This window comes from Pandoraea pneumonica, from assembly GCF_902459645.1.
Taxonomy (GTDB): Bacteria; Pseudomonadota; Gammaproteobacteria; order Burkholderiales; family Burkholderiaceae; genus Pandoraea; species Pandoraea pneumonica.
In genome coordinates this window covers 400,887-862,259 of record NZ_CABPSK010000001.1, presented here as the reverse complement: position 1 = coordinate 862,259, position 461,373 = coordinate 400,887, and the positions used below count along the sequence as shown (strand labels likewise).

Sequence of the window (461,373 nt, the reverse complement as noted above, 5' to 3'; positions counted from 1 at the left end):
GTAAATCGACGATGACGCGCTCCGGCATTTTCTTCTTCGTGGTCGGCCCCAGCGGGGCCGGCAAAGACACGCTGATCGACGGGGCGCGTGCGCACCTGGCCGAGAGCGATCGTCGCGATCATTACGTTTTTGCAACACGCACGATCACGCGCCCGAATGGTGCGCCGGGCGAAGCGCACATCGGCGTGACCGAAGCCGAATTCGCCGAGCGCGACGCGGCAGGTGCGTTTCTGGTGACGTGGCAGGCGCACGGGCTGCATTACGGGCTCGACGCCAGCCTGCGCGATGTGCTCGCGCAAGGGCGCCACGTCATCGCCAACGGATCCCGCGCGATCCTGCCCAAACTCATCGGGCGGGTGCCGCGGTTGGTGATCGTAGAAGTCACTGCGCCGGTGGAAGTGCTCGCGGCACGCATCGCCGGACGCGGGCGCGAAACGCCCGAACAGATCGCCGCACGCCTCGCACGCACGGTCACGGCGTATCCCCCAGGGATACCGTTGCTGCGGGTGTCGAACGACAGCACTAGCGAGGTTGGCATTGCACGCTTCATCGCGACCCTGCAAGCGTGTGTTGCGCCCCCCAAGAGTGGCGAGTTGATCGAGGCCAAGCGTTCAGGTGTCTCGCTCGACGAAGCCTCGTGGGCACAACTGCTCGACGACCTGATGCACGATCGCTTCGCACCGGACGAGGGCGAAGCGCTGCTCAAATCGCTGATCGAACACATCGACGACGATGAGATCGTCGCCCTCACGCGGGCCCGCAGCCGCTTGATGCCGCGCATCGATTGGGGACGGCCGATGGTCGTCGACAAGCATTCGATGGGGGGCGTGCCCGGCAGCCGTATTACGTTGATCGTCGTGCCGCTCGTGGTCGCTTACGGGTTGTGCATGCCGAAGACCTCGTCGCGCGCCATCACGTCGGCCGCAGGCACTGCCGATGCGATGGAAGCCGCTGCCCGCGTCGACCTCGATGCGACGGAAGTGCGGGCCGCTGTCGAGCAAGCCGGTGGCTGCATCGTCTGGAACGGGCGGCTCAATCACTCGCGCGTCGACGACGTCACCAACGCAATGGTGCGGCCGTTACGGCTCGACACGCGCCGCTGGTCGGTCGCCTCCATTCTCTCGAAGAAATTCTGTGCAGGTGCCACGCACGTCGTGGTGGATCTGCCTTGGGGACCGCAGGCCAAAATGGCCAATGAGCCTGAGGCACGCAAACTCGGCGCATTGTTCGAGCGCGTTGGTGCTGCGTTGGGTATGACGGTGCAAGCTTTTGCCACCGACGGCCGGGCACCGATTGGACGCGGCATTGGCCCAGCACTGGAATTGCGCGATGTGCTCCAGGTACTCGATAACGACGCGGCTGCCCCTGCCGATCTGCGGAATAAAGCGCTGACGTTTGCCGCACGCATCCTGTCGTGGGACCCGGCGCTGGGCGGCGATCTCGTCAAGGCGCGCGCGGTCGCTGAACAGACACTCGCTAGCGGCGAGGCGCGACGTGCATTCGAGCGGATTGTGGACGCACAGGGACGGAAACGTTTTGCGGCGCCCTCCTCCGCCTTTATCGACATCGTTGCGAAAGCGGACGGCCTGGTGACGGCGATCGACGGCTGGGAAATCTCGGGCATCGCGCGGGATGCCGGTGCGCCGCTCGACATGACCGCAGGCGTCGATCTTCGTTGTGCCATCGGCCAATCGGTTCGCTCGGGCGATGTACTGCTGCGCATTCATGGCGAAGACACCCAGCGGCTCGCCGCCGCTGCCGCCCGCGCAGAAGCCGTTAGCGGCATCGAACTTCAGTAAGCGTTTCCGGCTTCGTGCAACACGAAGCCTAGTCTGAATGCAGGATGCGTTCGCGCCTGCGCTCCCTAAAAATCTCCCCATTGTCGTGATGTCCGTGGCCGCCAAACACTCTCGGCCACGGTGAGCCCGATCACTCGAGGAACCGGAGATGAGCGCAATTCTTGTGGCAGTCAAACGCGTCGTGGACGCGAATATCAAAGTCGGCGTGAAGAGCGACGGCAGTGGCGTCGATATCGCGAACGTGAAGATGTCGATGAATCCGTTCGACGAAATCGCGGTGGAAGAGGCGGTGCGTCTGAAGGAAGCGGGCGTGGCGACGGAAGTGATTGCGGTCTCGGCAGGTGTGGCGCAATCGCAAGAAACGCTGCGCACGGCGCTGGCGATCGGTGCGGATCGCGCGATCCTGATCGAATCGGACGAAGACCTGCAACCGCTGGCCGTGGCCAAGTTGCTCAAGGCCATCGTCGACAAGGAACAACCGCAACTGGTGATCCTGGGCAAGCAGGCCATCGACGACGACTCGAATCAAACCGGTCAGATGCTCGCCGCGCTCGCCAAGCTGCCGCAAGCGACGTTCGCCTCGAAGGTGACTGTCGCGGATAACCGCGCTCAAGTCACGCGTGAAGTCGACGGCGGTCTGGAAACGATCTCGCTGTCGCTGCCTGCCGTCATCACGACGGACTTGCGCCTGAATGAGCCGCGTTACGTGACGCTGCCCAACATCATGAAGGCGAAGAAGAAGCCTCTGGAGACGGTGAAGCCTGCCGATCTGGGTGTGGATGTGACGCCGCGTCTGAAGACGCTGAAGGTGGCCGAGCCGCCCAAGCGCAGCGCAGGGGTGAAGGTGGCGGACGTGGCAACGCTCGTCGACAAACTGAAGCTTGAGGCCAAGGTCCTGTAAGGAGACGACGAGATGAGCATTCTGGCAAAGATTTTGGTCGTGGCCGAACACGACAATCAATCGATCAAAGCGGCAACGCTGAACACGGTCACGGCAGCACTGCAATGTGGTGACGACGTGCACGTGCTGGTGGCTGGCAGCAATGCCAAGGCCGCCGCTGACGCCGCTGCACAAATCGCTGGCGTGAAGAAGGTGCTGCTTGCTGACGCGCCGTACTTCGCCGATGGTCTGGCGGAAAACATCGCTGACGAAGTGGTGTCGATCGCTGGCAACTATTCGCACATCCTGGCGCCAGCCACCGCATACGGCAAAAACATCGCCCCGCGCGTGGCCGCACTGCTCGACGTCGCGCAAATCTCGGAAATCACGAAGGTCGACACGACCGCTACAGACCGTGACGTGTTCGAGCGGCCGATCTACGCGGGCAATGTCATTGCCACAGTGCGCAGCGCCGACCCTATCAAGGTCCTCACGACACGGGCCACCGCATTCGACGCCGCCTCACCAACGGGAGGCAGTGCGTCTATCGAATCAATTCCGGCGGTTCCGGATTCCTCGCTCGCGTGTTTCGTGGGTCGCGAAGTGACGAAGCTGGACCGCCCGGAGTTGACCTCCGCCAAGATCATCGTGTCCGGCGGCCGGGGCTTGGGTTCGGGAGAGAACTACAAGCGTGTGCTGGAGCCGCTGGCCGACCAACTCGGCGCGGCACTCGGCGCCTCGCGTGCAGCGGTCGACGCCGGTTATGTGCCCAACGACTATCAGGTCGGCCAGACAGGCAAGATCGTGGCGCCGGAGGTGTACGTCGCGGTGGGGATCTCCGGGGCAATTCAGCACTTGGCCGGGATGAAAGACGCCAAGGTCATTGTCGCGATCAACAAAGACCCCGATGCCCCCATCTTCTCTGTTGCCGACTACGGCCTGGTTGGTGACTTGTTCACGGAAGTCCCCGAACTGACGCGCCAGTTGTAACGGGGCTACGCGAGGCGGGCTTTCGCCCGCCTCCGCTCAAGCGCCCAGGCAATCAAGCCACGACAACACCCAACGGGGCCTGTTGCTTTGCAAGGCTGGTATCGAACGCCGCCCTCACCCCTTCGACGGACCACGCTTCGCACTCGTGCACCGGTGCCATAACGGCCGGATGCGACATCAGCGAGAGCTGCGCGCCATCGATACGCACGACTTGCCCGTTGACCTGCGCGGCGGCATCAGAAAGCAGGTACACGACGACGGGGGCATTGTTCTCGGCGGGAATCGCCAATTCAGGCCAAGCCGGTTCATCTCGCGTCGCGAAGTAGGCTTGCACGCGCGCCGACATTCCAGATTTCCCCATCGGTGAAATGGCGTTGACGCGGATACCCTTGTCGGCAAGATCGACAGCCCAGCCGTACGTCAACGAAGCCACAGCGCCCTTGCTTGCGCCGTAAGCCGACAGCCGCGTAATTCCCGTCTGCGCCCCCGACGTCACATTGACGATCGCGCCACTGCCGTGTGCCAACATCCGCCGGATCGCATGCGTTCCGCAGAAGGCCGTGCCCAATACGTTGACTTCCACCAAGCGCCGCAGCGCCGCTTCCTCTTGCTCTTCGGGCAACGCCATATGGAAGACGCCCGCATTGTTCACGAGACCGTCGATGCGGCCGAAGGTCTGCTCGCAAGCGTCGATGAGACGTCCTGCCTCGTGCCAATCGGAGATGTCGGCAGCCACCGCTTCCGCCTGAGCCCCCGTCGATCGAATGGCCGACGCCACTCGGTCGGCCATCGCCACGTCGATGTCATTGACGATGACGCGCCCGCCTGCCGCCGCGATGTGTTTCGCATAAGCCTCGCCAATGCCACCGCCCGCGCCGGTCACGACAATGGCTTTCCCCTGCAAGTCCTGGGTTCCCTGCATGTCACGCGCCTCCTCGATGAATGTTTGTCGAGAATGCGAGGCACCGCGATGCAAAGCATCGTCCAAGCGGACGATGCCCCGGCAGGCCCGGCACGGTACGTTGGCACCTGACTATTCCCGTTCCGTCGCCAAAGGCCGCCAAGCTCAATGCCGTTACCCGATCCCCGACTGCGCTGCCTGCCCGCGCCACCCGTCTCGCAGCCCGTCACCGTCGTGCCCGGCATTTGCTGGCTGCGCCTGCCGCTGCCGTTCGCACTCGATCATGTCAACGTGTGGCTCATCGAGGACGGTGCAGGTTGGGCGCTGGTCGATACGGGCATGGGCACGCCGGAGACGCGTGAGGTTTGGCAGCGCTTGCTTGCGGATGGATCTTTGGGACGCCCGATCACACGCATCGTCGTGACCCATTGCCATCCCGATCATTTGGGACAAGCGGCGTGGCTTGCCCAGCGCTTCGACATCCCGGTCGACATCACACCGGGCGAGCTTGAAGACGCTCAACGCCCCCACGTGATGCACGAGGCCGATGCGGATCGTCTTGCGCAGACGTTCTACCGCGCCAATGGCGCCACCGGCCAGTTGCTTGCCCACTTAGTCGAGCGGTGCGCGTCGTTTCGTGCGCATCGCTGCGCGCTGCCCGAACGCACGCGGGCGCTGCATCACGGGCAAACGCTTCAGATCGGTGCGCACCAGTGGAACGTGCTGGTCGGACGCGGCCACTCGCCTGACCACGCGCTGCTGTATTGCGCTGCGTTAGACGTGCTGATCTCGGGCGACATGGTGCTGCCCGCCATCTCGCCGAATCTCAGCGTCACGATGCACGCACCCGACGCCAATCCGATTCAGGACTACCTCGACGCGCTCGACATGCTCGCCGATCTGCCCGCAGACACACTTGTGCTGCCCGCGCACGGCGAAGCGTTCCGTGGGCTGCCGGAGCGGCGTCAGGTGCTGCGCGAAAAGCTGGACGAACGGAATTTGCGGCTGCTCAGCGCCTGCGACACGCCACTGACCGCCGTCGACGCCATGCCAATCCTCTTCGCGCGCAAGCTCGAAGGAGACGATTTGGTGCTGGCACTGGGCGAAGCGGCGTCACATCTCCAATATCTGTTCTACCGGGGATGGGTCGAACGCCAGTGCAGCGCTCAAGGTGTCGTGCAGTACGTTCGGAAGGCGGATGGCGCATCGGCAGCCGTCGCACAGACGTGCTCGGCCGCGATATAGCGCTATCCACGCCCCGCTAACTAGCCCTGCTCAGGGCGATAGTCGTTTGAGTTCCAGATCGCGTTGCTGCCCGAGAATGGCAGCCACCTGAAGCGTACGCGCCGAGGGGGCTTGCGCGACGGCGGTAACGCTCGCATTGGCAGACGATGCGGTATCGCTAGTCTGAAGACCGGCACAACCGGTCAGCGATACGACGAGAAACGCCGCGCACAAAGGCAAGCGGCGTACTTGGGGAAGTGATTTTCCAAACATTTTTTGACCTCCTGCGAGGTCGGGACGGCTGGGCCGGATGGCACCGGCCGCGCACCCTCGCGAAGGCCATTATAGGACGTTCACTCCACGCTCACAGGCTGCCGGGCCTGTAGCCGCGCCCTGAGTTCGTTGGCCGGACAAGTGAGCTTGACCTGCCCCCGCTCCAACACCAGCGCCCGATCCGCCACCGGCAGTGCGATGTCGATGTGCTGTTCCACGATGACGATCGCCGTGCCGCGCGCCGCCCAGCGTTTCAGAAAATCGAGAATCGGCGGCAATAGCGCTTGCGCAAGCCCCAGCGAGGGTTCGTCGCTGAGCAGCACCTTGGGCTGTGCGACGAACGCCTGCCCTAACGCCAGCATCTGCTGCTGCCCGCCACTCAAATTACGGGCAGGCTGATCCAGCCGTTGGTGCAGCGCGGGAAACACCGAGAAGACTTCCTCCACGGCTTGCGAGAAGGCCCGCTTGTCGCGCTGGATCACGCCGCCGAGCCGCAGGTTGTCCCAAACTGAAATCTCCGGAAACACGCGATGCCCGTCGAGCACGAGGCGTAACCCAGCCCGGGCGTTGTCCTCCGGGCTGCATCCCCCAATCTCCCGCCCGTTCAGGCGAATTTGCCCGCGCTCCGGCTTGATGAAGCCGCCAATGGTGCGCAGCAACGTCGATTTCCCGGCACCGTTCTCGCCCGCCACGAGAAGAATCTCGCCCGGCGCCACCGACAACTGAATGTCACGCAATACCGGCACGTTGCCGTAACCGGCGTGCAAGCCCTGAATCTCAAGCATGGGTCGATCCGATAAAGAGTTTCTGCACGATGGCGTTGCCCGCCAATTCCGAAGGACTGCCGCTGGCAATCACCTTGCCCGCTTCGAGCATCGAAATACGATCGGCCACACTCCAGACCAGATCGAGGTCGTGCTCGACAATGACAACGGTCTTGCCGAGGTCGTCGCGCAAGCGTTGCAGCAGCAACTTCAGATCCTCGCGCTCGGCTGGCGATAAGCCTGCTGCCGGTTCGTCGAGCAGCAACACATCCGCGCCCTTGAGCACAACGCGCATCACCTCGACGAGACGCCGCTGCCCGTGCGGCACCAGCGAAACGCCGTGCCCTTCCAACGTATCGCGTAACGCCGTCATCGTTCGCGCCTGACCGGGGTCAAGGTCACGGTTGGCATCGAGTCCGATGCAGACGTTCTCCCAAAGGCTCAGCGTCTCGAACATGCGCGGCTTCTGGAAGGTCCGCCCCAGCCCCAGCCGGGCCACACGCGTGGCCGGCAGGCGGGAGACTTCCACGCCATTGAGTCGAACGCTACCCTCATCGAGTCGGCTGAAACCCGACAGCACATTGAGCAGCGAGGTTTTCCCCGAACCGTTTGCGCCGACAAGGCCATGAATCTCACCGCGCTTCACAACGAGATCGGCCCCATCGACCGCCACCACCGAGCCGAAGCATTTGCGGGCGCCCTCGACACTGATGGCTACGGGCGAAACCTCGCCGGTACGGCTTGCTACTCGCGCACACGGCTCGATGGCGCTGAGCAACGATCGGAAGTGCAGCACCAACCGGTCGCCGTTTTCCATACGTGCACGGCGCCACTTCAACAACGTGCCGACCACGCCATCCGGAAACGCCAGCATCACCAGCAACGCGACCAGACCGTAGGCCAGCAGCCGGTACTGCACGAGATCGGCGAGCAAAATGTTCGGCAGCAGATATAACAGCCATACCCCGACGACCGGGCCGAGAATCTGCCCGCGCCCGCCGACCACGACAGCGAAGAAGAACAGAATCGACAAGTCGAGACTGAAGGCCGCCGGGCTCACGAAGCCGACCACGGGCGGATACAGCACACCCGCCACGCCGGTGATAAGCGAGACGATCAGGAACACGACGCAGCGAATCCAGCCCGGCGATGTGCCGAGCGACTGTGCGGCTTCGGGGCTGGCGGCGGCCACACGCAAGCGGCGGCCGAACGCCGTACGGCGAATGAGCACATGCGCCGCCAGCGCAAAACAGGCCAGCAACGCCAGCGCGATCGACAGCGGCGAGACGCCGAACGACGTGCGCGTCTGCCACGACGAGAAGTCCATCGTGATGCCGTTGACCCCGTTCGTATAGCTGTCGAACGCCACCAGCATCTCGGGCAATACCGTGGCCGCGCTCATCGTGACGAAGCCAAGGTAGTAGCCCTGCACGCGCAACGCAGGGAGCGCATAGAGCAACCCGGCGACCAACGCCCCGGCGACACCGAGCACGGCGGCGAGCGCGTAAGGCTGCCCGTGCACTCCCGTGGCAATCGCGGCCGTGTAAGCCGCTACCGCGAAGATGGCGCCTTGACCGAACGACGTCTGCCCGGCGTCGTGCAGCAATAGGTTTTGCGATACCGCCACGGCAATCAGCAGATTGACCATGCGGAAACTATGGGTCCAGTACGCATTGCCGAGCCAGTCGGGTACGAGCACCGTCACGCTCACCAGCACGCAGCCGAGCAATAGCTGCACGTTGTCGGGAGCCCAGCGCGTACGGCGCACCCGGAGGCGGGCATCGGAAGAAAGAGTTTGCATCGTCATGACAGAGTTAGCGATCCTGTGTCGTGTATGTGCCCAGCGTGTTGCAGGGAAGCGGCCGCCTCAAACGCGGCGCCCGGCCGCGCGTCCGAAGATGCCTTCGGGGCGAATCAGCAGCACGCCAACGAGCAACGCCAGCGAGACCAGCGATTGGAATTCGCCGCCGACCTGATACGTGGCGACCATCGCGACAATGCCGACGAGCGGCCCGCCGATGAGCGCACCAAGGTTGCTGCCCATCCCGCCGAGAATGGCGGCGATAAAGCCATTGAGCACGTAACGCACGCCTGTGTCGGCCGCGATGGAGACAATCGGCGCAGCGACAAAACCAGCGGAGCCAACCATCAGACCGCTGATACCGAAGGCGATGAGTTGCAGGCGGCGAACTCGCAAACCGGCGGCGCGAGCGGCGTCGATATCCTGAGACAGCGCGTTAATGGCCAGCCCAGTGAGCGTGCGCGTGAGAAACCAGCGCAACGCGAAATACCAGAACACGGCCAGTGCAATGGCCCCGAGATAAGGGGCAGGCGTGCGTGCGCCGAATAGCGCTACGGGCGGAATCGGGCTGCGCGCCGACGACGCCCACGGGCCTTGCGAGAGCAGCATCACCGAGCTGATGATGATCGACGCCGCCATGGTCGTGATGAGCCACGAGTTCTGTTCGACGGAGTGACGCAGCGGCAAGAGCGTGATCCACCCTTGTGCCGCGAGCATGAACGCGATGATGATCGCCGCGACCACGATCAGTACGAGCCAAACCGGCACGCCGGTGACCCAGTTCGCGAGCAGCACGGCCAGAAAGCCGCCCAGTACGAACATATTCCCCTGCGCGAAGTTGAGGATATGGGTCGCGCCGTACACGATGTTCATGCTCATCGCGATCAGCGAAAAAATCGCTCCTAGACCTACACCGCGCACGATGATGATCGCCAGCTCGTTGAGCATTTGTCGTCTCCTTCAGTCATCCAGTCGTTCAACTAATCCACTGCGGTACAAAGACAGGTCCGGCGTTTGGCAGCGTATCGTCACGCGCCGGACCTGCCGGTCTCGCTTAGAAACCCATCTGCGAGACGAACATGATGCGGCTGCCGCTGCCCTTGATGCCCGATTCACTCTTGATTCGGGCGTAGATAAATTCCAGACCGAACAACGTGCTCTTGATCGGCGACCAGATCAGGTTGGCGTGCATCGATTGCGTCTCTGCGAGCGACGTGGCGGGCACACCGGCAGGGTTATAAATCTTGTCGCGGCCAATGCTGATGTTGGAGCGCCAGTTCTGTGCCCACCAGTGCTGATAGGTCAGGTTCAGGCCCAGTCCCGAGACTTTGTACAGGTTGTTGTTGATGAGGAATGCCGACGTCGGCGTTTGCGTCAGATAGCGTCCGCCGCCGTTCTCCCACACCACGTCGTAGTAAATCTTGTCGCGGCCCGGAAGGTTGAACGTGCCTTGATAGTTCACCGCGTAGCCGTACGCCGCTGAACTCAGCGCCACGCCGTCGTTCGCCATCAGCTTGCGCCCGACCACCCCGACTGATTGGCGTCCCCACGTATCGAAGTACGTGACGCGTGCAGTGAGTTCAGGCGTTTGGTCGATGGAGTTGGTGCTGATGTTGTTGCCGCCAGCAATGAACGCAACGGAATCGGCACCCGTGAAGTCCTGTACCGGCTCTTCGATCGAGACGGAGGCTTGCAGATTGTCCGTGATCAACTTCGTATAGCGAATCTGCGGCTGACGATTGACGGCAGGCAGACCCACCGGGCCTCCGAAGTCGAATACTTCAGGTCCTTGGCCGAGGTCGCCGAAGTTCGACCAGTACTGCCCGAACATCCACGGGCCGATCGTTCCCATCGCATGACGCAGGCGCAGCGACACCGAGTTGGTGGTGAATTTCGAACCGCCCGCGCCGTAGAAGTCACCTTCGATCAACGTCGTGAGCGGGCCGTACATCGTCGGTGTGCTCGTCTGAATATTGAGGCGCGACTCACGCGCTTCGAACTGCACCTGTCCACCGCGTTTGGCTTGCGGCGTATTGTCGTACGGCACACCACCAAACCCTGCGGTGTACGGCAGAATCACCGTCTGGCTGTTGCCGAGATTGCCCTTGAGGTCGTCCATGATCTGCAACTGCGCGTAGCCGCCGAACTTGATCGCGGTATCGGTGTTGGGAATCATGAACCAGCCCGGCTGCGAGGCCATCGGGTTGGTGCTCGCCACCACCGTGGGTGCGGCACCGCCCTGCCCGGCGGCGCCCGCCGGTGCCGCTTTAGGAGCGGCTTGTGCCGCAGCGTCCACGGCGGCTTGTTTGGCTTCGATTTGCTTTTGATTGTTCTGGAGCGTGTCGATCTTTCGCATCAGTTCCTGCACTTGCGCTTGCAAGTCGGACAACTGATCTGCGTGCGCGACCGGCGAAGCCACTGCCGCCATTCCGAGCACCACGCCCAACACTTTTGCCTGAGCCTTCATACCTTTCGTCTCCTGACTCGTCTCGTCTTTTTTGTCAAAACGTCACGACTACACGGATCGAGTCTTTCGCCCGATCTCTCGGACGACTTGCGCACACGACACAATCTCGTCCATTGCGACGCAGTCTATGGAGCCGGTATTCGAGCCACATCGTCCAATGAGACTAAGCAACAACACGGGCAGTGAAATCGACGGGAAATCAGGGCGCTACAAACGAAGAACGGGTGACGTCAAACTGACCGTCACCCGTGGGGAAGTCACCGCGCTTTGGCTGGCGCGGTGAGGTACAACGCGACTGCTCAGAACGCCGGTTAGGCCAGTTCGAAGAGCGCCGCAGCGCCCATGCCGCCCGCGATACACATCGAGACGACTGCGTATTTCACGCCACGCGCCCGCCCTTCGAGCAGCACATGGCCCGCCATGCGCGCGCCGGACATACCGAACGGATGTCCGATCGCAATGGCGCCCCCATCGACGTTGAGCAGGTTGTCGGGAATGCCCAGCTTGTCGCGGCAGTAAATCACCTGACAGGCGAACGCCTCGTTGATCTCCCACAGACCGATGTCCGACACCGAGAGACCGTGGCGGGCGAGCAGCTTGGGAATCGCGTAGACGGGGGCGATACCCATCTCGTCAGGCTGGCAGCCCGCGACGGCCATGCCTCGATAAGTGCCCAACGGCTTGAGACCTCGGCGCTGCGCTTCGCGGCGGCTCATCATCACCGTGGCACTCGCGCCGTCGGAGAGCTGCGAGGCGTTGCCCGCCGTGATGAAGCGCCCTTCTTTGACCCATTCCCCGCTGCGCCAGACGGGTTCCAACGCTTGCAGTCCTTCGAGCTTGGTGTCCGGGCGATTCCCTTCGTCGCGCGTGAGTGTCACGGTCTCGTGCCCGGTGATGCGTCCGGTCTTGTCGAGCAATGCCTTCTGCACGGTGATCGGGACGATCTCGGCATCGAACCGGCCGTCGCGCTGCGCATCGGCCGTGCGCATCTGACTGCGTAGCGAATACTCGTCTTGGGCCCGGCGCGAGATGCCGTAGCGCTCGGAGACGATTTCCGCCGTTTCGATCATCGGGATATACGCCGTGGGCATGGCGGCGATCACCGCTTGCGACTGCGCACGGTAAGTATTCTTGTGCGAGTTCTGCGTGAGCGAGATGGATTCGAGTCCGCCGGCGACGGCAATGTCGTACTCACCGCACGAAATGCTTTTGGCAGCGGAGGCGATGGCCATCAGCCCCGAGCCGCACATGCGATCGATGACCATGCCGGGGACGCTGATCGGCAGACCCGCCGTGTACCCGCAAAGTCGGCCGAGGTTGTACCCCTGCGTGCCCTGTTGCGCGGCGATACCAAGAACGACGTCGTCGACATCGCCCGGTGCGACGTCGGCGCGCTCAAGAGCGGCGCGAATCACGTGTCCGCCGAGCACCGGCGCTTCGGTGTCGTTGAATGCGCCCCGATACGCGCGGCCAATCGCCGTGCGCGCCGTAGAAACAATGACGGCTTCTTCCATGTTGTGGTGTCTCCTGTTCTATGTTCAGACCGGCGCAGCAGCACCGGCAAAGGTTTCGCCGGGGCCAAGCCGAGCGTCGTCCGCGAGAATGGCTTGCGCCACACATTGCTTGTGGTGAGCGCGATCGCCCCATGCCGCATCGAGCACCCACGCGCGTTTCATGAAGATTTGCAGGTCCATCTCCCACGTGTAGCCCATCGCGCCGTGCACTTGAATACCCCGCTTCGCCGCCAGCCATGCCGCCTCGCCTGCCGCTAATCGGGCGTGGGAAACGTGCAGGGACGCCAACGGATCGTCGTTCGCCACGGCGTACGCCGCGCGCGATATCACTGGGCGGGCGAATTCCTGCTTGACGGCCACGTCTGCCAGATGATGTTTGACGGCCTGAAAGCTGCCGATCGCCTTGCCAAACTGCTTGCGCTGCGCGGTGTAGTCGATCGACAAATCGAGCATGCGTTGCGTGAGCCCGAGTAACTGGGCGGCACTGGCCAGCGCGCCCCGCAGCGCGACTTTGCGCCAGACAGCCGCAGCGGCCTTGGCGTCGAGGACGAGGGTCGACGCGCCGGGCATCCAGTCGACGCGAAACAACCGGCGCGACGGATCGACGCTGGCATTGAAACTCAACGCCACCCGCTCGCTGGGCACGGCGTGCAACTGGCCCTCGTGGTGGAGCAACAGCAACTGGGCAATATGGGCATCGGGCACCAGCGTCTGCTCAGGCGCCCCGATGGCAACGCGGGCCTCGCCCTGCGCGATGCGGGGCAGCCATTCCAACGCCAGCGGATGCTCCGCTGGCAGCTCACGCAGCACGCTCACGGCGAGATAAGCGGTATCGAGCAATGAGTCTTGCAACGCGTAGTAGCCCGCCTCATGGGCCATCAATACCCACTCGAGGTCGCCGCAGCCCATGCCGCCATGCGCCTCTGGCACCGAGAGTCCCGTCAGCCCCTGTTGCGCGAATTTCTGCCAGAGGGCTTCGCTTCTGCCGGTTTCGGTCTCCCACAACTCACGCGTGAGTTCCGGCGTGGCTTCGATCATGAAGAAGCTGCGCATCGTGTCGCGCAGCAGGCTTTGGTCTTCCGTGAAATTGAAATCCATCGTGCTTAACCCCGCGGCATGCCGAGCATGCGTTCGGCGATGATGTTGCGTTGAATCTCGTTGGTGCCCGCGTAAATCGGTCCGGCCTGCGCGAACAGAAAGCCGTCGAGCCAGTGCCCGACGTCTCCCGCGTCGGGCGCTTCGGGCAGCAATTCCGCAGCAGCGCCCAGAATGTGCATTGCCGTTTCGTGCATTTGCTGATCGAGTTCGGACCAGAATATCTTGTTCGTGCTGGCCTCCGCGCCGATCGACCCGCCGCGTTGAATCCGGCTCGCGGTGGCGTAAGTGGCAAGCGCGTACGCTTCGGCATCCATCCATGCCCGCACGACCGCGTCGCGCACAGCCGGGTCGCGATCGGCTTTCACACGGTTTTTGCGATAGAGGTTCACCAGTGCGTGTGCGGTGGCTTGGAAGCGGCCGGGGGAGCGCAGCATCAGACCGCGTTCGAAGCCCGCGGTCGCCATCGCCACATGCCAACCGGCACCCTCCTCGCTGATACGGTTCGCCACGGGCACCCGAACGTCGTCGAAGAACACTTCTGCGAAGCCCGCTTGTCCGTTCAACTGGCGGATCGGCCGAATCGTGACGCCGGGTGTCTGCAACGGCACCAGCAGGAACGTGAGACCGTGGTGACGCTGCGAGTCGGGGTCGCTGCGAAACAGGCCGAACAAACCATCAGCCCACACCGCGCGCGTCGACCAGATCTTCTGGCCATTGATGACGTACTCGTCGCCCACACGCGTCGCCTTGCAGCGAATAGCCGCCATATCGGACCCTGCATTCGGCTCCGACCAGCCTTGCGCCCAAACCGCTTCGCCGGAGGCAATACGCGGCAGAAAGCGCTGCTTTTGCTCCTCTGTGCCGAAGTCCATGAGCGTCGGGCCCAGCAGGAAAACGCCGTTCTGATTCACGCGCAGCGGCGCACCGGCGCGCCAGTACTCTTCCTCGAAGATCAGCCATTCGATCAGGTCGCAGCCGCGCCCGCCCAGTGCGACAGGCCACGTGACCATGCTCCAGCGCCCCGAGAATAGGGTGTGCTCCCACGCACGATGCTGGGCAAAGCCCTCGGGGGTGTCGTAGCTGGCCAGCGGCGTTTTCGGTACGTGCGTGGCGAGCCACTCGCGAATTTCGGCCCGGAAGGCCCGTTGTTTATCCGTATATCCAAGCTTCATGGTGATGTCGTATGAGTCGTGTCGTGTGTGGCGGGCAAGCTCAAAACGCCGCGCTTCGCTTCTCGACGAACGCCTGACGCGTTTCCGACGAGTCGGGGCTCATGTAGGCCTCCAGCGTGAAGCCCTGCTCCCAGCGGTACTTGTCCTCAAGGTTGCCGTCTTCGATGCCGTTGAGCGACTCCTTGGCCAGACGAATCATCGCGGGGCTCTTCTCTGCAATGACGCGCGCCATCTCCATGGCTGTCTCGCGCAATGCCTCACGCGGCACAACACGCTCGACCGCACCGAGCCGCCAAGCTTCTTGCGCGTCGATCGGCAGCCCGGTGAAGTACATATGACGCACCTTCTGCACCGGGAACAGTCGCTGCAAATGAGCACCACCGCCCATCGCGCCGCGGTCGACTTCCGGCACGCCGAACGTCGCACAGGTCGACGCGACCACGATGTCGGCCGCCCCCGCCATGCCGATTCCGCCGCCCAGTACGAAGCCATGAACGGCGGCGATTACCGGCACCGGATTGCGATGGATCGCGCGGAACGTCGCATAGTTGCCTGCGTTGACTTTGACGATGCGCTCGGGGTGTGCCGCCAGTTCCTTGATGTCCACGCCTGCGCAGAACCCACGGCCTTCCGAGCGAATCACGATCACGCGAACGTCGTCGCGAGTGCCGAGCGAGTCAATGGCGCTGGCGAGCGCCAGCCACGCGTCGCTGTCGAGCGCGTTGACCGGCGGCTGCTGGATCACGACTTCGGCAATGCCTTGTTCAATCGCCACGTTGAAAGCCGGAGAGTGTCCGGCGTTGCTTGCCTGATTCATGCGGGGACTCCCGTTTCGGTAAATTGACGCACCCCGTTCAGACGCTCGACGGCTGCGGTGACGATGTGCTGGATGATGGTTTCGCAGCTATCGAGCTGCGCGATGGCGGCAGCCGCCTGACCACTCGGTAAAACACCCTCGTCGGGGTGGCCCTCGACCATGGAGCGTTGAATCAGCATGGGCGCGTTCGCCGCCATGAGGGTCTGCGCCACGGCGGCGCCGTCTTCGCGCAGTGCACGCGACGCGACGCTCAACATCTGGCCGGTGCTCATGCCTGTGTGCTGTTGCCAACGGCGCGCACTCTGCAATGAGAGCCACACACGGCGCAGCGGGCTGGCTTGCTCCAGCCGCGAGAGAAAGTCGTTGTCGATCATGCGTTGCGGCAGTCCGTCCATCACGCTGGAGACGCGGATATGTGCCGGATCGCGCACAGCGACGTAACGGTCCAATGTCTGCGGCGGCACGGGCGATTCCTTCGACATGAGAAACCGCGTGCCCATCGCGATGCCGACGGCCCCAGCCGCGAGCGCCATTGCCAACCCCCGGCCATCGAAGAAGCCACCGGCCGCAACGACAGGCACCTTCACCGCGTCGAGCACCTGCGGCAACAGAATGCTGGTCGGCACGCTGCCCGTATGTCCGCCGCCTTCACTGCCCTGAATCGTGACGATGTCTGCGCCAAGTTCCACGGCCTTTACCGCGTGCTTGACGGCACCGACCGTCGGCATGCAGAGCACGCCTGCGTCCTTGAAGCGGCGAATGACGGCTTTGTCCGGCCCTCGGCCATAGCTCACGGCGCGCAAGCCATGTGCAATCGCCAAATCGATGACCTGTGCCGCGTTGGGCTGAAACATGTGAAAGTTGATGCCGAACGGACGCGTGGTCATCGACTTCACCTTAAGAATCTCGTCCTCCAACTGCGACGGCTCGATGGTCGCGCCCGCGAGGAAGGCAAAGCCCCCGGCGTTGCACGTGGCGGCAACCAGCCTCGCGTCGGCCACCCAGCCCATCGCGGTTTGCACGATCGGATAGCGGCAGCCCAGCAGATCGCAAAGCGGCGTATGAAGTGCGCTGGGCTGGCTCATGCGCGCCCCTCGGCTTCAGCGGCCTTTGCCTGCGAGACGTCGGCAACCCGGTCGACAGCCCCGTCGGCAACCCGGTCGCCAACCCCGTCGGCAGCGCCCTCGCCCGCACGTTGCGACGCCGCCATCGAACGGGCATCAAAGCCGCCAAGCCGGTTGCCCGTGATGAGTTCGTTGTGGGCGTGAGCAAAGTGATGCCATGCGAAGGCGGCGTCCATTGCGCTGCGTTTGCCTTGCAGATCTTCCACATGATTGATGGCCTGCTTCGTGAGCACGAGGCCCATGCGCGGCATCTTGGCGATGCGCTTGGCCATCTCATAGGTCGCGTCTTCGAGATCGGCGCGCGGCACCACGCGGTTGAGCATGCCCATCTCGTAGGCCCGTTGCGCATTCATCCGCTCGCCAAGGAACAAAAACTCCTTCGCGATGCGCGGGTTCAATTCGTAGGCGTGCGCGAAGTATTCGACGCCGGGGATGCCCATGCGCACGACCGGGTCGGCGAAGAAGGCATCGTCAGAGGCGACAATCAGATCGCACACCCAAGCGAGCATCAGGCCGCCCGCGATGCATGCCCCGTGCACCATCGCGATGGTCGGCTTGGGAATTTCGCGCCAGCGGCGGCACATGCCCAGGTAGACCTCTTGCTCGCGGGCATACAAGAATTCACCACCCGGCTTGTTGACGTGGTCGTACCACAGCGACGCGCGGGCGAAACTTTTGTCGACATCGCGCCCCGGCGTGCCGATATCGTGCCCAGCCGAGAAATGCTTGCCCGCCCCGCGCAGGACGATGACTTGCACCGAATCGTCATCGGCCGCACGACGAAACGCGGCGTCCAGCGCATACGTCATCTGCGAGTTCTGCGCGTTGTGATACTCGGGCCGGTTCATCGTCACGGTGGCCACCCCATGCGCGGCCTCGTACAACACCACCTCCTGGTCTTGCGTTTCCATGTCGTTTCTTGTGTCCGGTTGCGTAGAAGATCGGCTGGACGTGTCCAACCCGTGATGCCATTTTCATGACCGGCACAAGCCCGCACATCGTCCAATGGGACTAAACGAACACAGCGTTTTGCGATTTTTCGAGGGGATGGTGTTGCGCGCGACGGGAGGATTGCGAGGGGTGCCGGGACAGCTGCGCAGACCGCAGCCGCCCCGGGAGGGTGTTACGCGCTTAGGAAGCGACGCGCCGTGACTCCACGGGCCGCGTCGTTGCGTTATCCGGCAAAGCGACGCAGGCCGGGTCCACCGCTGCCAGTGCCAGTTTTCGCAGATCGCGCTTGAGCACTTTGCCCGACGCGTTGGTCGGATAGCTCGTCACGAAGTCGATATAACGCGGCACTTTGTAGTTCGCCATATTGGCTCGGCACCAGGCCTGCAATGTCTCGCCGTCCAGCGTCACACCGTGGCGCAGGATGATGTACGCCCGCCCCACTTCGCCCATGCGCTCGTCGGGCACGCCGACGACCGCCGCCTGCGCGACCGCCGGGTGCTCACAGATGTACTTCTCGATTTCGGCCGGGTAGCAGTTGAAACCCCCGACGATGAAGAGATCCTTGAGCCGGTCGGTCAGCTTCAGATACCCGCGTTCATCCAGATAACCGACGTCGCCCGTATGCAGCCAACCATCGCCGTCGATCGCCTCGCGCGTCGCAGCGTCATCGTCGTAATAACCCTGCATCACGTTGTAACCCCGGATCAGCACTTCACCCGGTTCGCCCGCCGGCAGGGCTTGACCCGCCGCATCGACGACACGGATTTCCACATCTTTGACGGCCCGCCCGGACGTGGTCGCCACCGTCTGCGCATCGTCGCCCGGCGAACTGAGCGTTGCCGTGCCGCAGCACTCGGTCAGCCCGTAGCCGGTCAACACGATGTCGAAGCCTAGCGCCTCGCGCATGCGGGCGATTAGCGAGGGGGCGATGGTCGACGCGCCGGTGATCGTGGCCCGCAGGCTGGACAGATCCGTTTTCGCCAGTTGCGGCGATGCCAACAAGCTGTAGAACACCGTCGGCGGCCCCGGAAGCACGCTGATGCGCTCGCGCTCGATACGCTCCAGGACACAATCGGCCTCGAAGATCTGCTGCGGAAACATCGTCAGGCCGATATAGACCGACACCAGCCAGCCGACCTTGTAGCCGAACGCATGGAAGAACGGGTTGACCATCAGATAGCGGTCGCCCTCGTGCAGCCCCATCTCGACGGCCCAGTCGTGAATCGAGCGCAGGTTCTGACCATGCGTGGTCATCACGCCCTTCGGGTTGCCGGTCGTGCCCGACGTGAACATGATGTCCGAGAGCATCGTGGGCGTGACGGCTTCGCTGCGTTGGCGGGCCGCGGCTTCGGAGACCGTGTCGCCGCTGGCCAGAAACGCCTCCCACGCCGATGCGGCGTCCCGCGCGGCAAAGCCGTCGAGTACCACGATCTTGCGCAGCGTTGCCGGGGTATGGCCGTCGAGCAGATCGGGATAGTACGTACCGAGAAAATCGCCCGCGACGAAGATCAGCGACGCGCGGCTCTTGCCGAGCATATAGCCGATCTCGGCGCCTTTCATGCGGGTGTTGGCGGGTACGAGTGCGGCCCCGGCCAAATGAATGCCGAGTGCGGCGATGATCCACGCAGCGCTGTTGGGCGCCCAGAGCGCCACGCGATCGCCGGCCTCGATGCCCTGTGCCATGAGAGCACGTGTGACGCGCAACGCCCGGCGTTCGAGTTCGGCATAATTGAGCGACATCCCGTCTTCGACGATGGCGATGTTCTCGGGACAACGTGCGACTGTCTGGGCCAGAACGCTCGGAATGGTGGGATTAACAGGCAGCATGGTCGTTATCGGGTGATAGGTATTAACGTTTGTCTTAACGTTTGCGGTCGTCAGGCGAGCGGTCTTCGACTTGTAGCCTGCCCGTCTGAGCGGACGGGTCGGTCAATGCCTCGACTTCGCGCATGGTTTGCAGGCTGCGCACGGAGAGTTGCTGGTAGACGCGTGTGCCATCGGATTTCCACGCCACCTCGTCGTCGGAGAGCCGACGCACGAATCGCGCGGGCGAACCGATGACGAGCGTGCGCGGTGCGACCACCATGCCGGTCTTCACGAAAGACCCCGCGCCGACCACGGCCGATTCGCCGACCTCAGCGTTGTCCATGATGATGGCGCCCATCCCGATCATCGCGTTTCGGCCGATGTGGCAGCCGTGCAGGATCGCACCGTGGCCCACATGGCCGTCCTCCTCGACGACGGTTTCCTTACCCGGGTAACCGTGCAGGATGCAACCGTCTTGAATGTTGGCCCCCGCGCAGATCCGGATTCGGCCGAAGTCGCCTCGCAAGCTCGCACCTGGGCCAACGTAGCAACGGGGGCCGACGACCACGCCGCCGATCAGCGTCGCGTGCGGGTGCACAAAAGCGGCAGGATCCACCACGGGGACTACGCCATCGATCTCAAAGACTCTCACCATGGTCCGGGTGTCTCCTGTTCTTTTGATAATGTCGGATCAGCTTACCCGAACGCCCGGCGGGTTGTCCTTGAGGACCTTGGCGCGCATGTTGTGCGGATCGAGGCGGCGAATGATCTCGAGCTGGACAGCCGTCGGCGCAGCCGTCACGCCCAGATGATCGGCGCGTACCAGCGGGAATCCGGTCGCCTCCTGCACCATGTCGAACGACACCCCCGGATGCAACGACACCACCCGGATAGCGTGATCGGGACCGTTGAAATCCATCACGCACAAATCCGTCACGATCAAGCGCAGCGACATCAGGTCACGACGCACGCCATCGGGCCAACGCGCCGGATTGAAGCCCACGCTCGCCACCATGTCCACTTCGCCCGCCACGAATACGCGCTTGCTGTGCGCGGGCACGAACATCGAGTTGGCATGATTCAGGCTGTTGCCGGGGAAACCGCGTGCCCCGAGCATCTGCACTTTGGGGCGCGCGAAGTCACCGAGGCAGGAGATATTGCCCTGCCCCCAACGGTCGATTTGCGTCGGGCCGACCATCGCATGACGCTTACCGCTCCATACGCAATCGAACACGCGCGAGTAAGGCATCCAACCCGAGGGGCGCGGCGTGTTTTCGCCACGCGGGCCAAGCGGCACCGGCGTTTCCACCAGACACGCCTCACCGTCGGTGAGCAGCACATCCGGGGCGTGAGTCAGTTTCGCGAGTCCCGCCGCCAGTCGCGGAATCGTGCCAATGCCGGAGGCGAGAATCTCGCCATCGCCCCGCCAAGCTTCGGCGGCGGCCACGATCAGCAATTCGGCCAGCGTAAATTCCGGGGTCGTCGTTTGGTTGTCGTTGGTCATCTTCGATGCGCTCCTGCCGTCAAATCGCTGCCTGCGGCAAGGCTTGGATAGCTTCCAGCCCGCCGACGCGTTGTTGGTAATCCGCTTCGCTGCCTTGCAGGAAGTTCGCGGTGTAGGCGTCCCAACCACCGGTCTCGGTCGCGCTGGCACAGTAGGCCTTCAAATGCCCCATGTCCCAACCGTATTGGGGGGCGCACGACGTCGGATGCGCGCCGCCCGGGGCATGCACGACACCCGTCACCCAGAATCGCTCGAAGCCATTGGCGCGCGGATCGCCCGTACGTGCCGGGTCGGCCAGATCGATGCGCGCCTCGAGTTCCTCGCAACTCACGAAGCAACGTTCGGCCGCGCGGGCAAAGCAGTCGTCGAAGAACGGATCGGGAGAATGGATTTGCGTGTTGCCGAGCCTGTCGGCCACATTCACGTGGAGCATGGCGACGTCGAGCGCAATGGCCGGCATGGCGAGCAACAGTTCGTTGTCGGGGTACGGCGAGCGAATCGTCTTGATGTGCGGGTTATGGGTGACGATGTCGGTCCCCAGGCCGACGCGCGTCGGCAGAAACGGCAGACGCATCCCGGCTGCCCGCAGCCCCCACTGCAACATGCCTTCGTCAAGCTCGGAGACTTCCACGGCACCCGCTTCGCGCGCCTTGCGGAAGTACGGCTCCAGCGGAATCGCGTCGAGCGACACGAAGCCGTACACCAGCCGCTTGACCTTGCCCGCCGCGCACAGCATGCCGACTTCCGGGCCGCCATACGTCACGACGGTCAGGTCGCGCACGTCCGAGCGCAGCAGCTCGCGCACCAGCGCCATCGGCTTGCGACGCGGCCCCCAGCCGCCCACGCCCACCGTCATGCCGCTTTGAATATGCGCTACCGCTTGCGCCGCCGTCATCAATTTGTCCATGTCCTCACTCCACAGAATGTCGCGATACCCGGGGCCAATGCTGTGCAACCGGGCTCGTCGATCGGTCGGGTCATTCTGGTGGCGACGAATTGCCGAAGCATCGTCCATTGGGACTAGTGAAGCGATACCCCGCAGCGGCCGGTTCGTTCGACGGATAGTCCAAACGTAGGATGCCCGGCCCGCAGGTACGCGCTACCTTGGCTGCGGCATCGACCCGCACGACAACGCCTCGCCCTTCCCGGCAGGCATCCACCGAATCGAAGGGCTAGGAAGGGCTATGAGCGACGGCAATCAGAGACAAGGACGCACGCTTGCCCCGGCAACGGCACTGGCACCAGTCACTACGGAGAAGCGAGGACGTGTTGCCGTTTTTCACGTGGCGCATCCCCCCGTGAACGCGTTCTCGCACGGTGTGCGCGCGGGATTGATGGCGGCGTTACAAGCGGCGCTTGCCGACAGCCACGTCGATGTGATGGTGATTGCCTGCGGTGGCCGCACGTTCATCGCCGGTGCCGATATCCGCGAGTTCGGTCGGCCGATGCTTCCGCCACTGGCGGGCGATGTGATCGAGTCCATCGCCGCCAGCCCCAAGCCCGTGGTCGCGGCGCTTCACGGCACGGCGCTCGGGGGCGGCTTCGAATTAGCGATGGCCTGCCAGTTTCGTGTGGCTGCCGTGACAACGCGCATCGGCCTTCCCGAAGTCAAGCTCGGCATCCTCCCCGGCTCGGGGGGCACGCAACGCTTGCCTCGCCTGATTGGCGTGCCTGCTGCGCTTCGCATGATCGTCACCGGGGAACCCATCGACGCGAATCGCGCGTTCGAACTTGGCGCGGTGGACGCCGTCGTGGAGGGGCATTTAATCGACGACGCGGTGCGATTTGCCGAGCAAGTGGTCGCGCGGGGTACGCCACCGAAGTTGCAAAACGACGCGCCTGTGGCATGCACCGACCCCGAGGTCTTTGAAAAGGCTGAGGCCGATGTTCGACGTGAACGGCCCGGCGTCGAAGCCCCGCTCGCTTGCATCCGCGCGGTGCGCTTTGCCTGCGAGATGCCGCTCGCCGACGGGCTGCGCGCGGAGTACGCGCTGTGCATGACGCTGATGAACTCGGCGCAGTCGCGCGCCTTGCGACATATCTTTGCTGCCGAGCGGCAGGCGATGAAAATCGACGGTCTGCCCAGCGACCCCGCCAGTTGGCCAGTCCGTCAGATCGCTAGCGTGGGCATTGTCGGCGAGGGAACGACTGCCAACGCCACTGCCGCCGCCATCATCAAGGCCGGTGTGCCGGTCATCCTGCTGGGACGGAACGACGCCATCACGGCCTTGCACGATTGCGACCTGGTGATCGAATCGATCGAGGACGAGCTTGAGCAGACTCAGGCGCTGTTCCGACGCTTTGACGCGATATGCAAACCCGGTGCCATGCTGGTGAGCGGCACGTCATCGTTGAATATTGAACGACTGGCGGACGCCACGGCGCGCCCGGCCAACGTTGCGGGCCTGCACGTCGTCACTCCCGCAAAGGGGAGACGACTCGTTGAAGTGATTCGCACTTCGGCGACTGACAAGGCCGTCGTCGCCACTCTCATGCAGTTTGCTAAACGACTAGGCAAAGCGCCCATCGTCAGTCGCGCGGGCGATGGCTCCATCGCGACTCGAATGCTGGCGGCAGCCACGAACGCGGAAATTTCAGCGCGAGCAAGTAGCCCCTATCGCGAGGTGAGCGACGAAGACATCCAGTCGCGTTGCCTGCTGGCCATCGTCAACGAGGGGAAACGCTTGCTCGACGAAGGTACTGCCGTGCGCGCCTCCGACATCGATGTCGCTGCGGTCTACGGCCTCGGGTTTCCGGCGCACCTCGGTGGCCCCATGTATCACGCCGATACCCTTAAACAAGGATGAGATGCTATGAACGAATCGCACGAACCGCTTTTCCCGTCGGGCACCGCCCTTGTCATCGGCGGTAGCGGCGGCATCGGGAGTACGATTTGCCGCGAACTCGCGCGCGCAGGCAGCGACGTGGCATTGACCTATCATCGAAACGAATCGCGCGCCGCCGTTGTGGCGCAAGACATTCGCGACATGGGACGCACGGCGAGCATCCACGCGATGTCGACACACGACGACGCGCAGGTGCGCTCGGTGATCGACGCCGTCGCCTCACAGGCTGGCCGCATTCACACGATTGTTTTTGCTGCCGCCGCCGTGACCGAGCAGGTTTACCTGTCGCAGATCGATCGTGCGCAATGGCAGCGTGCGCTGGACGAAGAAGTCACGGGCTTCTATAACGTGCTACAGGCCTCGCTGCCGCTGATGAAAGCGGCAGGCGGCGGCAGCTACGTGCATCTCGGGTCGGCGGGCGACGTGCGATGGGCGAATCGCGACGCGCTGTCGATCGTGCCCAAAGCGGCCATCGAAGCGATGGTGCGCGGCGTAGCTCGAGAAGAAGGTCGCTACGGTATCCGGGCCAACAGCGTGCTGGTCGGGGTCATCGAGGCTGGCATGTTTTTGGAATTGCGCCGTCAGGGGGTGTTCGACGACGCATGGATCGAGGCAACTTACCGGAATCAGGCGCTCAAGCGACTGGGCCGTCCGGAAGAAATTGCCCACTCGGTCGTGTTTCTCGCCTCGTCGAAGGCGGCGTTCGTGACGGGGCAACAGATCGCAGTCGCTGGCGGGTATGGGCTGTAGGCGGGAATTATCGGGACGATAGGCAGCACATACCGCGACAACAATCTTCAACATTCACTTTTGTTTGGAGCTTCACAGAATGAGTTCGAATCAGTCGTTTGCCGGTAAGGTCGTGCTTGTGACCGGCGGCGCCAAGGGCGTCGGGCGCGGCATTGCCGAGTGCTACCTCGCTGCGGGTGCCACCGTGCTGGTTTGCGGCCGCAATCTCCCCGAGACGCCGCTGCCGGAAGCTGAGGGCCGTAGTGCGGTCTTTCATGCGTGCGATGTCCGCGACCCGGAGGCCGTGATCGCCCTCTTCGCGCAAATCATGCAAGCCCACGGGCGGCTCGACGTGCTCGTCAACAATGCCGGTGGCACGCCGTTCGTCAAAGCCGCGCAAGCGTCGCCGAAGTTCCACGAATCGATTATTCGTCTGAACTTGCTGGCCCCCTTGCAGATGGCGCAGCAGGCCAACGACATCATGCAAAAGCAGGCCGAAGGGGGCGTTATCGTCTTTATCGGCAGCATTGGCGCAAGCCGTCCGCAGCCGGGCACGGCCGCCTATGGGGCCGCCAAGGCTGGCATTCTCAGTCTTACGCAGTCGCTGGCGGTCGAATGGGCGCCGCACGTGCGCGTGGTGTCGGTCAGCCCCGGTTACGTGAACACGGAGCAGTCGATCCAGCATTACGGCGACGAAGCGGGCATTGCCGCCGTCGCCAAGACCATCGCCTTGCAACGAATGGCGACACCGGCCGATATCGGCAATGCGTGCGTCTTCGTGAGCTCGCCGCAAGCGGCCTACGTCAGCGGGACCGATCTGCTGGTGCATGGTGGCGGCGAGCGGCCCGCGTTTCTCGATGCGGCCAACGTCAATAAGGATTGACCGGCTGGGCGAGCGCACCCGCCAATGCAAAAAGCCCATCGAAATTCGATGGGCTTTTTTGCTTTCGCAATGCGGTTACCCCAATTGAGCGACGCTGCTCAGCACCAGCCGGATCAACGTGGTCTGCCGGGTCACCCCGGTTTTGGAGAAGATGGAGCGCAGATGCGCACGCGCGGTGTTCTTGCGCACGTCGAGCTCGTCGGCGGCCTCTTCGAGATTCAGGCCATTGGCCAGCAGAATCGACAGTGCGGCTTCCGCAGGCGTGAGATCGAAGAGTTGTTGCAGGATATCTTGCGATGCCTGCGTCTTGCGCTCAGGGTCGCGAAGGAAGATCACCACCGCGGGCCGGCGCTTGCCTTCCGACCACTCGCTCAGCGCAACCGTGCGCAGCACCATGCCCAGCTTCGCTTTGCCCGACGGACGTGTGATCGAAATCGCCTCCGCCATGACCGGTCCGGCTTCCGACGGTACGGCGAGCGTCTTGCGCAGTAGCTTCTGGAACTCGCGCTCTTCGTGCGCGTACTCGATCTTGATAGTGCCTTGCGTCAGGCGAATGCCGTCGCGTTCCGCAAAAATCTCGTCGGCCACCGTGTTCGTGCTGACGATCGCGCCGGTTTCATCGAGAATCACCGTGCCCACCGCCATACGGTCGACCGCGCCCGCATAGAGCTTGCGCTCCGACTCCTTGACGTCGAGCAGCGAATGCATGTGCACCGCGAGCTTCAAGTGCGGCAGCAGCATTTCGCAAAACGCGCGATCGGTCTTCGTGAACGGTCCCGCCTCACGAGAACGGCACAGGCGGAAATGGCAATCCACGCCATCTAACGTGCGAAAGTCCGTTCCCAGCATATATTCCACGTCGGCCGGGGCGAGAAACTGCTTGTAGAATTCGCCGCGCTTGTACTCCGCCTCTTCCATCAACTCATCGAGCGACATGACCTGATCGAGCGGAAGTTTGACGAACGGGTCGAGCGCGTAGCCGTACTGGCTATACGCCACTGCCGCGCGGACCGGGCGGCCGGTTTTCGCCACTAAGATCAGTCCAGCCCGGTCGACCACTGGCGGGCGGACCATCAAGGTGACCCAATTCGCCGTGAGCAATTGGCCCACACGTTGAAGGGCGTCGTGCCACGGCACTTCGTCGAGCGCGCCCCGGTACACCAAATGGAGCAATTCGCTCATATCGTTCGGCGATAGTCCCGGCACCTGCCCGGGTATCGTTTCCTGCACTGCTGCCAGCATCAATTTGTCTCCTACCGCACCTTCGTCAAAAACATCGTCGTTCTTGTTTTTTCTGTTGTCGGAACGAGACCAGATCATACCTTGCAGCCCGCTAACCCGCGCCTGCATTGGCGCTCAGGGTTTTCACCAGCCAGCGCCGCAGCCTGCTATTGCGCCGCTGGCGCCGCGTCGAAGTAATACACGTTGACGTTGTCGACGACGCACGCCGGACGCGCTTCCCCTTCGATCTCGACGGTCATGCGCAGCGTAGCGCGAACGCCCTCGCCTAATGCCTCGGCCTTGACCAGTTCGCATTGCGCCCGCAACCGGCTGCCCACGCGCACCGGCGCGGGAAAGCGCAGACGGTCGGCACCGTAATTCACGCCCATGCGCAGGTTTTCGGTGAGGAGAATCTGCGGCAGAAAGTAGTTCGTGAGCGAAAGGGTCAAGTAGCCGTGTGCGACCGTCGTGCCAAATGGCCCCTGCGCAGCGCGCACCGGATCGACGTGAATCCATTGGTGATCGCCCGTTGCCTCGGCAAACAGGTCGATCCGGTGCTGATCGATCGTCACCCACTCGCTCACGCCAAGCATCATGCCAACGGACGCCAGCATCTGCGCCGCACTGCCGATAACGGTTGCCATACCCGCGAAATCTCCTGATATCTTGCTATTCACTTGTTTGCCTTAGCGCCCCTTTGACGCATCAGGCGCGTTGGCTGCTCGCCGAAATGACTTCGCCCACCAGATAGGACGCATAGTCGCTTGCGAGAAACACGACGATGTTGGCCATCTCCCACACCTCTGCCGGACGGCCGAAGGCCTCTTGCGACGAGAGCTTATCGAGCAGCGCTTCGTCCGCACTTTTCTTGAGGAAGTCGTGCATCGCGATGCTTGGCGCAATGGCGTTGATGCGAATGCCGTACGCGGCGGCCTCAAGGGCGCTGCAACGCGTAAGTGCCATCACGCCAGCCTTCGCCGCGGCGTAGTGCGCCTGTTCCTTTTGGGCACGCCAGCCGAGTACCGACGCATTATTCACGATGGCACCGCGCCCGCGCGGCTGCATCACGCGCAACATGGCGCGCGTCATCCGGAACGTGCCCGTGAGCGATACATCGATGACCTTCAGCCATTCGGCGTCGCTCATGTCCGTAATGGCGCGCTGACCACCGAGTCCGGCATTGTTGAACAGCACGTCAGTCCCGCCCAGCGCCGTCTCAGCCTGTGCCACCAGCGCGGTGACTTGATCCTCTTGCGTCACATCGCATACGACGCCATAGATGGCGCCAAGCCCCGTCTCTTCGCGCAGGCGTGCAACGGCTTCCTCCAGTCGACGCGGGTGAATATCGGAAATCATGAGCGCGCGACAACCTTCTTCGGCACAACGGCGCGCGGTGGCATAGCCGATACCGCCGCCCGCCGCAGCGGTGACAAGAACCGATTTGTCTTTGAGCAGGCCGTGACCGGCCGGGTATTGTGGAACTTGCGGAACAGTGTTGATCATGGCGGACATCGCAGGCGATTCCCCGGTTAAGCGCGCGCACGCGGTTCGCGGGGCATACCCAGCGCGCGTTCGGCGATGATGTTGAGTTGAATTTCGTTCGTCCCGGCGAAGATCGTGTCCGACGGGCTGAACAGGAAAATTTGTTGCAGGCGCGTGCGCGAAAAATCGTCGCTGACGATATCGCCATCGAGTCCGAGCACATCCATGGCGAGCTTGCCAAGATCGCGGTGCCAGTTCGACCAGTAGTACTTGGCGATGTAGCCCTCTCGCGCCAGACTGCCGTCGCCGCCGGCCGAGAGCGTGCGCAGCGTGTTGTAGTGCATGACCTTCAAGCCCATCCAGGCCTGCGCAATACGCTCGCGCAATGCCGGGCGGCGGTCTGCGCCGTTCGCGCGTGCGGCGTCGCAGATCAGTTGCAACTGATGCTCGAAGTGCATCTGTTGGCCAATCCACGACAACCCGCGCTCGAAGCCGAGCAGCCCCATGGCGACTTGCCAGCCCTCGCCCGGCACGCCGACCACGCAATCGGCTGCCGCAATGGCGCCGTCGAAAAACACTTCATTGAATTCGCTAGTGCCCGTCATCTGGCGAATCGGGCGAACCTCGATCCCCGGCTGGTCAAGCGGCATCAACAGGAAAATGAGTCCCTTGTGCCCCACAGAACCCGGCTCGCAACGCGCAAGCGCAAACACCCATTGCGATTCGTGGGCGAGCGATGTCCAGACTTTCTGGCCGTCGACAATCCAGTTGCCTGTGGCCTCATCGAGCCGGGCGCGCGTCTGCACATTCGCCAGATCGGAACCCGCGCCCGGTTCGGAATACCCCTGACACCAGTAGTCGGTGCCCGCGACGATGCCGGGCAGGAAGCGTTCGCGCTGCGCAGGCGTGCCGAACGCGATCAACGTCGGGCCGAGCAGCGTCTCGCCCAGATGCCCCATGCGCCCCGGGCCACCGGCGCGCGCGTATTCCTCGTGGAAGATGATTTGCTGCGCGACCGACAAGTCGCGACCGCCGTAGCTCGTGGGCCAGCCAACACATGTCCAGCCGCCTTCGGCCATGCGCTGCTCCCACGCTTTGCGCAACGCCGGAAACGCATCTTCATCGCCGGGACCGCCGCGATGACGCAGCACCTCGAACTCGCCCTGCAAGTTGGCCTGCATCCACTGCGCCACCTCGGCGCGAAACGCGTCGTCCTGCAAATTGCTCTCTCGCTTCATGTCGCTCTCCTGCTAACCCAGTAGCGCGCGCGCGACATGCTCGCGCTGCAACGACGCGTCGCCGAACCATTGACTGCCCGCCTGCGCACGCTTGAAGTACAGGTGCGGGTCGTATTCCCACGTAAAGCCCACGCCGCCGTGCAACTGGATCGCCTCGCGGGCACAGAAAACGAACGCGTCCGAGGCGAACGTTCTTGCGCAGGCGCTATCGAGCGTGAGCGCCTCGTCGTCGAGGCCACCCGCCGTGGCGTGGAACGCGCCGAATACGGCTGAGCGCGCGGCTTCGATGCGCACCATCATTTCCGCGCAACGATGCTTGACGGCTTGAAAGCTGGCGATGGTCCGACCGAATTGCTTGCGCTCGGCCACGTAGGCGAGCGTGAGGTCGAGACACTGCTGCGCACCGCCGACCTGCTCTGCGGCCAGCGCAAGACCCGCGAGGGCACGGGTGCGCAATAGCGCGCGAACGGCGGCGTCGCCTTGCGACAGACAGGCGCTCGCGTCGATCCGCAAGCCGCTCGCCCGCACCGCGGCGACACGGCGGGTGAGATCGAGATTGCGCAGTGGCGTACGGGTGAGGCCAGTCGGGTCGCCTTCAATGGCGAACAAACCAAGCGAGCCGTCCGGTAGGCGTGCGGGCAACAGCAGCAGTTCAGCGTGCGCGCCATCCGGCACGTGACGCCATTCACCCGATAGCCGGAATCCGCCCTCCACAGGCTCGGCCAAAACGCCGTGCGTCGCATCGGTGCCGTCGTCCAGCGCGAGCGTGGCAGAAAGCTCGCCGCTCGCAATGCGCGGCAGGAACCGTGTTGCCGCAGACTTTGCCGCACTGCCCGAGTCGACGGCTGCGGCTTCCTGTAGCAAGGTCGCGCCGAGGCACACGGTCGCAAAGAATGGCGAGCACAGCAGACGGCGACCCATTTGTTCGAGCAGCAACGCCAGTGCGACGCGCGACAAGCCTAGCCCGCCGTCGGACTCGGCAATCGCAATGCCGCACCAGCCGAGTTCCTGTGCGATACGCGCCCAGAGCGCCGGATCGAAACCGGTGTCGCTCTCCATGGCGGCGCGCACCGCCGCCGAGTCGCTGTGTTCGGCGAGGAAGTCCTGCGCCACGTCGCGAATCATGGCCTGCTCCTCGCTTAGCGAGAAGTCGATGAGTTCGGGCGAGGCGTTCATGCGCCGTACACCGGTTGCGCAGGCACGCCGCGCTCGATCAATGCGCGCACGACGTTACCCACTTCGCTGGGCTCCCAACGACTGCCCTTGTCTTGCATCGGGCCGGTACGCCAGCCATCGGCAATCGAAATCTGCCCGCCTGCGGCTTCAAAGATGCGGCCAGTGACATCGCGCGATTCAGCACTGCCCAGCCACACCACCAGCGATGCCACGTTGGCGGGATCCCAGTAATCGAAGCTGCCGTCTTCCGGCTTGCGAACACGTTCCGCCATGGCCGACTCGGTCATATGGGTGCGCGCAGCCGGGGCCAGCGCGTTGACGGTGATGCCATAGCGCTGCAACTCAGCGGCCTGCACCAACGTGAGCGCGGCGATACCGGCCTTGGCCGTTGCATAGTTGGACTGCCCGATCGAGCCTTGCAGTCCAGCGCCCGACGTCGTGTTGATAATGCGGGCGTCGATGGCCTGACCCGCCTTGGCCCGATCTCGCCAGTGGCGCGCGAGAAGGTTCGACAGACAAAAATGGCCGCGAAGGTGCACGCGCATCACTTCGTCCCAATCGTCTTCGGAAAGACTCACGAACATGCGGTCACGCAGATTGCCCGCATTGTTGACGAGGGCATGCACCTCCCCGAACGCGCTCACAGCGTCGTCGACGATGCGTTGCGCCGTTTCGAGTCGGGAAATGTCATGCGCGCTGGCAATGGCTCGACTGCCCTGCTCGACAATCGCGCTCACGACGTCCGCCGCTGCTTCGGCACGCACGTCGTTCACGACGACGTTCGCCCCCGCTTGCGCGAACGCCATCGCATACGCGCGGCCCAGTCCGCCCCCCGCCCCGGTGATGATGACGGTGCGTTGATCACAAATTCCCATAGTTCTCCTGCTCCTGCACGTTATCGGTAGGTTCTTGTTCGCCGCGATCAATTCAGGCGTTCGATGATCGTGACGTTGGCTTGTCCGCCACCCTCGCACATCGTCTGAAGCCCGTAACGGCCACCGGTGCGCTCCAGTTCATGCAGCAACGTGGTCATGAGCTTTGCGCCCGAGGCGCCCAGCGGATGCCCCAACGCGATGGCGCCGCCATTCACGTTGGTCTGCGCGTGCGGATAGCCCGTCTCTTTCAGCCACGCCATCACGACCGACGCGAAGGCTTCGTTGATTTCGACGAGATCGATGTCTGCGAGCGTCATGCCCGCTTTCTTCAACGCCGCCTCGGTCGCCGGGATCGGTGCGCGCAAGTGCCAGATCGGGTCGTCCGCGAGCACGCTCATGTGGTGAATGCGGGCGCGCGGCTTGAGGCCGTAGCGTTTTACCGCCGCCTCGGACGCGATCAGCAGCGCGGCGGCGGCATCGCACGTCTGGCTCGACACAGCCGCCGTAATGGACGGGTATTCCGGCATCACGGGTTCCAGCCCGGCCATCTTCGCCAGCGTGGTCTCGCGGGTGGTTTCATCCATTTCGAGGCCCGCCAGCGGGACCACCTCGCGGTTGAAATGCCCTTGCGCAATCGCATGGCGCGCCCGGCGATGGCTTTCCAGAGCGAACGCTTCCATGTCGGCGCGCGACAACTGCCAGTGGTCGGCGATGCGTTGCGCCGCGTAGAACTGATTCACCGGCTGATCGCCAAAGCGCTCACGCCAGCCGTGGCTCCCCGAGAAGGGATCGGAAAAGCCCAGCGGCTGCCCGGCCGTCATCGCGTAGGCAATGGGCACCATGCTCATGTTCTGCACGCCACCGGCGATCACGACGTCCTGTGTGCCGCTCATCACGGCTTGCGCCGCGAAGTGAAGTGCCTGCTGAGACGACCCGCAAGCGCGGTCGATGACCGTGCCCGGCACATGCATCGGCAGTCCAGCCGCGAGCCACGCCGTGCGACCGATGACACCAGCGTTGGGCCCGACCGCATCGACGCCGCCGAAAATCACGTCGTCGTAGTCGTCTGCGGGGATGGCGTTGCGTTCGACCAGCGAGCGCAGGACGTGTGCGCCGAGATCGGCCGGGTGTACGGCTGCCAGCCGGCCTGCGCGCTTGCCCGTGGGCGTGCGAAGCGCGTCGATGAGGTATGCGTCTGCCATGGTGTCCTTGTCTCCTCGATTGAGGTGCTGCGCGATTTACAGCGCTTGTTCGTGAATTCAGAATCGATTCTCGATTTCACGCCCGCACGCCGCATCGTCCATCAGGACTATGGAAGCGCCTCGATCAACTGGCTCAGTTGGCACTCGGGTAATCGGAGTAGCCTTGCGGCCCGGCCGTGTAGAGGGTGTGGCGATCAAAGCGAGCGAGTGCGGTGCCGCGCTGCAAACGTGCCACCAGATCCGGGTTCGCAATGAAATGGCGACCAAACGACACGGCTTGTCCAATGCCGTCGGCGATGGCCGTGCGGGCCGAATTGCCGTCGAAGCCATCGTTCACGATCACCGGGCCGTCAAAATGACGGCGCACCAGCGCGAAGGCGTCGAGCGCCGGTTGCGGCGAACGGCTCACGTGGACATACGCCAGTCCCAGCCCCCGGATCGCCGAGAGCAGCGCGCTGTAGGTCGCCTCGGGCGCCGGGTCATGCATGTCGTTGTACGGATTGCCGGGGCACAGACGCAGCCCCACGCGTGCGGCGCCAATGGCTTGACTCATGTGTTCAAGCACCTCCACCGTGAAGCGCACGCGGGCGTGCAGCCCACCCCCGTAGCCGTCATCGCGGCGATTGCTGCATTCCAGCAAGAACTGCATAGGCAGGTAGCCGCTGCTGGCATGAAGCTCAACGCCGTCGAAGCCCGCTGCGCGCGCGTTGAGGGCCGCCTGACGATACGCGTCAATGGTCGAGACGATCTCGGCTGCCGTCATGGCTTCCGGCGTATCCGTGTCGACCAATCCGGCCGCGTCCGTATAGATTTGCGCTTGGGCACGGATTGCCGATGGCGCGAGGGTGCGCGCACCCGACTTGTTGTGATGCGACGCGGCGCGCCCCACATGCATCAGCTGCATCACGATGCGTCCGTCTTGCGCGTGCACGGCGTCGGTCACGCGCCGCCATCCCGCCAGTTGTTGCGGCGTCACGATGCCCGGCGTGCGGCAATATCCTTTGCCGTTGAGACACGGATACGTGCCCTCCGTGACGATCAATCCTGCCGTGGCGCGCTGGCGATAGTAGTCGACATGCAAGTCGGTCGGCGCGTCATTCTCGTCGGCCCGGCTGCGCGTCATGGGGGCCATGACGATGCGGTTGGAAAGGGAAATCTCGCCCAGACTTACTGGCGAGAACAAATCGCTGCGCTCGGGCGACATGGCCAAGTTATTCACGGCTCGCCCCCTCGACAAAACTCACGCGAAGCTTAGGCGGCGCGCTGCCACGTCGCATCGTGGCGAGAAACTGGTTCAAAGGCGCGGGGGCGGCAACCGAAGGCAGCCCCTCGGGTTTCTCGGCCCAGAAGCTTTGCCACGACGGCCAAAGGTCGTGCCAGTGCCCGTCTTCGCGCGGGCGGTCCGGCCAACGTATCTTCTGATCGCCGATCGGTGGCTTGTTCAGATCGGTCGCGTACAGGTAGCACGGCAAGCGGCGTCGAAAGACCCACCGCCCGTCGATGCGCTCGTAGTCGTCCCAATAGAGCATTTGCATGATGACCCACTCGGGCCCGGTCTCGTGTTCGTTCTTCGAGTACACGACGCCACACGCGTGATCGGCGTCCTGAAACTCGATGATGTGACCGCCGATGTGATGCGATGTGACCGTGAATTGCTCGCGCAGCGTGCGATCGATCCAGCGTTTGAGCGCGGCACGCCCGGTCTTGCCTTCGCCGACTGCGACGTCGTGTGCAAACAGATTCACCCATGCGTCGAGGTCACGCATGTCGAGCGCCAGCGAGTACTTGGCGGCGAGCATGCGAATTTCCTCAATCGATTCGAGCCGGTCGATACGCCGGGCCAGTTGATCCATCTCCATCGGAGGGCTCCTGAGCAGAAGAGATTGATGCAGATGCGCCATGGCCCGCTCGCGCGGGCCACGGGGCTGACTGATTAGGACAATCTAGCGGGGCGTCGAATCAATGGCAGTCGAGCCGTTCGACCAAACCGTCTTCGCGCTTGATGTCCGGGCGCTTGACCATCGTGATGGCATCGGCTCCGACGAGGAAGTGGCTAAGCTGGGTCGCCGAGAGCGAACCGTTCACGCGGCCACGAATCGACGACGCATTCTTCTCGATCCACGACGTCAACGTCGCACCATCGAACGACTTGGTCGCTTCAACCGCAGCCTTGAGCACATAGACACCGTCGTAGGTCATGCTCACGACCTGCGCATTGAGCTTGTCGACATTCTTCGGATCAAACGCTTTGAGACGCGTCACGAACTTGCCGAACTCCGTCTGACCGACCGGATCTTTCGGGCAATACGTGTACGCCTTGAGCATCGTCGCGTAGATATCGCCTTGCTTGAACACGTCGGGGGTACTCGCACGAATGACCAGCGGCGCGCTGACACCGGCAACCATGCTCATCACTTTGGTGTTCCAGCCCAGATCCTGCATGGTGCGGAACACCACGCCCGAATCTTCGCCAGTGGTGCTGATTTGGAAAACGATATCCGGATTGCCTCGCTTGAGCGCGAGCACTTGTGCGGTCACGTCGGACGTGCGCGATTCGTGCTCTTGAACACCGGTGACTTTGACGCCGCGTGCGGCAAGCATGCGCTGGAAGATGGCCGTGCCTGCTTTGCCCTGTGCGCCGTTATCGGCAATGATCGCGGCGGTCTTCACCTTGAGTTGCTTCACTGCGAAGTCGATCATCGCTTCGCCCTGCGCTTCGATCGACGTCCACATGCTGAAGGTGTACGGCGCGACCTGCGGCGTGAGCGACGTGGACCCGGAGAGCGCCACGCTGGCCACGCGAGCCTGCGTCAGCACCGGAGCGATTGCCAGCGTGACCTGACTGATCGTCGGGCCCATCAACAATTGGACTTTCTCTTTGGAGACGAGCCGCTTCACTTCAGCGACGGCTTGCGTCGGATCGAACGCGTCGTCGCCGACGAACAGTTCGATCTGCCGCCCCAAGATGCCACCCGCCGCGTTGATCTCCTTGACGGCCATCTTGGTGCCGGTAAGGCTCGCGTAGCCCGTCGCCGCACCGGCCCCGGTAATCGAATAGATCGCCCCTAGCCGGACCGGCTCGGTGCCTTGCGCCCAGACGCCGCCCGCTGCAATGGCGGCGGCAAGCGCCAGCATGCCTGTGGCGGCATGACGGATCGCGCTCCTCGTGATTCTGCTCATGGTGTCTCCGTTTATCGTTTGTTTTGGGTTGCTGCGCGCCATCACGCGCCCGCAGTTGATACTGGCAGCGCGCTGACGCCGGGACATCGTTCAATCGGACTAGCGCAATGCGCTGGCGAGCCGATTGATCACACCATCCAATTTCCGCCATTGACGAGCAACGTTTGGCCCGTCACGTAGCTGCTTTGCGCGCTGGAGAAAAAGGCAACGGCGTTGGCGATGTCGTCCGGTTCGCCGATGCGGGCCATCGGGATGCCTGCGATGACCTTGTCGAGTTGGTCTTTCGGCGTTTGCTCCAGCGCTCGCGTGCGGGTCGCGCCGGGGCCGATCGCGTTGACGTTCACCCCATAAGGGGCAACCTCCCGGGCCAACGCGCGCGTAAAACCGATCACCCCGGCCTTTGCGGCGGCGTAGTCCCAGCACCGCAGTGCACCATTGAGCGCCGCCTCGGTCGTGATGTTCACGATCTTGCCGCGACGCCGCTCGCACATGCCCGCCACCACCTGATGCGAACACACGATGACCGTTTTCAGATTGATGTCGAGCAGGAAGTCGAGCGTCTCGATATTGGCGTCGACGAAGCTCGACATCCGCTCGCGCGGCCCTTGACCGACGTTGTTGAGCAGCACGTCCACTGGGCCGAGCGTCGCCGCAATATCAGCGAAAGCGTCGCGAACGTCGCCTTGGTGCGTGCAGTCGAGCGCGAGCGCATAGGCGCGGCGGTCAAGCGCTTCGATCTCATCGCGCAGCGAGGCCAGCCCCGCGACATCGCGGTCGAGCAGCGCGACATGGGCGCCATCGCGGGCAAAGCGTAGCGCCGTGGCACGGCCGATGCCGTTGGCCGCGCCGGTTACGACGGCAATTTGGTCCGCCAGCGGCGGGCGGTAGTTCGGGGGCGTCTCCATCAACTTGCTCCTGTCGTCGGTCAAGGTAGATTCGGTAAGTCACCGGCGACCATAGCGGGAAGAAAATCGGGCGTAATCGTCCAACTGGACGATTACCCCACATTCGCCCGCCCGTAGACTGGCGCAACGCCCATCGGGGGCTCATTGGCAGGGAGACACAAGATGGCGTCCACAACCCGCAGCATGCTGTACACCGCCGCAATGGCAACGGCGCTGTGCTTGGCCGCTTGCAGCAGCCCACTGGCCTCGCCGGACCGCCCGCCCGCTGGATCGTCGGCGGCATTCCGCGCGGGTTACACGCTCGGCTGCACTGCCGGACGCGGCGCAGTGGAACCGACGATGGTCGAGAGCCGTCTGCCGAAGGACGCGAGTGCCGAAACTCAGGACGGCTGGAAACTCGGCTACCAAACTTGCTTCGATGACGCGGTGCGGCATGGCAGTCCGCTGAGCAATCGAGGCAGCGGAGCCTGACAGGACAACCAGCCCCGCCACCTTTGCTCCCTGCCCCTCCGCGTTATAGCCGCATCAACTCACGCGCCTCGGCGCTGTTGTGCAATAGCCGATTGATCCGGCGGGCAATACGCCATTGCGGCGTCGCGGCACCCGTTGCCGTTGCGCGCACAAGCTCCCAGCGATTGGCGGCTACTCGCCAGACGTGAAAGCCAGTCTCGTCCGCCCGATAGACGCGCGAGCACGAGACTGCGGTGGCGCAATCGCCATCGAGCCGGATCTGGGGCAGCCCCATCACGTGCGCACCGCCTTCGCGAATCAACGTCTGATGAATCGGATGTTCGAAGAGCGCCGCGATCTCCGCATGGCCCTTCGCCACGGCCCCCGGCCCGAGATCGTATATGCCGTCCTGCATCCACAATTCGGCGGCCTCCCGGCAACGGGCCGAATCTGTCGCACTGTCCACCAGCGGGCCGTACGAGGCGATTAGCCGGTAGATCGCCAGTTCGTCTGCGAGCGTTGCGACCGTTTGCTCAAGCCCTGCCCAACGGCGCTGCGATTCCATGTCATCCATTTTTCTTTGTGTCTGTGGCCTACGGCTTACTGAACGAACAACTGGCCGTTGTCGATGCGCACTTCCGAGCCGGTGATGAATCGCGCATCGTCCGAGGCGAGAAACGCCACTAACGAGGCAATGTCCTCGGGCATCGCATAACGGGTGCGGGGGTCGTGCCAGTAGTCGGCCATGTCGGCAGAAATGCCGCCGGTGGTGGCGGCAATCGCTTGAGTGAGTACCGCGCCGGGAACGATGGCGTTGCAGCGTATGGGGTATCCGGCGTCGCGGCAGTGCGCGGCGACGGAGCGGGTCAATGCCGCCACCGCCCCTTTGGAAGCGCTGTAGGCGCAGTAGCGGCCCAATCCGGTGACGGCCGCCAGCGACGCGAGATTGACGATAGCGCCGCCACGTAGATTCCTCTTCATTGCCCGCACGGCATGGTGGCAGCCAAGGAAAACCCCGTCGGCGTTCACGCGCTGCACGGCCTGCCATTGGGAAAGCGAGGTGTCTTCGATGTTGCCCGCGGCGATGACGGCGGCATTGTTCACCAGAATGTCGATGTGGCCGAAGTGCTTCAGCGAGGCGTCGACGACATCGCTCCAACTGGCCTCGCTGGACACGTCAAGGTGAAGACACAGCGCCGATTCGGTGGCCCTTCCGCACCTTTCGTCTTGCGGATGCGGGGCAATATCGGTGAGTACGAGTTGGGCGCCTTCGTTGGCGAGCCGATGCGATATCGCCCGTCCAATGCCGCCACTCGCGCCGGTCACCAGCGCCACCTTGCCTGCCAGTCGCCCCATCGTATGCTCCGCAAACGCCCTTGAATCGAAGTCGCTAAGGTGCTTGCCGGAAACGCGGATGTCATCGTCCGAGTGGACTACGGTGCGACTCCGCGCTACTGCCCATCGACAAACCACGTCAATATCGGCGCTTGGTAGAACGTTCGGTCGATGAGTGTTTTGGCGTCGACCCAGCCGTCGCTATTGGCTTTTTGCCAGCCCATCCCCCAGCTATTCACGACCTTGATCGCCTCCGCACACCGTCCCTTCGCGTCGCACGTGGTTTTCAAACCTGCGATAACGACTTCGTGCGAGTTTTTGCACTTGTTGGCCGAGGGAATTTTGTCCAGACATATCTGGCCTAGGGCCAACGGGCGTTGATCGGCGAGCGAAGTCCGGATGAACTCGATCGCCTGCCGATAATTTCCCGTCGCTGGTGCGGCTTTGCCCTTGTTCGCTGCGGTGTCGGTGGACGCCGGTGGTTGCGGGTAAAACTTGACGCGGACCTTGTGCATGCTTTCGAACTGCACCTGTCGGCTTAGCCTGGCGCACTGCGCCGGGACCGCCAGTCGATACAGAAATTGTCCGTAATCGGGCTGGGCCAACGCGCTCACCGACCTGCCCTTTTTGGGGCCGATTGCCGGAAACGTCTCCGTCAGAAATGCCACGTCGGCCGCATGTGAGGATTCGAATGAGGCAACGCAAGCCGTGCAATCCACGTCAAGCGCCTTGGCTTCGTCGTGCAATTGCTTGAATATCGCCTTGGTCCGGTTCCACATCGCCAACTCTCGGTCGGTCGCAGTCTCGTCTGTGTAGTCCGGCGTCATGATGCGTCGGGAGGCACACTCGATCGAAGGCGATGAACCGGTGTCGTAGGCGACAACTTGCAGCACCATGGCCGCGTTGCCGCCTTCGTCGACCAAAAGTCCTTCAGTGGGTGCCGGGCTGGCGGACGCGTCAGGCGTCTCGGGCTTGCGCTCCGAGCGCCGCCAGGCGCTTGCCAATGCCAATGGCGAAAAAACTTCGGCGTCGGCGATCGTCGTGCAGTCGGTCTTCAGCTTTCGGCAATTCTCAGCGGTCAGCATCGTAGAGGCGACGTGCGCGAAGCAAATGCCAAGGGCACCCTGACCGGTCACCGGCGGCAAATTAGTCACCTCCTGCACTGGCCCACGCGTGGATCGGTCACTTGGGACGGGTGAGAAACCCCAGACGCCGCCAAGTCCATCGGCGGCAGGTTGCGCAGCAGCTGGCGTCGCGAGTGCGGCCAGCAGGAGAAGGAATGCGAGGCGCGTGCGCTTCATTTGGGCCACCGGAAGGCGTATTTTTCCGCGCATTCTAGGCGAGGCAGGCAGCCCGGGACATCCTTCATTCGATGGAAGCCATCGAGCCGGATGACCCAGCTGCGGGCCGAAGCGATGCCGTGCCCTGCGTCAAAATGCCGCAACGAAGGCAGTGTCAAACACGGGCCGCCGCCGTTAGATTTACGGTCTGTGCGCCGTCACGCGAGCTTTCGCCCTGAATGGCTCACTGTGACCCGCTCAATCAAATCAATTCAACCCGCCTTCACGATGTTGATTCGCTCGCGCAAACGCTTTGGTGCATGGCTTGGCCTTCTGGCCATGTGCCTTGCCTTAGGCGTGCCCGTCGTGAGCCAATGGCTTGCTGCACAGCGCAGCGCCGACGCGCAGATCGATGCCGCGTTTTGCACCGTCGCCGGTTTGGCGCAGGCCGTAGCTAGCGACACCGGGTTGGGTGATTTACACGGCGGCATGCACCACGCGCAGGCGTCCGAGCATGGCGCACATGGCGACGCTTGCGATTACTGCTCGTTGCTAGCGAACCATCCGCCATTGGTCATGCCGCACGGCACCGGCGCGGTGTCGTTCGTCTGGATCGCTCGCGCCGGGCCCACGGCATTTGCCGTTCCCCAGTTCGTCCAACTCGCCTATCTCCCGCCCGCCCGGGCACCGCCCCGCTTTTCCTGATGCTCTCTCGTGTCAGGCGCGCCATCGCCACGCGATAGGCGTGCCGGCTGTCACTCGCTCATCGCATTCAGGAAAATCATGTCTTACCTCTTCATGCGCAAGACGCCGCTGGCGCTCGCGCTGGCTGCGGCGTTGCCCGCAGTTATGCCCATGTTCGCGCACGCTGCGGACGACACCCCGCAACCCGCCGCCGCAGCGCTCGCAACGACTTCGGTTACCGCCTCCGCCATTCAGGTGCCCAAACGAGTACTGGACCCCAACTTGCCATCGTCCAGTGCCACCGTCACAGCGGACCAGTTGCAATACCAGAACGTCGAGACGACCGAAGACGCGCTGCGCTACATGCCCGGTATGGCGGTACGCCGGCGCTTCATCGGCGATTTGAATTCCACCATCGCCGTGCGCGGCACCAGCAATTCCCAAACGGCGCGCGGCCTCGTCTATGCCGACGGGCTGTTGCTGAGCAACTTCCTGGGCAACACGTTTAACTTCGCACCGCGTTGGTCGATGGTGTTTCCCGAGGAGATCGACCAGGTCGATGTGATCTACGGCCCCTTCTCCGCCTTGTATCCCGGCAACTCGATCGGAGCGACGGTCCTCATGACGACGCGCATGCCCGACAAATTCGTGACCGACGCCAAGGTGCAGGGGTTTACGCAGCACTTCGACCTCTTCGGAGTGAATCGCAGCTTCACCGGCAGCAACGTGAGCGCGAGCGTGGGCGATAAGTCCGGCGGGCTGTCTTTGCTGATCGGTGTCGATCACATGGAAAACACCGGGCAACCGCTTCAGTTCTACACGGCGTCGCAATCGACGACACCCGCCAAGGCAACCGATACCGTGGTGAGCGGTGCCTACCAGTATCGGGACCAGAATGGCGCGCCAGGTGTAGTCATGGGCGTGAATGGCGAAGGGATCGAGCGCGTCACGCAAGACCAGCTCAAGCTCAAGGCCACGTACGATTTCACGCCAACGCTGCAAGGCGGCTTCACTTTTGGCTACTGGCATCAGAACTACAACAGCCAGACCAGCACGTTCTTGCGCGATGCGAATGGAAATCCCGTGTACTCGGGGCCGGTCAATATCAACGGCTATACGTACAACATCCCCGCTGCGGCGTTCGCCCCCAGTCAGGGCGTGAGCGAAAACCTGCTCTACGGTCTCTCGCTCAAAACACGCAACAAGACGGGATGGAACTGGGAAGCCATTGCGTCGTACTTCGACATCTCGCAAAGCGAAGCGCGAACGGCAAGCTCAGGGGCGCCGGGCAACGGCCCGGGCACGTTGACCTACGGGGATGGCACGGGGTGGAAGTCGCTCGACCTTCGAAGCACCTACACCCCGGCGCAAGTGGGCGCAGGCGCGCACTGGTTGGCCTTCGGTTACCACTTCGACACCTACTTTCTGGATAACCGGACATTCAATACGTCGGCGTGGATCGACGGGAACGGAACATCGCTCGCGAATGCCTTTGGCGGCAACACGCTGACCCAGGCCCTCTACGCGCAAGATACGTGGCAGTTCTTGCCACGCTGGAAGCTCACGACGGGCTTGCGTTACGAGGACTGGCGCGCGTACTCGGGCGCCCGCACGCTCGGGGGGATCACGGTGCCGTATGCGGGAGCGTCGGCCAGTCACTTCTCACCGAAGGTCTCGCTCGCCTTCGCGGCCACGCAGGATCTGACGCTACGTGCGTCGATCGGGCGTGCCTACCGCTTCCCGACGGTCTCTGAACTGTTTCAGGGGTCGATCACCGGCACCAATATCGTCAATAACAACCCAGGACTGCACCCGGAGGACGATCTTGCCAAGGAACTTAGCGCCGAGTGGATGCTGGACGTCGGCAAGCTGCGCGTGTCGCTGTTTCAGGACGACGTGAAGAACACCATCTTCAGCCAGACCAACACCACGGTGTTCCCCAACGTCACGAACTTCCAGAACATCGACAAGGTTCGGTCGCGCGGTTTCGATACAAGCTTCGACGGTCAGGACGTGTTCATCCAAGGGCTCGATATCGCGGCTGGCGTGACCTACACCCAGTCGAAGATTCTTGCGAATACCAACAACCCCGCGTCGGTCGGCAAGTATTTCTATCGCATTCCGTTGTGGCGAGCCAATCTGGTCGCCACGTACCGCTTCGACGCCAAGACGGCGATCACGGGTGCGATTCGGTACTCGGGGCGCCAATACAACACGCTCACGAACACCGATAACAATCCGAATACGTTTGGCGGAACTAGCACTTATACCGTCGTGGACGCCAAATTCACGTTCAAACCGACGGCACGCACGCAGATCGGTATCGGCGTCGATAACTTGTTCGATACCCGTTACTTCGTGTATCACCCGTATGCGGGGCGAACCTTCTTTATCGAAGGGAAGTTTGCCATCTGATTCGCTGCCGGTGCGTCGTGATCGAGGGGCCACGACGCACCGAGGGTCAAGACTTAAAACGCTTCGTTGATCTGGAAATAGGCCCCGCGTGTGCCCTTGCCGAAGCCGACATCGAGGCGCACATTCACGCGCGGTTTGAATTCGAATCGATAACCCACGCCTGCGTTAGGCAGCCAGTGCGCCGAGGTCAGGTCGCCGGGCTGGCTGGCAATCGCGCCCGTGCCCGCCCACACCACCATGCCGTGACGGCCGACCAGATGGGCGCGGTACTCCAACTGCACGGTCAGCATGTTGCGATCGCGGTACTGCCCCAGAAAGTAGCCCCGCATGCGCTTGCCATCGCCGAAGGTCGGCATCATGCTCCACGGCACGTCGCCCCAACTGAACTTGCCGTAGACGTCGAGTGCCAGCACGTCGCGCTCACGAAAGCGTGTGTAGTGGTCGTAAGTCCATTCCAGCGACTCGAACGCCGTACTGCTGCCGAACGCCTGCCGATAGACAGTCCCGGTCATGATGAACGCCTGGCCCCGGTACGGATTGGGCAGGAAGTCGCGCGTGTCGTACGAGAGATTGGCGCTGATACCGACGCTGCGAACATACGGACCGCCAGGGTCGGTGAGAAACGCACTGGCGTCGCCTTTGTCCCGATTGACCGCCGAGTCGTAGTGCGCGTCGAGCCCGATGCCGACATACGTTTGCGGCACCACCCGCCACAGAAATTTCGGCTGAATGAAAATGCTGCGCTTGGTGTACTTTTCCCGATTCGCGTCGTCGCTCGCCCGGTCATAGCCCACGCCCCAGTACTGCGTTGGCATATTCACGAGTGCTCCGGCGAAGACAAACCGATGGCCGTCGTCGCCAAAGAATGTGGTGTTCTCCACACCGATGCCGGTCGCGCCGGTGACCGTGAAAAAGCCGTGCAGCGTCAGTGTGGAGAGTTGTGTGGTCTCTAGGGCATCCTTGGTCCGGTACAACCCGACGGCGGCAGCACCGATCCCGAAACCCATCTCAGGGTTGTAGAACGGACCGGGCATCACACCCCAATCCATGCCGTGACTCACGTCCACCTTATCGGCGGCGCCCAGCTTGGCCAGCAGGCGGTCGAGCCATCCAGCAGGCGCGGCGGCCGTGGGTGTCGATGGTTCCGATGACGACGGCGGGTCGGCTGCTGGCGCGCCGTACGCCGCCCCGGCAACGCTGGCCAACGCCAGCACGCCCGCCTTGAGCCACAGGCCTACCGTGGCGCGCGTCGTGCGCGTGCGTTCGTCCCGAAAGGTTCGCGTCGAATTTGCCATCGGCGCCTCAGAACCTCAGAAAAGCCGTGAGAATGACGTCGCTGCGGTTGTAGCCGAAGCCGACTTCCGCCAACAATCCGAAACGCTTACTTGCCGCCCAACTCACGCCTACCATGCCGCTCCATGCGCCGACCACCGACTCGTCGATCCGGTAATCGAGACGCTGCGTTTGCCCGCCCGCCGCGTCGATCGGAATGTCGAAGTGCCCGGTAATGGTGGCGTGCGTGCGAAACCAAGTGGCACCGATATACGGCGTGAGGATGCCAAACCCGCTCAGGTGAAAATTCCACCCGATGCGCGGCGCAATATTCCACGACTGGATACTGCTGTCGGACATTGAGATATTCGACACGGTGTAGGTCACCGGCAGCGAAAAGAACACGTTGCCGTAGGTTCCGACGAGCGTAAAACCCGCGCCATACGTGGTGCCGCTGTAGCTCGCCTGCTGCGTCGGCAACCGGATCGGCTTCGCGCAGTCCGGCCCGGGCCGTCTGCCCCCGCATCCGATATTGATGCCGAAGAACTGCTCGAGCGCCGTGAGCGACGAGAAGCTGATACCGATATCGCCGCCCCCGCGTACGTTACCCACGATGCCGTAGACATTCATGAACGGAAACAGCCACGCGCCCAACTGAAACTGATTCGACTGGCTGCGAATGCGCGACTGATCGAATTGGACGAAGTCCGCGGAGCGAAGGCCGTTGCCGTTGGCACCGACCATCAGGTTCGACATTTGGTAGCGTTGCGTGCCGTTGAAGTACGAGTACCCGACGTCATACGGATTGGGTAGGTCGTACCCCCGGTCAATCACTCGCTGGGCAAAAAACGGCAAAGCGCGGTCCCAGTGTTTGGCCGGTTTGGCATCGGCCTGATCGTCGGGAACCTTTAGATCGACCGACTTGGCGTCCGTGGGTGTCGCCGTCGGCCCGACAATGCCGCGATACCACCCCTGCCGCTCTGTCAAAGGCGTTTCGGTGCCGTCGGGTGCCGTGGCGGGCGTGGGGGCGACTACCGTCGCGCCGGTACCGCCCGCCGTCCATGCCAAAGCACAGGAACATACCGACGAGAGCGCCATTGCGGCAAGCAGTCGCGTCAATTCCATGCGCTGCCCACCTGAATGTAGAACGCGTTCTCCCCCTTGCTGTGGGCCACGTCGATACCGACAGCCAAGCCCAATTTGCGCGCAATCAGGTAACGCACACCGGCGCCCACACTAACGACGGCATCCGCCTCGGAGAACGACTTCCAACGCCCCCATGCCCGCCCGGCCCCGGTAAAGCCAAGAATCGACCATCGTGGCGTGGCATTCCAGCGCAGCTCGGCTTCGACCATCGCTGCATTGCGATCCTGATACCGCCCCTGCTGCACGCCACGCAGCTTGACGTAGGGCTGCTCATAGAAAGGCACGTCGCCGCTGGAGAACCGGCCATCGAGCCGCAAGCCGAGCACCCATTGGTGCGAAATCGGCAGCCACGTATAGCCCCGGCCGTTGTACGTCTCAAACGACTGCGAACTCCCCGCCCAAGGCCTGGCCGCCTGCAACTCCAGCTCCGCATAACTGCCCCGGTTCGGGAAGAACATGTTGTCGCGCGTGTCGTAGTCGATGACCAGCCCTACTTTGCCGACGCGCCGTCCTACGTCCGGAACGCCCAGTTCCTGTGCCGCCTGTCCGGTGAAGTGCGTATTCGAGTCGAAATAGGTGTAGCGCGGCCCGATATACCAATGAGAATGGCCGATACGGAACAGCAACTGCTGAATCGTCAGCCATCCGTTTAGCTGGTAAGAGCGCGGATAGTTGCTCAGACCGTAGTAGTCGGTCTTCATATTGATCTTGGCGAGACCGCCGAGATACCGGATGGCGTCGCCGCCCCAAGTGTGGAAATGGACGAGGCCAGCGCCCCACGTTCCGTTTTCGGTCATGGCGCCACCGACGCCTGTGATGTTCGGGGGTGCCATCTCGCCCGATGTCTTCGCAGATTCGGCAGCTTCCGCCATCGACTCCGAGAAAAACATCAACATCACCCCGCCGCCGTATCCGATCGCGGGCTCCGTGATAACGACCGGCACGGGTAGCGCGCCTTTGTGATTGAGAAGAAAGTCGCTCGCATCGAATTTTCCGTCTTCAGGGTCGCGCCAGACCACGCTGCGCTTGCTCGGCTTAGCTTCCTGCGTACTCGACGACTCGGTGGCTTGTGCATCGGCATCCGACTGCGCAGCGGATGCCGCTGGCCACGCCATGAGAGCTAATACGAACACCGCAGCCCCGTTCCAAACAACCTTCAATCCACTGCATATTGGTACTTGATGTGCTTGAGGTGCTTGAGGTGCTTGAGAATCGACCACACGTTCTCTCCGCTAGCCAGCGACGTATTCGGGGATAAACAATGAATCGGTTTGAAAGTTAGGAATATTTATATTTCCAACGATAATTTAAATTATCAAATCAACAATTAATGAAATGTGTTTCGACGTCTTTTTGCGACAATAAGTTAGTTTTTGCCAATTGGTCAAACAATAACGTGAACATATATTCAGGATGTCTATTGAGTTGCCAAAGGGTTCCCTATAGACTTTTCGACAGCAGTGGAGGGCTCGGCATAAATTCAGCGTTGGCCTACTGAATTTCGAATAAATCAATAAATCTGTCGATGCATTGGAAAACAATCGCCATGGCAAAACGTCGCTTCAAGACTCTTCTGTTGTGCGTTGCGATGCAGGGTTTAAGTTGTGCTCCGGCGCTCGCCGTCGAGGGTGGGCTGGGACGTCCGATCAGCGGGACAGGCGTGCAACCCGATGCGGGCGTCGTGTCTCCTTCGCCCATGGTGGCGGTCAATTTCGCTGAGATTTATTTCGACGGCAGCATCGGAGGCAGCAAGTCTGTGCCTATCGCGGGCAAGACTTCACTGGGGCTAGATGGCGAAATTGCCTTCACCCTGGCGACCATTCTGAAGACGTGGGATACGGGCACGGGAAATTGGAATTTCGCTTCCAGCTTCACGCTGCCGTACATCTGGACAAAGGTGTCTGCAACGCTGGGCACTGATCGACGAAGTGCGACGACCTCGCAAAACGCGTCCAACCTTTTCGATATCAGCTTTACCCCGCTGATTGCCGGATATCACTTCTCGAAGACCGAGCATATTGCGTTCTCGGTCAATGTTTGGGCGCCTACCGGGCGTTACGATCCGAATGCGCTCGCCAACCCCAGCCTGAACAACTGGACGTTTATTCCGCAAGTCGCTTATACGAAGATTCTGCCCGCCTACGATCTCGAATTCGATGTGGTGGCAGGCGTTCAGTTTTATACGCGTAATACCGCCACGAATTATCAAAATGCGCCGCTCTTCACCTTGGACGTCATGGGGCTCAAGCGCTTTTCTAATGGACTGGGCGTGGGCCTGATCGTCGGGACGGTACAGCAGCTTGGGAACGATAGTGGTCCCACCGCCGATCAACTCAATGGTTTTCGCGGACACGACATCGCCCTTGGCCCTATCGTCACCTACGACACCAAGCTCGACGGCAAACATCCACTGTCCTTTTCCGCCCGATGGGTGCCGACGGTGACGAGTACGAACCGCCTCAACAGCACGGCGACGTTTATGGCGACGGCGACGCTCATCTTCTGAATCTAAAGCAATCCCTTTGCCCGCAATGGGAGGTCGCATGAAAACCATCGTCCTAGTTGCCGGTCTGGCCTTTGCCGGACTGGTATTCGCGCAAAAACCAGCGGTCTACCCGGCGCACGGTCAGAGCGCCGATAAGCAGAGCAGCGATGACGGTGCTTGCTACGCGTGGGCCAAGCAAAATACCGGCGTCGACCCGGCGGTTGTTGCGCAACAAGCCCCGCCCCCGCAAGGCCCGACGGGTGCGCGCGTTGGCGGTGCAGCACGTGGCGCAGCCGCAGGTGCCGTCATCGGTGATGTAGCGCACGACGATCCCGGTCATGGTGCCGCCGTCGGTGCCGCAGCCGGTGCCGTCGCGGGCGGCGCGCGATCGCGGCGCCAACACGCGGCACAAGCGCAGGCCGCCCAGAACGCACAAAGCTCGGAGATGACGACTTACTGGCACGCGTACGGCGCGTGTATGGAAGGCCGTGGATACACGGTCAAGTGAGCAAGCCCTGGTCGGTTTCGCTCGTCTGGTTAGTGCCGCTCATCGCGGCGCTAATCGGGCTAACGCTTGTCGGAAGAACAATGCTGGAGCGCGGACCGACCGTCACCATCGAGTTCAAGAGTGCTGACGGCCTCGAAGCCGGTAAGACGAAGGTCAAGTTCAAAGAAGTCGATATCGGGGTGGTCAAAGATATCGAGCTATCGGCCGATCTCACCTCGGTTCACGTCACGGTCGATCTGACCAAGAACGCCAAGCGATTCGCGACCAAGGGCACCACTTGGTGGGTAGTCCGTCCGCGCATCGCTGGCGGCAACGTCTCCGGTTTATCTACCCTGCTCTCCGGTGCCTATATCGGCGCGGACGCCGGAAAATCGCGCGACGCGGCGACACACTTTGTCGGGCTGGAAGTCCCGCCGGTCATCTCCAGCGGGCAAGCCGGGAAGACATTCGTCCTGCATAGCGCAGAAATCGGCTCGTTGGACAGTGGCTCTCCCATCTACTACCGCCGGATTCAGGTAGGCCAGGTGGAGACGTACGCGCTCGACCCCAACGGCAACGGCGTGACTCTGCGCGTTTTCGTACGCGCCCCGTTCGATCAATATGTCGGCAGCAATACGCGGTTCTGGCACGCCAGCGGTATCAACCTGCGTCTGGATTCGAACGGCTTTCAGGTCAACACGCAGTCGCTTGCCTCCGTCGTTATCGGCGGCATTGCCTTTCAAGCGCCGCCTGATAGTGGCGCGGGCGTGATGGCGAAACCGGGGCAAGCGTTCTTCCTCGCCGAAGACGAGGCGAGCGCGATGAAAGTCCCCGACGCCGAACCGGCGCGCGCAGTGTTCACGTTCCAACAGTCGTTACGGGGGCTATCGGTCGGCTCGCCGATCGATTTCCGGGGGATCACGCTGGGCGAGGTCACGTCGATCGGTGTCCAGTTCGACGCGAAGGAAAAGCGGCTGGTCATGCCGGTGACGGCGGTCATTTATCCGGATCGCCTGCGCAAGCGCGACTCGACGGGGAAATTGCCGCTGGAACAGCACGAGCGGCAAGAGGTATTTGACGCGCTCATCGCTCACGGTCTGCGCGCGCAACTCAGAACGGGCAATCTGCTGACCGGGCAACTCTATATCGCGTTGGATTTCTTCCCGAATGCCGCGCCGGCTCAAGCATCGCGCATCGACGGTGTAACCACGATTCCGACCGTGCCGAATACGCTTGATCAGTTGCAGCTTCAGGTGGCCGACATCGCGGCGAAACTCAATAAGATTCCGCTCGACAAGATTGGACAGAATCTCGACAGTTCCTTGCGCAAGCTCGATAAGACCATGGATAGCGCGCAAGGACTGTTCAAACAACTCGACGCTGAGCTCGCGCCCGAAGCGAAGTCTGCGTTGAGCGAGGCGAAGAAGACATTCGGCAGTGCGGAAAAGACGCTCTCCGAGGACGCCCCCATGCAGCAGGACGTCCGCGGGGCCGTGCGGGAACTCAACACCACTTTGAATTCCCTCAAGGCGCTTGCCGAATACCTCCAGCTTCATCCCGAAGCGCTCATACGCGGGAAGCCGACGGACCCGTCGCCATGATCGCCCGCCCCGGCCGCACGCCCACGAGCAAGATGCTCATGGCGGCAAGCATCGCCGGAATGGCGAGAATGGCGAACAACCCCGCGTTGCTCCACCCGGCACTCAACAGGAACGCACCGCCGAACGAGCCGACGACAGCCCCCACCCGGCCGATGCCCAGCGCCCACGCCACCCCCGTCGCACGATTGGACGTCGGGTAATACGCCGAGGCGAGCACATTCGCGCAAACCTGCGAACCGCTCACGCAAAAGCCCGTCACAAAGATGCCAAGCGCCAGCCACGCCGCGCCATCGGCCACCGCCAACGATGCGACGGCGACCGCACCCAACAAGTACGCTGCCGCCACGACCTTGTACGGATGAAACCGGTCGATGAGCATGCCCAGCACAATCGCGCCAAGCACCCCGCCGCCCTGCAACAAGCCCGCAAACATCGACGCCTGCTTGAGCGTGAGCCCGCTACGCTCCGCCAGAATCGGCAACCAGTTGATGAGCAGATAGAGCAACAGCAGACTCATGAAGAACGCCAGCCACAGCAGCACCGTGCCACGTCGGTAGTCGCGATGAAACAACTGCACGACGGGCGACGCAGGCGAGCGCTCATCTGCCACTGAATACGTCTGCCCTGCCGCAATACGGCCCGGTGCGACGCGTCGCAAAATGGCGGCGATCTGCGCCTGCGTCCCGTTTCGAATCGCCAGAAAACGCACCGACTCCGGCAGCGCGAGCCACAGCACAGGCACCAGCGCCAGCGGCAACAGTCCGCCAATGGCCAACACGCCGCGCCAGCCAAACCCTGCCACGAGATACGCGGTCACCACGCCGCCAAGCGCCGAGCCCAGCGAAAAGCCGCAGAACATCAGCGTGAGCAATGTGCCTCGACGGCGCTCAGGACTGAATTCAGACGTTAGCGTGATGGCGTTAGGCATGGCACCGCCCAACCCCAACCCCGTCAGAAACCGCAACGCAATCAACCATTCGACATTCGGTACAAACGCGGCCCCCACGCTCGCGGCACCGAACCATGCCACCGACAGAATCAACACGTGACGCCGCCCAATACGGTCGGCCATCGGCCCGCTGCAAAATGCACCGACCATCAGCCCCAGCAGCCCGGCACTGAACAACGGCCCGAGCGACACCATCGACAATTGCCACTCGCTGCGAATATGCGGGGCGATAAACCCGATGATGGCAATGTCGAACCCGTCCAATGCCACGATCAGAAAGCACAGCACACTGATCATGATCTGAAAGCGCGACACGGGGGCCGCATTGATGAAGTCCCGTACGTCTACTGACGTCTCCCGGGTGCCTTGCTGGTCCATGGCTGTCTCCTGATAGGGCATGTTTGTTTTTATTGAGGTGTCGATGGCAACGCGAATTACGCCGCGTGGCCCCGCAGCGAAGGTGCTGCGGCTTGCTCCACTTGCGCGATGAACGCGGGGTCGCGCTGGCGAAGATCTTCGTGACTGACGCGCCCTGTGCGGCGCATGTAGTCGTAAGCGAAACTCACGGGGTCGAGGTGCATGCGGGTGTCGACAGACTCGTACCAGTCGAGGCTCTTTCTGGCCGCGTCCTGAAACCGGTCGGATGCCGTGCGACGGCTTTGCTCGAACGCTGCGAAGGCCGCCGGAACGTCATTGCGATTCGCGCACAAGGCTTCGAAGAGCGCGATGGCGTCTTGCATCGCCATACGCGTGCCCGAACCCAGCGAGAAATGCACGCTGCGCAGCGCATCGCCAAGCAACACCACGTTGCCGTGCGACCAGCGGGCGTTGCTCACTACGCGCGCTTGAAACCAGTTCGAACGGTTGGTCAACAGCGCGTGTCCTGCCAGATCGTCGGCAAACACCTGCTCGCACCAGCGGCGGCTCTCGTCTTCCGTGGCCGTATCCAGCCCACAGCGCTGCCACGTCTCGGGGTCGACTTCGACGAGAAACGTCGAGCGATCGGGGCTGTATTGGTAAGCATGCGCAATGAATACGCCATGCGGTGTTTCGCGGAAGATCAGCGACACCGGGTGAAATACCTGCGATGTCCCGTACCACGCGAACTTGTTGCGGCGTTCGTCAAACGTCGGCTGGAAATGCTCGGCCATACGCGTGCGCACTTCACTGTTCACACCGTCGGCGGCGATCACCACATCGGCATCGGGCAACTGCGCCGGGTCGACGATGTGGCTGTTGTAGCGCACATCGACACCCGCGTCAGCGCAGGCCTGCTGCAACACGCGCAGCATGTCGATGCGCGACGTACGAGAGAAATGGTTATTGCTCAGGCGCACCGGCACGCCCTGATGCACGACTTCCATATAGTCGCAGCGCGTGTGATGCGCCGTGAATTTTCGGAAGAAGGCTTCATCTGCGTCCTTGAGGAACGCGAGCGCAATGTCGGAAAACACGACACCCCAGCCATACGTGGCATCGAAAGCGTTGCGCTCATGGACAACGATGTCGTCCTCCGGATGCCGCTGTTTCATCAACAGCGAAAAGTACAGGCCAGCGGGCCCGCCACCGATGACGGCAATTTTCATGAGAGTCTCCTGTGTCGGGAATTTCAGGCGATGCGGGCCTGCGGTTGGGCGGCGTCGAGCGCCAGCAGTGCCCCTGCATCGGGCACGACGGGAGCAAGGCCGAGGTGATCGAGCATCTGACGCACAGTGCTCACCGCCGTCGACGTGACGGGCAGCCCCAGCCGGTCTTGCGCAAGCTGAATCGCCGGTAACGACGGCATTTGGACGCACGCCGACAGCACGACGGCATCGGCATTGGCGGTGTTCAGCCGCTTCACGTCATCAAGCAGTTGCATCGGGTTGCGGCGGCCGACTTCGAGGTTGTCCGGGATCTCGAACGACAGTGCGTCAAGCACTTCGATGCCTTCATGTTCGATGTACTCAACCACCGCCTGCGTGAGCGGCTTCATATACGGGGCCATCAGGGCGACCTTGCGGGCACCGAGTGTTTTCAGTCCGGCAACCAAAGCACCGGCAGACGTCATGACCGCCGCCTCGCAATGGTTCTCTCGCGCCACGCGCCGCAAGTCCGCTTCGACCTGACGGTGATAGCCCGGCCCCATCGCCATGATCGCAACGAGGCAGGCCGTGCTCATCACGTCCACGCGCGCGTCGGCCAGTTCAGCCGCGCAGCGCAGGCCTTCCCGGTTCATGGCTTCAAGCTCTTCCTTCACGACACGATGCATGCGCATGCGGCTCGAATGGAACGTGAACCGCTCCGGCAACATCTGCTCGCGTGCACGGAACATGGCGGGAATTTCCGTCTCCATCGTCGTGTTCGAGCTAGGGACGATCTGGCCGATGCGAAAGAGTTGCGCGGGGGTTGTGGGCGTTGTTTTCATGAATGCATGTCTCCTGCCGGTGTGCGCGTTGCGACGCTTTCGTGGGGTTCGCAACGGGTTCGGTATTGTTCAAGGGCGGACCGCAAGACCGCTGGCATCTCGACCGAGGCACGCTCGCCCCGGCGGATGCAGATCGGCGTGAGTCGTGCGATGAAGGCGATCTCGCCGTCGGCACAGCGCGCCGTCATCAGCAACGTAAAGGTCCGCGTGCGGATCTCGGCCACGTCGACGCGCACGTCGAAGATGTCGTCAGGCCAGAGCGAGCGACGAAAATCGAAATCGAGCGCTCGCGTCGGTGTGCCGAAGCCATGATGGTTCTTGACCGCCTGCGGCGTCCCGCCGAACAGCGATCCGTAGAACAACTCCGCGACCGAGATGACGTAGTCGGAAAAGGCCGCCGTGTAGACGACACCCGCCGGATCGCATTCGCCCCAGCGCACCATGCGGCGCACGGTAAAGGGCGACTCGCTCACCACGTATTCCGTGCTGGTCATACGCCCTCCTTGGCCCGCACTTCAGGGACATCGGGGGCATCAGGGGCGACGCTGACCGTTTCGGCGGCGAGGCGGCTCGCAATGGCCGCGCGCAGTGACGCTTTATCGACTTTGCCTACGCGCGTGACCGGGAACTCGTCGACGACTTCGATGCGTTCCGGACATTTGAATTTGGCCAACCCGTGACCGACGAGGAACCCACCCAGTTCAGCGACGGACGGCGCCGAATGACCGGGCCGCAAGATGAGATAGACGCAACCCTTCTCGCCATAAAGCGGATCGGGCATGGCGACGAGTTTGGCGTCGGCCACGGCCGGGTGATGACTGACGAACGCCTCGACTTCCTCGCAACCAATCTTCTCGCCGCCACGGTTGATGTTGTCGCGCAGCCGTCCTTCGAACGCGAAGCAGTCCACGCCGTCGATACGTTTGCGCGTCACCATGTCGCCGGTGCGAACAAAGCCATCGGCGGTGAGCGTCTGGGCCGTCGCCTCGGGTGCCTTGTAGTATCCGCGCAGACTCGACGGTCCCCGGAAACACAACTCGCCGGGCGTTCCCTCGTCGACCGGCATGTCGGTGCCGGGAAACAGCACGACGATCTCGTCGTCCGCACAGCCAGACAGACCCTGCGTGTGATGCCGCACCGTCGGCGGCAAATGCGCCCCGGCGCCCATCAGCAGTCCTTCCGTCGTGCCGTAAAGGTTGAAGCACGGCACGCCGAGGTGGTCTTCCAACGAGTCGGCACGGCTCATGGTGCCGAACAGTTGCAGCGACGACAGGTCGTGACGCGCCACGTCCTTGTACGCGATCATCTGCGGCGCCACGGGGCCGATCGACAAGCCGTGCGTCACGCCGTGCATCTCGATGAGCGTGAGCATCCGGGCAATGTCGACGCGCGGCATCAGGACGGTCGTCATGCCAGTCGCAACGGTCGAGGCCAGCACATAAAGCTGCCCGGCGTTATGCAGCAACGGCAGCGACCAGATCATGCGGCTGTGCTCCGTCATGCCGATATGTCGCATCCAAGCCAGCGAGTGACCGACGTATTCGGCATGAAAGCGCGGAATGATCTTCGGCACCCCCGTCGTGCCGCCCGAGAGTTGGAAGCTCAACACGTCTTCGCTGCCGATGCGGATGCTTGCCAACAACTCGCGGGCACGCTCCAGCGACATGGCGTCGATGAGTGCGTCGATGTCATGGCCGCCCTGCGCGTTACCGGCCTCGCCAGTTCGTGCCACGAGCAGATGCTCGATCGAGGGATAGCGCGCCATCATCTGCCGCGCGAAGGCGACCAGATCGAACGACGAGAAATCGGCTTGCACAAAGTAGCCGCGCGCCTCCGATTGCGCCGCGAGCTGGCCAATCTCGACTTCCCGGTATTGGGGCACGGCACACACCGGCACGACACCAGCCTTGTACGCCCCCATCAGCGCGACAACGGTGTCGACCGTCGTCCCCATCTGGAAGATTGCCCTGTCGCCGGGCCGAAGGCCCAGTGTCAGCAACGCTGCGCCCAACCGTTCGCTGCGCTCGTCGAGCTGGGCGAAGGTCAACGACGCCTCGTCGCTCAGATACGCCGGACGATCGGGCACCCGGCGAGCCGTCGCGCGCAAGGCATCGCCCAAGGTCGTGTCGACCCAAGCGTTCGAAGCAAAGTAGCGCTGCGCCAGATCGGGCGGACAGTACGTCACCCCGTCGATTCGATGAAAAATACCGCTCATGGTGTCTCCTGCTTTTTGTCGGCGCGACTTAGGCGTGCGGGGCAATTCGCACGACATCGCGCTCGAAGCTTTCGATCCGGCCATCGAGTCCGCCGGTGAACAAGCCATACCAAACCGCCGGTTTGAGTCCCAGCGCCCGGCGCTCGAAAGCCACCGGTGTTTCGCTGGAAATGACCGTGTAGTCGCCGGTGACGGCCAATTGGCACGCGGGCATCGCTCGCGCGGCATCGATCAACGACGAGAACTCAGGCACATTCAGCACATAGATGTGTAGCGCCTTCGTCGGCTCGGCTGCTGCGTTTGCCGTCAGTGTCGCCGCAGCCTTATTGGCTTGGGCGGCTTTGCGTTGCCACACGCGGTCGATGCACTTGAAAGGCTCACCGCCAGCGCGCGCCGCATCCTCGATGGCCATGGCCGCCTCCAGCGTCGCTGCCGCGTCGCGGGCATCGGTCGAATCCAGCGCTCGCAACTTCCGCGTAATCTCGATGAAGTAGCCATTCGGGTCGCGGAAATAGATCGACTCGATCACTTCATGCGCTGTTTCGGCCGATACCTCCACGCCGCGCGCTTGCAACCGGGTTTTCCAGCGCAGCAGGTCCTCCTGCGTGTCGACGAGCCACGCCGTGTGGGTGGCGTCGAACACATGATCGTCAGGCAGCGGCGCGCGGCCCGGGCGGGTCGATAGGGCTTCAGGCTCCTCGCTACCAAGGTAGTAGAAGAACGCGATCGTGCTGCCGTTGCCGCTGTCGAAGAAGAAATGCAGGAAGTCGGGGTGCGTTGCCGGGCCCCAGCCACGGGCTGAGATCGTGTGGATGAGCGGCAAGCCCAGAATGTCGCGATAAAACTCGACCGTCTCGCGCAGGCGCCACGTGGGCCGTGCCGTGTGATCGACGCCATGCAAACGCAGGGCTAGATCCGGGGCGGGAATGTCGTTCAACTTCATGTCGGGTCTCCCGAGACTTTAGGGTTCGGAGAAAAGAGAATCGTCATTGGGCGAAGTGTTCGCGCAGCCAGTCTTGAAGCAGGCGGCCAGCGATATAGCGCCCGGCCTCCTCGCCTTCGGCCAGCGCGCGCCCGTGGTGGTCGCCGCGCACGCGCCGATGGGTCTTGTGCGTGGCACCGACGCGCTGATAGATGTCTGCGATCACGCTGGGGAAACACGCCTGATCGCCGGTGTATTCGATGAGCAAGGTGGGCTGTTCGATCGCGGCGGCGGTCTTCGAGAGCAACGCGTTCGACGACAACCCCGACCATGTCGAGAGCCAAGCCTCAGGCGAGCACACGCGCGCAAACCCCACTGCCCCATAGTTCGACGCAAAAGGGTCGCTGCCCCACAACGAGCCGAATTTGCGATCCGACGGGTCGAGTGTCAGATCAAAGCACCGCAGATCGGCGTCAGTGCGCCAAATCGTCATCAACGGTGTGTGCGCTGCCATGCGACGCAGACGCGCGTCATGTGCTGCGCCCTCGTGTTTCATTCGCTCGCGAGCCCCTTGGCGCGCCGCAATCAGATCGCGCGCCATGGCATCGATACGGGCAACGCGTGCCGTTTGAGCGGCGCGATAGCGGGCGACGAAATCGGCGTGATAGGCGGTGGATGCAGCGGGCGACGTGTCTGCCGTGCGGCGCTGTGGCAGCGCGAAGCCGTTGGCAGGATCGAACGGGTCCAAGGCCGGGTCGACCGACAGGGCGTCGTGTTCGTTCGTCACCGACGGGTCGATACAGGTTTGCAGCAACGCGCCTTGCCCCGGGTGAGGCGCCACGAAAACCATGCCGTCGATGGGCGGCATGTCGAGCGAGGCCAGCTTCGTCGGCCGTCCGCCGGGCGTGCGGGCGATACGCGATTCAGGCGCGAGATTCGATTGCTGCACGTAGAGCGCATACAACCCGCTGCCGCCCGAATTCCCAACGAGCACCACGCGTTTGAATCCGATGTCGCGCAGATGCTTGATCGCAGCCGCCACGTCGTAGAGCGCGAATTCGTGCTCCAGACGCATGTCGTTGCCGACGGAGCGCGGTGCCTGCGTCCACGCGGCATACCCCGCGCCGGCGATGTCCGGAATCAGGTAGTGGCACGCCATGAATTCGCGCGGATGCATGATGCACACCACCGTATCGGGCGAGCCGTCGGGCACGTAAAGCGAGCCGCTCGTCGCCGCACCATCGGCCGTGCGCAACACGACGTTGCGTGTTGTCGTGTTCGGCGGCAGGTCGCGCGGATTCCAGTCGGTATTCAGGAACCCCGCCGTCGGGCTCTCGCGCCCGGTATGACCCGGCGCTGGCTGATGCTGTTGATGCATGTCGTCACCTCCTTTTTCAACATCCTAGTTCATTTTTTTACGAATTAGTAAACATTTCGATGAAAATTTGACGAATGTGTAAAATCGCGTCGGTGAGCGTCACTATTGCCTTTGCGTGCCGGTGAATTTTCGTTATCGTTGGGGCTTTCTGACGCTTGCGTCAAAAGACGACCGGAGGAACGGCCATGACGAAGGCACAAACGAAAAGCGACACGTTGCGCGAGAACATTCTGGAAGTGGCCACCCGGCTGTTCATCGAGCGCGGGTTCGACGGCACCAGCTTCAATGACATTGCCGACGTGGTGGGCGTGAGCCGCCCGGCGCTCTATTACTACTTCAAGAGCAAGGAAGCGATTCTCGAAGTGCTGACCACGGTGGTCACGCGCGCAGCCGGACAACTGGCCTCGGAGGCTTTGCCGAGCGACACACGGGAACCTGCGGCCATGCTGCGGCATCTGGTGCTGCGGCATGCGCACCTGATCCTGACGCACCCGCTGGCGTTTCGCGTGGTCGAGCGCAATGAGGACAATTTGCCGCCCGAGCAGCGCGCGCTGGCCGAGCAATCGCGTCGCGCCGTGCTGGAACAGTTTCGGCACGCCATCGAGCTAGGGATCGAGCGCGGCGACTTTCGAGTAATGGACGCCAAGATCGCCGCGTTTTCGATCATCGGCATGTGTAACTGGACGGCGTGGTGGTTCACGCCGACCGGGACGCGCAAGGTGGATGAAATTGCCGAGCAGATAGCCGACATGGCGCTTCGCGCCGTCGGTCAGGATGCCGGACGGGAATTGCACTCGCCGAATGCTGCGGGCATTCTCAAACGGCTTCGCGACGATATCGACTTGCTCGAACGGCATGTCGGAAAGGAATAACGCGCACGGCTAGTGCCTCGTTGCGCTACTTGGGCATCTCGATGCGAAGATGCCGATAATCCAGTTGCCGCAAGTCGGCAACGTTGACGCCGGGTGCCGCGACCATCAGGATCTGATCCGCCAGTTCGGTGAAGTCGGCACGAAAATGGACCGAACTCTTGAGCGCCAGTATCCGGTAGTCCGACGGGTTCGCCCCAACATGCCGGAACATCGCCTGATCGGCCGCCTGCTGCTTGCGGCTCGACACGACAATTTCAACACCGTGCACGCGCACACGCGCCATCGGCCCCAAATCCATTCGACAGCCCAGATAGAACGGGCCGGTACCGGTGAATTGACCGTCGCCCAATGCGATCACGTCGAACTCGCTGACCAACGGCCCGGCACCGATGCCACTGGCGCCGCCTAATCCGGCACGCAACGTCGCGCCAACGCCCGCCGCGTGCGCAGCGGCGGCAAAGACGGGGTCGCAAACAACGCCGGCCAATACCGCCTGTGCATTCGCCGCCACCAACGTATGAAGCAAATCCGTGGTGTCGCCATTGGCTCCGCCACCGGGGTTATCTTGCGTGTCCGCCAGAATCACGACGCCAGCCCCCGCATGACGGCAGGCCGTTGCAACGGCGTCCACGGGTGAGTAGAGCGTGCCGTTGAACGCGTCGGCGGACTGTGCGACGGCGCTGGCGAGATCATCCGCTAATTGCTCTGCCGCCTCGGGTGCCTGCGCATAAACCAACACACTTGGCGCTGAATCGGGCACGTCGGCAAGCGGAAATCCCGGCGCGAAGGCGGCCAACGTTATCCCCGGCGCATCGCTCGCGTCGATCGTGCGCGCCATCAATGACGCCGCAGGCGCCATCAGCGTGCTTTGCCATTGCATCGGAATAAGGAATGGCAGGCGCCGCCACGCCTTCGAGGGCTTTTCCCCAGCGAGCAGACGCTCCATAATTTGTGCGGCACGCCGCCCGGTATCCGCCATATCCACATGCGGATAGGTGCGGTACGGCACCAACACATCGGCGTGACACACCATCGCGTCGCTGATGTTCGCGTGAAAATCGAGCGCAGCCACAATGGGCACGCCGGGCCCGACTTGTGCGCGCAGCCGCTTGAGTAACTCCCCTTCGCCATCGTCGAGATGCTCGCAGACCATCGCACCGTGCAAGTCGAGAAATAGCGCGTCGAGCGGTCCGGCATCCCGAATCGCGAGCGCCAGCATGAGCGCCACCGCTTCGAACGCATCTTCCGTGACTGGGCCACTCGGGTTTGCCGAGCACCAAACGAGTGGTACCCGCGTATGTGCGGCGCTGGCGTCGACAAAGCCTGACAACGCCAAATTCACCCCCGCACAGGCATCGAACATCTCATCGCCCGACAACAACCCCGGCCACGCGTCGGCAGCGATAAAGTCTGCCAAGCGCGTGCGTTGCGTTGAAAACGTGTTGGTCTCGTGCAGAAAACCACCAATGCCGATACGCGCCATTGCTCGCCCTTACAAGCCGCCGCGTACAGCCGACGTGAACAAGCGTGCGTAGGCCGGTGCGTCGAACGCGATGGGGTTCGTGCCAGCGGACCCATCGGCCACCGCCATCTCGCCAATGCGCTGTGCCTCGTGCGCATTGATGCCGATCTCAGCGAGCGTATGCGGTATGCCAATCGAATCTCGCAGGGCGAGCACCCAGTCAAGAAAACCCTCAAAGCTCGCAGACGGAAGATCGAGATAGCGGGCCAATGCGGCAATTCGCTCGCTGATCGCCGTCTCGTTGGCGCGCAGCACGTAGGGCATCAAAATCGCATTCAGCATGCCGTGGTGGGCATCGTACAAAGCGCCCAACGGATGCGCCAACGCGTGCATGGCACCCAGCCCGCGCTGAAACGCTGTGGCCCCCATGCTCGATGCGACGAGCATCTGCTGTCGCGCCTCGAGGTCCGTCCCGTCTTTCACTGCGCGCGGCAAATAGTCCTTGATCAGCCGCATCCCCTCCAATGCGATGCCCGATGCCATCGGGTGATAGAACGGTGAGCTATAGGCTTCCAGATTGTGGGAGAGCGCGTCCATGCCCGTCGCTGCGGTGAGCTTGGCGGGAAGTCCGGTGGTCAGTTCGGCATCGAGAATCACCACGCTCGGCAACATGCGGGCGTGAAAGATGATGCGCTTCACGTGTGCTGCCTCGTCAGTGATGACCGACGCTCGTCCCACTTCCGAACCGGTGCCAGCGGTCGTCGGCACTGCAACCACCGGTGCCATGCCAGCCACATCGACTCGCAGATAGTTGTCGCCAACGTCTTCGAAGTCCCATAGCGGCCGCGTCTGGCCGGCCATCAGCGCAATCGCCTTGGCAGCGTCGAGCGCCGATCCGCCGCCGAACGCAATCACGCCATCGTGTTGCCCGTCGCGGAATGCGCGCACGCCGGTGTCGACATTGGTGCCGGTCGGGTTGCCTTTTATGTCGTGAAACAGACCACACGCCAGACCGGCAGACTCACACGCTGCGCGGGCCTGCGTGAGCATCGGCATCGCGGCCAACCCCGGGTCGGTGACGAGCAACGGCCGCTTCATGCCCAAGCTCTTGCACCAATCGGGCAACTCTCGCACGCGTCCAACGCCGACCTTCACGGCAGTCGGGTAGTTCCAATTCACGGCAGCAGGCTTCATCGTGTCTTCCTTGGCAATCGTTCAGAGGTGAATGCAGAGGCAGCATTAAAGCGGCATTAGAGGGAGCGCAGGTGGAACGACTTGGGCTGTGTCAGATGCTCGTAGCCGATCACGGACAACGACGCGCCACGCCCGGTGTTCTTCACGCCAGTCCATGCCAGCGCAGGATCGAGGTAATCGCATCGGTTCATGAAGAACGTGCCGGTGGATACGCGCTCGCCAATGCGCACCGCAGCGTCTTCGTCGCGCGTAAATACGGCGGCCGTCAGTCCGTACGGACTGTCGTTCATCCATTGGATCGCGTCGTCGTCGTCCTTCACCCGCATGATGCCGACGGCCGGACCGAAGCATTCGTCGTTCATCAGCGTCATGCTGTGATCGACGTCGACCAGTAGCGCCGGTGCCAAATAAGCGGTGCCATCGCGATCGGCGGCGAAGCGTTTCGCGTCGATCAAATTCCGCGCCCCTCGCTCAGCGGCATCGGCCAAAATCGCGCGCACGCCGTCCGCAGCCGATACACGCACCAGTGGGCCGAGGGTCGTCTCCGGCAGCATCGGGTCGCCGAGCACATATTGCTGCGTCAATGCGACGGCGTGCTCGACAAACGTGTCGTAGATCGAGTCGGCCACGTAAATGCGTTGAATGCCGCAACACGACTGCCCCGAGTTGAAGAACGCGCCGTCCACGAGCGTCTCGACGGCGTGATCGAGCTTCGCGTCGGCGCGCACGTACGCCGGGTCGTTCCCACCCAACTCCAACCCCACGCCAATGAAACGCCCGGCTGCCGTGCGCTCCACCATGCGGCCCCCATTGACTGAGCCCGTGAACGAGACGTAACCAATTTCTGGCGCCGCGATGAGCCGCTGCGTCATCTCGTGATTGGCGTGAACGAACTGGAATACATCGGCGGGAAGCCCTGCCTCGACGAATGCGCGGTGCATCCTTTCGGCGCACAACGGCGTTTGTTCCGAGTGCTTGAGTATCACCACGTTGCCCGCCACCAGCGCTGGCACGATGCTGTTCACGGCGGTTAGCAACGGGTAATTCCACGGCGCAATGGTGAGCACGACGCCAATCGGTTCGCGTTTGATGTAGCGCGTGAATCCGGCTTGGGGCGCGACGGCCACGGGCGCGAGGGCCGTGTCCGCGATGTCGATCATGTGCCGCGCCCGCGCGGCGAAGCCGTCCACCTCGCCCGGTGTGTATCGCAGCGGCCGCCCCATTTGAAGGGTGATGGCGTGAGCCACTTCGTCGCGCATGGCGACAAATCGCTCAACCGCTGCGCTGACGAGTGCCTTGCGCTCGTTCAATGGGCGGGCGCGCCACGCGGGCTGCGCCGCTTGCGCTCGCTCGAGCATGGCGGCGAGCGTGGTTTCGTCGACGTAGGGACGGCGCACGACCTCGCGGCCGTCGATGGGGCTGATGGTGATGAGTTCCTGTTTCATGAGCGCCTGATGGATGGTTCAGTGAGTTCGATGCGTTCGGACGGTCGGGAAGGGTTGCCCCGTCGCGGATCAGATGATTTCGAAGTATCGTGACAATTCCCAGTCGGTGACGTGGCGGCGGAATTCGCGCTCTTCCCACTCTCGCGTGGCGGCAAAGTGTTCGACGAACGGGGCACCGAAAAGCGTGGTGGCAGCCGTCGAGCTGCGCAGGCGTTGCGCGGCGTCCCAGAGCGTGTTCGGCAACTTCAGGTGCGGCGAGAACTGCTGCGCATAGGCGTTGCCCTGCACCATCGGCTCGGGTTCCAGCCCGGTTTCGATGCCATATAGCCCCGACCCAAGTGCAGCGGCCAGTGCGATGTATGGGTTGGCATCGGCCGAGCCGATGCGCACTTCGACGCGCTGCGATTTTTCGCTGCCAGGAATGAGCCGCAGCGCCGTCGTGCGATTCTCCATGCCCCACGTCGCGTCGAGCGGTGCCCAGTACCCCGGCACCAGCCGCGAGTAGCTATTGACCGTCTGTGCATACATCGCCATGAACTCGGGTAAGTAGCGTTGTACACCTGCCATGAAACTCGCTTGCGTCTTGCTCATGCCGAACGGCTGGCTCTCGTCGTAGAACGCCGAGCGTTGGGTGGCCTTATTACGCAGCGACAAATGAATGTGCCCGCTTTGCCCCGGGTGATCGTGCGACCACTTCGCCATGAACGTCGCCATCAGGCCATTGCGCTGGGCGAGCGCCTTCGTGAAGGTCTTGAAGAGGAAGCCTTTGTCCGCCGCGTTGGCGGCGACATCTACGGCCAGTGCGGCCTCCAGCACCCCCGGTCCGGTTTCCGTGTGCAGTCCTTCGATAGGCATGTCCATCGCTTCGCACATCTCGTTCAACTGCCGATAGAACTCCGATGCCACGGTGCTGCGCAGCACCGAGTAACCAAAGTTGCCGGGTGTCCAGTTCTGGAGATTGCGGTAGCCCTTCTCGCGCACCGATTGCGGGGTCTCGGTGAACATGAAGAACTCATATTCGAGCGCGGCATAGGCGTCAAAACCGAGTTTATCGGCCCGTGCGAGCACCCGATGAAACAGCCGGCGCGGACAGACCTCGGCGGCAGGGCCATCGAATTCCGCAAGGAAGAAAAGCATCGGCTCGCCCTCCGGGCCCAACTCCAGCGGCAATCGGCGGCAGCTTTCAGGAATGATGCGCACTTGGGCATCCGGATAGGCCGTATGCCAGCCGGTGTATTGCACGTTGTCGTACAGGTGATCGTCGAGATCCCATCCCAGCACGACGTTACAAAAGGCAAAGCCCGATTTAAGCGCCGACAGAAATTTGTCGCGGCGCAGATACTTCCCGCGCATGACACCATCGATATCGGACAGCCCCACTTTGATATGCGTGAGCGCACTTGCCTCGACCAGCGCTACCGCATCTGCCACCGTTTTCACCGCGCGTTCTTGCATCGTTCTACTCACTAGACGTTGTTGTGAACCCGTGCGCTGCCGCAGCGCACCCGCTTGCAAAAACTGTTGCGCCGCTGGCGCGAAGCGCTATGGCGCCACGTGTCCGATCACCGCCAGCGCTGCGCGATGCAATTCGGCGTTGGCAGCGGCCAGCACTCGACCACGCGAGTTAAGCGTGAGCGCACGGCCGTCCCAGTCGGTAATCACGCCGCCTGCCGCTTCAATCACCGGTGCCAGCGCAAGGTAGTCGTACGGTTGCAGACTGGCTTCCATGACCAGATCGATATGCCCGCTCGCGAGCAACGCATAGCAGTAGCAATCGCCGCCGAAGCGCCGCGTCTTCACGGCATGCGAAAGCCGGGCGAAGGCATCGGCTTCTGCACCCTGAAAAATATCGGGAGACGTGGCGTAGACGGTGGCATCGGAGAGCCGCGTGACGTCGCTGGTTCGACAGGCGCTGCCATTGAGCCAAGCGCCCTGACGGAGCCGCCCGACCCAGCGTTCTGCCTGCACAGGCATGTCGATCACGCCAACCACAGGGGTGCCGCGGTGAGTGACGGCCAGCAGCGTCCCCCACAGCGGGAAACCGGAGATAAAGCTGCGTGTTCCATCGATCGGATCGATCGACCACACGAATTCCGCATCCGCGTGTGCCGCACCGAATTCCTCGCCCAGAATGCCGTGCTCGGGAAACTGCTCGGCGATGCGCCGGCGCAACGCCTGCTCCACATTCCGGTCGGCAATCGTGACCGGGCTTTCATCGGCCTTCACGTCGATGTCGAGACGGCGTCGAAACCACCCCAGCGACAGCGGCCGAACTTCGTCGGCCAACAACTCAGCAAAGTCTGACAGGGCTTGCAAAGAGGGTTCGAAGACGACGCCCGGGGTATTCGGCATTCGCAAACTCCCATGTGATTCGACGCGTGCAAAGACGCGTCGACAGTGTGGCAGAACCGGCTGATGCGCGTGTCGTTAGCGTCGTTTCGAGTCGCTTTGATGACACGCGAAAAATGTTTTTTTTAGTCTAGACACAGATACACAAATTTGCAAATATGCACAAAATAACAAAAATAAGTTGTCGACTAATGGGACACGGGCCCCCGGCGAACACGGCAATCTTGCACCCTGCGCCGCCCCGTCGATTGCGAAAACATCAACCGGAGTTCGCCATGCGACGTTTCAAGCAACTTGCCGTTTCTGCTTCTTTTGCCCTCACCCTCGGTGTACTGGCCAGTGCCCAAGTGCATGCAGGGGAAATCACCGTCTATACGGCGCTCGAGGACGACGAGATCGCGACGTATCTGGCCGCGGCCAAGCAGGCCATGCCCGATGTCACGGTGCACGTTCTGCGTTTGTCGACGGGTGATCTCGGTGCCCGCCTGCTCGCCGAGTCCAGCAATCCGCGTAACGACGTGATCTGGGGATTTGCGGTGAGCAACATGCTCGACAAGCGCATTGAAGGGCTGCTCGAACCCTACTCGCCCAAAGGCGTCGACACGCTGCCGGCGCAGTATCGAGATGCCAACGGCAAGTGGTTTGCCGCGACTGGCTACATGGCTGCGTTCTGCGTGAACACCGAGCGGCTCAAAGCCAAGAACCTGCCGATGCCAACGTCGTGGACCGATCTCACCAAGCCCATCTACAAGGGTGAAATCGTGATGCCGAACCCTGCGGCCTCGGGCACTGGCTACCTTCAGATTGCAGCCATCCTGCAAGGGCAAGGCAAAGACAAGGGCTGGGCATTCCTCAAGCAACTGAACACGAACATCGCCCAATACACCGACTCGGGTTCGAAACCTTGCAAGATGGCGCGCACCGGTGAGTACGCCATTGGGGCGTCGTTCGCGTTCCCGGCAATGCAGTCGATCGAGGCTGGGTATCCGGTCAAGATGGTGATCCCGACTGACTGGGACGGATACGAACTCGAAGCCTCGGGGCTCATGAAAACCTCGAAGAACAAGGCCGATGCCAAGCGGTTTCTCGACTGGACGATCTCGAGCGGGGTCACGTCGCTATACAAGAAATATAAGGAGATTGTGACGGTGCCGGGCGTGACGCCGTCCGAGGCATCGGTCGCCGCCGGGTTGCCAAAGGATGTGACCAAGGTGTTGTATCCGGTCAACTTCCCGCAAGCGGCGGAGGATCGTGACAGCACGATCAAAGCATGGCAGGCGTCGATGAAGCGCTAAACGCTGCTTCGTCGCCTACCGGGCGGCTTCCGGCGAACACGTCAACGATGCGCCGGAAGCCGCCAAGCCCAATTGCTGTGGTATTGCCGTGGACCAGGAGACGCCGACATGTCGCTTGAAATCACTGACATCTGCAAACGTTTTGACGACTTTGTCGCGCTCGAGCGCATCAATCTCTCGGTCGACGAGCATGAGTTTGTCTGTCTGCTGGGCCCGAGCGGCTGCGGCAAGACCACGCTGCTTCGCATCATTGCCGGGCTGCTCCCCTTCGACAGTGGCCGTCTCACGCTAGGCGGGCGCGACTTGGGCGCGGTGCCTGCGAAGAAACGCGGCTTTGGCATCGTCTTCCAGTCGTACTCGTTGTTTCCCAATATGACGGTGGCCGAGAACATCGGCTATGGCTTGCGCATTCGTGGAGAAAAGCGCGAGGGCATCGACAAGCGCGTCGAACAACTGCTCACGCTCATCAAGCTGCCGCAACTGGCGAGCCGCTACCCGTGGCAACTCTCCGGCGGTCAGCAGCAGCGCGTGGCATTGGCTCGCGCACTGGCCGTCGATCCCGCACTGATCTTGCTCGATGAACCGCTCTCGGCGCTCGATGCCCGCGTGCGCACAGAAATGCGTACCGAGATTCACGAGGTGCAGCGCCGTCTGGGCATTCCCACCATCATGGTCACGCACGATCAGGAAGAGGCACTCACGCTGGCCGACAAGATCGTCTGTATGAACAACGGACGTATCGAGCAGATCGGCACGCCACAAGAACTCTATTCCCGGCCCGCGACACGTTTTGTGGCGGATTTCGTCGGCATCAGCAATCTGTTACCCACCGATTGGGTGCGTGAGGCCTTACCGCATTTGATGCAGCACCGGCCCAATGGTGACGACGCCCGGTTCGAAGCGTGCATTCGGCCCGAACATCTGATCGTCCGCCCCGACACGGGTGCCGACGCACGAGTGCGCGACATCACCTATCTTGGCAATTTGAGCCGGTTGCGCATCGATTGGCGTGGCCGCCATCTGATCGCGGAATGCCATCGATACGTGGGCGCTCGCCCGGGAGACGCGGTGCGCATCGAAGCCGATCACGACGCCTGTGCATGGGTGAGCGTATGAGTGCCACGCCCGCCAGTCTGCCCCGCCCCACGCCCGAGTTAATGCGCTCCAGCCGCCGAAGCGCCGAGCAATGGCTCGTCACCGTGTCGGTGCTGGTGCCGCTCCTCGGCCTGATGCTGTTCTTCGTTTATCCGCTGCTGACAATTGCATGGCACAGCCTGATTCTCAAAGACGGCTCGTTTGGGCTAGGTAATTACGCCGCTCTGTCCAGTACGCCCGGCATCGTCACGGCGACGCTCAACAGTCTTGCCGTCAGTGTTGCGACCACAGCCGTCTGCGTGGTCGGTGGCTTTCTCGTCGCGTTTGCTTTGGAGCGCACAAGCATGCGTGGTACCCGCGCGATTCGCGGTGCGCTCACGTTGCCGCTGCTCGCGCCATCGCTCGTACAGGGCCTTGGCCTGCTGTTTGTGCTCGGGCGCAACGGACTCGTGCACAAATGGACCGGCTGGGACATCAATATCTACGGGTTCTGGGGGCTGCTGATTTCGGACGTCTTCTATGCGCTGCCGCAAGCCGTGATGATCTTGCAGGCGTCGCTCAGAAATGCCGACGCCCGCTACTACGATGCCGCTGAAGTCATGGGGGCTTCGGGGTGGCGTCAATTCTTCGACATCACCTTGCCTAACTGCAAATTCGGCGTACTCAGCGCGGCATTCGTCGTGTTCATCGTGACGCTGACCGACTTCGGTAATGCCGCGGTCATCGGTGGCGATTACCGGGTGCTTGCCACCGAGATTTACAGTCAGGTATCGGGACAGATGGACTTTGGCATGGGCTCGGTCGTCGGCATCCTGTTGCTGCTGCCTTCGCTCGTTTCAATCTATATCGAACGCGTGGCGGCGCAGCGTCAGTTCGGCAGCGTCTCGGAGGGTTTGATCCCCGTTAAGCCCATGCCGTCAAAGTTGCGTGACGGCGCTTTCGGCGCCTTCGCATGGCTGGTGGCATTGCTGATCGTCGGGCTGGTCGGCACCGTCATCTTTGCCAGCTTCGTCAAACTCTGGCCATATCGGATGACGCTCACGCTGGCGAACTACAACATCACGCTCGCCGATGGCTACACGCCGCTGTGGACGTCGTTGCAACTGTCGGTGGTGTCCGCCGTGATTGGCGTGGTCTTGTTGTTCTCGCTCGCGTTCGGCACCAAGCGGCTGCCGGGCGGGTTGTCAAAGGCCGTTTATCTGCTCGCCGTGTTGCCCGTCGGGGTGCCGGGGCTTGTCATTGGTCTGTCGTATATTTTTGCGTTCAACGTCCCGGGCACGCCGCTTTATTGGTTCTATGGCAGCGCCGTGCTCATCGCGTTGTGCAACTTTTATCACTATCACACGCAGGGTTTTCTCACGATGGTGACCGGCATGCGCGCGGTGCCGCCAGCGCTTGAAGAAGTGACCAGTTGCCTTGGCGGCCATATCGGTCAGGTGTTGCGCGACGCCGTTCTGCCGTTCATGGTGCCCACGGTGCTATCGGTCTTTTTCTTTCTGTTCATGCGCTCGATGGTCACGCTCTCGGCGGTGATCTTCCTCGTCACGCCGACATTGAATGTGGCATCGGTGTCGGTCATGAGACTTGACGAATCGGGCTTCGTGTCGCAGGCTGCCGCCTTCTCGACGATTATCATCGCTGTGGTGGCCGGCGCATTGCTGATCATGCGCATCGCGCTCGGAAAACTGAGCCCGAGGCTTGGTGTGAAGGGATAGACATCATGTGGCAGGAAGAACGATTTTCGCGCATCCGGGCGCTCCTCTCGGCCTATACGCGCGTCTCGACAGACCGCATCGTCGCGGATCTCGACGTGTCTCGCGAGACCGTGCGACGCGACTTGCTCGAACTTGAAGCGCTGGGCGAACTCAAGCGCGTGCACGGCGGCGCAGTCCTCATTCAGGACGAGCCGCCGATTGCCGAGCGAGCCAACACCCGTATCAAATACAAGCGGGCCATCGCAAAAAGTGCCGTCTCGCTGGTCACTAGCGGACAAACGCTGTTTCTCGATGCAGGCAGCACCACCGCCATCCTCGCGGAGGAACTCGCCGCACTCTCAGGACTGACCATCATCACCAACTCGTTCGATGTCGCCCTGAATATGCAGCGCGCGAGCGACGAGGGGCGCGGCAATCAGGTGTATCTGCTTGGCGGTGCGCTGGGCGCGAGTTTGCCCGCTACGTTCGGTGACACGACCATCGCAGAACTGCATCGCTACCGGGCCGACATCGCGCTGCTCTCGCCCGTGGGCGTGGATGCCAACTACGGCGCGTCGAGCTTTGACCGTCAGGAGGCCGAGGTCGCACGTGCGATGGTCAACAACGCAGCGCAAACGTTTATCCTCGCAGACTACAGCAAGGTCGGGCTTTGCAGCCGAGTCAGCTATTGCCCGAGCGCGAAAATCGACCAGCTCATCACGAATCGCCAAGCGGCGGATGAGCCAGCGTTACAGGCCCTTCAGGCGCGCGTTGCGAACGTGACATTGGCTTAAGTTCCGGGTTTCGCGGGGAAGTGCAAACGAAACTCGGTGCCGTTGACGGCATCGCTACTGGCCGTGACCGAGCCGCCATGCAGATCCATGATCGATTTGACGATGGCCAGCCCAAGCCCGGTACCCGTCGTGCGGGCAGTCCCGGCGTTGTGACGCGACGGATCCACGCGATATAGCCGGTCGAAGATTCTCGGCAGATGCACTTCAGGAATCACGTCGCCGACGTTGTGCACGGCAATTTCCGCACCGTCTAGGGTCGGTGAGCATCGTATCGACAAGATTGTCCCCGGCCGGGAATGCCGAATCGCGTTGGTCAGCAGATTGGCGAGCGCCCGGCGTGCCAAGCCCCGGTCGACGGGGCAGACGACATTGCCGCTCACCGTCATCGTCAAACCTCCCTCCTCTGCCATGGGCGCGAAGTCGTCAGCAATCGACGCCGCCAGTTCGTGCAACGCCGTCGGCTCACGTTGCAGCTTCGTATGCGCGGCGTCGGCGCGTGCGAGAAACAGCATCGACGTGATCATGTGCGACAGACGCTCGCACTCTTCGATATTCGACGCGAGAATCGCTTTGTACTCCGCCGGGGTGCGTTCGCGCGAGAGCGCCACCTGCGATTCGCCCATCAGATTCGATAGCGGCGTGCGCAGGTCATGCGCCAGATCGGACGAAAACTGCGATAGCCGTGTGAACGACTCGTTGAGCCGCCCAAGCATGCGATTGAACGCGTGCGACAAGTCTCGCAATTCCGCCGGGGTGTCGTCATCGGTCAGCGGCTGCCCCAAACGCTCGCTCGACACCTGCTCAGCGGCCTGCGTGAGCGTGCGCAACGGTTTCAACCCTAGCGTGACCAGCCAGTAAGCCATCGCCGCCACCAACACCGTGCCCACGATCAACGCCAGCAAGGCCGTGAGGGCGAAGCTCGCCAGCACGTTGACCTGATCTCTCGGGTCGAGCTGCACCACGATCATGACGTGCTCCCCGCCCTGACCGATCACATCGTCTGCCGCGACATAGCGCAGCCGCACGCCAAGTTCCGGGTTGGCGATCTTCTGCACATGACGCTCGTGCGGAATGTTTTTGCTGTCGACGTAAGTCAGCGCCGTCGCCGGGGCACGATAGCCACGGCTCGCAATCAATGTCTTCCCGTTGGCGTCGAGTACGGCGAAGTCCAGATTTTGATGGCCGTGCGTCGCGTCGTACCACCGGCGTGGGTTTGCGCCTATCTCCGACTTGTCCGTAATGCCGCGTAACTCCGAGCGCAACGAGCTGACCGTGCCCAGCAAGTCTTGATAGGCGCGCGCCCGCAATTGCTCGGCGAGCGCGAAATACAGATACAAGCCCATGAGCGCCAGCACCGAGAACATGCAACCGGCGATGAACAACGTCAGTCTCGCGCGCATGGACCGCGCGCGCTGCGCGGACTCTACGGTCTTCGTCATGACTCGCGCGGCTCACGAAGTTCCAGCACGTAGCCCATGCCGCGCACGGTGTGGATCATTTTCGTCGCGAAGGGATCGTCGATCTTTGCGCGCAGCCGACGCATCGTCACATCGACAATATTGGTGTCGCTATCGAAGTTGACGTCCCACACCTGCGAGGCGATCAGGCTTCTGGGCAAAATTTCGCCATGGCGTCGCATCAGCAGCGCCAAGAGCAGAAACTCCTTGGCGGTCAGCGCGATGCTCGTGCCTTGGCGAATGGCTTTGTGACCGAGCAAATTCAGTTCGAGATCGCCAATTTGCAGAACATCCGGCTCTCGGGTGCGGCCCCGCCGCAAGATGGTCCGCACACGCGCCAGCAACTCGGCGAACGCGAACGGTTTGGTCATGTAGTCGTCCGCGCCGAGATCTAGGCCCTTGATACGATCGTCGAGATCGTCCCGGGCGGTCAGGAACAGGACCGGCGTATGGCGCTGCGCGCGCAGTTCGGAAAGCACTTGCCAGCCGTCCTTGCCCGGCAGCATGACGTCGAGCACGACGAGGTCATAGGTGAGCGTCGTCGCCATATGAAGGCCGTCCACGCCGTCGGCCGCGAGGTCGACGACATAGCCCGCTTCCGTCAGCCCCTTCTTCAAGTACTGCCCTGTCTTGTGCTCGTCCTCGACGACAAGAATGCGCATGCCGATCCTTTCCCGATGCCTAATTGGAACCTAAGTGGCGCCTAAGTGGCGTTGCGTGACGATGCCTTGCGGCGCAATTTCCGTCCGATCCGGGCAGCCCATCCACCGGGAACGCCGCCCTGCGACTCGCGCCGGCACACCGCACGGTAGAGCACCGGCAATACCAGCAACGTCAGCATTGTAGAAGACAGAATGCCGCCGATGACGACCGTGGCCAAAGGCCGTTGCACTTCTGCGCCCGTGCCGGTGGCAATGGCCATCGGCACAAAGCCGAGCGATGCGACCAACGCTGTCATCAGCACCGGCCGCAAACGGGTCAACGCGCCTTCGCGCACGGCCACATCCAGCGGGCTGCCGCCGTATCGCAGATTGCGAATGAAGGATATCAGCACCAATCCGTTGAGCACTGCCACGCCCGAGAGTGCAATAAAGCCCACCGCCGCAGTGATCGAGAGCGGAATGCCTCGCAGCCACAAGGCGACCAGCCCGCCGCTCAGCGCAAAAGGAATGCCGGTGAACACAATGAGGCCATCGCGCACGTTATTGAACATCGCGAACAACAACGCGAACACCAGTAACAGCGCCACGGGCACGACGATCTTCAGGCGGTCGGACGCCGATTGCAGTTGCTCGAACTGGCCGCCCCACGCCGTCCAGTAGCCCGCGGGCAACGCCACCTGTTCGATCTCGGCGCGTGCCGCTTCGACAAACGATCCGAGATCGCGGCCCCGCACATTGGCACTCACCACAATGCGGCGTTTGCCATTCTCCCGGCTGATCTGGTTCGGGCCCGGGCTCAGATCCAACGTCGCCACTTCAGACAGCGGAATAAACGCCGCCCGCAGCATCGACGCCTCTCCCGTGCTGCCCGTGGCTCCCGTGGCCGAAGTTGCCGCTGGCAACGCAATCGGCAGCCGACGGATCGCGTCGATGTTTTCGCGCACCGAATCCGACAGGCGCACCACGATGCTGAAACGGCGATCGCCTTGGAACAGCGTGCCTGCCGTTTGCCCGCCGAGCGCTGCGGCGACGGTATCTTGCACGTCCGCGACGTTGATGCCGTAACGGGCGATCTTCGCGCGGTCGATGTTGATCGTGAGCATTGGCAAGCCGGACGTTTGCTCGACCTTCACCTCCGTCGCCCCCGGGATCGCCTGCAATCGCGTGCTCATGCGGCCCGCGACTTCGTTGAGCACGTTCATGTCGTCGCCAAAAATCTTCACCGCGACGTCGCTGCGCACCCCGGAGATCAACTCGTTGAAACGAAGCTGAATCGGCTGCGAGAATTCATAGCTGCTGCCAGGAATCGATTGGGCAATACGTGTGACTTCCTCGATCAACTGTTCGCGCGACTTGTTGGGATCCGGCCAAGCTCTTTTCGGCTTGAGCATGATGTAGCCGTCAGAGATGTTCGGCGGCATTGGGTCGGAGGCCACCTCGGCAGTCCCCGTACGCGCAAAAACGCGCTCCACTTCCGGCAGTTGCGCGACCAGGGCCTTCTCCAGTTGCTGCTGCATCTGCACCGACTGCGTGAGACTGGTGCCCGGAATGCGCAGTGCCTGAATCGACAAATCGCCTTCATTGAGATTGGGCATGAATTCGCTGCCCAATCGCGACGCCAGCGCGAACGTCGCGAGTACCGCGATCACCGCACCGGCCAACACGATGCGGGCATTGCCGAAAGCCCAGTCGAGCGCAGGCTCGTACAGGCGGCGTGCGGCCCCCATGATCCGGTTTTCTTTCTCGTCGACACGGTTGCCGATGAACGCTGCCACCGCGGCAGGAATGAACGTGACGGACAACACCATTGCTGCACCGAGCGCCATCACCACGGTCATCGCCATCGGATGAAACATCTTTCCTTCCACGCCGGTCAGCGCAAAGATCGGCAAATAGACCACCATGATGATCGCCTGCCCGAACAACAGCGGGCGTCTAGCCTCGCGGGCAGCGGCAAACACCTCGTGCAACCGCTCCTGCAACGTGAGTGCACGGCCATGGGCACGCTGTGCATGCGCCAACCGCAACACGCAGTTCTCCACGATGACGACCGCACCGTCGACGATGATGCCGAAGTCGAGCGCGCCTAAGCTCATCAGGTTCGCACTGACCCGGCTGGCCGCCATGCCCGAGAAGGTCATGAGCATCGAGAGCGGAATGACCAGCGCGGTGATCAACGCCGCACGCAGGTTGCCGAGGAATAAGAAGAGAATGGCGATCACCAGCGCCGCGCCTTCGAGCAAGTTCTTCTTGACCGTCGCAATGGCCTTTTCCACCAGCACGGTGCGGTCGTACACCGGAATGGCCGAAACACCGGGCGGCAGGCTCTTGTTGATGGCGATCATCTTCTCCGACACCGCTCGCGACACTGTCCGGCTGTTTTCTCCGATCAGCATGAAGACAGTGCCAAGGACGACCTCGCGGCCGTTTTCGGTGGCGGCACCGGTGCGTAGTTCCCGGCCGATGGAAACCTCCGCGACGTCCTTCACCCGTACCGGAACACCGGTGACATTGTTGAGCACGACATTGCCGATATCTTCGGCGTTCTCCACTTGCGCGGGCACGCGAACCAGATATTGCTCACCGCGCCGCTCGATGTACCCGGCACCCACGTTGGCATTGTTTCGATCCAGTGCGCGCACTACATCGGCAAACGTCAGACCGTACGCCATCAGACGCGCAGGGTCGGGGGCAATTTGATATTCCTTGGCGAAGCCTCCGATGGTGTTGATCTCGGTCACACCCGGCACACTGCGCAGTTGCGGCTTGATGATCCAGTCCTGCACTTCACGCAGATCCGTGGTCGTGTAAGGCGTGTTGTCCGGCTTGCGCGCGTCGGGGGTCGCTTCGACCGTCCAGAGATAGATTTCCCCTAGCCCGGTGGAAATGGGCCCCATCTCCGGATTGATGCCGCTGGGCAGCTTCTCGCGCGCCTGCGCGATGCGCTCTCCGACGAGTTGGCGGGCGAAGTAAATGTCCGTACCGTCTTTAAAGATGACCGTGACTTGCGACAACCCATAGCGCGACATCGAGCGCGTTTGCTCCAACCCCGGCAAGCCGGACATAGCCGTCTCGATCGGATAGGTGACGCGCTGCTCGGCCTCCAGCGGCGAGTATCCCGGTACGTTGGTGTTGATCTGCACCTGCACATTGGTAATGTCAGGCACCGCGTCGATGGGCAGCCGTTGATAGGCAAAGACACCGGCAATCGCGACGGCGAGGGTCACGATCAGCACCAGCCAGCGGTGCGCGATCGAGAACTGAATAATGCGTTCGAACATGCGTGAGGCTCCCGCGGTCAGTGGCTATGCTCGGCCGTGCTCTTGCCGAGTTCGGCCTTGAGCACGAAGCTGTTGGCGGCCACATAGGGGGTATCGGGTGCCAGTCCGCTGACGATTTCGACGTACGCGCCGTCCTTGCGGCCGGTCTGCACCGGCGTCGCGACAAACCCTTGCTCGCGTTTCACAAACACGACCGTGCGCCCTTCTACAGTCTGGATGGCGGCGTCCGTGACGGCCACGGGGACGTTGACCTGACTCGTGCCGATGAAGACGTTCACGAACACACCGGGACGCCACATGCGCTCCGGATTCTCGAGCGACACGCGTGCTTTAGCGGTACGCGTTTGTTCGCCCAGCAACGAGCCGACGTAGGCGACCGTGCCCTTTGCTTGCGAATCGAACGCTGTCGAGCGCACCGTCACGGGCGTGCCGACGCGTACCGCACCCAGCGACTGCGCCGGGACGGCAATTTCCGCCCACACCGTGTCCATGTCCGAGAGCGTGAACAAGTTGGCCGTCTCGGTGACCGCTTCGCCCAGCGCCGCATGCTTCTCGACGACCGTCCCGTCGAACGGCGCGCGCAATTCGATGCGGTTCAAGCCATCGCTGTTACCGGCGCCCGCGCCCACGGCGCTGAGCTTCTGTCGTGCGTTGCGAAGCGCGATGTCGGCCTCTCGCAGCGCCTGTTGGGCGGCGATGAAGTCTTGCTCCGCCGAAATTTTTTCTTCCCACAGCATCTTCTCGCGCTCGTACGTCTTAAGCGCGCCGCTGCGGCGTTCCTGCGCGGTGAGCAATTCCGCCCGCTGCTCGGACACCTGCGTGCTAGACAACACAGCCAGCACGTCGCCCCGTTTGACCTGCTGCCCGAGGCTCACGTTGACACGCTCGACCACGCCGGGCACGCGCGGCACAACGTGTGCCGTCCGGTCCTCGTTGAAGCGAACCTCGCCGGGCAATTCCATTTGCTCGGAGATTTGTGCCGGTCCCGCCACTTTGATTTCGATTCCCGCGGCCGTTTGCTGGGCCTCGGTGAGGCTTACACGTTCTTCGCCCGTAGCTTTCTCTTCGTGTGCGTCATGATCCGCTTCGCCCGGTGCGTGCTTATCGTCAGCTTTCCCGGCCTCGCCAGCGTCGTCATGATCGGCGTGTCCGTCGGCGGTCTCCGCCTTCGCAACCTTCTTCTCCGGCGCAGCATTGGCGCGCCGCCCTTCCGACAACATGACGCTCGCGCCCGCACCAAGGCAAAGCACGGCGACGCCGCCCAGAACGATCCACTTTTTTGCTCGTTGCACGACCATTCCTCACTGAATTTTCGATTGGGTCAGAAGCTCGGGGGATAGCAGCGATACGCCGTCGACACTGCCGCCGACGGCGAGGCCGACCGTGGCGTAGGCGCTGTAGGCGCTGGCGACGGACGTGATGTATTGGGAGCGCGCCTGGGCGAGCGTGCGTTGGGCATCGAGCACATCGAGGAAGCCGAACTTGCCTAGCAAAAAGCCGCGGCGCGTCGCGTCGTAGGCGCTCTGCGCCTGCGGCAAGATGTCGTCCCTGAGGCGACGCGTTGCCTCGCGTGCTGCGGTGAATTCGGCGTACGCGCTCGTAAGCGTTGCCTGTTGTTGCTGGCGAACGCCAAGATAGGCATCGCGCGCGATATCGGCACGCTGCACGGCCTCCAGCGTGGCACCGCGACGCGTGTCGAAAATCGGCAATGGGATCGACAACCCAACCACCGCTTGGTTATCCGTGCGCCCGCCATCGGTCACGCGCTTCAAACCCAACGTGACACTCAGGTCGGGGATCCGCTGCGCGCTTTCCAGTTTTGCGAGGGCGTCGCGGCGTTGAATCTCCTCGCTCGCCGAGCGCACCGCAGGCGTGATGTCGAGCGCCGCCGCGAGACGCGACCATTCCGGCAGTGACGGCAACGCGTCGAGGCTGCCCGAGAGCGTGCCGGGCAACTGCGCTTCGCCGACACTGAGCACCTGCGCGAGCCGCGCCCGTGCGCGGTCCCGCGCGGCATTGGCGCTCGCGAGTTCGATCTGGGCGTTATTCGCGGCAATCTGGGCGCGGCCTTCGTCCACGGGCGAGACCTTGCCAGCCTTCACCCGGCGCTGCACGGCGGCGTGGGTTTCCTGCGCAATGCTGGCCGTCTGCGTCGCAAGGTCGACGAGCTCGGCGCTCGCCAGCGTCTCGTAGTAGCGGGCGACGACCTCGCTGCGCACAGCGGCTTCGCTGGCTTGGGCATCCAATTCGGCGGCACGCTGCGCAGCGGAACCGGCTTCGACCCGCCATTTACGCTGGCCGCCCAGCTCGATAGGCTGCGTCAGTTGTGCCGTGGTCGTGCGCGTGGTACTGCGGAAATCTTCCTGTAGGACCGAGAGCTCGGGGTTCGGACGTGCGCTCGCCTGAAGCAGCGCCCCCGACTGCGCGTCGATTTCTCGTCGCGCCACCTTCAGCCCGATGTTGTTCTCGAGTGCGCTGCGCATGGCTTGCGCCAGCGTGAGCGCCGCCAAGGGGCCGGATGAACTATCCGCCGGACTCACGGCAGGCTGTGCACTTGCCGTGGCGGTGCCGAGCAGCAGCATGGCAACGCCTGTTGCATAGAGGGTGATCTTCATGGGCGCAAAGAGGACCGGCACGCTGGCTGGGGGGAGATCGTGGCCGATCTGCCAGCGCGGCCGGACAAGGAAAGGGGAAACCGTTCGTGAAGCACCGGTCAGCGGGCATCCTAAGGACCGGCCGCGATCAGCAACATGAAACGGGGATTACATTTTTGTCATCTTCCGATGAGGTGCGCTGTCACGGATGCGTGCTCCCGTGCCCCGCTCGGGCGAGTCGAGACGCGGCGACAGCGCGCCGTCCATCGGCTTCCGGCATCGGTTCGATGGCGCCATACATGGTGTTTAGCCATTGCGTGAGGCGCAACTCAGCGAAGTAAGTCTGCCCCCCGTCGAGGCGCAGACGCCGCCCGAAGGGTCCATCGGCTTGACCGGTGAACGGGTGTTCCCCCGGCGGCAGATCGAGCACCAGATACGTCATCGGCGCGAGATCGCCTGCGTGTGCCGCGCCCACGTCGACCGGCGTCACGCGGCGAGGGTCGGTCGTTCGCTGGCGAACGAGATACACCCGGGCGACATCGGACGGCGGCGGTGAGAACGCTTTCGCTTGCGCATCGGCGTCGACACTTTCGAGTGGCACCGAGACGCATTGCGATGGCTTACCCAACCAGCGACACGGCACTAAGTCGTTGGCCTGCGCCGTGCCAGCGGTGACCAGCACGACTGCGAATGCAGCCCCAACGGCGGGCGCGAGAGACAGGAGACGCCGACGCATGTCGTCAGTCCACCTGCGGCAACTTCGGATACACCGAATCGGGCTGGTTAAGCAGGCCCTGCGAGGCAGCCGCTTCCAACTCCTTTTGCACTTGCTCGCGCGTCATCTTCGACGGCGATTGGGTCGCCTGAAGCGCCTTGAGCGTGGTCGGCACCGGCACGCCGTTGGCATGTGCCTCGTTCAATTGCTTGGCGACGTCGTCACGGGCAACCGTCGACCCGGTAGCGGACTCGAACGGCGGCATGTTGTTGTCGTAGCGTGCCGTGGCCTGTGCAGACATCGACATCAAGGCGCTGGCGCTGAGGGTGGCAAAAGTGGAGATAAGCAATGCGCGTTTCATCATGGTGATACCCCTTTAAGTTGAGATGACTCGGGAAGACGTCAGTCCCTGTGGAACTGTTGGGTACCATCGTAAGAAGCTGCGGCAAACAACAACATGAAGCGCGGATTACTTATTTGTCATGCGTGCTTAACATTCATCGAACGAGTCATCGAAACACGTCATCGAAGCGGCATAACTTGTCTCACGCCCGACGAATTCGTCACCTATAGTCGTTACTCCGGGACGCCGGATAGCCTCGTCTCGTCGGCAGGCTATGCATCGCAAATGCGCCGACGAAGGGTATCGACTAGGAGCAGAGCATGAGCGATAAACCGACAGTCATTCTGGTTCATGGTTTCTGGGGAGGCGCGGCGCACTGGGCGAAGGTCATCGTCGAACTGACGCGCAAAGGATATAGGTCGATTCACGCCGTCGAGTTGCCGTTGACATCGCTTGCCGACGACGCAGAGCGTACGCGCAAGATGATCGCGCAGCAGCGCGGCCCCGTTCTGCTGGTGGGACATTCCTACGGCGGTGCGGTCATCACCGAAGCGGGCAATCAGCCAAACGTCGTAGGACTCGTCTACATCGCCGCGTTTGCGCCCGACGCAGGAGAGAGCCCCGGCGGCATTACCGAACAACACCCTCCCGTCGCCGTTCCCAATCTGGCACCGGACAGCGACGGTTATCTGTGGATCAAGCCAGACAAATTCCACGAGAGCTTCTGTCAGGACCTGACGCCAGAGGAAGGTCTCGTGATGGCCGTCACGCAAAAAGCCCCCCTCGCCTCGACCTTTGGCGACACCATCTCTGCCCCCGCATGGAAAGTGAAACCATCGTGGTATCAAATTTCCAGCGACGATCGGATGATTGCCCCGGAAAACGAGGCGATGATGGCGGCGCGGCTGAACGCGAAGAAAGTCATCACGCTCCCGGCCAGCCATGCGTCGCTGGCATCGAAGCCCGTGGAGGTTGCCGCGCTCGTCGATGAGGCCGCCGCGACGCTCGCCAGCCGCTGAGCACTTCCCACCATGTCATGCCCGGCGCGCCGTCAACGGCACCGGGCATTCCCCATAGACCGGGGTTAACGTTAGTTCCTTCCAGCAACAGAGAACGTGTCAAACGCTCCTAATCGTCGGGTTTTGTCGGGCACTACCATGACTTCACCCTAAAACGAAATATCAGGAGACATGGCATGCTTCACGACCTTCCCGCACGGCCGGAAACCGTGCACTGGGGCTACTTCGACGCCACCCAGCGTCCCGCGCTGACCGTGAAAAGCGGCGATCTGATTCGCGCCGAAGCTGTCACGCACCACGCGGGCGACGCCCCCGATCTGATGATGGACGCCGCCGTGCGCGCCATCTACGACACGATTCCCCATGAGGACCGCAACCCCGGCGTGCACATCATGACCGGCCCGATCTTTGTGGAAGACGCGAAGCCGGGCGACATGCTAGAAGTGCGCTACCTCCAGATGATTCCGCGCTTTCGCTACGGCGCGAACGTGGCCGCGCATTGGGGGCAACTCTACGAGGACTTCAAGAAGGAACGCGTGACCATTTACGAGCTCGATAACCGCTCGAACACGGCACACGCTCTCTTTGCCTTCGACTATCCCGGCAAGCTCACCACGCCCGGCAAGGTGGTCGATCATCGCGAATGCTGCAAACAACCGGCGCTGGCTGGCGTACGCGTGCCCGTGCGCCCGCATCTGGGCACCGCTGGGGTCGCCCCCGACGCCAAGGGGCGTGTGACCACGGTCGAGCCGGGGCTGCACGGCGGCAATATCGACAACTGGCGTATCGGCGCGGGCGCCACCATGTACTACCCGGTGCAAGTGGACGGTGCGCTGTTCTCGATTGGCGACCCGCATATTTCGCAAGGCGATGGCGAGATCAGCGGCACCGCCATCGAAGCATCGCTCAACGTGCTGTTTCAGATCGTGCTGCGTAAGGACTTCCAGTTCCCGTCGCCGCTGCTGGAAACGCCTGACTGCTGGATCGTCCACGGTTTCCACCCCGATCTCGACGAAGCGGGCAAGAACGCCGCACGCGACATGGTGCAACTGCTCACCGAGCAGCAAGGACTGTCGCGCGACGACGCCTACTCGCTGATGAGCGTCGCAGCAGACTTTGGCGTCACCCAAGTGGTCGACGGCACGCAAGGGATTCACTGCACCATGCCGCGCAGCCTCTTCCCGCCGGAGCCGACCGACGCGATGGAAGCCGCTTCGAAATTAACGAAGCCGTAAGGAGCCCACGCCATGCAATACGTCTATGTCGGGCGCAACGAAATCGTCGCCCTGGTTGTCGGGCTGGTCACAGGCACGCTGTACTCGTGGCTCAACCTGCCGATTCCCGCGCCGAATGTCGCCGGTGGCATTTTTGCCATCGTGTTCACGTACCTCGGCTATCTGATCGTGCAGGCGTGGCGGCGTTCGGTCACGTTCGGCCGTCCGCCCGCCGAGGCACTGCCGCCTGCGCGGCCAGCCCGGTCATCCTGAGGAGTGCGTCATGGTAGAACTCACGCTAGGCGCCACTGAACTTCAGGCGGCCGCTGTCGGGCTGGTCACCGGCATCGTCTACACGAGCGTACGGGCACCGATTCCCGCGCCCAATGTGCTCGGTGGTATTTTTGCTATCTTTGGCACTTTCGTCGGTTTCGTGCTCGTTGCCGCCATGCGGGGCCAGTTGCACATCGGCTAGACACACGCGAACGTCGACAACCCGTTAGCGGCACGTCCCGGGCCAGTGTTCGTACTGAGCACGCTGGCCCGGGCTTTCGTTACTTATGCAGGAGGCAGGCCTTGGATCGCGCGCATTTTTCTACCGAGTCGTACGCGCATGACCAGCGAGGCCCTGCGTGGCAAGCCAAGCTGCTCGACGCCCGCTTGCACTTCCGCTCGCCTGCGCTAGCGCAACCGCTGCACGGCACGTTGCTCTCGCATCGCACGCCGGCCGGTATCGAAATTTCCGTCATTGCTGCAACGCCGCAGATTGTGTCCGCACGTGCTGGCGGTGAGCGTGGCTATCTGCTGATCATGTTGCTCGACGGGCAAGCCGAACTCACTGGCAGCGTGATCGACGAACCGCTCTCGACCGGTGAGATCGTCTGCATTCCGGGCATGGAGAACGTCGATTTCGTTGCCCGCACTCCGTTTCGCATCGTCACCCTGCACGTTCGGCACGCGCTGATCGCGCCCCGATTGGCCAGTGCGCCGCTCGTCGGTACTTGCAAGCTGCACCCTTCAGTCGGCGGATTGTTCGGCGGTCTGCTGCGCACGCTTGCCGATCAGCTCGATGCGATGCCGGAGCCCGATGGGCAGGCGCTTGAACCGGTCGAAGGGGTGCTCCTGGAATTGCTGGCTTCGGCCCTCGCGAGCGCCAAACCGCATACCGCGTCGGGGCTATCATCATCGCGCTCGACCGCGTTCGCACGGATCTGCCATCGCATACAGGCGCGTCTTGCCGAGCCCGATTTGTCGCTCTCAGCCATTGCCAGCGACGAACATGTCTCGGATCGCTATTTGCGAAAACTGTTCGAAGACTCCGGTCATAGCTTTTCGACCTATCTGCGAAATAGCCGCTTGGAGCGTTGCCACGCCGATCTCGCGAACCCCGCTTACGACCAGCTAGCGGTGTCGGACATCTGCTATCGCTGGGGTTTCAACGATCCGTCGTATTTCAGTCAGGCCTTTCGCGAGCGGTTCGGGGTGTCGCCAAAGGCCTATCGCGAACTCAGCGTGCAAGCGCGCAGCCTGCCCGCCCGAGCGCGGATATCGCGCGGCCATCCCGACTTTCCGCCGACCGGGTCGCAACGCAGCGCAGGTTCAGTGGCAGACCCGGCGCGCACCGGCGCCCGGCGTGCGGCACTCCAGTTGCACGCCGAAGCCCACGATTCGAGCGATGTTCACAACGACGGTTCGGATCACACGGGACAGCACCACTATCTGCGCGCGACCCGCGAGTCGGTGCACTGGGGGTATCTGAGTCATGATTTGACGCCCGTGTTGACGGTGGAATCGGGCGACACCGTGACGATCGAAACCCTGACCCAGCACGCTACCGACGACTGGGAGCGCATGGTGCAAGGCGACCCCGGGGCCGAGAGCGTATTTCACTGGACCGCCACGCAGAAGAACGTCGACCGGCGCGGTGCTGGCCCAATGGACGCATCGGTCTACGGGCGCGGCGCCGGAGAAGGCTTCGGTGTCCACATCTGCACCGGCCCCATTGCCGTGAAAGACGCCATGCCTGGCGACGTCCTCGAAGTCCGAATTCTCGACTTGCAGCCGCGCCCCAGTGCCAACCCGGCGTATGCGGGTAAGGCGTTCGGCGCACACGCGTCGGCATGGTGGGGCTTTCACTATCAAGACATGCTCACGGCACCGCGCGAGCGTGAAGTCGTCACCGTTTTCGAGATCGACTGCGAACGCAACGACGGCGTGGCACGCGCGATCTACAGCTTTCGCTGGACGCCGCAGCGCGACCCGTTCGGCGTCGTGCACGCGACGATCGACTACCCCGGCGTGCCCGTCGACCACACGAAGATCACCAAGAATCATCGTGCGCTGAAGGACATTGAGATTCCGCTGCGACCGCACTTCGGCGTACTCGCGGTGGCCCCTGCGCAAGACGGGCTGATCGACTCCATTCCGCCGTCAAGTTACGCGGGCAATCTGGACAACTGGCGGGTCACGCGCGGATCCAGCGTGTTTCTGAAGGTGGCGGTGCCCAACGCGTTGCTGTCGATCGGCGACCCGCATGCGTCGCAAGGCGATGCCGAACTGGGCGGTACGGCCATCGAATGTTCGCTCACAGGCAACATTCAACTGATCTTGCACAAGAAGGCCGCCATTGCGGCCAACGCGCCATTCGCCGATCTGACCTATCCGTTGGTGGAAACCGCGAACGAGTGGATCGTGCACGGCTTCAGTTCCCCCAACCATCTCGCCGAGTTGGGCCAGAAGGCGCAGAGCCAGATCTACATGAAATCGACGCTGGATAGCGCCTTACGCGACGCCTTCTACAAGGCGCGCCGGTTCCTGATGCAAGTTCACGGCCTGACCGAGGACGAGGCCAACGCCATCCTTTCGGTCGGCGTCGATTTCGGTGTGACGCAGGTCGTGAACGGCAACTGGGGCGTACACGCCATCATTCGCAAGCGGTTGTTTTTATCCTGACCCCTACCGCAACACCGCCACCAACAGGGTGGTCAGCGCCGCAACGGCGAACGCGACGCCCGCGAGACTGACGATATGGGCCGTCACAAACTCCCTTCCCGATTGCTTGGATTCCACGCGCTTCAGACATTGCGACATCGCTTAGCTCCTTGAATGGAGCCATCGTAATTAGCGCTCGACCATTCGAACAGCACATGGCAGCATATTTCAATGATGACAAAATCGAATGATCGATCATGAATACGCTCGATATCGACGCGGTTCGCGCGTTTGTGCTGACCGTTGAACTCAAGAGTTTTACGCGCGCCGCTGAAGTGCTGAACTCCACGCAATCGGCCGTGAGCGTGAAGATCAAGCGGCTCGAAGCCATGTTGGGCCATCGGCTGCTCGATCGCACACCGCGTCAGGTGCGGTTATCGGCGAGCGGGCTTGCGTTCCTGCCCCCGGCGCGGGCGCTCGTGGCGGCACACGAAAACGCACTGCAAGCGTTCAGCACTCAAACCCGGCGACTGGTGATCGGCATCAGCCATCATCTTGTCGGTACGAACCTGCCCATGTTGCTGCGCCGGATGCACGACGCCGACCCCGGCGTGATTGTCGAGCTACGCGTCGCCCCTTCCCGAGAACTGCTTGAAAGTTACGATGCGACGGACATCGATGCGTGCATCGTCCTGCGCCACGACACGCGGCGTCTCGATGGAGAGCATGTGATGGCGCAATCGTTCGGCTGGATGGCGGCGTCCGACTTCGCACCACGCGCCGCAGGTGGTCTGCCACTCGCTACACAAGCGCAGCCGTGCGCCGTGCGCGCGATGGCCGTCAGCACGCTGGACGCAGCCGGTATCGCGTGGCATGAAGTGTTCGTCGGTGGTGGGGTCGGCACGATTGGCGCGGCCGTATCTGCCGGGCTAGCCGTCGCCGCCCTCGCGCACCGCGTGGCGCCGCCCGGAACGGTCGACGTCGGCCAGCGGCTCGGCCTGCCCGCGCTGCCGATACGGGACGTTGTGATGCACACCGGGCTCAGCGATGGACAAGCCCGGCGGACGCTTCAAACGCTTTGCGCGGCCTTGCGATCCGCGTGATCCGCGCGATCTGTGTGATCTAGCGGCTGGCGCGCACGTCAAAGGCCCCACCGGTCAACGTGCGATCGCGCAACGTCACCGGCTGTTTGCCCGGTATCAGCGGGAAGACCAGTTCCGCAAATCGAATGGCTTCCTCCAGATGCGGATAGCCGGAAAGGACGAACGTGTCGACGCCGATATCGGTGTACTCCTTGAGCCGCGCGGCCACTTCCTCGGCATTGCCCACTAGCGCCGTGCCCGCCCCGCCGCGCACTAGCCCCACGCCCGCCCATAGGTTGGGCCCCACCACGAGTTGGTCGCGCCGCCCGCCATGCAAAGCGGCCATGCGCGCCTGCCCCACCGAATCCATCCCGGCGTAATTGCGTTGTGCCGCCGCAATGTCATCGTCGCTCAGGTGGCTGATGAGGCGGTCGGCGTCGGCCCACGCCTCGTCGCTTGTCTCGCGCACGATCACGTGCAGCCGAACGCCGAAGCGCAATGTACGTCCGTGCTTTTCGGCGCGCTTGCGCACGTCGGCGATCTTCGCCGCAACCGCTTCCGGCGGCTCGCCCCAGCTGAGATAAGCGTCGACGTGCTTCGCAGCCAGCGCGTGCGCAGCCGCCGACGATCCACCAAAATAAAGCGGCGGATGCGGAAGCGTCGCAGGTTCAAAAAAGTTTTGCGCACCGGCCACCTTCAGGTGCTGCCCTTCGAAATCGACTGTCTCGCCTTGCAGCAAGCGCCGCCAGATCGTCAAAAATTCGTCGCCTGCCGCGTAGCGTTCGTCGTGGGCGTAGAACACGCCGTCAGCGGCCAACTCGGTGGCATCGCCCCCGGGCACGACATTGAGCAACAAACGCCCTGCGCCTAGCGCCTGATCCAACGTTGCCGCTTGCCGAGCCGATGCGGTGGGGTTGCCGAGCGAGGTGCGCAACGCGACCAGCAACTTGATGCGTTGTGTGACCGGCACCAGACTCGCCGCCGTGACCCACGGGTCAAGACACGAGCTGCCCGTAGGAATGAGCAGACCGTCGAAGCCTAGCCGCTCCGACGTTTCCGCAATTTGACGCATATAGGCATTCGTCGCTGGCCGGCCGAAATCCGACTTACCCAGATAGCGCGTGTCGCCCGACGTGGGCAGAAACCAAAAGATTTCAGGATTCATGATGAAGTGCGGCGTTGCTTGTCGTAGGTCTCGGCCATGTCACGCTGTCGTTGTGTCACGGCGGAATCTCGCGCCTGCGTGCTGCGCAGGCAGGCGATCGCCACGCCCGAACAATTGCTGGCGGAAAGTGCCGCTCGCGTATTCGGTGCGATAGCGGCCGCGGTTTTGCAGTTCAGGGACCACAAGGGTTGCGAAGTCTTCCCAAGTTTCGGGCACCACGATGCGGGTCAGGTTGAAGCCGTCGATTTCGCCGACGTCCACCCAGCGTTCAAGCTCGTCGGCCACTTGCGCCGCATCGCCCACAATCGTGTGATAGCGGCTGCCCAGGGCAAACTGCTCCAGCAACTTGCGCCGCGTGGTCCAGCCCTGCTGTTGGGCCGTTTTGGTCGCGGATTGGATGGCGTTGCCCGCACCAAAGTCAATCGGGTCGTCCAGTCCATACCGGGCGAAGTCCACGCCGGTACTCGCCGCAAAGTGGGCCAGCCCGCTTTCCGCGCTGGCGTGAACGAGATACTCCGCATATTTTTCGCGCGCTTCGGCCTGCGTTCGACCCGGCACGACGGCAATGCCCGCGTAGATCTTGATGTCGTCCGGCCGACGTCCGGCATCCACCGCCGCTTGGCGCAGCTTGCGCGACGCGGCCCGCGCCGCCTCCGGCGTATTCGCGCCGATGAAGATGCCCTCGGCGTGCTGGCCCGCGAAGCGCAGCCCGCGAGACGACGTTCCCGCCTGAAACAACACCGGTGTGCGCTGCGGCGACGGTGCGCTCATGTGGATGGCGTTCGCCCGGTAGAACGGCCCTTCGTGCACGACGGGCCTGACCTTCTCCGGCAGCGTATGAATGCGCCGCGCTTTGTCGGCCACCACCGCGCCGTCATCCCAACTGCCCTCCCAAAGCTTGTATGACAGGTCGAGAAAGTCTTCGGCGCGGTCGTATCGACTGTCGTGTTCCGCGAGCCCGCCCTGTCCGAGCCCCCGTGCGCCACTGTCGACATAGCCCGTCACGATGTTCCAGCCAAGGCGGCCGTTGGTGAGCTGATCGAGCGTGGAGACGTCGCGAGCGAAGGTATAAGGGTGATGCGCGCTGACCGACGCGGTCAGACCGAAACCGAGGTGTTTCGTCACGGCCGCCATGGCGGAGACGATCAGCCACGGATTGTTCACAGGCAGTTGAATGCCTTCACGAAGCGTCAGGTCGGTGCTGCCTTGGTAGACGTCGTAATAGCCGATCACATCGGCGATGAAGATACCGTCGAACAGGCCGCGCTCCAGCACTTGCGCGATATGCGTCCAGTATTCCAGCGTGTTGTATTGCGTCGAGCGATCGCGCAGGTGCGTCCATAACCCGTGATGAATGTGCCCCACGCAGTTCATGTTGAATGCGTTGACGTGAATGTGCCGCTTGGCTTGCGTCATGATGTCGTCCTCTTGCGCTCAGAGCGCGCCGTGACGCGGCGGACGCACGCCATTGAGCACGTAGTTGCCGACGGCGTGGTACTTCCAGCGCACCGGATCGTGCAACGTATGGGTACGCGCGTTGCGCCAGAACCGGTCGAGCCCGAGGCCCGCCAATGTCGCCCCTGTCCCTGCCAGTTCGAACAACTTGTTGCTCGCGAGCAGGCTCGCGCTGGTGCTAAGCGCTTTGGCCTGTGCAACGGCAATCGAGGCGGCGGCCACGCTGTCCTCGTCGGGCTGGCGCTGTGCGGCATCCACCGCGAGCGCGGCGCGTGCGATCAGCGCATCGGCCGCGCGCAGACGGACGTGCACGTTGCCGATCTGCGAGAGCAGCAACGGATCTTGCGAGGCGCTCGAGACACCCGCGTCGATCCACGGCCGCGAGTGCTCACGGATAAACGGCAATGTCGCCTGCAACGCGCCGTGTCCGATACCGGCATCGAGTGCCGCGTGAATGATCTGTGCAAACGGGCCAATGGTCGTTGGCCGCTCGAACGAGGCGGTGAACGGCACCACCCATTCGGGCTCGACCCGCACACGCTCGAATTGCACTGAGCCGCTGCCGGTTACGCGCTGGCCGAAGCCGTCCCAATCGTCGGTAATCGTCAGCCCCGGCGCCGTGCGCGGCACGAATACGAGGTACGCGCGCTCTCCCGAGGCTTCTTGCGCAACGGCGAGGGTGGGAATCCAGTGCGCGTAAATCGCACCGGTGCAATAGAACTTAGCGCCCTGAATGAACCAGCCATCGGGTTCACGCAATAGCTGCGTGCGGCGCTTGAAATCGCGCTGCCCGACTTCGGCCAGCGCATTGCCCAGACGTTCACCACGCAGCACCCGGTCGTAGAAGAACGCCTTCTGCTCTGAGGTGCCGCCCACGCGCAAGACTTCCAGCGAGTAATAGTGATTTTGCGGGATGTGGCCGAAATTGCCGTCCGATGCCGCGATCAGGCTAACGGCTTGCGTCAGCACTCCGGTGGAGACTCCCGCGCCGCCGTATTCCTTCGGCACCGTAATGCCCCAAAGGCCGCTCTGGCTGAATTGCTCGACCTCGCGCCATGGCAGGCGGCGGTCGTGGTCGCGCTGGCGGGCACCTTGCGCAATGTCGCGAGAGAACTCGCCCGCCACATCCAAAGCCTGAGTTTCATCGCGAATGATCTGTGCGGGTTCGCGTGGCAAGGCGGCAGGTGTCGGTTGAGTGCCGAATCCGCCACCGCTGGCGGCATCGTGTTGCGTCGAGGCGTTCGTGAAGGCTTGTATCAAAGCTTGCGTCATGCCAGTTCCTGAAAATCGGCCGCTCAGTTCCACTGATGGCGCGTTGGCAACGCACCGTTGAGCACGTAGTTGCCGAGCAAGTGATATTTCCAGCGCACTGGATCGTGCAGCGTGTGCACGCGGGCATTGCGCCAATGGCGGTCGAGGTTGTGCGTTGCGCGGCTCGCGGCGGACCCGGCTAGCGCAAATAGATGCTCGCTGGCGAGAAGCGCGGCTTCCGTGGTCAGAATCTTGGCTTCGGCCACGGCGACCGAGGCGCGAGCGCTGAGGTGTTCGTCGAGCGGATGTTGCGCCAAGGCATCCAGATAGCGTGCCGCTTCGAGCAGCACGGCATGCGCGGCATCCACCTCGATCTGCAACTGGCCGATTTCGTGAATGATGTAAGGGTCGGCGCTGGCGCTAGGTACCCCAGAGTCGATCCACGGACGGCTCTTCTCGCGCACAAATGCCACCGCATCGCGTAGCGCCCCTTGGGCGATACCCGCGTCGATCGACGCCTGAATCAGTTGCGATACCGGGCCGGATAACGTCGCCACTTTCTCGAACTGCCATACCGGCACCACATCGGCTTGGGTCACAACGACACGATCGAAAACGACACCGCCGCTCGCCGTGGTGCGCTGGCCGAAGGCGTCCCAATCATCGAAGATCGTCACGCCCGGTGCATCGCGGCGCGCCCAGACCTGCACGGCACGACCTTCCTCATCCAGCGCCCGGAAAGGCACCCAGTGGGCAAACGCGGAACCGGTCGAATAAAACCGCGTGCCGCTCACGCGCAACACGCCATCGGTGTCGCGATGCAGGCGCGCCGTGGCTGCATACAGATGCGCTGCCTTCGCTTTTCGCTCGGGTCCAGCGTTGCCAAGGCGATGCCCGGCCAGCACGTCGGCAAACCAGCGCTGCCGTTGGGCTTCACTGCCCATGTCCCGAAGGTTTTGCAGCACCGCGAAGTGGTTCTGCGGTATCTGGCCCAACGACGGATCGGCAGCGCATACCGTCACGAACAGTTGCGCCAGCGTTTCATACGAGGCGCCCAAGCCGCCATAGGCCTTAGGCACGGTGATCGCCCATAGCCCGCTCGCGGTGTAGCGCTCGATTTCGTCCCACGGCAGAAGACGGTTACGGTCGCGCTCGGCCGCACTTATGCGGAAATCCTCGGCCAGTGTCGCCGCGATCTGTAGCGCCTCGGCTTCGCTGGAAATACGGTATGGCGCGCTTGGCGGCAACGGTAGCCGGTCGATCACACGAGGCCGTGGGGGCTCGTGAACATCCAGTGTCTTTGTGGCTTGGGTCATAGCGGAATCAAATGTCGGGAAATTCGGTGCGCCTGCCTCAGCGGGTGCGCAACCAATGGGCGTATCTGTCGCCGATGACCTGCACCACGCTCACGAGCACGATCAACGCGGCAATGACGATCAACATCACCTGCGTGTCGAAGCGCTGGTAGCCATAGCGAATCGCCAAATCGCCCAATCCACCCGCGCCCACGGCGCCCGCCATGGCGGATGCACTAATCAATGCCACCAGCGTGATGGTGAAGCCGCCGATCACGCCGGGCAGTGCCTCGGGGAGATAGACGTGGCGAACGATGTCCCACTTCTTGCAGCCCATTGCCTGTGCGGCTTCGATCAACCCCGGGTCGACTTCGCGCAGCGACACCTCGACGATGCGGGCGAAGAATGGCGTGGCGCTCACCGCCAACGGCACGATGGCAGCCCACACGCCGATAGTGGTGCCCGTCACGAGTCGCGTGAAAGGAATCAGCGCCACCAGCAAGACGATGAACGGCGTGGCGCGAAACCCGTTGATGACGCTGCCGACCACCCGGTTGACCCGGGGCCAAGCGAGGAAGCCGCCCGGTGCGGTAACGATGAGCAGCACGGCCAGCGGGACGCCCGCGACGAACGCGATGCCACCCGACACGCCAACCATCATCAGCGTATCGATCAGCGCGTTGCCGTAGCGTTCAATGGGGATGGACAGCGTCAGCGACATATCCCAATACCTTGATGTCATGCGCAATGGCTTCGGGCCCTTGCGTCAGTGTTTTCCATTCGGCAGTGTTGCGCCGGGCAACGGCACCGCGCAATGCGATGACCAATTGGCCCTGCGCGTGCCCTTGAATACGGTCCACGCCGCCGTGCAAGAGCCGTACGTCGCCTTGCAACGCGCGGGAGATGCGGGGTAAGTCCGGCTCCAGCCCGTCCGCGCCGCGATAAGTAAATTGCAAAATCTGCGCGTGATCGCCCACCGGCGCCTCGGTCTGCAACGACTGCTGGAGATCGTCCGGTAGCCCGTGTTGCAACGGCGCAAGGAGTGCCTTCGTGGCCGGGTGCACCGGCATGCCGAACACTTGCCACACGTCGCCCAATTCGGCGATACGCCCTTTTTCCAGCACCAGCACCTTGTCGGCAATCTCGCGAATCACACTCATCTCGTGGGTGATGAGAATGACCGTGATGCCGAGCTTTCGATTGATGTCGCGGAGCAATTGCAGAATGGACTGCGTGGTTTCCGGGTCCAGCGCCGATGTCGCTTCATCGCACAACAGAATCTCCGGCCCAGTCGCTAGCGCCCGCGCAATGCCGACACGCTGTTTCTGCCCGCCCGATAGGCGCCCCGGATAGGTCCCCGCTTTCTCTTGCAGCCCAACAAGCGTCAGCAGTTCGCGCACGCGCGCTTCGATTTGCGCCTTCGGCACGCCTGCCACTTGCAAAGGCAGCGCCACGTTGTCGAAGACGGTTTTCGCCGAGAGCAAGTTGAAGTGCTGGAAGATCATGCCGATGCGGCGGCGAAGCTGCACCAGTTGCGCGTCGTCGAGCGTGGCGATGTCGATACCGTCGACCAGCACCTGACCGCTCGTGGGCCGCTCCAGCCGGTTGACCGTGCGCAGCAGGCTGGATTTGCCTGCCCCGCTTCGACCGATGATGCCGAAGATGCTCCCCGGCGCGACGTCGAGCGTGATGCCGTCGAGCGCTGCGACTGGACCGGCGGCCGACGCATAGGTCTTTGCCACGTTTCGGAACGCCACTGCGCCTTTCTCGTTGAATGGCACAGGCGCATGCGACGCAACGGTTTGTGGCCCTCGGTCATCGGTTTCCCGAACGGCAGCACTCGCCAGCGGCTGCCTTGCTGAAACGGTGACTCCCATCGGGAAGCTCCTTGATCCGGCGATAAATTACGGCTTGACCCAAGCCAGCGTGTACAAACGCTTGTCGTCGTTGAACGAATGGAGAATCGTCGTCTTTACCGCGTCGGAGTTCTGATAGATGCGAATGAACTTCTGCACGACCGGGTCTTGCGTGCGGTTTGCTTTGACGACGAATTGAATGGCGAAACGCGAGTCTTCAATGCCCGAATAAGCCAAGCCGCTCGACGGATCGAACGCCTTCGACGACACGATGAAGTGCGGATACCCCTGTGCGATATCGACGTCGCCCGTAATGCGAACCAGTTGCGGCCCTTCCACCTCGACGAATCGCAGCTTCTTTGGGTTCTCGGTAATGTCGTTCAAGGTGCCCAGAAAGCCGACGCCGCTCTTGAGCTTGATGAGACCGACCTTTTGCAACAGCAGCAAACCTCGGCCTTGATTCACCGGATCGTTGGCAATGCCGACCTTGCCGCCTTGCGGCACTTCAGCGACCGTTTTGTGTTTGAGCGAATACAGGCCCACGTTGGCCAGAATGCCGGTGCCTGCGCTGGCGAGCTTGAAGCCATTCTTCTGGATCGCGTTGTCGAGGAACGGCTGGTGCTGGAAGTAGTTGATGTCCAGATCGCCTGCGTCTACCGCGATGTTCGGCGTCGTCCAGTCGGTGAACTCGACCACATCGACGTCGATGCCCTGACGCTTGGCCTCTTTGGCCGCGACGGCAATCGAGTCGCCATAGGCCCCTGCCATGACACCGATGCGCAGCTTGTCGGCTGCATTTGCGTTGAACATGACGAGTGCCGCCAGCGGGGCGAGAAACAGGCTGGAAAACTTCATGGATAACTCCGGGAACAGATGACGTGTGGAAGAGAGCGTTTGTTGTCTGGCGTTGCGTGCGCCGAAACGCTATTTAAACCTCACGGACACGCCGTTACTACGAAGCAAAACGGGTATGCATATGCCTGTTTGCGGTCTAGCTTTAGCACTCGATTTTCTAAAGCCAGAATCACGCGCAAGTGGGAGTGCGGGCAAATGCAGTCAAGAGACCAAGACCGCTTCGGGCATCGTGCTGCCCGAGAGCGCCGCAGAAAAACCGGATCAGGGCGAAGTGCTTGCCGTCGGCCCGGGCCGACGTGACACGGAGCGGCGGTAGGTGCGGGTGGTGCGGGAGGTGCGGGAGGCCCCGGTTTCGATTGCTAAGCGGGTCCGTCGCGTACGTTCGGCCCTTGGGGCGAGTGCCACCCTACTGCACTCGCTCCAACAACCTTGGCAAAGCAGACACCAGCAGCGTCACGCCTGATGCGGTCAGCAGCCCGAGCACCACTTGTCGAAACCGCGCTTCGCTAATACCGATGTAGAGCTTCGCCCCGAGCAACGTGGGGATGGGCATGGCGATCGCGACGATACCGAAGAACGGCAGCATCTCGCGGGTGACGATGCCGGTGGCCAGATAGGTGCCCATCGTGACGAGCAGCATCGACAAATTGAAGTTCTGAATGACGGCGCGCTGCACGTCTTTGTCGACGCCACGCAGCGTGCACCAAAGCGTCGGGAGCGTCCCGGCAAAGCCGCCGACACCACCGAGTACACCGCCAGCCATGCCCACCAGCGCATCGGCTGCGCGGCCACCGGACGAGATTTTCGGCAAGTTCCGGGCCAACAACATCGTGGGACACCACACCACCAGCAGCGTCCCGAGGATGGCCTTGAACCAATCCATATCCAGTCGCGGCAGCAGTGCGACGCCGAGTGGAATGCCGAGCAAGCCGCCTAATACGAACGGCAGCAAGCGCTTGAGGTCGACGCCACGCCGCACTGTAACGGCCGCGAGTATTTGCCCCGACAGCGCGCCGAACACAGCCAGTGTGGCGGCGAGCCGCGGGTCGAGCACCCACGCCCAGAACGACATCGCGGCGAGCCCGAATGCAAAACCCGACAGCCCTTGAATGAAGCCCGCCACGACAGTGCCGAGCACCACCACCAGATACACCGAATCCATCGTCGCCCCCATCTGCATTGTTCTGCTTGCATTGTGAGCGTGATGGCGCGCGGTGCTAATCGCACTTAGCTATGCAGCGATATGGATTTGGTTATGCGTTCTGGCATTTCGCTGCTCGGGCGGCGAACCGGCAATATCGGCGTCATGCAACGCCTTTAATTCTGAAGATAAAGTCCACTTCGACGACTGCTCCCTTGGGTAGTTGAAGCACGCCGACCGACGTGCGCGTGTGGACGCCAGCATCGCCAAGCACTTCGAAGAGGACATCGGAGGCGCCGTCGGCCACTTCGCTTTGCATCGTGAACCCTGGCGCGCTTCGCACGAAGACGCTAATGCGCGGGACGGCGACGATCGCATCGAGACTGCCGCAGGCGCGGTGAATCAATGTCAGCGCCCGTAAGGCCGATACCCCGGCCGCCTGACGCGCGTCTTCCAGTGGAATCATGTCGCCGGCGCTGCCGATGAAGTGCACGGTTTCGCCAATTCTCGGGATCTGCCCGGCAACGTAGGCCGTGTCGCCGTCGATCAGCACCGGTGTGTATTTCCCGCCGATCTTGATATCGTCGTCCACCGGAAAGCCGAATCGATCGGCAACCAGCCGCCACTGCTTGTCTCTGCTCATTCCTTCCCCGCGTCATAAGTTGATTGACGCGCTTATCTTAATGGATCAGCCTACTTCGCCGCTTGCGAGCGTTGGTAGGCCACCAGCGCGTTCGCATGCCCATGACCAAGACCATGCTCAGCCTTCAGGCGCGCGACCTGCTCCATGTGCTTCACGTCCTTCATTCCGTCCAGCACTGCCAACCAATGGCTGATCGGCTTGCCATACGTCTTTTCAATCGACGGGAAGTAAGAAGCGGGGCCTTTAACTTTTTCGGTTGTCATCTTTCTTGTCTCCTGATGTTGTTCTGGCGTGCAAGCTTACCGAGGATTCCGTGCTTTTGCCGGTGACAAAAAAATGGCGCTCAGAACAGGAACCGCGCGCCCACATTCAGCAGCCAGCCGCGGATGCCCGCGTTGCCAATATCCTTCGACCAAGAGGCTCGCCCATAGAGCGACATGCGCTCGCTCATGGTCGCGTTGGCACCGATGGATAAGCGCACGGCATCGCCAAGCTTGCCGCTGATGAAGTCAACGCCGCCCACATTGACGTGCGTGCCATCGGTGAACGCGTGCAAGTAATCCACGGCTACGTACGGCGTCACCCGCCCTTTGCCGACTTCGAAGGCGCGGGTCAAGCGCATGCCGACTCGCCCGAGCAACTGATTCTGGCTGCCGATGTTGACCGCCAAATCGTCTGCATCCACCTGATTGTTGAAGCCGACATGCTGGCCCACGAGTTGCACCTGCGGCTCAAGCTGCAACCCTGCCCCAATGCCGAACGGGTACCCCGCTTCCACCGACAACGCGACGTCGCGGCCTTTCAAGTCGGAGGCCGTGGCATGCGCATTCGTACTCACCCGGCCGTCGAACCAGCCAAACGACAGCACATTGTCGACGTACCAGCCTTGTGTGCTTTGATACGTCGCATAGCCCGATATCCGATAGGTATTGCCTGCGCCACTGCTATACCCGTCGACGGCATCGGGCTCGAAGTGCAACCACCCGATAGCGCCCGCCACGCCGAAGCGCCACAGACCGTCTTCGTTGCGTCGTTTAAACAGGTTGCCGCCGAACTGCACGGCGCTGTAGTCGCCATCGGCGTTGTAACCGTATTGCTGGAACGTTCGGTTGCTGCGGTAATTGAAATGGCCGCCATAGACGCGCACGAACGCTTCGCTATCCCCGCTGTCGCGGCCAAGGTCGCGGTCGTCCCGAATCTCGCCCAACCGGCGGTGCAGCGTGTCGATGTCGACTAATCCGGCATACAGCAGTGCCATCGGCGCGCTCAAGTACGCGGCGACCTGCGGCACGACTTCCGGCCGGGCATTCGGCGGAATGGGTTCCGGAACACTGGGATCGACGGGGTCCGGGTCCGGCTCGACTTCGCCGCCCGGGTCAACGAACGCGGTCTGTAATCGGTAATCCCAGAACGTGCCCGTCGCGCCTACCAACGATTGCCCCGGGCTCGCCGCGCCATACTCCGACCCCGGGCCGTAAGCGTACAAGTGGTACTGGAACGGCAAGTTCTCCGCCGTGACGTAGCCGTTCTTCAACACGAAGGCGTTCTGACTGGACGTGCCCGCCACTTGAATGATCGAAATGCCGTCGGTCGCCGAGAACAAATGCGCGGGCGGTGCGCCGAGCAAGCCCCGGTTCAGATGGGCCTGATAGGTCGCTACCGGCCCCGGACTCGCATCGACCGCGCGCACGTCGACTAGCGTCGTGCCGGTAGCGTTACCCCCGATCAACAGGCGATCGGTGAATTGATTCGACAACGCGCCGCCTGCATTTAAGTACGTGTTAAGCGCCAGCGTGCCGTTGTTGCCGGTGTAATTGCCTGTCGTCGTGATACTCGAGTATGACGACGCCAAAGTGGGCTGGCTCGTCTGTCCCGCCGTCGACAGCACTTTGATCATGCTGGCCGTGTTCTCCAGCGTGGTCATATTGGAGTTGCCGGTAACGTTCCACACCGAGCCGTTGCGCAATGCCACCTGCGCGGTACTTACGGCGTCGGTGAGAATCGTCCCCGTCAACGTCGATGCGTCCGATGACAACGCCACGTTGCCCGCTGACGTGCCACCTGCATTGACATTGAGGGCCGACGCGCCCGGCCCGGCAATTAGCGATGCACCCGATGTGAGGGTAATCGTGCCGTTCGGGCCTGTGACGTGGATGGCATCCGACTGGTCGCTGCGCACTGTCGAACCGTTGAGCGTCACGATTTCGTTGGAGCCCGTCACGCCGGTGAGGTACATGCCATAGGCACCGCTGCCTTGTGCGTGAAACGTAGTGCCCGAGGCCGTTAGCGTGGCGGTATCGCCCGTAAAGAGATTGACCAGCATGACAGCATGCGCGTTGGCACCCGAGGTCGTGACCGTCGACGGTGTGCCGCCCGCGTCGGACGAAATGGTCACCTCGGGACTGCCCGTCGACACGCTGCCGAAGTCGGAATCCACGAGCCGAATCCCGTAGGCACCGTTGCCACTCGTCGAGATCGTTGTGTTATGCAATACCGTGCCGCCGTTGCCTTCCGCATCCACGCCATGCGCCGACGCGCCGCTGGTGGTAATGGTGCCGTTTCGATACGACAGCGCGGCCGTGCCCTCGTAGGCGCCGTGGCTGGCACGGTTCAAAAGCCCATACGAGCTTGCCCCCGTGGTCGTGATCGACGCGTTGGTGAGCGAAATGGCGCCGCCGCCAACCGCCCCTGCCCCCTGTGCCGATGGTCCCATGGTGTTGATCGTGACGGCGTTGCCCGTGATCGTGCCGCCAGTGGTGGCCCAAAGCCCCGCACCGCCCGACCCGCCGCTGGTGGTGATCGTGGTACCGGTGCCAAGATCGGCCGTCGATTGCCCCCCGTTCGTGCCGCTCACTACGACGCCAAACGAGAAATTGCCGATACCGGCAATGGCAACGCCATATCCGCTAGAGGAATTGATGGTGAAACTCGAGAACGATCCAGCGCCGGACGCCCCCACCTGAATCGCCGTATTCGTGGGACTGGTAACCGACATCGCGCTCGCGGGAGCGAAGGTAAGCGATGCCGAGTTGCCGCCGGTGGACGACACACGCACTGCCGTCGAGACATTCATCGAGCCGTCGGTGTAAGTCAGTGACCTACCATTGCCCACGCTCAATGCCGTCGCAGGCAACGTTTGCGCTTCGAGTTGGCCTGAAGCCAGCCCTACGCACAACAGACATGCCAGCGCGATAGCGGACGGCTTGAGCGGCCGGACGGTTGACATACCTCGTGTACGAACGAGCATGACGCAGCCCCCTTGACGCCTTGCCAAAAGATGCGATTAACAGAGACGATTAATTAAGACTTCTAATTAACAAATCTCCGCCAATGCCTTGAAATCAAGGTCGATTCTAGGGTGCTGTAGTTTTAGATAGCAAGGAATTCCACCGCCAAACGCCAATGAGATTATTTTAATTATCGGAAATACCTTTTCATTCTCATTGACGTTGCCCGGCCCCTCAACGCGCCATGTGATCGAGGTAGTACTGGGCTGCCCGGGTCACGTGGCGCTCTGCCAGCAACGCGGCGAACGCGGCATCGCCCGATTGAACTGCCCGCAAAATGGCTGCGTGCTCTTCCCACGTGATGCGCACTTCTTCGTCGTTGGCGTTGACGAAAAGCATGCGCGAGCGATCGCGCATTGATCGCATCAGGTCAGCGAGCATGGAATTCGCGCCTGCGGTGTAGAGCAAATCGTGAAAACGTGCGTTGAGTTCGAGCAAACCGGCGGTCTCGCCTGCGGCAACTTTCGCGTTGCCCTCCTGCAAGACTTTCTCGATACGTTGCACCAGCTCGGGGGTGCAACGCTCCGCAGCCAGACGTGCGTTCAGTCCTTCGAGCGTGGCACGAATCTGCACCAACTCGCGCGCAGACGCGGGGTCGAACGACGCAACGACCGCGCCGTGACGCGGCCGCACTTCAACCAAGCCTTCGACGGCGAGCGCGCGAAGCGCTTCTCGAACGGGCACCCGCGAGACATCGAGCTCCTCGGCAATGCGGCCTTCGACAAGCCGGTCGCCCGGTTTGTATTCGCCCGATGTAATGGACGCGCGCAAACGGCTGATCACCAGATCCGAAAGCTGCTGATGCATGATCGGCTCGCGTCCGTTCGCCCCTGTGGCTCCCCGCACCATATTCCAATCTCCACAAACCTGTCGTTACGACGTTGTACCGCCGCATTCTAGCAGCGCACGGCATTTTGTAGACTGTACACGATGCAGGGTATGCCCGTGGTTTCAGGCGCGGCGCGGCACCGAGGCCATAAACGCCAGAATTTCCCGTCCCAGCCAATCCTCTCCCGAATTGAAGTGGGCCACGATCGACGTGTGGTTGTGACCGCGAAGTTGGACGAACCGTGGCGCGACGCCCCGATGACGCAGTAACCGTTGAAAGAACGCTGCGCCGTAGTCGTCGAGAAACCGGTTCTCGTACTCGGCAATCGCGATCATCGTCGGCACCGCGCTGCGCGCAGCGTGCGTGAGCGGCGATCGTTCGGCATAGCGGGATTCGTCGGTGCCGAAATAGGCCTGCACCGGCTTCGCGTTGGGGTTGCGCGGATCGACATCGGCGAATAGCCGCGCGCTGATCAGCACCAGCCCGGCCACGTCCTCCTGCGCGGGTGTTGAATACGGTGTCAACGCAGGGTCGAACAAGCACCCTGCCGCGTGCGTGCCGCCCGCCGAATGCCCGATCACGAAAATGCGCGACGGGTCGATTCGCCAATCGGCGGCGTGTTCCCGCACCCATTCGAGGGCCATCGCCACATCCTGCGCGCCCCCCGGCCACTGCGCGTCGGCAGCCAGGCGGTACTCCACGTTCAGGGCGACAACGCCTTGCCGCGCAAACCAGTGGCAGACATTGTCGTAGACCTCACCGTTGACGCTCTTGCTGCCCCGCACGAATGCGCCGCCATGGATAAACAGCACCGCGTCGCGTAAGCCGTCGGGTTGCACACGCGCTGTCTCGCTCACGGGTTCGAAGACATCGAGCACCTGCCTCGCATGGCTGCCGTACGCCAGATTCCGCTCGACATGCGGACTCTTAGGGGCCGCAGCGAGCAGTGGCGAATAGCAGTCGATGACCGCCTTGCGATTCGCAATGATGTCGTCGTTCCAGCGGGGACCGAGATCGAGCATCTGACGTCGTTGCTCGGGCGGCAATGCACCAAACGGGGCTGAATAGTTGCGAACGTCGTTCACCATGACACGCTCACATCGCCGTTAATAAACGTCTGGCAGGCCATTCGGTAGCCGTTTTCCAGATCTTCCGCGCTCAGGTGGCGCCGCTCCTTCGGCTTGACCGCATCGGTATGTTCGCGACCCGTCTCGACCCGGCAGCGGCAGGTGCCGCACAGCCCGCCGCCGCACTTGAACGGAATACCGCCCTTTTCGCGCAACGACACACGCAGCAAATTACTGTTCGGCGGTGCCTCGACGCATTTGCCGCCATTGCTAAGAAATGTGATCTGCACCGTGGTTGCGGCTGGCGGCGACGGCTCGCGACGGCTAAGCCGGGCCTGCGCGTGGTCGCGTCCGACCAGCGCTTCGAGCGATGCCAGTGCTTCGGCAGCCGTCGAAAACTTCTCGAAGAACTTGGTCGGCACCAGATTCTCGCCGTGCGGCGGGGTGTCCTCAATGATCTTCACCCGTGCCGCACCATCGAGCTTCGCCACGACGAATGCCGCGACATGGCGTGCGCCGTAGTAATAGTCATGCGTTTCCACCGGCGTAATCCCCGGGGTCGGTTCGCTGCGATACTCGCCCGGCCGGCTTGTCAGTACGATGTACATTCGATTTCCTCGTTACAGATGCGCGCTTGCCCGCAACCGTCAAAGCGCTGCCGGCGGGTCGTCGGCCTGTTCCAGTTCGATGTCGTGCTCAATCCACAGTTGGCAGACCAGCCGGTACCCCGCATCGAGCCGCTCGCCCAATTGCTTCTTCTCTTTCCAGTTGGGCGCTGGCAAATGCGCCTCCCCGGCCAGTACCCGGCAAGCACAGCGCGCGCATTTGCCCATGCCGCACTCGTAACGCAGATGCGGAAACGGGAACTGCTTGATGCCCGCACGCACGACGAGATTGGTATTGGCTTTCACTTCTTCCCGGTACGTTTGCCCGTTGCGATGGAACACGACGACTGGCATGCATCCTCCTGAGACTGAATCACTATTACGTATACTGTATACCGTTAATTTACCAACCCAGCAACGAGTCGTTTCCCTACGAGGGCTTATGCTGCGACTTCGACCGGCAAATGTTGAAACGTGAAGCTGTCGACATACAGGTAACGCACGCTGGCACCGTTTGCCATGAAAGCCCGGCGCGCATCGCCAATCATGACCGGCGAACCGCAAAGGTACAGCGCGTGTTCCGACAGGTCGGGATGATCTGCCAGCACGGCGTCCTGCACATAGCCGCGCGCGCCCTGCCACGCCGCGTCGGGGCGCGACAACACAGGCACATAGCGGAAATCTTCGTGCTGTTGCGCGAGTTGGGTCAGTTCTTCGTGCAGATACAGCGCCTCTTGCGTACGGCCGCCCCAGTACAAATCCACCGGCGGCGTATCGCCACTGCCGAGCATTTCGGCCAACATGCTGCGCAATGGTGCGATGCCCGTGCCAGTGGCGACCATCACGATCGGCCGGTAGTCGTCCTCGTGATATCCGAAACCGCCCAAGGGGGCTTCGACGTCGAGCGCATCGCCGGGGCGCAGCGCACTAAGGCGCGTCTGCGTGAAGTAGCCCCCTTCGATACGCCGGATGTGCAGTTCGAGCGAGACTGGCCCGCTCGTCGTCTGCTCTGTGCCTACGGCATCAACGCGAGAGGCAATCGAGAAACTCCGCGGCCCCGTGTCGCCCGGCAGCACGTTGACGTACTGCCCCGGACGATAGACCCATGGCTCGCCGTCGGGGAACGTCAGCACGAGCCGTGTCACGTCCCGGCTTAGTGCCTCCGTGTGCAGCACGTGCGCCTTGCGCCGACGTGACGGCGCAGGGGCAGCCAGCATGCGCTCGGTACTGATGACCAAGTCCGTGCACGCCCGGGCCTGACACATCAGCGCCTCCCCGGCGTCCGCTTCTTCTTGCGAAAGCGCGATCGGACGCTCGTCGTACTGTACATGCCCTTGCTGCACCTTGACGCGGCACGTGCCGCAACCGCCAAACTCACACTCTGACGGCAGCGCCACGCCCGCACGCCGCGCCGCTTCAAGCACCGTTTCGTCGGGCGCGGCGTCGAAGCTTCGCTGGGCTTCGAGCCATGTGATTCGATAGCTCACGTGCAACCTCCGGTCAAAGCTTGATGTCGGCCTGAACGAGCACTTCGCGCCCGCTCTCGCGCAGCAACTCCTGCAACGCGGCCAAACCTGCGAGCCCAGCCTGTGTGTCTTGTTCGCCGTTGCCGCCAGACAGGCCAATCCCCCCAACCACTTGCTTGTCGACCACGATCGGGAAGCCGCCGACGAACGCCGCAAACTTCCCTTCGAAACTCCACTGGATACCGAACGCCTCGTTGCCGGGCAGCGCCGGACCGTTGGGCGGCGTGGTGAACAAGTGCGTCGAACGCTTGTGCCCGGCCGCGGTAAATGCCTTATTCCATGCGATTTGCGGCCCGGTGATACGGCCGCCGTCCATGCGTTCCAGCGCCAGCGGAAATCCGCCTTCGTCGACCACGCAGATCGATTCAAGGACGCCGATTGCCTGCGAGCGCGCCACGGCGGCGGCGATCATGTGGCGGGCTTCGGCGAGTTCAAGTTTGAAAAATGGCTTCATGGCTGATGAGAGATGTCGTGAGTTGGCGGGCGTCAGACGCCCCGGTAAACCGTCTTGATCTGTTGATAGAACTCGAGCCCGTCGCGGCCCGACTCGCGAAATGTCGCCGTGCTCGACTGCTTGAGCCCACCGAACGGGGCATTGATGAGATTGCCGGTGGTGGTGCGGTTGATCTTGACGGTGCCCGCTTCGATGTCGTTGGCGAACCGGTGCATCAGCCGCACGTCCTGAGTGACCAGCGAGGCGGCAAGACCATAGTCGCTGTCGTTCGCGACCGCGATGGCGTCGTCGTAGCCGTCCACATCGATCACCGCGATGACCGGGCCGAAGATCTCTTCGCGTGCGATTCGGGCATTCCGTGGCACGTCGGCAAAGATGGCCGGCGTGACGAAATAGCCGTGGGCATAAGCGTCTTGCGTGAGTTGCTGACCGCCGCAAACGAGCGTGGCTTCGCTTTTGCCGATCTCGATGTAGTCGAGTACCGTGCGCAACTGCCCTGCCGTTGCCAGCGGGCCGATATCGATACCCGGTTGCAGACCGTTGCCAATCTTCAGCGCTGTCGTGCGGGCAGCAAGACGCTCGACGAACGCCGCGCGAATCCCGCGCGCGACCAGCACACGGCTTGTGCCCGTGCATGCCTGGCCGGTCAGCGAAAAGCCGCCCTTGATCGTGAGATCGACGGCGCGATCGATGTCTTTTTCGTCGAGCACAATCAACGGGTTCTTGCCACCGAGCTCCATTTGCGTGCGCGTCGACATCGACGCCGCGCGGTGGATTTGCTCTCCCGCCGAGGTCGATCCGGTGAATGAAATCGCTTTCACTTCACGCGCGCCCACGAGTACCGGCCCGACGGCAGAAGCGCTCCCTGTGACGAAATTCAGCACCCCCTTGGGGATACCCGCCTGCACGAATGCTTCCGTCAGGCGCAATCCGCTCAGCGGGGCATCCGTCGCGGGTTTGAACACCACCGTGTTGCCGCAGATCAGCGCCGGAGCGATCTTCCGCGCGGGAATCGAGACGGGGAAATTCCAAGGCGAAATCACCGTCACGACGCCCAACGGCTCGCGCACCGTGTACACCGCCATGTCGGCATCGTCGTTGGGGAAAGTCTCGCCGCCGTACGACTGCGCTTCGACGGCGTAGTAACGCAACGTCTGCGCCGCGCGCATGAATTCGTCGACCGCGAGGTTTTTCTGCTTCCCTTCCTCGCGCGTGAGTTCTTCGCCGAAACGCTCGGCGTGCTGTTCCAGATAGGCGCTCGCGGCCAACAGTATCTTGGCGCGTGCGCCCGGCGAGAGGCGTTTCCAGTTGGCAAATGCCGAGGCAGCGGCGCGAACGGCAGCCTGCGCATCGGCCTCACCCGAGGCCTGAAACTGGCCGACGACGTCGCGCGTATCGGCCGGATTGACGTTCTCGAAGGTGGCGCCCGAGCGGCTCGCGCACCATTCGCCGTCGATGTAATTCAGAAACGTGGGCACGGTTGTCATGAATGCAACAGTCCTACAAATTGGCGGGAAGACCCGCGCCGTATCGGCGCGGGGTTGCCGCTGGGTTGCCGATATCGCTTAGGCCGCAAGCCCCAATTCGGGCAGCGGAATCTCTTGCTCGACGTAGTCGTAGTACAGCGCCGTCGTATAAAGCAAACGCATTTGCGCACCGATCTCGCAAATCTTCAGGCAGCGTTGTTGCAGCTCCGGCGTGTTGGCGTTCTCAAGCACGATTTGGTAGCCGCGTTCGCCGTGAATTTCATCCGAGACGATGTGCAAGTCGAAGAACTCGACTTCCTCGTCGGTGAACTTGTAGGTGTCGCGCAGCGTCGGCGTTTGTTTGCGATAGATCGACGGCACCTGCGATTCCAGCCCGACGACCAGCCCCGCGACTGCGACCACCGGGTCTTCGCGCATGGCGACGGCGTAGCACCAGCTTTGCAGGCCTCGCGTGGTCGGCGACATGTTGTCCGGGTCGACTACGCGCTCACGCGTCGTGCCACACGCTTCGGCAAAGCGGATCAGCAGGTCGGTGTGGCGATCGCCCCCGATTTCCTCCTCGTACATGTTGGCGAGCAAAAAGTCCTTCGCCTCCGTCATGTGGTCCGGCGTGCGGGCGTACAGATAGCCGAGGTAATCGGCAAACGGCCCGACGTAGTGGTAGTGGTTCTCCGCCCAGCGGGCAAGGTGCTCGCGCGTCAGCTTGCCGCTGGCCCACGCCACGCTGAACGGTGCCTTGTTCGCGCTCTTGCCCTTGATTGCTTCTTCGAGTGCCGCACGGAAAGTCTCGCGGTCCATCAGCTCTGCCATTTCAGACTCCTTGGTTTCAAGTGGATAAGCCTGCGCATCGAAAGATGCCGGGCTTCGTTTTGTCATTTTTGTACACTGTATACAGGTTTTACGAAAATGCCAATGCAGTGAATTACGGTGTGCGGGGCGATCCCGCGAAAACGGTTAGCTTATTCGGCCGCCTTTCGGACGGAGACAGGCACGGCGTGAGCCATGGCAGACGACGATGCAACGCTTGCCGTACCGGCATGAGCGGGTTCAATGGCGTCGAGCGCGATGCCGTTCGTTTCGGGCAGCAGCCATGCAGCAACGATGACCATGCCGTAGCCCACTGCGGCAACGATGGGAATGGCGAGCGTGAGGGTCATGTGCCCTGTGGCAAGCCAGCCGGCCATGAACGGGAAGAACGAGCCGATGACACGCCCGGCGTTATATGCCACGCCGTAGCCGGTGGCGCGAATTTCATGCGGATAGGTTTCTGAGATCGTGGCGGCGACGCCCGCGAAAGTGCCCTGCATCAACACGCCCATGAGGAAGCCGAGCACCATCATGACGGGCATGGGGGCCGGAATCAGCATATAGGCGATGCTCATGACGAACGCGCCGAGCGCAAACAGGATGTACGTCGGGCGGCGACCCAGTTTGTCCGTACACCATGCGCCGACGGCGTAGCCGACGATCGAGCCGACGATGGTGATCGCGAGCCACATGCCGGTGCCGGTCACCGAGAGGCCGCGTTCCGTCTTGAGCCACGTCGGCATCCACGTTGCAATGGCGTAATAAGCGCCGAGCATGCCGCCCGAGAGCAAGCTGCACAAGAACGTGCGCGCCAGTAGCTTCCCGCTGAATACCCCTTGCAGCGTCTTGAGCGGGCTCGTCGCGCCGCGCTCGGCGAGCGTCCGCGTGAAGGCTTCCGGTTCTTCAAGATTGCGACGCAGCCAGAACACGAGCAGCGCAGGCGCCACGCCGATAAACAAGCAGACTCGCCATGCCCACTCAGGCGGCAACCAATTGAAGATCACACTGTATGCAATCGCTGCCAGCGCCCAGCCGAACGAATAGCTGCTTGCGGTGAAGCCCGAGAACTTGCCGCGATGCGCCGGATTACGGATGGTTTCCATCACGAGCACCATGCACAACGACGATTCGCCCCCGAAACCCAGCCCCTGAATGATGCGGAATACGGCGAGTTGCGTCGGCGAATTTGTCAGGCCGCAGGCAAAGCACGCGAGGGCGAACAACGCGATGGTCCAGCGCAAAATCCGCACGCGGCCATAACGGTCGGCGAGCAGCCCCGCGCCGATAGCGCCCACGAGCGAAGCAATCAACGTGTACGTCACGATGCTGCCTGCCGTTGCCTTGCTCATGCTCCAGGTCGTGAGCAGCACGGGGATGAGAAACGAATAGATCATGAAGTCGTAGACGTCGACCGTGTGGCCGATGAACGTGCCGGCAAAGGCACGCTTCTCGTTCTTCGACAGTGAGTTCAGCCAGGACATAGCGGTGTCCTCCTTAGGTGTCGTGGGTTTTGTGAGTGAGTAAAGTTGTTGGCGTTGATGTCGGCGTTTCAGCGGGGTGGTACGTAGGTGTAGCCGGCGGCTTCAAGCAATCTGGCTACGTGAATGGCGCGCAAATCGTGATACAGCGGAGCCACGATCTGCACGCCCACGGGTAGCCCGCTAGCCGTGCGCCCGGCGGGGGCCACGGTCGAGGGCAAACCGCACAAGCCGGAGTGTCCGGCCCAGAAAAGTTGTGTGGTGAGCGGCTGCGCCCGCCCATTCACATCGAGCGTGCGCTGCCACGGCGCACCCTGCTCGTTCAACGGGAAAGCGGCGGTCGCGGCGACCGGGCACAGCAGCACGTCGACTTGTTCGAACAGCGCCCGCCAGGCGGCGGCGAAGCGCTCTCGCAAGGGTTGGAGCTTCAGCCAGTCGCGATGGCGCATGACCGCCCCGACGTGCTGAAGCGAGGCGTATTGCAGGTCGTCTTCGGCGACCTCCGCAGCGCTCGAAACCGACGCAGCGAAAGCCTCGTCACCGAGATACCCGCTCGTGGCAGCCCGCAACAACAGCATGTAGACGCGTAGCAATTCGGCCGCATCGAGCGCCGGGCGGGCGTCCCACTGCACACGGGCACCGCGCCGTTCGAGATCTTTGCCGAGCGCTACGATGCACTGCTCCACCTCGGCATCGACCTCTGCGACCGGATGGTTGGACAAAACGCCGAAACGAATCTCGCGCAGATCGCCCGCCTGACATCTCGGCAGATCGAAACGCACGGCACACGCGGCATCAGCGCTCGGCCCGGCGATGGCCGTGAGGACCGATTCCAAGTCACCCGCACTGCGCGCGAGCGGGCCAGCCACATTGATATCGGGAAACGTAGCGCCGCCCGGCAGGCCATGCCCGTCGAGGGGAACCAGCCCGTGCGTGCTTTTGTGGGAGAAGATGCCGCAGTAGTGCGCCGGATTGCGGATCGAGGAGCCGATGTCCGAGCCGACGTCGAAGAACGCCATGCCGGAACTCACGGCTGCGGCGCTGCCTCCAGACGACCCGCCGGGTGTACGTGTGATGTCGTGCGGGTTACGCGTGGTGCCATACACCTCGTTGTAGCTCTGCCAATCGCGCAGCCAAATCGGCACGTTCGTTTTGCCAAGCAAGATGGCACCGGCGTCTTCGAGGCGCTGTACAACGCTCGCGTGACGCGCCGCCACATTGCCTTTGAACGCCGGATCGCCAACGGTCGTCGGCCACCCCTCGACGTCGAACGATTCCTTGATCGTGAAAGGCACGCCGTGCAGCGGCCCTCGCACTTGCCCGGCGCGGCGCTCCGCGTCACGGGCGCGCGCAACGGTATACGCCCGGTCGAAATCGCTGAGCACCACGGCGTTCAGGCGCGGATTCTCCCGGTGCCACGCGGTTTCGCAGGCCGCGACGAGCACAGCCGAGGTCGTCTCATTGCCCGCTAGGGCTGCCTGAGCCGCCGTGATCGAGGCGTAGTGCCACGGCGTTTGTGCCGCCGCCGATGCCGAGAGCGTATCTGCGTTGCGAGTGTCGACCGAGGAATCTGTCATGGTGGGGAACCCGTTTCAGTATTCTGTATACCATCGGTCGACAAATTAGCGCTGTCAATGCTCCTGCGGGTTAGGGTTTGTGCTTAATGCCTGCGGATGCAAGACCGGTGCGGATCACCCGCTGGCGTGAGTGCCATTTCATCCCGTAAAATCGACACGCTCGAAACGCGTTACCTAATTCATAAGTAAAACGAAGCGTCGACAGCCGGTCATAACGGTTGCGATCACAACATCATTGGCGGGCGCGATAGACGCCACCAAAATGAGGCACACATGGCACTTTCGGGGTGGTGGAAAAGTCTTGTCGGCGTCCGTTACGTGGCGCCAGGCGACGGGGCGGGCGATGGCCGCGTAGAACCGGTTTTTGGCAGCGGCCCTCCGCCGTTGCCCGACTCGGTCGCGACACCGGCTTTTGCCGAACCTCGTTTGGCGGGTGGGCCGCCGCCCTTACCGCCCCGCCCTGCGGCCCCCGAAGCTACCGACCAAACCGACGACGCGGGCGCCATGCGCCGTTTCGGTGCCCGGTTCATCGATCAAAGCCTAGCGGCATGGACTGTCATTGCGGTGTCCACGTTCGTCGCATCTTCCCTGCCGGGCATATCCCCCGCCTCCTGGACGGTCGCCCCGCCATTCTTCATCACCCTCTTGCTGTCTTGCGCACTCGTGCTCAGCGCGTTGCTCGTCGACGGCACCATCCGAGCAGTGTTCGGCAACACGCTAGGTAAGAAGGTGTTGAAACTAGAAGTTGTCGACCGAGACGGCGTGCGGTTGTCCACACGAGATTACTTCAATCGAAATGTGTACTTGTGGTGTACGGGCTTTGGCTGCGGTGCCTGGATGTTCAACATGATCATGCCGCTCATCCAGTTGTGGCGTATTAGTCACGGCAAACCTGCGACGTACGACGTCAAGCGGGGTACGCGTGTGCGCATCTATGCGCGGCTGACGACCGTCGGCAAGATCCTTGCCGCCATTCCGTTCATTCTCGCTGGCGTAGGCCTGTTGCTCAATATCGGGAAAAGCATGCGGCAGTACAGTTCCGACGACATCGGGCCAATTACGCACTCATGGGTCAATCCCGTCACAAAACACTCTGTCGAGATGCCGGACCGCTGGCTCGACCACACGACGAAGGTGGCGCCAACGACCGACGGCCTGCCCCCCGTTGCCGCCCTCGAAGATGGCAACGGCTCCATGGGCGTGCTGCTCTATCGCTTCACCATGCCCCACTCGACCACACAGGACAGAGCTCGCGCATATCGGGACGCCAATGCATCGCACGTCGAGTTCGAAGACGGCGGCACATTCGACACGATTGGACCGGCCTGGGAGCGGTGGACGGCGCACGCCGTCAGCCGCCCCGACAAAGTGCCTCGCATTGTGAACATCTACCATCACGACAATGACTACTGGCTCCTGATTGCTATCGACCGCGTAGGAGCCTCGAAGGAATCGCCAGTATTGAAGGATCTGCGCGATCGCGTCGCGCAGACGATTCTTGGGCGCCCGCAGCCATGACGATGGACACCACTGTCACTGCGACAAATCTGAGCGGCACCACCGGGCCTGCTGCCGTATGGTGGTTCGAGCGCGATGGTCGCCGTGTTGGCCCCGTGACGGCCGATGAACTTGGCGCACATGTGCTGGCGCTCGACGTGACCCCGGACACGTTGGTGTGGCGCAGCGGCATGTCGGACTGGATTCGAATGGATGCGGTGCCGGAGTTGGCCGCACTAAGGCAAGCGGTGCGTCTGGCAACCGGCGGCCCCCGGTACTTGGCACGTCTCGTCGATATCGTATTCGTGTTCACGTTGTCGGGCGCCGTGTACAGCCTAATATTCGCCTTGTATATGGGCACGTCGCCGATGTCGGCGTTTCCCGACAACCCTTGGCTCATGCCCATCGTCATCACGGGCAGCCAACCACTGCTCGACGCACTCATTGCAGCCGTTTTCGGCAATACGCCCGGCAAGGCCCTGCTCGGCATTCGCGTCATCGATGGTCGTGGGAAACCGCTGTCCTTCGTGCGTTATTTTTTGCGCAACTTGCTCGTTGGCTCATTCGCCACCGGCTTTGGAATTGGCATATTCGGGATCGCCGCGCAAGCTTGGCAGTTCGTCCGCGTCAAACGTGGTGAACCTACCGTATATGACGTTTGGATCAATGGCCGTGTTCTAGGGCGCCCCGTCTCAGCCGGGAAAATCGCGCGGTGTGTGCTCGCCGCCGTCGCATCCATCGGGCTCTGGTTCTTCGCAACCCAAGTCGCCCACCGCGTTTCTGCCGACGAGCGAGCCAAGGCCGTTGTATCGCGCCCCGTGAGCCGTGATGCACAAGCCCCAGCGTCAGCCGCCACATCACCCTCGCCCCCCGTCGACGCCTCGTTCATCTGGCGCAACCCGGTCACGCAGACTGCCGTGCGCATCGACGGTGCGTGGATCTATACCGAAGCGAACAATCGCACCGGCGACCGGGTATCCCTGTTCTCAACCGAAGACGGCGGTGCACAGATCATTCTTGGCACCGACACAGTCAGCAAGGCCAGTCTGGCGCAATACGCGCAGAACTTCGTGAAGCAGAACAGCGACCGATATGTCTTTGAGGACGCGGGCCGGATTGTGCGGGCAGGTATGGGATCGAAATGGGTCGGCGTCGCAAGGTCGCGACGATATGCCGATTTGCGCATGCAATTCGAAATCGTGCAGCGCGGTCCGCGTTTCTGGTATCTGATGGTCGCGCTCGACAAACCGTACGACAAGCACGCCCGCCTGACTGACACCTTGCGCGAGACGTTGCTCAAGTCCATCGGCGAAGGGAACGACGGCGCGCTGTGAGCGAGCGCATTGCCGTCACCTCCCCGTGGCGTGCTCGCCTCTCAACGTCATCACGGCGCTATCGATACGGGCGACCACCTTGCCGTCGTCACGTTTGATTTCGCATAGATAGTGCGAAACCGTGCGCCCGCGATGCGTCGCCCACGCATGCGCTTCAAGCCGAGACACCCAAACCGGGCGCAGAAATGTCGCCTTGAGATCGATGCTCGTGAAGGTTTCCCCTTCGCGCATCAGCGTCGAGTGTGCGGTGCCAATGGCCGCGTCGGCTAACTCGCACAGCAAGCCGCCGTGCACGGTCCCTTGCTGATTGCCGTGAATTTCCGCGTTCGCATCCAGCTCGATGACCGCCGTGGCTTCGTCGATCGAGACGATGCGAAAGCCAAACAGGTTGGAGATCGCCGTCGGATAACGCATATGCGTTTTGTCTTCCGCGCGCAGCGTTCCAGCCAACTGGCGGCGCAGGAAATTCAACACAGGCAATTCGGTCGATTCGTTCGCGGTATCGGACATGGCAGAGAGGGGGACCTCGTTCAGAGATTGCTCTGCGCAGTCTGTCTGCCTAGAATCGGACAATCAAGAAATTGTCCTACGTACAATCATGGCCGAATCCCCCGTCACCGCAGTGGTCGAGCATCTCTCCAGCGAAATCCGCCGTGGCGTACTGCCACCCGGCACCGCTTTACCGACGCATCGCAAGTTGGCCGCCCAGCACGGCATTGCGATTGCTTCGGCGAGCAAGGTCTACGCGCGATTGCAGGCCATGGGGCTAGTCGTTGGAGAAGTCGGGCGCGGCACCTTCGTGCGCGATCGCCCATTGCAACGCGAATGGGACGCCGACGACGAGGCCCGGCTGAGTTCGCAATCCGTCGATCTCTCATTCAATCATCCGACGTGGGCGGGTCAGAGCGACCTGTTACGCGCAACGCTCAGAGAACTCGCATCGTCCGGCGACGTTAGCGCGCTGATGCATCAGCAACCACCGGGCGGGCGTCTGCATGAGCGGCAAATCGTTGCAGACCATCTGCGGCAAGCACGCGGCATGCGAACAACGGCCGACCAAGTCTTCCTCGTCGGTGGCGCGCAACAAGGGTTGGATGTCACGATTCGCTCCTGCCTTCAGCCCAATGACGCCGTTGCGGTCGATGCCCTCACCTACCCCGGCTTCAAGATGGCGGCCGCATTGTCGTCCCTTGCCCTCAAGCCCGTTACCGCCCTCAACGACGGCCCCGACCTGAACGCGCTAGACGCGCTTTGCCGCCGTAACGTCATCCGCGCCATCTATGTGATGCCCACACTGCATAACCCGCTTGGCTGGGTGCTAAGCGCAACGCAGCGCAGACAACTGGCCGAGCTGGCGCGCCGTTACGATTGCCTCATCATCGAAGACGCCACCTACGCCTATCTCGTCGACGACGCAGCACCGCCCATCGTCACGCTCGCCCCCGAGCGCACGATCTACGTGTCGAGCCTGTCGAAGAGCGTGGCCACGGGCCTGCGTTTCGGCTACGTCGTGGTGCCGCAGGACTATGCCGCCCGTGTCAAAAGCGTGGTTCGTGGTAGTTACTGGAGCCTGCCGAGTCTGGTGACGGCGATTGCGACCCGATGGATCGCTAACGGTACGGTCGCGCAACAGGAACAATTTCAGCGCGACGACGCACGCCAGCGCCAATCCGTCGCGCGCGAGGTCTTAGATGGCATGGGAATGGTGGCCCATCCGTCGTCGCAATTCCTCTGGCTGCCGTTGCCCGAGGGCTTGCGCATGGATCAGGTCGTCGCGGCGTTGGCCGCGCGAGGTATTGCGGCGTCGAAGGCCGAAGCCTATGCCACGACACCGCACGCGCCACACGCCTTGCGGCTGGGCTTGAGTTCGATGCCCTTGGCGCGTGTCGGTCCGGTGCTGGCCGAGGTGCGCCATATCATCGAACATCTGCCGATCTGAGCGCGGAGCGCACAGCGATGCGCTCCGCTACCGGCGCTTCCATCGCTTTCAATCGTACGCGCGTGCGTCTTCGACCAGCTTGCCGTCATCGGGCAGCGTGCCAGTCGTCACGAAGTCGATCTCGGCGCGCAAGCGCGTCACGTCGCGCAGCGTTTCCTGCAAGCGCGCAGCAAGCCCCTCGGGGGGCGTTGCGGCCGTCTCGCACAACAGCGTCATACGGTCGTCGCCCACCCGGCCCTCGACGCGTAGACGCATGCGCCCCAGCTCCGGATACCGTTTGCCGATCTCGCCAATCTGCCCGGGGTGCACGAACATGCCGCGCACCTTTACCGTCTGGTCGGCGCGTCCCAGCCAGCCCTTCAGGCGCATATTAGTGCGCCCGCACGGACTGATCCCTTCGGCGACCGCAGACAAATCCCCCGTGGCGAAACGAATCAACGGATAGTCGGGATTGAAGTTCGTGACGACCACTTCGCCCGTCTCGCCTTCAGCCACCGGCTTCGTGCCGCCCGGCTCCACGATTTCCACCAATACGTTTTCGTCGACGATCAGGCCCGCTTGCGCATCGCTCTCAAACGCAATCAGGCCAAGATCCGCCGTGCCATACAACTGGCGCGCGCTGATCCCACGCGTGTTGAACCACTGCCTTAGCGACGGCGGCAACGCCTCACCCGAGAGCGACGCACGCCGGATGCTGCTGATGTCGGCCCCTATCGATTCGGCTTTCTCGATCAGAATCTTCAGGAACGACGGCGTCCCGGTGTACGCACCCGGTTGAAGGTGAGAAATCGCTTCGATCTGCTGCGTCGTTTGTCCCACCCCCGCGGGGAATACACAGCACCCCAAGCGCGCGGCCCCCGTCTCAATCATCATGCCCGCAGGTGTGAAGTGATACGAATACGTGTTGTAGACGAGATCGCCGGAACGTAATCCCGCCGCGTGCAAAGCCCGTGCAAAGCGCCACCAGTCGCTACCGCGCCCATCCGGCTCGTAGATCGGCCCCGGGGATTGATAAACGTGCGCCAGCCCGCCAACGGGCGTCGCGTTCAATCCGCCCAGCGGTGGCACACGGAGTTGATAGGCCGACAGATCGGATTTACGCGTCACTGGCAAATCCGCCAGCGCAGCACGAGAGTCGATGCTGCGCGCGTCGAACCCACCGAGCACTTCGGTGAAGTACGAGGCGTTCGCGCGGGCGTGCGATACGTGTGCCGGCAACGCGGCCAGCAGTGCCTTCTCGCGAGCTTCCGGGGCACGGGTTTCAAGCGCGTCGAAGTAATCGTTCATAGAGACGGAGGGACTGAATAGGTTGACAGCCGGGTGAGCGCTCTGCGACAGGCTTACGCAATCCAGCGCTTGCGCCGCCGATAGCTCTTCACGTTGCGAAAGCTTCCCTCGCTACTCGCACCGTCTTTGGCGATACCCAGATAAAACTCCTTGACGTCCTCGTTATCGCGCAGCGACGCCGCGTCGCCATCCATCACCACACGCCCGTTCTCGAGAATGTAGCCATAGTCCGCGTAGCGAAGGGCCGCCATGGTGTTCTGTTCAGCGAGCAAGAAGCTAACGTTCTCCCGTTCGTTCAGATCGCGCACGATCGCAAAGATCTCTTCCACGATTTGCGGCGCGAGCCCCATCGATGGCTCGTCGAGCAACACCATCGACGGCTGCGCCATCATGGCCCGCCCGATAGCGCACATCTGTTGCTCGCCGCCCGACGTGTAACCGGCCTGCGACTTGCGGCGCGTTTTCAAGCGTGGGAAGTACGCGTAAATGCGCTCCAGCGCATGTTGCTGCGCACTGCGCGATGCATGACGCACATACGCGCCGGTGAGCAAATTCTCTTCAATGGTCAAATGCCCGAAGCAGTGTCGGCCTTCCATCACCTGAATGACGCCGCGCTTGACCAGCCCGTTAGGCGTGAGCTTCTCCACGCGTTCGCCGCGATAGTCGATGGTGCCTTTGGTCACCTCGCCGCGCTCTGCCTGAAGCAGGTTGGAGATGGCTTTGAGCGTCGTACTTTTGCCCGCGCCGTTCGCGCCGAGCAGTGCCACGATCTTGCCGTCAGGCACGACCAGCGACACACCCTTGAGCACCAGGATGACGTGGTCGTAAATGACTTCGATATTGTTGACGCGCAAACTCGCTTCCATGCCGCGTGACTCCGGAATCGTTGTTTTCGGCTCGCTTATTGGCTCGCTTATCGGCTGACTTACAGGCTCACTTGCGCGCCGCACATCGCGACGCGCAAGCGAGACCCGATTACATCTGCTGATAACAGGCTGGCGTCATGCCCTTTTCCTTGGCGTACTGCTTGGCCGAGGCTTCGAACAGCGGGTGAATCAGGCGGCGGTTGCCTTCGATCCAATCCGACACCATGACCCACTTGGCACCGTCCCACTGCTGGATACGCACCTTGCCCGAACCCTCGTGGTCCTGGCAGCTCGTCTTGATATCCGGCAGCAGGCCGGTCGCGCCAAGCGTCTTGAGGCGCGCCCCGTCGATATTCAGGTTCTCGAACGCCCAGCGCACTTGCACCGGGGTCATGACCTTGCCTTTGCCGAACTTGTTCTGCGCGGTGTTGAGCGCTTCGACGGTCGCCACGGCGGCGGATACGCCACGGTTATAGAGCACGGAGCCGACCTTCGACGGGTCTTGCATATTGCCCTTGCCCGCGCCGTACACCACCTTGTCGATATCGGCGATCAGCGGCACGCCCTTGCCCGCCACGTTCCACGTCGCGCTCATATAGCCCTTGGCCGCCGGGCCCGCCGGGATCGTGTCTTCCTCGGAACCGGCCCACCAACTGCCGATGATCTTCTCGCGCGGATACCCGACTTTCTGCGCCGCCTTGAGCGCCGTCTGGTTCATCACGCCCCAGCCCCAGAACACGACATAGTCGGGGTTTTCCTGGCGAATGCGCAGCCATTGCGCACCCTGTTCGTTGCCCGGGTGGGCCACCGGAATTTCGATCAGGTTGAATTTGTTGATCTTCGACTCTGCCTGCATGGCGACGATCGGCTCTTTGCCATAGGCCGAGTCGTGATACAGGAACACGATTTTCTTGCCGTTGAGCGAGCCGCCATTCTTGTCGGCGAGGAACTTGATAATCGCCGAGGCCTGCATCTGATAGGTGGTCACCAGCGGGAAGGCCCACGGGAAGACGGTGCCATCGACCGCGTCGGTGCGCCCGTAACCCATCATCACGAGCGGGACCTGATCGGTCGCCGTCTTGTCGATCAGCGCGTACGAAATGCCGGTGGCCATGGTGTGATACGCCGTGCCTTTGGTGACCGGGTTGCGGCCCTTAAGCCGCTCGTAGCACTCCACGCCCTTGGCGTTGTTGTATTCGGTCTCGCACTCTTCCCACGACAGCTTCACACCGTTCACGCCGCCGTATTTCATGTTCACGTATTGCAAATAATCGATGAAGCCACCGTAGAACGACTGCCCGTTGGCCCCGTACGGGCCCACCCGATAGTCGGCCAGCGCGATGAACTGATCGTTGGTCTGGGCGAGCGCGGTGCCCGCCGAGCCCATGCCGAGCACCAGACTCATGCCTAGCGATACCGCCAGTTGTTTCGTGTTCATGCTGTGTCTCCTTGTGGTCTTCTCGATAGCGATACGTGGTCAGCCAACGCCCGTTTGCCGGTGCGTCAATACATCGAAATCAGTGCGGGAACGGCCAGATGCGCAGCTTCTCCTTAGTGATTTGCCAGAGTCGCGCCAGACCGTGCGGCTCGACAATCAGGAAAAAGATGATGAGGCCACCGAACAGCATCAACTGGATGTGCGAGACCGTCGCGTTGGTGAACGGCAGGTGGAGGAACGTGGCAATCGGCGGGAGCGTGAAGTCGAGCAAGATCGGCAGCAGCAAGATGAACGCCGCACCGAGAAAGCTGCCCAAAATGCTGCCCACGCCGCCGATGATGATCATGAACAAGATGCGAAACGACAGGTCGAGCGAGAAGCCGTCCGGCTCCACCGAGCCGAGGTAGCAATAGGCGTACAGCGCACCAGCAACGCCGCAGTAAAACGAACTCACCGCGAACGCCAGCAGCTTCACGCGCATGAGCGGAATGCCGATGACTTCGGCCGCTACGTCCATGTCCCGAACGGCCATCCATGCACGGCCGATGTGCGAGCGCACGAGGTTCTTCGCGATCAACGCCATAACGCATACGATGCCGAGCACGAACAGGTACTTGCGCACCGGTGTGTTGACGTCGACGCCGAGAATCGAAATCTTCTGCGCCGTAATCACGCCCGACGAGCTGTTGTTCGAGAGCCATGGAAACTTCGTCAGCACCCACAGCACGAAAAATTGCGCGGCGAGCGTCGCCACCGCGAGGTAGAAGCCCTTGATGCGCAGCGACGGCAGGCCGAACGCGATGCCCACGAGCGCCGCGCATACGCCGCCCATTGCGAACGACGCAAGAATCGGCATGCCTTCGATGCGCAGCTGGAAGTTATATGACGCGTAGGCCCCCACCGCCATAAACGCCGCCGTACCCAGCGACAACTGCCCCGCGTAGCCCGTGAGAATGTTAAGGCCGAGCGCGGCAAGCGAGAACACGAGGAACGGCACGAGAATGGCCGTGAGCCAATATTCCGAGGCAATCCACGGCAGCACGCCAAAGGCGATCACCAGCACTGCACTAACCGTCAGGCGGTCCTGACGGATCGGGAAAATCTGACTGTCGGCGACGTACGATGTCTTGAACTGACCCGCTTCGCGATAGAACATAGTTGGCCTCTGGGTGAGTTGTCAGACACGGTCGATATGGCGCTCGCCGAACAACCCCTCAGGGCGAACGAGCAGGAACAGCAACGCAAAGACATACGGGAACCAGCCCTCGATACCGCCGAAGTTGCCTCCGAACTGGCTTTGCAGCAACTGCGGCAGATAGATTTCGGCAAGCTTCTCCGCCGCACCGATGATGAGTCCGCCGACAATCGCGCCCGGAATCGACGTGAAGCCGCCAAGGATCAACACCGGCAGTGCCTTGAGCGCCGTCATCGTCAAGGCGAACTGCACGCCGTTGCGCGAACCCCAGAGCATGCCCGCGACGAGCGCGACAAAACCCGACACGCTCCAAACCACCACCCAGATGCGCTGCAAGGGAATGCCCAGCGACAGCGCCGCCTGATGGTCGTCGGCCACGGCACGCAATGCCCGGCCGATGCTCGTGGCCTTGAAGAACAACGCCAGCAGTGCAACGAGTACCGCCGCGATACCGGCCGCGGCAAGATCGAAGCTGCTGACCAGCAGCCCGGTCGAATCCATGATCGACGCGATCGGTTCGTCGACAATGCCCAACGACAACGGGCGCACTTCGTTGCCCCAGAGCAGCGGCGCCAAGCCCTCGAGGAAGAACGACAGCCCGATGGTCGCCATGAAGAGCGTGATCGGCGACTGGTTCACCAGCTTGCGCAAGACGAACCGTTCGGTCGCAGCTCCCACGAGCACCATGACGCCGAATGCGCCGATCGCCGCCGCCCACAGCGGCAATCCTCGCTCCATCAATCCGACGACCGAGAGCGCCGCGAAATACACCATCGCGCCCTGTGCAAAGTTGAATACCCCGGACGCTTTGAAGATCAGCACAAAGCCCAGCGCCACGAGCGAATACATCACGCCCGAGAGCAGCCCGCCGATCAGAATTTCTAGAAAGAACTGCATCGATGTCTCCAAGTCGCAAATGCGTGGCCGTGCGCGGCAAGGCTCACGCCGCAGCGGGTACGCCGTGCGCCGATCCGAGATAGGCGCGGATGACTTCGGGGTCTTGTTTGACTTGCGCGGGCGAACCATCTCCGATCTTCTTGCCGTAATCGAGTACGACAACGCGATCCGAGATATCCATCACCACGCCCATGTCGTGTTCGATGAGCACGATCGTCGTGCCGAACTCTTCGTTGACTTCGAGAATGAAGCGGCACATGTCGCGCTTCTCTTCGAGATTCATCCCCGCCATGGGCTCGTCGAGCAACAGCAGTTCCGGCTCGGCCGCCAATGCGCGCGCCAGCTCGACGCGCTTTTGCAAGCCATACGGCAAGCGGCCGACCGGCGTCTTACGGATATGCTGAATTTCGAGAAAGTCGATGATCTCCTCGACCTTTTCGCGGTGTTCGGTCTCTTCGCGGCGCGCCGGGCCCCACCACAGGGCGCTGGCAAGCAGCCCCGAGCGCATGCGCGTGTTGCGGCCCGTCATGATGTTGTCGAGGACGGTCATGCCTTTGAACAGCGCGATGTTCTGGAACGTGCGCGCCACCCCTTGCCGCGCGGCAGACGTTGGGTGCATGCGTTGGCGCACCTGCCCCCGAAAGACGATCGTGCCTTGCTGCGGGTGATAGACGCCGTTAATCACATTGAGCATCGAGCTCTTGCCCGCGCCGTTCGGGCCGATGATGGCCCGGATTTCATGCTCGCGCACATCGAACGAAATATCGGTCAGCGCCTTGACGCCGCCGAACGACAAGCTGATGTGCTGCAAGTCGATCAACACGTCGCCGGCCTTGCGTTTGTCGTTCATGCCTGCTCCTGCGGAATTCGGATGACGTTGTGAATGACGTGTTTGCCCGGTGCGCCCGCCGTACGCGCAACTATGCGGCGCAGCGCAAGCCCACAGGCGCAGGGTCGTCGACAGGGGCGCGAGTGCCGAGCACCCGTGCGGGGTGAATGGTCAGCGTGGCGCTCACGCTGCCTTCCCGCCCGTCTTCGAACTTCACACGCGTTTCAATGAACTGCGCCGTCTTGCCCGTGTAGAACGCGTCGATCAGTACGTCGTACTTCTGGGCGATAAAGGCGCGACGCACTTTGCGCGTGCGCGTCAATTCGTCGTCATCGGGGTCGAGCTCTTTATGCAGAATCATGAAGCGATGGATCTGCGCGGCGGCGAACGCCGATTCTTTCGCCAGATCGGCATTCACCTGCTCGATGCAGCCCAAAATCAGCTCGGCCACTTGCTCGTTGCCCGCCAGATCGAGATAGCCCGCATACGGCAGGTTGTGGCGCTCCGCCCAGTTGCCGACCGCATCCATGTCGATGTTGATGAACGCGCACACCTTGTCGCGGCCATCGCCGAACGCCACGGCTTCCTTGATGTACGAGAAGAACTTGAGCTTGTTCTCGATGAACTTGGGTGCGAACAGCGATCCGCACGCGAGCTTGCCCACGTCCTTGGCGCGATCGACGATGCGCAGATGCCCGTCGGCATCGATGATGCCGGCGTCACCCGTGCGGAAATAGCCGTTCTCGTCGAAGGCTTCGCGCGTGGCATCGGGGCGCTTGTAATACTCCTTGAGCAACCCGACGCCGCGCACCAACACTTCACCGCTCTCGCCAATCTTGATTTCCATGCCCGGGGCGACGGGACCCACGCTGTCGAAGCGCACCTGACGATCAGGTTGCAGGCAGACGTAAGCGCACGTCTCCGTTTGTCCGTAGAACTGCTTCAGATTGATGCCAATGGCGCGGTAGAACTTGAACAGATCGGGGCCGATCGCTTCACCGGCGGTATACGCCGTGCGGATGCGGCTCATGCCGAGCGTGTTGCGCAGCGGCCCGTAGATGCAGAGGTTGCCGAGCGCATATTGCAGACGGTCCACCAGCGAGACGGGCTGACCATCGAGCACGGCGGCACCGCAGCGCTGCGCAACGTTCATGAAATGTGAGAAGAGTTTGCGCTTGATCGCGCTCGCGTCTTCCATGCGAATCATCACCTGCGTGAGCACGTTCTCGTACACGCGCGGCGGGGCGAAGTAATAGGTCGGGCCGATCTCGCGCATATCGGTCGCGACGGTCTCGGGCGACTCCGGGCAGTTGACGGTGAATCCTGCCACCAGCGCCTGCGCGTAAGAGAAGAGATGGTCGCCCACCCATGCCATCGGCAGATACGACAGCACTTCGTCACCCGGGCCGAGCTTGTCGAATTGACTGCCGTGATGCGCCGCGCCGATCAAGCCCGCGTGCGAATGACAGACGCCTTTCGGCTTTCCGGTCGTGCCCGAAGTGTAAAGAATCGTGGCGGTATCTTCGGGGTCGCCCGCTGCCACGGCGTCGTCGTAATAACGCGGATGTTGTGCGTCGAACGCACGCCCCTGTTCTACCATCGACGCGTACGATTGCAGACCCGGTGCATCGTAGTTGCGCAGACCGCGCGGGTCTTCGTAAATGATGTGCGCCAGATGCGGCACGCTCTCGCGCAACTCGAGCAGCTTGTCGACTTGTTCCTGATCTTCGACGATGGCGAAATTGATCTCGGCGTCTTCGAGCACGTGAATCATTTCTGCCGCGACAGCATCTTGATACAACGGCACGGCGACACCGCCGAGCGCTTGCGCTGCCGTCATGGCCCAGTACAGACGTACGCGGTTATTGCCGATGATGGCGAGATTATCGCCACGCGAGAATCCGGCAGCGGCGAGTGCACAGGCAAGCATGCGCACTTCAACCGCCGCTTCCTGCCAGCTCCAGCTTTGCCAGATCCCGAGATCTTTTTCCCGGTACGCCGTGCTGGCACCACGTGTGGCGGCGTGTGCCAACAACAATCGCGGGAAGGTGGTCCGCTCCTGCATGCCTGTCTCCTGTGTCTCGCCACGTTTCGACAATTGTCGAGGGGGACGTGGCGTGGCTCGGTCGGCGGGCGCGCAATAATTCGCAATCACGCTTATTAACGCGCCCTATCCTGCTGGCGCCACTTTTCGTGGCGCTTCTTGGTTGGCTTGTAGTGCAGTGACGATCGCTTTGCCGCGCGGCAGGCAGCTTCTATACTTGTGCTTCGGCGTCGTGTAGCAACACCGTGGATGCTTGTCTCACCCTGCGCATGGCAAGGCGAAGATACCCCATGACCCACGACGGATTTGTCACCCGGATGACAATCAAGGGAAAGTCCCTATATGTCGTTAGAGACCCTGTTGCAGCGCAGCGTATGGGCACAAGGACTCACGCCAGCGCAGCGCGAACGCGTGACGGCGGAGATTCAAGTGCGGCCGGTCGAGAACGGTGGTTATGTGTGCCGCAAAGGCGACCCGTCACACGCATGGTTTGGGGTCATCGAAGGGCTGGTAAAAATCGCGACCGCGTCCGCGAGCGGCAAGTCGGTGACATTCACCGGCGTCCCCGCGGGGGCCTGGTTCGGCGAAGGCTCACTGCTCAAGCGCGAGATTCGTAAGTACGACGTACTGGCGTTGCGCGACTCGGTCGTCGCGCATATGCCAATCGCCACTTTCGATTGGCTGCTCGACACAAGCATTCCGTTCAACCGCTTTTTGACCCTGCAACTCAACGAGCGGCTGGGCCAGTTCATCGCGGCAGTCGAACACGAACGTCTGCTCGACACGGACGCACGTGTGGCCCGCTCGCTGTCGTCGATGTTCAATCCGGATCTCTACCCGAGCGACGACACGACGATCCAGATTTCACAGGAAGAATTGAGCTATCTCGCCGGGGTATCGCGCCAACGCGTGAATCTGGCGCTCAAGGTACTGGAGCAGGCCGGACTGGTGAAGGTCGATTACGGTGTCCTCACGATTCTCGACCTTGAGGGGTTGCGCGAATTCGGGATGTGACGGCTTATCCGGCTGCCGATGCCGTCCTCGGCAGATGTGCATGCACGAACCGCGCCACTTCCGCGCGAAGCTCCTGATCCTCCGGCGCCCCCATAAACCCGCCGTGCGGCATCCCTTCAAAAATATGCAGTTCGCAGGGGACGGCGGCTCGCCGCAATGCCCGGTGCATTCGCACGGCGTTCGAGAGAAACAAGTCGCGCGTACCGCTCTGGATGAACGTCGGCACGAAACCCTGTGAGAAATCGCCGAATAACGGTGAAAGATAGGGATGCGCAAGATCGGCATCCCCCGCATACAACGCGTTGTTGGGCATCAGCGACTTCGGGAGCAAAACATCCACACGCTGATTGATTTCGAAGCTATCGCCCGATTCGGTCAGGTCGACTTCCGGCGACAGCAACACTAGCGCGGCGGGCATCGGCAGCCCTTCGTCCCGTGCGCGAAGTACCATCGCAGCCGCGAGATTGGCCCCAGCCGAGCGGCCGCCGATCACGATGTGAGTTGCCGGATACGTCTCCAGCAATCGACGGTACGTCACCAGACAGTCGTCCAGCCCTGCGGGATACGGATGTACTGGGGGCATGCGGTAGTCGATACCCCAGCACGTCATACCTAACTGCGCGGCCTGCATCTGCGCGCCGATACGGCAAACCTCTCCGCCGCCAAAAACCAACCCGCCGCCGTGTAGGTCGACATAGACGACGTCGTCGTCGTCGACGCCATCGGCCGGTGTGCCAACGTGTACCGTCGTGCCGCCGATCACGCGGGTTTCCACTTTCGCGTTCAACTCACCCGCTACCTGCGCCATGGCTGCGCCGTATTGCGCATCGGCGTCCGTCTTGAGTCGCATCCAACCGTCGAAGTCGTTCGGCGCCGGTGCTGTGTACATCGCGTTGAACGGCTCGCCGTCAGCGCTGACCCAGCGGCGCAACGCGGCTAGCGCCTGCGGGCTAATACTGCGAGGAAAAGGAATGACGCGCGCGGGTACGCGCACGCCGTCAATGGCATCGGTCATGACAGGATTCAATGATTCCCGGTGGGAAGCGGCGGAGTGGCAGGCCATTGCCGAAGTGAGGTATCGAGCGCGTCTAAACAACGCTGCCACGAGACGTCGGCATCCGGTGCGCTATGGGCGAACGCACTCGATGATGTGAGCGTGATGTAACCCATGAAAAAGCCACCGAGAAAACGAATCGCATGGACTTGCTCAGACTCGGGGACAGCGTAACCGTGCAACACCGCTCGCATTAGCTGAGCGAGTTGCGGCCCCGCACTGGCGGCAGCCATCTCGGGGGACAACGGGTGGCGCGCGGCGGTAAAACGGCCCGGGCAGCGAAGCGCGTAGTCTCGATGTGCATTCGCCAGTGCAATCAAGGCGTCCTTACCGGCGCGCCCCGCCATTGCCTGCGCCGTGGCATCCGCCAATTGGCGCAGGGCCAGCAGCGCTATCTGCGATTTGAGATCGTCGAGATTCTTAAGGTGGGAATAGAGACTGGCGAGCTTCACGCCGAACTTGCGCGCCAATGCGGCCCCGGTCAAATGCTCGAAGCCAATCTCGTCAGCCAACTCGGCACCGCCCTCGACCAGCCGTTCAACTGTCAGCCCAACTCGGACCATCCGCGACCTCGCACGAAAACTAATTGATTAAGTTAATTTCCTAATCATATTAGTTTTCGTGCGCAGGATCAAGGCACTTACTGGGAGACCGCCTCACGCTCAATTTTCAAGCGCTCGACCGACTTTGCCGCGCGATTGACGTCCGCGTTGTCGTGCCACAGAGGCTTGCGGCCAAAGGTGGTGTACATCTCCACCTGATCGGCGTAATGCGGCGACGGCGTGCCGTCCGGTGCAACGAAACCGCTCTGCCCCGGCGCAACCACGTCGTAGGCCGTCACCTTGCCGCGCGTACCAGGCGCGCCGAAGACGATCAGATCGTTCTCTGTCCCTCGGTTCATGTACACCGGCGTGCGCACCGCTTCACCGGCATTGGCCTGCGGCACACCGAAGAAGTTGTTGGCGCGGAACGTCAGCGGCACCGTCGGTGCACGCCATGCCGCCATGTCCGGGCCGAGTTTAGACTTCAATGCGCTCGCCGTATCGTCCAGCGCAGCAAGAATCACGTCGTCCGGGCGCTTGCCATTGAAGATGTCGAACGTCTGCGGCACGCCAGCTTTGTCGCCGCGCAGGCCTTCGTAAAGCACCTTGCTGCCGTTACCGATGTTGGCCGACCCCGTCGGCCCGTCCTGCGGTGTGGCGTAGCCGCTGGCCAAGAACCACTTGTCGTACGGCGCAGGCACCACTTCGCCAAGCGTGCGCTTGAGCATCGCGCTAAGCCATGCGTCCATGATGGCCGGACCTGCCGTGTCGTAATGACCGGTGTGTTGCGGATCGCGGTTCAAACCGTCCCACTTCGCCAATTGCAGCGCGAGCTGGCGACGCGCATCGGTCGCGGGCAGGTTGGCCGTTGCGCGCTCGATGAATGGCAGGAAGTGACGGCGATTCACATCGACCGCACTCGTCTGCTTCAGGATCTGCCACATGTCGTCGACGCCCAATTTGTCTTGCGCCTTGATGCGCTCGTCGATTTCCACGACGCGATCGGCACCGCCCCACACAAACGCAAACAAGTCGCTTGCCGGATAGCCCTTTTGCGGCGAGTTATTCCAGTTGGCAATCCAGCCTTGCTTCGGGTTGTAGACCTTCGGGTTGGTGGAGAACGGCAGCAGCCCCTTCCAATCCCACTCGCCCGTGCCGGGCACCGGCAAACGCGGATCGTGGCCGGGGCGGCGATCCGGATACGCGCCCGTGTGCACGTAGCCGATGTTGCCCGCCGTATCGGCGTAGTACCAGTTGATCGTCAGCGCATGGCGCGCCGCCTGCGCCGTCCACGATTTCCAGTCTTGCGCCTGCGCTTGATGCGTCCACGCGAGCAACGACTGCACTTCGAGGCCATCCCATGCGCGCGCCTTGGCGTAAGCAATGTTTTGCTTGTTGTCGCGCTGCATGACGATGCCGTGTACCGTGCGATACACCTCTTGCACGACAGGCTCGCCTCCCTTCACGCGAATGATCTCGACGCGCTTTTCCATGTCGTGCCATTGGCCGTTGTGGAAGTAGCGATTCGGGTTCGCCGGATCGAGTTTTTCGGCATACATGTCGATGTCGTCACCGAAACCCGCCGTCGATCCCCAAGAAATCTTGCCGTTGTGGCCGAACAGAATGCAGGGGTAGCCGAACGGCGTATTCCCGACGAGATCGAAGCCCGCGCCGTGCAAGCCGATACCGTACGTGTACGCCGGGGCGAACCAGCCGAACTGCGGACCGTTGAGCATGATGGCGCTAGCGTCACGAGCCTTGTTTTTCCCGACGATCCACATGTTGCTTGTGGTGGGGAAACCGGCAGGACCGGGCTGACCATATTGCGCAAACTGGGCGAGCATCGTGGCGGCGTTATCGTCCGTGGACTGATGCAGCAACGCGCCGTCGACCCCGCGTGCGAGTCGCGCCAGCATCGGGGCCGGGCCGTCATAGCGAGCCAGCGGTTGCATCGTCGAGGCCAGGTCTGCCGGTTGTCCTGACGCGGCCGTCTTGCTGCTGGACAACGGCCCCACTTTGACCGGATAGACGCCTTCCGATGCCGGAATGGTCGTAGGCGCATCGGGGTTCACGAGCCACTTCAGTTCGTTAAACAAGGCCATGCCCTTGTCGGCGCCGTACTTGTCTTTGAGTGCCGTCACCAACGCGAGATTGTCGATTTCGCTGGTCGCATCGGAGAACCGGTTGGCCATCGTGCCCACGAAAACCATGGCGACATCGAAGGCATCCCAGTTCGCGGGTTGAAAACCGAAGTCGTTGAATTGCTTCGGCATGCGTGTGTTCGGTTGCGCGCGCACTTGGGCAATCCAGGCGTTCATGCCGGCGGCATAGCCTTCGAGGATATCGCGCTCACGCTGTGGCAAATCGGCCAACTGGCGGCGGATAGATGCGGGCCAGTAGTTGCCTCGGATCGATTTGTCGAAGTCGACGAACTTCTCACCCAGCACTTCCGCCACGGTGCCTTGCGTGCTGCGCCGCGCCATCTCCATCTGGAACAAGCGGTCTTGTGCCACGGCGTAACCGTAGCCATAGAACAGCGCGTAGGTCGTCGCGGCATAGATGTGCGGCACGCCGAATTCATCGCGCTTGATGGTGACGTCGGTACGCCCAGGGATCGCCTGACTCGCCTGGTTCGCCGTGCCTTGTGCAGCCACGGTCGACTGACCACCTTCGACAGTTTTTGCCGCCACAGGCCCCGCCAGCGAGAGACTCAGGAGCGACACCGCCAGTGCGGCCGACAAACGGCGCGGATCACGGTGTGTTGCGTTGGCGAAGGAATGCGCGGACGCAGCCGCCAGCACGCGCGGCGAGCGAGTGAGCAAAGTCATCAATGTCTCCGGAGTTCTTATGGATAGAGACCATTGACGTTATCACAACAAAAACCGACCGGTCGGTTAATTAATTCACCGACCGTTGATATGTTAAGTATCGGTTTAACTGGCGTGAGAGGCGGCCAGCTTCTGTAAGAGCATGGCCTTCACGTCCGGCCACTCGTTATCGATGATGCTAAAACGCACCGAATTGCGCTTTCGGCCGTCGGGCATGATGCGCTCGTGTCGAACGATGCCTTCTTGCGTGGCCCCGATGCGCAAAATCGCTGCGCGCGACTTTGCGTTCGTTTCATCGGTCGTGAACTGCACGCGCACGCATTGCATGACATCGAACGCATGCGTCAGCAGCAAATACTTGGCTTCGGTATTGATGCTCGAACGCTGCGCTGACGCGCTCAGCCATGTGTGGCCGATCTCCAGTTTCCGATTCGCCCGATCGATTTTCCAGAAACGCGTGCTGCCCACCACCCGTCCGGTATCGCGCCGCACAATGACAAACGGCATCACGGTGCCGTCTTGCCGTCCCTTCAACGCTTTGTCGATATAGCCGTCGATGGTGGCTTCCCCCGGCACGACGGTGAATTTCAGATTCCACAACTCGCCGTCGGCAGCCGCGTCGACAAGTGCCGAGCGATGGTGGACCTCAAGGGGATGCAGTTCAACGCCATTGCCAATCAGCGTGGTGCGCAGTTCATCGACTTCCGTGCTGCTCGTTGCCATCAGAATTTCCAATCTATGGATGGGTTGGTCAATCTGACGTCAATGATCATCGAAACGGTTCTGGGAGCGCAAGACTTCCTCGATATGGTTTTCCGCCCAGGCCACCAGCGGGTCGACGAGTTCCGATAGCGTGCGGCCTAGCTCGGTGAGCGAGTATTCGACCGTCACCGGCACCGTGGCGAACGCCTCGCGATGCACCAGCCCGTCACGCTCGAGTTTTTGCAGCGTCTGGCTCAACGCTTTGGGCGAGATGCCACCGATTTCACGGCGCAATTGATTGAATCGCTGCGCATCGTCGCGAAGAATCTTCACGATCAGCAGCGACCACTTGTCCGCCAATCGGCTAAATACAAGCCGGGCCGGACAGCCCTCCATATAGACGTTGTAACGACTCGCGACGTCGTCAGTCCTCGCCAATGCGGCATTGCGCGGCATGATATCCCTCCGGTAACCAGTTACCACCAGGTAACTTCTTGTTAGGCTGCTATACAAAATATACTATCGACGCTCCAGTGCCAATCCGGCATTTCTCGGTGTGTAAGGAGTTGTCATGGCAAAAACGGCCATCGTTTATTTTTCGGGTTACGGACATACGAAGCGGGCCGCCGAAGCGGCCGCGCAAGGCAGCGGTGCCGAGCTGATCGAAATCAGTGAAGACGGCAACGTGAGCGATGCCGGTTGGGAGGCCTTGGCGCAAGCGCAGGCGATCATCTTCGGCACGCCCACGTACATGGGCTCGGTGCCGTGGCAGTTCAAGAAATTTGCCGATGCGTCGTCCAAGCAGTGGTTCGGACGCGGTTGGCAAGACAAGGTGTTCGGTGGCTTCACGAACAGCGCGAGCCTGAACGGCGACAAGCAAGTCACGTTGATCTATTTGCAGACGCTCGCCTCGCAACACGGCGGCATCTGGGTCAGCCTCGGCTTGCTGCCCGCGAACACCAAAGCCGCGACGCGCGAAGACGTGAACAATCTGGGCGGCTCGGTCGGCGCACTGGTGCAGTCGCCCGCCGATGCCACGACGGAGGAAATCTCCAGCGGCGACCTCGAAACGGTCAAGCGCTATGCGGCGCGCGTGGCGCAGGTCGCCGCCCGTCTGCACGCTGCGACGCACTAAGGCGTCGCAGGGCGGCTAACGATGGTCTAGGGCTGTTCATCTCGCGCCTTCAACTGGTACTGATACCAAGCGATCAGCGCGATGATGAACAGCACGAGGAAGATCGGAATCATGTAGCCGCGCGCAAGCCATCGCAGGAACGGGTCGCAGAAGAGCAAAGCCAGCGAGAGCAAGAGCCAGACGGCCGCCACCACGAGCGCGGGCGCATGGTAGTAACGCGCCATCAGTTCGCGCCAGCGGCACGACACGTAGTACGCCACACCGCACCCGACCAGCAGCAGCAACATGATCTTCGTCGCGAGCCGGAACGCGTATAGGTTTTCGCACACGGTCTTGCATACGGCAGACGACTGCGCACCGGCGGGCTTTTGGTAATAGTCCGCCAGACATTCGCTCACACTTCGCGTGACCGTGCATTCCTGCACGCCCGGCGTCGGGTCGACCGCTGCAATAACAGCATCTGCCCCACTCGCGCCCCCCGCCTTGTTCCCGCCCTCTGCCGCTTTCCCATCGCTGCGCAACTGTATCGGCCAGAAACCGATGCCGCCGAAGTTGTCCTGCGCGTAAACGATGTCGTCCTGTAGCTGCTGCCAGTTGTCGTGATCGAACGTGATAACCGGCACGATCTGACGCAGCACGATCTGACGCTCCTCGCCGTGCAACCCCTCCTCCACCGAGAGGCGAAGCGCTTTCTTCGAGTCGGTGGTCGGCTCGTCGAGCAGCACCAAAAAGTGAGGACGCCGATTCCGCTCGCGCGTCACCTTCGCGAGCAAATCGGTCGATGGATTCCGGTCGTTCTCCATGATCAGCCGGAAAAGATTGCCGTAGTCATACACGCCGTGCCCCACCCGGTCGTGCCGCATCATGATGTCGATTCGGTCGCCCGCCCCGGCCTTTCTCAAATCGGTGCGCAGTTTGTCGATGAACTGATTGAAGATCTGCACTGACACCGGGTCGTCCGGATAGCCGTCGAAGAAGATCACGACACCGCCACCATTGGTCGGTGCAAAGCGCGCACCGAACGGCAGGTGGTTCGATACCTCGGCCGTCCAGTTCTTCAGCCGCGTGGATAGCAGGCGAACGATGTCGTCGCTCACGCGCTCCAGCACTTGCGCCTTGCGATTCTTCTCCAGCCGCGCCCATGTCCGCCAATCGTTGCGCTGAATCACCCACAGCACGTTGCTCTGGTGCCTTTGCGCGACGCTGACGAAATCGTCGGGCAGACCGACGCTCGCTTGGGCAAGGTCGACAAAACTGCGCCCGTCGTTCGCCTGTTGTAGCTTGCCGCTGTCGTCGAACGTTGCGCCGTAATAGCCAACGCGGGAAATCGTGCTGAAGTCGACGATTTGTTTCGGGCCCGCCATCCAGAACGGGAAGAAACCGTAGACCTCCCCTTGCAAGGCGTCGAGCACACAGCCGCAGCCCGCACCGCTCCATTGCACGCGTTGCGTCGGATCGAACGCCGGGCGCTTGCGTGCCGTGGCCACGAGCGACGGCCGGAACCGGTCGTACAGCGTTTGCATCAGTTGCGGCAACGTCAGCACGTCCACGTTGCTGCAATCGCCCTTCTTCCACAGCGCATCGAGCTGGGCGAATAGCGCGGGATCTTTCAACACCGCCGAGAGCTGCTGCATTTGCTCGGCGGAAATCTTGCGGGCATCGGCCACACTGCCCGGAATGCCTGTCGGACACGCCCCCACGCCCTGACGCAAGCGCGCCATGACGGCGTGATCGAACAGCCACAACTGCGGATATTGCAGGCCCTGCAAGCCCTTGAGCATGTCGAGAATCACCGGTGGCACGGCTTCGTTGCGGCGGCTCGCGGCCAGTTCGGCCAGTGCCTGCGCCGTCAGCACATAAGTGGTCTGCGTTTGCGCCGCGCGCATGATGTCGGGCACGTACGCGTCGACGGCGATCTTCACGTCAGACGTGGCATCGAGAATCGCCTCGTTGAAGTCGGCCTGACTGGCGTATTCCTCTGTCAGACCCGACACGGCATCGATGATCGGCGCGGGCACGCGACCAGCTTGCCGTAGTTGCTGCACCGAGATATCGGTCAGCTGGTAGGTGGTGGTGACAGCGGCAGCACGCGCTTCGGGCAAATACGCGTCGGCCTGCGTGCCCAGATCCTTCAGCGCGTCGAGCACCGCCGCGTCGAACAACGGCTGGTTCAGATAAACCTTGTCCTGAAGCGCCGAGAGCTTGTCGATCACTTTCGACTTCGACGCCAGCAGGCGGAAGTCATTCGCCTCCAGCGTGTAGTTATAGATCGTCAGCAGCGCACGATCCGGGTCGGGGCCTGCGTTGCGGCGCCCATCGGTATCGAGGTGATAAAGCCAAAGCATCGCTGCAATTTCATCGTCGGTGCCCGCGAGCCGAATCTGGTAATAGCGCGCCTGTTCTCGCGGCTCGAAGCTGTCGATCCAACGGCCCAGATCGGCGCTGACGAGATCGGTCTTCCACTGCGGATGGGCCCGCACAATGCTCGCAAACTTCAGCAGCGCCTGTACCGATGCGTTGGTCAGGTTGCCGACGGGTTGCATCTTGAAATCGAGCCAGAATCGGTTGAGCCACGAGAGCGTAATCGGGCCGACCAAATTGTCCGACAACGGCCGTGTGCTTTCGCGATACGCCTGCAAATACGCCGGATCATCCGAGTAGATCGTCAGCAACGCCTGCTGAATCGCGCGGCGCGTAGCTGGTGGCAGGTGACGCACCACATCGGCGGAAATCAGCACCGCCCCCACGCCGCTCGTCGGTTCCGGCGCCACCTGTACCGTGTTCACGATACGAAGCGCGTCTTGCGGCGTCATCGGCTTGCCATCGCTGCCCATCGGCGGCGCCATGTTCGTCGTGCGAATGACGGGCGCCGGTGCAGCAGGCGCGGCAACCGGTTCCGTCGGCACGGATGTGGGCGTTGGTGGCGGCGACTGCGTCGGTGCAGCCTGTCGCGGCGCGACCGGCGTGGATGCCATCGCCGGGGCTGCCGAAGAAGCGACAGGGGCTACAGGGGCGATAGCAGCGACTGGGACGCTAGCGGGCGCTGTCGATGCGGGCGCTGAGTCCGGCGCGCCCGCACTTGCCTTGGGAGCGGACGCGGCACTTGGCGCACTTGGGGCACTCACCGCCGAGGCCGTCGCATGGCTCGGTATGGGCAGCATCAGGCCAGCGAGCGCCGCACACATCGTGACGATCCGTGTACACGTGCGCTTAGAGTTGGAGAACAGGATGGTCATATCAGATCGTCCGCCCTTCCTTGATGAGTTCACGCCGCACTCCGCGCAGTAGATCGGCATGGCTGACGGTATCGCGCCCCTCACGCTCGGCGCGCATGGCCGCATGCTGGGCAACGTTGAGCAGTGCGCCACCGGAGAGCACATGGTTTTCGGCCAGCGTCACGAGATCGACGTCGGGCCCCAAGCCCTTCCCTTTCGGGAACAGGCTCTTCCATAAGCGCAAGCGTTGTTCGCTATCGGGCAACGGAAAGTGAATGGCACTTTGGAAGCGCCGTGCGAAGGCCTCGTCGATATTGCCCTTCAGATTGGTCGCGAGCAGCACGACGCCGGGGTAGTCTTCAATCCGCTGGAGGAGATAGGCGACCTCCTGATTCGCGTGACGATCGTTGGCGCTGCTGCCTTCCGTGCGTTTGCCGAAGAGTGCGTCGGCTTCGTCGAAGAACAGAATCCAGCGCTTGTTCTGCGCCTGATCGAATACATTCGCCATGTTTTTCTCGGTCTCGCCGATGTACTTCGAGACGATCTTGGACAGGTCGATCCGGTAGACATCGACGCCCGCCGCCTTGCCTAGCAACGACGCCGTGAGCGTCTTGCCGGTGCCCGGCGGCCCGTAGAACAACGCCCGGAAGCCCGGTTTGACCATTCGATCGAGTTGCCAGCGTTGCATGACGGCTTCGCCGCCATCGAGCCATTGCCGAATCTGGTCGATCTCGTCGATCACGTCCGGCGCTAGCACCAAGTCGTGCCAGTCGCGCAGCGTAGTGATGCGTTTGGCCGGAAACCCCGCGCTGTAATCGGGCTTGTGTTCACTGCCGGACGTGCAGCGTTCGAGAAAGTCGCGCTCGACGTGCAGCGCAGCGGCGAGCGCAGGCTCGCCTTCGGCGCGGCGCTCTAGCCGCAAGATCGATTCCCGCGCAAACGTATGCTCCGCGTCGAACAGTTGCAGAATCTCGAACCGTCGCGCGAGGTCGTCACCGGCGAGTATGAAGGCCGCCGTTTCGCAGGTCGGCAGCAAGCCGCTGTGATGCTGGCCGCGCCAGCCGCCGAATTCGGTGAACTGTCGCTCGGTGTTCTTGTTCTGCGTGAAGAGCAAATCGAGCGCCTGCGGCCTGATGTGCGGCAGCATGGCAAGCATGAGCACCACACGGGCGTCGAAATGCTTGGCCAGCCCCAGCGCCTGTAGCGTCTTGGCAAATGGCGACGGGTCGCCGGTCAAGTCCGGCGGCGTGTGCGCGTGAATGTCGTGCGGGCCGCCTTCGTGCATGAAGTAGGCATGCATGCGCGTCTCGAGTACCGCGTTGAACCACGCGATTTCGCGCGACAAGCTCTCGGCGTTCGCCGTGAGTGGGGTGATGGTGTCGGTCATACCCATTGCACCCATAACGGTTGTGGCATCCACGAAAGGTGCACAGTCGAAATTCCCCAAGGCAGACGCTCGAGCAGCACGTCGAAGGCAGTCCGTTCCACCTTGAGATGCCAGCCGTTTTCGCCCAGTGACAACACGCCTGCCCGCTGCAAGAAGGCCTCTCGCAGCCCTTCTGGCGATGTGCTGCCTATCGCTGACCAGTGCTGAATCATGGAGCGAAGCAGGTCATTGATGATGGTGTCTTCTTGCGCAGTGACCTCGATGTGCCGCGCGACTGGCACGCTCGATGGCAGGCCGCATAGCAGCTTGTGCATCACCAAGTCATACTCCGGCGCTTCCGTGCGTCCGCTCACGACATAGTGAAGCATCAAGACCGCCCGCTCGACAGCAGCATCGCTGACAAAACGGCTGCGCCGGTGCCCATCTTCCCAATACGCTTCCATGAGATCGAACACCTCCCATAGACGCGAAAGAAACGGCCACAGCAGCACGGCACCGGCATGTATCACCCGAGTTGGCGTTTGCGATAGGTCGCTCGAGTTGGCGCTCGGCACCGCAATGTCGATGCCGGTCTGCTCCCGTATCCGGCTTGCCAGCACGGGCGACATCTCACGGGACGTCGCTTTGGACAACCGGGTGGCGAGCGCAGAGGCAAACGTTGCGCCTGCGTAAGCGCGCTGTGGCGCAAAGAGCCATCCGAAGAGCGTTAGCCATCGGGCGCGCGCCAACTTTGCAGGCGTGTTCGCGGCCGGATGTGCTCCCGGGTGTGTATCTAGACTCAGCACGAAGAGATCGGTGATATCCGCCGACAGACGTAGCATTCGGTCAATCTCGGCGGTGTCGCGCGACGACAGGCGGGCAAAGCCGGGCCACAGGTCAACCGGCACGAGATCGAGCCAACGTCCGGCCAAATCGTCGTCGATAGCGGCAGGCGTGAGGACCTGACGCAGCGCTGCCGCGCCCGTCTGCATCGCCTGATGCAACCAGACGGACAACCCTGGTGGATGCGTCCCGCGCCCATTGCGGAAGTCCGATGAAGCGACGTAGTCGAGAAAATCGGTAGGCTGCGTGGATGCCATATCGGGGCCACTTTCTTGAGAGCGATGTTGGGCCGGTCGCTGGCGCGCAGTCGACTCGGGAAACGAAGTCCGGCGCGACGTCTGATCGGGTGTGGGACGCGAGGCTGTGTCCGCAGAGTGATGGGGTGCGTCAGGCTGTGCGTCAGTTTTTGTTGAGAGCGTCGATGCGGAACTGGCAGGTGATGCCGCGTTATCCCGATGCTCCGTGGCGTGCACACTGTCTTCATCGAGCGCCCTATTCATCGATGCCGTTTCGCTCAACGCTTCGAGGTCCAGCGTCGAGCCTTCCAGCAATGCGGCGACAACACTGGCGTAATAGCGCGCAACGGCGAGGGATGCCTCCGGTGACGCGACAGGTGTGTGCTTGACGATGGCGTCGTAAAACGATTCGCGATGAGCGGCGGGAATCGCTTCGCTCACGGAGACAACAATATCCGCCACGGCAGCCCAAGCCTGCGGTGCGAGCGTGCCGACACCGGAAATCAGCATTGCGCGGCTCAGGCCAAGGTCGCGCTGTAACGTAGCGCGCGCTTCTTGCGACAGCCCCCCGGTGCGACTGACCAACGACGCGCCGAGGGAGGTCATCTCTCGGTGAACCTGCAATAGCCGCTGCAATGCATCCGATGCGCTGGCGTTACCGACGTCGTTCGCATGAGCAGCGGTAACGGCATCAGTGGTTTCAGTCGCATCAGCAACGTCAACTGCTTCAACCGTATCAACGGCAGCAACGGCATCACTGGCGCCAACGGCAACACCGGTTTGTTCCGGAGCGATATCGCTATCTGGCCCACGTTGCTCCACTGAACCAGCGAACTTGCTAGAAACGGCTGGGCTACTGGATGCGCTTGTTGTGCGGGGTACTAAGACGGCCTGAGAGCCCCCTGAGACTTCGGATTTGGCCACTGCCGTGCCGGACTCGTTCGAAGCGCCACGTTCGCCAAGCGACTCGCCCCCCTCCAACGCTGACGAGGATTCGGCATCTGGAACGGCATCGCGGGCGCTAATCCCGTGTTGCGTCGGGTCGTCGAAGGCATCACGCGTGACCGCCGAATTCGGTGAGTCGCTGCGCCCAGTCGGGGCGATCAACGGCTTTCTGACGTCGCCCTGCTCGGTCGCAAGCCCAAGCGCGTTGGATTCCCAGACTTGCATCAACCGAAGCTGCCAACCAGCGAGGCGCTCGGCACTCGCCAGACCCCGCATTCCGTCGAGCGTCAAAGGCTGGACAGGCGACGTCTGAAGCAACCATTCGAACACTCGCTTCCAGATCGCCCGCCTCCACACATCGACTGACGCGTGTGACGGTAAATCCGTGCCGTTCGTCGGCAGCGCGGAAGGCAACGCGCTCGCCGCTATCGAGTCATGCGACGGCACATTGGCCGCTATATCGTCGGCCTTCGGCTCGCCACGGACGGAAACCGGGCGCTCCGGCAGCGCATCCTCTCGGGCAAGTGCCCGGAGCGATCGCCAATACACTGCGCTCGCTGGGTGCAACAGCGTCGCCAAATCCAGCAGCATGTTCTCCGGAAAACCCGCGACGATTCGCGTCAATACCTCGTCCCGCCGTCCGTAATGCCGAAACGCGCTGGTCAACATTTCACCGCGCGTCGACAGCCAGTCCGCCCAATCGTCGTACAGCGGCGCCGACTCGCCACTGAGTAACGCCTCAATCAACCGGCCACGCTCACCGACGTGCCCGCCAGTAGCCCCGGCTTCCACTTTGGCAACTGCCGATTCGTTGTCGGGGTCAGGGGCTACGGATATCTCAATAGCCGATTGCTCGTCGCTCGGCTTGCCCGCAATCGGTTGCGCAGGGCGTGCGGCAGCCGGGTTCCTCCCTGCGGCAGCCGACATCATTGCTTCGTCTGCGATGTCGGGTGACGGGGGCATCGCCTCCGCAGGCGATTCCGATTTTTGTTGTTCGCGTTCACCGGCCGCGCCGGTATGGCTGACGCGCGGGGTCGATTCCCCATCGTTTGGTGAGGCAGACTCGTCTGGGACACTCGCCGCCACTGTTCCCGAATGCGCAACGAGCGCCGGATTCGTCTCCAACGTGGAGCCCGGGCGCACCACCTCATCGTGCAACTGCGCCTCGGCGGTTGAGACGTGTGGCGTCGCCAAGTTCGTCGGTTCAGGTGTGCCGTCTGCTGCAACGACTGCGGCATCCGCGCTCATGTGACGCCACGCTTCATCTACCAACATCGATGGCGAGGCACCGTCGCTGCCCTCTTCCCCCTCGATCTCTGCGGATGTTCCTGAAAACGCAGCCGCGACGGCTTCAGACCATGCGCGACGACGCGCCCATCCGGTGAGCGCCGCTTGCTCGCTTTGGCTCTCCGGCATTTGCGCCGCAAGCAGTGCCAGCATGTCCTCCAACAACGACACTGGAAGCGACATTGCCATCCTGTCGCGTAAATCGGGATAGGCCGCATAGTGACGCAGCGCATCCCTCACCAGCGTCGGTGCTTCGCGCATCAACTGCGGCCAAACATCGTAGAGCGCCTGCGATTGCCCTCGCGCAAACGCGTTTGCCAACAGCACTCGCGTCCGCGCAAGTAAGTGGGCTGAATACGGCGTTTCGGTCAGCGTTTCGTTAGCACCACGCCAATCGCCTTGTGCCACGCTGTTGCCACCCATCGTCGCCAACTCGGCGGTTGCACGATCTTCTTCTTTTGCGTCAGCGGCTCTCGTCCATGCTTCCGTCCCCGCTTCTCCCTCGGCTTCCTTCGTCAATTTGTGGGGAACACTATCGTCACGCGACGCGGCTTTCGCCACTAGACGTTCGCTGGCGATTTCCACCTCTCGACCCTCGCCATCGGCTATATCTATTTCGGCGAAAGGCAGCCCATTGGGGACATTGGGGACATTAGCCAAATCAACCACATCGGCCGCGTTGGTAACGTCGGCCATATCGTCGACGTTGACCACTTTGTTCACGTCGCCCACGTTAGCCGCCGTACCGGGTGATATCGGTCGATCCATAACGGCCGCTCGCCCATGCGCACTCGTTCCGGCCAATCGGCGCAACACCGCCAACATGAGGGGCGCGGGAGCGAGTTGGGCAAGTTCCACCTGCCTAAGGACTTGTGCTGCTCGCGTTGCGATGTCCTGACCTGCTTTCGCCGTGTTTTGCGTGCCAAGACCTGCCCGCTCGCCGATCAAGACCGCTTGCCAGATCTCGTGCCACGGCGTTTGCAGTCCTCCGGCACTCAGCGGGGTCAGGCCGATCGCCAACAGTTTTTCTCGCGCGACGAGTTGTGCCGCCTCGCGCGCGTTCGCCGTCCACCCTGCGACGGCAAGCGTCTCGTCGATCGCATCTAAGTCTGCCAACCAGCGCTGCGCTTCCGCAGGTCGGAGCGCGTAAAGCATTGCCTCGATCTGAGCCTCTGGAAACTGCCGCACCAATCGCGCGATCTGTACGTCGCGTGAAGCACTGCTCAACAGCAGTCGTCTTATCGGCTCGACATCTCCCGCCAGCACCCTGGCGAGCAACGCCTCCAGAGGTGCGTTAGATACATGGGTTTGCGCGGCAGATTGCACGTCATGTTGCGTTTCACTCGGCTCGTCGAATTGCGCGTCGTCCGGCGTTTGGCGCTGCGCGTTGGAATGCCTGTCGGGCGGCGTTCGGCCCTGCGCATCGGATTGCCTATCGGGCGACGTTTGGCCTTGCGCATCGGATTGCCTGTCGGACCGCGATAGGGCTTCCGCGTCGGAATACGCGGCACGCTGCGTTTCGTCTTGTGCGTCGGAACGTGTGTCGCGCTGCGTTTCGCCTTGCGCGTCGGAACGCGTGTCGCGCTCCGTGTCGCCTTGTGTGTCGGCTTCCACATCAGCCTGAGCGTCCTGCCGCACCTCCTGCCCCACCTCCTGCCCCACTTCCTGCCGCGATTCCTCCCATGGCCTCTTGCGTGCGGCTTGCCGCCGCCCCTGCCCCTCATCGGCACGAACGTCACCACGCACAGCTCGCCCGGCATCGGTTACCGCTGCCAGCCGATCCGGCAACCGCCCGGACGTAAGAAATCCCATGAGCGAAGCCGTGTCGGCATCGACTGCCGATTCGAAGCGTGTCACCACCGGTGCGCCATGTCCGGGCACGTCGCCACCCCGCTCCGCCAACGCCTGCTCCAGCGCGTCGGACAAGCTTTCCGCAAGCGCTTCCGGCAAATCGGCCACCGGGACGCTGCCCAGATCGATGTCGAGCCGATCAATACGAATCACGCCTTCGCCAGGCGCACGGTTATCGAAAACCGTGGACACCACCGGCAACAGCCTGTCGACGACCAGTGAGCGCAGCGCATCGCTTTGCGACATGTCCAGCCCGCCTGCCGTGAACGTCAGGTCGAATGCCAGATGGTCGATGCGATGGCGCGTATTCATCGCTATACCCACAAGGTCAGGTTGCGCTCGCGCCGCTGGCGCATGAGCAACGACACCAGGCTCGCGCTGCTGGCATCCAGCCGACGGGAGTCCGCACGCGTCACGTCTTCGCGCAACCGCGAACGCCACAAGTCGTAGCGATGCTCGAAGTCGCGCATCGTCACAAAATCCAGCCAATGAAATTCCGGCAACAGATGCGCCGGCAGATTGCGACAGACCGTCTCTTGCGCCAGATTGCGGAAGTCCGGATCACTGAATCGTGCCGACCACGCCGGGAATACGATGCTCACGCGCGCGTCGAAAAACGCATCATCCACAGCGTCGGCGTCTTGCTTCCGAGGGCGCAGCAACACGTGCTCGACCAGATAAAACCCCTCCGATTGCACATTCAACTGACAGAGGAATTCGCGCAGCGTCTGTACATACCGGTCGGCGTGTGTCACCGCACCTGCCCGTCTGAACTTCGCGAGACGCACGTTGCCCAGCCGATCGTCGTGGGTCTGGAAATGCACGTGCACTTCCTCGCCATGCTGCTCCAACACGTAGTTTTCCAACCGCACGCCATGCACGAGCAGCCCAACGGGAAGCATGTCTTCGTGAGCGTCTTTGCGCGCGGCATCGTCCCGCCCGCCATCGGCCCCCGACGCACTGCGCCCCGCCAGCACCACTAAGCGGGCCGCCGCGCGTTCATAGTCGTCCGCCGTGGCGACGTTGTCCGCTCGCAAGCGAAGTCGCCGACGCAACAGCGCCTCGCTCAACGGCTTGGTGTCCGGCTGCGCGGGCAACCCCAGCAAGATCGCAATCTTGGCATGCACGCCAGAGACATTGGCTCGCTTGTCGGCCCGAACGTCAGGCATGCCCACATCGAACGCCGTCGCCCGGTCGCGCGACAGTGTCGCGATATGACGCAAGAACTCAAGCTTGTTATTCACCAGCCAATGCGTGGCGTGCTTGTCCTGGTAATCGTCGAAACGCCGCAACGACTTCTGCGAAAACGTCTCGCCATACATCGCGAGCAGCACGTCGAGCAATCGGCTGCGCCGGTCTTCGGCCCGATCTTTGCGCGAGACGATGCGAGTGAGCGCACTGCGCACATCGTCCGGCGCGTTGACGTATAGCGATTCGATATCGGGCAACGCCTCGTCCCCGATCCATTGAGAGAAATACGTCTGGTGCAAATCGTCGACGGAGAACATGCGGCCGACCGATTGCAGGTTCTCGAGATAGTTCGCCATCAGTTGCTCGGCCAGATACAGATAAGCCTTCAACTGCTTCGCACTCACATGATGCTCAAGCGGTGCCGACGGCGGCACACCGAAGTGATTGATGCCGTAAATCGCCGGAAACTGATGCTGAATCGAAAAGTAGTCGCGCAATTCGCGCGTCTCGCCCTGTGGGGCGGGCACGATGCCCGCAACCGATTGCGGCGTGTTGCGCAGGGTATCGAATTCAAACCGCGCCTTGGCCAGCGCCACACGCGCGTCGTCGAGCACCACCCGTGCCTTGTCTTCACGCCGCTGTTCGACAGCGTGCGCAACCGGCGCCACGTCCCCGCCGACCGCGCTGCTGGCAAAGTGCAGCCGCAAAAAGCCGCTCTGCGCATCGCCCGGGAACCGTAATCGCAGGACAGCGCGCTTGGCCATGTCCGCGCCCACCGGGTTGCCGTCGGCGTCGCACAACGACAGCCGGTGCACATGGGCTACACCGTCCACTTCCTGCACCAGTCCGACCAGCTTCGCGATCGCAATCGGTGAGCCGGGCGCCTGCGCGCCAGTGCTAGCGATAAATCCGTGCACCGTGCGAGGCCCGGAAAACAAAATATCGAGCGGCACCCCGGCGGCAAATGCCTTGACGTACCGCTCGACCTGAAACCCCGAGAGCACCGCCTGTGCGCAACGGAAATAGATGTCGGCGAAGATCGACGCAGGATCGCGCTCGCTGTGAATCTGTACGTCGCCGCTGAGATAGACCGCCTGCGCGGGCACGACCTGCACGTCGGCCAAATCCTCACCCAGGTTGCGATGCGCATTGAAGACTTCGAAGATGCGCTTGCGCACGTCGGCCTCCATCGCGGCCTGCGCCTCTCCCGACAACTCCCCCGACAATGTCTCGCTAAGCTTGACCAGCACGCGATACAGCCCCCGCACCCCACTTGCCGACTCCCCCGCTTGCGGCTCGCAACTCAACCAGACATCTTCGAGTTCGGGAATCGAGTCGTAGAACAGCTTCCGATAGTCATCGACCGTCAGCACCTGACTCGGCAGAATCTCGTCCGCCGGATGTAGCGCATGGCGACGGTAATCGATGATGCCCGTTGGGCCGACCAAATAGTCTTCGGGCGCGAAATCCGAACGGTAGGCCAGTTCGGTGATCGCATAGCAAAGCTGCTCAAGAATCGTGACGCCCGGGTCGTGCAGGTTGTAGTCGGTCCAACGCTCTCCGCACAGGGCTTGTAGCGTGGCAATGCCTGCGCGGCGCAGCGCATCGAAATCCAGCCCATTCGGATCGGGGGCCAGCCGGGCGATCGACTCGGGGGCGCTCATCGGCTGACCACACCTCGAATACCGCTCGCGCGCGGCACGTCGTCACCCGTCTCGGCCAACGCCATGCGGGCGCTGTGCAATTGCCCTTTCATCGCGTCGATCAGCCCATGCACTTGGTGATACGGCAAATAACCAAGCGCTTCCACGATCAACGCGAAAGCTTGCGCGTCGAGCGCACAGGTAATGGGTTCGCCAGCGTTTGCATCGACGGCTTGCCGGTTGAGCGTGCCGATCAGCTCGTACACGCGCTTGAACGGCAACTCCGCGAGCGCAGCCATCACCTGTTGGGCGTCCTGCGCCTCGAACACGATGTCGAACGTCGTTGGCGTGCTCATGCCTGCACCTTCGGCTCAGGATCGATCGCGCTTGTCTGCATATCCGGATCGAACCAGAGGTTAGTCAGGTAGTAGGTCACCCACGTCCGGTCCGCACCGGCCGCGTCACGCGTGGTGTCGTAGGGGCAGCCGACGCGCATTTGCAGAATGTAGTTATGCTTCGCGCCGTCTGGCGCGTCCACCCATTGCAGTTGCAGCCGGTTGCACTTGCTGCCGAAGTGAGACTGTCGATAGTCGATGTCGCCTTTGCCGTTGAACGCCATGACGGCGTATGCGTGCATCAGCGCGTACTTGCCACTACCTCGCTTGCCGACCCCGGCCATGATCTCGAACGCATTGCAGCCGGTGAGCGTGTCGGTAATGTCGTGCCATTTCCCATCGGCCGGTACGCTGCGGCTGCCGGGCCGCCCACGTCGGCCATCGGCCACGATGCGCCCGGCCAAGTCGAGTTCGAAGTCGGCAGCGGCGTCTGACTTCCCTGACGTTTGGGTAACCGGCCGCCCCGGCAACTGACGCAATGTCAGTACCGTGGGGTTGTTCTCGTTGCCAAACGCCAATCCGCCCCCGGGACCGTCGAGCTGTACCGACCAGATGGGGCTCTTCACATCGATGTTCTGATAGAAGCTGAGCAGCTTGCCTTGATTGAGTTGCGAGACCTTCAGCCCGTCCACCGGTGTCTTGTCGAATCCCTCGTCGACGATATTGAGCATCGAGTCGATGAGTTCGGAGAAAGCCGTCGCCGACGGCATCTCGCCATTGCCGAACTTGCGCCGGAGCGTGTCGCGATTGCGGCGAGCCATGGGCTTATTGGTCATTGGAGTCGTCCGAGATGATGAAAGTGGCGCCGATTTCAAGGCGACTGAGCGTGGTGCGCACGCCCGGATAGTCGATGCCGTCGTCGACGGCTTCGATGGCGTGACGCGCGACGGGAATGGCAATGCTCCACGGGTAGAGCGGCGTGATGTCGGCTTGCCCTTTCGCAAGCACGGAACTGCCCAAGTCAGCCGGGTTAGCCGTGTCGAACAGGGAATACGTTTGCACATCCGCCGACGCCCACACCACCGGGCTGGGCGCAGCCGTCGTTTCTGACGACGCCGCCGACATCGCAGGCGGCTTCGCAGCAATGCGCAGCATCGAGAATCCCGAGACGTTTTGCACGTAAGGCAGCGCGCCGATGAACGCTTCCAGATCGTGCTGCCGGATCCGCCACCCGAAGTGCGTGCGGTAGCCCACATCGTCTTGCCACGGCGTGAGGTAGCGCGAAATGGCAGCGTTGAGCATGGCGATATAGCGGCCATTGCCCGACACGTCGGAAAAGCGCACTTTGCAACGCACCTGAATGCGCTCGTACACGGGGTTCTCGACGGACACATGCGCCCAAGGCGACGACAGCGTGTTCACGAACGCCGCAATTTCCTGCATCAGATTGCCGTCGAGCATCGGCATCTGCTCATCGGCCTGCACTGCGGGCCAGTAAGGCAGCGGGACGATCAACGCATGGCCCGGGCGCACACAATCGAAGGGGCCGTTCGACGAGGTCAGATTCGCGAAGCACTTGACCTTATAGACCTCGGCGAACGCTTCCAGAATCAGCGATTCGTAGTCGGCCGGAGAGATGGCGCGTTGCTTGTGCCGCAGCCGCTCGCTAACGCGGGTGCGCATTTGATCGCGCGTTTCCGCCGCACGCCCGCCACACGACGGCAGCGGCTGCACAATGCCGGTAATGCCCGGCAATGGGCGGCGGCTGCGCGTGATCGATGCGGCAGGTAGCACGGTCGGCACTTCGGGCGGTACGTCCGGCCCTCGGGTCACCTGCACGGCCTGCGCATGCACCGCATAGAGGCTGCAATACTTCTCCATGTCGCGATCGGCGCTCACGCGGAACCAGTACAGTCCGTCGGGCATCACCGTATTGCTGCACCCGATGTCCGCCGGTACGCGCAACGTCACAATGCCGGAGGTCATGAAGTGATGGGTACCATCCGCCACGATGGCGCGCCGCGACAACGGCTTCCACACGTTGTTCGTCAGATAACTCCAATGCAGCCCGGCACTATTGGCGGGGCCTTCGTCGGTATCTTCGTCCGTCGGCGGCACTGGTTGGGAGTCTTCGCGCAATTCGAAGAGCAACGTCAGCGTCTTGCCCAGGTCGCCCGCCGCAATGCCGACGTACAGATTGCCAGCGGCGTTGATGCGCGGCAGCAAGGCGGGCGCCGGGTAGCTGGTGAGGCCTAGCGTTTCCCACCCCGACGGGAACAGGTGCAGAAAGCGGCCGTCGTCGTCGCCGTTCGGCAGCCGGTCGACGCTGATCGCCCCGGTCGCGCAATAGTCGATGGAAATGGCATTGATGAGTGGCGTGTACGGAGCACGCGGTACCGCATTCGGCCGACGCCAGCGACGGCGCCGTGCGTTGGTCATCATCGTCGTCGAGAGCGCCTGCGCATAGGTCTCGTGCCCGAACGCAAACGCCGGGGCCGCAAACGTGAACTTGAAGAAGCCGTTCTTCGCGCCCGGCCCCCACGTGAGCGGCTGCGCTGCGCTCACGCCCGCATCGGGTTCGAACAAATGCGCCAACTGACCTGCGCGCCAAACGATCCGGTTGTCGATGCGCTCGCCCTGCCCCGGTTGCACGCGCGTCTGGAACAACGGCACGCTGGGGCGCGACAACTCGCTGGCAGGCGACCACACCCCTTTGGCTAATACCGCGACGGTGGCCAGATAGTCTTCATTGGCCACGCGTACGTCGTAGCCGTCGTACCACGTGCTGAATCCCCCCGTGGTGCGCGGCAAATCCGCCCACTCGATCTCCACCCGAAAATCGGTGATGCGCTTTGACGCCATCTCGGTGCTGCCGACAACGAGATAGCTGCCCAATCGGGCGAGCGGGCCGAACGGTGCGAAGGGCGTCGAGGCACTCAGTTGCCCGATGTTGTTGTGCAATACCAGGTCGCGGCAGCCTCGCGCCTCGACGTCGATGCGGGCTCCCGTGACCGCGAGATCGCGTAGCATGCCGTACGGAAACAAGTACGCACCCGGATTGATCACACAACGCAGCATCGGCGTCTCGATGTCGAACTGCTCACCGTGCAACGCTGGCGAGTACGCCACCACGCTCGGCGACTGGGGAGGCAGCTCGAAGCTCAACCGCAGCACGTTGTCTTTGAAGAACGGCACGTAGCCCGGAATATCGATCCAGCCGAACTCCCCCGTCAGACCCACGACGAAGATGCTGCGAAAGATCTTCAGAAAGATGTCGTTGCGACGCAGCTCCAGCGCGCGGGCGTCGCGCTTGGCGATCGCTTCGGCGCTTCCGTTATCGATGTCCGATGCGTCAGCCACCTCTGTCGGCGCGGCCGGCGTGCCGAGCATCGCGTCGGCCACCTTGTCGAGCCGTTGCATGAGCGTGTCGTCGGCGAACGTGATCGTCACACTGATGCGGCGCTCGCCCTCTTTGAGCAGAAGCACCTTGCTCGCCAGCGCAAAGCCAATACGGGCATCCCGATGCGGCCCGCTGCCCATGCCCGCCTTCGGCGCGCCCAGCATCGGCCAAGCCTGTGTGTGCACCGCCCCCGGCGGCGCAACCGACACCGCCTGGAACCATGCTGCCGTGGCCCATGTCCGCCCGGTGACCGGTGTGCCGGGTGCCGCGTTGTCGTCTTCGGCCAGCAAGTTCTCGGGCGCGCTGTAGCCGTTGTGATCGAGGTAGAGCGTCTGCACCTGACTCACCACGGCATCCGACACGCGCAGTTCGTTGTCGGCCAGATAAAGAATGTCGCGGCTCTGCGCATCGACACCGGCAGGAAACTCGGTGCCCGCCGGCACCACGACGTCGCGTGCGTCCGGCGTGCGCTTGACCACCAGCCACGTGCGATCCGGCACCGTCGAGCGCGGCGTGCTGCCCAGCATGCGGTCGTAATAGAAATCGATAAAGCGACGGGTGTAACCATTCAGCTTGCCTTGCAGCTTCTGGAACTGCTGCACGAAGGCAATCAACAAGCCGATGGCGGGATCGTGGATGCCGTTGTGCAGCGACGCAGGCAAGCGCGCCAGCGCCTCTTTACGCACCATTTCGATAGCCTTCATGTACGCGTGGAAGTCCGTGCGCACGTCGGCTTTGGTCAGATGGGCGCCTGCGCGGGCAATGCCGTCGGCATTCGGCACCGTCACGTCGACTGACCAAATGGGGTCGAGTGCAAGCGAAGCACCTGCTGTGCGTAACGCCCCGAGAATGCCCGACCGGTCGACGCTCAATTGCACGATCACCGCGCGCAGTACGGTCCGCAGGCCTAGCCCGTTATCGCTCTGCGCTTGCGCCAGCGCGACATACCAATCGTTCAGTGTCGCGACGAGCTCCGCGACGGGCGAAGCTTCCAGCGTCCACCCAGAGCTCTCGCCGTCCGCGCTCACCCCGATGTGTTCCGGCGTGTTGCGCCACCACTGCGCGAAATGCGCGGTCTCGCGCGTGAGATCGAACGCCAGAATGCGGCTCATCACCACCGTTTCGTCTGCGCGAAAGAACGGCGTCCAGTCGCCTTCCGGCACGTTCTCGGCGTTATGAAACCGCACCAGCGCGGCGAACTCCGTCACGATTGCCAGCAACTCGTGAAACGACAACTCATCGAGATGGAAATAGCCGTCCTGCAACGCGGGCAGTGCCCGCATCGCCTGACTGGTGCCATCGCGAATGATGAGGTTGTACATCGGGTCGTCGTCTCGTCGTCGGGTCGTTTGCCGTATCAGCGCGGCATCTGCTTATCGGGCAAGTTCGTGCCTTCGAGGAAATAAAACGGATAGACCATGTTGCTGCGCGTATTCGCCCCCCGCACCGTGTAATCGATGAGCACGTCGATGCGTCCTTCCATAGCCGCCGACGAATCGATCACGATCTGCTCGACCGTGATGCGCGGCTCGAAAAACAGAATGGCGCGCTCGATGGCATCGCGTATTTCGGTGAGCACGCTTTCACTGATCTCGTCGAACACGTAGGTCTTGATGCCGCAGCCGAACGTGGGCTGCATGATCCGCTCGCCGGGCACGGTCGCGAGAATGATGCGCAAGCTCTCGTGAATGTCGGCCTCGGCCTCTACCATTTGCGTGCGCCCCTGCGCCGCGTGATCGCCAAAGCGCGGCGGAAAGGCCCAGCCAGTGCCGAGAAACGATTTGTCGGTGCTCACGCGTGCTTTCCCCTTGTTTCGCTCGTTGTCGCTCGTCTTGTCGCTTGTTTTGTCGATCGTCTTGCCGCTTGTCCTGCGGCGTTCGCGCTCAACCGCCGATCAGCACCGTCGGACACCCCATCGAAATCGAACCGCCGTGCGCGCACGTGTCACCCACTCGGGCGGCGGGCTTGCCGCCGATGAGCACGCTCGTCGACCCCATCACGATCGAGTCGGGCGGCCCCACGCATAAGCAGTTGTCGGTCACCACGGCGGCAGGCAGCTTGCCGATCAGCACCGTCGGCACACAAGGGCCGAGGATGGGGCCGCCCACGTGCGGAATCGGCGCCGGGAACGCCGGCGTCTGCATCGGGCACAGGTGCATGTCGGTGAGTCGTGCGGCCAACGGCATGGTCAGGTCTCCTTGTTGCTTGTTGCGTGTCTCGTATCGCGATGGGCGTCGTACAACGGTGCGTCAGTTGATCATCACCAGTGCACCCTTGACCGTCGTCTGGCCGCTGGCAGACAGTTCAGCCGTCGCTGAGCCCTTCGCGACGATGCCGACTTTGGCCGTACTGTTGATGTTGAGCGCTTCGCTCTTGATATCGGCCTGCGCCGTTTGTTCGATGTTCGACACCGCGGTAATGCTGACTTTGCCCTTGGCGTTGATCACGATGTCTTTCGGGCTGTCCAGCGTGATGCCATCCGGCGTCATCTGAATCTTGTTGTTGTTCTGGTCGGTCAGACAGATCGACTTGGCGTCGTCGCTCATCTCAATGGTGTTCTTCTGCGGTGTGATGACGGTAATCACCTTCTTGTCATCGTCGAAGATGATCTTGAGCAGCCCTTTCGTCCACAACGCTTTGGTGTAGTTGTCGGCCGTTAGCTCGTACGGCATCTTGTGCTGGCTGCTGTAGACACTGCCCAGCACGATCGGATGCGAGGGGTCGCCGTTGAGATAGCCCAGAATCACTTCGTCGCCGATCTCGGGAATGAAGAACGCCCCGACGCCCGCCGAACCGTAGAAGCTGGCAAGCCGCGCCCAGACGCCTGCCGCCTCCGCTTCCAAGACCTGCACGGCCACCTGAATGCGGTACTGGCCCTCGGGGTCGGCATCGAGTTTGGTGACCACGCCAATTTGCAGACCGCCCACGCCCGGCACAAGCCCCGATGCCATTACGTCTCCCGCGCCGTGGCGCTCGCTGTGGCTCTCGGGCGACAGTCCGAACTCGACTTCGGAGATCCAGTTGCCGTCGGCAATGCGGTGCTGCACCGCGCTCACGTACACGCTGCCGCTAAAGCGTTTGCCAACACCGGCGAGCTCGATCATCACGCCCGGCTTCGCCGACGCGTTGCCTTGAAACGAAAGACGGCCGCGAATGCACGCCAGCGCCGCGCGCATCTGCCGCGCCTCGCTCCACGATTTCAGCTCGTCGCTGATGAGCGGCACCGTCGATTGCAGCCGGAACGTGGACGGGCTGGCCACTTGCGCAAGCTTTCCCGGAGTGAGGTTGCCCTGCTCGTAAAGCGCTTTGGCGGGTGCCGCTTGCTGCACCATCGCCTGTGTGCCCGGGTCCCACGCAGCCGCCACCACGCTCTGCAACTGCGTGCGCGCGTCGATATCGGCCGAAAACGACATCATGTCCATGCCATAGGTCACCTTCAGCACGGCGTCTGCGCTGGTCTGCGGCGGCTTAACGCTCACCGTGCCGTTGTCGTCAGCGATGACGAGTGCGCCATTGGCCTCAGCGCGCAGCGCCATGAAATCCCAGTCGGTGCTGTAGAACTGGACGATCTCTTGATGCTGCGTCTGCGTCGTGGTCACATCGGCCGTGAGTCCGGCATTGGAAATCAGTTGGCTGATGATCCCACTGTCCTGCTGCTGGACATAGTTCGCGTTCTTGCAACCGATGGTCATGGCGACGGCTTTGTGTTTGCACTCCACAATCAGTCGAGCGTCGTTGTTGCCGTGAATCTTGATGCCGTGCCGCACGACAATGCCGTCGAAAATCGGTTTCGTAGTGCCGCCGTAACCGGCACTGATGACAATGGCCGTGCCCGGCACAAAGACTTCCAGGTCGCTCAGCGGGAAATCGTCGTCGGGCATGTCGCCGTCGCGCAGCACAATGCGTGCGCTGCATACGCGTCCCACCGCACGGTCGATCTCGACGGAGATCACGCCTGCGGTGTCGGGAATGGGGTTGCCTGCGCTCGTGATCGAGAGCGTCAGCACACCATTGGCGTTGAGGGCGGGAGAATCGGCCATGGCGTCAGACGAGCGGCGGAAAGCGCAGCACCATGCCCGGCTCCAGCTTGCGAAAACCGGTCAAGTTATTGATACGCGCGACCTCGCGGTAATACGACGGGTCGTTATAGATGCGATTGCACAACAGCGGCAGCGTGTCGCCCGCCGTCACCTCGACGAGATGGCTCAAATCGGGTGAGCTGAGATTCGCACGCAACGCGCTCTCGGTCGCGCTCATCCAGCCGACGATGCCAAGCGTCACGCGCGCGCGCAGCGGCTCACCGGTCGGTTTGAACATGGTGTAGTCGAGCGCGATCGACTCTACCCGACCAAAGAAGATGAACGTGCCCCACAACAGTCGGATGTAGTTCGGTTCGTGCTTCTTGCCGTCGTATTGGTAAATCACGGCGAGCAGCGCATCGATCATGTCTTTGACGCTACGCGACCCCGTGCCGTCGACCACCCCCGTGCCGTCTAGCACGAGGTTCTCGATGGTGATGGTTTCCGGCCGGATTGCGCTAAAACGTGGCGTCGCACTCGGCTGTCCGAGCGTCTGCTTCTTGTTGTATTCGATGCTCAGCTTGCGCTTGTAACCCACCGGGTTGATCAGCGCCTCGAATGCGCTGCGGCTCGTGTCGACCGAAATCTGACCGCCCGAGACTTTGCACGGGGCGATGTTGAATTTTCTGCGATTCAGACTGGCCGCCACGGATCAGCGCTCCTTCGCACGTTCAAGCAAATCGAGCACGAGTGCACGGCATTCGGCGAGCAAGTCGGCGCGCGCCTGCGCATCGAACACGGCTTCGCCTTCCGGCGCATCGGCGGGTACCGGCAATGGGCCGCCTTCGCCTGGCGCTTGCTGTATCACATTCGACTTGATACTCAATTGACCGATTTCAATCGACATCGGGTCACTCCATACGATTGGCGTAGGTGTAGCTCAGCACGATCTTTTCGATCGCCACCTCATTCTTCGTCGAACCGAAGCTTTCGATTTCCCACTTCACCGGATACGCATTGGCGAACGTCCAGATGCGAATCGGGATATGCATTTCATCGAGCAACTGCACCATCAACGACTGCGGCCGTATCGGCACGATGAATTCGCCTTCGAACACCGAGCGGCACCACATGACCAGCGGCGACGAGAACGACGCAACGCCCCGCTTGAGCTCGAGGTTCGGATGCTTCACCCCCTTTGGCAACGTGTGCACGAAGCGGTTTTCCCCACCCTCGGGGACCGATTCGGTGTCGAGTTCAGTGCTGATGCCGGAGACTTCCTGAAACGACGCATCGACGGCACCGCCCGTCGTAGCGAACATCACGCGAAAGTGGAAGGCAGCAGGCGGGTACGGATCGAAAGGCGATGACGGCATGTCGGGCACGTGCGCGGGCCGGCATCGGCACGCGCTTTTGCCAGCGCGCCGATGCCGGTGACCGGTGGTTAGCTATTGGCGATGGTCAACCCTTCGTGCACGATCTCGATCGTCTCGATGGCGACTTCGTTGCCTTCGGACTTCAAGTCGGTGCCCGTGATCTTGGTCGGCCACGCGTTGGCAAGCGTCCAGACCATCGTCGGCTTGCCGGCTTCGTCGAGCAGGCTGATCGTCACCGGCACGCGTTTGATGGTGTTCATCTTGATCTGGTTGAACCAGTCCCAGAACTTGTTATCGGACTTGAACACGCCCTTCTTCATCGTCACGTTGCCGTACTTCTTCATACCCGGCATCTTGATGACCGAGAATTCGGGGCTGTCGCCGTGGCGATACTTGATTTCTTCGGACTGCACGTCCAGACCGCTGACTTCCTGAAACGACATGACCTGCGAGTCCCACTTCACCTGAAAGTAGAACTTGGGAAGCGGCCACACTGTGGTGGATTGTTTCGAGCCGTCGTCTGCCATCACACACCTCGTTTAAAGATTGGATGCGAAAAATGCTGTGCCAGGCCAACGGCCTCAGGACTTCTGCATTTGTTGTTCGAACGTGAGTTCAATGAATTCGGCCGGACGGCTCACCGCCACCAGCACCGACACCTTGAGCAACCCTTCGAGAATGTCGTCGCCCGTCATCGTCTCGCCCAGCCCGACAAACACCTGGAACGCGTCGTCGGGGCTTGCGCCCGCCAGACCGCCGCGCTTCCACACGCTAGTGAGGAAGTTGCGCACCATGCTCTTGATCGTGACCCACGTGTTGGCAGTGTTCGGCTCGAACACATAGGCCTTACACGCAAGGCGCAACGACTCTTCGATCATGATCATCGTGCGGCGCACGCTGAGGTAACGCCAGTCGAGGCTGTTGCCGTCGAGCGTACGGGCGCCCCACACCATCACGCCTTCGCCGATGAAGCTGCGAATCGCGTTGACCGACTTACCGTTGGTCGGCGCGTTCAGGTCTTCCTGGTCGGCGTTCGAAATGCTCACGCTCGGCGACACCACACCATTCAGGCTCACGTTTGCCGGGGCCTTCCACACGCCGCGCGTGTTGTCGACGAGCGTGTACAGGCCAGCCATACCGGCAGACGGCGGCAGCAAGTTGAGCTTCTTCTGCAACGATTGCAGCACCTGCACGTAGACATTGCTCAGGGCGGCGAGCGTCTTGTGCAGCGTCTCGATGTCGTTGGCGGACATCGCTGCGGGTTTCGCGGCAGCGGCAGGCGCGGCAGCAGGTGCATCGCCACCGGCAGGTGCATCCGCCGCCGGCGTATCTCCGCCCGCGGGCGCGGCAGCGGCGGGCGCAGCAGGTGCGGCGCCACCGGCCAACTTCGCCAGCACTTCCTTAACCTGCGCGGCCTTCGCCTGTGCCGCTGGCGACGACGGCACCGGGTTGAGCACCGGGTCGAGTTCCGCCGTGATCAGCGTTTGCAGTTGTGCGGGGTTCGAAATCTTCGTGAAGTCGAGATCCTTCTCGGTCACGATCGACGTATTCACCCACGGGTAATACCCGGCACCGAAGTCGAGGAATTCGGAGCCGACGGCATCGCGGAATGCCGTGATGGCATCGCCGCCCGGTGCTTGCCGATCCCAGTAACCGTCGAACACGTCGAGAATCGCAAAGCGATTCCGCATCGTGTAGCCGCAGTGCATGAGCATGGCGCGCTGCACGGTCGTGCAGTCTTGCGCCGACAGACGCACCGCTTCGGGCACCACGACCATCGTGGGCTCCTGCTCCTTGATGAGCGTGTCGATGCCCTTGGTCAGCTTGCCCGGATCGATTTCATTGTCGGCATACGTGCCCACCGACACCACGTAGCAAGGCCCGCCGCCGTTCTGGAAGAACAGCAGCATGCTGTAGTACAGCAAGTACTCGGTGCCTTGCGCGGTCAGTTTGAACGGCTTGCGCGCGCCGGTCGGGCCGACAAAGAGGTCGGTCACGGCGGGACGTTGCGGGGCCGCGGCACCGCCTGCATCGGCGGCCGGTGCGGCACCACCCGCGTCCTTTGCCGGTGCCGTCGCTGCCGGCACTGCGTCGAGCGAGTAGCTCGTCGTCGGTGCCCCGCCGAAGTACGTCAGGAACTCCGCCATCGAGCTAATACGCCAGGGCGTATTGGCAAGCGGGGTGCCTTTGTTATCGGCGAACTGGGTGTAGCCGATAAATGCCGGCACGGCCGTGGCGACTTCCACCACGGAATTGGGGAATGCATTTTGTTCGACTACGTATACGCCTGGTGTTTTGTATTGCGCCATGGTTCACCTCGGTCAACGATCAATTGATGTAGATCTCGGACACCCAAACTGCCCGGCTCTGCGCCGCTTCCTGCCATTCCTGCCGTTGCTTTGTCTCCATCCCCTGCTGAATCACGCTGCCAACTTCGGCATTGGGCAGTCTTCGGATCAACACGCGTTCACCCGACCGGCCCCGTTCCCGCAGCTGAAATCGCTGCGGATATTGCTGCTGCATTGCAATTTCCTGCTCGCTCTCGAACACCATTGCACAGCGACCGCCGCTGCGCGGCTCACTGCCGGACGCCACGAAACTGACCTTCTCGTCGAGATCGACGATGGCTAAAGCATCGTTGCTGGCTTCGCAAACGTAGTAGTAGCGCCAGCGCGTCGCGCGCACGTCGAAATGCACCGTGTAGTCCACGCAGATCTGGTTCGCTGAAGCACTGGCAACGTGGTCGGCGAGATCGATCTGCACGACCAACACCGGCGGAGAAAGCCGGTCGGCGCGCTCGAGATGGGTGGTCAATGGCGGTGCGGTGATCGGCACCGCATTCGACGCATCGATAGCATTGCCTGCGTGCAGACGTTGCGTCAGCACAGCGGCATTCGGGTTCTCGCCGGTCTGCGGCACACTCGTCGCGCTTTGCAGAAAGTAGACGGCAGCACTGTTCTGAACTGGCGCGGTATAGCGAGAGAAATGTTCGTCGTTGGCGTACCACTTGATCGTGGCCACGGCCTCGCCCGGTTTGAGATCGCCCAGCAGCGCGTCACGGCGCGCCGCATCGCAAAATACGGCAACACCCTGCCGATGCGCTCGCACGAGCAAGTCGCGGCGCCGCGCCCAATCGAGGGTCGCAGGCGTGAGCGCGTGGCGCACCCATGCGTGCGGTTGCGACCAGTACGCATGAGTGAGATCGACGGTGAATAGCCGCGTGTAACCAGACACAGCGGCCCCGTTGGACGTGGCGGACATCGGGCGCGCTCCGGGCCGGGTCAGTGATTGAGCGCCGGTACAGGCGTGCGCACCGTCGGCACGGTACCGACGATATCGCCGGTATCGGGGGCCATTAGGCGCACCTTGTACAGCACCGACGGCAAATACTTGCCGCCAAGCATCGTCCAGAGATTGCTAAGTTCGCGGATGTTGAGATTTTCGATCTCGAGCACCAGTCGGTCGATGCGCGCGTCGAGCGACGGCGAAGACTGATGGTCGAAGACCGGATAACGCTGAAAGAAAGTGATCGCGCCAGAGATGAGCTTGAGCGAATCTTCGTAGTTACCGCCGGTGTAATTGGCGGCCACCATGACGTAGAGATTCAGATAAAGCGGTGCGACGGTGGTCGTCGCGCGCGATGCGCCTGCCTCACCGGGCAGCGATTGACGATACGGCCCCGTGTCTCGTTCGATATGCGTGAGGAACACCACCAAACGGTTGTTCGTGTCCGCAACGGCATGGCCGTGCATATCCACCAGACCGGACATCGTCACGATGTCTTCGGTGAGTGTGTAGGCTTGTTTTAAATACTCATTGAGCCGCCCCGCTAGGTGGCCCACAGCAGCGTTAATCATGGTTCCCCGATACCGTTCGCAATCCAATTGCTTATCTGATTCGGTACAACACTAGCGACTACCGGTACTGCTTTGTCGTAATTATTCCTACACCGTCTCGATTGCCGAAACGCAACGCTCGGCATTCCTGAGCGTTTTCGGCATCTGGCTTTCATTTTTGGCAGCGGAACTGTAGCACATGCGCACAGTGATTGGCGCGGCGATAGAAAAACGAAGGCCGGCAACGTTTCCGCGCCGGCCTTACCGAATCTTTCTGCGACTCGAGTAGCAGCTAAGCGTGCTGAATCGCGTCCTCAGTCGAGCAGCGCCTGCAATGCCGGTGGCAACCCGGCGTTGTCTTTCCTCGGTGGACGCTGAAAACTGCCGCCCGTCGCCGCCCCCGGCTGCAACGCCATTAACGATTCGCAGTGCTTGACGGCGCTGGAGACGCCATCGACAACCGGCACCGGAATCTGCCCCCGCAACTGGCGCGCCAATCCGGCCAGCGGCGCGCCAGCCACGATGATGACGTCGGCACCATCATGCTCCACCGCCATCTGACTGAGTTCCACGAGCCGCGCCGCGTGGTCTTCCTGCACCGTCGCAATGTCTCGCAGCGGTGAGGTGAGGCTGCGAATGCTGGCAAGCCGCGACGACAAGCCGTTCGCCGCCACGCATTCCCGATACCACGCCTGAATGCGGTGCGAAATGGCAATGATCGAGAACCGGTTGCCGAGCAGGCAGGCGCTGGCCAGTGCCGCTTCGGTCATGCCGACCACGGGCACGTCGAACAACTCTTTGATGCCACCCAAGCCGGGGTCGCCGAAGGCCGCCACGACCAGACCATCGAACGTGCCCGCCCGCTCTGCCGCCGCACAAGCGGTCGCATAGCCGCCGGTCAGCGCCTCGAAGCGAGTTTCGATATACGCCACGCCGAATTGCGCGGTGGCGAACGACAGCGACGTTTGCGGCGACGCCGCCCGGCGCGCCTCCGCCTCGATCAGTGCCGTCACACTGGTGGAAATATTGGGGTTGATCACGAGCAAGCGCATCGCAACGTCTCCTTGTCAGTGCGTTACACGAGCGACGGCGCATCGGCGGGCAGAAACTGCCCGCGCCCCGGCGCCGGTTCCAGATACTTGCGATTGGCCACGAGTTGCTCGCCGCGCGAGAAGCAATGCACTGGCCACCCCGTCACTTCCCTGCCCTCGTACGGCGTGTAGTCGACCGCGTGATGCAAGGCATCGTTCGTGATCTGCACCTGCGCGTCGGGGTCCCACAGCACGATGTCGGCATCGGCACCGATGGCGATCGTGCCTTTGCGCGGGTACAGACCGTACAGCCGTGCCGGGCGATACGACGTCAGTTCGACGAACTTATGCAACGACAGCCGTCCCTGACGCACACCGTCGAACAACAACGGAAGCCGCGTTTCAATCCCGGGAATGCCGTTGGGAATGTGTTCGAACGATGGCGTTTCACCACCGGGCTTCTTGCCTTGCGGATCGTCGTAGTTAAACGGCGCGTGATCCGATGAAAACACCGAGAACACGCCCTGCTTGAGCGCTTTCCAGACGGCTTCCTGATTATCGGTATCGCGCGGCGGCGGACTGCACACGCATTTGGCACCGGCATAACCGTCGTCGCCGGGGTGCCCCATGTCGTCAGCCGTCAGATAGAGATACTGCGGACACGTCTCGGCAAGAATGGGCATGCCGCGGCCCTGCGCCCAGCGAATTTGCCCGATGGCGTCTTTGCCGGATACGTGCACGATCAGAATCGGTACGTCGACCAATTCGGCAAACGTAATGGCCCGATGCGTGGCCTCACGCTCCACAGCAGCCGGGCGCGCCAACCCGTGAAACTTCGGCGCAATGCGCCCTTGACCGACCAGTTTGTCGGTCAGCCACGCGATGCAATCCGAGTTCTCCGCATGCACCATCACCAGTGCACGATGCTCGCGCGCCACCGAGAGCACTTCGAGAATTTCTCTGTCCGAGAGCTTCAGATCGTCGTAAGTCATGTAGATCTTGAACGACGTGTAGCCCTCCTGAATCAGTTGCGGCAACTCTTCTTTCAGCACCTTTTCCGTCGGATCGGCCACGATCAGGTGAAAGCCGTAATCGACCACGGCGCGCCCGTTCGCTCGGCGGTGGTAATCCTCGACCGCCGCGCGCAAGGAGCCGCCTTTCTCCTGCGCGGCGAATGGGATCACGGTCGTGGTACCGCCACACACGGCAGCGCGTGTGCCGGTGAAGAAGTCGTCGGCCATGCGCAGTCCGTCCGGCATTGGCTGATCGAGATGGCAATGACCGTCAACGCCGCCCGGCATGGCAAGCAGGCCCGTGGCATCGACTTCGCGCCGCCCCGGACCGAGGCGGCGGCCCAGCGCCACAATGACGCCATCGCTTACGCCGATATCGGTCTGAAAGCGATCGGAGGCCGTCACGACATCCGCGTTGCGAATCACAAGATCGAAGGGCTGCGCGCCTGCAAATGCATTCGTCATGGCATCACTCCCCTCGCGCAAACAGTTGTCCCCACTCGGACAACGCGCGCGTATCGAGACCGGCAAGCTTCATCGATTTCCAGATCACCGTGGAAATCGTGTCGTACACAGGGATGCCGGTTTGGGCTTCGAGCGCGCGCGCCAGCGGTGCGGCGTGCAAGTTGGTGCAGAACGTGGTGATGGCTTGCGGGCGCTGCACGGCCACTTCGTTCACGAGACGGGTGAGCGTATCGCTGTCGACTTCGGAGAACTCGAAGTTCTTGCGCAAGTCCAGATGGCGCTCGGCCGTGCATTGAATACCGCGCCGGGCGTAATTCGCGATGATTCGCTGCTGAACGTCGTCGAGATACGGTGTGACCAGCCCCAACTCCTTGACGCCGGTCTGCTCGAGAATTTCATTGAGCGCCAGCACAGAGGTGGTCGCCGGGATGCCCGTCGCCTCGGTAATTTGGCGGCACAGCGCTTCGTCGGTTTCGAAACCGAGCCAACCTGCCGACGTGCCGTTCCAAGCGATGACGTCGACTTCGGCATCGGCGAGCAGCTTGGCCGCGTCGAGAATCTTGTCGAGATCGAATTGGCCGAGCGCCGTCGACCCCAGCGAAATTTCGGTCACGCGAAAACGCGAAAAATGGACACTGACATTCGGCAGTCCCGCCACCATCGCGCTGGTAATCGGTTCGAGCGCGGTGTTGGAGGACGGCGTGAGCATGCCAAGCAAAGTGCGGGAGTTTTTTGTCATTGTCGTTCCAATACCAAAAGCAAAGGACAGCGACCGGCCGCTGCGAGCGCGTGCCGGTCAGGTAAATCGATAAATCAGACAGGGAGTTTTCGTTCGTAATCGATCAACGTGGAGCACACGAACAACCCAACGCCAGCGGCAGCAAAGAACATCAGCGCAAGGAAGTACGAGCCGGTGGTTTGCACGATTAGGCCGACGATCAACGGCACGCTGATGCCGCCGATGTTGCCGCCCAGATTCATCACGCCGCCGAGGAAACCGATCTTGTTACGCGTGCCGAGGATCGACGGAATGCACCAGTACAGGCCGCACCAGCGCAGGAAGAAGAGCGTCGACGACAGCAGCACGACCGTGACCACATCGCTGGTGACGTATGCCACCGAGAAAATCGAGGCCGTTGCGATGACCGCAGCAATGCCGAAGAGCGTGCGCATCACTTTGTTCGGTGCGCCGCCAGCCGCTTTCCATTTGTCGCCGATCCAGCCACCGATCAGCTCACCGATGAAGCCGCAGAAAAAGATGATGAAACTCGCACCACCCATTTGCTTGATATCGAAGCCGTGCACTTTGTGCAGGTAGTTCGGCATCCACGTCAGCAGCCCGTAGAACACGGTGTTGAAGCACATCCAGCCGAGCGCCATGCACCAAACCGAGCGGTATTTGAAGAAATCCAGCGAACGGCCCGACAAGTTTTCCGGTTCGGCGCGATGCTCCGACGCCTGCGCCATTTCGATGTAATTGGCTTCGTCTTCGTTGACGTCCGGATGTTCGCGCGGTGCATTGCGGATATAACGCCATGCGACGTAACCCGCGAGCATCGTGCCCACACCCGCCACCACGAAGGCCAGCCGCCACGAACCCAGCACGGTAATCAGCCACGTGATGATGATGGCGCCCAACGCGGCCCCGAGCGGCGCACCGCCGTCGAGCAGCGTGGCACCGCGTCCGCGTTCGTTCTGCGTCATCCAGATGGCGTTGAGTTTGCCGCCCGCCGGATAAATCGGCGCTTCCGCAGCGCCCAGCCCGAAGCGGGTCAGGAGCAGCGTCGTGGCGCTCGTACAAAACGCGGCGGCCGCCTGAAAGAGGCCCCAGAAGACCGTGGCCAGTGCGATGACGATGCGTGGCTTGTACTTGTCGGCCAGCATGCCGCCCGGAATCTGCATGACGGCATAAGTCCAGAAGAAGCCGCTCAGAATCAGCCCCTCCATCGCTGGCGTGAGATCGAACTCTTTCGAGATCAACGGCATCGCCACCGACAGCGACGCACGGTCGATGTAGTTCACGGCGATGAGAAACAGCATCAGAAAAAAGATCTTCCAGCGAACCGTGCTCTTCGCACCGGTTAGCGTTGCGGCCCTGCTTGTCGACTGCATGGTGAATCTCCCGATTAGATGACTTGAGTACCGTCGTCGCGCAACTTGGGAGTGAGTATAGAATCTGTAATCTGTAATTACAACGCTGGTAAATAATTGATTTTATTAGGATGATACGTAGGGATTTCCCTATATGGTAGGATCTTTTCGACACTGATAATCGATAACGAGACAACGTGGCCCTTCCCCTCCAGCAGTCCCCCAGACTCCGCACACTCGGTATGTCCGCCGAGATTGCAGCCCGCCTTCGCGTCATGATCGAAGAAGGCGAATTGCCCCCGGGCGAGCGCATCGACGAGAAAGCGCTCTGCGAACTTTTCGATGTCTCGAAGACGCCGTTGCGTGAGGCGCTAAAAACGCTGGTTTCCGAAGGGCTGGTATTGCACCGGCAGTACATCGGTTATCGCGTTGCCCCGCTGGATTTAGCGGAGTTGCGCGCGACGTTCGAAACGCTGCATGGGCTGGAGCGTTTGGCAGGCGAGTTGGCCGCGTCGCGGCTGACGGATGTCGCGCTGCGCACCCTTGAAAAGAAGCATTTGCAGATGCTCGATGCGCATAGCAAAGGCCATCGCACAGACTACTTCCGCATCAATCAGGAGATTCATCAACTGATCGTCGATGGCGCCGCTAACCCGGTGTTGTCGTCGATTTACGCGGCGCTGATGAGTAAGGTGCACCGCGCGCGTGGCGCGGCAAATGCCGATCATTTACGTTGGCAGGAATCGCACGAAGAGCATGAGCAGATCATGCGTGCGCTACGCGAGGACGGGCGCCCTCGCTTGGGCGATGTGCTCAAGGCACACTCGGAAAATACGGCCACTGAGGTGTTGACCGTCGTGGCGGAAGCCATTCGCAAGGGCGAGTGATACTGACGCGGCGTGCATCACTCACTTGAAATGACTCGCCCGGCATGGCTTACGTGCCCGCGTCGTGCCCCGGCACTGTGAACCCTGCTTGGCGTGTCGCGGCAAGGCTCGCGTCGTAACGCTCCCCCATGCCACCGAGTGCAACGGTCGCGCGACGTGCACCGTCGAGTAGCGCGGCCAATGCCTGCTTCACTGCCGATGCCATGTCGAAACGCGCCTTCGGCCCGGACAGGGTGAGCGCACCGACGAACTCCCCACTCGCACCGAACACCGGCACCGAAACCGACGCGGTTTCGGGGTCTCGTTCACCGAACGAGACAGCCCAGAGACGCTCTCGCACATCGGCCCAACGCGGGTCGTCGGTTTCAGTAAAGGCGAGTAAAACCTTGCCCGACGCGCCCTTCGCGATCGGGAATTCTTCACCGATACGAATCGACACCCGCACCGCGCGCGTAGGCTCCACCCGGTAGAGCACCAACCGCTGATCGCCCTGACGGACATACAGCGATGCGGTTTCGCCCAGTTCGCGGCTCAACTGCTGCAACACCGGCTCAATCACGGGCCCCACCTGAAACGACCGCTGATAACGTGCCGCCAAGCGCAACGGTTGCGGGCCGATGGCATATCGCCCGTCGCCCAGTTTGCGAATGAATCCCCCGTGTTCGAGCGCACCGAGCAAGCGCAGCACCGTGCTCTTGTACAGATCGGTGCGCAGCGAAATTTCGGTCAGTGTCAGCCCATCTTCGGCAGGGCCGAACGCGTTGAGGATCGCAAACGCACGATCGAGCACTGCGACGCCGCTGCCGCTGCCGCTATCGGCGTTACCGGCGCTTTCGGCGGCTTGTCCCTCAGCACTGAATTCTTCTTGGCCCACTCGGCTCTCCTGTCGTGCGTTTCATTGTGTCCGGCAACTCTACAGTTCTACGGGACAGAACACAAGTTCCACAAAATGAGTGAATTACGGGTTTACCCAACTTAAATGCGCGTGAAGTTGCTCGTATAGTTCTATCAAACAGAACATAGTTCTTTCTGATAGAACTTCAGGAGCTTTCGAATGACCCAATCCTCCGCCCCGCAAGTACTGGTGAGCGAAGTCGGTCCGCGCGACGGACTGCAAAGTCTGAAGCGCGTGATGCCGACCGCCGCCAAGCTGCGCTGGATCTCCGCACTCGCTGCCGCCGGTCTCAAAGAAATTGAAGTCGGCTCGTTCGTACCGGCCAAGTTGCTGCCGCAGATGGCAGACATTCACGACGTCGTCGCCCACGCGCTGTCGATTCCCGGACTGCGCGTCGCGGTGCTCGCGCCCAATTTGCGCGGATCGCAGGCGGCCTTCGAAGCCGGTGTGCACAAGCTGACGCTGCCCGTCTCGGTGACCGACGAGCACTCGATGGCCAACATCCGCAAAACCACGGCGCAAATGATCGAAGAAGTGCGCGCCATCGTGGCGCTGCGCGACGCCCAATTCCCTGGCATCGAGATCGAAGCCGGGGTATCGGTCGCCTTCGGCTGCACGATTGCGGGCACCGTGACCGACGACCAGACGATGCGCATGTGCCTCGCCATGGCGGAGTGCGGCGTCGATGAAATCGGTTTGTCCGATACCAGCGGCTACGCCAACCCGGTGCAGGTGCGCCGCCTGTTCCGTCGCTTGCAGGCCGAATTCGGCAGCAAAGCGGGCGGCGCGCATTTCCATAACACCCGCGGTCAGGGGCTAGCCAACGTAGTCGCGGCGCTGGACGCTGGCGTGACGACCATCGATGCGAGCCAGGCCGGACTCGGCGGATGCCCATATGCGCCCGGCGCAACCGGCAACATCGTCACGGAAGACTTGGTGTTCCTGCTCGAAGCCATGGGTCACGACACCGGCATTGATGTCGATGCGCTCGCCGCTGCGCGCGCCGTGCTTGCCGATGCCCTGCCTGGCGAAGCGCTTTACGGCCACGTGCAAGACGCCGGTCTGCCGAAAGGCTTTCGCTACGCCGATGGACGCGCCCCTAGCGCCCCGCAACCGGAAGGTTGCCTGCTGGGAGACGCGCAATGAGCGAGGCGACAAACAAAGTGCACGGCAACCGTGACTTGCCCTACAGCGGCGTGCGCGTCATCGAAATGACGCACATGGTGATGGGCCCGACGTGCGGGATGGTGCTGGCCGACCTGGGCGCAGAAGTCATCAAAGTCGAGCCGATGACTGGCGACAGCACACGGCAACTGCGCGGTTCCGGCGCGGGCTTTTTCAGTACGTTCAATCGCAACAAGAAGAGTCTGGCCGTCGACCTGAAAGACCCGCGCGGCGTGGAGATCGTGCACCGCTTGCTCGCGAATGCCGACGTCTTCAGCGAGAACTTCAAGAGCGGCACGATGGACAAGCTCTGGCTCGGCTACGAAACGTTGTCGCGCCTCAATCCGCGCCTCATCTACGTGTCGCACAAGGGCTTCTTGCCCGGCCCGTACGACCATCGCACTGCGCTCGACGAAGTCGTGCAGATGATGGGCGGTCTGGCCTACATGACCGGACCGGAAGGCAAGCCGCTGCGCGCAGGCGCGAGCGTCAACGATGTGATGGGTGGCATGTTCGGCGCAATAGGTGCAATGGCCGCGTTGGCCCAGCGCGAGCGCACCGGGCAAGGGCAAGAAGTGCAAAGCGCACTCTTCGAGAACAACGTGTTCTTGATGGCGCAGCACATGATGCAGTTCGCCGTCACCGGTCGCCCCGCCGCGCCGATGCCGAGCCGCATTTCCGCATGGGCGGTGTACGACGTTTTTACCGTCAAAGACGGCGAGCAAATTTTCCTCGCGGTGGTATCCGATACCCAGTGGGCACTCTTTTGCGATGCGTTCGGTTTGCAAGCATTCAAGGCAGACGAACGGCTCGCCACCAACAACCTGCGCGTGCAAGCGCGTGAATGGCTGATGCCGAAGCTTCGGCATCACATGGAGGCATTCACCGCCGCCCATATCGGAGAAATTTTCGAGCGCGCCGGCCTGCCTTACGCGCCGATCACGAAGCCGCAAGCGTTGTTCGACGATCCCCATCTGCTGGCCACGGGCGGTCTGGCGGAAGTCACGTTGCCCGCCGACGCGAGTGCGGCAGGACAAGCCGTCAGCACCCGCACCGCACTGCTGCCGATCACGCTGGCAGGCGAGCGTTTGCCGCTGCGCGCAGCGCCGCCGTCGCTGGGTCAGGACACGCAGGCCTTGCTCGCTGAACTCGGCTATACGCCCGACGAGATTGCGGGCCTAGCCGATGCCGGTGTCGTGCGTTGCGCGGCAGCGCAGGCAGTCGATGGCGCGGCGCAGCCGTCCCCCGTGGAGCTAGCGAGCGCCTGAATTTCGCAAGTCCACTGAATCCATCGAATCCGTAAGTCACACACAAGAACGCCGAGGCGTGCCACCCGTTGAACGGCAAGCGCGCCCGGCAATATGCAGGAGACAACCATGACCTCGTTATCCCGGACCACGCCAGCGGAACTGCCCGCGAGCGGCACGCTGGAGCAACGCGCGGTGCAAAAAGCCGCCTGGCGCTTCATCCCCCTGCTTGCCCTCGCCTATTTCTTTAACTATCTCGACCGTACCAGCGTGGGGTTTGCAGCGCTCACGATGAACCGCGACCTCGGCCTGACGGCCACGCAGTTCGGCTGGGGCGCGGGCATTATGTTTGCCGGGTATTGCCTTTGCGAAGTGCCGAGCAATCTCGCGCTCTATCGCTTCGGCGCACGGCGCTGGCTGGCCCGCATCATGATCACGTGGGGCATCTTTGCGGCAGCGACGGCGCTGGCCGTGGGGCCGATGAGCTTCTACGCGATTCGCCTGCTGCTCGGTATCGGTGAAGCAGGTTTCTTCCCCGGCGTGATCTTCTTCCTTGCCGTGTGGTTCCCTGCGAACTACCGCACGCGGGTGCTCGCGTGGTTCACTGTGTCGACGCCGTTGTCGTCCTTTATCGGCGGCCCGCTGTCGACGTGGCTGCTGCAAATGGACGGCGTGTTCGGCCTTGCCGGTTGGAAGTGGATGTTCATCATCGAAGGGTTGCCCGCATGTTTGCTGGGTTATCTCGTGCTGAAGCTGCTTGCCGATAAGCCCGCCGATGCCAAGTGGCTCACCCCCGACGAGCGTCAGGCGCTGCAACAGGCCTTCGAGCGTGAAGGCAGTTCGGCCAAGAAAAAGAAGGACTTCCGCGCGGCCCTCAAAGACGTGCGCGTCTATCTGCTTGCCTCGATTTCGTTCGGCTTCACGATGGGTTCGTACGGCATTGGCATCTGGTTGCCGCAAATGCTCAAAGCGCACGGCATGAGCGTGACGCAGACGGGCTGGCTCTCCGCGGTGCCGTACTTCTTCGCCACGATCGCGCTGCTCTGGTGGGCTAAGCGTGTGGACCGTCGCGGCGGGCACATTGCGAATTTGGCGGCGGGGCTGTTGATCGGTGCCGTAGCGTTAGGCGTGTCGACCTATTTCGACCAGTTGGTGCCTGCGATGACCGGCATCACGCTTGCCCTGATCGGCACCATCGCGGGCCGCACGATCTTCTTCACGCTGCCTGCACGGTTCCTCTCCGGACAGGCGGCGGCAGGCGGTCTCGCCCTGATCAATTCGATTGGCGCATTGGGTGGCTTTGCAGGCCCTTATCTCGTGGGCTATCTGAAAGACAGTTTCGGTACGTTCACGGCAGGCATGTTGGGTCTGGCCGTCGTACTCGGTGTGACCACGCTGCTCACGCTCGCTCTGTTCGCCTTCCCGCAGGAGGAGAAATAATGCGCCGTATTCAATCACCGTCGCGCCGCAAGCTCTTGCAGGCGGCTGCGGCATCGGCAGCGCTGTCGGCCACGCGCGTTTTTGCCAAGGAGGAATCCCGTCCCATGACGGCGACTAGCAACTATCTGCCCGTGCGCGCCGAATGGCTGGCATCGGGTAATGAATCCGCGCTTGAACCGGCGATGCCGATCATCGATGCGCATCATCACTTCTACGAGCGCCCGGGCTGGATTTATCTGCTCGACGAGTATCTGGAAGATGCCCGCGGCGGGCACAACATCACGGCGTCGGTGTTCATGCAGGCGCTTACTCGCTACCGGCAGTCGGGTCCCGAAGCACTGCGGCCGGTCGGTGAGACGCAGTTCGTGGCGGATATCACGGCACCGTTGCAGCAATCGTCGCCGCGCGTCGCGCAGGGCATGGTCGGGTATGCCGACTTGCGGCGGGGGGCAGCGGTGCGCGACGTCCTGGAGGCACACCTCGCAGCGGGACAAGGCCGGTTCAAAGGCGTGCGTCATTTGGTGACCTGGGATGCCGATCAGACGCTCGTCAATCCGCTGTCGGCCGCACCACGTGGGCTGTTGCTCGACAAGGATTACCGCGCAGGCGTGGCGCAGTTGGGGTCGCTCGGTTTGTCGTACGACGCGTGGCTGTTTTTCCCGCAACTGCCGGAGTTGTTCGATCTGGCCAAGGCATATCCGCAGACGCCCTTTATCGTGAATCACTGCGGCGGCGTGGTGCGCATTGCCAGCTACGAGAATGCGCGCGACGAGGTGTTCACCCGGTGGTCCCGCTCAATGCGCGAGCTGGCGCAGTTGCCGAACGTCTATGTGAAAGTGGGCGGATTGGGGATGCGGATCAACGGCTTCGACTTCGAAAAGGGAGAACGGCCGCCCACGTCACAGGCGCTCGCCGACGCATGGAAGCCGTGGATGCACACCTGTATCGAGGCGTTCGGGGCAGACCGCTGCATGTTCGAGAGCAACTTCCCGGTCGACAAAGGCTCGTATTCGTTCAATAACGGCTGGAACGCCTTCAAGCGCCTCACGGCACAGGCCAGCCCGACCGAGCGGGCCGCACTGTTCAGAGAGACAGTGTCGAAGGTTTATCGATTGGGATAACGAAAAGGCTCGCCTATCAAGCGAGCCTTTTCAGTTCGATCAAGCCGCGGTCTTCAATGTCGACATCGCATTGCTTGGATCTGCGCCGCCCACGGCAAACGCCAGCATCGCCGGGTTCATGCTGTCGACCATCGACGACGGCATGAGGATGGTGGCGCCTCGCTCTTTGGTCGTCTCGTAGATGATGTTCATCGCGCGCAGCTGCAACGCCTGCGGATGGCCTTCGTAGATCGTGGCCGCCTCGACGAAGCGCGCCGCGATCACCGCTTCCGCAGAGCCGAGAATCATACGGGCCTGCTTTTCCCGCTCGGCCTGTGCCTGCCGCGACATCGCATCTTGCAGCGCCACGGGAATCGCCACGTCCCGCACTTCGACCGAAATCACGGCAATCCCCCACGCGGCAGTCTTGGCGCTGATATCCGCACGCAATTGCTCGTCGGACGCCTTCCGGTCAGACAGCAACGTCGAGAGCATCGATGCGCCGATCATCTCGCGCAACGATGTCTGCGCTACGCGGTCGATCGCCTGCCGGTAATCCGTAATCGCAAGCGCCGCCCGCTCCGCGTCGTTCACATGCCAAAAGATGATGGCGTCGACATTCACCGGCACCGTGTCCTTCGTAAGCGCCTGTTCTGCATTGAATGCCGTGGTTTGAATGCGGGTATCGATGATGGCTGTCACGTTGTCGACGACCGGCAAGATCATGAACAGCCCCGGCCCCTTGACGCTCTGGAGCTTACCGGCCCGCAAAATGACGAACTTCTGCCAAGCGTTGGCCATCTTCAACATCGACGCCAGCAACATCGCAGCGACGAGAAAACAAGGCGCCAGATAAGGGTTGACATACACGCCTGCTGCCGCGCCCAGCAACAACAGGACCAAGACGAGAAACGATGTGATCGGGTTCATGAAAAAACGCCTCCTGCGGGCGTCTCGTCATCACTTTTGGTATCGGTCCACCCGCGAAACGGATGCCCGCCCGGTTTAGGCAGGCCATCCTTACGCCTGACTTCTGCGGCTATGTGTCAGCACCCTGATTGTGCTGAATGATTGGGTTCTTATTCATCATAGGTTGTGTGCGCAATAGCGTTCGATCTCAGATAGCACTGACGGCGCGACCTCGATCACGTCGGGGCGATCGCCACGCCCCGCCACGTAAATACCCTTGGCAGACAAGCGCTCTACGTGAAGCGCCAATCGGGTGGCGAAATCCGGAGCGAGCGCCGCCGGGGCGATGGCGACGATGCATAGCCCGGCACCCGGTGAGGCGTTGCCATGTTCAAAAGACGGGCAATCTAACGACCAGTTCGCGCCGGTTAGCCCTGCCGACAGGACTTCGACCATCAACGCAATATTGGCGCCTCGTGCGCCGCCAAAAGCGAGCAGCATGCCCGTCAAGGCATCGTTCGCGTCGGTTGTGGGCATACCTGCGGCGTCTAGCGCCCAGCCTTCCGGAATGGCATGCCCCTTCGCGGCGGCTTCGCGAATGTTGACGAATGCCGTAGCGCTCGACGCCTGATCGATCACCAGCGGCGCGCCCCCGGCAATTGGCGCGCCGAACGACAACGGATTGGTGCCGAATACCCGCTGGCGGCTCTGTGGCGTGGTCACGAGCGCCGGGCCGTTCGATGTCGCCAGACTGATCAAACCGGCGTCGGCCAACCGCCGCGTGTAATAGCCCAACTCCCCAGCGGTGTAGCTGTTGGCCTGCGCAAACAACGCAACGCCATACTGCTTCGCGCGTTCGACAAGCTCGTTGAATGCCAGATCGAAACCCAATTGCGCAATGCCGTGTTTTGCATCGACCTTGATCGTCGTCAGCGTGGGAAACGCGATGTCGGGCTGCGCCGACCGCGCAATTTGGCCCTTCGAGAAACCTCTCAGGTAATCCAGCAGATGTGCAAAACCTACCGAACCGTGGCCCGACAGTTCTGCGGCGACCGTGGCATTGGCGAGTGACGCAGCCGTCGGTGCGTCGGCGCCCACCGCCATGATTGCCGTGCGCGCCAATGCCTTAGCCTGCTCGATGTCGAGTTGCATGGATTCCCCGTGATAGTCGATGTTCGGAACACCCATTTCCGGTGCAGATATTGCAATGCTTGTTGAGAATACGGCAACGCAGCGTCTTCGACCACCCGCGCCGGATATCCATCAAATGAAGGATGGAGAGCTCACCCCCTTGTGCTGTAATTCCAACCGATTCTCGCGATACAGCGTTGAACACCGTTTTAGTGGGGAAGGAAAAATGCACACAACAATGACGAAGGTGGTCACCGCTGCGGCGCTGGCCACGGTTTTCACTTGCGCGCCCGTCAGCGTCACATTCGCTGCCGGGTTGGCCACCACCGCTGCCACGCAGGCACCGCCGACCTCCGCACCGTCGAATTCAAACAAGCCGAGCGGGAACAGCAACACCAACGTCAACACGCAGATTCTGATCAACACGCTCAACGCGCTGTCAAAACCGCAGAACGCACCGGCGCAGCAGAATGACGATCCGACGCCCTCATATCAAGCCCCTACCCCACGTCCGGCTGCCCAGACGTACCAGCCCGCCGCTCAACAAAAGCCAGCACTGGTGACCAACGCCGGTTACAACTGCGAAGACTCCCTGCGCGCGTCGTTAGTCGCCTCGCGCCCGGACATGACGAGTGCGCGGCTGGCCGATCTGGCACGTAGCTTCTGGGAAACCGACTATCGGGATATCAACATCGCCAACGTGCCGCGGTTGCGCGAGCGTCTCCATAAGCTGAACAGCGACATGGCCGATCCCTCGATGATCGACAGCAAGCAGGGCAACCAATGCGTCGCCGGTGCCATCGCGGCGCGTCTGGACGAGTTGGGCTGGAGCGCCGATGCGATCGACCGCACCCATCAAACCAAATTCGACGACATCACTGCAAAATCGACCGCGGCGCTCGACAGCAACGTCGGCGCCGGTAAGAAGCGCTTGGTCCTCAAGCAGTACCCAAGCTGCCTGAAGATCGTCGACGTCAAACTCGACGACACGGTCAAGAACATGTACTGGTACGGCATCGCCAATACCTGCGGCGAAGCGGTGCAGGCGCACTGGTGCGAGGGCAAAGGCTGCAAGCCGACGGATCGCGCCGCCGATATCGCCGCAGGCAGTAAGGAAGAAAGCTGGATGCGCGCCCAGTCGCCCAGCGATGTGCGCTTCCGTGGCACCGCCTGCGCGACCGAGTACAAAGGGCATGGCGTGCTCTATGACAAAGCGCGCAACGAGTGCTGGGTTTCGATGGAATAAAGGCGAGCCGTCGAGGCGGGCATCAACCCCGTTTGCGCGCCCGCCCGTTGGTGAGCGGCGGGTCCACCGGGGTGTTGCGCAGCGATGTCAGCACGCGCTGGGCCGCCTCGCCGCACCCTTCCCCCTCGCCGCGCTGCTCAATCGCATCGATCAGCGCCGAAATATTGTGTTTGCTTTGCGCCAGACTTTGCTCGAGACGCTCGATCTCCGTGACCTTACGGCGCAACACTTCAAGCAACGTGTCGTGGGGCCACGCACTGAGATCGGGCGGCAGGATCGACCGGATTTCATCGAGCGAGAACCCGGCGTTCTGCGCGCGGCGGATGATATCCAGCCGCGTGAGCGCATCGTCGCCGTACTCCCGATAGCCGTTGGACTGTCGCTGCGCATCGGGCAACAGCCCCTGTGCCTCGTAGAAGCGGATTTTCGACGCCGCCAGGCCGCTGACTTTCGCCAGGTCACCAATTTTCATCGTCCGCCTCCACAGCGCTTGACATTAAAGTGAACTTTAAGGTTATCGTCCCCTCATCGTCAACTGAGGAGGCGACACAATGACGCTCTTCACCCCCCTTACCCTGCCGAACGGCACCCAAATCCCGAACCGCCTGGCCAAGGCCGCCATGGAAGAAAACATGGCCGACGCCAACCACGCACCGTCCGATGCATTGCTCCGTCTCTACGACGCTTGGGCGCGCGGCGGCGTGGGCCTGATTCTGACGGGTAACGTCATGATCGACGCGCAAGCCATGACCGGCCCCAACGGGGTCGTGTTGCAGGACGACGCGCAGTTGGATCGCTTTCGGCGCTGGGCGGACACCGCACGCTCGCAGGGTGCGCAGATCTGGATGCAGCTCAACCACCCCGGGCGTCAGATGCAGTCCGCCCTCGGACAACCCACCGTCGCCCCGTCGGCCGTCGCGCTCGACCTTGGCGCCTTGTCCAAACGCTTTGCCGTGCCCAGAGAAATGACGCCCGACGACATCGCTGACGTACAGTCACGCTTCGTACGCAGCGCCGAACTCGCCGAGCGCAGCGGCTTTACGGGCGTGCAGATTCATGCGGCGCACGGCTACCTGCTGAGTCAGTTCCTTTCCCCGCTGACGAACAAGCGTCAGGACGCATGGGGCGGAAGTTTGGAAAACCGTGCCCGCTTGCTGCTCGACATCGTCCGAGCGGTGCGAAAAGCGGTCTCGCCGGGATTTGCCGTGGCCGTGAAGCTCAACTCCGCCGATTTCCAGCGTGGCGGTTTCAGCGCTGAAGATGCCAAACGCGTGGTCGAATTGCTCAACCCGTTGGGCGTCGATTTGGTCGAACTGTCAGGCGGGAGCTATGAGGCACCCGCGATGCAAGGGCAAGCGCGCGATGGCCGTACGCTGGCGCGGGAAGCCTACTTTCTGGAATTTGCCCGCGAGATCACAACGGCAGCGCGCATGCCCTTGATGGTTACCGGCGGTATCCGCCGCCAAGCCGTCGCCGAACAGGTCGTCAATGATGGCGTGGCCATGGTTGGCATTGCCACCGCCCTGTCCATTGATCCGACGCTGCCCGCACGTTGGCGCGACGGCAAACACAGCGAGCCGAACCTGCGTCCCATCACGTGGAAGAACAAGGCACTCGGCTCGCTGGCGAACATGGCTGTCGTCAAGTTCCAACTCAATCGCTTGAGCGCCGGACGCGCGACAAAACCTGACGTGTCGCCGCTCAAGGCGTTGATCCTGCAACAACTCGCGACGGCCTGCCAAACGCGGCGCTATCGGCGGTGGATGTCGCGTAGCGCCGCGCAATAACGCCGTCGCCGTTTTATTTGGCTGGCAGTTCGAACGCCGGGTCGATCGGCACCCGGTAGCCGACTGCCAGCCGATTGGTTTCATTCGCCATACCGACCACGGCGAGCAACTCGCCAAACATCTCATCGGTCATGCCCGCGCGCCGGGCGGCGGCCGTGTGGCTTGCCACGCAGTAGCCGCAATTGTTGGTCACACTCACCGCGACATAAATCAATTCCTTAATCAGCGGATCGAGCGCCCCGGGTGCCATCACATCTTTCACGCTGTCCCACGTGCGCGCGAGCGTCGGCGGGTGTTGCGCGATGAATTTCCAGAAATTATTGACGTCTGGCACGCCGCGTGTCGTCTTGATGTCATCGAAGACGGCCTTCACTTCCGGCGTGGCGTTTGCGTATTCAACAGGGGCTTGCTGACTCATGAGATAGGCCTTTGCGTTGGCAGTTGGGCGAAGCGCTAGATTACAAGCTTTCTCAAATGACTTGCGCGACACGTCATCTTGCAAAAAACGCAAGACATTATCGCAAATGAGAATCATTTTGATTTTTCCAGAAGAATCGCGGATGATGGCTCATCTGTTTCTGGAGACATGTTGATGGGTACGACCACTGATTTTGCTAGCCCGGTGAATGCATCGCGTCAGTTGGCGCTCGACGCCCTGCTCTCGCGTCAGTCGCACTGGCCGCTGTCTGAACCAGCACCGAACGATGTTGAGCTCAATCTGGTATTCGATGCTGCGCTGCGTGCACCGGACCACGGCCGGTTGCGTCCGTGGCGCTTTGTCGTCGTGCGCGACGAAGCGCGCGAAGATCTGGGCCAAGCGCTGGTTGAGATTGCCGCCAAACGAAATCCCGACGCAGGGCCCGAGGCCCACGAGCAACGCCGTCGCAAAGCCTTTGCGGCACCGCTCATCATCGTGATTGCCGCGTCGGTATCGACGCAAACGAATGTACCGGCGGGCGAGCAACTACTGTCGGTTGGCGCGGCCACAATGAATATGCTCAACGCGTTGCACATTCTTGGCTATGGCGGGTTCTGGGCCACCGGCCCCGACGCTTACGACAAAGATCTGCATCAGGTGCTCGACTTCGAGCCGAATGAACAAATTCTGGGCTTCCTGTTCGTCGGCACCCCGCCTGCCGATGCCGAAGTGAAGCCTCGTGCCGAACGCGGCGATCACGTTCGCGAATGGCTGGGGCGGCTGTCCATTTAATTGGATCGCAGAGCTAAGAGAACTCGCGCGGGCGCTTCGGCGCCCGTTTTGCTTTTTTGCTTCGCATAGCGCGTGATAGAGTCGCTGATCGTTCTTATGAACGCCCCCTGCGCGCAACGACTATGCCGATTTCGGACATCCATTCCGAGAAAACAGCACTGTTGGTCATGCACTATCAGACCGATATCCTCGCGCTGTTTCCTTCAGTTGCCCCCGAGCTGCTTTCGAACACACGTCAATTGTGTGACGCCGCCCGCGTTAAAGGCATTGATATCTATTTCGCCAAGTTTCACTTTAGCCCTGGTTATCCGGAAGTCAGCCCGCTCAATAAGAATGGGCAAGGCGTCAAGCAATTGGGGCTATTCGTTGAAGACGCTGTCTCGCCTGAATTGGGGCGGCGAGAGAACGAAACGGTTGTCGTCGCGCATCGTGCCAGCGTTTTCTATGGCACCGATTTGCAGGTGCGGCTTTCCGCCCGTGGCATCGACACGTTGATCATGGTGGGCATCGCATCGACGGGCGTGATGTTGTCGTCAATCGCTTATGCGAGCGATGCCGATTTTCGGTTATTCACCGTGAAAGATTGCTGCTACGATCCGGATCAGCTCGTGCACGATCATCTTTTCGCGACGGCGTTCGAATCGAGAACTACCGTGCTGACACTCGCGGATGCGCTGGCTTTACTGGCCTAACCACTACGCTTCAAACGCAAGTATGAAAACGCGTTTCCCAATACGCCATTGCAATACAATTGGCATCCCGAATTAGCCTGAATACATAAGTGCTTAACTTCGCACTATAATCCGCTCAATCGGACGAATTATCCGAATTCAGCCGGACGCATATCCGGCGGATAGAACGCAAAGCGTCACTCACGGGGCTTCCCTTGCTCGAACGTACTTCCGGTCTTATTTGACCGCGATACGCTTCGTGTCTGCACGCATGCAAACGCTTCCCGAAGTTTGTCGATAGCGCCGCTTTCAGGCGAGGAGACCACTGATGAAGTGTCCCCCTGTATTGCCGATGGATACCGAGAGGCTTGCCGCGTTGGCGGAATACGGGCTGGGCAGCGATCGTCCGCTGCCGAGTCTGGATGTCGTAGTTCGCATCGCGGCGCACATGTTCGATGTCCCTGTGGCAGCGGTCAATATGGTCGGCAGCGATCACGTGTTTTTTGCCGCCGCGACGGGATTCTCGGGCTGCGACGTCGACATGAGCCGCGACGCATCGTTCTGCGCGCATGCGATCCTTCAGGACGCCGTGCTGGTCGTGCCCGACGCGACACGCGACGAGCGCTTCCACGACAACCCCCTTGTCACTGGCGAGTCACAGGTGCGCTTTTATGCGGGCGTGCCTCTCATGTCGGTCGGTGGGCATGCGCTTGGCGCGCTGTGCGTTATCGACAACAAACCCAAGCACGATTTTTCAGCGGTCGATTGCGAGCGTTTGCGCGAGCTAGCGAGAATGGCATCCGACCGGCTCGAATTACGTCGCGTCGAGCTCTTTGTCGAACGCGACCGGCGCACTTTTGCTGAGCCTGAGCGGCGTTCGCCCACGGCGATGATCCGCTTCGACGAGAGCGGCAAGATCCTCGACTGGAATCTCGCTGCGGCCACGCTCTACGGATATGACATCCAAGACGCCTTAGGCCTGACTATCGAAGCGCTGGTGCCCGAGCACGGCCGCCCCGCACTGCGTGACCGAATCGCACAAGTGGTCACCATGGGCTCGGTCGATGGGCTGACCATGCCGTCAGTCGTTTATGGGCTGCGAAAAGATGGGGCCGAGTTTATGTTGAGCGCGTCGCTGTTCTGCTGGCGCGAGAATGGCGTGCTGACGTTCAACGCCCATGTCCATGACTTGAGTACGTTGCGCGACGAGAAAGATGCGCTCAAACGGCTTGCCAGCACCGACGTGCTGACCGGCGTGGCCAATCGCGCAAGCTTTTATCGCAACACCGAAGTCACGTCGGCGTGCCTCAGTGGTGCGGCAGTCGTGATCATCGATCTCGATGGCTTCAAGGATGTGAACGACACGCTCGGGCACGCGGTGGGCGACGGCATTCTTTGCGAAGTCTCGCGGCGGTTGAGCGGGATGGTGCGAGCGGACGACACCGTCGCACGGATTGGCGCCGACGAGTTCGCGCTGCTGCTGCCCGGGGTGACGAACACGGCAGATGCGCGACTGATTGCCGATGCCGCTGCGGCGGCCATTGCCGAGCCGATGGTGATCGGCGGGTTCGATGTACGCGTGACGGCGTGTTGCGGCATCGCCGTCGCGCCGCAGCACGCGCACGAGGCGCTTAGCCTGATCAGCAATGCCGACCTCGCGTTGTCGCGCGCGAAGCACCACGGGCCGGGTCAGGTGTTCGTGTTTGTGGAAACGTTGCGCATGGAGGCCGTCGAGCGTCGTGTGTACAACATCGAGCTGCACCGGGCGGTCAACGACGGCGAGTTCGTGCTGTTCTATCAACCGCAGGTCGATTTCGCGGATGGATCGCTGACCGGCGCTGAGGCGTTGATCCGGTGGCGGCATCCGCAGCGCGGGTTGTTGTCCCCGGCGGCATTCTTGCCTGCGCTTGAGCGCGGGCCGTTAGCGGCGGCCGTAGGCGCATGGGTGCTGGATGAAGCGTGTGCGCAAGCGGCGTTCTGGCGGCGCAATGGGGCACCGGCGTTTCGCATTGGCGTCAATTTGTTCGGTTTGCAGTTCCGCATTGGGAGCATCGTCGACGAAGTCATTGCCGTATTGAACCGGCACGGTTTGCCACCGCAGGCGCTCGAACTGGAGGTAACCGAGAGCATCGTGCTTGACGACGACGTAGTGCTCGATGCATTGCGGCGCCTGCGCGATTACGGCGTCGGCATAGCGTTTGACGATTTCGGCACGGGCTACGCGTCGATCAGCTTGCTCAGGCGTTATCCGCTGAGCCGCATCAAAATCGACCGGTCGTTTGTGCAGGCGATGGTGGAATCGGAGCGAGACGCCTCAGTCGTGCGGGCGCTCGTCGATATGACGAGGAGCTTCGATTTGCGCACGACGGCAGAAGGCGTCGAGACCGCAGAACAGCGGGACAACTTGCGCCGGCTGGGTTGCGACGAAGGACAGGGGTATCTCTTCGGGAAACCGATGCCGGCGCTGGAGTTTGCTGCGACGTTCGATGTCGGGCGGCGTGGCGACTGGGGTGGGCGGCAACTGAATCGTGCCTAACCTTGCGGCTTGCCTCACCCCGCGACATTACCCACTCAAGACACCACCGAATGCAACCGCCCCCGTGCCGTGGCTGCGGTTGCCGCAGGGGCTTGACCAAGCGCGTTAAAACCCAGCATGCCTGGCTCATCTGACTGTGCCAACTGGAACACCGCCACGGCTTGTTTCAGCGACTCGGCCTGTTCCGCGAGCGACTGGGCGGCTGCCGAGGCTTGCTCGACCAGCGCGGCGTTCTGCTGCGTCACCTCGTCCATCTGCGTGACCGCGCGCGCCACCTGATCGATCCCCGCCGTTTGCTCTTCCGATGCCGCCGAAATCTCGGCCATGATGTCGGTCACCCGACGCACGCTGCCCGCAATTTCCTGCATCGCGGCCCCGGCTTCACCGACGATGCGGCTGCCCGCTGCCGAGCGCTCGGCCGACGTTTCGATCAACGTCTTGATGTCACGTGCCGCACTCGCCGAGCGCTGCGCCAAGGTGCGCACCTCGTTAGCCACCACGGCAAACCCACGGCCCTGCTCGCCCGCGCGAGCCGCTTCCACAGCCGCGTTCAACGCGAGAATGTTCGTCTGGAACGCGATGCCGTCGATCAGCGAAATAATCTCGCGAATCTTCGCCGATCCCGCATCGATCTGACGCATCGTGTCGGTCACCTGCGCCATCGCGCTATCGCCGGCGCCGGTCTGCTCGCTCGCCTGACGCGCCAACTGATTCGCTTGATGCGCATGCTCCATGTTCTGCCGCACGGTGCCCGTCAACTGCTCCATGCTCGCCGCCGTCTCTTCAAGCGACGCCGCTTGTTGCTCCGTACGCGACGACAGATCCAAATTACCGGCGGCAATCTCGCGCGCACTCGCTGCAATGGCCTCACCGCTCTTGCGCACCTTAGCCACCGTGTCGCCAAGCTGCGCCTTCATCGCGGCAAGCGCCTCCAGCAACCGCCCCATCTCGTCCGTCGACGTAATGTGAACGGGGCGGCGCAAGTTGCCGTCGGCAATTTCTTGGAAGTGTTCGAGCACGTCGTCCAACGGCCGCGTAATGGCGCGATTCAATGCCCGCGCCGTCAGGAACGCGGCAATGACGGCAAACCCAATCGCACAAAGCGTCAAGATCAGTTGCCGATCGTAAGCCGACTCGGCCGACTCAAAGCTCGTCTTGGCCCGCCCGTCGTAAAGCTGCTTGAGCGCGTCGTTCGCATTCACATAGGACGTATAGCGCTTGCCCAGTGCCGCCGCCTGCTCGTAATAGGCGTCGGTCTGGCCGGAGGAAATACCGTTCTGCACCAGCGTGAAGGCATCTTTCAACGCCTGCCGCGCACTGGTCACCTGCGCCGCCAGACGTTGCTCGTCAGCGTCGGCGGGCAACGCCAGATAGGCTTGCCATGCCTTCTCCGACTCACCCCAGTAGACCGTGCCCTTCTTGATGTCGTCGGCCTTGAGTTCCGCCGTGGGCGCCTGCGGCGCTCTGAGGACCACCGCGCGGGCGCGGCCGATCTGAATTTCGGACTCCCCGAGCAGCCGTGTGCTGGCCAGTTCTTTGTTGTAAACCTCGCGCAGACTGCCCACCGTCTCACGCAACCCTGCGAGGGTCAGGCCGCCCACCACCACGACCAGCGTGGCAAGCCCCGCCACCGCAAACCGTAACCGCCAACGAATCGTCCAATTCTTCAACATTTGCGCTTTCGCCTTTCTTTCGGGAGAGCGGCCTCCGGCCCCGGAGGTCGCCGCCCGCCATGCTGCCCGAAATGCATGACAAACGCACGCGTGTCACGGTTGTCTGGGCTTGCCGCGCAACAGTCTCGTTGCCCCCGGCTGACATGACAGGTTCAAGGGCCGCAATGGCCCCTAAGGGCTCCAACGGCGCAAACGTGAAAAACTTGAGAAAACAGCCGGTTACGCGAAGTGATCGCGAAATTACCGGCCTTCGACCTGCATCGGCAGTTCCGGCGCACTCCCCCATTCGCCCAGCGAGGCGTCGTAGAGCCGCACATCCGGATGACCGAGTTTCATGAGCGCAAAGACCACCAGACTCGCCGAAACGCCGCCGCCACAATAGGCAATGACAGCGCGCTCCGGCCCAACGCCCGCCGCAGCGAAGCGGTCTCGCAATGCGGCATCGTCGAGCAACTCGCCGGACGCGCCGTCGAGAAGACTGGCCGCCGGGACGTTGACGCTGCTGGGAATATGGCCCGGACGCCCCTTGCGCGGCATTTCCTCGCCGCTGTACTGTGCCGGGCGCAGCGCATTGATCAGCCGAACCTTCGGCGCATGCAGTGCCCGTTCGACATCTTCGCGTGCCGCCACATAAGGCAACGGCTGCGCAATGCTGAACTCGCCCGGTGCGGGCGCTTCCACGGGTCCTTGTTCGACGCCCCGCCCTTCCACCTGCCACTTTGCCAAGCCGCCATCGAGCAGGTGCGCATTCGTAAAACCATAAACGCGCAACATCCACCACACGCGGGTGGCCCACCACGGCGTGCCGGTACTGTAGATAACGACGATGCTGTCGCGACGAATGCCCAGCGCCTCCACCGCCGCCTTGAACGCATCGGGGGGCGGCAACATCAGATGAATCGGGTGATGCCGGTCGGACAGTTGCGCATCGATGTCGATGAACTGCGCGCCCGGGATGTGCGCAGCCTCGAAGGCGGCTCGCTCCGGCTGCACACGCTGCTTGATAACGGGATCCACCACCATCGTGGCGCTGCAATCGAACAGCCGCAGATCCGGGCGGTGCAGGTTTTGCGCCAGCCATTCGGTATTGACGAGAAAACCGGGCTCGATCACCGGCGTAGAGGCAGAGGCGTTGGCTGTCATTTTGAATTTGAGAATCTGAACACGGCCCCAGTGGGCCATTCGTTCATTCGGTGGCCCATGCGGCAAAGCGCCGTTGCAACGCCGCAATGCCCGCATCGGCGAGATACCCCACGATCATGGTGACGATCACATAGGCATATACCTGTGGCGATTGAAAGTATCGCTGCGCTTGCACGATGGCTTCGCCGAGGCCCCCGCCCGTCACCATCTCGGCGGTGAATACGGTAATGAGTCCGATCGGCAGCGCGATACGCAGCCCTGAGAGCATCGACGGCACTGTCGCGGGAAGCAAGATCAAGCGGAACAACTCGCCACGCGTCGTGCCAAGCGAGAGCGCTGCCCAGCGCAGTTTCTGCGAGATCAGTGCGGCCCCCGCGTGCGCAGCGACGATAAACGGAAATACGCAGGTGGCGAACACGAGTACGACTTTCGACAGGCTATCCATCCCGAACCACGCAGTGAACACGGGAATCAACGCGATTTTGGGCAATGGAAAACCAAACGCGATGTACGGCGACAACCACCAGCGCGCAAACCGGGACTCGGCCATCAGCAGCCCAGCGGGAATCCCTACCAACGCCGCCAATGCAACACCGGCGCACGCACGCCAGAGACTCGTGCCCAGCGTGACAAACAACTCCCCCGTCCCGACGAGCTGCCACAACGTGTGAACCACAACCGCTGGCGACGGCAGGAAGACCGCCCTCACCCATCCGTAATACGTGGCCGCTTGCCAGACTGTCAGCAAGACAGCGAGCGCCACCCATCGCTCGACCCAGCGAAGCCCATCTGATGTCCGCTTTGCGACTGCGGAATCGGTGGCCCGCGGCGCCTGCGCGCCGTTCAATACATTGGCCTTAGTCATGATGTTGTGTCGTTTCGTGCCACCGCAGCCAGAACTGACTGACCTTGCGCAGCGTAAGGTCGGCCAGATACGCGATGACCGTCGTCGCCAGCAGTGCGGCGAACAGATAGTCGTAGCTGCCCTGATCGCCATATTGCGAGATCAATTTGCCGATGCCCTGATTCGCCACGATCATTTCGCACGAAATCGCCACGAGCAGCGTGAAACCGAACGCCACGCGCACGCCCGTGAGAATCTGCGGCATTGCGCCGGGGAGTACCACGCGCCAGAGCAGCCCCGTGCGGGAAGTCCCAAGCGAGCGTGCGCTCCACAGCAGCACGTGGGGAACCTCATGCGCGCCGCGCAGGGTATAGACAATGAGCGGCAGCGTGGTCGTCACGGCGATGACCACGATGTTGGTCATGCCGCCCACGCCGAACCACAGCACGAGCAGCGGGATCAGCGTCGTCTTCGGCAACGCGTACGTGGAGCGCACCACCGGCGCCACGATGCGCTCGAACCTGCCCGACGTTGCCATCAGCAAGCCCGTCGGCACGCCGATCAACAGCCCGGCAGCCAACCCCCAAAAGCTCGCACGAAGTGTGGCGACGAGGTTGCTCCACAGTTCGCCGGTGCGCGCCAAATGCGTCGTTGCACGCCATACGTCGGTCATTGGCGGCACGAAGCCTTCCGGCAACCATTGCCATCGCGTCGCGGCATACCAGAGCACGAACAACAGTCCCACCGACACGGCCCCGGTCGCGGCCTTCGCGCCGGGCCATTGCCGCACGGCGAGCGCTGGCAACGCACGGCTGCTCATATCGTCGCCTCGTACTCAGCCCCGCGCACCTGTTCTCGCACGGTCAGCCAGACGTCGTTGCGTAACTGCGCGAAGCGCGGCGATAGCATCGTCACTTCGCGACCGAGCGCGCGGTCCAGATCGACATCGATGCGTTTCACGATCCGGCCCGGGCGGCGCGACATCACGTAAATCGTGTCCGATAGATAGACGGCTTCGTCGATATCGTGAGTCACGAGAACAGCCGTCTTGCCTGAGTCGGACCAGAGTCGCAGCAACTCGTCTTGCATGAACTCGCGCGTCTGCGCGTCGAGCGCACCGAACGGCTCATCGAGCAGCAGGATTTTCGGATCGCTCGCAAACGTGCGGGCTAATGCCACACGCTGACGCATCCCGCCCGATAACTCGCGCGGAAAGCGGTGTTCGAAGCCCTTGAGATGAATCAACGCGATGTAGCGCTCGACCGTCCGGGTCACCGTGTCGGCATCGGCCCCTTTGCGACGCAAGCCGTAGGCGATGTTCTCGAACACCGTAAGCCACGGAAACAAGGCGTATTCCTGAAACACGATGCCTCGGTCGACACCCGGACCGGTGATGGGTGTGCCGAACGTCGAGCATGCCCCCTGCGACGCTTGCACGAACCCGCCGAGGATATAGAGCAGCGTGCTCTTGCCGCAGCCCGACGGCCCGACGAGCGACACCAGCTTGCCCTCGGGCACATCGAGATCGATGCGGTCGAGCGCGAGGACCGATTCTCTGGATGCTCCGCGCTTGTCGAACGATTTCGACAAGCCCGCGACGCGAATGGCCGGGGCGATGTCGTGAGAGGCGGTGTGGCTCATGCGCGATGCGGAAGATAAGACGCGTCGACGTACGGCGCGATCGCCACCGGCTTAGGCAACAGTCCCAGCTTTGCCATAGCGTCGATGGGCGGCTGCAAGCTCGCGGCAGAGATCGTCGCGTTCGGATCGCGATAGAAGTCCTTCGGCGTCAGGAAATACTCGTCGAGCGACGCCGCGGGTGTCTTCGCCAAATCGGCGGTGAGCGCCACGACCTGCTTACGGTTTGCCGGATCGTAGATCCAGCGTTGCGCGTCCACGTAATCGGCCAGCCACGCGCGCACGGCGGCGGGCTGCGACTTCAGAAACCGCGTGCGGGCGCTCTGGAACAACACGGGGTACGGCGGCACGACACCCACGGCATCGAACACCGTGCGAATGCCGCCCTTCTTCGCTTCGTCCACCTGAAAGGGCATTGCCAAGACGCCAACGTCGATGCGCTTCTGACGCAACGCCGGACCGATGTTGCCGAATGGCATTTCCACTACACGCACGTCCTTGCGCGGGTCGAGTCCGTGCGCTTGCAGCGCAATGCGCAGAATGATGTCGACGCTGCCGTTGAACGCGTTGACCGCCACCGACTTGCCCTTGAGATCGGCAATCGTGCGAATCGGGCTGTCCGAGAGCACCACGAACGGATTCGATGCATACCCTTGCACGGCATCGCGATGAATCTCGGCAATCGCCGTCACGCCGCCGGGTACGGCTTCTTGTGCAATCGTCGTCGCGAGGCTCGTGAACGCGAGCGTGCCCAGATCCGCCTGCTCCGCAGCGAGCAGCGTGGCCACGCCGGGCGTGCCGCGTGCGGTCGTCGTTTCGATCACGTAGTCCTTGCCGTGGCGCTTGAGTACATTGGCTTTGAACCAATCGCTGAAGATCACGGTTTCCAACTCGCCCGGCCCGACCACGCCTGCACTGGCATAGCGAATGACGGGGGGTGCCGCCCGCGCAATCATCGGGAAGGACAAGGCAGCGGCCACGGCCGCCCCCTGCTTGATAAAGCTGCGGCGGCTGTGGGTCGACACTTGGCTCGACGAATTGGGCGATGAAGAATGGGTAGGCATGGCAGTGTGCGAGAAGTCGTTGTTATGTGTGTGTTGGGAGCGCGCTCAGTGCGCCGGGCGCGCGAGACCGAGGTGGTCGCGCAATGTCTCGCCGTCGTACTCGGCGCGGAAGCTGCCGCGCGCTTGCAGTTCGGGGACGACGAGCCGGACGAAATCTTCGACACCGCCTGGCAAATACGGCATCTGCACCATGAAGCCGTCACAGGCGCGGGCATCGAACCATTGCTGCATCGTGTCGGCCACGGCGGCCCCCGACCCATTGAAGTCGCGCAACGGCCCGATGCCGTAGCGTTTGCCGATCTCGCGCAGCGACAAGCCCTGCTTGCGTGTGAGTTCGGCCACCTCTTTGTAGTGGCCCTGCACGCCGCCGACTTCTAAATCCGGCAGCACGCCGTCTTGCGGGAACGGCGAGAGGTCGATGTCCAGTTGATACGACAGCGTCGAGAGCCCCGCTTCCGGATCGCACAAGTCGTCGAGCAGCGCCTGCTTGTCGCGTGCAATCGCGTCGGTTTCGCCAACGACGGGCACCATGCCCAACAAGATCTTCACGTCGCCGGGGTTGCGCCCGTGCTGCACGGCGCGCGCTTTGATGTCTTGATAGAAGCCCTGCGCCGATTCTTGCGACGAGTGCGTGACGAAGATCACATCGGCCCACTTCGCGGCAAAGTCCTTGCCGCGGCTCGATGCGCCAGCCTGAATGAACACCGGGCGGCCCTGCGGCGGGCGGCTCACGTTGAGCGGCCCTTCTACGTCGAACCACTTACCGTGGTGAGCAATCGGTGCCACGCGCGACGGATCGGCGAATTGCGGTGCGGCCCGGTCGAGCGTCAAGGCATCGTCGTGCCAGCTATTCCAGAGCTTGCACGCCACTTCGACGAACTCGTCGGCGCGATCGTAACGGTCCTCGCGCGAGAGTTGTTCGGCCAGACCGAAATTGCGCGCTTCGGCATCCTGAAACGAGGTCACGATATTCCACGCGACACGCCCGGCACTCAGGTGATCGAGCGACGCCAGCGCACGGGCGACGTGAAACGGCGTGAAGTAGGACGTTGAGATGGTGGCCGCCAAGCCGAGCTTATCGGTGCTGGCCGCGAGCGCAGAGAGCACGACCAGCGGGTCGAGGCGCAATGCACCCAGCGCGCCGTGGCGCAGTTGCGAATCGAGACTGTCGCCCAGACGGCGCGGCAGTGCCTGAATGTCCGGCAAGAAGATCATGTCGAACTTACCGGCTTCGAGCAGACGCCCGATGTCGCGATAGAACTTGACGTTGAGAATGTCGTGCTGGGCTGACGGATAACGCCAGCCGCCGTGATGGCCGGAAACCGGACCCGCCATGACATAGGCGGCCAGATTCATTTGACGCGGGGCATTCGTAGGCATGCGAGGTATTCGGGAAAACGAAGTCAAAGACCGGCGCGGGTAACTTCGTTGGCAGCGCCTGCTCAGTCGTCTTCCCGGACCACATTGACTGCGGCGCAGGCGGCAAACACCGCCTCGCACACAATCGCAACCCAGTATAGAGTTCGGCTGCCTGATGACAAATTCGAATATCTGCTAAGCAAATTCACACAGGCAGCACCACGTCGGCACCGCTATACCGTGGCCACCGGCAAGCACCGTTCAGCCCCTACGGATATCGACGACCGCCTGTCGCACGTCGACCGCGCGGGGAATCAGACGGGTCTGGAACGCCAGATCGGCGTTCGCTTGTTGTGCCTTGATCACGTCGGCAGTGATCGGGTATTGCACGCCCCATTCCAGACGCGGGATGGCGCGTTTCCATACGTCCAACGGCACGCCGGTGTTCTGCGCGAGCAACTCGGCCGTCTCGTCCGGCTTGGCCAAGCGCGCGGCGATGTCTGCGCTCAACGTATCGAACAATGTGCGCAGCGCCGCCGGGTATTTCTCGGCGTAGGCACGCGGTCCGATGTAGAACGCGTATTGCGGCACCGAGAGGTCGCCGATCTTCACAAGCGTGCGCACGTGGCTGGCGATTTCAGCATCGGCGTAGCGCGGGTCGGGCACCGACCACGCGTCGACAAAACCGCGCTCGATGGCCGCACGCGCATCGCTATACGAGAGGTAGGCGAATTGCACATCGGAGGGAGCAATGCCCGCATCGGCCAGCGCCCGCAGCACGAACAAATGTCCTTGCGAGCCCTTCGCGAACGCAATCTTCTTTCCGCGTAGATCCGCGAGCGTGCGCACGGTGGAATTGGAAGGCACGACGATGGCGTAGCCGTTCTGATAACGGCTACCCGCCGCCAAATAAGCGACGGACGGCGCCGCCCCCGCTTGCGCGAGAATCGGCGGTGGTGAACCGACCACCCCCACGTCGACGTCGCCCGCGTTGATTGCCTCGACCATCGGTGCGCCATAAACGAACTCGATCCACTTCACCGCCACGCCATGCGGGCGCAGTGCCGCTTCGAGCTTGCCGGACGCGCGCAGCGCCACCAGCGGGTCGCCTTTCTGAATGCCGATACGGATGGCGGCAGGCCATGCGGCATCGGCCAGCACACGCGGTGCGTGAGATACCGCAAGCGTTGCAGCGGCAAGTGCGCCCAGCCGGGAGAGCGCGGTACGTCGGGAAATAGCCATGTCAAACCTAGGAGTGCGTGTCGAGCGCGTTGGGGGATGCGGTGCCGAATCGTCAATTCAGCGCGTGAAGTGCCGGTTCTCCGGACGATCGAGTCCATAGTGGCCGCGTAACGTGTCGGTGTCGTACGCCGTGCGCAGTCGGCCTCTGCGTTGCAGAATCGGCACCACGTGCTCGACGAAAAGGTCGAGTTGGGCTGGCAATACGGGGGGCATGAGATTGAAGCCGTCCGCTGCGCCGTCGTCGACCCAGTCTTCGATCACATCGGCGATACGCTCGGGCGAGCCGGCCAGCGTGAAGTGTCCGCGCGCACCGGCGAGTTGATGCAGCAAACGGCGTAATGTCGGGCGCTCACGTGCCACGAGCCCGACGATGACTTCGGCCCGGCTTTTCGCGGCTTGCACGGTGGCAGGGTTCGGGAAGTCGTCGACCGAGAGCGGTTGATCCAGTGGCAAACGCGAAAAATCGTAGCCGCCGAAACGGTCGGACAGTCGCGTCAGTCCGACGCTAATGTCGGTCAACCCATTTAGTTCTTCGAGCAAAGCTGCCGCTTCGGCATCGGTCGCCCCGATCGCCGCGCTCAAGCCCGGCAGGATAACCACTTGATCGGCGCGCCGTCCGCGCGCCTGTGCCGCCGACTTCAGATCGGCGTAGAACTCGCGCGCGGACGCTTTCGTCAGGTGAGCGGTAAAGATCGCTTCGCCGAAACGCGCCGCGAACGCTCGGCCGTCGGGCGAAGAACCGGCCTGTACCAACACGGGCCAGCCTTGCGGCGGACGCGGGAGATTCAAAGGCCCGGCTACGCGGTAGTAGTCACCACGATGATCGACGCTGCGCACCTTGCTCGGATCGACAAAACGCCCTGCGGCGGCATCGTCGACGATGGCGTCGTCGGCCCAACTGTCCCAAAGGCCGGTCACGACTTCGAGATATTCATTCGCGCGGGCATAACGTTCGGCGTGACTGATCGGTTGATCGAGGCCGAAGTTCTTTGCCGCCGCACCGACCCACGACGTGACGATATTCCAGCCGATACGGCCTTTGGTGATGTGGTCGAGCGAAGCGAACTGGCGCGCGAGATTGAACGGCTCGGTATAGGTCGTCGACGCCGTGGCAATCAATCCGATATGCCGCGTGGCGAAGGCCAGTGCGGCGAGCGTGGTGATGGGTTCGAGTTGCGCGGTCGCGACGTGCTCGGCGGCTTCGGCCAGCGCCAGCGCATCGGCGAGAAACACCGAGTCGAAGCGCCCCGCTTCTGCGGTGCGTGCCAGACCGGCGAAGTAGTCGATATCAGTGAGCGGAAGGCGCGTTGCGCCAGCATGCCGCCAACCGGCCTCGTGGTGGCCACGACCGTGAATGAACAGATTGAGACGAACGCGTTTTGCCATCTTGTCTGCCGTCGGTGAGCTCACCGGGCCGGGCGGCCCGATGCCGGCAGCAAGACGCTCGCTACCCGCACCCGGCGGGCCTGCGCATTCGTCTACACAACCGTGGCAGCGACTATAGGCATGCGTTCAGCGAAACGGAACCAACGGCTTTTCATTAACATATTCACGTTGGCCGAATCCGTTTCGCCAGATACAACTAGCGACGTAAAGCGTGAACGAAGGTGGCTCAGAGCGCCTTCTTCACCGTGCGCGCAGCGCCCGAAATGTCTTGGCCGACGCCATCCACCGTATTGCAGCCCGCGAGCGCGAGCAACGAACCGACCAACAAGAAAAACGCCAGGCAACGCGACAGCATATCGACCTCTTCGATACAAGAAACGGATGGGGAACGAGTGTCCGGAAAACGAACGCCCGCACTTCTCAACATCGGCCAGACGCACCAGCGCACGCCGAAGCAACCCGCAATTGTCTATCAAATGCCAGTCGCCGGGCGATGAATTTGCCCCATGCAAGGGCGTGAACCGGCTTTTTTTACCTTCGGTTACAACATCGGCAGCGTGTGCCGGATGTGCTCGGCAAACGCCAGCGACAGGTGATTCGGGCGGGCGCGATCGAACTTTACCGTAATCCCGACCGACGGCAGCGGTGGCAACCCGAGCGCCCCGGTCAGCACGTGCAGGTCTGGCGGCACCGCCGTCTGTGTCATGACCGCCAGCGCCTGACCGGAACGTGCCAGCGCCGTCAGCCCCGCCAGATTGCTGCTCGCATAAGCGATGCGGTAGGGCCGCCCCGCCGCTTGCAATGCCTCGCACGCGGCCATGTGGTCGAGGGTGTCGGGGTCGGACAGCGCCAGTGGAATGGGCTCGCGCGATGTCGCTGCTTCCAGAGCCTCCACGGGATCGAATAGCGCGGCGGCAAGCCCCGGCGTGCCAATCCAGACCAACGGCTCACGGCGAATGATTCCATCGCCAGACGCGTCCGCCAGCGAAATCAACGCCAAATCGAGTGCGTGACGTGCCAATTGCTCCAGCAATCGGGGCGTAGGCTCGCAAATCACTTCGACAAGCGCCTGCGGGTGCTGGCTGGCGAATTGGCGCAACAAGTCGGGTAAGAACGCCGCGGCATAGTCATCGGGACAGCCGAAGCGGATCGTCCCGCTCAGGCCCTTGCCCGTCATGTCCGCCATGGCCTCGTCGTGCAGCCGCAATAAGCGCTGTGCGTGGCCGAGCAGACGTTCTCCGCCGCTCGTGAGCACCACACCCCGTCCGGTGCGCTGCAACAGCGGCTGGTCGACGATCTCTTCAAGGCGCTTCATCTGCTGGCTCAGCGCCGATTGGGTGCGGGCGATGCGCTGGGCGGCCCGGCTTAGCGAGCCCGCCTGGGCAATCGCCACAAACGAGCGCAGGAGATCGATATCGAGTGAGAGATTCAAGGTATTAGCTCGGCTTCTATCTTTCATTAGCATTATTCGCTTCTATGAAAACAGAGCGCTGCTTAGACTGCAAGCGATTGATCTGTCATTCCCTCAACTTCGCCTTTCACATTTCGCCGCTCGTTTCGGAGACGCCTCGTGTCCAAGAACCAAGACCCCACCTTTTGGCGCAACGCCCAACAGCACTTGATCCGCTACGGCGGGACGTTTGAGCCGGCGATCATCGAGCGGGCGCAAGGCAGTTTCGTCTACGACGCGGACGGCCGCGCGATTCTCGACTTCACCTCGGGGCAGATGAGTGCGGTGCTCGGACACAGCCATCCCGACATCGTGTCGGTCGTGACCGAATATGCCGGGAAGCTGGATCACCTGTTCAGCGGCATGCTCTCGCGCCCGGTGGTCGATCTGGCGACGCGGCTGGCTGACATCACGCCGCCCGGTCTGGACCGAGCGCTCTTGCTCAGTACCGGCGCCGAATCGAACGAAGCCGCCATTCGCATGGCGAAGCTCGTCACCGGCAAGTATGAAATCGTGGGCTTTGCGCAGTCTTGGCATGGCATGACCGGCGCGGCGGCTTCGGCAACCTACAGTGCGGGCCGCAAAGGCGTCGGGCCTGCGGCAGTGGGATCGTTCGCGATTCCGGCGCCGTTCACCTATCGCCCGCGTTTCTTGCGCGACGGGCAATACGACTATCTGGCGGAACTCGACTACGCCTTCGATCTGATCGATCGGCAATCGAGTGGCAACCTCGCCGCCTTCATCGCGGAGCCGATTCTCAGCTCGGGCGGCATCATCGACCTGCCGCCGGGGTATCTCGCTGCGCTTAAACGCAAGTGCGAGGAGCGCGGCATGCTGCTGATTCTCGACGAAGCGCAGACCGGCGTGGGCCGCACGGGCACCATGTTCGCGTTCGAGCGCGACGGCGTCACGCCGGACATCCTGACGCTATCGAAAACGCTCGGCGCCGGTTTGCCGCTCGCAGCGGTCGTCACATCGGCGGAAATTGAGGAGCGCGCGCACGAGCGCGGCTATCTGTTCTACACGACGCACGTCTCCGACCCGTTGCCCGCAGCGGTCGGCCTGCGTGTGCTCGACGTGGTCGCGCGCGATGGCCTCGTCGCCCGAGCCAATGTCATTGGCGAGCGTCTGAGAAACGGTTTGTTGAACTTGATGGAGCGCTTCGAGTGCATCGGCGACGTACGCGGACGCGGCCTGCTGCTCGGGATGGAGATCGTCAAAGACCGCCGCACGAAAGAACCTGCGGACGGTCTCGGCACGCGTATCACGCGCGAATGCATGAACCTCGGCCTAAGCATGAACATCGTGCAACTGCCGGGCATGGGCGGCGTGTTCCGCATCGCACCGCCGCTCACGGTGAGCGAGGCAGAAATCGATCTTGGCCTGTCCCTGTTGGAACAGGCCATCGAACGATCCCTGCGCGCCTAACCTACCAGCCGCTTAGTCTTGGCGCTGCGGGCGTTGCACGTCGCGGAAGATGTACTTCAGCGCGTCGGGGAGCGTGCTCGACCAGACCGGCCACTCGTGCTTGCCATCCACGATGCGAAGCTCGGCCGGCTGCTTGTTCGCCCGCAGCAACTCGTAAAAACGCGTGGCTTCCGACTCGATATTGAAGTCGTCGTCATCGCCCGAGTTGATGTACATCGGCACCTTGATGCCCTTCTTCAGGAACGCATCGAAGAACACCGGATAGTTGTTCGCCTGCCAAACGCGCGCGCTGTACTCGCCGCCGGTATTGGGCTCGGCAAACACCTTCACAAAACGGGCCGACGAATCCTTAGGCGGCTCCGGGTTGTAAATGGCCGGGCTGAGCAGCGCCGCGGCCTTGAATTTCTCCGGATACTTGAGCACATACCGCAGCGCCCCGTAGCCGCCCATCGACAGGCCACCGATCAAACGGCCATCGCGGGTCGTGATCGTGCGATAGGTTTTCTCGACGTGCGGAATCAGGTCGCTGAAGAACGCCGTTTCCATGCGCTCTTTCAGATCGACATACCAGTTGGTGTTGGCGTCCGGCATGATGACGATGGCCGGGGGGATGTCGCCATGGCTGATCAACTTATCCATCGTCGACTGCATGTGTCCCTTGACCACCCAGTCGTTGCGCACGCCGTCGTTGCCATGCAGCAGGTAGAGCACCGGATAGGTGGTCTTGCCCGATGACTCGTAGCCGGTCGGCAGATAGACGTTGTACGTGAGCGGGCGTGCCAGATTCTTGCTGTACACCTCGCTGGACAGCACTTCGCTTGCGTTGGCGAACGAACTGCTGAGTGCAGCAGCCGCGATCACACCCGTTGCAACTTGCCGCGCGAATGCCGCGCCGCTTTGACCAAACATCTTGAACACATACCCTCCTGGGGGAAAATCATTGTCTCGTTATTCACAACGCCCGGCAGCGAATGCCGGGCGCCCGAAAGATTAACATTTGAAATGATTTTCAGGGTATCGATTCGATGTTCAGTACACCGTGTCATCGTCGCCGACGGTTCGCCGGTCACCGCGCCGTGCTCGCATCAGCACGACAATCGGCAGCGGCAACGCCACCACGAGCAATAACCAAAGGAGCGCGTAGACAGCCCCCAACCCATCGTTCTGCAAATTGACGTACAGCTTGACCGGAATGCCCTGCGGAAAGTACGCGAAGATCATCACGATGCCGAACTCGCCGATCACACGCACCCACGCGATGACAAGACCCGCCGTGAGGCCGCCGCGCGCGAGCGGCAACGTCACATGTCGGAAGACGCGCCACGGCGTCGCGCCTAACGTACTGGCGGCCATCGGCAGTACCGGGGGTACGGCCTCGAAGGCGGCACGCGCGGCGAGGATGAAATACGGCAACCCGCCGTAGACCTGAGAGAGAACGAAGGCAGGCGCGTTGTTACCCAGCAGGATGCCCGCGCGCGAGAGCAACGTGCCGAAGGGGCCGACCGGCCCATAGGCGGTGGCGAGCAGGATGCCCATGGCGAGCGGCGGGGTCATCAGCGCCACGAGCACCAGCACCTCTGCGACGCGCGCCGCGCGAGACCGTGTCGACGCCAGCCAAAAGGCCACGCGCGTGCCCAACGCGACGATGATCGCCATCGACAGACACGACAGCCCGAGCGACACAGCAATGGCGTCCCAATCGCCGTATGCGAGCCGGAAATGACGCCATGGGGTTTCCGCCACCAGCGCGGCAAACGGAATCGCGAGCAGCGCCCAAGTCACGACCTCGCCTAAGCGCGCCACCACTCCTGCCACGGCGCGCGGTGCCTTACGCGAGTTAAGCGCCTTGTGCGCGCTACGCATCACGCATCCCTTTCAACACGCCTCAACCGCCCTCAGTGATACAGCGGCTCGCCCTTTGGCTGGCCGTAGCCGTTCGCATCGAACAACTGCTGGCCTTGGGCCGACGTCATGAACGCGATGAATCGATCGGCGGCTTCGGGATGGGCGGCGTTTTTAAGCTTGGCCGCATAGAACACCAGCGGCTGCGGTCGCACGGTTTTCGTTTTGCCGTCCGCGCCGGGCAGCGAGAAGTCAACGGTGTCGTACCAAGCCTTGGCGAAGGCAGGGTTGCTCAGATTGAGCTCGTCAGGCAAGGCGATATACGGCAGCTTCGCCGAGCGAGTGGCGCTCTCATACCCCGACGCCGCATCGACCTGCCCCGCTTCCAGCCGCGTGAGCAGCCCGCCTTCGCCGAACACCTGCTGCGGATTCCGAATATCGCCAAGCACCGACTGCGCGAGCCCCGGCTGGTGGTAATACTTCTGCGCGAGCAACATCGTGAACACGATGTTCTGGCCCTGCGGATCGGTCGCAGGGTCGGTCCGCCCGAAACGCAAACCCGGTGTTTGCAACACTTGCCACCACGCCGGATGCGATGCGTCGCTACCGGCCAGTCGCAGCGCGTCGCCGAAGCGCCCCTTCGGGTTGTACGCGATGACCATACGTGTGCTGGCGACCGGCACGGCGTCGTCGATCAGACCGGCATCTTTGAGAATGGCCATCGGCCCGGGGGTGATCGATACGAAGACGTCGGCACTGGAACGCCCCGAGGCGAGCAGGCGGGCCAACCCATAGGCACCCTCGCCTTGCCCCTGATACGTGACATGCTCGCGCTGGGCAAAAGCCGGCCCCAAGGCTTTATCCATCACCACGCCCATCGACCCCGCGTAGGCCACGCGAAACGTGTCGTCCGCCTTGGCGTGTGCGACAACCAGCGCCGCCGCCGCGAGACACAGGGTATGCTTCACCGTCGCGACGACGCGCGCAGAAATCCACTTCTTCACAGCCGGAACTCCGTTATATAGATGGTTATATAACGAATATCATATATCAGACTGTCATGAGCGATCTACCGTATCTCGATCACACGGCATTACTAGCACTCGCCCAATCCAACGCTCCCCTTACTGCTGACGCCACATCGTGCACGTGCACACGTACGCCGCTGGATGGCTGGGCGACCTTGCCCAACTCGCTGCCGGATGCGCAGTTGGAACCCGTGGCAACGCTCCTGGCACCGGACGACACGCACGAACCGACTTTCGCCGAATACCATCCGGACGGCACCTCTTACTGGGCGGCCGAAGCGCCCATCGCGCCGCGCTACTTCCCGTACAACCGCTGCAATGTGTGCCGATGCCGCGACTGCGGGCGCCTTTACCTGCGATATCAGGAAGGTGGCGGATACTTCGTCGATCAGCGTGTTCGCAAGCTCGATCCCGCACTGATTGTCGACGCCGCCGCAGACGCGAGCTGAATTTCTGCGTGACGATTGGCGCCGCCCGGCGCAGAATTGTGTCTATCGGTTTTCATTCGTTTTGATGTGTTTTCGTTTGTGAACGGGCATGAGCGAAAACCGCAAGTTTCTGCCGAATTAAAGCGCTAAAAATCCAATTAGAACAACGCGCTCCCCCCGTTTTTTAAGCCAACTTATCTGGTTCGGACTGCAACATAACTGCACGAACACCTTCGCGCGCGTTGAATCCAAGCGCCCATGCGAAAAACTGATACTTCCGCCCCGAACGCCGTCTTCCCCCCTGCGTCGCTGGCCACCGGACTCGTTGCCAACGGCGCAGGCGATCTTTTGTCTCATGCGCCGCCAACGACGCGCCTCACGCAGCACGTCAGGCGATTTGTCGCCGCCGCCCGGCGCTCGCCTGCCGCCTACGTCACGCTATACGCGCTGATCTGGTCGTTGGTGAGCGCCATGCTCGACCCAACCGTGCCGTTCGATGCTGTCGAGGCGTACAACTGGGCGCGCAACGTCGAATGGGGCACGCCCAAGAACCCGTGGCTCGTCGGTTTCTCCCTGTGGCCTGCCCTCGGGCTGCATGGCAATGCGCTGGCGGCCTACTGGTACCTCTCGCATTTCGCGGGCGTGGCCGGCGGCCTGCTCGGTGTCTGGCATCTCGCACACCGCTTGTCGGGCGACCGCTGTCTCGCATGGGTCGCCATGTTGAGCCTGCATCTGTCGGGCGCGATCAACATCGATATCCTCCCGTACAACGATAACTTCCTGCTGGTCATGCTCTGGCCATGGATGCTGTGGCTCTTCATCCGTGCGATGTTCGACACGCCACGGTTGTGGCCGGTGTTCGCCGTCGTCGCAGGTCTCGCGGCAATGACGAAGTATTCGACGTTCGCCCTGCTCGGCATGATGTTTATCGTGACGCTTTGGACGCCGCAGGCACGTCGCCACTACCGGCATCCAGCGTTTCTGCTGGGTCTGGTCATTTTCGTGGCGATGCTCGTGCCGAATATCGTCTGGCTCGCGCACCACGACTTCGCCGCGTTTCGATGGGTCGACGATCAGATCAAACCGCATCTGAATTCGCGCGCGCTTCGCGGGGCGCTTAGCGCGTTTTATCCGCTGATCGTGCTCGCGTTGATCGTGCGCGTGACCGGCGGCCGCCTGACGTGGCCGTGGCAAGTTCCGACAGCCTCGCAGCAGGGGATGGCCCCGCCGTGCGCCCCCGTCGTCATCGTTACCTGTGTATTGCTGCCGCCGTTGCTGCCGATCTTGGTCTATTTCACCTGGCACGAAGGCGGACGCATCTCCGAATGGCTGCAACCGTTCGCCATCCCCGCCCCTGCACTCCTCGTCGCCTGCGTGCGTCCCGGCGGTCATGCGCGGCTATGGCGCGCCGCGCGATGGCTGCCTGCCGCCGGGGCGCTGGTGTTGCTCGGTTACGCCGGTTTTCTAAGCGCGAACGTGCGTAACGCGGGGCAGAAATTCGTCGGCCTCAAAGAGGCAAGCGTTTCGCTCGAACAGCGCTGGCAAGCGCGGTATCACACGCCGCTGCGCTATGTCGGGCACGACAATGTCGCTACATGGATGACGTTTTATGCGCCGGGTAATCCGCATCTGCTCAGTCGCTGGTCAACGGAACACCGGCCCAATATCTATACGAAGGACATCGACGCCGCCGACGTGCGCCAACAAGGCGTCATGCTGCTCGGGCACCCGGGCAAACCGTGCCGCCGCGCGGGCTTCGGCAAAACGCTGGTGCAATGGCCCGACCTGCAAATCGACGCCTACGAGACGGTGCCGTTCACGTATCACGGCAACGGCGATCCGGTACCGATGTGCGTCGCCTACGTTGCCCCGCAGCCGTGAATATCTAAAGCACAATCGCTTCGTTGCCCGGGCAAGACCGGTATGGATAATCGGACGTCCACAGTCTCTTCCGATACGGGCAACGCATATGGCGCACTCCGGCAATCCGACTCGTCGACAATTTCTCACGCTACTCGGCGCATGCGCGGCAGCCGGCACGGCGTCATTCGCGCTACCGGCGCGCGCCGCCTTTGAAGCAGGCAAGTTCCGCATCGGGTATCAGAAAGCCGCGAGCACGCTCGTGCTCGCCAAGGCGAACGGTTCTCTCGAAGCCAAACTGCGCCCGCTGGGCGTGCAAGTCACTTGGGCCGAGTTTGCCGCCGGGCCGCAGTTGCTCGAAGGGCTCAACGTCGGTGCCATCGACTTCGGCTACGTAGGCGAAGCGCCGCCGGTGTTCGCGCAGGCGGCCGGTGCCGATTTCGTCTACAGCGCTTACGAAATTCCCACGCCGTTGGCCGAGGGCGTCGTCGTCGGCAACACGTCACCGATCAGGACGGTCGCCGACCTCAAGGGCCGCAAGGTGGCGTTCAACAAGGGCTCGGACGTGCATTGGTTCCTCATCGCCCTGCTTCGCAAACACGGGCTGGACTTCGGCGATATCTCGCCGGTGTACCTCGCCCCGGCCGACGCCCGCGCCGCACTTGAACGCGGTTCGGTCGACGCCTGGGCCATCTGGGATCCCTTCTTCTCTGCCGTGCTCGAGCAAAGCCCGGTGCGCCTACTTGCCAACGCTGAAGGGGCGGCCGATCACCACCAGTTCTTCCTGAGCCAGCGTACGTTCGCGGAAAAGCGTGCCGATGTCATCAAAGCCACGCTCGACTCGCTTAGCGAGACCGGACAGCAGATTCGTGCCGACTACGCGGGGGCTGCCGCCAAACTCGCACCGATTCAAGGGCTCGATGCCAAGATCATCGAGAAGGGACTGCGGCACTACGCCCATATCTACAAACCCGTGTCGGAACCGGTACTGCAAGCGCAACAGCGCATTGCCGATACCTTCCTGCAACTCAAACTGATCCCCCGCCCGATCCGTGTCGCCGATGCGACACTTCCTGCCGCGCTCGGGTAAGGCCATACGTTAAGCGGCTTTCCACTTGGCAAAGCCAGCGCGAGTGTGACAGAATTCGCAACTCAGTTGCATTGCAATTGAGTTGCATTTTCTCGTGCTGCCCTATCGGGTAGCGCCGTCCTGTCACCGACTTCGTTCGCGATTGCGCGCCCCGGATCATGCTCCGCCGCTGGCTTCCTTTATGGCTCGTCGTTTGCCTGCTCGTTTCGCAGGCGGCACTCGCACGCCATGTGGTAGCGCATACCGCCGCCGCATTGGGTGTCAGTGCTGCGGGCAGTCAAGATGACGGTGCCCATGACAAGGCGCACGACGACGGCGTCTGTGAAGAATGTCTGGCGTTCGTCGCCGTCGACGTCGCACTCACGACCCTGCCCGTCGTACCGCGAATTGCAGCGGTACGCGGCTGGCATTACCCGCCAGCGCCGCCGGTGTATGCGCGCTCGGTATCTCCTGGGCCCACGCGTAATCGCGATCCGCCCGCCCTCTCTGTGTTGCTTGCCTGAATCAGAACATTCGCCGTCGTCGATCGCGTGAGGCATGCCGCTCTGGCATCTGCCCGTGCCCGCGCTCGACCGTATGGCGTCCACACGTCAAGCCCATTGAGGACCGGCATGATTGCCATCGCCAGAAATACGCGGGTCGCCGCGCTCACCCGCCACGCCTTTGCTGCCGCCGCAGCATCGGCATTCGCCATCAACGTTCACGCACAAAGCACCCCGGCACCGGCCAGCAATGCAGTGGCGGCAACCGACGCCAGCACATCGCTTTCGAGCACCACTGTCTCGGCCAAGCGCCTGGACGCTGCGCGCAATGCCCTGTCGCCCGACACCGGCAGCTCGGTCTATAACTTCGATCGCACCGATATCGAAACGCTGCCGCTTGGCGCGAACACGCCGCTCAATCAAGTGTTGTTGCAAGCCCCCGGCGTGGTGCAAGACTCCTACGGGCAGTTGCACGTGCGCGGCGATCACGCCAATCTGCAATACCGCATCGACGGCGTGATCATTCCCGAGGCAATCAGCGGTTTCGGTCAGGCGATCGACGCGCGCATCGCCGCCCAAATCAACCTGATTACCGGCGCGTTGCCCGCCCAGTTCGGTTATCGCACCGCCGGTATTGTCGACATCCACACGAAAGGCTCACCGGGCGAAGCCGACGACAGTGCCGAGCCGCCTAAAGCGTTCGGCGGCGAAGTTGGTGTTGTGTTCGGCAGCCACGCCGACCGCGAAGTCAACACGCAGTTGTATGGCACCAAAGGCGCGCTGTCGTATTACTTCAGCGCACGCGTGTCGGCCAACGACCTAGGCATTGAAAACCCGACCGGCGATCGCAACGCCATTCACGATCACACGAACCAGACCAACGCGTTCGGCATGATGTCGTATCTGCTCAATGCCGATAACCGCGTGTCGTTCATGTTCGGTACGTCCAACAACCGGTTCCAGATCCCGAATCTCCCCGGGGTCACCCCGGCATTCACGCTCGATAGCGGCGCGATTCCCGACTCGGCAAGCCTGAACGCCAATCAGCAAGAGCGTAATGACTTTCAGGTGCTGTCTTGGCAAAGTCATCTGTCGCCACAGCTCGATACGCAAATTTCGCTATTCCATCGCACGAGCCGTGTCGACTACACGCCCGACCCGATTGGCGATCTCGCCTACAACGGCGTTGCCGCCGACATTACGCGCCGCAACGAGGCATACGGCGTGCAAGCCGACAGCAGCTATAAGCTCAACGACCGGCACACGCTGCGCTTCGGCTTGTTCGTCCAGCAGGAACAGTTCAGCGTGAACAACACGTCGAGCGTGTTTCCGGCGCTCGACGGCCAGCAGACGAGCGGTACGCCTTTCACCATCGTGGACAATTCGAGCGACCGGGGCACGACCTACGGGCTGTATCTGCAAGACGAATGGAAGGCCACCGAGCGGCTCACGATCAACTACGGCGCGCGTTACGACCACGTGAACACGGTGACTGACGAGGGGCAGCTATCGCCCCGTCTGGGACTGACGTACGACCTGTCGAGCCGCACGCGGGTGCACGCCGGCTATGCGCGCTACTTCACGCCGCCGGCCACCGAGAAGATCGATACGACTTCGGTCGCGAAATTCCTGAACACCACGAACGCGCTCCCGTCGGACGCGAATACCGCCGTGAAGTCGGAGCGCTCGGATTATTTCGACGTCGGTATTTCGCATCAGTTGACCTCGTCAATCACGGTGGGTCTCGACGCCTACTACCGGCATGTCCGCCACCTTCAGGACGAAGGTCAGTTCGGCAATGCGCTGATCTATTCCACGTTTAACTACGACAAGGGCCGCATCTATGGCGTGGAAGGCACGGTGAACTACCATCAGGGCAATCTTGGCGCGTACCTGAACGTGTCGGTGTCGCGCGCCATGGGCGAAGGCATCGAAACCGGGCAGTTCAACTTCGACGCTGACGAGTTGGCGTACATCAACAGCCACTGGGTGCATCTGGATCACGACCAGCAACTGACCGCGTCGGCTGGCGTGTCGTATCAATGGGGCGCCACCCTGCTCTCGTCGGATGTGCTGTTCGGCTCGGGGCTGCGCAGCGGCTTTGCCAACAGCGAGCATCTGCCCGCGTACTTTCAGGTCAACCTCGGTGTCGGACAGAAGATCAATCTGCCGGGTCTGGGCCGGTTCGATGCGAAGTTCTCCGTCATCAACCTGTTCGACCGCGTGTATGAACTGCGCGACGGCACCGGCATTGGCGTAGGCGCGCCGCAGTTCGGGCCGCGGCGCACCTTCTACGTCGCCCTGTCGAAGCCGTTCTGACGCACGCCGCTTACTGCGCTGGTGGCAACAAGCCCTTCAGGTCATCGATCGACACGGCGCGCTTGGGCAGGTATCGGGTGTCGTCAGCGAGCGGCGGGGGCGGCGGTTCCGCCGTTTTCGCCGTTGCCGGAGGGGCTGCCGGAGTGGCTGCATTAGCAGGCTTCACCGGTACCGCAGGCAACGCCGATGGCGTCGGCGGTGTCGTTGGTGCCGCCGGTCCAGCCACCTTTGGCGCTTGCGCCTTCGGTGGCGTGGGGGCGCCAGCGGCGCTGTTAGCCGCGTTCGGCGCGCTAGGCACGGTAGGCGCTTTGGCCGTGGCGGGCGTGGTAGGCGAGGTAGGCGCCCCGGTCACAGTGCCCCGCTTCGGCAGGCGGTTGCCCGGATCCAGCGGCAGAATCGGGCAGGCGTCGATGATGTTGTCGGTAATCAGACGGTTGACCAATTCGGTGGCAAACACCCCGCCCCGTTCGAAGTACGACACGTACAGCGTACCGACGTGATGCACCTGGAACACGCCGCGCCAAACCGTCGCATCGCGGGCGTTATCGATGGCATCGGTCACGAAGTCCACGCGCAAGGGCAAACTGCCCTGCACGACGCCGCCATTGGGCTGCACGCGCAAGGAAATCTGAGGCTGAAAAAGCTCCATCTCGCGCCGCACGTCGCGGGTGTCGAGCGTCAAAGTCTTGATCACGCCGAACTTCGACTCGATACCGCAAGACGCCAGCCGCCCTGTCATTTCCTTGCGGAAACCGTCGCCAAACTCCTTCCCGAAGCGCATATCTTCGTCATAAACGACGAAAACCCGCAGCACGTGCGGAGCCTTGTAATCCGGCGAGCGCACCGACGAAATCTGAGTATTGGGCGAAATGGCACAGCCCCCCAGCGCGAGCGCAGCGACCGACATAAGCGCAACGCGCCCCCATCCCCCGTGTTGTGGTTTTTTCATCGCAGTTCTATGAGTATTTTTTGTGCCGCATAGCATACCTTAGTGACGCATTTTGCCGCCACGGTCGCGTTTCGGTACACTTCGCTAGCTGGCACGCGACTCACGTATGGAATTGCTGCCGCGCCAGCGTGGCAACACAACGACAGAGGCCACAGGGGGACGCTCCAAGCCGAGCGCCGCGATTCCACCGGGTGTTTGCGCAACCGTGCGCAACGCCATGATTATTTGACAGCCGACACAGAACGGCGCTTCTCGCTCATGCTCAACCGTCTCTTCGCTGCAACACTCGCGGCCACGATCAGCGTTCCGGCGCTGGCACTCGATGCCGAAAAGCTCTACGAAAAAGTCTCGCCCAGCATCTGGGTGGTCAACACATTCACCAAAGACGGTAAGCGCGTCGGGCAAGGCAGTGCCGTCGTCGTGGCGCCCCAGCGTCTCGCGACCAATTGCCATGTGCTTCGTAGTGCCGTGAAGGTGGTTGTGCAACGGCGCAACACCACGCACCTGGCCGAACTGGAGCTGGTCGACCCGGAGCGTGACATTTGTCAGTTGAAGGTCGAAGACATGTCGGCGCCGCCCGTGACGCGCGCCCCCATGAACTCGCTGCGGGTGGGCCAGAAGGTCTATGCGCTGGGCAGCCCGAGCGGGCAAGAACTCACGCTCTCCGATGGCATCATCTCGTCCCTGCGCCACGACAGTGCCGATCGCATCGAGTTGATTCAGACGTCAGCGCCCATCTCACCGGGTTCGAGCGGCGGCGGGTTGTTCGACGTCGATGGCCGACTGCTGGGCCTGACCACGCTGATGCTCGCCGATTCGCGCCACCTGAATCAGAACCTCAATTACGCCCTGCCCGCGAGCTATCTGGACGAGCTCCCCGCCCGCAGCAAGGCGGCATTGGCGGCGCGTGAGACGTCGGCGTCCCGTGCAGCGGCCGAAAAGCGGGCGACTGAAACCCGGGAAGCCGCCGCAGGCACGGTGGGCGCACGCTGGGAATACACCATTACGGACCTGTTCACCGGTGTAAAGAGCCGCGTGGCGCTCGTTGTCGAGCGCATCGACGGCGACAAGCTTTATATGAACAACGGCGGGCGTGTCGAGATGGCGGACGGCAAGTTGCTCGAGATGTCGCAGCCGATTCTCGGTGAAATGGATGCCTCCATGCCGGCTGGCGGCTGGATCAAACCCAATATGAAGCCGGGTCAGACGTGGGACATGCGATACTCGCCGCCCGGCACGCCGGGCCGCACGCTCAACCTGAGCGCACGCGTCGTGCAGGAAGAATCCATCAACACCGCCGCAGGCAAGTTCGATGTCCAACGCATCGAATACGAAGGCAACCTGATCGAGACGCCGACGCGCCATCAGGGCCGTTCGCAGCAGAGCGCCGCTTACAAAGCGACGCTCTGGTATTCGCCGCAGATCAACCGCGTGGTGAGAATGAAGGCGCAAAGCATCAGTCCCTTCGTGCAGATCAACGAAATGGTCGAACTCTCCGCGCTTCCCGGTGGCCAGCGCGCGGTTGCCCCGCGTACCGCCGCCGCCGGAAACGGTGCCGACACCAAGGCCACCGGCCCGGCTTCGCTCCTTCAGTAAGAATCGACGACAGGCAATCAGCGCCGCAACGGCCCGCCTAACGTCTCACCTAGAAAAGCCATCAGCGCTTGCAAACGCGCGGTTCGGCCACGGCGCGTCGGAACCAGTAAGGTCACCGGCGCGCTGTCGAACGTCCAATTCGCCAGCACGCGCACCAACCTGCCCGCAGCGACGGCATCACGTGTGTCCCACTCCGAGCGCAGTACCAGCCCGAGGCCTTGCTCCGCCCATTCGCGAGCCACGCTGCCGTCGTTGCTCGTGTAGGCGGGCACGACACGCACGCTGTCGCGGGCGTTCGTGCGTTGAGCGGGTGCCTTCTTCGCGGCATCTGGACGACGAAAGCGCCATAGCGTCACGTCCTCGTCGTTCTCCCGAATACAGATACAACGATGACGCAGCAGATCGTGCGGTTCGGCGGGCGTGCCGAAGCGGCGCAGGTACGCGGGACTCGCGCACAACCAGCGTTCATTCGGCACCAACGGCCGGGCGATCCAAGAGGAATCGCGCACCGCGCCCACATGGATGACGGCATCGGAATCGTGTTTGTCCGGCCACGGCGTTTCGCGCAAGTCGAGTTGCAGATGCAGATCGGGATGCAACTGCGCGAAGCGCGCCAGCGCCGGGGCGACGTGATGGCGGCCATAGCCGAACGGCGCCGCCACGCGCAGCGTGCCGGTCAATCGGTGGTCGTCGCGGCGAAACGATTCGGGCAGCGCATCGAGCTGCGCGAGCAACGCCGCTCCCTCCCGCGCAAGGCGCTCGCCTTCCGCCGTCAAACTCAACTGCCGCGACGTGCGCGTCGCCAGCGCCACCCCCAGCGTCGCTTCGAGCTTGCGCAGCCGTGCCGACAAGGCGGGCGGCGTCACGTTGAGCAAGCGCGCAGCCGCACTGAGCGATGGGGCCTGCGCCAGCGCTTCGACGAGCCGTAGGTCTTCGATCTGGATCATTAATCTGAGCTTAAGCATTGATGTTCCAAGATTTAACCACGGCTAACGATATCGTTTCTACACTGAAGGCCTGTGAGGATGCGGCGACGCCTGCTTTCCTCGACGATTCACCCCAGACACCGCACCGACAAAAGGCCCCAAGATGCCCACGCATGACGTTTCCGCACCTACCGCTATCGCCACGCCCGACGCGTGGCCTCGCGCCGTTCTGTTCGATCTGCTCACCGCGTTACTCAATTCGTGGACCGTATGGAACACCGCCGCCGGGAGCGAAACGGCGGGACGCACTTGGCGCGCCGAGTACCTGCGCCGCACCTACGGTTGCGGTGCGTACGTGAGCTACGAACAACTGGTGCGCGAGGCCGCAGCACATGTCGGTCTGCCCGCATCGGCCCCCGAAGCGCTGGAAGCGCAATGGGCGACGTTGCCCGCCTGGGATGGGGCTCGTGAACTGCTTCAGGCGCTTCGCCCGCACTGCAAGCTGGCTGTCGTCACCAACTGTTCGGAAAAACTCGGGCAGCAGGCCGCCGCATCGCTCGGTATCGACTGGGATGTCGTCGTGACCTCTGAGCAAGCGGGTTTCTACAAACCTGACCCGCGCCCCTACCAACTGGCCCTCACGCAGTTGGGCGTCTCGGCAAACGAGGCCGCCTTCATCGCAGGCTCCGGTTACGACCTGTTCGGCACGTCGAAAGTCGGTATGCGCACGTTCTGGCATAACCGTATCGGACTGTCGTTGCCCGAAGGCGCCCCGGCGCCAGAGCGCGAAGCCCCCACACTGGACACCGCGTTGCCGTGGCTGCGCACGTTCGGCAATCACGCTTGAGGAGACCTGCCATGACCGCCATGCAAGACCTGCCGACCCAAACGATGCTCACATTGCAAACGCTGGAAACCCCCGCTGCCGTGATCGATGTCCCGCGCATGCAGCACAACATTCGCCGCATGCAAGATCGGATGAATGCGCTCGGCGTACGCTTTCGCCCCCATGTAAAAACCAGCAAATGTACGGAAGTCGCACGCGCGCAGATTGAAGCGGGCGCGGCGGGCATCACCGTCTCGACGCTCAAAGAGGCGGCGCACTTCTTCGACGCTGGGGTCACCGACATCCTCTACGCAGTCGGCATGGTGGCGAGCAAGTTGCCCGCTGCGCTGGCGTTGCGCCGTCGCGGCTGCGATCTGAAAATCATCACCGATAGCGTGGCCTCGGCGCAGGCCATCGTGGCGTTCGGTGCGGAGTATGGCGAAACCTTTGAAGTGTGGATCGAGATCGACACTGACGGTCATCGCTCCGGCATTCGCCCGGACGAAGCCGCCCTGCTCGACGTTGCGCGCGTGCTTCACGACGGGGGCGCGACGCTGGGCGGCGTGATGACGCATGCCGGCTCCAGTTACGAGCTCGATACCCCCGAAGCGCTCGCGGCGATGGCCGAGCAGGAGCGCGCCGGGTGCGTGCTCGCCGCCACCCGGCTGCGTGAGGCGGGCTTGCCCTGCCCCGTCGTGAGCGTCGGCTCGACACCGACCGCGCTGGCCGCCACGCACCTCGAAGGGGTGACCGAAGTGCGGGCGGGCGTGTACGTCTTCTTCGATCTCGTCATGCACAACATCGGCGTGTGCACGACCGACGAAGTGGCGCTCAGCGTGCTCACGACCGTCATCGGCCATCAGGCAGACAAGGGCTGGGCGATCGTCGACGCGGGCTGGATGGCGATGAGCCGCGATCGGGGCACGCAAAAGCAGAAGCACGACTTCGGCTACGGGCAAGTGTGCCGCGTCGACGGCACCGTCGTCCCCGGTTATGTCCTGAGCGGCGCCAATCAAGAACACGGCGTGCTCTCGCGCGAAGGCGAGGCCGATCCCGACATCGTGTCGCGCTTTCCGATCGGCACGCTCCTGCGCATTCTGCCGAACCACGCGTGCGCCACCGGCGCCCAGTTCCCCGACTATCACGCCATCGACCCCGACGCCGATACCGGCACGTGGTCTCGTCTGCACGGGTGGTGATACCAAGCGCATCGGGATGCTTATGCCTTGATGCGGCATAACGTATCCCGATTTGCTTCGTTCACGGCGCGGTACTACGCCCGCTACGCTAGGCGCTTGCATTGGAGCGCACCTATGAGCGTAGAAATTATCGGCATGATCACGGCAGCCCCGGGCTCCGAAGTCGACCAACCCACCGGGGCGGCCGTCGACCCGGCTTTCGTCACCCGCATGGCGCAAGCGCACGAGACCGCCGGTTTTGACCGCGCCCTCATCGGTTATTTTTCCAACGGCCCGGAAGGGGCGATTGTGAGCAGCTATGTCGCCGCAGCCACACAACGCCTCGGCATTCTGCTGGCTTATCGGCCAGGCGTGATCGCTGCCCCGCTTGCTGCCCGCCAACTCGCCACGCTCGATCAGTTCTCGCGCGGACGCGTCGCGCTCAACGTGGTATCCGGCGGCAACGACGCCGACCTTCGCCGCGATGGCGACTTCCTCGAACACGACGCACGCTACGCGCGCACCGACGAGTATCTCGATGCGTTGAAGCGCATCTGGACCGCCGATGCGCCCGTCGATTTCGAAGGCAAGCACTACCGCTTCGAACAAGCGTCGCCTGCCGTGAAAACTTGGCGCCAACCGCATATTCCGATTTACTTCAGCGGCGCGTCGGACGCCGCCATCGACGTGGCCGCACGCCATGCCGACACCTATATGTTGTGGGGTGAACCGCTCGATGCCGTTGAGCAATTGATTGGCCGCGTACGGGGCGCTGCGCGCCGATATGGCCGCACGCCGCGCTTCTCGATCTCGTTCCGTCCGATCGTCGCCGACACCGAAGCGCAAGCGTGGGCACGCGCCGACGACGTGTTGCGACAAGTGAAAGCCACGCGGGCCAGCCTCGGCCTGCAAGTCGAAGCCCCCGAGAACGTCGGATCACAACGGCTACTGGCAGCGGCGCAACAAGGCAACGTACTCGACGAACGTCTCTGGATGGGCGTCGCCAAAGCCACGGGCGCGCGCTGGAATTCCACGGCGCTCGTGGGTACGCCCGAACAGGTGGCGCACGCCCTTGGGCGCTATTACGCGCTGGGCGTCGACACCTTCCTCATTCGTGGTTTCGACCCGCTGGGCGACACGATTCGTTACGGCGAATCGCTGATTCCCGCCATTCGCCGTCACATTGCGGGTCTTGGCGGCGTACGCCGCGCGGCCTGATTGTCTCTTTCGTTCACGTTTTACACAGGTGTCATGATGCTGTTGCGTTGGATTCGCCGCGCCCGCTTTACCTTGCCCGCCCTCTCTCTCACCCTGCTCGCCACAGTGCACACGTCTGCCGCCACGGCGCAGACGGCCGCACCGGTCACCCTGCGCATCGGCGACCAGAACTACTACAACGTGCGCGCCTCCATCGAGGCCTCAGGCGCACTCGAAGGCGCGAACTACCAAGTGGAGTGGAAGCACTTCCAGTCGGCAGCCCCGGTTGCCGAAGGGCTCAACGCCGGGGCACTGGATTTGGGGTTTCTCGGTGATTCCGGTTTTCTCTTTCTCGCCGCCAAGGGCGCACCGGTCAAGCTGATTGCCGTGTCGCGACAGAACCCCGACACCATCGCGCTACTCGTGCCGAAAGATTCCCCGGTCAAAACGATTCAGGATCTCAAAGGCAAGAAGGTGGCCTATTGGCCCGGCGCGTGGAGCCAACAGTTGACCCTGCGCGCGCTGGAAAAGGCCGGTTTGCCGACGGACTACGTGCAATTCGTGAAGCTGATGCCGGTAGATGCGGCGGTCGCGTTGCCCAACGGCGCGATCGACGCGTTTCCCGTGTGGGAGCCGTACATCTCGCAGCAAGTGGTGCATAACGGCGCGCGGCCCGTGCTGACGGCGCGCAACCTGATGCCTGGCTTGAGCAGCGTGGCCGCCTATGCGCCGTCGGTCACAGAAAAGCGTGCGGCGATTGCCGACTTTCTCGTGCGTTTGCAGAAAGCGCGTGCGTGGGTCGAGACGCACAAAGAGGCGTATGCCGATCAATGGGCGAAGAAGGCCGGACTCGATCGCGATGTCGCGCGCCACTGGATCGGACAAGCCGGTATGACCGTGGAGGCCATCGACAAGCAAGCCGTCGCGGACTATCAAGGCACCAGCGACTTTCTGACGCAGACGGGCGCGTTGCCGACCCGATTCGACGTCAGCAAGGTCATCGACACGTCATTTGGGCAAGTGCTGCAAGCGCAGGGCCAGCCTTCCCGTCAGACGGCTGCGCGTTGAGACATTAGCCGTCTACAACTGCCGAGCGCATCGAATCGACTCGGGGCATGCACCACCGCCGTGGTAGCTGCATGCCCCGCATCGCTGTCGACAGCGTTGCCGTATTACTTGCTCGACTTCGGCACGACGTTCAATGCCGACCCCGCCTTAAACCACTGAAGCTGCACATCGCTGTAGCTATGCTTCAACCACACCGTTTCACGACTACCGTCCGCATGGTGCAGCACGCATTCGACATCGCGCTTCGGGGCCAAATTGGCTAACCCCAGCAGGTCGATACGATCGTCGGCCCGCACGTGTTCGTAGTCGTCCGGGTTGGCAAACGTCAACGCCAACAGCCCCTGCTTCTTCAGATTCGTCTCGTGAATGCGGGCGAAGCTGCGTGCGATGACCGCCATGCCGCCGAGCAAACGCGGCGACAGTGCGGCGTGTTCGCGGCTGCTGCCTTCACCGTAGTTGAAGTCGCCCACGATGACCCACGGCACCCCAGCGGCCCGATAGGCGCGTGCGGCCTGCGCGGGCGTCACGTCTTGCGCCCCGCTCAACAGGTCGATCGTGCGCCCGGTTGCGCCGGTGTATGCATTGGTGCCGCCCGACAGCAGGTTGTCGCTGAAGCGCTCCAGATGACCGCGCAGCTTCAGCCACGGCCCGGCCGGTGAGATGTGGTCCGTCGTGGTCTTGCCCCGCGTCTTGATCAACACCGGCATGCCCGTCGGATCGCTGCCGTTCCACGCTGGCCACGGCTTGAGCACCTGAATGCGTTCGCTCTTCGGATCGACACTCACTTCGACTCGCGTCCCGTCGTCGGGCGGCGCGATGTAATGCGTCGCCCCTCGGGTGAAACCGTCGGGTGGCACTTCGGGCGCCACGGCGGGCGGCGTCAGCCGGAACGGCTTGCCATCGGCCCCCGTGAGCGTGTCGTGCTGCGGATCGAACGAAAGGCGACCTGCCAACGCCCAAGCGGTCACGATTTCCGGGCTGGCAATCAGATTGACCGTGTTGGGCGAACCGTCGTTACGACGCGGGAAATTGCGGTTGTACGAAGTCACGATGGTATTCGGCGTCGCGACAGCGGCCGACTCGCGCCGCCACTGTCCGATGCAAGGCCCGCAAGCATTGGCCAGCACGGTGCCGCCCATCGCAGACAGTGCATCGAGTTGCCCATCGCGAGCGATCGTCGCTCTCACCTGCTCCGACCCCGGCGTCACCATGAACGCTACCGCCGCCTTAACGCCATGCGCATGGGCCTGCTTCGCCACGTCGGCAGCGCGGCTCATGTCTTCATACGACGAGTTCGTGCAACTGCCGATCAGCGCCGCCGATAACGTGTCGGCCTCCACGTCGTGCGCGGCCAGCCCGTCGCCAGGCTTCGCCTGCTTCATCTGCGCCGCCAACTGCGAGACGGTGCGGGCCCGGTCCGGCGAGTGCGGGCCGACGACATGCGGCTCCAGCGTCGAGAGATCGATACGGACCACGCGGTCGTAGAAGTGCTCCGGATTCGCCTCGACTTGCGGGTCGGGTGCGAGCAACGAGAGATTGGCCTCGATCACCGGCACGAGATCGGCTCGACCGCTGGCGCGCAGATACGTGAGCATGCGTTCGTCCGCCGGAAACATCGACGTGGTCGCGCCGAGCTCTGCGCCCATATTGGTGATGGTGGCCTTGCCCGTCGCGCTGATCGTGCGCGCACCGGGGCCGATGTATTCCACGATGGCGTTCGTACCGCCCGAGACCGTGAGCTCACCGGCCACGCGCAGAATCACGTCCTTCGGCGCCGTCCAGCCGCTCAACTCACCGGTGAGATACACCGCGATGCGCTTGGGATACAGCACTTCCCACGGCAACCCGGCAAGCGCCTCCACGGCATCGGCACCGCCCACACCGACGGCGCAGGCACCCAGCCCGCCGCCATTGGGCGTATGCGAATCAGTGCCGATGATGAGGGCGCCCGGGAACGCGTAGTTTTCCAACACCACCTGATGAATGATGCCCGCGCCCGGCTCCCAGAAGCCCAGCCCGTAACGGGCGGCCGCGCTGCGCAAAAAGGCATAGACCTCGCGATTCTCGTCGATGGAAGCGCGCAAGTCGGCGCGTCCCTCGACACGCGCTTGAATCAGGTGGTCGCAGTGAATGCTCGCCGGAACGGCAACACGGTCACGGCCCGTTTGCATGAACTGAAGCATGCCGGTCTGGCCGAGCACATCTTGAAACACGACACGGTCGACCATGAGCGCGAGATAGCTCTGCCCCGGAACCAGCGCCTGATTCTCAGGGTCGGCAAGATGGCCGAACAGCACTTTCTCGGCCAGCGTGAGCGGATGGCCAAGCCGCTGGCGGACGACGGCAAGCTTGTCGTCCATGGCCGCATACAGACGCGTAAGCGCCTGCGCCGAAATGAATTGGGACATCGATCACTCCTTTTCTAAACTCTTCTGAAAGCATTTGTGGGGTGGATGGGTGCGATCGCAGGACGGATTCTGGAACCGTCTTTGTCTCCGGTAAAATGAATTTATCTGTCCGATTACTCAATTTTTCTTATGAAAATCGACATCCTCGGCGTGCAGGCGTTTGTCGCGATTGCCGATCGTGGCGGCTTCCAGAGTGCTGCCGATGCGCTCTCGGTCACGCAAACCGCGATCACACAGCGGTTGCGTAAACTGGAGGACTATTTGGGCGTCATGCTCTTCGAGCGCACCACGCGCTCCGTGTCGCTCACCCAAATCGGGCGGGACTTTCTGCCACAGGCACGCCGTCTGCTCGATGAGCTCTCCGACGCACTCACCGAAATCAAAGAGAGCGGACAAGCTGCGCGCGGCGACGTGTCGATTGCGTGTGTGCCGACGGCCGGGGTGCAGTTTTTGCCGAGCATTTTGCAAACCTATGCGCAGCGCTTTCCGCACAACCGTGTGCGCGTACTCGATCACTCGTCGGTGGCCGTCACCGATGCGGTGCTGCGGCGTGAAGCCGAGTTCGGCATTCACATCGCGGGGCCGGGCCACGGCGATCTGGTGGGGCTACCCGTCGCGCAAGATCAATTCGTGCTGATCTGTCACGAGACGCATCCGCTGGCACGCCGCCGGCGCGTGCCGTGGCGCAATCTCGCGCCCTATCCTTTGATTTTTGCCGGGCAAGTCAGCGCCAACCGGTCGTTGCTCGACGGCGCGTTAGCGGACGTGAATCTGCAACCGCACTTCGAAGTGCAGCGCAGTTCCACTGCTGTGGGGATGGTGGCAGAGGGTGTGGCGGCAGCCGTGGTGCCACGTTTGGCGATTCAGAAAGGCGCGTATCCGCACATTCGCGTCGTCGATCTGGTCGAACCGGTGATCGCCCGCACGCTGGTGCTGGTGACGCGGCGCGGTGCGCAGCTATCGCCCGCGGCTCAGGCGCTCTACGATTTGATCGTCGCGAGCACGACGCGTGGTTGATGTTGTGCGATGGATGCTAGGCGATGGAAGCTCAGCGCGTCGGCACGATGCCGTGTTCCGCCATCCATGTCAGGTTGCCGCCCATGCGCGGGTCTTTAAACGGCGCGAAGGCGTGCATGGCGTCATACCGCTCGGGGTGTGGCGAACGCAGCCGGTAGAACTCCACCCAGCCGCTCGATCCGTGCGGCTGTGCAGTCTCCTGCGCCACGCCCGACTGCGCGTTGAACCACGCAGGATCGCGGTAGCCATCGGCCACCCGTGCGGCGAGTCGTTCGATGGCACCTTGCCGATAGGCATACCAGTCGTCGCCATTCAATCGCGCGAGTTCTGCCATGAACACCAACGGGGCCGTAGCGTAGTCGTGATAATGCAGCGCGCGGCGTTTGCGGGCCATCTCCATCGGCAAGCTGCCATCGGGTTCAATGGCGTCGATACCCGTGCGGTAGATGCCTTGTGCCGTCGATAGCAATGCGCTGTCGTGCGTGGCCACGGCCGTCGCCATGATGCCCACGCCGGTCCAGTAGTAGTGGTTGTTGCGCTTGTGCTTGGGGTTGCCCCAGTAAGCGAGATTTGCGCTCGACAGTTGACGCAACCACGCCTCGATGACTTGCCGCTGCTGCGCCGTGGCCAACGCCTGCGTTCGCAGATAGGCGATGGCGGCGGCCCCATGCGTCCATTGACGCATGTAGTCGGACTGATCGTTGTTCACGTGAATCATCTGTCCAAGCATCGCCCCGCTGCTGGCCCACGCTTCAAGCCACGCGAGCGTGCAACGCCCGTCAGCCTCGCCGCCTTTGCCTGCCGCGTGGGCATAGGCGTCGGTCATCTTGGCGATTTGCGCGGTGAAATCGTTTAGCGGCTTTACGGCTGCGGCGTTCTGCGCCTGCAATTGCGGATCGATCTTCGACTTTGCCGCGTCCGTGTAGTAGCCCAGCGCCCGAATGTCGGGGTTTCCCGGAGGCGGTGCGGGACATTCGTGCGGCGCCGCGGCCGCAGCAAGTTGCAGTGTCATGGTGAATACGCCTGCGATCGCCGTCATGAACAGGCGTCGTTGACTGATACGTTGGTGTGTCATGCGTCGCTTAACCTTTCACGTCTTGCCCTGCCTGCGCCAACATCCACATGCGGAACTGGCGCAAGGCTGCACGCTGCTGCAACCGCTCGCGCGGGTAACAAAGATAGTGACCGTGGTGCGGCACATCGACCCCGGCGTCCACCGGCTCGACCAGCCGCCCCGCCGTTATCGCCTCTCGGGCGAGAAACGCAGGCACTAGACCAATGCCCATGCCCGCTTCGGCCGCCTGTAGCAGCACCGAATACTGCTCGAAGCGGGGCCCCGTGCGCTGCGCTTGTTCTGCCACGTCGTAGCGCCGAGCCCATGTGCCCCAGACATCTTCCGCCTGACTGTGCACCAAACGCGGCGCACGTGCGATGTCGCTCACGCCCGCGAGCGGATAACGCTCGACGAAAGACGGCGAGCAAACAGGAACGAAGCTGCGCCCATCGAGATAGTCGCTCACCACCCCTTCCCATTCCCCGTCGCCATAACGGATGGCGGCATCCAGCGAGAACGGAAAGGCATCACCGTGCGACAAGTGGCGGCTAAAGCTGAGCGTGACGCCCGGCGTTTGCGCGAGAAAATCCGGCAAACGAGGGATGAGCCATTTCGTCGTAAATGTCGGCACGCTCGCAATCGTCAGCAAGTCGCTCTCCCCCCGCGAAGTCATCAATTCCAACGATGCGTTGCCGATCTCGCGCAGCGGCTCGGCCACGCGCTCATGATAGCGGCGCCCGGCATCGGTCAGCGTCAAATTTCGCCCCTCGCGCACGAAGAGCGGCGTTGCGACCAACGCTTCGAGCGCCGCAATCTGGCGACTCACCGCGCTCGGCGTGAGACCCAGTTCACGGGCAGCACGAGAAAAATTCAAGTGCCTTGCGGCGCTGACGAAGGCAAGCAATTCAGCGGTATTGGGATAACAGTGGCGTAGCGCAGGCATAGGAACGACGGGGGTTTTCGGGCAACGACGGGCACGGGTGTGCGGCCATCGACTGTTCCGTTTTCGCACAGCACGATGCCCGATTTGTGTGTTTTCTTCATGACGATGACACGCCGCACCACGACACTGGCGCCCAATGCAAAACCTGCGGCCAGCCTTTTCCTGCCAGGAAAATCAAGGCCCCGGCGGCGCAGATCCTCCTTTGTCATTGATTGCCGATCAGGTTCTCCCGATGTCCGACGTCCCTACCGAGCGCCTCGCCTTAGCTGTGCCATCCCGGCACAGCCCCGCGCCTGCCGATGCAGATCAGGCGGGGCAGACGCCGCAACGTGCGCGCACCGGCGTATTGCTCTGGATCGTGCGCGCGGTCGCCGCCCTCTTCCTCATCTATCTGTGTCTGCCGGTGCTGCTGTTGCTCGTGGGCGCCTTTGGGCAGGCATGGACGAACACCGTCTTGCCGACCGGCTTCACCGTGCAGTGGTTTGCGGAACTGGCAGGCGATCCGTCGTTCCGGCGCGCGTTCTCCACGAGCCTCATCGTCGCACTGAGCTGCTGCGTGATGACGGCCATCGTGGGACTGCCGCTCGCCTATGCCCTGCATCACGGCGCGCGCACCGCGCGGGGTGCCGTCGCCCGGCTCGTCACGCTTCTGCCGGTGGCCGTACCGGCGCTCACGCTCGGCTTCGGCTACATCGCTGTCTTCAGCGGCGACACGCTGCCGTGGCTCGGTTCGCTTTGGCTGCTGGTGCTCGCCCATACCGTACTCACGCTGCCCTATCTCACGCAAACGTTGCTCGCCGATCTGCGTCATCTGGACATCGCGCGGCTCGAAGACTGCGCGGCAACGCTCGGTGCCTCGCCGCTCAAACAGTTTCTGACCGTCGCCGTGCCCAACCTCACACATAGCCTCGTCGCGGGGCTGGTGATGGTCGCCGCGCTATCGATCGGCGAATTTCAAATTTCCAATCTCATCGCGGGTTTCCGCTATCGCAACTATCCGGTCGTGCTGCTTCAGGCGTTCTACGGCGCCACCGGTTTTGCGTGCGCTGCCACGGTCGTGCTGCTTGTGCTCGCGCTGGTCGCGACCGGCGTATCGATCTTTGCGGCGTCTCGTCAGAAGGTCAGTTCATGAGTCTTACGCTCGAAAACGTCAGCTTCCGTTACCAAGGCGCACCGCAGGGTCTCGACGACGTCAGTCTGCAAGTGCGTCAGGGCGAGCTGCTTGCCGTGATGGGCCGCAGCGGCTCCGGCAAGTCGACCGTGTTGCGGCTGGTCGCGGGCTTGCTCGACGGCTATCGCGGACGCATCGCCATCGGCGGTGAAGACGTTGCCGGTGTGCCCGTCTGGCGGCGTCAAGTCGGCATGGTGTTTCAGCAATACGCGTTGTTCCCGCACCTCAGCGTGCTCGATAACGTGGCCTACGGGCTGCGCATGCGTCGCGTGAGCGCCGCCGAGCGTCAGCGCACGGCGCTCGACATGCTCGCCCGAGTGGGGCTGGCCGATTGCGCCGGGCGGCGTCCCGCATCGCTCTCGGGCGGCCAGCAGCAGCGCGTCGCATTGGCGCGGGCGCTGGCCGTATCGCCCCGCGTGTTGCTGCTCGACGAGCCGCTCGCTGCCCTCGATGCCGGTATTCGCCAGCAATTGCGCGACGAAATTCGCGCGTTGCAGCAAGCGAGCGGTGCCACCACGCTGATCGTCACGCACGATCGCGACGAAGCGCTGAGTCTGGCCGACCGTGTGGCGGTTATCGATAGCGGACGCCTCTTGCAAATCGACACGCCGCAGCGCCTTTACGATGCCCCCGCCTGTGCGACGGTCGCCAGCTTCACGGGCCTGTCGACGGTGCTGCCCGCACGCGTAGTACGCCCCGGCGCGGTCGACGTCGGGTTCGCGGAACTGCTCGCCGACACCGGCGCATGGCGCATTGGCGACGCCGTGAACGTGCTGGTGCGGCCCGAGCACGTCGATACCGATCCGCCGATGCATGCGATCAATCGCCTGCCCGGACGCGCCGGGGCCGTGCGCTTCTTCGGTGCGACCTGCCGCTACGACTTCTTTCCGGACGGTGCCGCTACCCCGCTGTTGGGCGAACACCGGCGTGCCGCGACGCATGCCGTGGCGCTCGACCCGGCGCATCTGCGCGTGCTGCCGCCGTCAACGAAATAAGTGAACCGATTTCCAAAATGCCCTTACCCCATGCCCCCGATGGAGCCCTGTCGATGACTCGCTTTACCCCTTCGCTGCTGTCTCGTGCCGTCTTGCCCGCGCTTTCCACGCTGGCCGTCTCGTTCGCGCTGCTCGCGGGCACCACCGTTGCGGCACACGCGCAAACCCAAGCGGGTGCCCCGCTCTACCCCGGTGAAGCGGAGCTTTACGCCAAAGCGGCAGAAGAAGGTCTCGTGGTGTCGTTCGACACCGGGCCGGAGTGGGCCAACTGGAAGGCGCTGTTTGCCGAATTCCGAAAGCGCTATCCGAAGGTCGAGATCACGTACAACGACATCGGCTCGGCGGCCACGGTGGTCGCGCTCGACAAGTCGCGCCGCCGCCCGCAAGCCGATACCGCTTACTACTTCGCTGGCTCGGCACTCGACGCGGTGCAGAAAGACGTGGTGGCCCCGTTCAAGCCCATCAATTTCGACACGTTGCCGAAGGTGTTTCGCGATAACGATGGCCGCTGGTTCACCATCCATTCGCTCAACATCGCGTTTCTCGTGAACACGAAGCTGGTGAAAAACGTGCCGCAGTCATGGGCCGACCTGCTCAAGCCGGAGTACAAGAACGCCGTGGTGTACCTCGACCCGCGTTCGACGGGGCAGGGTCAAGTCGCCGTGTTTGCCGCCGCGTATGCCTTTGGCGGCAACGTCGACAACCCGAAGCCCGGTGCCGAGTTCTTCGGCAAGTTGCGCGATGCTGGCAACGTCATGCGAGTGGAAGGCACGACCCCCTATGCGAAGTTCGTGAAGGGCGAGATTCCGATTTTGATCGGCTATGAAAACGACGGTCTGAAGGCGAAGTACACCGACGGCATGGGCGACGCGGCGCAGGTGGTCATTCCGAAGGAAGCCACTGTCTCTGCGCCCTATGCCATCAGTCTCGTGAAGAACGGCCCGAACCCGGACGCCGCCAAGCTGTGGCTCAACCTCATCATGAGCCCGGTCGGTCAGGCGCTTTTTGCGCAAGGCTACGTGCGCCCCGCCGTGCCCGGCGTGCCGCTCTCGCCGGAGATGCGCGCACGCATGCCGGATGCGCCGCAAGTGCATCCGCTCGATGTAGCGCGTGCCGCCGCGCAGAAGGCCGAAGTCGACCGCCTGTGGGCCGCCGCCGCACTCGCCAAGTGAGATCGCACGACATGACGCCCCATCGCGCCAACCCGGTCCCCGCCATCGAGGCAATCGAGCGCAGCCCGCGCCGCCCGCGCGGGACGCTCGCCCCGCGCGGTTGGGTTCGCCGCTTCGGCGGCTTGCCCGCCGCCGCGTTGCTCGCGCTGGGCTTCGGGCTACCGCTCGGTGCGCTGGTAATCGCCGCATTCGAGGGCCGTGGCGAGGCGTTCCTCGCTATCGCCATCGATCCGCTGGTGCGCAACGCCTTGGTGAACTCGCTGGCACTCGCCGTCGGCGCAGGTACGGTGTCGCTGCTCGTCGGCGCGCTGCTGGCCGTCACCCTCGCACGGCAAACCCCTCGGCGGCGCCGCTTCTGGCTCGCCGCCATGGGCGTGCCGCTAGCGTTCTCGGGACTCGTGATCGCTTACGGATTCATTCTGGCGTTCGGCCGGGCGGGGTTCGTCACGCTCGGGCTGGCGTCGCTCGGGGCCGACCCGGCACGCGTTGGTGCGCTCATCTACACGGCACCGGGTCTTATCGCGGCGTACGCGTACTACTTGATTCCGCGCGTGGCGCTGATGGTCTACCCGTCGATCGCCAACCTCGACCGCCGTCCGCTCGAAGCTGCGCTCACGCTCGGGGCGCATCCGCTGCGCGCGCTCGTCGACGTGGCGCTGCGCGAACTCTGGCCGACGCTGGCCGCGGCGTGGTGCCTCGTCACCGCGATTGCCATGGGCACGTACGGCACCGCGCTCGCGCTGGCCGGTACCCAAATCAACATCCTGCCGTTGCTCATGTTCCTCAAGATGTCGGACGGGCAAACGGATTTCCCACAAGCCGCCGCGCTGTCGCTCGTTTTAATGGCGGTATGCAGCGGTGTGCTCGCTCTCGGAGAGTGTCTTGTACGGCGTCATCCTCAATGAGTGGTCGGCTGCGGCCCGCCACGCCCTCGATCAACTGGCTGCGCGTCAGGAAAGCACGCATCGGCACGTGACTCCGGTCGGCTTGATCGGCCCGCGTGAGGCGTCGCCCGCGCAGCTCGAAGCGGCGCATTGCGTAGGCGAAGCGCTCGCTGCCGCCGGTGTCGCGCTCGTATGCGGCGGCAAAGGCGGCGTGATGGAAGCGGCGTCCGCCGGTGCCGCTGCCGCAGGCGGCATCGTGATCGGCCTGCTGCCAGAGGACCACGCCGACGAGGCGAACCCACACCTGAGCGTGGCCCTGCCCACGGGTCTCGGCATCACGCGCAATGCACTGATCGCACGCGCGTCGGTGTGTCTGGTCGCCATCGGCGGCGGACTGGGCACGCTCTCGGAAATCGCGCTTGGCCTGCAATGGCGCAAGCCCGTGTTCACGGTACTCGATGCACCGGCCGTGCCGGGCGCCGAGAACTTCGACGATATCGACGCGCTGGTCGTGGCGGTTGCGACCTGGCTGAGCGTCACCGGACTTCCCGGAGGTGACGCCCCCCGGTAAGCCACGCCAGCGGCACCCCGCTTCTCCACCCGTTCCCGCCCCACACAGGGAACGGCGGGGATCGCAGGCGAGTTCTCGTGACGTTGATGTCACATATATTTAGGATTACTAATATTATGAAGCGTATTTTTCTCGCGGCACTCGGGCTCGGCGGCTTCGCCATCGCGGCACACGCACAAAGCAACGTGACGCTATACGGCATCGTCGACGCCGGCGTGGGTTACACCAGCGGTCAACGCACCGCCACGACCAAAGGCAGCGTAGGCAACCCGATTGTCTACAGCAACGCCTCGAACTGGGGCTTTGCCAGCGGCACGTGGTCGGGCGACCGTTGGGGTCTGAAAGGCGTGGAAGATCTGGGGGGCGGCAACTCGGCCATTTTCCAGCTCGAGAACGGGTTCAACATCGGCAATGGCCAATCGGGCCAAGGCAACCGCCAGTTCGGCCGTCAGTCGTGGCTGGGGCTGCAAAGCGCCACGCTCGGCAAGATCACCTTTGGCCGCCAATACGATCCGATCGTCGATTACGTCGGGGCGATCAGTGCAGGCACGTTCGTCACGGGCATGGGCGCGCACCCGGGCGATATCGACAACATCGATAACCAAGCCCGCGTGAACAACTCGGTGAAGTGGGCGAGCCCGGTGTACGGCGGCTTCCAGTTCGGCGCGATCTATGGCTTTGGCGGCCAGCCGGGCAGCGTGAAGAACCAAAACGCGTGGGGTCTCGGCGGTCAGTACGCCAGCGGCCCGCTCGCGCTCGGCGTGGCTTACCTGCAAGCAACCAATGCTTACGGCAATACGGGCGGTGCGTGGAACGGCGCGTACGACGGCACGTTCGCGTCGTCGATCAACGAGGGCTTCGCCTCGGCCGCCAGCCAACGCATTCTTGCTGCCGCCGGTACGTACACGTTCGGCAACACGCAGGTCGGCCTATCGTACGGCAACGTGCACTACACGCCGGGCTCGTTCTCGACGTTCGCAAGCGCCATGACGTTCAACTCGATCGGTGCCACGGTGGCCTATCAGTGGACACCGGCGCTGCGTCTGGCGGCGGCTTACAACTTCACGCAAGGCAGCGACGTGAAGGGCGCCAGCGGTCCGAAGTACCACCAGATCAACCTGGCCACGTACTACGCGCTGTCGAAGCGCACGTCGCTGTACGCGCTCGTGGGCTATCAAAAGGCATCGGGCAACACGCTCGACACGTTTGGCAATGTGGTGTCCGCGACGGCCTCGGTCGGCGACGTAGGTAACGGTATCTCGTCGGCCACCTCGACGCAGACGCTGGTACGCATGGGTATCCGCCAGACGTTCTAACGGTTGGGTAGCCCCCCCTCGCCCGCCGAGGGGATGTCTTACGTTTCATCGGTCTCATCTCGGAGACTTCGCGAGAACCGGGACTTTGCGCACTGCCTCGACATGGCGGGGCACTGCGTAATTCGCGCAACGGACCGGCTCACCCTTGGCACGCCCCGCACAACGCTGTTTCGTGCGATGGCGTGCCTTTTTTCGTTTGACCTTCCCGCCGTCCCGCTCACGCCGCAGAAGCGCTCAGATTCGTACAAACCCTAATACAGCTTTACCTGTCTATACAATACTGTACAGGCCATTACTTGGTCTGAAAGAAAGGAATGCTGTGAGCCACCCCACCCGATACCGCGATGTGACGATCCGCGCACCGCGCGGCACCCAACTCAATGCCCGCAGCTGGCTGACCGAAGCGCCGCTGCGCATGCTCATGAACAACCTCGACCCGGACGTGGCCGAGAACCCCAATGCGCTCGTGGTCTACGGTGGCATTGGCCGCGCTGCACGCAACTGGGAATGCTTCGACAAGATCGTCGAAACGCTCAAGACCCTCGCCGACGACGAAACGCTGCTGGTGCAATCCGGCAAGCCCGTTGGTGTGTTCAAGACTCACGCCGACGCGCCGCGCGTGCTGATCGCCAACTCCAACCTCGTGCCGCACTGGGCCACGTGGGAACACTTCAACGAACTCGACGCCAAGGGTCTCGCCATGTACGGCCAGATGACCGCTGGCTCGTGGATCTACATTGGCAGCCAAGGCATCGTGCAAGGCACCTACGAGACGTTCGTGGAAGCCGGTCGCCAGCACTACGGCGGCAAGCTCGCGGGCCGTTGGGTGCTGACCGCCGGGCTCGGCGGCATGGGCGGCGCACAGCCGCTGGCCGCCACGCTCGCCGGTGCCTGCTCGCTGAACATCGAGTGCCAGCAAGCCAGCATCGATTTCCGTCTGCGCACGCGCTATGTCGACGAGCAAGCGACAGATCTCGACGATGCGCTGGCCCGCATCGCCAAGTACACGGCGGCGGGTCAGGCCGTGTCCATCGCGCTGTGCGGCAACGCGGCCGAGATTCTGCCGGAACTGGTACGGCGCGGCGTGCGCCCGGACATGGTCACCGACCAGACGAGCGCGCACGATCCGCTCAACGGCTATCTGCCTATCGGCTGGACGTGGGACGAGTACCGCGAGCGCGCCCGCAGCAAACCCGCCGAAGTCGTGAAGGCCGCCAAGCAATCGATGGCCGTTCACGTCAAAGCCATGCTGGATTTCAAGGCGATGGGCGTGCCGACGTTCGACTACGGCAACAACATCCGCCAAATGGCGATGGAAGAAGGTGTCGAGAACGCGTTCGACTTCCCCGGCTTCGTGCCCGCTTACATCCGCCCGCTCTTCTGCCGTGGCGTTGGCCCGTTCCGCTGGGCAGCGCTCTCCGGCGACCCGGAAGATATCTACAAGACCGACGCGAAGGTCAAGGAACTGATCCCCGACGACGCGCATCTGCATCGCTGGCTCGACATGGCCCGCGAGCGCATCAGCTTCCAAGGGCTGCCCGCCCGTATCTGCTGGGTCGGCCTCGGCCTTCGCGCCAAGCTCGGCCTCGCGTTCAACGAAATGGTGCGCTCGGGCGAGCTCTCGGCACCGGTCGTGATCGGCCGCGATCACCTCGATTCCGGTTCGGTCGCCAGCCCCAACCGCGAGACGGAAGCCATGCGCGACGGCTCGGACGCTGTGTCCGACTGGCCGCTGCTCAACGCCCTGCTCAATACCGCCAGCGGCGCGACATGGGTGTCGCTGCACCACGGCGGCGGTGTCGGCATGGGCTTCTCGCAACACTCGGGCGTCGTGATCGTCTGCGACGGCACCGATGCCGCCGCTGCCCGTATCGCCCGCGTACTGAACAACGATCCGGCGACCGGCGTGATGCGCCACGCCGACGCCGGCTACGACATCGCCATCGACTGCGCCCGTGAACACGGCCTGAACCTGCCGATGCTGAACACCTCGAAGTGAATCTCACCATGACGAATCAACACAACGCCCCCATGAATTCCCTGTTCGTCACGCCCGGCACGCTCACGCTGGCCCAGTTGCGCGCGGTTTATGAACAACCGACGAAGGTCAAACTCGACGAAGCGGCCTATGCCGACATCGATCAAAGCGTCGCTTGCGTCGAAGCCATCGTTGCCGAAGGCCGCACGGCTTACGGCATCAACACGGGCTTCGGGCTGCTCGCTTCAACGCGTATCGCTCACGACGATCTGGAAAACCTGCAACGCTCGCTGGTGCTCTCGCACGCCGCCGGTGTGGGCCAACCGATCGACGACGCGCTGGTGCGCCTGATCATGGTGCTCAAGATCAACAGCCTGGCGCGCGGCCTGTCGGGCATTCGCCGCAAGGTGATCGACGCGCTGGTCACGCTGGTCAACGCTGAGGTTTATCCGCGCATCCCGCTCAAGGGCTCGGTCGGCGCATCGGGCGATCTGGCGCCGCTCGCGCATATGTCGCTGTTGCTGCTGGGTGAAGGTCACGCCCGTTATCGCGGTCAGTGGCTCGACGCTCGCGAAGCGCTTGCCGTCGCCGGGCTCGAACCGCTCACGCTCGCCGCCAAGGAAGGGCTGGCACTGCTTAACGGCACGCAAGTCTCGACGGCCTACGCACTTCGCGGTCTGTTCGAAGCCGAAGACCTGTACGCCGCCGCCAGCGTTTGCGGCGCGCTGACCGTCGAAGCCATGCTCGGCTCGCGTGCGCCGTTCGATCCGCGCATTCACGCCGCGCGCGGCCAGCGCGGCCAGATCGACGCCGCCGCGACGTATCGCCATCTGCTTGGTGAGACCAGCGAAGTCGGCCAGTCGCACGCCAACTGCGAGAAGGTGCAAGATCCGTATTCGCTGCGCTGCCAGCCGCAGGTCATGGGCGCTTGCCTGACGCAGATTCGTCAAGCCGCCGAGGTGCTGGGTGTCGAAGCCAACGCGGTGTCGGACAACCCGCTGGTGTTCTGGGAACAGGGCGACGTCATCTCCGGCGGCAATTTCCACGCCGAACCGGTGGCGATGGCCGCCGACAATCTGGCGTTGGCATTGGCGGAAATCGGCGCGTTGAGCGAACGCCGCATTTCGCTGATGATGGACAAACATATGTCACAATTGCCGGCATTTCTCGTCGCCAACGGCGGCGTCAACTCCGGTTTCATGATCGCGCAGGTCACGGCCGCCGCCCTCGCCTCCGACAACAAGGCCTTGGCACATCCGGCCAGCGTTGATAGTCTCCCGACCTCGGCAAATCAGGAAGATCACGTCTCGATGGCCCCCAACGCCGGGAAGCGGCTCTGGGAGATGGCCGATAACGTCAAGGGTATCGTCGCGATCGAATGGCTCAGCGCCTGTCAGGGCCTGGACTTCCGCGAAGGCGTGAAGAGCACCCCGGTGCTGGAGCGCGCCCGTGCCCTGTTGCGCAGCGCCGTCCCGTTCTACGATAAGGACCGCTATTTCGCACCGGACATCGAAGGCGCCAGCGCATTGATCGCGCAGCGCCAACTGAGCGCCCTCGTGCCGTCCGGCACCCTGCCGAGCGTTTGATTCGCGTTTGATTCGTGCCCTGCCGGTGCGAAGCGAACGCCGATTCGCGCACCGGCAACCCGGCTGATCGTGAGACCGCCTGTCCGCTTGGGCAGGCCATTTCATTACGCAATTTGCGCGGTAGTTCGCGCATCGAGTTACGCATATTCCGCATTCAGGAGACAGCTTGAAAAACCTGCAACGCAATCTGAGCGCGCGGCACATCCGCTTTCTGGCGCTCGGCTCGGCCATTGGCACCGGTCTCTTCTATGGTTCGGCGTCGGCCATTCAACTGGCCGGTCCGGCCGTCATCCTCGCTTACATCATCGGTGGCGCCGCTGTTTACATGGTCATGCGCGCGCTCGGTGAAATGGTGGTGCGCCAACCCGTGTCGGGCTCGTTCGGCCGCTACGCCCGCGACAACCTCGGCCCGCTCGCCGGCTTTCTCACCGGCTGGACGTACATCCTCGAGATGGTCATCGTCTGTCTGGCCGACGTGACCGCCTTCGGCATCTATATGGGTTTCTGGTTTCCCGATGTTCCGCAGTGGATCTGGGTGCTCGGCATCGTCATGCTGATCGCCGGCCTGAATCTGTGCAACGTGAAGGTCTACGGCGAGATGGAGTTCTGGCTGGCACTCGTGAAGATCGTTGCCATCGTGGCCATGATCGTCGGCGGCGGCGTGATCCTCTTCACGGGCATGCAGTTACATAGCGAGCATGCACCGGCTGTGAGCAACCTCTGGTCGCATGGCGGTTTCCTGCCGAATGGCTGGGGCGGTTTGATGGCGTCGCTGGCGGTGGTGATGTTCGCTTATGGCGGCATTGAAATCATCGGCATTACCGGTGGCGAAGCGAAGAACCCGGAGAAGGTGATTCCGCGTGCGATCAACGCCGTGCCGCTGCGAATCTTGCTGTTCTACGTGCTGACGATGTGTGTGCTGATGGCCATCTTCCCGTGGACCGGCATCGGCAGCCAAGGCAGTCCGTTCGTGCAGATTTTCTCGGGCCTCGGCATCAAGTCGGCGGCAGCCATCCTCAACGTCATCGTGATTTCGGCAGCCATCTCGGCGATCAACAGCAACATCTTCGGCGCTGGCCGGATGATGTTCGGTATGGCGGAACACGGTCAGGCACCCGCCGCCTTTTCCGCAACGTCGCGTCACGGCGTGCCTTGGGTGACGGTGCTGGTGATGACGGCCGCCCTGCTCGGCGGCGTGGTGCTCAACTACCTGATTCCCGAAGGCGTGTTCCTGATCATTGCGTCGATCGCCACGTTCGCCACGGTTTGGGTCTGGCTGATGATTCTGCTCTCGCAGGTCGCCATGCGCCGTCGCTTGTCGGCTGACGAAGTCGCAGCGCTCAAGTTCAAAGTGCCGTTGTGGCCGGTGGGTCCGGCACTCGCCATCGCGTTCATGTTGTTCGTGATCGGCGTACTCGGCTATATGGAAGACACGCGTGTCGCCCTGTATGTCGGCGCGGGCTGGATCGCGCTGATGTCGGCGGCGTATTGCTTCGGCGTCAAACCCAAGGCGTTGCGCGAAATGCGCGACGACGCAAGCCAAACGAGCCTCTCATGAAACGTATCCACTGGAAGCACTGCCATGTCGCCACCATGCGCGACGGCCGCTACCACGCGATCGAAGACGCCGAGATCGTCACGCTCGGCAAGCACATCGAATGGGTCGGGCCGCGCAGCGAGCGGCCGGTCACAGCGGCAGACGAGTGCGTCGATTTGCAAGGCGCGTGGGTCACGCCCGGGCTGATCGACTGCCACACGCATCTGGTCTTCGGCGGCAATCGCAGTCTTGAATTCGAACAACGTCTGCAAGGCGTGAGCTACGCCGAAATCTCGGCGGCAGGCGGCGGCATCAAATACACCGTGCGGCACACGCGCGACGCCACCGAAGACGCCCTCTTCGAGTCGGCCCGCAAGCGGCTTCTCACGCTCATGCGCGATGGCGTGACGACCGTCGAAATCAAATCCGGCTACGGGCTCGATCTGAACAGCGAGCGCAAGATGCTGCGCGTGGCGCGGCGTCTTGGCGAAGCGCTGCCGGTGACGGTCAAGACGACGTGTCTAGCCGCGCATGCCGTGCCTTCCGAGTTCGCGGGCAAAGCCGACGAGTATGTGAACTACGTCTGCTCGGAGATTTTGCCCACGCTCGCCGAAGAGCGTCTGGTCGATGCGGTCGATGCGTTCTGCGAGACGATTGCGTTCTCGCCCGCCCAGGTCATGCGCGTGCTGCTGCGGGCGCAGAAGCTCAAGCTGCCGGTGAAGTTGCACGCCGAACAACTGTCGCCACTGGGCGGTGCCAGCCTCGCCGCAGAACTGGGCGCGTTGTCGGCGGACCATCTGGAATACATGACGGCAGAAGACGCCGCAGCCATGGGCCGCGCAGGCACGGTGGCGGTGCTGTTGCCGGGGGCATTCCACATGCTTCAAGAGTCGCGCCGCCCGCCGGTGGATCTGCTGCGCCGCTACGGTGTGGATATTGCCGTGGCGTCCGACTTGAACCCGGGTACTTCTCCTGCCCTGTCGCTGCGGTTGATGATGAACATGGCTTGCACCTTGTTCGGTCTGACGCCGGAAGAAGCGCTGGCAGGGGTGACACGCAATGCCGCCAAAGCACTCGGCATGCTCGACACCCACGGCACGATCGAAGCGGGCAAGACCGCCGATTTCGTCGCGTGGGAGATTGAACGGCCTGCCGAACTGGCTTACTGGCTCGGCGGCGAGTTGCCTTGCCGCACCATTCGCCACGGGCAATGGCGCGACGCGCCCGTCGTCGCATAACGCCGCATAACTCCTTCACTGCACCCGCTCCCCATGTCCACTTCAGCGACAGCCCTAAAAGCGCCAACGGCCCTGCCGACCGTCTGGCAAGGCCGCACCGACGCGAACGAGCGCGGCGACACGCGACGGCTTTTCAACGTCGTGCAAGTGCTCGACGGCCCGACACACGCGGCGGCTTCCGGTGCGCCGGTTCTGCTGGGCTTCGCCTGCGATGCCGGTGTGAAACGTAATCAGGGGCGTGTGGGCGCTGCCGAAGGGCCGCAGGCCATTCGTCGCGCGCTTGCGAACCTGCCCGCTCACGACATCGCCCCGCTCTACGATGCCGGTGACGTAACCTGCGAAGACGACGCGCTCGAAGCCGCGCAAGCGGCGCTCGCCGCCGCAGTCCAGCGTCAATTGGATGCGGGCGCACACCCGGTCGTGCTCGGCGGCGGTCATGAAATTGCGTGGGGAACGTGGCAAGGCCTGCGCGCGCACCTCGACGCCCAAAACGACCGCGAGCGTGTGTTGATTCTCAACCTCGACGCCCACTTCGATTTGCGAACTGCTCGGCCCGGCACGTCGGGCACGCCGTTCGATCAGATTGCGCAAGCCAGCGAGCAAGCGGGGTTGCGCTTCGATTACGCGTGTCTCGGCGTCAGCCGGTTGAGCAACACCGCATCGCTTTTCGAGCGCGCCCGCGAGTTGGGCGTGACGTACATCGAAGACACCGACATGCAGGACAGGCATCTCGATGCCCGCCTCGCCCAAATCGATGCGTTGATGGCCGACGTCGCGCACGTCTACCTCACCATCGATCTGGACGTGCTGCCCGCACCGGTCATGCCGGGCGTGTCGGCACCGGCGGCTTATGGGGTGCCCATCACGGTGATCGAGGCCATTGCCACGCACGTGCGCCGCTCCGGCAAACTGCGCGTGGCCGACCTTGCGGAATACAACCCGCACTTTGATGTACAAGGTTTGGGCGCGCGAGTGGCTGCGCGGCTCGCCTACCGTCTGCTGTAAAGCAAAACGCCGGGGTGGCCATGCGTTGTGCAACCCCGGCGCTCCCTACCGAATCTCGGCGCAAGCCGTGTCATCGCAGAACGTCTCAGGCGCTTATCAGGCGCTTATCAAGCGTTAATCGTCTCCGACGGCGATTCGTCGAAGGCTTTGCGATAGCTTTTCACCAATGCCGAGCGGCTGGTCACCCCCCAGCGGTTCGCCGTGCCGAGCACCGACCCGGTCACCCGGCCGTCGTCCATCAACTCGCTTCGAATGCCTTCCAAACGGAGCTTGCGAATTAGCGCACCCGGCGACATCCCCAGCGAGCGCTTGAACACCATTTGCAACGCGCGCTCCGTCACATTGACTTGGGCCGCGACCTCACGGGTGGTCAGTTCGCTGCGCCCAAGGTGCTCGATGATGTAGCGATACGCTTTGCGATACTTGGCAGGCAGGCGTGTGGCGATATCGTCGCTGCGTGCCATGTGCGCCGCATCCGCCTGCGGATCGACGCTGCGCGTGGGGACGATTTGCGAGCGAAGGCAGAACAATGCCTGCAATGAATAGCGTGTGTAGAGAGACAGGCCTTGTTGAACCTGTCCCCGTTGAAAGGCCAGCTTCGCGCTTACATAGAGCCACTCGAGATCGGAATGCCGCGCGGCATGATGCACGTCGCGTGCCGCGATGTCGTCGAACAGCCGGGCCGCGAGGTCGCCTTGTCCGCCAGCAAACGCAGCGAGGACGGCATTGAGCCGTAGGTGCATCAATACCTGCGGGCTAGCGCACGAACGCAGTGCGTCGAACAAATCGGTCAAGGCGCCCGCGTTAGCCCGCGCGCCCTTCGACAATTCCACCAGATGCCGCATGTAAGCCCGATAACGGCGAACCAACAACCCGTCGGCCGCCGGAGCCTCGTCCGCAGACGAGAGTCGATTGCCGAAGACATCGAGACCGTCGGTCGCCTCCAACTGACTCGGCACACCGGGCGCGGATTCTGCACTTAGCCAAGCGGACTGCCAGAACACGTGATCGGCCAACGCCGACGAGCGGCGAATTTGCGTATGCAGCGCGATATCCGAGAGCAGTAGCGTGACGATGCTAGGCCAGATCGGCGGCACGTCCGCTGCCGAGCGGTCAATCTGCAACAACACTTGCATCGCCGCGTGGGGACGCCCCAGCCGATGATCAACGATCGCCAACCCGATGCGCGCCTCGATCGCTTGGGCAGCGTCGGCGGCGCGGTCGCGAATGATGTCGATAAAGCAGTTTCGTGCGACGGCCATCCGCTCACGCACTAATGCCTGCCAACCCGCATTGCGCGCGGACATCAGCCGAAGCGCATCGCCACCTGCTCGGCAACTGCGTTGCGCGCGTGCATAACTCTGCTCGGCTTCCTCTTCGAGTTCACGCAGTAGCTGAACATCGGCCAAAGCGCAGAGATGCGCCCCTTGGGTGTCTTGCCAGTGCTTTTCGTTTTGATCGGCAGGGCCACAAGCCGCCGTATAGGCACGCGGCCAGTCGCCCGCGAGTAGCGCTTCGGCACAGCGTGGCAGGGTGTGATGGGTGCGTGCACTGACGATCAATGCGAAGTAGATCCGTGCGTTCATGAAGTTCGCGGGGCGAAAAGAAGTCGGTGAGAGTGAGTCCGGTCGAATTATTCCTACGGGCGTGAATCGGAAAAAAATAGATTGATTCAACCCCCGCCCTCACGAGATTCATCTGCACCGCGGAGCCAGCACCCGCCTGGCGCTCCCATTGCACGGGACCGTCGCGCTGTCGGCGTTTCGCCACACATCTCTCGACAATCGAGAGAAATTTGCCCGAACGCCTGTCGCAACCGACTTTCGGCATCGTCCCCCGCTCGATCCGCAGTTTCCCCTACGCCGTTTCTCACGCCCTAATACAAAGTATTAGTTTTACTTAATTTGTTTTCGTTTTAGCCGCCCCAATCCCTACAATCCACACAAATTCTTATATCGATGCATCGCTGCGCACCGGAAAGCGCCCACTCGCGCTTCCGGCACGCACCACCCGACCGGAGACAGGCCGATGAAAAAGCGAGCAGACCTCGACGTCAGATCGTTGCGCATTTTTGAGGCCGTCGCGTCGGCGGGCAGCCTCTCGGGCGCCGCCAGCACACTGGGCGTCACGCAATCGGCCATCTCACAAGCGATCGCCCAGATCGAACAAACCGTCGGCACGCGAGTGCTCGACCGCTCGCGCCGCCCGCTCAAGCTCACGCCCGCCGGGTTAGCACTCTCCCGTCACGCGCGACAGATCGTCGACGACATGGACCGGCTGATCGCACAAGTGCAAGACGCCGATGTCGCGAGCCGTGCCGCGGTGCGCGTGGGGATGATCGATTCGTTTGCCGCCACGGTCGGCCCGTCGATCGTGCGGCAGATGTCGGGCAGCACGAGCGAACTGCTGCTTTGGTCGGGGCTCGCCAATGGCCACGCGCAAGCGCTGCTCGCCCGCCAACTCGATCTCATCGTCACCAGCGACCCCATGCACGACATGGAACGGCTGGTGCGCCGCCCGATTTTCACGGAGCCGTTCATCGTCGTGGTGCCCAAGGCGCGCGAGGCTGAACTCGCGCAAGCCGATCTGACCGACCTGATTCGCACCTTGCCGCTCATCCGATTCTCGGGACGCTCGCACTTCGGCGCGGTCATCGAGCGCCATCTGCGCCGCACGGGCCATTCACCGCGCATGCATCTGGAAATCGACACCTCAGACGTGGTGATGTCGATGGTCGCGGCCGATCTGGGCTTCACCATCGCCACGCCGCTCTGTCTGTTGCAGGGGCGTGCTTCGTTGTCGCAAGTGGCTGCCCTGCCGCTCCCCGGCCCTGCGCTCTCACGCACGATTTATCAGGTCTCGCGCGAAGGCGAAGTCTCGGAGATGGCCTCGCAGTGCTTTCTCGCCGGGCGGCTTGCGCTGGCGCAAGAGGCATTTCCCGAGTTGCACCGCCTCATGCCTTGGCTGGGCGAGCGACTCGCTTTGTGCTGAAGCGCGCTTCTCGATGCCTGACATCCGCCGCAAAAAACATATATCCAACAGGAGACACGCATGAACCCGTCACGACGCAAATTCCTTCACACCAGCGCCGCCATGTCGGCCGTTGCCGCGACCGCTGGCCTGAGCGTGCCCGGTATCGGCCGCGCTGCCGATGCGGCCACCGTGCAGTACGGCGGTTCGGCATGGCTGGGGCACTACCCCGCCTATCTCGCGATGAAGTCGGGCGCGCTCGCCGCGGCTGGCATCGACCAGCAATGGCAATCGTTCGGCACGTCGTCGGCGCGCATGAGCGCAGTGCTCTCCGGCGGCATCGACATCGCTTGCACGGGCATCGTCTCGGCACTGGCGTTGATGGCGCGCGGCTCGAAGCACTTTTCGATCGTGGCGGTGCCGGAGAGCTTCGGCCGGGTCGAAGGGCTGTTCGTGCGTGAGGGCGTGAATTCGCTGCAAGACCTCAAGGGCAAGAAGTTGGGGGTGACGTTCGCATCGAGCGCGCACTTGCTCGTGCTCGACCTGCTGGGCAATGCCGGTTTGTCGAACGACGTGACGGTGCTCAACGTGCCCGCGCCGGAAATTCCTGGCGCCATCCAGTCGGGCCAAATCGACGCGGCTGCCGCCTGGACGCCGCAGTTCAACCGCGTTCGCGCGATGTCGGGCATGAAGCTGCTCGCCGACGACACGCAGTTCTCGCTCTACAAGCGCTACAACGTCACGCCGGGTCCGGACGTGCTGATCGTGCGCAATGCCTGGGCCGAGAAGAACGGCGACGTGGTGCGCAAGTACCTCAAGGTCTACTTCGACGCGTGCCAGACGTTGCACGATAAACCCGATGAAGCCGCCCGCTCGCTCATCGGCTTGACCGGCATGTCGGCCCTCGACCAGATCGAGACGATCAAGGGCGCGGAGTGGTACAGCCTCGCGCAGCAAACGCAGTTGCTCAAATCGCCGGGCAACTATGTCGATGGCCTTCAGCGGCTGGCCGAAATGCTCGTGACGTACAAGCAGATCGACAAGGCCCCGGCTGTTCGCCAGTGGATCAACACGTCGTATCTGTAAGCCCTGCGGCATTGCCGTCGCGCCGGTGTCCATAGCCGCACAAAGTTCTGCATGGGACCGGCGCAAGATCGAGGAGTCTGATTGTGAATCATCGTCAACCGTCTCGCGCCAAGTTGCTTGGCGTGGGGTTCGCGTCCATCGTCGTCTTCCTGCTCGCATGGGAAGCCGCCTGTCGTACCGGGGCCATCGACCCCCTGTTCCTGCCGCCCCCGTCGGCCGTGGGCGAGCGCATTCTGGCCATGCTCAGCGACGGCACGCTTGTCGCCAACGTACTGGCTTCCACGCGCCGTGTGATGACCGGCTTCATCGCGGCCACCATTGTTGCCATTCCGCTTGGCATCATCTTGGGCACGTCGACTTATGCCCGTGCGGCGTTCGACCCCATCTTGTCGTTTCTGCGCCCCTTGCCGTCGATGAGCTGGATTCCGCTCTCGTTGCTGTGGTTCGGTATTTCGGAGACGCAGAAGTACAGCATCGTGTTCATGGGCACCTTCGCCCCGGCGCTCGTTTATGTGATCGAGGCCACACGCAACGTCGATCCGCTGCTCATTCGCGCCGCCAAGAATCTGGGGGCGAGCAACTGGCAAGTCATGCGCGAAGTGATTCTGCCCGCCAGCCTGCCGCAGATTCTCTCGGGGATGAAGATCATTCTCGGCCTGTCGTGGACGTGTGTGATCTCCGCCGAACTGGTGGCAGCGCGCGAAGGTCTGGGCTTTCTCATCATGAACGGCAAGGAGTTCTTCCAGACGGAAGTTGTCGTGCTGGGCATGGTGATGATCAGCGTCACCGTGTTGGTGACGGACGTGGTGTTTCGCGCCATCGAGCGCAAAGTGTTGAGGTGGCAGGCATGAACGATCGCATCGATTCGCAAGTTTCCGCGACCCACGCGTCGCCCGCCAACGGCAAAGGGGAAACGATGATTGCCATCGAAGGCATCTCGAAGCGCTATGGCGACTTTCAGGCGCTGGAGCGTGTCGACATGAACATCGCACGCGGCGAGTTCGTGGTGTTGCTCGGGGCCTCGGGCTGCGGCAAATCGACCCTGCTCAACCTGATTACCGGCTTCGACGAACCGACCACCGGGCGCATCGTGGTCGCGGGCCGCGAGGTCAAGGGGATCGATCCGCACTGCGGCATGGTCTTCCAGCAATACGCCTTGTTCCCATGGCTCAGCGTGCTCGATAACGTGGCGTTCGGTCTGAAGATGAAGGGCCTCGACAAGGCCACGCGCTACGCGACGGCGCGCCGCTATATCGAGATGGTCGGCCTGACGGGTTTCGAAGATCGCTACCCCAAGGCGCTCTCGGGCGGTATGCGTCAACGGGTATCGATTGCGCGCGTGCTGGCCAACGACCCCGACGTCATTCTGCTCGACGAGCCGTTTGCCGCCCTCGACGCGATGACACGACAGGTGTTGCAGGAAGAGCTCTTGCAGATTTATCAGAAGAGCGGCAAGACCATCGTGTTCATCACGCACTCTATCGACGAGGCGCTGATGCTCTCGACGCGCATGGTCATCATGAGCGCGCGCCCCGGGCGCGTGGCGTGCGATCTGCCGAACGATCTGCCGATGCCGCGCAACGCCCAAGTGCAGCTATCGCCCCGTTACAACGAACTCAAATCGCAAATCTGGAACACCGTGCAAACGGAGGTCATGCGCAGTCTGGAGAGTCGCGCCGCGTAAGTCGCGCACGCTCCTTACCGGCTAACCCGGTCTGCCGCGAGAATTCCTATGCACGTCAGCACACGTATCGTTATGTCTAATCAAGTCAACGCCTCTCGCGCGGCTCGCAGCCGTTATCCCGCCTATCAGGCCGGGGCAGGATGGAACGCCCTGCTTCCTGCCCGAGTGCCGCGCACCCAGCCGCCCATTGCGCGCAGTTTCGACGTCATCGTGATCGGTGCCGGTTTCACCGGATTGGCGGCGGCGCGGCGCGTGGCCGAATTGCGCCCCGAAGCCAGCGTGCTGGTGATCGATGCCACTACGGCGGGCAATGGCTCCTCGGGGCGCAACTCAGGCTTTCTCATCAACCTGCCGCATAACACGGGCATGGGCGGTCACGGCAGCCCAGTGGAGGTGGCGCGCAAGCAGATCCGGCTCTATGACATCGGGTTGAAGTGGCTGCACGAGCTCGTCACCACGCACGGTATCGATTGCGGCTGGAACCCCGTGGGTAAGTACCACGCGGCCGCTACCCCCGACGGCGAACAGCGTCTGCGCGACACGCTCGCGCAGTATCGCGAGTGGGGCGTGTCGTTTCGCGAACTGTCGCGCGATGCGCTGCAAAGTGAGATCGGCACTGACTACTACGGCTACGGATATCACTCGGATAACAACGTTTTCGTGCAACCGGCGGCGTTGGTGCGAGGTCTGGCGGACAGTCTGCCGACGAACGTGCGCCTCTGGGAAAACGAGCCCGTCGTATCGTTGGAAGGCAATGGGCCGTTCAAGGTGACGACGGCCACGGCGGAGTTGAGTGCCGGGCAGGTGATCGTGGCCAACAACGGTTTCGCTCGCAAACTGGGGCTCGCGCGCGACCGCGTCTTCACCATCTATACCTATGCGGCGATGACGCCCGCCCTCGCCTCCGACGAACTGGCCAAACTCGGCCCGGCGCAAGAATGGGGCGTGATTCCGGCGAACCGTCTGGGCACGACGCTGCGCAAGACCCTCGGCGGCCGCTTCGTCGTGCGCAGCGCCTATTCGTATGAGAAAGAGCGCCCGATGGCCGACATCACCGCGATGCTCACCGATGCCTATCGCCGACGTTATCCGCAGATGGCATCGCACAAGTTCGAGCATGTGTGGGGGGGCGTCACGGCCCTTACCCGCAACGGCGCGCTGTACTTCGGCGAGGTGCGCAAAGGGCTGTACACGTCGCTCGGTTGCAATGGCGCGGGCGTGCTCAAGGGCAGCATGTTCGGCAAGCTGCTCGGTGAAATGGCTTGCGGACATCAATCGCCGGAGCTTGCCGACGCGCTTGGCTTCGAGCGCCCCTCCTGGCTGCCGCCTGAACCGATCCGGCGTGTGGCGATCGTTTCAGCGATTCAGTATCAGAAGCACCGGGCGGGGTTGGAGCGCTAAGCGAGCATAGGCGAAAGGCGGTTGTCAGACAGGGACGACAGCCTTTCGCCCCTGTCATGACTTACCCAACGCCTTCACCAACGTGTTACCAAAGAGCGTGAGCGACACGCCGCACAGCATCACCGCCGCCCCGGCGAGTTTGATCGCCGACACCTGACGCGTGACGACACCCACCAGCCCGAAGTGATCGATAGCAAGCGACGACAGCAGTTGCCCGGCAATCACGAGCGCCAGCATGTTCGCCAGCCCGATACGCGGCGCGAGCAATACCGTGCAGAAGATCGCACCCGCGCCCAACAGCCCACCGGCGAAACGCCACACCGGCTGCGCCGGCACACTCGCGATGGCCGCCGCCAAGCCGCCCTTCCCGATAGCGATTGCGGCCAGTGCAACGGTGCCGATGGCAAACGAGACAAGTCCCGCCGCCACCACGTTGCCACCCAGTCCGCCCGCCAACTGACTGTTGACGGCAGCCTGCACCGAAATCGCAGAACCGGCGGCAAACGCCAGCGCAAACAGAATGAAGTTCATGGTCATGGCCTCGTTCGGCGGACGCTCACGCTTGCGCCAGTTGGGGCGGCGCATCGGCGAAGAGGTCCGGCGCGTAGCCCACGCGCGCGAACAAGTGTGTGCGCGAGGCTTCCGTTGCCTGCTTAAGTGCGCCCATGTCTAGGCCGAGCAACTTGCCACCAGACTTCCGAATCCGCCCGCCGACGATGACCGTGTCGACATTGCTACGCTCCGCCGCGTGGACGATGGTGCCGATGGCGTTGTTCGACGGATAGAGATTGATGTCGTCGGCGCGAATCAGCACGATATCGGCTTGTTTGCCGGGGCTGAGCGAACCGGTCACGTTAGACAGTCCGGCGACGCGGGCACCATCGATGGTGGCCGACGCGAGAATGCTGCGCACCGACACGGGGGCCGGTGCCGCCACATCGCCGTGGTACCGGCGATGCTGCGCGAAGCCGCGTTGCATGACGTACGCCGCGCGCATTTCAGCGAACATATCGCCGCCGTAAGACGCTTCGACATCGATGCTAATGGCAGGCGCGATGCCGTGATCGACGGCGCGCTGGAAGACCGTCAACCCTTCCTCCAGGCCGTACTGCGCATCGGAGCGCGGGCAAACGTTTACGCTCACGCCGGTGTCTCTCAGAATCTCCCACTGCGCGTCGGTCAGGCCCGTGCAGTGATTGAAGATGTTGTCCGGCCCGAGCAGGCCGTCGGCTTTCAGTTCAGGCAACAACTTACCCATGTCCGCACCGAGAAACTCCGTGACGATGCGCAAGCCCAGGCGGCGCGCCTCCGCCCACGTCTCGCGATCCCATTGCGACATCATCGCCATCGTCACCAGCGCGTCGTCGTTCTCCTCGAACCGCTCTTGCTTGAGCCGCGCCAGATCCTGCGGCCAGTGCTGCGCCCATTCACCCGCCAGCGGTTTGCCGGGCGCATAGACCGCGCGAAGTCCTGCGTCTTGCAGCGCGTCGATGGACGCATCCGAGTGCGCCGGACTGCGCGCGTTATGCGAGTTGTCGACCAGCGTCGTGACGCCCGCGTCGAGCGCACCGAGCGCTGTCAGCAAGTTGCCGACGTACATGTCTTCCGGGCGGTAGTGCGTCGCCACGGAAAAATGGGTCGAGCGTAGATAGTCGAGCAGCGTCGGGGAGTTCGGATCGAGGCGGCGCAGTTGGCCTTCCCAAGCGTGGCGATGGGAATCGACGAAGCCCGGCATCGCGATCATGTTCGACGCGTCGATGACTTCGGCACCGTCCACCAAGTCAGCACTCAAATCGGGCCCGATGGCGGCAATACGGCTGCCTTCGATCAACAGATCGCCGCGCGCCAGATCGCCCACCGTGGGGTCCATGCTGACGACGGCGGCGCCCTTGATAAGCAAGCGTTGATGGCTAGGCACCGGCGCAAGCGGTGCCACGATTTGACGCAGGCTGTCCCACGACGTCGAAGGGTACAAATTGGCTGACATTATGCTTCCTGATCGAATAATCGGCGGGACAGCGATGTCATCGTCAGGCTGCTGCGCCATCGGTGCGGTATGGCGTGCTGCCGGTCGTGAAACGCCTTTCTGCCTTTAACGGCGGGCATTACCGACTGTCATTCGGTGCCCGCATTGGCGACAGGGTTCACTGTAAAGACCGGCGTGTTCGCCAACAATCTCCTATACTCCTCATACTTTGTGAAGCTGGGGATACATAATGCGAGGCAGCGAATTTGCAGATATCCGGGCGTTCGTGACGGTCGCCGAGCAAGGCGCGTTCGCGCGCGCGGCGAATGCACTGGCCGTCTCGCCCTCAGCACTGAGTCAGACGATTCGATCGTTGGAAGAACGTCTGGGGGTGCGGTTGTTCAACCGGACCACCCGCAGCATCAGCCTGACTGACGCCGGTAACGCGCTTTTCGCACGCATGCAGCCGTTGCTTGTGGAATTCAGTGCGGCGCTCGATGAGGTGAATCACTATCGCGACCGGCCAGCGGGCACGCTGAAGGTGTGCGCGCCGCAAATGGCGATCATCCATTTGCTCCAGCCGATGCTCGGTGTGTTTCAGGAGCAATACCCCGACGTGGTGCTCGATCTCACGAGCGACGAAAGCCTTGGGGATATCGTCGCGCGCGGATTCGACGCCGGAATTCGGCTGGGCCGACACGTCGATCAGGATATGGTCGCCGTGCGCGTCGGCCCCGACCTGCGGCAGATTGCCGTCGCCTCGCCCGAGTACCTGAGCAAATACGGCCGTCCGGAAACGCCACACGACCTGCATCGCCACAAGTGCATCAACTGGCGTCGCGCCGGGCAGACCGGCGTATATAGCTGGGAATTTGCCAAGGATGGGCAGTGGTTCGACATCAACGTCACCGGCACGCTGATCGTCAACGACTGTGCCGTCGCGTTGCAAGCCGCGCTTGATGGACTGGGCGTGACCGTCTGGACGGAAGACTGGATGAAGCCCCACTTGCAGTCAGGGCGTCTGGTGCCGCTGCTCGAAGCCTGGTCGCCGCTCACGCCCGGCTTTTATCTCTACCACCCGAGCCGCGTGCGCATGCCCGCCGCACTGCGCGCATTCATCGACGTCGCGAAAAGCGTGTCGATGGAAATGGCACAGGCGAACCGGGCGCCCGCTGCTGGCGCATAACGCCCACAACGTGCACCCAGCGTATTTGACGCATTGGCTACTTCAGTCGCCCAGCTGTCAAAGCGACATTAAGAATCGCAGCAGGTCTGCGCGGGCCTGCGGCGACATTGCGCGATAACGCTCGCGTGCGACGTGTCCTTCGCCGCCGTGCCAAAGAATCGCTTCCTGCACCGTGCGTGCGCGGCCGTCGTGAAGATACGTCGCGTCGGGATTCACCAGCGCCGCCAACCCCAGCCCCCACAACGGCGGCGTTCGCCAGTCGCGTGGCCCCGCGAGAAAGTCGGGGCGACCATCCGCGAGCCCTTGCCCCATGTCATGCAGCAATAGGTCCGTGTATGGCGCGATATCGCGATTGGCCATCGCTGCCAGCGGCGGGAACGCCCCAGTGCGCAGGCTTGGCGTGTGACAGGCCGCGCAGCCGGTTTGCGCGAACAGCCGCTCGCCACGTTTAACTTGCACGTCCTCGACGTCGCGGCGTGGTGGCACCTCCAGCGTGCGCTGGAAATACTCGATGGCGTCGAGTTGGGGGCTTGTCAGATCGGGTTGCCCATCGGTGGGCGCAGCGCGGCAGGCGGTCTGCGCTGCCGGGCAAGTCTTGTGTGGAAACAGCGGCGACGTGATGCCGAGATCGCCCACGAAGGCACTCGCAATCTGCTGCCGTATCGACGGCTGATTCGCTTTCCAGCCGAAGCGCCCGACAACTTGGCGTTTCGTCGCCACATCCCAAACGCGATTGACGCGCCCACGCACGCCGTCCGGCAAACGACGCGCAGCCAATGCGTGCAGCGTGGCATCGTCAATGGCCTCAAGCCAGCCAAGACCATAGACCGGCGAGCCGACGCGGGCCGACGTCATCGTGCCGTGCCCTAGCGGACCAAATGCCAGATCGCTGAACACCAATTGCGGTGCGCGCAAGTGAACCGTCTCGCCGCCCGCCATCCGCTCGACACGCTCGGTGTAATGCACGCGCACCTGCCCTTCCGCGGGCACCCCGGGAATGGCCTTGTCGCCGAGTTGGTCGCCGTAGTTCGGATGCTCGCGCGGCGCCCCCGTTGGCGTGCTGCCCGGCACGCTTAGCCGTACGAGCAGACCGCGTGGTGCTTCGTCGGGTCCGAGCGGTGCGTTGCCACGTCCGAACTTCACGTGACAGGCGATACACGAAATCTGGTTGTAGACCGGACCGAGGCCAGCGATACGCCGGTCCGCAGACGGATAGACCACCCAACTCTGCCGAAACAGCGATCGACCCTCTGCGAACTGCGCAAGCGCCGCGTCATCGTCTGCCACGAACGCCATCGGCATGCCAAAGGCGTCACGCGTGACGAGCGGTTTGATAGGCGGTGTGACAGGCGGAGTGACGGGCGCTGTCATCGACTGCGACATTGCGACAGGCGAAAGCAAGCTGGCAGCCACGCTCATCGTGAATGCGGCCAGCCGTACCGTCCGCTTCGGTGCGCTCTCCCGCTTTATTTGCCCGAACATACCACCCCATCGGCCAGCCATTCACGCACTTGTGCCGTGCGGCCGTTCAATGTCTGCGACCACGTGGCCTCGAGCGCCGTGGCTTGCGTCTGCGCTTTCGGGTCTTGGCGCCGACGGTCGAACGTGGCGCGTAATGCCGGGTCGGCTGCGGTGTTGGCGTCGATCGGGGCTTGTGTCAGCAGGGCGCGGGCTTTCTCAAGACACGCGGTGTCAACATTCACGGCCGGGCGTGGGGTGCCGTTGCCTTCCGTTCCGGCCAGTTGATGCCAGCGCGTCCATACCTCCGTGAGCTCTGCTTTGCGACGCGTGATGAATACGTCGAACAACGCGTTATCGAGCGAGTAGCGTGCGAGCCCCAGCGTCTCTTCATACGTCACGCCAGCCGTTGCAGCATTCGCCGCGAACGGGTCGTAGGTGCCCTTCGGCGCATCGCGATACACACTCGGGCGCACCGGCAGCTTGCGCACGTCCGGCGCAAACAACAGCTTCTGCCCGGCATCGGACAGCACGAACGTGACGAACGTGCGGGCGGCGGCGAGATGCTGCGTATCGCGCAAGATGCCGATATGCGCGGGGGAATATCCGGTGTTGGGCGGATACACGAACGTCAGCGGCGCACCGTTGGCAATCGCTGAACTCGCAAAGAAATCGATGGTGACGGCAATCGAGATCGGTGAGCGCATGCCATGCGACAAGCTAGCGAACGCACCGCCCGTCTCGGCAAACACAAAGTTCGCGCCGGCCTCGGAGAGTAGCGCCCAGCCTTTGTCCCAGCCGTCGGCTTGCAGCACCACGTCGAGCAGCGTGGGCGAGAACCCCACGCGGCTCGGCACCGGGAACATGATGTGTCCCCGATACCTGGGCTGCGTGAGGTCCTGCCACGTCTTAGGCGCAGGCAGCCCCTGACGAGCGAGCGCCGCCGGATCGAGCATGAAGCCGAAGCCCGCGATTTCCGAGGCGACAAAACGTCCGTCCGGATCGGAAATGCGGAACTTGCCGACATGAGACGGCAGGCCGGTAAGGTCGACGTCGAGCTTGCGTAAGGAGCCTTCTTGCCCGAGATCGGCGAAGTTGCGCACAGCCGGAGACCAATAAACATCGACCCCGCCCTGCTTCGGGCCTTGCAGGTAGTCGTAGGCATCGCGATGTTGACGCCACAGAATTTGCAGCGCGATCTCCGGATGCTGTTTCTCGAACGCACGCTCGAAGGTGGCGACCACTTCTTCCGGATAGCTCGTGAGCACCGTGAGCGTCTCGCGTTGCGTTGCACTCGCCGGTTTCGCCGCGGCGGCCGTGGTTGGCGCGTCTGCCGCGATAGCGGGCGCTACCCCGCCCGATAGCGCTACCTGTGCCGCCAGTGCCACCCATACCGCCGACGTGAGCGCCCGAATCGTCTTGCCTGCTACTGCCTGCATGCCCTGCTCCTTCTCGTTACCTGATTCAGAATGCGTAATTCAGATTCACGTAGTAGTTACGGCCCGGTTCCGGGTACCCCTCGGTATAGGCGTAGTTGCGATCGAAGATATTGCGCACGCCAAATTCGGCCGTCACGTTGTGCACCACCTTCCACGCGAGCTTCGCGTTGGCGATACCGAATCCGGCTGCCACGCGTCGCCCGTCGCTGGAGCTAAAGCGCGACGAGGTGAATTCCGTGTCGCCGCTCACGGCGACCTTCGACGTGATGTTCCACTTCCCGTACAGGAACAGCTTGTGGCGCGGCACGTCCGTGAGCACGATCGACGGATCGCTGCGGTTCTGACGATTGATGTACGTGTAGTTGCCGCCGATTTCGATGTCGTCGCCGATCTGGGTATTGACCGATGCCTCGATGCCCTGCGCCACCACGTGCCCAACGTTTTGCATCTGCGTGCAAGGCGGGCTGCTGCAAGCGCTGGCCGGGATCGATGCGGCCTGAATCAAGTCGCGGATGTCGCTGTAAAACAGGTTCAACGTGCCCATGGTGCCCGGGGCAATACGCTCGCTGTAGCCGATTTCCACGTTGGTGGCGTGTTCCGGGCGCAGACCCGCATTCGGAATCGCCGTGCCCATGCGGTACGAGTAGCGATCTTTGATCGTGGGGAAGCGGCTCTTCTCAGCCACACCCAGATGCAACTTGCCGCTCGGCGAGGTTTTATAGACCATGCCGAGTTGCGGATTCCATGCGTCGACGTTGTCCTTCGGGAAGCCGACAATCTGGTTTGCGGCGTTCACGTCTTCAGCACGGCGCGTGATGCGCTTGTCGTAGCTCACGCCACCTTGCACCGAGAATTTGTCGGTGAACTCGTGCGTGTCTTCCAGACCGAACGACAGCGTGGCGTCTTCGAAATGCTGATCCGGTTTGCCCGGATTGATTTCGTGGTGATAGTCGTTCTTGATGTGCGCCGCAAACTTCAGCGTGTTGGCCGTGAAGAGCTTCGTGCCCACTTCGGCGCTTGCACCCCACGTGTGATCGTCGTAAGACGAGTTGGACGAGGACTTCTTGAGTTGCGTCGAGTAAGTGGCGTCGTCGTACATGCTCAGACCGTTTTTGTAACGGTCGTAATAGGCACGCACTTTCAAATAGCTGTCGCTGCCCAGTTGCGTGCGCGAGATGTAGTACAGGCTTTCCTTGTCCCAGTACGGCCAGCGCCAGTAGCGGATGTTTTGCGTCGGGTCGGTGCCGGCGTACGGCGGGTTGCCCTTATCGCCGACCTGATTGATGTAGTTCAGCGAGTATTCGTCGGTCGCGTTCGGCGTGAAACCGATCTTGACGTTGATCTTCTTGTCACGATTGTCCGAGTTGTTGCGCCGCCCCGGGGCTTGAGCGGAGGTGCCCTTGAAGGCGTCGGACAACGTGTAGAAATCGCGTTCCAGATACGAGCCGCTGATCTGGAAGTACCACAGGCCTTGATTGCTGCCGATGTTGAAGTTGCCCTGATAGCCGTTGTTGGCGAACTGGCGGTCGAACACGAGGCCACCGCCGATGTTGCCTTCGAACTTGCTCTGCGGGCGGCGGCTCACCAGATTGATCACACCGCCCAGTGTGTTCGGGCCTGCCAGCACGGAGCTGTAGCCCTTCTGGACTTCGATGGTGCCGATGTCGAACGTGGTGAATCGCGCGAGGTCGACGTAGCCGTCGTACGACACGTAGACAGGGATGCCGTCGATGAGCAGCGGCACTTGTCGCATGTCGAAGCCGCGCACGTAGACCATTTCTTCGTTACGCGGGCCGACTTTGGAGATGTTCACGCCCGGGAGCATGTCCAGGGCGGCGCCGACCGTCACGCGGTTGGCCTGCTCGATCTGCTCGGCATCGAGCGTTTGGGTGCCGACCGGGATGCGGTCGGCCTTGGCGGTCACATCCACGCGGCCTAGCTCGAAGACCGGCTCTTCTGCGGCATAGCCGACGGTGGACGACATCGCTGCCGCGACTACCAGCGGGAGCTTACGCTTGGACAACTTCTTCATCGTAAAACGCACTGCTATGTCCCCTTCTTCGTCTTGTTGTTCGTCGCTATATAGCGACTTATATAACGATGGTCGCGCGAAATGCCGGACGCGAAGCGACGCAACGGAGCCTTTAAGGGGGTCCGGTATGGGCAAATCGGGAGCGGGTCGCGCGAACGCGGTTGCGCCGTATGAAACCAATGACGGCGGAGGGAGCGTAGGGGAAAGTAAAAATCTTGGCAAGCAAATGACGGTCTATGATGATCATTCGTTCGCCGTGATACTGGTTTTCGGGACACTCGTCAGGCGTACGAATCAATCCCCCTCGTCGTGTCCCCCAATCTTTGACAGGATTTAAAGGATGTACATCGTCGAACTGACTTATCTGCAACCCATGAGCGCGATCGACGCCCAACTTGAGGCACATCGCGCTTTTCTTGCGACGCAATATGAGCGCGGTCTGTTTATTGCATCGGGCCCCAAAAACCCACGGGATGGGGGTGTGATTGTTGTGTCCGGGAAAGTCTCTCGTGCGGAATTGGACGCGCGCATTGCGCTTGATCCGTTCCATATTCATGGATTGGCCGATTACCGGGTGATCGAGTTTTCGCCGGTGAAATCGCATCCGCAGGTGACTAATTTGTTGTGAGTGCGATTGGGTTCAGGGTTGGGTTTGTATCGCTATGTATCTAACGCTGGCGCGGACACAAAGCGTTGCCTGCGAGCGCTAAGCCGACACATCTGCGATACAGCCGCTTAGTTCAATGCGGGAAGTCGATGTTGCACACGCCGGACGCTCCGGCATCGACATCGTTTCCCGCGTCGGCACACGGCGCATTACCCAGCAGAGGCAACGCATGACCCAACTCGATAAAGTTCTTTATACCGGCCGGACTCACACGACTTCCGGTGGCCGCGACGGCTCGGCACGCAGCGACGATGGTCGACTCGACATTGCGCTTTCCTCCCCCGGCACTAAGGGCGCGGGTACCAATCCGGAGCAGTTGTTCGCAGCGGGTTGGTCGGCGTGCTTCATTGGTGCGATTGGGCTGGCTGCGCAGGCCGCGAAGGTGACGTTGCCGGAGGATCTGTCGGTCGACGCTGAGGTTGATCTCGGGCGCATCGGTGACGGGTATGCATTGCAAGCTCGCTTGTTGGTGAATCTGCCGGGCGTGCCGCGTGATACGGCGCAGGCGTTGATCGACGCCGCACATAACACCTGCCCGTACTCGAAGGCCACCCGCGGCAATATTGACGTGACGATTACGCTGGCCTGATGTAGGGGCGATGTAGGGTTGTCTGGTGTGCGCAAAGGGATTGGCGGCACCGGACAATTTCTTTACGGCGCGATTGCGAAAAAAGGGCGGGACGACATTGTTTTCATGTCGCCCCGCCCTTTCGCGTTCTTGGTGGTTGCGGGTGATTGCCGCGTTTGCCGCAACCACCTGCCTTCCTTGCGACCGCTCACGCGCCTTTGTACAACGTCATGTTCAGATGGTCGATCTGCCCCGACGTTTCGGCCGTCACGAGTTGGTTATGTACCTGCGAGGCGCTAAGCGCCGGGCCACTTTCCGGCGTCCAGTGCGAAGCGTGAACGGCATTGCCCGCGCTCGTCAAAACTGCGTCAGTGCCAGCGGCATAAGCTGCACCAGCGGTGCCAAGCGCGGCGAGCGAAACTGCAATCATCAATGCTTTCATGGTGATTCTCCAAAAGGTTTCAGGATTCACAACGCGCGGATATTGGGTTGATTTCCGATGCGTCTGCATCGATCCGCCGTTGAAGCCATTACACCGTCCGGAGGTATCTGGGGTTTGTCTGAGGTGGGGGCGGGTGTATGCGTGCGTAGCAGATGAGGTTGGAGATACGTGGCGATACAAATTCATTGCCAGTAAAGAGTATTGCGCAACGGGGCCTGCTAGAATTTGGCGCAATCAGTCGCGGTTTAGGTCGAATCAGAAGTATTCACATAGCAAAAATCACTATTTCAACGCTATTCCAACGCCAATGAACTCACTGACTTGGGCTGATATTTTTATCGATGCCGCACTCTTGGATTTCGCCACCTTGTTGGAACAGTGGCCCGGACTTGTCACCGGTCAGGTTCGGCCGATAGGCGCATCTGTATTTGGCAACCTATTCCTGGAGAGACGATCTGGGGAAGTCGAGAAGATCGATGTCCTCGAAGGCGGCCTCCATCGCGTAGCGAATAGCTTTAGCGAATTTGCGGGTCTGATGAATTCCCAACAATGGCAAGAGCAAAATCTGCTCACTGTGGGAATCGCCCTGCTGAAGGAAAAAGGGGTCACCCGGGGTGTCGGGCAATTCTATGGATTTGCCCCACATCCTGCCTTGGTGGGAAGCATCGAGTGGTCGACCGTCATGCCGCTCGACGCAGTCGTTTGGAACTCGATTTGCGCTCAAGTGCTGTCGGCACCCAATGCGATAAAGGATTGATTCTTCCTGCCGTGACAGGCGCATTCTCGTTACATCACGGGAATGCTCGGTAGTCGCTTAGGCAGTTCTATTGCGTGCACGAAACCTGGGGGGTGTCGATGCGAGCAACATTCGTGTGTTTGGTGCTGCTGCTTGCCGGTCCGGCAATGGCACAAAGCAGCAATTGCGACTGCCAGCAAATTGTCGGCGCATGTGCCGCGTCCGTCCGGGTCGTACCGACTGACGCGAAAAAGGGAAGTTATGGCGCGGACCTCTTGATTACATCGACTGCGCCAACTTGTTCCAAGGTCGATTATTTTGTCGATGGAACGCCCTACTTCACCATCCTGAATCAAGGAAACACAGGTGAAGACCGCGTCTTTGGACAAAAGCCGATTTCACGGGAAAACGTCTCGTCGATCAGTTGCCACGTTTGCGCCTCGACGACTCCCCGTAGCGCCCCCGCAGCCCAGCCGGTACCCGCGCGAACCAATGGCTTGGACGGGCAATGGCACGCTGCCGCTTGTCCGGGTGCGCCGGGGTGGTGGGGCAGCGGCGGCCCGGCTCGAGATGTGACGATATCGCTTTCGCTCCGGGCCGGACAGGTGGTGGGAACGCTCGACGAACACAGTGCTGCCTACAGCTACACAGCCCAACTTTCCGGTGCCTCGGTAGCCGAAGGAGCAAAGCTGCAAAGCAGTGTGGGTAGTTCGCATCAGATGACGCTATCGGCCGATGGCAAAACGCTCACCGATCACTGGTGCAACAAGGACGGCGGCTGCGCCGTCTGCCTCATGGAGCGTCAATAAGCTGCCGCTCCTGCACGCCATAGCCCGCGCCGCTTATTTCGGGAAAAGGAACGTCACAATCACCCGCGCACCCCAGCCGTGCGGCCCGGAATCCGGGCTGGCGGCGTAGTAGCGCACCCCACCGCCTACGCTGATCGGTTGTCCACCGACCTTGATTAATTTGGTCACGGTGAAGTTGAGTGGCGTCGTCCACTGCCTGCGCGGCCAGTCATAAGTCGATTCGGTGTCGAGGCCAAACGTCCATGCGTCCTTCGTCGTGTAATTGAGGAACGGCTGCAAGAACGTGGAGCTGACCGATGCGCGATCGCCTTCGCCTGCGAAGGACCAGATGTGATTGGCGAGCAACCCGTATGTCCAGCCATGCGACTGCATGAGCAACACGCCGGTGGGCCCCGCGCCCCATTTCCGGCTCGACAAGAGCGCAGACGTGCCAGTGGGCACCAAAAACGCCGGGCCGACACCCCAGATCAGGCCGCTCGCCGTCGGCTTTTGCGGCGAAAAGAACAGGCTCTGGACCACATCGCCCAGCCCCGTTTGCGTTCCCGAACCGGGAGAGATGTTGGTTTGCGATGTGATCGGAACGATGGTCCGTGAAATGACGTTCCAATCCTCGTTCAGATGGAACGGAATGACCGGCTGGAAATTGAGCAGAAACTTGTGACCGTCTCGCCCCGGGCCGATGTTGTCGTCGTAATTGAATTGGAATGGGACGCTAATCAACGCCGCGACAGGATTGCTCAACTGCTTTGCAAGATCCTGGTCGCTTTGCGCATGCCCAATCGAGGGCGTGAGCGACAAGGCCAGCGCCGCAATGCCAGCCAGTCCCGTTAGGCGACGATGCTGGCGCTTCATCATTGGCATGGTGCGCTCCGGTATGACGATCTGGCGGACTGCTCGGCCGCCACTGCCTTAAATGGATTGAAAACCGGCAGTCAGTCTCTCGGAAAAACAGGGCCGTGACGATTGGTAGTTTGGGCAACCCGATTGCCCTTCCGGGCATACCAAACCAAGTTCCCGCTGAGAACTCGCGAGTCGCCGTTAAAATGACGGTTTTTCGCCGGAACACGCCCCATGTCTTTTGCCTCGCTTGGCCTGATCGAGCCGTTACTGCGCAACTTGCAGGACCTCAAGTACCAGACACCTACGCCGGTGCAGGCCAAGGCGATTCCTGTTGTGCTGAGTGGCAAAGACGTGATGGCCGCAGCGCAGACGGGCACCGGCAAGACGGCTGGTTTCGCACTGCCGCTATTGCAGCGCCTCGTGCAGCAAGGCCCGGCAGTCTCGAGCAACCGCGCCCGAGTGCTCGTGCTAGTGCCCACGCGTGAGCTTGCCGAGCAAGTGCTGCAAAGCTTTGTTGAATACGGCAAAGGTCTCAACTTGCGATTTCTCGCAGCCTACGGTGGCGTGAGTCTCAATCCGCAAATGATGAAGCTGCGCAAAGGCGTCGATGTCCTCGTTGCCACGCCGGGCCGCTTGCTAGACCTCAATCGCCAGAACGCCGTCCAATTCGATCAAGTCGAAACGCTGGTGCTCGATGAAGCCGACCGCATGCTCGATCTCGGTTTCGCCCGCGAACTCAACGCCGTGTTTGCCGCCCTGCCCGCCAAGCGCCAGACGCTGCTCTTCTCCGCCACGTTCACCGACGATATCCGCGCGATGGCGGAAGGGATTCTGCGCGACCCGGTCAATATCAGCGTCAGCCCGCCCAACGTCACCGCCAGCAAGATCAAGCAGTGGGTCGTGACCGTCGACAAGAAGAACAAGCCCGACCTCTTCATGCACCTCGTGGCCGAGAACAAATGGACGCACGCGCTGGTGTTCGTCAAAACGCGCAATGGCGTGGATTATTTGGCGGGCGTTCTGGATGAAGCCGGGTATTCAGTCGACACCATTCACGGCGACAAACCGCAGCCCGCGCGCCTGCGCGCACTGGAGCGTTTCAAAGCCGGAGAAGTCGGGATGCTGGTCGCCACCGATGTGGCCGCGCGCGGGCTCGATATCGATGATCTGCCGCTGGTGATTAATGTCGATCTGCCGATCGTGGCGCAAGACTATGTGCACCGAATTGGCCGTACCGGCCGTGCAGGCGCGAGTGGCGTTGCGGTGTCGCTCGTGTGCGCCGACGAAGCGCCGCAGCTGGCCGCGATTGAAGCATTGATCGGGCAGACGCTGACCCGCGAGGAAGAACCGGGTTTTGAAGCCGAACACCGTGTGCCGCAAACCAGCGCGACGGGGCAGATCATCAAGAAACCCAAGAAGCCTAAGAAACCGAAGGTGTTCCAGGGCGCGCCAAGTGCCCCGCATGCGCCCAGCAAAAAACCGAACACGCTGAATGCTGGCAACAAACGCAAACCTGCGACGCAGCGGGCTGGGGCCACAGGCAATAACACAACCGTCGTAGCCAACAACGCAAGCGCCCCCGGCAATCCCTTCGGCTACGCGGCGCAAAAGCAGCGCAACAAGCCCGCCAGCAAGACAGCGGGTTCAGGCAAGCCCGCGACCAAACCCGCAGGTGGCCGCGGCAAGCGCTAATCTTCGTGTGCTTTAGTGCAACGAAAGCCGCGCCTCCAGCCCTCCCCCTTCACGATTGCGCAACGTAAGCGTTGCATCCATCGCCTGTGCTAACTGCCGGGCGATGGCCAACCCCAATCCGGTGCCGCCAGTATTGCGATTGCGCGAAGTCTCCACGCGGACAAACGGCGCAAACACCGCTTCGAGCATATCGTCAGGAATCCCTGGGCCCTTGTCGCGGATCACGATGTCGACACCGCGCGCGTGCGTCGAGACTTCCATCGCTGCCTCGCCGCCGTACTTGATCGCGTTATCCACCAGATTTCCAACGATACGGCGCAACGCCTGTGGACGCGTCACCATCGGCTTGCCCAGTTGCCCAGTGAGCGTTACCGGTTCCCCCGCATCCACATAGTCGTACACGAGACTTTCCAGCAACGCATCGAGATCGACCTTACAAGGCGCTTCCGACGCGCCATGCAACGTGCGCGCATACGTCACGCCTTCCTTGACCAGCGTTTCCATCTCGCGCAAATCCTGTTGCAAGCGCACGGCGGACGATTGGTCATCCATCGTGTCGACGCGCAAGCGCATGCGAGTAATCGGCGTCTGCAAATCGTGTGAGATCGACGCCAGAATCTGCATCCGCTCGGTCATGTAACTGCCAATACGATCCTGCATCGCATTGAACGCGCGCGCGGCTCTCGCCACTTCGGACGGCCCCGTCTCCTTCAACCGCTCGGCGCGCAGATCCGGCCCCAGCGTATCCGCCGCTTTCGCCAGCGCATTCAACGGTCGCGTCGCCACACGTACGGCCAGCCAGCAGCAACCTGCAATCATCAACAGTTGCAACACCAGCACAGCCGGAAGCCAACCCGACAACGGCAGCGTCGGCATCGGCAACACGTCGATGGTGAGCGGCGACCCATCCGTCAGCCGCAAATGCACTTGCAGCCGGTCAGGGTCGCCGGGCACGCTGTTGACCGTCAACGGATACGACACGCCGATCGCATCCTTGATCACCGTCGCGACCTGCATCGCCAGCGCCGAATCGGGATGACCACCCGGCACGCCCTGCCCGAGTTCGAACCGATAGCTGCGGCGCGCCAAACGCGGCAGCCACTGCGCTCGCTCGGCCGCAGGCAAATGATCGAGCAACGCCACGGAGCTTGCCACTTCGCTCTCGATGTAGATGCTCATCATGCTGGACGTGACGCGATTGCGCTCGGTCATGGTGAGCCAGAACGAGAGCGCCTGCGACAACGCCAATCCGATAAACAGGATGATCGCCAGACGCGCGAACAGCGACCTCGGCCAATGCCAGAACGTCTGGCGAATCGTCGTCGACTCGCTCATTCCGGTGCCGCCACTACCGTCACGTTCGCGCAAAACACATAGCCTTCGTTGCGTAGTGTTTTGATATAGCGAGGCTCACGCGCACCATCGCGCAACCGTTGCCGCAAACGGCTAATCAGCAAATCGATCGATCGGTCGAACGCATCCGCCTGCCGCCCCTGCGTGAGATTCAACAACTGATCGCGCGTGAGCACCCGTTGCGGATGATCGAGCAATACACGCAACAGGCGATACTCGGCACCGCTCAGGGCCACCTGCGTGCCGTCGGTATCGAGCAAATGGCGCGCCGTGGTGTCGAGTTGCCATTCGCCAAAGCCCAGCACTTCTGCCGTCTCCGTTACCTGCATCCCCGGCGGCAACATCCGCGTGCGGCGCAGCACCGACTTGATACGCGCCAACAGCTCACGCACGGCAAACGGCTTGGCGAGGTAATCGTCGGCGCCCATTTCCAAGCCCACGATGCGATCGGTCTCCTCACTGCGCGCTGTGAGCATCAGCACCGGCACCGCGCGAAACTTGCCCGCGCGCAGCTCACGGCATAGCACCAAACCGTCGTCGCCGGGCAGCATCAAATCCAGCACGATCAGATCGGGCGCGCCGTCCGCCAGTACCGCGCGCATCTCGCGCCCATTGGCGGCGACGCTCACGCGCATGCCGTTCTTCTCGAGATAATCGGCGAGCAGCTCTCGAATACCGCGATCGTCGTCGACGATCAACACATGATCGATTTTGTCCATGCGGGCGATTATAGCGACGAGTCTTTAACAGGTTTACCGTTCGGATCTTGCGGCGTACGACGACGTCCACGCTCCGGCACCGGCTGCATCCCCCGGCTTGCGGAAGCAAGGTTGCATTGCAACGGATGCGTGATTTCCGCGCACAAACCACCCGCCAGAAAGGCAATCAGGCTCAGCAGGCGTCTCATGCGTCCTCCACTACGGACAACGATTGCCCATCGGCCACCGATGCGTCGATGGCATACGGATCGATCCCCTCGAGACAGCCGATATTCACCCGCCACATGCCGGGCGACGTGCGCGACGCGTGGAACGTGTAGATACCGCAATGCTTACAGAAGTAGTGGCGGGCGACGCGGGTGTTGAACTGGTAGCAGGTCAGTTCGTCTTCGCCGCTGAGAATGCGCAGGTTTTCCGCCGGAAAGGCTGGGGACATCAATGCCCCTTTGCGGCGGCAGAGGCTGCAATTACAGCGCGCGGCAGGCTCCACCGGCGTCTGCACTTCAAAACGGACAGCCCCGCAGTGGCAGGACCCTTGTAACGGTTGGGACGACATCGTTTGCCTCCTTATTTGATTGGGGAAGATGCGCCGCTGGCGCTCTCGATGTCTGCTTTATAGCCCAAACAGAAAACCCGTTTGTATCACTGTGTATCTGGCCTGTACGCCGATACATGACATTGCAGGAATGGGGGGTGGCGCACACATGCCGGATACGCCCGAGGGGTGAAATGGCGTCACTGATTCAACCGAATCGATTCACTGCCCGCCATCGCGGCAGCGACCCCATCACCCACGGAGACTCACGCCATGCTTACGCTGATCAGAAGTGCCTTTGTCGCCCTCGCTCTCACCGGCCTTGCCGCCAGCGCCCCTTCGCAAGCCGCCCCCGCGCGCACCACCGTCGCCCCGGAATTCACCGGCATCGAGACGTGGCTCAACAGCCCGCCGCTCACGCTGTCGCAACTGCGCGGCAAAGTGGTGCTCGTCGATTTTTGGACGTACTCGTGCATTAACTGCATTCACACGTTGCCGTACGTGCAGCAGTGGTATCAGAAGTACAAAGATCAGGGGCTGGTCGTCGTGGGCGTGCACACGCCGGAGTTTGCCTTCGAGCGCGACACCGGCAATGTGCGCGATGCCATTCGCCGTTTCGGCCTGACCTACCCGGTCGCACAAGACAATCGTTACGCCACGTGGAAGGCCTACGACAACATGTATTGGCCGGGCTTCTATCTCGTCGACAAGAACGGCAAGATCGTCTACACGCACTTCGGCGAAGGCGATTACGACAAGACCGAGGCGGCCATCAAGGCGCAACTGAGCGCGGCGCAGTAGTCGTGCGCCACGCCAGCGCTCAGGCGTGAGGCAAGCCCGCGTCTCGGCAGATCGCGTCGAAGTTCTGCGCCAGATCGGCCAGCGTAATCGCACCGAGACGCTTAATCAGAATGGCCTCCGCTTCTCGCAACGCCCCGTCGAGCGCCGCGTTCACCGTGCGCTCGACGGCACATTCAGGGTTGTCGCTCTCCACGCCGATGGCGAAAAGATGTGGACCGCCCACGGCACGGTGAATGTCCAGCAATGTGATGTCTTGCAGATCGCAAGCAATCGACCAACCGCCGCCATGGCCTTTGCCCGAGCGCACGTATCCAGCGTCGCGCAGTCCCGCCATGGTGCGCCTGACCACGACGGGGTTGGTGCGCAGCATCTGCGCAAATTGCTCGGACGTGAACGGCGCATCGTGTCGCGCCATATGCAGCAGCACGTGCAGCATGCGCGAGAGTCGGCTATCGCTTCTCATCGTGCCCTCACGCCGCTTGCGCCACCAATGCCTGACGCGCGTACCAACCGTGGATCAGCCCGCTTTGAAAGCAGCGCACCGGCGCGTCGAAACCGCCCGCGGCGATGATCTCGCTCACCGACTCCGGCGGCACCACGGCCACCTGACGGCCATACATCTCCCGCGAACGATCGCGAATTTCAGGCGCGACCGACATCATGTTGAACCACACGTCGAGCAAGCTTTTCCCCGTCTCCGACGCCATATCGCATGCCAGATCGGCGCTCGCCAAATAAGCCCCCGGGCGCAACCGTTCGGCAATACCTCGGAAGAAGCCGCGACGGCTAGCGGGGTCGGTAATGAACTGCGACACGAGCAATGACGTCGCGCCATCGAACGGCCCGCTCGGCGGCAAGGTGTCCAGATAGCCCGAGTGAAACACGCACCGATCGGCAATCCCCGCCGCCTCGGCTTTGCGCCGAAACACGTCGAGCATCGGTGCCGACGGCTCGACGGCTGTAAAACGCCAGCCCGGATTGCGCTGCGCAAAGTACAAAATCTCGGCCCCCGTTCCCGTGCCAACGCTCAACACATGCGCTTGCGCCGGCAACCCGGCGAACACATTGCCGATCACCAGTTGCAGCGCATCGCGCAGCGGCGACATTGCGCGCCACGTGTCGTCGTAGTTCGCGGCGTGTTGGTCGAACATCGCAATCGTCGCTTCCTGATTGGCTTTGTGATCCATTTTTGCCCTCGGCATCGGGTTTACGTAACTTTCGATGTTGCATAATGCCACGCATGGCCGCCCTATGACAAGCACGCCATCCGCCCCGAACGCATCCGATTCACGCGCAAGTGAGTCGATTTCATCGACCGCGCCCTAAATAACGACTGGTAGATGTCGTTAAGCCTTTCAGGCGCCCCATTTCCTTACCGGGGCTTACACGAACTGCACCATTCCTGCGACGCGCGTGAATACGCGCCTGCCGCCATCCCCCCGATGACGTCGCTGACCAATCTCACGAGTCTGAATACCCTGAATGTCCTGAGTAGCGGGATCACCAGCGCGAACAACAGTGCGGTAACGTCGCGCGCTGCCGCTGCGAGCGCCGTGCCGACGGCCACTCAGAATGACAACGCATCCGTTCCGGAGTCGACACGCGTCACGCTCTCGCCCGCCCCTGTCGTCGCCAACTGGCCCACTTACAGCCAACCGACGCTCAACGGTGGGACGCTCACGTGGCAGCACGCCCTGTCCGATCCGCTGTCGTTGTTGATGTCGGGCAACGTCTCAACCTCCGCGTTGGGTAATCGTCTCGAACACTTGGGCTCCGGTCTGTTGACGGCCATTGCGAACGGCAGCGCCTCGTACAACCAGACAGTGCTCCGTTCAGGCTTGACTGGCCCAGCGACCGGCACCGAACTCGCCGTGCAGCAAGCGCAATTGCAAACTCACGCTGACAATCAGTTCGCACTGACGATCACCACGGCAAGTGGCGCGAAGGTCAACATCAGTCTGGGGAGTAGCGACGACGGCCTGGCAGCGTCGTTCTCCGTCGCCAAAGGCACGCTGACGGACGCGGAACGCAACGCCATCGGCCAACTCGCCGATGCGTTCCAGAACGCCATCACTGGGCTGGCGAAACAACCGCCCACGGTGGATTTCAGCGAATTGACGGGTTTCGATACGTCTGTCCTGACGTCGGTCGATCTCAACGCCACGCTGGGTGCCAACAAGAGCACCGCACCGCAAACGTTCGCGTTTCATGCCGACGCCACGGTGCGCTCGCTGAGCGCAAGCGGCCCGACCGGCACGTTCGACGTCAGCGTCGATCTGTCGGATCTTCAAGTCATCGGCAGCAAGCAGGCACAGGCCGATGCGCTCGACGCATGGCTAACCCGCTTCGATAGCGCGCAAACACGCGGCAATGGCGACGCGTCGTTGATGACGATGTTCAAGTCGGCGTTTACAGCGCTGAACAGTCATTACCCGCCAGCACCTTCCATGCCGCGCATTGCGCTTTCCGGTGCCGACCGCACGGCGCTCAGCGGTCTGGCCGACTTCTCGGCATCGATCTCGCAAGCCAACAGCACACCGAATCCGATGCGCCCTAGCGAGGTCGATGGGTTCAATTATCGAATTTCACAGCAGACGGCCATCGGCGGCAAAGACTGGCTCAACCGCACCATTTCGCAGCAGACGCGGGCGGATTTGAGCGCGAGTTATCACCGCTCGCTCTGGCCCGGCGTGCCGCTCAATCTCACGACCGATCCGAAGTCGCAGAATTACGAATACGTGACAGTGCAGGATTCGGCGCAAAGCACCACGAACATCGGCTATCGCGACGGCTTGCTTGCGAACGCCCAAGTGAGCCGCTCGGCCAGCCAGTCGATGAACGTCAAGCGCTACGAGTTGGCCAAGCTTGTGAGCGACGTCACCACGCCCGCCTCGGCCTCGCACGTCAGCAATCTCATGACGCTCTTGCAGTCGGCCATGCAGCAGGAAATCGGCAAGTCGGCGAGCGACAACGCCAAGGCAACCACCGATAATGCGGCGCGTCAGGCCGTTCAATCCCGCACGGCACTGGAAATCGACCCGGCCAACATCTCGTAAGACTGGCCGGGTCTTCAAACAGCGGGGGAAAGCGACGCCGCGCGTCAGTTCCCCTGCCCTTGCATTTCACCCGCCGTGGCGGCCACGGCGCGCTTGCGGTACCACACGAAATACACCACCGACAGCGCCACGATGAACGGCACGCCGTAGACCAGCGTCATGCGGAACTCGTCAGTGAAGTACGTCGTGACGAGCGTCGCGAGCATCAGCAATGCGCCCGTCAGGCTCGCATACGGATACCCCCACATACGGAACGACAGCGATTTCGCCTCGTGGCGACGGCGGAAGTACAGGTGCGTCACGAAGATCATCAACCACGTGAACATCGCGCCGAACATCGAAACCGACATCATCAGCGTGAACGACGCTTGCGGTGCCATGACGTTGAGCGCCACGGCAAGGGCAATGCCGATGGTCGACAGCAACAGCGCCGCGACCGGCACGCCATTGCGGCTCACTTCACCGAAGCGGCGCGGCGCGTAGCCCGCACGCGACAGGCTGAACATCATGCGCGTGGTGATGTAGAGCTGGCTGTTCATGGCGGAAAGCGCCGCAACCAGAATCACCAGATTGATCACGCCCGCTGCGCCCGGGATGTGCGTCGCCGCCATCACCTTCACGAATGGGCTGCCGTCTTCGCCCGCCGCGCTCCACGGCACGATGGCCAGCGTGAGCGCCAGCGTCAGCAGATAGAAGAACACCAGACGGAACATGGTCGCGCGAAACGCCTGCGTGATCGCGCGCTGCGGGTCTTGTGCCTCACCTGCGGCCACAGCAATCATCTCGATGCTCAGATAACTGAAGATCGACACGATCACGGCCACCCACATGCCCCACGCGCCCTTCGGGAAGAAACCGCCGTGCGACGTGTAGTTGGCAATACCGATGCCGCTCTCAGCCGGCGCACGGAACACCACGTACGCGCCGAGCATCAGGAACGCCACGATGGCCACGATCTTGAGCATCGAGAACGCATACTCGACCGCGCCAAACACCTTCACGCTCGCCGCGTTGATGCCGATCAGCCCCGCCGAGAAACCGACGATCCAATACCAGCCTGGCACCGCCGGGAACCAATACTTCATGTACACGGCGATGGCCGTGACTTCCGTGCCCACCGCGAACACGATCGACGACCAGTACGCGTAGCGCACCAGAAAGCCCGCCAGCGGCCCGATGTAGTGTTCTGCGTAAGCGCCGAACGAACCCGACGTCGGGTGCTTTACCGTCATCTCCGCCAAGCAGCCCATCAGCAACAAGGCAATGGCGCCACCGATGGCGTAACTCAGCAGCACGCTCGGGCCAGCAAAGCCAATGGCAAAGGCGCTGCCCAGAAACAGCCCCGTGCCGATCGCGCCGCCAATGGCGATCATCGACAACTGGCCGCTCGTCAGGCCGCGATGCAGGCCCTTCTCGCGCTCGACAATGCTGTCGAAGCCCGGTTTGGTTGTACTCAATTTCGTCTCCTGTTCTTCTGTCTTTCGGTACTCACGCCTGTGCGGCGTCAGGTTGCTGCGTGGCGGGCCATCGCATCATCGATAAGGAATGCGAATGAAATTCGTCCACTACCGTGATGGCAAGTCTAGTCAGCCGTTTTCGCTCTGTACAATCAACAAATCGTCGGTGGGTATGGGGTTTGGGAATAGCTGACGTCAGCCGTTTTTGCGCATAAAACCCGCACTCAAAAACTGTGTTCCATGCCGACGCCCACGCCTCGGTAATGCACGCCCGGCGGCGCGTTTCCGCCGTTGCCGGAAATCGGGCGCGGCGAGAACCCGTAGCTGCCCCATGCACGGTTGATCACTTGGTAATAAGCGACGTACACGTCGGTGCGCTTCGAGAAGTCATAGCGATAGCCAAGGTTCATCTGCGTCGCGCCCAGCGCGTCGGTACTGCACGCTGCCCCACCCGTGCGCGAACACGCCCCATTCATCGCGTAGCCCCCGCCAATCCACACCGAATGCCGCCCGCCGCCGAACCAGTGCTGCACCATCGCGTAGACGGCGTCGCGCCGATAGCGATTCAAGTTGCCGACGGTGCCGTCGTCGGTGCGGTACGTCAGACGGTCCCAGCCCGCGACCCATTTCGTTCCCGCATAGGTGAACGTAATGAGCACCTTGTGTGCGTCATCGCTCGACCCGGTGGCCTTTGAACCGGCGTTGGACGGGTTGCCCGATGCGGGGGCGCCCAGCCAAGCCAACCCGAAGTAATCCTTGTGCAACTCGTAGGCGTAGCGCACACGCAGCGGCCCGTTCAGGTATTCGAGGCCTGCACCGAATACCTGCGGCGAGATGTCTCCGGCGGGTGTTGCCACCTTGCCGTTCGATGGCGAGTAAGAGAACCGCAGATGCAGCCCATTCCAGTCTGGCGTCCAGTACTGAATGCTGTTGCCTTGGCGGCGGTTGAACGTCGCGTCGGCCGACGTGTTGGTGCGGCCTGAGAGCGTCGTCGTGTTCGGCACATTGAACCCGGGGTTGCTCAAGATCGTGCTCAGATCGCCCGTATACGGATTGCGCACGGGCGAGCCGACCGACAGCGTCGACCATTGGTACGGGGTATCCCAGTTGCCCAGAAACACCGTGCCGAATGGCCCCGCCAACCCCACGTTCGTGTTGCGGCCCGCGATGGCGACACCCGACTGCTTGCCGTCGATGGACACCGGCGTCTCGATCTGCCAGATGGCGGAGTACCCGTCGCCGAGATCCTCTTTGCCCCGCATGCCGAAGTACGAAATGCTCGACAGCATGCGGGTGCTGCTCGCCTCCCCGACGTTGATCGCACCCGCCGGGGCCTGCGTCGGACGCGGCGTCCCCGCCGGGACATGGCGTCCGCTCACGCTGACCCAATCGGTCATGGGCGTGAGCAAGCCGTAAATCTGCACTTGCGCGTGCGACATCTCGTACGCGCTCATGCCAAGCACGACACCCAGCACACGTGCCCCGGCGCGCCGAGCCACCGCGCGCCGACGCCCATGTCCACTTTGATACCGCAACGCGCCGCGCATGGCCGGTCAGCCCGGCAACGCGAAACCGCACGCCGCCAACTGCGCGTGCAATGCCGTGTGTTGTGCGTCGCTCAGCTTTGATAACGGCGGGCGCAGTTGTGCCCACGCTGCGTCGTCGCGCTGCGAGGCAAGCACCGCCTTGAGCGCCGGAATCATCGGGAACGACTGCACGACGCTACGCACCGCGTCGGCCTGTGCTTGCAGCGCCGGGCCGTTCTCAGCCGACCAATCACGACACAGTTGACCGATTACGGCCGGGTTGATGTTCACGGTGGCGGAAATGCAGCCCTTCGCCCCCTTCGCGGAAGCACGCGACACGAGCGACTCCGATGCGGGGAAAATGCCAAAGCCCGGGAACGCATCGAGCATTGCGCTCAGGTTCTGCCAATCGCCGGAGCTGTCTTTAATACCGACGACAATGCCCGGGAAGTCGCGAATCAATCGTTCGATCACTGGCAGCGTGATAGGCACGCCCGAGAGTGCCGGGATGTGGTACAGGTACAGCCGCAGACGGGCATCGGCCACCGCGTCGATCACCCGCGCGTAGTAGCTGTAGAGCCCGTCGTCGGTAATGCCTTTGTAGAAGAACGGCGGCAGCATCAGCACGCCTGCGCAGCCGCGTTCGACGGCGTGACGCGTGAGCGTTACGGTTTCCGGCAGCGAACAACAGCCGGTGCCCGGCAACATGCGGCGCGTGTCCAGCCCGGCGTCGATCAGATGATCGAGCAAGCCGATACGCTCTTGCGTGCCCAATGAGTTCGCTTCGCTGTTCGTGCCGAACGGTGCGAGACCGACGCCGTGAGACAGCAACCATTCGCAATGCGCGAGAAAACGGGGGGCATCCGGCGTCAAATCCGCGTGAAACGGCGTGACGACGGGCGCAAACGCCCCGGTCAATGCTTGATCGACCATGACAGTTCCTTGGAGGTAGGGAAAGAGGTGTTGCGCTGCCTGATGTCCGAAATGGGTTCAGATCAGGCAGGCGCGGACCGCATCAAGGCGATGGGTTGAGTTCGTGCAGGAATTGCAGAATTTCGCGACCGAGGGCGTCGTCCCCCGTATCGATATGGGCAACCACCGACGTATGGTTGTGATCGCGCACCTGCACCAGACGCGGGGCGCATTTGTCGCGCTGCGACACGCGATGGCAAAACTCGAGCGCGTACGTATCGAGATGGGGATTCTCGAACTCGGCGATGACGACCATCGCCGGCACGGGCAGCGCGTCGGCATGGGCCATGGGCGCGTCCGCCTCATAACGCGATGCGTCCGCACCGTAATAAGCCACCACGCCGGGCGCGTTCGGATTGTCGGGCAGCACATCCGCACGCAAACGCGCGCTGATTAGTACCGTGCCCGCTACTTCCGGCGTTGCAGGACGCAAACGCGGGTCGCACAAGTAGCTGGCCACGTGCGAGCCGCCCGCGGAATGGCCGATGAGCAGAATGCGCGACAGGTCAGCACCGCCCTGCCCCGCATATTCGCCAATGTGCTGACGCACCCAGCGCATCGCGTCGGCCACGTCCTGCGCACCGCCGGGGAAAGCTGCTTCCGGCGCAAGACGATATTCCACGTTCACCGCGATGCAACCGTGACGCGCGAAGTAGCGCGGCACGTTGCCGTAGATCTGCGTGTTGGCGTTCATGTCTCCGCGCACGAACCCGCCGCCGTGCACGAAGACCACGACAGGCATCGGAGCATCGGGTAACGGATTGGGCCGGTACACGTCGAGCCGGTGCCGTGGGTGCGCACCGTAAGCGAGATCGCGCACCACGTCATAGCCGTCGGTACTCGACTTCGCGAGCAGCGGCGTGTACGCGTCGAGTACGGCGCGACGCCCGGCGCCAATGTCGTTCGCCCACACCGGCCCGAGGGCGCGCATCAACTCGCGCACCACTTGCCATTCCGTCGCAGCAGACGTTACCGGCGACATCAATACACTCCCATCAGCTGCGAAAGCTGGGCGATATACCCGGCGTAGCGCGGGTGCTGCTTGATCGTCTGCGGTGCGCGCGGGCGCGGCAGGTCGATCGTCACTTCTTCGACGATCTTGCCCGGGCGTGCCGACATCACGATCACGCGATCCGACAGGAACACGGCTTCTTCGATGCTGTGCGTGACCAGCAACACCGTCTGCCGATGCTCTTGCCAGATACGCAGCAACTCGACGTTCAGGTTGTCGCGCGTGAGCGCATCGAGGGCACCGAACGGCTCGTCCATCAGCAAGACTTTCGGCTCGAGCGCGAGGATCTGGCCGATCGACGCGCGCTGGCGCATGCCGCCCGACAACTCATGCGGATGATGGTCGGCGAACTGCGACAGCCCCAGCATGTCGAGCAGCGCCGCCACGCGCGGTTCGCTCTTTTCCTTCGGAATTTTGCGCAGGCTGGTGCCGAGCAGCAGGTTCTGCCGCACAGTCAGCCACGGCAGCATGTTGCTCGTCTGGAAGACCACGCCGATCTCCGGCACCGGACGCGACACGCGCTGCCCGGCCACGCGAATCTCGCCGCCGTCGTGCGGCACCAGCCCCGCCACGATGCGCAACAGCGTGCTCTTGCCGCAGCCGCTCGCGCCAAGAATCGACACGAACTCCTGATCGGCAATCGACAGCGACACGTCGTCGAGAATCTTCACCGGGGCCGACTTGCGCGCCTTGCCTGCGAACGTCTTATCAATGTGGCGAATCTCGATCATCGCGTCGCCGGTCTGCGCCGACGGCGCGCGCTCGGTGCTTGCCGAATGGGCGGCCTGCGCCGCCGTGTGCAATTTCGTCACGGTATTCATACGTTGATCCCTCGCCACCAAACCATGCGCGCGAGGCGCTCGATTCCCCAATACAGCACCACGGCCAGCAACGTCACCATCAAAATCGCGGCGAACATCACGTCGGTGCGTGCCGCCGCCGACGCGAACACGATCAGGTGTCCGAGCCCTTCTTCCGAGCCGATGAACTCACCGACGATGGCACCGATCACCGCCAGCGGCATGGCGATCTTGAGCCCGTCGGCAAACGCGGGCAGCGCGGCGGGCAGATAAAGCCGCCAGAACGTGTCCCACGGGCTAGCCCCCAACGCGCGGAAGTGCTCGTCGAGGTTGCGTGCCACCGACGCCAGACCACCCATCGTGGCCACGACCACCGGGAAGAAGGCGAACAGGAACGTGGACGCAAGCTTGGACGCGAAGCCATAGCCGAACCACACGATCATGAGCGGCGCGAGCGCGATCTTCGGCATGCTTTGCAGCGCCGTGACCAGTGGGTACAGCGTGCGGCGCGCAAAAGCGCTGTAGCTGATGACCACGCCGATCAGCAAGCCACCGGCGACCGCGGCCACGAAGCCCGTGAGCACTTCAACGGTCGTGACCCACGTGTCGGACAGCATCTGCGGATGCACTTCCCAAGCGGCGCGAAAGATCGCTGACGGCGGCGGCATCAGGTACGACTGCACCTTGAAGTACGACACGGCCAGTTCCCACAGGGCGAGCAGCACGCCCCAAAATACGATCGTCTGTGCGATGCGTTTCATGTGATGTCTCCTCCAGATCGCCGGCGCGTTATGCTTTGCCGCCCGACTTATCCTTGACCATCCCCGGCGGGGGCGGCACCACGAAACGCTCGAAACGGAACCGGTCGAAGCTCTCGATGTTGCGCTCCCACACCTTGGCTTCGTACGGATGCTCGGCGTCGATCTGCGTCATCTCGCAATACAGTTCGACGTTGTTGCCATCCGGATCTTTGAACACGAGGAAGTAATTCGCCCCCGGGCCATGGCGGCCAATGCCGCGCACGATCTCGACGTTGTGCGCACGCAGCACGTCGACCGCTTTCTCCATTTCTTCCACACTCTCGACGAGGTACGAGAAGTGCTCCATGCCCGGACGGCTGTATCGCGGCAGATCGTCGATGTCGGGCGAGTTCTTCGGAATTTGCGAGAGCGCCAGATCGTGGTGATCGGTGCCGGCACGCAGGAACACCATTTGATCGTCGATCCAGTCGGATACGGTCAGGCCCAGCACTTCGGTGTAGAACTTCACCGACTTCTGGATATCGCGCACGACCAGCACCAGATGGCCGAGACGCTTGGGTTTGAGGCTTGTCATCTCCACTCCTTGCTTTGCTTCTATTCGGGGGCTTGCGAGGGGTATTACGTGATTACGCGAGGATTACCGGGGTGCCTCACTCGACGAACTGGTTGGTGTAGATATCCGTCGCCTTGAGCGTTGCGGGCAAGTTGAAGGCTTCGCGCACGAACTTCGCGGTTGCCTCCATACGCGGCACGGGCAGCCAGCCGGGTTTGTGACCCTTGGTTTCCGCGTCGCCCTCAAGACCGTTGATCTGCTTGACCTGTTCGAGCATCACCTGCTTATCGAGCATCGGGTACTGCGATGCGATGACGGCAGCCGACTCTTCCGGATGCTCACGCAACCAGGCGTAGCCGCGATACGTCGCCTGCACGAAGCGGCGCACGACGTCGGGCTTCTGCTTGATCATCGTCTCGGTGGTCACGAGACCGTTGCCAACCATATCCAGCCCGAAATCACGGTAGCGCAGCATGCCGATCTCGCGGCCCTGCTTCGCCGCGAGCGAGCGCAGCACCGGCAGGTTCGCGCCTTCCCAGCATTCGGTCAGATCGACGCGGCCTTGCAGGAACGACGGGTTGATGGTCGACGGATCGAGTCGCAGCAACTTCACCGACGTCGGCGGCAGGCCATTGGCCTTGAGCCACGCCGGGACGATGTTCTGCAACGGCGATGCCCCGCCGCCGCCCATCGTCAAGCCCTTGAGGTCGGCCGGTTTGGCAATGGTGCGCCCCGGTTTGACGAGGTAACAGATGGCGCCGGGCCACGCCACGTTGACCGAGCCGACCATCACCGTCTTGCCGCCCTGCGCGCGATTGAGCATCACGCTGATCGGGTCGCCATAGCCGAAATCGAACAAGCCCTGATCGACTTCGTTGACGGTGCGTTGCCCGCCATGACCGACCACGGCCGAGACGTCGAGCCCGGCTTCTCGGTAAAAGCCCTTGTTGATGGCGACCAGCACGCCGCCGGTACTGCCCTGCGGCAGCCACGAGAGGTTGAACTTCACTTTCTCCTGCGCGGCGACGGGGGTCGCCCACAGGGCGCTCACGCCCACAGCTCCGATGCTTCCGACACATGCGAGCGCCGTCCACCAGCGCTTAGCCCACTGCCACTGCTGCATTGCTGCCTCCTCCTGGCCGCCGCTCGAGCGGCCTTTTTTATTGACGCTGTGCCACGACGCGGTTCTCGATGGCGCCAATGCCCTCGATACCCGCCACCATCACGTCACCCGCCTTGAGATACACGCCACGTCCCATGCCCACGCCGGTCGGCGTGCCCGTGGCGATCAGGTCGCCGGGCTTGAGCGTAAGGATGCCTGACAGGTAAGCGATCTGCTCCGCAATGTTGAAGATCATCCCTGCCGTCGTGTCGTCCTGCATCGACTCGCCGTTGACCGACAGCGTCATGCGCAGGTTCTGGGGATCGCGAATGACGTCGCGCGGCACAAACCACGGCCCCAGAGGAGCGAAGGTATCGAAACTCTTGCCGCGAAACCAGTCGTGCGTAAACGGATAGTCGGTGCGGCGGTTGAGATCTCGGGCGCTCACGTCGTTAATCACGGTGTAACCGGCGATCCACTCGTGGGCTTGCTCCACCGAGATGTGGCGGCCCGGACGGCCAATCACCACGGCCAGTTCGACCTCCCAGTCGACGCGCTCGGCATGCGGCGGCAGCACCACGTCGGTGTTGGTGGCGGTCACGCTCGTCTCGGCTTTCATGAACATGTACGGCGAGCTTTCGCTGCGTGGCGCGAGCTTCGTGCCCATTTCTGCCGCGTGTTCGTAATAGTTCGACGCCGTGGCAAAGATGCGACCCGGCTGATACGGCACGCACAGGCGGTACTGATTCGTTTCCAGCGCGCCGACTTTGCTCACCACCCCGGCGTCGAGCGCCTGACGCACGGCCGTCATCACGGTCTCGCCATGGACATACCAGTCGGAGAGCAACGCCGTCAGATCCTGCGCAGCCAGCAGGCCATCGTCGTTGCCCGCGCCCGTGTGGCGCAGCACCGCTTCCAGGTCATAAAGACGGCCATGTTGCACCAGCGCCGTACGGCGATCAGCACCGGCGCCCGGGGCCAGCGATTCATAAGTTGCAATACCAAACCAAGTCACGCCTATCTCCTTGTCTTCTTACTCAGATTCGATGTCGATAACACACATCGGTTGTCTTTCTTATTGCTCTATGAACATACAATACATAGCATATGTATACATGGCAAATGATTTGTATTTTATTTTTCAATCCTTCACTACGTAGCGATTAAGGCACCCATGACCGATGCTCCCCTGATGCTCAACCTCATCTCGCTGGCCCCACAGGCACGTGCGCAACTGCTTGCCGCCGGGGTGCGTTTGCACGACCTCGACCTGCGCCGGCCATCGATCGAACCTGTCGATCTGGCAGCCCTCGCATCAGCCCGTCTGGTGCTCACCAACGGCACGACCGGACTGACGGCGGCGCAGATGCAAGCCATGCCGCAGCTCGAACTCGTTTGCGCTTTCGGCGCCGGGTTCGAGAACATCGACGTCGCCGCGGCAACGGCGCGCGGTATTTCTGTCGGGCACGCCCCCAACACGAACGGCGAGACGGTGGCCGATCACGCGCTGGCGCTGATGCTTGCCGTGGCACGCGGATTGGTCACGCTCGACCGCGCCGTCAAAGCCGGGGGCTGGGAATCGCACCGTTCGCCGCGCCCGACGCTCAACGGCGCACGGCTCGGCATCGTGGGCCTTGGCAACATCGGTCAGGCCATTGCGCTGCGCGCAGCGGGCTTCGGCATGTCGATCGGGTATCACACGCGCTCGGCACGCACGGACTGTGCATGGCAGCACTACGGCAACGTCGCCGAGTTGGCGCGCGATAGCGACTTTCTCGTACTGGCCTGCCCCGGCGGACCGGCCACGCACCATCTGGTCAATCGCGACGTGCTGGTCCAGCTCGGCCCCAAGGGGTTTCTCGTGAACGTGGCGCGCGGCAGCGTAGTCGATACCGTGGCGCTGATCGAAGCGCTGTGCGACGGCGTGATTGCCGGTGCCGCGCTCGACGTGTACGAGACCGAACCCGAAGTGCCGTCGGCGCTGCGCATGCTCGAAAACGTGGTGCTCACACCGCACGTGTCCGGCCGCTCGCCTGCGGCGTTGCAAGCCCAGATCGATGTCCTGCTCGGCAACGTGCGCGCCCATCTCGCCGGCGAGCCGTTACCCGCTGCCGTGAACGCCATCGTTCCCGTTCACAGCAACAAAACGTTCGGATAAAAAAAGAAGCGGGCAACCGGGAGACCATCGGAGGTTGCCCGCCTTAACACTTCACTTTGGAGGCCCTGTGAAGTCGTCAGCGGTGGAGGCACGCATTGCCGGTCTTCGCCGGTGCGTGCCCCACGTCACGCTAAATCGCACGTAAGAGTTACCGTGCAGGCCAAGGCTTTGCGGGGGCCCCCATCACCGGCTCGCCCAGCAGCGGGCTCGACAGCGCGTAGGCACCGTTCTCGGTGAAGGCCCACATGATGTTGCGGTCGTACTCGGTGTACATCGCGAACACACCCTTACCCAGCGTGTAGACCGGCAATTCGGTCTCGTCGGCCAGGCCCGGCACGAAGTAACCGGCAATGGTCGGCTTGGCCGGATCCTTCACGTCGAAGATCTGCACGCCTGCGCTGTAGAACGAGTACGGCACGATGCCCTGACGCCACGTACCCGGCTGCCCGATCGAGTTCGAGCGCTTCGGACCGTAGTTGCCGCCACGCTGGCAGAAGCTGGTGAACGGCGCGCCTTCAGGAATCGCCGGCTCCGGCAGTTTGGCTGCGACCTTCATCTTGGCCGGGTTACGCGCGTCGACCACGAAGATGTCCTTGTACGGCTCGTAGCAGTCGCGGTTCATCGGGTAGCCGCTCGTGAGCACGTAACCGGTGCGCTCGTATTGGCTCACGTCCGCGTTGTCGTACTCGGTACCGGCAAAGCTCGGGGGCGTGTTCACATTGCCCATCACCTTCGGATGTGCCGGGTCGGAGAGGTCGAACGACCACAGGCCCAAACCACCCATCGCGCCGAAGCCCACCTTGCCGCCCTGCTCCAGCGGCTTGGGCAGGAAGATCGGCATACGCGAGCCCATCCACGACGTGCGGTTGCCTGCGCGGGCGTTCTGGAGGTACGCCTGTTCATGCTCGGTGTTGCCGAGAATCTGGCCGGGGACCGAAATTTGCGAGACGAACTTCGGGTTGGCCGGGTCCGACATATCCCACACCTGATAACCCGGCGAGTACAGATAGTTCGGGTATTCGGTGAGCGCGTAGCTATCGTCCGGTGCAGCCGACAAGATCATGTACTTGCCGCCGTAGAACTCCGGCGAGTCGAGCGAACCAGAGCCGCGCTGTTCGCCCACAGGGGCGTTCGGGCGCGTGTAATCGGTGGTGCGCGTAGCGATCAGCTTCCAGTCGGACGGCAGCGGGCCATCCATCTCGAACACCTTGAAGCCCTTCAGATCGTTGTAGTTACGCTGTGCGGCAACCTTATCCGGCTGCTTCGACTTGTCCGTCATCAGGCCGTAGCGGCCGATTTCGAACGACGCCACGAGAATCGGCTTGCCGAGCTTCTTGCTCCAGACGATGGTCGCGCCGCCCAGATAGTCGTGCACGTTGTTCGGGTCGAACTTCTCGCTCGATCCCTTCGGGCCCCACACGCCGCCCTTCGAAAACACAACCTTGCCGTTGGCCGGATCGGTCACATCCATGATGCGCAGGTAATCGCGGTCATGGATGTACAGATAGCGCTTACCGTTGAAGTCGGCGATGTTGTTCCACGCGTGGAACGGCGAATCGACGCCCGGATAGAAGGCGAGCACCTTCACGTTCTTGGTGTAGCTCTTCTTATCCCAGTACGGCAGTTCGCCCGGGAATTTCTGACCGGTGTGCACTTCCGGCGTGGCCTTCGGCCAGATGAACTTGCCAGTCGCCGGGTCCATGCCGTAGTCGACGCCCGGCTTGAGCGGCTTCGGTGAACGATCGGGCGTGAGGCTCAACCATCCCGCCAGATACGGATCTTTGACGTTCGGCGTACCGGGGGTGCCGGTCGGTTGTGCCTCGGGCTGTGCTGCCGGTGCGGCAGCAGGCGTGGCTTCCGGTGCCGATGCGTGAGCGGCCAGCGTCATCGTCAGCGCAGCGAGTACCGCCGTGGCGGTGAGCGATACGCTGAGTGTGGGCTTGCGAAACATGTCTTCCTCCTTCGTTTCAAAGTCTTCTCGCCGGCACTACGCGTGCCGGCGGCGTGGATTCAGGTAGTGCGATCAGAAGGCGTGCCGGATACCCAGTTGCAGACCGGACGGGTTCTGGTTGCCCAGCGGCGTGACCTGGAACGTGACCGGGTAATGCACCGTAGTGTCGTTGCTGTGCTGAATGTGAGCGAACGTCGCGTAGAGCGTGGTGCGCTTCGACATGCCGTACATGTAGCCGATCACGAAGCCGTTGGCGTTCGAGAGCGCCTTGTTGTCGTCGTCTTGACGATGGACAAAGCTCGCGTAGAAGCGATGGCGATCGGTCAGTGCGTAACGCACACCGGCTTGCACGTCCCAGCCGCGCACATTGAATGCGACGTACGGCGGGTAGGCGTAGTAGCCGTTGTAGGTGTGATAAATCAAGGTCGGCTCGACGCTGCCCCACTTATACGTTGCAGCGAAGTAGTTATCGCGCGACGAATGGATCTGGCTCGCCGAGTAGATGTCGCGGGTGTATTGCAACTCGCTCACGGCGCCGAGGAAAACACCGCCGTTGCGGTATTCGAGCGCGGCTGACAGGAAGCGCCCGGCGCGCGTGGTATCGCCCACGCCCGTGGTCGCCATGAAGCGTGCCGTCAGGCCGTAAAAGGTCGGCGATTTGTACTGAATGGAGTTGTCGACGCGGTACGACGCGTAGAAGAACTCCATGTTGTTGACCATACTGAAGTCGGCCGCCCAGCTCGGGTCGGCGTAGCCAGCAATCCAGTACGACGGCGTGAATTGACGGCCCAGCGAAATTTCACCCCACGGGCCCTTAAGGCCGACAAACGACTGACGCGCCTGTGCCGACTGCGTGCCGTTGTTCGCCGAGAACATCGGCTCGTAGGTGAAGAAGGCGCGATTACCGCCGCCCAGTTCTTCGAAGCCGCTCAAGTTGAAGCGAGAGTTGTTCAAGCCACCGCTCGACATGCGCGTGACCTTGCCGCCATTCGCGCCCGACTGCCACAACTGCTCGATGTTCAAGTCCACAAAACCCGAGAGCGTGACGCCTCCGGATGCTTGCGCGTAGGCGCCCCCCTGCATTGCGCCCAGTAGCAATGCACATAACACTCGCTTCTTCATGCCGTCTCCTGAGAATTCTCGTTTTATTTGCGGCGCCCCTTGCTGGGTGTCTGCCGCTCGCCCGTTGTATGTATACAATCTTTCGAATGATTATACATAGCAAAGAAATTGAATTTCTACCGCTATTTGCTTATACAAACGGGCTATTTTTTTATAGCGGGTTACCCCTGATATACGGTGGCCGCCGCCGGCACGTGCTGGCCGGCGGGGAGTTTGCGCCCCGGCGATGGCGGCGCGTCGTACGGATCAAAGCCCCTTGCGGTCGGCTTGCAGACCTTCGTGGCGAAGCTTGGGCGCGTCGTCCTTGCCCGTGCCGTCCTTAGAAGCGCCGCCCCAGCCGTGTGCGGTGACGTCGAAGATCACGCCATTCGGATCGAAGAACTTCACTTCGTAGAAGATGTTGCTCTTCACCGGCACTTCGCCCATGTAGTAGCGCCCGCCTGCGGCTTCGATCTTCGCGCGCGCGGCTTCGACGTCTTCCACCCAAATGCCCATGTGGTGCAGGCCCACGAACTCGCGGCCACGGTCGCCCGCGGCTTCGTCGTTCTTGTAGTTGAGCAGCGCGAGGTTGATGACGCCGTCCGATAGGTACACGCCGCGGGCAAGCGACGAATCGGTTTCACCGACTTTCTTGAAGTCGAACGCCTGCATATAGAACTCGGCCGCCTTCCACGGATCGGGTACGGAAAGCGCGATATGACGCAGTTTGGCCATGATGGAATGTCTCCTTCTGATGGATAGGTCACAGCTGTGACGAAATGGGGTTTGCCGAACGTCGGCAAACTCACATGTATACTATCTCAGCAAATTGCATCCCAAAATGCATTTTTGAATACAACAACATCACAACCCCCAACAAATCTCCGGTCCATTCCCTTGGAATGCGGCGTCAGGCCACAAATCCGGGAAAAAATACCCTTATAATCCGCATGTATACAATCCGAGCCAACTCAAGAAAAAAAATGCACGTCCACGGAGCGAGATAACTAACCATGGCCGAAACCATTGCCGCACGAATCTGCCGGGAGCTGACCGATGAGATCATCGACGGTCGTCTGCCGCCAGGACGCAAGCTGGAAGAAGTTGTGCTGGCCGAGCGCTTCAAAGCCTCGCGCACGCCCATTCGCGAAGCGCTGCGCGAGCTCAACGCCCGCGGCCTGATCGAACTCACCCCGCACAAGGGCGGGGTTGTCGCCAGCATCAGCGTCGACGATCTGTCCGACATGCTCGAAGCGATGTGCGAACTCGACGCGCTGTGCTGCCGCCTGAGCGCGCAGCGTATGAGCGCCATGCAGAAGAAGCAGTTGGAAATGCTGCACGTCCAAAGCAAGCAATGCATGGACGCCGGTGACGAAGCCGGTTATCTCGCGCTCAACCGCGAGTTTCACCAGTTGCTGAGCGCGGGCACGCAGAACAAGACGCTGATGGCCCTGATCGACAATCATCGCGAACGGCTGGCCCCGTTCCGGGCCGCGCAGTCCGACGTCGAAGAGCGCTTCACCGTTTCGTTCGACGAACACGAAAAAGTGGTCGAAGCCGTACTCGCGTCAGATGCCGAAGGCGCCTATAACGCCATGCGCAGCCACACGGCGCGGTTGAGCATTCACGTACTCGACCGCCTGCAACACAGCCGCAAGCCATAAGCCGTAAGGCGCAACGTAAGCCTCCCCAAATACCCGCCCGGACCGCTCAAGTCCGGGCGGCGTCGTTTCAATCCGCCGTTTTGTAGTGTTCGACAGACGTCCCGCCACGACTTGCGAAGCCAACGTTCACCACGTATTGCCCGCAAACGTCGCCTATGAGTCTCAGTGCAGTGCAACGCCGATAGGTTGTTGCACGCTCTCCAGCCTTCTAGCTTCCACAAATGAAACGCGAGGCATCGCTTTTTGCCCCGCGCCGCGCCCGTCGTCTCTCAGATTGACGGCATCTCGCTCTACCCTTTTGTGGAGACTCATATGTCTGAAGTTACTGATGTCCTCGTCGCGATCGACACGAAAGCCGTTCTCGATCGGTATGGCAGGAACAGCAGCATGTCGAACCCGCCGCTCATCGACGCCAAGCACGTGTTCATGATCGTCACGCAGAAGAACGTCGTCAGCGGCCAAGCCGGGGGCGAACTCGATGTTGCCGCCCGCATCGGCGACGTGATTCGTTGGCGCGAGAACTCCCTCTCGCTGGGTTTTGAAGAGTCGTGCATCTTCTATAAGTTCGTGAGCAGTCAGGTCAAGTTGATCTCCGATCCGTCGCCGCGCGAAGCCGAAGTCAAGATTCCCGTGCCGAATCCGGACGACCCGTCCCATCCGAAGAAGCAACAGGTATCGAACTACTTCTGGTCTTGCGAAACGCTCAAGACCGGCCGCGTGACGTACCACTTCCAGTTCCAGATTCTGGATCGCAGCGGCAATCTCTGCGGCTGCTATCAATGGGATCCGTTCATCAGCATTCGTAACGACTAAGTCCCATCAGTTCGCGATCCGCCGCTTGGTGGATCGCGAAACCCCACGCCCCATGGCAAGGAATGCACCATGTCCAAAGACCAGCCGCCTCACACCTGTGAATCGAACGCCGCCGGTGCCTCGGTATTGCTCGTCATCGATACTGCGGCGCTGCTCGCCGGTGAGTCCGAGCCCACCTGTTGCTACGCGCTGTGTACGGGCATGGATTCGCTGCTGATCCGCAACGATGGACAACTCCACCTGAATGCCTTGCCCGGTGAACAAGTGCGCGTGCGTTGGTCCCCGACCTCAGTGCGCGGCGAGCAGACGGTACTGCTTAACGTGCAGTTGGCTGGTGACGATGTGCTCGCGAACCTAACGATGCAAACGAATCCGGCGGCCATCGTCCGCGTGCCGCAGATGGGAGAGCCCGCCGAACTCGAAGCGCAACCGGCACACGACGCGTTCTGGCAACTCGACGTTGCCGCCGAAGGCAGCGTGGAATTGACGCTTCAGGCCATCGTGACGGATCGCGACGCGGCAATCGCCGGTACGTTCGAATGGCCACTAAGCATTGTTGTCAGCTGAACTCATCTACCGCGACATCTGAGTGCTGCTCATGTATTTAGAAATCCAATGCCGCCCATTCTGATATTTAATTTGTCGATGTGCGGTCCGTTCGCTATCTTGTAAGTCTTTCCCCGCAGTTCATTACCCCACGAGACCCCGCGGCGCCATTGCGCCAACCCTAGCCAACGCTATCCAACGGGAAGGCAGGCAGCGCCAGCGAGGCCCCGGGCAGCACAGAGGCCGCTCCATGACTCACCGTGTTTTCGTTGGCGCCGTTGGTGCCGACGGCCAACCCCTCCACCTCGCCACGCGCGACGGACGCTTCACCTACGTCGGCCCTCAGGCACCGGAAACCCACGGCGCACAAGTCATCGATCTGCAAGGCAAGCTGGTCCTGCCCGGTTTTGTCGATGGTCATATTCACCTCGACAAGAGCTTTCTCGGCGACCGCTGGCGCCCGCATCGCCCGGCAGCCACCTTGCGTGATCGGCTGGCCGCAGAAAAGGAAGAGATCGCTGCTGCCGCACCGATGACACAGCGCGCCGACGCCCTCATGCGTCAATGCGTCGCCTTCGGCACGGTTGCCATGCGCTGCCATGTCGACGTCGACGCAAGCACGAACCTGACGCACCTGCATGCCGTGATGGCCATGCGCGACCAGTGGCGCGACCTGCTCGACATCGAGCTCGTGGCCTTCCCGCAGGCAGGCGTGATGACTTGCCCGGGAACTGCCGAAGTCCTCGAAGCCGCCGTTCGCGAAGGCGTGCAGGTCGTGGGTGGCATCGATCCGACGACGCTCGACGGCGACGCACAAGGACAACTCAGTGTGGTGTTCGGCATTGCCGAGAAGCACGGCACGAAGATCGATATTCATCTGCACGAACCCGGCGAGACGGGTCTCGCGCAATTGCACCGCATCGCGGCGCGCACGCAGGCCGCTGGTTTGCAGGGCCGCGTGTCGGTAAGCCATGCGTATGGACTGGGCGATATCGGCCTCGCGGAACTTGACGTGATCGCGCGTGCGCTGGCCGATGCCGGTGTGTCGATCATGACCAACGCCCCTGGTGACCGCGCGTTCCCACCGATTCTGCGTCTGCGCGAAGCGGGCGTGCGCGTGTTCACCGGCAACGACAATATTCAAGACAGTTGGTGGCCGTACGGCAACGGCGACATGCTGCAACGCGCGATGCTCATCGGCTATCGCTCAGGCTTCTATACCGACGAACATCTGCAAGTCGCGCTCGACATGGCGACGCATGCGGCCGCTGCTGTCATCGGCAAAGCCGATTACGGTCTGCGCGAAGGCAACGAAGCGAGTTTCGTCGTGTTCGATGCACCGAATGCCGCCGCTGCCGTAGCTGCCGCGCCGGCGGCCCGCGCGGTGATTCGTCACGGACGTTATTGGGGCGGCCCGGCGCAGCTTGCGCTCGACCCCGCCCTATTGAAGGACACAGCAGGGTCCACCCCGACCTGACTGTCATGCGCGATGCCGGGCCTGCGCGAGGTCACGGCGTCGCTAGCGTTCGTCGCGCCGAGGTGAAGCCCGCTGTGCGCGCCCCCAAGCGCAGCGTGTAACCACGGCAATCAAAGACGAACGATGGGGAGAAAAACTAGCGTCATCAGGAGTCAATGGAATGTCGAAGACAACGTATTACGCACCGCACGGCGGGCATCCGGCGCAAACGGAACTGCTCACCGACCGCGCGATGTTCACCGAAGCGTACGCCGTCATCCCGAAGGGTGTGATGCGCGACATCGTGACGAGCCACCTGCCGTTCTGGGACAACACGCGTCTGTGGGTGCTGGCCCGTCCGCTCTCGGGTTTTGCCGAGACGTTCGCGCAATACATCATGGAAGTCGGTGCCGGTGGTGGTAGCGACAAGCCCGAGCAAGACGACAAGGCCGAAGGCGTGCTGTTCGTCGTCGAAGGCGAAATCACCGTCACGATTCAAGGCAAGGCCAACAAGCTGACGCCGGGCGGCTACGCGTTCATCCCGCCCGCTACCGACTGGCAAGTGCGCAACCAGAGCCAGAGCACGGCGCGCTTCCACTGGGTTCGCAAGCACTACCAAGCCGTGGAAGGTCTGCCGTATCCGGAGCCGTTCGTGAAGAACGAGCAGGACGTGGAACCGATTCCGATGCCGGGCACCGATGGCCGTTGGGTCACGACGCGCTTCGTCGACATTCAGGACATGCGCCACGACATGCACGTGAACATCGTGACGTTCCAGCCGGGCGGCGTGATTCCGTTCGCCGAAACGCACGTCATGGAGCACGGCCTGTATGTGCTCGAAGGCAAGGCCGTCTACCGTCTGAATCAAGACTGGGTGGAAGTCGAAGCCGGTGACTTCATGTGGCTGCGCGCGTTCTGCCCGCAAGCTTGCTACGCCGGCGGCCCCGGCCCCTTCCGTTACCTGCTGTACAAGGACGTCAATCGTCACATGAACCTGACGCTGGGCGCACAACCGCGCTAAGCCAGGCGAAGTCTCACGCGTCTGTGCGTGAGCTTCGATACAAAAAGCCGGTCGGCAATACGCCGCACCGGCTTTTTTGCGCCTTGGAAAACCGAGGCGTCACTTCGCTGAACGCGTCTTCGACTCCAACATACCGACCAGCACCTTCGCTAAGGCTTTGACCATTGGGTCGGCCGTGGGCCGGTGAAAGATCGCCAACTCGAACGTGTCGACCACGGGCAACCCCTGGGCACGCCCCAGCACGACATGGCCAGGCAGCACCGCACGCGGCGGCACCAGACTGATGCCCATGCCGTCGGCCACCGCCCCCTGAATGCCGCTCAGGCTCGAACTGGTGAAGCTGATGCGCCAGTTGCGCCCCATCGCTTCGAGCGCATTGATCATGTCGTCGCGGTAAAGGCCGCGCGTCGGAAACGTGACGAGCGGCACGGGGTCGAGGGCGAACGACGGGTGCGTCGCGCTATCGATCCATGCGAGCTTCTCCGGTCGGCACGCCACCGATTCCCGGCTGTTGCGCCGCTGTTTGACCAGCACGAGGTCCAGTTCGCCGTGATCGTAGCTGCCGAGCAAGTCGCGGCTCAGCCCGCTCGTGACTTCGAGTTTGACTTGCGGATACTGCCGATTGAAGCCCGCAAGCACTTGCGTCGTCGCGCCCGTGGCGAAATCTTCCGGCACGCCCAGACGCACCGTCACCGCCACCACCGCGCCGGAAAGCGCCTCGAACATCTGATCGTTGAGCGCCAGGATCTGACGGGCATAGCCGAGCAGCATTTCACCGGCGTCGGTGGCGTGCACTTCGCGATTGCCCCGGTCGAGCAGCTTGTGGCCGACCATGTCTTCAAGACGGCGCACCTTCTGGCTCACGGTGGATTGCGTCGAGTGAAGGCGCGCGGCCGCCGTGGTGAAACTGCCGCAGTCGGCCACCATGATGATCGAGCGCAACAGATCCAGATCGAAAAGCGGTCGATTCGATTTCGCACTGCCAGCCATAGTCACTATTTGATTTATCGATAGGCAGTGGATCTTGTATCACGCACGACGAGTGCCCGACAACTGGGGTTTCCGGCGTTGTCGGGCACATCGTCATACGTTTGCGGATGTCACACGCTCACACACCCAATGCCCGCCCGTCGCTGCGTGGGTCGTGCGCGCCGCTCATCTGCCCTTGCGCGCTGATGCGAATTGCCCCGGGGTGCCCGGCAAGCTGGCTTTGTGCAGGCAATGCGCTCATCTCGTGCCCGCGAACGGCCAATTCCGTGAACACAGCGGCCCCAGCGTCCTGTTCGAGCTTGAGGCTATCGCGGCTATCCGAGAACGTCTTGCCGAGCAGAAAGCGCGGACGGCCGAGTGCCGTCAGCGGGTCCATGCCGTAGTCGATCAACCGGGTTAGCACTGCGGCGAGCGTCTGCGGCTGGCCATCGGCACCTTGCGTGCCGTACAGCAGGCTCGGGCGCCCTTGCTTGAGATAGATGCCCGGATTGAGCGTATGGAACGGTCGCTTGCCGGGCTGCAACACGTTCGGGCTGCGCGCATCGAGACTGAACGACGCGCCACGGTTGTGCCACAACACACCGGTGTCGCCCAGCACCACACCGCTGCCCCAGTCGAAATAGACCGTTTGCAGCATGCTCACGCAATTGCCTGCGGCGTCCGTCGCGCCGATATAGACGGTATCGCCCGTTTTGTAGACATGCGGCCACGGCATCGCACGATCCATGCGGATGCTGCGCGCGTGCGCATCGAGCGACGCACTCGAGAGCATGCGATCGAGCGGCACGTCGACAAAGTCCGGGTCGGCCACGTAGCGGTTGCGATCGATGAAGGCGAGCTTCACCGCTTCGACCAGCACGTGATAGTAATCCGCGCTCCCCTCCGGCATCGACGCCAGATCGAAGCGATTGAGAATTCCCATGATCTCCAGCGTCGTCACGCCCTGTGTGGGCGGACGCAGGCCAAGCAACTCGCCATCGCGATACGCCACGCGCAGCGGCACTTCCTCCCGGGCTTGCGTGCGAGCGATATCGTCTAGCGTCAGCGGCGAGCCGACTCGCTTCAACCCCGCCGCGACACGCGCCGCCAAATCGCCTTCGTAGAACTCGCGCCCGCCATGCGTGGCGATGCTATCGAGGCTTCGTGCCAATGCGGGCTGCACGAACGTTTCGTCTGCTTGCGGAATGCGGCCGTTGGGCATGTACACCGAGGCGAACCCTTCCCAACTCGCCAATTCCTTTGCGCGAAGCGTTTGCCAGAAATGCTGCGACGGCGTGACGGGAAAGCCATTGGCGGCGTATTCCGTGGCGCGAGAGAACAACGACGACCACGCCTGCTTGCCGCCCCATTGCGTGCGGCCGAACTCGTACGCTTTCTCCCAGATAGCGACGGTGGCCGCGGTCGTCAACGCAGCGCCCGGGCCGCGCACCGGAATCTCTCCTTGATACGCCGGCAACTTGGCCGCCGACTGCCCGATACCGGAGAGCGTGCGCACGTTGCCGTCACGGTCGCTGATGACCATGAAGGCATCGCCGCCCAGCCCGGTGAAATGCGGATACGTCACGGCAAGCACGGCGCCGATAGCGATAGCGGCTTCGATAGCGTTGCCACCGGCGCGCAACACTTCCAGCCCGGCCTCGCTGGCCAACTCGTGCGGACTGGTCACCATGCCGCGTGTCGACTGCGCCAAGCGAGGGTCGCCACGGGAGGCAGGCACGGCCACGACCGCGTCGGCGACGCCCGCAGCTTCTGCCGTTGCCACAGGCAGCACCGCACTGCTCGCGAGCGCCGCCGTACTCATCAGAAAATCGCGGCGCGTGGTACCGCCGTCTCTTGTCGTGCCAAGTTGTGTCGTCGACGGCCCTGTGGCCGTTTTTCCTGCGAACGTCATACCGCCTCCCTGCGTGGTGTTTTCTCGCGGCGGGGCGCGCCCGACACTGGCAAGCGCCCCGCTGCTCTATGCGATGTCATGCCCTGCAAAATCGGCTTAGACTTCGGCCTTCCAGCCCTTCCAGTTGCGGTGATGCGTGACTTCCGGGGCCGAATAGCGCTCCTTCACCCATGCGTAGACCGGGCCAAGAGCGTTCATCGCCACAGCCGCTCCCAGCGCCGCCATCGGGTCTTGCGGCACGGGGCCGAAGCCGCCAAAGAGCGTGGCGAAATACGTGGCAAAGCCGAAGAACATGCCCGGAATAAAGTTCAGGCCGGGGAACACGCGAGCGAGCGCCATCATCGTGCCGTTGCCGGTAAAGAGAATGACCATCTCGGCGAGCACGAGCGTGTTACCGGTGAATTGCGTCGAGGCTTGTTTGAACCCCAGCACGATCAGGAACGCGAAGAACGAGCCGACGGGCAGCGTCGCCCAGATGCGTTTGAGGTTGACGAAGGTCGGCCCGCCCATGGCAAACGTGGCGGCCCAACTGATGAAGATCGCCCACGGCGGCAAGTGCAGCGGCAGCATGGCAATCGGGATGGTCGTGACAGCAAGTAACGAGGCAACAACTTCCGCAGGCAGCTTCTTCATGATTGTCTCCTTGAGTTTTATTGGAACTTCATTGCGCACAACAACATGAATGCCGATGGATTTCGCAGTGATGCTGCGTCACCACCGTAATGCGCCCGCGCTTGATCACCCACGCACGGGGCGGGATGTCGAGTAGCGCATCGGCAACTTTGAAGGTGTCGAGAATGACGAGGTCGGCCTGCTTACCCACGGCAATGCCGTAGTCGTGCGAGAGCCCGATGGCACGCGCGGCGTTATGCGTGCCCATGTCGAGAATGGCCTGCTGATGCTCCGGCACCCCGAACTGTGCAACGTGCGCGAGCAGGTTGCCGATGAGCAGCATGTCGGCCTTGCCGAACGGCGTGAATGCGTTGCGCACGTTGTTCGACGAATAGGCCACGTTCACGCCCGCGCTGTGCAGCGCTTTGACCGGCGTGAGGCCCCGGCGCTGGTTCTGCTGATCCTTGCGCCCGCCGAGATAGAGATCGGTCGCGGGCAGCGTCACGATGCTGATACCGGCCAGCCGGATCTGTTCGATGACGGGGGCGAGTGTGTCGGCATCGAGCGCGCCGAGGCTCGTCACGTGCCCCAGCGAAACGCGGCCTTGGTAGCCGGTTTCAATCGTCTTCTGCGCGATGTATGAGATCGCGGCAAAACGCTGGTCGGCCGTGTCGTCCGCAAAGTCGGCATGCATGTCGACCGGCGCGTCGAAACGCTGCGCCAGCTCGAACACGATGTCGATATGGCGCTTGGTGTCGTCCCAGTTCAACTCGTTGTACGGGCACCCGCCGACCACGTCCGCGCCCATGCGCAGCGCGTCGATCATCAACTCGTACGTGCCCTTGGACTTGAGAATGCCTTCTTGCGGAAACGCGACGATCTGCAAGTCGAGCAGGCTGTTGTATTCGTCTTTGAGCGCGAGCAGCGTCTCCACGCCGATCAGGCCCTGAATCAGATCGACGTCCGGGTGCGCACGCACGGCCACTGTGCCGTGCTTCACCGCCATGTCGAGCACCTGACGCGAGCGGTCGAGCACGTCTTCGCGCTCCTGCTTGCTCTTGAGAATGCCGGTGACGCGAATGGCCTCGTCTAAGGTGCCGAAGCGCGCAGGCAACCGGCGATGCAGCAGCGCTTTGTCCAGATGCAAGTGCGCTTCGATGAGACCGGGAATCGCGGCGCGCCCTTGCGCGTCGATGATCTCGTCGGCCGAAGCGTCGATGCCCGGCTCCAGCGCCACGATGCGCCCGCCTTTGATGGCGATATCCACGAGCGGCGCTTCATCGCGCACGCACACGTTGTTAATCAGCAAGTCCACATGCATGGTGCCGTCTCCTAGGGTCTCGAATGATGTCGATGTTGTTGTGTTGAAGTGCGTTGTATTGCGTTTGGCTACGATGGCGGCCGGGGTGGCATTCGGCATTGCCCCGTAAGTCGGACTGAGTGGGGCTGAAATTCAGGTTATGGGAGTGCCTGCGACCGGGGCATCGGGATTTGCTGGTTTTCGTCTAAGAATTTCCCTAGACGCGGTGCAGCAATCGCCAACACAAGGGAATGCGTGCGGGAAAACACGGACGTGCAGACGTGAAGCCGCCCCCGAGGGCGCTCGGCGTGCGGCTTCAGCGTTTGGAGAATCGGTGACAAGCGCGCTAGCGCGGCGCGCTTAAGCGTCGGTACCGGCGACGATCAGCCCGTGCTCGATGGCGTAGTGCACGAGACCGGCGGTGGATGCGATGTCCATCTTGGTCAGGATATTGGCCTTGTGAGTGCTGACCGTCTTGCTCGAGAGCGACAGGCAACGCGCGATGTCGTTGATGCCGCTGCCCTCGACGAGCATCTGGAAGATCTGGAACTCTCGCGCCGTGAGCCGCGTGTGCGGCAGCACTTCGGCGGGCTGCTGCAACTGACGCACGAGTTTGTCGGCGACCAATGGCGACACCACCGTGCCGCCGCGCGCCACTCGCCGGATCGCCCCGACCAACTGCTCCGACTCGGCGTTCTTCGTCAGATACCCCGCCGCGCCTGCGCGAATGGCCTGCACAGCGTATTGCGATTCGCGGTACATGCTGAGCACGAGAATCGGCAATGCCGGGTAAGTGGCCTTGATTTGCTGGATTAGCGCAATGCCGCTCTTGCCGGGCATAGACATATCGAGCAGCAGCACGTCGACCGTAGTCAGCCGCAAACGATTGAGCACGTCGGTACCATCGACGGCCTCGGAAACCACGCACATGTCGGGCGAGGTCGAGATGATCTTCTTCAGGCCGTCGCGAATGATCGCGTGATCGTCGGCAATCATGATGCGCATTATTGCGGCGCTCCGTCTGCGCCCGCCGGATGCTGCGGGATGCGCGCCATCACGCGCGTGCCCTGCCCCGGCTGACTCTCGATTTCGAACGCGCCGCCGAGCATCAACGCGCGCTCGCGCATGCCCATCAGGCCCAAGCGCTGGCCGTGCCCTGCGCGCGACGTGTCCATGCCACGGCCATCGTCGGCAATAGTGACGTGGCAGTACCCGTCGCGCAGGTCCAGCGAGACCGTCACCTGCGTCGCCTGTCCGTGGCGGCTCGCATTGGTGAGCGACTCCTGCACGATACGGAAGATGGCCGTGCTGCACTCGCTGTCGAGACCGACGGTGACGTCTTCGGCCATATGCAACGCGCACGGCAAACCATGCCGTTGGGTGAAGGATTCGGTGAGCCATTCCAGCGCAGCATGCAGGCCGAGCTCATCGAGCACTGCCGGGCGTAGATCGGCGGCGATGCGGTGTACCGCGTCGATTGTCGCGTCGACCAGCTCCTTGAGCATCTGCACGTGCGCCGGTTGATCGGGCGGCACGGTGCCCGGCTGGGCTTCGAGGTAATTCAGACCCAGGCGTAAGCCACCGAGCCATTGTCCGAGTTCATCGTGAAGTTCGCGCGATAGCCGGGTGCGTTCGGCTTCACGCACCGATTGCAGATAAGCGGAGAGCTGCCGCAGTTGCGCGCGAGAGTCGAGCAGCGCCATTTCGGAGCGCTTGCGATCGGTGATGTCGCGTGAGATGCCCACGGTGCCGACGATGCGGCCGTTGGCGTCGCGCACGGGCATTTTGACGGTATCGAACCAGCGCGGCGCGCCATCGGCACCAGGGCGGCTTTCTTCGTAGCGCCGACGCTTGCCGCTCACGACCACGGCACGGTCGGTGGACAGATAGACGCGGCCCCAGTCGGAAGACCAGACCTTGTCGGGGGTATTGCCGATGATTTCCTTCTCGGATCGGCCGCAGGCGGCCATGAAGGCGTCATTCACGAGGATGTAGCGCGACTCGGTGTCTTTGAGCCACGCCTGATCGGGAATGTTGTTCAGAATGGCCCGGTGCAGTTCGCCATGCGTTTCCACTGCGTCTCCACTCCGTCTTCTCACTGCGCCGCCCTCATGGCGGCGCCGGTCTGGCTTCAATATATCCAGACCGGCGGCGGCGCGCGCCTCTAGTTTTCCCGCATATCGGGTTGTTGCGGCGCTTCATGATTTCTCGTTATGGGCCGCAACGGAGGATGGAACAGGCGCGTTTTAGGTCTCGCGATCAAGCGCAGCGCAGCAGTGCTTCGGGCCAGCCGACGATTTGCTTACGTCGCGGCGTCGCGTACGTGCGCACCTTCGACGTACGCAGTCCCAGCCGAACCAGCGATTCGGCCAGTGCAACGGCTGCTGAGACGCCATCGACGACCGGCACGCCCGTGCGCTCTCGAATCTTGGCGTCGAGCCCGGCCATGCCGCCACAGCCCAGACAGATGACTTCGGCGTGATCGTCGCGCACTGCCCGTTCCGCCTGCTGCACCACGGCTTCCACGGCACGCACCGGGTCACGCTCCAGTTCCAGCACCGGCATGCCGCTTGCCCGCACCGAAGCGCACCGCGCGTCGAGTCCGGCGAGTTTCAAACGGTCTTCGATCAGCGGCACGGTGCGGTCGAGCGTGGTCACGACCGAGTAGCGGTGCCCGAGCAGCATGGCGACGCTCGCGGCGGCTTCGGTGATATCGACTACGGGCACGTTCAGCAGCTCTTGCAAGCCTTCACGGCCATGCTCGCCGTAGCCCGCTTGAATGACGGCGTCGTAGGGCTGATCGTAGCTAAGCACGCGCTGCATGACGGCGATGGCGGCGAGATAGCTCTCGAAATTGCCCTCGACCGATTCCGCGCCGAAGTGTGGCGTCAGGCCGACGATTTCTGTCCCGGGCGACGCTGCCGTGCGTGCATGCTGGGCAATGGCGTCGGTGATGGCGGTCGTCGTATTGACGTTCACGACCAGTATTTTCATGAAGCACTCCTTGGGGGTAATTCAGTGCGCGGCGCTGTCGACGGCGAAGTGTTCGCCCGAGCAGTCTTCGAACGGCTGGCGCCGGTCAGAGATCGCGTAATACACGCCACCGGCAATCGCCGCACCGAGCAGCCACGAGAACGGCGTGAGTGCGCTGAACGCGGGCACGAGCGCCACGGTCACGGCGGTGATCGCCGACGGCACGAGCGCGATGATCGCTTTCGGATTCACGCCGCGGGCGTAGTGATAGGTGCCGTCGCGCGCTTCCGTGTAGAGATGCGGCACGTGCACACAGGTCTTGCGAAGCAGCCAATAGTCGACGGTGATGATGCCGTAAAGCGGCCCGAGCAACGCGCCGAGCCCGGACAGGAAGTACACGATCACGATGGGGCTGTTATAGAGATTCCATGGCAGGATCAGCACGGCAATCGTGGCGCTGATGAGGCCCGCACGGCGGAAAGTCAGACGATGCGGCGCGAGACTCGTCAGTACGAACGCAGGCGCGACGAAGTTCGCCATGATGTTCACGGCCACCGTCACGACGAGGAACGCCAGACAGCCGAGGACGAGAAATGTCTTGTCGGGAATGGTCGCGATGATTTCCGTCGGGCTATGGATGATCTGGCCGTTCAGGCTGAATTGCGCACCGGCCAGCACGAAGCTGATGACGGCGAAGATCAGAATGTTGACCGGCAGGCCCCAGAAATTGCCCGTGCGAATGACCTTCCGGCTGGGCGACGCCCGTGTGAAATCGCAGAAATTGAGCACCAGCGTGCCGTAGATCGCCAGCCACAACGCCCCGCCCGCAAAGACCTTCGTCCACATCTTTACGCCGGTCAGCGGCTCACCGATAGACATGGCGATGTGGCCGCCCGCACGGTGGTACATCCATACGGCTAGCGACGTGACGGTAACCAGAATGATCGGCCCGGCGAAGGCTTCGTACTTGCGCACCATCTCCATGCCGTACGCCAGGATGGCGATCTGCACGAGCCAGATGGCAACGAAGCTTGCCCAGCCGAGCGTCGACAGGCCAAGGATGGCGTTGTGATCGAAGGCGTCGAGCGCGGGCCAGACAGCGACGAGCAGTACACGCAATACGACCGAGGCGAGATAGGTCTGAATGCCGAACCACGCAATCGCAATGACGGCACGGATGATTGCAGGCAATTGCGCGCCGTACACCCCAAAGCTCATGCGGCTGATGACGGGAAACGGCACACCGGTCTTGTGGCCCATGTACCCCGTGAGATTCATGAAGAAATACACGAGCGCCGCGCCAATCGCTAGCGACGCCAGCATCTGCCAGCCCGACAAACCCAATGCGAACAGGCCGATGGCAAAGGAATAGTTGGCGATGTTGTGCACATCGTTGGTCCAGAGCGCGAAGATGCTATACCGCCCCCAGCGCCGCCCTTCCGACTTCGTCGGCGCCAGATCGGTGTTGTGCAACTTCGGGCTCAGCCCGTGAGAGTTTGGGGAATGGGGGGCATGAGCGTGCGCTTGCCCGGTCGAGGGCATCGCGCCCAAGACGTCGTTCGAAACATCCAATTGCATCCGCATCGTCTCCTTGAATGAAGCAGGGTCGGCGGACCGCTTATCGGCGCAGTCTTTCTGCCTCCCCTGCTGAATGCGTGTTGGCGATTTGGAGTATGGGCAGGACGTTTCGAATTGGGAAATTAAATGTTTGGTTGGGTGGTATTTGGAAATTGGATGGCTGCGCGCTTAGCCCTCTTAGCCCCCTTAGCCCGGATAGCCCCGGAACAATCCGCACAGACGGAATACATCCTCCGTGTACGGCAGCCCCCTGACCTTGCAGTAGCGGCTTGCGAGCTTCATCAATTCCTTGATGTCGCGCCCGCTTGCGTCGGGGTAGCGGCTGGCCAATGTTTCGATCAATCCGTCATCGAGATACGCGCCGACCTGCTCGGCCTGCATGCGCCACAAGCGGCGGGCATCGGCGGGCGACGGGGTTTCGTAATGAATCGTTGCGATGCAGCGCGAGAGAATCGCGTCGTCCACGTCGCCAATACGGTTCGTCGTCATGAACAGCAAGCCGTGGAAATACTCCAGCGAGCGTAGAAACTCCGCGACGATGGCATTGTGTTCGAGATCGTTGTCGCGACGGCGAATGTAGACGTCGGCTTCGTCGAGCAGCAAGATCGCATTCCAGCGCATCGCGCGACGCAGAATGCTCATGAGCGTTGCACCCACCGATGCGGCGGTCGTGCCGAGTTGCCCCGAATGCACGCGATACAGCGGCTTGCCGACGACTTCCGAATAAATCTCGGCGGTAAGCGTTTTACCCAGCCCCGGTGCGCCCTGACAGAGGATGGTCGCGCCGCCCGATTTGCCCGGTACGAAGTCGGGCATCATCGAGTCCATGTTCGAGGTCAGGATGTCGATCAGATCGTGATGATGAGCTGGCAATACCAGCTTGTCGCGCAGCGCCGGTTGGTACGCGTACTCGCTGATGTTCTGCACGTGCACCCACAAGTTGCGATGCCAATCCAGATGAAACACATGCACATAACAGTGCAGCGGAATGGTCTCGAAGGCGGCCCCAATCTCGGCATTGCGCCAGAAATCGGCATCGCAGGCCATTTCGAAATTGCGCTCCAGACGCTCTTCGTCGTTCACGCATTTGGCGGTCGTGCCGTCGACCACGCGCACGAGTTCGGTCGCCCCCTTCGGATCGACCGAGAATGCCGCGCGACGCATCACGAACTGCGCGCCGAACGCACGTTGCACCTTGAGAAAGCGCTGCGCGTGCTGCTCGTATTCGTGTTTGAACTCTGCGCATTCCTTGTAAAAACCGAACTCCGCGAGCAACTCAGGAATCGTGCGATTGGCGATGTCGTCGCGCGTAAATACCAGCGACGTCGTCATGCCTGAGCGGCGCGGCCGATGCTCCGACGCACTCAAATTGGCCGACTGCATCGTGTTGGCCAGCATGTCCATCACGACATACGGCGAGCCCTGCTCCGGCTCGACATAGCGCAAGCGACGCACGAGCCACGGCAGCAGTGCACCGTCCCGATGTCGCTGGTACAGCCAGCCGTCGATGACGTCGCGGGCGAGATACGCGACGAGCCCCGGCACGAGTTTGTCCAGACTCGGAATGACGCGCGCCTGCGGCGCGTTGTAGACGTTGTCGAGCGCGAGCATCTGGAACATCAAGGCACGCTCGTTCTGCGATTTGCACAGCACGTAGAGCGTGTTGAGCGACTTCGCATCGAACCATTCGCTCGACACGAGCATATTGCCGCGGCACACGCCATACGCCGTCATCTGTTTGCCGAGCGGCGAGTCGGTGCCGATCAGTTGCAGCAACGGATGAATCAGCGACTCAGGAATTTCGAAATCCATGGATGGCACTCCCCGTGATACGTAACGCCAGCGCACGCATGGCCTCGCGGCCGCGTACGTTCAGGCAAGGAAGAAGTCGATGGCGCGCGCCACCACACTCGGCTCGATGATGTGTAAGCCGTCGAACTCCACATACTCGACGTCATAGCCCACTGCCTTGAGCTTGTTGGCGTTGTTACGCCCGCTCGTGGCAATCGGCAATTGTTCGTCGATCAGCCCGTGGGCAATGAAGACGCGCGGCTGCCCTTCCTGCACGAAGATCGACATGAAGCCGCCGGAAAACGCGATGACATGACTGGCGATATCGCCATTGGTCACGCCGATGGATAGCGCATAACTGGCACCGTCGGAAAACCCGGCAAACGCGACGCGCGCCGTATCGATGTCATAGCGCGATGCGACGATGCCCAGCGCCTGTTGTAAGCGATCGAGATCGGGGCCGTTGCCGCCGATCACGATGTCCCACGTCGGAAACGTCGAGTGCGGCGCAAGCACGAGAAACCCATGCTTGTCGGCATGCGACTCGATGAACGGCAGCACCTTCTCGGGAAACCCGCCCGCGCCGTGGAACATCACGAACAGCGGCACCGGCTTATCCGCCGGCAAATTGGGCGGCACATACAGCACCGCGTCGCGCGTGTCGCTCAACCCGAGGGGGTGACGGCCAGCAGCGAGCGGCGGTTGTTGCGATTCAAGGGGTAACAAAGAACGCCCGGGCGTGAATACCCCGGGCGACATCCGACCGAACAATGCGGGATCGAACATGGCGCAGTGAGTGTCTCGTGATCGTTAAAATTATTGATATATTGTATATCACTAAATTTAACGGCTGACACGCGATATTTGGGCTCAAACGGCCATGTAGGCAGACAATCCGGCCACGAGTGCGTCGAACGTGGCCTTGCAACGCGGGCTCTGGCGCAGGTCTTCGTGCATGGTCACCCACGTGACGAGTTTGAAACGGAAGGCGTTGGTCAGTACGCGCACGAGTCGCGGGTCGCGGCGAGCGATCGGCACCTGACAGCCCCCGATGCCGTACCCTGCTCGGATCATCGCGAGTTGGGCCAGATCATTGTCGGCCCGAAACGCGAAGCTATCGCGCGACCATTCGGGCACGCCTGCCGTCGCTGCCCGGATGAACGGCGTGACGCTGTCGAAGCCAATCAGCGCGTGGTTGGCCAGATCGGCCAGCGTGGTCGGTGCGCCGTAACGGGCCAGATAGTCGTCGCGCGCATGCAGACCGATATCGACACTGCCGACGCGGCGTGCGATCAGCGCATCTTGCTGTGGGGGTGCCATGCGCACGGCAATGTCTACCTCGCGGTGCAGCAGATCCTGTATCCGGTTGGTCGGCACCAGTTCGACCGAGAGCAGCGGATGGGCGCGGCGCAGCGCGGTCAATATCGGCGGCAGCACTTCCACACCGACGACTTCACTGGCGGAAATTCGCACGACACCCACGACACCATTCGCGCCGTCGTCTCGGCTGGCCGCCGCCCGCTCGAAGGCCGATGCCGTGTGCTGCATGGCCTGCGCGTGTGGGCGCAGCGACTCGGCCGCGTCGGTCGGCATCAGCCCGGTTTGCGAGCGGGTGAACAACGTTTGGCCCAGCGCCTCCTCCAGCGCCGCAATGTGGCGGCCCGCAGTGGGTTGCGTGATGCCGAGCGCCCGGGCGGCGCCTGAGAGCGACCCTTCGGTCAACACCGCAAGGAAGGTTCGGCAGAGATCCCAACTGAGATTTGAAGTCATACAAAAATGTATAGCCGATGGAAGATTTTAGGCAATTTTATTTGAAGTCGGTCGCGCGGAGAATGCCCCCATCGACAACGTGTTGGGAGCTTCAAGATGAACCGCGAAAACGTATCACGCGCACTGGTGTTGGGCGCCACGGGTGGGATCGGCAGTGAAGTCGCCCTGCAATTGCTGGCCGCGGGCTGGCGCGTGCGGGCCATGCGACGGGGTGGCGCACCGCGTACCGATGCGCCGAACATCGGCATCGAGTGGACGGATGGCGACGCGATGAATGCGAGCGACGTGCTCGCCGCGGCAGAGAATTGCGACGTGATCGTGCATGCCGTCAATCCGCCGGGGTACCGCAATTGGCCGAAGGTGGTACTGCCGATGCTCGACAACACCATTGCAGCCGCTAAGGCGCACGGTGCGACGATTGTGCTGCCCGGCACGGTGTACAACTTCGGGCCGGACGCGTTCCCGGTGTTGCACGAAGATGCCGAGCAACGCCCAGTCACGCGCAAAGGCAAGATTCGTGTGGAAATGGAATCGCGTCTGCGTGCCGCCAGTGCGCAAGGCGTGCAGACGATCATCGTTCGCGCTGGCGACTTCTTCGGGCCGCAAGCGGGCAACAGTTGGTTCGGTCAGGGGCTGGTGAAGCCCGGACAAACGGCACGTGTGGTGCAGGTGCCAAATGCGCCCGGCGTTGGGCATCAGTGGTCGTATCTTCCCGACGTAGCGCGCACGATGGTGGCGCTCGTCGAGCGACGCGACACGTTACCGCCGTTCTCTAACTTTCATATGGCGGGGCATTGGGACAACGATGGCACGCAAATGGCAGGCGCGATCACGCGTGTGATGCAACGCCAAGGCGTCGCCGTCAAAGCACGGCGCTTCCCGTGGTGGGTGGTGTGGGCCGCAGCGCCTTTCGTCACGACGCTGCGCGAGTTGCTGGAAATGCGCTATCTCTGGTCGCGCCCCGTACGCATGGACAACGCGCGGCTCCTCGACGTGCTTGGGCGCGAGCCGCATACGCCGCTCGACGAAGCCGTGCATGCGACGCTCAAAGGGTTGGGGTGTTTGGCGCAGAAGGCCCCGCCAGATATTGCGCATCCGTCACGTGCTCCAGCCAAATGACGTTCTTGCCGTCGAGGGCTTCTTGTACGGCGATATGCGTCATCGAAGTCGTCGGTGTCGCGCCGTGCCAATGCTTGTGACCCGGCGGGCACCAAATCACATCCCCTGCACGAATCTCGACAATGGCTTCCCCTTCGCACTGGGTCCAGCCGCAACCGGCTGTGACGATAAGCGTCTGGCCGAGCGGATGCGTGTGCCATGCCGAGCGCGCACCGGGCTCGAACGTGACGCTGGCGCACGATACGCGCGCGGGCGGCGGCGGATTGCTCAACGGATCGATACGGACGGTGCCGGTAAAAAACTCGGCCGGGCCTTTGACGGAAGGCTGTGATCCAGCGCGCTTCAGTTCCATAACTCACTCCTCGCTCATGTCGGATTCACGCTAGGCCGCCCCGCTCGGGCTGGCCACTTTGCGCATGCTCACAATGTATAAGCGCATCGATTGTTTGATAAGACGGTAATATCTGCACACGATGGTGCAAATAGCTCACCAATGCAACGAGAGAATCTGAACGATTTACAGGCCTTCGTGCTAGTCGCGCGAGAACGCAGTTTCACGCGCGCCGCCGCGCATCTGGGCGTTTCGCGCTCGGCCTTGAGTCATGCCATGTCGGCGCTGGAAGCGCGGCTGGGCGTGCGTTTGCTCACGCGCACCACGCGCAGTGTCTCGACGACTGACGCTGGCGAACGGTTGCTAGAGACGCTCGCACCGCGGCTGGACGAAATCGAGGCGGAGCTGGCGTCATTGATGTTGTTGCGGGACAAGCCTGCCGGCAGCGTACGCATCACCGCACACGACCACGCGGTAGTCACTGCCCTCTGGCCGCGATTGAAATCGTTGTTGCACGACTACCCCGACATCCGCGTGGAATTGAGTGTCGACTATGCGCTCACCGACATTGCCGCGCATCGTTTCGATGCGGGCGTGCGCGTCGGCGACCAAGTCGATAAAGACATGATTGCGGTGCGCATCGGCCCCGACTTTCAGATGGCCGTCGCCGCGTCGCCGGACTATTTGGCGGGCAGGAAAATACCGCTCACGCCGCGCGACCTGACGACCCATCGCTGCATTAATTTGAGACTGCCCACGCATGGCGGTCTCTACGCATGGGACTTCGAAAAGGGCGGCGAATCGATCAACGTTCGCGTCGACGGTCAAACCATCTTCAACAACACATTTCTAATGCTGCAAGCCGCGTTGGATGGCATGGGGTTGGCCTACGTGCCGTTCGATCTCATCGAGCCGCATATCCAAGCCGGTCGACTCGTGCCGGTGCTTCAGAAATGGTGGCCTACCCTGCCCGGCTATCACCTCTACTATGCGCACCGTCGCCAGCTTTCCCCTGCACTCTCGCTCGTGATCGACACGTTGCGCTTCGATCGCTAACGATCCGCCGCCGGGGCAAGCTTCAACCGCACTTGGACGGCCGCCGTGCTCGATTGACTGGCGATGATGCTCGCGAGCATCCCAACCTCCTGATCTTCGCGCCGCATCATGTACACGATCATGCGATACGTGCCGTCCTTGGTTTCGAGTGGATCGTCCTTGTAGCGTCTAACGACCAACCCCGGGCGCGCTACGCCCGAAATAATGCGGTTGAAGTGTTGAATCGAGGTCTCCGCGTCGGCTCGCCGTGCCCATATCTGGCACGAGTTGTCTTCGGTGCCGATGATGACGAATTCCCCCAGTGAACTCGTTGCGCCCCACACGCGGCCAGCTTTACCTGCCAGAAAACGCGGTGCGAACTCCGGACTAACCAGCAACAGGTGATGCTGCGCCGCAATACCGCGAAGCTGGTTATAGTCGCCGTTCGACTTAATGCAGAACTCCATGAATAGATTCGTCGCGGCATTGGACCGACTCACTTGGTCCGCTGCCGGGTCCGCAAACACATTCGTCGCCGCCATCAAAGCGACGGCCGTCAACATACAAGCCACCCGCGAGAAAACCATCGTCGCCCCCCTTTTTACTTCTAGTTGTTGAGCGCATCGTATTCGGTTCTCGTCGTTCTGTGACATCCATGCAGATGTTTAGTAGTCTCCTTCGCCTTATTTACCGACGCGTTCGCGCATCGACTGGCGCCATCGGCAAAACATTGCGCATGTCGGCGTTTCGCTCAGCCGCCGCGCTCGGCACCCAATAAGCGCGAGATGCGTTTGGCGGCATCGGTCAGTGCAGCAACCGTCTGCGGGTTCGGGTGTGCGGGCAGATAGTGAATCGAGCCGACAATGGCCAGCGTGCCGAACAACGAGCCGTCGTCTTGCATGATGGGCGCCGCCAACGCGTTCACCCCGAGAAACACCTCTTCCGGCGCATCGGCCCAACCACGCTCCCGCACCAAGGCCAACTCGTGCGAGAGCCGCATCGCATCGGTAATCGTGTGTGGTGTGCACGCATCGAGCGGCGCTGCCAGCGCTGCCTCACGCCGCGCCGGCGCGCCGAACGCCAGCGCAATCTTGCCCTGCGCTACCGTGTGCAATTTGAACTGCGTGCCCGGGTGCAACAAAATCTCTAACGGACTACGCCCGCGCATCACGTCGAGCACGACCACATCGGTTTCAGTGAACGAACTGATCACAATGGTCTGTCCGACGGCATCGCGCAGTTCTTCCATCACCGGACGGGCGAGCCCGATCACATCGAATTGCTTGACGAGCTTCTGCCCCAGCAGAAATAGACGCCAGCCGATGCGGTAACGGCTCGTACTTGGGTTCTGCACCACGTACCCTTCCTGACGCAGCGCCGTCAGGTGCCGGTGCACACGGGCTTTGGGTACGCCGAGTGCTGCGGCGAGATGTGTCACGCCGCACTCCGCATTGCGCTCAGCCAGCAACTCCAGAATGCGCAGCGAAATGACCGAAGTCGACGACGTGTTGGGTTCATCTGCGCCGCTCTCACCCGCCATCGCACCACCCTGCTCGAGGGCGCTTGCCGATGCCACGCGTTGCGGCGTCAAGATAACGTCTGCCGGAGTGTCCTTCGATCGTTTCACTGCATGTCCTTTGTCACTGTCGCCTAGCGGCTACTGCGCGTCGAGCGAGATGAAACGCTCGCCGAATACGTGGTAGCGCTGCGGCTTGTTCTTGTTCGCATCCTCAGCGTGCACGTAACGAATCGAACTCCGATTGCGACACGCACGCGGCAGGATGAAGCAACGGATAAACGTCGTGTCCCGTGCCTCGGTCGTCGGCGCCAGCACGGGCGCGTGCCCCAGTTCGAGCCACGCCTCGCCCGGCCCGTGAGTGTGCGATGCGCCGAGTGTCTCGATCGTGATCTCGCCTTCGAGCGTGCATCGCACGCCGGGCCCCTGATGCACGTGCGTATGCGCGACGCCGCCGGGGGGGAATTGTACCTTGTCGCAACGCATGAGCCAGTGTTGGCGCGGGTCCAATTCAATCGGTGCTGCGAGCTTCAGCGTCGACGACGCACCCGGTGCGCAAGCGATCTCGCCGGACGTGGGCGCGTCGCCCGACATCAGTTCCCAACGCCACAACGTCGCCCCTTCGCTACCCGCGACGAGGGCAACATTGTCCTCGCCCAGCCACGCAGTTTGTGCGACGTGATGCTGCGCCCCAGTATCGAATTCGATCGCCACATCGCCACGCACCACATAGATCGCCCGGCGCGCCGACGGCAAATAAACCGGTGCGTGGTTGGGGGCGATGACATCTTCATACAAACGCAATTGAAACGGCTTCACTTCTCAATCTCCTAAAACCCGCCCGCAGGACGACATGCCTGCGCGGCATCAAAGGCTTCCGAATCTCGACGGACCGATGTGTCGAGACAATCTCGACACAGAGTATCGATCATCGATACGCAAAGCACTATTTATGGTTTACCAGAAGACACCGCTTCGCAATGACCTGCTAACATTCAAACGAAATTATTCCCATTGGTATCGATAGTCGATACACGAGGAATAACAATAGGATGGGTTCCATGAAGGAGACAAGAATGGACACTGGTACGACCGCCCTCAAACCGGCGGGCGCAGCGGGCCGGGCGTGGTATCGCGGCGCGAGCCCGGCGCAATGGCGAGCATTCGGATCGGCCTACATCGGCTGGATGCTCGACATCATGGATCTGATGTTGTTTGCGATGGTGATTCGCTACATCAGCGTCGATCTGCACTTCGACAAGGGCGTGGCGGGGATGATCGCGTCGCTCACGTTGCTGGCGACAGCATTCGGCGGGCTGTTCTTCGGCTTTCTTGCCGACCGCATTGGCCGCACGCGCTCGATGATTCTCTCGATTCTGTGCTACTCCATCGGCACGGCGTTGTGTGGTTTCGCCGATTCCGTCACGCAACTGCTCGTGTTCCGCTTTCTGCTGGGTCTGGGCATCGGTGGCGAGTGGTCGGCGGGTGCCGCGTTGATTACCGAAACGTGGCCTGCCGAGCACCGCGCCAAAGTGATGGCGTGGGTGCAGAGCGCGTTCGCCGTGGGGTATGCGGTGGCGGCTATCGTCGCGGCGGTGATCCTGCCCCACTTCGGCTGGCGCTGGGTGTTTGCCTTCGGTCTTTTGCCGACAGTGCTCGCCTTCTGGGTGCGCCGCCATGTGGAAGAGCCGGCCATCTGGCGCGAACAACGCGTGCGTCTCACGCTGGGTCAGACGATCGGCATGCTTTTTGGTCCCTATGCGCGCAGCACCATCGTCGGACTCGCTTTCACGGCGGCCGCGATGTGCGGTTACTGGGGCTTGTTCACGTGGATTCCCGCGTACCTGTCCACGCCAATCGATCAAGGCGGCCCGGGGTTCGACCTGATGCGCTCGACGACATGGATCGTCATCATGCAGATCGGTGCGGCGGCAGGCTTCATTTGCTTCGGCTATATCGCCGACCGCATCGGTTGCCGCAAGTCGTTCCTGCTGTTCTTCCTCGTCTCGGCGGTCACCGTGCCGCTCTACGTGGCGATTCGAGAGCCGATGCTGCTACTCGCATTCGGGCCGGTCGTGGCGTTCTTCGGCACCGGTTTTTACAGCGGCTTTGCGCCGACCTTCGCGGAGATGTTCCCCACGCAAGTCCGTGCCACGGCGCAGGGTTTCATCTACAACACGGGCCGAGCCGCTAGCGCACTGGCACCTGCGGCCGTCGGTTTGCTCTCACGCGGTGAAAATGTGAGCGCTGCGCTTGGCGCGACCGCCGGGTTTTTCCTGCTCGCCGCCATCATCGTCTACTTCTTCTTGCCGGAGAGTCACGGCGAAGCATTAGCCTGATCGTGTGCCCCACGCGACTTCGCGCGCCGACGGTAATCCTTGCCGTCGGCGCGCTGTCGCTTCTGTTCCCGCTTCTTTCCCGCTTCTTTCCCGCTTCTTTCCCGCTTCTGCCCCACTTCCCCCAACAATCTCCTCCGACCGCGCCTGACTTGCGTCAGACCGGCAGACGAATGACCGACGTGCAATCGGAATACAGCCGCGCGACGTCGTCGGCGCGCAGATTCAATACCGCCCGCTGATTGACGTAACCCTTGTCGGTAATTTCCCCCTGCTCCAACGACGGCGGCGACGAAAGAATGGCGGCGCGCGCGGCGCGCTGCGACGTACCGGCATCCTCGGCGAGTTGGGCGAGCGCCTGCGCCACTAACGCACGCACGCCATCGTGCGACGCCAATGTCTGCCCCGAGTGCTGTGCCGTTGCGTCGCCCGCCGTCTGACGTAGCGCCGGTGACGGGAAAATCAGCAGCCCAATCTCGTCGCGGTCATGCCCGGCAATGACGACATCCGACGCGTACGGGGCGAGCGCGCTCACGGCACGCAAGCGCAGCGCGCCGACCGACACCCATGTGCCGCTCGTCAGCTTGAAGTCTTCCGACACGCGTCCATCGAAGATGACGCCTGCATTCGGGTCAGCCGCATCGCACAGCCGCCCGGCGTCGCCCGTGCGATAGAAACCCTCCTCGTCGAACGCGGCTGCCGTGGCCTGCGGATCGCCCGCGTAGCGCCGAAACACCGACGGACCCCGCACACGCATTTCCAACTTGTCGCCGTTAGGCACGAACTTGAGCTCGTTGCCCGGTGCGGGCACGCCGATGTTTCCGGCCCCCGGAATCGGGAAATGCACGCTCGTAATGAGCGGCGCGGTTTCGGTCGCACCCCACGCCGACGTGAAGAACGGCAGTGCATTGCCCGCCCGGCAATGACGCGCCGCGAGCCGTTCGAAACGCTGCCACACCGCAGGCGGCAGACTCGCCGCCGCATAGAACAACACTTGCAGACGGTCGAAGAAACGCGCCGCGAATTCGTCGTCGCTTTCCAGATACGGCGCCAGCGCCTCGAACCCCTTGGGCACGTTGAAGTGCAGCGTCGGCGAAACGTCGCGAAGGTTCTCGACCGAACGCCCGATCAACTCGGGCACCGGGCGGCCATCGTCGACGTAGAACGCCCCGCCGTTGCGCAGCGCCATATGAAAGTTGTGATTCGCCCCGAACGTGTGACTCCACGGCAGCCAGTCCACCACCACCGGGGCCGCGTTGTCGATGAACTGCCAGCACTGCGCGATCATCTGCTGATTCGCAGCGAGCATGCGGTGCGTGTTGACGACGATCTTCGGCTTGCCGGTCGAGCCCGACGTCAGCAGCAGCTTGGCCGTATCGTCGGGCGTCACTTGTGCGAAGGCCGCGTCGAGCGCGGGCGTTGCAGGCGTTTCGGCTAGCGCATCGAACGACAGCCAGCCATCGCGCACGTTATGTGTGGCGGCCACGGGGCAGCGAATCGGCGCGCCATCGAGGGCTCGGGCATACGTCTCGCCATCTTCGACATAGACCAACGCCGGGTCGAGCCGCGCGAGAATGCCGTGCAACTTGCTCATATCGCGAGCCACGCGCGAGTACGCGGAAGACACAATCGCTGTCTGCCGCCCGGCCATCATCGCGCCCAGTACCAACAGCGCATGGTTCACGCTGTTGTCCGAGAGAATGACAACCGGCTGCTCGCGCGGTACGTCCATATCGAGCAACGCCTGACCGATGCCACGCGCCGCCGCAAGCGCTTCGCGGTAGGTCACGCGCCGCCACAAGCCGGTGCCCGCGTCGGGGCTGCGCCAGCGCTCCGCCACGAACACGGCCTCCGGCGTGCGCTCGGCCCATTGCACCAGCCAATCGGCCGGGCTGCGCGAAAACTCGCCGAGCGTGGCGCGCGAGCGGATCACGAAGCTCCCGTCGGCGCGCATCTCCCGTTCGATATCGGGCGTGGCGAGACGCCGCAGTGCCGTCCCCATGTTGCCTCCGCCGTTTAGTCGATGGTCCACTTGCCGCCCTTCACCGTAACGAGCACGCGACCGTCTTCGCCATAAGCCGAGTGGTCTTGTGCGTTGATGTTGATCATGCCGTGCGTGGCGGCCAGCCCTTTCGTCTGCTCGATGGCGGTGACCAGTGCGTCGCGGAACGCTTGCGTGCCCGGCTGCGCCTGTTTAGCGGCAATCGCGACGGCATGATCGAGCACCAGATAAGCGTCGTAGGCATAGCCCGCGAACAAATTGCGCGACCCGGCGCCGTACTGCGCTTCGTATCGCTTGGCAAAGTCGGTTGCGACGGCCTTGCCCGGATGACTGCCCGGCAACTGTTCGGCCACGAGGATGTTGCCCACCGGCAAGATCACACCCTCCGCACTCTTGCCCGCCACACGCAGAAAGTCGTTGTTGGCGACGCCGTGCGTCTGGTAAATGCGCCCTTTGTAGCCGCGCTCTCGCAACGTGCTCATCGGCAACGCGCCGGGCGTTCCGCTCGCGGCGACGATCACCGCGTCGACATTGGCGGCCTGCAACTTAAGCACCTGCGCGGTCACCGACTGATCGCTACGGCCGTAGCGCTCGACCGGCGCGACCTGAATCTGCCGTGCCGCTGCCCGTGCCTGAATGTCCTTCAACCACGCCTCGCCGTACGAATCGGAGAAGCCGATGAAGCCGAGCGTCTTGACCTTGTGCGCCTTCATGTCGTCGAGCACGGCATCGGCCATCACCGCCACCGATTGCGGTAGCGAGAACACATAGCGCATTTGCGCCGCGCTCGGCACGAACGGGCACAGCCCCAGTTGCGGCGTGCGCGTGTCGAGTGCGACGGCCGCCACGGCCAGACACGCCGGTGTGGTGGACGAGCCGATGATCGCATCGGCTTTATCTTCGGTCGCAAGACGGCGCGCGTTCTTCGTCGCCATCGTGGGATCGGTGGCATCGTCGAGCACGACGTAGCGCGCAGGCAAACCGCCCAGCGTCTGCGGCAACATGCTGATCGCCTGCTTTTCGGGAATGCCCAGCGACGCGCCCGGCCCCGTCGTCGATAACGTCACGCCGATGGTGACGGCGCCCTGCTGTGCCCGCGCCGGTGACGGTGCCATCAGCACCGCGGCGCAAATGGAGAGCACCGAGAGCGCTGAAAGTGCCGAGGTTGCCGATCGCAAACTCACCGAGCGCAACGACGACGTGAAACTGCGTGTGAACCTGTTTGCCGCCATGTGACATGTCTCCTTGTCTTGTATTTTTGGGGCCGTACAGCTTGCGACGCGCGAGCGTCGATCAACGCACAGCAAACTCCGGCAGCACTTCGCGATTACGCGGCAGACCCATGATTTCCCGCGCTTCGGCAGGCGTCGCTGGCTCATAGCCCATCTCGCGCACCAAGCGCACGATGCGCTCGGTCAGTTGCTGGTTCGTCGCCAGCACACCTTGTTCGTAATACAGGTTGTCTTCCAGCCCCACGCGCACGTGACCGCCGAGCAGCAGCGAGTTCATCGCCGACGGCAGTTGTGCCGGGCCGATGCCGCTCACGCAGAAAATGCTGCCCTTGGGCAAGAGATCGACCATCGACTGCAACACACGCGGCGTGTACGGCATGGCGTTCTGGAAGCCGCGATGCACCCCCAGCACCAAATTGACGAAGAACGGCTCGTCGTCGAACCCGGCAGCGGTGAGCGTCGCCAAGTCCTGCACGATGTGCGTCGGGCTGAACACTTCCCACTCCGGCTTGATGCCGCGTTTTTTCATCTCGATCGCGAGGTGCTTAGAGCGCTCGGGCGATGTGTGCATCAGCAGTTCTTTGCCACCGAAGCTCGCAATGATGGTGGTGGCGTCGAGCGTGCACATCTCGGCCCCGGCGTCCATGCCCTTCAGACGCTCCTCCCAGAGAATCTCCCAGTAGCCGCTGTCGCGCTGGCCGATCATGTCGCCGTGCACGCCGCCGCCGGTGGAGTTGTTGATGACGATGTCGCACTTGTCGCGAATACGGCGATTGATGTCGCGATAGATCGCCGGATCGCACGTCGCGCCATCGTCGCCCGGGCGTCGTGCGTGAATGGCGACGACGCTGGCCCCCGCGTTGTAGCAGTCGTAGACGTCGCGCGCGATTTCGTCGGGTTGCGTGGGCAGATGCGGGTTTTGCGACTTGTATGCCATGCCGCCCGTGGGCGCGATGGTGACGATGACCTTCGGTTTGCTCATGCTTGTCTCCTGAGGTGTAGGTGCGCGAGGGCGGATTGACACCACCCCCGCCGCTTCCCCGACGACGAATGACCTGTGACAGGTGCCTTACGGCTTGTTCGCGAGAATGCCGAGAATGACGGCGTCGCGTTGCGCTTCGATACGTGCGTTACCGCGCCCGGCAAGCTCAGCGTCGACACCGGCCACGATGCGCGCTTTGAGCTCGTCCGTGAGCGTCGGTGCGCCGAGATCGGCCCACCACGACTCGATGGGCGGGCCGAGATGGTCGAGCAGATGCCCGATGCCGCCCGCGCCGCCAGAGAGGTGCAGATTCAGGAACGGACCGAACGCCGCCCAGCGCAAGCCGGGGCCGTAGGCGATGGCGTCGTCGATATCGGCCACCGATGCCACGCCGGTATCGACCAGATGAATCGCCTCGCGCCAGAGCGCTGCCTGCAAGCGATTGGCAATGTGGCCCTTGACCTCTTTGCGCACGTGAATGGGCCGCTTGCCGATGGCGAGATAGAACTGCATTGCGCTCGCGATGGCATCGGGCGACGATTGCTCGCCGCCGATAACTTCCACCAGCGGAATCAGATGCGGCGGATTGAACGGATGGCCCAACACCACGCGCCCCGGGTGCTCGCACACCGACTGCACGCGGCTCATCAGCAGCCCGGAAGAACTCGATGCGATCACCACCGACGGCGGCAGTGCCGCGTCCATCCGGCGGAAAAGATCCTGCTTCAGGTCTTCACGCTCGGGACCGCTCTCTTGAACGAAGTGAGCGCCTTGCAACGCGCCTTCGAGCGTGTCGTGGAACGTCAACGAGTCGCGCGAGGCATCGGCAGTGAGGCCCATGCGTACCAGCGTCGGCCAGTGGGCATCGACCGTCTCGCGTAAGCGCTCGCGAGCCCCCGGGGCCGGGTCCCATGCAGTGACGCGCAAGCCGCGCGAGAGGAAGTAAGCCGCCCAACTCGCACCGATGACGCCGGTGCCGATGACGGCGACCTGTTCAATGCTGTCGTATTTCACGTTCATCTCCTGAATTTCGTTCGGTCCGGACCCTGCGCATACGCCCCATGTCAGCGCTGGGTGCCCCCAAGAAACCGCTCCATGCGATCGCGCGCTTCGGGGGTGGCCAGCATCAGTGCACTGGTGACCGACTCGGTGAATAAGCCGTCGGCCATCGACATATCGTGAATGCGCGAGAGCGCGTGAATCGTCGCCCAGTTCGACAGCGGGCTATTAGCCGCTGTCTCGCGGGCGAGTTGCGTGGCAAGGGCGAGACCCGCCCCTGCGTCGACCAGATAGTGACCGAGGCCGAGCCGTTCGCCGTCCACGGCGTCGTAGCGGCGGCCGGTCAGCATCATTTCCGTCATCCGGTCAGGGCCAAGAATACGCGCGACGCGTACCGAGGCACCGCCGCCGACAAAAATGCCGCGCTTGCCCTCGGGCAGTTGGAAGAAGGCATTGCGCTCGATGACGCGCACATGGGCGGCCAGCGCGAGTTCGAGGCCGCCGCCGATCACCGCGCCTTGCAGCACCGCCACGATCGGGCGACCGCCGAACTGCATGTCGTGAAACACCTTGTGCCAGCGCTGCGAAACACGCAGAACGTCGAGCGGGTCGCGTGTGCTGTTCTCCGCCAGATCGAGTCCGGCGCAGAAGTGTTCGCCAGCCCCCGTGAGCACCACCGCTCGCACGCTGTCGTCGAAGTCGCGGAATGCCGCTTCAAGCGAATCGATGGCGGCATTACACAGGGCGTTGCGCTTGTCGGCGCGGTCGAGTTCGACATACGCGATGCCGTCGTCGACACGCACGCGCAGATGGGGATAGGTCATGTTTTGCATTGGCTCCAAATCGTGAAAAGTATCTTATAAGATATTTTTCACGTTGCGGGGCTTGTGCAATGCAATTCAGGGTTAACAGGGATGATTTGGCATATCAGGCAATTTATTGCACTTAATGCCGCGATAGTCGTGGCGTCTCGTAAGAATGCCCATGGCGCGCTCGATATCTCATAGTATATTTATCGACATCTTTCAAAGACGCCGTTCTTCGTTACCCACTATGGTCAATCGCCCCTCGTCCGATGCGGCCGAGCCTGCCGAAACCTTCGATGCCGCAGTCGCCTCCCGGCTGAACTCGCTGGCGCAGCGCGTGCGCATGTTGCGCGCGCAGCGCGGCATGACCCGTAAGCAACTCGCCGCGCAGTCGGGCGTGTCACTGCCCTATCTCGCACGCGTGGAAGCTGGCACCGGCAACGTGTCGCTCACGGTGTTGCACAAGCTGGCCGACGCCCTGAATGTTGCGGTCGAAACGCTCGTTGCCGAGCGCACGGCGTACGACGGCGATCTGCTCATCCTCGTGGAATACCTGCGGCAGCAATCGCCAGAGACGCTCTCGCGTTTGCGGCGGCAGATCGTGACACCCAGTGCGGCGGGTGCCACGGCACGCGGCCATCGCATCGCGCTCATCGGCCTGCGCGGCGCAGGCAAGTCGACGCTCGGGCCGAGGCTAGCCGAGGCCATCGGCGCGCCGTTTATTGAACTGGATAAGGAAGTCGAACGGGAAGCGGGCATCGCCATCGGCGAAGTCATCACGTTGTACGGTCAAGCGGCCATGCGGCGTATCGAGCGCCAGTGCATCGAGCGGATCGTTGCCGAGCACGAACGCGTGGTGCTCGCCACCGGCGGCGGTATCGTCTCTGAAGCCGCGACCTATGAGCGTCTGCTGCGCACGTTTCGAACCGTGTGGCTACGCGCGCGCCCGGAAGTCCACTTTCAGCGTGTGATGCAGCAAAACGATGCGCGTATTGCCACGGAAGCCCTGCGCAAGGAAGCACTCGATCACATTCACCGCATGCTCGATGCGCGCGAAGCGCTGTATCGGCTGGCCGATGTCACCGTCGATACCTCGGAGATGACGCAAGACGACGCCCTCGCCACGCTCACGCGGCAGTTGGCACCGGCGCGGGCGGCATAGGCGCCGAAGTGCCCTGCCCGGAAAAATAATCTCCCGCTTTTCCCCCGTCGCTCCGAATAGAAGGCATCGATACCTTCTCTGCGCGCGACACCATGACCGACGGCCTTCGCAAGTCCCTTCGCCAACAGCCCCAATACCGTCTGCTCGACACCGCCATCGACAAAGCCATCGTCGCGTTGTCGCGCGAACACCCCGATGCGGCCGACGCCCCGGTCGTCGCCCTCGCCCAACTCGCCCTCCTCACGCTCGTGCGTCTGCAAGACATGATCGGCACGGCAGCGATCACATCATCGGCGATCCATCTCACGCCGCGTGAGACCGAGTGCCTGCAATGGGCCGCCGCGGGCAAGACGGCATGGGAGACGTCGCGCATTCTCGCCATCTCAGAGCGCACGGCGACCTTCCATCTCACCAACGCCGTCAAGAAGCTCGGTGCCACCAATCGCCGCGCCGCCGTAGCTCGCGCCATCGGACTCGGGTTGATCGCCCCCTGACGTGTCCCCCTGAAGCTCGTCCCTTCGTTCGCACGGCACCCGTCACGCCTATTGCGTCACCTCATCATTCCCGCTTAGAATAAATAAGAATCATTATCATTCGCAGAGAAGCGCTATCCCTCGTAGGCCGCACGTATCAGGTGGGGTCTCGCACGCTCACGCGTGGTTCGTGGAATTCGCGCCATGCGAACACGGGGAATCATGGAAAGTCATTTTCAGCGCGAGGTGAGCGCGCTCTATAGCGATCATCACGGCTGGCTGCGTGGGTGGTTGCGCAAGAAACTCGGCAGTACGTTCGATGCCGCCGATCTGGCGCACGACACCTATTTACGCGTGCTCTCGAGTGGACGTGCACCGCAGCCCGAAGACTCCCGACGCTATCTCGCCCGCATTGCCAACTGTCTCGTCATCGACCTGTTCCGTCGCCGCGATATCGAGGCCGCCTATCGTGAAACGCTGGCCGCGTTGCCGGAGCCGATGACCCCTTCACCCGAAACACGTGCCCTCGTGCTTGAAGCGCTCATCGAAATCGACACGCTGCTCGCTCGTCTGCCAGCGAAAGCCCGCACCGCCTTCTTGTTGTGCAAGCTCGAAGGGCTCGAATACCGCGAGATTGCCGAGCGATTACAGGTCTCGGTGTCTTCCGTGGAGAAGTACATCGCGCATGCGTTGCGCGAGTGCTATGCCGTGCAATACGGGAGCGACACGTGAGCGCCGGACGCCCCGCTTCTTCCGACGCCTCGGCAGCACAGGCACCGCTCGCCCCTGAAGTCATCGAACGAGCCAGCCTTTGGCTGGCGCGGCTGTGGTCGGGCTCGGCCAGTGCGGACGATGTCGCCGCGTGCGAACGCTGGCGTGCTGCACACCCCGATCACGAGCGCGCCTGGCAACGGCTCGGGGCGATCGATCGCAAGTTCGACGCCCTGCATCCCGTACCGCCGCGTGTCGCCTTCGACACGCTTACGGCCCGCGCCACGCCGCGCGTCTCATCTGCCAGCCGACGCCGCGCGCTGCGGGTCTTCGGCGGCGTCGTCACGCTCGCAGGCGCGGGCTATGCACTGCAACGCTCGTCCGTTTGGGAGTCCGCCGCAGCCCATTACGCCACCGGCGTCGGCGAAGTGCGCAGCCTTGTGCTCGCCGACGGCACGCGCCTTTGGCTCGATACCGCGTCGGCAGTCGACGTTCGCATCACGCCCGGCGAGCGGCACATTACGTTGCGGCGCGGACAAATTTGCATCGAAACCGCCCCCGGCACCGCGCCATCGCCGCTGGTCGTCGCGACGCGCCAAGGCGAGATCCGAGACATCGGCACCCGCTTCTCAGTACGTGACGAAGGCGATCGCACGCAGGTCGCCGTCTACGACGGCATCGTGCTCGTGCGCACCGCCGAGACCGGGCGCACACAGCGGCTCGACGCCGGACAACTCGCGCGCTTCTCATCCGCAGCGATAGACCCGCCAAGCACCGCCAATACCGACGCTGACGCTTGGACGCGGGCGCAGTTGATTGTCGAGCGCATGCGACTGGGCGACCTTGTCGACGCGCTCAGCCGTTACCGGCGGGGGGTGTTGCGATGCGATGCGGCGGTTGCCGATCTGCGCGTGAGTGGCGTGTTCTCGCTCGCGGATACCGACCGCGCACTGGCCAGCCTGACCATCGGGTTGCCCGTGGAAACGGTGTACCGCACGCGTTATTGGGTCACCGTCAAAGCGAAGTAATCCGGGGTCGAGGCAGGCGCCAGAACCCTCGCCAAAAAAATTTCTACTTTTTTTCATTTTCGATTGCGGGTTTGTCGATCTCGTTCGGAATACCAAGCATGCACCGGCGCGCACGGGTCATCTCTGCGCTCACCGGTATCCCTTGATCCGAACCGACAGGCATTCCGATGGTGTTGATTTCCGAAGCCGTTTCCTTGCGTCCCACCGCCTCTGCCGCTGCCCTGCGCCCGGCGATTGCGCTGCTCATTGCGCTCGCCGCCGCTAGCGCCGCGACACACGCGAGCGCAGCCCCTGCCACTGAGCCCTCGGCGCAAAGCGCCGCCGAAGCACGCCGTATGTGGCAAGTCGCGCCCGGCACGTTGGACGCCGTACTCAATCGCTTCGCGAGCGCCGCAGGCATCGAACTGGCGGTGGACGCCTCGCTCACGCAAGGGCGTCAAAGCTCGGGTATCCGTGGCGAGTACACGCTTAACGAGGCGCTTTATCACTTGCTCGCGCCGCATCAACTGCAAGCGATGCGCGGCAGCAACGGGGTGTACACGCTGCGCCCATCAGCGCAGGACCAAGCTAGCGCATCGCTCGGCACAGAAGGTGCCGTGGTGCTGCCCACCACGAACGTGGTCGCGCAGGCCATCGCGCTGCCCGAAGCCTACGACGGCGGACAGGTGGCACGCGGCGGACGCCTCGGTCTGCTCGGCAACAAAGACTATATGGACGTGCCGTTCAGCATCACGTCCTACACCGCGAAGACGATTCAGGACCAGCAGTCGACCACGCTGGCCGATGTGCTCGATAACGACCCCTCGGTACGCTTCACCACGTCGAGCGGCCACATGTACGAGAACTTCAGCATTCGCGGCTTCCCGCTGACGGCAGATGAAGTCTCGCTCAACGGCATGTACGGCCTCTCGCCCTACGGCCACGTGCCGGTTGAATTCATCGAACGCGTGGAAGTGCTCAAAGGGCCGAATGCGCTACTGAACGGTATGTCGCCCTCGGGCGCGGTTGGCGGGGCCATCAACGTAGTGACGAAAAAGGCCGAGAGCACGCCGCTGGCCCGGGTCACTGCCGACTATATGTCCGACTCGCAATTCGGGGTGCAAGCCGATCTCGGGCGACGCTTCGGCCCCAACGAGGAGTTCGGCATTCGCTTTAACGGCTCGCTACGCGACGGACGCACCACCCTCGACGGGCAGAACAAACAGCGCCAGTTTGGCTCGCTTGCGCTCGACTTGAAGACCGATCGCGTGCGCTTCGGGCTCGACGCTTATACCGATACCGAGAAGTTCAGCGGGGGCAGCCCGTGGATGGCAACCTTCGCAAGCACGGTCGTCGCACCGCCCAAACCCGGCACCAACGTGCTGCGCGGCGAGTTCGGCAACTTGGAGAGCAACGGCGTGCAACTGCGCGGCGAAGTCGACGTCACCGACGCGATTACGGCCTACGCGGGCATCGGCGCGCTCAACTATCGCTATTCCGGCTTCATCACCGGTACGCGTACCGGCCCGATCAAACCGGACGGCAGCTACACGGGTGCGACCTACTTCCAACGCGGCTGGACCGAAACGTTCTCGCTCGACGCCGGGGTGCGCACCAAGTTCCGCACCGGCCCGCTCAAACACGAGCTGACCCTCTCGGCGACGTCGCTGGATATCACCAGCGGCAACGTCTTCACGACCAGCGCCAACTACAACTCGAACATCTACTCGCCGGTCAACCCCGCGCTGGCGAAAGACCCGGGCAGCGCCCCGAAGACGTCGGGCACCACACTCTCGAGCTTCGGTCTGGCCGACACCATTTCGCTCTGGCAAGACCGCGTGACGTTCATCGCCGGGGTGCGCAGCCAACGCGTGCGCGCGCAAGCGTTCGCCGCCGCGACCGGCAAGCAGACATCGAGCTACGACGAGAACGCCATCACCCCGGCGTTCGGTGTGGTGCTCAAGCCCTTCGGCCCGAATGTGTCGCTGTACGCGAACTACATCGAAGGGCTCACGCAAGGCGGCATGGTCACGGACGTGAGCGCCGCCAACTATGGCGAAGTCTTCGCGCCGTATCGCAGCAAACAGGCCGAAGTCGGTGTGAAGTGGGACGCCGGTAGCTTCTCGAACACGCTGTCGTTCTTCCAGATCACCAAGCCGAGCATGATCAAGGACGTGGCGACCAATACCTACAACCCCGACGGCGAGCAACGCAATCGCGGCGTGGAATGGAATCTGTTCGGTGAGTTCACGCCCCATTGGCGTGTGCTGGGCGGCGTGGCTTACACACGCGGCGAGTTGACCAAGACGGCGGGCAATCTCTACAACGGCAACACCCCGTACGGCGTACCCAAGTGGACCGCCAACCTCGGCACCGAGTGGGACTTACCCTGGGTGCCGGGTGTGACGCTCTCGGGTCGCATGATTACCACCAGCGCCCAGTACGTGAACTCGTCGAACACGCAACGTATCGGCGGCTGGACGCGTTACGACGTCGGCGCACGCTACGCCACGCGCGTCTATGGCAAAGCCGTCGTGTTCCGCGCCGCCGTCGAGAACGTGACCAATCGCATTGCGTGGTCGGGGACGTTCAACGACGGTTACGTGATTCAAAACGCACCGCGCACGTTCAAGCTCTCGACGAGCATCGACTTCTGAGGCCCGACATGACACGTCAAATGCCGCGTGCCGCGTCGGCCGTCCGTGCTGCCGTTGTTACGCTATTCATTTCATTTGCCGCCAATGCGGCGCAAGCTGCGCCGGTCACGCCAGTCACGCCACAAGGCGCATGTGTGGGCGACCCGGCAGCGCCCCAATACCGTCTGGGTCTCGTCAGCCCGCGTCTGCTGGCGCTAAACACGACACTCTGTGCGGGGGGCAATACCGACGCCTTCTGGCAGGCCGTGAGCGCCGAAGGCACGCCGATGATCGAGACCGTGCCGCCGGGTTCGGTCACGGGCGATGAACCCGCTTCGCTGCTCGGACGCGAGACCGAAAACACCTCGCTCGTCACGTTCCTCTGGCGCGGCCACCCGCGCAGCGTGCGCATCCTCGGCGCGCCGTCGGGCGACTACGACGACATGCGACAACTCGGCAACAGCGACGTCTGGTATCGCAGCTACGTCGTGCCCGCCAGCACGCGACTGTCGTACCAGTTGGCACCCGACGTGCCCGAGATCGAAGGCACCGCGATGGAGCGCCGCCGCGCCATCCTGAAAACGTTGCAGGTCGATCCGCTCAATCGCCATCCGTTCGAGGTCGAGAGTTTTGACGGCAAACGCAACGTGAAGTCTTCGGTCACGTTGCCCGGCGCACCGCCGCAGCCGTGGATCGCCCGGCGCGACAATGTGCCCGCCGGTACGGTACAGGCGACGCGATTTACCAGCGCAGCGCTTGGCAATACGCGCGACGTCTATGTGTATCGCCCCGCTGGCTACCGCGCCAATGACGACGCGCAGGGGCTGCTCGTGGTGTTCGATGCGCACGCGTATGTGAATACCGTGCCCACGCCCGTCATCCTCGACAATTTGATCGCCGAAGGTCGCATTCCGCGCACGGCCGCACTCATCGTGGGGGTCATCGATGGGAACACGCGCGGCAAGGAACTGCCGCCCAACCCGGCCTTCGCTCGCTTTCTCGCCGATGAGTTGATGCCCTGGGCGAAAGCGCAAGGCGTGTCGGCTCCGGCGGCTCGCACGGTGGTCGCGGGGTCGAGCTATGGTGGACTGGCCTCGGCGTGGGCGGCATCGCAAGCGCCGCAGTGGTTCGGGAATGTGCTCTCGCAGTCGGGGTCGTATTGGTGGTCGCCGTCACAGGGCGATGCGGCCACGCGCGAGACGGGATGGCTGATTCGTCAATATGCCAACGGCCCACGCCTGCCGGTGACGTTCTATCTGGAGTCGGGACAGTTTGAAGACCGGCGCGGCCCGATCGGCATCGGCACCTCGGGGCGGCACATGCGCGACGTGTTGCGCGCGAAAGGGTATCGCGTGATGTACGCGTCGACGCCGACCGGACACGATTACTTCCACTGGCGTGGGTCGCTGGCCTGCGGACTGATGGCGCTCATCGGGACTCCGGCCACGCAAACCGCGCTGCATGCGACGCCGGATGCCCCGGGTAGCCTTGCCAACGTTTGCCCGATGCAATAAGCCCAACGCAGGGCGCTAACCCGCCTTGCGTGCGGGGGCTTTGCCTGCCTTGCGCGAATTGGCGCGTGGGGTGATGGGTGCGCTCGGCGCTTCATGCACGATGCGCCGTGCACTTGCCAATTTCAGCATCCGCTGGAACTGGGGACACGCCAAATGTTCGGTGGCCGGGCATTGCGCAGCATGGCGCAAGCCGTCACGCAGCGCACTCAACTGCCGGATCGTGCGATCGATCTCGTCGGCCTTCGCTTGCAGACGCGCGCGGTCAATGCTGGCTTTGCCCTTGGGCATCAACATGCCCGCAATCTCATCGAGCGAGAATCCCGACGTCCGGCCCAGCGCGATGAGGGCCAACGTCTGGAGTACCGATTCGTCGTACTGGCGCCGCAGTCCCTTTCGCCCCGTCGCGGCGATCAGCCCCTTCTCCTCGTAATACCGCAAGGTCGATGTCGGCACGCCTGCCCGCGCGGCCACGTCCCCAATGTCCAGTGTCATTTCCGCCTCGGCGCTTGACTTCAAGTTGACTTGAATTCGTATAGTGCCTCAATCGCGGTGCGTCTGCTGCCGCTTCAAAGCACACGAGCGTTTCGATATGACTTTACTTTTGGTTGCTGTACAAACCGCCACGGTCGGCGTCATCGCCACCGTCACCATCGATTTATGGGCGTGGCTGCTGAGCCGGTTATTCGGCATGGCGTCGCTCGACTATGCGATGGTCGGGCGCTGGCTGGGAAATATGCCGCGCGGCCGATTCGCTCATCCGAGCATTGCACACGCTACGCCCGTCGCCGGTGAACGAGCGCTGGGCTGGTTCGCGCATTACGCCATCGGCGTGGCCTTTGCCGCGGGGCTGGTGACATTGACTGGCCCCGGCTGGCTGCACACGCCGACCATCCTGCCCGCCTTGGCCTTTGGCATCGTCACCGTCGTGGTGCCGTTCTTCGTGATGCAGCCGGCGTTTGGCGCGGGCATCGCTGCGTCCAACACGCCAACGCCCACGCGGATGCGATTGCGCAGCCTGATGACGCACGGCGTGTTCGGCATCGGGTTGTATCTCGGCGCACGTCTGGTCGCGACGATGGCGGGAAACTGACGGGAATGTGCTGTACTCATTGAGGCGACGCGCTTGAGCTGTCACACGCGCCGTACTATAGTGGCCGACGCCATGTCTCGCTTATCTCGCTGAGCGAGTACGGCGCATCACCCCGATGTCAAAGCCACTAAAAAAGGAATCGCTGCCCCATGGAAACCACCGTCATTTCGAGCTGGAAGGATTTCATGGAGTTGTCTTCCCGCTTCGAAGGGTGGGCCTTTCGCGGACAGCAAGACTCCCGCTGGCATCTTCAGAGCTCGCTGTCGCGCTATCTGCACGCGTACGTCTCGGACAAAGAACAATGGCGCAGCCGTGAGGCGCGCGCGATTCGCATCTTTCGCCGTAAGGCGCTCAATCACGTGACCGGGCCGGAGGTGCTGCGCGACGACCTGCGCTGCCTCGGCCTGATGCAGCACCACGGCGCACCGACACGCCTGCTGGACTTCACCAAGTCGCCGTTCGTGGCCGCCTTCTTCGCCTTGGAGCGAACGACCAGCGACGCGGCCATCTTCGCCCTGAACACCCCCGCCCTCTACGACGACAGTGCCCGTCCGCGCCATGCGCCATGGCTCACGCGCGACACCATCGACCCGCGTGTGAAAGGGAATATGGAGAAGTACTTCCTCAGCAACGACAACGAGGTGGTGTGGTTTGGCGAGCCGGAAGAAATGGACGGGCGGCTGATTGCGCAATCGGGCACGTTCGTCGTGCCCGGTGTGATCGACCGCCCGCTGCACCGGATTCTCGATGGCTATGAAAGCGAAGAACCGCTGCTGCGCAAGATCGTGCTGCCCGTCGCCCTGCGTGCGGAAGCCATGAAATGGCTGTACCGCATGAACGTCACCAACGCATCGCTGTTTCCCGATCTCGACGGGCTGGCGCGCTCTATCGCCGTCGAGATCGAAATGGTCTGGCCCACGCAGACGTTGGGATGAACCCCAGCGGCCAGCGCCTCTGGCCAACGCTCACTGGCGCATGCCGATCGCTAAACGGTTGAATGCGCTCATCAGCGCAACGGCGAAGCTCAGATCGGCAATTTCGGCGTCGTTGAAGTGTTCCTTCAGCGGCGCAAAGTCTTCATCGGGCGCATGGGTATGCGCCACGTCCACCAGCGACTCTGTCCACGCCAGCGCGGCACGCTCGCGCGCGTCGAAGTGCGAACTCACGCGCCATCCGGCCAGACTGTCGATCTTAGCGTCGGGCATGCCGTCCGAGCGCAGCGCTTTCGAATGCATCTCCAGGCAGAACGCACAGCCGTTGATCTGCGAGACGCGCAGGTAGACCAGCTCGACCAGCGGCTTGCCGAGCGTGCTTTTGGTCAGCGCCTTCTTCGTGGCGGCAAACCCCTGATAGGCTTCGACGGACAGCGTGTAATACGGCAAACGAAGGGTACTCATCACTCACTCCAGTTGAGAATTGCTTGTCGCGGAAGCCATACTTTAGGAAAATCATGTCCCATCGAACAGATACAAGAATTGACTGATCGAATAGGACATCGCGCATGGAACTGCACGAGCTCACGCCCAGCCGGGCGCAGGACGCCCCGATTTATCTGCAACTCTACCGACGGTATCGCGACGCCATTGTGTCGGGCAAACTGCGCCCCGGCGAGCGCGCGCCTTCGGTGCGCAGTCTTGCCAGCGAATTGAATCTGGCGCGGGGCACCGTCGAGTTGGCCTATCAGATGCTGACGAGCGAAGGCTATTTCACCGCGCGCGGCGCCGCGGGCACGTTTGTCTCGCCACGGCTGGAGAGTCTTGGCGAGGCGACGCCCACCATTGCCGTGCCATCCGTTACCGTTGCAGCGCCGCCGAGTACGCCAGCCACGGCAATGCCGCGCCCTTTCCAGCTCGGCCTGCCTGCGCTCGACGCATTTCCGCGCAAAACATGGTCACGGCTCGCCAGCCGCAATGCCCGGGCCATGGACACGGCTGCGCTGATCTATCCGGACATCACCGGCTACGATCCGTTGCGACGCGCGATTGCGACGTATCTCGGGATCTCTCGCGGCATTGCCTGCACGCACGAACAGGTTTTCGTCACGGCGGGGCATCTGGGCACGCTGGAATTGGTATGCCGCGCCCTGCTGCGCCCCGGGGACACCGGCTGGTACGAAGACCCCGGCTACCTGTTTGCACGACATTTTCTCGAACGTGCCGGGATGCAACTGACACCGGTGCCCGTGGATGAAGAAGGCCTCGACGTGGCGGCCGGGCGCAAGCGTGCGGCAAATGCGCGTTTCGCCGTGCTGACGCCTACGCACCAAAGCCCGACCGGCGTCACGCTATCGCTGCCGCGCCGCCTCGAACTGCTGGAATGGGCCGGGCAGCACGACGCATGGATCGTGGAGGACGACTACGACAGCGAGTTTCGCTATCACGGCCGCCCCCTGCCCGCGCTAAAGAGTCTGGACCGCGACGACCGCGTGCTTTACACGGGCACGTTCAGCAAGGTGCTGTTCCCCGGTCTTCGCTTGGCGTATCTGGTGGTGCCCGCCTCGCAGATCGATCGGTTCCGTGAGGCGGCAAGACACCTTCCCGGACCGGGGTCGATTTTGCTGCAAGCCACCGTTGCCGACTTCATGGCGCAGGGACACTTCGCCCGGCATCTGCGCAAAATGCGCGCGCTGTACGCCGAACGGCGAGGTTTTCTGGTGGAGGCGCTCGCGCAGGCGTTCGATGGCGAGCTCAAGGTTGCGCCGCAAGCGGGCGGCATTCATGCGTTGGCGAGTTTGCCGCGCGGGCGCGACGACAAAGCGCTCGCCGCCGCCGCGCAACAACAAGGGTTGGCAGTACAGGCGGTGAGTCAGTGGCAAATGCGCCGCGCGTCGGGTGCCGGTCTTGCGGCGCGCTCCGGCCTGCTCCTCGGCTTTACGAACATCGTCAGCGGTGACATGGCAACGCGTCTGTGCGAGCAGTTGCTGGCCGCCACTCGGGACGCTTGAACCCGACGCGCGCGGCGGCGATGACATCAACGCGGCCTTATTTCCCCATCTCGACTTTCGCGGAAACTTCGCGCGCTTCGCTCAGATGATGGCGAATAGTCGGCAACGTCTGACGCGCGAATCCGCGCAAGTCTGCGTCCTGCCCTTTATCCGCTTCCATTGAGAAGAGTTGCACGGCCTGCTCGTGCGCATCCGGCCCCGCCAGCGCCATATAAGCCACATCGAACTCGCGCCCCTTCTTCTGCTTGAGCGCTTCGATATCGGGGTTCACGGCAGCGTCGTTGGGCACGCTCACGCCCTTCTTTGCCGCGAGCTGGCGCAGCGCTTCATTGGCCTTGCTGTGGTCGGTGACCATCTGCTGCGCGAATCGCTTTACCGCTGGGTTGGTGGAGCGCTGCACAGCGACCTGACTGGCTTGTACTTCCGCTTTGCCCGCTTGCTGCGCCTTGTCGACAAACTCGGCATCGACTCCGGCGGTCGGCTGCGCTGTGCGCTGAGCTTGTGCCGCGGCATGCGTCACATCCACGCCGCCCCCGGCGATACCGACTTCGTCACCACCGCCTTGTGCGGGCTCCCCTTTCGGGAGTTCTTGCGCAAACGTCCACGCGCTGAACAACAGGGTTGCGGCGCTCAAGCACACGCCGGTCATTTTGGTGTGTCGGGTTTGCATTTCGACCTCCCAAGGTGGCTGACAACGGTGACAGATGGTCGTTCGACTACGTGCTCTGCGGCCCCGTTCGTCGCGATGCCATCGAACTTTCCTATGCGTTGCCTCGATCCACTACGAAATTTCAATGCCGAAACGCCGGAGCATGACACTTTTAGGACAACGCGCTTGACGTCACTCACGCACAGCGTATAAAGTCACCGCATGATGAATTTCAACGCCCTTCGCTCGCATGATGAGAACGTTGCTGCCACGCAGCAGCCGGGCGCGTTCGTCAAAGCCAAAAAACAGTCGCTCAACTGACCGGAGCGTGCTGTTCCGTCAGTTGAGCGACGGAATAGCCACGTGGACCCGGCAGTCCCACCCGCGCCCTGCGCATCTCGCCAGCCTGCCCTGTAGCTCCCCACGCGTCACACGATTCGCGTCGCCCAACTGAACGGTTTGCCGTACAGGTCATCACACGTTCGTCGCTTTCGATGCTTTCGAACGAATTTGCTCTGACAGGGAGACAGTCATGCAGGACACGCCATCGAACACACCGTCGCACACGCCGAATGCCGCCACACAACCCGCCGCCCGACTCGTGTCGCGGGGCCAAGCGAGTGGATTTCGCGGGATTTGGTTGCCGCTCGTCACGCCGTTCTTGCCCGGGAGCGCGAACACCGCCGATGCGCCGGTCGATCATGCCGCGCTGCGTCGGCTCGTCGTCCACTATCGCCGCTCGGGCATTGCAGGGTTGGTGATCTGCGGCACCACTGGCGAAGCCGCTGCGCTCGACGAGGCCGAACAGCTCGCGGTCTTCGACACGGTGCTGACGGAAGCGGGCGACTTGCCCGTGATCGCCGGGCTGGCGGGCAATCATCTGAATCACACCCTCTCGCGGCTCGATGCCTTCAATGCGCTGCCGCTTGCCGGTGTTCTGACGCCTGCGCCGTATTACATTCGCCCATCGCAAGCGGGCCTGACGCAGTGGTTCCAAACGCTGGCCGATCGTTCGCGCGCGCCGCTCGTGCTCTACGACATTCCGTATCGCACCGGCTCGACGCTTACGCTCGATACGCTGCTGACGCTGGCCGGGCACGACAACATTCGCGGTATCAAGGATTGCGGCGGCAACGCCAACACCACGCAGGCGCTGATCGCCGACGGGCGCCTGTCGGTGCTGGCGGGCGAAGATCATCAGTTGCTCTCGACGTTGTCGATGGGCGGGCATGGCGCCATCATCGCGTCGTCGCATTGCCGCCCGTCGCATTTCGTCGCGCTGTACCGTGCCGTGCAGTCGCAGCAGTTGGACGTGGCGCGCGTGTTGTTTCACGCGTTGATGCCGGTGGTGCGGCTGCTCTTCGCGGAGGCGAATCCGGGCCCGGTGAAGGCATGGCTCGCCCGGGAAGGCTTGCTTGCCGATGTTCTGCGCGCGCCGATGACCAGCGCTTCGTCCGCGCTGGCCCAGCAGTTGGTCGACGCCGTTGCGGCTGTCGATGCGCAATTCGGGGCGGGCGCCACGAATGCTTCGATGAATGCGAGTGCCGCCTGACGGCAGCGGCCTAGCGCCACGCGGGCAAGCTCATGAACCGACGGCTTGCCCCGCGACCGACTTCACCGGCGCGCTCGTGCCCCACTGCACGACGAGCATGCCGGCGACGATCAGCGCGACACCTGCGATGCGAGCCAAGTTGGCGGGTTTCTGCGCGAGTCCCATCAAACCGAAGTGATCGATGACGAGCGACGCGACCACCTGCCCCGCCACCACACAGACGATGAAATTCGCCGCACCGAGCCGGGGGGTCAGGATCAGCGCCGCCGTGATGTAGGCCACCCCGGCAATACCGCCGATCCACAACCACCATGGGCCGCTGGCCGCCCGGCCAAGATCGGGGGTGCCAGCGCGCATGGCAATCAGCACGGGCGTAATGACGATCAAGCTCACGAGCAACGACGCGACCGTCGCCCACAACGGATGACCCAGTGCGCGGCCCAGTGCCGCGTTACTGCCTGCCTGAAACGGCACGACTGCACCTGCCAACATGGCAACGACCAGCGGCAGAAACACCGTCGGCGAGAGCGAGGGAGTGAACGAGGCGTTCATGAAGTGACCTCCTTTGGCGTAAATCATGACTTGCCTTCAGGGTGCATCATCCATTTCAATAATGGAAATTCGAAATTCGTACACAAACTATTCACCCGATGGATAGCCCATGGATGATTTGCGCCGGATCGACCTGAATCTGCTGTTGACGCTGCACGCGTTGCTCGCCGAGCGTCACGTGTCGCGTGCCGCCGTGCGGTTGCATCGCAGCCAGCCAGCGGTGAGCCACGCCCTTGGACAGTTGCGCACGATCTTCGACGACCCGCTGCTGGTGCGGCGCGACGGCGCGCTCTGTCTGACCGCTCGCGCGCAAGAGTTGCAACGCCCGCTCGACGATGCGCTTGTGCAGTTGCAGGGGCTGCTGCACGCCCCGGCGTTCGACGCGCGGCGTGCAAAACGTACCTTCCGTTTGGCGTTGTCGGATTACGGCGCCCGCGTCGCCCTGCCTGCGCTCACACGATGTCTGCGCGAACAAGCCCCGGGCGTCGATCTCGCCATTTCGCAGACCAGCCGCGAGGCGATGGTCACGCAATTGCTGGATGGGGAAATCGATTTGGCGCTGGGGGTTTTTCACGATCTGCCGGACGAGTTGCAGGCGCAGACGCTGTTCGACGAATCGTTTGTTTGCGTGGCCGATCGGGCGACGCTGCCCGCGCGCGGCGCACTGACGCTCGACACGTGGCTGGCAAGACCTCACGTGCTGGTGGCGATGCGCCCAGACACCGTGAACGAAATTGATCTGGCGCTGGCCGACCTGGGCCGGACACGTCGTATCGCGGTGGCGATGCCGCATTGGAGCGTGGCGACCGAGTTGATCGCGGGCACGGACCTCGTGCTGACCGTCGCCGAGCGCGCCGTCGCTCACTTACGGCACGACCGGCAGTTGCGCCGTTTCGCGCCGCCCTTCCCGATTCCACCGTTTGCCTTTCAGGCGGTGTGGCATACCCGGCGCGATGTCGACCCGGCGCATCGCTGGCTGCGTGAACGCATCGCGCAAGTTTGTGGCGATGGCGATTGAACGCTTTTACAGCGTGGCGGTGAGTGACGCCACCAGATCGAGAAAGGCGCGCGTCTTGGCGGGTGGGTGATGTCGCGACGGATGGTAGGCGTAGAGCGGAAATCGTTCGTCGGGCCAATCGGGAAACAGGTCGACCAGTTGCCCGTCGGCTAACAACACGTCGGTACCGAACGCCATGACTTGCGCGATGCCGTATCCCGCGAGACAGGCGCTGAGCAACGTCCCGGCATCGTTGACGACGAGTCGTCCGTGAGTGGGCACCACCAGCCTTTTGCGCTTGCGATGAAACTCCCAGGCAAACGGCCGCCCCGTTTGCGGATCGCGAAATTCAATGCACGCGTGCGCGTCTCCCGACAGGTCTTCAGGCTTGAGCGGTCGACCACAACGCTTCAAATAGCTGGGTGCCGCGACTGTACGAATCGGCGTATCGAGTAATTTTCGCGCCACGAGCGTAGAGTCTGGCGGCACGCCAAAGCGCACGGCCAGATCGAAACCGTCGGCAATCAGGTCGCCAAGACTGTCGCGAGTGATCAGTTCGAGACGCAACTCCGGATGTTGGGCGAGGAACGCCTCAAGACTCGGGCCGAGGATCAGCCGCGAGAAGAACGGATCGATATTCACCCGCAGCCGCCCGCGCACGGCCGTGGCACCGCCGGAGGCCGTCGCCGCAGCGTCTTCCAGACCGGCCAGTAACGGCGTGACCTGCGTGTAGAAACGCCGCCCCTCATCCGTCAACGAGACCACGCGCGTCGTCCGGTCGAACAACCGGATGCCCAGCCGGGCTTCCAACCGCGCCACCGCCCGGCTCACACCCGGCTGCGACATCTCGAGCCGCTCGCCCGCGGCCGCAAAGCTCCCCGCCTCAACGATCGCCACGAAGACGCTCATGCCGTTGAGCATGCGTTCGTCGAATCCGCTCATATCGTCCCTCGTTCGTTGCATGCCATTTTGGCATTAATGAAATGCCACTCATGTTATCGCGAAATGTTCCGCCGATGCCCACACTAGCGCCCAGTGCGGTGTGGACCGCCGTTTCCAAAGGAACACTGAGATGTACGCCATTACAGGAATTACCGGACAAGTCGGCTGCGCCCTCGCCGAAACGTTGCTCGCCCAAGGCGCACCGATGCGTGCCGTCGTGCGCGATGCCGCGAAGGGTGCGCACTGGCAGGCGCGCGGCTGCGACGTTGCACTTGCCGACATGTCCGACGCCGCCGCACTCGCCCGCGCCTTTGCCGGGGCGCAAGCGGTGTTCGTGCTGCTGCCGCCCACGTTCGACCCGTCGCCTGACTTTGCGGAGTCGCGCACGCTCATTGCCGCGATTTGTGAAGCGTTGAGCGCCGCCCGCCCTTCGCGCGTCGTCTGCCTCTCGACGGTCGGCGCGCAAGCCACGCAAACCAGTTTGCTGTCGCAGTTGTCCCTGCTGGAGGAAAAGCTCGGCGCACTCCCGATGCCGATCACGTTCTTGCGCGCAGCGTGGTTTATGGAAAATGCCGCGTGGGACATCGCTCGCGCGCGCACCGACGGGGTGTTGGAGAGCTATCTCACGCCGCTCTCTCGAGCAATTCCGATGGTGGCTACGGCGGATGTCGGCAGCACAGCGGCTAACTTGTTGCACGAGACATGGGAAGGCAAACGCGTGGTCGAATTGTGCGGCCCGGCCCCTGTCTCGCCTGAGCAACTGGCGAGCACAATGCGTCTTGTGCTCGGGCGGCCGGTCGAAGCCGTGGCCCTGCCGCGTGATGGGTGGGAAGCGCGGTTTCGGGCACAAGGCATGCGCAATCCCACGCCGCGCATGCAGATGCTCGATGGCTTCAATGCGGGTTGGTTGTCCTTCGAAGGCACGCCGCGTCAGGGCACGACGCCGCTCATCGATGTAGTGCGCTCGCTCGCGGCTTGCCACTGAGTCGTCATTTGGCCGACACTGGCGGCACTGCAACGCTGCGCGGGATCATGGCGAACGCCATGCCCGCGCGGTGTGCCTTCAGGGAGCTGACGACATGGCAAACGGCAAGCACCGGAAAAAGCATAAGTGGGCGACGCCAGATGCGCGGCTAGCGCGCCTGGGCAGCGAGCGCGCACGCAAGATGGCGCGCTCACCCCATGCGTACGTGCGCGGCAGTACCATCCGGTTTTACGAATGGCTGAGCGAAGCCGACGTCAACCTGCCGCAAGGCCCGGCCATCTGGATCTGCGGCGACTGCCACACAGGCAATCTCGGGCCGCTGGCCAACGCGCGCGGCCACGTCGAAATCCATATTCGCGATCTCGACCAGACGGTCATCGGCAACCCGGTTCACGACCTCGTGCGACTCGCGTTGTCGCTGGCCAGCGCGGCACGTGGCTCCTCTCTGTCCGGCCTCACCATCATCCATATGCTCGAAGCGCTCACGCACGGCTATGAGTCGGCGTTCGAGCGCGAGGGCAACGACGCTGACGATGCATCGAACGGCGGCAAGCGCAACGGCAAGAAAAACGGTAAGCCGGCTGCCAAGCGCAAGAAGAGCGCGCCCGACGAAGACGAATACACGCGCCCGAAAGTCGTCGATCTGATCATGCGGCAGGCCACCAAGCGGTCGTGGAAACATCTCGCGCTTGAGCGCATCGAGGATATCCGCCCAACGATTCCGCTAGGCCGCCGTTTCTGGCCGCTGAGCAAGACCGAAAAGCACGAGATCGACGCGCTATTCCAACGCGACACCATCGCGCGCCTTGCGACCGAATTGCGCGGACGCCCCGACGACGGCCATGTCGAAGTGCTCGACGCCGCTTACTGGGTCAAGGGGTGCAGTTCGTTGGGCCGGTTGCGATACGCGGTGTTGTTGGACGTCGATGGCGGTGTCGTGCAAGGCGACGACCTCTGCCTGATGGACTTGAAGGAAGGGGTGAAAGCGGCGGCCCCACGTTATCCGGGGGTGCGCATGCCGCGCGATAACGCCGAGCGGGTTGTCAAAGGGGCGCAGCATTTGTCGCCATTTCTCGGCGACCGTATGCGCGCCGCGCGCATGATGGATCGCTCGATCATCATTCGCGAACTGCTGCCGCAGGATCTCAAACTGAGTATCGAAACGCTCACGGTCAACGACGCGTCAGAAGTCGCGCACTACCTCGCCCACGTGGTCGGGCAAGCGCATGCGCGGCAAATGGACGATGCCACCTGCCGCACATGGTTGACCGAGTTGCAACGCAACCGCTCGAAGTCCATCGACGCGCCTGTGTGGCTCTGGAACAGCGTCGTGCAACTGATGAGCGAACACGAGGCCGCCTATCTCGAACACTGCAAACGCGTGCTCTCGGGCGAAGCCTAAGCGCGCTGCCTAATGCGTGGAAAGGCGCGGAAAGCCTCAGAACATCGAGTTGCCGCTGACGGTCTTGGCAGGCACTTGCTGCGACACGTCCCAGTGTTCGACGATCTTGCCCTTGTCGAGCCGGAAGATATCGACGATGGCAATGGGTGCATCGCCCGGGTGCGGCACTTTACGCACGTGCAAGATCACGTAGTCGCCGTCGGCAAACGCTCGCACGATGTCGCTGTGCGAATCCGGCTGATTCTTACGAAGAAATTCGAGAAACTTGCCGAAGCCCTCCACGCCGTCTGCCGCGTTCGGGTTGTGCTGGATGTACTGAGCGCCCAGATACTGCCGCGCCGCCTCGAAGTCCTTGCGGTTAAGCCCCGCCTCGTAGAACGCGAGCACGGCCTGCTTGTTCGCGGCCATCTGCGCGGCGGATGCCGTGGACATTGGCGCGGCGGACGGATTCAGCCCTTCGGCACCAGCTGCCGACAAGGCCGCGCCGGGCACGGGCGGCATGCCTTCAGCGGCATGGGTGACGGGCGTCATGATGACGGCGGCAGTGGCAAACAACGAAGCGACAAAGGTTTTCATGATGTCGTGTGTAGCGTGAAACGAAGGTGAAATGCAGGTGAAAGCGTTTGCGAAAACAATCATCGACCGGGGGCGCGGCTGGCGTGGCCGCAACGTCCCGCCCGATTAACTCAAGAGTTCGTACGGACCACCACGTGCGAGCGCGCGTTGATAGTCGTCGCGCGGATGAATCCGTTTGAGAAAGTCTTCAATAGCGGGCCAGCGGCCCTTGGCATCGCCACGCGCGGCGGCGGCTTCCAGCGGGAAACTCATCTGAATGTCCGCCGCACTGAAGGTGTCGCCGACAAACCAACCGGTCTTCGAGAGCGCATCGTTCACATAGCCGAAATGCAGCGCGAGTTGCGGGTCGACGAAGCTCGATTGCAATGTCGCGCTGATCTTGCGTGCGATCGGACGAGCGAAGAACGGCATCGGGGCACTGGCGATGCGCAGCGCCACGAGCTTGAGCAGCAAGGGCGGCATGGCGGAGCCTTCTGCGTAATGCAGCCAGTACGTCCATCGCAAGCGCTCCGGCGTGTCGCGCGGCGGGGCCAACCTGCCTTCGCCATACTTGTCGACCAGATACTCGATGATCGCGCCCGACTCCGCCAGCGTCAGATCGCCGTCGGTCACCACGGGGGACTTGCCGAGCGGATGCACCTGCCGCAGTTCCGGCGGCGCGAGCATCGTTTTGGGGTCGCGTTGGTAGTGACGGAGCTCGTAGGGCAAACCGAGCGCTTCGAGCAACCAAAGCACGCGCTGCGAACGGGAGTTGTTCAGATGATGGACGGTGATCATACGTTCGGACTCCGGCGGTTGATCCGATCGCCATTGTCGCCGTATTGGCAGGTTTCGGGGTAATCTTGCCCATCCCCTGGCCGCCCCACTGTCGGCCGCGTCCAACACGCTACTCCCGCCCCGCTCATGGACAGAATCGATGCGATGAAGGTGTTCGTCGCCACCCTCGACGAAGGCAGCCTTGCCGGAGCCGACCGCCGTCTCGGACGCTCGGCCGCCGCCGTGAGCCGCGCCATCGCCTATCTCGAAGCCCATACCGGCACCGCCCTGCTCCATCGCACCACGCGCACCCTTCGGCTAAGCGCCGCCGGTGAGCGCTATGCTGCGGCCTGCCGACGCATTCTGCTCGATCTGGACGAAGCCGATGTGCTTGCCGCCGGTGAGCGCTCGGCCCCGCGTGGCTTGCTGACGGTCGCGACGTCACTGGCCGCCGGCGAAACGCTGATGCGGGAGATTGTCGAAGCGTTTATCGAGCGCTATCCGACGGTCACCGTGCGGCTTGCGCTGAGCGACGTGCCGGTCAATATGATCGACGAAGGCATCGACGTGGCGCTGCGGGTCGCGCATCTGCCCGACTCGTCGCTCGTTGCCACACAAGTCGGTGAAGTGCGCAGAGTGATCGCCGCGTCGCCCGACTATCTCGCCGCGCATGCCCCCATCGAGACCCCCGCCGACCTCTCGAAACACCAGATCGTGTCGATGACGTACTTCGGCATCGACTCGTGGCGCTTTCCGCCGAGCGGACGCGCATCGGTGCCGCAGGTCGTGCAGTTCACGCCGCGCCTGATCGTCAACTCGATTCGCGCGGCCATTGCGTCCGCAGTCGCCGGTCACGGCGTGGCGCGCATGCTGACATATCACATGGTCGATGAGATCGAGCGCGGCTCGCTGCGCATCGTGCTGCGCGATTTCGAACATCCGCCCATGCCCGTTCACGTCATCACCCCGCAAGGACGCCTCGCCGTGCCGAAGGTCCGGGCTTTCGTCGACTTCGCGGTGCCGCGACTGCGCAAACATTTTGCGCGGGTCAGCAAAGTAGCGGAGAAAGGCTGAGCGCGCTTTGCGCCGACGCGGCGGGGGCGATTCGTACGCCGCGCGGAAGAATGACTTCCGGGGCATGGCCGTTCTCCCTGGCCCGCTTGCCTCCTAAACTGACTCCATCGCTTTTGCACGCGCCAGCCCCCTCGCGGCTGAACCGCGTGCGCCCCGGAGTCCTCATGCAAAATGCAGCACTTAGCGGCAGCTCTGCCGCGCCTTTCAATGCGTGGCGTGCCACGCTCTCCGCCGCCAGTGCCAGCCTGATCGGCATCGGCTTCGCTCGCTTCGCCTACACCGCGTTACTGCCCGCCATCATCGGCGCCCACTGGTTCGCCGCATCGACGGCCGCGTATCTCGGTGCCGCCAATCTTGGCGGTTATCTCGCAGGAGCGCTCGGTGCACGGGTGGTGGCGCGTTTCGCGCCGACGGTCACTATTCTGCGGGCGATGATGTTGCTCGCTGCTGTCGCGTTTCTCGCGTGCGCGTGGCCGCTTTCGTTTCTCTGGTTTTTCGCATGGCGCTTTGCCTCGGGCTTTGCCGGTGGCGTGCTGATGGTGCTCGCAGCACCGTCGGTGCTCGGCCATGTACCGCCGTCGCGGCGTGGCATTGTGAGCGGCGCCATCTTTGCAGGTATCGGGTTGGGCATTGCCGCGTCGGGCACGCTGGTGCCGCTGTTACTGCGCCAAGGGCTGTCGCAGACGTGGATCGGGTTGGGCGTCGTCTCGCTCGCGCTCACGGTTGTGGGATGGCGCGGCTGGCCGTCGGGCACACCGGCGGCCGCCGCCTCGCCTGCGCATGCGCATCGGCACCCGGCGAGTCCGCTCACCTTGCGGGCGCTGTATCTGGAATACGCGCTCAACGCGGTGGTGCTCGTGCCGCACATGATCTTTCTGGTGGATTACGTGGCGCGCGGCCTGGGCAAGGGCGTGGACGCCGGGGCGCACTTCTGGGTGTTGTACGGGCTTGGCGCGATTCTCGGGCCGATCTTCGCCGGGCATCTGGCTGACCGCATCGGGTTTGGTCGCGCGCTGCGGGTCGCTTATGTCTCGCAAGCCGTCGCGGTGGTGCTGCCCGCACTGGGGCTCGGTCTGCCGGGGCTCATCGTATCGAGTCTGGTGATGGGGGCTTTCACGCCGGGTATCGTGCCGCTCGTGCTGGGCCGGGTGAACGAGCTACTTGCGCACCATCCTTCTGCACAAAAGGGCGCATGGAGCACGGCGACAACCAGTTTCGCGACATTGCAAGCCGGGGCGGCTTACGGCATGTCGTTCCTGTTTGCGGCTACACAGGGCAACTATGCGTTGCTGTTTATCGTGGGCAGTGCCGCGATGACGTTGGCTCTGGTGGTCAACTTGATCGCGGCACGGCGCGCCGGTGTGGCGGCGTAGCGCTTATCGCCACGCTGCGCTGAGCATCACCCCGCCCGAAACCACGAGCATGGTGTCGAGCAGGCGCTGGAACACCTGCGGTGACAGGCCCAACACGAACCGCTTGCCGAGCAACGTGCCAGCCATGAGTGCCATGCCCACGATCAAGCCGTTGGCCCACGCCTGTGGCGGCAACGCGCCAAGGCCGGAGAACATGAGCACTTTCGCCACGTAGATCAGCATCGAACTGGCGGCTTCCGAGCCGAGAAACGCACCGCCCGACAAGCCATACGCAGCGAAAGCGGGCACGCTCAACGGCCCGGTCGACAGCACGATGCCGGTGAGAAAACCAATGACCGCGCCGACGATCGCCATTTGCCACGCGCCCAATCTGAACTGCCGCCGACGAAGCCAATGACGCACCGGCACCATGGCGATGAAGAAGGTGCCGAGGGCAATGTCGACGGCGGTGGCGGGCAGACTCCAGAGCGTGCGGGCGCCGAGTGCCGCCGCCGGTGCACCCGGCAAGGAATAGGCCAGCACGGCGCGCCAGTCAATCTCGCGCCACCACGCCAACACCTTCGAGACATTCCCGACAATGGCCGCCACCGCCATGATCGGCACCGCCTGCTTGGGACCGTACGTGTACACCAGCACAGGCAACAGCATCATCGACGAGCCCGTGCCCACCACGCCGCTGACCGCGCCCGCAGCGGTACCGACCAGCGCCACCATCACCATGCCCCATGCGTGCCCAGCCACCAGTCCTTCGAACATGCCCGTGTCTTGTTAAGTGCGGTTAGCGCAATGTGGCAACGATAAAGCATGATGAATCGTCACACCATCGACAAAATGACAGCATTTCTGTGATAAAAAATCACAGTTCTGCCGAATGGCTGCCCATTTTGTGAGTTCGTCATGCCCCGTCGCCCCTTACCGCCGTTGAATGCCTTGCGTGTGTTCGAGACTGCCGCGCGTGCGCCAAGCCTGAGCGCGGCGGCGCAGGAGCTGTCGATTACCCATGGCGCGGTGAGCCGCCAGATTGCCCTGCTCGAAGACTGGCTCGGTCAGCAGTTGTTTGTGCGGCAGGGCCAACGCAATGTCGCCACCGATCACGCACGGGCTTTCGCGGCGGAAATCAGCGCAGCCTTCGACCGCATCGGCGATGCCGCCCTGCGCTTCGGCAAGGCCCCGCAAACCCGCACGGTTCGCGTGAATGCGCAAACCACGCTCGCGATGCACTGGCTGATGGCGCGGTTGCCCGCGTTTCACGCCGCACACCCCGACGTGCAGATCGTGGTGACGACGTCGAGCAGCGCCGATCCTGCGTTCCGGGGCGGCTTCGACGTGGCCATTCGTCGCGATCCGCCACCGGGCGCCGAGTGGCAGCCTTACGAAAAAACGCCGCTATTCACTGAGCGTGCGACAGTCGTGGCGTCGCCATCGCTTTTGGAAGCGCTGCCGTTGCGTCGGGTGAAGGATCTTGCGAAACACACGTTCATTGCCACGCAAACGCGTGTCGGGGCATGGGAAGACTGGTTGAGTGCAGCGGGCGTTCCGGACGTGCGGCCCGTGCGCTTTCACCGCTTCGATCACTATCACGTGAGCTTGCAAGCGGTGATCGACGGGCTGGGGATCGGTATCGGGTGTACGCCGACGCTGGACCGGGAGTTGGCGAGCGGGCGGCTCGTCATGCCGTTCCCGGAGATTCAGGCAGGAGGGGCGACTTACGTCACGCTCGTGCCGCGCGATGCCGATAAGTCACGACCGTTGCACGATTTTCTGTCGTGGGTTCACGACGCCGCGGCCTGAACTTCAGGTGCCGTCGCCTTCGCGCCACTTGCCGGGCGACACGCCGAAGGCGCGCCGGAAGTATCGCGTGAAATGGGACAGGTCGTTAAACCCCTGCGCCAGCGCGACCTCCGTCGCCGACGCGCCGCCGCGCAGCGCCGGTAACGCGCGCGCGACGCGCAGTTGATTGCGCCACGCGTGCGGCGCAAGTCCCGTCTCACGCGAGAACAACCGCGCCGCGTGAAATGGCGAGAGCTCCACGGCTTCGGCCAAGGTGGTTAGCGTCAGGGCTTCGGTGAGGTCGGCAGACAGGCGCGCCTTCATCGTCTCGACGCGCACGGCGTCACGATGCACCGGCATGACCGGCACGCGAAGCTGCGCGTGACGCGCCAGCATCATCGAGACCGCATCGACGAGCGCATGTTCGGCCGCCAGCGGATCGGCCTGCGCTTCGAGCAGACGGTGCGCAGCCAGCAGCCGTTGCATCGCCTGCGGATCGCGCACGACGTTCTCGCCAAACCATGGCAGCGCCTCGTCGGGGGCGGCCAGCCCGGCAAGCGGGCTCGTCAGTTGCTGCTGCACGCCCTTCACAAAGCCAACCGGCAGATAGAACACCCGGTAGCGCCAGCCAAAGTCAGTCTCACGCGCGCCGGTATGCAATTCCCCCGGATGGATGATGGCAACGGACCCGGCGTCGGCCACATGCTCGCCGCCTAGATAGTCGTACCGCTCCGCGCCCGCCACGATGCACGCGAACGTATACGCATCGTGCCAGTGCGGCGCGAAGGTATGGTCGTTGTACTCGGCCGTCACCATATCGCCATCGGGCACGAGCGACGAGCGCCAGTAGACCGGGGCGTTACGAAACGGCTTGGTCGGCCGGGAGGGGGGAACGGAGCGAAAATCCATTTCGCTACTTTACACCGGAGTGCGTCGCCTCCTCATTTCCACCATTTCCACCATTCCGACGCTTCGCGCCGTCAAACGTCGGCCCACATCCGCAGCAGGTTGTGATAACTGCCGGTCAGTTGCACGAGCGAATCGTTGTCGGCGCCCCGTTGCGTCAGCCGCTGAATGGCGATGTCCATATCGAAGAGCACGCTGCGCTGCGCGTCGTCCCGAATCAGGCTCTCGATCCAGAAGAACGAAGCCAGCCGAACGCCGCGTGTGACCGGGTTCACCTTGTGCACACTCGTGCCCGGATACAGCACCATGTGCCCGGCGGGCAGCTTCACGGCGCGCTCACCGAAGCTGTCGCGCACGACAAGCTCGCCGCCGTCGTAACTGTCGGGGTCTGCCAAGAACAACGTGGCAGACAGATCCGTGCGCACCCGCTCGCGCACGCCCTTGATGCCACGCACCGCGTTATCGACGTGATACCCAAACGCTTCGCCGCCTTCGTAGCGGTTGAACAGCGGCGGATAGATGCGGCGCGGCAGTGCCGCCGACATGAATACGGCGTTCTGACTCAGACGGCGAAGGATCTCCTCACCGATGCGACGGGCCCACGGGTCGTCTTCAGCCAGTTGCCGGTTCTCTTTGGCCTGCGCCGATTGCATACCGGCCGTCGCCTTACCGTCTACCCACGACTGCGCCTGCATTTGCTGGCACAACTGGCGCGCCTCATCTGGGCTGAAAACGCCCGGGATCTCAATCATCATCTTGGGTTACTCCTGCTAAGCCCTGCGCGAAGGCGTCACGATTGGCATTGACGCCTTCGCCATCGCTACGTGTTTAGAACGCGATATCGGCGCTCACCGTGACCGTGCGCCCTGCCCCCGGCACGCCGTACAACTGGAAGCCGTCGAGCGACGCCCCGATGCGCGAGAAGTAGAACTTGTTGAACACGTTGTCGAGATTCACGTTGACGTGCACGTGCCGGTTCACGCGATAGCGGGCAGCCAAGTTGTGCACCCAATAGCTCGGGGCCTTTTCGCCGTCCTTCACATAGATCGCATAGACGCCCGACGGCCCCTGCGCGTAGCTGCTGTTGTTGTTCTGCCCGCCCACGTAGGCGTTGTCGGTGTAGCGGCGACGGCCCACGTACTGAACGCCATAGCTCAGAGACAAGTCCGGCGTGACCTTGTACGACGTCCACAGCGACCCGCTCCAGTCAGGCACATTGGCCGCTTGCGCGCCTTCGTTCGCCCCCTTGGTGATGCGACTCCACATGCGCGTCACCCCCGCGAAGACGGACCACTTGTCGGTGATGTTGCCCTGCATGCCCAGTTCGATACCGTCGACACGCTTGGCGGGCAACGCGCGCACAGGTGACGTGTCGTCGCTCGTGTATTCCCACGAATTGCTCAGCTCCGTGCGGAAGAGTGCCGCCGTCACCCCCAACGCGCCACCGGCCAGATCCCACTTCGTACCGAGTTCGTAGGTTTGCGACGTGGCAGGCGTGTAGTTGTTGGTGGTAGCAGTGCCGTAAATCAGGTTGTTCGTACTCGCCCCAATGGCCGTGGGCTGCGTCGCCCGGCTGTACGACACGTAAATGCTGCCCGGCTCGACAGGCTTGTACACCAAACCTGCCCGCCCGCTCCACGCCCCGTCGGTGCTTGAGGTCGTCGCCCCGCCGCCAGCGGCCGTCGTCTCGGCGCGCCAGCGGTCATAGCGCAGCGAGGTCAATACCTGCCAATGCTCCGAGAGCGTGATGGTGTCGCTCGCAAACAGCGCAGCGTCGTTGACCACCGAGCGCGCCTGGTTCGTCCCCTCCATCGTCCACGTGCCTGCGAACGCGTTAGACGGATTCGCCATATTGAAGAACATGTCGCCCGCAGGCACGTACGCCGCGCGCGGCAAACCGCCGTAGGTCTCTCGATACAACTCGAAGCCGGTCACTACGTCGTGCTTAAACGGCCCCGTGTAGGCGGTGAAGCGCAAGTCGGTCTGGTTGTCGAGAATTTGATAACGCGTGGAGTTGCCGAAGTTGCTGCCGCGCAGAATGCCGTAGCCCGGCGAGGTCAACCCGTAGTTGGTATAGGCATTCACGCCGCCGATGCTCGACAACGGCCCCACACCGCTGTAACCCAGCGTTGCGCAACGCGTGCCGGTACAGGTCTTGCTGCCGTCGGCATTGGCAGCGAAGAACCGGGCGGGCGAAAGCACCGAGAAGTTGTCGGTCTGCTGCCAACGCAACTGACTGCGCACACGCGTGGTGTCGTTGAAATCGTGCTCCACGCGGCCCGACAGCGACGTGCTTTCCGTCTGCTGCGTGTAGATGCCCGCAGCGCCGTACCAGTTGCTGGTTTTCACGCCCGGCATGACCTGCCCGCCCGTGCCGCGTTGAATCGGCAAACCGGTATCGGGCACGTTGTTGTCCTTCTGATGAAACACGTCGAGGAACACGCGCGTACTCGTGCCCAAGCCGAGGCCGAGCGACGCGGCGATGCCATAGCGGTCGTTCTTCACCTCATCGCGTCCGGCCACGCCGTTGTGATGCGACATCAGATTCAGGCGCAGCGCGCTCGAATCGCCGAGTTGCTGATTCAGGTCCGCCGTCATGCGCCGGTAGTTGTCGCTGCCCAGCCCGAACGACGAGCGGTAGAAACTGCCCAGCTCGGCCTCTTTGCTGACGAGATTGACCGAACCGCCCAGCGCCGCTACGCCCGATTCCACCGAGCCGGTGCCTTTGTAGACTTCGACGCGGTCAATATCGAAAGTGTCGTTGCGGCTGGAAAGGCCCGCGTCGCGCACGCCATCGATCGTGATGCTCTGCTCGCCCGAGAAGCCGCGAATCGAGAACAGGTCGCCCCAGCCCAGATTGCCTTCGCCCGACATGAAAGTAATGCCCGGCACGTTCTTCAAAATGTCTTGGAGCGACTGCGCGTTCTGCTCGTCGAGCACCGCTTTGGGCACCACGGTGATGCTTTGCGGAATGTCCCGCAGCGGTGCGGTGTACTTGGACGACGAGACGGTCTCGGCCTTGTACGGCGCGTCGACCGTGGCCGTGACCGAGGTGGTGGGCAACATGACGCCGCCCACGGTTGCCGGTAGCGTTGCGGCGGGTGCGGCAGATGCCGCAGGCGCGGCCGAAGTGGACGCACTCGTGCCACTGTCGCCCTGCGGCGATGGCGGCACTTGCGACGTCTGCGCCGCAGCGTGAAGCGACGTTGCGGCAAGCGCCGCCGCCAAGGTCAGTCGCGTGTTCAGACGGGAATTCGACGGGTTCAGGTACTTCATCTGGTGTTGTGCGTTATGAGATGAACAGACAAAAAACGTCCCCGCCCGCGAGCGGCGCTTGAGGGGTTTCAAGCGTTTCTGGCGGGTTTCTGACCCCAAGGGTCAACGTTGGACAGACAGGAAAGACCGACGCGGCCGGCGTGGCGCTATGGCTGGGCACACCGGTGCGAGAGACCGGTGGGCCGTGTCGGGGTCACGGAGTGCGTCTAGACCGGAGTCACGACGTCATCCACGATCAGTTGCGGCAGCCCGCGCGAGCAGCGCTCCACGCGGGCCTGCACGTCGAACACTTGCGCGATGGCCTGTGCGGTGAGAACGTCGTCGACGCCACCTGCCGCGACCACGCGCCCTTCGCGCAGCAGTACGGCGGTATGGGCGTGGCGCATCGCGATCGATAAGTCGTGCATCACCACCACGGTGACCATCTGACGCGCCGCCGTCTCGCGCGCAATCAGGCGCATGACTTGGAACTGGTGGTGCAAATCGAGCGCCGAGAGCGGTTCGTCGAGCAGCAAAATGCGCGGCGCACGAATGAGCGCCTGCGCCAGCCCCACGAGTTGCCGCTGGCCACCGGAGAGTTCATCGAGAAAGCGCATCGCCAGCGCTTCTACGCCGAGTTGTGTGAGCAGTGTCATGACGACGGCGGGCGTGGGGGCCAGCGCGCTCGTCGAATCACGCGACGCATGCCGCGCGCCATGCCCGGCTGCGAGTACCGATTCCAGCACGCGCAAATGCACGCCCGCTGGCAGCGCCTGCGGCAGATAGACCACGTCGCGTGCGGGTGCACGGCCTGTGCAACGATGCAAAACGTCGTTGCCGTACGTGACCTCGCCGCGCCCGGCAACCAGCCCAGCCAATGTGCGCAGCAGCGTCGATTTGCCGGAGCCGTTGGGACCGAGCAGCGCTGTGACCGATCCCGCAGGCAATGCGGGCAACGACACACCGTGCAAGATGTGACGGCGGCCGATCGACACATCGATGCCGCGCGCCGAAAGCGCAAGCGGAGTCGCTTGGGTGGTTTGGGCGTTCATAGTGACCTCCCGCTGGCGCGCACAACGATCACGAGGAAGAACGGAATGCCCACCAGTGCCGTGACGATGCCCACGGGGATGATTACGCCCGGCAGCAATGTCTTCGAGGCGATCGACGCGAGCGACATGACCAATGCGCCCACGATCAGGCAGCCCGGCAAATAGAAGCGGTGGTCTTCACCGAACAGCCCGCGCGCGATGTGCGGCGCCACCAATCCGACGAAGCCGATGGTGCCGACGAAAGAGACCGTCAGCGCCGAGAGCAGCGATACGCGCATGAGCGTCATCAACCGCAGGCGCCCAACACGAATGCCGAAGCTCGCCGCACGCTCCTCGCCCAACCGCAATGCGGTCATGGCCCACGACTGACGCCACGCGAAGACGGCCATGATGGCGAGTACGGCCGCAAGCACACGCACCTGTGTCCAGTCGCTGCGCGTGAGGCTGCCGAGTGTCCAGAACACCAGCCCCTGCAAGGCATCTTCCGTGGCAACGAATTGCATCAGGGAGACCAGCGCGTGAAATACGAACACGAGCGCAATGCCCATGAGCACCACGCCCGAGGTCGGCAACCCGCGCCAGCGTGCGACGCCATCGAGAATCAGCGCGGACGCCAATGCAAAAAGAAACGCGTTGACCGGCACGACCCAGCTATCGGGCACGCCGGGCACATGCAAATTGAGCACAATGGCGAGCGCCGCACCGAATGCCGCCGCCGCCGATACGCCCAATGTGTACGGACTGGCTAGCGGATTATCGAGAATGGTCTGCATCTCGCCGCCCGCCAGTCCGAGCGAGCCACCGACGAGTACGGCCATCAGCGCATAGGGCAAACGGATTTGCCAAACGATCACCTGCGCGTCCGGGCTGGCCGCGGCGGGCGTGACGAGCGTGCGCCATAACTCGCGCCAGCCAAGTGCCGACGGCCCGTGCGTGAAGTCCATCGCCAGCGCCATCACGATCAACCCGGCCAACGCCACCAGCCATAACGCGCGGCGCAGGTTGAGTTGACGATAGCCGCTTGCCACACCGGCTTGAAGCGCGTCTTCGGCGGCCAGTTTGGCCGACGAGGCAGGCGCGGTCGCGGCGTGCGGCGCAGCGCTCGCATGGGTTACGTTTTGCATGTCGCCCGCCAGACTCACGGCTTGTCTCCATCGACCCAGTAGGTGCCGTGATACGGCACTGCCAGAAAGCGTTGATGGATCTCGGTGAACGTGGCGTTGGCGTCGATCTGCGGGAACCGGCCCGGATAGAACCAGTTCAGCATCGCTTCGACAGCCACGATGTTGTACGGCGAATCGTAAAAGTTGTGCCACAAGCCGTGCGTGCGGCCTTCGCGCACCGCTTTGATCGACGCGATGCCCGGTGTCTTGACGAACGCGTCGAGCGAAGCGCGCGCATCGGCTTGCGTCGTCTCGGCGCCCACGTGAATGCGCAATTGGCTCGCATTGCCGCGTGTGCCCGTCGCAATGTAGACGTCCGGTTGCGATGCCAGTACGTGCTCAAGATTCAGGTCGCCGATCACCCCCGGCAGCAAATCGCGCGCGATGTTCTCGCCACCGGCGGCATCGACGAATTCGCCGATATTGCCGCGTCCGACCGTATGGCAGCAGCCGGGCCAGACGCCTGCGAGCATCTGCACGAAGACCTTCGGCCGTGCATTCGTGGGAATGGTCGCGACGGCATCGCGCACGGCTTTCAAATGCGATTGATAGAGCGAGATATAGGCTTCGGCCTGCGCTTCGCGTTGCATCGCTTTGCCCATCAACCGCAGACTCGGGACGGTGTCTTCGAGCGGCTGCTGACGGAAGTCGACGAAAATCACCGGCACGCCTGCGGCGGCGAACTCCTTCACGAGGGCGTTATGACGCCCGGGGCCATGGCCGCCGATGCTGAAGATTGCGAGATCGGGCTTGAGTGCCAGCGCCTTCTCTGCACTGACCGTCGCCTCTGACGATTGACCGATCTTCGGAATCGTGTCGATTTGCGGGAAAACCTTTTCGTATTGCTGCCACGTCTGCGGATCGAGAGACTGCAATTCGCCCTGCCAGCCCACGATGCGCGCCAGCGGCTGCTTGCCTTCGAGTAGCGCTACCGCATAAAGCAAGCGCCCCTCACCCAGCAGGATGCGGTTGACGTGATCCGGCAGAGTAACTTGCCGCCCCGCCATGTCGGTGACGGTTTCACCGGCGTGCGCGGGTGAAACGATGGCGATTGCCGCGAGCGCTGTGACGAGCGCACCGGCTGCCGCACGTAACACGGACAACACGCGCAGCGAGCGCTTAAATTCCAACGAAAACTTCCACATAACGGTGACACCCGGCGTTGAATTAATAACAATTCTCATTTCCATTAAAATGTAGCGCCGGGGTGTGTTGGCTTCGTGTTGACGGGATGTCGTTATGTATTGGTTTGTATTGAGATGTATCGATGTATGGGCGGCGAGCGCAAAGACGGCGCGCGCCGGTAGACTGCCATGCTTTGCCGTGTCGCCGTGATGTCCTCCGCCCAACCGCCTAGCGCTTCCAGCGCTCCCGTCGCAATTCCGCGCCCTGCCGCCCGCTTGCTGGTCGTCGACGACGATCCGCAAATTCGCGATCTGCTTAGCGATTACCTGCGCGAATCGGGTCTGGACGTGCTCACGGCTGCCGACGGTCAACAAATGTGGGCGCAGCTCGCACAGGCCAGCGTCGACGTGGTGGTGCTGGATCTGATGCTGCCCGGCGAAGACGGCTTGTCGCTATGTCGCCAGTTGCATGCGCGCGGCGATGTGTCGGTCATCATGCTGACATCGCGCGGCACCCTGCTCGACCGCATCGTCGGACTGGAAGTCGGGGCCGACGACTACCTGCCTAAGCCCTTCGATCCGCGTGAGCTACTGGCGCGCGTGAAGGCCATTCTGCGACGCGGGCCTCGTTTGCCTGCCGGGGGCGCGGCCAGTGGTTCGCCGTTGCCGCCGCCGGTGGGAAGCGCAGGCGTCGGCAGCGTCCGGCAACCGCCGGTCCACCCTGCCCCGCCCGCCACGCCGCAGCGTGCACAGCCGGCGTTCTTCGATTTTGACGGCTGGCGGCTAGACACATTGGCGCGTCAACTGATCTCTCCCGAGGGTCGCGTGATTACGCTGGGCGGCTCTGACTACCGCACGTTGCAAGCGCTGGTGATGCATCCGCATCGCCCGCTCTCGCGCGACTTTCTGCTCGACTGTGCCTTCGGGCGGCATGGTGCCGCCAACGACCGTGCGATCGATGTCTGTATCAGCCGTCTGCGCGCGCATCTCGATACGCGGGCACGACCGTCGCCGCTCATTCGCACGGTGCGCAACGAGGGCTATATGCTTGCGGCGGATGTGGTGAGTGCGGGTGCCTGACGTGCCGTTCGACACCACTAAGCGCGACCGGGCGTCGCGCACGCGCCGCTATTTCGGCTGGCTTGGCTGGCCGCGCACGCTCTCGGGACGGCTCGCGCTGATTTTGGTCGTCGGCATGCTTGCCACGCAATTGGTGACGGGCACGGTTTGGTTCGATGCGCGTTACGGTCGCGTGGCCGAAGTGCCCGTGCGCACGGGCGGCGCGCGCATTGCCGATGCGGTCAAACTTTTCGATGTGGTGCCTGTGACCGAGCGTGCCGCGCTGATGGCGCGTTTGCGAGCCGCAGGGATCGACGTGCAGCCGATTGGCGTACCGGCCCCGGCGCGCACGATGGAGCATTTTTCCGACGATTTGTTCGACGGGGTGCTGCGGGCGCAACTGGGTGACGAGCATCCGTTTGTCGCGCGCCCGGTCGTGCTTTATGACGACGCCAGCGAGCCGCTGACGCTCTCGACGCTGCTGCGCGCGAATGCCCCGACGGCGCATTTGGCTGCCGACGTGCAGCTACGCGACGGTCAGTGGTTGTCGCTCGCGGTTGTGGCCGGACAAGCCGGGCTGGATCTGCGCCCAGGCGCGGCGTTTGCCGATTACTTCGTGCGTATCTATCTGATGCGCATTCTCGCGGTGGTGCTAATTGCCGTGGTCGCCGTGCGTATTGCATTGCGGCCGCTCGCACGGCTATCGGATGCGGCTGATCGGCTTGGACGGGACATTCACAGCCCGCCGCTCGACGAGACGGGGCCAGCGGAAGTGCAGCGGGCCGCGCATACGTTTAACGCGATGCAGCGCAGTCTCATCGACGCGATGCAAGCGCGTACGGCGTTTCTCGCTGCGGTGTCGCACGATTTGCGCTCGCCCCTCACACGCCTGCGTTTGCGCGCCGAGACGCTTGCCGAGCCGACGCAGCGCGAGCGATTTCGTCACGATCTGATGGAGATGGAAGCCATGATCGCGGCGTCGCTCGATCACGTGCGCGGTGTACCGAGCGGTGAAGCGCTGCGAGAGATCGATGTCGACGCGTTACTGCGGGCCGTGGCGGAAGATGCTCGCGAAACCGGCAGCGATGTGCGCGTGCGTGAGCAAAGCGTGGCGGCAGACGTGGCGCTGGTGCGGGGGTATCCGCGCACGTTGCGGCGCTGTGTGCAGAATCTGGTCGATAACGCGGTGCGGTATGCGGGCGGTTGCCGTCTGTCGGCGAACTTGTCGCCGCTGGGGACGCATCTGGAGGTGGTGGTGGAGGATCGCGGGCCGGGCATTCCCGAGGCGGAATTGAGTGCGGCAGTCGAACCGTTCGTGCGTGCCGGTGGGGGGCGTCGCGGTGCGAGTTCTGGCGTGGAGGCCGCGTCGTTCGGGCCAGATAGCCCGGAGAGCGCGGAAGGTGTCGATGGCGTCGATGGTGTCGGCCTGGGGCTTGCCATCGCCCGCACCATTGCACAGGCCCACGACGGCACGCTCATGCTTTCCAACCGCCCGGGCGGTGGGCTGCGCGCGGTGTTGAGCTTGCCCGTGGATGGGCCGGTGACGCACTGAGACCTTATTCGCGCCGAAACGTGAGCACCCCTCGCCCGATGGGATTTCCCGGCACTAACGGATTCGGCATCCATGCGGTGTGGACGACGAGGGTGTCTCCATCGAGCTTGTAGAAACGCTCCTGTTCCGTGCCGTTCCAAGCCTCGTGCCAAGAGGCGTCGACCTTTGTAATGAATCGTTCCCCTTCCACCCGGTACCGCCCCGTATAGGCCATCGCCGTTCGGAAAAGTGCGGCAAGTTGCTCGTCGGAATTTCCCGGCGCTCGCGCGTTGGCCGTCATCAGCACCATCATTCGACCATCCGCGCCGAAAATGATGCGTCCATTCGGATCTGCGCCCCACGGTTGACTGCGTTCCTTCGAGTCTTGAAGTTCTGTTTCAAAAGAAACCAACTGCCAAGTGCCTTGGAGCTTAGTGTCGTGTTCAGACATATGTCCTCCTGTCGCATCTCGCGCGTTAAATGCGCTGGTAGCGTTTAATCTCGAACGGGTTGACGAAGGTAATGGATATCCCACTCGGTTTCGTGGGTCGGCGTGAACCCGTGCCTTTGGTAAAAGCGGTTTGCATCGCTGCCACGTAACGCACCCAGCCGGATGGGCATGCGATTGGCATCCGCGTCATGGCACACCGCGCGCAGCACTGCCGCGCCGACACCCCTGCCTTGGTGTTCCGGCAGGAGATAGAAGTGGTCTAAGAGCCAGTGGTCTGCTTGCGGACGAATCAGAATAAAACCTGCCGACACGCCATCAACTTCAATGAATCGGCATAGCGTCGGCTCGAACGCATCTAAGAAGCGTGTCCGGGCGCGTTGTGGATCGAAACGCCCAATTCGCTCAAGGCTCTCGCGCATGGCAGCGATACGAATGTCGACTAACGTTTGCGCGTCAGATTGCGTTGTCGGGCGAAAGGTTAGCTTCATTGGGGGGCGATTGTTTAATACGCATTCGGTAATGGGAGATTTTCTGCCGAGCGGCTAAGGAACACAACCATCGGGCCGATAACTGACGTATCGCAACTACGATCGATGGACCGCAACGTGTCTTCACTCTTAATGATTCACCCGAGACTGCCAGAGCGACGGGTGGAACTGGGCTTCAATTTGTCGGCGTTAATCTTTGGCACGCTGTGGGCCTATTCGGAGGGGCTGACGACGCAAGGCGCGCGGATGGTCGCCGTCGACGCGAGCGCTAGTCTTCTCGTCTCCATCGACTACCCCATGGGGGCTTTAGCGTTGGTGCTAGCCAAGAACTTCTATTGCGCTAAGCGTGGCGGTGAATGGCTTCGCCGCCGATTGACGGCACAAGGCTACCGCGTGCGAGATTGAATCAACGTGATGTGTGTGACCTGCCTGTCAGCTCTCGGGATCGTCCCCGAACTCGCGCAGTTCCTGTGAGCATCGGCAAGCTTTGGCGATCTTGGCAGCCCACAGGATCGCAGCTTCGTGCGACGGCAGCGCCAAGACACAAAAGCCGCCGTCGAACTCTTTCGTCTGAGGATACGTTTCGTTGGTAACCGTGCCGTCCGCGGCGACCATGAGCGGTGCCACCTCGCCGTTGATGCCCCCACCGAACACGTACACGCCCGCCGCCTTCGCTTCGCGAATGACTTCATGTGCGGCCTCGCCTACGGCTGGCAAGTCCTCAGCGGAGACGTTCATGGCACTCGCTGGAAAGGAAATCAGGTACTTCTTCATCGCTCGCTCCCGACGTTCACGCGTCACGCATGCTCACTGGCAATGCAGATCGTCGCGGGGTGCCCCACCGCTGCGGCAAAACATGATGACGTTGGGCGGGTTGCCTTGCGGGGTGTCGAGTGTGATGCCGACGGCCACATTCTGACGCGGCTGTGCCATACCAGCCATATGCCATTGCCCTTGGTGCTTCACCCAGACGAAGGTGAGGAACGCGCAAGCATTGTGATACCCGTAGGCGAAAATGAGTTGGTTCGAGCCTGTGTACAGATAGCTCGCGCTTTCCGTGCTGGGCTGGATGCACACAGCCGCTTCGCCCGTGCTGTTGGTGATAGGCAGGATGGTGTTTCTTTCGCAGTTGGGGCTGGTGCAGCCTTGATCCATCTGCGCAAGAATGCCCGCGTCATCGACGCCGTAAGTGGCGCCCGCCCAAGCTTGACCGGACAAACTCAGTCCGGCAGACAAAACCAGCGCAGCTAACACCCGCAGCAGATATGCGTTCATATGACGTGAGCCCCAAAGGTGGAATGCCTGAACGGATTCTAGTCACGAGATTCAGGAAGATCCATGCCTCAATTGGGGGACGTTGATCGGCGAGTTTATGCGGTGTGGGTGCGAAGGCGACGTTCAAACAAATCCGCAGGGCGGGTTGTTAACGCAATGCCTGCCGGATTCCCAGCGCGATCATCAACCCGCCACAGGTGAGGTCGATCCACGCCTTTGCGCGGCGATATGCCTTCGCAATGGTTGCGTGAGATAAAACGAGCGCGACGGCTCCGTACCAGCAAGTTGCTGACGCGCCGACAGTCGCCAGCAGCGCGAAGAATGTCTGCGTGGAAACGTGGGTGGGCACCGCTGAGGAAAACACCGCCGCATAAAACGCGATGGACTTCGGGTTCGCGATATTGGTCGCGACACCTTGCAGGAACGCGCCGCGAAGCCAAGGCGCCTTCGGTGCGTAACCTGCTGCCAAAGGGGTTGCCCGTGCCGACACTACGAGCCGCAGTCCGAACCAGATCAGATAGGCCGCGCCCGCAAGCCTGACGCCGAGAGCGAGCCACGGGAACATAGCAAACACCACGCCGATACCAAGGACGGCACAAGTCGCCCAGAACAGATTCACCGCCACGATTCCGGCGACGAGCGCAAGCGCATCGGCGCGCGTGCCGGTGACCGACTTGTGAGTGATAGCGACGAAGTTCGGCCCGGGTATGACGACGGCAGCCGCATAGACAGTAAAGACTGTAACAATCGCAGACCAATCAACCATTTTGTCGCCTCAGTGGGTGGTGGTACCAAGCGCGGCGCTATCCGCCCAGTTCTTGAACTGGTCGAACAATCGAAAGCCAACGTAATCAGATGCACGTTGGTAACGCGACCTGTAGTAACAGTCCCAATAGCTAATCATTCGATCGCGCGTCGCCCGGAAAAACTGCGGATTCTCACGGAAGAACGCGCCGTAGACGGCGTGATCCATCGAAGGAATGCTCGCTTCGACTGCGCTGAGAATTTCTATCACGTACTCGCCGCAGAGTTGTGCGACGAACGGTGCCACCCATGGCGCCGACGATTCGGCTAGCCGTTGCACCTGGCGTTGGCGAACATACCCATCAGGATTTCGCGTCAGCATACACGCGTACATGACGGATTGGACGTCGTTCAGATTTGCGAAGAGCGATTCATCCGGGGCGTAGTAAACGCGATACGGAATTTGGAGAGATTGGCCTCCAACCATGACGGCCAATCCATGACTGCCGATCTTGTAACTTCGCATCAAATTCGAGACGACGCCGACTTCGGAGCGAAGCGACTCGGGAAACGCCTTGGTTAACGTTTCCAAAGACAAAGCATCGATCCCCTCCTGGCTCCAATCCACCGAAATACCTCCGCCATCGATGTCTTTCGAAATCGCGTGAACAAGTCCCTATCAGACGGCAGGCCTGCGGCCGCCCATTTCTCTCAACATCCAGAGACGCCACAACTCAAAAATTCCCGTCATTCCGATGAGCAGCATGACACCGATGACAGAGGCATCGTAGCGAGGAAGCGCATTCAACATGCCGATTGTCATAGTCCCCAAAATCGCCCACAGGGGAAAGCAGAAAAACCAGTGCGTCAGATAACCCACAAAGAAGATACTCACCACAACATTGAGCAGCACAAACCACAAGCAAGTAACGACAAGCAGCCAGGTCGGCACATGTTCGCCCATCGGCGGCGAAATCTTCACGCCCGCATAGCCGAGTGCAAAGAACACCACCAGCGCACAGAGCGGCACCATCTCATGGATGTTGCGCATTCGTTCGCGGATCTCCAGCAGCATCCGGATCGTGCCAAATGCGATCGTCGCGCAGTTGAGCAGGTCCCAATAGCTCATCCTATTGACCAGTCCCATCCACATGCCCGTCACAAAGATCGTCTGGAAAGACATGAACGAAAGCAAGCCCGACTGACTCCGCACGATGTACGGCAGATTCACTAACAGCGCCCAGCCAGAACCGGCTAGCGACAGCACCGCGACAATGACCGTCGCTACCTGCCCGCCGCCGCCAACGATGGACACCCCACATCCCAACACCGCCAGCCCATACCACCCGTAGACCACCAGCGGCTTTCGCCCAACAGTGACCTCCAACGTGCTACAGAAATCTCGGATCGATTTCGACAGCCCCGGACCGAATCGGTAGGTCGCGCCGAGTAGAAGACCGCAAACCGTACCGACAACCAACACGCCGCCCCCGAGCACCATGAGCAAGCCGAGCATCTCGTGGGCTTTAAAAAACGTCAGCAACGCATTGTTCCCGGCACCGGAAATCGCCAGTCCGCCCAACGTGATCACGCCAATGGCGAATGCGGCGATGCTCGCGATGTTGCCCTGCGTGATGCGCGGACGGAGCACCGCATCGCGCCACGCATCGAGCAGCACCGGATCGAACATCCGGTCGCGAAGAAAGCGCAGTTCGCCATCCAGGCGGGTCAGTACCTTGCGCATGTCGTATAGCACGTCTGAAGCGATAGGCTTCCATGCGGCAGCAGGCCGCTTCCCTTCAAGCAGCAACGACGTCGCCGGAGACCCTCGCCGGCCGTGCACGAACTTCGCCATCTCGAAGTCGGCCGACGCAAGCCACAGCGCATCTCGCGCCAAATCTTGGCCAAACCGGCTCGCAGTGCGGACGTCCCTATCCCACGAATACACTTCGGCAAGTGCCAAACGCACTGCCGGTGCAGCATTCTGGTGCGCCGCATAGCGAAGTGCGTGATATTCGAACGCATCTGCGAACTCCAGATGCACGAATGCCGTCGACAAACGCAGCTTCGTCAGTGAATCAACGATCCGCAGATCGTTGCCCGACGCCAGATCGCCCATCGACGAGATTCGGTAGTGCCAAACATCCTCTGGCAAGCCGCGCAGCCACGTGTCAAACGCTTGGAATGCCTGCTCGCCGATATCGCTCCCAGCGTCGTTCCCCTGCTTCTCGCCGGAAGCCACTGGATCGATCGACCCCACGGTGTCTGCCGCCGCGCGTTGTGTGGCCGTGGTCTCGGCACTGGGCGAATAGCCGCCAGAGCCCGATTCTCCGGATGCGGATTGTGCGTCTGCCCGATCACTCGCCCATGCCATGGCCGCTTCGTAGGCCGTGCGAAGACGCTGAAACGCCTCGGGATCGTCTTCGGGACGCGTTTGCTTGACCAGAGCGGCGTAGGCGCGGCGAATCTGCTTGACGTCGTCCGTCTGCGCAATCTGCAATACCTGCCACCACTCTGAAAAGGTGATTGGTCGATTCATGTCGTTAAGGAGCGTCGGGGCGTCGAACGGAGGGATGACGCGCGCGCCCATCAGGCGGGCGTGCGACGTCATCAAAACAAGCGTTATCGCCAGGTGTCCTGGTCGATGCGATCAAAGAAGCCAGCGATCTGCGGCCGCATCTCGCGAATGCGCGATTCGTCCTGCGCCTCTAGCGTGGACTGGAACTGTGTGAGCGCAGTGTCGATGGCATTGCGCAGATCGCCGCGGGCCTGGAGGTAAAGGCGCTCCCCTCGCGAGATCAGCGCCTGATTCTCGGTCTGATCGCGCGGATGCACCTTGATGCGCGACAGCGCCTCAAGGCGCTCGCGAATCTCCTCGGGCGTCATGACGCCAGGGTTCTCTTCGATGACCAAACTGTGCATCTTCCCCGTGGCAAGCAGCTTGGCTTCAACCTCGAGAATGCCATTCACGTCGTACGTAAAACGCACCTCGACCTTCCCACTCTCCCGCGTTGAACCCTTGGGTAAGTCGATACGAAGTTTGCCGAGCAAAATGTTGTGCGCGACGTGCCGCGCTTCGCCCTGATACACCCGCAGTTCGATTTCGCGTTGATCGTCATGCAACGGCACCAGCGTTTTCGCATAGCTCGCCGGTACTGTCGTGTTGCGCTCGATCAGCGGGCTGTAATGCCCGGAGGAAAACTGGCCCGGCGTCACCTCAAGGGCGGTTTCGATCCCCATCGAGTAAGGTGCGACGTCCGTCATGACCCGCTCGGACAACGCCGCATCGCGCGCCTTGAGGCCGCCCTGCACCGCAGCGCCCAGCGCAACGACGGTGTCCGGATCAAGGTCGACGTTCGGGAACCTGCCGAACATTAGGCTGACCAGTCGGCGCACCATCGGCATTCGCGTGGCGCCACCCGCCAGCACGACGGCGTCCAACGCCGACGGTCGGATACGCGCATCGCGCAATGCCATCTCCACCGGCCCTCGCAATCGCTCCAACAGGTATTCGCAATGTTCGGCGAAGGCCTCTTGCGTGACGGTCCACTGATACACACGGCCCTGCCACTCGCATTGCATCGCGGCACTTGCGTTGTCCGTGAGCGCGCGCTTGACACGCTCCGCCTGCGGCCGCAATTCTGCGATCAGCGTTTCGGGCCACATTTCGAGCGACTTCTCGTACTTGGCCGGTTCGGTCGCCTTGAGACTCTCGATCAGACCGCTGGCATTGCCAAAGGCGAACAGCAGCGCATCGACGAAGTCTTCGCCACCGAGCAGATTGTCGCCCGCCGTCGCTCGGACTTCCATGATCCCCTCGAACAACTCCAGCACCGACACGTCGAACGTGCCGCCGCCGAGGTCGAACACAAGGAAACTGGTTTCGTCTTTGTCGTGCAGGCCGTAGGCAAGCGCTGCGGCGGTCGGCTCATTGAGCAGGCCCGCCACGTTCAAACCGGCGAGTTCTGCCGCGGCGCGGGTCGCCTTGCGCTGGGCGTCGCTGAAGTAGGCAGGCACCGTGATCACGGCGTCCGTTACGGGGTGGCCGAGATGCGCTTCGGCATCGGCCTTGAGCGACTTGAGCACGAATGCCGAGAGTTCCTCCGGCCGAAACGTCCGCGAGCCAAGCTGCGTCGTGCGCGGCGTGCCCATGTAGCGCTTGAACACGGCGGCCGTGGCCTTGGGATGCGACTCCAGACGGTCGCGGGCTGCGGCGCCGACGATGATGCTGTCGTCGGCAAGCACGCTCACGCACGACGGCGTAAGCACACTGCCCAACGCATTGGGAATGAGCTCTGCGCGACCGTTACGCCAGATGGCCACGAGACTGTTCGTCGTACCTAAATCTACCCCGATGATGCTGCGAGCTTCTTGATCCATTCTATTTTTAGATGCTTTGGACTGCGGACTGCCGTGAGTATGCCATTTGGGCGATGTCTGCTCACCAATTCCCGTCTGCCGGTGGGTGCAATCGTGTCTTCAGAAAATCGAAGTACTTCGGATCGTCGTCAGCGAAAATTTCTTTTCCTGCGCCCATATAGGCGCGCGCCAGCTCGTCGGCCGCGCGATCCAAATTTCCGAGCTCGAACTGGCATTGCCCGAGGCGTAAGTGCAGAAATGGATTGCCGATGCCGCCCACGCAATGCATGGCATCACTCATTACCTCGAGGCATTGCTGGAAACTCTTGGAGTAGAAATAGACGTCGCCCAACCCCGCAAGAATGCGCACGGTCATATCGCACTCTTCTCTGGGCTGTGGGACTAGAGCCAGCGCCTGGGAGAATCGCTCGAATGCGGGCATCAGCTCTGCGCGTGCGATCAGCGAATTCCCTTCTTCATATAGCGCGTTGATTTCTGCTTGTTGGCGCTTAGCTAAGGCCGTCGACACACTCGTCGAATCCGACGAATTATTCTTTTTCTTCTTTAACCAATCGAACATTCTTGCGAACTCCCCCGAACCCGCGATTTGAATAGGGGCGCCCGTTGCAGGCCCCCACTTTCTTTGATTTGGGCAAATCGTATCATGGGGCGAAACACCTCCCCGGTATTTAACCTGCCCCCTCACCCGCCGGGATGAACGGGCAAACCAGATTGCCCTTCCGGGCAACCTGGTTTGCCCGAAACCTCAATGGTGGAACACCGGGTTCTATACAAAACTAGACCGATCCGACATCGAATCGATGCGCGGCAAGACGTCGATGCACCGTGCCGCAGGGTGAACTGGCTGCATTACCTCTTCGAGGGATCTAGAGATGAAGAACCGGACGAGATTGTCTCTTGTTTGCTGCGCATTGGTCTTGGGCTACGCCAGCGTAGGCACGCCTGCCTTCGGCGAACAGAAGCGCGCCACTACCTCTGCTAGCGACGCCGATATTCGCAAAACGGACGCGCAATCCGAAGAGGCATGGGCCTATTCGGTCGGCATTCAGAATTATGTATTTGGCCTGCCTCTCACCATTTATGAGCGCGAGCGGGCACTGCGGCTGAATCCTGCGGCGCTAGAAAAGGCTAAGAAGGTGGCACCCGCTGCCCCCCTCAATCAGATTGGGCATATGAAGACGCTCGCCACCGCCGACGACGTCATGCCCTACACGCCCAACAACGACACCGTGTACAGCGGGTCGCTACTGGACCTGCGAGACGGCCCCGTTATTCTCACTGCACCCGACATCAGCGATCGATATTGGTCGGTCGAAGTGGCGGACGCCTATACGAACAACACGTTCTACATCGGCACACGGGCCACCGGCGGTAAGGGCGGCAATCACGCATTCGTCGGCCCGGATTGGAAGGGAACCCTTCCGGCGGGGGTGGTCGAGCATCGCATGCCAACGAACGAAATCATGTTCGCGATTCGCATCGGCGTGCTCCCCGGGGATGCCAGCGACCTCAAAAAGGTCAACGCGCTTCAAGAGCAGTTCTCGCTAACCTCGTTGAAAAACTGGGGCGACCCATCTAAGCACGGCATGGCCGATGTGCCCACGCCGAAGACGCGCACCGTGTATTCGGGAAATCTGGCGTTTTATCAGACGTTGGCCGATCTCCTGATCGAGAACCCGCCCGCGAAGGAAGACGCCGCGGCTGTCGTCCTGCTGCACCGTGGTGGCATCGAAGTCGGTCAGCCGCTTCAAGTCGATCAGTTAAGCGCGCCAATGAAAGCCGGACTCGCCCGTGCCGCCGTCGATGGCCCCAAGATCATGAAATGGAAGGTGAAATTCAGAGGCACGCCGTACCCAACGCGCTGGAACAATCTTCGCCCCGGAAGTTACGGCGTCGATTACTTTGATCGCGCTGCCGGTGCACTGGAGGGGCTCTTTGTTCACGACCGTGAAGAAGCCGAGTACTTCAGCACCTACGAATCAGGCGACGCGCAATTGCTCGACGGCAAGAATCGCTACGTACTGCATTTCAACAAGGATGAGCTGCCGCCCGTTGCCGACAATGGCTTCTGGTCGATCACGATGTATGGGTCGAACTTCCAACTCGTCAAGAACCCGATCAATCGGTTTTCCATCGGGGATCGAACGCCCGGGTTAAAGAAAAACGACGATGGATCGCTCGATATTTATATTCAACACACGGCGCCCGCAGGAAAGGAAAGCAACTGGCTGCCGTCGCCGCCCAGCGGTCTCTTTCGCTTGAACTACCGCATTTATCTCCCCCAACCGCAAGCACGCGATCCAAAGACGCTGGGGAAATACCTGCCGCCGATCAAGAAGGTCTCGTAACCCCCTCAGGCCCTCGGGTTTTGACTCACGGCCTCGCCGCGCCGTCCAGCAGCCTCACTGCTGGACGGCGCGGCGGCAAACCCGCGTGACGAACATACATACGAAATATTCATAAATTACAACGCAACATTCATTTCTCTTATGCTGCGCCGCGCCATACACTCCGGGTATTCCCTGATCTCCGAGTGGAAACCGCAGCATCATGAATTCGAAGCAAGTCCCCCAACAGCCCGTCCACACGCCGTCTTCGGCCGCTGACTGGGTCGCAGAACGCTCACCTCAGGCCGTTGCGCCGTCGATTGTCACGCTTGCCGTCGTCACCCTGCTGACCGGCGTCGGCGCCGGTGTCGCCGGTACCCTGCTCGCGGCCCTGCTCCATATCGTTCAGCACTTTGCGTTCGGTTATGCCACCGACACCGTGTTCGGTGCGCAAAGCTTTCTTAGCGGCGTGGCCGAAGCTTCGCCCGAACGGCGTTTTGCCGTGCTCACGCTGTGCGGTGTCATCGCCGGGCTCGGCTGGTTCGCCGTATATCGCTTCGGTGCCAAGCTCGTCTCGATCAAGGACGCCGTCTCGCGCGGACGTGCCATGCCAGTCGGCAGCACGCTCGCGCACGCGCTCCTGCAAATCGTGACCGTCGCGCTCGGCTCGCCACTCGGGCGCGAAGTCGCTCCGCGTGAGCTCGGCTCGCTCATCGGTGACCAGTTGGCTCGCCGCGCCAACCTCACGCCGGAACAATGCCGTCTGATGGTCGCTTGCGGCGCAGGTGCTGGTTTGGCCGCCGTCTACAACGTGCCGCTCGGCGGCGCGATCTTCGTGCTCGAAGTGCTGCTCGGCACGTTTGCGTGGCGCGCGGTGTTGCCCGCCTTCGCTACGTCGGCCATCGCCGCCGCCGTCGCATGGATCGGCATGGGTGCCGAACAGCAGTACACCATTCCCGTCTTCGACGTCAGCGCACCGCTCATCGGCTGGGCGCTCGTCTGCGGCCCACTCGTCGGCGTGGCCGCTTGGGGCTACGCACGCCTCACCGAACAAGCGCGCGCAAACGCACCGCGCGATTGGCGTCTGCCGGTATTCGCGCTGGCGAACTTCATGGTCTTGGGTTTGGTGATTGCGTGGTATCCGCAGTTACCGGGTAACGGCAAAGGCCCCGCAGGGCTGGCGTTCAATGGCGAACTCACGATTGCGCTCGCGTTTGCATTGCTTGCGCTGCGGGTGTTTTTCACATGGAGCAGCCTGCGTGCCGGTGCCGCCGGTGGCTTACTCACGCCGGGGCTCGCCAACGGTGCGTTGCTCGCCGTGGTGTTGTGCGGGGTGTGGAATGGCGCATTGCCCGACGCGATGACCGTGCCGCTGGGCGCGGCGGCACTCGTCGGTGCCACCGCATTTCTCGCCGTCTCGATGCGCATGCCGATCACGGCCGTGGTGCTCGCGCTTGAATTCACTCACGTGAATCAAGACTTTCTTGCACCGATGCTGCTGGCCGTTGCCGGTGCCGCATGCACGGCACGTTGGATCGATCAGCGCGTGGCCACGACGAAGAGCCGCGGGAACGGCAGTAGCACCGTACCGTCGGCCAGCGCCGGATAAGCCTTCGCAATCTCGTCGGTGTAGCGCGCAAGAAACGCTTCGCGCGAGGCATCGTCGAGCTTGGCCAGAAACGGACGCAACGCACTTCCCTTGAACCACTCCACCACCGCCGGTGCCCCGCCCGCGAGCGGGTGATGGTAAGTCGTGCGCCACACATCGACGCGCGAACACGTGGCCTTGAGCAGTGGGTAATAGAACGACGCCCCGTGACGCGCCGTGCGCTCTACACCCTTCAACGTTGCCGCCCACGGGCCGTCGGCGGCCACTTCACGCATCAGTCGGTGCGCCGGTTCGTCGAGGTTGTCAGGGGTTTGCACCGCGAGCGAGCCGCCCGGCGCCAAGCGCTCGATCAGATGCGGATACAGCGTCTCGTGATCGGGCAACCATTGCAGCACGGCATTGGCGAGAATTACGTCGAACGGGCCGTCCTCCCAGCCCGCGATATCCGCCACATCGAAGCGAAATTGCGGCAGACGTTTGCGCGCGGCATCGACCATGTCTTGCGAACTGTCGAGGCCCAGCACATCGGCCGTGGGATAGCGCGCTGCCAGCACTTCGGTCGAATTGCCAGGGCCGCAGCCGATATCGACCACTTTGCCCGCTTCGGCATTAGGAATGGCAGCAACGAGGTCGCGCACCGGGCGCGTGCGCTCATCTTCGAACTTTACGTACTGCGAGGCTTGCCACGCCGGATTCACTGGCGCGTTAGACGACGGCACTTGCGTCATGACTCACTCCCTCAGGAACACAGAGAACAGGTCGTCACGATATCAGGTCGCGGCTTGCATTGCCTCCACGAACACGCGCAAGTGCGAGGCCTCGGCGTCGGTAATCGCCCAGTACGTCATGCCGTCGCGACGCCAGCGCGCAATGGTGTAACCATCCACGCCCGTCAGGCTCGGCGCCGTCGACGCCTTATCGCGCGACGGGAAAACGTACAGATCGATGGGATGCTTGTCGGTGTGATAAACGAGCACGCCGACCGTACGGCCGCCCACGTAGTCGAGTCGGCCGCCCGCAAGCGGGAAGCCCTTTGCGGCGAGATCCACCACCGGCGGCGCGTAATCGAGGCGGCCGTTGAACCACGGCTTGACGGTGTGCTGATCGGTGGAGATCACATCAATCGGATGTTGCGAGAGCAACGCACGCACGTGACTCGCGACAATCTCCTGTGGTTGCAATCCCGTCGTCGCCTGCACACTAGCCGTCTCCGGCGGTGCAGGCGGACGCGCGACAAGCAGTGCCATTGCCACCGCCATGCCGCCGAGAATCGCCCCGCCTGCGCCGCCGAAAAACCAGGGCGCAAGCCGCGAACCCCACCCAGCGTCGGATGAAGTTTCTTTCGCGCGCACTGGCTTCGCACGCGGCTGTGAAGTCTGCGGGGGCTGTGTGGTCTGTGGGGCCTGTGAAGACTGTGACGGCGTGTGCCCACCGGCGCGTTGTTCCGCATGCGCTAGGTCGGCCTGAATGCGCGCACGCAGCGAGGCAGGCGCATCGTGCCGCAGCGAACCGTCGCGCAACACCTTGCCGAGCGTGGTATCTGCGGCCGTCGGTGCGACTGGCGCGCCGGTCGACGTAGATGCCGTCGGCGTGACGCTGGTAGGCGCGGCGGCACGTGGCGAATCCGCGTCACGATCAGGTTGTTGGGGATCGTTGGGATGCTTGGGATCGTCAGGCTTGTTCATCGCGTCCTCCGCGTGGATTGCCGCCCAGAGGCAGACGTGTGACCTGTGCCGTCGACGTTGGCACCGACGTGCGTCCGGCATCCTGCTTCGCGCGCACGGCAGCGGCAAGCATCTGCCGACCGCGCGCAAGCCGCGACATCACGGTGCCGGCCGGTACGCCGACAATGGTTTCGATCTCCCGGTAACTCATATCCTCCATCTCTCGCAACACGAGTACCTCGCGAAACACGACCGGCAATGTGGCCAGCGCGTCGCGCACCATCGCGCACTCATCGCGCCGCACGGCCAGCAACTCCGGGTCGGTGCCACTGGCGTCGTCCCATCCCGGCAGGCGGGTGTCGCCGTGCAGACCATGCAGCGTCTCGTCGAACGGCGTGCCGTCCGCTGCATCGGAGCGCCGCCGCCATTCGGTGAGCCATGTGTTGCGCACGATGGCCAGCAACCATGCACGTGCGTTCTCGCCGCGAAAACCGTCGAAGAACCGCAACGCGCGCAGATACGCCTCCTGCACGATGTCGTCGGCGTCGCTCGCACTGCCCGAGAGCCAACGGGCAAGGTTGTACGCCGCGTCGAGATGCGGCAATGCCAACACCTCGAATCGTCCCGCGAGCGTCGCATCAGGGACGAATGGCGGGGCTGACGGGTCGGAATCGGAGTGCGGAGCGTCGCTCACCGGGGTCTCCCGAAGGCGGGCACGCGCGTCATGATCGACGTGCCCGGGTTAGCCGCATTGGCAAACTGCTGCATCGGATGAATCGCGTTGATGACGCCCATTGAAACACACTTGCGCGCGCGCGCATCTTCGAATCCTGTCTGGCTCGCACCGGCCACCGGGTTCGATCGTGTTCGCGCGTGCGCCGTTCATTTCACAACGATGGTGCCGGTCATGTGCGGATGAATCGCGCAGTAGTACGCGTAAGTGCCCGGCTTATCGAAAGTGCGCACGAAGGTGTCTCCGGTATCGAGCGCGCTGGACGCGAACTCGCGAGGGTTCGACTGACTGGTCACCGTATGCGGCTCGTTATCGTGATTGACCCACGTCACCTTGGTGCCGACGGCAACCGTCAGCGTCGCCGGTGCAAAGGTGAAGTTATCGATGCGCACGGTATTGGGCTCGGCGCTCGCCCCCGTGCTGCCCGCCGAGAATGCGGGACTCGCGGGCATGCCGACGACAGCACAAACGGTGACGAGGCCCGCGCAAAAACGGCGGACGGCATGAGATGGCAAAGGCATGATGTCTCTCCTGAATCGGTCGGCTGGGCATCTCACGACGCCAGCGTCGTATCGGCCAGCAGCGGCGTGCCGTCGAGCGCAGTAAAGTCCACGCGGCGGATACCCAACGTCTGACGCAACTGCGACGGGTCGACCTGCTTCGGCCCCGGCCCCGGTCCGTCGCCCGGTGCGGGCTGCGGAAACGCCGTGGACATCGCCGTCTGCAAACGCACGTTGCCCTCGACCTTCTGCAATACCTGATGGATGTGCCCGTTGAGTACGGTCACCGAGCCGAACGGGCGCAGCAGCGCCAACGCGCGGTCGCCGTCGTCGGTGCCCCAGCCCCACGCGGGATAGACGGTCCACAACGGCATATGGGTGAAGACAACAATCGGGGTGCTGCGCGAGCGCGCTTTGAGATCGTCGGCGAGCCACGCCAACTGGGTGTCGCCCAGATACCCCATGCCGCCCGCTTTCAGGTTGAGCACGTTCACGAGCGCGACGAAGTGCACGCCGTTTTGATCGAAGCTGTACCAGCCAAGGCCCTTGGTATCGGGGGAAAAGCGCGCGAAGAAGGCGCGGCCGTCGTCGCCGATGACGTCGTGCTCGCCCGGCACATAGTGGGTCTCGAGACCAGCACCGGTCACGATTTGCTGCGCCGTGTCGAATTCTGCGGGGCGCGAAAGATGGCTTACATCGCCCGTGTGCAGCATGAACGCGGGGCGCTGCGGCGCGTTGCGAATGCGATCGATCGCCGATTGCAGCGTCGATGCGGGGTCAGGATTGGGGGCTTTATTGAAGCCGATGTGGCTGTCGCTGATTTGCACGAACGACAACGCGTTACCCGATGGGGCCGTTGTTGCCGCCTGCGCCTGCGTTCCGAATGACACGCCTCGCGGCACGCCGCCGTCGAGTGTCCACAGAATGCCCGCGCCCGCCCACGCGAGACACGCCATCGCGCGGCGTCGAGACATGCCCGATGTGCCGGGTGCCGCCTCGGCGTGCGCCGCATCCGGCCGCGCATCAATTGGCGTGCTCTCGCCCTCCGAGCGGTACTGCGCCGATAGTTCCGGCACCTCACCGCTGCCGCCCCCGTGCTTTGCTTCGTCCGTCGTTCGACCGCCCATGACGCACCTCCCTCGCAATACTGGCCGGGGCGCGTCCGTCACGGCGACGAACGTTCGCAAGCACCGGTACTTGTATTACGGGTTGACGCGTCGATTTATTCCCGAAAATCCTTCATCGAAGAATCGGGCCCCGCCATGGGGCCGCCCGGGGCGCTCCGGCGTCACTGGCACGCCGGGCAGCAACGCTGCGGCGCCTGCGTGGTGTGGGCCATGCAAACCGTGTCTGTGAGGTACCGGCGTCTGGCCAAACCCGACTTCCAGACAGCCCCCATTCGGACGCAGCGGCATATGGTCTTGCTCGTCGGCCACGGCCTCGCGCAACAACGGCATCGGGTCGACCGACCGGCCATGACGGCGCAGCTCGAAATGCAGATGCGGCCCCGTCGCCATACCCGTGCTGCCCACCGCCCCGATGCGTTGGCCCGCGTTGACGGCCGTCCCGACGCGAAGGTCGCTCACCGTGGACGACAGGTGACCGTAGATGGTCTCGCTGTCGTAGCGATGTTTGATGACGACGTAGCGCCCGTAGCCACGACGATCGAAGCCCACGAACGACACCACGCCCTGCGCCGCCGCATTCACGGGGGTGCCCGTCGGGGCCACCAGATCGACACCCGCGTGGCCATGCCAAACGCCCCGCACCGGATGACGCCGGTAACCGAACGCCGACGACACCCGGACGTACGACACCGGCATCGTGAACTGTTTGCCTGCTGAAGATGCTTGCGCCTTTTGGAACGACGCCGCCGCCCCGCCCCGTTGATGGCCGGTGGCGAACGCCTGCGGTGCGAAGAACATGGACATCGCCTTGTGGCAGGCGAGCGTCGCCCGGTGCGGCAAAGTGGGTGCGGAGGTGTGCGGCGGCGCCGACGCCGCCGCCAGCGCCGTGAGCCGTTGATGCCACGGCATCGCGGGAATGTCGCCTGCACTCGCCATCGCAACACCCGGCAACGGGAGCGATGCGCATAACCCAAAGCCCGCGGCCAAACGACAAAGCGGTCGTAAATACATAGCGTGCGTTACCAGATCAAGAGCAACGCAGTCTACGAGGCCTATCGACGCAAAAAGATGGGAAAAAGCACAAACGGCACGCAACTTGCGTGCCTTTCGTGAGGTTTTGGGACAATTCGCGCGCGATGAGTGACTGAATTAGCCTCGCGTCGTGGGGCGTGTGCGTTTGACGGCGTACATCGCCTCGTCGGCGCGATCCATCAGTTGCGTCATCTCCGTGCCGTCGTCCGGCAGGATGGCAATGCCCACGCTCACGCCGAGTTCGAGGGCGTTGCCTTCGAATTCGAACGGCGCGCCGACTTTTTGCGTCAGACGCTGCCGATGAGCTTCGGCGTCCTCGCGCGAGTGCAGACCCGGCAAGATCATCCCGAACTCGTCGCCACCGACGCGAGCCACCGTATCGGAGCGACGCGCTGCGGCATGCATGCGTTCAGCGGCCGTGCGAATCGCCGCATCGCCCGCGCGATGACCGTACCGATCGTTGATCGGCTTGAGCCCATCCATGTCGATATTGAAAATGCCGAGCCGCTGCGACGAACGCAACGCCAGATGAATCGCCTGACGCAGTCGGTCGTAGAACAGCGCACGGTTGGGCAACCCCGTGAGCGCGTCATGCGTGGCTTGTAGATAGAGCTGACTCGTCTCGTAGCGCGCTGCGTGAAACATGGCGGCGGCGATGAGCTCGCTCATGAGTTCGAGCGTTCGTACATCGGCATCGGGAAACGCACTCGGCGTGGGCGCGAAAACCTTCAACACCCCGACGGTGGTGTCGAGATGCCGCAGCGGCGTGACGATCATCGAGCGTAGCCCGACGCGACGGCACGCCTCGCGATCGACGCGGGCGTCTGTCTCCGAGTCGTCACAGCGCAGAATGCTGCCCGTCTTCACGCATTGCCCAGAGAGCGAGCCGTCGCGAGACAACCGCATGCCCAGCAGATTGGCAGCCACGCCCGACGCGGCGCGGTACACCATGTCGTCGCCTTCCGCCAACTCGACGACGGCACCGTTGGCCTGTGTCAGGTGCTGCACACGTTCGGCCACGAACGACATCACACCTCCCAAATCGAGGCCCAGCTTGGCGATCTCGGTCTGCGCACGTACGATCTCCAGCAGCGTGGCGCTCTCAGGCATGACGTTGGCAACGGGTTGGGTCACTGCGTTTCCTGTTCATCAAAAATGCGGAAACCGAAAATGTACCATTGGCCCGCTTCATTGCGAATATGAAGCCACCCGCCTCGGGGATTGCCCGAGGAAACGGCGCGCAGCAGGACCGCTCACATAGCGGTGCAACGCCGCGCCAAGGACGGTGCAGACGGCCACGACGGGCACATAGACGAGGAACGTCCAGCGCATGTCGCCGCCCGAGAGCGCGAGATACGCCGGCGTGACGGCCAGCACCACGAACATGTGGCTCAAATAAATCTCATAGCTCCAGCGGCCCATCGCCGTCAGCCAGCGAAACCCGCGTGGCACGGTGCGGCATGAACCGTGTGCCGCGGCAAGCCAGCACGCGGCGCTCGCGCAAAGCAGCAGCATGATGAAATCGTGCAGCCACCGCCCCAACACGTCGCCGAAGAATACGACGGCGAGCAACCCGATCACCGCCGCCGCGCCGACCCCACGCGCCAACTGGCGCGGCAACGTCACGCGCTGCACGAACAGTGCCGTCAACACGCCCCACGCAATCGCCGCCATGCCGGGCAGGTACGCCTTCTCCTGCCAAATCTCGTTGCCTTGTAATGCCGCGCGTGTCCACGGCAGCGAGAGCGCCAGCACGATCAACGCCATCACACGCCACGGCCCCCGCACGGCCAGGCAAAACAGCGGGAACGCCAGATAGAAACACTCTTCGATCGATAGCGACCACAGCACGTCCCACGCGCCGGGCAGCCAATTGGTGCGGCCTTCGTACCAGTTCAGTGTCATGGTGAGCGCCGAGAGCAGCGCGCCGCCCAGCGTCTGCCCCGGTTTGTTGATGACGAAACCGGGCACGGCGAGCCAATGCATCACGGCCAGTATCGCGAGCAAGAGCAGCAGCAGCGGAAAGATTCGCACCGCGCGTAGCGCATAGAAATTGCGCCAGCGAAACGCGTCGAGCGAGCCGTAGCGCTCGAGCGACCGGCGCGTAATCACGAAGCCGGAGATGACGAAAAACACGAAGACCGCCTCGTACCCATTGAAGCTCAGGCCGTCGATGATTCGTTTCGGCAGGATGTCGCCCAGCAGGCTCGGCCCCAGCGGCAGGCGGAACCTGAGCGCGAGGTGATGCACGACGACAAACAGAATGGACAGGCCGCGAAGCAGGTCGATCCCGTCGTTGCGACCGCGCTGCGGCAGCGCGCGCTCGGGGGGCACGGGCAATGGCATCTTGCCCGTCGGGTTGAACACCATGAAGTCTCCAGATTCGACGTGTCGGGGGGCCACATCCGCGGCCATCGTACTATGGCCGCGAATGCACTAAAACCCATCAGATCCGTCAGGTTACGACGCGCCTTTCGATGGTCGTCGTAACCTTGGCAACTTGCGTGGCCTGACAATCGGCAAAGCCATCGACAAAGTCATCGGCAGCGAAAGTCCGAATGATTCCGAACGATTCCGAACACCCCGGGTCGGACGCGAAGCATGCGGCCGTTGACGGCAGCACTGTGGTCCGAGCGCAGCGTCACGCGTAAGATAATGTTTTCGCCCGAGGCCCCCTGCTCTCGGGCCGCTTTTTGGTAGTCATGTCGAACTTCTGGATCACCATCACCAATTTCGGTAGTGCCGCAGTGACCGTGCCTGCGGCAGCCGCCCTCACCGTCTGGCTGCTCGCGGCGCGCGCGTGGCGTACGACCTTCATCTGGGTGGCGCTCTTCGGCGGTGCCGCCCTGCTCGTTGCCATCACCAAAGTCATGTTTCTCGGCTGGGGGCTCGGCGTGCGAGAGCTGGACTTCACCGGCGTGAGCGGCCACACGATGCTTGCCTCCACCGTCTATCCCATGATCGCGTGGCTGTTGCTGCGCCGCGTGGCGTGGCCATGGCGCGCGCTCGGCATGATGCTCGCCAGCGTCGGCAGTGTGGCCGTCGGGGTGTCGCGCGTGGCGCTCTCGGCGCACTCGGTGTCCGAAGCGGTGGCAGGCTGTGCCGTGGGCTTCGCCGTCTGTGCAGCGTTCGCCTGGCTCACACGCAACGACGAGCCCCCGAATCTCAAGACGCTGCCGATGGCCGCGAGTCTCTTCATCCTCGTGATGTGGCTGCACGGCGAGCGCGTACCGACGCAGCGCTGGATTACCCATATCGCGCTGAACCTGTCGGGTCGCGAGCATCCGTTCCGACGGGCAAGCTGGCAGGCGCGCAAGCCCGTCGTGCCGCCGGTCACACCCTCGATCGCACCCTCTTCCACCCCCGGCAACAATTCGACGCCCTTGGCGCCTGCTGGGGCGCGCTAATCGCTGCGCAGCGGTGCGCGACACGTCGGAAAGGCAACGCGCGCCAAAGGTTCAGGCTATCGGGATCCGGAGGATTGGGTGGCGGGCACGCCCGCGATGGATAGTTCGTGGTGGCCCGCCTGGCAGGCCTGGTTGCTGGCGCAGGGCGGCCAGGGCAGCGGCGAGCAAGTCGCCGCGCCCTGGCCGCCGGAGCGCGATCTTGGCGACGCGCCAGGAACTTACGTGCTCGAACGGTGAGCGTGGCCGCCGCGCTTCGGTGGCACACGCCCATTGAGCGGCGACTGACTCGAGACGGCTGCCTCGGTCGCCTGCTGGGCTTCCGCCGACATGCGGCGCCACGCGTCCATGGTGCCCTGCGTGGCTTCGTTGAATGCCTGGAACCACTTCTGTAGAGGCGCTTCTGCGGCCTTCGCGGCCTCGCCAGCGGCAGTGCCCGCGCCAATCAGATCCGGCAACGTCATCGCACCAGCCATGCCGTGCTGCAACTCTTCGCCGGTAGTGCGGCAATGCTCCGCCCACAGCATCTGGTTATTCGCACACACTGCCAGCCATTCGCGCCAAAACTCGTTTTGCTGCGCAAGCTGGCCGTTGAGCAATTGCAGTTGCGCGGTGAACAGCGCATTGAAATCTTGCGCGCCACCGAGCGACTTGGCCGCATCGGAATGCGCCTTGAGCAACTCGGTATCGCGCTGTGCCTGCAATTGGTGCATGCGCTGCGCGGCTTCGAGCATGATGCCGTAAGCCCCCAGCGCACTTGCCGTGCTGAGTTTGACCAATGCCAATGCCGGATTCGTTTCCTTGGACATCTTCACTCTCCTGAATAAAACACCTGTGAGCGCGACCATGGCGAGTTCGCCACTCACTCCATGTGCATACCGCCGTTGATTGCCAGATTGCTGCCGGTAATGAAGCCCGCGTCGTCAGACACGAGAAAGGCGACCAGCGCCGCCACTTCATCGGGACGCCCGAGACGGCCCACCGGAATCTGCGGCAGGATGCGCGCTTCGAGCACGTCTTGCGGCACCGCGGTGACCATCTTCGTGGCGAGATAACCGGGCGACACCGTGTTGACCGTCACGCCCGACTTCGCCACTTCGAGCGCCAGCGACTTCGTAAAGCCATGCATGCCCGCTTTGGCCGCCGCGTAGTTCGCCTGACCAAACGCGCCGCGACTGCCATTGACCGATGAAATATTGACGATGCGGCCCCAGCCGCGCGCGACCATGCCGCTAAAGAGCGGCCTCGTCATGTTGAATACGCTGTCCAGATCGGTGCGCAATACCGATTGCCAATCTTCCGGCGTCATCTTGCGCATCGTGCTGTCACGCGTGATTCCCGCGTTATTGATGAGAATGTCCACCGGGCCGGTATCGGACTCCACCGCTTTCACGCAAGCCTCGCAAGACGCGTAATCGGCCACGTCGACGCGATAAGCCTCGAACTCCCGGCCTATCTCGCGCATGCGGGAAACCCAGCCTTCGCAATCGTGATTCTGGGGAGAACAGGTCACGGCCACGCGGTATCCGGCGTCTGCCAGACGCAGGCTGATCGCTTCACCCAATCCGCCCATACCGCCTGTGACCAATGCAATTCGTTTAGTCATAGCTATCCGTCTCACGTTAACGTTGTCGATCGTTAAACTTCGGATACATTCAGCATAGTCGGAAAGCCCGACCCGCTGGCGCATTCGACGCCTGCGCGTGCCCTGTGCTTGACCTCGCTCAAGTTCGCCTACCACCGCGAGCGATGCTGCCGGCCTCTTGGCGTGCCGGTCTTTCGATTTCGCCGGACCGTCGCTTCTCGTGACGTCACCAGTCGTTGCAACTGGCTCGAGTGCGACTCAACGTGTGTGACAACGTTCCTCGATTGTGACAATTTGTCCCGAACCGGGGCCCTCTTGGGGGCATTGCGGCGGCTCGCCATCGCACGAATTTTTGCATACGATGAGTGACCGCGCCTTAGTGATCGTACTCCAAAATAATTCGCCGGTAAGGCATTCACCGGCCCCGGTCAACATTCCCAATGGGTGCTCCCTATCGATAGTCACAGGGGACATCAACGCCCGTTGCGGCACGTGCGCAATCCATATATCATCGCCCGTAGATTTAATTCGGACCTTCCCGGATTCCCCATCTTGTGAGTCTCGCGCGCATGTTGCCTTCCTTGCCTGCCAACGCTTCACGTCGCCGCCGGTTCTCGCTGGCGCTTACCACCACGGCCATTGCTGTCGCCGCCCTCGCGGCGTGTTCGCGCAAAGCCCCGCCCGAGCCGCCGCCCCGTCCGGTGGTCGCCATGGCGGCGAAAACCGCCGACCAGACGCCGATTGCCTCGCTCCCCGCTCAGATCGAAGCCCGTTACGCCACGCCGCTGTCGTTTCGCGTGGCCGGTAAGATCATTGACCGCTCGGTACGGTTGGGCGATGCGGTGAAGGCCGGTCAGGTGGTCGCGCGGCTCGATCCGGCCGATTTATCGAAGAATGCTGCCAGTGCGCGCGCGCAACTCGACGCCGCCCAGCACCAACTCGATTACGCGACGCAGACCGTCACCCGCGACCGCGCGCAAGCGAAAGAAAGTTTGATCGCCCCGGCACAGCTGGAGCAGTCGGAGAACGCGTACGCCAGCGCCCTCGCCCAGCGCAATCAAGCCACGCAACAAGCCGCGTTGGCGGGCGACCAGTTGAGTTACGGCAGCCTGAAGGCCGACCGCGATGGCGTGATTACCGCCGAGCAGGCCGACACCGGACAGAACGTGAGCGCCGGACAGCCGGTGTATCAACTCGCGTGGACGGGCGACGTCGATGTGGTTGCCGATGTGCCCGAAGTGGCGCTCGGTGCGTTCCGTATCGGCCAGATGGCGACTGTCTCGTTGCCCGCCGTGCCCGGCAAGACATGGCAGGCGAAGGTGCGCGAAGTGGCCCCGGCAGCCGATCCGCAAAGCCGCACCTATCGCGCGAAACTCTCGCTGCTCTCGCCCGGCCCGGACGTGAAGCTGGGCATGACGGCCAACGTGGCCTTTGCCCAACCGCTGCCGGGCACCATTGCGGTGCCCACGGCGGCGTCCGCGCCGGTTGCCGCCGCACCGGCCCCTACCAGCCCCGCCAGCGCTGCCGTTGCCGCCGCCGCCGCCGCGAACGATCCGGCCAGCACAAATGGCACAAGCGCCGCGATCGCTGCCGGCCCCGCCATTACCCTGCCGTCGACGGCCCTTTTCCACGATGGCAATCAACCGGCCGTCTGGGTGGTCAAGCAAGACGACACGCTAGTCTTGCGCCGCGTGAAGGTCGCCCGCTACGGCGAGCGCACCGTAACCGTGGCCGGGGGCATTCAGCCGGGCGAGCGCATCGTGTGGCAAGGCGTGCACACGGTGACCGCTGGCGAAAAGGTCCGCGTCATCGCTCCTCTGCACCCTGAGGACTTCGCGTCATGAGCGCGCAGGACGGGAAGCCGCCCGTGCCCCAGACGCCAGACACCGCACCACCCGCCGAGCCGCAAGACTATCGCCACGAGGAAGGCAGCTTCAACCTCTCCGCGTGGGCGCTGCGACACCGCGCGCTCGTGGTGTTCCTCATCGCCATGGCGACGATCTTCGGCATTCTTGCCTACTCGCGCCTCGCGCAGTCCGAAGACCCCCCGTTCACCTTCCGCGTGATGGTGATCCGCACCTTCTGGCCTGGTGCCACCGCCAAGCAGGTGCAGGAGCAGGTCACCGACCGCATCGCCCGCAAGTTGCAGGAGATGCCGTCCATCGACTTCCAGCGCAGCTATTCGCGCCCCGGCGAGTCGCTGCTGTTCTTCTCGATGAAAGACTCCGCGCCCGCGAGCGAGGTGCCTGAAGAGTGGTATCAGGTGCGCAAAAAGGTGGGAGACATCGCCTACACGCTGCCCCCCGGCGTGCAGGGACCGTTCTTCAACGACGAGTTCGGCGACGTCTACACCCATATCTTCACGCTCGAAGGCGACGGCTTCGGCCCTGCCCAATTGCGCGACTACGCCGACGCGCTGCGCACGGTGCTGCTGCGCGTGCCCGGTGTGTCCAAAGTCGATTACTTCGGCGATCAAGACCAGCGCATTTACGTCGAAATCAGCAACACGCAACTCACGCGCCTGGGTATTTCGCCGAATCAGATCGCTGAAGCGGTCAATGGTCAGAATGCCGTCTCGCCTGCGGGCACGATTGAAGCGCCCAACGATCGCGTGGTGGTGCGCCCGAGCGGACAGTTCCGCAATGTGAACGAACTGGCCGATACGCTCATCCGGGTGAACAACCGCACGTTCCGGCTGGGCGATATCGCCACGATCAAGCGCGGTTACGTCGACCCGCCTGTCACGGAAATGCGCTTTGCAGGCAAACCCGTGCTGGGTATCGGCATCACCATGCAGAAGGGGCAAGACGTCGTTCACCTTGGCAAAGCGCTGGCGAACACGATGGGCGAGTTGCGCGCGCAGTTGCCCTCGGGGCTCAAGCTCACCGAAGTGGCGAGCATGTCGCAGTCGGTATCGCACTCGGTCGACGACTTTCTCGAAGCGGTGGCCGAAGCCGTGGCCATCGTGTTGATCGTGAGTCTGGTGTCGCTCGGGTTCCGCACCGGCATGGTGGTAGTGATTTCGATTCCGGTCGTGCTCGCCGTCACGTCGCTGTTCATGTACATCTTCGACATCGGCTTGCACAAGGTGTCGCTCGGCACGCTGATTCTCGCGCTCGGCCTACTGGTGGACGACGCCATCATTGCCGTCGAAATGATGGCGGTGAAGCTCGCGCAGGGCTGGAATCGCAAGCGCGCTGCCGCGTTCGCGTACACCAGCACCGCGTTCCCGATGCTGACCGGCACGCTCGTCACGGTCTCCGGCTTCCTGCCGATTGCGCTGGCGAAGTCGAGCACCGGCGAATACACGCGCTCGATCTTCGAAGTGTCGGCCATTGCGCTGCTGGCATCGTGGCTTGCTGCGGTGGTGCTCATTCCCCTGCTCGGCTACAAGATGCTGCCCGAGCGCAAACGGGAAGCGCACCACGGCGACGATCACGAGCACGAGGTCTACGACACGAAGTTCTACAACCGCCTGCGCGGCTGGCTGACATGGTGTATCGAGCGCAAGATCGTCGTGCTCGTCATCACCGTGGTGCTGTTCCTGATTGCGATGGCGGGCTTCTCGCTGATTCCACAGCAGTTTTTCCCGAGTTCCGACCGGCCTGAACTGATGGTCGATCTGCGCTTGCAGGAAGGGGCGTCGTATCAGGCCACGCTGCGCGAAACCGAGCGTCTCGAGAAGATTCTCGAAGGCCGCAAGGAGATTGACCATACGGTGAGTTTTGTGGGCACTGGCGCGCCCCGCTTCTACCTGCCGCTCGATCAGCAATTGCCGACGCCGAACTTCGCGCAATTGGTCGTCACGGCGAAATCGGTGGAAGACCGCGAAGCGCTGGCCCAGTGGCTCGAACCGAAGCTGCGTGAGGCCATGCCGGGCGTGCGCACGCGTTTGTCGCGCCTGGAAAACGGGCCGCCGGTCGGCTTTCCGGTGCAATTCCGTGTGAGCGGCGACGACATTGGCACGGTGCGCAAAATCTCCGAGCAAGTGGCGGACGTGATGCGCGCCAACGGCGACACGGTCGATGTGCAGTTCGACTGGGACGAGCCATCGCAACGCTCGGTGCGCTTCGAAGTCGATCAGCAAAAGGCGCGGGCACTGGGCGTGAGTTCGGCAGACATCTCGAACTTCATCGCGATGACGCTCACCGGCTATGACATGAGCCAGTATCGCGAGCGCGACAAGTTGATATCGATCACGCTGCGCGCGCCGAAGAACGAACGCGTCGACCCGGCCAAGCTCGCCACGATGGCGATGCCGACGCCCAACGGGCCGGTGCCGCTCGCCACCCTCGGTCATGTGGTCGACGATCTGGAATACGGCGTGATCTGGGAGCGCGATCGCCAGCCGACGATCACCGTCCGCTCGGATGTGCGGGCTGGTAAGCAAGGCATCGACGTGACGGAAGCTGTCTACAAGAAGCTGGCCGACATTCGTAAAGCGCTGCCGGTGGGTTACCGCATCGAGATCGGCGGTTCGGTGGAAGAGTCGGGCAAGGGCCAGTCGTCGATCATGGCGCAGATGCCGATCATGATCATTGCGGTGCTCACGCTGCTGATGATTCAGCTTCAGAGTTTCGCGCGCACCATGCTGGTGGTGCTCACGGCCCCGCTCGGCATGATCGGTGTGGTGGCAACGCTGCTGCTCTTCGGTAAGCCGTTCGGGTTTGTCGCCATGTTGGGGGTGATTGCGATGTTCGGGATCATCATGCGCAACTCGGTGATTCTGGTCGACCAGATCGAGCAAGACGTAGCGTCCGGTCACCCTCGGTTCGATGCCATCGTCAGCGCCACGGTGCGACGATTCCGGCCGATTACGCTCACCGCTGCTGCCGCTGTGCTCGCGCTCATCCCGCTGCTGCGCAGTAACTTCTTCGGCCCGATGGCGACTGCCCTGATGGGCGGCATTACCAGCGCCACCGTGCTGACCGTGTTTTTCCTGCCGGCGTTGTATGCCACGGCGTTCCGCGTGCGCCATGACGAGCGAGCCTCGCATGCCCCGAAGGGAACCGATGGATCGAGTGGCCCGTCCGCGCCGTCCGCCGGTGGGCACGACAACGGCATTCCGCAAGGAGACCGCCCATGACCCCGCGCATTCACTCGCGCCCTCTTGTGCGCCCACCTGCGCGCTCATTGCTGCGCCGCGCACTGCGTCGCCATGCGCCCCTCGCCGCGCTGCTGCCGCTGTGGCTCGGTGCCTGCTCGTTCGCCCCGAGCGACAAACCGCCCGCGATGCCCTCGCCCGCGCATTACGGCACGAACGCCTTGCCCGAGCGCACGGTTATCGCGCAAGGCGCGTCGCAACAGTTCGACGTGGGGGCCGCGCCGGTCAAGGCGTGGTGGCACGCGTACCGTTCAGACAAGCTCGACGCGCTGGTGGACGAAGGCTTGCGCAACAGCCCGAACCTGTCGGCCGCCGATCATGCGCTGCAAGCGGCCCGAGAGCAATTGAAGGCACAGATCGGCTCGTCGCTGTTCCCGTCCATCGATATCGGCGGCGAGGCGGCGCGCGAGCGCAACCTCGGCATTCCGACGTTCGGTCCGCCCACGGCGCTCTACAACATGTTCGTGGGGCAGATTCAGGCGCGTTATACGTTCGACTTCTTTGGCGCGTCGCGCTTCGCGAACGCTTCGCTGGCGGCACAAGTCGATCAGCAGGCGTTCCAGCTCGAAGCGTCGCGTCAGGCGTTGGCGGCCAACATCGTGTCGGGGGCCATCGGCGCATCGGTGCTCGGCGCGCAAGTCAAGGCGACTGAGCGTCTGGTCGATCTTGCCCAAGCTGACGCCAATGAAATGGCACGCCGTGAAGCACTTGGGGCCGTGTCGCGCTCGGACGCGCTCTCCTCCGCCCAGAATGCGGAGTCGCTCGCCGCGTCCCTGCCGGGCTTGCGCGCGCAATGGCAGTCCACCCGCCACGCGCTGGCCGTGCTGTTGGGGCGCACGCCAGATCAGGCGCCAGACGACTTGCCGTTAGGCGAATTGCGCGTCCCGCAACAATTGCCGGTGGCGGTGCCGTCGACGTTGTTGCAAACGCGGCCCGATATTCAGGCGGCGGAAATGGCGCTCAAAGCGGCGTCGGCGGAAGTCGGCGTGGCCACCGCGCAGATGTTCCCGAGCCTGACGCTCACGGCATCGATGGGAAAAGGCGGCTTCAACTGGCCGACGGTGATGTCTAATGCAGGGTCGCTGTGGAGCATCGCCGGGTCGCTCACCCAACCGCTCTTCCACGGCGGCGCGCTGCTCGCCCAACGACGTGCGGCACAGGCCACGTATGCGGCGGCGGTCGATCAGTACAAGCAGACGGTGCTCACGGCGTTCAAAAATGTGGCCGATACGCTCGCGTCGCTCGAAGCGGACAACACGTCGCTGCTGCACGCCGACAATGCGAGTGCGGCGGCCGAGCAGGTGTACCGCGACACGGCGGCCCGGGTGCGTCTGGGGGCGTTGCCCACGTCCGCCGCACGGGCACGGGAGCAGCAGTACTGGAACGCCTACATGACGACAGTGCGTGCAACCGGCGCGCGTTTGTCGGATACTGCGCTCCTGTTTTATGCGATGGGCGTGCCCCCCGAGCCAACGGCCGACACCGCCAAAACCCCCACTTCACCGGCCACGGTGGACGGGGCAAAGGCGGGTACGGTGGACGAAGCCAAGGGTCCGGCACGCACGTCGCAAGACGTTGCGAGACGATGACTGCCACACCCATTACGCGGGGCCGACGCCCCAAACACTTGCCCGATGGCCGCGCGGCGCTGCTTGCCGCCGCCATTGAGGCCTTTTCCCAACTCGGCTACGACGGCGCAAATCTGCGCGGCATTGCCCGAGCGGCGAAGGTCGACGCCAGCCTCGTGCGCGTGCATTTCGGTTCGAAGGAACAGTTGTGGCGCGCGTGCGTGGATACGCTCGAAGCCGCCCTAGCCGACCCTGCCGAGCGCATGCGGGCACTCTCGCTCGATACGTCGCGCCCGGTGACCGACCGGCTGAAAGACGCCATTGCCATCATCGGCGCGCATGCGCTGAATCACCCCGAGCACAAGCAGTTCATTGCGCAGCACGCGGCGGAAACCGGCGAGCGCGGCGCAACGCTGCACCGCCAGTTGGTGATGCCCGTCTACGATTGCATGGAGCCGCTGATCGTGCAGGGGATGGAAGCGGGCGTGGTGCGTGCCGAGCATCCGGCCATGTACTTCTGCCTGCTCGTGCACGCGTTGCATCCGCCGCCCGGCTCGCCCGTCCTGATGCAGTTGATCGCGCCGCAAGTCGGCGGCGACGCCTTCGGTCCGGCGCTGATCAATCAGGTGGAGATGCTGTTTTTTGCTCCGCCAACGGCAAAGCCGGGCAAGACCTGACGCTCACACGTCGTTGTTCTTGGCGTAAATCCATTCCAACGTGCCGATCGGCTGAAGGTCGTCGAGCCGCTGCAAGTAGGTCTGTGCAGCCGCCTCGTCATGCTTCACGTAGCGCTGATAGGCCGCCGCGATGAACCAGGTTTCGGCCAATGCGTTGTGGATCGACACCGCATCGCCGCTAAGCACAGCCTGCCAGTAGACCTGTTCGATGGGAATTTTGCCCTGCACGTACAACAACAGGCCCCGTCGATAGCTCGTCGGAATCTGCGTCGTGTTGTTGCGGATATAGGCATCGAGATCGGCATTGACGGGTGCCTTGTCCCCCGCTTTTGCGCGCAAGTACAGATAGGTTGTTGCGGCGTAGTCCCGCTCGGCAACGTCAGCCCCCTTGGCGTATGCCGCCAGTGCGTCGAACGAGGCCTTCCATTTGCGCTGACTGCGATAGGCTCTCGAGAGCGTTTGCGCCACTTCCGCATACTCGCTGTACGCCGCGGGCTTCGCCTTCGTCGCATCCAACTTGGCGATTTGGTCGCTAAATGGTTTCGCCATGCGAATTGCCTCGTCGATCCGCCCCATGCCGAAGAGTGTCGTGACTTTCGATTGGGTGAGTATCGGATCGTCGGGCAAGAGCGCGAGCGCCTGATCAATGGCTGCAAGCGCTTCCTGTCGTTGCCCCAGATCGTCGAGCGCCGTCGACAATGCACCGTAAGCAAACGCCTTGCCCTGTGTTGTCGTGACGGTCGTCATGGCCTCACGCACCACGTCGAGCGTGGCTTGAGCCCGCGCTTGCAACGGGTTCGCCTCGCCAAACGGATGACGACGCTCCTGCGCCGGGTCGATGCCTAGCGACGCGAGCGTGTCCGCCATCGCTGGTTCGACTTGGGCGTCCAGTGCCCAGCGGGCGAACTCGACATAATCCGAACGTGCCGCGCCGGTGTTGCCCTGCGCCTCGTAGGCCATCGCTCGGTACCAGTAGACGATGGCGTTTCCGGGTCGATTTCTGACGGCGTTATCGAAGGCGGCTACCGCATCGGGATATTTTCGCGCCGCCAAGTAGGCCGTGCCTCGGGTCATGTAGTAGGCCGGGGCGATGTCGGATGCTGGGTCGAGATCGCCTGCCACCAAATGCGCGGCTTTGATTCGGTCCAGTGCGGCGAGACTCCCGTCGGGGCGGCCATTCGCCAAATAAATCATGGCGAGGGACATCCAATGGCGGTCGGTCGGCGTCGGTATCAACGCCATCGCTTTGCGCATCGCATCGAGGGCAGCCGGCGCATTGCGCGACGCCAGATACAAACCGGAGAGCGTTTCGAACAGTTGCGAGCGCGCCTCGGCCGACAAATCGGGCGCGTCGCTGCATGCTTTCACATCGCTCGTCGCGTCGTCGATGCGGCCCGCAATCAACGCTTCGCCGGCGCGCGGGCAGAATTTGAGCGTCTCCATCACTTCGCCGACTGCCCACTGCCCCGCCGGATTGGCTTGCTTCAGCGATTGGACCGGCGGGTCTGCGGCGAACACTGGCGAGTGATGGTTGGCAACGGTGCCGAGACAAAGCATGAGACACGCGCGAGCGGCGTGACGATGGAAGGCGTTCTTCATTGACGTCGATTGTTGTTGTAGCCAAGAGAGACACGCCTTGCAGGCGCGCGACTCCCTCAATATCGGCAATTCGACGAAGAACTTGACTGGGTGGGGTACTGACATCGGAGGACGTCGCAAGCCGAGCCGCCCTCCGATGTTCTGCGCTAGCGCACCGCCGCCCCCGGTGGCAACGTATCGGCCGGTGGTGTCGCGGTCGTGGTCAACACCTCGCCGCGCCGCTCTCGACCGAACGTAATCATCACCGCGATGACCACGGCCACCGTGCCTGCGACGATCGCCATCGCCAGGCCGAAGTTGCCGTCGTGGGCCTTTGCTATCGTTGTCTGCAAGTTCGCATTGACCGATGCGAACAAGTTACCCAGTTGATAGACCAGCCCCGGGAACGTCGCGCGGATCTCGTCCGGCGAGAGTTCGTTCAAGTGCGCAGGAATCACGCCCCATGCGCCCTGCACCGAAATCTGCATCAGGAACGCGCCGATCGCGAGCATCACTGCACCGCTAGAGAACGCCCACAACGGCAGCACCGGCAACGCGATGAGCGCCGCGATCACGATGGCGCGCCGCCGGCCGATCTTCTCCGAAATTGCCCCGAAGAACAGCCCGCCGATAATCGCGCCGATGTTGTACGTGATGGCGATCCAACTCACGGTGTGCGGCGCGAACTTGTGCTGCACTTGCAAGAAGGTCGGGTAAAGATCCTGCGTGCCGTGCGAGAAGAAGTTGAACGCCGTCATCAGCACGATGGCGTAAAGCGCCAATTTCCAATCGCGCCCCAACACCTGAAGCAAGTTGGCACGCGGCGCGGCAGCTTGTGTGGTGCCCTTCTGCCACGCGGGCGACTCGGGCACATGACGGCGGATATAGAACACCAGCAGCGCCGGAAGCACCCCCACGAAGAACATCCCCCGCCAACCGATGCTCTCGTAGAACAGGCCGTACACGACAGACGCGAGCAGATAACCGCTCGGGTACCCCGCCTGCAACAGCCCCGACACAATGCCGCGCGAATGCGTCGGCACACTCTCCATCGTGAGCGCCGCCCCTACGCCCCATTCACCGCCCATCGCAATACCGAAGAGCGCTCGCAGTATCAGCAGCACCGTGAGACTCGGCGCGAAGCCCGACGCTAATTCCAGTAAGGCATACAGCAGCACACTTGCCATCATCGCGGGACGTCGGCCGAACCGATCGCCTAGCCGCCCAAAAATAAGCGCCCCAACGGGGCGCATCGCCAATGTCAGCAGCAGCGCGAACGCCACACTGCCAAGTTCGGTGTTGAACTCCTTCGCGATGTCCTTCAACACGAACACCATCAAAAAGAAATCGAACGCGTCTAGCGTCCACCCCAGGTAGCTTGCCGTTACCACATGCTTCTGTTGACTCGTCCAGGCCATGGTGTCTCCTTCGTCGGCGGCAATGTGTGCGACGAACCCACTCTACTCCTCAATTTGCGGACGTGCGGAAGGGGTCAGGCGTTGCCTCGAAACCCGCATGAATACTGGCTTCTGCCTTACTTGACGGGGGTTTCATCTGTTGTAACGTTTTAGTGTGCGGCGCAGCAATTCGTCTCGTTTTTTTGTCGCCTCATCGCAACGCGCGCTGCACCACAGCGACGATCGCCACTGCCGCGCAGACGAACGCGAGCAACGCAAACAAGTTGCTTGCCGCGAGCAGCAGTGCCTGCTGATCGATGACTTGGGAGAGTCGCGCGAGCGCGGCCGCGTCGGTGTCGGGCGGCATCGAGAATGGCGTCACGTTGGCGACCAGTTGCGTGCGTGCCATCGCCTCGCCGTATTGCAGCCAAAGACTCGCCACGCCCGTGCCACCCGCCGTCACGATCTGCCGCACGATGTTCTTGAACTGATAGGCGTGAGCGAAATCGTCGACGGTGAATTCGCGATACGTCAGACCGGCGACAAGCGCGAGGATGAACGGCGTGGTCATCTGTTGCAGCACCATCGCTTCGAGCACGAGCGGCAGCGACACCCCCGGCATCAAGCGCTGCGATACCAGCCAAGCCGCCAGCGCGAACATCACATAGCCCAGCGCAATCCACCGGCGCTGACCGACCAGATGCTGATTACCGTAAGTGAAAGCCGTCATCGCGGCGAAGCCGATGAGCCCCGCCACGGTGGTCGCGGTTCCCGTCGCTTGAAAGGTGAAGCCGAGGCCCGTCTGCAACGTGGTCGGCATCACGTAGCTCCATAGCCCGTTAAGGAAGTAATAGAGCGCGTAGAACCCCAGCCCGACGAGATAACGCTGCCCGATGAGCCGCTTGGGATCGAGCCACGGATCGGGGTGACGATGCTGATGCAAGAACACGCAGCCGATCAACGCGATACCGATGATGGGCGTGAGCGCCACCGACGGTGAACTGCGAATTTCGTAGAAACGCAAATCCCCGAGCCCATGCAGCAGCACGAGTGCGCCCGCCCCCAGAAAAACGACGGTCACCCAATCCATACCGCCCACGTCGAGCTGCCACGGCGCAAGCGACGCTTCCAGACGTCTCGGATAGGTGAGCGCCACGAGCACCAGCGTGGCCAGTGCCAGCACCACCTGCACCACGAAGATGACGCGCCAACTGACGTCCTGCATCAGCATCGACGTGACCCACGGCGCAAGCGCGGACAGTCCGATGCCGCCCGTGTTGAAGCCCATGAAGAGCGGCTTGCGTTCTTCGCGCTCGGCCGCCAATTGGATGATGATGCGCGACGCGGAAAACAGCCCGCCTGCGCCGAGGCCCTGCACGGCCTTGGCGAGCGCGAGTTCTGTTGGGGTATTGCTGACGGCGCACAGCGCAGCGCCAATGGCGGCGATGACGAGCCCGAGCAGCGTAAAACCGCGATAGCTCAGGTCGCGTGAGATGCGCCCGAGCACCAGATTGGCAACCGTCGCGGCAGCGGCGTAAGACGTCAGGCTCCAGAGAAAATCTTCGGGCGACGCGTGGACTCCGCCGCGAATATGCGTGCCGCCGATCCCCATCATCGACGAGGCGACGAAATCGACACCGGTCGAACATCCCAGCGCAAACGCGAACAGGTACACCTGCGGCGCAGAAAGCTCGGGATGCTTCGACAACAGCGCACGGCGGGCACTCTCACTTGTCATCGCGGCTCCTGAGGCCTGTTCCGAAAAGTGATGCAATGAAGCGATGCAATGCCATCTTACCGGCTTCGCGCGGCCCGGCGGCGATGCAATGCATTACACTGGCGGCCGAACTCCAACGCTACTTCCACATGTCCGAAGCAATGACTCCCACCACTGTCATCCTCGGCGCCGGTCAGGCCGGCGGCGAAACCGCGCTCGCGCTGCGTGCGCTTGGCTACACCGGCCGCATCGTGCTCGCCGGCAGCGAGACGCACCTGCCCTACCGCCGCCCGCCGCTCTCGAAAGCATTCCTCGCCGGTCAGGCCGACGAAGCCAGCCTGCTCATTCGCCCGGCCGACGCCTACGAGAAGGCCGAAATCGACGTGCGCCTCGGCGTGACCGCCACCGCCATCGACCGCACGGCCCGCACCGTGACGTTCGACGATGGCCAGACGCTTGGCTACGATCACCTCGTGCTGGCACTGGGCGGACGCGTGCGCCGCCTGCCGATGCCGGGCGGCGACGCGCCGAACGTCTTCTATCTGCGTAACATTGCCGACGCCCAGCGCCTGCGCGAAGCCCTCACCCCGGGCAAGCGTGTGGTCGTGGTCGGCGGCGGCTATATCGGGCTGGAAGTGGCGGCAAGCGCCGTCAAGGCCGGTACGACGGTCACCGTGCTCGAAGCGGCCCCGCGCCTGCTCGCACGCGTGGCCGAAGCCGATCTGGCCGACTTCTTCGCAACCCTCCATCGTGAAAACGGCGTGAACGTGCAAGTTGGCGTCGGTGTCAGCGCGCTCGAACTCGATGCGGCCGGTCAGGTCGTGGCGGTCGTGGCCGGTGAGCAGCACCTGCCTGCCGATGTCGTCGTAGTTGGCATCGGCCTGCTGCCGAACGCCGAACTGGCACAAGCCGCCGGTCTCGCCGTCGACAACGGCATTGTGGTCGACGAATTCGCCCGCACGAGCGACCCGGCCATTCTGGCCATCGGCGACTGCGCGCATCACGAGCATCCGGCACTAGGCCGTCGTATTCGTCTGGAATCGGTGCCGAGCGCGAGCGAGATGGCCAAGGTGGCCGCAAGCGTCGTGCATGGCGATGCCCCGAAGGCGGTCGCAACCGCACCGTGGTTCTGGTCGGATCAATTCAACGCCAAGTTGCAGATGGTGGGAATGACGGACGGTCACGACGCGGTTGTCGAGCGCCGCTTGCCCGATGCCCAAGGTGCCGCCGTGTTCATGCTGTTCTACCTGCGCGACGGCGCCGTGGTCGCAGCGGCAAGCATCAACCGGGCTCAGGAATTCCTGGCCGCTCGTGAGTTGGTCGGCCGCCGCGCCGTGATCGACCCGGCACGTCTGGCCGACGCCGCCACGCCGCTCAAGACGCTGGTAGCGGAATTGGGTAACGCGTAATTTCGCCAGCGAGCCGCAATCGGCATCAACCAGCATCCAGCGATATCAATCGACATCAAGCACCGCTGCCGGGTTAGCCCTTCGCTGCTTCGGCATGCGGCGCTTGTGCTGGCAGTAACAAAACCGGCCTGCCCGCGTGGCGGGCCGTGTCTTCTGCGACGCTGCCCAGCGTAAAGCGCCGGAATCCGCGCCGGCCATGCGTGCCCAGCACGATGACATCGGCATCGGCTTCTTTGCCCGCTGCGATGATTTGATCGGCCACGCCTTCGCCCACCGGCGCAATCTCGCGCATTTCCACCTCGCCCGGCACTTCGGCTTCGCGCATGCGCTGCGTAGCCCACGCGCGCATCTGCTCGCCGACGGCGCGCACGGCCTCGATCAGCGGGACGGGGTCGAAGCCAGCCAAAAACGGCCCGGGCAAGTCCAGCACATGCACGACGCGCAACGACGCCCCGTGCGTACGCGCTAGCGCTAAGGCGTAGTCGAACGCACGGCGCGACGTCTCACTCTCGTCGAGCGCCACCAACACGCGTTCGTAATGTCCACCGGCACGCAGCGGTTGATGCGCTCTCGCCTCGCCCGCCACCAACATCACGGGCACCAGCGCATTGCGCAGAATCTGTTCCGCGACGCTCCCGAGCATGGCTCGCCGCACGCCAGTACGCCCATGCGTGCCGACGATGATGATGTCGGCAGCCCATTCGAGCGCTTCGCGCGACATCGCTTCAGGCACCGTCTCGCCGGTCGTGCGCAGATCGAGTAGATGAGCCTGCGCGTCAAACCCTTCTTCACGCAGATAAAGCACCGCGCGTGCGATGTGCTCCTCGCCTTCGCGCTGCATGTCGCGACGCACTTGTTCCAGATCGATGAGTTTGCCGAAGGCCGACGTCAGCAAATTGACGGGATCTTCCACCGTATGAATCACGCGGATGGCATCGCCGCTACGGGCAAAGGCCGCTGCCTCGCGCAGCGCACGTCGCGACGACTCGCTGCCATCGGTGGCGAGCAGAATGCGTTTCGTCATGATCAGCCTCGCATGGAGAGTGAGGGGAACGCTGCGCGGCTGTCATCGTTTCAACAGATGAACCGCGCAACGTTGCCTCCACTATACCGCCCGATGGGTATCAAAGACCACCCGGGGCGGGTGCGTCACCGTGCCGCATCGCCCCAGCGGTAGGCATGCGACGCGTCGTCGAGCTTCGCCTTGAGTTCGGCATCGAGCGTGTAGTCGATGGTGCCGAGCGTTTCGGTCAGTTGGTCGACACGGCTCGCGCCAATGATGGCCGACGTGACGACGGGGTTGGCGAGCACCCAAGCCAGCGAGAGGCGCGTGAGCGATTCGCCCGATTCCTTAGCGATGCCCTTGAGCGCTTCGATGGTCGCGAATTCACGCTCGTGCCAGTAGCGCTGCTGATACATCGCACCTGCCTTGCCGACCTGCGCGGTGAAGCGCCCTTCGCTGGGCGCAGCGCTGTGCTGGTATTTGCCGGTGAGCAGGCCGCCTGCCAGCGGGTTGTACGGGATCACGGCGAGCCCTTCTTCGTTGGCCAGCGGCAGCAACTCACGTTCGATCTGACGGAACAGCAAGTTGTACCGCGGCTGCACCGACACGAAACGCGCCACACGCAGCACGTCGGCACGGCCCAGCGCACGCGCCAGCCGATAGGCCAGATAGTTCGAGACGCCGATATAGCGCGCCTTGCCCGACTTCACGATGGTGTCGAGCGCTTCGAGCGTTTCGTCGATGGGGGTCTCGGTGTCGTCCGAGTGCAGTTGGTAGAGGTCGACGTAGTCGGTGCCCAGACGGCGCAGCGAGGCGTCGATGGCGTCGAGCAAATGCTTGCGCGAGGCGCCCTTGTCCCACGGCGACGGGCCCATTTGCCCGCACGCCTTGGTGGCGACGATGTAGCGGCTGCGGCGGCCCTCGCTCTTTAGCCAGCGCCCGACGATCTCCTCAGTGCGCCCGCCCAGCGACTCGTCGCTGCCCAGCGGATAGACGTCGGCGATGTCGATGAAATTGACGCCCGCCTCGGTCGCGCGATCGAGAATCGCGTGGCTGGCGGCCTCTTCGGTTTGCAGGCCGAAGGTCATGGTGCCCAGACAAAGGCGGGAAACGTTCAGGCCGGTGCGGCCAAATTTGGTGTATTGCACGGTAACTCCCGGAAGCATCGGTTCGATGGGTGACGCGAGACTGCGCTGCCCGCTGGGGGTCGGTCCCCCCTAAACGGGCACGTCGCACAGTATGCGCGATTCCATCGAAACGTGTCTGGGTCCGGGGTCACTCCAGCGACTTGAGGTCGAGCCACACGCCGTCTGCGCCGCGAATCAGCATCTTGCTGTCGTACTTCATCACGGTGGTCTGCTCGTTGGCCGACACGAAGGCCGTCTGCGGCAGATCGTTCGCGTACTGCGCGAGGTCAGGCGTCCCGGCAAACGGGTTGGTCGCGACCAGTTTCGAGACCAGCGTCATCAGCGCGAGATAGCTCGTCGGCGTGGAAATCGTCACCGGCGTGTGTGTGCCACCGGCCGCGGTCGCGCTGTCACCGAACCCAACCAGCTTGACCGCTACCGGCACATGCGTGATTTCAGGCAGCGGAATTTCGCGCATGCCCGAAATTTGCAGCTTGCTGCCGCGCAGCGCGGCACCGTGTTCCGGCACGAACACTACTACGGCTTTACGGCCCGATTTCGCAATCGTGTCGATGAACTGGCTGAAGTCGTCGAACATCGTTTTCGCGCGAATCGGGTAGCTCTGCACGCTCGTGAGTTTCGAGCCTTCGAGCCGGTTGCCGTCGTGCAGCGAGATCGTGTTGTAGTACAGCGCCACACGCTTGTCCGGCATCGCGGTGCGTTGCTTCCACCAGCCTTGCAGCACGTCGCCGTCCGAATGGATCGGCGTTTCGTCGAAGGCGCGCATCGACACGCGCGTACGCGTGTTGTCGTACGGCGTGATGCCCTGCACGTTGAAGTTGTCTTTGACTTCCTGCATGAAGTTATCGAAGTGCCCGTCGTGATTCATCGCCAACGTCGGCGTGAAGCCAAGGCTCTTGAGATCGCTCATCACGTAGCACTGCGGGCCTGCGGGGTCGTACAGCGCCTTGTGCGTCGGCTGACCGCAGCCTGCTCGCAGCACGCGAATGGCCGCCGGGCCGCTATAACTCGCCGCCGAGTTGAAGTTCTTGAACACGAAGTCGAAGCGCGAGAGCAGCGGCTGATTGTCGAGATTGTCGACATCGAGATCGTCCTGCGCGAGCGAGCAGATGTGCAGGAAGATGATGTCGAAGTCAGGCCCTGCCCCGGCCTGCGTAGGCAACGACACCGAGCGCGTCAGTTCGCGCGCATAGAACGAGTTGAGCGCCGCATTCGGGTTCGCCCCCGGCGGGACTTCGCCATCCCCCACCACTCCGTCGCTACCCGCACTAGCCTGCGCTCCGCCGCTTGCGGCACCGCTTGCCGCCACCGCCGGGGTATCACCCTGCGCCGCGACCACCGGCGCCACCGACACGAGCGTGCCCACGCTCAGCACGCCCGGCACGATCAACAGCGCGAGCAATACGAACGTGGTCACGCGCACCCAGCGGTTCACGATCCAGTACGCCAGCACCAGAATCGCGAGCAGCAGCCAATCGCGCGCGGAGACGAAGCGTCCGAGCAATTCGATGATGTACGAGAAGCGGAATTGCAGCAGCGCCGGGAGTTGTTCGATAAACCGCGCGAACGGCGGCAGGTTCGAGTCGTAGTAAAGCAGCCCCGCTCCCACCGGGATGGCAATCACCTGGCGCAAGATACGCGCCCATCGCGGACGCAAGCGGATCGCCAGCAACACCGCGAAGATGAAGTTCGGCAGCACGTGAAAGCCGATGATGCCGGCCCACAGCAGCACCAGTTTCAAAATGAAGTAGAGATTCCAGATGCCCATTGTCAGGTTCCGTCCCTTAGTTCTTGCTTCGTCCGGCTACGCCTGCGGCGTGCTCTGGTGCGAACGCGTTCGCGTGCCGCGCAGCCGGTTCTGCCAACGAGTCACGAGCTTGCTCAACAGATAGTTCGCCAGCACCTGATAGCCGCGCAGGCCCATCGCCAGCATTTCGAACAGCGCCTTGATCGGTTCGTCGCGCGTGCGCTCGACGTCCCAGTCGCGCCACGCGTCGGCGCGGCCGAACGTGAACTGCACGAGATGTTTGTCCTGCTCCGCCGTGAGCGGCAGGAACGACAGGAAAAGGTCGTTCGCCCGCGAATTGACCACGCTCACCGGGAAGCCGTATTCGTTCTCCCCACGCGAGAGCGCCACCTGCGCCTCGGTGCCGACGGGCAGGTCGACCATCGCGGGCAACGCCAATGCCAGCCCGCCGCCGGAGAAGTCGCGCGTATGGCACGCGATGGTTCGCCCATCCGGTAGATACAGCACGGCCGGAATGCTCATGGTCACGCGATGGGTGCGGCGCACTTGCCGCACTTCGGTCGCCACGGCCACCGCAGCCCCCAGCACCGCGAGATTGAACGCCACCCACGCCAGATTGAAGACCAATGCGCTGGTCTCGTGCGCCGGCCCGTAGAACCAGCGGAATATGCCCGCGAGGAAGCCGAGCACATTGAAGCCCAGCAGCACCATATACGGCTTCGAAATGCTCCAATCGAAGAAGCTCTGCTCGATCAGCCCGCCTTTGGCCGTCACGTTGAACTTGCCGTAACGCGGGTTGATAAACGCGACCGTCGTCGGCAGCGCCACGTACCACGCCAGCACCGCCTCATAAACATCCGACCAGAACGAATGGCGGTATTTGCCCTGAATGCGCGAGTTGGCGATGTTCGCGTGCGCAATGTGCGGCAGCACGTACGCGCAGATGCTCAATGCCGCCGCCTGCACGATGTGCAAGCCGAAGAACAGATAACAGATCGGTGCAAGCAGGAAGATGATGCGCGGAATGCCGTAGAAGAAGTGCAGCATTGCGCTCGCGTAGCAAATTCGCTGGCCCATTTTCAGCCCGCGCCCGAACAGCGGGTTGTCGACGCGGAAGATCTGCGCCATGCCGCGCGCCCAGCGAATGCGCTGGCCCACGTGGCCCGAGAGCGATTCCGTGGCAAGACCGGCCGCCTGCACCACCTTGATGTACACCGTGTTCCAGCCGCGACGGTGCATCTTGAGCGCTGTGTGCGCGTCTTCGGTCACGGTTTCGACGGCCACGCCGCCTACTTCGTCTAGCGCCGTGCGTCGCAGTACCGCGCACGAACCGCAGAAAAACGCGGCGTTCCAAAAGTCGTTGCCATCCTGCACCACACCGTAGAACAGCCGCCCTTCGTTGGGCACCGCCCCGCGCGTGGCGAGATTTCGCTCGAACGGGTCGTCGGAGAAGAAATGGTGAGGCGTCTGCACCAGCGAGCAACGCGGGTCTTTAAGAAACGAGCCCATCGTCGTCTGCAAGAACGAGCGCACGGGAATGTGGTCGCAGTCGAAGATCGCGATAAAGTCGCCCGTCGTTTTCTTCAACGCGTGATTGATGTTGCCCGCTTTGGCGTGGAAATTGTCGGGGCGCGTGACGTAGTGCACTCCCGCCTGTTCGGCAAACTCGCGCATCTCCTCACGGCGGCCGTCGTCGAGCAGATAGATGTTGATCTTCTCGGGCGGCCAGTCGATGCCACACGCGGCGTAGACCGTCGGGCGCACCACATCGAGCCCTTCGTTGTAGGTCGGGATGTACACGTCGACCGTGGGCCACAAGCGAACATCCGCAGGCAGCGGCGTGATGCGCCGTTGCAGCGGCCACACCGTCTGAAGGTAGCCGAACAGCAAAATCAGCCACGTGTACATTTCCGCCGCCACGAGGATGTAGCCAGCCAAGGCTTCTTCCGTCGTATCGAAGGCCAGCGACTGCGTGAGGCGCCACCACACGTAACGCACCGTGGAGATCAACGACAAGCCGATGAGCACCAGCACCGAGTACTGGCTGTCGAGCCGTCGAAATACCAGTGCCAGCGTGAGCGTGCAAATCGAGAACAGCAGTTGTTCGAACGGATCGAACGGCGTGGTCACGATCCAAAACACCCCGAACAGACCAAGCAACGCCAGCACCGCCGACGTAACGCGCCACTGCATCACGCGCTCGAGCCGCTCGTCGAACTTATGCGCCAGTTGCGCGGGCGTGTCGGGGGGAATACCGAACAGCGTCTGCACGAGCCACAACCGCATGCGCTCGTTGTTGTTCCGGAAAGCAATCCACGCGACATAGGGCGGGAACGCCGGGCGCTGGTCGGCGCGCCGCCAGAGCGACGCCCGAACCAGTTGCCAGAACCCCGCATCGGCAGGCACGCCGACACGCTGCGTCAACCGCTCGTTCGCCCAAGCGAAAGCACGGCCAAAGTAGTCGGCACGCCCCTGACGCGCCGGTTGAAACAGTATGCGCAGCCACCAGTCGCGCCACTGATCGAGCTGGCGCACGTCGAGCCGCATGGCCAGGCGCGCGACCACATGGTCGGACAGCTGCGACAGGCGCAAACGGTGCTGCGGCGAGCGAAATGCGGCCGCCAGCAACCATTGCAGGGTGCCCGGCGGGCGGCCGTCGGGGCGGCGCGGCAGCCGCAGACGCGCCGCGAGCATCTCGCGCCCCAGCCGGTAGAGGGTTTGCAGCGATTCGCCGATCATGGTCTGCCCTCCTGCCGGTCAACGGCATCGGGGGAGGCATCCGAGTCGGCAATCACCTCACCCGGGCGCGCCGTCGCGCGCAACACCCATGCGGCCAAGTGCACGATGTCGAGCGCGGCTTGCGAGCCTTCGGTGTGTTCGAGCAACGCTTTGCCGCTGGCAGCCGCCGCACCGACCGCGTCGTCGCGATGAATGCGCACCGGCACGATCGCATCGCCACCGCGCGCCTGAATCATCTGCATCAAATCGTTGCCGAGCGCTGAATTCGCTGCCGCGAGGTTCGCCACCATCTGACACTGCGGACCACCAGCCGCCATCAGGTCGGGCTGTGTGACGTAGCCCGTCGTCGTGACTGGCACGACACCCAGCACCAGATCGGCGGCCGCGATCACCGCTTGCGACGCGACATTGGGTAAGCGCGCGGTATCGATAAGCACACGCGTGCCATCCGCGAGGCCCAGCGCGTCGAGTTGACGACGCAGCCCGGCAGGATCCCGGCGCAACCAGTCGCCAAACGCTGCGGCCTGTGCCGCATTGGCCGGGCCTGCGGGCAGCAGCGGCACGTTGGCTGGGGTTTCGCACACGAGCGGCTGCCAACCGTTTGGCGCATCGCCTGCCGTAAGCACGCCCGTCTGGCATGCAGTCGTAAGTCCGAGCAGCGCGCCGACGCTGTTCTGCGCATCGAGTTCGAGCAAAGCCACGGGGTGATCCCCGCGCGCCAGTTGTGTGGCGAGATGCGCGCTCACCGTGCTGCGGCCCGCGCCGCCTGCACTGGAGACGATCGCGATGAGCGTCAGCATGCCGCCTCCTTCGCCGTCGGTTGGGCCAATGCGCGCACAGGGTGATCGGTAACGAAATTGGCCATGGCTCAGTAGCTCCAGATCGGACGCACCGGCGACGGCGGCATCGGCACATCGCCACGCCGCGCATCGAAGTGGTAGCGCATGTAGATGAGGAAGCGGTTTGGCGCGTAATAATCCGAACGCTCGAACTGCACCTGTCCGCCAATGACCCAATGGCGGTTAACCCAATATTCGGCGCGCCCGAGAATCGAGAAGCCCACGCCGAAACCGCCACCCGAGCCGTAAGTGAGATTGCCGCTGGCGGCCTGAAGTCCGCCGTCGGTCGGGAAGTACGGCATCGACTTTTCCTGACTCTGCGAGAACGAGACCGAGCCGCGCAGGTAGTACGACCAGCGCTGCGTACGGCCATACCATTCGAGCGGCAGCGTGAGCGACACATAGGTTTGCGGGCTGTAGTAACCACCCATGCCGTATGTGTAGAAGCGCTCGTTCTGCGCAAAGCTGTCGAAGAACAACGTCACGCCGGTGTTCATGCGCATGTCGCGCTTGTAGATCAACGGCAGATCGATACCCGCGCGCGCCGACACTTCGGAGTTGTTCAACACGTTCTCGCCGGTGAGCCGTGCCACGCTGGCTTCACCGAACACGCCCCACTTCGCGAAGTCGCGCGAGGCGTGGAAGGTAATCGCGTCGCGCCGCACGCCGCCCCATTTGCCGTCGCCGAAAATCTCGGGCAACGGCAGGTACGACCCGGCGTACGACACCATGCTGCCCGTCATCGGACGGCGCGACACGTCGACCCAATAGTTGTAGCGCCCAAGATTACCGAATAGCCGCACGCCCCCGGTCACATAAGACACCGGGAAGCCGATCGGTGTGTGGCCGATATCGGCGCGAATCCAATCGTTCTCGTAGCCGAGCATGAGCGCCTGGCCATGTGCCTTTTGCCGCTTGCTGCCGTAATCGGTCGCCAACCCCGGGTTGGCCGTACGGAACGGCGTGTTGCCCAGCAGCGGCAACGTGCCGAACTCCGACGTGCCGTTAAGCGGCAAATCGCCGGAATCGGCACTGACATAGTCGGTCTGCGCAAACACGTGGCCGTCGTAACCGACGGCGTACTGACCGTACAGCGGCACGGCGCGCGCGTTGAACATCGAAATGCCGCCGTCGCCTTTCTTCGTGTCGATTTCGTAACCCGCCGCCACGTAGCTGTTACGCCGCGATTCGAGCGAGTCGATGCCCGACTCGGCCGACGTCATGCCGTCGTAGCCCGGTAGCGCACCTTGCACGATCTCTTCCTTGCGCGCTTGGTCGTACCAGCCCTTCGCCTCGTTGTAGTGACGCTGCGACTGCGCAATGCGCCCGCGTTGCACGGTCACCGACGGGTTATCCGGGAATTGCCCACGCAGTTTGTCGTTCAGGGCAATCGCTTCGTCGTAGCGCTCCATGGCCGTCAAGCGGCGCACGGCGGAGAGTTGCGTCCAGACATCGTCCGGCGGGGCTTCCGCCAGTGCCCGGTCGAGTTCGCGATTCGCCGCGTCGTCGTCTTGCATTTCGTAGAGAACCCGCACGAGCGAGAGCCGCGCATCCGTGTTGGTCGGATCTTGGCGGATCTGGTCTTCCGCGATCTTGCGCGCGTCGTCGTACCGCCGTTCGTCGAAGTAAATATCGCCCAGCGTCGACAGCGCACGTTTGTCGGGCGGGTTGCGTGCGAGAAGCGGCTGAAGGGTTTTCTGCGCGGTATCGAAGTCGCCCAGTGCACGCGCACGATCTGCGGTGCGCAAGGCCAGTCGATCCTGCAAATCCTGCCATTCGTCGCGCTGGTCTGCGCCGAGCGTCGCGGGATCGATGCTCGCGAGGAAGGTGCCGAGTTCAGTGTCGCGCTCGGCCGTGTTGAGCAGTTCGGCGTAGCGCAGTTGTGCATCGGGTTGCGGCTTGTCGGTGTGCGCGGCCAGCCAGTCGCGCATGAGCGCAAGCCCTTGGTCCGCTTGCCCTGCCGCGACACGTGCACGGGCGACTTCCCCGATCAGTTCGGGATCGTCGCCTGCCATCGAAAGCGCTTCACGGTACTGGCGCTCGCTCTCTTCCTCGTTGCCTGCGGCGTGCGCTTCACGGGCGAGGCGCGCGGCGTCGCGAATGGCGAGCGTCGTCTGCATCCGGCGAATCGACGGCGACGCATCGGCGGCGGGAATCTGCGCCAGTGCCGCGCGGGCCCCGGCTTCGTCGTCGATCACGTTCAGGTAGATCGCCTGCGCATAGTGCATCTGTGCGCTGTCGTCGGCGGAGAGAGGTTGACGCAAGCCTTCGGCCATCACCTCGCGGCCAATTTGCGGCAAGCGCAGCTTGCGATACAGGCTGGCCAGCGAATAACGCGTCCACGCGTTGCTTGGGTCGAGGGAAACGGCTCGCTCCAGTGCAGCCAGTGCCGGGCCGTTTTTGCCTTCGGCAATGAGCCGATCGGCGTCGTCGGACAGCGCGGCCGCTTCGGCCTTGTCGAAGCGTGCCTTGTCCTGCGGAAACCGCCGCCGCAGATCCCCAAGCAGATTGGCAAGTTCGGTCCGGCGCTGTTGCCGCGAGTACAGCGTAATCATGCCGCGCAAGGCGGTGTCGTTGTCCGGCTCGATCTTCAAGGCCTGTTGGAACAGGCGCTCGGCATCGTCGTCGCGTTTGGCGTCGAGCGCGATGTCGCCGAGCAGCGCGATACCGTCCGGGTTGCCCGGATCGGCCGCCAACGCACTACGCACTAGCCGGTCAGCCTCGTCCAGACGCCCCGCGTCGCGGGCATCGCGCGCGTCCGACATCGCGCCCCAGAATTGCGAGGTCTTGAGAAGGCTGCGCCATTTGCCCGCGTTCTCGGGGTCTTTGCGCAGCGCTTGCGTGAACAGCTCCTGTGCGCCTTTGTGGTCGCCCTGACGCATCTTCACGAGACCGAGCGAGCCCAACAATTCGCCATCGTTCGGCCGCTTGACGCGCGCCGCGTCGAGCGACTTCTGGGCATCGGACAAACGCCCTTGATCGAGCGCCTTGATGCCTGCCTGACGAGCCTTGTACGCGGGATCGTTGAGCATGCGCTGTCGGGCCGCCTGCTGGGCGTTCAGCTTGTCGTAGTCTGCGCGAATGTCGGCGTCGTTGGGCGCGAGCGCGAGATAGCGTTGATACAACGGCAGCCACGCCAGATTGCCGTCGGCCTTCGACAACCCCTGCTTCCAGAGCGGCAGCAAGGCGTTCAGATCGGCATCGGGGCGCGCCGCAAGTTCGGCCACCATGCGCGTGCCCGCCAAACGGCTCGACGGCCGGTCGATCATTAGTTCGGCCTGCGATTGCGCAGCGCGAGTGTCGTTGGGTGAGGTCTTGGCGAGCCCCGCGAGCCCCTGCTGGGCGGCTGGCCAGCCGTTGGTGGCATTGGCCTGCGCGCGGTAATACTCCACGCCGAGATCGCCCGTGGGCGGTCCGTCGGGGAACAGGGCTTGGTACTCGGCAAACGCCGCGTCTGCCTGACCGCTTCGTTGCAACAGACGCGCGCGAGCAATGCGCGACTTGTCTGTCGTGTTGATACGAATGACGTCGGCCAGCGCTTTGGTCGCAGGCGAATTCGGATAACGCGCGCGCAAGCGCTGCAATGCCTTGTTGGCCTCGGCGGGATGGTTCTCTTCAATCTCGATCTGGCCGAGCAGCGACAGCGCGTCGGGTTGATCCGGTTGCACCAGCAGCGCTTTCTCGAGCGCGGCGCGCGCCAGATCGTTGCGGTGACGCGAATGCCAGAGCGTAGCGCTCGCGATCTGATTGCTCACGTCGCGATTGGCCGCCACGGGCGGGGCTTTGCCCGCATTGCTCGGGGCGGCGGCGGGTGCGGCGCGCACACCGGCATCCGCTGCCATCAGCAGACAGGCCAGACAGGCGGAACGAATCAGCGTGTCGCGCAAGCGCCCTCCCATGGCAGTTGCAGCGTGCCGTCAGCGGCAAAACGATAGTGTCCGGCCTGCCAGCCGAGACCGAACAGCGCCAGCACCGAGCTGTAATACCCCGGGGGCGATTGCGCGTCCAGCGCATGCACACGCGCGATTTGCGCTTGCGCGCCTGCGGTGTCGCCGAGCGTCTGAAGCAACGGCACCAGTGCCGCCGAAAAGCCGCTGGGGCCGTCCTGCTTGGCGGTGCCGTCGCGCGTGTTGACGCGCTCAGGCGGCGCGCCATGGCTGGCGACGTACTTGAGCATGCCGCTGAATGTGTGCTGCAACGCGTGGAAGTCGTCGCTGCCCGGGGCCAGCATGCCCGCCCACAAATAGACACGAATCGCGTTGTAACTGCCCTCGCCCTGCGTTTCCGGATCGATTTGGAAACCGTGGCCCGCGCGGTACATCGCCCATTCCGGCGCGAAACCCAACGGCGGCGCGGTCAACGTGATTTGCTTGAGCGACGAGGCAATCAGTTGCGGCCAGCCGCTCTCTGGGAACAGTCCCGCCAACCGGCGTACCACTTGCATCGGGACATAGCTCGGATTGAGCCGCCACAAGTCCTTTTCCGGATGAAAGCCAACCGGTGCAGGCAACAGCGTGCGGCCAAGGCCGGGGACGAAATCGGTTTCCTCGGCGGCAATGCGCCGGGCGACGAGCGCACCGAGCGCGGTGTAGCGCCGCACGTTCCACAAGCGCCCCGCTTCGCCCAGCGCGTACGCAATCCACATGTCGGCATCGCTCGCGGGGTTGCTATCGAGCACGCCCCACTGGCCGTCGTCCTTCTTGCCCCAAAGCCATGCAGGCAAGTGCGCGGTGAGGTCGCCCTGCGCGAGATTGTTAATGGTCCAGTCGACGATCTTGTCGAACGCGGCGCGGTCGTTAGCGATGAGCGCAAACGTCATCGCATATGCCTGTCCTTCCGACACGGTGCGCAGATCGGCCTCGCTGTGGTCGATCACGCGGCCGTCGTCTGACAGGAACGCCGTCTTGAAGCGGGTCCATTCGGGCCAGTCGACCGGCGGGCATGCACGCGCTGGCGACGTTGTCGCTTGCGGCGTGGCGCTGGCCGCAGACGCTGACGGGCTCGCCGCACGGACAGGTTTGGCTGGTGCTGCGCTGGCCGCGCCCGATAACCCCGCGACGAGCGGAAGCACGGGCGCTACCCCACCGGCCGCGAGCGCGCGCAGCACGGCGCGTCGGCGCCGGCCGTGAGCTTCGGGGCGTTTCATTTACTTCTCCAGCCGACGCGCGGCGCGACGCTGCAACCACCCAAAGCATTTGAGTGCGATCGCGAACGCCGCCAGCAACGCCACGATACCCACGAGAATCGGATGGCTCGAGAGGTGATAGCGAATGCGCGTCCACCAACTCACATCGCCAACGAAATACGTCTGCCCCAGCCGGAACGATTCCACGCGTGTGCCATTGACCACGGCGAGATCGCCATGAATCTCGGCGCGCTGCACGCTGTCATCGACGACATCGACCACGTTAAGCAGCGTCTTATTGCTCGTCGCGTTAATCGCCACCACCGAGCGCGTACTGCTCACGGGCGACTCGAAACCGACCAGCGCTGCAAGCGCACCGTCCGACTGGGCGTCCATACGCGCCGGCCCAACACGGCTGGCCGCGAGCGCCGAACCCGTGGCCCCGTCGCCGCGATAGCCTTGCGGCTGACTCGTCATCAAGCGGCGCGACTGGTCGATAAGCAGCGGGAAGCTCTTGCCCCATTTCGCCAGCAGATCGCCCGCGTCCTTGCCGCCCACGATCAACAGGTCGCGGTCTTTGAAGCGGTCGGTTTGCGTCGTGTCGAGCACTTCGAACCGGTCGGCATAAACGCCGGTCGAGCGGCCAAACTGCCCAAGTGTCGAGAAAACTGTCTCGAGTTCCGAGGCATCTGGCGTCTTCGACGTGATGATGGCCGTCTGCGCCAGGTCGGCATATTTGGTGAATGGGTAACCGCTGCCCACGAAGAAGCTCAGATTCGGCATCTCGGCGTAGTGCGGCAGTCCGCTGAAGTCGATGGTCGAGTCGGCATCGATGGCCGAGCGCGCCGCGTTGGTGATCGTCTGCGCGCAAATGCCTTCTTTGTGCGGTTCCATCGCAAACTGGAACGACAGCGAATTGCGCGACGCCACCTGGAACGCCGGAATGCGCACGTCCTTACGGTCGGCCATGGTGCCGTCGGAGAGCAACTCGACGAGCATGTGGCTCTTGTCGGTACTCGCGCCCGCCGAGCGCAGTCGATACGCGCGCACGAACTGATCGTTAATCGCCACGCTCATCGACGAATCGTCGGGCTTCACGGGCGGGGTGTAGCGATATTTCAGATCGAGCGGCACCCCCGTGTTTTGCCACGTCAGTAAATCGGCGGGCAGGTTGAGTTGGATGCGAATCGGCCACGGCATGTAGCCGCTGCCTTGCAAGTCGGATGGATTGTCGACCAGTTCGCCCAGCTTCACCGGACGATCGGTGCGCACCCAGCGCGGCGCGTCGTACGCCTGGCGCGGCGGCAGAGGTTCGAGGGCATTGATACGTGCCGACTCCCCCGAGAGCGCCGCACGGCCCGAGACGAGCGCCAGCGCGGCCGTCTCTAGATCCTTGGCATCGCGCCCTTGCAGCACAAGCAGCTTGAGCGACGGATTGTTGGGGTTCGACATCATGCGCAACGTCGGCGCATCGACCGCTGGCAGATTTAGCGCGGCCGGACGCGTGTCATTGGTCGCAAAGACAATCGCATGCTTGTTCGGCAGTTCGTTCACATCGACCGGGAAGCGCGTGCGGCGGTAGTCGCCCAACGCACCCGCCCACGTGGCAACCACACCGGCGGCGTGCACGACGGCAAGCGACGGCGGTGCGCCGAAGACAAACGGAATTGCGAGATCGCGGTTGTCGTGCCGATCGATGAACGGTGTGGGCAGCGTCGAGAGATCGTTCCGAATCGTGAGCGGTTGCGTGCTCGTGACGACTTCGCTTTGCGGGCTGATGTCGGCCCACAAGCTGGAATGGGTCGGGTCTTCGCACTCCATCGTGTAGTGACCGATGAGCACGAGCCGCACGCGATTGAAGCCGGAGAGCAGACGCGGGTCGAGCGGTATCTCGCGCACCAGGTTCTTACCACCCTCTTCTTTGTTGAACGGTAGGGTGGCGATCAGCTCTTCGTTGAGATAAACCTTGAGTTGCGAGAGATCGGGAATGAGGGCGGGCGAATAGGTGTAACGCAACCGGAGAAGCGCCGAGGCGACCGTCTGATCGAGTCGGATTCCGAAATTTACGTCGCCGGAGCCTTCCGTGCCGCGTAGACGCAACCCTGTCGTTTGACCTAACTGGGCGAAAGTAACCGTGCGCTCGCTGATGCCCGGCGCTGGGGGGGTGAGTACGACCGGGGAAGCCGTGGCATCACTCGCCGTGGCGCCCGAGGCAGCAGTAGGCGGCGATGCTGTCGCAGCGGGCGATGCGGTGCTTTTGCCCTTTACCGCGGTGGGGGCCGCTCCCGCGAGCGTGACACCACCGGGATCCATGGCTGCCATGACGAGCAAACCGATGGCTGAGACTTTCCAACGACGCGACCAAGACCTTCGAAGCTGCATGTTAGATGCCTCATCTGTTTCTTGTCTTGTGATCGCCACCTCACAACGAGCCTCGCCCTGACGACCCGACGTCTCCCTCTACGTCGCTTTCGAACTCTCCGCATCGACTACTACGGATTGCCGGGGTCTTGGCGGGACAGCGCAGCCCGTCTTTCTGGAAATGGCACGTTGCGTCATGCTAGCCTGCCTCGCAGCCGGTATCAAGCGAGCGTTAGCCTCCGGGTGTCGTGTTGCGGGTACAACGGCTGGTCAACGCGGCAGACCGGTTGCCGTGGTAATTGCAGTGGCGCGCGTGCACCGTATAGAATGCCCGGCATGAGCCAGAACGATATTTCGCCCTCCACCGTAATGCCGGATGCGGCCGACGCTCTCATCGAGCGGCGCAACCCGTCCGACATCGATCGACTGCGCGAGACCATCGGTTTCGACGTGCTGCCGGTCTACCGCGACGAACAGGCAGTGGTCGGGGCGCAGCAAGCACGCGCTCGCTGGCCGCATCTGGTGGCCTTCACCGATTCGCGTGTTTCGAAGGCGGCTTCGGCTGGCTCGTCACTCTCAGATCCTTCAGCGTCACCCGCATCGCCGTCTCCCTCCGTCCCCGCGTCACCTTCATCGCTCAGCGCGAGCTGACCCGGCATGCGAGACGCTTCCGTCGTTGCCGCGTTCGATTTCGACGGCACGATTTCCACGACCGATAGCCTGCGCGTCTTCGTGCGCCGTACCGTGGGCACGCCGCGCTTTGTCCTCGGCGCGCTGCTCGCGTCGCCATGGCTCGTTGGCGCGGCGCTCAAAATGTTGGATCGCGGCACGGCCAAAGCGCATTTCCTTCGCACCACGCTCGGTGCACGCCCCCAGACGCAACTCGACGCCGAAGCCAAGCGCTTCGTCGATGACGGCCTGCCCGCGCTCGTGCGCCCCGAAATGCTCGCGCGGGTGCGCCAGCATCGCGCCATGGGACATCGCGTTGTGCTCGTGAGCGCCTCGCCAGGCTTGTATTTGCGCCCATGGGCGGCATCGATCGGCTTCGATGCCGTGCTGAGTACCGAGCTCGCGTTCGACGCCCATGGCCGGTTTGCCGGGCAGTTCGCCAAGCCGAACTGCTGGGGGCCGGAAAAGGTGCGACGTCTCGAAGCGTGGTGGGGCAACGCGCCGCCCCGGGTGCTCTTCGCCTATGGCGACAGCCGCGGCGACAAGGAAATGGCCGAGCGGGCCGACCACGCCTGGATTCGCGGGCAAGGCAAGCTCATGCCGCTCATGGACGATGACGCGCCGCGCGCGTCCTGAACGTCTCATCGTGTTGCGACGTGCCCGCCCATGCCGATGACACCTGAACCCAGCCGCCGTGTGGCGTGGATTTCACGGCTCGCGCGCCTGGAGCCGGTCGCCTTCTCCCGCTGGGATGCCCTACATGCCGCCTTGTCCGTGGCCATTCCGACCGTCGTCGGCGTCGCCATCGGTCAGGGGGCCAATGCGTCGCTCTTTGCGCTGGGCGCCCTGCCCGCCATCACAGGCGACCGCACCGGCCCTTACCGCGCCCGGGCGCGCTCGATTCTGCTGACCGTCGCCACCGGCGTCGCAGGCTTCTACGCGGGCATGCTCATCCATACCGTCGGTTTGGAAAGCCATTGGCTCGCCCATGTCTTGCTGCAATTGGCGATTCTGCTGCTGAGCTTTATCGGCACGTTCGGCAACGTGGCATCGGCGGCGACGCTGCAAGGCGCTGTCTATCTCATCGTCGGCTGGGGCCTCGCGCTGCCGCCCCCGGAATGGCGTGCCCCGCTGTTGCTCGCTGCGGGGGGCATCTTCAGCGTGATGCTCATGGCGATTCACTGGCTGCGGCACCCCGGCGCTGCCGAGCGCGACGCCGTGGCGGCCATCTATCAGCAGTTGGCGAACGTCCTCGATGCCAGCGGCACGCCTCGGGTCCGGCTCGCCCGCCGTTCGCTCGAAAACGCCATCGCGGCGGCCTACGACACCTTGTTGACCGCGCGCGCCAGCACGGCCAGCGGTTGGGATGTCTTGGAGCGGCGTGCCGCGCAGATACTGGCCGCCGAACCGGTCACGGCGGCCGTCATCGGGCTGGCACAGGTCGGACAACCGTTGCCTGCGCCGCTCGGCAGGGCCCTGTACGCGATGGCCCGCAGCATTGCCCGCGACCATCCGATCAACGTCAGCGCCGCCGCCGATGCTGCGACCGATAACCATGCGCCCGCCCTCGCTGCCGCGCTACATCGCGCCGAACCCTTGCTGACTGGGACCGTGCACGCTGCCGAGCCGCCGCTGGTAGCGCTAGCCCGCCATCAAGCGCGCGCCCCCGCGCACCCGCGCTGGATGCCGAAGTGGCCGTGGCCCGATGTGTGGCGCTATCTCGTGCGTATCGGGTTATGTGTACTCGTCGCCCAAATCTTCATCGCCGTCACCGCGTTGCCCCGTTCGTACTGGGTGCCGCTGATCGTCGTGGTGATCTTCAAGCCGAATTACGGCTCGGTGTTCGCGCGTGCCCTGCAAAGCGGTGTGGGCAGCATTATCGGCGTCGCGTTGTCGGCGGCCGTGGTCGCCATCGACCGCAATGGCCTGGTGAGTTTCGTCGCCCTGATTCCGCTGGCAGCGTGCCTGCCCTGGGCCTTGCGCCGTAACTACGGGCTGTTCAGTGCCCTGCTGCTGCCGATTCTCATGCTCGTGATGGGCGCGCTACAGCCCGGCAGTCAGGATATTGCGCTCGCGCGCTTCATCGACGCGGTGGCGGCATGCGCCATCGTCTTGCTCGTGGGGTATTTGCCATGGGCGAAGTGGGAACGTAGGCAACTCGACGAGCGCGTCGCCATTGCGCTCGATGCGCTAGGCCGTTACGCGGCGCTGGCCGACACACACGATGCCGACGCGGCGTTTGCCGCGCGGCGGGCGAGCTATAAGGCGCTCGACGATGCCCGTATCGCGCTGCAACGGGCGTTGTCGGAGCCGCCGCTGGTCAGCCGTCGTGCGGCACGCTGGTGGCCCGCGCTGATTTCGCTCGAACGCGTGGCCAACGCAATTACCGATACCGTGCCGCATGGCGACGATCACGATGCGGCAGTACATCCGGCGGCGGCCGTCCTCACGCACATGGCGGCAGCGCTTCGCCACGGCGGCGCGGCACCCGACCTGCCTGCGCCACCGGTGCCCGGCATCGATCGCATGCTCGACGAAGCACTGCGCGAGGCGATCGGCTTGCTGTTTGGGGCGGCTGACGACGGGCGTGAAGCGCCTCGCTCCACACCCCACGCGGCCCCTTGAACCCCTGGCGGTGGCACGGCGCTTTGCCCTGCGCGACGCCAACACAGGCATAATGCGCACTTCCGGCGCGCAATTGCGTGAGAAACCCGACGCACTCGAACGACGTTCTACAGCGCCTGTCCGCACACGCGGACGCCCTCGGATACCCCCCAGCGCGACCTTTCGCGCGCCGCCACGCTTTCAGAAGACTACGCATGAACACTACCCCGACGCTCGCCTGGACCGAAGACGGTCGCCCCGTCACCGCCCGCTGGCGCTCCGAAGCCGGCGTGATGCCGCCGCGCCGCGTCGAAGTCGTCGATGACACGATTACCGCCGACGACGCCTATCACCTCGCTTGCGGCGGTACCGCCCTGCTGTATCGCGGCGATTACCAGAACGCCCGCCAGTTGATGCTGGCCATGGCACGCCGCGTCGACCGCCCGCAGCGCGTGCGCCGTAAGCCGTCGAAAGATGCCGCGCCCGTCGTCGCTGGCCCCGCCGATGCGTTCCACAAACACCGCATGGCGCAGGCCCAGCGCGCCCGCATTCTTGGCATGGTGCTCGTGCCGCTCGACGCCGACTACGGCATTCCGCTGCGCCGCGCACCGGACGTACGAGAAGCTTGCGCCGAAGCATGGGGCGCGCCGGACGACCAGTCGAGCGTTGCCTCGCTGCGTGAGATTCTCGGCTTGATCGGTGCGCACGAGTGGCGCAAGAAAGGCGTGTCGGTGCCCGCACTGGGCTCGACCATTCACCCGTGGTACGGCGTCTTCTCGCCGGTGCGCGGGGAATATCTTCAGTTGATCGAGCAAGCGCCGCTGCCGAACACCTCGCTGGCCTTCGACGTCGGTACGGGTACCGGGGTGATCGCCGCGCTGCTGGCCCGTCGCGGGGTGCAACAAGTGATCGGCACCGATCGCGATCCTCGAGCGCTGGGCTGTGCCCGCGAAAACATTGCGCGACTCGGGTTGGAGCGTTCGGTGAAGATCGTCGACGCCGATCTGTTCCCGGAAGGCCGTGCGCGGCTGGTCGTCTGCAACCCGCCGTGGGTACCGGCCAAGGCGAACGCGCCGATCGAACATGCGATCTACGATCCGGACAGCCAGATGCTCAAGGGCTTCCTGAACGGGTTGGCCGCGCATCTGAGCCCGGGTGGCGAGGGCTGGCTGGTGCTCTCCGATCTGGCAGAACACTTGGGACTGCGCACGCGCGAAACGCTGCTGTCGTGGATTCATGGCGCCGGTCTGGTGGTACTCGCGCGTCACGACGTGCGCCCGCAACACCAGAAGGCCGCCGATGCCAACGATCCGCTGCATGCCGCACGCCGCGTGGAAGTGACGTCGTTGTGGCGTCTGGGCGCGCGCCCGGCCTAAGTTCGCTCCCGAAGGTTGTGTCCTGATCCGGCTAACGTGCCGCGATCAGGACATCAGGACGCGGCATCAGGACGAAGGCAGCGCCGCCAGATACGCGGCGGCGCCGTCGCCCGCCACGCAAGCGCTGGCGAAGCAGGCCGTCAAGAGATAGCCCCCGGTCGGGGCTTCCCAATCCAGCATTTCCCCTGCACAGAACACACCGGGCACCGCGCGGAGCATCAGATGCTCGTCGAGCGCTTCGAGCCGGACCCCGCCTGCGCTGCTGATCACTTCGGCAATCGGGCGCGTGCGCAGCAACGTGAGCGGCAACCGTTTGATACCGGCCGCGAGCGCCGCCGGGTCGTTGAACGTCTCGCGCGCCAGACACTCCCGCAACAATCCCGCTTTCACGCCTGCAATCCCCAACCGGCTTTGCAGATGGCTCGCCATCGAGCGCGAACCGCGCGGGTGCGCCACTTCGTCGGCCACACGTTGTGCTGGCCAGTCGGGCAGCAAGTCGAGGAACACCTGCGTCCCCTGCCCGTTGCCGTTCGCGAGAATGGCGTCGCGAATGGGGGCCGACAGCGCGTAGACCAGACTGCCCTCCACGCCGTGTTCCGAGATCACGAATTCGCCTTGACGGGTGGTGCCGTCAGGCAACGTCATCGTCACAGACTTGATCGGCTCGCCCGCGAACTTGCTGCGCATATGGGGGGTCCAGTCCGCCTCGAAGCCTGTGTTGGCGGGCAGTAGCGGCGCCACGTCGACACCACGCTCACGCAGCCATGGCACCCATGCAGCGTCGGACCCTAACTGCGGCCAACTAGCGCCGCCAAGCGTCAATATCACGGCGCGGGCGTTGATGACATGCTCACCGTCTGGCGTGGCGAAGCGCAGTCGCTGCGGGGCATTTCCGACGGTGTCTTCCACACCGCTTTGCCAACCCAGCCATCGATGGCGAACGTGCAAACGCACGCCCGCCGCACGCAGGCGTGCCAGCCATGCACGCAAGAGCGGCGCGGCTTTCATGTCGACGGGGAATACTCGTCCGGAGGTGCCGACGAACGTATCGATGCCCAGCCGGTGCGCCCAGCTGCGCACGTCGTCTGCGTTAAAGCGGCGCAACCATTGACCGACGGCATCGGCACGCGGGCCATAGCGGCCAACAAACTGCTCCGCTGGCTCGCCGTGCGTCAGATTCATACCGCCCTTGCCCGCCATCAGAAACTTGCGGCCAACCGACGGCATGGCGTCGTACACGTCGACACGCCAGCCTGCGGCGGACAGCACTTCGGCAGCCATCAAGCCAGCCGGGCCCGCACCGATCACCGCGACGTCCACGGCATGCGCTTGCGCCGACGCGGCATCGGTCGCGTGCGGGCCAGCGGCCGGGAGCGTCGGGGAAGTGATCGAAGAAGCGGTCGACGAAGCGGTCGTCGGATCGGCGGATGCGGTCATGCGGAATCAGTCAGGTAGCGAGTGGGAGGATGGCACGCGCAGTGCGGCAAAGGTCGGCATTGTCCCATAATCACGTCTTTCAACCACCCTCCAGAGGAGCCCCCCGAATGCCGTCTGACGACCAAACGTCCATGGGACGTACTGCTTACGCCAGCTTCGCTCGCCGTTATGCAGACATTGCCGTCACCAAGCCGCACAACGCGCTTTACGAGCGTCCGGCCACGCGGGCATTGCTCGGACCGGTGGCGGGCATGCACGTACTCGACGCGGGTTGCGGTCCCGGTATCAACAGCGCATGGCTCACCGAGCAAGGCGCCACGGTGCATGGCATCGATGTCACGCCGGAGATGATCGAATTGGCACGCGAGCGATGCGCAGGGCTATCCGCCGAGTTCGACGTTCAGGATCTGGGCACGCCATTTGTCACGCTGAGCGAAAACCGATTCGATGCCATTGTCAGCGCACTGGCATTGGACTATGTCGAAGAGTTGGGGCCGACGTTCCAGGAGTTTGCACGGGTGGCCAAACCAGGGGCGACGCTCGTGTGGTCGATGGGGCATCCCATGCGCGACTGGATCGATGAGCGTACGCGGCGCAACCGGCCTTACTTCGACATCACCAAATTCGGCATGTATTGGAGTGGTTTTGGCGAGCCGAAGCCGTTTGTCGAATCATTCCGGCGACCGTTGGCGGGCATTCTCAATGCGGCGGCGGATGCCGGTTGGCAGCTCGAGCGCATGGTGGAACCGTTGCCGCTGCCGGAGATGGCGGCGGTCGACAAGCGGCTTTACGACGAACTTTCGCAGGTGCCCGCGTTTATGTGTCTGCGGGCGCGCCTTAGCAAGTAGATGATCGATCAACGAGACTTCGGCTGTTCTTCGTTGGCGCCCCATGGAATGAGCATGGTGGCCATGAGCGTTGCACCGACGATGACGGCGGCCACGCCGTAGTGCGCGACATCGGGCAGATTGAAGAGCAGACCGTGGATGGTTGCGAACATGCCGCCTAGCATGACGAAAGCCGAAATAGCGGCAATGACGACGCGGGTATCGGAGCACATACGTCACCTCACAGCGAGTCCACGACCGTTGCGAAGCGCAGCAACCGAGCTCCGTCGGCGTCCCTCGATTTCAGTGTAGGACGCGCAACGCTAAATGGTTAACCGTACTTTACGAGTCTGCGGAATCAGCGAAAGCAGTGGCTGCTGGCGATGACCGACGGTTTCGGCAGATGGACCGAAGACGAGCGCCCTACCCCTGCTTCTCTCGTTCCTCGTCGCGTGGCCATGGCGTGAGCATGACGACGATGAAGAGGATGCCGAACAGAACGGTGATGACGCCGCCGTGCATGACGTGCGAGCGATCGTAGAGCAAACCGTGAATGGTGGCGAATGCCCCGCCAAGCGTCATGAAGGCCGCGATAGAGGCGATGACGACACGGAATTCCGAACCCATGGCGACTCCTTATAGTTATCGGCGATGGTGCCGCGAGTGTCACTCGCGTGTCACTCATAAAGCGGCAACACCAGTGTACGCCGAAGCCTAAGCCACGCCTATTCAGTCGTACGCCTACACAAATCGGAGTTTGACGGAGATCAAGCGAGATGGCCGCCGGTCGCCGTTTTCGGCACCGACGGCACGTGGGGCGCTGCGCGTTAGCGACGGGCTTCTTGCCGCTTGGCTTCCCTCACCCAGCGGAAATGGCCGCTGCGCAGCAGCACCGGGCCGGCAAGGCCCATGGAGAGGTAGCGCCGGGCAAGCGCTTCGATGTCGTTGCGACCGTGTTCGAACGCGTGCAACAAGTCGTCAGCCCGGGCCGAATAGGCGCCGAAGTGGTCTTCGAGCGCCTCAGCCGACACCGCGCAATCGATGTGTCGACCGTTCACGCGCACGGCGAACTCGATCGTCAGATCTTCGCAATTGAACACGGGGCCGTATTCCGGAAAATGAATTGGCATGGCGGCACCCCTAGTTAGCGAAATGACGCGATTGACGTGTCGGCCGACACGTTGCATCCAGCATAGTGCATCGCTGGCCAATCCGCGAAACGTCTCGCTTATCGGTTCGTCAATTCCGATTTAGGAAGGTTCGCCCGCCGTGTCAATTGCAGCAGTTACATTAAATCATCAACATAATTCCCTGATTTATCGTAACTATCTGCCCCAGTTCACTTGCTAGGCTTGGCCTCGTTCAGAAACGCGACGAAGCCTGCAAGGAATTCTGTGAGTTGTTTTCGCACGGCGTCGTCCTGCAAATTGCCGTCGGCATCGATGACTTGATTCGCGTGCGACACCATCATCCGGCCTTGCCACCATGGCGTAGTTTGCAGCGTGCGCAGTACCGGCAACCAAGCGTTCTGACTGAGGATGGTGCCGAACCCGCCGGGTGACGCGCCCATGAGCGCAACCGGCTTGTTGCGGAACACTCGCGCGCTATCGGCAGGCGGGCGCGATAGCCAATCGACCGCATTCTTGAACACCCCCGGCATGCCGTTGTTGTACTCCGGTGTCACCAGCAACAGGCCGTCCGCTTGCGCGATCGCGTCTTTAAGCGTGGTCACGGCGGCGGGAATGCCATCGCTCGCCTCCAGATCGCCGTCGTACAGCGGAATGCCGTGCAGAGTGTGAACTTCGAGCGTTACGCCCGCCGGTGCTGCCGCTTTCGCGGCGTGCAGCAATGCGGTGTTGTAAGAACCTTTGCGCAGGCTTCCAGACACGCCAACGATAGTGGTCATGAGCACGACTCCTTGAAATGGACCAGATAGACGAGATGGACGAGAGCGACAAATCGAGCGCAGCGGATGAGGCAGCCGTCGCGTCGCGCCTCAGCCGCCAAGTTGGAACGGATACAGGCTGCCCAGCCCCAGCAGCCGGGTGAGTTCGTCGAGCGCTGTGCGGCACTCGTTCAACAATGCCGGGTCGGCCAAATCGGCCACTGCCAGACGGTCGCGATAGTGACGCTTGACCCACTCGGTCAGCACCGCATAGCGCGTATCGTCGATCCACAGCCCCGGATGGGTGGCAGCGCGCTCCGCTTCGGTGAGCACCACACGGAGTCGCAGACATGCCGGACCGCCGCCATTTCGCATGCTCTCTCGCAAGTCGAAGACTTGTAACTCGCGAATCGGACCGCCACTCGCCACCAGCGATTCGAGATAGCGCCAGACGGCCGGACGCTCCCGGCATTCCTGCGGGACCACCAGCCGCATGCCGCCGCCCGCCTCGGGCGAACGCGCGAGCAACTGGCTGTTAAACAGATACGAGCCGACCGTGTCCTCGATCGAGACGTCGGCGCTCGACACTTCCACCACCTGAAGCTCGCTGCCTTGCGCGGCAAGACGCTCACGAAGCGTCGCCAGCACCGCTTGTTGATCGACAAACGCCTGTTCGTGGCAGAACAGCACGTTGCCGTTACCGACGGCAATCACGTCGTTGTGAAAAACGCCCGCATCGATGGCGTCGGGATGTTGCTGGGCAAACACGACCGCGTCGTCTGCCAGCCCGTGCCGCCGCGCGATGGCCTGGCTCGCCTGCAACGTCTGACGCGCCGGAAAGCGCTGCGGCGCGGGCGCGCTGGCGAGATCGTCGCGGCCATAGACGAAGAATTCGACGCCGCGCTCGCCATACGCCCCACAAAAACGCGTATGGTTCGCGGCACCTTCGTCGCCCAACGACGGCCAGCCCGGCAGCGCGTCGTGATGCGCGAAACGGCGCGTGTCGGGAAACGCCGCACGCAACACACGCGAGGTCGTTTCATGCTCGATCGCCCGGTGCAACTTGCTGCACAGATTCGCCGGAGTGAAGTGCACGCGGCCGTCTGCCGTATCCGCTGAAGGGCTGACGGTGGCGGCGTTGGCCGTCCACATACTCGCCGCCGAGCAGGCCGCGCCCAACAGCGCCGGGGCCGTTTTCGCAGCCTCGCGAATGACGGCGTGATCGTCCCCGGAAAACCCCAGCGTGCGCAGCAACCCCACCGACGGGCGCTCCTGCGGCGGCAACACTCCCTGCGCATAGCCGAGATCGGCGAGCGCTTTCATCTTGGCAAGCCCCTGCAACGCGGCCTCGCGCGGGTTCGACACCCGATTCGCGTTGTTGGCCGACGCCACGTTACCGAACGACAACCCTGCATAGTTGTGCGTGGGACCGACCAGTCCGTCGAAGTTGGCTTCGATGGCAATACGCGTCATGAGCAAATCCTGAAGAGGCAAAGAGAGAGAAGGTAGCGCCGCGAGGCGATCGCGCTGGTGCGTTGCGTTGGCACTGTCATGCCGCCGCGAAGTCCAGCCCGGGGTTCAGCCGCTCGGGGAGCGCCGCGCCCGGCGACTCCATCGAGGCGATCGGATACGCGCAATAGTCTGCGGCGTACCACGCACTTGGCCGGTGGTTGCCCGAAGCGCCGACACCACCGAACGGTGCGGCCCCCGCCGCCCCTGTCGTCGGCCGATTCCAGTTGACGATACCTGCGCGTATTTCGGCGAGAAACTGCGCATATCGCGCCGGATCGTCCGATACCAGCCCGGCGGCGAGCCCGTAACGCGTGCGATTGGCCAGCGCGATGGCCTCGTCGAAAGTGTCGTAGCGCAGCACCTGCAACAGCGGGCCGAAGTACTCCTCGTCGGGCAAGGCGTCGCGAGCGGCGAGCGGCGTGACATCGATCAGCCCCGGGGTGAGGCGCGCGGTGCGGCTGTCGGGTTGCGCCAGCGGCAAAATGGCCGTCGCCCCCAAGGCCATCAATTCCGCTTGCGCTGCGGTCATTCGGCGGGCGGCTTGCAGAGAGACCACCGCCCCCATGAACGGCTGCGGTTCCGCATCGTAGCGGCCCACGCTGATACGACGCGTAATAAACGCCAGGCGCTCGATGAAGGCTTCCCCCGCTGCGCCCCGTGGCACGAACAGACGCCGGGCACACGTGCACCGTTGCCCGGCCGAGAGGAATGCCGACTGAATTGCGATGTGAATGGCGGCGTCCTGGCGCGCTGCGTCGGCGGGGACTTCCACGATCAGCGGATTGTTTCCGCCCATCTCCAGCGCCAGCATCTTGTCCGGCCGACCCGCGAGCTGCTGATGTAACGCGCGCCCGGTGGCCGAACTGCCTGTGAAACACAAACCGTCGATGCCGTCGTGGGCGGCCAGCGCGACACCGGTGTCGCGCCCGCCCTGCACCAGATTCAGGACACCCGCAGGCAACCCCGCGTCGATCCAGCATTGCAGCGTGCGCTGTGCGACACCCGGCGCGAGTTCACTCGGCTTGAACACCACCGTGTTGCCCGCCAGCAGCGCGGGAACGATATGGCCGTTGGGGAGATGCCCCGGAAAGTTGTATGGGCCGAAGACCGCCATCACGCCGTGCGCGCGGTGGCGCACCACGTTCTCGCCATCGGCGGCCGGGCTGCGCCGTTCGCCGGTGCGCTCCTGATACGCCTTAGCCGAATGGCCCACTTTTGCCGCCATCGTGGCGACTTCCGTGCGCGCTTCCCACAAGGGCTTGCCCGTCTCGCGGCCAATGGCATCGGCGAGCGTTTCGGTATTGGCCGTGACATTGGCAGCGAAGCGTTGCAGCACCGCCAAACGCTCGTCGACGCTGAGTCGGCCCCAGTCGCGTTGCGCGCGGCGAGCGGCCTGCACAGCGGCATCGACGTCGTGGCGGTCAGCCGCGTTGCCGTGCCAGACCACATCGCCCGACATCGGATCGAGCGATTGAAATTTGGCGCCGTTACCGGCACGCCAGACACCGTCGAGATACAAATCGGCCATGAGCGACAATCCCCGAGGCAACGCCCCATCGTGCGGCGTTCGATGCGGCTCATGATGACACGGATTCGTCAGCCGGAACAATGTGCGCAGCACACAACGCCGCGCAAAGCCGCGCCCCACGGGCGTTTGCAATGTCACACTGCGAACACGCAAGCGTCACGCATAGAATACGAAGCTGTATTCGGCCGCCCCACGTCTAAAGAAAGGCCGAAAGAAGTTGAATGACACCGATAGCGCTTTTTTTGGCCGCTTTCGGTGCGCTTTAAGTAGCTACCGAGGAGATTTTCACGATGACCGATGCCAACCGTTCCGCCCTGCGTCACTGGCTCAGCGATGTTCGCGATGCCAACCGCAATGGGCACGATTCGAACCATGGGGGCGACACCGCCCAAGGCATCGACGCTTGTGGTGTGCGCTGGAAACGGCACGCCGAAGGGGTGCTTGAACTCACCCCTGCCGACACGAACGCCGGGCGCTTTGATGCCGTGCTTTCGTGTGGCATTCACGGCGACGAGACAGCGCCGATCGAAATTGTGGACGGCATTTTGCGCGATATCGCCGATGGCAAGCTCACGCTACGCGAGCGTGTCCTCGTCATTCTCGGCAACCCCGATGCCGTGCGCGCGGGCAAGCGCTACCTCGACTACGATCTGAACCGGCTGTTTCAGGGCGCACATGCCAAGCGCGCCGAGTCGCCTGCGGTGCAGCGAGCGCGTGAGCTCGAAGTGATCGTCGCCCAGTATTTCGATGCCGACGTCGACGGCAAACCTGCGCGTCGCCTGCGTCGCCATGTCGATATGCATACGGCGATTCGCCCTTCGCTTTTCCAGCGCTTTGCGGTGGTGCCAAATACGGCCGAAACGACACAGTCGGACGCGTGGATCGATACGCTAGCGGCGGCTGACATCGAGGCCGTGATGCTCACCGACCAGCCGTCGGTCACGTTCTCGTATTTCACTTGTGCACGTTTCGGTGCCGAGAGTTGCACGCTGGAGTTGGGCAAGGTCGAGCCGTTCGGGCAAAACCGATTGGAGGATTTCGCAGGGATCGATGCCGCGTTGCGGCGCTGGTTATCCGGCGGCGAGATGGCGGCGCGCGATGACGGGGAAATCAAACGTGCGGAGCGCTTTCGCGTGGCCGCAGAGATCGTTCGCCGCACGAACGCCTTTGTGCTCGACGTGCCTGCCGACACACCGAATTTCACGCCGTACACGGCAGGCACCGTGCTCGCCCGCGACGGCGAAAACACCTACACGGTGTCGCACCCCGTAGAGCGCATCGTCTTCCCGAATCCGAACGTGGCAAATGGGTTGCGCGCGGGGGTGATGGTGGTACCGGCGTGACGGTGCCGGGCGGTGCAATGCCGCCACTACGCACACACGCGAAGTAACGGCTTCAAACGCCTGTCCGGCTGTCGTCGCGAGAAGCGGTTGCACGTACCATCGCCCGCTTCTTGACTCTGACAGGGCCTGACGGCCAGCTCGGCCAAAGGGGGTCGCGCTGGTGGCGTCGGCCGCCGATTTCATGCCCGCTAATACGTTTTCGACGCAAACTCCCCACGCAGCGATCACGGCACGCACCGATGCTCGAAACACCATCTCACACCAAAGTCCCGCCGCATCGACCATTTCCGGTGATCTGCGAGAAACGCGGAACATTCCCCCGACGCTAGATCAGACCGAAGTCCCAATACTCAAGGCGTTGTCGCTTACGCCCGAGCAGGCAAGGTCTGCGGAAGCCGGTAGAATTTTTCAGTATTTTTGGGGCTACGTTCAGCAGCATTTGGATGACACGACTCCCGTGCCTTCCACCACGCCAGGCCGACAGCCGCCTTGGTTGAACGATTTCAGCAAACATCTGCGGCAAACCGCGGATACGTTGGTAGCGCGTGGCATCAACCTTGCGGAAGTGAAGTGTAGGTTTCAGGCGCTTCTGGCGGACGTGCGTTCAGGCAAGTTGAGGGCATGCATAGCCCGAGGCGGTGTTCGCGATGCGCTTCCCTTCGCCATCGGTTCGTTCGCCGCGTCGCTGCTCGCGACGGGCGCAGAACAAGTTGCCAAGGCCGTCGGCGCCGTGACGTCGCTCATCTGGAGGATTCCAATTTGCGTGGCGAGCGGCATCGTTATCATGCTTGGCAATACCGCTGGCGCGGCCCTTCTCGAGACCTTATTTCCGTCGCTGCGCGACAAGTTGCCACAAACGACACCTGCCCCCGGATTGGAACATCTGAATGCATCGATTCACAACTTATCCCGAGAATGCGCCGTATCATTTTTCTCGTTCGCGGGCTTGTATGGCATGGTACGCAATCCCCTTCGGCTTCTCTTCGAATGTCTCATTTCCAATGACATCATGTCGGGCGGGGCTAGACACATGGTGCACGCCGCCCTCGAAGTCCCGCTAGCGATTGTGGGCGCGCCGCTTCGCGCGTGCCTCGACCACTTACGCATGTCGGAGAACAATGCAGCCACAGAAATTCTGCTGCAAGACAACCTCGCGGATTTACTGACGAATGACCCGGCCGCCGACGCTAGCGAAGTGTCGCGATTCGCAGCGTTTCGCGCGCGCTTTTCCAAGAGTTTCTTTTCACTACCAACTGCCAGTCTCTGCGGTCTGCTCATCGCCGCGTTTGCGTGGATCGAGTGGGGCAGCGATGTTACGGACCGCGCAAACACCAACATCTGGGAGCGAATACTTCTGAATCTGTTGGACTTTTTTTGGGTTTATGGAATCATTGGCGTCCTGCTTCAAATAATAGCGAGCAGTGCGCGAAACCTTGCCATCTCAACGGCTGACCAGCGGCGCGAAACCGAACGGCATACACCGACGGCCAACGTAGAACGAGGCGCAATTGCTGTCACCCGGGGTTCGCCTAAACAGCCCCGAATTAGCGTCATTTCGCGAGACTCTGGAATTCTCGGTTCCCAGGGCGATTTGCAAAACATGGCATGGCAGCACGGCGGTGAACCGTGGCAATTCCCTTCGCACCGGGCCAGTTTTTCGGCTGACTCCGTGTTCGGATCGCCATCGAGCACCCCGCCGGAGACGCCACCTCATCAGAGGCCAACCGACGCCGCTCCGTTTGCGCCAGCCAACCGTATGGGTCATAAAAGACGCGTAAGCGTTTCTAAGAAACAGCACCTTGGCCCGTTGCCGGAAGCCGTCACCGCCGTGTCCGATTCACTGCCTGATGATGGCCAGCCCTTGCCGGATCGCCGCCAGCATCACTGATCGCGCATTGGGCCACCTCACGCCGTGGTGGTGCGAGGCGCGGTAGACTGGCGCCACGTCACAAGGAAGCCACGCACTTGCCGTACCTTCGCCCGCGTGGCATCTTGCTTGCGAGACGTACGTTCTGCGTTCGACCGCCGTGCCCGATTCGCGGCACGGCCCGCTTTCCCCCTTCCGGAGTGCTTATGCTATCCATGACGCCGAGCGAACTCGCCCGAAATCTGCTGATCATCCTGGTACTCAGCCTGCTGATGATCGGCACGTTGTGGGTACTGCTGCCGTTCCTGCCCGCCTTCATCTGGGCAGTGACCATCGTGGCGTCCACCTGGCCGCTGCTCATCGGCCTGCAACGCCGCCTCTGGCGACGCCGTTGGTTGGCGACTACGGTGATGATCTTCGGCATGTTGATCATCGTCGTCGCGCCGCTCACTGCCGCAGTCGGCACACTCATCGGCCATGCCTCCGATATCAGTCAGCAAGTGCAGTCCATCGGTGAGCGTGGCCTGCCGATGCCGCCGGACTGGCTGTCGCATATCCCCGTCATTGGGGAACGCGCTAGCGAAGAATGGCAAGCGCTGGCGGCGGCGGGCCCCGGCGGGCTCGTGGCCAAGATTCAGCCGTATGCCGTGAAAGGCGCTACGTGGGCGTTTTCGAAGCTCGGCTCAGTCGGTCTGCTGTTCGTCCACCTTGGCTTGACCCTCATCATCTCGGCCATCCTCTTTATGCAAGGCGAACGCGCCGGACGCGCGCTGATCCGCATTGCGCGCCGGTTAGGGGGCGATCGGGGCGAAGAGGCGGTGAGGCTCGCCGGTATGTCGATTCGCGCCGTGGCACTGGGCATCGTGGTCACGGCAGTGACGCAATCGTTGCTGGGCGGCATCGGCCTTTGGGTGACCGGCGTACCGTTGCCTGGCTTCCTCACGGCGCTGATGTTCGTCCTCTGTATTGCGCAAATCGGGCCGTTCCCGGTACTGCTGTCGAGCGTGGCGTGGCTTTACTGGCAAGACAGTCCGACGCTTGCGACGTTGTTGCTGGTGCTGTCTGTGATCATCGGCATGCTCGACAACGTGATGCGGCCAATGCTGATCAAGCGAGGCGCCGATCTGCCGATGACATTGATTCTGGCGGGTGTGCTGGGCGGCATGCTCAGCTTCGGCATCGTCGGCCTCTTTGTCGGCCCGGTGATTTTAGCGGTGACCTATACGCTGTTGATGGCGTGGATCAACGAGGGGCTCAACCGCCCGGCCACCGCCCCCAGCGGAGCGCCGCTGACCACGCCCGCAAGCGCTTCGTCAGGTGTCAGTACGTCGACTAATGCCCCAGCGGGCAAAACAACCAACGTGCCTGCCGCCGACGCCGATAAGGGCGTGTGAGGAACGCAAGAAATGCGTTAAGCGCAAGAAATGCAAAAGGTGCCGTCGACGCGGGTCGATCGGCACCTTTTCTTTTGCGGGCTCACTCGGGGTAACGGCGCTCGAGTCACCGGTTTTTCGGACGGCTTCACCTGTCGCAACGATCGCCTGCGTGGCTAAATGACTTCCATCATCCGTTCTCGGGAGTCACCCAATGTCCCACGCCACGCCAGCCGCGCCGATCCACACTCTTCCGCATCCCTCGCAGCCCGCCACCCAAACCACCAAGCCGCCAGCAAAGCGCTCGTTGCGCGTGCCAAAGCGAGCCCGTCTGGGCGATATGCCGCTACTGCGTCGTGTCGGCAACGAACTGGCATACACGCCAACACGCTGCCGAGTCATGGCAAGCGGCATCCCCATGCGCCGCAACCCTTGGTGGGAGCGTCTGCCAACGGCTGAGGCACTCGCCGCAGCCGCGCAAGCTCAGCGGGCTTTGGCCGGCAAAATCTTGCCGGAGACTTCGCCAAACCCGACGCGATAACCGTCGCCCTGGCACCAGCCCGCCATGACCACCGTGTCGCCATCTTCGATGAAGGTACGCTTCGCACCGCCAGCGAGCGTGAGCGGGTTCTTACCGTTCCACGTGAGTTCGAGCAGGCTGCCGAACGAATCGGGCGTCGGACCGCTGATCGTGCCGGAGCCCATCAGATCGCCCACACGCACATTGCAGCCGGACACCGTGTGGTGGGCGAACTGCTGCGCCATGCTCCAGTACATATGACGGAAGTTCGTGCGGCAAATCGTCGTCGCCTGCGTGTCGGTCTCGGCTTGCAGCAGCACTTCGAGTTCGATGTCGAACGCGTGCTTGCCCTGCTGTTGCAGGTACGACACCGGTTGCGGGGTCTGCTCGGGGCCAGCGACGCGGAACGGTTCGAGCGCCTCCATCGTCACCACCCAAGGCGAGATCGACGTGCCGAACGTCTTCGCGTTGAACGGGCCAAGCGGTACGTATTCCCACTGTTGCAGATCGCGGGCCGACCAATCGTTGAGCAGCACCATGCCGAAAATCGCGGCCTCGGCGGCTTCGACGTCGAGCGTGTCGCCCAGCGCCGTCTCGCGTCCGACGATGAAGCCAGTTTCGAGTTCGAAGTCGAGCTTGCGGCACGCGTCGAAGATCGGGCGCGGTTGATCCGGCAACTTGATCTGCCCGTTCGGACGATGAATCTCGGTACCGCTCACCACCACGGAGCTCGCGCGGCCGTTATAGCCGATCGGAATTTCAAGCCAGTTCGGCAGCAGCGCGTTGGCCGGATCGCGGAACATGGTGCCCACGTTCGTGGCGTGTTCTTTCGACGAGTAGAAGTCGGTGTAACCCGGCACTTGCACCGGCAGATGCAGCGTCGCGTCTGCGAGCGGCACCAGCGCCTGCGCACGCAGCGTTGCGTTATCGCGCAATGCGGCGTCGCCATCGGCGGCGAGCAGCGCCGTGAGGCGAGCGCGCGTGGCTTGCCATACCGGGCGGCCGAGTGCCACGAAGGCGTTGATCGACGGCTGCGAGAACACCGCGGTGCCATTGCCCGGCGTCAAGAGACCAGCGGCTTCGAGGGCAGCGAGATCGAGCACCTGATCGCCGATCGCGACACCGACGCGCAATGCGGCCTGGGACGGGGTGCTGAACACGCCGTACGGCAGGTTTTGGAGCGGGAAGTCCGTCGTGCCGGTGTTGGCGGACGCGAGCCAGCTTTGCAGGAGTTGAGACATGAAGAAATCCTTGTTCGTGGTAATGCGCAGGCCCACAGCCGCACAACGGTGCGCGGCGTGGGCCGTCTCGAGGTTGGGTGAAGTTGCGGTGCGGGTCCGCTTACTTCTGATTCGGGTTGAAGTGCTTTTTCAGACCTTGCCAGCAGGTGTAGTAGTTGTCCTGCAACTGCTTGGTCTGCAACGCGAAGCGCGTCGGGCGAATGACGGCCGGCGTCTCGAACATGAACGCCATCGTGGCGTCGACCTTGTGCGGCTTGCTCGTGTCGGCTGCCGACGCCTTTTCGAACGTGTCGGCATCCGGACCGTGGCCCGACATGCAGTTGTGCAGACTCGCGCCGCCCGGCACAAAGCCTTCGGCCTTCGCGTCGTACACACCGTGAATCAGCCCCATGAACTCGCTCGCGATGTTGCGGTGGAACCAAGGCGGGCGGAACGAGTTTTCCATCGCCAGCCAGCGCGGCGGGAAAATCACGAAGTCGATATCGTCCACGCCCGGCGTGTTGCTTTGCGATTGCAGCACCAGGAAGATCGACGGATCCGGGTGGTCGTAGCTGATCGAGCCGATCGTATTGAAACGGCGCAGATCGTACTTGTACGGGACGTAGTTACCGTGCCACGCCACCACATCCAGCGGCGAGTGACCGATATCGGCGCGCCAGAGTTCGCCGCCAAACTTGGCCACCAACTCGAAATCGCCTTCGACGTCCTCGTAGGCCGCCACGGGCGTCAGGAAATCACGCGGATTGGCCAACCCGTTCGAACCGATAGGGCCCAGATCGGGCAGACGCAGAAGCGCGCCGTAGTTCTCGCAAACGTAACCGCGCGCCGTGCCGTCGAGCAGCGTGACGCGAAAACGCACGCCACGAGGCACAACCGCAATCTCGTACGGCTCGACGTCCATGACGCCGAATTCCGTCGCCAGACGCAAACGGCCTTCCTGCGGCACGATCAGCAATTCGCCGTCGGCGTTATAGAAAAAGCGGCCTTCCATCGACTGGTTGGCGGCATACAAGTGAATGCCGCAACCGCGTTGCCCGTCGGGGCTACCGTTGCCCCCCATGGTGACCATGCCGTCGACAAAGTCGGTCGGTTCGGACGGCATCGGCAGCGGGTCCCAACGCATTTGATTGGGCGGCGCGGCCACTTCGTCGAAGCGGCTCAGCCAGCGCGACTGCTCAATTTCCGTGAACGGCTTGTGCATCGCTGCCGGACGAATGCGATAAACCCACGAGCGGCGATTGTGACCGCGCGGCGCAGTGAAGGCAGTGCCGGAGAGTTGTTCTGCGTAGAGACCGTACGGGGCACGCTGCGGCGAGTTTTGCCCGACAGGCAGCGCGCCGGGCAATGCCTCGGTCGCGAACTCATTGAGGAAGCCAGACAGATAGCCCAGCTCCCCCTGAATCTGGTTGGCTTTCGGGAGGGAATGGATGGAATCCATGGAATGCCTCGTCTCCTGTTATCGAATGCCGCCATTTTCCGACATGCGTGTATATTTTGCGATATAAATAGGTGAATCCACTATATTCATAACGCGAATATTATCCAGGCACTATGATTTCCTTGCGCGATGTCGATTTGAACTTGCTGGTTGTGTTTCATGCGGTGCTCACGCATCGGAGCATTTCGCAGGCGGCCCGCGAACTGGGGTTGTCGCAGCCGGCCGTAAGCAACGGGCTTGCGCGCCTTCGTCAGACGTTCGACGACGAACTGTTCACCCGTACCGGCAATGGCATGCAGCCCACGCCGTTTGCGGAGGCATTGGCCGAGCCGGTTTCGGCTGCGCTCGCGGGCATCTCGCGGGCCATCAATCACCGTGAAGCGTTCGATCCGGCCACCAGTCAGCGCGAGTTCACGCTGGCGATGACCGATGTCGGCGAGGTGTATTTCATGCCGACGTTGATCGATCTGTGCACCCAGTTGGCGCCAAGCGTGCGATTGAGCACCGTGCGTGCCGCCCTGCCCGATCTCAAGGAAGCCATGGCGGCCGGGCGCATCGATCTTGCCATCGGGGCATTCGACGACCTGACCGGTCCGTTTTACCAACGGCGGTTGTTTCGCCAACAGTATGTGAGCATGTTCCGCGTCGGCCATGCGCTTGACCGTCCCGAGGCGGGTTTAGCGGATTTTCAGGCGGCGCGGCATCTCTTTGTGACCACGGGTGACAACCCGTACGCGCGGGTCAATCAGTTGCTGGCGCAAGCGGGTTTCGGTGCCGATGCCAACTTCTGGGTGCCGCACTTCATCGCCGTGCCGTACGTCGTGAGTGTCAATGACCTTGTCGTCACCGTGCCGCAGAAATTCGCGGAGCGCGCGGCCGCACCGTTCGGCCTGCGCTTCGTCAAACCACCTGTGCGTTTACCGGCATTACAGACGAATGTGTTTTGGCATCGCCGCTACCATCAGGACGCTGGCAATCAATGGCTCCGACAACTCGTGTCGGAGCATTTTGTGGAATAGCGGGAACGGTCGGGTTCACGCGTCGCTGGTAATCGCGTGCCCTTGCGCACGCAGCCAATCGTTCCATGCGGTTTCCAGCACGTCGAACGATGCGCGAATTTGCCCTGCGGACGCCTGCGGTGCGAGATGTTCGAGTTGTGCCGCGTGCGACGCCAACGAGGCCAGTCCGAACGACATGAACCCGCCACGCAGTCGGTGTGCCGAATGCCGCAACGTATCACGCGACAAATCCGTCAGTGCTGTGCGGCAGTCTTCGATGTCCTGATCGGTGACGCGAACGAAGGTATCGAGCATGTCGCCAAGCGAGACACCGGCATCTTTCACAAACCCAGCGGCGGCCGATTCATCCGACGTCACCGACGAATCGACGACCGCAGGCAACGGCTCGATCTCATCGCGCAGCGACGGATAACGGGCACGGATGATATCGATGACACGCAGCAGAGAGCCCGCGTCGACCGGCTTGTAGACCACCGCGTCGAAGGGCGACTTCGGCTCACGATCGATGCGAAGCGTGACGTCGGCCGTCGCCACAATGACCGGCACTTGGGGCGCCCGCGCCTTGATTTCGGAGGCCAGCGTATGCCCCGAAATATGCGGCATATTGGCATCGGTGATCACCAGCATGTGCGATTCGCTGTCGAAGGCGTCGAGCGCTTCACGCGGGTCGTTGTAGCAATCGACCATCGCGCCGAGACCTTCCAACTGGCGCGAGAGCAGCATGCCGCTGATCGGATGATCGTCGGTCACCAGCACGTACCAACCCGCTAACGGGCGTGCCCCGGGTTGCGCGCTGCGACTGCGAGGCAGATCGGCCGACGAGGCCAGACCGGGTGCGGGCGAGTAGCCCAGCGCGTCCCAAAGCGCGGCCTGATGCAGCAACGCGATATCGCGAGGCCACGCGCTTGCCTTGGCGGCGGGATTGTCTTGCGGTGTCGACCGCAGGAGATACACTTCGGCGCCCGCCATGCCGCGTACCGGCCATTCGTCCGCGAACATCAGCAAACCGGCATCGCGCGCACGGCCATCGCCGGTCGACCAGGCGACCGCGTCGTCGTAGCGCACCGGCGCATATCCGGCGAAACGGATCAGCGATTCGAGATAGCGATGTCGCCGCGCAAGCGAACTGACATAAGCAAAGGTCTTACCGGTCTGCACGACGGCCGGTGCCTCGGTGTTCGGCGCCCACGGCAAACGCAGCGAAAAATGCATCGTCGTGCCGCGGCCCTCCACGCTGTCGACCTGCAACGTTCCGCCGAGCATGGCGACAAACTGATGCGAGATCGCAAGCCCCAGACCCGTACCGTGCTGCATGCCCGGTTCGTTGGTGCTCTTACCGAACGGGCGGAAGAGATCGGGCAGGTCCCCGGCGGCAATCCCTGCGCCGCTGTCGCTCACCGAGAACACCACGTCGCACCCTTGCGCATCGGCGCGTTCCACCTGAGCGCTGAACGCGACGAAGCCCTGCGTCGTGAACTTGATCGCGTTACCCACCAAATTCGTGACCACTTGGCCAAGCCGGAGGGCGTCGGTATGCACAGCACGCGTCAATTGCGGATCGATCATCCAGTCGAGCGTGAGACCCTGCAAACGCGCCCGGCCGGTAAACGACAGACCGACCGCCTCCAGCTCCTTGAGCAGCGAAAAGTCGCGCGAATTCAGTTCGAAACGCCCCACCTGCATGCGTGAATAATCGAGCAAGTCGTTGATCAGATCGAGCAGATTGCGCGTGGAGCTCTCCATCACATCGACGTAATAACGATGCTCGTCCCCAAGCTTTTGCGCGCTGAGCAGTTCCAACGACGCGAGCGTCCCATATAGCGGCGTGCGCATTTCATGACTGACCGTCGTGAGGAACACGTCTTTGGCCTTGTTGGCGCTCTCGGCCGCCAGTCGCGCCTTGCGCTGTTCCAACTCGAAGCGACGCTGTTCGGTGACATCCGATAGTGTGCCGATCAGCACGGACTGTTCGCGAAACACGGTATCGACAAAGCTCACGGCGTAATGGCGCTCACCGGCATCGTCCGAGACGCTCAGCAAGCGCCGCACCGGACGCGCGACGACACCGCTGTGCAACTGGCGATACATCCGGGTCAGTTCTCCGTCGCCCAACTGCCGCAGCAAATCGACCGTGCCCGCGTAGGCCGGATTGCTCATGACGACCGCCGGTTCGAACGGGTCGATGATGGCCATGCCAACGGGTGCCGTTTCGATCAGCGTTTGTGTGAATGCATCGCGCTCAAGCAGCGCCGTAGTGCGTTTGCGCGCGGGGTCGATAACGCGCTTACGGATGTAGCGCATGGCAGCGAAAACACCGCCCGCGTAAAACAGGAGCAAAAGCGTTGCAACGATCAAAAGCGTCGCGTTGCCCATCAGCAATTCTGCGGGCGACACGGCATAGCGCACAAACCACGGATTGAATGGGAGGTGACGCTCGAAGACGATCCGTTTTCCATCGGTGCGCAACGTCATTTGCGATCCACCGAACAACGGCAGCGTTGCGAGCGTCTTCATATGGCGAGGCGTCGGCAGCGGTGTGCCGGCACTCGCAACGATAATGCCTTCGACGGAAACGAGTTGAAGTGTCTCGCGCGTCTTATCGAGATTGCGCATGCGCGGCGGCACAATCAGTTCCGGCGACATGCTGGTGCCGACGTACAGAATGACGTGCCCTTCGAGATCGCGGATCGGCACGAAGCTCGATACCGTCTTCACGTGAGTCACGGGGTGTTCGTAGTTGTACGTCCAGAACGGACCGTCTTCCTGCCCTAGCGCGCGCGCCTGATAACGCTCAACCTTGTTCATTTCCGCGAGCATCATGCGCGTGTCGCGCTCCAGGTCGGCAGCACTGAACGATTCGCGTCCGAGCGAAGGACGATAGGCGGCAAACGCCCCATCGGGTGAGATCAGGAAGGTTTCATCTTGCGAGTCGAACGGACTCCAGAAGTCGGCGTCGAGTACCATCAGCCGCGCGGTCAGGCGAGCCAGCACCTGTGCACGCTCAGGTGTGATCTCCGCCAGTTTGACGACTTCAAAATCGCCGTCCCACGCCACCCCACCGATGCGAACGGCAGTGCCCGGCTTCAACGCGTTGAGTGGTTGCAACACGCGCTCGCCAAGCAAGCGCGTGGTACCTCCAGGGGGAGCAGAACTTGCCTGCACGGTGCGCGACATCGAGCGCGCCTGCTCGTTGAAGACTTCGAGATCGCGAATTTCGCGCGAGACGGCCGCGAAGAACGACTCGGTCTTCTGACCGCCTTGCCAGAGCGCTCCGAACATGGCGTAGGAAATTGCCGCTGCCCACACCGAAAATCCGAAGAGCAGCGCCAGCACGCCTCCGATACGCAGCAGGCGGCCTGCCACGGCAATGTCACGCGTCATCGTTTGGGCAGGCATGGTGGCGAACGCTCGACGTCGCACGCGCTCAGGCAGCGGTAGGCGTGTCGACTTCGCCGTCGCGCGTGAGTTGCAGCGGGCTGGAGGCATGCAACTGGAACAGTTCCATGTCGTTGCGGCACCCCAGTTTGCACATGGCCATTCGCTTCTGGTTATTGATCGTCTTGGCGGAACGCTTAAGGGCTTCTGCAATTTCCGAGACGTTATTGCCGCTCAGATACATGCGCAGCACTTCCATTTCCTTCGGCGAGAGCGGTCGGCGGGTGGTCGGCTTGCGGCGCGATTGCTCTTCGAGAATCTGTTCGGCACGCCCGCCGAGATAGCGCATACCGCGGCGGCAGCGCTCCACACAAACGGTGATCTCGCGCAGATCGTCCGACTTCGTCATCACGCCGAGCACGCCGCAATCGTTGAGCGCATGGATGATGGCCGGCTGTTCGATCGACGTGAACACGATGATCTTGATATCGGGATACTTGCGGCGAACTCGCTTGATCATGCCCAGACCATCGCCAAACACGCCGCCGGGCATGCAGTAATCAGTGATCAGGACGTCGACGGAATTCGTCTCGAGGGCATCGAACAACTGCGTCGAGTTGGCCACCGGCGGCAGCACGTGGAAGCCGGGGTCCGGGGCGAGCATCTCGCGAAGTGTCGAAGAGACGATCGGGTGATCGTCGGCAATCAAAATCTTAACCATCATGAGCGCAATCCTTTTAAAAGAAGTCAGCCGTGGGCGCGCGCGATCGAACGCCGCGTGTCAACGCGTCATGGCTTCCCAAAAGAGGAATGTGTGACGAAGCGGCACACAAACAGATCACAGAAGCGTCACCGCGATACTGTTGACGGGGGTGAAGCGTGCCGGCAGACGCCGTCGCGCCTACCCGGCGGTTACCGCCGCAGGGGCTGAAGCTGGAGACGCGCCATCGACGGTCGTCCACGACGAACATGTCTTGTGTCCCGTCAGTCGCATCTCGCCATCGCCGATGACCGGCTTGACGCAATACCGGATGCGTACGCCCCGCAAACCCGCCGAGGGCATCATGTCTCGCGCTCGTCCGACAACGCGAATACGTGTCGGCCCGGCCGCGGCTTCCCACAGATGCACACTTTCGGTCTCGGGCCAGTCCGCCATCCAGCGATATGTCCCTCGGACAACGCGCCCCACTTGCGGCGTACCACTCATGCCGACCGCTGCGGCGACCGGCCGCATACGTGCCGTCACCTCGCGCGGTGCCGTCTCAGCGCGAGCCAGCGTGGCCCCGTCGAGCGCATCCGTATCGGCGTGAGTCTGATTGCCACCCGCCGGCTGATACTCGCTACAGCCGGTCAGGACCGCAACCAGTAACGTGCCAGTCAACCACGTCAGCCTGCGCCGAATCGGCGCAGAGAAATCGTGATGATTTGCGTGGCGATCTGTGTGGCGGTCTGAGCGACGACTTGCCGCGAAAACCAGACCGCGGCGTTGCGTCATTGCCATCGATTCACTCCCCCGTCGTGCCGTCATCAGGTTGCTCACCTTTTGCACCATCCGACGACCGGGAGAAATATAGGATAAGTCCACATTGTTCGGACGCATTAGCATTAGTTATAGGAAACATCCCAAGGCCAAATAGGCGGACAACCCCGCGACGTCCAAATTAAGCCCGCACTGTGCGTCGGAACCGATGCGGCAATGACGCACCCCACGTAGCGCAAGTGCTTACCGGACGCTGTGATTGACACACGTGCGCCACAAAGATTCACTTTGCCGCACTACACGAGACAGAATCGCCATAGGCGTGCGCCGATGAGGCGTCGCTTCGCGCCAACAAAAATTCACTCGAAAAGCGTTGCGATTTTCGAGATATGTATAAGCAATGAGATGCCAACGGGCGTGCACGACCCAGCTAGCGGCGTTGGTCGGCCAGATTGACTAAGCGAATTAGCCGCCGAACGCCTTGAAGAACATGCCGACAGCGACGAGCGCCATCAGCACCGAGAAGAGTTGTTGCAGCCGTGCGGCGGCAAGGCGTGGGGCGAGCATGCGGCCGATCACCATCCCGACCACAGCCCCGGCAACGAAGAGCCACCCTTGCGTGCCCGGGTGCATCCCGTGCCACCAGGCGTTCGCGACCGTACCGGCGGAGATCAACGCGATGACGAACAGCGACGTCGCGACGATGCCGTGGACGGTGATATCGGAAAACCGGCGCAATGCGGGGACGATGACGAAACCGCCGCCCACGCCGAGCAAGCCCGAAGCGAAGCCCGAGACAGCCCCGATCGCACCGAGTGTGCTGGCCACACGCCGCGTCCAGTGAAGTCGCCCCGTGGCCGGATCGAGACGGCACGGCGGCTGAATCACGGCACTGCCCGCTACGCCTCCCTTACCGCGCGAGGCCCGATACATCCGCGTCGCGACGATCAGCATGGCGAACGCAAACAGACCGACTAGCCAGTGTTCCGGGAGCCGGTGAGCCACCCAAGTCCCTAGCGGTGCGACACAAACGCCAATACCGGCCATGAGCAGCGCCGCCCGGTATCTCACCAGACCGGCGCGCAACCCTTGCGCACTGCCGACCGCGGCACTAGCCCCGACGGCCAGCAAGGCGACGGGCCCGGCCTGCGGCACCCCCCATCCGAGCCCGAAAACCAGGGCAGGCACCGCGAAAATGCCGCCGCCAGCCCCAGTCAGTCCGAGAACGAGCCCCACGGCGGCGCCCAGAACGGCGGCCGTTGGCGACGAACTTAGTGTGGCGAGCAGCATGGGGTAGGGTTTCCGGCGTCACGTGACTTGGATCCAATCCAAATCACTATTGGTCATATGCTTATGACCAATGATTATATAGAACTGACGACGGAGCGGAAAGTCCGGCGACGTGGAGCGGCCACAGTAAGCAACTCCACTAAGCAACGGCACTAAGCGGCTGCACTCAACAACCGGACTAAGCAGAGGAAGACATCCGAGGCACTGCCCCGGTCGATTGCGCCATGGAAACCCATTGCGCCGCGAGCGCGCGAACGCGCATATCAGGCGCTTCGCTGAGAAATTCAGCGGCCTTGGCAAGAAATGCCGGTGTGGCCGTATTCGGCACGCGGACCAGCCAAGCGAGTGCCTGATCGCAAGCGCCCTGCCCGATCAGCAGCCGGGCGACGTTGAACTGACCGCGAAAATCGCCGCCTTCAGCGGCTTTGCGATACCAATCGAAAGCGCACGCGACATCGCGCGAGACTTCCCATCCGTCCTCGTAAAACCCGCCGAGCAGATTCTGCGATTTCGCGTGTCCGAGGCTGGCCGCCTTCTCCAGCCACGCAAGCGCCGCAGGTCTGTCTTGCGGACCGCCACGCCCCAGCGTGAGCAGCGTGGCGAGGTTGTACATGCCCCAAGGCTCATCGCGCCGCGCCGATTGGCGATACCAGTACAGCGCAACTTCATCGCTGGCAGGCCCCCCCCAACCGTTCTCGTAGCAACGCCCGGCCATGTTCGCGGCCATGCCGTGCCCGCCGTGCGCCGCGCGTTTGAAGAGATCGAGCGCCGCCTCGGCATCGCGTGCCACGCCACGTCCATCGAGCAGCCACTGCGCATAGACCACTTGCGCTTCGACGTGCCCCGCCTGCGAAGCCGCGGCCAGCCATACGGCCGCCGTTTCCGGCGGTCCCGCTAGGATGTCGCGAACCTGCGCAGGCGTGAGTGACGCAATCTGCGCCGGATCAATTCGCATCGTCAACCATCAATACCGTGCGGTGAGCGAGACAATCGCGCTGCGACCCGGTGCCATCGACGCGTAGTGCGCCGGATAGGCCTGATCGAAGTAACGGCGATTGAACAGGTTCTGCACGTTGAGCTGCGCCGACAGATGCTTATTGACGCGCCACGACGCCATCGCATCGAAGCGCCAGTACGACGGAATCTCACGCAAGTTAGCCGGATCGCCGAACACGCTCGACGTGTAGAACGCGCCACCGCCAACGGTCACCGACGGGATGATGTCGTAGGTCGTCCACAGGCTGAAGCTGTTGCGCGGCGTGTTCGGGAACTGGTTGCCGTTGTTCGACTTGGCGGTCCCGCTACCGTTATCCGTGAGTTCGCTCTTCATGTACGTGTAGCCGCCGAAGACCTGCCACTTGTCGGTCAGCTTGCCCGCGAAGCCCAATTCCAGGCCCTTCACGTTCTTGCCGCCTACCATGGCGTAGGTGTTGTCGGCCATCGTCACACGGGCATTGCTCGTCTCGATGTAGAACAGCGCCGCCGTCAGCAGCAGACGCTCGCCCAGCACGTTCCACTTCGTACCGATTTCATACGAGCGGTTCTTCTCCGGTGCGAGATCCGCAGCGTTAGGACCGACACCGCCGCGACCCGGCGTGAGACCTTGCGTCTCGCTGCCTTCACCCAACAACGCGCCGGCCGGGGTCGACGACGTCGCATACGACGCGTAGATGCTGCCGTTGGGCAACGGCTTGTACACCACGCCCGCCTGCCAGTTGAACAGCGTGTCGTCACGCGACACCGACTTGCCGCCGTTGGCGCGCGTATCGGTGAAGTCCGTCGAATAGCGGTCCACGCGAGCACCGAGGTTGATCTGCCATTCCTTCGAGATATCGATCGTGTCGAAACCGTAGATGGCCGCCGTCAACGTGCGCTGGAATGCCGGATCGTCGTTCAGGCGAATGCTGCCGGTCCACGGGTCGTACGGGTTCGGGTTATAGAGGCTCGTGCAGTTGTAGCCCGACGCCGCGCCCACGCCGCGCAGGCACGAGTTACCGGTACCCGAGCCGCTACCGGCCGCCACCGTATAAGCATCTTTACGGCTCGATTCACGCGAGAACTCCGCGCCGACGTTAAAGCTGTGCTTGAACTGCCCGGTGTGACCTTCGCCGAACAATTCGGTCTGGTTGGCAATGCTCCACACGTTGCTGTCACGCGTATTCGCGCGCCGCCAGACCTTGCCGTTGGCCACGTTGCCTTGACTGTCGTCCGGCTGCGTCCAGATATAGCTCTGCGACGACTTCGTGTAGCGCGTCATGTTGCGCACCGTCAGCGTCGGCGTAATGTCGTGCTCGATCTTGATCGTGCCGATGTCCGACGACGTGCGGCGGAAGTCGCGATCGTCCAGCCCGTAGAAGTTGTTCGGATCGACCGAAGCCGGCCCCGTGCGGCGTCCCGGCGCGTAGTTGTACGGAATGCCCGAATCCGGCAGACCGTCCGATTGCATGTGATAGAAGCTTGCGACCACGCGCGTCGGCGTTCCCAGCCCGAACGCCACCGACGGCGCGATACCCCAGCGCGAGTCGTAAATCGCATCGCGACCGGCCACACCAGCGTCGTGCCCCATCAAGTTCATGCGGAATGCGGCGTGATCGCCGATCTGCCAGTTGCCGTCCGCCGTCAGTCGCTTGTACTTGGCGTTGCCCAGGCCCACCGTGCCTTCGGCAAAGGTGCCGAGCTTGGCTTCCTTGCTGACGATATTGACGCTGCCACCCGCCCCGCCACGGCCGCCGTAGGCACCGCTGGCGCCCTTCACGACTTCCACCGCTTCGGTGTTGAACATTTCGTGCGTGGTGGCGCCCACATCGCGCATGCCGTCGACGAACAAGCTGCCTTGCGTGTCGTAGCCGCGCAGGAACGGACGGTCGCCGAGCGGGTTACCGCCCTCGCCCGCGCCGAACGTGATGCCGGGAACCGTACGCAGCGCTTCCGTGAGGGTGCTCGAACCGGTGCTTTGCAGCAGCGGCTCGGGAATGACCGTGACCGAGCGCGGCGTGTCGACGATAGGTGCCGTGAATTTTTGCGACGACGAGTAATCCGCCTTGAAGCTGTCGCGATCGCCCGTGACATTGGCGGTCGGGAGTTGCACGTCGGCCGACGTGCTCTTGGCGTCGGCGTCTGCGGCCATGGCGCCTTGCGCGCTCAAAATTCCCACCAATGCTGCGCTCAACTGCGAGCGACGCAGCGTCATCGGTCCCACTTGCATCTTGGATTCCCCCCTGGAGATCGCCGGTTTGTCTGCGATCCGTCCCCAGTCTTACTCTGTCGTTGTTCTGTACTTGCCTGGTGTTTCAAGGCGCGTGACATTGCGTCATCCCGCCACATCCACTGCCCATCGTCAGCTACAGCCATCGAATCAGTGCAATACCGACCTCGGATCGTATTTCGTAAATGCGAATTATTACTATTTCTAACACCAGTTGCAAATGATTTGTAATATTTCGCGCAGCAAAACCGACAACTGTGGCGTCAGCGACGAATGCGGCGGGAGGGGCTAGACCGAAGGGAAAAGAGGCGCTATGGGCCGCAAAGGCCAGGGGAAAACCGAGGGGGAGAAGAAGATAACGAGCGCCTCATCGAGGCGCCCGTGCTGCCACATCAGCGCTTCTGAGGCGGCAAAGTCTGCACAACGTCACTCTGTGACACCGACTCGGCACTCGCGGCCGCAGACATCGCCACAGACACAGCATCGAGCTCGGCCAGAATGTCGCCCGTATGTTCGCCGGGTGCGGGCGGTTCGCGGTGCGTCACCGGCCCGTGACCATTCAACCGTACCGGCGAGACGATCGTATGCGTGGTTTCGCCACTGGGCAGCACCATCGGCCTGACCCAGCCCATATGCGCCACCTGCGGGTCGGCCAGCACCCGCGAATAGGTACTGATGGCCGTGCACGGCACGCCCACTGCGCTCAGACGGGCAAGCCAGACTGCCCGGTCGTCGTGCATGAAAACGGCCTCCAGCACATCGCGCAAGACGGCCTGATGCCGGGCACGCTCGCGGGCGTTGGCAAAACGCGAATCGTCGAGCAGATCGACGCGGTGCACGAGCGCGCAAATCGCCCGCCAATGCGCTTGACCGTCCAGATCCATGCCGAAATACCCGTCTTTTGCGCGGAACGTCGGCCAAGGTGCCGCCGGGCCGCCAAAGCGTGCGTCATCGCTCGATGGCGCGCCAGCGCTGCCAACGGCACCGCTTGCGCCATTCGCACTCTCCTCGCCTGCGCGCAACGCGGCGATGGCCAGAGTGGCCCCCAGCATCGGCACATCGATGTGAACCCCGCGACCGTGCTGCTGCGCGGCGACCAACGCCGCCGATACGGAAAACGCCGCATACAACCCGGCCGCCAAATCGGCCACGGGCAAATCGCGCGGCGGTTCGAGCCGTCCCGGCGTGGTCCCGAGCATGCCGCGTAACGCATCGATGGCAGGCACGCCGGGATGCCCGGCCGAGCGCGGGCCATCCTGACCGAATGCGGAGATAGAGACGTAGACCAGATGCGGCTGAACGACCGACAAGGCGTCGTAGCCGAGCCCCGCGCGCACGAGCGTGCCCGCTGGCAAGCACTCGATGACGACTTGCGCGCCGCGCACCAGCGTGTGCGCTAGGCTGCGGCCTTCAAGGGTGCCGAGATCGAGCGCAACAGACCGTTTATTGCGACGCAAACCCGCGTGCGCAGTCGCACCGAGCGGGCCGTGGCTACCGACGCTGCCGTGACTATCGTTGGAAAGTTCGTCGACCGGATCGTCGACCATGATGACGTCTGCGCCCATGTCGGCCAGCAACATGCCGCAATAAGCCCCCGCCGCGCCCCGACAGAACTCGATGACGCGGATCCCCGTAAGTGGTGCGTTCAATATCTGACCCCTATTTGCCTGGTGTTTGTTGTAGTTCTCAACCTTGGCAACCGTCTGACGCGGCGTTGACGCATTCTAGTGCAATTACTCCACGCCGGTCACTGCGGAAAAAAGGAGGGGTAACCGCCCCGTTGCCACCGGGCAACAGCACCGTGTGCGCAGGGCGGCAGCGACATCCGGATGACACGAAAGACTGCGCAAAAACAGGGGTTTGACGTGCCCTTTCGTGTGCCCGAACGCCCTGCCCGATACCCTACGCACCCCTACACATCACAGCCAACCTGCCTTGCGGAATTTGAGGAACAGGAACAGATCGATGAGGATCATCACGCCCACGCAAACCGGATACCCGTACTGAAATTTCAGCTCGGGAATATCGGCGAAGTTCATGCCGTAAATGCCCGCGATCATCGTGGGCACGGCGAAGAGCGCTGCGAACGAGCCGAGCCGCTTGGTCGTTTCGTTCTCTGCGAGCGAGATCATGCCGAGATTGACCGAGAGCGCGGTCGTCACCATTTCACGCAGCATGTCGATGTTCTTCGTAATGCGCTGCAAATGGTCGAACACGTCGCGGAAGTATTCCTGCATACCGCCGCACAGCTTCGGGGCCATCGCGCCGAAGAGTTTGCTCACCGCCTCCATCAGCGGCACGCAAGCGTGTTGCAGCGTGATGAGACGACGCTTGAGTTGGTACAGATCTTCGATGATCTCGCGCCCCTTGGCCGGTTCATTGCGCACGAAAATCTGCGCCTCGATGGCTTCGAGTTGCGCTTCGAGATCGTCGAACACGGGGAAGTAGCTGTCGACGACAGCGTCCATCAACGCGTACAGCACGAAGATCGACCCTTGCTTGAGCAAGTGCGGCTCTTTCTCGGCCCGCGCGCGCACCGCGCCCAAGCCTTGCGTCGCATTCGAGCGCACCGAGAGCACGTAGTTGTGCCCTGCGAAGATGGCGACTTCACCGATCGAGAAATCGCCGTCTTCGTCCTTGTTGAGCACGTGAAGCACGGCAAAGAGCGAGTCGCCGTACTGTTCGATCTTCGGGCGCTGGTGGCCGTGCTGGGCGTCTTCGACGGCAAGATCGTGCAGGCCGAACTCGTGCTGCATTTGCGCGAGTTCTCCCGGACCGGGGTCTTTGAGCGCCACCCAGACGAAGCAATGCGGACGTTCGAGATAGTCCGAAATTTCGTCCGGATGCAGATCGGCAATCTTGCGGCCATCCTCATAGGCCACGCAGTTCACTAGCATTCGTATCCTTGGTCGAGGCGGCTGCCCTGCCCGGTGCGCGGGCGCCAGGCACTGCGCTCGCGCCGCCCTCGACCGGCAGCGCGAACCGTGACACCTACGCCTGCGCCGTCTGTTGCAGCGGCAGCCGGATATGAAGAATGCCCGCTTCCATCTCTTTGTCTTCCTTGAAGCCGAGATGACGGGCGAGTGTCAGCATACGCGTATTTGCCGTGAGTACATAGCCGATGAGTTCCCCGGTGCCGCGCTTGCGGCTGTAGTCGATGATGTGCTCCATCAACGCCCGCCCCAGCCCCCTGCCCTGCGCGGCGGGGCTGACCGTGACGGCGAACTCGGCGACGGTATTGTCCGGATCGGCCAACGCTTGCACCACGCCTAGCAACCGCGTATTGCCTTCCTCGTCTTTTTCCGTGGCGACGAACGTCATCGAGCGGTCGTAGTCGATCTGCGTGACGCGCGCCATTTGCGAGTGCGACAACTCCTTGATCAGCCCGAAGAAGCGGAATTGCACATCCTGCGGCGTGAGCGTGTGGAAGAACTGGTTGTACGCGGGCTCGTCCTCCGGGCGGATGGGCCGCACGCGCACCGGCTTGCCGCCTGCGTCCACCGTGCTCTCGAGTTCCTGCGGATACGGGCGAATGGCCAAGCGGGCATGTCCGGGCGCCTTCGGCGCGCGCGCCACGATACGGGCGTCGAGCGCGAGCACGCCGTGCGAATCGGCAAACAATGGATTGATATCCAACTCGGTGATTTCAGGCACATCGCACACCAGTTGCGAGAGCTTCACCAGCGTGAGATAGATCGCCTCATGATCGGCAGCCGGGCGATTGCGATAACCCGCGATCAGCTTCGACACACGCGCACGCGCCACCATGTCGCGCGCCAGATTCAAATTCAGTGGCGGCAGACCGATCGTGCGATCGGCAATCACTTCCACCGCCGTGCCGCCCTGCCCGAACAGCAGCACCGGGCCGAACACGCTATCGGTGGCCACACCGACGATCAACTCGAAGGCCTCGGCGCCATTCGCCATGCGCTGCACGGAATAGCCCGTCACGCGCGCGTCGGGTTTCGCCGCCAGTGCACGCTTGCGAATTTGGCGCGCCGCTTCCAACGCCTGTTCGGCGGTTTCAATATTGAGCACCACCCCGCCCACGTCCGACTTGTGCGTGATGTCCGGCGAGATCAATTTCACGGCCACCGGGAAGCCGAGCCCCTGCGCCAGTTCGGCGGCATGCTCGGGCGTGTCGGCCACCACCGTCTCGACGACGGGGATGCCATACGCGGCCAGCACGCCCTTGGCTTCCGGTTCGGAGAGCAACTCGCGCCCTTCGCGCATCGCATCGCCGACGATGGCGCGCACCCGCGCCACATCGGGCGCGAAGCCGGGCGGAATCGACGGCGGCGTTTCCATCAGCAGCGACTGATTGCGGCGGTAGTTCACCGCTTCGAGGAAGGCGCGCGCGGCGTTCTCCGGCGTGTCGTAGGTCGGCAGCCCCGCCTCGCGACAGATGCGACGCGCCCGCTCCGCCGTCTCGCCGCCGAGCCAGCATGTGAATACGTTCTTCGGCGGCTTGGGCAACGCCGCCAATGCGCCCGCCACATCCACGCTGGGCATGACGGCTGTCGGCGCTTGAATAAACAACACCGCCGCCGTCTCCGGGTCTTCGCACAACGCGGCGAGCGTCGCTGTGTAACGTTCGAGGTCAGCATCGCCGCCGATATCCACCGGGTTCACGCGGCCCAACGTTTTGGGCAGTGCCGCGTCGAGCGCCGCTTGTGTCTTGTCGGACAAATGCGCCAGCTTGCCGCCATCGAGCACCAACGCATCGGTCGCCATCACCCCAGCCCCGCCGCCATTGGTCATGATCGAGAGCTTGTCGCCGTAGAACGGTCGCAGTCGCGCCAGCGTCTCGACGGCAGCAAACAACTCGTCGGTCGTATTCACTCGCAACATGCCCGCGCGGCGAATGGCCGCGTCGTAGACATCGTCCGAACCGGCCAGCGCCCCCGTGTGAGATGCCGCAGCCTGCGCGCCCTCCGGCACCCGCCCCGATTTGATGACGACCACAGGCTTGTTACGCGAGGCTGCACGCGCCGCCGACATGAACTTGCGCGCGTCGCGAATCGATTCCATGTACATCAAGATCGCATCGGTGCCGGGGTCGCTCGCGAGGTAATCGAGCATGTCGCCGAAATCCACGTCGGCGCTATCGCCCATCGAGACGAAATGCGAGAAGCCAATTTCTCGCGCGTCGGCCCAGTCGAGCACAGCGGTGGTGAGCGCCCCCGATTGCGAGACGAACGCGAGTTTCCCCGCCCGTGCCCCCATATGCGCGAAGCTCGCATTGAGCCCAATGCCCGGACTCAGCAGCCCAATGCAGTTCGGCCCGAGAATGCGCAGCACATGCGGCTTGGCGTTCTTGAGCATGCGCTCTTGCAACGTAACGCCGTGACGATCACGCTCGCGCGCAAGCCCCGATGTGAGCACCACCACGGCCCGCGTTCCCCGCTCGCCGAGATCGCGAATGAGATCCGGCACGGTCGCAGGCGGCGTGCAAATCACCGCGAGGTCCGGGGCCTGCGGCAAGTCGCCAACGTCGCGATAGCACTTGAGCCCCGCGAGGGTCGAATACTTCGGATTCACCGGATAGATCGCGCCCTCGAAGCCCCCATCGATGACGTTTTGCAGCACGGTCGTGCCCACACGACGCTCGCGGTTGGACGCCCCAATGACGGCGACCGACTTCGGCTGGAACATTTGGCTCAGATTGCGGGTGGTCATAACGGCTCCGAGGGGAACGAGCTAGCGAGGTGCGTGAGAGATGGACGACAAATGCGCGCACCGAGACAACGCCGGTGCGCGCATTAGCAATGGATCGGATGAATCGGCCGCTGGTAGCGGGCAACGGCCGCGTGGATTTACTCGCCGCGCAGGTGCGCTTCCACCTTCCACAGATGGTCGTCGACGCCGCGCGAAATTTCGGTGAAAACGTCCGACGTGGTGGCGTCACCGATCTCGGCCGAGGAGTCGATCAAGCCGCGAATGATCTCGCCGTAAGCGGCCAGAGCTTCGGCCAGCGCGGCCGCGTGATCGAGCCCGCGCTTGAACTCGTTCTTGTACTCCGGCAACTCGGTTTTTTTAGCCACCGTCTGCACGCGGCCGTCGGCGACACCGCCCAGCGCCACGAGACGCTCGGCGCATAGATCTGCCCACTCGATCGCGGCGTTATAAACATCGTCGAACAACAAGTGCAGTTCGATGAAGCCCGGGCCGTGCACGTTCCAATGCGCCTGCTTCGCCTGACGCTGCACGTCGATGCCGTTGATCAACCCCCGATTGAGTAGATTGACCGATTCGATCCGAATCTTTTCACCTAGGGTGTTACGCGTATGGTTCAGAGCCATTTCACACTCCTGCTGACGTCTGGCAGCGCAGCGGCTGCCGGGGGAGGAATCCGCCGGCACCCGGTGACCGAAGCCCCCGGTGCGGACGAAGGGAAAGACTTAATGCGCGCCGTGCGACACGGCTGGCGAGCCGTCATGCGCCACACCGCGCAGTTTGAAGCCTGCCATCACGAGCAATACGCCCCAGACGATGGCCCATGCGCCGATGGCCCAGATGAGCGCAAGCGCACCGGCGCCCGGCTGCCACATGATGAACACGGCAAACAGAATGCTGAATACACCGGAAAGAATGATCCACAGCTCGCCTTTGATCTCGCGGCGCAACGCGATACCGGCCGCGATTTGCAGCACACCGGTGACGAAACTCCAGGCAACGATATAGATAAGCAACGCGACGGCGGTCAACGCCGGGTTGAGATAAGTCAGGACACCGATGAGGATGCCGACGACGCCCTGCAACAGTGGCAGCCACCATTCAGCGTGTTCCTTGCGTGCACTCCAGGCACCTGCGAGCGAGAAGACCCCGTCGACAAAGGAGAACGCACCGAAGCACAGCACCAGCACGGCAATCGTCACGCCGGGCAGCGCGAAGGCCGCGATGCCGAAGACCACGGCGAGCACACCGCGTAAAACGAGCAACCACCAGTATTTCGACAGAAGTCTGAGCATGGCATCCCTCTCGTGAAATATCCGCGGGCAATGGGGGCTTGAGAACCCGGCCCCTTAACACGTATCGCAGGCGCTGTGTCGCGCGGGTAGCGCCGACGACGCCCGATACGCGTCAAGAAGTCATTCTAGAGACGGCGACGTAACGAGGGCAAGTGAAATATGCGCGAATGCTTGTGCCGCATGCCCTCGCTTTGATCGCCGTCACTTTGCCCTGCGACACGGCGTCGCACGGCCCTCGGGACACAAACCATCCGTCAACGCCCACCGTCGCGCGTGCGCACTGCGTCGTCCCCTGACGTGCGCGTTGCGCGTATCCGGCAGAGACGGCAAGTGCGGCATTTCGTCGCTCAACTGGGAACATTCCGAAAGCCCGTGCACGCCGCGCATTTCATGCAAATGCCTTCTTAAACTACGTAGACAGCGTCCGTAAAACGAGTGCCATTCACGCTGACTGCGTAGTGCCAAAAGCGCGCTTCGTATCGCCCCACTTTCCAGTAGGACTCCAAAGGAGAACGACGATGAAGAAATCGCTGCTATGCCTTGCCCTGACCGGGGCTGTCGGCTTGCTCGCGCTGGGCGGTACCGCGCAAGGCGCTACCTATTCCAACGGCTCAGCCACGGCAACAATGCTGGTGTCGCTGACGATTCTGCCCGGCTGCACGATTGCCGCCACGCCGATGACGTTCACGCCCGTGCAGGGCTCCGCCACCGGCCCTATCCCCAGCACATCCACCCTCTCGGTCATCTGCACCTCGTCGACGGGCTACAACATCGGTCTCAACGCTGGCACAACGGCCAGTTCGACCGAAACGAACCGCCTGTTGGCGGGCACGCTCACCGGCAACACCACGACCATTCCGTTCGGGCTTTACCAAGACTCGGGACACGCGACGCCGTGGGGCAACACGCAAGGCACCAATACGCTCGGCGACTCAGGCAGCGGCGTGGTCAAGACCTACACCGTCTATGGACAAGCCTCGCTGTCGTCCACGATGCCCGCGCCGGACGTCTACACGTCGAGCGTGACGGCAACTGTCTATTTCTGAGGCCAATGCGATGACTACCCTCACGAGACCCGACGCTTGCCGACACGCCGTTCGCGCGGCGGGCGGCGCGTTCGTCGCTTTGCTGACGTTGTGCGTGACCGATGGGAACGGCGCGAGCCTTCAGGTCTCGCCGGTGATCGTCAACCTTGCAACGACGCAGCCTGCCACGACCCTCACACTCGGCAACACCGGCGAATTGCCGATCCACGGGCAATTGCGTGTGTACGCGTGGACCCAGCAAGACGGCGAGAACGTGCTGACCCCGACCGACGCGATGATCGCCAGCCCGCCGATTCTGCGTATCGAGCCGGGAGAGCAGCAAATCGTGCGACTCGTGCGCCTGACACCCGAGCCCGCGCAAGGCGAGCAGAGCTACCGGCTGCTCGTCGACGAATTGCCTGCGGTGGCCGAAGCGCCCAGCGAGGGCGTGACTATTCGATTGCGCTACTCGCTGCCCGTTTTCGTGCAGGCGAGCGATGCGCATACGCCGTCGTTGCGCTTCGACATGCAGATGCCGCAAGGCGAGCTCGCCGTGCACAACGACGGCGATCGGCATGCTCAGTTGGGGGCCACGCGTGTGGTCGACGCTACGGGCCGCAGCGTCGAGCTCACGCGCGGGCTGCTCGGTTACGTACTCGCCGGGCAAACGCGGCGCTTCGCCGTGAGCTGGCCAGCCGGTGCCCCGCCGATTGCCCCGTTCACCGTGGAATCGCGCATCGATACCGTGCCGACGCGGTTTGCTGCCAGCCCCACGGCGGATGGCGAGCGCTAGGCGTGGCCGTGTGTACCTCGCCCCCGCTGCTGCGGCGAGCGTCATTGTGTCGACGATGACAGTGGGCGCAGCCGCGTCGGCGGCTTTGGCAACGTCGGCAACGTTACCTGTGGCGATGCCCGAGGCTGGGGCGTCTGTCGCATCAAGGACATCGCTGGCATCGTCGGCATCGACTCGGGCGGCACCCGACGGACATTACGTGCTCGATGTGTCGATCAACGGCGAGCCGACCGGACGCCTTGCGCCGTTCGTACGACGCAACAACCACTGGTGGATCCGCGCAAGCGACCTACGCGAGCTGGGCCTTACCGCGAGCACCCTGCCAGGTAATGACAACCGCGATGACAACGACGAAGACACGCTCTACGACGCCCGCGAGATCGATCTCGACACGCTAGACGGCGTGCACGCCACGTATCACGCCACCCGCCAGCACATCGATTTGCGCGTGAGCGACGCCTGGCTCACGCCTTACCGCGTGGGTGGCATCGGTGGCATTAGCGATGAACTCCCCGGGCCCATCGATGCGACGGCCGACCCCGGCCTGATCGTCAACTACGACGGCTACTTACAGCGCGATTACCAGACACGCGCGTCGGTGTGGAGTGAAGTGCGCGGCTTCTGGTCCGGCGCCACGCTCTCGCAGACGGGCCTCGTCGAGCACTCGCCTTGGCGACGCGGTTACCTTCGTTACGACACCGCGTGGCAGCGCAACGACCCCGCCACGCTGACCAGTTGGACCACAGGCGACTTGATCACCGGCTCGCTTGCATGGACCCGCTCCGTGCGAATCGCCGGGCTGCAATGGCGGCGCAACTTCAGCTTGCGGCCCGATCTGGTCACCTTCCCGGTCCCTGCCCTGCGCGGCAGCGCCGTCGTGCCGTCGTCCGTCGATCTTTATCTCGACGGCGTCAAGCGCTTCGGCAGCCGCGTGCCGCCGGGGCCGTTCGTCATTCAGGAAGCCCCCGGTCTCACGGGCGATATGCAGGCGAGTCTGGTGACGCGCGATGCGCTCGGGCGCGAGCAAATCACGACCGTGCCGCTCTACATCGATCCGCGGCTGCTGGCGAAGGGACTGTCGAGCTTTTCTCTGGAGGCGGGCTTGCCGCGCGACGACTACGGCGTGCGCTCGTTTTCCTATCGGCATCATCCGGTAGCGTCGGTGGCGGCACGGTACGGCGTAACCGATACGCTCACCGTGGAGGCCCAGGCGCAGACGGGAAAGCGTCTCGCCATGGCGGGTGCCGGGGCGCTGATGGCACTGCGCCGTGCCGGTGTCGTCAGTGCTGCCATGGCCGCGTCGGGAGGGCGTCGCACTGGCGCGCAGTGGAGCGTGGGCTATCAGTACATTTCGCGGCACGTGAGCGTCGACTCGCAGATCATCCGCACGGCAGGCCGCTACCGCGATCTCGCATCGCTCGACGGCGCGCCTGCGCCAACCGCCAGCGAGCGCGTCAGCGTATCCGTGCCCTGGGGAAAAGGCGGCACCGCATCGCTGGCGTACTTCGGGCAACGCACGCCGCGCCAGCGGGCCACGCGCGTGCTGTCCGCCAGCCTGAACGTGCCAGCCAGTTCGCGCGGCATGTTGTCTATCGGCGGTTTTCGCGACCTTGCGCGACGCGGTTCGCATGGCGTGTTTGCGATGTTGAGCCTGCTGCTGGGCAATGGCGTGCTGGGCAGCGCGTCAGTCACGCAACAGGACGGGCAAACGCAAGCGTGGGCATCGGCTGGCCGCACGCCCGATTACGGCGGCGGATGGGGCTGGCAGGTGCTCGGCGGCCACGCGTTCTCGCAGCGCACGGCACAAGGGGAACTACGCTACCTCGGCCGCCATGGCGAAGTGTCGGCGCTGGCGCAGCAGGTGGGCCAACAACGCGGGGCAGCCGTCGGCATGACCGGTGCGCTCGTCGTCATGGACAAGAGCCTTCACGCGACACGGCGCACTTACGACGCGTTCGCGCTTGTCAGTACGGACGGTCAGGCCGATGTGCCGGTGCTGCGGGAGTCGGTGCCGATCGGACAGACCGACGCGCGCGGCTACTTTCTCGTGCCTGATTTGAACGGTTTCGAGCGTGCCCGTATCGGCATCGATCCGATGCGCCTACCGGCCGATTTGGAAGTGGTGACGACCGAGCACCGTATCGCGCCGCAATCGGGCGCGGGGGTCCTCGTGCGTTTCCCCGTGCGGCGCTATCGCGCGGCGTTGATCACGCTGGTGAGCGCGATGGGCCAGCCGCTGCGGCCGGGCGCCTCGGTGCGGCACTTGCAAAGCGGCTTCGTCACCGTCGTGGGTTACGACGGCGAAGCGTTCATCGACACACTCGCGCCGCGCAACACACTCGAATCGCACGATGGCGCGCAACGTTGCCGCGCGACGTTCGACTGGCAAGCGCCGCCCGATGGCGAAATCGCGCGCATCGGGCCGGTCGTGTGCATTGCGTTCGGTACGCTGGCAGAGGAGCCTAAGCCGACGCGCGGGCGCACACCGCTTGCTTCACAGAGCCAAGGAGACGGGTCATGACGTTGCCCACGTTAGCGATGCACGCGCGATCCGAGCTATCCGAGCTATCCGAGCTATCCGAGCTATCCGAGCTATCCGAGCGGTCTGAGCGTTCTGAGCGCTCAGAACGATCCGAGCCGTCCGCACGCTGCGGTCGACGTCGCGTATGGCTGGCGGTATGTCTGAGCGTGTTCAGCCCGCTGGCGGCAGCGCAGACCTGCTCGATCGGCACGCCCACGCTCGCGTTCTCTGCGTTCAGCCCGATCTCTGGCGCTGCCCTTTCGGCCACCGGCACGATCCCGGTGTCGTGCACGTTTCCGCTGCTCGGCGGCAATCCGAACGTCAAACTCTGCCTCGCCCTCAATGCCAGCCAGCCGCTCACGCTGGTCAATGCAGGCAATGCCATCAACTTCGGGCTGTTCATCGACCCGGCGTATTCGACCGCGTGGGGCAACAGCACGGCCAACGTCATCGCTGTGACCATGGCGCGCAACCTGCTCGGCGGCACGGTCACGCAGAACGTCAACATCTACGCACGCATTGCAGCCGCCCAAAACACTGTGCCCACGTCGTCGAACGGCAACACGGTCTACACGCACGCGTTTGCCGCGACCGACGCGACGCTGCAATACGCGTCGTATGCCGCCCTCTCGCCCGCCCCCGCGTGCGGCAGCGCGATGACGGCGGCCGCTGGCACGCCATTCAACGCGAATGTCACCGTCATCAACAACTGCACGATTGCCGCCATGAACATCACCTTCGCGACCCAGTCGACGCTCGGCAAGCCCGTCACGGGCAATAGCATGCTCACCGTGCAATGCACGAAAAACGATGCGTTTCGCATCAGCTTGTCGGGAGGACTGGTGGGCACGGTGACAGCGCGCGCGATGACCGGGCTCACCGCGTCGCGCGTGAGTTATCAACTCTATCTGGACAGCGGCTACAGCGCGGTTTGGGGGGATGGCACGGCGGGCACGTCGCAACTCACGGGTATCGGCACGGGCTTCGTGCAGGCAGTGCCCATCTACGCGCAAGTCCCCGCGCAGGCGACACCCGCGCCGGGGGTCTACACCGATACGGTCACGGCGACGATTCAGTTCTGAATTCTGAAGATTGCGGCGACACCATCCGGCAAACGCGTGTAAGCGGCGGCACGGCCCGCTGGCCTTTCACATGACATCCGCGCGTGGCGGCTTGAGCGGCAGCACCTGCACCCGATCGCCCTGCTTGACGCCAAGCGCTTTGGCGGCCACGGGGCTGAGCGTGAACGCACGCCGTTCCGGGCGTCCCGTCACTAGCGTGGCGCGAAAGCCCGAGAGCCCCAGACACGCCACCAGATACGGTTCCGCATTCGCGATGGGCGGCGCAGTGGCGTCGTCCGCGGCCACGTTCACGCTCAGATACCGGCTGTCGCGTGCAGCACGCAGGTCGGCGACTCGGGCTTCGAGTACCGGGCCGCTGTCGAAAATGTCCACGTGCGCGCCCGAGCGCAACCCCTCCTGCTCCAGCAAACGTCGTGCAGGCAAGGTGTCGCGATGCGTCACGCCGATGGCCGCCTGGGCTTGGGGCGAGAGGAAGTCGACGTAAATCGGATACTTCGGCATCAACTCGGCGACGAAAGACTTCTTGCCGATCGACGTCAGATAGTCGGCCTGATCGAAATCGATCTTGAAGAAGTGCTGTCCGAGCGACTGCCAGAACGGACTCTGCCCGTTGTCATCGAAGAACCCGCGCAGTTCGGCACACACGTGCGGACCGAATCGTTCGGGGAACTGCGCCATGAAGAGAAAGCGCGCTTTCGAGAGCAACGCGCCGTTGCCGTGCCCACGCCACGCCGGATCGAGCAGCAGCGAACACAACTCGCTATAGCCGGTCAGGTCGTTCGAGAGCGACAACGTGAGCATGCGCGACCACACGTTAAGTTCGCGGCTCGCATGGACGATCGTGTCTTTGCGATACGTATAGAACGGCTGCTCCAGCCCTACCGCCGCCTCGATGCCGCAGACCCCGGCAATCGTGCCGGTGGCCGCGTCTTCCATCACGAAGAGATAGCCCTGCTCGGCCGTTGGTGCCCGGTCGTCGAGCGTGGCGGTAATGCGCTCGAGCCGCGCTTCGAGCGCCGCCTGATCGGGCTTGAACGACGTCATGCCCGGCCCGGCAAGCGCAGCCAGCTTGAGCAGTGCGGGGAGATCCTCACGGCGCGCCAGACGCACAATACGCAACGATGGCAACGATGCAGCCTCAGACATGTCGTTCATGGAGAACTCCGTGGACCGACTCAGCTTGGCGTTAGCTGGAATAAGGGCCGGAGCGACATTCCCGTGGCTACCCACGGGTGTCGGTCCAGCCCGAAGTCATACCGGTCGACGGTGCGCACATATGCGGACATATGCGGACACTGTCGACCTTCCTACGCGTACTTACGCTGCCTTGGCCGTTGCTGCCAATGCCGCCACCGCCTTCTCCAGCGAAGCGAGGCCAGCGTCGATGTCGGCAAACGGAATGTTCAGCGACGGCGCGAAGCGCACCACATCGCCGCCAGCGATCAACAGCATCAGGCCGTTTTTCTCGGCTTCGGCCACGATTTCCTTGGCACGGCCCGAGAAGGCAGGCTTGAGCACCGCGCCAATCAGCAGGCCCAGACCGCGCACATGCTCGAACACACCGTGACGCGCATTGATCGCTTCGATGCCCTTGATGAAATGATCGTGACGCGCCTTCACGCCGTTCAGCGTTTCTGCCGTGTTGATCAGTTCCAGCACGCGCCCGGCGATGGCCGTAGCGAGCGGGTTACCGCCGTACGTGCAGCCGTGCGTGCCCGGCGAGAAGCTTGCCGCGATCTTGCTGGTGGTCAGAATGCCGCCGATCGGATAACCGTTGCCGAGCGCCTTGGCGGTCGTCAGGATGTCCGGCGTCACGCCATATTGTTCGTAAGCGTAGAGCGTGCCCGTGCGGCCAACGCCGGTCTGCACTTCGTCGAAAATCAGCAGCGCGCCGTGCTTGTCGCACAGTTCGCGCAGGCCCTTGAGGAAGGCCGGATCGGCCGGCAGCACACCGCCCTCACCTTGCACCGGCTCGACGATGACGGCGGCCGTCGCGTCGGAGATGGTCGCCTCGAACGTCTTCAGATCGTTGTACGGCAGGTGCATGATGCCAGCGGGGAGCGGTCCGAAACCTTCGGTGTACTTCGCCTGACCGCCCACGCTCACGGTGAACAGCGAGCGGCCGTGGAACGAGTTGAAGAACGAGATGATCTCGCTCTTATCCTTGCCGCCGCGCTCGGCAGCGTGGTCGAACGCGTAGCGGCGCGCCAGCTTGAGTGCGGCTTCGTTGGCTTCGAGGCCCGAATTGCAGAAGAACGCCTTGTCGGCGAACGTCGCCTCGGTCAGCGCCTTGGCCAGACGCAGCACCGGCTCGTTGGTGTAGCCGTTGCCGATGTGCCAGACCTTGCGTGCCTGCTCTTCGATGACTTTCACCAGCTCGGGGTTGGCGTGGCCCAGTGCATTGACTGCGATACCGCCGGTGAAATCGACATATTCACGACCTTGCTGGTCCCACATGCGCGAGCCTTCGCCGCGTACGGGCACCATCTGGGCAGGGGCGTAATTGGGCACCATTACGTCGTCGAACGTCTGGCGGGTCACAGCGATTGGCTGGCTCATGACTACCTCGTGAAATCTGGGTGCAATCTGCGATTGCGGAGCAGTCCCGGACAACGGTCACTGCCCTATGAAAAGACCTGGCTGGGGGCTCAGGGCGCCGGCGTCGCGCCGGTGCCGGGTGGCACTCGACGCGCGTACCCTCGCATTGTAATCAGATGCGGCGCGCGGATACACCGTCGCGCGCATCACAATCACGAGAATTACAAGACTTTGCGCAAGAATTCGCGCGTGCGCTCGTGCTTCGGGGCCGAGAAGATCTGCTCGGGGTGACCTTCTTCCATGATCACGCCCTGATCGATGAAGAGCACGCGGTCGGAAACCTCCCGCGCAAACGCCATCTCGTGCGTAACCACCACCATCGTCATGCCTTCTTCGGCGAGCGACTTCATCACTTCCAGCACTTCGCCCACGAGTTCCGGGTCGAGTGCCGAGGTCGGTTCGTCGAAGAGCATCACGGTGGGCTGCATCGCCAGCGCGCGGGCGATCGCCACGCGCTGTTGCTGACCGCCGGAGAGCTGGTTCGGGAAGGCGTCGATCTTCTCGATCAGCCCGACCTTGCGCAGCAACTGCTCGGCGACGACCACGGCCTGATCGCGCTTCAGGTTGTTGACCTGCATCGGCGCGAGAATCAGGTTCTCGAGCACCGACATGTGCGGGAACAGGTTGAAGCGCTGGAACACCATGCCCACGCTCGCGCGCATGGCATTCATGTTGGTCTTCGGGTCTTCGACGTGAAAGCCGTTGACGAGCACTTCGCCGCCGCTCACGTCTTCCAGTCCATTCAGACAGCGCAGGAACGTGCTCTTGCCCGAGCCCGACGGCCCGATCACGCACACCACTTCGCTTTCTTCGATTCGGCAGGTAATGCCGCGCAGCACGTGCGTCTCGCCGTACTGCTTTTGCAGGTTGTTAACGACGATCACCTTGCCCGTACCTCGTTTCCAGATGTTGAACAAATGCCGACAGCACCAGCGTAATCACCCAGTAGATGAGTGAAATCGTCAGGTACGGCTCCCAATACCGAGCATAGGCGCCCGACACGGTCCGTGCGGCATACGCCAGTTCCGCGAGACCAATGGCCGACGCGAGCGACGAATCCTTCACGATGGCAATGGCGTTGTTGCCCAGCGGCGGCAGCATGCGGCGAAACGCTTGCGGCAGCACCACTTTGCGCAGCGTCTGCATGTAAGTCATGCCCAGCGAGCGAGCCGCTTCGGCTTGACCGCGATCGATCGACTGAATACCCGCGCGGAAGATTTCCGAGACGTAGGCACCGGCGTTGAGCGAGATCGCCAGCACGGCGGACATGAACGCGCCGTATTGCGAGCGAATTTCACGTGCCAGATCGCCGCTGATAAGCAGACCGCCCGACGGGTTGATCAACATCGGCATGAGCGCGAAGTGGATCAGCAGAATCTGCACGAACAACGGCGTGCCGCGGAAGAAACTGACGTAGAAGCGCACCGGCAATTGCACGGCATAGCGCAGGAAGTACTTATAGAAACCATGACGCGCCTCGGCCAGACGGCCGACGCCGAGCACAAGCCCGAGTAACGTGCCGGCGATCACACAGATCACCGTGCACTTGAGCGTCATCAGCGTGCCTTCGACAAACAAAGGCATGTACTCGCTGATGATGTTCCACTGGAACCCACCCATGAAGCACCTTTATACAAAATGAAACGAACCGGCTTGCCGGCAGAAAAACGCTCGCGGCCCGGGGGTTGATGTCGAGGGTTCGACGATCAGCTCACGGGCCGCGAGAGGCCAGATGTCTGGCGCGCGTGGCGCGAATCTTACACGCGTTACTTATTGTTGCGGCAGCGTCGGCACGTCCGCGTCGAACCACTGCTTATAGATCTTGGCGTAGGTGCCGTCGGCCACGATCTTCTTCAGACCCGTGTTGATCTTGTCGAGCGCGACCTTGTTGCCCTTCTTGACGGCAATACCGAAGTACTGGCGCTTGAACTTGCTGTCGTAGACGAGCTTGAACGGCTTTTCCGGGTGGCTCTTGATATAGAACTTGATCACGCCCACGTCGCCCACGGCGGCGTCGACGCCACCGCGATACAGCTCTTCGAGCATGAGCGGCGTGTTGTCGAAGCGGCGAATCGAGGTGCTGGCGCGTCCCAGTTCTTCCGAGACGGCGATGTCGCCAGTGCTCGAATTGACCACGCCCACTTGCAGCTTCTTCAGATCGGCCAGATTGGCGACCTTCGAGCCCGGCGACGTGATGATGACCTGATCGGCCGGGAAGTACGGGGCCGAGAAGTCGACCATTTCACGACGCTTGTCGGTGATGGTGATGCCGGAAATGATGATGTCGCGATCGCCCTGGTCGAGCGTGGCGAAGATGCCTTCCCACGGGGTGCTGACCAGCTTCACATTGAACCCGCCAGCCTTGCCGATCGCCTTGATGACGTCGATATCGAAGCCGACCAGCTCTTTTTGCGGCGTTTCGAACTCGAACGGACGATAGGTACCGCCGGCACCCACGGTGTACGTGGGATCGGCGGCCTGAACTGCCGGCACCGCGGCGAAGGTCGTCAGAAAACAGGCGGCGGCCAGCACGAGGCGCTTCGTCAACATGTTGATTTCCTTGGCGAGAATTCGTAAAAGTTCGCAATGATACTCCTCGGCGCCCTCGAAACGAAAAAAACCCGCCGTAGCGGGTTTTCTCGTTGCGCTCTCGCGACGTGGCAAGCGCATGGCAGTCAATTCCCACCCCACGGGAATGCCTACCAGCCGTGACTCAGAAGGCCCCTGCCGCGATCGGACCCGCGCTCTGGCCCGGCCCGAACACGACGTCGCGGTACGACTTTCCGGCTGGGATCATCGGGTAGACGTCGTCCTCACGGGCGACCAGCACGTCGAGCAGATACGGCTCGCTCGGATCGGCCAGCATCCGGGCCAGCGCCGCCGGCAGTTCCTCGGCACGCGTGACGCGGGCCCCCGCCACGCCGTAGCCCGCGGCAATCGTCACGAAATCGGGGTACGGGCGGCCGTCGTCGGCGCCTTGCGGCGCATTCGGGTCGGCGAGCGACGACGCGACGCGGTTGCGCGAATAGATCATGTCCTGCCACTGACGCACCATGCCGAGCCACTGGTTGTTGATCACCAGCACCTTCACACCCAGCCCGTAGCGGCGGCAGGTGGAAAGCTCGTTGACGGACATATTCAGACTGCCATCGCCGTCGATATCGATCACGGGGACATCGGGCAAGGCCACCTTCGCGCCAATGGCGGCAGGCAGGCCGAAGCCCATGGTGCCGAACCCGGCGCTGGACAGGAACGTGCGCGGCTCGCGCAGGCGCAGATGCTGCATCGCCCACATCTGATGCTGGCCCACGCCGGTCGTCACCACGGCTTCGGGCGGAAGCAACGCCGCCAAGGCTGCGATCACGTCCACGCCGGTGAGCACGCCTGCGTCGCTGTCTTCTGCGGATACGGCGGCAACCGGCGCACGCAGCGGATGCGCGGCGCGGTGATTTTGCAGATAGGCGTGCCAATCCGGCACGTCGCGCCGGGTGGCATGCGCCAGCAAGCCACTGAAGGCATCGCGCAAGTCGGCATGCACGCCGAGCGTCACCGGCTTGTTCTTGCCGATTTCCGCCGCGTCCACGTCGATATGGACGATCTTCGCGTGCCGCGCAAACGATGCCGGATCGCCGATCACCCGGTCGTCGAAACGCACGCCCAGCGCCAGCACCAGATCCGCTTCGTTCACGGCCACGTTCGCGGCATATGCCCCGTGCATGCCCAGCGGGCCGAGCAGCAGCGGATGGTCGTCGGGCATGGCGCCCAGCCCCATCATCGTGAGCGCTACCGGGCAGTTGAGGGCTTCGGCCAACGTTTTGAGGCGGTCGCTGGTCCCCGAGGCGATCACCCCGCCACCGGCGTAGATGACCGGGCGCTCGCTCTTGGCGAGCAAGGCCGCGATGCGCTGGGCCGTCTCATCGCTCATCCCCGCCGGGACGGGCGCAGTGAAGCGCTTGTCGGTCGGCTGGTCGGGACGCGCCTGTTGAATGTCCTTCGGGAAGTCCACCAGCACAGGGCCGGGGCGGCCCGCCAACGCGCAGGTGGCGGCTTCACGCAGCGCCGCCGGGATGTCACGGGCTTCGCGCACTTGGCGGGCGAGCTTGGTCACCGGCTTGGTGATGGCGACGATATCCACTTCCTGAAAGGCGTTTTTACCGAGCCAATGGGTGGCGACGTTGCCAGTGATGGCAAGGATCGGCACGGAGTCGCTGGCGGCGTCGGCAATGCCGGTCACGAGATTGGTGGCGCCCGGCCCCGAGGTGGCCAGACAGACGCCGAGCTTGCCCGTGGCACGGGCATAACCCTGAGCGCCGAAGACCGAGCCTTGCTCGTGTTCGGTGCGCACCAACGTGATCGACACGCGCGAGAGCGCATCGAGCATCTCGAGATTGGCACCGCCCGGGTAGCAGAACACCGTATCGACGCCAATCTCTACCAGCGTGCGCGCAATCAGGTCCGCGCCTTTGGCGGACAACGGGGCGACGGGCTGGGCGACAGCGCCGGTGGCAGTTTCGGCGGCAGGCAGAGACAGATCGAGTTTCATGGGCGGGTGGTTTTCCGGCAGTTTCAGACGAACGGTTGCAATAGCGGCAACAAACTAGCCTCAAGCTTAAAGCGAGGCGCGGGTAATTGCTTCGCGTAACATTGACAGAATCGCATCAATTTCACATGATTCATTCTTAAATTCAAATTACGAGGAATCGATCATGCAACTAGATGCATTCGACGAGAAAATTCTCGCAATCCTGCAAAAGGATGCCTCGCTGTCGGCGGCGCAGATCGGTGAGCAGATCGGCCTGTCGCAGTCGCAGTGCTGGCGGCGCATCGACCGGCTCGACGCCGAGGGCATCATCGAGCGGCGTGTCGCCCTGGTCGATCGCAAGAAAGTCGGCCTGAACGTGATGCTGTTCGCCCACGTGAAGCTGGCCGGTCACAACCGAAACGCCCTCCCCGAGTTTTCGAAGGCCATTCAGGACTTTCCCGAGGTACTCGAATGTCACGTGCTCATGGGCAACGTCGACTTTCTGTTGCGCATCGTCACGCGCGACGTCGAGGCCTACGAGCGCTTTTTCTTCGAACGGCTGTCGCAGCTGCCGATGGTGCAGGAGGTGAACTCGATGATCGCCCTCTCGCAGATCAAATCGACGACCGTGTTGCCGATCGGATCGCAAGGCGCTTGAGCCACTTGAGCCACTTGAGCCTGAGCGCCAAATGCCCCATTCGTGTCACGAACCCGACAGTAGACTGTCACCCGCGTCACATCCGTTGGACAGTGCCTGCGCAAGCCTCTATTCTTAGAAAATCTTCACATGTGTTCCGGGAGCCTTGCATGAAACGTTGGTTCGGAATGACCGCCGCAGCCGCCATTCTTGGCGTGACGGCCTGGTGTTTCATCCCCGCGCACGCGGCCTTGAAGAATGGCGCCAGCGCGCCGGACTTCACCGCACAGGCATCGCTTGGCGGGCAAGTGTTCTCGTTCTCGCTGGCCGATGCGCTCAAGAAGGGACCGGTCGTCCTGTACTTCTATCCTGCCGCCTTCACCACGGGCTGCACGATCGAAGCACACGACTTCGCCGAAGCCACCGATACGTTCAAGTCGATGGGTGCCACGGTCATTGGCGTGTCGCACGACAACATCGAGACGCTCAATAAATTCTCGGTGTCGGAATGCCGCAGCAAGTTCGCGGTCGCGGCCGATACGGACCAGCACATCATGCGCGCCTACGACGCCGTGCTCGCGCTCAAGCCCGATCTAGCCAACCGCGTCTCGTACGTCATCGCGCCCGACGGCAAGATCATTTACAGCTACGTGAGTCTCGATCCGGACAAACACGTGGCCAATACGCTTGAAGCTGTGCGTAAGTGGCGCGCAGCGCATCCGGCATGAAGGCTCAGGCACGCGCACAGACTCGCAGTGAAGAGGTCGCCAACAGCATCAGCCACGGACTCGCGTGTCTGGCGGCGTTGGCGGCCATTCCCTTTCTTTTCGGTGCAGTCCGCGCGCCTCTGACGTCGTTGCCGACGGTAGCGCAGCAGATCGGCATCGGCGTGTTTGCGGCCACGATGGTGGTGGTCTACCTCTCGTCTGCGCTCTACCATGGTCTGCCCGACGGACGCGCCAAGCGCGTGTTCATGCGCGTGGACCATTGCGCCATCTTTCTTTTCATTGCTGGGACTTACACCCCGTTCACCGTCAAAATTCTGCACGACCCGTGGGGCTGGCCTTTGCTCACCGGCGTGTGGACGATGGCGCTCGCGGGGCTGATCGCCAAAGCCCTCGGCCTGCTCGATCGGCCCCTCGTCTCGACACTGCTCTACATCGGCCTGGGCTGGGTGGCGGTGCTGGTCGCCGGACCGGTGCTGGCGGCTATTCCGGGGCCCGGCGCGGGCTGGCTCTACGCCGGTGGCGTCGCGTACACCGTGGGCGCCATCTTCTACTCGCTCGACGGACACATCAAGTTCGGGCACCTCGTCTGGCACCTGTTCGCCATCGGCGGCACGGCGTGCCACTACCTCGCCGTCTGCCGCTACCTCTGAGCGCCCCTGCCGGAGTCTACCGGCAGCGGTAACCGAGGTAGCGACGGCGACGGTATTTAGTCGCAAGAACGGAGGCAACGGATGACACGCGTTCGCGTCAATGGCTTCACCCTCTCGCTCGACGGTTACGGCGCCGGGCCGAATCAAGACCTCAACAACCCGCTCGGCATCGGCGGGACAGACTTGCACCAATGGCTCGTGCCAACGCGCACGTTCCAGAAGTCGCTGTTCGGCAAAGACGGCGGCACTACCGGGGTTGACGACGATTTCGCCGCGCGCAGTTTCGAAAACGTCGGGGCCTGGATTCTCGGCCGAAACATGTTCGGCCCGATCCGCGGCGATTGGCCCGACGACGCATGGAAAGGCTGGTGGGGTGACAGCCCCCCGTATCACGTTCCCGTTTTCGTCTTGACGCATCACGCGCGGCCCGACCTCGCGATGGAAGGCGGCACCACGTTCCACTTCGTGACCGGCGGTATTCACGAGGCCCTCGAGCGTGCGCGCGAAGCGGCGGCCGGTAAGGATGTGAGAATCGGCGGCGGCGCAGCCACGATCCGGCAATTTCTCCGTGAAGGGCTGATCGACGAGCTCCACATCGCCATTTCCCCGATTCTGCTCGGTCGCGGCGAACCGCTGTTCGAAGGCATCGACTTGCGCGCGCTGGGATACGAATGCGCCGAATTCGTGCCGACGGAAAAGGCCTCGCACATGGTGCTGCGACGCCAAGGGTCGAAACGCGCCTGATACTTCGTCGGCTGCACGGTGATCGACATCGCGCTCATGACTTCGCGCGGCGGGCAGTCAGCTTTGCGGCAAGCACCTCGCAAAGTGCCAGCAACTCGGGATCGCCGAACATGCGGCAAGCCCCCTGCATCCGATGCAGCAACAGCTGCGCCGCATCAAGATCGCCCTCGCGCCGCCGCATGAGCAAACGCCGAAAGCTGGCCATATCGTTTGCCATTTCTTTGCGCATGATGCCCCGGGCTTGGGCATCGTCGCGCAGCGGTTGAGCTGCTTTGCACGGCCTATCCGAGGCTGGTGCGGCATGGCTGAGTGGGGAGGTCACACCTCGCGGCGAACCGTCGAACGCTGGCCAACGCGCCGCAAGTACTTGCCGCAGGCGTTCTCGCGACACCGGCTTCGTCAGCACGGCATCGATGCCAGCGTCTCGTGCCAAGCGCGCGTCGATCACCGAGCCGGTGACGGCGATCACAACCGGCACCTGCCGATGCTGAACAGCAGCCAGCTGCTGTAATTCCCCCGCCAACTCGAGCCCGGTCGCTTCCCCAAGCTGCACATCGGTCAGCACCACGTCGACTTCGCACGACGTCCAATGCGCTAGGGCTTCCATCACGCTTTCGACGCCATGGGCCATACAACCTAGTGCGCTCAATTGATCGCACAGCACACGGCGGTTGATGGGATGATCGTCCACCACCAGCACCCGCAACCCCTGCTGAACGTCGATTGGGACTACGGCTGCTGCATGTGCCACATGTGCCAGCGGCGCCACCAGCAACGAAGAATGCGGTGGCAGCGGCAACGACAGACGGAAATGCGCCCCGCTCACTGGCGACTCTGCGACCAGCACGCCGCCCATGCGGTGTGCCCACCGGCGCGCGATCCACAACCCCAGCCCCGTGCCTGCCGAATCCTGATGTGCTCGGAAAAACGCGCGAAAAATGGCTTTCTGCGCCTCGGCGGGAATGCCCGGTCCCGTATCGGCGACGTCGAGGATCAACTGCGCCTGCGCCGTTCGCCACGACACCCGTACATGGACCGCCCCCGCGTCCGTGTACTTGAGTGCGTTGGCCAGCAATACGCGCAAGATCTGCCGCAACCGCGTGGCGTCGCCCACGAGCATGACCGGCACCTCGTCGTCGATGTCGCAGTGCAGCGCCAAGCCTTTCGCTTGCGCCGTCGCGGCAAAGAACGTGACTTCACCATCCACGCTGGCCCGCACCTCGAAAGGCTCGGCGGCAAGGGGCAACTGCATCTCGCCCCCCTGCCCTAATTGCAGGACATCGTCCACGACCCGCGCCAAAACATCCAGCGCCTCGCGCATGGTATCGACACGCACGCCATCGCCCGCGTCTCCCGCCAGCCCCTCCAATTGCCCTTGCAGCACCTGCAACGGCGCGCGCAATTCGTGCACCAGCGCTAAACGAAACGTGTCGACGGCATCTTCGGCCCCTTCGTCGCGGCAACGGTCGTGTGCATCATCGGGGAGATTCTCCTGGGTCATCGTGTGAAGACGCCTCATCGCGCCCGTGAGCGCTTCGGCGTACTGATAAACGGAAACAGCCCCGAGTCTGGCGTTTGGCGAGCGTCTTGAGACTGCGCAAATTCCGATCTTTTTTGCGCGCGCGGACGCTTTCGGATTCCCCCGGACGATTCCGCTCAAGTTCCGCGTCTCATCTGCCGATAATCCCTATGACCCGCCTTGTTCGAAGCATCCGGCGGGGGAGGCCGCGCGCTCACACACCGCGACCCGGGCACACATTCCATCGATAAATATGTATAAGAACATGACGATTCGGACCAGCCTGACACTGGTTCTTGGTTTGCTTGGTGCAGTTCTCGTCCTCGTTAGCGTGCTGGGCTTGCAAGCCCTCAGCTCCAGCAACGAGTCCCTGAGCAAAATGGCCACGGACGATACCCCCGCCCTGGCCGAGCTCAAAGGTACGGGCGAACAAATGCTTCGTACCCGGCTCTCGATGGCGACTTTCGCCTCGTATGTCAGCCTCGGCGCCGACCCCGACGAATCGGAAAAGGTGCTCAAGCGCGGTAATCAATACATCGCCGCGTCCGATGCGCTCTGGAAGGATTATCTGAATCGTCCCAAGGACGATCCGCGAGAAGCGGAGTTGGCCAAAACCGCCGACGTGAAACGCCGCGCCTTCTTCGAAAATGTCATCACCCCCGCGATGAATGCGCTGAAACAGGGCGACGTGGCAGGCTTCCACCAGATTCAGGCGCGTGTCGCCCCGGCGGCCTATAACGCCTTGGACACTCCCATGCGCGAGTTGCAAGACATTCAGATCGCGCGTCAGAAAGACCGCTTCGAGGCGGCGCAGCAGCGCTATAACGTGATGCGCATTGCGTTGGGCGTCACGCTCGTCATCGCACTGCTCGTGGCGCTGTGGGGCCGCGCCATGCTCGCTCGCGCCGTACTGCGCCCGATTCGCGAAGCCATCGGGCACTTCGAGCGCATGGCCGCGGGCGACCTCAGCCAACGCGTGGAGCAGCGTACCAATAACGAAATGGGCCAATTGTTCGGCGCCCTCGGGCGCATGCGCGACGGCATTGCGGGCACGGTCGGCACCGTGCGCGAGAGCACGGAAGCCATTCACGGCAGCGCACGCGAAATTGCCGATGGCAACGCCGATCTGTCGGCACGCACCGAGTCGCAAGCCTCGTCGCTGGAACAAACGGCGGCCAGCATGGAGCAGTTGACCGCTGTGGTGAAGCAAAACGCCGAAAACGCGCGTGCTGCGAGCCAACTGGCCGTGACGGCGTCCGACACCGCGTCGCGCGGCGGTGAAGTGGTGCAGGAAGTGGTGACGACGATGCGCGACATCTCGGACGCCTCGCAGAAGGTCAACGACATTCTCACCGTCATCGACGGCATCGCCTTCCAGACCAACATCCTGGCGCTCAATGCGGCTGTCGAAGCGGCCCGCGCCGGTGAACAGGGTCGTGGCTTTGCGGTGGTGGCCGGTGAAGTGCGCACGCTGGCGCAGCGCAGCGCGGCAGCCGCTAAGGAAATCAAGGGATTGATCGATGCGTCGGGCAGCCGTGTCGAAGCTGGCACGCGTCTGGTCGAGCGCGCGGGTGCCACGATGATCGAGGTGGTGCAGTCGGTCAAACGCGTGACCGACATCATGGGCGAGATTTCCGCCGCCAGCGTCGAGCAATCCAGCGGCATCGAGCAAGTCAACGGGGCCGTCACGCAGATGGACGAGATGACGCAACAAAACGCGGCGCTCGTCGAGGAAGCCTCGGCCGCCGCCGCCGCGCTGGAATCGCAAGCGGCGCGCCTGCGCGAGTCGGTCGCGCTGTTCCGGTTGTCGTCTTACGATTCGGCCCACGCTTCGGCAGGCACGGCCACTGCGATGTCCGCCGCACCGTCGCACGGGACGTTGGCGCTGGCCGCTTGATCGGCAAAGTGCGCTAGGCAGCAGCTAGGCAGTGCCTAGGCAACAACAAGCGGGCGGTCATTCGACCGCCCGTTTTTCATTAGACGCTCGCGCGCTGTTCGAACCCTTTGAGCGGCGCGTCCGCCATTTCGGCGACCCACGCCTTATCCACCTCGCAAGACGTGACTTGCGCCCCCGGCGGCCCCTGCCGCATCCATTCGCAAAACGCGAGCAACTGATCGGCACTGCCTTGCGCAATGGCTTCGACCGTACCGTCGCGCCGGTTACGCACCCAGCCGCTCACGCCAATCCGGCGCGCCGCGACCACGCACGAGGCGCGATAGCCGACGCCCTGCACCACCCCATGCACGATGATTTGCCACGTTGTCGTCATTCCCCCTCCTGCAAGGCCGGTTTCATGGAAAAAGGGCCTGATGACAATCAGGCCCTGACAACAAATTAGCACACTGCGCGTGAACGCTTAATAGATGTCGCGACGGTAGCGCCCATGTGCGGACAGATCGAGCAGCGTGTCGGCGCCGATCGCCTCGGCGAGCGCTGCATCGACGGCCGGGGCCATGCCTGCAAGGCTGCCGCAGACGTAAATCGACGCGCCTTGCTGCACCCATTCGGCGATGTCCGCAGCGGCTTCGCGCACACGGTCTTGCACGTAGATGCGTGCCGCCTGATCGCGCGAATAAACACGATCGAGCCGGGCGATACCGCCTTGCGCTTGCCACTCGCGCAACGTGGTGTCGTGGAAGGCGTCGTGCGCCGCTTGCCGTTCACCGAAGATCAGCCAGTTGCGGCGATGCCCTTGCGCAACGCGCTCGGACAAATGCGCACGCAATCCGGCGAGTCCGGTGCCATTGCCGATCAAGATCATGCCGCGATCGTCCTGCGGGCCATGGAAACCGGGGTTCGGACGCACGCGCATCGTCACGTCCTCGCCCAGTGCCACGCCGTCGGTCAGCCAGCCGGAACCGAGGCCGAGCGTGCCATCCGGGTTGCGCGTTTGCCGAACCAGCAGTGCAAGCTTCCCTTCCGCAGGCGTCGACGCAATCGAATACTCGCGCTCTGGCAACGTGGCCAGCGGTTCGAGCCACGCCTGCAAGTCCACCCCTGCGGGCGGGGCAGCCTCGGGCAAGACACGCTCGCGCAACGCTTCACCGAGTGTCGCTTCGCGACCGGCCACCGTCACGCGAACGTCCGATGCCCAGACGCTGCCTGCGAGCCACGCGTCGATATGCGCCTGCGTGTGACGCGGCAGCACTTCGACCAAATCGCCCGCGACCCACTTAGCGCCCGCAGGGGGCGTGAACGCAACGTGATAAGCGGGCAAACCGGTGCTGCCCGGATTGAGCAGCACGCGCTCCTCCAGTTGCCACGACTGGAAAACCGGAGCATTGCCCGCGCCGTCCGGTTTGACGGTGGCCAACGGTCGCCCCAGCCATTCGCCCAGACGCTCCTGCCAACGCGCCCATGCGCCCGGGTCGCCCCGGTCGACTTCGATCGGTTCGAACGCCGCCACGCCGCCTTGCGCGCGCAGCCAGCCGTCGAGCTTGCGCCCGAAGCCGCAGAACGTGTCGTAATGGCTGTCGCCCAGCGAGAGCACCGCGAAACGCAGCGTCGGCAGCGCCATGGCCTGATTCATCAATTGCTGCGCGAAACGGCGCGCGCTATCGGGCGGTTCGCCGTCGCCAAAGGTACTGACGATGAAGAGCGCGCGCTTTGCCGTGCCCAGTTGCGCTTCGCCAATGCGGGCGAGCGGCTGAATCTGTGCAGGCACGCCCGCGCCCTGCAACATCCCGGCCGTCTGCCATGCAAGCCCTTCCGCCACGCCGCTCTGACTGGCGAACCCGATCAGTACGCCCTCGTCGGCCAACGATCCCGCAGCAGGCGACTTGCCTGGCTTGCCGTTCGCTCCGTTCGCACCCGTCGTGCCGTTCGCCGCGACCGCAGGCCGCGAGGCAGCCAACGCCCGCTTTTTCTTGCGGCGGTCGAGATAGAGCATCCAGCCCGTGACGAAGAACACCGGCATCATGAGGCTCGACAGCATCATGACGACGATGCCCACCGGACCAAAGAAGCTCCCACGGTGTAGCGCATAAATGCTCGTCATCAACTGGCCGCCGAGCGTCTTTTGCCCGTAGCGCTCCACGTTGCTGACCTTGCCCGTCGCCGCGTCCACGTCCAGACGGCTGAACGCGCGCTCATGCGGCACGGTGTCGTCGAGCCACGTCATCTGGAGCGGACCGCCAGGCTTCTGCGCGGGGCGCAGATACACCTTGGTGTAGTTCGGCACTTCGGCCTTGAAGGCGTCCCAGGCGACACTCACGTCGGTGTCGGCCAGGTTCGGCAGCGCGGGCTTCTTGCGCTCGCCGCCCTCGGCGCCGCCCCGCTTCTGCCCGCCCTCGCCCTTCGCCATCTTCGGCGCAGGTGCCGGTTTGTTACGTACGGGCTGCTGCACGCCAGCAATGGAAAACAGCATGCCGCGCCACCAGTCGTACGACCAATAGAGCCCGGTCGTGGCCGAGAGCAGGTACGGCACCAGCACCACCGTGCCGATGACCGCGTGCAAGTTCCAGAGGAACGGTCGGCCCTTCTTCTTGAAGTCGATATGGAACCACGCGCGCCAGTTGCCCAGTCGGCGCGGCCAGCGAAGGTACAAGCCGCTCAGCGCCAGCAGGAACAGCAGCAGCGTAGCCGCGCCGGTAATCTGCTTGCCGATGCCTTCCACCGTGAGAAAGCGGTGGATATCCATGATGAAACGGAAGACGACGTCGGCTTTGGAGCGCCCCAGCATCTCGCCGGTGTACGGATCGACGAAGTAGGTCTCGCCACGCGGGCCGTCGCCGGTCGACAGGCGCACCCCCACGGCATCTTCCGGCGTGCGCACCTCGGTCATCAGCAAGATGCGGCGATCCGGCACGGCCTCGTGCACGCGCGCGACCAGTTCCGGCAGGGGCAGACGGCCGCTATCGCGCACAGGCACGGTCATCACGCCGGAGCTGAACGCTCGCGTGAGTTCGTCATCGTAGGAGAGAAGCGCGCCGGTCAGGCCGACCACCGCCAGCACCAGCCCGGCGGTAATGCCGAAAAACCAGTGCAGTTGAAACCACAGTCTTTTCATCATTGTGTTGTCCGGCGCAACTCTGGGCGCCTTTGGCGGCACACGCGGAAGTCTCGGGGATTGCGGGTTTTCAGCGCCTCAACCCTGCCATCCCGCCACGCGCAATGCCGGTGTGCCATGCCGCAATTCCCGTGAAGATGCTTTGCGGCAATGTCGAATGTTATTGCAAACGATTCTCAATTTCAATCTTTACCTCAGGCGCCGATATTTCGGCCCCTGTCAGCGCCCTGTCAGCGATATCCCACAAGAATTTCATAGAACGGACGACGCCCTGTCGCTTTTTGAGCGGTTAGGATGAATTTATCCCGCGCGGAAGTTCGCGCTCCCGCCCCACCGAACCGCCGTCTCGTCGTACCCCTCCCTTCCCCTGCGCCAACGCCTCTGTGTTTGGCCCTGAGTTTGGCCCCGCGCCTGGATCTGGATTCGACCTTTCGGCACGACAGCGACGGAGTGCCATGGAACAACCAACGTTAGCCCCGCCCGCCACCACACCCGCCGACACCTGTGTCGTCGACGTGAACACCACGGCCTTCTTCTTCGATCTGGATGGCACGCTGGCCCCGCTGGCGGCCCGCCCCGACGCCGTAAAGCTGCCGCGCGACACTGCCAGCGTGCTTGCCCGCCTGAAAGAGCGGACCCAGGGCGCTTTGGCGGTGGTGTCCGGCCGCCGCATCGACGAGATCGACGGCCTGCTCGCCCCCTTACATGTGAGCGCCGCTGGCCTGCATGGCGCAGAGATTCGCTATGCCAACGACGATTTGCAACGCGCGGACGGCGTGGCGCACGACACGGCCCGCATTGCCGCAATGGTGGCGCCGCTGCGAGCGCTGGTCGATCAACATCCGGGGCTGCTACTAGAGAACAAAGGCAGCGCACTGGCCCTGCACTATCGTGGTGCACCGGAGTTGGCGGGGGTGGCGCGCGACACCATGCGCGCGCTGGCCGAACTCCACGCAGACACCTTCGCCTTGCAACCCGGCAAGCTGGTATTCGAATTGCGCCCTCGCAACGTCAGCAAGGGCCGCGCCATTTCCCTTCTCATGCAAACCCCGCCCTTCGCTGGCCGCACGCCGCTGTTTGCGGGCGACGACCTGACCGACGAAGCCGGGTTTGCCGATGTCAATGCGCACGGCGGTATCACCATCAAGATTGGCGAAGGCGAGACCTGCGCCCGTCACCGCCTGCCGTCCCCCGAGGCGCTCACAGCCTGGCTGTTGACACTGCGCCCGCCCTCACAGGAGAAAGCCGTATGAGTCGCTTAGTCATCGTGTCGAACCGGGTCGCCCCGATCACCGAGGGCAAGCCCACCGCTGGCGGGCTCGCCATCGGCGTGTTCGACGCGCTCAAGAACACGGGTGGTATGTGGTTCGGATGGAATGGCGAAATCGATGCGGAACCGGCCTCGGCCCCTAGCATCGCGCATCGCAACAACGTCACGTTCGCCACCGTGCCGCTCACGCGCCGCGACTACAACACTTACTATCGCGGCTTCTCCAATGCCACGCTCTGGCCGACATTCCACTATCGCGACGACCTCACGCGATTCCAGCGCGACGACTACAACGGCTACCGCCATGTGAACGCGCGCTTTGCCACGCTGCTCGCGCCGCTGCTGCGCCCCGACGACTTGATCTGGGTGCACGACTACCACTTGCTCCCCTTTGCGCAGGCGTGTCGGCAAATCGGCATCAAGCAACGGCTCGGGTTCTTTTTGCATATCCCGTTTCCGTCGCCGCAAGTGTTGATGACCGTGCCACCGCATGAGGCGCTCGTGCGCGCGATGTGCGAGTACGACCTCGTCGGCTTTCAAACGGAGCACGACCGCACGGCGTTCACCGACTATCTGGTGCGTTATGGGGGCGGCACCTTGCATGACGACGGCGTGGTCACCGTTTATGGCCGCACCATCCGCACGGGGGTGTATCCGATCGGCGTGTATCCCGACGAAATTCAGCAACAAGCGACCGCGCGCGCGACCGTCAAACACATCCTCGATCTGAAACAAGGGTTGCAGGAACGCAAGCTCATCATGAGCGTGGACCGGCTGGATTATTCGAAGGGGATGCTCGAGCGCTTTCGCGCGTTCGAGCGCCTGCTCGAGCTTTGGCCGAACCAGCAAGGCACCGTGAGTTTCGTGCAGGTGGCGCCGCCTAGCCGCTCGGATGTGGCGGGTTACGGCGAGATCCGGCGTCAGTTGGAAACCGAGGCGGGGCACATCAACGGCCGCTTCTCCGACCTGGCCTGGACGCCGTTGCGCTATATCAACAAGCGCTACGATCACGAAGTGCTAATGTCGTTTTTCCGGGCGTCGCAAGTGGGTTATGTCACGCCGTTGCGCGACGGGATGAATCTGGTGGCCAAGGAATACGTCGCGTCGCAAGACCCTGCCGACCCGGGCGTGCTGGTGCTGTCGTGCTTCGCGGGCGCGGCGCAGGAGCTCGACGGTGCGCTGATCGTCAATCCGTACGACATCGACGAAATGGCCGAAGCGCTGCGTTCGGCGCTCAATATGTCGCTCTCGGAACGCCAGTCGCGCTACGAAGGCATGATGGCCACCTTGCGCAAGCACAATTTGTCGACGTGGCGCGACCGGTTCATGAACGATCTTCGCGAGCCTGCCGTCACTGCCACGCCCACCACCCCGGCACTGGTGCGCTGCGTTCAACCTGCGGCGGCCTGATGACCTAAGCAAAAGCAGGCGCAGGAGCAGGCGCACTACGCGACCGGTGCCGTCAACCTCGCAAGGAGACATGTCATGAGCCAACGTCAGGAGGATCGTGCGGCACCGAGCGTGAGCGTCGAACACGACGGGCCGGTCACCATCATCACGCTTGAGCGCGCCGCACGGCGCAACGCCGTCGACCGCGACATGGCCGCGGCGTTGCGCGACGCCCTGCTCGCGTTCGAGCGCGACGACAAGGCAAGTGTTGCGGTGTTGTGTGGCAAAGGCTCGACGTTCTGCGCCGGCGCCGATCTCTCGGCCTTCGACGATCCACAACGGCGCAACGTCGTCACGCCGGACGGCAGCGGCGACGGCCCCATGGGGCTGACGCGCCGACATCTCGATAAACCGGTGATCGCCGCAGTGACGGGTCATGCCGTCGCGGGCGGTCTCGAACTGACGCTGTGGTGCGACTTGCGCGTCGCCGATGTTTCCGCGACGTTCGGTGTGTTCTGCCGACGCTTCGGTGTGCCGCTCATCGACGGCGGGACGGTACGCTTGCCACGCCTGATCGGCATGAGCCGCGCGCTCGACATGATTCTGACCGGGCGTGCCGTCGGGGCTCAGGAAGCGTTCGAGATTGGGCTGGTGAATCGGCTGGTGCCCGAAGGCATGGTGCTTCAGGGGGCGGTTGCGCTGGCGCATCAACTCGCCGAACTGCCGCAGGGAGCATTGCGCGCCGACCGCCGGGCGGCCTATGCGCAGTGGGACTTACCGCTGGAAGAAGCGCTGCGCCAGGAAGGCGCAGCGGGTCACGACGTGGTGTTCTCGGAGGGGCTCGAAGGCGCTCGCGCCTTCCTCAGCGGCGCGGGCCGCCACGGGGCGCCGCGAGAATGAGCGTTGCTAACTGTTACTTGCCTGCCGGGCGCGACTGCTGCACTTGCTCCAGACGCTTGCGCAGGCCATCGGCGATTTCCTTCTGGTTCGACTGATTCGCGAAGTCGATGGCGGTGAGCCCCAGTTGGTTCTTCAGACGTACATCCGCGCCGCCATCGAGCAGCACCTTGCACGTGGTGATATGACCACCGCGCGCAGCCATCATCAGCGGCGTGGTGCCGTTAGGCGACTCGGCATCGACATAGGCCGAGGCATCGAGCAGCAACTGCACGATATCGTCATGGCCATTCGTTGCGGCGTAATGCAGCGGCGCCCAGCCCTTCTTGTTGACTTCCGCTTCCTTGTCGATCAGCAGCTTGACCATCGGCGTGAGACCTTGCAGCGACGCGATCATCAGCGCGTTCTCACCCGCCGCATTGGTCGCGTCGAGATCCGTCTTGTCGTTGTTGATGAGCAAACGCGCCACGTCCACCGACTTCTCGCGCAGGGCGATCACCAGCAGCGGGTTGCCCTTCTCGTCGCGCGTGTTCGGATCGACACCGGCCTTGAGCGCTTCGGCCACCGCCTTCGTATCGTTGAATACGACGGCCTTCACGAGTGCCGTATTCGACGTTGCCGCCGTGGCACATGCCGTCAGCCAAAGCACGCTGAGCAACATCCAGGCTCGGATCATCGGAAATTTGCGCATCGGTGGGCTCCTGTCGGTAGTCCGTTGAAATTAAGAAAACTGGAGAAAAAACAATGAGACCGCGCGGCCTATGCCGCCGGTTTCCTTAGGACTCAGTGGGCCGCCGTAGCAAACAACCGGAAGAAGTTTTCCGTCGTTACTTCGGCAATTTTCTGCACCGGCTCGCCGCGCAAATCGGCAATGAACTCCGCCACATGACGCACATAGCCGGGCTGGTTGAGCTTGCCGCGATACGGCACCGGGGCGAGGTAAGGCGAATCGGTCTCGATCAGCATGCGATCGAGCGGCACGCGGCGCGCGACGTCCTGCAAGTCGCGCGCACTCTTGAAGGTGACAATCCCCGAGAACGAGATGTAGAAATTCTGGTCGAGCGCGCCTTGCGCCACGTCCCAGCTTTCAGTGAAGCAGTGCATCACGCCGGCCGGTTCACCCGCGTTTTCTTCGCGCATCAGACGCAACGTGTCGTCGGCCGCCGAGCGCGTGTGGATGATGAGCGGCTTGCCCGTCACGCGCGCCGCGCGAATGTGGGTGCGAAAGCGCTCGCGTTGCCACTCCATGTCTTCGATGGAACGGCCTTCGAGCCGGTAATAGTCGAGCCCGGTCTCACCGATCGCCACCACCTTGGGCGTGGCCGCCAAACGCACGAGATCGTCGACGCTCGGCTCGGGCGTGTCTTCGTAATCGGGATGCACGCCCACCGACGCATAGACATTCTCGTGCTGCGCGGCGATCGCCAGCACTTGCGGCAGCGTGGGCAAATCGACCGAAACGCACAAGGCATGACTGACCTTGTTCTCGCGCATACGCGCCAGCAGGTCGGGCATCTGCTCGGCCAGCTCGGGGAAATTGATGTGACAGTGTGAATCGATAAACATGATGAACGATCGGTGTCCGGTGTCGGTGTTCAGAGCGACGCCGGTGCGCCGAACAACTGTTTGTATTGCAGGAATAGCGCTTCGAGCAGCACGCGGGTGTTAAGCGGGTGGTTCTGCACCTGGCGCTGCTGGGCAAGTTCGCGCAGAAAGCCGAGCAGCCGCACGTCGTCGGTGGCATCGCCACATTGGCGCAGCGCCTTGGCATGGGCCGGGTAAAAACGGGGTTTGCCGGTCATGCGTTCGGCAAGCACGTCGAAGCACCAGCGTTGCAGCGTTTCCAGAATGCCCGGCAGATTGCCCTTGTGCAGTTGTTCGGCACAAGCGAAGGCGTCGACCGCTCCGCCCTGCGCCAACTGCCCGAGCAGCCAGTCGCGCCAGCTACGCTCTTCCGGTTCTGCCAACGTGCGGGCGGCAAGCGGTGCACCGCCGGCTTCGGCGAGCACCGCGGCAGCCGTCGCGGCATCGAGACCTGCGTCGCCCATGAGCCATTGCGTCGATTGCTTGTCGTCGGGGCGCGTGAGCACCACGCGGCGGCAACGCGACAGAATCGTCGGCAGCAGGCGGTCGGGTTGCGTGGTCACCAGCAAAAAGACGACGCCTTCCGGCGGCTCTTCAAGGGTTTTGAGCAGCGCATTGGCCGCGTGCACGTTGAGCGCTTCCGCCGGGTACAGCAGCACGACGCGGCGCCCCTGACGATGCGAGCCCAGACTGGCGAAATCGATGACCTCGCGCACTTGCTCGATCTTGATTTCTTTACTGGGCGTCTTCGTTTTCTTGTCGGCATCGGCCTCGGCGCGTGCATCGGCGCCAGGCAGCGTGTCGGCCATGATTTCCGGACAGATCGCACGAAAATCCGGGTGATTGCCGCTTGCGAACCACTGGCAGGCACTGCACGTGCCGCAGGGCGACAGATCGTCGCGCGGCGATTCGCAGAGCAAGCCCTGCGCGAACGTGCGCGCGAGCGCGAGCTCGCCGATGCCGGGCACGGCCTGCAACAGCAGCGCGTGCGGCATCTGACTGCGCAGATCGTTAAGGCGTGTCCAGTCCTGCGACTGCCACGGATACAGCATGGGGACTCCTTGGCCTGAAAGTGCGCCGAAACGCATGGATAGCGCGATTATCGCCCCATTCGTCACACGTTGGCGCAAGCCGCGCGATTAGTGCCCTGGCAAGCCCAATCGCGCGAACACGCCCGCGAGCTCCGCCGCAATCGTGTCGATGCTCTGGGCCGCGTCGATCACAACGAAACGGCCTGCCGAGGCCTGCGCACGGCGCAGGTACTCTTCGCGCACGCGGGTGAAGAAGGCGGCCGACTCGCGCTCGAACTTGTCCGGCGCGCGGGCACCGGCCAGACGGGCAGCGGCAATCGACGGATCGAGGTCGAACAGAATCGTCAGATCGGGCTGGCGCGTGCCTTGTACCCACTGTTCGAGTACCGACAGTTTGTCGAGCGAAAGGCCGCGCCCGCCGCCCTGGTAGGCGAACGTCGCGTCGGTAAAGCGGTCGGAGACCACCCAGTCGCCACGCGCGAGCGCCGGCTCGATGACTTTGACCAGATGCTCGCGGCGCCCGGCAAACATCAGCAGCGCTTCGGTTTCGATATCCATCGGCTCGTCGAGCACCAGCTTGCGCAATGCCTCGCCCAGCGGCGTGCCGCCCGGCTCCCGCGTGGCCACGACGTCACGGCCTACGCGGGCGAGCCCCTGACGCAGCGTTTCGACGAAAGCGTTCACGTGCGTGCTTTTGCCCGCGCCGTCGATGCCTTCGAAAGTCACGAACTTGCCCGGCACCGCCGCCGGTGCAGCGTTAGGTTGCGTCATTAATCACCTCGCTGGTATTTGTCCACGGCGCGATTGTGCTCCTGGAGATTGGTCGAGAAATGGCTGGTGCCGTCGCCGCGCGCCACGAAATAGAGCGCATCGGTCGGTGCCGGATTGAGCGCGGCAGCCAGCGATGCCACGCCGGGCAGTGCAATCGGCGTAGGCGGCAGCCCGGCGCGCGTGTAGGTGTTGTACGGCGTATCGGTTTGCAAGTCGCGCTTGCGCAGGCGCCCGGTGTACAGATCGCCCATGCCGTAGATCACCGTCGGGTCGGTCTGGAGCAGCATGCGTTTTTTCAAGCGGTTCACGAACACAGCGGCGACTTGCCCGCGCTCGACGGCCTGCCCCGTTTCCTTCTCGACGAGCGACGCCATGATGAGCGCCTCGTAAGGGGTGGTGTACGGCAGGCCCGGCGCACGCGCGGCCCAGGCTTCGTCCAGACGTTTCTGCATCAGACGATAGGCGCGCTTATAGATATCGACGTCGCTCGTGCCCTTCGGAAAGAGATAGGTGTCCGGAAAGAACATGCCCTCGGCTTCGGCACGATCGGCACCGACGAGCTGCATGATGTCGGCGTCGGGCAGCCCGGCGGTGTCGTGACGCAATGCCGGATTGAGGTCGAGCTCGGCGCGCATCTTCTTGAAGGTCCAGCCTTCGATGATCGTCACCACGTACTGATTGACGTCGCCGCGCGCGAGTTTCTCCATGACGTCGACGGGCGTGACGCCGGTCGCAAACTCGTAATTACCGGATTTGAGCTTGGTGCCCACATCCATGATCCGTGCGAGCAGATTGAACAACAGCGGGTGCACCGGCACGCCGCCGGAGTGAAGCTGGGTCGCGACGCTGCGCACCGAACTGTAGGGCTTGATGGTGACGTCGAGCGTGGGCTTGGCGAGTTGCATCGGGGCCTGAGCCCAGTAATAGAAAGCGCCACCCGCCGCTAGCGTTACGACGATCAACAGCACGAACAGGCGTTTGATGAAGGACATGAATTGCAGAGTAAGTCGCGCGTGGACGGCAGCGGGTTCGGGGGACTCGGTCTACCCGGGCTAGTATGACGGGGCGGTTCGTGCTGCGCGTTTTGCGCGCCAAACCGGGCTCGTACGCCCAAGCGGAAGACCCAATATAATACTTTGACTTGCCGAACCCTCAAAGATAGACAGGCACTCCCGTATATGAATTCCCAATGGCGTGAACTTCTGCCGCAAGCGGCAGCCGCATCTTCTTCCGACGCGCAAGCGCGGGCAGCGCAGTTCGCTGCGCTCCAATCGGGCAGCTTCGCCGCGCTGGCACACGACACGGGCCTCATCGCCGTGACCGGTGCCGATGCCGAAAGCTTCCTCCACGGACAACTGACCAACGATGTGGAACACCTCAAGCCGGCGCAAGCCCGGCTGAGCGGCTATTGCTCGGCCAAGGGCCGGTTGCTCGCCACGTTCCTGATGTGGCGGGACGCTACCGCCGACGCCACGATCTATCTGGCCGGTGCCGCCGACGTTCAGGCCGCCGTGCAAAAGCGGCTGTCGATGTTTGTGCTGCGTGCAAAGGCCAAGCTGACCGATGCGACAGCCACGCATGTCTTGCTGCAAGTGGGCGGCCCGGCTGCCGAAGCGGTGCTGACGCAAACGTTCGCGGCACTGCCCGCCGTGTCGCTAGCCGCCGTGCATGGCACGCTGGGCGATGCCCCGACCACGCTCGTGCGCCTGCCTGACGCTGGCTCGGCACGCGCGCTGCCCCGTTATCTCTGGAGCGTGCCGGTCGCACAGGCCGCGCAGGTGTGGGCTGCGTTGCAGGCTTCGCCCGGCCTCGTCGTGGTCGATTCCGCACTCACGGCGTGGCTCGACGTGCACAGCGGCGTGGCCAATATCGTGACCGCGACCCAAGAGCAATTCGTCCCGCAAATGGTGAATTGGGAAGTTGTGGGCGGCGTGAGCTTCCGCAAGGGTTGCTATCCCGGGCAAGAAGTCGTCGCCCGCAGCCAGTATCGCGGCACGATCAAGCGCCGCCTGCATCTGGCCCATGTGGCCGAAGGCGGTGCCGCACCAGTGCCTGCACAGGAGTTGGTCGAAGTGAGCGATCCAGACCAACCGTGCGGCATGGTCGTGCAAGCGGCCACCGCACCGAACGGCGGCTACGACCTCCTCGTCGAACTCAAACTCGCCGCCCGCGAAGCCAACGACGTCCGTCTTGGCAGCGCCGACGGCCCCGCGCTGCAATTCTCCGAGTTGCCATACGAGATCTTCGATCCGACGGAAGCACCGGCCTCGTCGGCATCGGCGGCAGCAGCATCCTGAATGGACTGTTACGTCTATTACCGTGTCGCATCCACGCATGAGGCCGCGGCGGCTCAGGCCGTCGTGAGCCTCTTCGCATTAGCAACATCACGCTTCGGCGTATCGGCGCGCCTGCAACAGCGGGCCGATGAACAGGCCGATGCGCGGGGCGGCGCGGCCCCCTTGGCCACTACGACCACTACGACATGGATGGAGCGCTACGACGGCGCAACGCCAGCGTTCGTAGCGGCGTTGCCCGACATGGCAACGCAATGCGGCCTGCCCGCGCTCATCGACGGTGAGCGTCACGTGGAGTGTTTTGTGGATAGGCCATCGCCATGTGCCTGATCGTCTTCTCGTGGCAGCCCGATGCCGAGACACCGCTCGTGCTACTCGCCAATCGCGATGAGTTCTTCGAACGCGCGGCCGAACCGATGCACTGGTGGCGAGACCGCCCCTCAGTCCTCGCCGGGCGTGATCTGCGCGGTGGCGGGACGTGGATGGGGATCAACCGGGCCGGACGCTTCGCCGCATTGACCAACTTCCGTGACGGGCGAGCGCCCATGGCACCCAAAGACGCGCCCTCACGCGGACTGCTCGTCTCGGCCATGCTCGACGACACACCGCTCGACGCCGATCTTGCGCGCGTGGAAAAGCACGCCCACGACTACGCAGGCTTCAATCTGCTTGCTGGCGATTTACCGGGCAGGAAGTTGTTCTGGCTGGGGAATCGAGATCAGCGTGGCAGCACTGACGACCGCAGCGACGGTGCTGCGGGCGATCACGTTCGCATGAATGGTGCCGCCGTGACGTTGCCCGCCGGGGTGGGCCTACCGATCGCGCATGCCATCGCGCCCGGCGTCCATGGCCTATCGAATGCCTTGCTCGACACGCCCTGGCCGAAGCTCGTGAGCCGGCGCAATGCCTTGTCCGCCGCCCTTGCCGACAACGCCGCCAATGCCGACGACGCCACGTTGCTACGCCTGATGCGCGACGCCACCGAAGCACCCGATGACGCGCTACCGGAAACCGGCGTGCCCCATCCGTGGGAAAAGACGCTCTCCGCCGCGTTCATCGCGTCGCCAGCCTACGGCACCCGCTGTACGACGCTGCTTCGCTACCATCGCGACGGCCGCGTCGATATGGTGGAGGCGACCGTCACCCCCGGGCAGTCACCCAGCGAACTCTCCGATCAACGCAGTTTCGCTTTCACCGTCGAAACACTCCGCAATTAGCGGCACCCCGCCGTATTTCCCCAGGCCATTCACACGATTCCCAATTTCGGCATTTAAATTGGGAATCAATCCCGTGGCGTGTTGTGGCGCCTTGCTTTTCGCGTTGTTTCGTGCATTTTTTGCGCGTTAGCAAGCAACGTTCGGCGAATCTGTCCAGTAGGCATTTTCCGCTTTCCTGCAAAAACGCCACATTCTTCGTCATACAAACATTTCACACTCTTACATTTGGCTATAATTGCACGCCGAAACTTTCGGGGGTGCTATGGAATGCACGACGCGAGACAGCGTCGGCCTTCTCGCCATATCCGGCCGTACTGAAAAGCGGCCGAGAAAACGCATAAGACGGAAATAGCGCGTGGCACAGCAAAAGCGGCAATCGCCTCATTTCCACTAATTAGCCATGCCAGATAACATCGACGCGCAAACGATGCGTCGCGCGCCGCAATGGGCTTCGGGGGAAGTCAGCATTGTGGAATCCGCGCCGGAGCCGGCGATATCCGAGCAAGCCACGGCGGCTGCCGCATTGGCGGGCCCCGTTGCGCGCTGGGATCTGCCGGTGCGCCGTTGGGCCTATCGTCAGTTGAATGCGGCGACGCCCGGCAAACCGGACGTCGGCGACATCGACCCCATGCTGCGCCGCCGTCTGAGCCCCCTCGCGCGGCTCGCGCTGTCGGCTGCCGTCGCCTGCGGCCCGCTGCCGCCTGCCTGCCGCGTGGTGTACGCATCGCAGCACGGCGAAATTCAACGCACCACGCAAATGCTAGAAGCGCTGGTGCGGCGCGAACCGCCGTCGCCTACCGCGTTCAGCCTGTCGGTACTCAATGCCACGCCAGGCGTGCTCAGCATTGCGCGTCACGACCGCTCCGCCATCAACGCCGTCTCGGCCGCCGACGACACGCTCGGCTATGCCCTGCTCGACGCGTGGACGCAGCATCGCGAAACGCCGGACACGCCGCTGCTGGTGATTTTCGCGTTCGATGCGCCACCCGCCTGTTATGGCCCCACGGCAGGACAACCCGACGACAGTGCCAATGCCATTGCGCTGCTGATCTCGGCCGACGCGACCGCGCGCCTGACCTGCACGATGCATTTGCCCGCCGGGCGCGACACCTGCGCCGAGTCGCGCTCGCAAAGCAGCAGCCTGCTCACGTCGCTCATGGGCGGCGGCAGCGATATCTGGCGCGGCGAGCGGCATGACTGGCAGTGGGCATGGCAGGAGGAGACTCAGCATGCGTGCGCCTGACATCCTGCGCCGGGGCGCACCGTTGCACCGCCGGGCGGCTTCGCTGCTCCTTTGGTCTTGCTTTGCCGTCGGCGGTCTGGTCTTCTCGCTGATCGTCTTCCCGTCGTTGCTCCTGTTGCCGGTGTCCGTGCGTCGTCGTCGGCGCTATGCGATGGCCATGGTGCATCGCTGTTTTGCATCACTGGTCGCGGCGTGCCGCGCCTTGGGTGTCATGCGGTTCGAGATCGAGAATGCCGACAGACTGCGCCATTTGGGGCGCGTCATCGTCATCGCCAACCACCCGTCATATCTGGACGTGGCCGTGTTGCTCGCGCTCATGCCGCGTGCGTGTTGCATCGTCACGAGCCGCCACTGGCGTAACCCATTCTTCGCGGGCATCGTGCGCTCGGCCGGCTACCTGCGTAATGACGGGGGTCCGTCGCTCGTGAGCGCCAGCGAAGCGGCACTGGCCGACAACGTGCCGCTCATCGTCTTTCCCGAAGGCACGCGCAGTCCGTCGCGGGGCCGCCTCGGCAAGTTCTCACGTGGCTTCGCGCATATCTCGCTGGCGCATGACTGTCCGATCGTGCCGGTGCTGATCGACTGCGACCCGCCCGCCTACACCAAACAACACCGTTGGTACTCCGTACCCGCCGCTCAGCCGACCCTGCGCATTCGCGTTCTGGATGCCGACCTGAGCCCCGCTGTCGCGCAACCGCACGGCAGCCGCGCCGAGTCGCCGGCGAGCCCGACTCGGCATGACGCAAGCGTCGTTACAACCGGCAACGCGAGCGGCGAAACGATTGGCACACAGATGCCTTTGGCAGCGAGACGTTTGACCACGCTCGCCGAACATTTCTTCATCGATCAGATTTCTCAACATGGCTTCTCTAGAACTTGAGATCAAGCAATTGATTGTCCAGGCACTTGAACTGGAAGACATCGGCGTGGACGACATCGTCGACGACGTCCCCCTTTTTGGTGACGGCCTCGGCCTGGACTCCATCGACGCGCTCGAGCTGGGCATTGCCCTGCGCAAGCGCTTTGGCTTGCAGATCGAAGCGAACGATGAGGCAGCGCGCGCGCAGTTCCGCAGCGTTGCCACCCTGGCGCAGTTGTTGCGCGAGCGCGGTTGCGCCCAGTAAGGAACCCTAGCGATGAGCACCTTGACGTTACCCCTGTCCGACGACGAAATTCTGTCGCGTCTGCGTACCATCCTGCATGACACGTTCGAGATCGCGCCCGAGCGCATCACATTGCAGGCGCATCTGTTCGAAGAGTTGGATCTCGACAGCATCGATGCGGTGGATCTCGCCATCCAGTTGCAACGGATGACCGGCAAACGCATCCAGCCTGAAGAATTCAAGAGCGTGCGCACCGTCGCTGACGTGGTGTCCGCCGTCCGTACCCTGCTCAACGGCTGATTCGCTTGTATGTCCCGACTTCATGCCGATGCCGCGGCCTCGCTGCCGCACGCTACGCAGGCGAGAGTGCGCTGGCAGTCCGTTATCGCGGCGCTCGCCTACCCGGTGCTGATACTCGCCGGGATCTCGCTGCTCGCGCCGCGTTATCTCGCGTTACTGCTGCTCGTCGGGATCTACCTGCGTTACCGTCGCAATCTGAAGTCTCACCGTCTGCTCATGCCGGTCGAATGGGCCGTTGCCGGTGGACTGGCTGCCCTCGCTTGCGCCACGGCGCTCAGTAACAGCGAACTGCTGCTGCGCTGCTACCCGGTGGCCGTCAATGTCGGCATGGGACTGACGTTCGCCATGTCGTTGCGCTCGCCGATGCCGATGGTCGAACGTATTGCCCGGCTGCATCAGCCCGATTTGCCGGCGGACGCCACGCCCTATTTGCGTAAGGTCACGCGGGTATGGATTGGCTTCTTCGTCTTCAATGGCGCCGTCGCGCTGGCCACGGCCCTTTGGGCGTCGCGCGAAGTCTGGTCCCTCTATAACGGCGGTATCGCCTATGTCCTGATCGGTCTGCTATTCGCTGCCGAATGGCTTTGGCGCCGCCGCATGCTTGCAAAGCAGGCCGCCGCCAAAGCCGGGCACGTGCAACCGCCGGAGGCATCGGCATGAGTCGTGTGAATCCCGTTTCACAGCAAGCCCTAGGCTGCACGCCGCTGGCCGAGATCGTGTGTCGGCCGCGTGCGCCGACACTTGTTGTCTGCGTGGACGGCCGATCGCCCGCAGACAACGCCGCTCCACTGACGGCGCACGCGTGGCATGCCCGCGTTCAGTTGTTGCGGATCGCTTTTTCCGCGCGACCCGCGCAACGTCTCGCACTCTGTCTGGACGATCCGTTCGACATGAGCAGTGCGCTCTTCGCCGCTTGGTCGGCGGGCAAAACGCCGGTCGTGCTGCCCAACGCGCTGCCTCAGACGCGACGCGACTTCGCGTTCGCCTTCGACGAGGCCGTCGATGCCGAAACATTGGCGTGCGACGCGATAAGCCACGACGCCGCGAATGCTGCGACGCAGAGTGAAACGTCGACACCGCACGAGGCGCTCGCCGCGTCCTGTCAGTTGATCATTTACACATCGGGGAGCAGCGGCGAACCGAAGGCGATCACGAAAACGCTGGCACAGCTCGACGATGAAGTGCAGGCACTGCACCGGCATTGGGGCGCACAACTTCAGAACGCGCTGGTGGTCGCCAGTGTGCCGTGTCATCACATTTATGGGCTGTGGTTCCGTGTGCTGTGGCCGTTGGCCGCTGGCGTTCCGTTCGCCCGCCACACCTTCGCAGAGCCCTCGCAAGCCGTGGCATGGCGCACGTGGCCGGCCGTGGTCTGGATCGCCGGCCCCGCCCAATTGACGCGCTGGCCGGCGCTACTCGGTGTCGACGTCGACATCAGCGACAGCGCCGGTGCCTGGCCCGACGCCCCGCGCCTCACGTTTTCCTCCGGCGGTCCGCTACCGGCTGACGCTGCACTGCAATGCGCCCGCCTCGCACGCGTGTCGCGCGCGGCGGCCTCGGTTAGCGATGCCTGTGCGCCGGTCGAAGTCTTCGGCAGCACCGAGACCGGCGGCATCGCGTGGCGCCAGCAAGACCGCACATCGCAATGGACGCCGTTTGACGACACGACGGTGCGAGTCTCGGACCATGGCGCATTAGAAATCCGTTCGCCGCGCGTGAACGACGGGCAATGGTGGCCGACCGACGACGGGGCCATCGTGAACCCAGACGGTTCGTTCGTCATGACGGGGCGGCTCGACCGCACGGTGAAGATCGAAGGCAAGCGAGTCTCGTTACCGGCGGTGGAAGCGGCGCTGTTGCGCCATGCATGGGTCGACGACGCAGCTACGGTAGTGATTGCCGGACGTCTTGCTGCTGCGGTCGTGTTGAGCCGCGCCGGTCGGCGTGCATGGCGCGAACAATCGCTGGGTGCGGTACGCACCGCTATGCGCAACTCGCTGGCAGAGACGTTCGATGCGACCTTGCTCCCAAGACGCTGGCGTTTTCTCGCGGCGCTTCCCCTGAATGATCGGGGTAAGCGCACGGCTGCGGACGTGGCCGCGCTCTTCTCACCGGCCTCCCCGTGGCTGCCGTCGGTGATGGGCGTTCGCCTGAACGACACAGACGAGGCGAATGGCACCGGGACGCTGCCGGACAAGGCGCGCGCGGTCGTGCTGTCATTGCGCGTGCCGCCCGATCTGGCGCATTTCGAAGGCCATTTCCCCGGACTGCCGCTGTTGCCCGGCGTCGTGCTCATCGACTGGGCCACCCGATTCGCCGCGGAACATGCGTCGGCCGACCCCGCGCTAGGTGCGTGGGTGAGCGCGCCGAACACGTTGCAGCAAGTGAAATTCTCTGCCCCTGTATTGCCAGGGACACGGTTCGATCTCTCGCTGACGTACGATGTTTCCCGCTGCCGCGTGCACTACGCCTACGAAGGGGCGAAAGGCACGGCCGCCACCGGCTATCTCGCATATCCCGCGCCGTCCGCCTCCGCGGACGTCGTTGCCGGAGATGTGCCGCAATGAACGCACGCCTCGATGCCCAGCGCTTGCCCGATGCCGCTTCGCCTTGCCAGCCCTGCCAGCCCTTCCGGCCTTGCATTCTGATTCCGGTGTACAACCACCCGGCGCATATCGCGCGCATCGTCGAGACCTTGCTCGCCCAAGCGCTGCCGGTTCTGCTGGTCGACGACGGCAGCGATGCGCCCACGCGGGCCGTGCTCGATGCCATTCATGCTGCGCATCCGCACACGGTGACGCTCGAACGCCTGCCGCGCAACCTCGGCAAAGGCGGCGCGGTCGCCCACGGATTACGTCGGGCGCATACGCTTGGCTATACGCACGCGTTGCAAGTCGACGCCGATGGTCAGCACGATCTCGCGGACGTCCCCGTCTTTCTCGATGACGCACGTCAGCGCCCCGATGCGGTGATCTGCGGAACGCCTCGCTACGATGCGTCGGTCCCCAAGGGGCGTTTGTACGGCCGCTATATCACGCACTTTTGGGTGTGGGTCGAGACGCTGTCGTTCGATATCGCCGATTCGATGTGCGGGTTTCGCGTGTATCCGCTAGCCGCCACCGCCGCCCTGCTCGCACGGCATCGGCCGCCACCGCGCATGGCGTTCGACACGGACATTCTGGTGCGCCTGTACTGGCAAGGGGTGCCCGTGCAGAACCGGCGCACACGCGTCGTCTATCCGGACAACGGGGTATCGCACTTCCAGATGTTCCGCGACAACGTGGGCATTTCGTGGATGCATACGCGGCTCGTTTGCGCGATGCTGCCCCGCATACCGGCATTGTTATGGCGCAAGCTGTGCCGGACATCGGCAACACCACCGGCCTCACTTCCCACGCCCGACGCGCCCGACGCTACGACCAACCTCGCTTGGTGGCGGCGCCCCGAGCGCGGTAGTCTGCTAGGCATGCGCGTGCTGGCGCTTGCCTGCCGATGGTTTGGCCTGCGTACGGCGCGCGTCTGCCTGATCCCGGTGGTGGCCTATTTCGCCTTGAAGGACACGCAGGCCTGTGCCGCCTCGCGCGACTACCAACAGCGGCTTGGCACGGCGGCCCCCGAACTTGGCTGGGCAGCCCCGACGCGCTGGCGCACGTTCCAGCATCTACTCGCGTTCGCCAACGCCGCACTGGACAAATTCGCCGCCTGGCGCGGACTGCTCGGTGAGCGCCACGTGCAGGTCGAGGACGACGCAACGCTCGACACCGCCGCCAACGATGCCCGTGGCGCGCTCGTGATCGGATCGCACCTCGGCAATCTGGAGATGACGCGGGCACTCGCCCGTTCGCGCGGCATCGATCGCATTCACGCGGTGGTCTACACCCGCCACGCGCAGCGCTTCCGTTCCATGCTCGCCGGGACGAATCAGGACTTTGCGCACAACCTGATCGAAGTCGACGACATCGGCCCCGCCACCGCCATCATGCTGCGCGAGCGCATCGACCGTGGCGACTGGCTTGTCATTGTGGGCGATCGCGTGCCGTCCGCCGACGGTGGACGCGTGGTGCAGGTGCCCTTCTTCGGCGAACCCGCCCCCTTTGCCCAAGGCCCGTTCATTCTTGCCGCGTTGCTCGAATGTCCGGTGTATCTGCTCTTCTGCCTGCGCGACAAAGGCCCTAACAAACGTCGCGGCACGGATATTTACCGGCTGTATTTCGAACGGTTCGCCGATGCGGTGACATTGCCACGCGCCCGACGCGAAGCGGCATTGCGCAGCTACGCCGAGCAGTACGCGCAACGTCTCGAGCACTACTGCCGGCAATACCCGACGCAGTGGTTCAACTTTTTCGATTTCTGGCAAGGCAAGTCGCCACAGTCATGATGGAACTCCCGATTTCACTCTCCGGCGCCCTCGACGGCACCGGCAACCCCGCTCGCCATGCTGTGCCCGATGCCCGCCTCAGCGACGCGTCGGCCGTGGTGTTCGGTCACGACCGGCTGACGATCGAAGACATTCTGGCGCTGGCGCAGCGCACCCGTCGCGCGCGTTTGTCGACCGACGCTGCGTGGCGAGACCGCATTCGTCGCGGCGTCGACGCACTCCACGCCCATCTCGCGGCGGGACGCCCCGTCTATGGCGTGACTACCGGCTATGGCGATGCCTGCGTCGTCGACGTGCCAGCCACGCTCATCGAAGCCCTGCCCGCCCAACTCACCCGCTATCACGGCTGCGGCATGGGGGAATGGCTCGACGACGACGCCGTACGTGCCGTGCTCGCCTGCCGTCTGGCGTCGCTTGCCCAGGGATACTCGGCGGTCCGTCCGGAACTGCTCGAGGCGCTCGTCCACCTGCTCACACATGACGTGTTGCCGCGCATTCCGGCGGAAGGCTCCGTGGGCGCCAGCGGCGACCTCACACCGCTCTCCTACGTGGCAGCCACCCTTATCGGTGAGCGTGACGTCAGGTATCGCGGCCGCCTGTGCGCTGCCACCGAAGCGCTGGCCGCCACGGGCGGTGCACCGATTCGCCTGGCCCCCAAGGAAGGCCTCGCGCTGATGAACGGCACGGCCGTCATGACGGCGCTGGCCAGCCTCGCTTTCGCGCGAAGCCGCTCACTGGCGCGACTGGCGTCCCGCCTGACGGCACTCACGACCGTGGCGCTCGACGGCCGCGCAGCACACTTCCACCCGACGCTCTTCGACGCGAAGCCGCACGAAGGGCAACGCGACGCCGCCCGTTGGATTCGCGACGATCTGGCCGGCCGCATGGAACCGCCAGAAGCTCGGATTCAAGATCGTTACTCGCTGCGATGCGCGCCGCACGTCGTCGGGGTGCTCGTCGATGCCCTCAGTTGGGTGCGTCGCGACGTCGAGAACGAGATCAACAGCGCCAACGACAATCCGCTCATCGATCCCGATACCGGTGAAGTGCATCACGGCGGCAACTTCTACGGCGGGCACATTGCGTTCGCGATGGACAGCCTGAAAACGGCGGTCGCCAATATCGCGGACCTGATGGACCGCCAACTGGCGCTGCTCGTGGACGACAAGTTCAACAACGGCCTGCCCCGCAATCTCAGCGGCGCTACCGGACCGCGCGCCCCGATCAATCACGGCTTCAAGGCGGTGCAGATCGGCGCGTCGGCGTGGACCGCCGAGGCACTCAAGCACACCATGCCGGCCAGCGTGTTCTCACGCTCCACCGAGTCGCATAACCAAGACAAGGTCAGCATGGGGACGATCGCGGCGCGCGATTGCCTGCGCGTACTGATGCTCACCGAGCAGGTGGCTGCCGCCCACACGCTCGCCGTCGCGCAAGCGGTAAAACTGCGCGAACGCCTCTCGCCCGACAGCGCACCGTTGCCTGACACGTTGCGCCAGTGGCTCGATAGCGTCGCCGCTCGGTCGCCGTTCGTCGACGAAGATCGCGCGCTTGAACACGAGTTGCGTACCGTACGTGCGTGGATTGCCGAAGGAGGCGACCTGCCCCATGACGACTGACACCGTCGGCCGCCGGCCGGAAAAGGCACCGTGGCTCGTTGCGACGGCCGACGTCGAGATTCCCTTCCATGACGTCGATGTGATGCAAGTCGCATGGCACGGCCATTACGTCAAATACTTCGAACTCGCTCGCTGCGCACTGCTGCGCCGCTTCGACTACGACTATCCGCAAATGCAGGCTTCCGGTTACGTGTGGCCGGTTGTCGAGTGTCATCTCAAATACGTCCGTCCGGCGCGTTACGGACAGCGCGTGCGCGTGAGCGCGTCGCTCACCGAGTACGAGAACCGCTTACGTATTGCGTATGAGATTCACGATATCGCCACCGAAGAACGCATCACCAAGGGCTACACCGTGCAAGTTGCCGTCGATGCGCGCAACGGTGAACTGCAATTCGTGAGTCCGCCTGTGGTCGTTGAGAAGTTGGAGGCCGCATGGGCCGCCGCCTGACCCAGCGCGCGGCAAGCGCACTGCTTCCCGTCGTGCTATCGCTCATCGGTATGTCCGCGGCGCCTGCGGTTGTGGCCGTCGAGTCCGCGCCGGTGCCGACACAAGACTCTGCGGCGGCAGACCTGGCATTGCTCAAGCGCATTCTTGCGCAGATCGGCGCCTACCCCGTCGTGCACGCTGATTTTCTCCAGACGCGCACGTCGCCGCTACTCTCAGCGCCGGCGATCACCCGCGGCTCGCTCGTATTCGCGCGTGAACGCGGGGTGGTCTGGCAAGTGCATTCGCCCCAGCCGCAAGGGTATGTCTACGGCCGGCAGCGCAGCGCCCGCCTCGATGCCGACGGCACGGTGTTGTCGCTCGACATGCAAGCGTCGGCGCTCACGCAACAAATCAACGAGTGGACTAGCGCATTCATGCACGGCGACACCAGCGGGTTAGCGTCGCAATTCTCGGTCGCCGTCACAGGCACCGTGAACCGCTGGCAGATCGTGCTGACGCCATCGCAACCGCAGGTTGCGCAGGCCATGCGCCGCCTCACGCTCAACGGTGATACCGTCGTGCGCGGTGTCGCGCTCGAGACCCGGCGTGGCGAGTCCGTGCGATGGCAGTTCGAGAAGGTGCGCACGGGCGACGCGCTCGATGCGAACGAGCAACGTTTGCTGCGAACAGTCGAATGACGCCACGAATCCGGGCACTTCGCCGTGCACTCACGTTCGCCTTCACCACGGGCGTCGTGCTGTTGGGACTGTGGCTGATTGCCGTGCGCCATCTGCCGCTTGAGACCAACGTGCTGGCCTTGTTGCCGACAACGGAGAGAAACCCCGTAGCCGAGCAAGCCGTCGACCACCTCGCGGGCAGCGTGAGCGATCGCGTGGTGGTGTTGATCGGGGCCAAGGACGCCAGCACGGCGCGCGCGGCCGCGGCGCGCTTCGATGCGCTTGCACGCGAGAGCGATGCTTTCTCCAACGTGCAGGGCAAAATCCCGCCGTTCGATCCCGCGTTTCTCTCGAATTTTTACCTCCCTCACCGCTTCCAGCTGCTCTCGCAGGACGACCGCGCGGCGCTTGAAGCCGAGCTGCGACGCCACCCAGCCAGCGCCGTAGACGACGCGCCGACCTCCAACACGTCACTGCCGTCGCTATCGCTGACCAATTCACCGTTTGGCCTGACCGATGCCGCCGACGATCCGTTCGGCTGGCTCGACCGCTGGCTCATTCGCCTACCGTTCGGTCAGCTTCGCATGTTGCCGGACGCGGGCTGGCTCAGCGCCCGTCATGACGACAAGACGTGGGTGCTGGTGCTGCTGCAAACGCGTGGCGCCGCCTTCGAGAGCAATGTCCAGCAACGTGTCACGCGATGTTTCGAGACCGCGCAATCGCAGATCGTCGAAGCCACGCCGGGCGTGGAGATGCTGCGCAGCGGCGCCGTCTTTCACGCGGCGAGCGCGAGAGCGCAAGCCGAGCGGGAATTGCACCGCATCGGCATCGTGGCAACACTAGGAATTGCACTGCTCACGCTCTGGGCGTTCCGTTCGGGCCGCTTGCTTGCCATGGGGTTAGCCACCGTCGCCTTCGGCACCCTGTGCGCGGCGGTCGCCACGCTGGCAATCTTCGGCGAGATGCATCTGCTCACGCTCGTCTTTGGCGCCGCGCTGATCGGCGAGACGGTCGACTACGCCATCCAGTACTTCGTCGGTGTCGGCGGTCTGTCGCGCGACGCCGCGCAGCGAACCTTGCCCGTGATTCGTCCGGCGTTGCGTATCGCGCTCGCCACTAGCGTGCTGGGCTACGCAATTCTCGGCGCGGTGCCGTTCCCCGCGTTGCGCCAGATCGCCGTCTTCGCACTTGCCGGTCTACTCTCGTCCTATACCTTCGTTGTCTGGGCGTTGCCGGCCTTCCTCCCGCGAAACGTACCGCCGCTGCGCGCACCGGTCATCCGGCTGGCGCACCGTTGGCTTCGGGTCTGGGGCGCGGCACTCGCGGGCCGCAAAGGCACGGTTATCGGCTGCCTGATCCTGCTGGCATGCCTGCCCGGATGGTGGCGGCTGGGTGTCGACGACGACATCCGCCGCCTGATTTCCCGTGAACCGTCGCTGGTCGCACAGGAACAAGCGATCTCGCGCATCACCGGTATCGACGGCGCGACGCAGTTCTGGCTGGTGCAAGCCGATAGCGACGAAGCGTTGCTGCGTCGCGAAGAGCAGCTTGGCGCGCGTCTCGATCAAGTTGCCAGCGGCAAAGACGCGCCGTTCACTGGCTGGACGGGCGTGTCTCAGTTTGTGCCTTCCATGCAACGTCAACTCGACAATCGCGCGCTCTTCGGTGCGGCCCGTTTCGATTCGCCCGACGCACTGACGGCTGCCATGACCCGTGCCGGGTTCCGTGCCGACTTCGCGCGTCAATACGCCAATGCCTTTGCGACCGAGAGCGACACGCCGCCGCTTCGCATCGGCGACTGGCTCGCGTGGCCCGGCTCGACGCCGTACCGCATGCTCTGGATGGGACAGGTCGGCGCGATCGCCACGCTCCACGCCGGGACCTCAAACGCAAACGCCAACGGCTTCGCCAGCCTCGTGCGCCCGCTGGGGCTGCGTGACAGCGCGGCGGCAGCGCAAGTGGCGGCCGATTTGCCCGGCGTGACCTACGTCGATAAAGCGGCGTCCATTTCCAATCTGTTTGCGCGCTATCGGCACGCGAGCGGCTTGTGGTTCGGCGCGGCGCTGGCGGTGGTGGCCGTTCTGCTCGCCCGTCGATATGGGTGGCGCGGCGCCATTGCCACCCTCATGCCCACGCTACTCGCGTCAGCCGCCGTCTTCGCCGCGTTCGGCTACCTCGGTTTGCCACTCACGTTGTTCGCACAGATGGGCTTGATGCTCGTGCTGGGCGTGGGGGTGAACTACGCGATCTTTCTGCGCGAGGGTGAGCTGCGTGCGGGTGACGATGAACAGATGGCTGCGATTGCGGTGGCCGGTACGCTGATGTCGGCAGCCACCACGCTGCTGTCGTTTGGCTTGCTCGCCTTTAGCGGCATGCCGAGCTTGCAAGCCTTCGGCCTGACGCTGACGATCGGCATCGCGCTCGCGCTACTGCTTGCGCCCTACAGCTTGCGTTTTCCGGAATTGCGTTCATGAAGTCCCCTGTCTATCTCCACGCGCTCGGCATGATCAATGCGCTGGGCCATGATCTGCCCGATATCGCCGAGCGTCTGTTCGCCGGCGACACGTCGGGCATGCAGGCGCACGGCCAATGGCATGCCGCTGGTACGCATTCGGCGCCTGTGGTCGGTGCGGTGCGCCTTCCCGATCACGAACTTCCCTCGCTTCCCGACCGGCTAAAGCGCTACGACTGCCGCAACAACCGCTTTTTGGTTGCCGCCGCCGAACCCTTGCGTGCCGTGCTGGCAGAACACATTCAACGCCATGGCGCGACGCGCATCGGCGTGGTCATCGGCACGAGTACCTCGGGTATCGCAGAAGGC

At 63.0% G+C, this 461,373-nt stretch carries 403 protein-coding genes and 1 pseudogene (1 of these 404 cut by a window edge); 148 read left to right on the top strand and 256 right to left on the bottom strand.

Translation table 11 applies throughout. The features are described 5' to 3' along the window. Positions 1-11 precede the first annotated feature (11 nt). The 3 genes from phnN (at position 12) to PPN31114_RS03835 (ending at position 3,669) form a co-directional block, all read left to right on the top strand. On the top strand, positions 12-1,799 hold the full coding sequence (gene phnN, locus PPN31114_RS03845; RefSeq protein ID WP_150678147.1) for a phosphonate metabolism protein/1,5-bisphosphokinase (PRPP-forming) PhnN: 1,788 nt from the start codon (positions 12-14) through the stop codon (positions 1,797-1,799). A gap of 148 nt (positions 1,800-1,947) precedes the next feature. Continuing rightward, the gene (locus PPN31114_RS03840; RefSeq protein ID WP_150678146.1) at positions 1,948-2,700 is read left to right on the top strand and encodes an electron transfer flavoprotein subunit beta/FixA family protein; all 753 of its coding nucleotides are present in this window, start codon (positions 1,948-1,950) and stop codon (positions 2,698-2,700) included. Between the two features lie 12 nt (positions 2,701-2,712). Further along, on the top strand, positions 2,713-3,669 hold the full coding sequence (locus tag PPN31114_RS03835) for an electron transfer flavoprotein subunit alpha/FixB family protein (RefSeq protein WP_150678145.1): 957 nt from the start codon (positions 2,713-2,715) through the stop codon (positions 3,667-3,669). 52 nt (positions 3,670-3,721) lie between these two features. Here the strand turns inward: PPN31114_RS03835 and PPN31114_RS03830 are convergent, their stop codons facing one another. Continuing rightward, positions 3,722-4,591: an SDR family NAD(P)-dependent oxidoreductase gene (locus PPN31114_RS03830; RefSeq protein WP_150678144.1), complete on the bottom strand. Its 870-nt coding sequence runs from the start codon at positions 4,589-4,591 to the stop codon at positions 3,722-3,724. Positions 4,592-4,738: 147 nt separating this feature from the next. On the opposite strand from PPN31114_RS03830, the gene PPN31114_RS03825 reads away from it, so the two are divergent. Further along, a complete protein-coding gene (locus PPN31114_RS03825) occupies positions 4,739-5,815 on the top strand; it encodes an MBL fold metallo-hydrolase (RefSeq protein WP_150678143.1) in 1,077 nt (358 codons plus the stop codon). A gap of 30 nt (positions 5,816-5,845) precedes the next feature. Here the strand turns inward: PPN31114_RS03825 and PPN31114_RS03820 are convergent, their stop codons facing one another. The 15 genes from PPN31114_RS03820 to PPN31114_RS03750 form a co-directional block, all read right to left on the bottom strand. Next, positions 5,846-6,067: a hypothetical protein gene (locus PPN31114_RS03820; protein WP_150678142.1), complete on the bottom strand. Its 222-nt coding sequence runs from the start codon at positions 6,065-6,067 to the stop codon at positions 5,846-5,848. Between the two features lie 80 nt (positions 6,068-6,147). Then, a complete protein-coding gene (locus PPN31114_RS03815) occupies positions 6,148-6,852 on the bottom strand; it encodes an ABC transporter ATP-binding protein (protein WP_150678141.1) in 705 nt (234 codons plus the stop codon). Next, positions 6,845-8,638: a branched-chain amino acid ABC transporter ATP-binding protein/permease gene (locus tag PPN31114_RS03810; RefSeq protein ID WP_217426911.1), complete on the bottom strand. Its 1,794-nt coding sequence runs from the start codon at positions 8,636-8,638 to the stop codon at positions 6,845-6,847. Before PPN31114_RS03810 ends, PPN31114_RS03815 begins: the two co-directional genes overlap by 8 nt. 60 nt (positions 8,639-8,698) lie before the next feature. Further along, positions 8,699-9,580 (bottom strand): branched-chain amino acid ABC transporter permease, encoded by an 882-nt coding sequence (locus PPN31114_RS03805; protein WP_150678140.1) that lies wholly within the window; start codon positions 9,578-9,580, stop codon positions 8,699-8,701. Positions 9,581-9,686: 106 nt separating this feature from the next. After that, complete coding sequence (locus PPN31114_RS03800) at positions 9,687-11,099, bottom strand: DcaP family trimeric outer membrane transporter (RefSeq protein ID WP_150678139.1); 1,413 nt, start codon at positions 11,097-11,099, stop codon at positions 9,687-9,689. A 311-nt stretch (positions 11,100-11,410) separates the two neighbouring features. Then, positions 11,411-12,613 (bottom strand): acetyl-CoA C-acyltransferase, encoded by a 1,203-nt coding sequence (locus PPN31114_RS03795; RefSeq protein ID WP_150678138.1) that lies wholly within the window; start codon positions 12,611-12,613, stop codon positions 11,411-11,413. A 24-nt stretch (positions 12,614-12,637) separates the two neighbouring features. After that, a complete protein-coding gene (locus PPN31114_RS03790; RefSeq protein ID WP_150678137.1) occupies positions 12,638-13,711 on the bottom strand; it encodes an acyl-CoA dehydrogenase family protein in 1,074 nt (357 codons plus the stop codon). Positions 13,712-13,716: 5 nt separating this feature from the next. Further along, positions 13,717-14,883 (bottom strand): acyl-CoA dehydrogenase family protein, encoded by a 1,167-nt coding sequence (locus PPN31114_RS03785; RefSeq protein WP_150678136.1) that lies wholly within the window; start codon positions 14,881-14,883, stop codon positions 13,717-13,719. Between the two features lie 40 nt (positions 14,884-14,923). Beyond that, complete coding sequence (locus tag PPN31114_RS03780; protein WP_150678135.1) at positions 14,924-15,700, bottom strand: enoyl-CoA hydratase family protein; 777 nt, start codon at positions 15,698-15,700, stop codon at positions 14,924-14,926. Continuing rightward, the gene (locus tag PPN31114_RS03775; RefSeq protein WP_150678134.1) at positions 15,697-16,785 is read right to left on the bottom strand and encodes an NAD(P)H-dependent flavin oxidoreductase; all 1,089 of its coding nucleotides are present in this window, start codon (positions 16,783-16,785) and stop codon (positions 15,697-15,699) included. The genes PPN31114_RS03780 and PPN31114_RS03775 overlap by 4 nt, the downstream gene beginning before the upstream one ends. Then, positions 16,782-17,735: an enoyl-CoA hydratase gene (locus PPN31114_RS03770; RefSeq protein WP_150678133.1), complete on the bottom strand. Its 954-nt coding sequence runs from the start codon at positions 17,733-17,735 to the stop codon at positions 16,782-16,784. Before PPN31114_RS03770 ends, PPN31114_RS03775 begins: the two co-directional genes overlap by 4 nt. A gap of 220 nt (positions 17,736-17,955) precedes the next feature. After that, on the bottom strand, positions 17,956-19,602 hold the full coding sequence (locus PPN31114_RS03765; RefSeq protein ID WP_150678132.1) for a FadD3 family acyl-CoA ligase: 1,647 nt from the start codon (positions 19,600-19,602) through the stop codon (positions 17,956-17,958). 34 nt (positions 19,603-19,636) lie between these two features. Then, a complete protein-coding gene (locus PPN31114_RS03760) occupies positions 19,637-20,236 on the bottom strand; it encodes an acyltransferase (protein WP_150678131.1) in 600 nt (199 codons plus the stop codon). A 36-nt stretch (positions 20,237-20,272) separates the two neighbouring features. Continuing rightward, positions 20,273-21,085: a CoA-transferase subunit beta gene (locus tag PPN31114_RS03755; RefSeq protein ID WP_150678130.1), complete on the bottom strand. Its 813-nt coding sequence runs from the start codon at positions 21,083-21,085 to the stop codon at positions 20,273-20,275. A 19-nt stretch (positions 21,086-21,104) separates the two neighbouring features. Then, on the bottom strand, positions 21,105-21,992 hold the full coding sequence (locus PPN31114_RS03750; RefSeq protein ID WP_150678129.1) for a CoA transferase subunit A: 888 nt from the start codon (positions 21,990-21,992) through the stop codon (positions 21,105-21,107). A 277-nt stretch (positions 21,993-22,269) separates the two neighbouring features. Here PPN31114_RS03750 and PPN31114_RS03745 point away from each other — a divergent pair, with 277 nt between their 5' ends. The 3 genes from PPN31114_RS03745 (at position 22,270) to PPN31114_RS03735 (ending at position 25,543) form a co-directional block, all read left to right on the top strand. After that, a complete protein-coding gene (locus PPN31114_RS03745) occupies positions 22,270-23,892 on the top strand; it encodes an enoyl-CoA hydratase-related protein (RefSeq protein WP_150678128.1) in 1,623 nt (540 codons plus the stop codon). 6 nt (positions 23,893-23,898) lie between these two features. Further along, positions 23,899-24,681, top strand: coding sequence for an SDR family NAD(P)-dependent oxidoreductase (locus tag PPN31114_RS03740; RefSeq protein WP_150678127.1), 783 nt, complete (start codon positions 23,899-23,901; stop codon positions 24,679-24,681). A gap of 79 nt (positions 24,682-24,760) precedes the next feature. Further along, positions 24,761-25,543, top strand: a complete 783-nt coding sequence (locus PPN31114_RS03735) for an SDR family oxidoreductase (protein ID WP_150678126.1) — start codon at positions 24,761-24,763, stop codon at positions 25,541-25,543. A gap of 75 nt (positions 25,544-25,618) precedes the next feature. Here PPN31114_RS03735 and PPN31114_RS03730 read toward each other — a convergent pair whose 3' ends face one another. The 11 genes from PPN31114_RS03730 to PPN31114_RS03680 all read right to left on the bottom strand — a co-directional run bounded on the left by PPN31114_RS03730 (position 25,619) and on the right by PPN31114_RS03680 (position 36,822). Then, a complete protein-coding gene (locus tag PPN31114_RS03730) occupies positions 25,619-26,785 on the bottom strand; it encodes a helix-turn-helix transcriptional regulator (RefSeq protein ID WP_150678125.1) in 1,167 nt (388 codons plus the stop codon). A gap of 146 nt (positions 26,786-26,931) precedes the next feature. Next, on the bottom strand, positions 26,932-27,408 hold the full coding sequence (locus tag PPN31114_RS03725; RefSeq protein ID WP_150678124.1) for a MaoC family dehydratase: 477 nt from the start codon (positions 27,406-27,408) through the stop codon (positions 26,932-26,934). A gap of 61 nt (positions 27,409-27,469) precedes the next feature. Further along, a complete protein-coding gene (locus PPN31114_RS03720; RefSeq protein ID WP_150678123.1) occupies positions 27,470-28,267 on the bottom strand; it encodes an SDR family oxidoreductase in 798 nt (265 codons plus the stop codon). Positions 28,268-28,293: 26 nt separating this feature from the next. Then, the gene (locus tag PPN31114_RS03715; protein WP_150678122.1) at positions 28,294-29,484 is read right to left on the bottom strand and encodes an acyl-CoA dehydrogenase family protein; all 1,191 of its coding nucleotides are present in this window, start codon (positions 29,482-29,484) and stop codon (positions 28,294-28,296) included. Positions 29,485-29,496: 12 nt separating this feature from the next. Further along, positions 29,497-30,660 (bottom strand): acyl-CoA dehydrogenase family protein, encoded by a 1,164-nt coding sequence (locus PPN31114_RS03710; RefSeq protein ID WP_246182387.1) that lies wholly within the window; start codon positions 30,658-30,660, stop codon positions 29,497-29,499. Beyond that, positions 30,657-31,535 (bottom strand): SDR family oxidoreductase, encoded by an 879-nt coding sequence (locus PPN31114_RS03705; protein ID WP_150678121.1) that lies wholly within the window; start codon positions 31,533-31,535, stop codon positions 30,657-30,659. Before PPN31114_RS03705 ends, PPN31114_RS03710 begins: the two co-directional genes overlap by 4 nt. Before the next feature lie 47 nt (positions 31,536-31,582). Then, positions 31,583-32,737, bottom strand: coding sequence for an acetyl-CoA C-acetyltransferase (locus tag PPN31114_RS03700; protein WP_150678120.1), 1,155 nt, complete (start codon positions 32,735-32,737; stop codon positions 31,583-31,585). Between the two features lie 133 nt (positions 32,738-32,870). After that, a complete protein-coding gene (locus PPN31114_RS03695; protein ID WP_150679135.1) occupies positions 32,871-33,941 on the bottom strand; it encodes an alkene reductase in 1,071 nt (356 codons plus the stop codon). A gap of 7 nt (positions 33,942-33,948) precedes the next feature. Further along, a complete protein-coding gene (locus PPN31114_RS03690) occupies positions 33,949-34,590 on the bottom strand; it encodes a nuclear transport factor 2 family protein (protein ID WP_217426934.1) in 642 nt (213 codons plus the stop codon). Between the two features lie 106 nt (positions 34,591-34,696). Next, positions 34,697-35,917, bottom strand: coding sequence for an ABC transporter substrate-binding protein (locus PPN31114_RS03685; protein ID WP_174987645.1), 1,221 nt, complete (start codon positions 35,915-35,917; stop codon positions 34,697-34,699). Positions 35,918-36,045: 128 nt separating this feature from the next. Beyond that, the gene (locus PPN31114_RS03680) at positions 36,046-36,822 is read right to left on the bottom strand and encodes an SDR family NAD(P)-dependent oxidoreductase (RefSeq protein ID WP_150678117.1); all 777 of its coding nucleotides are present in this window, start codon (positions 36,820-36,822) and stop codon (positions 36,046-36,048) included. Between the two features lie 162 nt (positions 36,823-36,984). Here PPN31114_RS03680 and PPN31114_RS03675 point away from each other — a divergent pair, with 162 nt between their 5' ends. Beyond that, positions 36,985-37,293 (top strand): hypothetical protein, encoded by a 309-nt coding sequence (locus PPN31114_RS03675; RefSeq protein WP_150678116.1) that lies wholly within the window; start codon positions 36,985-36,987, stop codon positions 37,291-37,293. A 43-nt stretch (positions 37,294-37,336) separates the two neighbouring features. On the opposite strand, the gene PPN31114_RS03670 is transcribed toward PPN31114_RS03675, so the two are convergent. The 3 genes from PPN31114_RS03670 to PPN31114_RS03660 all read right to left on the bottom strand — a co-directional run bounded on the left by PPN31114_RS03670 (position 37,337) and on the right by PPN31114_RS03660 (position 39,908). Continuing rightward, positions 37,337-37,837, bottom strand: a complete 501-nt coding sequence (locus PPN31114_RS03670) for a nuclear transport factor 2 family protein (RefSeq protein ID WP_174987643.1) — start codon at positions 37,835-37,837, stop codon at positions 37,337-37,339. Positions 37,838-37,872: 35 nt separating this feature from the next. Next, complete coding sequence (locus tag PPN31114_RS03665) at positions 37,873-38,628, bottom strand: SDR family NAD(P)-dependent oxidoreductase (RefSeq protein ID WP_150678114.1); 756 nt, start codon at positions 38,626-38,628, stop codon at positions 37,873-37,875. Positions 38,629-38,723: 95 nt separating this feature from the next. Next, positions 38,724-39,908, bottom strand: coding sequence for a hypothetical protein (locus PPN31114_RS03660; protein ID WP_174987641.1), 1,185 nt, complete (start codon positions 39,906-39,908; stop codon positions 38,724-38,726). 267 nt (positions 39,909-40,175) lie between these two features. Here PPN31114_RS03660 and PPN31114_RS03655 point away from each other — a divergent pair, with 267 nt between their 5' ends. Further along, entirely contained in the window at positions 40,176-40,592 is a 417-nt protein-coding gene (locus PPN31114_RS03655; protein ID WP_174987639.1) for a DUF2946 domain-containing protein, read from the top strand. Between the two features lie 78 nt (positions 40,593-40,670). Beyond that, the gene (locus PPN31114_RS03650) at positions 40,671-42,986 is read left to right on the top strand and encodes a TonB-dependent receptor (RefSeq protein WP_150678111.1); all 2,316 of its coding nucleotides are present in this window, start codon (positions 40,671-40,673) and stop codon (positions 42,984-42,986) included. 53 nt (positions 42,987-43,039) lie between these two features. Here PPN31114_RS03650 and PPN31114_RS03645 read toward each other — a convergent pair whose 3' ends face one another. The 3 genes from PPN31114_RS03645 to PPN31114_RS03635 are packed head-to-tail and all read right to left on the bottom strand — an operon-like array spanning position 43,040 to position 46,537. Continuing rightward, positions 43,040-44,281 carry a BamA/TamA family outer membrane protein gene (locus PPN31114_RS03645; RefSeq protein ID WP_150678110.1) on the bottom strand — a complete coding sequence of 414 codons (1,242 nt, stop codon included), beginning with the start codon at positions 44,279-44,281 and terminating at the stop codon, positions 43,040-43,042. Positions 44,282-44,288: 7 nt separating this feature from the next. Then, positions 44,289-45,383 carry a hypothetical protein gene (locus PPN31114_RS03640; protein ID WP_246182386.1) on the bottom strand — a complete coding sequence of 365 codons (1,095 nt, stop codon included), beginning with the start codon at positions 45,381-45,383 and terminating at the stop codon, positions 44,289-44,291. After that, positions 45,374-46,537 (bottom strand): BamA/TamA family outer membrane protein, encoded by a 1,164-nt coding sequence (locus tag PPN31114_RS03635; RefSeq protein ID WP_246182385.1) that lies wholly within the window; start codon positions 46,535-46,537, stop codon positions 45,374-45,376. Before PPN31114_RS03635 ends, PPN31114_RS03640 begins: the two co-directional genes overlap by 10 nt. Positions 46,538-46,950: 413 nt before the next feature. On the opposite strand from PPN31114_RS03635, the gene PPN31114_RS03630 reads away from it, so the two are divergent. Genes PPN31114_RS03630 through PPN31114_RS03620 form a run of 3 tightly spaced genes read left to right on the top strand, consistent with a single transcriptional unit; the run spans position 46,951 to position 49,977 of the window. Further along, positions 46,951-47,910, top strand: a complete 960-nt coding sequence (locus PPN31114_RS03630) for a SphA family protein (protein ID WP_246182384.1) — start codon at positions 46,951-46,953, stop codon at positions 47,908-47,910. A 37-nt stretch (positions 47,911-47,947) separates the two neighbouring features. Beyond that, positions 47,948-48,397, top strand: coding sequence for a YMGG-like glycine zipper-containing protein (locus PPN31114_RS03625; protein ID WP_150678109.1), 450 nt, complete (start codon positions 47,948-47,950; stop codon positions 48,395-48,397). Beyond that, positions 48,394-49,977, top strand: coding sequence for a PqiB family protein (locus PPN31114_RS03620; protein ID WP_246182383.1), 1,584 nt, complete (start codon positions 48,394-48,396; stop codon positions 49,975-49,977). The genes PPN31114_RS03625 and PPN31114_RS03620 overlap by 4 nt, the downstream gene beginning before the upstream one ends. On the opposite strand, the gene PPN31114_RS03615 is transcribed toward PPN31114_RS03620, so the two are convergent. From PPN31114_RS03615 to PPN31114_RS03585, 7 genes are read right to left on the bottom strand one after another with little or no spacing between them, the layout of a single operon-like run. Next, positions 49,943-51,304: an MFS transporter gene (locus PPN31114_RS03615; RefSeq protein WP_150678108.1), complete on the bottom strand. Its 1,362-nt coding sequence runs from the start codon at positions 51,302-51,304 to the stop codon at positions 49,943-49,945. The two genes, PPN31114_RS03620 and PPN31114_RS03615, sit on opposite strands and share 35 nt — an antisense overlap. A gap of 56 nt (positions 51,305-51,360) precedes the next feature. Continuing rightward, positions 51,361-52,512 carry an FAD-dependent monooxygenase gene (locus PPN31114_RS03610; RefSeq protein ID WP_150678107.1) on the bottom strand — a complete coding sequence of 384 codons (1,152 nt, stop codon included), beginning with the start codon at positions 52,510-52,512 and terminating at the stop codon, positions 51,361-51,363. A 23-nt stretch (positions 52,513-52,535) separates the two neighbouring features. After that, the gene (locus PPN31114_RS03605; protein WP_150678106.1) at positions 52,536-53,333 is read right to left on the bottom strand and encodes a maleate cis-trans isomerase family protein; all 798 of its coding nucleotides are present in this window, start codon (positions 53,331-53,333) and stop codon (positions 52,536-52,538) included. Then, positions 53,330-53,827 (bottom strand): acyl-CoA thioesterase, encoded by a 498-nt coding sequence (locus PPN31114_RS03600; protein WP_150678105.1) that lies wholly within the window; start codon positions 53,825-53,827, stop codon positions 53,330-53,332. The genes PPN31114_RS03605 and PPN31114_RS03600 overlap by 4 nt, the downstream gene beginning before the upstream one ends. Continuing rightward, positions 53,824-55,548, bottom strand: a complete 1,725-nt coding sequence (locus PPN31114_RS03595) for an AMP-binding protein (protein WP_150678104.1) — start codon at positions 55,546-55,548, stop codon at positions 53,824-53,826. The genes PPN31114_RS03600 and PPN31114_RS03595 overlap by 4 nt, the downstream gene beginning before the upstream one ends. Positions 55,549-55,576: 28 nt before the next feature. Then, positions 55,577-56,491, bottom strand: coding sequence for a VOC family protein (locus PPN31114_RS03590; protein WP_150678103.1), 915 nt, complete (start codon positions 56,489-56,491; stop codon positions 55,577-55,579). 43 nt (positions 56,492-56,534) lie between these two features. Next, a complete protein-coding gene (locus PPN31114_RS03585; protein ID WP_150678102.1) occupies positions 56,535-57,848 on the bottom strand; it encodes an alpha/beta fold hydrolase in 1,314 nt (437 codons plus the stop codon). 185 nt (positions 57,849-58,033) lie between these two features. On the opposite strand from PPN31114_RS03585, the gene PPN31114_RS03580 reads away from it, so the two are divergent. Further along, positions 58,034-58,720 carry a TetR/AcrR family transcriptional regulator gene (locus PPN31114_RS03580; RefSeq protein ID WP_150678101.1) on the top strand — a complete coding sequence of 229 codons (687 nt, stop codon included), beginning with the start codon at positions 58,034-58,036 and terminating at the stop codon, positions 58,718-58,720. Between the two features lie 25 nt (positions 58,721-58,745). Here the strand turns inward: PPN31114_RS03580 and PPN31114_RS03575 are convergent, their stop codons facing one another. The 5 genes from PPN31114_RS03575 to hisN form a co-directional block, all read right to left on the bottom strand. Next, positions 58,746-60,203 carry a M81 family metallopeptidase gene (locus PPN31114_RS03575; protein ID WP_150678100.1) on the bottom strand — a complete coding sequence of 486 codons (1,458 nt, stop codon included), beginning with the start codon at positions 60,201-60,203 and terminating at the stop codon, positions 58,746-58,748. 9 nt (positions 60,204-60,212) lie between these two features. After that, positions 60,213-61,376 carry an iron-containing alcohol dehydrogenase gene (locus PPN31114_RS03570; protein ID WP_150678099.1) on the bottom strand — a complete coding sequence of 388 codons (1,164 nt, stop codon included), beginning with the start codon at positions 61,374-61,376 and terminating at the stop codon, positions 60,213-60,215. Between the two features lie 56 nt (positions 61,377-61,432). Then, complete coding sequence (locus tag PPN31114_RS03565) at positions 61,433-62,821, bottom strand: aldehyde dehydrogenase family protein (RefSeq protein WP_150678098.1); 1,389 nt, start codon at positions 62,819-62,821, stop codon at positions 61,433-61,435. 69 nt (positions 62,822-62,890) lie between these two features. Next, complete coding sequence (locus PPN31114_RS03560; RefSeq protein WP_174987637.1) at positions 62,891-64,276, bottom strand: glutamine synthetase family protein; 1,386 nt, start codon at positions 64,274-64,276, stop codon at positions 62,891-62,893. Between the two features lie 87 nt (positions 64,277-64,363). After that, the gene (gene hisN / locus PPN31114_RS03555; RefSeq protein WP_150678097.1) at positions 64,364-65,173 is read right to left on the bottom strand and encodes a histidinol-phosphatase; all 810 of its coding nucleotides are present in this window, start codon (positions 65,171-65,173) and stop codon (positions 64,364-64,366) included. Between the two features lie 272 nt (positions 65,174-65,445). On the opposite strand from hisN, the gene PPN31114_RS03550 reads away from it, so the two are divergent. From PPN31114_RS03550 to PPN31114_RS03535, 4 genes are all read left to right on the top strand, one after another. Continuing rightward, a complete protein-coding gene (locus PPN31114_RS03550) occupies positions 65,446-66,465 on the top strand; it encodes an extracellular solute-binding protein (RefSeq protein WP_150678096.1) in 1,020 nt (339 codons plus the stop codon). A gap of 108 nt (positions 66,466-66,573) precedes the next feature. Continuing rightward, on the top strand, positions 66,574-67,581 hold the full coding sequence (locus tag PPN31114_RS03545; protein ID WP_150678095.1) for an ABC transporter ATP-binding protein: 1,008 nt from the start codon (positions 66,574-66,576) through the stop codon (positions 67,579-67,581). Next, entirely contained in the window at positions 67,578-69,275 is a 1,698-nt protein-coding gene (locus PPN31114_RS03540) for an ABC transporter permease subunit (protein ID WP_246182382.1), read from the top strand. The genes PPN31114_RS03545 and PPN31114_RS03540 overlap by 4 nt, the downstream gene beginning before the upstream one ends. 5 nt (positions 69,276-69,280) lie before the next feature. Then, positions 69,281-70,048, top strand: a complete 768-nt coding sequence (locus tag PPN31114_RS03535) for a DeoR/GlpR family DNA-binding transcription regulator (protein ID WP_150678094.1) — start codon at positions 69,281-69,283, stop codon at positions 70,046-70,048. Here the strand turns inward: PPN31114_RS03535 and PPN31114_RS03530 are convergent. From PPN31114_RS03530 to PPN31114_RS03500, 7 genes are all read right to left on the bottom strand, one after another. Then, on the bottom strand, positions 70,045-71,487 hold the full coding sequence (locus PPN31114_RS03530) for a heavy metal sensor histidine kinase (protein ID WP_150678093.1): 1,443 nt from the start codon (positions 71,485-71,487) through the stop codon (positions 70,045-70,047). The genes PPN31114_RS03535 and PPN31114_RS03530 overlap by 4 nt on opposite strands. Next, positions 71,484-72,167, bottom strand: coding sequence for a heavy metal response regulator transcription factor (locus tag PPN31114_RS03525; RefSeq protein WP_150678092.1), 684 nt, complete (start codon positions 72,165-72,167; stop codon positions 71,484-71,486). The genes PPN31114_RS03530 and PPN31114_RS03525 overlap by 4 nt, the downstream gene beginning before the upstream one ends. Before the next feature lie 41 nt (positions 72,168-72,208). Continuing rightward, complete coding sequence (locus PPN31114_RS03520) at positions 72,209-75,448, bottom strand: efflux RND transporter permease subunit (RefSeq protein WP_150678091.1); 3,240 nt, start codon at positions 75,446-75,448, stop codon at positions 72,209-72,211. Positions 75,449-75,465: 17 nt separating this feature from the next. Beyond that, on the bottom strand, positions 75,466-76,746 hold the full coding sequence (locus tag PPN31114_RS03515; RefSeq protein WP_150678090.1) for an efflux RND transporter periplasmic adaptor subunit: 1,281 nt from the start codon (positions 76,744-76,746) through the stop codon (positions 75,466-75,468). Positions 76,747-76,749: 3 nt separating this feature from the next. Next, positions 76,750-78,063, bottom strand: coding sequence for a TolC family protein (locus PPN31114_RS03510; RefSeq protein ID WP_150678089.1), 1,314 nt, complete (start codon positions 78,061-78,063; stop codon positions 76,750-76,752). 181 nt (positions 78,064-78,244) lie between these two features. Beyond that, positions 78,245-78,778, bottom strand: a complete 534-nt coding sequence (locus tag PPN31114_RS03505; protein WP_150678088.1) for a hypothetical protein — start codon at positions 78,776-78,778, stop codon at positions 78,245-78,247. A 4-nt stretch (positions 78,779-78,782) separates the two neighbouring features. Beyond that, on the bottom strand, positions 78,783-79,121 hold the full coding sequence (locus tag PPN31114_RS03500; protein ID WP_150678087.1) for a DUF4148 domain-containing protein: 339 nt from the start codon (positions 79,119-79,121) through the stop codon (positions 78,783-78,785). 299 nt (positions 79,122-79,420) lie between these two features. Between PPN31114_RS03500 and PPN31114_RS03495 the strand changes: the two genes are divergently transcribed. The 5 genes from PPN31114_RS03495 to PPN31114_RS03475 all read left to right on the top strand — a co-directional run bounded on the left by PPN31114_RS03495 (position 79,421) and on the right by PPN31114_RS03475 (position 84,285). Continuing rightward, positions 79,421-80,119 carry an alpha/beta hydrolase gene (locus tag PPN31114_RS03495; RefSeq protein WP_150678086.1) on the top strand — a complete coding sequence of 233 codons (699 nt, stop codon included), beginning with the start codon at positions 79,421-79,423 and terminating at the stop codon, positions 80,117-80,119. A gap of 176 nt (positions 80,120-80,295) precedes the next feature. Continuing rightward, positions 80,296-81,354, top strand: a complete 1,059-nt coding sequence (locus PPN31114_RS03490; protein WP_150678085.1) for an acetamidase/formamidase family protein — start codon at positions 80,296-80,298, stop codon at positions 81,352-81,354. Between the two features lie 12 nt (positions 81,355-81,366). Further along, positions 81,367-81,606 (top strand): XapX domain-containing protein, encoded by a 240-nt coding sequence (locus PPN31114_RS03485; RefSeq protein ID WP_150678084.1) that lies wholly within the window; start codon positions 81,367-81,369, stop codon positions 81,604-81,606. A gap of 10 nt (positions 81,607-81,616) precedes the next feature. After that, positions 81,617-81,808: a DUF1427 family protein gene (locus PPN31114_RS03480; protein ID WP_150678083.1), complete on the top strand. Its 192-nt coding sequence runs from the start codon at positions 81,617-81,619 to the stop codon at positions 81,806-81,808. A 101-nt stretch (positions 81,809-81,909) separates the two neighbouring features. After that, entirely contained in the window at positions 81,910-84,285 is a 2,376-nt protein-coding gene (locus tag PPN31114_RS03475; RefSeq protein WP_150678082.1) for an acetamidase/formamidase family protein, read from the top strand. 3 nt (positions 84,286-84,288) lie between these two features. Here PPN31114_RS03475 and PPN31114_RS26525 read toward each other — a convergent pair whose 3' ends face one another. Continuing rightward, on the bottom strand, positions 84,289-84,423 hold the full coding sequence (locus tag PPN31114_RS26525; RefSeq protein WP_281350937.1) for a hypothetical protein: 135 nt from the start codon (positions 84,421-84,423) through the stop codon (positions 84,289-84,291). A 98-nt stretch (positions 84,424-84,521) separates the two neighbouring features. Between PPN31114_RS26525 and PPN31114_RS03470 the strand changes: the two genes are divergently transcribed. Beyond that, positions 84,522-85,367 carry a LysR family transcriptional regulator gene (locus tag PPN31114_RS03470; RefSeq protein WP_150678081.1) on the top strand — a complete coding sequence of 282 codons (846 nt, stop codon included), beginning with the start codon at positions 84,522-84,524 and terminating at the stop codon, positions 85,365-85,367. A gap of 19 nt (positions 85,368-85,386) precedes the next feature. Here the strand turns inward: PPN31114_RS03470 and ssuD are convergent, their stop codons facing one another. The 7 genes from ssuD to PPN31114_RS03435 are packed head-to-tail and all read right to left on the bottom strand — an operon-like array spanning position 85,387 to position 93,223. After that, on the bottom strand, positions 85,387-86,511 hold the full coding sequence (gene ssuD / locus PPN31114_RS03465; protein ID WP_150678080.1) for an FMNH2-dependent alkanesulfonate monooxygenase: 1,125 nt from the start codon (positions 86,509-86,511) through the stop codon (positions 85,387-85,389). A gap of 39 nt (positions 86,512-86,550) precedes the next feature. Then, entirely contained in the window at positions 86,551-87,927 is a 1,377-nt protein-coding gene (locus tag PPN31114_RS03460; RefSeq protein ID WP_150678079.1) for an LLM class flavin-dependent oxidoreductase, read from the bottom strand. Between the two features lie 18 nt (positions 87,928-87,945). After that, complete coding sequence (locus tag PPN31114_RS03455) at positions 87,946-89,238, bottom strand: SfnB family sulfur acquisition oxidoreductase (protein ID WP_150678078.1); 1,293 nt, start codon at positions 89,236-89,238, stop codon at positions 87,946-87,948. 23 nt (positions 89,239-89,261) lie between these two features. Beyond that, positions 89,262-90,533 carry an SfnB family sulfur acquisition oxidoreductase gene (locus PPN31114_RS03450; RefSeq protein ID WP_150678077.1) on the bottom strand — a complete coding sequence of 424 codons (1,272 nt, stop codon included), beginning with the start codon at positions 90,531-90,533 and terminating at the stop codon, positions 89,262-89,264. 37 nt (positions 90,534-90,570) lie between these two features. Further along, entirely contained in the window at positions 90,571-91,233 is a 663-nt protein-coding gene (locus tag PPN31114_RS03445) for a methionine ABC transporter permease (RefSeq protein WP_150678076.1), read from the bottom strand. Further along, positions 91,205-92,389 (bottom strand): methionine ABC transporter ATP-binding protein, encoded by a 1,185-nt coding sequence (locus tag PPN31114_RS03440; RefSeq protein WP_150678075.1) that lies wholly within the window; start codon positions 92,387-92,389, stop codon positions 91,205-91,207. The genes PPN31114_RS03445 and PPN31114_RS03440 overlap by 29 nt, the downstream gene beginning before the upstream one ends. A gap of 27 nt (positions 92,390-92,416) precedes the next feature. Continuing rightward, positions 92,417-93,223 carry a MetQ/NlpA family ABC transporter substrate-binding protein gene (locus PPN31114_RS03435; protein WP_150678074.1) on the bottom strand — a complete coding sequence of 269 codons (807 nt, stop codon included), beginning with the start codon at positions 93,221-93,223 and terminating at the stop codon, positions 92,417-92,419. 193 nt (positions 93,224-93,416) lie between these two features. Between PPN31114_RS03435 and PPN31114_RS26375 the strand changes: the two are divergent. Then, a pseudogene (locus tag PPN31114_RS26375) lies at positions 93,417-93,524 on the top strand (co-chaperone GroES); the annotation flags it as partial. A 105-nt stretch (positions 93,525-93,629) separates the two neighbouring features. On the opposite strand, the gene PPN31114_RS03425 reads toward PPN31114_RS26375, so the two are convergent. The 14 genes from PPN31114_RS03425 to PPN31114_RS03360 form a co-directional block, all read right to left on the bottom strand. After that, the gene (locus PPN31114_RS03425) at positions 93,630-94,385 is read right to left on the bottom strand and encodes a sulfite exporter TauE/SafE family protein (RefSeq protein ID WP_150679127.1); all 756 of its coding nucleotides are present in this window, start codon (positions 94,383-94,385) and stop codon (positions 93,630-93,632) included. A 142-nt stretch (positions 94,386-94,527) separates the two neighbouring features. Beyond that, positions 94,528-95,007: a RidA family protein gene (locus PPN31114_RS03420; RefSeq protein ID WP_150678073.1), complete on the bottom strand. Its 480-nt coding sequence runs from the start codon at positions 95,005-95,007 to the stop codon at positions 94,528-94,530. A gap of 50 nt (positions 95,008-95,057) precedes the next feature. Beyond that, entirely contained in the window at positions 95,058-95,270 is a 213-nt protein-coding gene (locus tag PPN31114_RS03415) for a DUF4287 domain-containing protein (protein WP_150678072.1), read from the bottom strand. An 80-nt stretch (positions 95,271-95,350) separates the two neighbouring features. Further along, positions 95,351-98,233 carry an autotransporter family protein gene (locus PPN31114_RS03410; protein ID WP_174987635.1) on the bottom strand — a complete coding sequence of 961 codons (2,883 nt, stop codon included), beginning with the start codon at positions 98,231-98,233 and terminating at the stop codon, positions 95,351-95,353. A gap of 235 nt (positions 98,234-98,468) precedes the next feature. Continuing rightward, positions 98,469-99,101: a GntR family transcriptional regulator gene (locus PPN31114_RS03405; RefSeq protein WP_246182380.1), complete on the bottom strand. Its 633-nt coding sequence runs from the start codon at positions 99,099-99,101 to the stop codon at positions 98,469-98,471. A gap of 144 nt (positions 99,102-99,245) precedes the next feature. Beyond that, a complete protein-coding gene (locus tag PPN31114_RS03400; protein WP_150678069.1) occupies positions 99,246-100,211 on the bottom strand; it encodes an alpha/beta hydrolase in 966 nt (321 codons plus the stop codon). Next, positions 100,205-100,480, bottom strand: coding sequence for a 2Fe-2S iron-sulfur cluster-binding protein (locus PPN31114_RS03395; protein ID WP_150679126.1), 276 nt, complete (start codon positions 100,478-100,480; stop codon positions 100,205-100,207). The genes PPN31114_RS03400 and PPN31114_RS03395 overlap by 7 nt, the downstream gene beginning before the upstream one ends. A gap of 357 nt (positions 100,481-100,837) precedes the next feature. Then, positions 100,838-101,149: a 2Fe-2S iron-sulfur cluster-binding protein gene (locus PPN31114_RS03390; RefSeq protein ID WP_150678068.1), complete on the bottom strand. Its 312-nt coding sequence runs from the start codon at positions 101,147-101,149 to the stop codon at positions 100,838-100,840. An 86-nt stretch (positions 101,150-101,235) separates the two neighbouring features. Next, entirely contained in the window at positions 101,236-102,282 is a 1,047-nt protein-coding gene (locus PPN31114_RS03385; protein ID WP_150678067.1) for a 2Fe-2S iron-sulfur cluster-binding protein, read from the bottom strand. A 13-nt stretch (positions 102,283-102,295) separates the two neighbouring features. Next, entirely contained in the window at positions 102,296-102,775 is a 480-nt protein-coding gene (locus PPN31114_RS03380) for a GlcG/HbpS family heme-binding protein (protein ID WP_150678066.1), read from the bottom strand. A gap of 32 nt (positions 102,776-102,807) precedes the next feature. Beyond that, on the bottom strand, positions 102,808-104,262 hold the full coding sequence (locus tag PPN31114_RS03375) for an aldehyde dehydrogenase family protein (RefSeq protein WP_150678065.1): 1,455 nt from the start codon (positions 104,260-104,262) through the stop codon (positions 102,808-102,810). A gap of 78 nt (positions 104,263-104,340) precedes the next feature. Continuing rightward, positions 104,341-105,072 (bottom strand): iron-containing redox enzyme family protein, encoded by a 732-nt coding sequence (locus tag PPN31114_RS03370; protein ID WP_150678064.1) that lies wholly within the window; start codon positions 105,070-105,072, stop codon positions 104,341-104,343. A gap of 149 nt (positions 105,073-105,221) precedes the next feature. Further along, the gene (locus tag PPN31114_RS03365; protein WP_150678063.1) at positions 105,222-106,550 is read right to left on the bottom strand and encodes an MFS transporter; all 1,329 of its coding nucleotides are present in this window, start codon (positions 106,548-106,550) and stop codon (positions 105,222-105,224) included. 68 nt (positions 106,551-106,618) lie between these two features. Next, on the bottom strand, positions 106,619-108,124 hold the full coding sequence (locus tag PPN31114_RS03360; protein ID WP_150678062.1) for an amidase: 1,506 nt from the start codon (positions 108,122-108,124) through the stop codon (positions 106,619-106,621). A gap of 273 nt (positions 108,125-108,397) precedes the next feature. Between PPN31114_RS03360 and PPN31114_RS03355 the strand changes: the two genes are divergently transcribed. Then, positions 108,398-109,642, top strand: coding sequence for an RDD family protein (locus tag PPN31114_RS03355; protein WP_150678061.1), 1,245 nt, complete (start codon positions 108,398-108,400; stop codon positions 109,640-109,642). Further along, entirely contained in the window at positions 109,639-110,955 is a 1,317-nt protein-coding gene (locus PPN31114_RS03350) for an RDD family protein (protein ID WP_150678060.1), read from the top strand. The genes PPN31114_RS03355 and PPN31114_RS03350 overlap by 4 nt, the downstream gene beginning before the upstream one ends. Positions 110,956-110,970: 15 nt before the next feature. On the opposite strand, the gene PPN31114_RS03345 is transcribed toward PPN31114_RS03350, so the two are convergent. After that, positions 110,971-111,465, bottom strand: a complete 495-nt coding sequence (locus tag PPN31114_RS03345; RefSeq protein WP_150678059.1) for a PaaI family thioesterase — start codon at positions 111,463-111,465, stop codon at positions 110,971-110,973. An 88-nt stretch (positions 111,466-111,553) separates the two neighbouring features. Here PPN31114_RS03345 and PPN31114_RS03340 point away from each other — a divergent pair, with 88 nt between their 5' ends. Then, positions 111,554-112,894 (top strand): aminotransferase-like domain-containing protein, encoded by a 1,341-nt coding sequence (locus PPN31114_RS03340; protein WP_150678058.1) that lies wholly within the window; start codon positions 111,554-111,556, stop codon positions 112,892-112,894. A 48-nt stretch (positions 112,895-112,942) separates the two neighbouring features. On the opposite strand, the gene PPN31114_RS03335 is transcribed toward PPN31114_RS03340, so the two are convergent. The 7 genes from PPN31114_RS03335 to PPN31114_RS03305 form a co-directional block, all read right to left on the bottom strand. After that, positions 112,943-114,181, bottom strand: coding sequence for a phenylacetate--CoA ligase family protein (locus PPN31114_RS03335; protein ID WP_150678057.1), 1,239 nt, complete (start codon positions 114,179-114,181; stop codon positions 112,943-112,945). Positions 114,182-114,234: 53 nt separating this feature from the next. Then, complete coding sequence (locus PPN31114_RS03330) at positions 114,235-115,047, bottom strand: ABC transporter ATP-binding protein (RefSeq protein ID WP_150678056.1); 813 nt, start codon at positions 115,045-115,047, stop codon at positions 114,235-114,237. Between the two features lie 109 nt (positions 115,048-115,156). Beyond that, positions 115,157-116,452 carry an ABC transporter substrate-binding protein gene (locus PPN31114_RS03325; protein ID WP_246182454.1) on the bottom strand — a complete coding sequence of 432 codons (1,296 nt, stop codon included), beginning with the start codon at positions 116,450-116,452 and terminating at the stop codon, positions 115,157-115,159. A 112-nt stretch (positions 116,453-116,564) separates the two neighbouring features. Next, a complete protein-coding gene (locus PPN31114_RS03320) occupies positions 116,565-117,641 on the bottom strand; it encodes a branched-chain amino acid ABC transporter permease (protein WP_150678054.1) in 1,077 nt (358 codons plus the stop codon). 21 nt (positions 117,642-117,662) lie between these two features. Next, entirely contained in the window at positions 117,663-118,577 is a 915-nt protein-coding gene (locus PPN31114_RS03315; protein WP_058378630.1) for a branched-chain amino acid ABC transporter permease, read from the bottom strand. 43 nt (positions 118,578-118,620) lie between these two features. After that, on the bottom strand, positions 118,621-119,529 hold the full coding sequence (locus PPN31114_RS03310) for an ABC transporter ATP-binding protein (protein ID WP_370865853.1): 909 nt from the start codon (positions 119,527-119,529) through the stop codon (positions 118,621-118,623). Beyond that, positions 119,498-121,471: an AMP-dependent synthetase/ligase gene (locus PPN31114_RS03305; RefSeq protein WP_150678052.1), complete on the bottom strand. Its 1,974-nt coding sequence runs from the start codon at positions 121,469-121,471 to the stop codon at positions 119,498-119,500. The genes PPN31114_RS03310 and PPN31114_RS03305 overlap by 32 nt, the downstream gene beginning before the upstream one ends. A 321-nt stretch (positions 121,472-121,792) precedes the next feature. Between PPN31114_RS03305 and PPN31114_RS03300 the strand changes: the two genes are divergently transcribed. Beyond that, a complete protein-coding gene (locus PPN31114_RS03300) occupies positions 121,793-122,464 on the top strand; it encodes a Crp/Fnr family transcriptional regulator (protein ID WP_150678051.1) in 672 nt (223 codons plus the stop codon). A 4-nt stretch (positions 122,465-122,468) separates the two neighbouring features. On the opposite strand, the gene PPN31114_RS03295 is transcribed toward PPN31114_RS03300, so the two are convergent. The 5 genes from PPN31114_RS03295 to PPN31114_RS03275 all read right to left on the bottom strand — a co-directional run bounded on the left by PPN31114_RS03295 (position 122,469) and on the right by PPN31114_RS03275 (position 128,046). Further along, complete coding sequence (locus PPN31114_RS03295) at positions 122,469-123,479, bottom strand: alpha/beta hydrolase (protein ID WP_150678050.1); 1,011 nt, start codon at positions 123,477-123,479, stop codon at positions 122,469-122,471. Positions 123,480-123,487: 8 nt separating this feature from the next. Further along, complete coding sequence (locus PPN31114_RS03290) at positions 123,488-124,081, bottom strand: TetR/AcrR family transcriptional regulator (RefSeq protein ID WP_150678049.1); 594 nt, start codon at positions 124,079-124,081, stop codon at positions 123,488-123,490. A gap of 77 nt (positions 124,082-124,158) precedes the next feature. Continuing rightward, positions 124,159-126,888: a penicillin acylase family protein gene (locus PPN31114_RS03285; RefSeq protein ID WP_150678048.1), complete on the bottom strand. Its 2,730-nt coding sequence runs from the start codon at positions 126,886-126,888 to the stop codon at positions 124,159-124,161. Positions 126,889-126,993: 105 nt separating this feature from the next. Then, a complete protein-coding gene (locus PPN31114_RS03280; RefSeq protein ID WP_150678047.1) occupies positions 126,994-127,611 on the bottom strand; it encodes a GNAT family N-acetyltransferase in 618 nt (205 codons plus the stop codon). A gap of 39 nt (positions 127,612-127,650) precedes the next feature. Beyond that, complete coding sequence (locus PPN31114_RS03275) at positions 127,651-128,046, bottom strand: winged helix-turn-helix transcriptional regulator (protein ID WP_150678046.1); 396 nt, start codon at positions 128,044-128,046, stop codon at positions 127,651-127,653. 115 nt (positions 128,047-128,161) lie between these two features. On the opposite strand from PPN31114_RS03275, the gene PPN31114_RS03270 reads away from it, so the two are divergent. After that, positions 128,162-128,725, top strand: coding sequence for a flavodoxin family protein (locus PPN31114_RS03270; RefSeq protein WP_150678045.1), 564 nt, complete (start codon positions 128,162-128,164; stop codon positions 128,723-128,725). Positions 128,726-128,751: 26 nt separating this feature from the next. Here the strand turns inward: PPN31114_RS03270 and PPN31114_RS03265 are convergent, their stop codons facing one another. The 21 genes from PPN31114_RS03265 to PPN31114_RS03160 all read right to left on the bottom strand — a co-directional run bounded on the left by PPN31114_RS03265 (position 128,752) and on the right by PPN31114_RS03160 (position 158,889). Continuing rightward, a complete protein-coding gene (locus PPN31114_RS03265) occupies positions 128,752-131,700 on the bottom strand; it encodes a hypothetical protein (RefSeq protein ID WP_150678044.1) in 2,949 nt (982 codons plus the stop codon). A gap of 262 nt (positions 131,701-131,962) precedes the next feature. Then, positions 131,963-133,327: an ATP-binding protein gene (locus tag PPN31114_RS03260; RefSeq protein WP_174987626.1), complete on the bottom strand. Its 1,365-nt coding sequence runs from the start codon at positions 133,325-133,327 to the stop codon at positions 131,963-131,965. Beyond that, a complete protein-coding gene (locus PPN31114_RS03255) occupies positions 133,324-138,780 on the bottom strand; it encodes a contractile injection system tape measure protein (RefSeq protein ID WP_150678043.1) in 5,457 nt (1,818 codons plus the stop codon). Before PPN31114_RS03255 ends, PPN31114_RS03260 begins: the two co-directional genes overlap by 4 nt. A gap of 2 nt (positions 138,781-138,782) precedes the next feature. Next, entirely contained in the window at positions 138,783-141,323 is a 2,541-nt protein-coding gene (locus PPN31114_RS03250) for a hypothetical protein (RefSeq protein WP_150678042.1), read from the bottom strand. Beyond that, the gene (locus PPN31114_RS03245; protein WP_150678041.1) at positions 141,320-141,658 is read right to left on the bottom strand and encodes a hypothetical protein; all 339 of its coding nucleotides are present in this window, start codon (positions 141,656-141,658) and stop codon (positions 141,320-141,322) included. Before PPN31114_RS03245 ends, PPN31114_RS03250 begins: the two co-directional genes overlap by 4 nt. Then, entirely contained in the window at positions 141,655-142,473 is an 819-nt protein-coding gene (locus PPN31114_RS26730; protein ID WP_150678040.1) for a hypothetical protein, read from the bottom strand. Before PPN31114_RS26730 ends, PPN31114_RS03245 begins: the two co-directional genes overlap by 4 nt. Further along, on the bottom strand, positions 142,463-146,359 hold the full coding sequence (locus PPN31114_RS03230; RefSeq protein ID WP_150678039.1) for a baseplate J/gp47 family protein: 3,897 nt from the start codon (positions 146,357-146,359) through the stop codon (positions 142,463-142,465). Before PPN31114_RS03230 ends, PPN31114_RS26730 begins: the two co-directional genes overlap by 11 nt. 35 nt (positions 146,360-146,394) lie before the next feature. Continuing rightward, positions 146,395-146,832 (bottom strand): GPW/gp25 family protein, encoded by a 438-nt coding sequence (locus PPN31114_RS03225; protein WP_150678038.1) that lies wholly within the window; start codon positions 146,830-146,832, stop codon positions 146,395-146,397. A gap of 88 nt (positions 146,833-146,920) precedes the next feature. Continuing rightward, positions 146,921-147,223, bottom strand: coding sequence for a PAAR domain-containing protein (locus PPN31114_RS03220; RefSeq protein ID WP_150678037.1), 303 nt, complete (start codon positions 147,221-147,223; stop codon positions 146,921-146,923). 63 nt (positions 147,224-147,286) lie between these two features. Continuing rightward, positions 147,287-149,077 (bottom strand): type VI secretion system tip protein VgrG, encoded by a 1,791-nt coding sequence (vgrG, locus tag PPN31114_RS03215; RefSeq protein ID WP_150678036.1) that lies wholly within the window; start codon positions 149,075-149,077, stop codon positions 147,287-147,289. A 4-nt stretch (positions 149,078-149,081) separates the two neighbouring features. Further along, on the bottom strand, positions 149,082-149,765 hold the full coding sequence (locus PPN31114_RS03210; protein ID WP_150678035.1) for a CIS tube protein: 684 nt from the start codon (positions 149,763-149,765) through the stop codon (positions 149,082-149,084). Between the two features lie 3 nt (positions 149,766-149,768). Continuing rightward, complete coding sequence (locus PPN31114_RS03205) at positions 149,769-149,963, bottom strand: DUF5908 family protein (protein ID WP_150678034.1); 195 nt, start codon at positions 149,961-149,963, stop codon at positions 149,769-149,771. 4 nt (positions 149,964-149,967) lie between these two features. Continuing rightward, positions 149,968-150,432: a phage tail protein gene (locus PPN31114_RS03200; protein ID WP_150678033.1), complete on the bottom strand. Its 465-nt coding sequence runs from the start codon at positions 150,430-150,432 to the stop codon at positions 149,968-149,970. 68 nt (positions 150,433-150,500) lie between these two features. Further along, positions 150,501-150,959: a phage tail protein gene (locus PPN31114_RS03195; RefSeq protein ID WP_039398341.1), complete on the bottom strand. Its 459-nt coding sequence runs from the start codon at positions 150,957-150,959 to the stop codon at positions 150,501-150,503. A 54-nt stretch (positions 150,960-151,013) separates the two neighbouring features. Beyond that, positions 151,014-152,741 (bottom strand): phage tail sheath family protein, encoded by a 1,728-nt coding sequence (locus PPN31114_RS26370; RefSeq protein ID WP_150678032.1) that lies wholly within the window; start codon positions 152,739-152,741, stop codon positions 151,014-151,016. 19 nt (positions 152,742-152,760) lie between these two features. Beyond that, entirely contained in the window at positions 152,761-153,693 is a 933-nt protein-coding gene (locus PPN31114_RS03185) for a hypothetical protein (protein WP_150678031.1), read from the bottom strand. Positions 153,694-153,713: 20 nt separating this feature from the next. Further along, a complete protein-coding gene (locus PPN31114_RS03180) occupies positions 153,714-154,289 on the bottom strand; it encodes a Pvc16 family protein (RefSeq protein WP_150678030.1) in 576 nt (191 codons plus the stop codon). Between the two features lie 293 nt (positions 154,290-154,582). After that, positions 154,583-155,320: an aspartate/glutamate racemase family protein gene (locus tag PPN31114_RS03175; RefSeq protein ID WP_150678029.1), complete on the bottom strand. Its 738-nt coding sequence runs from the start codon at positions 155,318-155,320 to the stop codon at positions 154,583-154,585. Between the two features lie 23 nt (positions 155,321-155,343). Then, entirely contained in the window at positions 155,344-156,777 is a 1,434-nt protein-coding gene (hydA, locus tag PPN31114_RS03170) for a dihydropyrimidinase (protein ID WP_150678028.1), read from the bottom strand. Between the two features lie 4 nt (positions 156,778-156,781). Then, complete coding sequence (locus PPN31114_RS03165; RefSeq protein WP_150678027.1) at positions 156,782-157,516, bottom strand: maleate cis-trans isomerase family protein; 735 nt, start codon at positions 157,514-157,516, stop codon at positions 156,782-156,784. A gap of 74 nt (positions 157,517-157,590) precedes the next feature. Then, complete coding sequence (locus PPN31114_RS03160; protein ID WP_150678026.1) at positions 157,591-158,889, bottom strand: MFS transporter; 1,299 nt, start codon at positions 158,887-158,889, stop codon at positions 157,591-157,593. Positions 158,890-159,110: 221 nt separating this feature from the next. Here PPN31114_RS03160 and PPN31114_RS03155 point away from each other — a divergent pair, with 221 nt between their 5' ends. Further along, positions 159,111-159,755 (top strand): GntR family transcriptional regulator, encoded by a 645-nt coding sequence (locus PPN31114_RS03155; protein ID WP_150678025.1) that lies wholly within the window; start codon positions 159,111-159,113, stop codon positions 159,753-159,755. Between the two features lie 49 nt (positions 159,756-159,804). Here PPN31114_RS03155 and PPN31114_RS03150 read toward each other — a convergent pair whose 3' ends face one another. After that, positions 159,805-160,545, bottom strand: coding sequence for an IclR family transcriptional regulator (locus tag PPN31114_RS03150; RefSeq protein WP_246182453.1), 741 nt, complete (start codon positions 160,543-160,545; stop codon positions 159,805-159,807). A gap of 264 nt (positions 160,546-160,809) precedes the next feature. On the opposite strand from PPN31114_RS03150, the gene PPN31114_RS03145 reads away from it, so the two are divergent. From PPN31114_RS03145 to PPN31114_RS03130, 4 genes are all read left to right on the top strand, one after another. Continuing rightward, the gene (locus PPN31114_RS03145; RefSeq protein ID WP_150678023.1) at positions 160,810-161,796 is read left to right on the top strand and encodes a hydroxymethylglutaryl-CoA lyase; all 987 of its coding nucleotides are present in this window, start codon (positions 160,810-160,812) and stop codon (positions 161,794-161,796) included. Beyond that, positions 161,793-163,082, top strand: coding sequence for a CaiB/BaiF CoA transferase family protein (locus tag PPN31114_RS03140; RefSeq protein ID WP_150678022.1), 1,290 nt, complete (start codon positions 161,793-161,795; stop codon positions 163,080-163,082). The genes PPN31114_RS03145 and PPN31114_RS03140 overlap by 4 nt, the downstream gene beginning before the upstream one ends. 108 nt (positions 163,083-163,190) lie before the next feature. Continuing rightward, on the top strand, positions 163,191-164,501 hold the full coding sequence (locus PPN31114_RS03135) for an MFS transporter (protein WP_150678021.1): 1,311 nt from the start codon (positions 163,191-163,193) through the stop codon (positions 164,499-164,501). Continuing rightward, on the top strand, positions 164,501-165,622 hold the full coding sequence (locus PPN31114_RS03130) for an amidohydrolase family protein (protein WP_174987622.1): 1,122 nt from the start codon (positions 164,501-164,503) through the stop codon (positions 165,620-165,622). The genes PPN31114_RS03135 and PPN31114_RS03130 overlap by 1 nt, the downstream gene beginning before the upstream one ends. A gap of 39 nt (positions 165,623-165,661) precedes the next feature. Here PPN31114_RS03130 and PPN31114_RS03125 read toward each other — a convergent pair whose 3' ends face one another. Beyond that, entirely contained in the window at positions 165,662-166,531 is an 870-nt protein-coding gene (locus tag PPN31114_RS03125) for a slipin family protein (protein ID WP_150678019.1), read from the bottom strand. Positions 166,532-166,687: 156 nt separating this feature from the next. Next, a complete protein-coding gene (locus PPN31114_RS03120; RefSeq protein ID WP_150678018.1) occupies positions 166,688-167,662 on the bottom strand; it encodes an Ldh family oxidoreductase in 975 nt (324 codons plus the stop codon). A gap of 217 nt (positions 167,663-167,879) precedes the next feature. Here PPN31114_RS03120 and PPN31114_RS03115 point away from each other — a divergent pair, with 217 nt between their 5' ends. Beyond that, on the top strand, positions 167,880-168,887 hold the full coding sequence (locus PPN31114_RS03115; protein WP_150678017.1) for a hypothetical protein: 1,008 nt from the start codon (positions 167,880-167,882) through the stop codon (positions 168,885-168,887). A gap of 22 nt (positions 168,888-168,909) precedes the next feature. On the opposite strand, the gene PPN31114_RS03110 is transcribed toward PPN31114_RS03115, so the two are convergent. After that, the gene (locus PPN31114_RS03110; protein ID WP_150678016.1) at positions 168,910-169,359 is read right to left on the bottom strand and encodes a MerR family transcriptional regulator; all 450 of its coding nucleotides are present in this window, start codon (positions 169,357-169,359) and stop codon (positions 168,910-168,912) included. Positions 169,360-169,438: 79 nt separating this feature from the next. Between PPN31114_RS03110 and PPN31114_RS03105 the strand changes: the two genes are divergently transcribed. Next, positions 169,439-170,674, top strand: coding sequence for an NADH:flavin oxidoreductase/NADH oxidase family protein (locus tag PPN31114_RS03105; protein WP_150678015.1), 1,236 nt, complete (start codon positions 169,439-169,441; stop codon positions 170,672-170,674). 13 nt (positions 170,675-170,687) lie between these two features. Here the strand turns inward: PPN31114_RS03105 and PPN31114_RS03100 are convergent, their stop codons facing one another. Then, on the bottom strand, positions 170,688-171,092 hold the full coding sequence (locus tag PPN31114_RS03100; RefSeq protein WP_150678014.1) for a carboxymuconolactone decarboxylase family protein: 405 nt from the start codon (positions 171,090-171,092) through the stop codon (positions 170,688-170,690). A gap of 174 nt (positions 171,093-171,266) precedes the next feature. On the opposite strand from PPN31114_RS03100, the gene PPN31114_RS03095 reads away from it, so the two are divergent. The 3 genes from PPN31114_RS03095 to PPN31114_RS03085 all read left to right on the top strand — a co-directional run bounded on the left by PPN31114_RS03095 (position 171,267) and on the right by PPN31114_RS03085 (position 175,091). Continuing rightward, positions 171,267-171,884, top strand: coding sequence for a nitroreductase family protein (locus tag PPN31114_RS03095; RefSeq protein WP_246182379.1), 618 nt, complete (start codon positions 171,267-171,269; stop codon positions 171,882-171,884). A gap of 122 nt (positions 171,885-172,006) precedes the next feature. After that, positions 172,007-172,576 (top strand): cysteine hydrolase family protein, encoded by a 570-nt coding sequence (locus PPN31114_RS03090; protein ID WP_150678012.1) that lies wholly within the window; start codon positions 172,007-172,009, stop codon positions 172,574-172,576. 307 nt (positions 172,577-172,883) lie between these two features. Beyond that, on the top strand, positions 172,884-175,091 hold the full coding sequence (locus PPN31114_RS03085; RefSeq protein ID WP_150678011.1) for a putative bifunctional diguanylate cyclase/phosphodiesterase: 2,208 nt from the start codon (positions 172,884-172,886) through the stop codon (positions 175,089-175,091). A gap of 35 nt (positions 175,092-175,126) precedes the next feature. On the opposite strand, the gene PPN31114_RS26520 is transcribed toward PPN31114_RS03085, so the two are convergent. The 11 genes from PPN31114_RS26520 to PPN31114_RS03035 all read right to left on the bottom strand — a co-directional run bounded on the left by PPN31114_RS26520 (position 175,127) and on the right by PPN31114_RS03035 (position 186,899). Further along, a complete protein-coding gene (locus tag PPN31114_RS26520) occupies positions 175,127-176,764 on the bottom strand; it encodes a methyl-accepting chemotaxis protein (protein ID WP_150678010.1) in 1,638 nt (545 codons plus the stop codon). A 240-nt stretch (positions 176,765-177,004) separates the two neighbouring features. Beyond that, positions 177,005-177,907 carry a sulfurtransferase gene (locus PPN31114_RS03075; RefSeq protein WP_174987618.1) on the bottom strand — a complete coding sequence of 301 codons (903 nt, stop codon included), beginning with the start codon at positions 177,905-177,907 and terminating at the stop codon, positions 177,005-177,007. Positions 177,908-177,950: 43 nt separating this feature from the next. After that, the gene (locus PPN31114_RS03070) at positions 177,951-178,772 is read right to left on the bottom strand and encodes an ABC transporter permease (RefSeq protein WP_174987615.1); all 822 of its coding nucleotides are present in this window, start codon (positions 178,770-178,772) and stop codon (positions 177,951-177,953) included. Further along, the gene (locus PPN31114_RS03065) at positions 178,765-179,571 is read right to left on the bottom strand and encodes an ABC transporter permease (protein ID WP_150678007.1); all 807 of its coding nucleotides are present in this window, start codon (positions 179,569-179,571) and stop codon (positions 178,765-178,767) included. Before PPN31114_RS03065 ends, PPN31114_RS03070 begins: the two co-directional genes overlap by 8 nt. Beyond that, on the bottom strand, positions 179,568-180,392 hold the full coding sequence (locus PPN31114_RS03060) for an ABC transporter ATP-binding protein (RefSeq protein WP_150678006.1): 825 nt from the start codon (positions 180,390-180,392) through the stop codon (positions 179,568-179,570). The genes PPN31114_RS03065 and PPN31114_RS03060 overlap by 4 nt, the downstream gene beginning before the upstream one ends. Beyond that, on the bottom strand, positions 180,389-181,453 hold the full coding sequence (locus PPN31114_RS03055) for an ABC transporter substrate-binding protein (RefSeq protein WP_150678005.1): 1,065 nt from the start codon (positions 181,451-181,453) through the stop codon (positions 180,389-180,391). The genes PPN31114_RS03060 and PPN31114_RS03055 overlap by 4 nt, the downstream gene beginning before the upstream one ends. A 45-nt stretch (positions 181,454-181,498) precedes the next feature. Continuing rightward, complete coding sequence (locus PPN31114_RS03050) at positions 181,499-182,833, bottom strand: LLM class flavin-dependent oxidoreductase (RefSeq protein WP_246182378.1); 1,335 nt, start codon at positions 182,831-182,833, stop codon at positions 181,499-181,501. 240 nt (positions 182,834-183,073) lie between these two features. After that, the gene (locus tag PPN31114_RS03045) at positions 183,074-184,054 is read right to left on the bottom strand and encodes an aliphatic sulfonate ABC transporter substrate-binding protein (protein WP_150678004.1); all 981 of its coding nucleotides are present in this window, start codon (positions 184,052-184,054) and stop codon (positions 183,074-183,076) included. A 57-nt stretch (positions 184,055-184,111) separates the two neighbouring features. Continuing rightward, a complete protein-coding gene (locus tag PPN31114_RS03040) occupies positions 184,112-185,440 on the bottom strand; it encodes an LLM class flavin-dependent oxidoreductase (protein WP_150678003.1) in 1,329 nt (442 codons plus the stop codon). A 226-nt stretch (positions 185,441-185,666) separates the two neighbouring features. Next, on the bottom strand, positions 185,667-185,795 hold the full coding sequence (locus PPN31114_RS26515) for a hypothetical protein (protein ID WP_281350936.1): 129 nt from the start codon (positions 185,793-185,795) through the stop codon (positions 185,667-185,669). Between the two features lie 186 nt (positions 185,796-185,981). After that, a complete protein-coding gene (locus PPN31114_RS03035; protein ID WP_150678002.1) occupies positions 185,982-186,899 on the bottom strand; it encodes a LysR family transcriptional regulator in 918 nt (305 codons plus the stop codon). 111 nt (positions 186,900-187,010) lie between these two features. Here PPN31114_RS03035 and PPN31114_RS03030 point away from each other — a divergent pair, with 111 nt between their 5' ends. Further along, on the top strand, positions 187,011-188,318 hold the full coding sequence (locus tag PPN31114_RS03030) for an aspartate aminotransferase family protein (RefSeq protein WP_150678001.1): 1,308 nt from the start codon (positions 187,011-187,013) through the stop codon (positions 188,316-188,318). A 12-nt stretch (positions 188,319-188,330) separates the two neighbouring features. Here the strand turns inward: PPN31114_RS03030 and PPN31114_RS03025 are convergent, their stop codons facing one another. From PPN31114_RS03025 to PPN31114_RS03015, 3 genes are all read right to left on the bottom strand, one after another. Then, positions 188,331-189,227 (bottom strand): alpha/beta hydrolase, encoded by an 897-nt coding sequence (locus PPN31114_RS03025; RefSeq protein WP_150679123.1) that lies wholly within the window; start codon positions 189,225-189,227, stop codon positions 188,331-188,333. A 120-nt stretch (positions 189,228-189,347) separates the two neighbouring features. Further along, complete coding sequence (locus PPN31114_RS03020) at positions 189,348-190,181, bottom strand: molybdate ABC transporter permease subunit (RefSeq protein ID WP_150678000.1); 834 nt, start codon at positions 190,179-190,181, stop codon at positions 189,348-189,350. A 32-nt stretch (positions 190,182-190,213) separates the two neighbouring features. Further along, entirely contained in the window at positions 190,214-191,164 is a 951-nt protein-coding gene (locus PPN31114_RS03015; RefSeq protein ID WP_246182377.1) for an extracellular solute-binding protein, read from the bottom strand. A 56-nt stretch (positions 191,165-191,220) separates the two neighbouring features. On the opposite strand from PPN31114_RS03015, the gene PPN31114_RS03010 reads away from it, so the two are divergent. The 5 genes from PPN31114_RS03010 to PPN31114_RS02990 all read left to right on the top strand — a co-directional run bounded on the left by PPN31114_RS03010 (position 191,221) and on the right by PPN31114_RS02990 (position 197,367). Then, the gene (locus PPN31114_RS03010) at positions 191,221-191,637 is read left to right on the top strand and encodes a hypothetical protein (protein WP_150677999.1); all 417 of its coding nucleotides are present in this window, start codon (positions 191,221-191,223) and stop codon (positions 191,635-191,637) included. 237 nt (positions 191,638-191,874) lie between these two features. Continuing rightward, positions 191,875-193,497 carry a glycosyltransferase family 39 protein gene (locus tag PPN31114_RS03005; protein ID WP_150677998.1) on the top strand — a complete coding sequence of 541 codons (1,623 nt, stop codon included), beginning with the start codon at positions 191,875-191,877 and terminating at the stop codon, positions 193,495-193,497. Between the two features lie 88 nt (positions 193,498-193,585). After that, complete coding sequence (locus PPN31114_RS03000; RefSeq protein ID WP_150677997.1) at positions 193,586-194,566, top strand: aliphatic sulfonate ABC transporter substrate-binding protein; 981 nt, start codon at positions 193,586-193,588, stop codon at positions 194,564-194,566. Between the two features lie 158 nt (positions 194,567-194,724). Beyond that, positions 194,725-195,069, top strand: a complete 345-nt coding sequence (locus PPN31114_RS02995) for a hypothetical protein (protein ID WP_150677996.1) — start codon at positions 194,725-194,727, stop codon at positions 195,067-195,069. Positions 195,070-195,177: 108 nt separating this feature from the next. Continuing rightward, on the top strand, positions 195,178-197,367 hold the full coding sequence (locus PPN31114_RS02990; protein WP_150677995.1) for a TonB-dependent receptor: 2,190 nt from the start codon (positions 195,178-195,180) through the stop codon (positions 197,365-197,367). Positions 197,368-197,377: 10 nt separating this feature from the next. Here PPN31114_RS02990 and PPN31114_RS02985 read toward each other — a convergent pair whose 3' ends face one another. After that, entirely contained in the window at positions 197,378-198,316 is a 939-nt protein-coding gene (locus PPN31114_RS02985; protein WP_150677994.1) for a hypothetical protein, read from the bottom strand. A gap of 258 nt (positions 198,317-198,574) precedes the next feature. On the opposite strand from PPN31114_RS02985, the gene PPN31114_RS02980 reads away from it, so the two are divergent. Continuing rightward, the gene (locus PPN31114_RS02980) at positions 198,575-199,912 is read left to right on the top strand and encodes a S1C family serine protease (protein ID WP_150677993.1); all 1,338 of its coding nucleotides are present in this window, start codon (positions 198,575-198,577) and stop codon (positions 199,910-199,912) included. Positions 199,913-199,929: 17 nt separating this feature from the next. Here the strand turns inward: PPN31114_RS02980 and PPN31114_RS02975 are convergent, their stop codons facing one another. Continuing rightward, on the bottom strand, positions 199,930-200,859 hold the full coding sequence (locus tag PPN31114_RS02975) for a LysR family transcriptional regulator (protein WP_150679121.1): 930 nt from the start codon (positions 200,857-200,859) through the stop codon (positions 199,930-199,932). Between the two features lie 142 nt (positions 200,860-201,001). Between PPN31114_RS02975 and PPN31114_RS02970 the strand changes: the two genes are divergently transcribed. From PPN31114_RS02970 to PPN31114_RS02955, 4 genes are all read left to right on the top strand, one after another. Continuing rightward, positions 201,002-201,685: an HAD family hydrolase gene (locus PPN31114_RS02970; protein WP_150677992.1), complete on the top strand. Its 684-nt coding sequence runs from the start codon at positions 201,002-201,004 to the stop codon at positions 201,683-201,685. Positions 201,686-201,714: 29 nt separating this feature from the next. Further along, positions 201,715-202,863, top strand: a complete 1,149-nt coding sequence (locus PPN31114_RS02965) for a DSD1 family PLP-dependent enzyme (RefSeq protein ID WP_370865852.1) — start codon at positions 201,715-201,717, stop codon at positions 202,861-202,863. A gap of 114 nt (positions 202,864-202,977) precedes the next feature. Beyond that, positions 202,978-204,060: an LLM class flavin-dependent oxidoreductase gene (locus PPN31114_RS02960; RefSeq protein ID WP_150677991.1), complete on the top strand. Its 1,083-nt coding sequence runs from the start codon at positions 202,978-202,980 to the stop codon at positions 204,058-204,060. A 33-nt stretch (positions 204,061-204,093) separates the two neighbouring features. After that, a complete protein-coding gene (locus PPN31114_RS02955; protein WP_246182376.1) occupies positions 204,094-205,107 on the top strand; it encodes an ABC transporter substrate-binding protein in 1,014 nt (337 codons plus the stop codon). 104 nt (positions 205,108-205,211) lie between these two features. Here PPN31114_RS02955 and PPN31114_RS02950 read toward each other — a convergent pair whose 3' ends face one another. Beyond that, positions 205,212-207,515 (bottom strand): aconitate hydratase, encoded by a 2,304-nt coding sequence (locus tag PPN31114_RS02950; RefSeq protein ID WP_150677990.1) that lies wholly within the window; start codon positions 207,513-207,515, stop codon positions 205,212-205,214. A 129-nt stretch (positions 207,516-207,644) separates the two neighbouring features. On the opposite strand from PPN31114_RS02950, the gene PPN31114_RS02945 reads away from it, so the two are divergent. Then, positions 207,645-208,532, top strand: coding sequence for a LysR family transcriptional regulator (locus PPN31114_RS02945; protein ID WP_150677989.1), 888 nt, complete (start codon positions 207,645-207,647; stop codon positions 208,530-208,532). A gap of 31 nt (positions 208,533-208,563) precedes the next feature. Here the strand turns inward: PPN31114_RS02945 and PPN31114_RS02940 are convergent, their stop codons facing one another. Beyond that, positions 208,564-209,607, bottom strand: coding sequence for an alginate lyase family protein (locus PPN31114_RS02940; protein WP_217426910.1), 1,044 nt, complete (start codon positions 209,605-209,607; stop codon positions 208,564-208,566). Positions 209,608-209,614: 7 nt separating this feature from the next. After that, a complete protein-coding gene (locus PPN31114_RS02935) occupies positions 209,615-210,529 on the bottom strand; it encodes a LysR substrate-binding domain-containing protein (RefSeq protein WP_150677988.1) in 915 nt (304 codons plus the stop codon). 232 nt (positions 210,530-210,761) lie between these two features. Here PPN31114_RS02935 and PPN31114_RS02930 point away from each other — a divergent pair, with 232 nt between their 5' ends. The 11 genes from PPN31114_RS02930 (at position 210,762) to hutG (ending at position 223,982) form a co-directional block, all read left to right on the top strand. Next, positions 210,762-211,661 (top strand): ABC transporter permease, encoded by a 900-nt coding sequence (locus PPN31114_RS02930; RefSeq protein WP_150677987.1) that lies wholly within the window; start codon positions 210,762-210,764, stop codon positions 211,659-211,661. After that, complete coding sequence (locus PPN31114_RS02925; protein WP_150677986.1) at positions 211,658-212,695, top strand: ABC transporter ATP-binding protein; 1,038 nt, start codon at positions 211,658-211,660, stop codon at positions 212,693-212,695. Before PPN31114_RS02930 ends, PPN31114_RS02925 begins: the two co-directional genes overlap by 4 nt. 53 nt (positions 212,696-212,748) lie before the next feature. Then, positions 212,749-213,867, top strand: a complete 1,119-nt coding sequence (locus tag PPN31114_RS02920) for an extracellular solute-binding protein (protein WP_150677985.1) — start codon at positions 212,749-212,751, stop codon at positions 213,865-213,867. Positions 213,868-213,878: 11 nt separating this feature from the next. Then, on the top strand, positions 213,879-214,772 hold the full coding sequence (locus PPN31114_RS02915; RefSeq protein WP_150677984.1) for an ABC transporter permease: 894 nt from the start codon (positions 213,879-213,881) through the stop codon (positions 214,770-214,772). Next, positions 214,750-215,322, top strand: a complete 573-nt coding sequence (locus PPN31114_RS02910; protein ID WP_246182375.1) for a TIGR00725 family protein — start codon at positions 214,750-214,752, stop codon at positions 215,320-215,322. Before PPN31114_RS02915 ends, PPN31114_RS02910 begins: the two co-directional genes overlap by 23 nt. A gap of 116 nt (positions 215,323-215,438) precedes the next feature. After that, positions 215,439-216,638 carry a porin gene (locus PPN31114_RS02905; RefSeq protein WP_150677983.1) on the top strand — a complete coding sequence of 400 codons (1,200 nt, stop codon included), beginning with the start codon at positions 215,439-215,441 and terminating at the stop codon, positions 216,636-216,638. Between the two features lie 319 nt (positions 216,639-216,957). Beyond that, positions 216,958-218,637, top strand: a complete 1,680-nt coding sequence (gene hutU / locus PPN31114_RS02900) for a urocanate hydratase (protein WP_150677982.1) — start codon at positions 216,958-216,960, stop codon at positions 218,635-218,637. A gap of 8 nt (positions 218,638-218,645) precedes the next feature. Beyond that, positions 218,646-220,202: a histidine ammonia-lyase gene (gene hutH / locus PPN31114_RS02895; protein WP_246182374.1), complete on the top strand. Its 1,557-nt coding sequence runs from the start codon at positions 218,646-218,648 to the stop codon at positions 220,200-220,202. Positions 220,203-220,368: 166 nt separating this feature from the next. Then, positions 220,369-221,760: an amino acid permease gene (locus PPN31114_RS02890; RefSeq protein ID WP_150677981.1), complete on the top strand. Its 1,392-nt coding sequence runs from the start codon at positions 220,369-220,371 to the stop codon at positions 221,758-221,760. Next, positions 221,757-222,977: an imidazolonepropionase gene (gene hutI, locus PPN31114_RS02885; protein ID WP_150677980.1), complete on the top strand. Its 1,221-nt coding sequence runs from the start codon at positions 221,757-221,759 to the stop codon at positions 222,975-222,977. The genes PPN31114_RS02890 and hutI overlap by 4 nt, the downstream gene beginning before the upstream one ends. 33 nt (positions 222,978-223,010) lie before the next feature. Continuing rightward, the gene (gene hutG / locus PPN31114_RS02880; protein ID WP_150677979.1) at positions 223,011-223,982 is read left to right on the top strand and encodes a formimidoylglutamase; all 972 of its coding nucleotides are present in this window, start codon (positions 223,011-223,013) and stop codon (positions 223,980-223,982) included. A gap of 107 nt (positions 223,983-224,089) precedes the next feature. Here the strand turns inward: hutG and PPN31114_RS02875 are convergent, their stop codons facing one another. Beyond that, positions 224,090-225,568: a helix-turn-helix transcriptional regulator gene (locus tag PPN31114_RS02875; protein WP_150677978.1), complete on the bottom strand. Its 1,479-nt coding sequence runs from the start codon at positions 225,566-225,568 to the stop codon at positions 224,090-224,092. A 442-nt stretch (positions 225,569-226,010) separates the two neighbouring features. Here PPN31114_RS02875 and PPN31114_RS02870 point away from each other — a divergent pair, with 442 nt between their 5' ends. The 5 genes from PPN31114_RS02870 (at position 226,011) to PPN31114_RS02850 (ending at position 231,123) form a co-directional block, all read left to right on the top strand. Beyond that, positions 226,011-226,973 carry a LysR family transcriptional regulator gene (locus PPN31114_RS02870; RefSeq protein WP_150677977.1) on the top strand — a complete coding sequence of 321 codons (963 nt, stop codon included), beginning with the start codon at positions 226,011-226,013 and terminating at the stop codon, positions 226,971-226,973. A 60-nt stretch (positions 226,974-227,033) separates the two neighbouring features. Further along, on the top strand, positions 227,034-228,038 hold the full coding sequence (locus PPN31114_RS02865) for an ABC transporter substrate-binding protein (RefSeq protein ID WP_150677976.1): 1,005 nt from the start codon (positions 227,034-227,036) through the stop codon (positions 228,036-228,038). Between the two features lie 83 nt (positions 228,039-228,121). Next, positions 228,122-228,889 (top strand): ABC transporter permease, encoded by a 768-nt coding sequence (locus tag PPN31114_RS02860; protein ID WP_174987613.1) that lies wholly within the window; start codon positions 228,122-228,124, stop codon positions 228,887-228,889. A 65-nt stretch (positions 228,890-228,954) separates the two neighbouring features. Beyond that, on the top strand, positions 228,955-229,722 hold the full coding sequence (locus PPN31114_RS02855) for an ABC transporter ATP-binding protein (protein WP_150679115.1): 768 nt from the start codon (positions 228,955-228,957) through the stop codon (positions 229,720-229,722). 72 nt (positions 229,723-229,794) lie between these two features. Continuing rightward, positions 229,795-231,123, top strand: a complete 1,329-nt coding sequence (locus tag PPN31114_RS02850; protein ID WP_150677974.1) for an NAD(P)/FAD-dependent oxidoreductase — start codon at positions 229,795-229,797, stop codon at positions 231,121-231,123. Between the two features lie 54 nt (positions 231,124-231,177). On the opposite strand, the gene PPN31114_RS02845 is transcribed toward PPN31114_RS02850, so the two are convergent. Further along, positions 231,178-231,654 (bottom strand): DMT family transporter, encoded by a 477-nt coding sequence (locus tag PPN31114_RS02845; protein ID WP_150677973.1) that lies wholly within the window; start codon positions 231,652-231,654, stop codon positions 231,178-231,180. 25 nt (positions 231,655-231,679) lie between these two features. Beyond that, on the bottom strand, positions 231,680-233,110 hold the full coding sequence (locus PPN31114_RS02840; protein WP_150677972.1) for an amidohydrolase family protein: 1,431 nt from the start codon (positions 233,108-233,110) through the stop codon (positions 231,680-231,682). Between the two features lie 229 nt (positions 233,111-233,339). Between PPN31114_RS02840 and PPN31114_RS02835 the strand changes: the two genes are divergently transcribed. After that, a complete protein-coding gene (locus PPN31114_RS02835) occupies positions 233,340-234,275 on the top strand; it encodes a LysR family transcriptional regulator (protein ID WP_150677971.1) in 936 nt (311 codons plus the stop codon). Between the two features lie 57 nt (positions 234,276-234,332). On the opposite strand, the gene PPN31114_RS02830 is transcribed toward PPN31114_RS02835, so the two are convergent. From PPN31114_RS02830 to PPN31114_RS02820, 3 genes are all read right to left on the bottom strand, one after another. Further along, on the bottom strand, positions 234,333-235,646 hold the full coding sequence (locus tag PPN31114_RS02830; protein ID WP_246182373.1) for a di-heme oxidoreductase family protein: 1,314 nt from the start codon (positions 235,644-235,646) through the stop codon (positions 234,333-234,335). Positions 235,647-235,741: 95 nt separating this feature from the next. Next, positions 235,742-237,172, bottom strand: a complete 1,431-nt coding sequence (locus PPN31114_RS02825) for an ABC transporter substrate-binding protein (protein WP_150677970.1) — start codon at positions 237,170-237,172, stop codon at positions 235,742-235,744. Positions 237,173-237,197: 25 nt separating this feature from the next. After that, on the bottom strand, positions 237,198-239,204 hold the full coding sequence (locus tag PPN31114_RS02820; protein ID WP_150677969.1) for a TonB-dependent receptor plug domain-containing protein: 2,007 nt from the start codon (positions 239,202-239,204) through the stop codon (positions 237,198-237,200). A gap of 340 nt (positions 239,205-239,544) precedes the next feature. Here PPN31114_RS02820 and PPN31114_RS02815 point away from each other — a divergent pair, with 340 nt between their 5' ends. Together PPN31114_RS02815 and PPN31114_RS02810 are read left to right on the top strand one after the other, a co-directional pair. Continuing rightward, a complete protein-coding gene (locus PPN31114_RS02815; protein WP_150677968.1) occupies positions 239,545-239,832 on the top strand; it encodes a YciI family protein in 288 nt (95 codons plus the stop codon). 208 nt (positions 239,833-240,040) lie between these two features. Next, positions 240,041-240,460, top strand: a complete 420-nt coding sequence (locus tag PPN31114_RS02810; RefSeq protein WP_150677967.1) for an organic hydroperoxide resistance protein — start codon at positions 240,041-240,043, stop codon at positions 240,458-240,460. 187 nt (positions 240,461-240,647) lie between these two features. Here PPN31114_RS02810 and PPN31114_RS02805 read toward each other — a convergent pair whose 3' ends face one another. Continuing rightward, positions 240,648-240,881 (bottom strand): hypothetical protein, encoded by a 234-nt coding sequence (locus tag PPN31114_RS02805; protein WP_150677966.1) that lies wholly within the window; start codon positions 240,879-240,881, stop codon positions 240,648-240,650. 307 nt (positions 240,882-241,188) lie between these two features. Between PPN31114_RS02805 and PPN31114_RS02800 the strand changes: the two genes are divergently transcribed. Both PPN31114_RS02800 and PPN31114_RS02795 read left to right on the top strand, forming a co-directional pair. Next, positions 241,189-241,638 carry a hypothetical protein gene (locus tag PPN31114_RS02800; RefSeq protein ID WP_150677965.1) on the top strand — a complete coding sequence of 150 codons (450 nt, stop codon included), beginning with the start codon at positions 241,189-241,191 and terminating at the stop codon, positions 241,636-241,638. 74 nt (positions 241,639-241,712) lie between these two features. Beyond that, positions 241,713-242,426, top strand: coding sequence for a hypothetical protein (locus tag PPN31114_RS02795; protein WP_150677964.1), 714 nt, complete (start codon positions 241,713-241,715; stop codon positions 242,424-242,426). Positions 242,427-242,459: 33 nt separating this feature from the next. Here PPN31114_RS02795 and PPN31114_RS02790 read toward each other — a convergent pair whose 3' ends face one another. Then, a complete protein-coding gene (locus PPN31114_RS02790; protein WP_246182372.1) occupies positions 242,460-243,287 on the bottom strand; it encodes a transporter in 828 nt (275 codons plus the stop codon). A 210-nt stretch (positions 243,288-243,497) separates the two neighbouring features. Here PPN31114_RS02790 and PPN31114_RS02785 point away from each other — a divergent pair, with 210 nt between their 5' ends. Then, positions 243,498-244,958 (top strand): DEAD/DEAH box helicase, encoded by a 1,461-nt coding sequence (locus PPN31114_RS02785; protein WP_150677963.1) that lies wholly within the window; start codon positions 243,498-243,500, stop codon positions 244,956-244,958. Between the two features lie 12 nt (positions 244,959-244,970). On the opposite strand, the gene PPN31114_RS02780 is transcribed toward PPN31114_RS02785, so the two are convergent. The 4 genes from PPN31114_RS02780 to PPN31114_RS02765 are packed head-to-tail and all read right to left on the bottom strand — an operon-like array spanning position 244,971 to position 247,586. After that, positions 244,971-246,293, bottom strand: a complete 1,323-nt coding sequence (locus PPN31114_RS02780) for an ATP-binding protein (RefSeq protein WP_150677962.1) — start codon at positions 246,291-246,293, stop codon at positions 244,971-244,973. After that, positions 246,290-247,030, bottom strand: a complete 741-nt coding sequence (locus PPN31114_RS02775; RefSeq protein WP_150677961.1) for a response regulator — start codon at positions 247,028-247,030, stop codon at positions 246,290-246,292. The genes PPN31114_RS02780 and PPN31114_RS02775 overlap by 4 nt, the downstream gene beginning before the upstream one ends. Before the next feature lie 8 nt (positions 247,031-247,038). Beyond that, the gene (locus PPN31114_RS02770; RefSeq protein ID WP_150677960.1) at positions 247,039-247,218 is read right to left on the bottom strand and encodes a hypothetical protein; all 180 of its coding nucleotides are present in this window, start codon (positions 247,216-247,218) and stop codon (positions 247,039-247,041) included. Then, positions 247,215-247,586 carry a GFA family protein gene (locus tag PPN31114_RS02765; RefSeq protein WP_150677959.1) on the bottom strand — a complete coding sequence of 124 codons (372 nt, stop codon included), beginning with the start codon at positions 247,584-247,586 and terminating at the stop codon, positions 247,215-247,217. The genes PPN31114_RS02770 and PPN31114_RS02765 overlap by 4 nt, the downstream gene beginning before the upstream one ends. A gap of 252 nt (positions 247,587-247,838) precedes the next feature. Here PPN31114_RS02765 and PPN31114_RS02760 point away from each other — a divergent pair, with 252 nt between their 5' ends. Next, positions 247,839-248,366 (top strand): thioredoxin family protein, encoded by a 528-nt coding sequence (locus PPN31114_RS02760; RefSeq protein ID WP_150677958.1) that lies wholly within the window; start codon positions 247,839-247,841, stop codon positions 248,364-248,366. 19 nt (positions 248,367-248,385) lie between these two features. Here PPN31114_RS02760 and PPN31114_RS02755 read toward each other — a convergent pair whose 3' ends face one another. Both PPN31114_RS02755 and PPN31114_RS02750 read right to left on the bottom strand, forming a co-directional pair. Further along, the gene (locus PPN31114_RS02755; protein WP_150677957.1) at positions 248,386-248,829 is read right to left on the bottom strand and encodes an Rrf2 family transcriptional regulator; all 444 of its coding nucleotides are present in this window, start codon (positions 248,827-248,829) and stop codon (positions 248,386-248,388) included. A gap of 7 nt (positions 248,830-248,836) precedes the next feature. Beyond that, positions 248,837-249,553, bottom strand: coding sequence for a class I SAM-dependent methyltransferase (locus PPN31114_RS02750; protein ID WP_150677956.1), 717 nt, complete (start codon positions 249,551-249,553; stop codon positions 248,837-248,839). A 255-nt stretch (positions 249,554-249,808) separates the two neighbouring features. Between PPN31114_RS02750 and PPN31114_RS02745 the strand changes: the two genes are divergently transcribed. Continuing rightward, entirely contained in the window at positions 249,809-251,422 is a 1,614-nt protein-coding gene (locus PPN31114_RS02745; protein ID WP_150677955.1) for a hypothetical protein, read from the top strand. Positions 251,423-251,466: 44 nt separating this feature from the next. On the opposite strand, the gene PPN31114_RS02740 is transcribed toward PPN31114_RS02745, so the two are convergent. From PPN31114_RS02740 to PPN31114_RS02700, 9 genes are all read right to left on the bottom strand, one after another. Then, the gene (locus PPN31114_RS02740) at positions 251,467-252,879 is read right to left on the bottom strand and encodes an amino acid permease (protein ID WP_150677954.1); all 1,413 of its coding nucleotides are present in this window, start codon (positions 252,877-252,879) and stop codon (positions 251,467-251,469) included. Between the two features lie 224 nt (positions 252,880-253,103). Then, positions 253,104-254,333, bottom strand: a complete 1,230-nt coding sequence (locus PPN31114_RS02735) for a porin (RefSeq protein ID WP_174987610.1) — start codon at positions 254,331-254,333, stop codon at positions 253,104-253,106. A 99-nt stretch (positions 254,334-254,432) separates the two neighbouring features. After that, positions 254,433-255,338 (bottom strand): dihydrodipicolinate synthase family protein, encoded by a 906-nt coding sequence (locus PPN31114_RS02730; protein WP_150677952.1) that lies wholly within the window; start codon positions 255,336-255,338, stop codon positions 254,433-254,435. A gap of 82 nt (positions 255,339-255,420) precedes the next feature. After that, a complete protein-coding gene (locus tag PPN31114_RS02725) occupies positions 255,421-256,359 on the bottom strand; it encodes an alpha/beta hydrolase (RefSeq protein ID WP_150677951.1) in 939 nt (312 codons plus the stop codon). After that, positions 256,359-257,120: an ABC transporter ATP-binding protein gene (locus tag PPN31114_RS02720; RefSeq protein WP_217426930.1), complete on the bottom strand. Its 762-nt coding sequence runs from the start codon at positions 257,118-257,120 to the stop codon at positions 256,359-256,361. Before PPN31114_RS02720 ends, PPN31114_RS02725 begins: the two co-directional genes overlap by 1 nt. Positions 257,121-257,206: 86 nt before the next feature. After that, complete coding sequence (locus tag PPN31114_RS02715) at positions 257,207-257,950, bottom strand: ABC transporter permease (protein WP_150677949.1); 744 nt, start codon at positions 257,948-257,950, stop codon at positions 257,207-257,209. Between the two features lie 28 nt (positions 257,951-257,978). Continuing rightward, entirely contained in the window at positions 257,979-258,524 is a 546-nt protein-coding gene (locus PPN31114_RS02710) for a VOC family protein (RefSeq protein WP_150677948.1), read from the bottom strand. A gap of 76 nt (positions 258,525-258,600) precedes the next feature. Next, positions 258,601-259,626, bottom strand: a complete 1,026-nt coding sequence (locus PPN31114_RS02705) for an ABC transporter substrate-binding protein (RefSeq protein WP_150677947.1) — start codon at positions 259,624-259,626, stop codon at positions 258,601-258,603. Between the two features lie 37 nt (positions 259,627-259,663). Further along, on the bottom strand, positions 259,664-260,620 hold the full coding sequence (locus PPN31114_RS02700) for a fumarylacetoacetate hydrolase family protein (RefSeq protein ID WP_150677946.1): 957 nt from the start codon (positions 260,618-260,620) through the stop codon (positions 259,664-259,666). Between the two features lie 159 nt (positions 260,621-260,779). Here PPN31114_RS02700 and PPN31114_RS02695 point away from each other — a divergent pair, with 159 nt between their 5' ends. After that, a complete protein-coding gene (locus PPN31114_RS02695; protein WP_174987607.1) occupies positions 260,780-261,763 on the top strand; it encodes a 2-hydroxyacid dehydrogenase in 984 nt (327 codons plus the stop codon). Positions 261,764-261,911: 148 nt separating this feature from the next. Here the strand turns inward: PPN31114_RS02695 and PPN31114_RS02690 are convergent, their stop codons facing one another. The 3 genes from PPN31114_RS02690 to PPN31114_RS02680 all read right to left on the bottom strand — a co-directional run bounded on the left by PPN31114_RS02690 (position 261,912) and on the right by PPN31114_RS02680 (position 265,550). Then, on the bottom strand, positions 261,912-263,714 hold the full coding sequence (locus PPN31114_RS02690) for an LVIVD repeat-containing protein (protein WP_150677944.1): 1,803 nt from the start codon (positions 263,712-263,714) through the stop codon (positions 261,912-261,914). A 72-nt stretch (positions 263,715-263,786) separates the two neighbouring features. Then, positions 263,787-264,836: a porin gene (locus tag PPN31114_RS02685; protein WP_150677943.1), complete on the bottom strand. Its 1,050-nt coding sequence runs from the start codon at positions 264,834-264,836 to the stop codon at positions 263,787-263,789. 246 nt (positions 264,837-265,082) lie between these two features. Further along, a complete protein-coding gene (locus tag PPN31114_RS02680; RefSeq protein WP_246182371.1) occupies positions 265,083-265,550 on the bottom strand; it encodes a VOC family protein in 468 nt (155 codons plus the stop codon). 278 nt (positions 265,551-265,828) lie between these two features. Here PPN31114_RS02680 and PPN31114_RS02675 point away from each other — a divergent pair, with 278 nt between their 5' ends. The 5 genes from PPN31114_RS02675 to PPN31114_RS02655 all read left to right on the top strand — a co-directional run bounded on the left by PPN31114_RS02675 (position 265,829) and on the right by PPN31114_RS02655 (position 270,315). Continuing rightward, on the top strand, positions 265,829-266,479 hold the full coding sequence (locus PPN31114_RS02675) for a GntR family transcriptional regulator (RefSeq protein WP_150677941.1): 651 nt from the start codon (positions 265,829-265,831) through the stop codon (positions 266,477-266,479). A 312-nt stretch (positions 266,480-266,791) separates the two neighbouring features. After that, a complete protein-coding gene (locus tag PPN31114_RS02670; RefSeq protein WP_150677940.1) occupies positions 266,792-267,292 on the top strand; it encodes an inclusion body family protein in 501 nt (166 codons plus the stop codon). Between the two features lie 69 nt (positions 267,293-267,361). After that, entirely contained in the window at positions 267,362-267,859 is a 498-nt protein-coding gene (locus PPN31114_RS02665) for an AidA/PixA family protein (protein ID WP_150677939.1), read from the top strand. Between the two features lie 229 nt (positions 267,860-268,088). Next, the gene (locus PPN31114_RS02660; protein WP_150677938.1) at positions 268,089-269,315 is read left to right on the top strand and encodes an amidohydrolase family protein; all 1,227 of its coding nucleotides are present in this window, start codon (positions 268,089-268,091) and stop codon (positions 269,313-269,315) included. 160 nt (positions 269,316-269,475) lie between these two features. Then, on the top strand, positions 269,476-270,315 hold the full coding sequence (locus PPN31114_RS02655; protein ID WP_150677937.1) for a bifunctional allantoicase/(S)-ureidoglycine aminohydrolase: 840 nt from the start codon (positions 269,476-269,478) through the stop codon (positions 270,313-270,315). Positions 270,316-270,414: 99 nt separating this feature from the next. On the opposite strand, the gene PPN31114_RS02650 is transcribed toward PPN31114_RS02655, so the two are convergent. From PPN31114_RS02650 to PPN31114_RS02600, 11 genes are all read right to left on the bottom strand, one after another. Next, complete coding sequence (locus PPN31114_RS02650) at positions 270,415-271,305, bottom strand: LysR substrate-binding domain-containing protein (protein WP_150677936.1); 891 nt, start codon at positions 271,303-271,305, stop codon at positions 270,415-270,417. A gap of 118 nt (positions 271,306-271,423) precedes the next feature. Continuing rightward, positions 271,424-273,106 carry a gamma-glutamyltransferase family protein gene (locus PPN31114_RS02645; protein WP_150679112.1) on the bottom strand — a complete coding sequence of 561 codons (1,683 nt, stop codon included), beginning with the start codon at positions 273,104-273,106 and terminating at the stop codon, positions 271,424-271,426. 186 nt (positions 273,107-273,292) lie between these two features. Then, positions 273,293-273,829, bottom strand: a complete 537-nt coding sequence (locus PPN31114_RS02640) for a DUF1097 domain-containing protein (RefSeq protein ID WP_150677935.1) — start codon at positions 273,827-273,829, stop codon at positions 273,293-273,295. A 28-nt stretch (positions 273,830-273,857) separates the two neighbouring features. Continuing rightward, positions 273,858-275,129 (bottom strand): amidohydrolase family protein, encoded by a 1,272-nt coding sequence (locus PPN31114_RS02635; protein ID WP_150677934.1) that lies wholly within the window; start codon positions 275,127-275,129, stop codon positions 273,858-273,860. 339 nt (positions 275,130-275,468) lie between these two features. Further along, positions 275,469-276,116 carry a response regulator gene (locus PPN31114_RS02630; protein WP_150679111.1) on the bottom strand — a complete coding sequence of 216 codons (648 nt, stop codon included), beginning with the start codon at positions 276,114-276,116 and terminating at the stop codon, positions 275,469-275,471. Continuing rightward, complete coding sequence (locus tag PPN31114_RS02625) at positions 276,113-277,183, bottom strand: PAS domain-containing sensor histidine kinase (RefSeq protein WP_150677933.1); 1,071 nt, start codon at positions 277,181-277,183, stop codon at positions 276,113-276,115. The genes PPN31114_RS02630 and PPN31114_RS02625 overlap by 4 nt, the downstream gene beginning before the upstream one ends. Positions 277,184-277,367: 184 nt before the next feature. After that, on the bottom strand, positions 277,368-278,102 hold the full coding sequence (locus PPN31114_RS02620; RefSeq protein ID WP_150677932.1) for an aspartate/glutamate racemase family protein: 735 nt from the start codon (positions 278,100-278,102) through the stop codon (positions 277,368-277,370). A 21-nt stretch (positions 278,103-278,123) separates the two neighbouring features. After that, positions 278,124-279,659 carry an NCS1 family nucleobase:cation symporter-1 gene (locus PPN31114_RS02615; RefSeq protein ID WP_150677931.1) on the bottom strand — a complete coding sequence of 512 codons (1,536 nt, stop codon included), beginning with the start codon at positions 279,657-279,659 and terminating at the stop codon, positions 278,124-278,126. A 186-nt stretch (positions 279,660-279,845) separates the two neighbouring features. Then, on the bottom strand, positions 279,846-281,471 hold the full coding sequence (locus PPN31114_RS02610) for an AAA family ATPase (protein WP_150677930.1): 1,626 nt from the start codon (positions 281,469-281,471) through the stop codon (positions 279,846-279,848). Between the two features lie 60 nt (positions 281,472-281,531). Continuing rightward, positions 281,532-282,236, bottom strand: a complete 705-nt coding sequence (locus PPN31114_RS02605; protein ID WP_150677929.1) for an alpha/beta hydrolase — start codon at positions 282,234-282,236, stop codon at positions 281,532-281,534. Between the two features lie 84 nt (positions 282,237-282,320). After that, positions 282,321-283,220, bottom strand: coding sequence for a LysR family transcriptional regulator (locus tag PPN31114_RS02600; RefSeq protein WP_150677928.1), 900 nt, complete (start codon positions 283,218-283,220; stop codon positions 282,321-282,323). Between the two features lie 96 nt (positions 283,221-283,316). Here PPN31114_RS02600 and PPN31114_RS02595 point away from each other — a divergent pair, with 96 nt between their 5' ends. Further along, complete coding sequence (locus tag PPN31114_RS02595) at positions 283,317-284,339, top strand: NAD(P)H-binding protein (RefSeq protein ID WP_150677927.1); 1,023 nt, start codon at positions 283,317-283,319, stop codon at positions 284,337-284,339. Here the strand turns inward: PPN31114_RS02595 and PPN31114_RS02590 are convergent. Then, positions 284,266-284,691 (bottom strand): (R)-mandelonitrile lyase, encoded by a 426-nt coding sequence (locus PPN31114_RS02590; protein ID WP_150677926.1) that lies wholly within the window; start codon positions 284,689-284,691, stop codon positions 284,266-284,268. The two genes, PPN31114_RS02595 and PPN31114_RS02590, sit on opposite strands and share 74 nt — an antisense overlap. A 141-nt stretch (positions 284,692-284,832) precedes the next feature. On the opposite strand from PPN31114_RS02590, the gene PPN31114_RS02585 reads away from it, so the two are divergent. Then, positions 284,833-285,726, top strand: a complete 894-nt coding sequence (locus tag PPN31114_RS02585; RefSeq protein ID WP_150677925.1) for a LysR family transcriptional regulator — start codon at positions 284,833-284,835, stop codon at positions 285,724-285,726. On the opposite strand, the gene PPN31114_RS02580 is transcribed toward PPN31114_RS02585, so the two are convergent. The 3 genes from PPN31114_RS02580 to PPN31114_RS02570 form a co-directional block, all read right to left on the bottom strand. Further along, a complete protein-coding gene (locus tag PPN31114_RS02580; protein WP_425325283.1) occupies positions 285,723-286,247 on the bottom strand; it encodes an NMCC_0638 family (lipo)protein in 525 nt (174 codons plus the stop codon). The two genes, PPN31114_RS02585 and PPN31114_RS02580, sit on opposite strands and share 4 nt — an antisense overlap. A gap of 209 nt (positions 286,248-286,456) precedes the next feature. Further along, a complete protein-coding gene (locus PPN31114_RS02575; protein WP_150677923.1) occupies positions 286,457-287,332 on the bottom strand; it encodes an IclR family transcriptional regulator in 876 nt (291 codons plus the stop codon). 30 nt (positions 287,333-287,362) lie between these two features. Beyond that, a complete protein-coding gene (locus tag PPN31114_RS02570; protein ID WP_150677922.1) occupies positions 287,363-288,040 on the bottom strand; it encodes a cupin domain-containing protein in 678 nt (225 codons plus the stop codon). 257 nt (positions 288,041-288,297) lie between these two features. On the opposite strand from PPN31114_RS02570, the gene PPN31114_RS02565 reads away from it, so the two are divergent. Beyond that, positions 288,298-289,560, top strand: a complete 1,263-nt coding sequence (locus tag PPN31114_RS02565) for an MFS transporter (protein ID WP_150677921.1) — start codon at positions 288,298-288,300, stop codon at positions 289,558-289,560. Between the two features lie 154 nt (positions 289,561-289,714). Here PPN31114_RS02565 and PPN31114_RS02560 read toward each other — a convergent pair whose 3' ends face one another. From PPN31114_RS02560 to PPN31114_RS02540, 5 genes are all read right to left on the bottom strand, one after another. After that, positions 289,715-291,559, bottom strand: coding sequence for a feruloyl-CoA synthase (locus PPN31114_RS02560; protein ID WP_150677920.1), 1,845 nt, complete (start codon positions 291,557-291,559; stop codon positions 289,715-289,717). A gap of 14 nt (positions 291,560-291,573) precedes the next feature. Beyond that, positions 291,574-292,791, bottom strand: coding sequence for an ABC transporter substrate-binding protein (locus tag PPN31114_RS02555; protein ID WP_150677919.1), 1,218 nt, complete (start codon positions 292,789-292,791; stop codon positions 291,574-291,576). A 61-nt stretch (positions 292,792-292,852) separates the two neighbouring features. After that, positions 292,853-293,773 carry a beta-keto acid cleavage family enzyme gene (locus tag PPN31114_RS02550; RefSeq protein ID WP_150677918.1) on the bottom strand — a complete coding sequence of 307 codons (921 nt, stop codon included), beginning with the start codon at positions 293,771-293,773 and terminating at the stop codon, positions 292,853-292,855. An 87-nt stretch (positions 293,774-293,860) separates the two neighbouring features. Beyond that, entirely contained in the window at positions 293,861-294,793 is a 933-nt protein-coding gene (locus PPN31114_RS02545) for a 3-hydroxyacyl-CoA dehydrogenase NAD-binding domain-containing protein (RefSeq protein WP_150677917.1), read from the bottom strand. Positions 294,794-294,837: 44 nt separating this feature from the next. After that, on the bottom strand, positions 294,838-295,596 hold the full coding sequence (locus tag PPN31114_RS02540) for a crotonase/enoyl-CoA hydratase family protein (protein WP_150677916.1): 759 nt from the start codon (positions 295,594-295,596) through the stop codon (positions 294,838-294,840). Between the two features lie 229 nt (positions 295,597-295,825). Between PPN31114_RS02540 and PPN31114_RS02535 the strand changes: the two genes are divergently transcribed. The 6 genes from PPN31114_RS02535 (at position 295,826) to PPN31114_RS02510 (ending at position 303,081) form a co-directional block, all read left to right on the top strand. Further along, a complete protein-coding gene (locus tag PPN31114_RS02535; RefSeq protein ID WP_150677915.1) occupies positions 295,826-296,740 on the top strand; it encodes a helix-turn-helix transcriptional regulator in 915 nt (304 codons plus the stop codon). A 92-nt stretch (positions 296,741-296,832) separates the two neighbouring features. After that, positions 296,833-297,234: a response regulator transcription factor gene (locus tag PPN31114_RS26510; RefSeq protein ID WP_150677914.1), complete on the top strand. Its 402-nt coding sequence runs from the start codon at positions 296,833-296,835 to the stop codon at positions 297,232-297,234. A 201-nt stretch (positions 297,235-297,435) separates the two neighbouring features. Beyond that, a complete protein-coding gene (locus tag PPN31114_RS02525; RefSeq protein WP_150677913.1) occupies positions 297,436-297,945 on the top strand; it encodes a sigma-70 family RNA polymerase sigma factor in 510 nt (169 codons plus the stop codon). After that, positions 297,942-298,952 (top strand): FecR domain-containing protein, encoded by a 1,011-nt coding sequence (locus PPN31114_RS02520; protein WP_150677912.1) that lies wholly within the window; start codon positions 297,942-297,944, stop codon positions 298,950-298,952. The genes PPN31114_RS02525 and PPN31114_RS02520 overlap by 4 nt, the downstream gene beginning before the upstream one ends. 167 nt (positions 298,953-299,119) lie before the next feature. Continuing rightward, positions 299,120-301,588, top strand: coding sequence for a TonB-dependent receptor (locus tag PPN31114_RS02515; protein ID WP_150677911.1), 2,469 nt, complete (start codon positions 299,120-299,122; stop codon positions 301,586-301,588). Positions 301,589-301,596: 8 nt separating this feature from the next. Continuing rightward, positions 301,597-303,081: an alpha/beta hydrolase-fold protein gene (locus PPN31114_RS02510; protein ID WP_150677910.1), complete on the top strand. Its 1,485-nt coding sequence runs from the start codon at positions 301,597-301,599 to the stop codon at positions 303,079-303,081. Between the two features lie 15 nt (positions 303,082-303,096). Here PPN31114_RS02510 and PPN31114_RS02505 read toward each other — a convergent pair whose 3' ends face one another. Beyond that, positions 303,097-303,573 carry a helix-turn-helix domain-containing protein gene (locus PPN31114_RS02505; protein ID WP_150677909.1) on the bottom strand — a complete coding sequence of 159 codons (477 nt, stop codon included), beginning with the start codon at positions 303,571-303,573 and terminating at the stop codon, positions 303,097-303,099. Between the two features lie 97 nt (positions 303,574-303,670). On the opposite strand from PPN31114_RS02505, the gene PPN31114_RS02500 reads away from it, so the two are divergent. Next, positions 303,671-304,171, top strand: a complete 501-nt coding sequence (locus PPN31114_RS02500) for a DUF2938 domain-containing protein (protein WP_150677908.1) — start codon at positions 303,671-303,673, stop codon at positions 304,169-304,171. 149 nt (positions 304,172-304,320) lie between these two features. Then, a complete protein-coding gene (locus PPN31114_RS02495) occupies positions 304,321-305,106 on the top strand; it encodes an FRG domain-containing protein (protein ID WP_150677907.1) in 786 nt (261 codons plus the stop codon). Positions 305,107-305,136: 30 nt separating this feature from the next. Here the strand turns inward: PPN31114_RS02495 and PPN31114_RS02490 are convergent, their stop codons facing one another. Beyond that, positions 305,137-305,568: a carboxymuconolactone decarboxylase family protein gene (locus tag PPN31114_RS02490; protein WP_150677906.1), complete on the bottom strand. Its 432-nt coding sequence runs from the start codon at positions 305,566-305,568 to the stop codon at positions 305,137-305,139. Between the two features lie 104 nt (positions 305,569-305,672). On the opposite strand from PPN31114_RS02490, the gene pdxR reads away from it, so the two are divergent. Then, a complete protein-coding gene (gene pdxR / locus PPN31114_RS02485) occupies positions 305,673-307,115 on the top strand; it encodes a MocR-like pyridoxine biosynthesis transcription factor PdxR (RefSeq protein ID WP_150677905.1) in 1,443 nt (480 codons plus the stop codon). A 37-nt stretch (positions 307,116-307,152) separates the two neighbouring features. On the opposite strand, the gene PPN31114_RS02480 is transcribed toward pdxR, so the two are convergent. Next, entirely contained in the window at positions 307,153-307,785 is a 633-nt protein-coding gene (locus PPN31114_RS02480) for a DUF4142 domain-containing protein (RefSeq protein ID WP_150677904.1), read from the bottom strand. Between the two features lie 511 nt (positions 307,786-308,296). Between PPN31114_RS02480 and dapA the strand changes: the two genes are divergently transcribed. Further along, complete coding sequence (gene dapA / locus PPN31114_RS02475) at positions 308,297-309,316, top strand: 4-hydroxy-tetrahydrodipicolinate synthase (RefSeq protein ID WP_150677903.1); 1,020 nt, start codon at positions 308,297-308,299, stop codon at positions 309,314-309,316. Positions 309,317-309,346: 30 nt separating this feature from the next. Here dapA and PPN31114_RS02470 read toward each other — a convergent pair whose 3' ends face one another. Then, positions 309,347-309,868: a DMT family transporter gene (locus PPN31114_RS02470; RefSeq protein ID WP_150677902.1), complete on the bottom strand. Its 522-nt coding sequence runs from the start codon at positions 309,866-309,868 to the stop codon at positions 309,347-309,349. Between the two features lie 109 nt (positions 309,869-309,977). Here PPN31114_RS02470 and PPN31114_RS02465 point away from each other — a divergent pair, with 109 nt between their 5' ends. Then, on the top strand, positions 309,978-310,886 hold the full coding sequence (locus PPN31114_RS02465; protein ID WP_150677901.1) for a LysR family transcriptional regulator: 909 nt from the start codon (positions 309,978-309,980) through the stop codon (positions 310,884-310,886). A gap of 6 nt (positions 310,887-310,892) precedes the next feature. Here PPN31114_RS02465 and PPN31114_RS02460 read toward each other — a convergent pair whose 3' ends face one another. Next, positions 310,893-311,807 (bottom strand): LysR family transcriptional regulator, encoded by a 915-nt coding sequence (locus tag PPN31114_RS02460; RefSeq protein ID WP_150677900.1) that lies wholly within the window; start codon positions 311,805-311,807, stop codon positions 310,893-310,895. 130 nt (positions 311,808-311,937) lie between these two features. Between PPN31114_RS02460 and PPN31114_RS02455 the strand changes: the two genes are divergently transcribed. Together PPN31114_RS02455 and PPN31114_RS02450 are read left to right on the top strand one after the other, a co-directional pair. Continuing rightward, a complete protein-coding gene (locus PPN31114_RS02455; RefSeq protein WP_150677899.1) occupies positions 311,938-312,792 on the top strand; it encodes an NmrA family NAD(P)-binding protein in 855 nt (284 codons plus the stop codon). 94 nt (positions 312,793-312,886) lie between these two features. Beyond that, positions 312,887-314,194 carry a DUF2252 family protein gene (locus tag PPN31114_RS02450; protein WP_150677898.1) on the top strand — a complete coding sequence of 436 codons (1,308 nt, stop codon included), beginning with the start codon at positions 312,887-312,889 and terminating at the stop codon, positions 314,192-314,194. A gap of 36 nt (positions 314,195-314,230) precedes the next feature. Here the strand turns inward: PPN31114_RS02450 and PPN31114_RS02445 are convergent, their stop codons facing one another. Then, on the bottom strand, positions 314,231-314,695 hold the full coding sequence (locus PPN31114_RS02445; RefSeq protein ID WP_217426928.1) for a nuclear transport factor 2 family protein: 465 nt from the start codon (positions 314,693-314,695) through the stop codon (positions 314,231-314,233). A 180-nt stretch (positions 314,696-314,875) separates the two neighbouring features. Then, on the bottom strand, positions 314,876-315,547 hold the full coding sequence (locus tag PPN31114_RS02440; protein WP_150677897.1) for a glutathione S-transferase: 672 nt from the start codon (positions 315,545-315,547) through the stop codon (positions 314,876-314,878). A gap of 126 nt (positions 315,548-315,673) precedes the next feature. On the opposite strand from PPN31114_RS02440, the gene PPN31114_RS02435 reads away from it, so the two are divergent. Together PPN31114_RS02435 and PPN31114_RS02430 are read left to right on the top strand one after the other, a co-directional pair. Next, complete coding sequence (locus PPN31114_RS02435; protein WP_150677896.1) at positions 315,674-316,600, top strand: LysR family transcriptional regulator; 927 nt, start codon at positions 315,674-315,676, stop codon at positions 316,598-316,600. A 164-nt stretch (positions 316,601-316,764) separates the two neighbouring features. Beyond that, positions 316,765-317,973, top strand: coding sequence for a YbfB/YjiJ family MFS transporter (locus PPN31114_RS02430; RefSeq protein ID WP_150677895.1), 1,209 nt, complete (start codon positions 316,765-316,767; stop codon positions 317,971-317,973). A gap of 3 nt (positions 317,974-317,976) precedes the next feature. Here the strand turns inward: PPN31114_RS02430 and PPN31114_RS02425 are convergent, their stop codons facing one another. Next, complete coding sequence (locus PPN31114_RS02425; protein WP_246182370.1) at positions 317,977-318,729, bottom strand: sulfite exporter TauE/SafE family protein; 753 nt, start codon at positions 318,727-318,729, stop codon at positions 317,977-317,979. A gap of 141 nt (positions 318,730-318,870) precedes the next feature. On the opposite strand from PPN31114_RS02425, the gene PPN31114_RS02420 reads away from it, so the two are divergent. Then, complete coding sequence (locus tag PPN31114_RS02420) at positions 318,871-319,764, top strand: LysR substrate-binding domain-containing protein (RefSeq protein ID WP_150677894.1); 894 nt, start codon at positions 318,871-318,873, stop codon at positions 319,762-319,764. A 3-nt stretch (positions 319,765-319,767) separates the two neighbouring features. Here PPN31114_RS02420 and PPN31114_RS02415 read toward each other — a convergent pair whose 3' ends face one another. The 6 genes from PPN31114_RS02415 to PPN31114_RS02390 all read right to left on the bottom strand — a co-directional run bounded on the left by PPN31114_RS02415 (position 319,768) and on the right by PPN31114_RS02390 (position 327,264). After that, positions 319,768-320,652, bottom strand: a complete 885-nt coding sequence (locus tag PPN31114_RS02415; protein ID WP_150677893.1) for an AraC family transcriptional regulator — start codon at positions 320,650-320,652, stop codon at positions 319,768-319,770. 71 nt (positions 320,653-320,723) lie between these two features. After that, positions 320,724-321,404, bottom strand: coding sequence for a Fe2+-dependent dioxygenase (locus tag PPN31114_RS02410; RefSeq protein WP_150677892.1), 681 nt, complete (start codon positions 321,402-321,404; stop codon positions 320,724-320,726). A 73-nt stretch (positions 321,405-321,477) separates the two neighbouring features. Continuing rightward, entirely contained in the window at positions 321,478-323,925 is a 2,448-nt protein-coding gene (locus tag PPN31114_RS02405; RefSeq protein ID WP_150677891.1) for a TonB-dependent receptor, read from the bottom strand. 206 nt (positions 323,926-324,131) lie between these two features. After that, positions 324,132-324,956 carry an ABC transporter ATP-binding protein gene (locus PPN31114_RS02400; protein ID WP_150677890.1) on the bottom strand — a complete coding sequence of 275 codons (825 nt, stop codon included), beginning with the start codon at positions 324,954-324,956 and terminating at the stop codon, positions 324,132-324,134. Further along, entirely contained in the window at positions 324,953-326,080 is a 1,128-nt protein-coding gene (locus tag PPN31114_RS02395) for a FecCD family ABC transporter permease (protein WP_150677889.1), read from the bottom strand. Before PPN31114_RS02395 ends, PPN31114_RS02400 begins: the two co-directional genes overlap by 4 nt. A gap of 14 nt (positions 326,081-326,094) precedes the next feature. Beyond that, the gene (locus PPN31114_RS02390; RefSeq protein ID WP_150677888.1) at positions 326,095-327,264 is read right to left on the bottom strand and encodes an ABC transporter substrate-binding protein; all 1,170 of its coding nucleotides are present in this window, start codon (positions 327,262-327,264) and stop codon (positions 326,095-326,097) included. Between the two features lie 189 nt (positions 327,265-327,453). On the opposite strand from PPN31114_RS02390, the gene PPN31114_RS02385 reads away from it, so the two are divergent. Continuing rightward, entirely contained in the window at positions 327,454-328,323 is an 870-nt protein-coding gene (locus PPN31114_RS02385; protein WP_150677887.1) for a response regulator, read from the top strand. Beyond that, positions 328,310-329,854, top strand: coding sequence for an ATP-binding protein (locus PPN31114_RS02380; protein WP_150677886.1), 1,545 nt, complete (start codon positions 328,310-328,312; stop codon positions 329,852-329,854). Before PPN31114_RS02385 ends, PPN31114_RS02380 begins: the two co-directional genes overlap by 14 nt. Positions 329,855-329,858: 4 nt before the next feature. On the opposite strand, the gene PPN31114_RS02375 is transcribed toward PPN31114_RS02380, so the two are convergent. Together PPN31114_RS02375 and PPN31114_RS02370 are read right to left on the bottom strand one after the other, a co-directional pair. Continuing rightward, positions 329,859-330,284: a lipocalin-like domain-containing protein gene (locus PPN31114_RS02375; protein WP_150677885.1), complete on the bottom strand. Its 426-nt coding sequence runs from the start codon at positions 330,282-330,284 to the stop codon at positions 329,859-329,861. A gap of 44 nt (positions 330,285-330,328) precedes the next feature. Next, the gene (locus PPN31114_RS02370; RefSeq protein ID WP_150677884.1) at positions 330,329-330,772 is read right to left on the bottom strand and encodes a GNAT family N-acetyltransferase; all 444 of its coding nucleotides are present in this window, start codon (positions 330,770-330,772) and stop codon (positions 330,329-330,331) included. 117 nt (positions 330,773-330,889) lie between these two features. On the opposite strand from PPN31114_RS02370, the gene PPN31114_RS02365 reads away from it, so the two are divergent. After that, positions 330,890-331,177, top strand: coding sequence for a hypothetical protein (locus PPN31114_RS02365; protein WP_150677883.1), 288 nt, complete (start codon positions 330,890-330,892; stop codon positions 331,175-331,177). A 27-nt stretch (positions 331,178-331,204) separates the two neighbouring features. On the opposite strand, the gene PPN31114_RS02360 is transcribed toward PPN31114_RS02365, so the two are convergent. The 7 genes from PPN31114_RS02360 to PPN31114_RS02330 all read right to left on the bottom strand — a co-directional run bounded on the left by PPN31114_RS02360 (position 331,205) and on the right by PPN31114_RS02330 (position 337,730). Continuing rightward, complete coding sequence (locus PPN31114_RS02360; RefSeq protein ID WP_174987604.1) at positions 331,205-331,546, bottom strand: YciI family protein; 342 nt, start codon at positions 331,544-331,546, stop codon at positions 331,205-331,207. A 33-nt stretch (positions 331,547-331,579) separates the two neighbouring features. Then, entirely contained in the window at positions 331,580-332,047 is a 468-nt protein-coding gene (locus tag PPN31114_RS02355; RefSeq protein ID WP_150677882.1) for a hypothetical protein, read from the bottom strand. A gap of 148 nt (positions 332,048-332,195) precedes the next feature. After that, positions 332,196-332,813, bottom strand: coding sequence for a LysE family translocator (locus PPN31114_RS02350; RefSeq protein ID WP_150677881.1), 618 nt, complete (start codon positions 332,811-332,813; stop codon positions 332,196-332,198). A 9-nt stretch (positions 332,814-332,822) separates the two neighbouring features. Further along, a complete protein-coding gene (locus PPN31114_RS02345; protein WP_246182369.1) occupies positions 332,823-333,419 on the bottom strand; it encodes a hypothetical protein in 597 nt (198 codons plus the stop codon). Positions 333,420-333,470: 51 nt separating this feature from the next. Further along, positions 333,471-334,910 (bottom strand): hypothetical protein, encoded by a 1,440-nt coding sequence (locus PPN31114_RS02340; RefSeq protein WP_150677880.1) that lies wholly within the window; start codon positions 334,908-334,910, stop codon positions 333,471-333,473. A 503-nt stretch (positions 334,911-335,413) separates the two neighbouring features. Further along, positions 335,414-337,171, bottom strand: a complete 1,758-nt coding sequence (locus PPN31114_RS02335) for an Hsp70 family protein (RefSeq protein WP_150677879.1) — start codon at positions 337,169-337,171, stop codon at positions 335,414-335,416. A gap of 61 nt (positions 337,172-337,232) precedes the next feature. After that, positions 337,233-337,730, bottom strand: a complete 498-nt coding sequence (locus PPN31114_RS02330) for a tetratricopeptide repeat protein (RefSeq protein WP_217426908.1) — start codon at positions 337,728-337,730, stop codon at positions 337,233-337,235. Positions 337,731-338,088: 358 nt separating this feature from the next. On the opposite strand from PPN31114_RS02330, the gene PPN31114_RS02325 reads away from it, so the two are divergent. Together PPN31114_RS02325 and PPN31114_RS02320 are read left to right on the top strand one after the other, a co-directional pair. After that, positions 338,089-339,519: a DUF1254 domain-containing protein gene (locus PPN31114_RS02325; protein ID WP_174987601.1), complete on the top strand. Its 1,431-nt coding sequence runs from the start codon at positions 338,089-338,091 to the stop codon at positions 339,517-339,519. A 202-nt stretch (positions 339,520-339,721) separates the two neighbouring features. Then, positions 339,722-341,107, top strand: coding sequence for a chloride channel protein (locus PPN31114_RS02320; protein ID WP_150677877.1), 1,386 nt, complete (start codon positions 339,722-339,724; stop codon positions 341,105-341,107). Here PPN31114_RS02320 and tam read toward each other — a convergent pair. From tam to PPN31114_RS02280, 8 genes are all read right to left on the bottom strand, one after another. Then, positions 341,038-341,835, bottom strand: a complete 798-nt coding sequence (tam, locus tag PPN31114_RS02315; RefSeq protein ID WP_150677876.1) for a trans-aconitate 2-methyltransferase — start codon at positions 341,833-341,835, stop codon at positions 341,038-341,040. The two genes, PPN31114_RS02320 and tam, sit on opposite strands and share 70 nt — an antisense overlap. A gap of 42 nt (positions 341,836-341,877) precedes the next feature. Beyond that, on the bottom strand, positions 341,878-342,792 hold the full coding sequence (locus PPN31114_RS02310) for an anti-sigma factor family protein (protein ID WP_246182368.1): 915 nt from the start codon (positions 342,790-342,792) through the stop codon (positions 341,878-341,880). Then, complete coding sequence (locus PPN31114_RS02305) at positions 342,779-343,465, bottom strand: RNA polymerase sigma factor (protein ID WP_150677875.1); 687 nt, start codon at positions 343,463-343,465, stop codon at positions 342,779-342,781. Before PPN31114_RS02305 ends, PPN31114_RS02310 begins: the two co-directional genes overlap by 14 nt. A 188-nt stretch (positions 343,466-343,653) precedes the next feature. Then, a complete protein-coding gene (locus PPN31114_RS02300) occupies positions 343,654-344,025 on the bottom strand; it encodes a cupredoxin domain-containing protein (RefSeq protein ID WP_150677874.1) in 372 nt (123 codons plus the stop codon). A 32-nt stretch (positions 344,026-344,057) separates the two neighbouring features. Further along, entirely contained in the window at positions 344,058-344,978 is a 921-nt protein-coding gene (locus PPN31114_RS02295) for a metallophosphoesterase family protein (RefSeq protein WP_150679104.1), read from the bottom strand. A gap of 228 nt (positions 344,979-345,206) precedes the next feature. Continuing rightward, on the bottom strand, positions 345,207-346,067 hold the full coding sequence (locus PPN31114_RS02290; protein ID WP_246182367.1) for a M23 family metallopeptidase: 861 nt from the start codon (positions 346,065-346,067) through the stop codon (positions 345,207-345,209). Between the two features lie 213 nt (positions 346,068-346,280). Then, positions 346,281-347,273 (bottom strand): sensor domain-containing diguanylate cyclase, encoded by a 993-nt coding sequence (locus PPN31114_RS02285; protein WP_150679103.1) that lies wholly within the window; start codon positions 347,271-347,273, stop codon positions 346,281-346,283. Positions 347,274-347,351: 78 nt separating this feature from the next. After that, a complete protein-coding gene (locus PPN31114_RS02280; RefSeq protein ID WP_217426907.1) occupies positions 347,352-348,533 on the bottom strand; it encodes an acyltransferase family protein in 1,182 nt (393 codons plus the stop codon). A 332-nt stretch (positions 348,534-348,865) separates the two neighbouring features. Here PPN31114_RS02280 and PPN31114_RS02275 point away from each other — a divergent pair, with 332 nt between their 5' ends. Continuing rightward, positions 348,866-349,570 carry a phosphatase PAP2 family protein gene (locus PPN31114_RS02275; protein WP_150677872.1) on the top strand — a complete coding sequence of 235 codons (705 nt, stop codon included), beginning with the start codon at positions 348,866-348,868 and terminating at the stop codon, positions 349,568-349,570. Between the two features lie 218 nt (positions 349,571-349,788). Here the strand turns inward: PPN31114_RS02275 and PPN31114_RS02270 are convergent, their stop codons facing one another. Together PPN31114_RS02270 and phbB are read right to left on the bottom strand one after the other, a co-directional pair. Beyond that, complete coding sequence (locus tag PPN31114_RS02270; RefSeq protein ID WP_174987598.1) at positions 349,789-350,376, bottom strand: phasin family protein; 588 nt, start codon at positions 350,374-350,376, stop codon at positions 349,789-349,791. Positions 350,377-350,429: 53 nt separating this feature from the next. Continuing rightward, on the bottom strand, positions 350,430-351,173 hold the full coding sequence (gene phbB / locus PPN31114_RS02265) for an acetoacetyl-CoA reductase (RefSeq protein ID WP_150677870.1): 744 nt from the start codon (positions 351,171-351,173) through the stop codon (positions 350,430-350,432). 548 nt (positions 351,174-351,721) lie between these two features. Between phbB and PPN31114_RS02260 the strand changes: the two genes are divergently transcribed. Genes PPN31114_RS02260 through PPN31114_RS02245 form a run of 4 tightly spaced genes read left to right on the top strand, consistent with a single transcriptional unit; the run spans position 351,722 to position 358,501 of the window. Further along, entirely contained in the window at positions 351,722-352,996 is a 1,275-nt protein-coding gene (locus PPN31114_RS02260) for an efflux RND transporter periplasmic adaptor subunit (RefSeq protein ID WP_150677869.1), read from the top strand. Further along, positions 352,993-356,238 (top strand): efflux RND transporter permease subunit, encoded by a 3,246-nt coding sequence (locus tag PPN31114_RS02255; protein ID WP_246182366.1) that lies wholly within the window; start codon positions 352,993-352,995, stop codon positions 356,236-356,238. Before PPN31114_RS02260 ends, PPN31114_RS02255 begins: the two co-directional genes overlap by 4 nt. Further along, entirely contained in the window at positions 356,235-357,845 is a 1,611-nt protein-coding gene (locus PPN31114_RS02250) for an efflux transporter outer membrane subunit (RefSeq protein ID WP_150677868.1), read from the top strand. Before PPN31114_RS02255 ends, PPN31114_RS02250 begins: the two co-directional genes overlap by 4 nt. Then, positions 357,842-358,501: a TetR/AcrR family transcriptional regulator gene (locus tag PPN31114_RS02245; protein WP_150677867.1), complete on the top strand. Its 660-nt coding sequence runs from the start codon at positions 357,842-357,844 to the stop codon at positions 358,499-358,501. The genes PPN31114_RS02250 and PPN31114_RS02245 overlap by 4 nt, the downstream gene beginning before the upstream one ends. 3 nt (positions 358,502-358,504) lie before the next feature. Here PPN31114_RS02245 and PPN31114_RS02240 read toward each other — a convergent pair whose 3' ends face one another. The 3 genes from PPN31114_RS02240 to PPN31114_RS02230 form a co-directional block, all read right to left on the bottom strand. Continuing rightward, positions 358,505-360,100 carry a tetratricopeptide repeat protein gene (locus PPN31114_RS02240; RefSeq protein ID WP_174987595.1) on the bottom strand — a complete coding sequence of 532 codons (1,596 nt, stop codon included), beginning with the start codon at positions 360,098-360,100 and terminating at the stop codon, positions 358,505-358,507. A 146-nt stretch (positions 360,101-360,246) separates the two neighbouring features. Further along, positions 360,247-361,497, bottom strand: coding sequence for an MFS transporter (locus tag PPN31114_RS02235; protein WP_150677865.1), 1,251 nt, complete (start codon positions 361,495-361,497; stop codon positions 360,247-360,249). A 190-nt stretch (positions 361,498-361,687) separates the two neighbouring features. Then, positions 361,688-363,214: an MFS transporter gene (locus PPN31114_RS02230; protein WP_150677864.1), complete on the bottom strand. Its 1,527-nt coding sequence runs from the start codon at positions 363,212-363,214 to the stop codon at positions 361,688-361,690. A 128-nt stretch (positions 363,215-363,342) separates the two neighbouring features. Here PPN31114_RS02230 and PPN31114_RS02225 point away from each other — a divergent pair, with 128 nt between their 5' ends. Then, a complete protein-coding gene (locus tag PPN31114_RS02225) occupies positions 363,343-364,602 on the top strand; it encodes an NAD(P)/FAD-dependent oxidoreductase (protein WP_150677863.1) in 1,260 nt (419 codons plus the stop codon). A gap of 73 nt (positions 364,603-364,675) precedes the next feature. Here the strand turns inward: PPN31114_RS02225 and PPN31114_RS02220 are convergent, their stop codons facing one another. The 8 genes from PPN31114_RS02220 to bcsB form a co-directional block, all read right to left on the bottom strand. Next, positions 364,676-365,626: a universal stress protein gene (locus PPN31114_RS02220; RefSeq protein ID WP_150677862.1), complete on the bottom strand. Its 951-nt coding sequence runs from the start codon at positions 365,624-365,626 to the stop codon at positions 364,676-364,678. A gap of 125 nt (positions 365,627-365,751) precedes the next feature. Next, positions 365,752-366,753 (bottom strand): aldo/keto reductase, encoded by a 1,002-nt coding sequence (locus PPN31114_RS02215; protein ID WP_150677861.1) that lies wholly within the window; start codon positions 366,751-366,753, stop codon positions 365,752-365,754. A 127-nt stretch (positions 366,754-366,880) separates the two neighbouring features. Continuing rightward, a complete protein-coding gene (gene bcsG, locus PPN31114_RS02210; protein ID WP_150677860.1) occupies positions 366,881-368,521 on the bottom strand; it encodes a cellulose biosynthesis protein BcsG in 1,641 nt (546 codons plus the stop codon). A gap of 36 nt (positions 368,522-368,557) precedes the next feature. Continuing rightward, positions 368,558-371,239, bottom strand: a complete 2,682-nt coding sequence (gene bcsA, locus PPN31114_RS02205) for a UDP-forming cellulose synthase catalytic subunit (protein WP_150677859.1) — start codon at positions 371,237-371,239, stop codon at positions 368,558-368,560. Further along, positions 371,236-372,039, bottom strand: a complete 804-nt coding sequence (locus PPN31114_RS02200) for a cellulose synthase operon protein YhjQ/BcsQ (protein ID WP_150677858.1) — start codon at positions 372,037-372,039, stop codon at positions 371,236-371,238. Before PPN31114_RS02200 ends, bcsA begins: the two co-directional genes overlap by 4 nt. A gap of 68 nt (positions 372,040-372,107) precedes the next feature. After that, entirely contained in the window at positions 372,108-375,965 is a 3,858-nt protein-coding gene (locus PPN31114_RS02195) for a cellulose synthase subunit BcsC-related outer membrane protein (RefSeq protein WP_174987592.1), read from the bottom strand. After that, complete coding sequence (bcsZ, locus tag PPN31114_RS02190; RefSeq protein WP_174987589.1) at positions 375,950-377,224, bottom strand: cellulose synthase complex periplasmic endoglucanase BcsZ; 1,275 nt, start codon at positions 377,222-377,224, stop codon at positions 375,950-375,952. Before bcsZ ends, PPN31114_RS02195 begins: the two co-directional genes overlap by 16 nt. Beyond that, positions 377,225-379,525, bottom strand: coding sequence for a cellulose biosynthesis cyclic di-GMP-binding regulatory protein BcsB (gene bcsB, locus PPN31114_RS02185; RefSeq protein WP_174987586.1), 2,301 nt, complete (start codon positions 379,523-379,525; stop codon positions 377,225-377,227). 375 nt (positions 379,526-379,900) lie between these two features. Here bcsB and PPN31114_RS02180 point away from each other — a divergent pair, with 375 nt between their 5' ends. The 4 genes from PPN31114_RS02180 (at position 379,901) to PPN31114_RS02165 (ending at position 384,213) form a co-directional block, all read left to right on the top strand. Continuing rightward, positions 379,901-380,215 carry a hypothetical protein gene (locus PPN31114_RS02180; RefSeq protein ID WP_150677855.1) on the top strand — a complete coding sequence of 105 codons (315 nt, stop codon included), beginning with the start codon at positions 379,901-379,903 and terminating at the stop codon, positions 380,213-380,215. Between the two features lie 6 nt (positions 380,216-380,221). Next, on the top strand, positions 380,222-380,869 hold the full coding sequence (locus PPN31114_RS02175) for an HAD-IB family hydrolase (protein WP_150677854.1): 648 nt from the start codon (positions 380,222-380,224) through the stop codon (positions 380,867-380,869). Between the two features lie 30 nt (positions 380,870-380,899). Beyond that, on the top strand, positions 380,900-382,858 hold the full coding sequence (locus PPN31114_RS26350) for an FUSC family protein (RefSeq protein WP_246182365.1): 1,959 nt from the start codon (positions 380,900-380,902) through the stop codon (positions 382,856-382,858). 194 nt (positions 382,859-383,052) lie between these two features. Next, the gene (locus PPN31114_RS02165; RefSeq protein ID WP_150677853.1) at positions 383,053-384,213 is read left to right on the top strand and encodes a methyltransferase; all 1,161 of its coding nucleotides are present in this window, start codon (positions 383,053-383,055) and stop codon (positions 384,211-384,213) included. 66 nt (positions 384,214-384,279) lie between these two features. On the opposite strand, the gene PPN31114_RS02160 is transcribed toward PPN31114_RS02165, so the two are convergent. Then, positions 384,280-385,650 carry a BaiN/RdsA family NAD(P)/FAD-dependent oxidoreductase gene (locus PPN31114_RS02160; protein ID WP_150677852.1) on the bottom strand — a complete coding sequence of 457 codons (1,371 nt, stop codon included), beginning with the start codon at positions 385,648-385,650 and terminating at the stop codon, positions 384,280-384,282. A 107-nt stretch (positions 385,651-385,757) separates the two neighbouring features. Here PPN31114_RS02160 and PPN31114_RS02155 point away from each other — a divergent pair, with 107 nt between their 5' ends. After that, the gene (locus PPN31114_RS02155) at positions 385,758-386,498 is read left to right on the top strand and encodes a class I SAM-dependent methyltransferase (protein ID WP_150677851.1); all 741 of its coding nucleotides are present in this window, start codon (positions 385,758-385,760) and stop codon (positions 386,496-386,498) included. 8 nt (positions 386,499-386,506) lie between these two features. On the opposite strand, the gene PPN31114_RS02150 is transcribed toward PPN31114_RS02155, so the two are convergent. The 6 genes from PPN31114_RS02150 to astD form a co-directional block, all read right to left on the bottom strand. After that, positions 386,507-386,710: a DUF2964 family protein gene (locus tag PPN31114_RS02150; RefSeq protein ID WP_150677850.1), complete on the bottom strand. Its 204-nt coding sequence runs from the start codon at positions 386,708-386,710 to the stop codon at positions 386,507-386,509. Between the two features lie 190 nt (positions 386,711-386,900). Further along, positions 386,901-387,104 carry a DUF2964 family protein gene (locus PPN31114_RS02145; RefSeq protein WP_150677849.1) on the bottom strand — a complete coding sequence of 68 codons (204 nt, stop codon included), beginning with the start codon at positions 387,102-387,104 and terminating at the stop codon, positions 386,901-386,903. Positions 387,105-387,304: 200 nt separating this feature from the next. After that, positions 387,305-387,607 (bottom strand): DUF1488 family protein, encoded by a 303-nt coding sequence (locus PPN31114_RS02140; protein WP_150677848.1) that lies wholly within the window; start codon positions 387,605-387,607, stop codon positions 387,305-387,307. Positions 387,608-387,816: 209 nt separating this feature from the next. Next, on the bottom strand, positions 387,817-388,383 hold the full coding sequence (locus tag PPN31114_RS02135) for an NADPH-dependent FMN reductase (protein WP_150677847.1): 567 nt from the start codon (positions 388,381-388,383) through the stop codon (positions 387,817-387,819). 90 nt (positions 388,384-388,473) lie between these two features. After that, positions 388,474-389,835 carry an N-succinylarginine dihydrolase gene (gene astB, locus PPN31114_RS02130; protein WP_150677846.1) on the bottom strand — a complete coding sequence of 454 codons (1,362 nt, stop codon included), beginning with the start codon at positions 389,833-389,835 and terminating at the stop codon, positions 388,474-388,476. A gap of 76 nt (positions 389,836-389,911) precedes the next feature. Further along, positions 389,912-391,402 carry a succinylglutamate-semialdehyde dehydrogenase gene (gene astD, locus PPN31114_RS02125; protein ID WP_150677845.1) on the bottom strand — a complete coding sequence of 497 codons (1,491 nt, stop codon included), beginning with the start codon at positions 391,400-391,402 and terminating at the stop codon, positions 389,912-389,914. Positions 391,403-391,692: 290 nt separating this feature from the next. On the opposite strand from astD, the gene astE reads away from it, so the two are divergent. The 3 genes from astE (at position 391,693) to ydiK (ending at position 396,006) form a co-directional block, all read left to right on the top strand. After that, positions 391,693-392,745, top strand: a complete 1,053-nt coding sequence (astE, locus tag PPN31114_RS02120) for a succinylglutamate desuccinylase (protein WP_150677844.1) — start codon at positions 391,693-391,695, stop codon at positions 392,743-392,745. Between the two features lie 160 nt (positions 392,746-392,905). Beyond that, positions 392,906-394,633, top strand: coding sequence for a hypothetical protein (locus PPN31114_RS02115; RefSeq protein ID WP_150677843.1), 1,728 nt, complete (start codon positions 392,906-392,908; stop codon positions 394,631-394,633). Positions 394,634-394,818: 185 nt separating this feature from the next. Next, positions 394,819-396,006: an AI-2E family transporter YdiK gene (gene ydiK, locus PPN31114_RS02110; protein ID WP_150677842.1), complete on the top strand. Its 1,188-nt coding sequence runs from the start codon at positions 394,819-394,821 to the stop codon at positions 396,004-396,006. 462 nt (positions 396,007-396,468) lie between these two features. Here ydiK and fahA read toward each other — a convergent pair whose 3' ends face one another. Together fahA and hmgA are read right to left on the bottom strand one after the other, a co-directional pair. Beyond that, positions 396,469-397,746 (bottom strand): fumarylacetoacetase, encoded by a 1,278-nt coding sequence (gene fahA / locus PPN31114_RS02105; protein WP_150677841.1) that lies wholly within the window; start codon positions 397,744-397,746, stop codon positions 396,469-396,471. A 100-nt stretch (positions 397,747-397,846) separates the two neighbouring features. Next, positions 397,847-399,184: a homogentisate 1,2-dioxygenase gene (hmgA, locus tag PPN31114_RS02100; RefSeq protein WP_150677840.1), complete on the bottom strand. Its 1,338-nt coding sequence runs from the start codon at positions 399,182-399,184 to the stop codon at positions 397,847-397,849. Between the two features lie 113 nt (positions 399,185-399,297). On the opposite strand from hmgA, the gene PPN31114_RS02095 reads away from it, so the two are divergent. Continuing rightward, on the top strand, positions 399,298-400,203 hold the full coding sequence (locus tag PPN31114_RS02095) for a LysR family transcriptional regulator (protein ID WP_150677839.1): 906 nt from the start codon (positions 399,298-399,300) through the stop codon (positions 400,201-400,203). 15 nt (positions 400,204-400,218) lie between these two features. On the opposite strand, the gene PPN31114_RS02090 is transcribed toward PPN31114_RS02095, so the two are convergent. The 11 genes from PPN31114_RS02090 to PPN31114_RS02040 form a co-directional block, all read right to left on the bottom strand. After that, positions 400,219-403,599, bottom strand: coding sequence for an ATP-binding protein (locus PPN31114_RS02090; RefSeq protein WP_174987583.1), 3,381 nt, complete (start codon positions 403,597-403,599; stop codon positions 400,219-400,221). A gap of 28 nt (positions 403,600-403,627) precedes the next feature. Next, on the bottom strand, positions 403,628-404,302 hold the full coding sequence (locus PPN31114_RS02085; protein WP_150677837.1) for a response regulator: 675 nt from the start codon (positions 404,300-404,302) through the stop codon (positions 403,628-403,630). Positions 404,303-404,479: 177 nt separating this feature from the next. After that, on the bottom strand, positions 404,480-404,959 hold the full coding sequence (locus tag PPN31114_RS02080) for a hypothetical protein (RefSeq protein WP_150677836.1): 480 nt from the start codon (positions 404,957-404,959) through the stop codon (positions 404,480-404,482). 564 nt (positions 404,960-405,523) lie between these two features. Next, a complete protein-coding gene (locus PPN31114_RS02075; protein ID WP_150677835.1) occupies positions 405,524-406,348 on the bottom strand; it encodes a sulfite exporter TauE/SafE family protein in 825 nt (274 codons plus the stop codon). 178 nt (positions 406,349-406,526) lie between these two features. After that, a complete protein-coding gene (locus tag PPN31114_RS02070; protein ID WP_150677834.1) occupies positions 406,527-407,303 on the bottom strand; it encodes a tetratricopeptide repeat protein in 777 nt (258 codons plus the stop codon). Positions 407,304-407,312: 9 nt separating this feature from the next. Beyond that, a complete protein-coding gene (locus PPN31114_RS02065) occupies positions 407,313-409,538 on the bottom strand; it encodes a TonB-dependent receptor (RefSeq protein ID WP_370865851.1) in 2,226 nt (741 codons plus the stop codon). Positions 409,539-409,945: 407 nt separating this feature from the next. Beyond that, positions 409,946-411,202, bottom strand: a complete 1,257-nt coding sequence (locus tag PPN31114_RS02060; protein ID WP_246182364.1) for a CaiB/BaiF CoA transferase family protein — start codon at positions 411,200-411,202, stop codon at positions 409,946-409,948. 270 nt (positions 411,203-411,472) lie between these two features. Then, positions 411,473-412,450, bottom strand: a complete 978-nt coding sequence (gene corA / locus PPN31114_RS02055) for a magnesium/cobalt transporter CorA (protein ID WP_150677831.1) — start codon at positions 412,448-412,450, stop codon at positions 411,473-411,475. Positions 412,451-412,544: 94 nt separating this feature from the next. After that, entirely contained in the window at positions 412,545-415,232 is a 2,688-nt protein-coding gene (locus tag PPN31114_RS02050; protein WP_150677830.1) for a bifunctional acetate--CoA ligase family protein/GNAT family N-acetyltransferase, read from the bottom strand. Positions 415,233-415,369: 137 nt separating this feature from the next. Beyond that, the gene (gene dps, locus PPN31114_RS02045; protein WP_150677829.1) at positions 415,370-415,855 is read right to left on the bottom strand and encodes a DNA starvation/stationary phase protection protein Dps; all 486 of its coding nucleotides are present in this window, start codon (positions 415,853-415,855) and stop codon (positions 415,370-415,372) included. Positions 415,856-415,954: 99 nt separating this feature from the next. Then, on the bottom strand, positions 415,955-416,524 hold the full coding sequence (locus PPN31114_RS02040; RefSeq protein WP_150677828.1) for an HdeD family acid-resistance protein: 570 nt from the start codon (positions 416,522-416,524) through the stop codon (positions 415,955-415,957). Positions 416,525-417,042: 518 nt separating this feature from the next. On the opposite strand from PPN31114_RS02040, the gene PPN31114_RS02035 reads away from it, so the two are divergent. The 4 genes from PPN31114_RS02035 (at position 417,043) to PPN31114_RS02020 (ending at position 421,945) form a co-directional block, all read left to right on the top strand. Beyond that, a complete protein-coding gene (locus PPN31114_RS02035) occupies positions 417,043-417,570 on the top strand; it encodes a Csu type fimbrial protein (protein ID WP_150677827.1) in 528 nt (175 codons plus the stop codon). A 10-nt stretch (positions 417,571-417,580) separates the two neighbouring features. Beyond that, complete coding sequence (locus PPN31114_RS02030) at positions 417,581-418,342, top strand: fimbrial biogenesis chaperone (RefSeq protein WP_150677826.1); 762 nt, start codon at positions 417,581-417,583, stop codon at positions 418,340-418,342. A gap of 10 nt (positions 418,343-418,352) precedes the next feature. Further along, a complete protein-coding gene (locus PPN31114_RS02025; RefSeq protein ID WP_174987580.1) occupies positions 418,353-420,863 on the top strand; it encodes a fimbria/pilus outer membrane usher protein in 2,511 nt (836 codons plus the stop codon). 167 nt (positions 420,864-421,030) lie between these two features. Then, a complete protein-coding gene (locus tag PPN31114_RS02020; RefSeq protein WP_174987575.1) occupies positions 421,031-421,945 on the top strand; it encodes a Csu type fimbrial protein in 915 nt (304 codons plus the stop codon). A gap of 66 nt (positions 421,946-422,011) precedes the next feature. On the opposite strand, the gene astA is transcribed toward PPN31114_RS02020, so the two are convergent. From astA to ilvB, 6 genes are all read right to left on the bottom strand, one after another. Then, complete coding sequence (gene astA / locus PPN31114_RS02015; protein ID WP_174987830.1) at positions 422,012-423,064, bottom strand: arginine N-succinyltransferase; 1,053 nt, start codon at positions 423,062-423,064, stop codon at positions 422,012-422,014. A gap of 198 nt (positions 423,065-423,262) precedes the next feature. Beyond that, a complete protein-coding gene (locus PPN31114_RS02010) occupies positions 423,263-424,504 on the bottom strand; it encodes an aspartate aminotransferase family protein (RefSeq protein WP_150677822.1) in 1,242 nt (413 codons plus the stop codon). 200 nt (positions 424,505-424,704) lie between these two features. Continuing rightward, positions 424,705-425,427, bottom strand: coding sequence for an amino acid ABC transporter ATP-binding protein (locus tag PPN31114_RS02005; protein WP_150677821.1), 723 nt, complete (start codon positions 425,425-425,427; stop codon positions 424,705-424,707). Continuing rightward, positions 425,414-426,163: an amino acid ABC transporter permease gene (locus PPN31114_RS02000; protein ID WP_150677820.1), complete on the bottom strand. Its 750-nt coding sequence runs from the start codon at positions 426,161-426,163 to the stop codon at positions 425,414-425,416. The genes PPN31114_RS02005 and PPN31114_RS02000 overlap by 14 nt, the downstream gene beginning before the upstream one ends. A gap of 150 nt (positions 426,164-426,313) precedes the next feature. After that, positions 426,314-427,093, bottom strand: a complete 780-nt coding sequence (locus tag PPN31114_RS01995) for a basic amino acid ABC transporter substrate-binding protein (RefSeq protein WP_217426906.1) — start codon at positions 427,091-427,093, stop codon at positions 426,314-426,316. Between the two features lie 163 nt (positions 427,094-427,256). Further along, positions 427,257-429,086, bottom strand: coding sequence for a biosynthetic-type acetolactate synthase large subunit (gene ilvB / locus PPN31114_RS01990; RefSeq protein WP_150677819.1), 1,830 nt, complete (start codon positions 429,084-429,086; stop codon positions 427,257-427,259). 163 nt (positions 429,087-429,249) lie between these two features. Here ilvB and PPN31114_RS01985 point away from each other — a divergent pair, with 163 nt between their 5' ends. The 4 genes from PPN31114_RS01985 to PPN31114_RS01970 all read left to right on the top strand — a co-directional run bounded on the left by PPN31114_RS01985 (position 429,250) and on the right by PPN31114_RS01970 (position 431,824). Beyond that, complete coding sequence (locus PPN31114_RS01985; protein ID WP_150677818.1) at positions 429,250-429,723, top strand: Lrp/AsnC family transcriptional regulator; 474 nt, start codon at positions 429,250-429,252, stop codon at positions 429,721-429,723. Positions 429,724-429,872: 149 nt separating this feature from the next. Continuing rightward, positions 429,873-430,430 (top strand): peroxiredoxin, encoded by a 558-nt coding sequence (locus PPN31114_RS01980; protein WP_150677817.1) that lies wholly within the window; start codon positions 429,873-429,875, stop codon positions 430,428-430,430. Beyond that, positions 430,427-431,080, top strand: a complete 654-nt coding sequence (gene trhA / locus PPN31114_RS01975; protein ID WP_150677816.1) for a PAQR family membrane homeostasis protein TrhA — start codon at positions 430,427-430,429, stop codon at positions 431,078-431,080. The genes PPN31114_RS01980 and trhA overlap by 4 nt, the downstream gene beginning before the upstream one ends. Before the next feature lie 81 nt (positions 431,081-431,161). Continuing rightward, entirely contained in the window at positions 431,162-431,824 is a 663-nt protein-coding gene (locus PPN31114_RS01970; RefSeq protein WP_150677815.1) for a dihydrofolate reductase family protein, read from the top strand. A 34-nt stretch (positions 431,825-431,858) separates the two neighbouring features. On the opposite strand, the gene PPN31114_RS01965 is transcribed toward PPN31114_RS01970, so the two are convergent. Beyond that, a complete protein-coding gene (locus tag PPN31114_RS01965) occupies positions 431,859-433,325 on the bottom strand; it encodes an ATP-binding response regulator (protein WP_174987572.1) in 1,467 nt (488 codons plus the stop codon). 271 nt (positions 433,326-433,596) lie between these two features. Here PPN31114_RS01965 and PPN31114_RS26505 point away from each other — a divergent pair, with 271 nt between their 5' ends. Continuing rightward, entirely contained in the window at positions 433,597-435,240 is a 1,644-nt protein-coding gene (locus tag PPN31114_RS26505; protein ID WP_150677813.1) for a methyl-accepting chemotaxis protein, read from the top strand. A 79-nt stretch (positions 435,241-435,319) separates the two neighbouring features. Here PPN31114_RS26505 and PPN31114_RS01955 read toward each other — a convergent pair whose 3' ends face one another. Further along, complete coding sequence (locus PPN31114_RS01955) at positions 435,320-435,613, bottom strand: acylphosphatase (RefSeq protein ID WP_150677812.1); 294 nt, start codon at positions 435,611-435,613, stop codon at positions 435,320-435,322. An 87-nt stretch (positions 435,614-435,700) separates the two neighbouring features. Next, a complete protein-coding gene (locus tag PPN31114_RS01950; RefSeq protein ID WP_217426905.1) occupies positions 435,701-438,355 on the bottom strand; it encodes a PepSY domain-containing protein in 2,655 nt (884 codons plus the stop codon). Positions 438,356-438,807: 452 nt separating this feature from the next. Here PPN31114_RS01950 and otsB point away from each other — a divergent pair, with 452 nt between their 5' ends. The 3 genes from otsB to PPN31114_RS01935 all read left to right on the top strand — a co-directional run bounded on the left by otsB (position 438,808) and on the right by PPN31114_RS01935 (position 441,911). Then, entirely contained in the window at positions 438,808-439,605 is a 798-nt protein-coding gene (otsB, locus tag PPN31114_RS01945) for a trehalose-phosphatase (RefSeq protein ID WP_150677811.1), read from the top strand. Continuing rightward, complete coding sequence (otsA, locus tag PPN31114_RS01940; RefSeq protein ID WP_150677810.1) at positions 439,602-441,032, top strand: alpha,alpha-trehalose-phosphate synthase (UDP-forming); 1,431 nt, start codon at positions 439,602-439,604, stop codon at positions 441,030-441,032. The genes otsB and otsA overlap by 4 nt, the downstream gene beginning before the upstream one ends. 75 nt (positions 441,033-441,107) lie before the next feature. Beyond that, positions 441,108-441,911, top strand: coding sequence for a crotonase/enoyl-CoA hydratase family protein (locus PPN31114_RS01935; RefSeq protein WP_150677809.1), 804 nt, complete (start codon positions 441,108-441,110; stop codon positions 441,909-441,911). Between the two features lie 13 nt (positions 441,912-441,924). Here PPN31114_RS01935 and PPN31114_RS01930 read toward each other — a convergent pair whose 3' ends face one another. The 5 genes from PPN31114_RS01930 to mltG form a co-directional block, all read right to left on the bottom strand. Then, on the bottom strand, positions 441,925-442,599 hold the full coding sequence (locus tag PPN31114_RS01930; RefSeq protein ID WP_150677808.1) for an ankyrin repeat domain-containing protein: 675 nt from the start codon (positions 442,597-442,599) through the stop codon (positions 441,925-441,927). A 92-nt stretch (positions 442,600-442,691) separates the two neighbouring features. Further along, positions 442,692-443,474 (bottom strand): TatD family hydrolase, encoded by a 783-nt coding sequence (locus PPN31114_RS01925; RefSeq protein WP_150677807.1) that lies wholly within the window; start codon positions 443,472-443,474, stop codon positions 442,692-442,694. Between the two features lie 29 nt (positions 443,475-443,503). After that, positions 443,504-444,544 (bottom strand): DNA polymerase III subunit delta', encoded by a 1,041-nt coding sequence (gene holB / locus PPN31114_RS01920; RefSeq protein WP_150677806.1) that lies wholly within the window; start codon positions 444,542-444,544, stop codon positions 443,504-443,506. Positions 444,545-444,631: 87 nt separating this feature from the next. Further along, entirely contained in the window at positions 444,632-445,294 is a 663-nt protein-coding gene (gene tmk, locus PPN31114_RS01915; protein ID WP_150677805.1) for a dTMP kinase, read from the bottom strand. Further along, the gene (gene mltG / locus PPN31114_RS01910) at positions 445,294-446,286 is read right to left on the bottom strand and encodes an endolytic transglycosylase MltG (RefSeq protein WP_150677804.1); all 993 of its coding nucleotides are present in this window, start codon (positions 446,284-446,286) and stop codon (positions 445,294-445,296) included. The genes tmk and mltG overlap by 1 nt, the downstream gene beginning before the upstream one ends. 186 nt (positions 446,287-446,472) lie before the next feature. On the opposite strand from mltG, the gene ygfZ reads away from it, so the two are divergent. From ygfZ to PPN31114_RS01835, 15 genes are all read left to right on the top strand, one after another. Beyond that, positions 446,473-447,591, top strand: coding sequence for a CAF17-like 4Fe-4S cluster assembly/insertion protein YgfZ (ygfZ, locus tag PPN31114_RS01905; protein WP_150677803.1), 1,119 nt, complete (start codon positions 446,473-446,475; stop codon positions 447,589-447,591). Then, entirely contained in the window at positions 447,592-447,918 is a 327-nt protein-coding gene (locus tag PPN31114_RS01900) for a DUF4936 family protein (protein ID WP_150677802.1), read from the top strand. It abuts the gene before it with no gap. Beyond that, the gene (locus tag PPN31114_RS01895) at positions 447,909-448,805 is read left to right on the top strand and encodes an NRDE family protein (protein WP_150677801.1); all 897 of its coding nucleotides are present in this window, start codon (positions 447,909-447,911) and stop codon (positions 448,803-448,805) included. Before PPN31114_RS01900 ends, PPN31114_RS01895 begins: the two co-directional genes overlap by 10 nt. A 400-nt stretch (positions 448,806-449,205) precedes the next feature. After that, positions 449,206-450,048, top strand: a complete 843-nt coding sequence (locus PPN31114_RS01890; RefSeq protein ID WP_150677800.1) for a beta-ketoacyl synthase chain length factor — start codon at positions 449,206-449,208, stop codon at positions 450,046-450,048. Then, positions 450,035-450,928 carry a lysophospholipid acyltransferase family protein gene (locus PPN31114_RS01885; protein ID WP_174987569.1) on the top strand — a complete coding sequence of 298 codons (894 nt, stop codon included), beginning with the start codon at positions 450,035-450,037 and terminating at the stop codon, positions 450,926-450,928. The genes PPN31114_RS01890 and PPN31114_RS01885 overlap by 14 nt, the downstream gene beginning before the upstream one ends. Continuing rightward, entirely contained in the window at positions 450,909-451,172 is a 264-nt protein-coding gene (locus PPN31114_RS01880; protein ID WP_087687852.1) for a phosphopantetheine-binding protein, read from the top strand. The genes PPN31114_RS01885 and PPN31114_RS01880 overlap by 20 nt, the downstream gene beginning before the upstream one ends. A gap of 33 nt (positions 451,173-451,205) precedes the next feature. Beyond that, positions 451,206-451,451, top strand: coding sequence for an acyl carrier protein (locus tag PPN31114_RS01875; RefSeq protein ID WP_150679098.1), 246 nt, complete (start codon positions 451,206-451,208; stop codon positions 451,449-451,451). A 9-nt stretch (positions 451,452-451,460) separates the two neighbouring features. Next, on the top strand, positions 451,461-452,111 hold the full coding sequence (locus PPN31114_RS01870) for a COG4648 family protein (protein WP_246182363.1): 651 nt from the start codon (positions 451,461-451,463) through the stop codon (positions 452,109-452,111). Continuing rightward, on the top strand, positions 452,108-454,018 hold the full coding sequence (locus tag PPN31114_RS01865; RefSeq protein ID WP_174987566.1) for an ApeI family dehydratase: 1,911 nt from the start codon (positions 452,108-452,110) through the stop codon (positions 454,016-454,018). The genes PPN31114_RS01870 and PPN31114_RS01865 overlap by 4 nt, the downstream gene beginning before the upstream one ends. Further along, positions 454,015-455,829, top strand: coding sequence for a glycosyltransferase family 2 protein (locus PPN31114_RS01860; protein WP_150677797.1), 1,815 nt, complete (start codon positions 454,015-454,017; stop codon positions 455,827-455,829). Before PPN31114_RS01865 ends, PPN31114_RS01860 begins: the two co-directional genes overlap by 4 nt. Then, entirely contained in the window at positions 455,826-457,448 is a 1,623-nt protein-coding gene (locus PPN31114_RS01855; protein ID WP_246182362.1) for an HAL/PAL/TAL family ammonia-lyase, read from the top strand. The genes PPN31114_RS01860 and PPN31114_RS01855 overlap by 4 nt, the downstream gene beginning before the upstream one ends. Further along, entirely contained in the window at positions 457,438-457,896 is a 459-nt protein-coding gene (locus tag PPN31114_RS01850; protein WP_150677796.1) for an acyl-CoA thioesterase, read from the top strand. Before PPN31114_RS01855 ends, PPN31114_RS01850 begins: the two co-directional genes overlap by 11 nt. Beyond that, a complete protein-coding gene (locus tag PPN31114_RS01845) occupies positions 457,881-458,573 on the top strand; it encodes a LolA family protein (RefSeq protein ID WP_150677795.1) in 693 nt (230 codons plus the stop codon). Before PPN31114_RS01850 ends, PPN31114_RS01845 begins: the two co-directional genes overlap by 16 nt. Then, entirely contained in the window at positions 458,570-461,026 is a 2,457-nt protein-coding gene (locus PPN31114_RS01840; RefSeq protein WP_174987562.1) for an MMPL family transporter, read from the top strand. Before PPN31114_RS01845 ends, PPN31114_RS01840 begins: the two co-directional genes overlap by 4 nt. Next, positions 461,023-461,373, top strand: partial view of a beta-ketoacyl-[acyl-carrier-protein] synthase family protein gene (locus PPN31114_RS01835; RefSeq protein ID WP_150677793.1) — the beginning only. 858 nt of this gene lie beyond the right edge of the window; the window shows 351 of its 1,209 coding nt (coding positions 1-351); the start codon lies at positions 461,023-461,025; its stop codon lies beyond the right edge, outside the window. Before PPN31114_RS01840 ends, PPN31114_RS01835 begins: the two co-directional genes overlap by 4 nt.

Bases quoted from the DNA above. Each gene is read 5' to 3' on its own strand.
- PPN31114_RS03785 (WP_150678136.1), bottom strand. From the start codon at position 14,883: ATGAAGCTTGGATATACGGATAAACAACGGGCCTTCCGGGCCGAAATT.
- PPN31114_RS02420 (WP_150677894.1), top strand. From the start codon at position 318,871: ATGCCCCGTCGCCCCTTACCGCCGTTGAATGCCTTGCGTGTGTTCGAG.
- PPN31114_RS02950 (WP_150677990.1), bottom strand. From the start codon at position 207,515: ATGTCCCAATTCATTTCGGCGCAGGCGCTTACGCGTCTGTATGCGGCC.
- PPN31114_RS03285 (WP_150678048.1), bottom strand. From the start codon at position 126,888: ATGACTTTGCTCACTCGCTCGCCGCGCGTGCTGGCGGCTGCGTCCGCG.
- PPN31114_RS03665 (WP_150678114.1), bottom strand. From the start codon at position 38,628: ATGGGGCGACTGGCAGGCAAGGTGGCGCTGGTGACCGGCGCGAGTGGC.
- PPN31114_RS03800 (WP_150678139.1), bottom strand. From the start codon at position 11,099: ATGAAGGCTCAGGCAAAAGTGTTGGGCGTGGTGCTCGGAATGGCGGCA.
- hisN (WP_150678097.1), bottom strand. From the start codon at position 65,173: ATGCCGAATACCCCGGGCGTCGTCTTCGAACCCTCTTTGCAAGCCCTG.
- PPN31114_RS03270 (WP_150678045.1), top strand. From the start codon at position 128,162: ATGGCAAAAACGGCCATCGTTTATTTTTCGGGTTACGGACATACGAAG.
- PPN31114_RS02930 (WP_150677987.1), top strand. From the start codon at position 210,762: ATGTCCGACGTCCCTACCGAGCGCCTCGCCTTAGCTGTGCCATCCCGG.
- PPN31114_RS02945 (WP_150677989.1), top strand. From the start codon at position 207,645: ATGAAAATCGACATCCTCGGCGTGCAGGCGTTTGTCGCGATTGCCGAT.
- PPN31114_RS01965 (WP_174987572.1), bottom strand. From the start codon at position 433,325: ATGACCCAGGAGAATCTCCCCGATGATGCACACGACCGTTGCCGCGAC.
- PPN31114_RS03450 (WP_150678077.1), bottom strand. From the start codon at position 90,533: ATGACCCAAGCCACAAAGACACTGGATGTTCACGAGCCCCCACGGCCT.
- PPN31114_RS03085 (WP_150678011.1), top strand. From the start codon at position 172,884: ATGAAGTGTCCCCCTGTATTGCCGATGGATACCGAGAGGCTTGCCGCG.
- PPN31114_RS01860 (WP_150677797.1), top strand. From the start codon at position 454,015: ATGAACGCACGCCTCGATGCCCAGCGCTTGCCCGATGCCGCTTCGCCT.
- PPN31114_RS02140 (WP_150677848.1), bottom strand. From the start codon at position 387,607: ATGCCAATTCATTTTCCGGAATACGGCCCCGTGTTCAATTGCGAAGAT.
- PPN31114_RS03180 (WP_150678030.1), bottom strand. From the start codon at position 154,289: ATGATTAACGCTGCTGTGGGCCACCTAGCGGGGCGGCTCAATGAGTAT.
- PPN31114_RS03575 (WP_150678100.1), bottom strand. From the start codon at position 60,203: ATGGCGCGTATCGGCATTGGTGGTTTTCTGCACGAGACCAACACGTTT.
- PPN31114_RS02370 (WP_150677884.1), bottom strand. From the start codon at position 330,772: ATGAAGCTAACCTTTCGCCCGACAACGCAATCTGACGCGCAAACGTTA.
- PPN31114_RS02920 (WP_150677985.1), top strand. From the start codon at position 212,749: ATGACTCGCTTTACCCCTTCGCTGCTGTCTCGTGCCGTCTTGCCCGCG.
- PPN31114_RS03495 (WP_150678086.1), top strand. From the start codon at position 79,421: ATGAGCGATAAACCGACAGTCATTCTGGTTCATGGTTTCTGGGGAGGC.
- PPN31114_RS02075 (WP_150677835.1), bottom strand. From the start codon at position 406,348: ATGCTGCTCGCCACACTAAGTTCGTCGCCAACGGCCGCCGTTCTGGGC.
- PPN31114_RS02845 (WP_150677973.1), bottom strand. From the start codon at position 231,654: ATGAACTTCATTCTGTTTGCGCTGGCGTTTGCCGCCGGTTCTGCGATT.
- PPN31114_RS02925 (WP_150677986.1), top strand. From the start codon at position 211,658: ATGAGTCTTACGCTCGAAAACGTCAGCTTCCGTTACCAAGGCGCACCG.
- PPN31114_RS03220 (WP_150678037.1), bottom strand. From the start codon at position 147,223: ATGCCGTTGGCCGCACGACTCACCGACATGCACCTGTGCCCGATGCAG.
- PPN31114_RS02685 (WP_150677943.1), bottom strand. From the start codon at position 264,836: ATGAAGAAGCGAGTGTTATGTGCATTGCTACTGGGCGCAATGCAGGGG.
- PPN31114_RS02805 (WP_150677966.1), bottom strand. From the start codon at position 240,881: ATGAAAGCATTGATGATTGCAGTTTCGCTCGCCGCGCTTGGCACCGCT.
- PPN31114_RS02160 (WP_150677852.1), bottom strand. From the start codon at position 385,650: ATGACCGCATCCGCCGATCCGACGACCGCTTCGTCGACCGCTTCTTCG.
- ydiK (WP_150677842.1), top strand. From the start codon at position 394,819: ATGCTATCCATGACGCCGAGCGAACTCGCCCGAAATCTGCTGATCATC.
- PPN31114_RS02775 (WP_150677961.1), bottom strand. From the start codon at position 247,030: ATGGACAAAATCGATCATGTGTTGATCGTCGACGACGATCGCGGTATT.
- PPN31114_RS02765 (WP_150677959.1), bottom strand. From the start codon at position 247,586: ATGTCGTCCCAACCGTTACAAGGGTCCTGCCACTGCGGGGCTGTCCGT.
- ssuD (WP_150678080.1), bottom strand. From the start codon at position 86,511: ATGAATCCTGAAATCTTTTGGTTTCTGCCCACGTCGGGCGACACGCGC.
- PPN31114_RS03320 (WP_150678054.1), bottom strand. From the start codon at position 117,641: ATGTTCTATCGCGAAGCGGGTCAGTTCAAGACATCGTACGTCGCCGAC.
- PPN31114_RS03035 (WP_150678002.1), bottom strand. From the start codon at position 186,899: ATGAAAGATAGAAGCCGAGCTAATACCTTGAATCTCTCACTCGATATC.
- PPN31114_RS26510 (WP_150677914.1), top strand. From the start codon at position 296,833: ATGACCGACGGCCTTCGCAAGTCCCTTCGCCAACAGCCCCAATACCGT.
- hutG (WP_150677979.1), top strand. From the start codon at position 223,011: ATGTCCACTTCAGCGACAGCCCTAAAAGCGCCAACGGCCCTGCCGACC.
- PPN31114_RS02600 (WP_150677928.1), bottom strand. From the start codon at position 283,220: ATGACTTCAAATCTCAGTTGGGATCTCTGCCGAACCTTCCTTGCGGTG.
- PPN31114_RS02650 (WP_150677936.1), bottom strand. From the start codon at position 271,305: ATGGCTGGCAGTGCGAAATCGAATCGACCGCTTTTCGATCTGGATCTG.
- astE (WP_150677844.1), top strand. From the start codon at position 391,693: ATGACCGATGCCAACCGTTCCGCCCTGCGTCACTGGCTCAGCGATGTT.
- PPN31114_RS02340 (WP_150677880.1), bottom strand. From the start codon at position 334,910: ATGGGCGATCTGGCGTCGGGCAACGATCTGCGGATCGTTGATTCACTG.
- PPN31114_RS03775 (WP_150678134.1), bottom strand. From the start codon at position 16,785: ATGAGCCAGCCCAGCGCACTTCATACGCCGCTTTGCGATCTGCTGGGC.
- PPN31114_RS02830 (WP_246182373.1), bottom strand. From the start codon at position 235,646: ATGACAGCGCCCGTCACTCCGCCTGTCACACCGCCTATCAAACCGCTC.
- PPN31114_RS02255 (WP_246182366.1), top strand. From the start codon at position 352,993: ATGAGCGCGCAGGACGGGAAGCCGCCCGTGCCCCAGACGCCAGACACC.
- PPN31114_RS03740 (WP_150678127.1), top strand. From the start codon at position 23,899: ATGAACGAATCGCACGAACCGCTTTTCCCGTCGGGCACCGCCCTTGTC.
- PPN31114_RS03380 (WP_150678066.1), bottom strand. From the start codon at position 102,775: ATGAAGCCATTTTTCAAACTTGAACTCGCCGAAGCCCGCCACATGATC.
- PPN31114_RS02990 (WP_150677995.1), top strand. From the start codon at position 195,178: ATGATTGCCATCGCCAGAAATACGCGGGTCGCCGCGCTCACCCGCCAC.
- PPN31114_RS03410 (WP_174987635.1), bottom strand. From the start codon at position 98,233: ATGTCAACCGTCCGGCCGCTCAAGCCGTCCGCTATCGCGCTGGCATGT.
- PPN31114_RS02590 (WP_150677926.1), bottom strand. From the start codon at position 284,691: ATGGAACTGAAGCGCGCTGGATCACAGCCTTCCGTCAAAGGCCCGGCC.
- PPN31114_RS26350 (WP_246182365.1), top strand. From the start codon at position 380,900: ATGCCGATGACACCTGAACCCAGCCGCCGTGTGGCGTGGATTTCACGG.
- PPN31114_RS02695 (WP_174987607.1), top strand. From the start codon at position 260,780: ATGACCGATGCTCCCCTGATGCTCAACCTCATCTCGCTGGCCCCACAG.
- PPN31114_RS01970 (WP_150677815.1), top strand. From the start codon at position 431,162: ATGACACGCGTTCGCGTCAATGGCTTCACCCTCTCGCTCGACGGTTAC.
- PPN31114_RS02515 (WP_150677911.1), top strand. From the start codon at position 299,120: ATGGTGTTGATTTCCGAAGCCGTTTCCTTGCGTCCCACCGCCTCTGCC.
- PPN31114_RS02770 (WP_150677960.1), bottom strand. From the start codon at position 247,218: ATGAGACGCCTGCTGAGCCTGATTGCCTTTCTGGCGGGTGGTTTGTGC.
- trhA (WP_150677816.1), top strand. From the start codon at position 430,427: ATGAAGGCTCAGGCACGCGCACAGACTCGCAGTGAAGAGGTCGCCAAC.
- PPN31114_RS02715 (WP_150677949.1), bottom strand. From the start codon at position 257,950: ATGAAACGCATCGCACAGACGATCGTATTTTGGGGCGTGCTGCTCGCC.
- PPN31114_RS02030 (WP_150677826.1), top strand. From the start codon at position 417,581: ATGACTACCCTCACGAGACCCGACGCTTGCCGACACGCCGTTCGCGCG.
- PPN31114_RS03370 (WP_150678064.1), bottom strand. From the start codon at position 105,072: ATGGCAGAGCTGATGGACCGCGAGACTTTCCGTGCGGCACTCGAAGAA.
- PPN31114_RS02040 (WP_150677828.1), bottom strand. From the start codon at position 416,524: ATGCTCAGACTTCTGTCGAAATACTGGTGGTTGCTCGTTTTACGCGGT.
- PPN31114_RS02660 (WP_150677938.1), top strand. From the start codon at position 268,089: ATGACTCACCGTGTTTTCGTTGGCGCCGTTGGTGCCGACGGCCAACCC.
- PPN31114_RS02840 (WP_150677972.1), bottom strand. From the start codon at position 233,110: ATGTCAGCCAATTTGTACCCTTCGACGTCGTGGGACAGCCTGCGTCAA.
- PPN31114_RS02915 (WP_150677984.1), top strand. From the start codon at position 213,879: ATGACGCCCCATCGCGCCAACCCGGTCCCCGCCATCGAGGCAATCGAG.
- PPN31114_RS02550 (WP_150677918.1), bottom strand. From the start codon at position 293,773: ATGAGCAAACCGAAGGTCATCGTCACCATCGCGCCCACGGGCGGCATG.
- PPN31114_RS03710 (WP_246182387.1), bottom strand. From the start codon at position 30,660: ATGAACGCCTCGCCCGAACTCATCGACTTCTCGCTAAGCGAGGAGCAG.
- PPN31114_RS26505 (WP_150677813.1), top strand. From the start codon at position 433,597: ATGTATAAGAACATGACGATTCGGACCAGCCTGACACTGGTTCTTGGT.
- PPN31114_RS26525 (WP_281350937.1), bottom strand. From the start codon at position 84,423: ATGTCGCAATGTCTGAAGCGCGTGGAATCCAAGCAATCGGGAAGGGAG.
- PPN31114_RS02815 (WP_150677968.1), top strand. From the start codon at position 239,545: ATGTACATCGTCGAACTGACTTATCTGCAACCCATGAGCGCGATCGAC.
- PPN31114_RS03570 (WP_150678099.1), bottom strand. From the start codon at position 61,376: ATGAAGCCTGCTGCCGTGAATTGGAACTACCCGACTGCCGTGAAGGTC.
- mltG (WP_150677804.1), bottom strand. From the start codon at position 446,286: ATGTCCTTCATCAAACGCCTGTTCGTGCTGTTGATCGTCGTAACGCTA.
- PPN31114_RS02585 (WP_150677925.1), top strand. From the start codon at position 284,833: ATGCAACGAGAGAATCTGAACGATTTACAGGCCTTCGTGCTAGTCGCG.
- PPN31114_RS02000 (WP_150677820.1), bottom strand. From the start codon at position 426,163: ATGGGTGGGTTCCAGTGGAACATCATCAGCGAGTACATGCCTTTGTTT.
- phbB (WP_150677870.1), bottom strand. From the start codon at position 351,173: ATGACTAAACGAATTGCATTGGTCACAGGCGGTATGGGCGGATTGGGT.
- PPN31114_RS03375 (WP_150678065.1), bottom strand. From the start codon at position 104,262: ATGACAACCGTGCCCACGTTTCTGAATTACATCGACGGCGAATGGTGC.
- PPN31114_RS02065 (WP_370865851.1), bottom strand. From the start codon at position 409,538: ATGACGCTGCGTCGCTCGCAGTTGAGCGCAGCATTGGTGGGAATTTTG.
- PPN31114_RS02620 (WP_150677932.1), bottom strand. From the start codon at position 278,102: ATGAAAATACTGGTCGTGAACGTCAATACGACGACCGCCATCACCGAC.
- PPN31114_RS03460 (WP_150678079.1), bottom strand. From the start codon at position 87,927: ATGACGCAAGCCAAGCGGCACATTCACGTCAACGCATTCAACATGAAC.
- PPN31114_RS26370 (WP_150678032.1), bottom strand. From the start codon at position 152,741: ATGGCGCAATACAAAACACCAGGCGTATACGTAGTCGAACAAAATGCA.
- PPN31114_RS02385 (WP_150677887.1), top strand. From the start codon at position 327,454: ATGTCCTCCGCCCAACCGCCTAGCGCTTCCAGCGCTCCCGTCGCAATT.
- PPN31114_RS02165 (WP_150677853.1), top strand. From the start codon at position 383,053: ATGAACACTACCCCGACGCTCGCCTGGACCGAAGACGGTCGCCCCGTC.
- PPN31114_RS03690 (WP_217426934.1), bottom strand. From the start codon at position 34,590: ATGGATCAACTGGCCCGGCGTATCGACCGGCTCGAATCGATTGAGGAA.
- PPN31114_RS03295 (WP_150678050.1), bottom strand. From the start codon at position 123,479: ATGACCGATGCCATTGACGGCGTGCGCGTACCCGCGCGCGTCATTCCT.
- PPN31114_RS03145 (WP_150678023.1), top strand. From the start codon at position 160,810: ATGACCCAATCCTCCGCCCCGCAAGTACTGGTGAGCGAAGTCGGTCCG.
- PPN31114_RS03325 (WP_246182454.1), bottom strand. From the start codon at position 116,452: ATGAGTCTGGTGCTCGGCATGGGCTCGGCGGGCACCGCGCTCGCCCAG.
- PPN31114_RS03110 (WP_150678016.1), bottom strand. From the start codon at position 169,359: ATGAAAATTGGTGACCTGGCGAAAGTCAGCGGCCTGGCGGCGTCGAAA.
- PPN31114_RS01840 (WP_174987562.1), top strand. From the start codon at position 458,570: ATGACGCCACGAATCCGGGCACTTCGCCGTGCACTCACGTTCGCCTTC.
- PPN31114_RS03685 (WP_174987645.1), bottom strand. From the start codon at position 35,917: ATGAGCAGAATCACGAGGAGCGCGATCCGTCATGCCGCCACAGGCATG.
- PPN31114_RS02810 (WP_150677967.1), top strand. From the start codon at position 240,041: ATGACCCAACTCGATAAAGTTCTTTATACCGGCCGGACTCACACGACT.
- PPN31114_RS02415 (WP_150677893.1), bottom strand. From the start codon at position 320,652: ATGGATTTTCGCTCCGTTCCCCCCTCCCGGCCGACCAAGCCGTTTCGT.
- PPN31114_RS03645 (WP_150678110.1), bottom strand. From the start codon at position 44,281: ATGGCAAATTCGACGCGAACCTTTCGGGACGAACGCACGCGCACGACG.
- PPN31114_RS03765 (WP_150678132.1), bottom strand. From the start codon at position 19,602: ATGCTGCCTGTTAATCCCACCATTCCGAGCGTTCTGGCCCAGACAGTC.
- PPN31114_RS01930 (WP_150677808.1), bottom strand. From the start codon at position 442,599: ATGCGCAAATTTCCGATGATCCGAGCCTGGATGTTGCTCAGCGTGCTT.
- PPN31114_RS02260 (WP_150677869.1), top strand. From the start codon at position 351,722: ATGTTGCCTTCCTTGCCTGCCAACGCTTCACGTCGCCGCCGGTTCTCG.
- PPN31114_RS03795 (WP_150678138.1), bottom strand. From the start codon at position 12,613: ATGGAAGAAGCCGTCATTGTTTCTACGGCGCGCACGGCGATTGGCCGC.
- PPN31114_RS03730 (WP_150678125.1), bottom strand. From the start codon at position 26,785: ATGCTGGCAGCAGTGCAGGAAACGATACCCGGGCAGGTGCCGGGACTA.
- PPN31114_RS02510 (WP_150677910.1), top strand. From the start codon at position 301,597: ATGACACGTCAAATGCCGCGTGCCGCGTCGGCCGTCCGTGCTGCCGTT.
- PPN31114_RS03205 (WP_150678034.1), bottom strand. From the start codon at position 149,963: ATGTCGATTGAAATCGGTCAATTGAGTATCAAGTCGAATGTGATACAG.
- PPN31114_RS03510 (WP_150678089.1), bottom strand. From the start codon at position 78,063: ATGAAGATCACCCTCTATGCAACAGGCGTTGCCATGCTGCTGCTCGGC.
- PPN31114_RS02595 (WP_150677927.1), top strand. From the start codon at position 283,317: ATGAACCGCGAAAACGTATCACGCGCACTGGTGTTGGGCGCCACGGGT.
- bcsB (WP_174987586.1), bottom strand. From the start codon at position 379,525: ATGGCAGCCATGGATCCCGGTGGTGTCACGCTCGCGGGAGCGGCCCCC.
- PPN31114_RS26520 (WP_150678010.1), bottom strand. From the start codon at position 176,764: ATGTTGAAGAATTGGACGATTCGTTGGCGGTTACGGTTTGCGGTGGCG.
- PPN31114_RS02500 (WP_150677908.1), top strand. From the start codon at position 303,671: ATGACTTTACTTTTGGTTGCTGTACAAACCGCCACGGTCGGCGTCATC.
- PPN31114_RS02320 (WP_150677877.1), top strand. From the start codon at position 339,722: ATGAATTCGAAGCAAGTCCCCCAACAGCCCGTCCACACGCCGTCTTCG.
- PPN31114_RS02095 (WP_150677839.1), top strand. From the start codon at position 399,298: ATGATTTCCTTGCGCGATGTCGATTTGAACTTGCTGGTTGTGTTTCAT.
- PPN31114_RS02375 (WP_150677885.1), bottom strand. From the start codon at position 330,284: ATGTCTGAACACGACACTAAGCTCCAAGGCACTTGGCAGTTGGTTTCT.
- PPN31114_RS03105 (WP_150678015.1), top strand. From the start codon at position 169,439: ATGACGCTCTTCACCCCCCTTACCCTGCCGAACGGCACCCAAATCCCG.
- PPN31114_RS03135 (WP_150678021.1), top strand. From the start codon at position 163,191: ATGACCTCGTTATCCCGGACCACGCCAGCGGAACTGCCCGCGAGCGGC.
- PPN31114_RS03160 (WP_150678026.1), bottom strand. From the start codon at position 158,889: ATGCAGTCGACAAGCAGGGCCGCAACGCTAACCGGTGCGAAGAGCACG.
- PPN31114_RS02290 (WP_246182367.1), bottom strand. From the start codon at position 346,067: ATGGCGAGTGCAGGCGACATTCCCGCGATGCCGTGGCATCAACGGCTC.
- PPN31114_RS02615 (WP_150677931.1), bottom strand. From the start codon at position 279,659: ATGCAATTGGATGTTTCGAACGACGTCTTGGGCGCGATGCCCTCGACC.
- PPN31114_RS02725 (WP_150677951.1), bottom strand. From the start codon at position 256,359: ATGTCGCCGGTAACGTCTGCTGCGACGGAATGGCAAGTGGTGCGCGAG.
- PPN31114_RS02390 (WP_150677888.1), bottom strand. From the start codon at position 327,264: ATGTGGAAGTTTTCGTTGGAATTTAAGCGCTCGCTGCGCGTGTTGTCC.
- PPN31114_RS01955 (WP_150677812.1), bottom strand. From the start codon at position 435,613: ATGACGACAACGTGGCAAATCATCGTGCATGGGGTGGTGCAGGGCGTC.
- PPN31114_RS03440 (WP_150678075.1), bottom strand. From the start codon at position 92,389: ATGGGAGTCACCGTTTCAGCAAGGCAGCCGCTGGCGAGTGCTGCCGTT.
- PPN31114_RS02175 (WP_150677854.1), top strand. From the start codon at position 380,222: ATGCGAGACGCTTCCGTCGTTGCCGCGTTCGATTTCGACGGCACGATT.
- PPN31114_RS02760 (WP_150677958.1), top strand. From the start codon at position 247,839: ATGCTTACGCTGATCAGAAGTGCCTTTGTCGCCCTCGCTCTCACCGGC.
- PPN31114_RS02850 (WP_150677974.1), top strand. From the start codon at position 229,795: ATGTCTAATCAAGTCAACGCCTCTCGCGCGGCTCGCAGCCGTTATCCC.
- PPN31114_RS02240 (WP_174987595.1), bottom strand. From the start codon at position 360,100: ATGAAGAACGCCTTCCATCGTCACGCCGCTCGCGCGTGTCTCATGCTT.
- corA (WP_150677831.1), bottom strand. From the start codon at position 412,450: ATGCTAGTGAACTGCGTGGCCTATGAGGATGGCCGCAAGATTGCCGAT.
- PPN31114_RS03120 (WP_150678018.1), bottom strand. From the start codon at position 167,662: ATGCAACTCGACATCGAGCAGGCTAAGGCATTGGCGCGCACGGCAATC.
- PPN31114_RS03140 (WP_150678022.1), top strand. From the start codon at position 161,793: ATGAGCGAGGCGACAAACAAAGTGCACGGCAACCGTGACTTGCCCTAC.
- PPN31114_RS02750 (WP_150677956.1), bottom strand. From the start codon at position 249,553: ATGGATCACAAAGCCAATCAGGAAGCGACGATTGCGATGTTCGACCAA.
- ilvB (WP_150677819.1), bottom strand. From the start codon at position 429,086: ATGAAACTCGATCTGTCTCTGCCTGCCGCCGAAACTGCCACCGGCGCT.
- PPN31114_RS02955 (WP_246182376.1), top strand. From the start codon at position 204,094: ATGATGCTGTTGCGTTGGATTCGCCGCGCCCGCTTTACCTTGCCCGCC.
- PPN31114_RS03815 (WP_150678141.1), bottom strand. From the start codon at position 6,852: ATGCTTGAGATTCAGGGCTTGCACGCCGGTTACGGCAACGTGCCGGTA.
- otsB (WP_150677811.1), top strand. From the start codon at position 438,808: ATGGAACAACCAACGTTAGCCCCGCCCGCCACCACACCCGCCGACACC.
- PPN31114_RS03435 (WP_150678074.1), bottom strand. From the start codon at position 93,223: ATGAAGTTTTCCAGCCTGTTTCTCGCCCCGCTGGCGGCACTCGTCATG.
- PPN31114_RS03115 (WP_150678017.1), top strand. From the start codon at position 167,880: ATGACGAAGGTGGTCACCGCTGCGGCGCTGGCCACGGTTTTCACTTGC.
- PPN31114_RS02985 (WP_150677994.1), bottom strand. From the start codon at position 198,316: ATGAAAAAACCACAACACGGGGGATGGGGGCGCGTTGCGCTTATGTCG.
- PPN31114_RS01880 (WP_087687852.1), top strand. From the start codon at position 450,909: ATGGCTTCTCTAGAACTTGAGATCAAGCAATTGATTGTCCAGGCACTT.
- PPN31114_RS02090 (WP_174987583.1), bottom strand. From the start codon at position 403,599: ATGCCTGCCCAAACGATGACGCGTGACATTGCCGTGGCAGGCCGCCTG.
- PPN31114_RS03530 (WP_150678093.1), bottom strand. From the start codon at position 71,487: ATGACGAAGACCGTAGAGTCCGCGCAGCGCGCGCGGTCCATGCGCGCG.
- PPN31114_RS03810 (WP_217426911.1), bottom strand. From the start codon at position 8,638: ATGACGATGCAAACTCTTTCTTCCGATGCCCGCCTCCGGGTGCGCCGT.
- PPN31114_RS02710 (WP_150677948.1), bottom strand. From the start codon at position 258,524: ATGACAAGCCTCAAACCCAAGCGTCTCGGCCATCTGGTGCTGGTCGTG.
- PPN31114_RS02640 (WP_150677935.1), bottom strand. From the start codon at position 273,829: ATGAAGAAGCTGCCTGCGGAAGTTGTTGCCTCGTTACTTGCTGTCACG.
- fahA (WP_150677841.1), bottom strand. From the start codon at position 397,746: ATGTCTCAACTCCTGCAAAGCTGGCTCGCGTCCGCCAACACCGGCACG.
- PPN31114_RS03360 (WP_150678062.1), bottom strand. From the start codon at position 108,124: ATGACAGATTCCTCGGTCGACACTCGCAACGCAGATACGCTCTCGGCA.
- PPN31114_RS03335 (WP_150678057.1), bottom strand. From the start codon at position 114,181: ATGAACGATTACTTCGACGCGCTTGAAACCCGTGCCCCGGAAGCTCGC.
- PPN31114_RS02525 (WP_150677913.1), top strand. From the start codon at position 297,436: ATGGAAAGTCATTTTCAGCGCGAGGTGAGCGCGCTCTATAGCGATCAT.
- PPN31114_RS03705 (WP_150678121.1), bottom strand. From the start codon at position 31,535: ATGGGAATTTGTGATCAACGCACCGTCATCATCACCGGGGCGGGGGGC.
- dps (WP_150677829.1), bottom strand. From the start codon at position 415,855: ATGGCTCTGAACCATACGCGTAACACCCTAGGTGAAAAGATTCGGATC.
- PPN31114_RS01900 (WP_150677802.1), top strand. From the start codon at position 447,592: ATGGACTGTTACGTCTATTACCGTGTCGCATCCACGCATGAGGCCGCG.
- PPN31114_RS02070 (WP_150677834.1), bottom strand. From the start codon at position 407,303: ATGCGAATTGATCCGGCGCAGATTGCGTCACTCACGCCTGCGCAGGTT.
- PPN31114_RS01935 (WP_150677809.1), top strand. From the start codon at position 441,108: ATGAGCCAACGTCAGGAGGATCGTGCGGCACCGAGCGTGAGCGTCGAA.
- PPN31114_RS03290 (WP_150678049.1), bottom strand. From the start codon at position 124,081: ATGGTCCGAGTTGGGCTGACAGTTGAACGGCTGGTCGAGGGCGGTGCC.
- PPN31114_RS03045 (WP_150678004.1), bottom strand. From the start codon at position 184,054: ATGGCTATTTCCCGACGTACCGCGCTCTCCCGGCTGGGCGCACTTGCC.
- PPN31114_RS03700 (WP_150678120.1), bottom strand. From the start codon at position 32,737: ATGGCAGACGCATACCTCATCGACGCGCTTCGCACGCCCACGGGCAAG.
- PPN31114_RS03560 (WP_174987637.1), bottom strand. From the start codon at position 64,276: ATGCAAGAACGCGCGGTGAAAACGGTGGCAGATGCGGTAGCGCTGGTC.
- holB (WP_150677806.1), bottom strand. From the start codon at position 444,544: ATGCTGTATCCGTGGCAGTCGCAGGACTGGACACGCCTTAACGATCTG.
- PPN31114_RS02545 (WP_150677917.1), bottom strand. From the start codon at position 294,793: ATGAACGTGAAATACGACAGCATTGAACAGGTCGCCGTCATCGGCACC.
- PPN31114_RS02675 (WP_150677941.1), top strand. From the start codon at position 265,829: ATGGCCGAAACCATTGCCGCACGAATCTGCCGGGAGCTGACCGATGAG.
- PPN31114_RS02670 (WP_150677940.1), top strand. From the start codon at position 266,792: ATGTCTGAAGTTACTGATGTCCTCGTCGCGATCGACACGAAAGCCGTT.
- PPN31114_RS03445 (WP_150678076.1), bottom strand. From the start codon at position 91,233: ATGTCGCTGACGCTGTCCATCCCCATTGAACGCTACGGCAACGCGCTG.
- PPN31114_RS02245 (WP_150677867.1), top strand. From the start codon at position 357,842: ATGACTGCCACACCCATTACGCGGGGCCGACGCCCCAAACACTTGCCC.
- PPN31114_RS03630 (WP_246182384.1), top strand. From the start codon at position 46,951: ATGGCAAAACGTCGCTTCAAGACTCTTCTGTTGTGCGTTGCGATGCAG.
- astD (WP_150677845.1), bottom strand. From the start codon at position 391,402: ATGGCCGATTTGTATCTCGACGGTGTCTGGCGTGCCGGTAACGGCGCC.
- PPN31114_RS03025 (WP_150679123.1), bottom strand. From the start codon at position 189,227: ATGTTTGGTCAAAGCGGCGCGGCATTCGCGCGGCAAGTTGCAACGGGT.
- PPN31114_RS03605 (WP_150678106.1), bottom strand. From the start codon at position 53,333: ATGAAAACAACGCCCACAACCCCCGCGCAACTCTTTCGCATCGGCCAG.
- PPN31114_RS02010 (WP_150677822.1), bottom strand. From the start codon at position 424,504: ATGAGCCAGCCAATCGCTGTGACCCGCCAGACGTTCGACGACGTAATG.
- PPN31114_RS02645 (WP_150679112.1), bottom strand. From the start codon at position 273,106: ATGAGTACGGCGGCGCTCGCGAGCAGTGCGGTGCTGCCTGTGGCAACG.
- PPN31114_RS03340 (WP_150678058.1), top strand. From the start codon at position 111,554: ATGGCCGAATCCCCCGTCACCGCAGTGGTCGAGCATCTCTCCAGCGAA.
- PPN31114_RS03095 (WP_246182379.1), top strand. From the start codon at position 171,267: ATGGGTACGACCACTGATTTTGCTAGCCCGGTGAATGCATCGCGTCAG.
- PPN31114_RS01980 (WP_150677817.1), top strand. From the start codon at position 429,873: ATGAAACGTTGGTTCGGAATGACCGCCGCAGCCGCCATTCTTGGCGTG.
- PPN31114_RS03355 (WP_150678061.1), top strand. From the start codon at position 108,398: ATGGCACTTTCGGGGTGGTGGAAAAGTCTTGTCGGCGTCCGTTACGTG.
- PPN31114_RS03745 (WP_150678128.1), top strand. From the start codon at position 22,270: ATGAGCGACGGCAATCAGAGACAAGGACGCACGCTTGCCCCGGCAACG.
- PPN31114_RS03660 (WP_174987641.1), bottom strand. From the start codon at position 39,908: ATGAAGCGCACGCGCCTCGCATTCCTTCTCCTGCTGGCCGCACTCGCG.
- PPN31114_RS02865 (WP_150677976.1), top strand. From the start codon at position 227,034: ATGAACCCGTCACGACGCAAATTCCTTCACACCAGCGCCGCCATGTCG.
- PPN31114_RS02355 (WP_150677882.1), bottom strand. From the start codon at position 332,047: ATGAACGCATATCTGCTGCGGGTGTTAGCTGCGCTGGTTTTGTCTGCC.
- PPN31114_RS03525 (WP_150678092.1), bottom strand. From the start codon at position 72,167: ATGCGCATTCTTGTCGTCGAGGACGAGCACAAGACAGGGCAGTACTTG.
- PPN31114_RS03100 (WP_150678014.1), bottom strand. From the start codon at position 171,092: ATGAGTCAGCAAGCCCCTGTTGAATACGCAAACGCCACGCCGGAAGTG.
- PPN31114_RS02635 (WP_150677934.1), bottom strand. From the start codon at position 275,129: ATGCATGTGGACTTGCTGATTAACAACGTGTGCGTGCGCGATGAAGCG.
- PPN31114_RS02085 (WP_150677837.1), bottom strand. From the start codon at position 404,302: ATGATGGTTAAGATTTTGATTGCCGACGATCACCCGATCGTCTCTTCG.
- PPN31114_RS03490 (WP_150678085.1), top strand. From the start codon at position 80,296: ATGCTTCACGACCTTCCCGCACGGCCGGAAACCGTGCACTGGGGCTAC.
- PPN31114_RS02610 (WP_150677930.1), bottom strand. From the start codon at position 281,471: ATGGATTTCGAAATTCCTGAGTCGCTGATTCATCCGTTGCTGCAACTG.
- PPN31114_RS03185 (WP_150678031.1), bottom strand. From the start codon at position 153,693: ATGTCCGCCACGTCCAACGGGGCCGCTGTGTCTGGTTACACGCGGCTA.
- PPN31114_RS03755 (WP_150678130.1), bottom strand. From the start codon at position 21,085: ATGACCAACGACAACCAAACGACGACCCCGGAATTTACGCTGGCCGAA.
- PPN31114_RS01890 (WP_150677800.1), top strand. From the start codon at position 449,206: ATGCCAGATAACATCGACGCGCAAACGATGCGTCGCGCGCCGCAATGG.
- PPN31114_RS03545 (WP_150678095.1), top strand. From the start codon at position 66,574: ATGTCGCTTGAAATCACTGACATCTGCAAACGTTTTGACGACTTTGTC.
- PPN31114_RS02270 (WP_174987598.1), bottom strand. From the start codon at position 350,376: ATGTCCAAGGAAACGAATCCGGCATTGGCATTGGTCAAACTCAGCACG.
- PPN31114_RS03725 (WP_150678124.1), bottom strand. From the start codon at position 27,408: ATGGCAACCGTTATCGGCAGTGCGGCGCAGATGCTGGCGTCCGTTGGC.
- PPN31114_RS03065 (WP_150678007.1), bottom strand. From the start codon at position 179,571: ATGAGCAGCCGTGCGTTGCCAGCGCTCGCCGTGCGGCAATGGCCCGGC.
- PPN31114_RS02780 (WP_150677962.1), bottom strand. From the start codon at position 246,293: ATGAGCGAGTCGACGACGATTCGCCAGACGTTCTGGCATTGGCCGAGG.
- PPN31114_RS03750 (WP_150678129.1), bottom strand. From the start codon at position 21,992: ATGGACAAATTGATGACGGCGGCGCAAGCGGTAGCGCATATTCAAAGC.
- PPN31114_RS03330 (WP_150678056.1), bottom strand. From the start codon at position 115,047: ATGGAAGCGAGTTTGCGCGTCAACAATATCGAAGTCATTTACGACCAC.
- PPN31114_RS02280 (WP_217426907.1), bottom strand. From the start codon at position 348,533: ATGGTGTTCAACCCGACGGGCAAGATGCCATTGCCCGTGCCCCCCGAG.
- bcsA (WP_150677859.1), bottom strand. From the start codon at position 371,239: ATGATCGGCGAATCGCTGCAAACCCTCTACCGGCTGGGGCGCGAGATG.
- pdxR (WP_150677905.1), top strand. From the start codon at position 305,673: ATGGAACTGCACGAGCTCACGCCCAGCCGGGCGCAGGACGCCCCGATT.
- PPN31114_RS02655 (WP_150677937.1), top strand. From the start codon at position 269,476: ATGTCGAAGACAACGTATTACGCACCGCACGGCGGGCATCCGGCGCAA.
- PPN31114_RS01895 (WP_150677801.1), top strand. From the start codon at position 447,909: ATGTGCCTGATCGTCTTCTCGTGGCAGCCCGATGCCGAGACACCGCTC.
- PPN31114_RS02980 (WP_150677993.1), top strand. From the start codon at position 198,575: ATGCTCAACCGTCTCTTCGCTGCAACACTCGCGGCCACGATCAGCGTT.
- PPN31114_RS02335 (WP_150677879.1), bottom strand. From the start codon at position 337,171: ATGGATCAAGAAGCTCGCAGCATCATCGGGGTAGATTTAGGTACGACG.
- PPN31114_RS03535 (WP_150678094.1), top strand. From the start codon at position 69,281: ATGTGGCAGGAAGAACGATTTTCGCGCATCCGGGCGCTCCTCTCGGCC.
- PPN31114_RS03550 (WP_150678096.1), top strand. From the start codon at position 65,446: ATGCGACGTTTCAAGCAACTTGCCGTTTCTGCTTCTTTTGCCCTCACC.
- PPN31114_RS03540 (WP_246182382.1), top strand. From the start codon at position 67,578: ATGAGTGCCACGCCCGCCAGTCTGCCCCGCCCCACGCCCGAGTTAATG.
- PPN31114_RS03175 (WP_150678029.1), bottom strand. From the start codon at position 155,320: ATGCGCTTGCTCGTGATCAACCCCAATATTTCCACCAGTGTGACGGCA.
- PPN31114_RS02035 (WP_150677827.1), top strand. From the start codon at position 417,043: ATGAAGAAATCGCTGCTATGCCTTGCCCTGACCGGGGCTGTCGGCTTG.
- PPN31114_RS02300 (WP_150677874.1), bottom strand. From the start codon at position 344,025: ATGCCTTTGCCATCTCATGCCGTCCGCCGTTTTTGCGCGGGCCTCGTC.
- PPN31114_RS03390 (WP_150678068.1), bottom strand. From the start codon at position 101,149: ATGCCAGTCGTCGTGTTCCATCGCAACGGGCAAACGTACCGGGAAGAA.
- PPN31114_RS03070 (WP_174987615.1), bottom strand. From the start codon at position 178,772: ATGACTAAGGCCAATGTATTGAACGGCGCGCAGGCGCCGCGGGCCACC.
- PPN31114_RS02050 (WP_150677830.1), bottom strand. From the start codon at position 415,232: ATGACCACCCGCAATCTGAGCCAAATGTTCCAGCCGAAGTCGGTCGCC.
- PPN31114_RS03000 (WP_150677997.1), top strand. From the start codon at position 193,586: ATGGCGCACTCCGGCAATCCGACTCGTCGACAATTTCTCACGCTACTC.
- PPN31114_RS02970 (WP_150677992.1), top strand. From the start codon at position 201,002: ATGCCCACGCATGACGTTTCCGCACCTACCGCTATCGCCACGCCCGAC.
- PPN31114_RS03590 (WP_150678103.1), bottom strand. From the start codon at position 56,491: ATGAAGTTGAACGACATTCCCGCCCCGGATCTAGCCCTGCGTTTGCAT.
- PPN31114_RS03820 (WP_150678142.1), bottom strand. From the start codon at position 6,067: ATGTTTGGAAAATCACTTCCCCAAGTACGCCGCTTGCCTTTGTGCGCG.
- PPN31114_RS02535 (WP_150677915.1), top strand. From the start codon at position 295,826: ATGGTCAATCGCCCCTCGTCCGATGCGGCCGAGCCTGCCGAAACCTTC.
- PPN31114_RS03075 (WP_174987618.1), bottom strand. From the start codon at position 177,907: ATGACAGCCAACGCCTCTGCCTCTACGCCGGTGATCGAGCCCGGTTTT.
- PPN31114_RS03790 (WP_150678137.1), bottom strand. From the start codon at position 13,711: ATGGATTTCAATTTCACGGAAGACCAAAGCCTGCTGCGCGACACGATG.
- PPN31114_RS03230 (WP_150678039.1), bottom strand. From the start codon at position 146,359: ATGTACAACCTCATCATTCGCGATGGCACCAGTCAGGCGATGCGGGCA.
- PPN31114_RS03425 (WP_150679127.1), bottom strand. From the start codon at position 94,385: ATGGATTCGGTGTATCTGGTGGTGGTGCTCGGCACTGTCGTGGCGGGC.
- PPN31114_RS02940 (WP_217426910.1), bottom strand. From the start codon at position 209,607: ATGACACACCAACGTATCAGTCAACGACGCCTGTTCATGACGGCGATC.
- PPN31114_RS03055 (WP_150678005.1), bottom strand. From the start codon at position 181,453: ATGCCTACCCATTCTTCATCGCCCAATTCGTCGAGCCAAGTGTCGACC.
- PPN31114_RS02135 (WP_150677847.1), bottom strand. From the start codon at position 388,383: ATGACCACTATCGTTGGCGTGTCTGGAAGCCTGCGCAAAGGTTCTTAC.
- PPN31114_RS03675 (WP_150678116.1), top strand. From the start codon at position 36,985: ATGGCGTCCACAACCCGCAGCATGCTGTACACCGCCGCAATGGCAACG.
- PPN31114_RS03275 (WP_150678046.1), bottom strand. From the start codon at position 128,046: ATGCCGCGCAATGCCGCATTGGCGAGGACTGACGACGTCGCGAGTCGT.
- PPN31114_RS03345 (WP_150678059.1), bottom strand. From the start codon at position 111,465: ATGTCCGATACCGCGAACGAATCGACCGAATTGCCTGTGTTGAATTTC.
- PPN31114_RS03060 (WP_150678006.1), bottom strand. From the start codon at position 180,392: ATGAGCCACACCGCCTCTCACGACATCGCCCCGGCCATTCGCGTCGCG.
- PPN31114_RS03005 (WP_150677998.1), top strand. From the start codon at position 191,875: ATGCGAAAAACTGATACTTCCGCCCCGAACGCCGTCTTCCCCCCTGCG.
- PPN31114_RS03680 (WP_150678117.1), bottom strand. From the start codon at position 36,822: ATGGAGACGCCCCCGAACTACCGCCCGCCGCTGGCGGACCAAATTGCC.
- PPN31114_RS01845 (WP_150677795.1), top strand. From the start codon at position 457,881: ATGGGCCGCCGCCTGACCCAGCGCGCGGCAAGCGCACTGCTTCCCGTC.
- PPN31114_RS03020 (WP_150678000.1), bottom strand. From the start codon at position 190,181: ATGCGTAGCGCGCACAAGGCGCTTAACTCGCGTAAGGCACCGCGCGCC.
- PPN31114_RS02225 (WP_150677863.1), top strand. From the start codon at position 363,343: ATGTCCGAAGCAATGACTCCCACCACTGTCATCCTCGGCGCCGGTCAG.
- PPN31114_RS02465 (WP_150677901.1), top strand. From the start codon at position 309,978: ATGGATGATTTGCGCCGGATCGACCTGAATCTGCTGTTGACGCTGCAC.
- PPN31114_RS01925 (WP_150677807.1), bottom strand. From the start codon at position 443,474: ATGTTTATCGATTCACACTGTCACATCAATTTCCCCGAGCTGGCCGAG.
- PPN31114_RS03405 (WP_246182380.1), bottom strand. From the start codon at position 99,101: ATGCATCAGCAGCTTTCGGATCTGGTGATCAGCCGTTTGCGCGCGTCC.
- PPN31114_RS03780 (WP_150678135.1), bottom strand. From the start codon at position 15,700: ATGAATCAGGCAAGCAACGCCGGACACTCTCCGGCTTTCAACGTGGCG.
- PPN31114_RS02350 (WP_150677881.1), bottom strand. From the start codon at position 332,813: ATGGTTGATTGGTCTGCGATTGTTACAGTCTTTACTGTCTATGCGGCT.
- PPN31114_RS02410 (WP_150677892.1), bottom strand. From the start codon at position 321,404: ATGATGATTGAGATCCCGGGCGTTTTCAGCCCAGATGAGGCGCGCCAG.
- PPN31114_RS03255 (WP_150678043.1), bottom strand. From the start codon at position 138,780: ATGAATACGCGCCATCGCATCGACCATCTGGCATTCGACCTGACGTTC.
- PPN31114_RS03615 (WP_150678108.1), bottom strand. From the start codon at position 51,304: ATGGACCAGCAAGGCACCCGGGAGACGTCAGTAGACGTACGGGACTTC.
- PPN31114_RS03650 (WP_150678111.1), top strand. From the start codon at position 40,671: ATGTCTTACCTCTTCATGCGCAAGACGCCGCTGGCGCTCGCGCTGGCT.
- PPN31114_RS03315 (WP_058378630.1), bottom strand. From the start codon at position 118,577: ATGCAGTTCTTTCTAGAAATTCTGATCGGCGGGCTGCTCTCGGGCGTG.
- PPN31114_RS02855 (WP_150679115.1), top strand. From the start codon at position 228,955: ATGATTGCCATCGAAGGCATCTCGAAGCGCTATGGCGACTTTCAGGCG.
- PPN31114_RS03350 (WP_150678060.1), top strand. From the start codon at position 109,639: ATGACGATGGACACCACTGTCACTGCGACAAATCTGAGCGGCACCACC.
- astB (WP_150677846.1), bottom strand. From the start codon at position 389,835: ATGACGCGTATTGCCATCGAAGCCAACTTCGACGGACTGGTCGGTCCC.
- PPN31114_RS02680 (WP_246182371.1), bottom strand. From the start codon at position 265,550: ATGGCCAAACTGCGTCATATCGCGCTTTCCGTACCCGATCCGTGGAAG.
- PPN31114_RS03695 (WP_150679135.1), bottom strand. From the start codon at position 33,941: ATGTCGCCCGAGCGCAGCGATTTGTTCTCGCCAGTAAGTCTGGGCGAG.
- PPN31114_RS02200 (WP_150677858.1), bottom strand. From the start codon at position 372,039: ATGCTGACGCTCATCGCGATCGTCTCCAGTGCAGGCGGCGCGGGCCGC.
- PPN31114_RS02310 (WP_246182368.1), bottom strand. From the start codon at position 342,792: ATGAACAAGCCTGACGATCCCAAGCATCCCAACGATCCCCAACAACCT.
- PPN31114_RS03515 (WP_150678090.1), bottom strand. From the start codon at position 76,746: ATGGTCGTGCAACGAGCAAAAAAGTGGATCGTTCTGGGCGGCGTCGCC.
- PPN31114_RS02540 (WP_150677916.1), bottom strand. From the start codon at position 295,596: ATGACCTATCCCCATCTGCGCGTGCGTGTCGACGACGGCATCGCGTAT.
- PPN31114_RS02155 (WP_150677851.1), top strand. From the start codon at position 385,758: ATGCCGTCTGACGACCAAACGTCCATGGGACGTACTGCTTACGCCAGC.
- PPN31114_RS03625 (WP_150678109.1), top strand. From the start codon at position 47,948: ATGAAAACCATCGTCCTAGTTGCCGGTCTGGCCTTTGCCGGACTGGTA.
- PPN31114_RS03455 (WP_150678078.1), bottom strand. From the start codon at position 89,238: ATGACGCAAGCTTTGATACAAGCCTTCACGAACGCCTCGACGCAACAC.
- PPN31114_RS03610 (WP_150678107.1), bottom strand. From the start codon at position 52,512: ATGAAAATTGCCGTCATCGGTGGCGGGCCCGCTGGCCTGTACTTTTCG.
- PPN31114_RS03195 (WP_039398341.1), bottom strand. From the start codon at position 150,959: ATGGCAGACGACGGCTCGAAACAATCCACCACAGTGTGGCCGCTTCCC.
- PPN31114_RS03835 (WP_150678145.1), top strand. From the start codon at position 2,713: ATGAGCATTCTGGCAAAGATTTTGGTCGTGGCCGAACACGACAATCAA.
- PPN31114_RS01885 (WP_174987569.1), top strand. From the start codon at position 450,035: ATGCGTGCGCCTGACATCCTGCGCCGGGGCGCACCGTTGCACCGCCGG.
- PPN31114_RS03165 (WP_150678027.1), bottom strand. From the start codon at position 157,516: ATGACAAAAAACTCCCGCACTTTGCTTGGCATGCTCACGCCGTCCTCC.
- dapA (WP_150677903.1), top strand. From the start codon at position 308,297: ATGCAGGACACGCCATCGAACACACCGTCGCACACGCCGAATGCCGCC.
- PPN31114_RS02445 (WP_217426928.1), bottom strand. From the start codon at position 314,695: ATGCCGCCCGTGCCCGGCGCGGCCTTGTCGGCAGCTGGTGCCGAAGGG.
- PPN31114_RS02975 (WP_150679121.1), bottom strand. From the start codon at position 200,859: ATGATCCAGATCGAAGACCTACGGCTCGTCGAAGCGCTGGCGCAGGCC.
- PPN31114_RS02995 (WP_150677996.1), top strand. From the start codon at position 194,725: ATGCTCCGCCGCTGGCTTCCTTTATGGCTCGTCGTTTGCCTGCTCGTT.
- PPN31114_RS03090 (WP_150678012.1), top strand. From the start codon at position 172,007: ATGCCGATTTCGGACATCCATTCCGAGAAAACAGCACTGTTGGTCATG.
- PPN31114_RS02495 (WP_150677907.1), top strand. From the start codon at position 304,321: ATGGAAACCACCGTCATTTCGAGCTGGAAGGATTTCATGGAGTTGTCT.
- PPN31114_RS03010 (WP_150677999.1), top strand. From the start codon at position 191,221: ATGAGCGATCTACCGTATCTCGATCACACGGCATTACTAGCACTCGCC.
- PPN31114_RS03770 (WP_150678133.1), bottom strand. From the start codon at position 17,735: ATGGAAACGCAAGACCAGGAGGTGGTGTTGTACGAGGCCGCGCATGGG.
- PPN31114_RS02395 (WP_150677889.1), bottom strand. From the start codon at position 326,080: ATGCAAAACGTAACCCATGCGAGCGCTGCGCCGCACGCCGCGACCGCG.
- PPN31114_RS03485 (WP_150678084.1), top strand. From the start codon at position 81,367: ATGCAATACGTCTATGTCGGGCGCAACGAAATCGTCGCCCTGGTTGTC.
- PPN31114_RS02460 (WP_150677900.1), bottom strand. From the start codon at position 311,807: ATGAGCGGATTCGACGAACGCATGCTCAACGGCATGAGCGTCTTCGTG.
- PPN31114_RS03250 (WP_150678042.1), bottom strand. From the start codon at position 141,323: ATGAGCGCCCCCGAGTCGATCGCCCGGCTGGCCCCCGATCCGAATGGG.
- PPN31114_RS03735 (WP_150678126.1), top strand. From the start codon at position 24,761: ATGAGTTCGAATCAGTCGTTTGCCGGTAAGGTCGTGCTTGTGACCGGC.
- PPN31114_RS03720 (WP_150678123.1), bottom strand. From the start codon at position 28,267: ATGATCAACACTGTTCCGCAAGTTCCACAATACCCGGCCGGTCACGGC.
- PPN31114_RS02275 (WP_150677872.1), top strand. From the start codon at position 348,866: ATGTCGAACTTCTGGATCACCATCACCAATTTCGGTAGTGCCGCAGTG.
- PPN31114_RS03130 (WP_174987622.1), top strand. From the start codon at position 164,501: ATGCGCCGTATTCAATCACCGTCGCGCCGCAAGCTCTTGCAGGCGGCT.
- PPN31114_RS03470 (WP_150678081.1), top strand. From the start codon at position 84,522: ATGAATACGCTCGATATCGACGCGGTTCGCGCGTTTGTGCTGACCGTT.
- PPN31114_RS03305 (WP_150678052.1), bottom strand. From the start codon at position 121,471: ATGCAGGAGCGGACCACCTTCCCGCGATTGTTGTTGGCACACGCCGCC.
- PPN31114_RS03840 (WP_150678146.1), top strand. From the start codon at position 1,948: ATGAGCGCAATTCTTGTGGCAGTCAAACGCGTCGTGGACGCGAATATC.
- PPN31114_RS02935 (WP_150677988.1), bottom strand. From the start codon at position 210,529: ATGCCTGCGCTACGCCACTGTTATCCCAATACCGCTGAATTGCTTGCC.
- PPN31114_RS02250 (WP_150677868.1), top strand. From the start codon at position 356,235: ATGACCCCGCGCATTCACTCGCGCCCTCTTGTGCGCCCACCTGCGCGC.
- vgrG (WP_150678036.1), bottom strand. From the start codon at position 149,077: ATGGCCGATTCTCCCGCCCTCAACGCCAATGGTGTGCTGACGCTCTCG.
- PPN31114_RS03505 (WP_150678088.1), bottom strand. From the start codon at position 78,778: ATGCGTCGGCGTCTCCTGTCTCTCGCGCCCGCCGTTGGGGCTGCATTC.
- PPN31114_RS03420 (WP_150678073.1), bottom strand. From the start codon at position 95,007: ATGAGCAGAGACAAGCAGTGGCGGCTGGTTGCCGATCGATTCGGCTTT.
- PPN31114_RS03245 (WP_150678041.1), bottom strand. From the start codon at position 141,658: ATGAGCACGCCAACGACGTTCGACATCGTGTTCGAGGCGCAGGACGCC.
- PPN31114_RS02480 (WP_150677904.1), bottom strand. From the start codon at position 307,785: ATGCAAACCCGACACACCAAAATGACCGGCGTGTGCTTGAGCGCCGCA.
- PPN31114_RS02425 (WP_246182370.1), bottom strand. From the start codon at position 318,729: ATGTTCGAAGGACTGGTGGCTGGGCACGCATGGGGCATGGTGATGGTG.
- bcsZ (WP_174987589.1), bottom strand. From the start codon at position 377,224: ATGAAACGCCCCGAAGCTCACGGCCGGCGCCGACGCGCCGTGCTGCGC.
- ygfZ (WP_150677803.1), top strand. From the start codon at position 446,473: ATGAATTCCCAATGGCGTGAACTTCTGCCGCAAGCGGCAGCCGCATCT.
- PPN31114_RS03600 (WP_150678105.1), bottom strand. From the start codon at position 53,827: ATGACCAGCACGGAATACGTGGTGAGCGAGTCGCCCTTTACCGTGCGC.
- PPN31114_RS02430 (WP_150677895.1), top strand. From the start codon at position 316,765: ATGCAAAATGCAGCACTTAGCGGCAGCTCTGCCGCGCCTTTCAATGCG.
- PPN31114_RS03260 (WP_174987626.1), bottom strand. From the start codon at position 133,327: ATGACCGACACCATCACCCCACTCACGGCGAACGCCGAGAGCTTGTCG.
- PPN31114_RS01995 (WP_217426906.1), bottom strand. From the start codon at position 427,093: ATGTTGACGAAGCGCCTCGTGCTGGCCGCCGCCTGTTTTCTGACGACC.
- PPN31114_RS02665 (WP_150677939.1), top strand. From the start codon at position 267,362: ATGTCCAAAGACCAGCCGCCTCACACCTGTGAATCGAACGCCGCCGGT.
- PPN31114_RS03595 (WP_150678104.1), bottom strand. From the start codon at position 55,548: ATGAGCGGTATTTTTCATCGAATCGACGGGGTGACGTACTGTCCGCCC.
- PPN31114_RS03280 (WP_150678047.1), bottom strand. From the start codon at position 127,611: ATGGCAACGAGCAGCACGGAAGTCGATGAACTGCGCACCACGCTGATT.
- PPN31114_RS03760 (WP_150678131.1), bottom strand. From the start codon at position 20,236: ATGGTGAGAGTCTTTGAGATCGATGGCGTAGTCCCCGTGGTGGATCCT.
- PPN31114_RS02960 (WP_150677991.1), top strand. From the start codon at position 202,978: ATGAGCGTAGAAATTATCGGCATGATCACGGCAGCCCCGGGCTCCGAA.
- PPN31114_RS02755 (WP_150677957.1), bottom strand. From the start codon at position 248,829: ATGAGAAGCGATAGCCGACTCTCGCGCATGCTGCACGTGCTGCTGCAT.
- phnN (WP_150678147.1), top strand. From the start codon at position 12: ATGACGCGCTCCGGCATTTTCTTCTTCGTGGTCGGCCCCAGCGGGGCC.
- PPN31114_RS02690 (WP_150677944.1), bottom strand. From the start codon at position 263,714: ATGTTTCGCAAGCCCACACTCAGCGTATCGCTCACCGCCACGGCGGTA.
- PPN31114_RS03480 (WP_150678083.1), top strand. From the start codon at position 81,617: ATGGTAGAACTCACGCTAGGCGCCACTGAACTTCAGGCGGCCGCTGTC.
- PPN31114_RS02565 (WP_150677921.1), top strand. From the start codon at position 288,298: ATGGACACTGGTACGACCGCCCTCAAACCGGCGGGCGCAGCGGGCCGG.
- PPN31114_RS02285 (WP_150679103.1), bottom strand. From the start codon at position 347,273: ATGCCTGAGAGCGCCACGCTGCTGGAGATCGTACGTGCGCAGACCGAG.
- hutH (WP_246182374.1), top strand. From the start codon at position 218,646: ATGACGAATCAACACAACGCCCCCATGAATTCCCTGTTCGTCACGCCC.
- PPN31114_RS01855 (WP_246182362.1), top strand. From the start codon at position 455,826: ATGATGGAACTCCCGATTTCACTCTCCGGCGCCCTCGACGGCACCGGC.
- PPN31114_RS02450 (WP_150677898.1), top strand. From the start codon at position 312,887: ATGGCAAACGGCAAGCACCGGAAAAAGCATAAGTGGGCGACGCCAGAT.
- PPN31114_RS02400 (WP_150677890.1), bottom strand. From the start codon at position 324,956: ATGAACGCCCAAACCACCCAAGCGACTCCGCTTGCGCTTTCGGCGCGC.
- PPN31114_RS01985 (WP_150677818.1), top strand. From the start codon at position 429,250: ATGCAACTAGATGCATTCGACGAGAAAATTCTCGCAATCCTGCAAAAG.
- tmk (WP_150677805.1), bottom strand. From the start codon at position 445,294: ATGACGCAACCTAACGCTGCACCGGCGGCGGTGCCGGGCAAGTTCGTG.
- PPN31114_RS02790 (WP_246182372.1), bottom strand. From the start codon at position 243,287: ATGCCAATGATGAAGCGCCAGCATCGTCGCCTAACGGGACTGGCTGGC.
- PPN31114_RS02745 (WP_150677955.1), top strand. From the start codon at position 249,809: ATGACGTCGCTGACCAATCTCACGAGTCTGAATACCCTGAATGTCCTG.
- PPN31114_RS03040 (WP_150678003.1), bottom strand. From the start codon at position 185,440: ATGGCAAAACGCGTTCGTCTCAATCTGTTCATTCACGGTCGTGGCCAC.
- PPN31114_RS02825 (WP_150677970.1), bottom strand. From the start codon at position 237,172: ATGCAGGCAGTAGCAGGCAAGACGATTCGGGCGCTCACGTCGGCGGTA.
- otsA (WP_150677810.1), top strand. From the start codon at position 439,602: ATGAGTCGCTTAGTCATCGTGTCGAACCGGGTCGCCCCGATCACCGAG.
- PPN31114_RS03655 (WP_174987639.1), top strand. From the start codon at position 40,176: ATGTTGATTCGCTCGCGCAAACGCTTTGGTGCATGGCTTGGCCTTCTG.
- PPN31114_RS26515 (WP_281350936.1), bottom strand. From the start codon at position 185,795: ATGCTGTCGCGTTGCCTGGCGTTTTTCTTGTTGGTCGGTTCGTTGCTC.
- PPN31114_RS03200 (WP_150678033.1), bottom strand. From the start codon at position 150,432: ATGCCGTCATCGCCTTTCGATCCGTACCCGCCTGCTGCCTTCCACTTT.
- PPN31114_RS02440 (WP_150677897.1), bottom strand. From the start codon at position 315,547: ATGATCACCGTCCATCATCTGAACAACTCCCGTTCGCAGCGCGTGCTT.
- PPN31114_RS02145 (WP_150677849.1), bottom strand. From the start codon at position 387,104: ATGGGTTCGGAATTCCGTGTCGTCATCGCCTCTATCGCGGCCTTCATG.
- PPN31114_RS03125 (WP_150678019.1), bottom strand. From the start codon at position 166,531: ATGAACCCGATCACATCGTTTCTCGTCTTGGTCCTGTTGTTGCTGGGC.
- PPN31114_RS03520 (WP_150678091.1), bottom strand. From the start codon at position 75,448: ATGTTCGAACGCATTATTCAGTTCTCGATCGCGCACCGCTGGCTGGTG.
- PPN31114_RS02905 (WP_150677983.1), top strand. From the start codon at position 215,439: ATGAAGCGTATTTTTCTCGCGGCACTCGGGCTCGGCGGCTTCGCCATC.
- PPN31114_RS03265 (WP_150678044.1), bottom strand. From the start codon at position 131,700: ATGGCATCCACGCCGGTCGCGCCGCGACAGGCTGCACCGACGCAGTCG.
- PPN31114_RS03830 (WP_150678144.1), bottom strand. From the start codon at position 4,591: ATGCAGGGAACCCAGGACTTGCAGGGGAAAGCCATTGTCGTGACCGGC.
- PPN31114_RS02470 (WP_150677902.1), bottom strand. From the start codon at position 309,868: ATGAACGCCTCGTTCACTCCCTCGCTCTCGCCGACGGTGTTTCTGCCG.
- PPN31114_RS02800 (WP_150677965.1), top strand. From the start codon at position 241,189: ATGAACTCACTGACTTGGGCTGATATTTTTATCGATGCCGCACTCTTG.
- PPN31114_RS03415 (WP_150678072.1), bottom strand. From the start codon at position 95,270: ATGACAACCGAAAAAGTTAAAGGCCCCGCTTCTTACTTCCCGTCGATT.
- PPN31114_RS02835 (WP_150677971.1), top strand. From the start codon at position 233,340: ATGCGAGGCAGCGAATTTGCAGATATCCGGGCGTTCGTGACGGTCGCC.
- PPN31114_RS02295 (WP_150679104.1), bottom strand. From the start codon at position 344,978: ATGTCTCGACGCCGCGCGATGGCGTGTCTCGCGTGGGCGGGCGCGGGC.
- PPN31114_RS26730 (WP_150678040.1), bottom strand. From the start codon at position 142,473: ATGACCAATAAGCCCATGGCTCGCCGCAATCGCGACACGCTCCGGCGC.
- PPN31114_RS03640 (WP_246182386.1), bottom strand. From the start codon at position 45,383: ATGGAATTGACGCGACTGCTTGCCGCAATGGCGCTCTCGTCGGTATGT.
- PPN31114_RS01865 (WP_174987566.1), top strand. From the start codon at position 452,108: ATGAGTCGTGTGAATCCCGTTTCACAGCAAGCCCTAGGCTGCACGCCG.
- PPN31114_RS02360 (WP_174987604.1), bottom strand. From the start codon at position 331,546: ATGAAGAAGTACCTGATTTCCTTTCCAGCGAGTGCCATGAACGTCTCC.
- PPN31114_RS02235 (WP_150677865.1), bottom strand. From the start codon at position 361,497: ATGGCCTGGACGAGTCAACAGAAGCATGTGGTAACGGCAAGCTACCTG.
- PPN31114_RS03825 (WP_150678143.1), top strand. From the start codon at position 4,739: ATGCCGTTACCCGATCCCCGACTGCGCTGCCTGCCCGCGCCACCCGTC.
- PPN31114_RS03400 (WP_150678069.1), bottom strand. From the start codon at position 100,211: ATGGTGAACGACGTTCGCAACTATTCAGCCCCGTTTGGTGCATTGCCG.
- PPN31114_RS02330 (WP_217426908.1), bottom strand. From the start codon at position 337,730: ATGTTCGATTGGTTAAAGAAGAAAAAGAATAATTCGTCGGATTCGACG.
- PPN31114_RS02735 (WP_174987610.1), bottom strand. From the start codon at position 254,333: ATGAGCGCGTACGAGATGTCGCACGCGCAAGTGCAGATTTACGGCTTG.
- PPN31114_RS02490 (WP_150677906.1), bottom strand. From the start codon at position 305,568: ATGAGTACCCTTCGTTTGCCGTATTACACGCTGTCCGTCGAAGCCTAT.
- PPN31114_RS02455 (WP_150677899.1), top strand. From the start codon at position 311,938: ATGTACGCCATTACAGGAATTACCGGACAAGTCGGCTGCGCCCTCGCC.
- PPN31114_RS02435 (WP_150677896.1), top strand. From the start codon at position 315,674: ATGGACAGAATCGATGCGATGAAGGTGTTCGTCGCCACCCTCGACGAA.
- PPN31114_RS03715 (WP_150678122.1), bottom strand. From the start codon at position 29,484: ATGAAGCGAGAGAGCAATTTGCAGGACGACGCGTTTCGCGCCGAGGTG.
- PPN31114_RS03670 (WP_174987643.1), bottom strand. From the start codon at position 37,837: ATGGAATCGCAGCGCCGTTGGGCAGGGCTTGAGCAAACGGTCGCAACG.
- PPN31114_RS02505 (WP_150677909.1), bottom strand. From the start codon at position 303,573: ATGACACTGGACATTGGGGACGTGGCCGCGCGGGCAGGCGTGCCGACA.
- PPN31114_RS02580 (WP_425325283.1), bottom strand. From the start codon at position 286,247: ATGGCGGCGACGAATGTGTTTGCGGACCCGGCAGCGGACCAAGTGAGT.
- PPN31114_RS03565 (WP_150678098.1), bottom strand. From the start codon at position 62,821: ATGAAACAGGAACTCATCACCATCAGCCCCATCGACGGCCGCGAGGTC.
- PPN31114_RS01850 (WP_150677796.1), top strand. From the start codon at position 457,438: ATGACGACTGACACCGTCGGCCGCCGGCCGGAAAAGGCACCGTGGCTC.
- PPN31114_RS02870 (WP_150677977.1), top strand. From the start codon at position 226,011: ATGAAAAAGCGAGCAGACCTCGACGTCAGATCGTTGCGCATTTTTGAG.
- PPN31114_RS02720 (WP_217426930.1), bottom strand. From the start codon at position 257,120: ATGATCGAGATTCGCCACATTGATAAGACGTTCGCAGGCAAGGCGCGC.
- PPN31114_RS03155 (WP_150678025.1), top strand. From the start codon at position 159,111: ATGTCCGCCGAGATTGCAGCCCGCCTTCGCGTCATGATCGAAGAAGGC.
- PPN31114_RS03585 (WP_150678102.1), bottom strand. From the start codon at position 57,848: ATGCATCAACAGCATCAGCCAGCGCCGGGTCATACCGGGCGCGAGAGC.
- tam (WP_150677876.1), bottom strand. From the start codon at position 341,835: ATGACGCAAGTGCCGTCGTCTAACGCGCCAGTGAATCCGGCGTGGCAA.
- PPN31114_RS03365 (WP_150678063.1), bottom strand. From the start codon at position 106,550: ATGTCCTGGCTGAACTCACTGTCGAAGAACGAGAAGCGTGCCTTTGCC.
- PPN31114_RS03580 (WP_150678101.1), top strand. From the start codon at position 58,034: ATGACGAAGGCACAAACGAAAAGCGACACGTTGCGCGAGAACATTCTG.
- hydA (WP_150678028.1), bottom strand. From the start codon at position 156,777: ATGACGAATGCATTTGCAGGCGCGCAGCCCTTCGATCTTGTGATTCGC.
- PPN31114_RS02230 (WP_150677864.1), bottom strand. From the start codon at position 363,214: ATGACAAGTGAGAGTGCCCGCCGTGCGCTGTTGTCGAAGCATCCCGAG.
- bcsG (WP_150677860.1), bottom strand. From the start codon at position 368,521: ATGGGCATCTGGAATCTCTACTTCATTTTGAAACTGGTGCTGCTGTGG.
- PPN31114_RS02220 (WP_150677862.1), bottom strand. From the start codon at position 365,626: ATGACGAAACGCATTCTGCTCGCCACCGATGGCAGCGAGTCGTCGCGA.
- hutI (WP_150677980.1), top strand. From the start codon at position 221,757: ATGAAACGTATCCACTGGAAGCACTGCCATGTCGCCACCATGCGCGAC.
- PPN31114_RS03050 (WP_246182378.1), bottom strand. From the start codon at position 182,833: ATGCCTACGAATGCCCCGCGTCAAATGAATCTGGCCGCCTATGTCATG.
- PPN31114_RS03500 (WP_150678087.1), bottom strand. From the start codon at position 79,121: ATGATGAAACGCGCATTGCTTATCTCCACTTTTGCCACCCTCAGCGCC.
- PPN31114_RS02405 (WP_150677891.1), bottom strand. From the start codon at position 323,925: ATGAAGTACCTGAACCCGTCGAATTCCCGTCTGAACACGCGACTGACC.
- PPN31114_RS02875 (WP_150677978.1), bottom strand. From the start codon at position 225,568: ATGAACGCACGGATCTACTTCGCATTGATCGTCAGTGCACGCACCCAT.
- PPN31114_RS02705 (WP_150677947.1), bottom strand. From the start codon at position 259,626: ATGCAGCAGTGGCAGTGGGCTAAGCGCTGGTGGACGGCGCTCGCATGT.
- hmgA (WP_150677840.1), bottom strand. From the start codon at position 399,184: ATGGATTCCATCCATTCCCTCCCGAAAGCCAACCAGATTCAGGGGGAG.
- PPN31114_RS02560 (WP_150677920.1), bottom strand. From the start codon at position 291,559: ATGGGGACGGCACTGCGGCGTCTCGCCACGCCCGATATCGAACGGGAG.
- PPN31114_RS01950 (WP_217426905.1), bottom strand. From the start codon at position 438,355: ATGATGAAAAGACTGTGGTTTCAACTGCACTGGTTTTTCGGCATTACC.
- PPN31114_RS02730 (WP_150677952.1), bottom strand. From the start codon at position 255,338: ATGGTCGATCAAGCATTGACCGGGGCGTTTGCGCCCGTCGTCACGCCG.
- PPN31114_RS02180 (WP_150677855.1), top strand. From the start codon at position 379,901: ATGAGCCAGAACGATATTTCGCCCTCCACCGTAATGCCGGATGCGGCC.
- PPN31114_RS02605 (WP_150677929.1), bottom strand. From the start codon at position 282,236: ATGTTCGATCCCGCATTGTTCGGTCGGATGTCGCCCGGGGTATTCACG.
- PPN31114_RS02820 (WP_150677969.1), bottom strand. From the start codon at position 239,204: ATGAAGAAGTTGTCCAAGCGTAAGCTCCCGCTGGTAGTCGCGGCAGCG.
- PPN31114_RS02785 (WP_150677963.1), top strand. From the start codon at position 243,498: ATGTCTTTTGCCTCGCTTGGCCTGATCGAGCCGTTACTGCGCAACTTG.
- PPN31114_RS03300 (WP_150678051.1), top strand. From the start codon at position 121,793: ATGTCGTTAGAGACCCTGTTGCAGCGCAGCGTATGGGCACAAGGACTC.
- PPN31114_RS03805 (WP_150678140.1), bottom strand. From the start codon at position 9,580: ATGCTCAACGAGCTGGCGATCATCATCGTGCGCGGTGTAGGTCTAGGA.
- PPN31114_RS01870 (WP_246182363.1), top strand. From the start codon at position 451,461: ATGTCCCGACTTCATGCCGATGCCGCGGCCTCGCTGCCGCACGCTACG.
- PPN31114_RS02555 (WP_150677919.1), bottom strand. From the start codon at position 292,791: ATGGCGGCAAACAGGTTCACACGCAGTTTCACGTCGTCGTTGCGCTCG.
- PPN31114_RS02150 (WP_150677850.1), bottom strand. From the start codon at position 386,710: ATGTGCTCCGATACCCGCGTCGTCATTGCCGCTATTTCGGCTTTCGTC.